General features: G+C 65.2%; 356 protein-coding genes, 4 tRNA genes and 2 pseudogenes (2 of these 362 running past the window's edge). 177 read left to right on the top strand and 185 right to left on the bottom strand.

The window, feature by feature from the left end; all coding sequences use genetic code 11:
• Positions 1 to 702: the 5' portion of a diguanylate cyclase gene (locus ACEN9F_RS03175; protein ID WP_413417747.1), read on the bottom strand. Its footprint begins 300 nt before the window's first position; the window shows 702 of its 1,002 coding nt (coding positions 1-702); it begins with the start codon at positions 700 to 702; its stop codon lies beyond the left edge, outside the window.
• Positions 703 to 720: 18 nt separating this feature from the next.
• Positions 721 to 1,542: a sensor histidine kinase gene (locus ACEN9F_RS03170; protein ID WP_413417745.1), complete on the bottom strand. Its 822-nt coding sequence runs from the start codon at positions 1,540 to 1,542 to the stop codon at positions 721 to 723.
• A gap of 144 nt (positions 1,543 to 1,686) precedes the next feature.
• Here ACEN9F_RS03170 and queE point away from each other — a divergent pair, with 144 nt between their 5' ends.
• The 5 genes from queE to ldcA are packed head-to-tail and all read left to right on the top strand — an operon-like array spanning position 1,687 to position 5,207.
• Complete coding sequence (gene queE, locus ACEN9F_RS03165; protein ID WP_413417743.1) at positions 1,687 to 2,322, top strand: 7-carboxy-7-deazaguanine synthase; 636 nt, start codon at positions 1,687 to 1,689, stop codon at positions 2,320 to 2,322.
• 12 nt (positions 2,323 to 2,334) lie between these two features.
• Complete coding sequence (gene queD, locus ACEN9F_RS03160; protein ID WP_413417741.1) at positions 2,335 to 2,784, top strand: 6-carboxytetrahydropterin synthase QueD; 450 nt, start codon at positions 2,335 to 2,337, stop codon at positions 2,782 to 2,784.
• Positions 2,774 to 3,271 (top strand): tRNA adenosine(34) deaminase TadA, encoded by a 498-nt coding sequence (tadA, locus tag ACEN9F_RS03155; protein WP_413417739.1) that lies wholly within the window; start codon positions 2,774 to 2,776, stop codon positions 3,269 to 3,271. The genes queD and tadA overlap by 11 nt, the downstream gene beginning before the upstream one ends.
• Positions 3,272 to 3,323: 52 nt before the next feature.
• Positions 3,324 to 4,268: an alpha/beta fold hydrolase gene (locus ACEN9F_RS03150; protein WP_413417737.1), complete on the top strand. Its 945-nt coding sequence runs from the start codon at positions 3,324 to 3,326 to the stop codon at positions 4,266 to 4,268.
• Positions 4,269 to 4,286: 18 nt separating this feature from the next.
• Complete coding sequence (gene ldcA / locus ACEN9F_RS03145) at positions 4,287 to 5,207, top strand: muramoyltetrapeptide carboxypeptidase (protein ID WP_413417735.1); 921 nt, start codon at positions 4,287 to 4,289, stop codon at positions 5,205 to 5,207.
• Positions 5,208 to 5,215: 8 nt separating this feature from the next.
• Here ldcA and ACEN9F_RS03140 read toward each other — a convergent pair whose 3' ends face one another.
• Positions 5,216 to 5,581 carry a hypothetical protein gene (locus ACEN9F_RS03140; protein ID WP_413417733.1) on the bottom strand — a complete coding sequence of 122 codons (366 nt, stop codon included), beginning with the start codon at positions 5,579 to 5,581 and terminating at the stop codon, positions 5,216 to 5,218.
• A gap of 171 nt (positions 5,582 to 5,752) precedes the next feature.
• Between ACEN9F_RS03140 and ACEN9F_RS03135 the strand changes: the two genes are divergently transcribed.
• From ACEN9F_RS03135 to nadC, 3 genes are all read left to right on the top strand, one after another.
• Positions 5,753 to 7,354 (top strand): ABC-F family ATPase, encoded by a 1,602-nt coding sequence (locus ACEN9F_RS03135; RefSeq protein WP_413417731.1) that lies wholly within the window; start codon positions 5,753 to 5,755, stop codon positions 7,352 to 7,354.
• Between the two features lie 82 nt (positions 7,355 to 7,436).
• Positions 7,437 to 8,591: a quinolinate synthase NadA gene (nadA, locus tag ACEN9F_RS03130; protein WP_413417730.1), complete on the top strand. Its 1,155-nt coding sequence runs from the start codon at positions 7,437 to 7,439 to the stop codon at positions 8,589 to 8,591.
• The gene (gene nadC, locus ACEN9F_RS03125) at positions 8,588 to 9,454 is read left to right on the top strand and encodes a carboxylating nicotinate-nucleotide diphosphorylase (RefSeq protein ID WP_413417728.1); all 867 of its coding nucleotides are present in this window, start codon (positions 8,588 to 8,590) and stop codon (positions 9,452 to 9,454) included. Before nadA ends, nadC begins: the two co-directional genes overlap by 4 nt.
• 41 nt (positions 9,455 to 9,495) lie before the next feature.
• Here nadC and ACEN9F_RS03120 read toward each other — a convergent pair whose 3' ends face one another.
• On the bottom strand, positions 9,496 to 9,624 hold the full coding sequence (locus ACEN9F_RS03120; RefSeq protein ID WP_413417726.1) for a hypothetical protein: 129 nt from the start codon (positions 9,622 to 9,624) through the stop codon (positions 9,496 to 9,498).
• On the opposite strand from ACEN9F_RS03120, the gene ACEN9F_RS03115 reads away from it, so the two are divergent.
• Both ACEN9F_RS03115 and ACEN9F_RS03110 read left to right on the top strand, forming a co-directional pair.
• On the top strand, positions 9,610 to 10,284 hold the full coding sequence (locus tag ACEN9F_RS03115; RefSeq protein WP_413417724.1) for a substrate-binding periplasmic protein: 675 nt from the start codon (positions 9,610 to 9,612) through the stop codon (positions 10,282 to 10,284). The genes ACEN9F_RS03120 and ACEN9F_RS03115 overlap by 15 nt on opposite strands.
• Before the next feature lie 121 nt (positions 10,285 to 10,405).
• Positions 10,406 to 11,185, top strand: coding sequence for a PEP-CTERM sorting domain-containing protein (locus tag ACEN9F_RS03110; protein WP_413417722.1), 780 nt, complete (start codon positions 10,406 to 10,408; stop codon positions 11,183 to 11,185).
• On the opposite strand, the gene ACEN9F_RS03105 is transcribed toward ACEN9F_RS03110, so the two are convergent.
• Entirely contained in the window at positions 11,182 to 11,712 is a 531-nt protein-coding gene (locus tag ACEN9F_RS03105) for a GNAT family N-acetyltransferase (protein ID WP_413417720.1), read from the bottom strand. The genes ACEN9F_RS03110 and ACEN9F_RS03105 overlap by 4 nt on opposite strands.
• A gap of 1 nt (position 11,713) precedes the next feature.
• Positions 11,714 to 13,327, bottom strand: coding sequence for an L-aspartate oxidase (gene nadB, locus ACEN9F_RS03100; protein ID WP_413417718.1), 1,614 nt, complete (start codon positions 13,325 to 13,327; stop codon positions 11,714 to 11,716).
• Positions 13,328 to 13,532: 205 nt separating this feature from the next.
• On the opposite strand from nadB, the gene ACEN9F_RS03095 reads away from it, so the two are divergent.
• The 3 genes from ACEN9F_RS03095 to prsR are packed head-to-tail and all read left to right on the top strand — an operon-like array spanning position 13,533 to position 18,233.
• On the top strand, positions 13,533 to 14,873 hold the full coding sequence (locus tag ACEN9F_RS03095) for a TIGR03013 family XrtA/PEP-CTERM system glycosyltransferase (RefSeq protein WP_413417716.1): 1,341 nt from the start codon (positions 13,533 to 13,535) through the stop codon (positions 14,871 to 14,873).
• Positions 14,873 to 16,900 (top strand): XrtA/PEP-CTERM system histidine kinase PrsK, encoded by a 2,028-nt coding sequence (prsK, locus tag ACEN9F_RS03090; protein WP_413417714.1) that lies wholly within the window; start codon positions 14,873 to 14,875, stop codon positions 16,898 to 16,900. Before ACEN9F_RS03095 ends, prsK begins: the two co-directional genes overlap by 1 nt.
• Positions 16,887 to 18,233, top strand: a complete 1,347-nt coding sequence (gene prsR / locus ACEN9F_RS03085) for a PEP-CTERM-box response regulator transcription factor (protein ID WP_413426950.1) — start codon at positions 16,887 to 16,889, stop codon at positions 18,231 to 18,233. Before prsK ends, prsR begins: the two co-directional genes overlap by 14 nt.
• Here prsR and ACEN9F_RS03080 read toward each other — a convergent pair whose 3' ends face one another.
• From ACEN9F_RS03080 to ACEN9F_RS03055, 6 genes are read right to left on the bottom strand one after another with little or no spacing between them, the layout of a single operon-like run.
• The gene (locus tag ACEN9F_RS03080) at positions 18,234 to 18,863 is read right to left on the bottom strand and encodes a tetratricopeptide repeat protein (RefSeq protein WP_413417712.1); all 630 of its coding nucleotides are present in this window, start codon (positions 18,861 to 18,863) and stop codon (positions 18,234 to 18,236) included. It abuts the gene before it with no gap.
• Complete coding sequence (locus tag ACEN9F_RS03075) at positions 18,860 to 20,110, bottom strand: glycosyltransferase (protein ID WP_413417710.1); 1,251 nt, start codon at positions 20,108 to 20,110, stop codon at positions 18,860 to 18,862. Before ACEN9F_RS03075 ends, ACEN9F_RS03080 begins: the two co-directional genes overlap by 4 nt.
• Positions 20,104 to 20,934, bottom strand: coding sequence for a hydrolase 1, exosortase A system-associated (locus ACEN9F_RS03070; protein ID WP_413417708.1), 831 nt, complete (start codon positions 20,932 to 20,934; stop codon positions 20,104 to 20,106). The genes ACEN9F_RS03075 and ACEN9F_RS03070 overlap by 7 nt, the downstream gene beginning before the upstream one ends.
• Entirely contained in the window at positions 20,931 to 21,794 is an 864-nt protein-coding gene (locus ACEN9F_RS03065) for a hydrolase 2, exosortase A system-associated (RefSeq protein WP_413417706.1), read from the bottom strand. The genes ACEN9F_RS03070 and ACEN9F_RS03065 overlap by 4 nt, the downstream gene beginning before the upstream one ends.
• Before the next feature lie 2 nt (positions 21,795 to 21,796).
• The gene (locus ACEN9F_RS03060; protein ID WP_413417704.1) at positions 21,797 to 22,039 is read right to left on the bottom strand and encodes an acyl carrier protein; all 243 of its coding nucleotides are present in this window, start codon (positions 22,037 to 22,039) and stop codon (positions 21,797 to 21,799) included.
• Positions 22,006 to 22,749, bottom strand: a complete 744-nt coding sequence (locus ACEN9F_RS03055; protein ID WP_413417702.1) for an N-acetyltransferase family protein — start codon at positions 22,747 to 22,749, stop codon at positions 22,006 to 22,008. Before ACEN9F_RS03055 ends, ACEN9F_RS03060 begins: the two co-directional genes overlap by 34 nt.
• A gap of 158 nt (positions 22,750 to 22,907) precedes the next feature.
• On the opposite strand from ACEN9F_RS03055, the gene ACEN9F_RS03050 reads away from it, so the two are divergent.
• Genes ACEN9F_RS03050 through ACEN9F_RS03040 form a run of 3 tightly spaced genes read left to right on the top strand, consistent with a single transcriptional unit; the run spans position 22,908 to position 27,651 of the window.
• Positions 22,908 to 24,518 carry an acyl-CoA ligase (AMP-forming), exosortase A system-associated gene (locus ACEN9F_RS03050; protein ID WP_413417700.1) on the top strand — a complete coding sequence of 537 codons (1,611 nt, stop codon included), beginning with the start codon at positions 22,908 to 22,910 and terminating at the stop codon, positions 24,516 to 24,518.
• A complete protein-coding gene (locus ACEN9F_RS03045; RefSeq protein ID WP_413417698.1) occupies positions 24,515 to 25,756 on the top strand; it encodes a pyridoxal-dependent decarboxylase, exosortase A system-associated in 1,242 nt (413 codons plus the stop codon). The genes ACEN9F_RS03050 and ACEN9F_RS03045 overlap by 4 nt, the downstream gene beginning before the upstream one ends.
• On the top strand, positions 25,753 to 27,651 hold the full coding sequence (locus tag ACEN9F_RS03040; RefSeq protein ID WP_413417696.1) for an asparagine synthetase B family protein: 1,899 nt from the start codon (positions 25,753 to 25,755) through the stop codon (positions 27,649 to 27,651). Before ACEN9F_RS03045 ends, ACEN9F_RS03040 begins: the two co-directional genes overlap by 4 nt.
• On the opposite strand, the gene ACEN9F_RS03035 is transcribed toward ACEN9F_RS03040, so the two are convergent.
• Together ACEN9F_RS03035 and ACEN9F_RS03030 are read right to left on the bottom strand one after the other, a co-directional pair.
• Complete coding sequence (locus tag ACEN9F_RS03035; RefSeq protein ID WP_413417694.1) at positions 27,581 to 28,435, bottom strand: polysaccharide deacetylase family protein; 855 nt, start codon at positions 28,433 to 28,435, stop codon at positions 27,581 to 27,583. The genes ACEN9F_RS03040 and ACEN9F_RS03035 overlap by 71 nt on opposite strands.
• On the bottom strand, positions 28,432 to 29,739 hold the full coding sequence (locus ACEN9F_RS03030; protein ID WP_413417692.1) for a putative O-glycosylation ligase, exosortase A system-associated: 1,308 nt from the start codon (positions 29,737 to 29,739) through the stop codon (positions 28,432 to 28,434). The genes ACEN9F_RS03035 and ACEN9F_RS03030 overlap by 4 nt, the downstream gene beginning before the upstream one ends.
• A 106-nt stretch (positions 29,740 to 29,845) precedes the next feature.
• Between ACEN9F_RS03030 and ACEN9F_RS03025 the strand changes: the two genes are divergently transcribed.
• From ACEN9F_RS03025 to ACEN9F_RS03005, 5 genes are read left to right on the top strand one after another with little or no spacing between them, the layout of a single operon-like run.
• The gene (locus ACEN9F_RS03025; RefSeq protein WP_413417690.1) at positions 29,846 to 31,918 is read left to right on the top strand and encodes a glycosyltransferase; all 2,073 of its coding nucleotides are present in this window, start codon (positions 29,846 to 29,848) and stop codon (positions 31,916 to 31,918) included.
• Between the two features lie 8 nt (positions 31,919 to 31,926).
• Positions 31,927 to 33,372, top strand: a complete 1,446-nt coding sequence (locus ACEN9F_RS03020; protein WP_413417688.1) for a lipopolysaccharide biosynthesis protein — start codon at positions 31,927 to 31,929, stop codon at positions 33,370 to 33,372.
• A gap of 16 nt (positions 33,373 to 33,388) precedes the next feature.
• A complete protein-coding gene (locus ACEN9F_RS03015) occupies positions 33,389 to 34,453 on the top strand; it encodes a glycosyltransferase (RefSeq protein WP_413417686.1) in 1,065 nt (354 codons plus the stop codon).
• Entirely contained in the window at positions 34,443 to 35,903 is a 1,461-nt protein-coding gene (locus tag ACEN9F_RS03010) for an MBOAT family O-acyltransferase (RefSeq protein WP_413417684.1), read from the top strand. Before ACEN9F_RS03015 ends, ACEN9F_RS03010 begins: the two co-directional genes overlap by 11 nt.
• A gap of 2 nt (positions 35,904 to 35,905) precedes the next feature.
• Positions 35,906 to 37,114 carry a hypothetical protein gene (locus ACEN9F_RS03005; RefSeq protein ID WP_413417682.1) on the top strand — a complete coding sequence of 403 codons (1,209 nt, stop codon included), beginning with the start codon at positions 35,906 to 35,908 and terminating at the stop codon, positions 37,112 to 37,114.
• Here the strand turns inward: ACEN9F_RS03005 and ACEN9F_RS03000 are convergent.
• From ACEN9F_RS03000 to ACEN9F_RS02940, 13 genes are read right to left on the bottom strand one after another with little or no spacing between them, the layout of a single operon-like run.
• Complete coding sequence (locus tag ACEN9F_RS03000; RefSeq protein WP_413417680.1) at positions 37,021 to 37,800, bottom strand: class I SAM-dependent methyltransferase; 780 nt, start codon at positions 37,798 to 37,800, stop codon at positions 37,021 to 37,023. The two genes, ACEN9F_RS03005 and ACEN9F_RS03000, sit on opposite strands and share 94 nt — an antisense overlap.
• A gap of 9 nt (positions 37,801 to 37,809) precedes the next feature.
• Positions 37,810 to 40,242 carry a glycosyltransferase gene (locus tag ACEN9F_RS02995; protein ID WP_413417678.1) on the bottom strand — a complete coding sequence of 811 codons (2,433 nt, stop codon included), beginning with the start codon at positions 40,240 to 40,242 and terminating at the stop codon, positions 37,810 to 37,812.
• Entirely contained in the window at positions 40,239 to 41,459 is a 1,221-nt protein-coding gene (locus tag ACEN9F_RS02990; protein WP_413426948.1) for a TIGR04063 family PEP-CTERM/XrtA system glycosyltransferase, read from the bottom strand. The genes ACEN9F_RS02995 and ACEN9F_RS02990 overlap by 4 nt, the downstream gene beginning before the upstream one ends.
• The gene (locus ACEN9F_RS02985) at positions 41,459 to 43,384 is read right to left on the bottom strand and encodes an XrtA/PEP-CTERM system amidotransferase (RefSeq protein ID WP_413417676.1); all 1,926 of its coding nucleotides are present in this window, start codon (positions 43,382 to 43,384) and stop codon (positions 41,459 to 41,461) included. Before ACEN9F_RS02985 ends, ACEN9F_RS02990 begins: the two co-directional genes overlap by 1 nt.
• A gap of 2 nt (positions 43,385 to 43,386) precedes the next feature.
• The gene (locus tag ACEN9F_RS02980) at positions 43,387 to 44,553 is read right to left on the bottom strand and encodes a TIGR03088 family PEP-CTERM/XrtA system glycosyltransferase (RefSeq protein ID WP_413417674.1); all 1,167 of its coding nucleotides are present in this window, start codon (positions 44,551 to 44,553) and stop codon (positions 43,387 to 43,389) included.
• A complete protein-coding gene (gene xrtA / locus ACEN9F_RS02975) occupies positions 44,537 to 46,111 on the bottom strand; it encodes an exosortase A (RefSeq protein WP_413417672.1) in 1,575 nt (524 codons plus the stop codon). Before xrtA ends, ACEN9F_RS02980 begins: the two co-directional genes overlap by 17 nt.
• Positions 46,108 to 47,331, bottom strand: coding sequence for a TIGR03087 family PEP-CTERM/XrtA system glycosyltransferase (locus ACEN9F_RS02970; RefSeq protein ID WP_413417670.1), 1,224 nt, complete (start codon positions 47,329 to 47,331; stop codon positions 46,108 to 46,110). Before ACEN9F_RS02970 ends, xrtA begins: the two co-directional genes overlap by 4 nt.
• Before the next feature lie 5 nt (positions 47,332 to 47,336).
• Positions 47,337 to 48,371 carry a FemAB family XrtA/PEP-CTERM system-associated protein gene (locus tag ACEN9F_RS02965; protein WP_413417668.1) on the bottom strand — a complete coding sequence of 345 codons (1,035 nt, stop codon included), beginning with the start codon at positions 48,369 to 48,371 and terminating at the stop codon, positions 47,337 to 47,339.
• Positions 48,368 to 49,222, bottom strand: a complete 855-nt coding sequence (locus ACEN9F_RS02960; protein WP_413417666.1) for an XrtA system polysaccharide deacetylase — start codon at positions 49,220 to 49,222, stop codon at positions 48,368 to 48,370. The genes ACEN9F_RS02965 and ACEN9F_RS02960 overlap by 4 nt, the downstream gene beginning before the upstream one ends.
• The gene (gene wecB, locus ACEN9F_RS02955) at positions 49,219 to 50,364 is read right to left on the bottom strand and encodes a non-hydrolyzing UDP-N-acetylglucosamine 2-epimerase (protein ID WP_413417664.1); all 1,146 of its coding nucleotides are present in this window, start codon (positions 50,362 to 50,364) and stop codon (positions 49,219 to 49,221) included. The genes ACEN9F_RS02960 and wecB overlap by 4 nt, the downstream gene beginning before the upstream one ends.
• 12 nt (positions 50,365 to 50,376) lie before the next feature.
• Positions 50,377 to 51,903 carry a TIGR03016 family PEP-CTERM system-associated outer membrane protein gene (locus ACEN9F_RS02950; RefSeq protein WP_413417662.1) on the bottom strand — a complete coding sequence of 509 codons (1,527 nt, stop codon included), beginning with the start codon at positions 51,901 to 51,903 and terminating at the stop codon, positions 50,377 to 50,379.
• Positions 51,887 to 52,645, bottom strand: coding sequence for an XrtA-associated tyrosine autokinase (locus ACEN9F_RS02945; protein WP_413417660.1), 759 nt, complete (start codon positions 52,643 to 52,645; stop codon positions 51,887 to 51,889). Before ACEN9F_RS02945 ends, ACEN9F_RS02950 begins: the two co-directional genes overlap by 17 nt.
• 9 nt (positions 52,646 to 52,654) lie before the next feature.
• The gene (locus ACEN9F_RS02940; protein WP_413417658.1) at positions 52,655 to 54,181 is read right to left on the bottom strand and encodes an XrtA system polysaccharide chain length determinant; all 1,527 of its coding nucleotides are present in this window, start codon (positions 54,179 to 54,181) and stop codon (positions 52,655 to 52,657) included.
• Between the two features lie 156 nt (positions 54,182 to 54,337).
• Between ACEN9F_RS02940 and ACEN9F_RS02935 the strand changes: the two genes are divergently transcribed.
• Entirely contained in the window at positions 54,338 to 54,943 is a 606-nt protein-coding gene (locus ACEN9F_RS02935; RefSeq protein WP_413417656.1) for an XrtA/PEP-CTERM system exopolysaccharide export protein, read from the top strand.
• 238 nt (positions 54,944 to 55,181) lie between these two features.
• The gene (locus ACEN9F_RS02930) at positions 55,182 to 55,799 is read left to right on the top strand and encodes an N-acyl amino acid synthase FeeM domain-containing protein (RefSeq protein WP_413417654.1); all 618 of its coding nucleotides are present in this window, start codon (positions 55,182 to 55,184) and stop codon (positions 55,797 to 55,799) included.
• A 3-nt stretch (positions 55,800 to 55,802) separates the two neighbouring features.
• On the opposite strand, the gene ACEN9F_RS02925 is transcribed toward ACEN9F_RS02930, so the two are convergent.
• The 3 genes from ACEN9F_RS02925 to prsT are packed head-to-tail and all read right to left on the bottom strand — an operon-like array spanning position 55,803 to position 61,291.
• Entirely contained in the window at positions 55,803 to 56,546 is a 744-nt protein-coding gene (locus ACEN9F_RS02925) for a S1 family peptidase (RefSeq protein ID WP_413417652.1), read from the bottom strand.
• On the bottom strand, positions 56,543 to 58,552 hold the full coding sequence (locus tag ACEN9F_RS02920) for a hypothetical protein (protein ID WP_413417651.1): 2,010 nt from the start codon (positions 58,550 to 58,552) through the stop codon (positions 56,543 to 56,545). The genes ACEN9F_RS02925 and ACEN9F_RS02920 overlap by 4 nt, the downstream gene beginning before the upstream one ends.
• A 6-nt stretch (positions 58,553 to 58,558) precedes the next feature.
• The gene (gene prsT / locus ACEN9F_RS02915; RefSeq protein WP_413417649.1) at positions 58,559 to 61,291 is read right to left on the bottom strand and encodes an XrtA/PEP-CTERM system TPR-repeat protein PrsT; all 2,733 of its coding nucleotides are present in this window, start codon (positions 61,289 to 61,291) and stop codon (positions 58,559 to 58,561) included.
• Between the two features lie 186 nt (positions 61,292 to 61,477).
• Here prsT and ACEN9F_RS02910 point away from each other — a divergent pair, with 186 nt between their 5' ends.
• Together ACEN9F_RS02910 and ACEN9F_RS02905 are read left to right on the top strand one after the other, a co-directional pair.
• Positions 61,478 to 62,758, top strand: coding sequence for a nucleotide sugar dehydrogenase (locus ACEN9F_RS02910; protein ID WP_413417647.1), 1,281 nt, complete (start codon positions 61,478 to 61,480; stop codon positions 62,756 to 62,758).
• Positions 62,758 to 63,867 carry an SDR family oxidoreductase gene (locus tag ACEN9F_RS02905; protein ID WP_413417645.1) on the top strand — a complete coding sequence of 370 codons (1,110 nt, stop codon included), beginning with the start codon at positions 62,758 to 62,760 and terminating at the stop codon, positions 63,865 to 63,867. Before ACEN9F_RS02910 ends, ACEN9F_RS02905 begins: the two co-directional genes overlap by 1 nt.
• On the opposite strand, the gene ACEN9F_RS02900 is transcribed toward ACEN9F_RS02905, so the two are convergent.
• From ACEN9F_RS02900 to ACEN9F_RS02825, 16 genes are all read right to left on the bottom strand, one after another.
• Positions 63,776 to 65,164 carry a SpoVR family protein gene (locus tag ACEN9F_RS02900; protein ID WP_413417643.1) on the bottom strand — a complete coding sequence of 463 codons (1,389 nt, stop codon included), beginning with the start codon at positions 65,162 to 65,164 and terminating at the stop codon, positions 63,776 to 63,778. The genes ACEN9F_RS02905 and ACEN9F_RS02900 overlap by 92 nt on opposite strands.
• The gene (locus tag ACEN9F_RS02895; RefSeq protein WP_413417641.1) at positions 65,161 to 66,294 is read right to left on the bottom strand and encodes a DUF444 family protein; all 1,134 of its coding nucleotides are present in this window, start codon (positions 66,292 to 66,294) and stop codon (positions 65,161 to 65,163) included. The genes ACEN9F_RS02900 and ACEN9F_RS02895 overlap by 4 nt, the downstream gene beginning before the upstream one ends.
• Position 66,295: 1 nt before the next feature.
• A complete protein-coding gene (locus ACEN9F_RS02890) occupies positions 66,296 to 68,257 on the bottom strand; it encodes a serine protein kinase (protein WP_413417639.1) in 1,962 nt (653 codons plus the stop codon).
• Between the two features lie 84 nt (positions 68,258 to 68,341).
• Complete coding sequence (locus ACEN9F_RS02885; RefSeq protein WP_413417637.1) at positions 68,342 to 69,253, bottom strand: LysR family transcriptional regulator; 912 nt, start codon at positions 69,251 to 69,253, stop codon at positions 68,342 to 68,344.
• Between the two features lie 76 nt (positions 69,254 to 69,329).
• A complete protein-coding gene (locus ACEN9F_RS02880; RefSeq protein WP_413417635.1) occupies positions 69,330 to 69,752 on the bottom strand; it encodes a hypothetical protein in 423 nt (140 codons plus the stop codon).
• 359 nt (positions 69,753 to 70,111) lie between these two features.
• The gene (locus ACEN9F_RS02875; protein WP_413417633.1) at positions 70,112 to 70,522 is read right to left on the bottom strand and encodes an Hpt domain-containing protein; all 411 of its coding nucleotides are present in this window, start codon (positions 70,520 to 70,522) and stop codon (positions 70,112 to 70,114) included.
• Positions 70,523 to 70,602: 80 nt separating this feature from the next.
• The gene (locus ACEN9F_RS02870; protein WP_413417631.1) at positions 70,603 to 71,478 is read right to left on the bottom strand and encodes a peptidase; all 876 of its coding nucleotides are present in this window, start codon (positions 71,476 to 71,478) and stop codon (positions 70,603 to 70,605) included.
• A 54-nt stretch (positions 71,479 to 71,532) separates the two neighbouring features.
• The gene (locus ACEN9F_RS02865) at positions 71,533 to 72,336 is read right to left on the bottom strand and encodes a transglutaminase family protein (protein WP_413417629.1); all 804 of its coding nucleotides are present in this window, start codon (positions 72,334 to 72,336) and stop codon (positions 71,533 to 71,535) included.
• A gap of 15 nt (positions 72,337 to 72,351) precedes the next feature.
• A complete protein-coding gene (locus ACEN9F_RS02860) occupies positions 72,352 to 73,305 on the bottom strand; it encodes an alpha-E domain-containing protein (protein WP_413417627.1) in 954 nt (317 codons plus the stop codon).
• A gap of 9 nt (positions 73,306 to 73,314) precedes the next feature.
• Positions 73,315 to 74,745, bottom strand: coding sequence for a circularly permuted type 2 ATP-grasp protein (locus tag ACEN9F_RS02855; RefSeq protein WP_413417625.1), 1,431 nt, complete (start codon positions 74,743 to 74,745; stop codon positions 73,315 to 73,317).
• A gap of 75 nt (positions 74,746 to 74,820) precedes the next feature.
• Positions 74,821 to 75,570, bottom strand: coding sequence for a hypothetical protein (locus ACEN9F_RS02850; RefSeq protein ID WP_413417623.1), 750 nt, complete (start codon positions 75,568 to 75,570; stop codon positions 74,821 to 74,823).
• Positions 75,571 to 75,612: 42 nt separating this feature from the next.
• Complete coding sequence (locus ACEN9F_RS02845) at positions 75,613 to 76,674, bottom strand: ABC transporter substrate-binding protein (protein ID WP_413417621.1); 1,062 nt, start codon at positions 76,672 to 76,674, stop codon at positions 75,613 to 75,615.
• A 106-nt stretch (positions 76,675 to 76,780) separates the two neighbouring features.
• A complete protein-coding gene (locus ACEN9F_RS02840) occupies positions 76,781 to 77,293 on the bottom strand; it encodes a PRC-barrel domain-containing protein (RefSeq protein ID WP_413417619.1) in 513 nt (170 codons plus the stop codon).
• Positions 77,294 to 77,427: 134 nt separating this feature from the next.
• Entirely contained in the window at positions 77,428 to 79,617 is a 2,190-nt protein-coding gene (locus ACEN9F_RS02835) for a DUF4214 domain-containing protein (protein WP_413417618.1), read from the bottom strand.
• 57 nt (positions 79,618 to 79,674) lie between these two features.
• A complete protein-coding gene (locus ACEN9F_RS02830) occupies positions 79,675 to 80,913 on the bottom strand; it encodes a D-amino acid dehydrogenase (protein WP_413417616.1) in 1,239 nt (412 codons plus the stop codon).
• A 1-nt stretch (position 80,914) separates the two neighbouring features.
• Complete coding sequence (locus ACEN9F_RS02825; protein WP_413417614.1) at positions 80,915 to 82,174, bottom strand: serine hydrolase domain-containing protein; 1,260 nt, start codon at positions 82,172 to 82,174, stop codon at positions 80,915 to 80,917.
• Between the two features lie 195 nt (positions 82,175 to 82,369).
• On the opposite strand from ACEN9F_RS02825, the gene ACEN9F_RS02820 reads away from it, so the two are divergent.
• The 25 genes from ACEN9F_RS02820 (at position 82,370) to ACEN9F_RS02700 (ending at position 130,175) form a co-directional block, all read left to right on the top strand.
• Positions 82,370 to 83,254 carry an N-acetylmuramic acid 6-phosphate etherase gene (locus ACEN9F_RS02820; RefSeq protein WP_413417612.1) on the top strand — a complete coding sequence of 295 codons (885 nt, stop codon included), beginning with the start codon at positions 82,370 to 82,372 and terminating at the stop codon, positions 83,252 to 83,254.
• A gap of 34 nt (positions 83,255 to 83,288) precedes the next feature.
• A complete protein-coding gene (locus tag ACEN9F_RS02815; protein WP_413417610.1) occupies positions 83,289 to 84,179 on the top strand; it encodes a LysR family transcriptional regulator in 891 nt (296 codons plus the stop codon).
• Positions 84,180 to 84,416: 237 nt separating this feature from the next.
• Positions 84,417 to 87,179: a TonB-dependent receptor gene (locus ACEN9F_RS02810; protein WP_413417608.1), complete on the top strand. Its 2,763-nt coding sequence runs from the start codon at positions 84,417 to 84,419 to the stop codon at positions 87,177 to 87,179.
• Complete coding sequence (locus tag ACEN9F_RS02805; RefSeq protein ID WP_413417606.1) at positions 87,179 to 88,222, top strand: S66 peptidase family protein; 1,044 nt, start codon at positions 87,179 to 87,181, stop codon at positions 88,220 to 88,222. The genes ACEN9F_RS02810 and ACEN9F_RS02805 overlap by 1 nt, the downstream gene beginning before the upstream one ends.
• 38 nt (positions 88,223 to 88,260) lie before the next feature.
• A complete protein-coding gene (locus tag ACEN9F_RS02800) occupies positions 88,261 to 89,052 on the top strand; it encodes a ferritin-like domain-containing protein (RefSeq protein ID WP_413417604.1) in 792 nt (263 codons plus the stop codon).
• Between the two features lie 145 nt (positions 89,053 to 89,197).
• Positions 89,198 to 95,458, top strand: a complete 6,261-nt coding sequence (locus ACEN9F_RS02795) for an Ig-like domain-containing protein (protein ID WP_413417602.1) — start codon at positions 89,198 to 89,200, stop codon at positions 95,456 to 95,458.
• A gap of 3 nt (positions 95,459 to 95,461) precedes the next feature.
• Positions 95,462 to 95,959: a hypothetical protein gene (locus tag ACEN9F_RS02790; protein ID WP_413417600.1), complete on the top strand. Its 498-nt coding sequence runs from the start codon at positions 95,462 to 95,464 to the stop codon at positions 95,957 to 95,959.
• Positions 95,956 to 96,570, top strand: a complete 615-nt coding sequence (locus tag ACEN9F_RS02785) for a hypothetical protein (protein WP_413417598.1) — start codon at positions 95,956 to 95,958, stop codon at positions 96,568 to 96,570. The genes ACEN9F_RS02790 and ACEN9F_RS02785 overlap by 4 nt, the downstream gene beginning before the upstream one ends.
• Positions 96,571 to 96,630: 60 nt before the next feature.
• Positions 96,631 to 97,203 carry a hypothetical protein gene (locus tag ACEN9F_RS02780; protein ID WP_413417596.1) on the top strand — a complete coding sequence of 191 codons (573 nt, stop codon included), beginning with the start codon at positions 96,631 to 96,633 and terminating at the stop codon, positions 97,201 to 97,203.
• A gap of 39 nt (positions 97,204 to 97,242) precedes the next feature.
• On the top strand, positions 97,243 to 108,519 hold the full coding sequence (locus ACEN9F_RS02775) for a carboxypeptidase regulatory-like domain-containing protein (RefSeq protein ID WP_413417594.1): 11,277 nt from the start codon (positions 97,243 to 97,245) through the stop codon (positions 108,517 to 108,519).
• The gene (locus tag ACEN9F_RS02770; RefSeq protein ID WP_413417592.1) at positions 108,516 to 109,046 is read left to right on the top strand and encodes a TlpA family protein disulfide reductase; all 531 of its coding nucleotides are present in this window, start codon (positions 108,516 to 108,518) and stop codon (positions 109,044 to 109,046) included. Before ACEN9F_RS02775 ends, ACEN9F_RS02770 begins: the two co-directional genes overlap by 4 nt.
• Positions 109,047 to 109,062: 16 nt before the next feature.
• Positions 109,063 to 109,647: a DsbA family protein gene (locus ACEN9F_RS02765; RefSeq protein WP_413417590.1), complete on the top strand. Its 585-nt coding sequence runs from the start codon at positions 109,063 to 109,065 to the stop codon at positions 109,645 to 109,647.
• Positions 109,644 to 110,249 (top strand): ankyrin repeat domain-containing protein, encoded by a 606-nt coding sequence (locus ACEN9F_RS02760; RefSeq protein WP_413417588.1) that lies wholly within the window; start codon positions 109,644 to 109,646, stop codon positions 110,247 to 110,249. The genes ACEN9F_RS02765 and ACEN9F_RS02760 overlap by 4 nt, the downstream gene beginning before the upstream one ends.
• Positions 110,246 to 111,532 carry a vanadium-dependent haloperoxidase gene (locus ACEN9F_RS02755; protein WP_413417586.1) on the top strand — a complete coding sequence of 429 codons (1,287 nt, stop codon included), beginning with the start codon at positions 110,246 to 110,248 and terminating at the stop codon, positions 111,530 to 111,532. Before ACEN9F_RS02760 ends, ACEN9F_RS02755 begins: the two co-directional genes overlap by 4 nt.
• A 238-nt stretch (positions 111,533 to 111,770) precedes the next feature.
• On the top strand, positions 111,771 to 117,317 hold the full coding sequence (locus ACEN9F_RS02750; protein ID WP_413417584.1) for a hypothetical protein: 5,547 nt from the start codon (positions 111,771 to 111,773) through the stop codon (positions 117,315 to 117,317).
• Positions 117,317 to 119,164, top strand: a complete 1,848-nt coding sequence (locus ACEN9F_RS02745) for a hypothetical protein (protein WP_413417582.1) — start codon at positions 117,317 to 117,319, stop codon at positions 119,162 to 119,164. Before ACEN9F_RS02750 ends, ACEN9F_RS02745 begins: the two co-directional genes overlap by 1 nt.
• On the top strand, positions 119,154 to 121,019 hold the full coding sequence (locus tag ACEN9F_RS02740) for a hypothetical protein (RefSeq protein ID WP_413417580.1): 1,866 nt from the start codon (positions 119,154 to 119,156) through the stop codon (positions 121,017 to 121,019). Before ACEN9F_RS02745 ends, ACEN9F_RS02740 begins: the two co-directional genes overlap by 11 nt.
• 11 nt (positions 121,020 to 121,030) lie before the next feature.
• A complete protein-coding gene (locus tag ACEN9F_RS02735) occupies positions 121,031 to 122,497 on the top strand; it encodes a hypothetical protein (RefSeq protein WP_413417578.1) in 1,467 nt (488 codons plus the stop codon).
• Positions 122,484 to 123,329: a hypothetical protein gene (locus tag ACEN9F_RS02730; RefSeq protein WP_413417576.1), complete on the top strand. Its 846-nt coding sequence runs from the start codon at positions 122,484 to 122,486 to the stop codon at positions 123,327 to 123,329. The genes ACEN9F_RS02735 and ACEN9F_RS02730 overlap by 14 nt, the downstream gene beginning before the upstream one ends.
• A complete protein-coding gene (locus ACEN9F_RS02725) occupies positions 123,326 to 125,008 on the top strand; it encodes a hypothetical protein (protein ID WP_413417574.1) in 1,683 nt (560 codons plus the stop codon). Before ACEN9F_RS02730 ends, ACEN9F_RS02725 begins: the two co-directional genes overlap by 4 nt.
• Before the next feature lie 13 nt (positions 125,009 to 125,021).
• Complete coding sequence (locus tag ACEN9F_RS02720) at positions 125,022 to 125,609, top strand: SCO family protein (RefSeq protein ID WP_413417572.1); 588 nt, start codon at positions 125,022 to 125,024, stop codon at positions 125,607 to 125,609.
• Positions 125,593 to 126,141 carry an SCO family protein gene (locus ACEN9F_RS02715; protein WP_413417570.1) on the top strand — a complete coding sequence of 183 codons (549 nt, stop codon included), beginning with the start codon at positions 125,593 to 125,595 and terminating at the stop codon, positions 126,139 to 126,141. Before ACEN9F_RS02720 ends, ACEN9F_RS02715 begins: the two co-directional genes overlap by 17 nt.
• Positions 126,138 to 127,133 carry a c-type cytochrome gene (locus ACEN9F_RS02710; protein ID WP_413417569.1) on the top strand — a complete coding sequence of 332 codons (996 nt, stop codon included), beginning with the start codon at positions 126,138 to 126,140 and terminating at the stop codon, positions 127,131 to 127,133. Before ACEN9F_RS02715 ends, ACEN9F_RS02710 begins: the two co-directional genes overlap by 4 nt.
• An 18-nt stretch (positions 127,134 to 127,151) precedes the next feature.
• The gene (locus ACEN9F_RS02705; RefSeq protein WP_413417567.1) at positions 127,152 to 128,519 is read left to right on the top strand and encodes a hypothetical protein; all 1,368 of its coding nucleotides are present in this window, start codon (positions 127,152 to 127,154) and stop codon (positions 128,517 to 128,519) included.
• Between the two features lie 30 nt (positions 128,520 to 128,549).
• Positions 128,550 to 130,175 (top strand): Dyp-type peroxidase, encoded by a 1,626-nt coding sequence (locus ACEN9F_RS02700; protein ID WP_413417565.1) that lies wholly within the window; start codon positions 128,550 to 128,552, stop codon positions 130,173 to 130,175.
• A gap of 41 nt (positions 130,176 to 130,216) precedes the next feature.
• On the opposite strand, the gene ACEN9F_RS02695 is transcribed toward ACEN9F_RS02700, so the two are convergent.
• From ACEN9F_RS02695 to ACEN9F_RS02680, 4 genes and pseudogenes are all read right to left on the bottom strand, one after another.
• Complete coding sequence (locus ACEN9F_RS02695) at positions 130,217 to 133,342, bottom strand: efflux RND transporter permease subunit (protein WP_413417563.1); 3,126 nt, start codon at positions 133,340 to 133,342, stop codon at positions 130,217 to 130,219.
• 8 nt (positions 133,343 to 133,350) lie between these two features.
• Positions 133,351 to 134,574 (bottom strand): annotated as a pseudogene (locus ACEN9F_RS02690) (efflux RND transporter periplasmic adaptor subunit); the annotation flags it as partial.
• Positions 134,571 to 135,899, bottom strand: a complete 1,329-nt coding sequence (locus ACEN9F_RS02685; RefSeq protein WP_413417561.1) for a TolC family protein — start codon at positions 135,897 to 135,899, stop codon at positions 134,571 to 134,573. The gene ACEN9F_RS02685 and the pseudogene ACEN9F_RS02690, both read right to left, overlap by 4 nt.
• A gap of 78 nt (positions 135,900 to 135,977) precedes the next feature.
• Positions 135,978 to 136,385, bottom strand: a complete 408-nt coding sequence (locus tag ACEN9F_RS02680; RefSeq protein ID WP_413417559.1) for a hypothetical protein — start codon at positions 136,383 to 136,385, stop codon at positions 135,978 to 135,980.
• 172 nt (positions 136,386 to 136,557) lie between these two features.
• Here ACEN9F_RS02680 and ACEN9F_RS02675 point away from each other — a divergent pair, with 172 nt between their 5' ends.
• Genes ACEN9F_RS02675 through ACEN9F_RS02665 form a run of 3 tightly spaced genes read left to right on the top strand, consistent with a single transcriptional unit; the run spans position 136,558 to position 141,339 of the window.
• Entirely contained in the window at positions 136,558 to 137,751 is a 1,194-nt protein-coding gene (locus tag ACEN9F_RS02675) for an ATP-binding protein (protein WP_413417557.1), read from the top strand.
• A 23-nt stretch (positions 137,752 to 137,774) separates the two neighbouring features.
• Positions 137,775 to 138,791, top strand: coding sequence for an ABC transporter substrate-binding protein (locus ACEN9F_RS02670; protein ID WP_413417555.1), 1,017 nt, complete (start codon positions 137,775 to 137,777; stop codon positions 138,789 to 138,791).
• Positions 138,792 to 138,801: 10 nt separating this feature from the next.
• Entirely contained in the window at positions 138,802 to 141,339 is a 2,538-nt protein-coding gene (locus tag ACEN9F_RS02665; protein WP_413417553.1) for an ATP-binding protein, read from the top strand.
• Here ACEN9F_RS02665 and ACEN9F_RS02660 read toward each other — a convergent pair.
• Complete coding sequence (locus ACEN9F_RS02660; RefSeq protein ID WP_413417551.1) at positions 141,246 to 142,892, bottom strand: methyl-accepting chemotaxis protein; 1,647 nt, start codon at positions 142,890 to 142,892, stop codon at positions 141,246 to 141,248. The two genes, ACEN9F_RS02665 and ACEN9F_RS02660, sit on opposite strands and share 94 nt — an antisense overlap.
• 402 nt (positions 142,893 to 143,294) lie before the next feature.
• On the opposite strand from ACEN9F_RS02660, the gene ACEN9F_RS02655 reads away from it, so the two are divergent.
• The 7 genes from ACEN9F_RS02655 to ACEN9F_RS02625 all read left to right on the top strand — a co-directional run bounded on the left by ACEN9F_RS02655 (position 143,295) and on the right by ACEN9F_RS02625 (position 156,498).
• On the top strand, positions 143,295 to 143,927 hold the full coding sequence (locus ACEN9F_RS02655; protein WP_413417549.1) for a response regulator transcription factor: 633 nt from the start codon (positions 143,295 to 143,297) through the stop codon (positions 143,925 to 143,927).
• A gap of 138 nt (positions 143,928 to 144,065) precedes the next feature.
• Positions 144,066 to 145,226 (top strand): response regulator, encoded by a 1,161-nt coding sequence (locus ACEN9F_RS02650; RefSeq protein ID WP_413417548.1) that lies wholly within the window; start codon positions 144,066 to 144,068, stop codon positions 145,224 to 145,226.
• A 28-nt stretch (positions 145,227 to 145,254) separates the two neighbouring features.
• Positions 145,255 to 150,471: a two-component regulator propeller domain-containing protein gene (locus ACEN9F_RS02645; protein WP_413417546.1), complete on the top strand. Its 5,217-nt coding sequence runs from the start codon at positions 145,255 to 145,257 to the stop codon at positions 150,469 to 150,471.
• Positions 150,472 to 150,590: 119 nt separating this feature from the next.
• Positions 150,591 to 153,569: a diguanylate cyclase gene (locus tag ACEN9F_RS02640; protein ID WP_413417544.1), complete on the top strand. Its 2,979-nt coding sequence runs from the start codon at positions 150,591 to 150,593 to the stop codon at positions 153,567 to 153,569.
• Entirely contained in the window at positions 153,541 to 155,835 is a 2,295-nt protein-coding gene (locus ACEN9F_RS02635) for an EAL domain-containing protein (protein WP_413417542.1), read from the top strand. The genes ACEN9F_RS02640 and ACEN9F_RS02635 overlap by 29 nt, the downstream gene beginning before the upstream one ends.
• Complete coding sequence (locus ACEN9F_RS02630; RefSeq protein WP_413417540.1) at positions 155,832 to 156,086, top strand: hypothetical protein; 255 nt, start codon at positions 155,832 to 155,834, stop codon at positions 156,084 to 156,086. Before ACEN9F_RS02635 ends, ACEN9F_RS02630 begins: the two co-directional genes overlap by 4 nt.
• A gap of 43 nt (positions 156,087 to 156,129) precedes the next feature.
• On the top strand, positions 156,130 to 156,498 hold the full coding sequence (locus ACEN9F_RS02625; RefSeq protein WP_413417538.1) for a hypothetical protein: 369 nt from the start codon (positions 156,130 to 156,132) through the stop codon (positions 156,496 to 156,498).
• Between the two features lie 59 nt (positions 156,499 to 156,557).
• On the opposite strand, the gene ACEN9F_RS02620 is transcribed toward ACEN9F_RS02625, so the two are convergent.
• From ACEN9F_RS02620 to ACEN9F_RS02610, 3 genes are all read right to left on the bottom strand, one after another.
• Positions 156,558 to 157,019: a DUF4440 domain-containing protein gene (locus ACEN9F_RS02620; RefSeq protein ID WP_413417536.1), complete on the bottom strand. Its 462-nt coding sequence runs from the start codon at positions 157,017 to 157,019 to the stop codon at positions 156,558 to 156,560.
• Between the two features lie 103 nt (positions 157,020 to 157,122).
• Positions 157,123 to 157,446: a CzcE family metal-binding protein gene (locus ACEN9F_RS02615; protein WP_413417534.1), complete on the bottom strand. Its 324-nt coding sequence runs from the start codon at positions 157,444 to 157,446 to the stop codon at positions 157,123 to 157,125.
• A gap of 138 nt (positions 157,447 to 157,584) precedes the next feature.
• Positions 157,585 to 158,040: an SgcJ/EcaC family oxidoreductase gene (locus tag ACEN9F_RS02610; protein ID WP_413426946.1), complete on the bottom strand. Its 456-nt coding sequence runs from the start codon at positions 158,038 to 158,040 to the stop codon at positions 157,585 to 157,587.
• Positions 158,041 to 158,194: 154 nt separating this feature from the next.
• Between ACEN9F_RS02610 and ACEN9F_RS02605 the strand changes: the two genes are divergently transcribed.
• Genes ACEN9F_RS02605 through ACEN9F_RS02595 form a run of 3 tightly spaced genes read left to right on the top strand, consistent with a single transcriptional unit; the run spans position 158,195 to position 161,339 of the window.
• Positions 158,195 to 158,971 (top strand): LuxR C-terminal-related transcriptional regulator, encoded by a 777-nt coding sequence (locus ACEN9F_RS02605; protein WP_413417532.1) that lies wholly within the window; start codon positions 158,195 to 158,197, stop codon positions 158,969 to 158,971.
• Complete coding sequence (locus ACEN9F_RS02600) at positions 158,968 to 160,872, top strand: ATP-binding protein (RefSeq protein WP_413417530.1); 1,905 nt, start codon at positions 158,968 to 158,970, stop codon at positions 160,870 to 160,872. The genes ACEN9F_RS02605 and ACEN9F_RS02600 overlap by 4 nt, the downstream gene beginning before the upstream one ends.
• Complete coding sequence (locus ACEN9F_RS02595) at positions 160,869 to 161,339, top strand: response regulator (RefSeq protein WP_413417528.1); 471 nt, start codon at positions 160,869 to 160,871, stop codon at positions 161,337 to 161,339. The genes ACEN9F_RS02600 and ACEN9F_RS02595 overlap by 4 nt, the downstream gene beginning before the upstream one ends.
• Here ACEN9F_RS02595 and ACEN9F_RS02590 read toward each other — a convergent pair.
• Positions 161,336 to 164,218: a diguanylate cyclase gene (locus tag ACEN9F_RS02590; protein ID WP_413417526.1), complete on the bottom strand. Its 2,883-nt coding sequence runs from the start codon at positions 164,216 to 164,218 to the stop codon at positions 161,336 to 161,338. The genes ACEN9F_RS02595 and ACEN9F_RS02590 overlap by 4 nt on opposite strands.
• A 140-nt stretch (positions 164,219 to 164,358) precedes the next feature.
• On the opposite strand from ACEN9F_RS02590, the gene ACEN9F_RS02585 reads away from it, so the two are divergent.
• Entirely contained in the window at positions 164,359 to 164,826 is a 468-nt protein-coding gene (locus ACEN9F_RS02585; protein ID WP_413417524.1) for a MarR family winged helix-turn-helix transcriptional regulator, read from the top strand.
• Positions 164,827 to 164,838: 12 nt separating this feature from the next.
• Here ACEN9F_RS02585 and ACEN9F_RS02580 read toward each other — a convergent pair whose 3' ends face one another.
• From ACEN9F_RS02580 to ACEN9F_RS02555, 6 genes are all read right to left on the bottom strand, one after another.
• Complete coding sequence (locus ACEN9F_RS02580; RefSeq protein ID WP_413417522.1) at positions 164,839 to 168,984, bottom strand: carboxylesterase family protein; 4,146 nt, start codon at positions 168,982 to 168,984, stop codon at positions 164,839 to 164,841.
• 12 nt (positions 168,985 to 168,996) lie between these two features.
• Positions 168,997 to 170,037, bottom strand: coding sequence for a WD40/YVTN/BNR-like repeat-containing protein (locus tag ACEN9F_RS02575; RefSeq protein ID WP_413417520.1), 1,041 nt, complete (start codon positions 170,035 to 170,037; stop codon positions 168,997 to 168,999).
• An 82-nt stretch (positions 170,038 to 170,119) separates the two neighbouring features.
• A complete protein-coding gene (locus tag ACEN9F_RS02570; RefSeq protein ID WP_413417518.1) occupies positions 170,120 to 171,478 on the bottom strand; it encodes a DUF1329 domain-containing protein in 1,359 nt (452 codons plus the stop codon).
• A gap of 13 nt (positions 171,479 to 171,491) precedes the next feature.
• Positions 171,492 to 173,192 (bottom strand): DUF1302 domain-containing protein, encoded by a 1,701-nt coding sequence (locus ACEN9F_RS02565; RefSeq protein WP_413417516.1) that lies wholly within the window; start codon positions 173,190 to 173,192, stop codon positions 171,492 to 171,494.
• Between the two features lie 47 nt (positions 173,193 to 173,239).
• Complete coding sequence (locus ACEN9F_RS02560; protein ID WP_413417514.1) at positions 173,240 to 174,007, bottom strand: coniferyl-alcohol dehydrogenase; 768 nt, start codon at positions 174,005 to 174,007, stop codon at positions 173,240 to 173,242.
• Between the two features lie 41 nt (positions 174,008 to 174,048).
• Complete coding sequence (locus ACEN9F_RS02555; protein WP_413417512.1) at positions 174,049 to 175,524, bottom strand: benzaldehyde dehydrogenase; 1,476 nt, start codon at positions 175,522 to 175,524, stop codon at positions 174,049 to 174,051.
• Between the two features lie 259 nt (positions 175,525 to 175,783).
• On the opposite strand from ACEN9F_RS02555, the gene ACEN9F_RS02550 reads away from it, so the two are divergent.
• Positions 175,784 to 177,634 (top strand): sigma 54-interacting transcriptional regulator, encoded by a 1,851-nt coding sequence (locus tag ACEN9F_RS02550; RefSeq protein WP_413417510.1) that lies wholly within the window; start codon positions 175,784 to 175,786, stop codon positions 177,632 to 177,634.
• On the opposite strand, the gene ACEN9F_RS02545 is transcribed toward ACEN9F_RS02550, so the two are convergent.
• Positions 177,622 to 178,125 carry a hypothetical protein gene (locus ACEN9F_RS02545; protein ID WP_413417508.1) on the bottom strand — a complete coding sequence of 168 codons (504 nt, stop codon included), beginning with the start codon at positions 178,123 to 178,125 and terminating at the stop codon, positions 177,622 to 177,624. The genes ACEN9F_RS02550 and ACEN9F_RS02545 overlap by 13 nt on opposite strands.
• Positions 178,126 to 178,352: 227 nt before the next feature.
• Here ACEN9F_RS02545 and ACEN9F_RS02540 point away from each other — a divergent pair, with 227 nt between their 5' ends.
• Entirely contained in the window at positions 178,353 to 178,949 is a 597-nt protein-coding gene (locus ACEN9F_RS02540) for a PEP-CTERM sorting domain-containing protein (protein ID WP_413417506.1), read from the top strand.
• Between the two features lie 80 nt (positions 178,950 to 179,029).
• Positions 179,030 to 179,872, top strand: coding sequence for a glutathione-dependent disulfide-bond oxidoreductase (gene yghU, locus ACEN9F_RS02535; RefSeq protein ID WP_413417504.1), 843 nt, complete (start codon positions 179,030 to 179,032; stop codon positions 179,870 to 179,872).
• A gap of 22 nt (positions 179,873 to 179,894) precedes the next feature.
• On the opposite strand, the gene ACEN9F_RS02530 is transcribed toward yghU, so the two are convergent.
• The gene (locus ACEN9F_RS02530; RefSeq protein WP_413417502.1) at positions 179,895 to 180,575 is read right to left on the bottom strand and encodes a DUF6901 family protein; all 681 of its coding nucleotides are present in this window, start codon (positions 180,573 to 180,575) and stop codon (positions 179,895 to 179,897) included.
• A gap of 88 nt (positions 180,576 to 180,663) precedes the next feature.
• On the bottom strand, positions 180,664 to 181,440 hold the full coding sequence (locus ACEN9F_RS02525) for an SDR family NAD(P)-dependent oxidoreductase (protein WP_413417501.1): 777 nt from the start codon (positions 181,438 to 181,440) through the stop codon (positions 180,664 to 180,666).
• A 102-nt stretch (positions 181,441 to 181,542) separates the two neighbouring features.
• On the opposite strand from ACEN9F_RS02525, the gene gcvA reads away from it, so the two are divergent.
• The 8 genes from gcvA to ACEN9F_RS02485 all read left to right on the top strand — a co-directional run bounded on the left by gcvA (position 181,543) and on the right by ACEN9F_RS02485 (position 198,345).
• Complete coding sequence (gene gcvA, locus ACEN9F_RS02520; RefSeq protein ID WP_413417499.1) at positions 181,543 to 182,457, top strand: transcriptional regulator GcvA; 915 nt, start codon at positions 181,543 to 181,545, stop codon at positions 182,455 to 182,457.
• Between the two features lie 78 nt (positions 182,458 to 182,535).
• Positions 182,536 to 183,939: a hypothetical protein gene (locus ACEN9F_RS02515; protein ID WP_413417497.1), complete on the top strand. Its 1,404-nt coding sequence runs from the start codon at positions 182,536 to 182,538 to the stop codon at positions 183,937 to 183,939.
• Between the two features lie 2 nt (positions 183,940 to 183,941).
• Positions 183,942 to 185,051 carry a hypothetical protein gene (locus ACEN9F_RS02510; RefSeq protein ID WP_413417495.1) on the top strand — a complete coding sequence of 370 codons (1,110 nt, stop codon included), beginning with the start codon at positions 183,942 to 183,944 and terminating at the stop codon, positions 185,049 to 185,051.
• A 117-nt stretch (positions 185,052 to 185,168) separates the two neighbouring features.
• Positions 185,169 to 187,232, top strand: coding sequence for a tetratricopeptide repeat protein (locus tag ACEN9F_RS02505; RefSeq protein ID WP_413417493.1), 2,064 nt, complete (start codon positions 185,169 to 185,171; stop codon positions 187,230 to 187,232).
• 20 nt (positions 187,233 to 187,252) lie between these two features.
• A complete protein-coding gene (locus tag ACEN9F_RS02500; protein WP_413417491.1) occupies positions 187,253 to 189,154 on the top strand; it encodes a hypothetical protein in 1,902 nt (633 codons plus the stop codon).
• 13 nt (positions 189,155 to 189,167) lie between these two features.
• Entirely contained in the window at positions 189,168 to 189,797 is a 630-nt protein-coding gene (locus ACEN9F_RS02495) for a hypothetical protein (RefSeq protein ID WP_413417489.1), read from the top strand.
• Between the two features lie 198 nt (positions 189,798 to 189,995).
• Positions 189,996 to 197,165 (top strand): filamentous hemagglutinin N-terminal domain-containing protein, encoded by a 7,170-nt coding sequence (locus ACEN9F_RS02490; protein ID WP_413417487.1) that lies wholly within the window; start codon positions 189,996 to 189,998, stop codon positions 197,163 to 197,165.
• 7 nt (positions 197,166 to 197,172) lie between these two features.
• A complete protein-coding gene (locus tag ACEN9F_RS02485; protein WP_413417485.1) occupies positions 197,173 to 198,345 on the top strand; it encodes a hypothetical protein in 1,173 nt (390 codons plus the stop codon).
• A gap of 152 nt (positions 198,346 to 198,497) precedes the next feature.
• Here ACEN9F_RS02485 and ACEN9F_RS02480 read toward each other — a convergent pair whose 3' ends face one another.
• The 3 genes from ACEN9F_RS02480 to ACEN9F_RS02470 all read right to left on the bottom strand — a co-directional run bounded on the left by ACEN9F_RS02480 (position 198,498) and on the right by ACEN9F_RS02470 (position 201,523).
• Positions 198,498 to 199,457: a protein kinase domain-containing protein gene (locus ACEN9F_RS02480; RefSeq protein ID WP_413417483.1), complete on the bottom strand. Its 960-nt coding sequence runs from the start codon at positions 199,455 to 199,457 to the stop codon at positions 198,498 to 198,500.
• 190 nt (positions 199,458 to 199,647) lie between these two features.
• Positions 199,648 to 200,958, bottom strand: coding sequence for an amidohydrolase family protein (locus ACEN9F_RS02475; protein WP_413417481.1), 1,311 nt, complete (start codon positions 200,956 to 200,958; stop codon positions 199,648 to 199,650).
• A complete protein-coding gene (locus tag ACEN9F_RS02470) occupies positions 200,942 to 201,523 on the bottom strand; it encodes a TetR/AcrR family transcriptional regulator (protein WP_413417479.1) in 582 nt (193 codons plus the stop codon). The genes ACEN9F_RS02475 and ACEN9F_RS02470 overlap by 17 nt, the downstream gene beginning before the upstream one ends.
• Positions 201,524 to 201,678: 155 nt before the next feature.
• Here ACEN9F_RS02470 and ACEN9F_RS02465 point away from each other — a divergent pair, with 155 nt between their 5' ends.
• The 4 genes from ACEN9F_RS02465 to ACEN9F_RS02450 all read left to right on the top strand — a co-directional run bounded on the left by ACEN9F_RS02465 (position 201,679) and on the right by ACEN9F_RS02450 (position 206,750).
• Positions 201,679 to 203,874 (top strand): glycoside hydrolase family 3 C-terminal domain-containing protein, encoded by a 2,196-nt coding sequence (locus tag ACEN9F_RS02465; RefSeq protein ID WP_413417477.1) that lies wholly within the window; start codon positions 201,679 to 201,681, stop codon positions 203,872 to 203,874.
• A gap of 112 nt (positions 203,875 to 203,986) precedes the next feature.
• On the top strand, positions 203,987 to 204,679 hold the full coding sequence (locus ACEN9F_RS02460; RefSeq protein ID WP_413417475.1) for a methyltransferase: 693 nt from the start codon (positions 203,987 to 203,989) through the stop codon (positions 204,677 to 204,679).
• A gap of 5 nt (positions 204,680 to 204,684) precedes the next feature.
• Positions 204,685 to 205,932 carry a hypothetical protein gene (locus ACEN9F_RS02455; protein WP_413417473.1) on the top strand — a complete coding sequence of 416 codons (1,248 nt, stop codon included), beginning with the start codon at positions 204,685 to 204,687 and terminating at the stop codon, positions 205,930 to 205,932.
• Complete coding sequence (locus tag ACEN9F_RS02450) at positions 205,929 to 206,750, top strand: arginase family protein (RefSeq protein ID WP_413417471.1); 822 nt, start codon at positions 205,929 to 205,931, stop codon at positions 206,748 to 206,750. The genes ACEN9F_RS02455 and ACEN9F_RS02450 overlap by 4 nt, the downstream gene beginning before the upstream one ends.
• Before the next feature lie 22 nt (positions 206,751 to 206,772).
• Here the strand turns inward: ACEN9F_RS02450 and ACEN9F_RS02445 are convergent, their stop codons facing one another.
• The 3 genes from ACEN9F_RS02445 to ACEN9F_RS02435 form a co-directional block, all read right to left on the bottom strand.
• A complete protein-coding gene (locus ACEN9F_RS02445) occupies positions 206,773 to 207,186 on the bottom strand; it encodes an SRPBCC family protein (protein WP_413417469.1) in 414 nt (137 codons plus the stop codon).
• The gene (locus ACEN9F_RS02440; RefSeq protein ID WP_413417467.1) at positions 207,183 to 207,506 is read right to left on the bottom strand and encodes an ArsR/SmtB family transcription factor; all 324 of its coding nucleotides are present in this window, start codon (positions 207,504 to 207,506) and stop codon (positions 207,183 to 207,185) included. Before ACEN9F_RS02440 ends, ACEN9F_RS02445 begins: the two co-directional genes overlap by 4 nt.
• 73 nt (positions 207,507 to 207,579) lie before the next feature.
• Complete coding sequence (locus tag ACEN9F_RS02435) at positions 207,580 to 208,566, bottom strand: DUF4238 domain-containing protein (RefSeq protein WP_413417465.1); 987 nt, start codon at positions 208,564 to 208,566, stop codon at positions 207,580 to 207,582.
• A gap of 374 nt (positions 208,567 to 208,940) precedes the next feature.
• Between ACEN9F_RS02435 and ACEN9F_RS02430 the strand changes: the two genes are divergently transcribed.
• Positions 208,941 to 212,147, top strand: a complete 3,207-nt coding sequence (locus ACEN9F_RS02430; protein ID WP_413417463.1) for a di-heme oxidoredictase family protein — start codon at positions 208,941 to 208,943, stop codon at positions 212,145 to 212,147.
• Between the two features lie 52 nt (positions 212,148 to 212,199).
• On the opposite strand, the gene ACEN9F_RS02425 is transcribed toward ACEN9F_RS02430, so the two are convergent.
• On the bottom strand, positions 212,200 to 213,153 hold the full coding sequence (locus ACEN9F_RS02425; protein ID WP_413417461.1) for a hypothetical protein: 954 nt from the start codon (positions 213,151 to 213,153) through the stop codon (positions 212,200 to 212,202).
• A 73-nt stretch (positions 213,154 to 213,226) separates the two neighbouring features.
• Here ACEN9F_RS02425 and ACEN9F_RS02420 point away from each other — a divergent pair, with 73 nt between their 5' ends.
• Both ACEN9F_RS02420 and ACEN9F_RS02415 read left to right on the top strand, forming a co-directional pair.
• Complete coding sequence (locus ACEN9F_RS02420; RefSeq protein WP_413417459.1) at positions 213,227 to 213,958, top strand: glycine-rich domain-containing protein; 732 nt, start codon at positions 213,227 to 213,229, stop codon at positions 213,956 to 213,958.
• An 86-nt stretch (positions 213,959 to 214,044) separates the two neighbouring features.
• Complete coding sequence (locus ACEN9F_RS02415; RefSeq protein ID WP_413417457.1) at positions 214,045 to 216,411, top strand: acyl-CoA dehydrogenase; 2,367 nt, start codon at positions 214,045 to 214,047, stop codon at positions 216,409 to 216,411.
• Positions 216,412 to 216,432: 21 nt separating this feature from the next.
• Here the strand turns inward: ACEN9F_RS02415 and ACEN9F_RS02410 are convergent, their stop codons facing one another.
• The 3 genes from ACEN9F_RS02410 to ACEN9F_RS02400 are packed head-to-tail and all read right to left on the bottom strand — an operon-like array spanning position 216,433 to position 220,938.
• Positions 216,433 to 217,824 carry a glycoside hydrolase family 5 protein gene (locus ACEN9F_RS02410; RefSeq protein ID WP_413417455.1) on the bottom strand — a complete coding sequence of 464 codons (1,392 nt, stop codon included), beginning with the start codon at positions 217,822 to 217,824 and terminating at the stop codon, positions 216,433 to 216,435.
• A gap of 11 nt (positions 217,825 to 217,835) precedes the next feature.
• The gene (locus ACEN9F_RS02405) at positions 217,836 to 218,438 is read right to left on the bottom strand and encodes a PEP-CTERM sorting domain-containing protein (protein ID WP_413417453.1); all 603 of its coding nucleotides are present in this window, start codon (positions 218,436 to 218,438) and stop codon (positions 217,836 to 217,838) included.
• Between the two features lie 13 nt (positions 218,439 to 218,451).
• Positions 218,452 to 220,938 carry a cellulose binding domain-containing protein gene (locus tag ACEN9F_RS02400; protein ID WP_413417451.1) on the bottom strand — a complete coding sequence of 829 codons (2,487 nt, stop codon included), beginning with the start codon at positions 220,936 to 220,938 and terminating at the stop codon, positions 218,452 to 218,454.
• A 204-nt stretch (positions 220,939 to 221,142) separates the two neighbouring features.
• On the opposite strand from ACEN9F_RS02400, the gene ACEN9F_RS02395 reads away from it, so the two are divergent.
• On the top strand, positions 221,143 to 223,500 hold the full coding sequence (locus ACEN9F_RS02395; RefSeq protein ID WP_413417449.1) for a glycoside hydrolase family 2 TIM barrel-domain containing protein: 2,358 nt from the start codon (positions 221,143 to 221,145) through the stop codon (positions 223,498 to 223,500).
• Positions 223,497 to 225,719, top strand: a complete 2,223-nt coding sequence (locus tag ACEN9F_RS02390) for a GDSL-type esterase/lipase family protein (protein WP_413417447.1) — start codon at positions 223,497 to 223,499, stop codon at positions 225,717 to 225,719. Before ACEN9F_RS02395 ends, ACEN9F_RS02390 begins: the two co-directional genes overlap by 4 nt.
• Here the strand turns inward: ACEN9F_RS02390 and ACEN9F_RS02385 are convergent.
• Both ACEN9F_RS02385 and ACEN9F_RS02380 read right to left on the bottom strand, forming a co-directional pair.
• Complete coding sequence (locus ACEN9F_RS02385; RefSeq protein WP_413417445.1) at positions 225,688 to 227,046, bottom strand: glycoside hydrolase family 88/105 protein; 1,359 nt, start codon at positions 227,044 to 227,046, stop codon at positions 225,688 to 225,690. The two genes, ACEN9F_RS02390 and ACEN9F_RS02385, sit on opposite strands and share 32 nt — an antisense overlap.
• A 12-nt stretch (positions 227,047 to 227,058) precedes the next feature.
• The gene (locus ACEN9F_RS02380) at positions 227,059 to 228,672 is read right to left on the bottom strand and encodes a rhamnogalacturonan acetylesterase (RefSeq protein WP_413417443.1); all 1,614 of its coding nucleotides are present in this window, start codon (positions 228,670 to 228,672) and stop codon (positions 227,059 to 227,061) included.
• A 124-nt stretch (positions 228,673 to 228,796) separates the two neighbouring features.
• Between ACEN9F_RS02380 and ACEN9F_RS02375 the strand changes: the two genes are divergently transcribed.
• On the top strand, positions 228,797 to 230,128 hold the full coding sequence (locus tag ACEN9F_RS02375; RefSeq protein ID WP_413417441.1) for a hypothetical protein: 1,332 nt from the start codon (positions 228,797 to 228,799) through the stop codon (positions 230,126 to 230,128).
• Positions 230,129 to 230,130: 2 nt separating this feature from the next.
• Here the strand turns inward: ACEN9F_RS02375 and ACEN9F_RS02370 are convergent, their stop codons facing one another.
• Positions 230,131 to 230,706 (bottom strand): DUF1080 domain-containing protein, encoded by a 576-nt coding sequence (locus ACEN9F_RS02370; protein WP_413417439.1) that lies wholly within the window; start codon positions 230,704 to 230,706, stop codon positions 230,131 to 230,133.
• A 77-nt stretch (positions 230,707 to 230,783) separates the two neighbouring features.
• On the opposite strand from ACEN9F_RS02370, the gene ACEN9F_RS02365 reads away from it, so the two are divergent.
• Entirely contained in the window at positions 230,784 to 231,713 is a 930-nt protein-coding gene (locus ACEN9F_RS02365) for an alpha/beta hydrolase (protein WP_413417437.1), read from the top strand.
• On the opposite strand, the gene ACEN9F_RS02360 is transcribed toward ACEN9F_RS02365, so the two are convergent.
• Genes ACEN9F_RS02360 through ACEN9F_RS02335 form a run of 6 tightly spaced genes read right to left on the bottom strand, consistent with a single transcriptional unit; the run spans position 231,701 to position 241,047 of the window.
• Positions 231,701 to 232,015 (bottom strand): L-rhamnose mutarotase, encoded by a 315-nt coding sequence (locus tag ACEN9F_RS02360; protein ID WP_413417435.1) that lies wholly within the window; start codon positions 232,013 to 232,015, stop codon positions 231,701 to 231,703. The genes ACEN9F_RS02365 and ACEN9F_RS02360 overlap by 13 nt on opposite strands.
• Complete coding sequence (locus tag ACEN9F_RS02355) at positions 232,012 to 233,205, bottom strand: glycoside hydrolase family 88/105 protein (RefSeq protein ID WP_413417433.1); 1,194 nt, start codon at positions 233,203 to 233,205, stop codon at positions 232,012 to 232,014. The genes ACEN9F_RS02360 and ACEN9F_RS02355 overlap by 4 nt, the downstream gene beginning before the upstream one ends.
• Positions 233,205 to 234,641, bottom strand: coding sequence for a glycoside hydrolase family 28 protein (locus ACEN9F_RS02350; RefSeq protein ID WP_413417431.1), 1,437 nt, complete (start codon positions 234,639 to 234,641; stop codon positions 233,205 to 233,207). The genes ACEN9F_RS02355 and ACEN9F_RS02350 overlap by 1 nt, the downstream gene beginning before the upstream one ends.
• Positions 234,638 to 237,577, bottom strand: coding sequence for a tRNA(Met) cytidine acetyltransferase TmcA domain-containing protein (locus ACEN9F_RS02345; protein WP_413417429.1), 2,940 nt, complete (start codon positions 237,575 to 237,577; stop codon positions 234,638 to 234,640). The genes ACEN9F_RS02350 and ACEN9F_RS02345 overlap by 4 nt, the downstream gene beginning before the upstream one ends.
• A gap of 30 nt (positions 237,578 to 237,607) precedes the next feature.
• On the bottom strand, positions 237,608 to 238,903 hold the full coding sequence (gene rhaI, locus ACEN9F_RS02340) for an L-rhamnose catabolism isomerase (RefSeq protein WP_413417427.1): 1,296 nt from the start codon (positions 238,901 to 238,903) through the stop codon (positions 237,608 to 237,610).
• A 44-nt stretch (positions 238,904 to 238,947) separates the two neighbouring features.
• Positions 238,948 to 241,047 (bottom strand): bifunctional rhamnulose-1-phosphate aldolase/short-chain dehydrogenase, encoded by a 2,100-nt coding sequence (locus ACEN9F_RS02335; protein ID WP_413417425.1) that lies wholly within the window; start codon positions 241,045 to 241,047, stop codon positions 238,948 to 238,950.
• A gap of 310 nt (positions 241,048 to 241,357) precedes the next feature.
• Between ACEN9F_RS02335 and ACEN9F_RS02330 the strand changes: the two genes are divergently transcribed.
• Genes ACEN9F_RS02330 through ACEN9F_RS02305 form a run of 6 tightly spaced genes read left to right on the top strand, consistent with a single transcriptional unit; the run spans position 241,358 to position 248,160 of the window.
• Entirely contained in the window at positions 241,358 to 242,224 is an 867-nt protein-coding gene (locus ACEN9F_RS02330) for a DeoR/GlpR family DNA-binding transcription regulator (RefSeq protein WP_413417423.1), read from the top strand.
• The gene (gene rhaS / locus ACEN9F_RS02325; protein ID WP_413417421.1) at positions 242,221 to 243,228 is read left to right on the top strand and encodes a rhamnose ABC transporter substrate-binding protein; all 1,008 of its coding nucleotides are present in this window, start codon (positions 242,221 to 242,223) and stop codon (positions 243,226 to 243,228) included. Before ACEN9F_RS02330 ends, rhaS begins: the two co-directional genes overlap by 4 nt.
• 18 nt (positions 243,229 to 243,246) lie before the next feature.
• Complete coding sequence (locus tag ACEN9F_RS02320; RefSeq protein WP_413417420.1) at positions 243,247 to 244,764, top strand: sugar ABC transporter ATP-binding protein; 1,518 nt, start codon at positions 243,247 to 243,249, stop codon at positions 244,762 to 244,764.
• Positions 244,761 to 245,756 (top strand): ABC transporter permease, encoded by a 996-nt coding sequence (locus ACEN9F_RS02315; RefSeq protein WP_413417418.1) that lies wholly within the window; start codon positions 244,761 to 244,763, stop codon positions 245,754 to 245,756. Before ACEN9F_RS02320 ends, ACEN9F_RS02315 begins: the two co-directional genes overlap by 4 nt.
• 14 nt (positions 245,757 to 245,770) lie before the next feature.
• Positions 245,771 to 246,787, top strand: coding sequence for an ABC transporter permease (locus tag ACEN9F_RS02310; protein WP_413426944.1), 1,017 nt, complete (start codon positions 245,771 to 245,773; stop codon positions 246,785 to 246,787).
• On the top strand, positions 246,784 to 248,160 hold the full coding sequence (locus tag ACEN9F_RS02305) for an FGGY-family carbohydrate kinase (protein ID WP_413417416.1): 1,377 nt from the start codon (positions 246,784 to 246,786) through the stop codon (positions 248,158 to 248,160). Before ACEN9F_RS02310 ends, ACEN9F_RS02305 begins: the two co-directional genes overlap by 4 nt.
• Here the strand turns inward: ACEN9F_RS02305 and ACEN9F_RS02300 are convergent.
• Positions 248,157 to 249,173, bottom strand: a complete 1,017-nt coding sequence (locus ACEN9F_RS02300) for a family 43 glycosylhydrolase (RefSeq protein ID WP_413417414.1) — start codon at positions 249,171 to 249,173, stop codon at positions 248,157 to 248,159. The genes ACEN9F_RS02305 and ACEN9F_RS02300 overlap by 4 nt on opposite strands.
• A gap of 8 nt (positions 249,174 to 249,181) precedes the next feature.
• Entirely contained in the window at positions 249,182 to 252,319 is a 3,138-nt protein-coding gene (locus ACEN9F_RS02295; RefSeq protein ID WP_413417412.1) for a TonB-dependent receptor, read from the bottom strand.
• Positions 252,320 to 252,511: 192 nt separating this feature from the next.
• On the opposite strand from ACEN9F_RS02295, the gene ACEN9F_RS02290 reads away from it, so the two are divergent.
• Together ACEN9F_RS02290 and ACEN9F_RS02285 are read left to right on the top strand one after the other, a co-directional pair.
• Positions 252,512 to 254,182, top strand: coding sequence for an FAD-dependent oxidoreductase (locus tag ACEN9F_RS02290; protein ID WP_413417410.1), 1,671 nt, complete (start codon positions 252,512 to 252,514; stop codon positions 254,180 to 254,182).
• A gap of 37 nt (positions 254,183 to 254,219) precedes the next feature.
• On the top strand, positions 254,220 to 256,403 hold the full coding sequence (locus ACEN9F_RS02285; protein WP_413417408.1) for a patatin-like phospholipase family protein: 2,184 nt from the start codon (positions 254,220 to 254,222) through the stop codon (positions 256,401 to 256,403).
• Positions 256,404 to 256,411: 8 nt separating this feature from the next.
• Here the strand turns inward: ACEN9F_RS02285 and fabI are convergent, their stop codons facing one another.
• The 3 genes from fabI to ACEN9F_RS02270 are packed head-to-tail and all read right to left on the bottom strand — an operon-like array spanning position 256,412 to position 259,324.
• Positions 256,412 to 257,188, bottom strand: a complete 777-nt coding sequence (fabI, locus tag ACEN9F_RS02280) for an enoyl-ACP reductase FabI (RefSeq protein WP_413417406.1) — start codon at positions 257,186 to 257,188, stop codon at positions 256,412 to 256,414.
• Entirely contained in the window at positions 257,185 to 258,378 is a 1,194-nt protein-coding gene (locus ACEN9F_RS02275; RefSeq protein ID WP_413417404.1) for an acetate/propionate family kinase, read from the bottom strand. The genes fabI and ACEN9F_RS02275 overlap by 4 nt, the downstream gene beginning before the upstream one ends.
• Positions 258,379 to 258,382: 4 nt before the next feature.
• Complete coding sequence (locus tag ACEN9F_RS02270; RefSeq protein WP_413417402.1) at positions 258,383 to 259,324, bottom strand: phosphate acetyltransferase; 942 nt, start codon at positions 259,322 to 259,324, stop codon at positions 258,383 to 258,385.
• Positions 259,325 to 259,398: 74 nt separating this feature from the next.
• Here ACEN9F_RS02270 and ACEN9F_RS02265 point away from each other — a divergent pair, with 74 nt between their 5' ends.
• The 3 genes from ACEN9F_RS02265 (at position 259,399) to ACEN9F_RS02255 (ending at position 261,893) form a co-directional block, all read left to right on the top strand.
• Positions 259,399 to 260,007, top strand: a complete 609-nt coding sequence (locus tag ACEN9F_RS02265) for a TetR/AcrR family transcriptional regulator (RefSeq protein ID WP_413417400.1) — start codon at positions 259,399 to 259,401, stop codon at positions 260,005 to 260,007.
• Between the two features lie 72 nt (positions 260,008 to 260,079).
• Complete coding sequence (locus ACEN9F_RS02260) at positions 260,080 to 260,889, top strand: oxidoreductase (RefSeq protein ID WP_413417398.1); 810 nt, start codon at positions 260,080 to 260,082, stop codon at positions 260,887 to 260,889.
• Entirely contained in the window at positions 260,889 to 261,893 is a 1,005-nt protein-coding gene (locus ACEN9F_RS02255; protein ID WP_413426942.1) for an NADP-dependent oxidoreductase, read from the top strand. Before ACEN9F_RS02260 ends, ACEN9F_RS02255 begins: the two co-directional genes overlap by 1 nt.
• Here ACEN9F_RS02255 and ACEN9F_RS02250 read toward each other — a convergent pair whose 3' ends face one another.
• Both ACEN9F_RS02250 and ACEN9F_RS02245 read right to left on the bottom strand, forming a co-directional pair.
• Positions 261,894 to 262,070, bottom strand: coding sequence for a hypothetical protein (locus tag ACEN9F_RS02250; protein ID WP_413417396.1), 177 nt, complete (start codon positions 262,068 to 262,070; stop codon positions 261,894 to 261,896). It abuts the gene before it with no gap.
• Positions 262,067 to 263,239 (bottom strand): PepSY-associated TM helix domain-containing protein, encoded by a 1,173-nt coding sequence (locus tag ACEN9F_RS02245; protein WP_413417394.1) that lies wholly within the window; start codon positions 263,237 to 263,239, stop codon positions 262,067 to 262,069. The genes ACEN9F_RS02250 and ACEN9F_RS02245 overlap by 4 nt, the downstream gene beginning before the upstream one ends.
• Before the next feature lie 125 nt (positions 263,240 to 263,364).
• Here ACEN9F_RS02245 and ACEN9F_RS02240 point away from each other — a divergent pair, with 125 nt between their 5' ends.
• Entirely contained in the window at positions 263,365 to 265,551 is a 2,187-nt protein-coding gene (locus tag ACEN9F_RS02240; protein ID WP_413417392.1) for a TonB-dependent receptor, read from the top strand.
• Here the strand turns inward: ACEN9F_RS02240 and ACEN9F_RS02235 are convergent.
• From ACEN9F_RS02235 to ACEN9F_RS02215, 5 genes are all read right to left on the bottom strand, one after another.
• Positions 265,548 to 266,939 carry a DUF2799 domain-containing protein gene (locus tag ACEN9F_RS02235; RefSeq protein ID WP_413417390.1) on the bottom strand — a complete coding sequence of 464 codons (1,392 nt, stop codon included), beginning with the start codon at positions 266,937 to 266,939 and terminating at the stop codon, positions 265,548 to 265,550. The two genes, ACEN9F_RS02240 and ACEN9F_RS02235, sit on opposite strands and share 4 nt — an antisense overlap.
• A gap of 46 nt (positions 266,940 to 266,985) precedes the next feature.
• Complete coding sequence (locus ACEN9F_RS02230) at positions 266,986 to 268,761, bottom strand: EAL domain-containing protein (protein ID WP_413417388.1); 1,776 nt, start codon at positions 268,759 to 268,761, stop codon at positions 266,986 to 266,988.
• Between the two features lie 17 nt (positions 268,762 to 268,778).
• Entirely contained in the window at positions 268,779 to 270,434 is a 1,656-nt protein-coding gene (locus tag ACEN9F_RS02225) for a methyl-accepting chemotaxis protein (protein WP_413417386.1), read from the bottom strand.
• Between the two features lie 177 nt (positions 270,435 to 270,611).
• Positions 270,612 to 271,982, bottom strand: coding sequence for an ATP-binding protein (locus tag ACEN9F_RS02220; RefSeq protein ID WP_413417384.1), 1,371 nt, complete (start codon positions 271,980 to 271,982; stop codon positions 270,612 to 270,614).
• The gene (locus ACEN9F_RS02215; RefSeq protein WP_413417382.1) at positions 271,979 to 272,635 is read right to left on the bottom strand and encodes a response regulator transcription factor; all 657 of its coding nucleotides are present in this window, start codon (positions 272,633 to 272,635) and stop codon (positions 271,979 to 271,981) included. Before ACEN9F_RS02215 ends, ACEN9F_RS02220 begins: the two co-directional genes overlap by 4 nt.
• 169 nt (positions 272,636 to 272,804) lie before the next feature.
• On the opposite strand from ACEN9F_RS02215, the gene ACEN9F_RS02210 reads away from it, so the two are divergent.
• The 3 genes from ACEN9F_RS02210 to ACEN9F_RS02200 are packed head-to-tail and all read left to right on the top strand — an operon-like array spanning position 272,805 to position 277,741.
• Positions 272,805 to 275,540 carry a TonB-dependent receptor gene (locus ACEN9F_RS02210; protein WP_413417380.1) on the top strand — a complete coding sequence of 912 codons (2,736 nt, stop codon included), beginning with the start codon at positions 272,805 to 272,807 and terminating at the stop codon, positions 275,538 to 275,540.
• Positions 275,527 to 276,675 carry a DUF5009 domain-containing protein gene (locus ACEN9F_RS02205; RefSeq protein ID WP_413417378.1) on the top strand — a complete coding sequence of 383 codons (1,149 nt, stop codon included), beginning with the start codon at positions 275,527 to 275,529 and terminating at the stop codon, positions 276,673 to 276,675. The genes ACEN9F_RS02210 and ACEN9F_RS02205 overlap by 14 nt, the downstream gene beginning before the upstream one ends.
• A gap of 4 nt (positions 276,676 to 276,679) precedes the next feature.
• A complete protein-coding gene (locus tag ACEN9F_RS02200; RefSeq protein WP_413417376.1) occupies positions 276,680 to 277,741 on the top strand; it encodes an acyltransferase family protein in 1,062 nt (353 codons plus the stop codon).
• Here the strand turns inward: ACEN9F_RS02200 and ACEN9F_RS02195 are convergent.
• Entirely contained in the window at positions 277,738 to 278,964 is a 1,227-nt protein-coding gene (locus ACEN9F_RS02195; protein ID WP_413417374.1) for a hypothetical protein, read from the bottom strand. The two genes, ACEN9F_RS02200 and ACEN9F_RS02195, sit on opposite strands and share 4 nt — an antisense overlap.
• Before the next feature lie 72 nt (positions 278,965 to 279,036).
• Between ACEN9F_RS02195 and ACEN9F_RS02190 the strand changes: the two genes are divergently transcribed.
• Entirely contained in the window at positions 279,037 to 279,528 is a 492-nt protein-coding gene (locus ACEN9F_RS02190; RefSeq protein WP_413417372.1) for a hypothetical protein, read from the top strand.
• Positions 279,529 to 279,609: 81 nt separating this feature from the next.
• Here the strand turns inward: ACEN9F_RS02190 and fusA are convergent, their stop codons facing one another.
• Positions 279,610 to 281,715 (bottom strand): elongation factor G, encoded by a 2,106-nt coding sequence (gene fusA, locus ACEN9F_RS02185; RefSeq protein ID WP_413417370.1) that lies wholly within the window; start codon positions 281,713 to 281,715, stop codon positions 279,610 to 279,612.
• A 199-nt stretch (positions 281,716 to 281,914) separates the two neighbouring features.
• Between fusA and ACEN9F_RS02180 the strand changes: the two genes are divergently transcribed.
• Positions 281,915 to 283,015 (top strand): phospholipase A, encoded by a 1,101-nt coding sequence (locus ACEN9F_RS02180; RefSeq protein ID WP_413417368.1) that lies wholly within the window; start codon positions 281,915 to 281,917, stop codon positions 283,013 to 283,015.
• Here ACEN9F_RS02180 and ACEN9F_RS02175 read toward each other — a convergent pair.
• The 3 genes from ACEN9F_RS02175 to ACEN9F_RS02165 all read right to left on the bottom strand — a co-directional run bounded on the left by ACEN9F_RS02175 (position 283,012) and on the right by ACEN9F_RS02165 (position 284,573).
• The gene (locus ACEN9F_RS02175) at positions 283,012 to 283,209 is read right to left on the bottom strand and encodes a hypothetical protein (protein WP_413417366.1); all 198 of its coding nucleotides are present in this window, start codon (positions 283,207 to 283,209) and stop codon (positions 283,012 to 283,014) included. The genes ACEN9F_RS02180 and ACEN9F_RS02175 overlap by 4 nt on opposite strands.
• 132 nt (positions 283,210 to 283,341) lie before the next feature.
• On the bottom strand, positions 283,342 to 283,590 hold the full coding sequence (locus tag ACEN9F_RS02170; RefSeq protein ID WP_413417364.1) for a hypothetical protein: 249 nt from the start codon (positions 283,588 to 283,590) through the stop codon (positions 283,342 to 283,344).
• Between the two features lie 59 nt (positions 283,591 to 283,649).
• Positions 283,650 to 284,573, bottom strand: a complete 924-nt coding sequence (locus ACEN9F_RS02165; RefSeq protein WP_413417362.1) for a methyltransferase domain-containing protein — start codon at positions 284,571 to 284,573, stop codon at positions 283,650 to 283,652.
• Positions 284,574 to 284,761: 188 nt separating this feature from the next.
• Between ACEN9F_RS02165 and ACEN9F_RS02160 the strand changes: the two genes are divergently transcribed.
• Positions 284,762 to 285,574: an alpha/beta fold hydrolase gene (locus ACEN9F_RS02160; protein ID WP_413417360.1), complete on the top strand. Its 813-nt coding sequence runs from the start codon at positions 284,762 to 284,764 to the stop codon at positions 285,572 to 285,574.
• A gap of 48 nt (positions 285,575 to 285,622) precedes the next feature.
• Here the strand turns inward: ACEN9F_RS02160 and ACEN9F_RS02155 are convergent, their stop codons facing one another.
• Positions 285,623 to 287,023, bottom strand: a complete 1,401-nt coding sequence (locus tag ACEN9F_RS02155; RefSeq protein WP_413417358.1) for a PLP-dependent aminotransferase family protein — start codon at positions 287,021 to 287,023, stop codon at positions 285,623 to 285,625.
• Between the two features lie 177 nt (positions 287,024 to 287,200).
• Between ACEN9F_RS02155 and ACEN9F_RS02150 the strand changes: the two genes are divergently transcribed.
• The gene (locus ACEN9F_RS02150) at positions 287,201 to 287,440 is read left to right on the top strand and encodes a hypothetical protein (RefSeq protein WP_413417356.1); all 240 of its coding nucleotides are present in this window, start codon (positions 287,201 to 287,203) and stop codon (positions 287,438 to 287,440) included.
• A 30-nt stretch (positions 287,441 to 287,470) separates the two neighbouring features.
• On the opposite strand, the gene ACEN9F_RS02145 is transcribed toward ACEN9F_RS02150, so the two are convergent.
• Complete coding sequence (locus ACEN9F_RS02145; RefSeq protein ID WP_413417354.1) at positions 287,471 to 288,139, bottom strand: ankyrin repeat domain-containing protein; 669 nt, start codon at positions 288,137 to 288,139, stop codon at positions 287,471 to 287,473.
• Between the two features lie 7 nt (positions 288,140 to 288,146).
• A complete protein-coding gene (locus ACEN9F_RS02140) occupies positions 288,147 to 288,926 on the bottom strand; it encodes a TatD family hydrolase (RefSeq protein ID WP_413417352.1) in 780 nt (259 codons plus the stop codon).
• Between ACEN9F_RS02140 and ACEN9F_RS02135 the strand changes: the two genes are divergently transcribed.
• A complete protein-coding gene (locus tag ACEN9F_RS02135; protein ID WP_413417350.1) occupies positions 288,903 to 289,130 on the top strand; it encodes a hypothetical protein in 228 nt (75 codons plus the stop codon). The genes ACEN9F_RS02140 and ACEN9F_RS02135 overlap by 24 nt on opposite strands.
• 23 nt (positions 289,131 to 289,153) lie before the next feature.
• Positions 289,154 to 289,720 (top strand): DNA-binding protein, encoded by a 567-nt coding sequence (locus ACEN9F_RS02130; protein ID WP_413417348.1) that lies wholly within the window; start codon positions 289,154 to 289,156, stop codon positions 289,718 to 289,720.
• On the opposite strand, the gene ACEN9F_RS02125 is transcribed toward ACEN9F_RS02130, so the two are convergent.
• Genes ACEN9F_RS02125 through mltG form a run of 5 tightly spaced genes read right to left on the bottom strand, consistent with a single transcriptional unit; the run spans position 289,695 to position 293,322 of the window.
• Positions 289,695 to 290,210 carry an N-acetyltransferase family protein gene (locus ACEN9F_RS02125; protein ID WP_413417346.1) on the bottom strand — a complete coding sequence of 172 codons (516 nt, stop codon included), beginning with the start codon at positions 290,208 to 290,210 and terminating at the stop codon, positions 289,695 to 289,697. The genes ACEN9F_RS02130 and ACEN9F_RS02125 overlap by 26 nt on opposite strands.
• Positions 290,211 to 290,243: 33 nt before the next feature.
• On the bottom strand, positions 290,244 to 290,624 hold the full coding sequence (locus ACEN9F_RS02120; protein ID WP_413417344.1) for a PilZ domain-containing protein: 381 nt from the start codon (positions 290,622 to 290,624) through the stop codon (positions 290,244 to 290,246).
• Positions 290,625 to 290,634: 10 nt separating this feature from the next.
• A complete protein-coding gene (locus ACEN9F_RS02115) occupies positions 290,635 to 291,666 on the bottom strand; it encodes a DNA polymerase III subunit delta' (RefSeq protein ID WP_413417342.1) in 1,032 nt (343 codons plus the stop codon).
• Positions 291,667 to 291,695: 29 nt separating this feature from the next.
• Positions 291,696 to 292,325 (bottom strand): dTMP kinase, encoded by a 630-nt coding sequence (gene tmk, locus ACEN9F_RS02110; protein ID WP_413417340.1) that lies wholly within the window; start codon positions 292,323 to 292,325, stop codon positions 291,696 to 291,698.
• Positions 292,326 to 292,332: 7 nt separating this feature from the next.
• On the bottom strand, positions 292,333 to 293,322 hold the full coding sequence (mltG, locus tag ACEN9F_RS02105) for an endolytic transglycosylase MltG (RefSeq protein WP_413417338.1): 990 nt from the start codon (positions 293,320 to 293,322) through the stop codon (positions 292,333 to 292,335).
• A gap of 156 nt (positions 293,323 to 293,478) precedes the next feature.
• Between mltG and ACEN9F_RS02100 the strand changes: the two genes are divergently transcribed.
• Genes ACEN9F_RS02100 through ACEN9F_RS02090 form a run of 3 tightly spaced genes read left to right on the top strand, consistent with a single transcriptional unit; the run spans position 293,479 to position 295,518 of the window.
• On the top strand, positions 293,479 to 294,495 hold the full coding sequence (locus ACEN9F_RS02100; RefSeq protein ID WP_413417336.1) for a YgfZ/GcvT domain-containing protein: 1,017 nt from the start codon (positions 293,479 to 293,481) through the stop codon (positions 294,493 to 294,495).
• Between the two features lies 1 nt (position 294,496).
• Entirely contained in the window at positions 294,497 to 294,784 is a 288-nt protein-coding gene (locus ACEN9F_RS02095; protein ID WP_413417334.1) for a DUF4936 family protein, read from the top strand.
• Complete coding sequence (locus ACEN9F_RS02090) at positions 294,775 to 295,518, top strand: NRDE family protein (protein ID WP_413417332.1); 744 nt, start codon at positions 294,775 to 294,777, stop codon at positions 295,516 to 295,518. The genes ACEN9F_RS02095 and ACEN9F_RS02090 overlap by 10 nt, the downstream gene beginning before the upstream one ends.
• 5 nt (positions 295,519 to 295,523) lie before the next feature.
• Here ACEN9F_RS02090 and ACEN9F_RS02085 read toward each other — a convergent pair whose 3' ends face one another.
• Both ACEN9F_RS02085 and ACEN9F_RS02080 read right to left on the bottom strand, forming a co-directional pair.
• On the bottom strand, positions 295,524 to 296,264 hold the full coding sequence (locus ACEN9F_RS02085) for a hypothetical protein (RefSeq protein ID WP_413417330.1): 741 nt from the start codon (positions 296,262 to 296,264) through the stop codon (positions 295,524 to 295,526).
• A 123-nt stretch (positions 296,265 to 296,387) separates the two neighbouring features.
• The gene (locus ACEN9F_RS02080; RefSeq protein ID WP_413417328.1) at positions 296,388 to 297,104 is read right to left on the bottom strand and encodes a DUF2628 domain-containing protein; all 717 of its coding nucleotides are present in this window, start codon (positions 297,102 to 297,104) and stop codon (positions 296,388 to 296,390) included.
• A gap of 223 nt (positions 297,105 to 297,327) precedes the next feature.
• Here ACEN9F_RS02080 and ACEN9F_RS02075 point away from each other — a divergent pair, with 223 nt between their 5' ends.
• Together ACEN9F_RS02075 and ACEN9F_RS02070 are read left to right on the top strand one after the other, a co-directional pair.
• Complete coding sequence (locus ACEN9F_RS02075; RefSeq protein ID WP_413417326.1) at positions 297,328 to 298,569, top strand: MFS transporter; 1,242 nt, start codon at positions 297,328 to 297,330, stop codon at positions 298,567 to 298,569.
• The gene (locus ACEN9F_RS02070) at positions 298,566 to 300,212 is read left to right on the top strand and encodes a glycoside hydrolase family 43 protein (RefSeq protein ID WP_413417324.1); all 1,647 of its coding nucleotides are present in this window, start codon (positions 298,566 to 298,568) and stop codon (positions 300,210 to 300,212) included. The genes ACEN9F_RS02075 and ACEN9F_RS02070 overlap by 4 nt, the downstream gene beginning before the upstream one ends.
• Before the next feature lie 205 nt (positions 300,213 to 300,417).
• On the opposite strand, the gene arr is transcribed toward ACEN9F_RS02070, so the two are convergent.
• From arr to ACEN9F_RS02055, 3 genes are read right to left on the bottom strand one after another with little or no spacing between them, the layout of a single operon-like run.
• Positions 300,418 to 300,852 (bottom strand): NAD(+)--rifampin ADP-ribosyltransferase, encoded by a 435-nt coding sequence (gene arr, locus ACEN9F_RS02065; protein ID WP_413417322.1) that lies wholly within the window; start codon positions 300,850 to 300,852, stop codon positions 300,418 to 300,420.
• Between the two features lie 27 nt (positions 300,853 to 300,879).
• On the bottom strand, positions 300,880 to 301,434 hold the full coding sequence (locus ACEN9F_RS02060) for a DUF3806 domain-containing protein (protein WP_413417320.1): 555 nt from the start codon (positions 301,432 to 301,434) through the stop codon (positions 300,880 to 300,882).
• A 1-nt stretch (position 301,435) separates the two neighbouring features.
• Positions 301,436 to 302,320, bottom strand: coding sequence for a hypothetical protein (locus tag ACEN9F_RS02055; RefSeq protein ID WP_413417318.1), 885 nt, complete (start codon positions 302,318 to 302,320; stop codon positions 301,436 to 301,438).
• Between the two features lie 93 nt (positions 302,321 to 302,413).
• Between ACEN9F_RS02055 and ACEN9F_RS02050 the strand changes: the two genes are divergently transcribed.
• Positions 302,414 to 302,812 (top strand): GFA family protein, encoded by a 399-nt coding sequence (locus ACEN9F_RS02050; protein WP_413417316.1) that lies wholly within the window; start codon positions 302,414 to 302,416, stop codon positions 302,810 to 302,812.
• Positions 302,813 to 302,928: 116 nt separating this feature from the next.
• Positions 302,929 to 303,870, top strand: a complete 942-nt coding sequence (locus tag ACEN9F_RS02045) for a hypothetical protein (protein WP_413417314.1) — start codon at positions 302,929 to 302,931, stop codon at positions 303,868 to 303,870.
• Here ACEN9F_RS02045 and ACEN9F_RS02040 read toward each other — a convergent pair.
• On the bottom strand, positions 303,853 to 305,082 hold the full coding sequence (locus tag ACEN9F_RS02040) for an ATP-grasp domain-containing protein (protein ID WP_413417312.1): 1,230 nt from the start codon (positions 305,080 to 305,082) through the stop codon (positions 303,853 to 303,855). The two genes, ACEN9F_RS02045 and ACEN9F_RS02040, sit on opposite strands and share 18 nt — an antisense overlap.
• The gene (locus tag ACEN9F_RS02035; protein ID WP_413417310.1) at positions 305,079 to 306,551 is read right to left on the bottom strand and encodes a pyridoxal phosphate-dependent decarboxylase family protein; all 1,473 of its coding nucleotides are present in this window, start codon (positions 306,549 to 306,551) and stop codon (positions 305,079 to 305,081) included. The genes ACEN9F_RS02040 and ACEN9F_RS02035 overlap by 4 nt, the downstream gene beginning before the upstream one ends.
• Positions 306,552 to 306,634: 83 nt before the next feature.
• On the opposite strand from ACEN9F_RS02035, the gene ACEN9F_RS02030 reads away from it, so the two are divergent.
• A complete protein-coding gene (locus ACEN9F_RS02030) occupies positions 306,635 to 307,012 on the top strand; it encodes a flagellar protein FlaG (protein ID WP_413417308.1) in 378 nt (125 codons plus the stop codon).
• Positions 307,013 to 307,022: 10 nt separating this feature from the next.
• The gene (locus ACEN9F_RS02025; protein WP_413417306.1) at positions 307,023 to 308,345 is read left to right on the top strand and encodes a hypothetical protein; all 1,323 of its coding nucleotides are present in this window, start codon (positions 307,023 to 307,025) and stop codon (positions 308,343 to 308,345) included.
• Between the two features lie 35 nt (positions 308,346 to 308,380).
• Here the strand turns inward: ACEN9F_RS02025 and ACEN9F_RS02020 are convergent, their stop codons facing one another.
• Positions 308,381 to 308,818: a GNAT family N-acetyltransferase gene (locus tag ACEN9F_RS02020; RefSeq protein ID WP_413417304.1), complete on the bottom strand. Its 438-nt coding sequence runs from the start codon at positions 308,816 to 308,818 to the stop codon at positions 308,381 to 308,383.
• Positions 308,819 to 308,828: 10 nt separating this feature from the next.
• Positions 308,829 to 309,749: a LysR substrate-binding domain-containing protein gene (locus tag ACEN9F_RS02015; RefSeq protein ID WP_413417302.1), complete on the bottom strand. Its 921-nt coding sequence runs from the start codon at positions 309,747 to 309,749 to the stop codon at positions 308,829 to 308,831.
• 81 nt (positions 309,750 to 309,830) lie between these two features.
• On the opposite strand from ACEN9F_RS02015, the gene ACEN9F_RS02010 reads away from it, so the two are divergent.
• Positions 309,831 to 310,895: a tartrate dehydrogenase gene (locus ACEN9F_RS02010; RefSeq protein WP_413417300.1), complete on the top strand. Its 1,065-nt coding sequence runs from the start codon at positions 309,831 to 309,833 to the stop codon at positions 310,893 to 310,895.
• Between the two features lie 87 nt (positions 310,896 to 310,982).
• Complete coding sequence (locus ACEN9F_RS02005; protein WP_413417298.1) at positions 310,983 to 311,564, top strand: LysE family translocator; 582 nt, start codon at positions 310,983 to 310,985, stop codon at positions 311,562 to 311,564.
• Here ACEN9F_RS02005 and ACEN9F_RS02000 read toward each other — a convergent pair.
• Genes ACEN9F_RS02000 through ACEN9F_RS01970 form a run of 7 tightly spaced genes read right to left on the bottom strand, consistent with a single transcriptional unit; the run spans position 311,552 to position 318,435 of the window.
• Positions 311,552 to 312,364: an AraC family transcriptional regulator gene (locus ACEN9F_RS02000; protein WP_413417296.1), complete on the bottom strand. Its 813-nt coding sequence runs from the start codon at positions 312,362 to 312,364 to the stop codon at positions 311,552 to 311,554. The genes ACEN9F_RS02005 and ACEN9F_RS02000 overlap by 13 nt on opposite strands.
• 7 nt (positions 312,365 to 312,371) lie before the next feature.
• Entirely contained in the window at positions 312,372 to 313,277 is a 906-nt protein-coding gene (locus ACEN9F_RS01995) for an SDR family oxidoreductase (protein ID WP_413417294.1), read from the bottom strand.
• Entirely contained in the window at positions 313,277 to 314,275 is a 999-nt protein-coding gene (locus ACEN9F_RS01990; protein ID WP_413426940.1) for an NADP-dependent oxidoreductase, read from the bottom strand. The genes ACEN9F_RS01995 and ACEN9F_RS01990 overlap by 1 nt, the downstream gene beginning before the upstream one ends.
• 11 nt (positions 314,276 to 314,286) lie before the next feature.
• A complete protein-coding gene (locus ACEN9F_RS01985) occupies positions 314,287 to 315,069 on the bottom strand; it encodes an SDR family oxidoreductase (protein ID WP_413417292.1) in 783 nt (260 codons plus the stop codon).
• 16 nt (positions 315,070 to 315,085) lie between these two features.
• Positions 315,086 to 315,388: a Dabb family protein gene (locus ACEN9F_RS01980; RefSeq protein ID WP_413417290.1), complete on the bottom strand. Its 303-nt coding sequence runs from the start codon at positions 315,386 to 315,388 to the stop codon at positions 315,086 to 315,088.
• A 12-nt stretch (positions 315,389 to 315,400) separates the two neighbouring features.
• Entirely contained in the window at positions 315,401 to 317,251 is a 1,851-nt protein-coding gene (locus ACEN9F_RS01975; RefSeq protein WP_413417289.1) for an acyl-CoA dehydrogenase, read from the bottom strand.
• A 5-nt stretch (positions 317,252 to 317,256) separates the two neighbouring features.
• Positions 317,257 to 318,435, bottom strand: coding sequence for an acetyl-CoA C-acyltransferase (locus ACEN9F_RS01970; protein WP_413417287.1), 1,179 nt, complete (start codon positions 318,433 to 318,435; stop codon positions 317,257 to 317,259).
• A gap of 222 nt (positions 318,436 to 318,657) precedes the next feature.
• Between ACEN9F_RS01970 and ACEN9F_RS01965 the strand changes: the two genes are divergently transcribed.
• Both ACEN9F_RS01965 and ACEN9F_RS01960 read left to right on the top strand, forming a co-directional pair.
• Positions 318,658 to 320,355: an MFS transporter gene (locus tag ACEN9F_RS01965; RefSeq protein WP_413417286.1), complete on the top strand. Its 1,698-nt coding sequence runs from the start codon at positions 318,658 to 318,660 to the stop codon at positions 320,353 to 320,355.
• A gap of 157 nt (positions 320,356 to 320,512) precedes the next feature.
• Entirely contained in the window at positions 320,513 to 321,529 is a 1,017-nt protein-coding gene (locus ACEN9F_RS01960; RefSeq protein WP_413417284.1) for a hypothetical protein, read from the top strand.
• A 100-nt stretch (positions 321,530 to 321,629) separates the two neighbouring features.
• Here the strand turns inward: ACEN9F_RS01960 and ACEN9F_RS01955 are convergent, their stop codons facing one another.
• Together ACEN9F_RS01955 and ACEN9F_RS01950 are read right to left on the bottom strand one after the other, a co-directional pair.
• Positions 321,630 to 322,280, bottom strand: a complete 651-nt coding sequence (locus ACEN9F_RS01955; protein WP_413417283.1) for an FxDxF family PEP-CTERM protein — start codon at positions 322,278 to 322,280, stop codon at positions 321,630 to 321,632.
• Between the two features lie 197 nt (positions 322,281 to 322,477).
• Positions 322,478 to 324,565, bottom strand: coding sequence for a 3-hydroxyacyl-CoA dehydrogenase NAD-binding domain-containing protein (locus ACEN9F_RS01950; protein WP_413417282.1), 2,088 nt, complete (start codon positions 324,563 to 324,565; stop codon positions 322,478 to 322,480).
• 309 nt (positions 324,566 to 324,874) lie between these two features.
• Here ACEN9F_RS01950 and ACEN9F_RS01945 point away from each other — a divergent pair, with 309 nt between their 5' ends.
• The 7 genes from ACEN9F_RS01945 (at position 324,875) to ACEN9F_RS01915 (ending at position 332,563) form a co-directional block, all read left to right on the top strand.
• Entirely contained in the window at positions 324,875 to 326,938 is a 2,064-nt protein-coding gene (locus ACEN9F_RS01945) for a methyl-accepting chemotaxis protein (RefSeq protein WP_413417281.1), read from the top strand.
• 2 nt (positions 326,939 to 326,940) lie between these two features.
• On the top strand, positions 326,941 to 327,774 hold the full coding sequence (locus tag ACEN9F_RS01940) for a CheR family methyltransferase (RefSeq protein ID WP_413417279.1): 834 nt from the start codon (positions 326,941 to 326,943) through the stop codon (positions 327,772 to 327,774).
• A 2-nt stretch (positions 327,775 to 327,776) separates the two neighbouring features.
• Entirely contained in the window at positions 327,777 to 328,328 is a 552-nt protein-coding gene (locus ACEN9F_RS01935; RefSeq protein ID WP_413417277.1) for a chemotaxis protein CheD, read from the top strand.
• On the top strand, positions 328,315 to 329,850 hold the full coding sequence (locus ACEN9F_RS01930) for a chemotaxis protein CheW (protein ID WP_413417275.1): 1,536 nt from the start codon (positions 328,315 to 328,317) through the stop codon (positions 329,848 to 329,850). The genes ACEN9F_RS01935 and ACEN9F_RS01930 overlap by 14 nt, the downstream gene beginning before the upstream one ends.
• Before the next feature lie 66 nt (positions 329,851 to 329,916).
• Positions 329,917 to 330,606, top strand: coding sequence for a DUF4197 domain-containing protein (locus ACEN9F_RS01925; protein ID WP_413417273.1), 690 nt, complete (start codon positions 329,917 to 329,919; stop codon positions 330,604 to 330,606).
• An 89-nt stretch (positions 330,607 to 330,695) separates the two neighbouring features.
• The gene (locus tag ACEN9F_RS01920) at positions 330,696 to 331,139 is read left to right on the top strand and encodes a MarR family winged helix-turn-helix transcriptional regulator (RefSeq protein WP_413417271.1); all 444 of its coding nucleotides are present in this window, start codon (positions 330,696 to 330,698) and stop codon (positions 331,137 to 331,139) included.
• Positions 331,136 to 332,563 (top strand): MDR family MFS transporter, encoded by a 1,428-nt coding sequence (locus tag ACEN9F_RS01915; protein WP_413417269.1) that lies wholly within the window; start codon positions 331,136 to 331,138, stop codon positions 332,561 to 332,563. Before ACEN9F_RS01920 ends, ACEN9F_RS01915 begins: the two co-directional genes overlap by 4 nt.
• A 30-nt stretch (positions 332,564 to 332,593) precedes the next feature.
• On the opposite strand, the gene ACEN9F_RS01910 is transcribed toward ACEN9F_RS01915, so the two are convergent.
• Positions 332,594 to 334,204 carry a methyl-accepting chemotaxis protein gene (locus ACEN9F_RS01910; protein WP_413417267.1) on the bottom strand — a complete coding sequence of 537 codons (1,611 nt, stop codon included), beginning with the start codon at positions 334,202 to 334,204 and terminating at the stop codon, positions 332,594 to 332,596.
• A gap of 266 nt (positions 334,205 to 334,470) precedes the next feature.
• On the bottom strand, positions 334,471 to 336,126 hold the full coding sequence (locus tag ACEN9F_RS01905) for a 3-(methylthio)propionyl-CoA ligase (RefSeq protein ID WP_413417265.1): 1,656 nt from the start codon (positions 336,124 to 336,126) through the stop codon (positions 334,471 to 334,473).
• Between the two features lie 211 nt (positions 336,127 to 336,337).
• On the opposite strand from ACEN9F_RS01905, the gene ACEN9F_RS01900 reads away from it, so the two are divergent.
• The 6 genes from ACEN9F_RS01900 (at position 336,338) to ACEN9F_RS01875 (ending at position 340,852) form a co-directional block, all read left to right on the top strand.
• On the top strand, positions 336,338 to 337,735 hold the full coding sequence (locus tag ACEN9F_RS01900; RefSeq protein ID WP_413417263.1) for a protein adenylyltransferase SelO: 1,398 nt from the start codon (positions 336,338 to 336,340) through the stop codon (positions 337,733 to 337,735).
• A 14-nt stretch (positions 337,736 to 337,749) separates the two neighbouring features.
• Complete coding sequence (gene msrB / locus ACEN9F_RS01895) at positions 337,750 to 338,148, top strand: peptide-methionine (R)-S-oxide reductase MsrB (protein ID WP_413417261.1); 399 nt, start codon at positions 337,750 to 337,752, stop codon at positions 338,146 to 338,148.
• Between the two features lie 10 nt (positions 338,149 to 338,158).
• Positions 338,159 to 338,788, top strand: a complete 630-nt coding sequence (locus ACEN9F_RS01890; RefSeq protein WP_413417259.1) for a septation protein A — start codon at positions 338,159 to 338,161, stop codon at positions 338,786 to 338,788.
• On the top strand, positions 338,785 to 339,066 hold the full coding sequence (locus tag ACEN9F_RS01885) for a BolA family protein (protein WP_413417257.1): 282 nt from the start codon (positions 338,785 to 338,787) through the stop codon (positions 339,064 to 339,066). The genes ACEN9F_RS01890 and ACEN9F_RS01885 overlap by 4 nt, the downstream gene beginning before the upstream one ends.
• 124 nt (positions 339,067 to 339,190) lie before the next feature.
• Positions 339,191 to 339,970 carry a peptidyl-prolyl cis-trans isomerase gene (locus ACEN9F_RS01880; protein WP_413417255.1) on the top strand — a complete coding sequence of 260 codons (780 nt, stop codon included), beginning with the start codon at positions 339,191 to 339,193 and terminating at the stop codon, positions 339,968 to 339,970.
• Between the two features lie 99 nt (positions 339,971 to 340,069).
• Positions 340,070 to 340,852 (top strand): peptidylprolyl isomerase, encoded by a 783-nt coding sequence (locus ACEN9F_RS01875; protein ID WP_413417253.1) that lies wholly within the window; start codon positions 340,070 to 340,072, stop codon positions 340,850 to 340,852.
• Between the two features lie 45 nt (positions 340,853 to 340,897).
• On the opposite strand, the gene ACEN9F_RS01870 is transcribed toward ACEN9F_RS01875, so the two are convergent.
• Together ACEN9F_RS01870 and ACEN9F_RS01865 are read right to left on the bottom strand one after the other, a co-directional pair.
• Positions 340,898 to 341,383 (bottom strand): SRPBCC family protein, encoded by a 486-nt coding sequence (locus tag ACEN9F_RS01870; protein WP_413417251.1) that lies wholly within the window; start codon positions 341,381 to 341,383, stop codon positions 340,898 to 340,900.
• A complete protein-coding gene (locus ACEN9F_RS01865; RefSeq protein WP_413417249.1) occupies positions 341,383 to 341,697 on the bottom strand; it encodes an ArsR/SmtB family transcription factor in 315 nt (104 codons plus the stop codon). Before ACEN9F_RS01865 ends, ACEN9F_RS01870 begins: the two co-directional genes overlap by 1 nt.
• A 143-nt stretch (positions 341,698 to 341,840) precedes the next feature.
• On the opposite strand from ACEN9F_RS01865, the gene ACEN9F_RS01860 reads away from it, so the two are divergent.
• Positions 341,841 to 342,503, top strand: a complete 663-nt coding sequence (locus tag ACEN9F_RS01860) for a DNA alkylation repair protein (protein WP_413417247.1) — start codon at positions 341,841 to 341,843, stop codon at positions 342,501 to 342,503.
• 43 nt (positions 342,504 to 342,546) lie between these two features.
• On the opposite strand, the gene purL is transcribed toward ACEN9F_RS01860, so the two are convergent.
• Complete coding sequence (gene purL / locus ACEN9F_RS01855) at positions 342,547 to 346,596, bottom strand: phosphoribosylformylglycinamidine synthase (protein WP_413417245.1); 4,050 nt, start codon at positions 346,594 to 346,596, stop codon at positions 342,547 to 342,549.
• 246 nt (positions 346,597 to 346,842) lie between these two features.
• Here purL and ACEN9F_RS01850 point away from each other — a divergent pair, with 246 nt between their 5' ends.
• On the top strand, positions 346,843 to 348,483 hold the full coding sequence (locus ACEN9F_RS01850; RefSeq protein ID WP_413417243.1) for a response regulator: 1,641 nt from the start codon (positions 346,843 to 346,845) through the stop codon (positions 348,481 to 348,483).
• 13 nt (positions 348,484 to 348,496) lie between these two features.
• Here the strand turns inward: ACEN9F_RS01850 and ACEN9F_RS01845 are convergent, their stop codons facing one another.
• The 4 genes from ACEN9F_RS01845 to ACEN9F_RS01830 form a co-directional block, all read right to left on the bottom strand.
• Positions 348,497 to 349,495 carry a TraB/GumN family protein gene (locus ACEN9F_RS01845; protein WP_413417241.1) on the bottom strand — a complete coding sequence of 333 codons (999 nt, stop codon included), beginning with the start codon at positions 349,493 to 349,495 and terminating at the stop codon, positions 348,497 to 348,499.
• 259 nt (positions 349,496 to 349,754) lie between these two features.
• A complete protein-coding gene (locus ACEN9F_RS01840; protein ID WP_413417239.1) occupies positions 349,755 to 350,273 on the bottom strand; it encodes a Clp protease N-terminal domain-containing protein in 519 nt (172 codons plus the stop codon).
• Positions 350,274 to 350,276: 3 nt separating this feature from the next.
• Positions 350,277 to 350,498, bottom strand: a complete 222-nt coding sequence (locus ACEN9F_RS01835) for a helix-turn-helix domain-containing protein (protein WP_413417237.1) — start codon at positions 350,496 to 350,498, stop codon at positions 350,277 to 350,279.
• 51 nt (positions 350,499 to 350,549) lie between these two features.
• Positions 350,550 to 354,161, bottom strand: coding sequence for a hydantoinase B/oxoprolinase family protein (locus tag ACEN9F_RS01830; protein ID WP_413417235.1), 3,612 nt, complete (start codon positions 354,159 to 354,161; stop codon positions 350,550 to 350,552).
• A 94-nt stretch (positions 354,162 to 354,255) separates the two neighbouring features.
• Here ACEN9F_RS01830 and ACEN9F_RS01825 point away from each other — a divergent pair, with 94 nt between their 5' ends.
• Positions 354,256 to 355,761, top strand: a complete 1,506-nt coding sequence (locus ACEN9F_RS01825; protein WP_413417233.1) for an NAD(P)H-hydrate dehydratase — start codon at positions 354,256 to 354,258, stop codon at positions 355,759 to 355,761.
• A gap of 25 nt (positions 355,762 to 355,786) precedes the next feature.
• On the opposite strand, the gene ACEN9F_RS01820 is transcribed toward ACEN9F_RS01825, so the two are convergent.
• A complete protein-coding gene (locus tag ACEN9F_RS01820) occupies positions 355,787 to 356,506 on the bottom strand; it encodes an ABC transporter ATP-binding protein (RefSeq protein WP_413426938.1) in 720 nt (239 codons plus the stop codon).
• Positions 356,507 to 356,537: 31 nt separating this feature from the next.
• Between ACEN9F_RS01820 and ACEN9F_RS01815 the strand changes: the two genes are divergently transcribed.
• The 3 genes from ACEN9F_RS01815 (at position 356,538) to ACEN9F_RS01805 (ending at position 360,974) form a co-directional block, all read left to right on the top strand.
• Entirely contained in the window at positions 356,538 to 357,188 is a 651-nt protein-coding gene (locus tag ACEN9F_RS01815; RefSeq protein WP_413417231.1) for an arylesterase, read from the top strand.
• On the top strand, positions 357,185 to 358,243 hold the full coding sequence (gene mnmH / locus ACEN9F_RS01810) for a tRNA 2-selenouridine(34) synthase MnmH (protein WP_413417229.1): 1,059 nt from the start codon (positions 357,185 to 357,187) through the stop codon (positions 358,241 to 358,243). Before ACEN9F_RS01815 ends, mnmH begins: the two co-directional genes overlap by 4 nt.
• A 262-nt stretch (positions 358,244 to 358,505) precedes the next feature.
• On the top strand, positions 358,506 to 360,974 hold the full coding sequence (locus ACEN9F_RS01805) for a TonB-dependent receptor plug domain-containing protein (protein WP_413417227.1): 2,469 nt from the start codon (positions 358,506 to 358,508) through the stop codon (positions 360,972 to 360,974).
• 129 nt (positions 360,975 to 361,103) lie between these two features.
• Here ACEN9F_RS01805 and ACEN9F_RS01800 read toward each other — a convergent pair whose 3' ends face one another.
• The 14 genes from ACEN9F_RS01800 to ACEN9F_RS01735 all read right to left on the bottom strand — a co-directional run bounded on the left by ACEN9F_RS01800 (position 361,104) and on the right by ACEN9F_RS01735 (position 375,998).
• Complete coding sequence (locus tag ACEN9F_RS01800) at positions 361,104 to 363,014, bottom strand: SurA N-terminal domain-containing protein (RefSeq protein WP_413417225.1); 1,911 nt, start codon at positions 363,012 to 363,014, stop codon at positions 361,104 to 361,106.
• 192 nt (positions 363,015 to 363,206) lie between these two features.
• A complete protein-coding gene (locus ACEN9F_RS01795) occupies positions 363,207 to 363,809 on the bottom strand; it encodes a PEP-CTERM sorting domain-containing protein (RefSeq protein ID WP_413417223.1) in 603 nt (200 codons plus the stop codon).
• A gap of 228 nt (positions 363,810 to 364,037) precedes the next feature.
• Positions 364,038 to 364,114, bottom strand: a tRNA-Asp gene (locus ACEN9F_RS01790).
• A gap of 27 nt (positions 364,115 to 364,141) precedes the next feature.
• Positions 364,142 to 364,218, bottom strand: a tRNA-Asp gene (locus ACEN9F_RS01785).
• Between the two features lie 38 nt (positions 364,219 to 364,256).
• Positions 364,257 to 364,332: transfer RNA gene (locus ACEN9F_RS01780), tRNA-Val, on the bottom strand.
• A gap of 50 nt (positions 364,333 to 364,382) precedes the next feature.
• Positions 364,383 to 364,655 carry an HU family DNA-binding protein gene (locus ACEN9F_RS01775; protein WP_070266615.1) on the bottom strand — a complete coding sequence of 91 codons (273 nt, stop codon included), beginning with the start codon at positions 364,653 to 364,655 and terminating at the stop codon, positions 364,383 to 364,385.
• A gap of 215 nt (positions 364,656 to 364,870) precedes the next feature.
• Positions 364,871 to 367,282, bottom strand: coding sequence for an endopeptidase La (gene lon / locus ACEN9F_RS01770; protein ID WP_413417221.1), 2,412 nt, complete (start codon positions 367,280 to 367,282; stop codon positions 364,871 to 364,873).
• A 276-nt stretch (positions 367,283 to 367,558) separates the two neighbouring features.
• Complete coding sequence (gene clpX / locus ACEN9F_RS01765; protein ID WP_413417219.1) at positions 367,559 to 368,827, bottom strand: ATP-dependent Clp protease ATP-binding subunit ClpX; 1,269 nt, start codon at positions 368,825 to 368,827, stop codon at positions 367,559 to 367,561.
• Positions 368,828 to 368,999: 172 nt separating this feature from the next.
• Positions 369,000 to 369,617 (bottom strand): ATP-dependent Clp endopeptidase proteolytic subunit ClpP, encoded by a 618-nt coding sequence (clpP, locus tag ACEN9F_RS01760; RefSeq protein WP_413426936.1) that lies wholly within the window; start codon positions 369,615 to 369,617, stop codon positions 369,000 to 369,002.
• A 97-nt stretch (positions 369,618 to 369,714) separates the two neighbouring features.
• The gene (tig, locus tag ACEN9F_RS01755) at positions 369,715 to 371,055 is read right to left on the bottom strand and encodes a trigger factor (RefSeq protein WP_413417217.1); all 1,341 of its coding nucleotides are present in this window, start codon (positions 371,053 to 371,055) and stop codon (positions 369,715 to 369,717) included.
• A 31-nt stretch (positions 371,056 to 371,086) separates the two neighbouring features.
• A tRNA-Leu gene (locus ACEN9F_RS01750) sits at positions 371,087 to 371,173 on the bottom strand.
• Between the two features lie 174 nt (positions 371,174 to 371,347).
• Positions 371,348 to 371,800 (bottom strand): DUF4124 domain-containing protein, encoded by a 453-nt coding sequence (locus ACEN9F_RS01745; protein WP_413417215.1) that lies wholly within the window; start codon positions 371,798 to 371,800, stop codon positions 371,348 to 371,350.
• A complete protein-coding gene (locus tag ACEN9F_RS01740) occupies positions 371,797 to 374,886 on the bottom strand; it encodes an efflux RND transporter permease subunit (protein ID WP_413417213.1) in 3,090 nt (1,029 codons plus the stop codon). The genes ACEN9F_RS01745 and ACEN9F_RS01740 overlap by 4 nt, the downstream gene beginning before the upstream one ends.
• Complete coding sequence (locus ACEN9F_RS01735) at positions 374,883 to 375,998, bottom strand: efflux RND transporter periplasmic adaptor subunit (RefSeq protein WP_413417211.1); 1,116 nt, start codon at positions 375,996 to 375,998, stop codon at positions 374,883 to 374,885. The genes ACEN9F_RS01740 and ACEN9F_RS01735 overlap by 4 nt, the downstream gene beginning before the upstream one ends.
• Positions 375,999 to 376,153: 155 nt before the next feature.
• Between ACEN9F_RS01735 and hpnC the strand changes: the two genes are divergently transcribed.
• Entirely contained in the window at positions 376,154 to 376,996 is an 843-nt protein-coding gene (gene hpnC / locus ACEN9F_RS01730) for a squalene synthase HpnC (protein ID WP_413417209.1), read from the top strand.
• Between the two features lie 282 nt (positions 376,997 to 377,278).
• Here hpnC and ACEN9F_RS01725 read toward each other — a convergent pair whose 3' ends face one another.
• Both ACEN9F_RS01725 and ACEN9F_RS01720 read right to left on the bottom strand, forming a co-directional pair.
• Entirely contained in the window at positions 377,279 to 377,677 is a 399-nt protein-coding gene (locus ACEN9F_RS01725; protein ID WP_413417207.1) for a hypothetical protein, read from the bottom strand.
• 48 nt (positions 377,678 to 377,725) lie between these two features.
• Positions 377,726 to 378,136, bottom strand: coding sequence for a VOC family protein (locus ACEN9F_RS01720; protein WP_413417205.1), 411 nt, complete (start codon positions 378,134 to 378,136; stop codon positions 377,726 to 377,728).
• Positions 378,137 to 378,223: 87 nt separating this feature from the next.
• Between ACEN9F_RS01720 and hpnD the strand changes: the two genes are divergently transcribed.
• The 4 genes from hpnD to ACEN9F_RS01700 all read left to right on the top strand — a co-directional run bounded on the left by hpnD (position 378,224) and on the right by ACEN9F_RS01700 (position 382,294).
• Positions 378,224 to 379,057, top strand: a complete 834-nt coding sequence (gene hpnD / locus ACEN9F_RS01715; RefSeq protein WP_413417203.1) for a presqualene diphosphate synthase HpnD — start codon at positions 378,224 to 378,226, stop codon at positions 379,055 to 379,057.
• Positions 379,050 to 380,474, top strand: a complete 1,425-nt coding sequence (gene hpnE / locus ACEN9F_RS01710; RefSeq protein ID WP_413417201.1) for a hydroxysqualene dehydroxylase HpnE — start codon at positions 379,050 to 379,052, stop codon at positions 380,472 to 380,474. Before hpnD ends, hpnE begins: the two co-directional genes overlap by 8 nt.
• A gap of 202 nt (positions 380,475 to 380,676) precedes the next feature.
• Positions 380,677 to 381,477, top strand: coding sequence for a DUF1700 domain-containing protein (locus tag ACEN9F_RS01705; protein ID WP_413417199.1), 801 nt, complete (start codon positions 380,677 to 380,679; stop codon positions 381,475 to 381,477).
• A gap of 10 nt (positions 381,478 to 381,487) precedes the next feature.
• On the top strand, positions 381,488 to 382,294 hold the full coding sequence (locus tag ACEN9F_RS01700; protein WP_413417197.1) for a head GIN domain-containing protein: 807 nt from the start codon (positions 381,488 to 381,490) through the stop codon (positions 382,292 to 382,294).
• Here ACEN9F_RS01700 and ACEN9F_RS01695 read toward each other — a convergent pair whose 3' ends face one another.
• Positions 382,295 to 383,530, bottom strand: coding sequence for a TIGR03862 family flavoprotein (locus tag ACEN9F_RS01695; RefSeq protein WP_413417195.1), 1,236 nt, complete (start codon positions 383,528 to 383,530; stop codon positions 382,295 to 382,297). It lies immediately after the preceding gene.
• A gap of 34 nt (positions 383,531 to 383,564) precedes the next feature.
• Here ACEN9F_RS01695 and ACEN9F_RS01690 point away from each other — a divergent pair, with 34 nt between their 5' ends.
• Positions 383,565 to 383,807, top strand: a complete 243-nt coding sequence (locus ACEN9F_RS01690) for a hypothetical protein (protein WP_413417193.1) — start codon at positions 383,565 to 383,567, stop codon at positions 383,805 to 383,807.
• Here ACEN9F_RS01690 and moaD read toward each other — a convergent pair.
• The 3 genes from moaD to thrC are packed head-to-tail and all read right to left on the bottom strand — an operon-like array spanning position 383,804 to position 386,755.
• A complete protein-coding gene (gene moaD / locus ACEN9F_RS01685) occupies positions 383,804 to 384,058 on the bottom strand; it encodes a molybdopterin converting factor subunit 1 (protein WP_413417191.1) in 255 nt (84 codons plus the stop codon). The two genes, ACEN9F_RS01690 and moaD, sit on opposite strands and share 4 nt — an antisense overlap.
• Positions 384,058 to 385,278, bottom strand: coding sequence for a gephyrin-like molybdotransferase Glp (gene glp, locus ACEN9F_RS01680; RefSeq protein ID WP_413417189.1), 1,221 nt, complete (start codon positions 385,276 to 385,278; stop codon positions 384,058 to 384,060). The genes moaD and glp overlap by 1 nt, the downstream gene beginning before the upstream one ends.
• A gap of 1 nt (position 385,279) precedes the next feature.
• Positions 385,280 to 386,755 (bottom strand): threonine synthase, encoded by a 1,476-nt coding sequence (thrC, locus tag ACEN9F_RS01675; RefSeq protein WP_413417187.1) that lies wholly within the window; start codon positions 386,753 to 386,755, stop codon positions 385,280 to 385,282.
• Positions 386,756 to 386,956: 201 nt separating this feature from the next.
• Here thrC and ACEN9F_RS01670 point away from each other — a divergent pair, with 201 nt between their 5' ends.
• Entirely contained in the window at positions 386,957 to 389,710 is a 2,754-nt protein-coding gene (locus ACEN9F_RS01670) for a putative bifunctional diguanylate cyclase/phosphodiesterase (RefSeq protein ID WP_413417185.1), read from the top strand.
• Here the strand turns inward: ACEN9F_RS01670 and ACEN9F_RS01665 are convergent.
• From ACEN9F_RS01665 to kbl, 3 genes are all read right to left on the bottom strand, one after another.
• On the bottom strand, positions 389,691 to 391,085 hold the full coding sequence (locus tag ACEN9F_RS01665; RefSeq protein ID WP_413417183.1) for an L-serine ammonia-lyase: 1,395 nt from the start codon (positions 391,083 to 391,085) through the stop codon (positions 389,691 to 389,693). The two genes, ACEN9F_RS01670 and ACEN9F_RS01665, sit on opposite strands and share 20 nt — an antisense overlap.
• Positions 391,086 to 391,150: 65 nt before the next feature.
• On the bottom strand, positions 391,151 to 392,134 hold the full coding sequence (locus ACEN9F_RS01660; RefSeq protein WP_413417181.1) for an NAD-dependent epimerase/dehydratase family protein: 984 nt from the start codon (positions 392,132 to 392,134) through the stop codon (positions 391,151 to 391,153).
• A gap of 25 nt (positions 392,135 to 392,159) precedes the next feature.
• Complete coding sequence (gene kbl / locus ACEN9F_RS01655) at positions 392,160 to 393,365, bottom strand: glycine C-acetyltransferase (protein ID WP_413417179.1); 1,206 nt, start codon at positions 393,363 to 393,365, stop codon at positions 392,160 to 392,162.
• A gap of 159 nt (positions 393,366 to 393,524) precedes the next feature.
• On the opposite strand from kbl, the gene ACEN9F_RS01650 reads away from it, so the two are divergent.
• Positions 393,525 to 394,100 carry a helix-turn-helix domain-containing protein gene (locus ACEN9F_RS01650; protein ID WP_413417177.1) on the top strand — a complete coding sequence of 192 codons (576 nt, stop codon included), beginning with the start codon at positions 393,525 to 393,527 and terminating at the stop codon, positions 394,098 to 394,100.
• Positions 394,101 to 394,104: 4 nt separating this feature from the next.
• On the opposite strand, the gene ACEN9F_RS01645 is transcribed toward ACEN9F_RS01650, so the two are convergent.
• The 5 genes from ACEN9F_RS01645 to ACEN9F_RS01625 all read right to left on the bottom strand — a co-directional run bounded on the left by ACEN9F_RS01645 (position 394,105) and on the right by ACEN9F_RS01625 (position 402,109).
• Positions 394,105 to 395,307 carry an ammonium transporter gene (locus ACEN9F_RS01645; protein WP_413417175.1) on the bottom strand — a complete coding sequence of 401 codons (1,203 nt, stop codon included), beginning with the start codon at positions 395,305 to 395,307 and terminating at the stop codon, positions 394,105 to 394,107.
• A gap of 155 nt (positions 395,308 to 395,462) precedes the next feature.
• Entirely contained in the window at positions 395,463 to 396,194 is a 732-nt protein-coding gene (locus ACEN9F_RS01640; RefSeq protein ID WP_413417173.1) for an FxDxF family PEP-CTERM protein, read from the bottom strand.
• Positions 396,195 to 396,265: 71 nt separating this feature from the next.
• Positions 396,266 to 398,764 (bottom strand): zinc-dependent metalloprotease, encoded by a 2,499-nt coding sequence (locus ACEN9F_RS01635; RefSeq protein WP_413417171.1) that lies wholly within the window; start codon positions 398,762 to 398,764, stop codon positions 396,266 to 396,268.
• Entirely contained in the window at positions 398,761 to 400,929 is a 2,169-nt protein-coding gene (locus ACEN9F_RS01630; RefSeq protein WP_413417169.1) for a prolyl oligopeptidase family serine peptidase, read from the bottom strand. The genes ACEN9F_RS01635 and ACEN9F_RS01630 overlap by 4 nt, the downstream gene beginning before the upstream one ends.
• A gap of 103 nt (positions 400,930 to 401,032) precedes the next feature.
• A complete protein-coding gene (locus ACEN9F_RS01625) occupies positions 401,033 to 402,109 on the bottom strand; it encodes a DUF5694 domain-containing protein (RefSeq protein WP_413417167.1) in 1,077 nt (358 codons plus the stop codon).
• Between the two features lie 264 nt (positions 402,110 to 402,373).
• Here ACEN9F_RS01625 and ACEN9F_RS01620 point away from each other — a divergent pair, with 264 nt between their 5' ends.
• Complete coding sequence (locus ACEN9F_RS01620; RefSeq protein WP_413417165.1) at positions 402,374 to 402,799, top strand: DUF4019 domain-containing protein; 426 nt, start codon at positions 402,374 to 402,376, stop codon at positions 402,797 to 402,799.
• Between the two features lie 6 nt (positions 402,800 to 402,805).
• Here the strand turns inward: ACEN9F_RS01620 and ACEN9F_RS01615 are convergent, their stop codons facing one another.
• The gene (locus ACEN9F_RS01615; RefSeq protein ID WP_413417163.1) at positions 402,806 to 405,214 is read right to left on the bottom strand and encodes an EAL domain-containing protein; all 2,409 of its coding nucleotides are present in this window, start codon (positions 405,212 to 405,214) and stop codon (positions 402,806 to 402,808) included.
• A 15-nt stretch (positions 405,215 to 405,229) separates the two neighbouring features.
• Positions 405,230 to 405,868, bottom strand: a complete 639-nt coding sequence (locus tag ACEN9F_RS01610) for a methylamine utilization protein (RefSeq protein WP_413417161.1) — start codon at positions 405,866 to 405,868, stop codon at positions 405,230 to 405,232.
• Between the two features lie 224 nt (positions 405,869 to 406,092).
• Here ACEN9F_RS01610 and ACEN9F_RS01605 point away from each other — a divergent pair, with 224 nt between their 5' ends.
• Entirely contained in the window at positions 406,093 to 407,847 is a 1,755-nt protein-coding gene (locus ACEN9F_RS01605) for a GGDEF domain-containing protein (RefSeq protein ID WP_413426934.1), read from the top strand.
• Between the two features lies 1 nt (position 407,848).
• Here ACEN9F_RS01605 and ACEN9F_RS01600 read toward each other — a convergent pair whose 3' ends face one another.
• The 3 genes from ACEN9F_RS01600 to ACEN9F_RS01590 all read right to left on the bottom strand — a co-directional run bounded on the left by ACEN9F_RS01600 (position 407,849) and on the right by ACEN9F_RS01590 (position 411,045).
• Positions 407,849 to 409,060 (bottom strand): tetratricopeptide repeat protein, encoded by a 1,212-nt coding sequence (locus ACEN9F_RS01600; protein WP_413417159.1) that lies wholly within the window; start codon positions 409,058 to 409,060, stop codon positions 407,849 to 407,851.
• A gap of 105 nt (positions 409,061 to 409,165) precedes the next feature.
• Positions 409,166 to 409,786, bottom strand: coding sequence for a PolC-type DNA polymerase III (locus ACEN9F_RS01595; RefSeq protein WP_413417157.1), 621 nt, complete (start codon positions 409,784 to 409,786; stop codon positions 409,166 to 409,168).
• Between the two features lie 8 nt (positions 409,787 to 409,794).
• Complete coding sequence (locus ACEN9F_RS01590) at positions 409,795 to 411,045, bottom strand: Hsp70 family protein (protein ID WP_413417155.1); 1,251 nt, start codon at positions 411,043 to 411,045, stop codon at positions 409,795 to 409,797.
• A gap of 171 nt (positions 411,046 to 411,216) precedes the next feature.
• On the opposite strand from ACEN9F_RS01590, the gene ACEN9F_RS01585 reads away from it, so the two are divergent.
• The 8 genes from ACEN9F_RS01585 to ACEN9F_RS01550 all read left to right on the top strand — a co-directional run bounded on the left by ACEN9F_RS01585 (position 411,217) and on the right by ACEN9F_RS01550 (position 421,784).
• Positions 411,217 to 412,350: a LacI family DNA-binding transcriptional regulator gene (locus ACEN9F_RS01585; RefSeq protein WP_413417153.1), complete on the top strand. Its 1,134-nt coding sequence runs from the start codon at positions 411,217 to 411,219 to the stop codon at positions 412,348 to 412,350.
• A 29-nt stretch (positions 412,351 to 412,379) separates the two neighbouring features.
• Complete coding sequence (locus tag ACEN9F_RS01580; RefSeq protein ID WP_413417151.1) at positions 412,380 to 414,575, top strand: UvrD-helicase domain-containing protein; 2,196 nt, start codon at positions 412,380 to 412,382, stop codon at positions 414,573 to 414,575.
• 125 nt (positions 414,576 to 414,700) lie between these two features.
• Complete coding sequence (pal, locus tag ACEN9F_RS01575) at positions 414,701 to 415,234, top strand: peptidoglycan-associated lipoprotein Pal (protein ID WP_413417149.1); 534 nt, start codon at positions 414,701 to 414,703, stop codon at positions 415,232 to 415,234.
• Positions 415,235 to 415,298: 64 nt separating this feature from the next.
• The gene (locus ACEN9F_RS01570; RefSeq protein WP_413417147.1) at positions 415,299 to 416,624 is read left to right on the top strand and encodes a chloride channel protein; all 1,326 of its coding nucleotides are present in this window, start codon (positions 415,299 to 415,301) and stop codon (positions 416,622 to 416,624) included.
• Between the two features lie 76 nt (positions 416,625 to 416,700).
• On the top strand, positions 416,701 to 418,140 hold the full coding sequence (locus ACEN9F_RS01565; protein WP_413417145.1) for a catalase: 1,440 nt from the start codon (positions 416,701 to 416,703) through the stop codon (positions 418,138 to 418,140).
• Between the two features lie 54 nt (positions 418,141 to 418,194).
• Positions 418,195 to 418,917, top strand: coding sequence for a hypothetical protein (locus tag ACEN9F_RS01560; protein ID WP_413417143.1), 723 nt, complete (start codon positions 418,195 to 418,197; stop codon positions 418,915 to 418,917).
• Complete coding sequence (locus tag ACEN9F_RS01555) at positions 418,914 to 421,268, top strand: hypothetical protein (RefSeq protein WP_413417141.1); 2,355 nt, start codon at positions 418,914 to 418,916, stop codon at positions 421,266 to 421,268. The genes ACEN9F_RS01560 and ACEN9F_RS01555 overlap by 4 nt, the downstream gene beginning before the upstream one ends.
• Positions 421,269 to 421,325: 57 nt before the next feature.
• On the top strand, positions 421,326 to 421,784 hold the full coding sequence (locus tag ACEN9F_RS01550) for a DUF29 domain-containing protein (RefSeq protein WP_413417139.1): 459 nt from the start codon (positions 421,326 to 421,328) through the stop codon (positions 421,782 to 421,784).
• Here ACEN9F_RS01550 and ACEN9F_RS01545 read toward each other — a convergent pair.
• Positions 421,774 to 423,222 (bottom strand): SulP family inorganic anion transporter, encoded by a 1,449-nt coding sequence (locus tag ACEN9F_RS01545; RefSeq protein ID WP_413417137.1) that lies wholly within the window; start codon positions 423,220 to 423,222, stop codon positions 421,774 to 421,776. The two genes, ACEN9F_RS01550 and ACEN9F_RS01545, sit on opposite strands and share 11 nt — an antisense overlap.
• A gap of 166 nt (positions 423,223 to 423,388) precedes the next feature.
• Between ACEN9F_RS01545 and ACEN9F_RS01540 the strand changes: the two genes are divergently transcribed.
• Positions 423,389 to 423,619: a hypothetical protein gene (locus ACEN9F_RS01540; protein ID WP_413417135.1), complete on the top strand. Its 231-nt coding sequence runs from the start codon at positions 423,389 to 423,391 to the stop codon at positions 423,617 to 423,619.
• A 3-nt stretch (positions 423,620 to 423,622) separates the two neighbouring features.
• On the opposite strand, the gene ACEN9F_RS01535 is transcribed toward ACEN9F_RS01540, so the two are convergent.
• Positions 423,623 to 424,372 (bottom strand): Crp/Fnr family transcriptional regulator, encoded by a 750-nt coding sequence (locus tag ACEN9F_RS01535; RefSeq protein ID WP_413417133.1) that lies wholly within the window; start codon positions 424,370 to 424,372, stop codon positions 423,623 to 423,625.
• 281 nt (positions 424,373 to 424,653) lie between these two features.
• Here ACEN9F_RS01535 and ACEN9F_RS01530 point away from each other — a divergent pair, with 281 nt between their 5' ends.
• Positions 424,654 to 425,502 carry a transposase gene (locus tag ACEN9F_RS01530; RefSeq protein ID WP_413417131.1) on the top strand — a complete coding sequence of 283 codons (849 nt, stop codon included), beginning with the start codon at positions 424,654 to 424,656 and terminating at the stop codon, positions 425,500 to 425,502.
• 35 nt (positions 425,503 to 425,537) lie between these two features.
• Here ACEN9F_RS01530 and ACEN9F_RS01525 read toward each other — a convergent pair whose 3' ends face one another.
• The gene (locus ACEN9F_RS01525) at positions 425,538 to 427,607 is read right to left on the bottom strand and encodes a TonB-dependent receptor family protein (protein WP_413417129.1); all 2,070 of its coding nucleotides are present in this window, start codon (positions 427,605 to 427,607) and stop codon (positions 425,538 to 425,540) included.
• Positions 427,608 to 427,725: 118 nt separating this feature from the next.
• Here ACEN9F_RS01525 and ACEN9F_RS01520 point away from each other — a divergent pair, with 118 nt between their 5' ends.
• From ACEN9F_RS01520 to ACEN9F_RS01495, 6 genes are all read left to right on the top strand, one after another.
• Positions 427,726 to 428,100, top strand: a complete 375-nt coding sequence (locus ACEN9F_RS01520) for a DUF2946 domain-containing protein (RefSeq protein WP_413417127.1) — start codon at positions 427,726 to 427,728, stop codon at positions 428,098 to 428,100.
• Positions 428,101 to 428,166: 66 nt separating this feature from the next.
• Positions 428,167 to 430,440, top strand: coding sequence for a TonB-dependent receptor (locus ACEN9F_RS01515; RefSeq protein WP_413417125.1), 2,274 nt, complete (start codon positions 428,167 to 428,169; stop codon positions 430,438 to 430,440).
• 100 nt (positions 430,441 to 430,540) lie between these two features.
• Entirely contained in the window at positions 430,541 to 431,722 is a 1,182-nt protein-coding gene (gene hmpA / locus ACEN9F_RS01510) for an NO-inducible flavohemoprotein (protein WP_413417123.1), read from the top strand.
• A 95-nt stretch (positions 431,723 to 431,817) separates the two neighbouring features.
• The gene (locus tag ACEN9F_RS01505; protein WP_413417121.1) at positions 431,818 to 432,813 is read left to right on the top strand and encodes an aliphatic sulfonate ABC transporter substrate-binding protein; all 996 of its coding nucleotides are present in this window, start codon (positions 431,818 to 431,820) and stop codon (positions 432,811 to 432,813) included.
• A gap of 9 nt (positions 432,814 to 432,822) precedes the next feature.
• On the top strand, positions 432,823 to 433,797 hold the full coding sequence (locus ACEN9F_RS01500) for an ABC transporter permease (RefSeq protein WP_413417119.1): 975 nt from the start codon (positions 432,823 to 432,825) through the stop codon (positions 433,795 to 433,797).
• Positions 433,794 to 434,504 carry an ABC transporter ATP-binding protein gene (locus tag ACEN9F_RS01495; protein WP_413417117.1) on the top strand — a complete coding sequence of 237 codons (711 nt, stop codon included), beginning with the start codon at positions 433,794 to 433,796 and terminating at the stop codon, positions 434,502 to 434,504. The genes ACEN9F_RS01500 and ACEN9F_RS01495 overlap by 4 nt, the downstream gene beginning before the upstream one ends.
• A 2-nt stretch (positions 434,505 to 434,506) precedes the next feature.
• Here ACEN9F_RS01495 and ACEN9F_RS01490 read toward each other — a convergent pair whose 3' ends face one another.
• Positions 434,507 to 436,492: a TonB-dependent receptor gene (locus ACEN9F_RS01490; protein WP_413417115.1), complete on the bottom strand. Its 1,986-nt coding sequence runs from the start codon at positions 436,490 to 436,492 to the stop codon at positions 434,507 to 434,509.
• A 96-nt stretch (positions 436,493 to 436,588) separates the two neighbouring features.
• A complete protein-coding gene (locus tag ACEN9F_RS01485) occupies positions 436,589 to 436,903 on the bottom strand; it encodes a hypothetical protein (protein ID WP_413417113.1) in 315 nt (104 codons plus the stop codon).
• 142 nt (positions 436,904 to 437,045) lie between these two features.
• Between ACEN9F_RS01485 and ACEN9F_RS01480 the strand changes: the two genes are divergently transcribed.
• The 3 genes from ACEN9F_RS01480 to ACEN9F_RS01470 all read left to right on the top strand — a co-directional run bounded on the left by ACEN9F_RS01480 (position 437,046) and on the right by ACEN9F_RS01470 (position 439,871).
• A complete protein-coding gene (locus ACEN9F_RS01480) occupies positions 437,046 to 437,474 on the top strand; it encodes a Fur family transcriptional regulator (protein ID WP_413417111.1) in 429 nt (142 codons plus the stop codon).
• Positions 437,475 to 437,558: 84 nt separating this feature from the next.
• A complete protein-coding gene (locus ACEN9F_RS01475) occupies positions 437,559 to 438,710 on the top strand; it encodes a GTP-binding protein (protein ID WP_413417109.1) in 1,152 nt (383 codons plus the stop codon).
• A gap of 15 nt (positions 438,711 to 438,725) precedes the next feature.
• On the top strand, positions 438,726 to 439,871 hold the full coding sequence (locus ACEN9F_RS01470; protein ID WP_413417107.1) for an esterase-like activity of phytase family protein: 1,146 nt from the start codon (positions 438,726 to 438,728) through the stop codon (positions 439,869 to 439,871).
• On the opposite strand, the gene ACEN9F_RS01465 is transcribed toward ACEN9F_RS01470, so the two are convergent.
• Positions 439,861 to 440,073: a 2-hydroxymuconate tautomerase family protein gene (locus tag ACEN9F_RS01465; RefSeq protein ID WP_413417105.1), complete on the bottom strand. Its 213-nt coding sequence runs from the start codon at positions 440,071 to 440,073 to the stop codon at positions 439,861 to 439,863. The genes ACEN9F_RS01470 and ACEN9F_RS01465 overlap by 11 nt on opposite strands.
• 10 nt (positions 440,074 to 440,083) lie before the next feature.
• Entirely contained in the window at positions 440,084 to 440,815 is a 732-nt protein-coding gene (locus tag ACEN9F_RS01460; protein ID WP_413417103.1) for an SDR family NAD(P)-dependent oxidoreductase, read from the bottom strand.
• Positions 440,816 to 440,928: 113 nt separating this feature from the next.
• Here ACEN9F_RS01460 and ACEN9F_RS01455 point away from each other — a divergent pair, with 113 nt between their 5' ends.
• The gene (locus tag ACEN9F_RS01455) at positions 440,929 to 441,843 is read left to right on the top strand and encodes a LysR substrate-binding domain-containing protein (RefSeq protein ID WP_413417101.1); all 915 of its coding nucleotides are present in this window, start codon (positions 440,929 to 440,931) and stop codon (positions 441,841 to 441,843) included.
• Here ACEN9F_RS01455 and ACEN9F_RS01450 read toward each other — a convergent pair.
• Positions 441,840 to 442,706, bottom strand: coding sequence for a LysR family transcriptional regulator (locus ACEN9F_RS01450; protein WP_413417099.1), 867 nt, complete (start codon positions 442,704 to 442,706; stop codon positions 441,840 to 441,842). The genes ACEN9F_RS01455 and ACEN9F_RS01450 overlap by 4 nt on opposite strands.
• Positions 442,707 to 442,784: 78 nt before the next feature.
• Between ACEN9F_RS01450 and ACEN9F_RS01445 the strand changes: the two genes are divergently transcribed.
• A complete protein-coding gene (locus ACEN9F_RS01445) occupies positions 442,785 to 444,206 on the top strand; it encodes an MFS transporter (RefSeq protein WP_413417097.1) in 1,422 nt (473 codons plus the stop codon).
• 70 nt (positions 444,207 to 444,276) lie between these two features.
• On the opposite strand, the pseudogene ACEN9F_RS01440 reads toward ACEN9F_RS01445, so the two are convergent.
• Positions 444,277 to 445,611 (bottom strand): annotated as a pseudogene (locus ACEN9F_RS01440) (RecQ family ATP-dependent DNA helicase); the annotation flags it as partial.
• 165 nt (positions 445,612 to 445,776) lie between these two features.
• On the opposite strand from ACEN9F_RS01440, the gene ACEN9F_RS01435 reads away from it, so the two are divergent.
• From ACEN9F_RS01435 to ACEN9F_RS01420, 4 genes are all read left to right on the top strand, one after another.
• Positions 445,777 to 446,109: a PilZ domain-containing protein gene (locus ACEN9F_RS01435; protein WP_413417095.1), complete on the top strand. Its 333-nt coding sequence runs from the start codon at positions 445,777 to 445,779 to the stop codon at positions 446,107 to 446,109.
• Positions 446,110 to 446,243: 134 nt separating this feature from the next.
• Positions 446,244 to 449,450 carry an efflux RND transporter permease subunit gene (locus tag ACEN9F_RS01430; protein WP_413417092.1) on the top strand — a complete coding sequence of 1,069 codons (3,207 nt, stop codon included), beginning with the start codon at positions 446,244 to 446,246 and terminating at the stop codon, positions 449,448 to 449,450.
• A 1-nt stretch (position 449,451) separates the two neighbouring features.
• Positions 449,452 to 450,684, top strand: coding sequence for an efflux RND transporter periplasmic adaptor subunit (locus tag ACEN9F_RS01425; RefSeq protein ID WP_413417090.1), 1,233 nt, complete (start codon positions 449,452 to 449,454; stop codon positions 450,682 to 450,684).
• A complete protein-coding gene (locus ACEN9F_RS01420) occupies positions 450,681 to 452,111 on the top strand; it encodes an efflux transporter outer membrane subunit (RefSeq protein ID WP_413417088.1) in 1,431 nt (476 codons plus the stop codon). Before ACEN9F_RS01425 ends, ACEN9F_RS01420 begins: the two co-directional genes overlap by 4 nt.
• A 6-nt stretch (positions 452,112 to 452,117) precedes the next feature.
• Here the strand turns inward: ACEN9F_RS01420 and ACEN9F_RS01415 are convergent, their stop codons facing one another.
• The 4 genes from ACEN9F_RS01415 to ACEN9F_RS01400 all read right to left on the bottom strand — a co-directional run bounded on the left by ACEN9F_RS01415 (position 452,118) and on the right by ACEN9F_RS01400 (position 456,109).
• Positions 452,118 to 453,530 (bottom strand): PA domain-containing protein, encoded by a 1,413-nt coding sequence (locus tag ACEN9F_RS01415; RefSeq protein WP_413417086.1) that lies wholly within the window; start codon positions 453,528 to 453,530, stop codon positions 452,118 to 452,120.
• The gene (locus ACEN9F_RS01410) at positions 453,527 to 454,591 is read right to left on the bottom strand and encodes a choice-of-anchor J domain-containing protein (RefSeq protein ID WP_413417084.1); all 1,065 of its coding nucleotides are present in this window, start codon (positions 454,589 to 454,591) and stop codon (positions 453,527 to 453,529) included. Before ACEN9F_RS01410 ends, ACEN9F_RS01415 begins: the two co-directional genes overlap by 4 nt.
• A 262-nt stretch (positions 454,592 to 454,853) precedes the next feature.
• On the bottom strand, positions 454,854 to 455,243 hold the full coding sequence (locus ACEN9F_RS01405) for an OsmC family protein (protein WP_413417082.1): 390 nt from the start codon (positions 455,241 to 455,243) through the stop codon (positions 454,854 to 454,856).
• 26 nt (positions 455,244 to 455,269) lie between these two features.
• Positions 455,270 to 456,109 (bottom strand): GlxA family transcriptional regulator, encoded by an 840-nt coding sequence (locus ACEN9F_RS01400; RefSeq protein ID WP_413417080.1) that lies wholly within the window; start codon positions 456,107 to 456,109, stop codon positions 455,270 to 455,272.
• A gap of 35 nt (positions 456,110 to 456,144) precedes the next feature.
• Here ACEN9F_RS01400 and ACEN9F_RS01395 point away from each other — a divergent pair, with 35 nt between their 5' ends.
• The 3 genes from ACEN9F_RS01395 (at position 456,145) to ACEN9F_RS01385 (ending at position 459,265) form a co-directional block, all read left to right on the top strand.
• Positions 456,145 to 456,348: a hypothetical protein gene (locus ACEN9F_RS01395; protein ID WP_413417078.1), complete on the top strand. Its 204-nt coding sequence runs from the start codon at positions 456,145 to 456,147 to the stop codon at positions 456,346 to 456,348.
• A gap of 49 nt (positions 456,349 to 456,397) precedes the next feature.
• Positions 456,398 to 456,913 carry an Ohr family peroxiredoxin gene (locus ACEN9F_RS01390; protein WP_413417076.1) on the top strand — a complete coding sequence of 172 codons (516 nt, stop codon included), beginning with the start codon at positions 456,398 to 456,400 and terminating at the stop codon, positions 456,911 to 456,913.
• Positions 456,914 to 457,012: 99 nt separating this feature from the next.
• The gene (locus ACEN9F_RS01385; RefSeq protein WP_413417074.1) at positions 457,013 to 459,265 is read left to right on the top strand and encodes a TonB-dependent receptor domain-containing protein; all 2,253 of its coding nucleotides are present in this window, start codon (positions 457,013 to 457,015) and stop codon (positions 459,263 to 459,265) included.
• Positions 459,266 to 459,283: 18 nt separating this feature from the next.
• Here the strand turns inward: ACEN9F_RS01385 and ACEN9F_RS01380 are convergent, their stop codons facing one another.
• The 3 genes in view from ACEN9F_RS01380 to ACEN9F_RS01370 are tightly spaced (at most 36 nt apart) and all read right to left on the bottom strand, a layout consistent with a single transcriptional unit that may run on beyond the window.
• Positions 459,284 to 460,582, bottom strand: a complete 1,299-nt coding sequence (locus ACEN9F_RS01380; protein WP_413417072.1) for an ATP-binding protein — start codon at positions 460,580 to 460,582, stop codon at positions 459,284 to 459,286.
• A complete protein-coding gene (locus ACEN9F_RS01375; protein ID WP_413426932.1) occupies positions 460,579 to 461,241 on the bottom strand; it encodes a response regulator in 663 nt (220 codons plus the stop codon). Before ACEN9F_RS01375 ends, ACEN9F_RS01380 begins: the two co-directional genes overlap by 4 nt.
• A gap of 36 nt (positions 461,242 to 461,277) precedes the next feature.
• Positions 461,278 to 461,373, bottom strand: partial view of a glycosyltransferase gene (locus ACEN9F_RS01370; protein ID WP_413417070.1) — the 3' end only. It continues 873 nt past the right edge of the window; 96 of the gene's 969 nt are visible here — the last part of the coding sequence; its start codon lies off the right edge, out of view; the stop codon is at positions 461,278 to 461,280.

Below are 461,373 nucleotides of genomic sequence, written 5' to 3'. Positions count from 1 at the left end.
GGCGCGCATCTCGCTCGACACCGCGCAGGCGATGCGCTGCAGGCACTCGTCGCCGCCCAGGTGGCCGTAGGCGTCGTTGTACTGTTTGAAGTTGTCGACATCGACCATCAGCAACGACAAAGGCTGCTGCTGGCGCAGCGCGCGCTGCCACTCGGCCTGCAGGGTGTCGTCGAAGCAGCGGCGGTTGGCCAGGCCGGTCAGGCCGTCGCGCGTGGCCAGCTGTTCCAGCGCCACCTGGGCGCGTTTTTCATCGGTGACGTCGCGCAGGGTTTCCACCACGGCCACCAGCTTGCCGTCGCCGTCGAAGATCGGGCTGGCGTCGGCGGCCAGGTAGCGGCGCCGGCCCAGGCGCGGCATGTCGCACCAGTTCTCGGCGCACAGGTTGTTGTCGGTGTCGTTGCGGCGCGCGTGCTGGTGGTACAACTGGTGCAGCTCGGCGCTGCGGCCCTGTATCACCAGGTCGGCCAGCGTCGGGCGCTGCTCCTGGTAAAAGCTCTTCCAGTGATCCGAGGTGCCCAGCACCTCCCAGTCCTGCACGCCGGTCAGGCGTTCGCAGGCGCGGTTCCAGATGATGACCTTGCCATTGATATCGACCACGAACGTGGGAATCACCAGCAGTTCCATCAGCTTGAGCGCAAAGCCGTGCTGCTGGTCCGCCTGGTTGGCCTCCATCAGGTGCTGGATCTTGTTGCTTCCGTTCATGGCCGCGCCTTTTGGTTTTTATTGGATCGGGAAGGACATCGTGAGCGCCGTGCCGAAGCCGGGCGTGCTGGCGATGTCGAAGCGGCCGCCGGCTTCGGTCACGCGCTGGGCGATGCCGCGTAAGCCGCTGCCGCGCGCGGCCGGCGGATGCGGCAGGCCGACGCCGTTGTCGCGCACCGTCAGGCTCAGGCTGTTTTCCTGGCGGAAGATGCCGACGCAGACTTCCGACGCCTGGGCATGGCGCACGATATTGCTCAGCGATTCCTGCAGCACGCGGTAGACCATGTTTTCCACGCTGCCGTCCGGCCGGGCGCTGAAGACTTCCGGCTCGGCGTCCAGACGGCAGGGAATGCCGCTCAGGCGCGAGAATTGCTCGACCTGTTGCTGGACCGCCCCCTGCAGCCCGGATTCCAGCGCTTCGGGCTGCAGATCGCGTACTATCGAACGCAGGGAGCGCGTGGTTTGCCGGATGCGGTCTTCGAATTGCATCAGCGGCCGGCTTAGCGCGGGATGCTGCTCGGCCAGGACGCGCGCGTCCATGCTCAGCGCCAGCAGATGCTGGCCCAGATCGTCGTGCAGATCGCGCGCGATGCGGCGGCGCTCGGCGTCGCGCAGCGACTGCTGCGCTGCGCTGAGATGACAGACTTGCTTGCGGGTATCGGCCAACGCCAGCTCGGCCTGGTCGTGCTGGTCACGTTCCTGGCGCAGCATGCGGCGCAGCGTCGCCAGCTCGGAGCGTTGCCGATACTGCCTCCAGAGCAGGAGCAGGGCGGTCAATGCCAGCACGCAGGCGCCGGCGGCGATGATGTCGATTTCAAAGGCGGGTGATGCATATCTCATGGTGTATCGTCTCCGGGATGGATTGCACCGAACGAAAATACCGTGTTTGCGGCGTTGCAGCATTGTGAAAAGTCAACTTTCGTCAGGATGCCCGGGAAAGTGTCATGTCGGATATAATTGAGGGTTGTCCAATCAGGAAATATCGTGACTTACAGCATCAAAGAGATTTTCTACACGCTGCAGGGCGAGGGCGCCCATGCGGGCCGTCCCGCCGTGTTTTGCCGTTTTTCCGGCTGTAATTTGTGGACCGGCCGCGAGAGCGACCGCGCCAGCGCCGTGTGCCAGTTCTGCGATACCGACTTTGTCGGCACCGACGGCGAAGGCGGCGGCAAGTTCAAGACGCCGGAGGAATTGGCCGCGACCATCAACGCGCTGTGGCCGGCATCCTACCCGGCCAGCAAATATGTGGTCTTCACCGGCGGCGAGCCGCTGCTGCAGCTGGACAAACCGCTGATCGACGCGATGCACGCGGTCGGCTTCACCATCGCGATTGAAACCAACGGCACGCTGCCGGTGCCGGAAGGTGTCGACTGGATTTGCGTCAGCCCGAAAATGGGCTCGACGCTGGTGGTGACCAAGGGCAGCGAAATCAAGGTCGTGATCCCGCAGACGGGGCAGGACCTGGCCGCTTACGAGCATCTGGATTTCGAGAATTTCTTCGTGCAAGCGATGGACGGCCCGCTGGCCGAGTTCAATACCAAACTGGCGATCGAGACCTGCAAGCGCAATCCGAAATGGAAGCTGAGCCTGCAAACCCATAAACTTTTACAAATACCTTAGAAGAAACAAGTCATGCTGACCATTACCCGTAAGCTGGAATTCGACGCCGGCCACCGCATTCCCGACCACAAGAGCCAGTGCCGCAACCTGCACGGCCACCGCTACACGCTGGAAATCACGCTGACCGGCAAAATCATCACGGCCGAAGGCAATTCCGACAACGGCATGATCATGGACTTTTCCGACATCAAGGCGCTGGCCAAGGAGCACCTGGTCGACGTCTGGGACCACGCCTTCATCGTCTACGAAAAAGACGCCGCGGTGCGCGATTTCCTGGCCACGCTGCCGAACCACAAGACGGTGGTGATCGACCGCATCCCGACCGTGGAAAACCTGGCGCACGTGGCCTTCGGCATCCTCAAGGAAGCCTACAAGGACCGCTACGGCACAGGCCTGCACCTGCACAAGCTGGTGTTGCACGAAACCCCGAACTGCTGGGCAGAGATCACCGATGCCGGATAAGGAGCATCCAGCGCTGCATTTCATGCGGCTGGCGCTCGAACAGGCCCGGCATGCGCGGGACCTGGGCGAAGTGCCGGTCGGCGCGGTGGTGGTCAAGGACGGCGCGGTGATCGCGGTCGGCTACAACCAGCCGATCGGCAAGCACGACCCGACCGCGCACGCGGAAATCGTCGCCTTGCGCGCGGCCGCCGAAGCGCTGGGCAACTACCGCCTGCCGGGCTGCGAGTTGTATGTGACGCTGGAGCCGTGCGTGATGTGCTCCGGCGCCATGATGCATGCGCGCCTGGCCAAGGTGGTGTACGGCGCCGCCGACCCCAAGACCGGCGCGGGCGGTTCGGTGGTCAACCTGTTCGAGCAGGAGCAATTGAATCATCACACTGAGATCGCCGGCGGCGTCATGGCCGAGGAGTGCGGCGCCATGCTCAAGAGTTTCTTCGCTGCCCGCCGCGCGGCAGCCGCTGCCGCCAAGCGGGGCGCGCAAGATTAGTAAAAATGGTATGCTGAAGTCCAAGTAACCGGCACTATTCTGGGAGACGGCTTTGGCTACCGCGCACGCAAACGGCATCACGATCGCCTACGAAACCAGCGGCAATCCGCTCGACACGCCGGTGCTGCTCATCATGGGGCTGGGCATGCAACTGATCGCCTGGCCGCAGGACCTGGTCGACGGCCTGGTGGAGCAGGGCTATTACGTGATCCGCTACGACAACCGCGATATCGGCCTGTCCAGCAAACTCCACCGCTACAAGAAGCCCAACCTGGTGCTGGCCTACCTCAAGTCGCTGGTCGGCTGGAAGCAGGCCAGCGGCTACACGCTCCACGACATGGCCGACGACGCGCTGGGCCTGCTCGACGCGCTGGGCATCGGCAAGGCGCACGTGGTGGGCGTGTCGATGGGCGGCATGATCGCGCAGATCTTCGCCGCGCGCTTTGCCGGCCGCACGCTCAGCCTGACCTCCATCATGTCCAGCAGCGGACGGCGCGGCCTGCCCGGCCCGACGCCGGCCGCCCGCAATGCGCTGATGCGCGCGCCCGCCGATCCGGGCGACCGCAAGGCGGTGGTGGACCGCGGCGTGGCCGTGATGCGGCTGATCGGCAGCCCGTCGTTCCCGACGCCGGAACGCACGCTGCGCGCCAGTATCGAGCGGGCGCTGGATCGCAGCATCAGCCCGGACGGGCTGGCGCGGCAGATGGTGGCCATCGTCGCCTCCGGCGACCGCACGCCGTTGCTGCGCAAGATACGCTGTCCGGCGCTGGTGATACACGGCGCGGCCGATCCGCTGGTGCCGCTGGCCTGCGGCGTCGATACGGCGGAGGCCATTCCCGGCGCCCGCCTGCAGGTGATCGAAGGCATGGGCCACGATCTGCCGCCGCAGCTGATCGAGCGCCTGCTGGCCTTGCTCGACCACCACCTGCGCGGTAATATGGTGCCGGAACCTCCTCCGCTGGCCCCGCATCGCGCCGGCAGCGGCACCCACCATTGAATCACTGACAGAGACACTTTGAGCACATCGAAAATCGGCATCGCGATTGCCGCACCGGGCGGCGCCGCGCCCGACAACGCGGCCCTGCAACTGGGCGTGCAACGGCTGGAGCAGCAAGGCTTCCTGGTCCACAACTATTACGACGACGACAAGAAATTCCAGCGCTTCGGCGGCACCGACGCCGGCCGGCTGGCGCAGCTGAACGCGGCCGCTGCCGATCCCGACGTGCGGATCGTCGTGGCCTTGCGCGGCTCCTACGGCATGAGCCGCTTGCTGCCGCGGATCGATTTCCGCAAGATGGCCGACAGCGGCAAGCTGTTCGTCGGCTACAGCGATTTCACCGCCTTCCAGATGCCGCTGATGAAGCAAACCGGACGCATCAGCTTTGGCGGCCCGATGATGTGCGACGATTTCATCCGTGCCGAGCCGGTGGACTACACGCTGAACCAGTTCTGGGATTGCCTGCGCGGTCCGGTGCACACGGTGCGCGGCGCGGTGGCCGAGGGCGGGGCGGACAATCCGGTGATCGATGTCAGCGGCAAGCTGTGGGGCGGCAACCTGGCGATGATGGTCAGCCTGCTCGGCACGCCGTATTTTGCGGCGATCGACAACGGCATCGTCTTCATCGAGGATATCAGCGAGCACCCGTACCGGGTCGAGCGCATGGTGCTGCAGCTGTTTTACGCCGGTGCGCTGGATGGCCAGCGGGCGCTGGTGCTGGGGGATTTTTCGGGCTACAAGCTGAGCCCGATGGACAACGGCTACGACTTCGAGGCGATGTTGGCGTATCTGCGCCAGTGCCTGCCGATCCCGGTGCTGACCGGGCTGCCGTTCGGCCATATCAAGGAGCGCGCCACGCTGCCGTATGGCGGCATGGCGCACCTGGTGTCGGACCGGCGCGGCTTCGCGCTGACGATCGGCGACTACCCTACGTTGTAGTTGCCGTACTACCGCATCGGCGCGGGAGGCGGATAGATGATGATGGGCGCCGGCGGAGGTGCCGGCTGCGGCGAGGGCGAAGGGGCTTGCTGAATCTTCCGGATTTCGGTCTGCAATTGGCCGAGCGCGGAATTCAGCATATAGCCTGTTACCGAAGTGGAAACAGTGACGCCGGCCAGCACAATGCCGGCGACCCATTTGTACAAATCCGTCAATGTGCGGTTCCAGCGCGCTTCCATTTCGGCCCGATAGGCTTGGTCCATGGCGGATTGCTCGGCCCGGTGGGCATCGTACAGCGCGGATTGCTCCCTGAGCGCCGTCATCAGGGCCGCATCCCGGGCATCGATATAGTCTTTGTCGGTCGTCGCACGCATCGGGCTATCGTGATTCCCGGCTCCGGCATTGTCAATCTCGGCAAGATGGTGACTTGAGGTGCCTCAATTCTCTGTAAGTGCTTGTTTTATATAGGGGTATCCCACGGACATCCTTGATTGCTGTATAATCCCGCCTTTCCGCGTCACCTCTATTCAAAGTCCAAGTCCAATATGCTCTCTACAGCAAACATCACGATGCAATTCGGCGCCAAGCCGCTGTTCGAAAACATCTCCGTCAAGTTCGGCGATGGCAACCGCTATGGCCTGATCGGCGCCAACGGTTGCGGCAAGTCCACCTTCATGAAAATCCTCGGCGGCGACCTGGAACCGTCGGGCGGCAACGTGATGCTGGATACGAACGAGCGCCTCGGCAAGCTGCGCCAGGATCAGTTCGCCTTTGAAGAGATGCGCGTGCTGGACGTGGTTATGATGGGCCACACCGAGATGTGGGCGGCGATGCAGGAACGCGATGCGATCTACGCCAACCCGGAAGCCACCGACGACGACTACATGAAGGCCGCCGACCTGGAAGGCAAAGTCTCCGAGTACGACGGCTACACCGCCGAATCGCGCGCCGGCGAACTGCTGCTGGGCGCCGGCGTGGCCATCGACCTGCACCAGGGCCCGATGAGCAATGTGTCGCCGGGCTGGAAGCTGCGCGTGCTGCTGGCGCAGGCGCTGTTCTCGAACCCGGACATCCTGCTGCTCGACGAACCGACCAATAACCTGGACATCAACACGATTCGCTGGCTGGAAGATGTGCTCAACGAGCGCAACTCCACCATGATCATCATTTCCCACGATCGCCACTTCCTGAACCAGGTCTGCACCCACGTCGCCGACATGGACTACGGCACGCTGAAGATCTATCCGGGTAACTACGACGAGTATATGTTCGCCTCGACCCAGGCGCGCAACCAGCAACTGGCCAACAATGCGAAAGCGAAAGAGAAGGTCGCCGAGCTGCAAGACTTCGTGCGCCGCTTCGCCGCCAACAAATCCAAGGCCCGCCAGGCGACTTCGCGCGCCAAGCAGATCGAGAAGATCAAGGTCGACGACATCAAGCCGTCGTCGCGCGCCTATCCGTTCGTGCGTTTCGACGGCGAGAAGAAGCTGCACCGCCTGGCGGTGGAAGTCGATTCGATCGCCAAGAAATACGACCGCCAGCTGTTCAACAACTTCAGCATCATGGTTGAAGCGGGCGAGCGCATCGCCATCATCGGCGCCAACGGCGCCGGCAAGACCACCATGTTGCGCTGCATCGGCGGCGACGACATCGCCGGCCTGCACGCCGACCACGGCATGGTCAAGTGGGCGGAAAACGCCAACGTCGGCTACATGCCGCAGGATCCTACCGAAGAGTTCGCCGACGGCGACACGCTGACCGACTGGATGGGCAAGTGGACCAAGGAAGGCGACGACGACCAGGCCGTGCGTTCGATCCTGGGCCGCCTGCTGTTCGGCGGCGACGAGGTGAAGAAGTCGGTCAAGGTGTTGTCCGGCGGCGAGAAGGGCCGCATGATGTACGGCAAGCTGATGCTGGGCCGCCACAACGTGCTGCTGCTCGATGAACCGACCAACCACATGGACATGGAATCGATCGAGTCGCTGAACATCGCGCTGGAAAAATACGCCGGCACGCTGATCTTCGTGTCGCACGACCGCGAGTTCGTATCGTCGCTGGCCAACCGCGTCATCGAGATCAAGGAAAACGAAGTGGTCGATTTCCGCGGCAACTACGAAGACTACCTGACCAGCCAGGGCATCGATTAAGCTTCCCCAAAGAATCCCGCTCCAAGCGGGATTCTTCGCAATATGCCATAGTTTAGCCACGTTTCACGTCTAACCGAACATCATGCAAACCATCGAGATCAAACCCGTCGAGTACGAACATCCACAAGACGGAGCCAGCTGTACCGCCCACGCCTGGGCGCGCACGCCAGCGACTCCTTCCCCCGATCAACGCATCGTCCTCAAGGAACGCATCAAGCGCCTGCTGAAAGAAAAGCAGGCGGTGCTCGTCTCCCATTACTACGTCGACGCCGACCTGCAGGACCTGGCCGAGGAAACCGGCGGCTGCGTCTCCGATTCGCTGGAAATGGCGCGTTTCGGCCGCGACCATCCGGCCAAGACGCTGGTGGTGGCGGGCGTGCGCTTCATGGGCGAAACCGCCAAGATCCTCAGTCCTGAAAAGCGCATCCTGATGCCGGACCTGGACGCGACCTGCTCGCTGGACCTGGGTTGCCCGGCCGACGAATTCGCCGCCTTCTGCGATCAACATCCGGACCGTACCGTCGTCGTGTACGCCAACACCAGCGCCGCCGTCAAGGCGCGCGCCGACTGGATGGTGACCTCGTCGATCGGCCTGGACATCGTCAAGCACCTGCACGAGCAGGGCAAGAAAATCCTGTGGGCACCGGACAAGCACCTGGGCGGCTACATCCAGAAGCAGACCGGCGCCGACATGCTGCTGTGGCAGGGCTCCTGCCTGGTGCACGACGAATTCAAGGGCGTCGAACTGGAGCTGCTGAAGGCCCAGTATCCGCAAGCCAAGATCCTGGTGCACCCGGAATCGCCGGCCAATGTGGTGGCGCTGGCCGACGTGGTCGGCTCGACCACGCAGATCATCAACGCCGCCGTCGAGTCGGACGCCGATACCTTCATCGTCGCCACCGACAACGGCATCCTGCACAAGATGCGCGCCGCCGCACCGGGCAAGCGCTTCATCGAAGCGCCGACCGCCGGCAACAGCGCCACCTGCAAGAGCTGCGCGCATTGCCCGTGGATGGCGATGAACGGCCTGCAGAACCTGGCCGACCTGCTGGAAAACATGGACAATCCGGCCGCCAGCGCGGCCAACGAGATCCACGTCGATCCTGAAATCGGCAAGCAGGCGGTCACCTCCATCAATCGCATGCTCGATTTCGCCGCGGCGAAAAAAGCCAAGGTACAGCCTGGCGCCGACCTGGCGAAAGAAGCGCAACTGTTTTCGGGAATCGGTCCGGCATGAGTACCCTGGTCAATACCTTCGCGCCGTTCGACGAGGCGCTCAAATCGGCTTTTGAAGCCAACCTGCTGGCCGCGCTGCTGGAAGACGTCGGCAGCGGCGACCTCACCGGCCTGCTGGTGCCGGACGGCGGCCGCGCCACCGCGCGCGTCATCGTGCGCGAGGACGCCGTGCTGTGCGGCGCGCCGTGGTTCGAAGGCGTCATGAACTGCATGCAGGCCGGCATCGAGATCGACTGGCAATACGCCGAGGGCGACCTGATGACGGCCGACAGCCTGGTCTGCACCATCCAGGGCCCGGCGCGCGCGCTGCTGACGGCGGAACGCGCCGCGCTCAACTTCCTGCAACTGCTGTCCGGCGTGGCGACGGCGACGCGCAAGTATGTCGACCTCATCGCCGGCACCCGCGCCGCCATCCTCGATACGCGCAAGACGCTGCCCGGCCTGCGGCTGGCACAGAAGTACGCGGTGCGCGTGGGCGGCGGCCAGAACCAGCGCCTGGCGCTGTACGACGGCATCCTGATCAAGGAAAACCACATCGCGGCGGCCGGCGGCATCACCAAGGCGGTGCTGGCGGCGCAGCGCCTGGACAAGGGCGTGTCGATCCAGGTGGAAGTGGAGTCGCTGGATGAGCTGCATGAAGCGCTGGCGGCCGGCGCCGTCTCCGTTCTGTTGGATAACTTCAGCAACGACATGATGCGCGAAGCTGTTAAGATCAACGCGGGACGGGCGCTGCTGGAAGCTTCCGGCGGCATCAACTTCGATACCGTCAGGGCGATCGCCGAAACCGGCGTCGACCGCATCTCCATCGGCAGCCTGACCAAGGATATCCGCGCGACGGACTATTCGTTGCGCATCGTGGGGTAAAACACACAGGGAGGCCGCGCTTGCCGATTGCTCTCACACGTTTAAGTGTTGATGGTGATGGCCGGCGGCGGGCCCTGCGCTGCGTCGGCGGCCTTTTCCTGTCTTTCCTGCCGCTTGCGGCGCAGGCCCAGCCTGCGGCAATCCGCGAATTGCGCGTGGTCGGCACCCATTTTGAACGTATCTACGAACGCCGCTCCAACGGCGAGTTTGCCGGCATGGGGGTGGAACTGGTGCGCCTGGCGGCCAGCCAGTTCGGCTATCAAGTCCGGTTCGAACTTTTTCCTTGGCGGCGCGCCCAGCTTCTGGTGACGCAGGGCGCGGCCGACGTGCTGGTCGGCCCCTACAAAGCGCCCGAGCGCCTGAAGACCATGCAGTTCAGCAAACAGGCTTTTTTCCAGGACCAGGTGGCGTTCTATGTGCGGGCCAGGGAGATCCCTCTGTGGGAAGGCGACTATGCGACCTTGAAGGGCAAGCGTATCGCCACGCTGAACGGCTGGAGCTATGGCCCGGCGTTCACGGCGGCGCTGCCGGCTTTGAACACCAGCGTGACCAATACGGTGGAAAACGGCTTGCGGATGCTGTTGCACAACCACGTCGATCTGTTTGCCAGCAACCGGCGCGATACCGATCCGGTGATCGTGGCGCTGGGCATGACGGACCAGTTGCTGGCGCTGGCGCCGCTGATCGACGTCCAGGATGCCTACTTCGCTTTTTCGCTACGGCCACGTCATGCCGGGCTGCCGGCGCAATTCGATCGCCTGTTGGCCGAGTTGAAGGCGCGGGGCGAGCTGAGCAGGCTGGCCAGGCGTTACCAGGTCGACATTCCCTAGCATATCCTACGGCCGCGCACGATTGAAAGTTGGCAAAATATAATTATCTATAAAATAATTAAAGATAATATAATTAACACTCTGTTGTGTTATTTATACTTTTAATTATGGGGCTAGATAGATGAAAAAGAAATATTTTGCGGGTGTGGCAATGCTGGCGGCGATCGCCGGTTCGGCGCAGGCGAGTGGTTTCACCAACGGCGGTTTTGAAACGGGACAGACCACCGGCTGGACCACCGGCGGCGGCTATCGCGGCAATGTGGACAACACTGCGCTGTTGCCGACGGACTTCCTGCCATCCGGCGCCTACTACGGCGATAGCGGCGCGCGCGGCGAAGTCATTTCCAGCGGCTATGTCGATCCCAACCTCGGCGCGCTGCTGGGCTCCACGGTCTACACCGGCCAGCATGCTTACCGGGCGGAAGACACTTACTCCGGCGGCTACGGCACGGTGATCAGCCAGAAAGTCAGCAACTACACCGACTCGAACATTTACTTCGCCTGGAAGGCCGTGCTGGAAAACGGCGGCCACGAAGGCTACGAATCGGCGGTGATGGTGCTGACGCTGACCGACGACACCACCGGCCAGCTGCTGGTCAGCCGCACCTACAACGCCGGCTACACGGGCAGCGGCGTGGATGCGCGCTTCAGTTCGGAAAACGGCCTGTTCTACACGCCGCAATGGCAGATCGAGCAACTGAGCATCGACCAGGCCAACCTTGGCCACAGCTTCACGCTGTCCCTGCTGGCGGCCGATTGCGAGCCGACCGGCCACACCGGCTATGCCTACCTCGATGGTTTCGGCGGTATCGCGCCGGCGGTGCCTGAGCCGGGCACCTACGCGATGCTGCTGGCGGGCCTGGGCATGCTGGGCTGGGTCAAGCGCCGCAAGAAAGCTTAAATTCCTTTGCGCATGCGCGCCAGCGGTACCTGGATGGGGCCGGGCAGGGTGATCTCGAACGGCTCCACCACTTCAAAACCGCAGGCCAGGTAGAGCGGCACGCCCGGCATGGTCGCTGCCAGTTCCAGGGTACGGAAGCCGCCCGCCGCCGCCGCGTCGGTACAGTGCCGCAGCAGCATCCGGCCCAAGCCCCGGCGCGCCGCCGAGGGATCGACAAAGAAGGCGCGGATGCGGGCCGGCTCGGTGGCCGGATCCAGCAGCGGATCGGCGCCTTGCTTGGTGCGGTCGGCGCCGAACAGCGTGCTGCGCTTGCTCCAGCCGCCGCAGGCCAGCAGCTTGCCGTCCTGCTCGATCAGGAAGTAGGTCTGGTCGGCCACCAGCTGGGTGTCGACGCCGAACACATGGCGGGTCACCGCTTCCGCCTGTTCCTTGGAGTAAAACCCCTCGCTCAATGCGATGCCGGAGCGCGCGATCAGCGCTTCCATCGCTGGAATGTCGTCCGGCCGGGCCGCGCGCACCTGTGTCATCTTATTTGCGGCGCGATGGCGTCAGGATGCTCGGCAGCGCCTTCGGCAACGTCTCCGGATAGTCGCGGCTGAAGTGCAGGCCACGGCTTTCGTGCCGTTGCAGCGCACTGTTGACGATCAGCGTGGCGACGTCGACCAGGTTGCGCAGCTCCAGCAGGTCGTGCGTGATGCGGAAGTTCTGGTAGTACTCGTCGATTTCTTCCTTCAGCAGCGCGATGCGGTGCTGCGCGCGTTCCAGGCGCTTGGTGGTGCGCACGATGCCGACATAGTTCCACATGAAGCGGCGCAGCTCGTCCCAGTTGTGGGAGATGACCACTTCCTCGTCGGCGTCGGTGACCCGGCTTTCATCCCAATCCGGCAGGTAGGGCACTTCGCCTTTTTCCTTGGACGCGATGTCGGTGGCGCAGGCGCGGCCGATCACCACGCATTCCAGCAGCGAGTTGCTGGCCAGGCGGTTGGCGCCGTGCAGGCCGGTGCAGGCGGTCTCGCCGACCGCGTACAGGCCCGGCAAGTCGGTGCGGCCGTGCAGGTCGGTGACCACGCCGCCGCAGGTGTAGTGCGCGGCCGGCACGATGGGGATCGGCTGCTTGGTGATGTCGATGCCCAGCTCCAGGCAGCGCGCGTAGATGGTCGGGAAGTGCTCGATCAGGAACTCGGCCGGCTTGTGGCTGATGTCCAGGTGGACGTAGTCCAGGCCGCGCTTCTTGATCTCGAAGTCGATGGCGCGGGCGACCACGTCGCGCGGCGCCAGTTCGGCGCGCTCGTCGTGCGCCAGCATGAAGCGGAAGCCGGCCGCGGCGCCGGCCTCGGGCGGCAGTTTCAGCAAGCCGCCTTCGCCGCGTATCGCTTCCGTGATCAGGAAGGACTTGGCGTACGGGTGGTACAAGCAGGTCGGATGGAACTGGATGAATTCCATGTTGGACACGCGGCAGCCGGCACGCCAGGCCATGGCGATGCCGTCGCCGCTGGCGGTGTCCGGATTGGTGGTGTACAGGTAGACCTTGCCGGCGCCGCCGGTGGCCATCACCGTGTGCTCGGCCGAGAAGGTCAGCACCTGGCCGGTCTTCTCGTCTTGTACATACAGGCCGTAGCACTTCGGCTGGGCGTTGCCTTTTTTAACCGGATGCAGCTTGTCCGAGGTGATCAGGTCGATCGCGCAATGGTGCTCGAACAGCGTGATGTTCGGGTGGGCGCGGACCTTTTCTTCCAGCGTGGTCTGCACCGCGTTGCCGGTGGCGTCGGCGGCGTGGATGATGCGGCGCTGGCTGTGGCCGCCTTCGCGCGTCAGGTGGAAGCCCAGTTCGGCCGATTCGTCGCGGGTGAACGGTACGCCTTGTTCGATCAGCCATTCGATCGCTTCGCGGCCGTGTTCGACGATGAAGCGCGTGGCGCTTTCGTCGCACAGGCCGCCGCCGGCGATCAGAGTGTCGTCGATGTGCTGGGTATAGCTGTCGCCGGAATCGAGCACCGCGGCAATGCCGCCTTGGGCCCAGTTGCTGGCGCCATCTTTCAGCGCGCGTTTGGAAATGATCGCGACCGTGCGCGTTTCGGCCAGATGCAGGGCGACCGACAGGCCGGCCAATCCGCTGCCGACAATTGCAACATCAAATTTCATGATTACGTGTTGGATGCACTAAGGAACCATGACTATAGACTATTTGTCATAGCCGCGTCACAAATGCCCTATTTTGAGCGCGGTTGTGGGCGGTCAAGACGGCTGCGTTAACTGTTCCGCATCATATTAGCTCCGCCGCCGTACGCGCGGCAGGGAGTGGATTGTGATCAGGATATTTCACCATTATGTGTCGAAGATAGCCTTCATGTTGTTGCTGCTGGAGGTCTTGATATTACTGACGGCGGCGCTGGCCAGCGCGCCGTTGTGGCTCAAGGGCAGGCCCGGCGGTTCGGAGCAGCTGTACTTGCCGGCGCTGGCGTTCGCACTGGTGATGGTGTTCAGCATGGGCACGCTGGGCATGTACCAGCACAATCAATCGCGTGAAGATATCAAAAGCACACTGCTGCGCATCCTGCCGTCGTTCATGCTGGGCTTTGGCCTGATGACGCTGCTGGCCAATATGATCCCCGGCGCGCAGTTCGGCCGGCTGGGCACCCTGGTGTTCGTGCTGGGCGGCGGCGCGGTGCTGCTGGCGCGGCTGGTGGTGTTCATGTCGGCGCAATCGAGCATGATGGAGCGGCGCCTGATCATCATCGGCGACGGCGCCATCGCGCAGGAATGCCTGGAGCTGGCGGCCAAGTGCGTAGGCTTCCATCAGTTCCGGGTGGTGGGCTTTGTGCCGGTCGCCGGCGAGGCGCCCAGCGTGCCGCCGGCCATGCTGCTGCCGCCCGATCTGCCCTTGCTGGCGCTGGCGCGGCGCTATGCGGCCGATGAAATCGTGGTCTCGGTGGGCGACCGCCGCAACGGCGCGTTCCCGGTGCGGCAGCTGCTGGAGTGCGCGCTGGGTGGCGTGCCGGTGACCGATGCGGCCAGCTTCTTCGAGCGCGAGGCGTGCCAGATCCGCGTCGATTCGCTGCAACCGAGCTACCTGATCTTCGGCGGCGGCTTCGATCAAAGCCCGCTGCGGGCGGCCGTCAAGCGCGCCTTCGACCTGCTGGCCAGCGGCGCGATCGGCCTGGCCGCCATGCCGGTGATGCTGCTGACCGCGTTGGCGATCAAGATCGAGGACGGCGGCCCGGTGTTTTACCAGCAGGAGCGGGTGGGGCGCGACAACCGCGTGTTCAAGGTGTTGAAATTCCGCAGCATGCGGCAGGATGCGGAGCAGGACGGCACGCCGCGCTGGGCGGCGCCGGACGATCCGCGCGTGACCTTCATCGGCCGCTGGATACGCAAGCTGCGCATCGACGAGCTGCCGCAGATGATCAATGTATTCAAGGGCGAGATGAGCTTTGTCGGACCGCGTCCGGAGCGCGCCTACTTCGTCGAGCAGCTGTGCGAGCAGATCGCCTACTACAACGTGCGGCACGGGATCAAGCCGGGCATCACGGGGCTGGCGCAGGTGCGCTACGGCTACGGCGCCTCGGTCGACGACGCCGTGCGCAAGCTGCAATACGATTTGTACTATGTGAAGAACAACAGCCTGTTCCTGGACCTGCTGATATTGTTCGACACGGTGCAGGTGGTCTTGTTCGGCAAGGGGCGCTGATGCGCTGGAACGGCGCGCCGGCGGTAGCGGCCTTCAGCCATGGCGTCGCGGCGTTGGCGTTCCTGCTGCTGGCGTTCCTGCTGCTGTGGGGCGCCTGGCGCGGCCGGCGCCACGCCGTATGGTTCGGCCTCGCCTGCCTGGCCACCGCCGCCTGGGCGATATGCGCGGCGGCCGTCGCGGCCACGCCGCCGTCATTGCTGCTGGAGGCCTCGGAGACGCTGCGCACCGCTTGCTGGCTGGCCTTGCTGCTGATGCTGGCCAGCAGCGGCGCCAGCCTGCGGGCCTGGCTGGCGGGTGTCGGCCTGGTGCTGGTGGTCGGGCTGGCGGCCGGCTGGGATGACGCGGCCAGCACCGTCGGCATCGTCATCCGCCTGGCGCTGGCGGTGCTGGGCATGCTGCTGGTGGAGCATGTCTATCGCAGTGCGCAACTGGGCGCCCGCTGGGGCATCAAGTTCGCCTGCCTGGGCGTGGGGGCCTTGTTCGCCTACGACTTCTACCTGTACAGCGACGCTTTGCTGTTCCACCGCGTGAACCAGGAGATCCGGGCCGCGCGCGGCATCGTCAACGCCCTCAGCGTGCCGCTGCTGGCGATGGCGGCGGCGCGCAATCCGGTGTGGACGCCAGGCCTGCTGCTGTCGCGCCAGATCATGTTCCGCTCGGCGGCCTTGCTGGGTTCCGCGCTGTACCTGCTGGCGATGGCGGCCAGCGCCTGGTATCTGCGCTACGTCGGCGGCGCGTGGGGCACGCTGATGCAGCTGGCCTGCCTGTGCGGCGCGGCGCTGCTGCTGGCCGCCGTGTTGTTCTCCGGGACCATGCGGGCCCGCCTCAAGATCTTCATCAGCAAGCACTTTTACCAGGGCCGCTACGACTACCGCCAGGAATGGCAGCATTTCACGCGCGCGCTGGCCGAGGATGCGGGCGGGCTGTCGGAGCGGGCGATCCAGGCGGTGGCGGGGCTGGTGGAAAGCCCGGCCGGCATGCTGTGGCTGCGCCACGACGGCGACAGCTACCGGCCGGCCGTCGGCTGGAACATGGCGGCGCCGTCGCAGGAGGAGGCGGCGGACAGCGCCCTGTGCCGCTTCCTGATCGCGCGCAACTGGGTCATCGAGTTGCCGGAGTGGCGCAGCCATCCCGCCCGCTACGGCGACCTGGCGCTGCCGGCGTGGCTGACCACCAGGCCGGACCTGTGGCTGCTGGTGCCGCTGACGCTGGAGCGCAGCCTGTTCGGCTTCATTTGCCTGGCGCCGCCGCGCACGGCGCTGCAGCTCAACTGGGAGGTGCGCGACGTGCTGAAGATCGCCGGCAGCCAGGCGGCCAGCTACCTGGCGCACCGGGCGTCGGCCGACAGCCTGGCTGTGGCGCGGCAGTTCGAGTCGTTCAACCGCATGTCGACGTTCATCGTGCATGACTTGAAGAACCTGGTGTCGCAGCTGTCGCTGCTGCTGGTGAACGCCGAGCGGCACAAGGCCAATCCCGCCTTCCAGGACGATATGCTGGAGACGCTGTCGCATTCGCTGGGCAAGATGAAGCATCTGCTGCTCAAGCTGCGCCGCGACGATACGCCCGACGTGGCGGCGCCGCTGCTGCTGGACCAGCTGCTGTTGCGCGCCGTGCAGGCGCGCGCCGGATGCGAGCCGCGGCCGTCGCTGGAGCTGCGCGCCGCCGGGCTGACGGTGCGGGCCAACGGCCAGCGGCTGGAACGGGTGATCGGCCACCTGATCCAGAACGCCGTCGAGGCCACGCCGCGCAGCGGCAGCGTCATGGTGCGGCTGCATCGCAGCGGCGCGGCGGCGGTCGTCGAACTGAGCGACACCGGCCACGGCATGAGCGAGCAATTCATGCGCGAGCGCCTGTTCAAGCCATTCGAATCAACCAAGACGGCGGGCATGGGGATCGGCGTGTTCGAGAGCCGCGAATACCTGCGCGAAGTCGGGGGCCAGCTGGAGGTGGCCAGCGCGCCGTCGCAGGGGACGACGTTTCGCCTGACGCTGCCGTTACATGAGGAGTCCTATGATGGGCAAGAATAAGCTGCTGGTGGTCGAGGACGATACCGGACTGCAGAAACAGCTGCGCTGGAGCCTGGACGCTTACGAAGTCGTGGTGGCGACCGACCGCGAGACGGCGATGGCGCAGCTGCGCCGCCATCAGCCGGCGGTGGCGACCATGGACCTGGGGCTGCCGCCGGATCCGGACGGCGCCAGCGAGGGACTGGCGCTGCTGCAGCAAATACTGGCCGCCGCGCCGGATACCAAGGTGATCATCCTGTCCGGCAACCAGGAACGGGCCTTTGCGCTGAAGGCGATCGCGATGGGGGCCTACGATTTCCACCAGAAGCCGCTCGACGCCGACGCGCTGGGGCTGGTGATCGCGCGCGCCTTCTACCTGCACGCGATGCAGCAGGAAAACCGGCGCATGCTGCAGATACAGTCGGATTCTCCGCTGGCCGGCATCATCAGCCGCGACCCCGGCATGCTGAAGCTGTGCCGCAGCGTGGAGAAAGTGGCGCCGTCGTCGGCCACCGTGATGCTGTTGGGCGATTCCGGCAGCGGCAAGGAGCTGATCGCGCGCGGCCTGCACAGCCTGAGCGCGCGCGCCGACAAGCGCTTCGTCGCGATCAACTGCGCGGCGATACCCGAGCAGCTGCTGGAGAGCGAATTGTTCGGCTACGAGAAGGGCGCGTTCACCGGCGCGCAGCGGCAGACGCTGGGCAAGCTGGAACTGGCGCAGGGCGGCACCTTCTTCCTCGACGAGATCGGCGACATGCCGATCGCGCTGCAGGCCAAGCTGCTGCGCTTCCTGCAGCAGCGCGTGATCGAGCGCGTGGGCGGGCGCAGCGAAATCAGCATCGACGTGCGCATCGTCTGCGCCACGCACCAGAACCTGAAGGCGCTGGCGGAAGCGGGCCGCTTCCGCGAAGACCTGTACTACCGCCTGAGCGAGATCGTGCTGACGATACCGCCGCTGCGCGAACGCAGCGGCGACAGCGCGCTGCTGGCGCATCACTTCCGCAACAAGTTCTGCGCCAGCGAATCGCGCTCCATGCTTAGCCTGGGCGCCGAGGCGCTGGCCGCGATCGAGGCCTACGCCTGGCCGGGCAATGTGCGGGAGATGGAGAACTGCATCAAGCGCGCGGTGATCATGGCCGACGGTCCGCAGATCACGCCGCTCGATCTGGGCCTGCCCCAGAGCGGAGCCGGGGAGGAAGACCTGAACCTGCGGCTGGCGCGCGACGCCGCCGAGTACCGGGTGATGGTGAAGGCGCTGGCGCGGGCGGACGGCAATATCGTCAAGGCGGCGGAGCTGCTGGGCGTGAGCCGGCCGACGCTGTACGACTTGATGAACCACCACGGCCTGAAGTAGTCACTTGGTCTCGCGCCATTGGCCGGCGGCGATCAGCTTGTTTTTCAGGCCATCCAGCGGGAAGCCCATGCCGTAGGCCTTTTCGGCGCTGGCACGGGCCTTGCCGTAGTCCTTCTTCTTCAGGTAGAGCAGGCCGAGATTATAGTGCGCGGTGGGGTTGTCCGGCTCCAGCTCCGCCGCCTGCTCCAGCTGCTCCAGCGCGTCGTCGGCGCGGCCGGTCGCCAGCAGGTAGCTGCCGTACAGCGAGCGCACGCGCGCGTCCTTGGGCGTGTAGCGCAACGCGCGGTCGAAGAAGCAGTCGACCGTGTAGCGGGCGCCTTGCGGCTTGCGGTTCTTGTCGCGCAGCGCCAGTCTGGTCATCGCGGCCAACGCGCGGTGATGGTTGGGGAAGTGCTCCAGCGTGTAGCTGATGTCCCCTCCAAGCGGGCCGCTGGCGCCGCGTATCAGGCGTTCGACGCTGGGGGTGAAGTGGAACTGTTCGACCACCGGCAGGCCGACGCGGTCGTCGGCGTTGGTGTAGTCGCCGCCGGGATCGTGCTTGACGTAGGGTGCGCAGCTCTCGCCGGCTATGGTGGCGGCGAAGGCCGGCGCGGCGCATAGCGCCAGGATGGGAAGGATACGGGTTTTCATGACTGCTCCTTATCGTGTATGCGGTCCAATAGCGCCGCCAGCTCGCGCGTGCGGGCGGCGCGGGAATGGCGCGCGATGATGGCGGGCGTTGCCAGCGGCGCCTTGTTTTGCCGGCACAGGCGCAGGAAGTACACCAGCATGCCGGCGATGTCGCTGACGGAATCCAGCCGTCCGATGGTGTCGATGCCGGCGTGGCGCAGGGCGCCGGCGGTGTCGCCGCCGGGATGGGTGAGCGCGAGCACGGGCCGGCGCGCGCGCAGGTATTCGTACATCTTGGCGGGTATCTGCCCGTTGCAATTCTCCGCCTGCAGCAGCAGCAGGCCGTCGGCGCCGATCATTTCGGCCAGCGCCTCGCGGTACGGCAGCGGCGGTGCCAGCTCGATCAGCTGTTCGATGCCGGGATGCTCCCGCATCAGGCCCCGCAGGTAGTCGTCGTGGCCGGAGGCGCGCAGCACCAGCCGGAAGCCGGCGGGCGTGAGGTCGCCGTCGGCCTGCAGGCGGGCCAGCGCCGCGAACAGCGGCGCGGGATCGCGTTCGGACGGATAAATGACGCCGCTGTGCAGCAGCCGGAACTGGCCGTCCGGCCCGCGCGGGTGCGGCGCGGCGATTTCGGCGGCGATGAAGCTGGTCTCGTCGTAGCCGTTTTCTATCAGCTCGATGCGATGTTCATCGGCCTGCGGGTAGCGGATGGCGAGATCGCGCACCGCGCCCGGCGTGGTGCAGACCACGGCCGCGCCGCGCTGCATCGCCTGCTCTTCGATCCAGCCGTGGATGCGGCGGCGGCGCGGGTCGGGCGGATAGCCGGTGTCGATCAGCGGATCGCGCTGGTCGGCGACCCAGGGAATGCCGGTCAGGCGATGCAGCGTCAGCGCGATCAGGTGCGCGGTGGCGATCGGGTAGCTGGACCAGATCACGTCCGGCTGGTAGTGGCGTATCAGCTTGAGGCCGGCCGGGACGGCGCTCAGCCACCAGGATATCCAGCGGTCCGGCTGCGCCAGCAGCGACGGGTAGCGGCCGCGGAACGCCAGGTGGCGCGAGGCGTCCAGCGCGAAGCTGCGGTGCACCTCGACGCGGGGCGTGGCGTCGGCGGTATCGGCGGAGAGGTAGGCGCCGGGGCTGACCGACAGCACCAGCGGTTGCCAGCCAGATTGCGGCAGGTGCTGCGTGAACGCCAGCGTGCGCTGGATGCCGCTGCCGCCGCGCATCGGCGGATAGTGATAGGCGATCATCAGCACGCGCTTTACCATGCCGTCACCCACCTGGTGCAGATGGCGGCGACATCGTCGCGCCAGGACTTGCGGGCGAAGGTATGGTTGGCCTGCGCGATGGTGGCCTGGCTGACGCGCGGTTGCGCCATCAAGGCGCGCCAGTGCGTATGGTGCGTTGACAGCGCCTGGAATTCCCGCGCGCCGAGGTCGGCGCCGCTAAGGATGATCAGTATGTGGCCGGGAAAGTGGTGCAGCGCGTGGTACAGGCGCTGCGGCAGCGTCTCGACCTTCGCGGCCGGCTCGCGCGCGGCGGTCATCAGCTGCATGGCGCCGGCCAGCGCGCGCCGCAGGCCGAAACCGCCGCCGGCCAGCTTGCGCCAGAAATCCCAGTCCTTGAGCCGTTGCGCATAGTAATGGCGCAGCGTGGCGCGCGCCAGGCTTTGTTCGGTGCGCACCCAGGGATTGAGCAGCACCACCCCGGCGACGCGGCGGTCGTACTGCGCGTAGAAGGCCGCCGCCGTGGCGCCGTCGCACAGCCCCCACAGCACGATTTCCTTCAAGCCCGGCAGGGCGGCGAAGAACTGGCGCACGGCGGCGGCCAGGTCCTCCTGGATCGCTTCGAAATTGCGCATCTCGCCCTCGCTGTCGCCCATGCCGCGGTAGTCGAAGCGGAGCACCGGGATGCCGCTGGCAGCCAGGTGCCGCGCCAGCAGCACGAACTGGCGGTGGCTGCCGACGCGGTACTGCGGGCCGCCGGTGACGATCAGCACGCCGCGCGCCAGCGGCTGCTCGGGCAGGTCCAGCACGCCGACCAGCCAGCAGTCGCGGCAGGCGAAGTGCAGGACGCGCTGCTGCGCCATCATCCGCGCTCCGGCGGCGCCACGGCCAGCGTGGCGGTCAGCAGCTCGGGCGACTCGCTGATGTCGGCGCTGGACCAGAACGGCGCGCCGTGCAGCGGCCAGGCCTCGACCATGGTGCCGGCCTCCCGCCAACGCTCGATCAGCAGCGCCGATGCCGGCTGCAATGCGGCCTGCGGCGCCTGGCCGTTGGCCGCCGCCGCATACGAGTCGGCCAGGCTGCCGGCTTGCGGCCAGGCGGCGTTCAGCTCCAGCCACTGCACCGGGCAGGTGGGCGCCAGCGTGGCGGCGTCGGCCTGGCTGATGGCCGCCGACAGTTCGGGCGCCACCATGTAGCCCGCGATCTCCGTGCCTTGCTCCGGCGTCGACGCCGCCGGCACCGCGCCGAACAGGCGCGCCGCGCTCTGCGCGCGCGCGAACTGGTGCAGGTGCGCGCGGCCGCTGATGGCGGGCTGCCACAGGATCAGCGCCTCCGGCTTGGCGCGGGCGGCGAAGTCCAGCGCGAGCAGCGCGCCCAGGCGCAGTCCCCACAGGTAGAACGGCCCGGCGCCGCGCTGCGTCAGCCATTGCCAGCCCAGCGCCAGGTCGGACAGCCAGATGTCCCAGCGGGCGTCGGCGAAATCGCCGCTGCTGTCGCCGCAGCCATACAGGTCGATCTGCAGCACGCCGAAGCCGGCCCGCGCGTAGGCCCGCGACTGCAGGGCCGCCATGCGCCGGCTCTTGTTCATTTCCTCGGCAAACGGGTGGACGTAGAGGATGGCGCCGCGCGGCGCGGCTGCGGGATCCGGCTGGTGGTACAGGCAAAAGCGCTCGCCCGCGTCGGCGGTCAGGAAGAATGGCAGGGCGCTGGCTTGGTGCGGATACACGGTCAGGCCATCTTGGTGGCGACGAAACTGGACAGCGAGCCGATCGTGGCGAAGTGGCGCGCGCTGATCTCGTCGTCCAGCACCTCGAAGCCGAAGTGCTGCTCCAGCGCCAGGATCAGGCTGGCCACCGCCATCGAATCGAGTTCCGGCAAGCTGCCGAGCAGCAGCGTGTCTTCGGTCAGCGGCATCTGCCCCAGGCCGAGCGTGGACCTCAGGATCTGGCAGACTTGGTTGATATGGGGCATGGCGGCTCCTGTGGTGCGATGTCGGCCAGCGCGCTGGTGTCGAACATCAGTTGGGGAAAGGACGCGGGATCGCGGGAGAAGTGAAAGTAGGGCGCCAGGCTGGCGATCATCCATTGCCAGCCGCCGCAGCGCAGGAACAGCGCGCCGCCCAGGCGCACCGTGCCGATCTGCGCGTGCGCCCGCAGCGAGGCCGGATTGAAGGCGGAGATGCGGCTGCAGCTCCAGCGCACGCCGTGCTGGCGCAGGTGGCGCCGCGCGGCCTCCCACAGCCGCAGGAAGACCCAGCCGAGCCGCTCGTCCGGCCGCACCCAGACATCGAAATCCCAGCAGGAACGCGACGACGCCAGCCGGTAGCGGACCCGCACCTCGTCTTCCTGGTAACCGTCCAGGATCAGCCACAGGAAGCCGGCCAGGTGGCCGTTGCGCCATGCCATCAGCGACAGCGCGCCTTGCGCGTAGCGCCCGCGCAGCACGGCCTGGGGGCGCGGATAGCCGTCGAGGGGGGCGTCGGCGACGCTGGACATGCGGATCTCGATATCGCGGCCGCGCGCGGGCGACAGCGGCGTGTCGCCGATGTATTGGGCGACGAAGTGGTAGCGGTACAGCGCCCAGCGCCCAGCGCTCAGCTTGTCGAGCAGGCGTGCCAAGGCGTACAGGGCGGCGTTGGGCCAGCCCAGTTGTGCAATGGTTTGACGCAGGCCTGTAGTCATGAAGGTGTGCCGTAGGGGGAGCCGGCCTTGATTAGACTATGGCCGTCCGGCGCACGGTTTGCGCCAGCACAAGCGGGCCACATACTTGACGAACATCAAGAACCGCGGCGCGGATTGTCCCGATCATGGAGGACTCATCATCGATCAGGCCGACCGCCATGACGCAGTTAATCCACCACTTGATCTTTCAGTCGGCGCTGACGGTGCCGGACCGGCAGGCGCTGTGCTACCAGGGCGTCGGCCTGAACTACGGCGCGCTGGCGCAGATGGTGCGGGTGGCGGCGGACGCCTGGCTGCACCACGGCCTGGGGCGCGGCGAACGGCTGGCGGTGTACCTGGAAAAGCGCGAGGAAACCGTGGTGGCGCTGTTCGGCGCGGCGGCGGCCGGCGCGGTGTTCGTGCCGGTCAACCCGGTGCTGAAGCCGGACCAGGTGGCCTACATCCTGGCCGACTGCAATGTGCGCATCCTGGTGACGTCGCGCGAGCGCCTGAACGGATTGGCGGAGGCGCTGCCCAAATGTCCCGACTTGCGCACCGTGATCGTCATCGGCTCGATGGAGGGCTTGCCGCGCCTGGACGGCGTGGCCTTGCACTCCTGGCGCGAATCCATGCTGGCCGCGCCGCCGCGCCCGGCCCACGCCTGCATCGACGGCGACGTCGCCGCCATCCTGTACACCTCCGGCAGCACCGGCAGGCCCAAGGGCGTGGTGCTGTCGCACCGCAACCTGGTGGCGGGCGCGCTCAGCGTCTCCGGCTACCTGAATAATACGCAGGAAGACCGCATCCTGTGCGTGCTGCCGCTCAGCTTCGATTACGGCCTGAGCCAGCTGACGACGGCGTTCGCGGTGGGCGCGTGCGCCGTGCTGATGAACCACCTGCTGCTGCGCGACATCATCGAAGCGGTCGATCGCGAGCGCATCACCGGCCTGGGCGCGGTGCCGCCGCTGTGGATACAGCTGGCGGACCTGGGCTGGAGCCACGCGGGACGCCTGCGCTACATCACCAACTCCGGCGGCGTGATGCAGAAGCACACGCTGCGCGCGCTGCGCAAGGCCTTGCCGCACACGCGGATCTACCTGATGTACGGCCTGACCGAAGCCTTCCGCTCCACCTACCTGGCGCCGGAGCAGCTCGACCTGCGGCCCGATTCGATCGGCAAGGCGATCCCGAACGCGGAAATCCTGGTGCTGCGCAGCGACGGTTCGCCGTGCGGCCCCAACGAGCCGGGCGAGCTGGTGCATCGCGGCGCGCTGGTGGCGCTGGGCTACTGGAACGATGCCGCCCGCACCGCCGAGCGGTTCCGGCCCCTGCCGGACCGGCTGGGCGGCCTGCCGATCCCGGAGCTGGCCGTGTGGTCGGGCGACACGGTACGCGCCGATGACGAAGGTTTTTTGTACTTCATCGGGCGCAGCGACGAGATGATCAAGACCTCCGGCTACCGCGTCAGCCCGGCGGAGGTGGAGGAAGTGGTCTACGCCACGGGGCTGGTGGCGGAAGCGGCGGCGCTCGGCGTCCCCCACCCACAGCTCGGGCAATCGATCGCGCTGGTCGCCACCGTGGCGCCGGGCGGCCCGGCCGACAGCGCGGTCCTGCTGGCCGCCTGCAAGCGCGCCTTGCCGGCCTACATGGTGCCGGCGCAGATCGAGATCCGCCGCTCGCCGCTGCCGCGCAATCCGAACGGAAAGATCGACCGCAAGCTGCTGGGCGATGAGTTGGCCGGTCAGTCGGCCGATCAGTCGACCGGCACTGAACCGGCGGCACAGCCATGACGCCCGCCGCGGAAGCGCCGCGCCATGCCCCTTGCCGGCAATTCCCGGTGCTGGACGACTGTCTGCAGCTGGGTGGCGTACAGCTGACGCGGCTGGCCGAGCGGGTCGGCCGCACCCCGTTCTACGCCTACGAGCGCGACCACATCCGGTCGCGCATCGATCTGCTGCGCCACACCTTGCCGCCGGGCGTGCACCTGCACTACGCGATCAAGGCCAACCCCATGCCGGCGCTGGCGGGCATGATGGCGCCGCTGGTCGACGGCTTCGACGTCGCTTCCGCCGGCGAGATGAAGACCGCGCTGGATGCCGGCATGGCATCGGCGTGCATCAGCTTTGCCGGGCCGGGCAAGAGCAACGCCGAGCTGCGCAGCGCGGTGGCGGCCGGCGTGCTGCTGCACCTGGAGTCGGAGGCCGAAATGGAACGCGCCGCGCGCGTCGGCGAGCTGCTGGGGCTGACGCCGCGCGTGGCGGTGCGCGTCAACCCGGATTTCGAGCTCAAGCATGCAGGCATGAAGATGGCCGGTGGTGCACACCAGTTCGGCGTCGATGCCGACCGCGTACCCGCCATGCTGGACGCGCTGGGGCGGTTGGGGCTGGACTTCCATGGCTTCCATCTGTTTTGCGGCGCGCAAAACCTGTCAGCGCAGGCGATCCGCGAAGCGCAGCGGCTGTGCGTGGAACTGGCGCTGCGCCTGGCCGAACACGCGCCGTCGCCGATGCGCATGCTGAACATCGGCGGCGGCTTCGGCGTGCCGTATTTCCCCGGCGAGCGCGCGCTGGACTTGCCGGCGGTGGCCGAGGGGCTGGAGTCCGCCTTGTGCAGGCTGAAGGTCGACGCTCCCGGCACCCAGCTGGTGCTGGAACTGGGCCGCTACCTGGTGGCCGAGGCCGGCATCTACGTCTGTCGCGTGCTGGAGCGCAAGCTGTCGCACGGGCGCGTGTTTCTGATCACGGACGGCGGCATGCATCATCATCTGGCGGCGTCGGGCAACTTCGGCCAGGTGATCCGCAAGAATTATCCGGTCGCCATCGGCAACCACATGCAGGACGGCCCGCGCGAGACGGCGACCGTGGTCGGCCCGCTGTGCACGCCGCTGGACATGCTGGCCGACAGCATGGAACTGGCGCGGGCGGAGGTGGGCGATCTTGTCGTCGTGTTCCAGTCCGGTGCTTACGGCTTGACCGCCAGTCCCACCGCGTTTCTTGGCCACCCCGGGCCGCTGGAGGTATTGGTATGAGTGGCTTGTGCGGTTACCTGAACACGGTGCGCGACGCCCGCAGCGATGGCCTCGGCGAGCAAGCGCTGGCCGGCATGGCGGCGTGCATGGCGCGTTTCGATTCGAGTCCGGTGCGGACGCTGGCCGACGGGCCTTGCGGCGTGGCGGTGGCGGCAAGCGCGGACAGCTGCAGCATGCACAGCCGCAGCGGGCTGCTGGCGGCGGTGTGGGGGCGGGCGACGCTGGACGGTAGCGCGGACCGGGTCGCGGCCCGCCTTGCCGAGTTGTGGACGCTGCGCGGCGCCCAGGCCTGCGCCGAACTGTGCGGGCCGTTTGCCGCCTGCATCGTGGACGGCGCCACCGGCGAGGTGTTGCTGGCCGTGGACCGCGGCGGGGTTCACACCATGCATTACCAGAGCCTGCCGCAAGGGCTGCTGTTCGGTTCCTCTGCGGCGGCGGTGCAGGCGCATCCCTATGCAAGCGGCGAGCTGGACCCGCAAGCGCTCTACAACTATCTGTATTTCCACATGATACCGGCGCCGCGCACGGTCTATCGCGACCAGCAACGGCTGCTGCCGGGCGAGTTCCTGCTGTACCGGCGCGGCCGGCTGGAGCGCGGCGCCTATTGGAAAATGCGCTACACCGAAGACCGCGAGCTGCCGTTCGGCGTGCTGAAACAGCAGTTCCTCGGCATACTGGAGCATTCGGTGCGCCAGGCGCTACAGGGCGAGGGCAAGGTCGGCGCCTTTCTCAGCGGCGGCACCGACAGCTCCACGCTGGCGGGCATGCTGGGCAAGGTGAGCGGTGCGCCGGCCAGCACCTATTCGATCGGCTTCGACGTCGACGGCTACGATGAGATGGCGTACGCGCGCATCGCCGCCCGCCATTTCAAGACCGACCATCATGAACTGTACGTGACGGCGGACGATGTGACGGCGGCGATCCCGCGCATCGCCGCCGTGTGCGACCAGCCGTTCGGCAATTCGTCGGCGGTGCCGGCCTATTATTGCGCCGCCATGGCGCGCGCCGACGGCGTCACCCGGCTGCTGGGTGGCGACGGCGGCGACGAGCTGTTCGGCGGCAACGAGCGCTACGCGCGCCAAGCCGTGTTCTCGCGTTACGAACAACTGCCGTCCGGCCTGCGCCAGACGCTGGTCGAACCCCTGCTGTTCGGCGTGGCCGGCAAGCTGGACCTGGCCTTGCTGCGCAAGGCGCGCAGCTATATCGAGCAGGCGCTGGTGCCGATGCCGGCCCGGCTGGAAACCTACAACCTGCTGCGGCACTACGGCCCGGCGCGGATGCTGCATGCGGATTTCCTGTCCAGCATCGATTCCGGCGCGCCGCTCGGCCAGCTCAACGCCCGCTACTGGGAGGGGCAGAGCCTCAGCCAGATCAACCGCATGCAGTCCATCGACCTGCTCTACACGCTGGCGGACAACGATTTGCGCAAGGTGCGCCAGGCGTGCGAGCTGGCCGGCGTGGAAGCGGCGTTTCCGTTCCTGAGCGACGACATGCTGGCGTTCTCGTCGCGCCTGCCGCCGCAGGCCAAGCTGAACGGCACCAGACTGCGTTATTTCTTCAAGCAGGCGCTGCGCGACCATCTGCCGGGCGCCATCCTGCGCAAGAAGAAGCACGGCTTCGGCTTGCCGTTCGGGCACTGGCTGCAAACCAATGCCGGCCTGCGGGCCCTGGCCTTCGACAGCCTCAGCGACCTGAAGGCGCGCCGCATCGTGCGCGCCGACTTCATCGATACGCTGACGAGGAACCTGGTGCACGAGCATCCGGCGTATCACGGCACCATGGTCTGGGTGCTGATGATGCTGGAGCAATGGCTGCGCCAGCACGCTACACGCCGTGCAGCCGGTTTTCCATCAGACGCAGCAGGAATCGCGGCCGATCTCGCTCCCAGGGCGTGAAGCGCGGCAGTTGCAGGACGTCGCTGCCGCCGTAGGCGGCGCCGGCCGTGGTGCTGACCGCCGCCTCGAAACCCAGCGCGCTGGCCATGTCCACGTGGCGCCGCGTGTAGTCGACGCCGGGCTTGCCGTTCGGGTAGGCGAACAGCGTGACCGGCGTCTGCGTGATCGCCTCCAGCGCCGCCTTGCCCTCGGCGATGTCGGCCTGCGCCTCGGCGTCCGGCATCGCCGCCAGTATCGGATGACGATGGGTGTGGGCGCCGATTTCCATGCCGGCGGCGAGCAGCGAGCGGACCTGGTGCGAGCGCATCATCAGTTCGCGGCCGCGCGGCGGCGCCAGCCGGGCCACCTCGGCCAGGCGGTCCTCGAACGGCAGGTACTTGAAGCGCTGCAGCAGGCGGTCGATGGCCTGCCGCTGCTGCTCCAGCGTGCCCTCGGCCTGCCGGCGCACATGCTCGATCACGTCGTCATTCCACATCTGGCCGCCGTCGAGATAGCCGCTGGCGATGAAAAAGGTGGCGCCCAGGCCGTGGCGGCGCAGCACCGGCAGCGCCAGTTCGGCGTTGTCCGCATAGCCGTCGTCGAAGGTGATGCAGGCCGCGCGGGCGGGCAGCGTGCCCTCCTGCAGCCGGCGCGCCGCCACGCTGAGCGGCAGCACACAGAAGCAGCGCTTGAGCAGCGCCATCTGGCGGTCGAAGCAACGCACGTCGGGCAGGCTGGGCAGCAAAGGATCCGGCCGCGCCAGCACCCGGTGATAGATCAGTATCGACAGGCGCGGCGCGATCATGGCGGCTCCGGCGCGACGCGCGCGCCTATCGGCAGGCCGGCGCCACGATTGGCGCCGGCGGCGGCCGGCGCCGCCTGGCGCTGGGCCACCAGCATCCGCAAGGCGACCACGGCAGCCATCAGGTAGTAGGGCACGTCGAAGTACAACAGGCTCAGGAAGGCGCCGCCGACCGCGAAACCGATCAGGCTGGCCTGTATCATTTTTGCCAGGTCGTTCGCCCATTTCAGCTCGGGATCGTCGCGGCTGTGGCGGACGGTCCACGCGGCGGAGCGCCAGGTCAGCACGCCCAGCAGCAGATACAGTCCCAGGCCGACAAAGCCGTGCTCGCCCAGGGCCTGGAAATAAATGCTGTGCGCGGCGTGCACGGCGTTGGGATTGGGGGCGTACAGATAGAACACCGCCGGGTCGGCGATTTCGAATCCGCCGCCAAAGAAGCGGTCCTTGGCCAGGTTGTAGGCCATGTACCAGGCGTTGATGCGGCCCATCGCCGAATCGTCGGCCTGGTAGCGGGTGATGCTGTCCATGCGCTCGGCCCAGCGCTCCGGCATCAGCAGCAGGGCCAGCGGCGCCATCAGCATGAGCAGTATGCCGCCCATCAGTTTCTTGCTGCTCTTGAACCACATCAGCATCAGCATGGCGGCGATCGCCAGCAACGCGCCGCGCGAGTACGAACCGAGCGCGGCCAGCGCCGACAGCAGCATCGTCACCGTCATGCCGTGCCGCACCCAGCGGTTCTGGCTGCTGAGTTGGAGGTAGCGCATCAGCGGAATCGCGATGATCAGCGCCAGGGCGATCTCGTTGTTGCCGCCGATGAAGGTCCCCTCCGGTCCCCACACCAGGTAGTTGCCGCCGTTGTTCACGGTGAAGATGCCGCCCTTGATGCCGTAGAAGCCCAGCGACACCACCAGCACCCAGATCATCCGGTGCACGTCCTGGCGGCTGCGGATCAGCATCAGGACCACCAGGCTCATCAACATGATCTTCATGACCTTGGTCCACTGCACATAGGACGGCGCCGGAAAGATGGAAAACAGCGTGGTGACGTTCATCCACAGCACCAGTGCCAGCAACGTCACGGTGATACCGCTGAGCGGCAGCGTCTTCGGCATGCGCGAGGTGGCGATGCTGAAGATGGTGACGATGGCGATGATGAAGGCGAACGGGAAGGTGGTGGCGAAGCCCCAGCCTTGCGTGTGCGGGTTCATGACGCTGATCCAGATCCACATCAACGCGCCGTTGACGGGGTTTTTCAGGATCAGCGGCAGGCTGGCGAAAACGATGAAGGTAACGAGTATGTCGCGCATGGCTGTCGTTGATGCGGCTCAACGATGTGTTCGAGCCTGTCAGTACACTGGATTATTAGTTTTGCAATCATAGAATATGGGAGATGATCTCTTGTTGACGGTGCTCATGGCCACTCGCGATGGCGTATCGACTTTGCCGCAGGTGCTGGACGCCTATTGCCGGCTGGCCATGCCGGACGGCGGCTGGCGCCTGTTCATCGTCGATAACGGCAGCCGCGACAGCACCCCGGCGCTGCTGGCCGGCTACACGGAACGCTTGCCGCTGCGTTGCCTGCATGAGCCGCAGGCCGGCAAGAACCTGGCGTTGAACCGCGCGCTGGCGGCGGCGCTGGAGCTGCCCGGCGCCGACGACGACCTGTTCATCTTCACCGACGACGATGCGACGCCCGCGTTCGACTGGCTGCAGCAGTGGCAGGCCTGCGCGGCGGCGCGGCCCGAGTGCGGCGTGTTCGGCGGCGCCATCATGCCGGACTGGGCGGAGGTGCCGCCGGACTGGCTGCTGAAGCTGGCGCCGCTGGGCCTGACTTTCGGCCTGACCGCGCCGTCGCTGGCGGACGGTCCCGTGTTTCCCGGCCTGGTGTGGGGCGCCAACATGGCGGTGCGGCGGGCGGCGTTCGCGGCCGGCCACCGCTTCGACACGTCGGTCGGCCCCAACGGCGGCGCCTATGCGATGGGCAGCGAAACCGAGCTGACGCGCCGCCTGGCGTTGGCCGGATACCTGGTATGGTTTTGCGGCGCGGCGCGCGTCGCGCACCGCATCCGCGCGTCGCAGCTCAGGCCGGAGTATGTGCTGCAGAAAGCCTGGCGTTTCGGACGCGGCAAGTATCTGCAGGACAGCCGCGGCAGGTTCCCGGAATGGCTGGGCGTGCCGCGCTGGATGCTGAAGCGCTATCTGCTGGAGCTGGCCGGACTGGCGCGGGCGACGCTGAAGCGGGATGCCGAGGCGCTGTTCTCGCGGCGCTGGGAGCTGGCCTACCTGCGCGGCTACTTTCACCAGGCCTGGCGCGGCCCGCGCCGGCCGGGAAAATCGGTGCTGGTGACCAGCTATTCGGGCGAATTGGGCGGCATGGAACTGCGCATGGCGCAGGAAGTACGCTATCTTCACGCGGCGGGCTATGGCAGCGGCCTGGCCTTGCGGCGGTTCGATGGTCTCGACGCCTGGGCGCAGCGGCTGGCGGCGGAGCAGATTACGGTCGCCGAGTTCAGCGCACCGCCGTTCTTCGAGTGCGAATGGCGCTGGCGCCGCCTCCACCTGGCGCGGGCGCGCTGGCTGGCGCCGGGCCGCTTGCGGGCCTTTCGCGCCGACCTGGTGCATGTCGCCCTGTGCTGGACCAACTACGGCGCATCGATGCTGTGGCTGGCGCAGCATTGCCGCCTGCCTTCGGTGATCAGCGTGCACAATGCCTTCCCGCCGGCTGATTTCGCCGGCTGGCACGAACCCTTGCTGCACCAGGCGTTCAGCGCGGTGCGCGGGATTTACGCGGTGTCCGACTCGGCGCTGGCGCACTTCATGGCGATATACCGGCCCTATATATTAGCGTCGACGCGGCTGGCGGTGATCCCCAACAGCGTGAACGTGCAGCGCTTCCTGCCGTCGGCGGCGGCGCGCGCGGCGGCGCGGCAGCGACTGCAACTGCCCGATGAAGCGCTGGTGGTCGGCGCGGTGGGGCGCCTGTCGGAGCAAAAGCGGCCGGGCAAGCTGATCACCTTGTTCGCCATGTTGCGCGAACGATTCCCCAATCTGCACCTGGTGCTGGCCGGCAGCGGACCGCTGGAAGCGGCGGCGCGCGCGCAAGTGGAGCGCATGGGACTGGCGCACTGGGTGCGCTTCACCGGCTTCACCGACGCCGTCGAGACGGTGATGCCGGCGCTGGACCTGCACCTGCTGATGAGCCGCAACGAAGGCTTCGGCATCGCCACCATCGAGGCCATGGCCTGCGGCATTCCCGCGATCGCGACGGCGGTGCCTGGCAGCGTCGACATCCTGCGCGACAGCGAGGGCGGCATGCTGATACCGGTCGACGACCTGGCGGTGGCCACCTACCGCGTCGGCGCCCTGCTGGACGACCCGGCGCGGCGCGCCATCATGGGGCGCAAGGCCAGGGACGAAGTGGTGGAGCGCTACAGCGACAGCGTGGTCGCCACGCAGGTGCGGGCCTTCTACGACGGCCTGGTCTGAGGCTGCGCATGCCTCGATCCGGTCCGGCGCGCTTGTCCTTCCTGTTCTCGTTCGCCGAGAAATACACCCTGCTGCTGCTGAACACGATCGGCACGATGGTGCTGGCGCGCCTGCTGACGCCGGCCGATGTGGGCGTCTACTCGGTCGGCGCGGTGCTGGTCGGGCTGGCGCAGGTGCTGCGCGATTTTGGCGTCGGCACCTACGTGACAAAGGAAAGGACGCTGAACGCGGAGAAGCTGCGCGCGGCGTTCAGCGCCAGCATCGTCGTCGCCTGGCTGCTGGCGGCGCTGGTGCTGGCGGCCAGCGGGCCGGCGGCGCGCTTCTACCACGATCCGCGCCTGCGCACGGTGCTGCAGCTGTTGTCGATCAACTTCCTGCTGGTCCCGTTCAGCGCGGTGGTCTTGCCGTATCTGCGCCGCCAGTTGCGATACAAGGCGATTTTCGCCATCAACGCCAGCCAGTGCGCGGCGCAGGTGCTGTGCTCGATCGTGATGGCGGCGCTGGGCTTCGGCTACCTGAGCCTGGCCTGGGGCGCGGTGGCCGGCGCCGCCGCGACGCTGCTGGCGAGCATCTGCTGCCGGCCGCAAGGGCTGCCCTGGCTGCCGGGACTGCGGGGCATGCGCAAGATTTTACGTTTCGGCGCTATCTCGACGGCAGGCTCGGTCGTCGAGGAAGCCGGCGTCGCGGCGCCCGACCTCATCATCGGCAGGATGATCGGCCTGGCCGAGGTGGCGATCTTCAGCAAGGCGATGGGCGTGCTGAATGTGTTCGGCCAACTGGTGACGGCGGCGATATCGCCGGTGATCTTTCCCTTGTTTTCCGCCCAGGCGCACGCTGGTTCGGACTTGCGGCGGGCCTATCTCAGGACCGCCAGCTACATGACGGCGCTGGCCTGGCCGTTCTTCGGCTTTGTCGCGCTGGCGGCGCCGGCGTTGGTGCGCCTGCTGTATGGCGAGCAGTGGGATGCCGCCGTGCCCTTGATACGCATCATCTGCATCGGATTGGCCTTGTATAGCATGTTCAGCATGGCGCGCTACCTGCTGGTGGCGATGGGCGAGGTGGGCGCGCAAGCGCGGCTGGATGTGCTGGCGGTGCCGGTGCGCATTGTCGCGCTCATGCTGGCGGCGCCCCTGGGCTTGCAATGGGTGGCATGGGCGGTGGTGCTGGGCATGCTGTTCCGCAGCGGCCTGACGTATTTCTACCTGGCCCAATTTACCGGGTTGACGCTGGCGGACCTGCTGGGAGCGGTGCGCCGCAGCGCGCTGGTGACGGCGGCCTGCCTGGCCGGTCCCGTGGCACTGCTGGCCTGGCAGCCGCAGGGAGCGGCGCAATTGGCGGCCGCGTCGGTCGCGGGCTTGGCGCTGTGGCTGGCCGCGATCCTGTTGTTCCGGCATGAACTTGCGCCCGAGTGCACCTTGGCCGGCCGCAAGGCATGGTCGCTGCTGACCAAATAACCGCAAAGGATGGCTTATGCGAGTGGGAATCCTGTCATATCCGATGCTGTTCCAGCGCGAGGGCGGCCTGCAGATACAGGTGCGCTCGACCATCGCGGCCTTGCGGGCACTGGATATTCCAGCCTTGCAGGTGGAATTGGTCGACCCCAACCGGCAGCGCATCGACAGCTACGATGTGATCCATGTGTTTTCCGCGATTAACGGCAATTACAGGCTGGTCGAACTTGCGAACGAGCTGGGCGTGCCGGTGGTGCTGTCGGCCTTGCTGTCGCCGGGATGGAGCCGCATTGCGGGTTTTCGCGCCCGTCTCGCCGACCGCCTGGTCGGGCGCCTGACGGACTGGAACGTGCAGACCAGCTATGCGCAGACCAAGCGCGCGCTGCAATTGGCGCAGATCGTGGTGGCGCTCGGACAGGCGGAGCGGACGGCGCTGGTCGACGGCTTCCGGGTCGAGCCGTCCAAGATCCGCTTGCTGCCCAACGGCATCAGCCCGCGCTTTTTCAACGCGGATCCCGGGCTTTTCCTTCGCCAGACCGGACTGGACGAACCGTTTGTGTTGATGGTGGGTGCGATCTCGCCCTATAAAAACCAGCTGGGATTGGTGCAGGCGCTGGCGAACTCGGATTTGCCGATCGTGCTGATCGGACGCGCGCAACGCCAGCACCAGGCGTATCTGCAGCAACTGCTGGCATCGCCCAAGGTGCGCTGGATGGGGCAACTGGAGCATGAAGATCCCTTGCTGGCCAGCGCCTATGCCGCGGCATCGGTCCTGGCGCTGCCCAGCCAGGGCGAAGTGTTTCCGCTGTCGGTGCTGGAGGCGCTGGCTGCCGGCACGCCGGTCGTGATGACGGACGAAAGCGCACTGAGCTTGCCTGCCAGCGACTTCGCATTGAAACAGCTGCGCTGGAACGACACCAGCGCGCTCGGCGAGGCGATCCACGGCTTTGTCGCCAGTCCGCCGGAGCGCAACGCCGTGCGGGCGCTGGTGTCGGCGTTCACCTGGCAGCGCGTCGCCTTGCAGATCGCCGGCTGCTATCAGCATTTATATGAGCGCAGCCAGCGGGTGTCTCATGCTGTTTAATTCCTTCGTGTTTCTGCTGATGTACCTGCCGGTGGTGGTGGCCGGCTATCTGGTGCTGTCGCGCTGGTTGCCGCGATGGACGACGGCCTGGCTGGCGCTGGCGTCGCTGTTTTTCTACGGCTACTGGGATTTGCGCTATCTGCCGCTGCTGATGTCGTCCATCGCGTTCAATTTCTGGGCGGCGCGGCGCATGACGGCGAGCGTGGCGCATCGCAAGCGCTGGCTGGTGTTTGCGCTGACGGCCAATCTGGCGCTGCTCGGCTACTACAAGTACGCCAACTTTTTGCTGTGGCAGGATTGGGCCATCGTGCTGCCGGTCGGGATCTCTTTCTTCACCTTCACGCAGATCGCCTTCCTGGTTGATTGCTACCGGGCGCAGGCGGGCGAATACCGTTTCGTCCACTACACCTTGTTCGTCAGCTACTTCCCGCATCTGATCGCCGGGCCGGTGCTGCACCACAAGGAAATGATGCCGCAGTTCGACCGGCGGCCGCTGCCCAGCGCGTCCGACTTCGCCGTGGGATTGTCGATCTTTGTGGTCGGCCTGGGCAAGAAGGTGTTCCTGGCCGATCCGGTCTCGGTGCTGGTGGGGCCGGTATTTGCGGCCGGCGCCCATCCGCAACTGATCGAGGCCTGGATCGGCGCGCTGGCCTACACCTTCCAGCTGTACTTCGATTTTTCCGGCTATTCGGACATGGCGATCGGCTTGTCGCGCATGTTCGGGGTCAAGCTGCCGTTAAACTTCAATTCACCGTATCGCGCCGCGAACATCAGCGAATTCTGGCGGCGCTGGCACATGACCTTGTCCCGCTTCCTGCGCGACTACCTGTACGTGCCGCTGGGCGGCAACCGCGGCGGTGCGCTGCGGCGCTACCGCAACCTGATGCTGACCATGCTGCTGGGCGGCCTGTGGCATGGCGCCGGCTGGACCTTCGTGGTATGGGGCGGCCTGCATGGGGTCTTTCTGGTGGTGCATCACGGCTGGCAGGCGTTCACCGGGCAGTCGGCGCCACGGCTGTGGGGCAGGGCGCTGACCTTGCTGGCCGTGATCGCAGGCTGGGTGGTGTTCCGCGCGCCGGACATGGCGACCGCCGCCGACATCCTGCACGCGATGGTGGGCGGCAACGGCGTGTCGCTGCCGCGCGGGTTGGCGCCTTACGCATCGCACTTCCAGGTGCTGGGCTGGCAACCCGGCTTTTCCGGCATACGCTGGATAGACTTCGGCGGCATGGCGGTACCGGTGTTGCTGTTGGCGATGGCGCTGGCGTTCTTCGCGCCGAACACGCAAGAAATATTCTGTCGCTACGAACCCTGCATTGAAAAAGTCGTTCAACGCGGTCGCTGGACCTGGTCGCCCAGCAGCGTCTGGAGCGTGACGATGGCGCTGCTGTTCCTCTGCTGCCTGCTCAACATGAACAAGGTCAGCGAATTTCTTTACTTCCAATTTTAATCATGCGCAGCTATCTGACGATTTTTGGCGGCATCACCGCGATCACGCTGGGTGCGGCCGCCACGCTCAACTATGTGGTTGATCCTTACCTGATCCACCAGTGGGATACGCCGCAAGTGTGGCGCCTGCGGCCGGTCAGCGAGAAGCTCAGCTCCTGGGGCAAGACCTATGCGGTGGCCAGGTTCCAGCCCGGCGTGGTCTATGTGGGCAGTTCGCGCACCGAAGCGGGCTTGCCGGTCCGGACGCCCCTGTTTGTCGGCAAGGATGTCTTCAATGGCGGCTTGTCGGGCGCCACGGTGGGCGATGCCATGTCGATGGTGCGGCATGCGTCGGCGGTCGGCCGGCTCGATACCGTGGTGTGGGGCATCGATGCGTCGATGTTTTCGCTGGAGGGCGGAAATTCGAATTTCGACCCTGAACTGGTGGCCTCCGACCGCTACTACCTGTGGCGCCGAAGCCTGATCGATATCAAGCGCGCCTTGACCATCGATATGACGCTGGACTCGATCAGCCTGCTGCGCGGCACCTTCGGCCACAGTTGCCTGTCCAGCCTGGCGACTTATGGCCAGCGCGATGAAGGCTGCATCCGCTACAGCCTGGACCACCGGGGCGGCACAACGGCCGCCATCCGGCCGCGCCTGCGCGAGTACATACGCGGCGCCGGCCCCACCGTCGAGGCGATGCACGGATTTGGCCAGGCCATCGCGGGACTCTGCCGCGCCGGCACGCGCGTGCGCGTGTACATCAACCCCACGCACGCGATGACCAGCGACGGGCTGTACTGGTCCGGCAAGTGGCCGGCGATGGAGCGCTGGCAGGCGGGGCTGGCGGAGCTGGGCCGGCAGCAACGCCTGCAAGGTTGCGATGTCCGCCTGTATGATTTTTCGGGATTCAACAGCATTACCACCGAGGCCATCCCGCAGGTCAGCAGCAAGCCGGACATGCAGTACTACTGGGAGACGTCGCACTACCGCGTGAATGTCGGGAGAATGATACTGGCGCGCATGTTTGACCGGGACGAGGGCGTCCCCGGGGATTTCGGCGTCGAGCTGACGCCGTCAACCCTGGCACAACACCAGTCGGCGCAACGCGCGCAGCGCGACCGCTATCACCAGCTTCATGCGGCGGAAACCAGTATGGTGCTGGAGGTGGTGGCCGAACTGGGGTATATCAGTACCGAGCAGCCTTTCTCGCACGTCCGCGCCGATTGATCCAGCGCCGGGAATTCACGCTGCCAGCGCTGCAGGATGGCCAGCTCGTCGGGGCGCGCGGCATCGTCCAGGAACACGTGCCCGCCGGCCGCCAGGCGGGGGAACAGCAGCGGCCCGGCCGGATAGCGGGCTAGCGGGCGCGTGGCTTGCGGCGGCCCGTCGATGACCAGCAGATCGATGTCCTGGTCGGCGGGCAGGTCCGCAAGGTCATACCATGGCCAGGACTCACCGGTGAGCTCGTGCGGCTGCAGCGGCGCGTCCACCACGCGCGCCCAGTCTTCCAGCCCGAGCCGGCGCAGATGCTCGCGGGTCTGGCGGGCGAAATACGGATCGTGCTCCAGGCTGTAGACCTTGCCGGCGCCGTTGAGCTGCAGGCAGCGCGCCAGCACCAGCGTCGACGCGCCGCTGCTGCATTCGACCACGATGCGCGGCCGCGCCGAGCGCGCATGGCGCGCCAGCTCCAGCAGGAAATCCGGCGACGCCGCCCAGCCACGCGTGGTGGGCAGGCTCTGCTTCAAATCCAGTTCCACGTACAGGCCATGCAGCGCCTCCATCTGACGGAACAGGCTGGCGTTGTCCCGGCTGGTGCGGTCGCGCACGTCATGCAACAAAAGGTGCACCAGCCGCAGCTTGTGCAGGATGTACAGCAACACAGACAACACCAAGGCGGCGATGATATACGGCATGACTTCTCCTCAAGTACGAACGACCTTGCTGACCACGTAGCGATGCTTGCCGGACGCTTCCGGCGGAATCGCCGCCACTTCCTCGATCACGATCTCGACCGACGCGCCCAGGCGGGCGCGGAATTGTGTAACGATGCTCAGGTGCAGCGCCGGCGGCAGGCCGTCGACGCTCACCAGCAGTACCCGCGTGCAATCCAGGCTTTCCTGGATGATCTTGAATGCGCGCACCTGCGGCAGGTCGCGCAGGACGTAGATCAGCGCCAGGCCATGCATCATCGTGCCGTCGCGGGCGACGACGAAATCGGTGACGCGGCCTTCGATGCGCTGGAGCAGCGGCAGGCCGCGCCCGCAGGGGCAGGGCAGCGGATCGAGCGCGCCGATGTCGCCGGTGGCGTAGCGGATGAAGGGAAATTGGCGGCTGGCCAGGTGGGTAATGACGATGGCGCCGGGTTCGCCGGGCGCCACCGGCAGGCCCTGCTGGTCGAGGATTTCGACGATCACGTCCTCGGCCGTGATGTGCATGCCGCCTTCCGGACACTCGTGCGCCAGGAAGCCGGAATCGCGGCCACCGTAGCCGTTGGCCACCGGTGCGGCGAAGGCCTTGACGAGCAGGGCACGCTGCTCGTCGTAGAGCCGTTCGGCCGTGACGAACACCGCCCGCACGCCGAGCCGGTCGAGGGCGACACGCCGCGCCTGCGCGTGCTGCGCCAGCAGGCACAGCGCCGACGGATAGCCGAACAGCATGGCGGGGCGCTGCTTTTGCAGGCGGGCCAGGTAGTCGTCCAGCCGGGCCGGCGACAAGTCGAAAGCGGGCAGCAGTTCGCTGCGGATCAGCCGGTCGCGCCGAGCGCGCCAGTGATCCTGCGCGCCCAGCTCGATCGGCGAGCCCCACATGACCGCCTCGCGGTCGCCGATGTCGACGCCCCACCAGCGCGTGGCGCGCCATTTGGCCGCCACGTCATGGCTGACGCGCTCCTTGCCCAGGTAGAAGATCAGCGGCTCGCCGCTGGAGCCGCCGGTGGTGAAGCGCTGCATGCGCCCGGCGTCATCGGCAAGGAAGTCGTCGCGATAGTCGTTGATGTCGGCCTTGCGCATCACCGGCAGGCAGCGCAGGTCGCGCACGTCCTGCACGCGGTTGGCGTCGAAACCGATGCGCGCGCATAGCTGGCGGTAGTAGGCCACGTGCTCGGAAGCGTGCAGCAGCAACGCGCGCAGGCGGCGCAGCTGCAGCGCTTCGATGCGCTCGCGCGGCCACCATTGGGTTTGCTCCATCCGCCGGCGCAGCGCGGTGCTGCGGTGCCGCTTGATCCACTCGTGCACGGGAAACAGCAGCGTGGAAACCAGCGCCGTGTAGCCTCCCTGGGGCGGCCGCTTGAGCACACGCCGGTACTGCGCCATCAGCAGCGGCGCCACCTGAGTCCAGCCGTAGCGGCGGGCGCTGGCCAGGCCGGCGTCGGCAAGCCGGCGCGCGCTATCGGCATCCGTCAGCAAGGACAGCATGGCGTGCGCCATGGCGCCGGCGTCGCCCGGCGCCACCAGCAGGCCATCCACCTCATGACGGATCAGGTCGGGCACGCCGCCGACATTGGTGCTGACCACCGGCACGCCGCTGGCCCAGGCTTCCAGCACGGAAATCGGCATGTTGTCGGCCAGGCTGGGATTGAGGACCAGATCGGCTTGCCGGTACAGTTCGGCCATCACGGCGTTCTCGGTCTTGCCGGCGAAATGCACCGCCGAGTCCAGCGTCAACGCCTCGGCCTGTGCCTGCAGGCGGGCCAGTTCCGGGCCTTCGCCGCAAATGGTCAGCCGCGCGTGCGGCAGGACGCGGCGCACCAGCGCGAAGGCTTTCAGGGCGGTGGCGTTGTCGTACAGCGGCTCCAGGTGGCGCGCCACGAGGATGGCGGCGCGCCCCGCCGGCCGGCTTGCGGCTGGATAAAAACGCTCGACGCTGACGATGTTGGGGACGATTTGCACCGTCACGCCATGGGCATGGAACACGCGCGCCAGATAGCCGGAAGGCACGATCACCGCATGCGCGCGCCGCATGCTGAAGCAGACCAGGCGCGCGCTGCGGGCCAGGAAGGCGGGCGCTTCGCCGCCGCGATAATTCACCACCACGCCCTTGCCGCGCAGGCGGCCGATCCAGATCGCCGGCGCGGCGTACAGATGCCACGACCAGCCGGAGTTGGCCATCACGTGCAGCAACTGGGCGCGGCCGGCCGCGCGCCACAAGTGCCATACATAGGGCGGCAGGCGCAAGGCCGCGCGCAGCCCACGGATCCGCGCCGCCCATTGCGGGCGCCACGGCGGATTGACTTGCACCAGCTCGACCTCGGCGCCGGCGGCGCGCAACAAGCCGGCCAGTTGCACGGTCTGGTTGGCCATGCCGCCGGCCGGCGGCGGCAACGGGCCGACCAGGGCGATGTGCAACGTTGCCGTCATGACGCGGGCGCCAGCAGGCGCTGGTAGATGTCGCGATAACGGGCCACGCTGACACCCCAGTTGCGCTCACGCGCGACGTAAGCCTTGGCTTGCCTGCGCAGCAGGGGCCAGGTCTGGACCTGGCGTATCAGCTGCAGCACCTGGTCGGCCAGCGCGTCGGCGTTGCCGGCCTTGAACAGCATGCCGGTTTTGCCGTGCTCTATCATTTCACGGTGGCCGCCGACGTCGGAGGCGACGATCAGCCTGCCGTGCGCCATGCCTTCGAGCGGCTTGAGCGGCGTGACCAGTTCGGTCAGCCGCATCGGCAGGCGCGGATAGACCAGGATGTCGATCAGCCCATAGTAGGTGGCGATCTGCTGGTGCGGCACGCGGCCGGCGAACTTGACCTTGCGTTCCAGCCCCAGTTCCGCCACCAGCGCCCGCAACTGATCCTCCTGCTGACCGCCGCCGACCAGCAGCAGTTGCAGCGACGGCACCGTGGCCAGCATGCGCGGCAGGGCGCGGATCAGCAAGGCCAGGCCTTCGTACGCATAGAACGAGCCGATGAAGCCCAACACCAGGTGGCCGGTCAGCCCCAGGCTGTGGGCCAGCATGCCGTCCGGCGGCACGGCGGCGCCGAACTGGCTGCTGTCGACCGCGTTCGGTATCACAGTGACCTTGGCGCCCGGTATGCCGCGCGCGACGATGTCGGTGCGCAAGCCTTCGCAGATGGTGGTGATGGCATCGGCGCGGCGCAGCACGTAGTTCTCGATGGCGCGGCTCAGCTTGTAGCGCAGGCCGCCGGGGCGGCTGGTGCCGTGGTCGGCGGCGGCGTCTTCCCAGAAGGCGCGGATTTCGTACACCACCGGGATGCCCAGCGCCTGGCCGACGCGCAGCGCGGCGATCGCGTTCAGCGACGGCGAATGCGCGTGCAGGATGTGCGGTCGCGACGCCTGCGCGATCTGGTGCAAACGGCGCACCAGCCCGGCGATCACGCCGACCTGGCGCAGCACCGGCAACCGCCCCCACCAGCGGTTCAGCGGCTGGGTGCGGAAGAAGTGCCAGCCGTCGACTTCCTGCTCCGCGCCGTGCGCGTCTTCGCCGGTGTCCTGTTTTGCACTGGTCAGGTGGATCGTGTCCCAGCCCAGCTTGCGCTGCTGGCGCAGGATCGCCAGCGTGCGGAAGGTGTAGCCGCTGTGCAGCGGCAGCGAGTGGTCGAGTATGTGCAGGATGCGCATCATGCCGCCTGCCGTACCAGGTCCTGGCCCGGCGTCCGCTGCAGCTGGCGCAGGAAGGATTCAAACATCATCAGCGACCACAGCGGCGCGCTGTGGTCGCGCCGGCCGGACTGATGCTGGTTCATCAGTTCCTGCACGTAGTCCAGGTTGAACATCTCGCAGCCGGCCAGCACCGGGCTGGCCAGGCTGCGCTGCAGGCGCGACCGCAGCGGGCCGCGGAACCAGTCCGCCAGCGGCACGGAGAAGCCCATCTTGTCGCGGTACAGCAGGTCGGCCGGCAGGTAGGGTTCCAGGCCTTTCTTGAACAGATACTTGCCGATGCCGCGCTGCAGCTTGAGCGACGGCGGCAAGCCCGACATCCATTCCACCAGCTGGTGGTCCAGCAGCGGCACGCGCACTTCCAGCCCATGCGCCATGCTGGCGCGGTCGACCTTGGTGAGGATGTCGCCTGGCAGATACACCTTCATGTCCAGGTATTGCACCTGCGACAGCGCGTCATCGGCCGGGCAAGCCGCCGCGTGCCGGCGCAGCACGTCGGCCGCGTGGTAGCCGCCGAGGTCGCGCCGCAGCGCCGGACTGAACAGGCGCGCGCGCATGGCGTCGCTCATGATCGAGATGCCGTGGAAATAGGCCGCCACCGAATCGCGGGCCAGCGCCTCGAACGTGGTCTTGGCGCGCAGCGGGCGCGGCGCCCAGTCGGCCTTGGGATACAGCCGTCCCAGCGCGCCGAACACCGGCTTGCGCACGCCCAGCGGCAGCATGGCGCGCAGGCGCTCTTCGTGCAGATGCCAGCGGTAGCGGCGATAGCCGGCCAGGTTCTCGTCGCCGCCATCGCCGGACAGCGCCACCGTCACGCGCTGCCGCGCCAGCTCGCAGACGCGGTAGGTGGGCAGGGCGGAACTGTCGGCAAATGGTTCGTCGTACAGGCCGGCCAGCAGGTCGATCAGATCGGCGTCATGTTGCTCGACGCGCTGGGTGTGGTGCCTGGTCTGGTAGCGCTCCGCCACCCGCTGGGCGTACGGCGACTCGTCGTATTGCGCGTCGCTGAAGGCGATCGAGCAGGTGTTGACCGGCGCCGCCGATTCCTTCGCCATCAGCGCGACCACGGCGCTGGAGTCGACGCCGCCGGACAGGAAGGCGCCCAGCGGTACTTCGGCCACCAGCCGGATGCGCACCGCCTCGCGCAGGCGGGCGATCAGTTCGTCGGCGGCTTGCACCTCGCTGATCGGCTTGTGCGGCGTAAACGGCACATCCCAGTAGCGCTTGGGCTGTTCCGGCGCGGCGCCCTTGCGGGCCAGCAGCGTGTGGCCGGGCTCCAGCTTGCGGATCTGGCGAAACACGGTGCGCGGCTCGGGAATGTAGCCGTAGGCGAAATAGTCTTCCACCGCCAGCGGATCGAGTTCGCGCCGCAGTTCGCCGTGCGCCAGCAGCGCCTTGATTTCCGACGCGAAGATCAGTTGACCGTTGTTCAGCAGGGCGTAATGCAGCGGCTTGATGCCGAGCCGGTCGCGCGCCAGGAACAGGCAGTGCTGCCTGCGGTCCCACAGCGCAAAGGCGAACATGCCGCGGAAATGCTCGACGCAGCGCTCGCCCCATTGCTCCCACGCGTGGACGATCACCTCGGTATCGCAATGGGTGCGGAAGACGTGGCCGAACTGCCGCAGTTCGCGCATCAGCGCCGGAAAATTGTAGATCTCGCCGTTATACACCACGACCACGCTGTGATCTTCGTTGAACAGCGGCTGCTGGCCGCCGCCGATGTCGATGATGGACAGGCGCCGATGGCCCAGCCCCACGCCCGGCTCGCGGTGCGTGCCGTCGCCGTCGGGCCCGCGATGGGCCTGGAGCTCGGTCATGCGCTGCAACAGCCCGGCGTCGATGTCGGCCGGGTGGTAGAGATCAAATATGCCTGCGATCGCACACATGGCTATCCTTTCGTCGAGGGCGGTTGGGCCAGCCGGTCGTACACGGCCAGATAGGCGTCGGCCATGGCCGTCAGGCTGAATTCGGCCATCACGCGGCGGCGCGCGCGGCCGCCGTGATGCTCGGCCAGGCCGGGAATGCGGTAATAGTCGCCGATGGCCTCGGCCAGCAGCGCCGGGTCGCGCGCCGGCACCAGCGAGCCGGTCCAGCCGCTCTGCACCAGGTCCGGATTGCCGCCGACCGCCGTCGCCACCACCGGCAGGCCGCTGGCCATCGCTTCCAGTATCGTGTTGGAGGCGCCCTCGGCCAGCGATGGCAGCACGAACACGTCCATGGCGCGCATCAGCTGCGGGATGTCGTCGCGCGCGCCGGGCAGCCACGCCAGCTGGGCCACGCCGGCGTCGCGCAGCAGGTCGAGGCAGGGCTGGCGGCAGGGGCCGTCGCCGACGATCATCAGGCGCAGCTGGTCCGGCGCCAGCTCGTCCTGGGTCAACAGCAGCAGGAAGGCCTGCACCAGCGACAAATGATCCTTGACCTCGGCCATACGGCCGACGCAGCCGATGACAAACGTGCCTTCGGACAGGAAGCCCGGCGGGCCGACCGCGGCGACGGGCCCCAGCCGGGGGTGGAATTGCAGGCTGTCGACGCCGTTGCAGATGTGCGTGACGCGCTGCGGACGCGCGCCGATGGTGCCGACCAGCCAGGCTTCCAGGTCTTTGCTGACGGCGATGAAGTGGCCGATCAAGGGCAGCAGCAGCCGGCGCAGCAGCCGGTAGCGGCGTTTGCGGCCGTGCAGGTCGTTGATGTCGCGTCCATGTTCGCCGTGCACGCGCAGCCGGACCCCGGCCGCCGCAGCCAGCAGCTGGCCCTCGATGCCGGCCAGGTTGCGGGTATGGATCAGCAGCGGCCGCAAGCGCTTGAGGGTGTGGAACAGCCGCAGGTAATGGCCCCAGTCCTTGCCTTCACGCTTGTTGAGGCTGATGATTTCCACGCCGGGCCGCTTGATGCGCCGGTAGAAATCGCTGTAATCCTTGAGGCAGACGATGGCGTGCCGGTAGCGTTCCGGCGGCAGGTTGTTGATCAGGTTGACCAGGCCGTTCTCCAGTCCGCCGACATCGAGCCGGTGGATCAGATGGACGATCAGCGGTATGGCGTCAGCGGGCTGCGGCATGGAGCAATCCCTGGTCGATGGTGGGGAGCATGGCGGCCAGCAAGTCCCGCATCGCGGCCTCTGCCGGTGCAGCCTGCTCGTCATAGGCCGAGGCGACGACGATTTCCGCGCCGCTGTCGTCGCCGCCGGTCAGCTTGGCCCTGGCCAGCATGAGCTTGATGAAGTGCGGGCTGGCGGTGTCGCGCCCGGACAGCCGGTACCAGCGCCACACCAGCAGCTTGGCGCCGGCCGATTGCTCGGTGGACTGGCGCAGCGTGATGCGCCGATCGCCCAATTGGATATCGCGTTGCGCGACGCCGCTCTCGCTCCACTGGATCTGGCCGGGCGCCAGCCGGCGTACCGGCGCCAGCAGTTCCGCGTCCTTGGCCTGATGCCGGTACCACGTCAGCTGCAGCGATACCTTGCGGCGGCCGTCGTGGTAGTTGGCCGCGATGCGCTGGGGCTGGCCCATGTGCAGCGAATGCCAGTCGGTGGCCAGCATCGGGCTGGCGCGCCAGGGCGGGGGCGGCGACGCCAGCGCCAGTTGCGGCGCCGGCAGCGTGTCGGGAGGGGCGGGGCGCAGCATGATCATGGCCAGCAGCGGCCAGATGGCGGCGACCGCGACCACGGCCACCGTCATGCGGATAAAGGCGGCCGGCGCCGCATCCCGTCGCGGCGTGCTGCCGCCGCGCTTGGCAGCGGCCGGCCCGTCGTATTCGCGCCAGCGGCCGCCCCACCAGAACAGCAGCGTGGTCACCAGCCCAAAGAAGATCCAGCCGTAGATCAGGTGGTCGATGCCGATGGCCAGCGTCATGCCGCTCCAGTGGCCGATCAAGACGATCAGGCAGGCGCGCAAGCCGTTGGCGATGACCGGCAACACCAGCGTGACGGCGATGAAGACCAGCCGCCGGGCCAGGCTGCGGTAGGTCAGGTAGGCGTACAGCGTGCCCAGCGCCACCGAGGCGATCAGGTAGCGCAGGCCGCTGCAGGCGTCAACCACCGACCAGTCGCCGCTCGGCAGGGTAATGTAGTTGTTTTCATGGAACACAGGTATCCCGGTCAGCTGCAGCATCGCGACCGTGAAGCCGGCGGTGAAATCGATCAGCGGCGGCACGAAGACTTCGCCGAACGGCACGGCCAGCAGCAGATACGCCAGCGGGAAGGCGATGGCGGCGGTAAAGGCGCGTCCCATCACGGCGGCGACGGTGGCCGTGCACATGAGGACCAGGCTATATTGCTGCAGCACCTGGACATTGGCCACCGTGGACAGCAGCCACAGCACGCCGAGCGCGGCCAGCGCCAGCAGGGCCGATGGCCATGGCCGGCCGGGCACGCCGGACAGGCGCTCGCGCTGGCGCCAGACCAGCCAGATGGCGATCGGTGGGATCATGAAGCCGTGGGCGAAGGTGGCCGAGCGCAGCCAGACGCCGACGATGCCGGCCGCCGTGGCGAAATGCACGGTTAGCAGCAGGCACAGCGCGGCGAGCGTGCAGCCGTAAGGCCAGGCGGCCGACGGCGCGACCGGCTGCGGCGCAGCCGGCCGCGGCGGCAACAACAGGGCGACCGGTTCGGCGCTCATCGCGCCGGCTCCGCGTCGGCGGTTTGCGCGGCGCGGCTTTCCGTGCCCAGCGCCCGGCCCAGCCGCTGCAGGTTGCGCCCCCAATCGTAGTCGCGCAGGATGCGGTTGCGCGCCGCCTGGCCGATGTCCTCGAACGAGGTCAGATGATGGCCGATGTGGTGGATGAATTGCTCCGCGCCGTCGGCACAGACGACCTCGTCGCCCGGCGTGGCGGAGATGCCTTCCAGCGCCTGCGGCGTGGCGATCACGATTTTCTCCATCGCCATCGCCTCCAGCACCTTGTTCTGTATGCCGCGCGCGACCTGCAGCGGCGCCACCGCCAGCGTCGCATGCCGCAGGTAGGGGCGGATATCCGGCACCGTGCCGGTCACATGCACGCCAGGCACGCGACGCAGGTCCAGCACCGCATCCACCGGGCGCGAGCCGACGATGTGGAATTGCAGGTCAGCGAACTGTTGCCGCAGCGCCGGCATGACGTGCTCCGCGAACCAGCCGACGGCCTCGATGTTCGGCAGGTAATCCATGGCGCCGGTGAACACCAGCACCGGCGCCTGGCCGTAGGGATTGGGGTAGTGCGCCAGCGGCGAGAAATATCCGCTGTCGACGCCGTTGGTGTAGTAGTCGACCTTGTGGCTCGACTGCGGGGCGCGGCGCTTGAACAGCGCCGCTTCCGCCGGCGAGACCAGCAAGACCCGGTCGAAATCGGCGGCGACGCGGCGTTCGTGCTCCAGCAGCAAGCGGCCCTCGCGTCGATACAGCCAGGACATCGGCCAACGCGCGCCGCCGGCGTAGTCCTGCCATTTTTCCGAATCGACATCGACCAGGTCCATCACGCGCAGCAACTGGCGGCGCGTCAGGTACTGCGACATCGGGCCCGAGTAAGCCAGGCAGTGCGCGATGTTGTGCCGGTCCAGTGTCATGTCGACCCAGCGCTGCAGCGCAGCGTGCCGGAAGTACGGCAGGCTGAGCGCCTCGCCGCGCAGCAGCGCGGTCAAGCTGCCCAGCCGCGCCCAGTGCGCCGGCATGCGGATGAAGCAGCTGCTGGCGCACTCGGCGGCCAGGTGCTCGGCAAAGGGCTGGTCGTCGTCGCGGTCGATGAAGGTGCCGAGGTGGACGCGGAAATGCCGCCGCAGGTATTGCAGCGCGTGGTAGGCGCGGATCTTCTCGCCCTTGTTGGGCGGATACGGCAGGCGATGGGTCAGAAACAGCAAGTCCTGCATGGCCGCTATCCCAGTTGGCGCACGATATGCGGCCCGATCGCGTTGGCCACCGGCAGCGGCAGCAGGCGCCAGGCCTTGATGAACAGCTGGAAACGCGGATTGAGCGGCTGTACATCCTTGAGCTGCTTGCCGCGATGCAGCTGATAGTCGTAGTGCAGCGGTTGCGGCTCGAAGCCCCAGTTCTTCTTGAACGCGAACGAGCCGGTGCCGTATTTGCTGCGGCCGAAATCGAACAGCGTGCAACCCTGCGCGCAGGCCCGGCGCATGACTTCCCAGTACATGAAGTCGTTGCCGGCCAGCGTGCGCGCCTGCACGCCGCCACCGCCGTAGTACGGCAGGATCTCGTCGCGGAAGCGGAAACTCAGCACCGCGCACACCGGCCGACCGGCTTGCTGCACGCACAGCACTTCGCAGTCGTCGCCGAAGACTCGCTGCAGCAGCGCGAAATAGCGGCGGCTGAAGACCGGCGTGCCCAGGCGGTGGACGCTGTCGGCGTAGCAGTCGAAGAAGCGGCTGGTGTCGGCGTCCTGCGTGCTGGACAGGCCACCGGCGATGCCCTTGCGCACCATGGCGCGCTGCTTGCGCGGAATCGCCAGCATATTGCGCTCGGGGTCGGCGTGCAGCGGCTTGCGAAAGGTGACATACAGGTTCTTGTGCAGCCAGTCGGCCTGCGTCGGCCGCATGTGGCGGTATTCCAGATGGTCGACCTGCAGCCGGGCCGCCAGTTGCTGGGCGGCCTGGTCCACCGCCGCCGCCGCGTCGGCATGCATGGCGGCGATGCCGCCGTAGACGCAAAACGGCAGCGAGGACAGGGTGTTGCCGAACAAACGGCTCCGGACCTGCGCCAGCGGCAGGATGGCGTCGATGCGGCCGTCGGTCTCGGCGTACATGAACCAGGTCGGGTGGCCGAAGCCTTCCTCGATGACCTGGCGCCAGCCGGCGCGGTGGAAGAAGGTCGCGTCCGGGCAGCGCTCCACGAACTCGTCCCAGCGCGCGCGGTCTTGCGATCCCATCGTCCCGACGGTGTAGTGCGGCATCATGCGCTTCCCAGAAAGATATCGTCGATACGGCCCCAGCGGAAATCGCCCAGCAGCCGGTTGATGCGCGCCTCCATCCGGTGCAGGTTGAGGTAGTGGCGCAGCCGCGTTTTCATCCCGATGCCGCGCTGCCTGGGCTGGCCGGGGTCCAGCTCCCAAGGATGAAAATAGAATATGCCAGCTTGCCCGTCCCGCGAGTTGATGCGCCGCAAAGCCCAGCGCGAGGCGGCATAGGGCAGCAGGCGGAAGTAGCCGCCGCCGCCGGCCGGCAGGTTGCGGCCCAGCAGGCGCACGGTGCTGACCGGCAGCTCCAGCAGGCCGTGCTCGCCGTTGGGGCGCCACGCGAAGCGCGGCGCATCCGGCATGCCGTAGTGGTCGTGCCGGATCGGGTAGATGCTGGAGCTGTAGCGGTAACCGGCTTGCTGCAGGCTGTCGAGCGCCCACAGGTTGCCGGCGGCGATAGAGAAGCTGGGCGCGCGGTAGCCGCGCACGGCCTGGCCGCCGAGTTGTTCCAGCAGGTTCTTGCTGAGCGTGATGTCGCGGCTGAATTCGTCGGGCGTCTGCTCGCTGGCGCGCAGGTGGCCGTAGCCATGGCTGGCCAGCTCGTGGCCGCCGTCGACGATGCGCCTTACCAGCGCCGGATAGCGCTCGGCGATCCAGCCCAGCGTGAAGAAGGTGGCGCGCGCGTCATGCCGGGCCAGCAGGCCGAGGATCAGGTCGACATTGCGTTCCACCCGGCATGGCAGCGAGTCCCAGTCGCTGCGCCGGATGTGGGCGGCAAAGGCGGAGACCTGGAAATAGTCTTCGACGTCGATGGTCAGCGCGTTGGGCCGGCCGCCGGCGGCGCCGCTCATGGCCGCGGCTCCCGGCGGCCCTGCAGCCAGGCGGCGGTGACGGCGGCGATGCGCTCGGCGGCCTGGCCGTCCCAGTATTGCGGTATCCGTCCGGCCTTGCCGCCGAAGCGCAGGATGTCGCGGCACAGCGCCAGGATGACGGCGGGATCGCGGCCGGCGATGGCGTTGCTGCCCTCGGTCACGGTGACGGGCCGCTCGGTGTTTTCACGCAAGGTCAGGCAGGGAATCCCGAGCGCCGTGGTTTCCTCCTGCACGCCGCCGGAATCGGTCAGCACGACGCGGGCGTTCTGCATCAGGCCCAGCATGTCGAGGTAGGCCAGCGGCGGCATGCAGGCCACGCGCGGGGTGTCCAGCAGGCCGCCCAGCTCGAAGCGCTTGAGCATGGCGCGGGTGCGCGGATGCAGCGGGAACAGCACCGGCAGGTCCTCGCTGATCCTGGTCACGGTCTCGATCAGCGCGCGCAGGCGGCGCGGGTCGTCGACGTTGGAGGGGCGGTGTAGCGTCAGCAGCGCGTAGGATGCGCCGTTGCCGAGGAAGCCGGCCAGGTTGGCCTGGCGCAGGACCGCCTCGACCGGCGTCGCCCGCGGCAGCTGCAGCATCAGCGTATCGATCATGACGTTGCCGACAAAATGGATGCGGCTGGCCGGCACGCCTTCGCGCAGCAGATTGTCCATGCCGCTGGATTCGCTGGTGAACAATAGTTCCGAGACCTGGTCGGTCAGCACCCGGTTGATTTCCTCCGGCATGGCCCGGTCGTAGCTGCGCAGTCCCGCCTCGACATGCAGCACGGGAATATTCTTCTTGGCCGCCGTCAGCGCGCAAGCCAGCGTGGAGTTGACGTCGCCCACCACCAGCACGGCGGCCGGCGCGGTCTGGTCGAGCACCGGCTCGAAGCGCCGCATCACTTCGGCGGTCTGCACCGCGTGGCTGGCGGAACCGACATCGAGGCGAAAGTCCGGCGCCGCCAGGTCCAGCGCACTGAAGAACTGGCCATCCATGTCGGCGTCGTAGTGCTGGCCGGTGTGGACCAGGATGGGCTCGATCCGGGTCTTGGGCTGCTTGAGCGCGCGCAGCACGGGCGCCATCTTCATCAGGTTGGGTCGTGCGGCGACGACGCAGACGATGCGGTAGGACGGGGACATGGCGGACTCCGCTTAGAACGCCACCAACAGGGCGGCACTGATGCCGTTTTCGCGGTAGTTGCCGCCGGCGTTGCTGGTATGGCGTGTATGACGCAGGGTGACGCTGGCGGTGACCTTGGACTCCAGCTGGCGCGTCATGCCCACGGTCAGCACGTTGTTGCGGGCGCTGCGGCCGGAGCTCAGCGAGCGCGCGCGGTTGTGGACGGCGCCCACGGTCAGGTCGTCGCGCCCCGACATGCGATAGCTCCAGCCCGCCTGGACCGCGCTTTGCCTGGTGTTGTCGTTCAACAGCAGCTCATCCGGCCCCAGCAGCAAGCTGTCGATGGCGCTGTTGGTTTGCGCGGTGCGGCGGATGTTGGAATAATTCACGCCCAGCGCGCTGCGCGGCGTGCTGTAGACGGTGGCGGCCCGGAATTGTTTTTGCAGGAAGTAGCGATGGCTGAAGAAATTGACGTTGCCGTCCGGGCCCAGCATCTGCGAAATCGCCATGAACACCTTGATGGTCTGCAAGCGCTTCTGTGGATCGGGAATGCGGGTGGCCCACAGGTCGAACAGGAAATCGCTGAGGCCGGTCGGCGGCACGCTGAAGTATTCGCCGTGGGTGGTGGTGATGTCTTCGCTGTAGTTGAGCGTCCAGAACATGCTGCGCATGCGGTAGGCCGCGTTCAGCGAGTAGGTCTTGCCGAAGAAGCGGCGGCCCACGCTGGCCGCGATGCTGGTGCGCGGCGACGGCACCCAGGCGCCGCCGACCGACCAGTAGCGGCCTTTCGGCTGCGCGCCGTTGGCGTGGTAATCGTTCTTTTCATAGCCGCCGGTGCCGAACGCCGACAGGTTGCCGTTGATCGGATAGCTGAGCGTCAGCGCGGCGTTGCTCATGGTGACCGGCGGCAGCGCGGCGTCGTCGATTTCCGTGCGGTCCAGGTTCAAGTCCCAGTTCCAGCCGCGGCCGCCGTTGTCTCCCACCATGTTGAGATGGGTACCTTCGCTGCGGACCTTGAGCAAGCCGCCGCCCACGTGTTGGTAGTCGTAGCGCAGGGTGGCCGTCGCCAGGCCGCGAAAGTAGTGCCGCAAATAGGGACTGACACTGGTGCTGTGCACGGTGGTGCTGTTGCCCGTGACCTGGGCCGGATCGAGCTGCAGCGGGCCGAAGGCGGAGATGTTTTGCTGGCTGATGCCGGCGCGGGCGTCCACGAACAGCCAGTCCGGCAATACCTCGGCATGGCCGCCGGCGGTCAGCGCCTGGTTGTTGCGGTCTTTCTGACGGGTATAGGACACCATTTGCAGCGCATACGACAGCGCCAGCCGCAGCCGCGGGCTGTCGGTGTACAGCTGGACGCCGGGCGTGACCTCGGTGGTGAACTGGCTGCGGGCCTGGTCCGGCGGCGCCAGGTTCATATTGTCGGTATAGCTTTCGCGCAGGCCCAGCGTGGGCGTGATGTGCCATTCGGCCGGGATCGCGGCGCCGGGCAGCGTCAGCAGCACCAGCATGGTCAGGCGGTAGGGCGTATCGCGCGGGGACAGCTTAATCATAATAACCATAGTATTCGCCGCCGGGGAACGCCTTGCTCTTGTTGTAGATGAGGCTGACATTCGGGCATTGCTCGATGTGGCGCAAGGCTTCCTTGACCGCATGCTGGGTGGTGGTCTCGGACTCGACCACCAGCAGGATCTGCCCCATCTGCGCGGCCAGCACGCCGGCCTCGGTGGTCATCAGCAGCGGCGGCGAATCGAAGATGACGATGCGGTCGGCGTAGCGCTCGGCGATCTCCGTCAGCAGGCGGCTCATGTTGCGGCTGGCCAGCAGCTCGGTGGCGTGGCGGTGGGAGCGGCCGGCCGGCAGGATGCTCAGCGTCGCCACATTGGTCTTGAGGATGACGTCGGCCAGCTCGGTCTTGTCGCCCAGCAGGATGTCCATCAGCCCCGGCTCCGGCGGCAGGCCCAGCACCTTGAGCAGCGAGGGGCGGGCGACGTCGGCGTCCACCAGCAGCACGGTGATGTCCATTTCCATGGCGATGCTCATGGCCAGGTTGACCGCGCAATAGGTCTTGCCTTCGCCCGCCATCGCGCTGGTGACGACGATCAGGTTGCCGTGCCGGATGGGCGGCGCGTCGTTGTCGCCGCGCGCATTGCGCAGCAGCGGGCGCTTGATGATGCGGAAGTCCTCGGCCACGGCGGTGCGGCCGCCGTCCTGGGTCACCATGCCGCGCTGATGCAGGCGCTCCAGGTTGATTTCCACATGGCGGGGCGAGGCGGACGTTACCACCGGTTCGGTTTTTTCCATCTATTGCTCCTAGTAACGCAGCAGGGTCGTGGCCAGCACGCCGCCATAGGCTACAAACAGGCTGGACAGGGCGGCGCCGAACACATACTTGCCGCGCTGGCGCTTGACTTTTTGCGCCTCGGTCCAGTTCATCGACACCGTGCCCAGCACCACCCGGCCGGTGCGTTCGCGCAGCTCGCCGGGACTGAGGAAGGTCGGGCGGATCTGGCTGATCAGCAATGCCGCGGCCACGCCGCTGAGCAGGGCGCCGCCCAGCACCAGCGAGTACAGCAGCAGGCGGTTCGGGCCGACCGGCGTCAGCGGCACGGTCGGCGGATCGATGATCTTGAAGGTCATCATGTCGGTGGTCGAGCTCAGGTCGCCGGACAGCTTGGCGGCCTCGCGCCGGCCGATCAGTTTTTCGTAGTTGTCCTTGTTGATCATGTAGTCGCGGTTGAGCTGGGCCAGCGCGGACTCGACTTCCGGCACCGCGTTGGACAGCGCCAGCAGGCGCTGGTGGCGGAAGGTGTATTCCTGCACCCGCGCCGTGATCGAGGCGACACGGGCCTCGGCCTCGGTCTGCGCCACTTTCAACTGCTGCAGCATGGGGCTGTAGTTCTTGCCCGGATCGCCGTTCGACCTGAGCTTGCTTTCCTCGACCTTGCGCGCCTCCAGCTGCGCCACCAGGCGCTTGGCGGCGACGATGTCGGGATGCAGCTCGGTATATTGCAGGCGCATGCTGTCGAGGCTTTTGTTGAGCACGGAGATGCGGCCGTCGATCTCGGGATTGTCGATGGCGGCCGGATTCATGTCGGCGCCGAGGATGGGCTCGTCCCCGCTGATCTGGCTGGCGATGGCGTTGCGGGCCTGCTCGGCTTCGGTCAGTTCCAGCCGGGCGGTATTCAGCAGGTCGGACGACTGCGCCAGCTGGGTGCTGTAGTCGACGCCCTGGCGCGGCAGCAGGCCATTGTTTTTCTGCTTGAATTCCTTGACGTTGTTTTCCGCCTCGATCAGTTTATCTTCATACGATTTGATTTGATCGTCGATGAATTGCACGGCCTTGCGGGTTTCTCCGTTTTTACCCTTGAAGCTGCCTTCGACGAATATCGTCAACAGCGATTGCACGACGTCGCGCACCAGCCGCGGATTGCGGTTGCTGTATGAGATCGTATAAATGTCGTAGTTGCCGGTGCCGCCGATGCGGATCTTGTTCATCAATTCGTCGAGCTGCTGCTGTTGATCGCGCGGGGTCTTGGCGTTGATGTCGAGGTCGACCATGCGCATGACGCGCTCGACGTTCGGACGGCTCAGCAGCGTGCGGCTCATGATCGAGACCTGCTGTTCCACGTTGGGCACGCTGGTCATGCTCGACAGCAGCGGCTTGAGGATGCTCTGGGTGTCGACGAACACCCGCGCCGTGGTCTGGTAGTCGTCGGGCAGCGTGGCCACCTTGATCCAGCCCGTGATCGCCACCAGCCACATGATGGAAACCGCATGCCAGCGATATTTCCATATCCCTTTCAGGCTCGCTATCAGCTGACTGATCAACTCCTCCATATTCGAATATCTCCAGTGGCTGGTCGGCGGGGAGTTCAAATTATATGGCTGTCACAATTCGAATTTTTCTTAACTGGGCAGTGATTGAGCCAGATCAAGCAGAGCAAGCCGGGTTTTCTAAATCATGGAGTCCTGCCTATTCAAGCGAGATTTGTCATGCATCCATTTAAGCGTTTTTCCATGGCGGCGCTGGCGCTGCTGCTGGCGGCGTGCGCGCACCGCATATCGCTGGACCCTCCCGAGCCGGAGGTGCTGCAGCCCGATTACCAGATCGGCGCCGGCGACATGGTCAGCATCAACGTCTGGCGCAATCCGGAAGTGTCGATCAGCGTGCCGGTGCGGCCGGACGGCAAGATCACGACGCCGCTGGTGGAAGACCTGCAGGCGGCCGGCCGCACCTCCACCCAGCTGGCGCGCGACATCGAAAAGGCGTTGGAAAAATACATCCAGCAACCGATGGTGACCGTGATCGTGACCAGTTTTATCGGTCCATACTCGCAGCAGATCCGCGTCATCGGCGAGGCGGCGCGGCCGCAGGCGCTGCCTTACCGCCAGGGAATGTCGGTGATGGACGTGATGATCGCCGTCGGCGGCATCACGGACTTTGCCTCGGGCAACAAGGCGACCATCATCCGCACCGTCAACGGCCAGCGGCTGATGGTGCCGCTGCGTCTGCAAGATTTGTTGCGCAAAGGCGATATTTCAGCCAACGTCTCGGTACTTCCCGGCGACGTGCTGGTGATACCGGAAGGGTGGTTTTAAAAATATTTTTAAAATTTAGGGAACTTTCGAACTGAACCGCAGGTCTGAAAAGCATGAGCCCCAGTTCGCCCCTCGCCGGCGGCTGGCCGACAGACCTGAATGGATGCCAACCGTGCAATATGACGATGCAATAGTTTCCTTTGAAGCCAGTACAGGCCTGCGCGACCTCGTGGTCGGCGAAGGCAAAAAAGAATCTGCACTGGACCACCCCATAGACCAGCAGATTTTCCATATCCGTATGGCAAATTCGCAGGGCAAGCGAGAGGCGGCCAGCCTGCTGCTGAAAAAAATGTATGGGTGGCGCGGCTACTCGGTCGATCCGAACGCCATGCACTCGCCAAATAAAATCACCCTGTTCGCCGAGACCGGCGGTGACACCGTGGGCACGATGTCGCTGTGCCTGGACAATGACGAAGTCGGCCTGCCCGCCGATGAAAACTTCCGCGATAAACTGGACGAACTGCGCAGCGCCGGCCGCCGGCTGTGCGAACCGTCGCGGCTGGCGATCGACAAGGGGGTATCCAAACGCGTGTTCGCCGCGATGATCCATATTTCCTACATTTACGCCCATAATATCCACCGCTACACCGATTACGTGATCGAGGTCAACCCGCGCCATGTGATGTTCTACAAGCGCATGCTGGGCTTCCGCGACTTCGGCGGCGAGCGCCAGTGCACGCGGGTGGAGGCGCCGGCCGTGCTGCTGCGGCTGGAGCTGGACTACATGGCCGAGCAGATCCGCAAATTCGGCGGCTTGATGGAGCAGCAGACCAACGAGCGTTCCTTCTATCCGTATTTCTTCCCCACCTGGGACGAGCCCGGTATCACCGGCCGCCTGATCGCGGGCAAGACCTAGCGTTCAGCGCACGGCGTCGATGAAGTTGGCCGGTATGGCGTAAGTGATGCCGCTCGGCGCGGTGATCGCCGCTTCCTTGACGCCCTTGACGAACACCATGTTGACGACGCCGATCACCTCGCCGGTGAGCGGATCGAACAAGGGGCTGCCGCTGCTGCCCGGATAGGCCGTGCCATCCAGCTGGAACACCATGTAGGCCGGCTTTTGCAGCTGGTTCAGCAGCTTGCCGTCCAGCTTGCGGGCGCTGGTGGTCGGCGTCGCCAGCGGCGTGATGGCCGAGACGATGCAGCGGTGCGTCACATGATGCAGTCCCAGCACCATGCCCAGAGGAAATCCCATGAAGGCCAGCCCCTTGCCTTCCCGGACCTTGCTGGAATCCCCCAGACGCAGCGCCGGCAAGGGCGTGCCCGCGATCCGCAGGCGCGCCAGGTCATGCTCGCGGTCCAGCGCGACCACCGTCGCGGCGCGGAATTGCGCGTTGCCAGCCGTGCGCACCAGCACGCCCAGCGACGGGCCTTGGTCGTTGGCCAGCAGGTCGCTGACGACATGGGCCGCCGTCACGACGGTCAGGCCATCGCCGATCACAAAGCCGGTGGCGACAAACGACAATGCCGGCGTGCGGGTCTTTTGAAAACTGCCGATGCCGACCACCGATGGCTTGACGTCGTCGATGGCGTGTATCAGTTCGTCCGCCGCCGCAGGATTTAGCAAGCTCAGCAGCAATAGCAGGCAGGACAGGGTCTTCATGATGGCGCTCTCTTGGACAGGCGGACGGGACTCAGCGCGGCGGCGCAGAGCAACAGCGTGGACAGCAAGGTGATGCGCGGCACGTCGAGTAGGCTGTCGAACAGGCCGACCGCCTGGAACGCCACCAGCGCAGCGAGCCAGGCGGCCGCATCGCCGGTGCCGCGTTCGTCGAGCGCACGCCGCAGCAAGCTGGCGCAGGCGCTGAGCAGCATGGTCGCGTAGGCCAGCAGGCCGGCCCAGCCCATCTCGAAATACAGGTTCAAGCCCAGGTTCTTGACATGCCAGGGCAGGTGATAGCGGTCGCTGCTGAAGAACCAGTAATCATTGGCGTCCGAAAAACTGCCGTTGCGCAGCAACTCGTGGTTGTCGGGCAAGCTGCGCAGGCTGATATTGTCGATATCGAGAACGGCCTTGCGGCCTTCCACCGCCAGCTCCAGCCGCAGCGGCAAGGCGCCCAGCCCGCCCGAGTCCAGTGCGAACTGATAGCGCTGCCAGTACAGTGCGTGCGGAATCATCCGCAGCGGCGTGCGCAGGCAGTTTTGCGGATACAGCAGCACACGCTCGCAGACATTCGCGTGCAGAAAGCCCGGCGGTCCGCTATTCCAGATATCCACCCCCAGCAAGTATTGCTGGCGCGGTTGAAGCGTGACGACCTGCAGCATACGCAGCAATTCTCCAAAGCCGGCCGGATATTCGCCGGCGCTGAGCCGCAGATAGCGGTTGCCGCCCTGGTCGAGATAGCTGTAGCTGGGCGGCACCTCGCGCTGCTGGTTGCGCCAGTAATAGGTGAACGGAAACTTACCCAATCCCATGCCGAGCAGCGCCGTCGTGGCCCCGTCATCCATCATGGACAGCGCCTGCCGCCAGTGCCGCAAGCGGTTGGCCAGGTCGCCACTGCTGGTGCTGAAGCGCTGGTTGACGAAGTAACCGTTGTAGATCGGCACGATGGAGGCCAGCACCATCAAGGCCGCCATGGCGCCCGCGAGATGGCGGCGCGGCAGTACCGCCAGCAGTGCCAGCCCCAGCAGCATCAAGGCAAGCGCGTAGCCGCGATAGCCGCCGCTGACGAACACCAGGTTGAGCGCGACCAGCAGCACCGCCGCGCCGGACACCGTGGCCGCGACGGATTTCCAGGGACGCTTGATGGCCAGCAGCGGCAACAGCAGCACGGCGACGGCGGCCGCATAGGCCAGATACAAGCCGCGCGAGAACGTGGCCAGGCCGGCATACAGCGCCAGTGCCAGCAGCGCCAGCGCGCCGGCGGTTCTCAGCGGGGAGCGCCGGTCGAACAGCCAGGTCGCCAGCAAGGGGGCGCTGAGCGCCAGATAGCCGTCCAGCGCCGCGCCGCCGGTATGCATGGCGGAGAAGGGCGCGGTGATCCGGTAGTCGCTGGAGAAATTGGCCAGGCCGGGAAATTGCCAGCGTTCATGGATGGCCGCGCACACCACTAGCAGCAAGCCCGCCAGCATGCCTGGAATCAGATACCGTCGCAGGCCTTGCAGTTGCGGCCCGGCGGCGCGGCGCAGCGGCGGCAGCAATAGCAGTGTCCAGAACCAGGCCTTGCCCACGCGCAGCGCATTGTACGGGCTGAGGTAGTTGTTCAAGGCGTTCGCGTCCAGCGCCGGTATCGGCTGGATGCCGCGCCACAGGCCGCCCGCGCAGGCGATCGCCAGCAGCATCAAGCCGCCGTAGAACAGCGGCGGCCAGCGCGGCAAGTCGGGAGTGGCCGGCTCCAGTCGCCAATAGGCAAAGCCTGCGGTGATCAGCAGCAGCAGGTCGATTTCTTCCAGAAAGAACCAGCCGGTGCGCGGCGCCAGGTCGAGTATCGGCAGCAGCGCCGGCAACGCGAACAACCACAGCGCCGGCCGCCACCACAGCAGGGCGGCGTAGGCCGACAGGATCGCCACCAGCCAGCTGCCCTGCATGGGATAGACGGCGATCGCCAGCGCGGCGCCGGCAAACAACACCACCGAGAGCAATCTGGCATAGGCTGTGGTCAAGGTCATGACGGGCTATTGCGCCAGCAAGGCCTTGACGGCGTCGTGCCGGTCGAAGTCCTTGGCCGCCAGCAGCGGCTCCAGTTGCCGGCGCGCGGAGCGCTTGTCGCCGGACTTGGCGAGCGCGACACCGTAGTGATAATGGATTTCGCGGTTGGCGGGCGCCAGGGCGGCGGCCTGCTTCAGCAGCGGCAGCGCGCGCTCCAGCTTGCCTTGTTCCACCAGCAGCCACCCCAGCGTGTCGATCACTGCCGAACTGCCCGGCGCCAGCCGGTAGGCGCGCTCGGCGAAGTCCAGTGCGCGCGGATCTTTTTGCTGCTGGCACAGCCAGGCCAGATTGTTCAGCGCCACCACCTGGTCCGGCGACTGCTTCACCACCTGTTCAAACTGCGCCAGGCTGGCCGGATAATCCTCCTCGGCCAGTAGGCTGCTGGCAAAATACAGCCGCGTCACATGATCGTCCGGGTGGCCGTCCAGCCATTTCTGCACGCGCGACCGGGCCTCGGGCGACCTGCCGGCCTGCACCAGCGCGCTGTGCAGCGGAATCAGCAGCGCGCCGGAGGGCTGCATGTCGTACGCCTTCTGATACAGGACCAGCGCGTCCGGAATCTGTTTCTGCGCCATCAATACGTCGCCCTCCAGCTTGTAGCCCAGCGGCGCGTCGCCGCGGGCCTTCTGGAATCCGCGCGCGGCCTGCAGGGCCTTCGGATAGGCGCGCTGCTCCAGCAGCATCCGCACCAGCGCGACCTGCGCTTGCGCATAATCCGGCTGCAACGCCAGCGCCTTGTTCAAGGCCTTCAAGCCGCCTTCGTTGTCATGCGCGGCGAAGCGGGCCTCGCCCAGGCGCAGCTGGACTTCCGCGGAATCCGGCTGCAGCGTAGCCAGCTTGTTCCAGCTATCCAGCGCGGCGTCGCTGTTTCCGCTGCGCGATTGCAGCGTGGCCACCAGCGCCACCACTTCCGGGTTGGATGGATTGGTGGCGAGCATTTTCTGGGCCAGCACCAGCGCCTTGGGCAGCTCGTTGTTGCGCACATAAAATTGTGCCAGTCGCATCGACGGCTCCAGCTCCTCCGGCTTTTCCTGCGCCGCCCGTTCCAGCCAGCCGCGCACCACCGCCGGCTGGCCACGACTCATCGCCAGGTTGGCCAGCGCCGCCATGAGGTCGGTATTCTTCTTATCCTTCGCCAGCGCCGCCTCCAGCCGCAGCCTGGCGTTCTCCGGTTTCTTGTCCTTGATGTCCAGCTGGGTCAGGTTATCCAGCGCCGGCAAGTACAGCGGATCGAGCGCCAGCGCGCGCTCGAAGCTGGCGCGGGCGCCGGCGGCGTCGCGGTTCATCAACAGCACGCCGCCTTTCAGGTTCTGCACCAGCGGGTTGTCGCCTTGCTGCGTCTCCATCCGCTTGACCGCCTCCAGCGCCTTGTCGTATTGCTTGCTGCGTAAATGGCTCAGCACCAGCAACATGCCGGCGCGGGACGACTTGCCATCCAGGCTGGTCGCGCGTTCCAGTTCGGCGATGGCGCGGTCGTTGTCGCCCATGCCGATATGGCTCATCGCCAGCGCCGCATGCAGCATGGTCGACTGCGGCGACAGCTTGCTGGCCCGCTCAAAATACGCGGCGGCCTGGGAATACTGACGCAGGCGCAGGTAGATTTCGCCGGCCAGCGACATCATCTCCAGATCCTGCTGGTGGCTGTCGAACAAGGGCTCGACGATGGCCAGCGCCTGGTCCGGCGCACCGGTATTCACTAGCACCGAAGCCAGCAGCTTGCTGGCGTAGGGATGGCGCGGATTGGCTTCCAGGAACTTGCGCAGATATTGTTCGGCCTGTGCAAATGACCCTTTGCCGCGCAGTATCGCCCCCATCAGCAGATTGCTGGGCAAGTGTTCCGGCGCGGCCCGCAGCACCAGTTGCAACTGATCCTGTGCCGCGTCCAGCTTGCCTTCGCGGAAATCCAGCAAGGCTTGCGTGTAAGTGAGCAGCAGGTTGCTCGGCGAGACCTGGCGCGCGGTGGACAATTCCTTCCTGGCGTCGTCCAGCTTGCCGGATTGGATGTGCAGGCTGGCGATGTCCACATGCGTCTGCACCTGGGCCGGGTACAACTTCAGCAATTGCTGATAGACCTTCAGGGCATCGGCATTCTTGCTTTGCATGCGTAGCAGATCGCCTTTCATGCGCAAGGCGTCGGCGTCGTCCGGCTGCCGCGCCAGCGCCCGCTGGATCAGCGCATACGCCTCGTCCTGCTTGCTGTCGCGCAGTGCGATGCGGGCCAGGCCCAGCAGCGCGGCCGGATGTTCCGCATGCCGTACCAGGATCTGCTCGAACATCGCGCGGCCTTCATCGATGCGGCCCAATCCCAGCAACGCATGCCCGCGCAACGCCTGCAAACGTGGTTGTTGCTGGTCGGCCGGCACGTCGTCCAGCAGCTTCTGGAATTGTGCCTGCAGCAGCATCCCCTTGGCCAACACCGGCAGGACATCGCCGGCATTGACGCCCAGCTCCAGCGCGCGGCGCAATTCCTTGTCGGCCGACAGCACGTCGCCCGAGTCCAGGTACAACTGGCCCAGCATCAGGCGCGCCTGGCCGTTGGCCGGGGTCTGCTGCAGCACATTTTTCAGCTGGATGACGGCGGCCTTGGTTTCGCCTTTCGACGCATGTTGCCTGGCCTGGACCATCAACTCATCGTTGCCGGACATCCGGCTGCAACCGGCCAGCAGCACCAGCATCCACAAAACACGCGATGGCGACATGGCGATCTCCAGGAAAAGGGTATCCAGTAGAGTAGGAACGATCCCCCGGTCACTTGTTGATCGACCGCAAACGGCGTAGGCATCGTGCGCAACACGCGCGCATTTGTCCCACCTCAACAGGGTTCGAAACGCCAACCGTAGAATCGGCGGAGACCTGTTTTCAACGCTGATAGAAGAGGTGTTCAGATGGAAGTCGTCGCTGTCGTCGGACTTGGGTATGTGGGCTTGTCGTTGGCGGTTTCGTTCGGCGCACGCCGCCGCACCATCGGCCTCGACCTGTCGGCGCGCAAGGTGGCCAGCTACCGGCGCGGCATCGATCCCAGCGGCGAAGTGTCGGAAGCCCAGTTCAGCGCCGCGCGCTGGCTGGAGATGGGTTGCGACCCGGCCGCCTTGTCCGAGGCCGACTACATCGTGGTCGCCGTGCCGACGCCGGTCGACAGCGCGCACAACCCGGACTTCTCGGCCCTGGTCGGCGCCAGCCAGGCGGTGGGGCGGCACATGAAGGCCGGCGCGGTGGTGGTCTATGAATCCACCGTCTATCCCGGCGCCACCGAGGAAATCTGCATTCCGATACTGGAGCAGTGCTCGGGCCTGACGTGGCGGCGCGATTTTCATGTCGGCTTCTCGCCGGAGCGCATCAATCCAGGCGACAAGGAACATACGCTGACAACGATCCGCAAAGTGGTTTCGGGCGATGATGAAGCAACCTTACAGCGGGTGGCGGCGCTATACGAGGAGGTGGTCGAGGCCGGCGTGCATCGCGCCTCCAGCATCAAGGTGGCGGAGGCGGCCAAGGTCATCGAAAACACCCAGCGCGACCTCAACATCGCGCTGATGAACGAGCTGGCGATCATCTTCGACCGGCTGGAGATCGATACGCTGGAAGTACTGCAGGCGGCCGGCACCAAGTGGAATTTCCTGCCGTTCCGGCCGGGACTGGTGGGCGGCCACTGCATCGGCGTCGACCCCTACTACCTGACGCACAAGGCGGAGATGCTGGGCTACCACCCGCACGTGATCCTGGCCGGACGGCGCATCAACGATGGCATGGCCAAGTTCGTGGCCGAGAAAACCGTCAAGGAAATGGTGCGCGCCGGCTTCAAGCTCAAGGGCTGCCGCGTCAACGTGCTGGGCCTGACCTTCAAGGAAAATTGCCCGGACCTGCGCAACTCCAAGGTCGCCGACCTGATCCACGAACTGGAATCCTACGGCCTGCAGGTGCATGTGCACGATCCGGTCGCCGACGCCGAGGAAGCCATGCACGAATACGGCGTGCGGCTGGAATCCTGGGACGAGCTGCCATGCGCGGAAGCGCTGATCAGCGCCGTCGCCCACCGCGAGCTGGCCGCGCGGCCGCTGCTGGAAATGCGCCGGAAAGTGGTCGACGCCGGCTGCTTCATCGACCTGAAATCGCAGTTTGACGAGGCCGCGTTGCGCTGCAGCGGCCTGAACGTCTGGAGACTGTGATGAGCGATTATGAAAACGGCACGCCGGGCACCAGCGCCTATCAAACCGTGCGCGAGCACCTGGAGCAGCGGCAATACCGCTGGGTGCTCACCGGCACGGCCGGCTTCATCGGCTCCAACCTGCTGCAAGCCCTGCTGGAACTGGGGCAGCGCGTGGTCGGCGTAGACAATTTCCTGACCGGCTACAGACACAACCTCGACCAGGTGCGCGAGCAGGTCGACCCCAGCGCCTGGCGCTGTTTCGAATTGATCGAGGGCGATGTCCGCGACCCGTCGGTGTGCCGCGCCGCCTGCGAGCGTGCCGACTATGTGCTGCACCAGGCTGCGCTGGGCTCGGTCGCGCGCTCGATCGACGATCCCTTGCTGAGCAACGACATCAACATCACCGGCCATCTGAACGTGATGGAGGCGGCGCGCGCGGCCGGCGTGCGGCGCGTAGTGTATGCCGCCTCCAGCGCGAGCTATGGCGACCACCCAGCCTTGCCCAAGCAGGAGACGCATGTCGGCAAGCCGCTGTCGCCGTATGCGCTGACCAAATATGTCAACGAGCTGTATGCCGGCGTCTACGCGCGCTGCTACGGCACGGAAAGCATCGGCCTGCGTTACTTCAATGTGTTCGGTCCGCGCCAGGATCCGGCCGGCGCCTACGCCGCCGTGATTCCGCTATGGATCGCGGCGATGATCGGGCAGCGCCCGCTGACCATCAACGGCGACGGCGAAAGCAGCCGCGACTTTTGCTTCGTCGCCAACGCGGTCCAGGCCAATCTGCTGGCGGCGCTGGCGGACAAGCCAGGCGCCGTCAACCAGGTCTACAACGTCGCGCTGAACGCCCGCACCAGCTTGAACGAACTGTATCTGATGCTGCACGGCCTGCTGGTGGAGCGCTACCCGCATCTGCGCGACTTCCAGCCGCAGTACGGCGACTTCCGCGCCGGCGACGTGCGCCATTCGCAGGCCGACATTTCCAAGGCCGCCGATCTGCTGGGCTATGCGCCCACCCACGATTTGCGGCGCGGCCTCAGGCAGGCTTTGCGCTGGTACGAGGAGCATCTGACGCCGCCGCCGACACCGTCCGCGCCACGCCCCGCGCATCCACCGTCTTCAGCGTGACCGGCCGGCGCCAGACGCGGGCCACATACTGCATCACTTGCTCGGCCAGTTCCAGGTCCAGCCCGCGGCCATCGCGCGTGTGGTCGTGCTGCAGCACCAGGCTGAAATCGTCCTGCATGCGCTCGACCGCGATGCACGGCGCGCCGTAGTTGTACTTGGGGCCGAGTATCGCCTCGCGTACCGCCTGGATGTCGCGGCTGAGCACGCGGGTCTCGCCATCCTTGCGCATCTGGTAGCTGAACAGGTCGAGCTCCTCGGCCAGTTCCGCGTCCAGGTAGTTGCGGACGAAACCGAAGTCGTCCTCCTCGGCGCAGATGCGGCGCGCCGCCTCCAGCCCGTCGCGCGCGATAATCCGTTCCCACATCACGTAGCCCAGGTGGTAGGGATTGATCGCCAGCGCCAGTTCCTGCGCGCCGGCATACGGCCGCACCACGTCCGAGTGCGCTTTCAGCGCATGCAGGTAGAGCTCGTGCGGCAGGAAGTCGGCCTCGCGCAGCAAGCGCGCATGCCAGTACGACGCCCAGCCCTCGTTCATGATCTGGCAGGCGTGCACCGGGTAGAAATAGAACGATTCCTCACGCACCGCCAGGAAGATGTCGCGTTCCCAGTCCTGCATCTCGGGCGCGTAGCGGGCGATAAACCACAGCAGGTCGTATTCCGGATGCGGCGGCGTGCCGCGGCGCGCGGGCTTGGCCGGCGGCGGCGGCGCCTCTCCCGGCAGCGACTGGTAGCGCAGCTGGAATGCGCCAACCGGCTCGTCCATCCTGTCGGGCACCGGCGCGGGGTAGGGCGGGCGATACAAGTGCTGGTTGATGTCGATATGCGGCTCCAGCGCCAGCGCGGCGTCCAGCACCGCCTCCACCCGCTTCTGGCCGTGGAGGGCCAGCGCCTCTTCCAGGCGGTGCGCGCGGGCCGCGCTTTGCTCCAGGATGTGCCCGCCCGCCATCGCCATGCAGCGCGCGAACAGGGCGTTGCGCTTGACGAAATCCGCATGGCCGATCACGTGCGCGCTGACCAGCGTGTTTTCGGCCAGCGAGTTGCTGTCCATCAGGTAGGCGCGGCAGGGATCGCCGGGAAACATCACCTCGAAGATGCGCGAGTGTCCCATGTTCTGGTGCAGCAGCTGCTGGATGTAGCGCAGGCCGAACGACCAGTGGTGCATGCGCACCGGCACGCCATAGACGGCGATCTCCAGCATGAAGTTTTGCGGCACCAGCTCGAAATCCACCGGGCAGTAGTCCAGGCCCAAGCGGTTGGCCAATTGCTCGATCTTGGCCGCGTAGTCGTCGAGGCTCATGTCGCCGCCTGCCGCGTCAGAAACTGGCGTATCGCCAGGAACACGTCGTCGCCCGAGGCCAGCAGCGCGCTGGAGACCGGCAAGCCCTGGCGTTCGCGCTCCTGCCACAGGCGGCGCATCTCGGTCTCCAGCATGCGCGGCGTACCGGGCAGGGTTTCGACATAGCCCATGTAGTTGACGCGCTTGGCCAGTTGCCCCAGGGCGGCGCTGGCCGCCGCGCGGTCCTCGGCGAAGTTGTCGCCGTCCGAGGCGTAGAACAGATAGCTGTTGTAGCTGGCCTCGTCATAGCGCTCCTGCAGCAGCTGCAATGCCAGGCGGAACGCCGTGGACGCGACCGTGCCGCCCATGCCGTTGACCTGGAAGAAGTCGCCTTCGTTGAATTCCCAGGCGCGCGCCGCGTGTGCGAGAAAGCGCAGTTCGACGCGGCGGTACTTGCGCCGCAAGCCCTGCAGCGCGAGAAAGAAGAACGTCTTGGCGAGACGGCGCTCGGGCTGGGTCATGCTGCTCGAGACGTCCAGCACGAAGAACACCACCGCGTTGCTGCTGGGGCGGGGGTGCTGCACCAACTGGCGGAAACGCAGGTCGTCGTTGGTGAACGGCGCTGGCGCGACCTGCACGGCGCGCCGCTTGATGGCTTGCTTGACGGTGCGGCGCCGGTCCAGCCGCGAGCGCGCGCCGTGCTTGTCCCAGCCTTCGCGCACCATGTCCGGCTGGTCCAGCGTGGACTTGCCGCGCGGCTGCAACTCCGGCAACTGGAATTCTTCCCACAGCCAGTCCAGGATCTCGTCGATGGAAAACTCCATCAGCAGCGTGACGGCGCCTTCCTCGTTGCCGGCCTGGTTGTCGTCGTCCAGGTCGTAGTCGGGGCCGCGCAGCAGGTCGCCCGGTTGCGCCGGTCCCTGGCCGGCGCCGGTCGTGCTGTGGCCGCTGGACAGCCGGAAGCGCGCATGCTCCAGCAGGCGCAACGGCACTTGCACGCCACGCTGCGCCGGTCCCGTCATCAGGTCCGGCCCGGCGATCGCATCCGGCAGATGCTCGCGCACCGCCTCGCGCACCTTGTCGTTGTGCCGCAGCCAGTCGCGCGCGCCGCGTGAAAACAAGTCGTACCAGGCGCTGCGTTGGGTGGGCATATCATTCCTGCGCCAGCAGCGTGGTGACGTAGTTCAGGGCTTCGCGCGCGCAATGGCTGTCGTAGCCGTACTCGTCCACCAGCCGCTGCTCGACCGCGGAGATCTTGGCGCGCACCTCGTCGTCGGGCCGCTTGGCGGAACTGACCAGGCGCAGCACGTCGCGCCGCTGCTCGAACAAGTACTGCTGCAGCGCGTCGCGCAGCTGGGCATGGCTGCCCAGGCCGAAGCGTTCGCCGCGCTTGTAGGCGCTCATGGCCTTGCGCACCACCTCTTGCCGGAACGATTGCTTGCCCGAGTCGGAGATGTGGATTTTCTCTTCCACCGCGCGCAGGAAGCGCTCGTCGGGGCGCCGCTCCTCGCTGGTGATCGGGTCCTTGACTTGGCGGTTGTCCAGCATGGCCTCGACCTCGTCCAGATACTTGCCGAGCAATTCTTCCACCTCCTGTTCGAACGACACGAACAATGCCTTGTGCACGTCCTCCTTGACCCAGCGGTTGTAGAACTCCTTGCGCGTCAGCACCAGGTAGTCGACCCAGCGCCGCTTGCGCGCCGACTCGATGCGGGCGTCGTTTTCAATGCCATCCTTGAGCGCCAGCAGCAGATCCATCGTGCTGAGGCTGCTGCGCGGAGACTGGATGATGGCGTTCGACAGGGCGTTGATGACGAAGCGGGGCGACACGCCCGACAAGCCTTCGTCCGGGGCTTTTTCCTTGTTGCGCACGCGCAGCGCCTCCGAGTGATGCACGCCCTCGACATCCTCGCCGGCGTGCAGGCGCACGCGCTTGGCCAGCTCGGCGTCGCGGTCCTCGCCCTCGTGCAAACGGCTCAGCACGGCGAACACGGCCGCCGCGTGCAGCACATGGGGATCCAGGTGGACGCTGCGGAAGGCCGGCGCCGCCGCCAGGATCAGCTTGTTGTAGATGCGCGCCTCCTCGCGGTAGCTGAGGGTGTAGGGCACCTGTACGATCACCATGCGGTCCAGCAAGCCCTCGTTTTCGCTCTCTTGCAGGAACTTGCGGAATTCCGCCAGGTTGGTGTGGGCCAGGATGGTTTCATCGAGGTAGATCAGCGGAAAGCGCGCCACCTTGACGTTTTTTTCCTGCGTCAGCGTCAGCAGCAGGTAGAGGAATTCGCGCTTGACCTTGAGGATCTCGATCATCTCCAGCATGCCGCGGCTGGCCGCGTACACGGCGCCGGACCACGACCAAGCGCGCGGATCGCCCTCGTCGCCGTACTCGGCCACCTTGGACAGGTCGACCGAGCCGACCAGGTCGGCGATATCGGCGGTGCTCGGGTCATGCGGCGCGTAGGTGCCGATGGCGCTGCGGCCGGCCTCGGAGATAAAGATGCGCTCGACGGGCATCTGCAGGAAGTCGCCGCCCAGTTCATGCTCCAGCCGCGCCCGGCAATGCGGACACAGCTCGCCCGACGCCTCGACGCCGTAGCTGTCGCGGAAACCGGCGCGCATGGTGTGCGGCACCAGGTGCAGCGGCGATTCATGCACCGGACAGCCGGCGATGCCGTACAGCGCGCCGGCGTCGGTGTAGCTGTATTCCTCCAGCCCGCGCTTGAGGCGTATCACCAGCGTGGACTTGCCGCCCGATGGCGGTCCGAGCAACAGCAGCAGGCGCCGGCCGACTTCCGAACCGGCAGCGGCCGCCTTGAAATAATCGGCCACGCGGGCCAGGGCGTCGTCGATGCCGAACAGTTCGTCGGCGAACAGGCTGCAGCGCAGCTTGCCTTGTTCGTCTTCCTTGCCGCTCCAGCGCAGCATGTCCCAGATGTATTGGTGCGAGCTGCGCGCGAGTTGGACCGGCGCCTCCGGCAGCACCTGTTCCATGAACTGCGCGAAACTGCCGGTCCAGTGGCCGGCGCGATGCTGGCGCGTGAAGGCCAACAATTCCTCGCGAAACTGCGCGCGAAACTGCTCCTGAGATTGTGCCTGCTCAGCCCATTTATCCATCGTCGCCCCCTCCAGCTCCTTAGAGTATCTGCGCTGGAGGCGGCCATCGTCTGATCTGCCTCAAATGGGAAAACGGATTTAAAGTCAGTCTTCGCGGTCCCACGGTGGCACGCCGGAAAATTCCTCGACCAGGAAATCGATCATCACCCGCACCTTGGCGCTCAGGTGGCGGCGGCTCGGATACACCGCCTGGATGTCGATGTCGGTCATGTGGTAGTCGGGCAGCACGCGCTGCAGGCGGCCGGCGCGCAGGTCGGCGCCGACCAGGAAGCTCGGCTGCCAGATCACGCCCATCCCGCCCAGCGCGGCGGCGCGCGCGGTATCGCCGTTATTCGAGTGCATCACGCACTGGACCTTGACCGCGTGCGGCTGGCCGCCGGCGTCCAGCATCTGCCACTCGTCGGCGGTGGCCGAGTAGCTGTAGCCGACGCAGGCGTGCTGCAGCAGGTCGGCCGGATGCAGCGGCATGCCGTGCTGCTGGATGTAGTCGGGCGAGGCGCACAGGATGTTGTGCGAGGTGGCCAGCTTGCGCGCCACGTGCGCGGTCGAGCCGGTGCGCGAGATGCGGATCGCCATGTCGTAGCCTTCCTCGACGATGTCGACCACGCGGTCGATCAGCGCCACGTCCAGCCGGACCTCCGGGTACTTCCGCATGAACTTGGCCCACAGCGGCGCCAGGTGCAGCACGCCGAAGCTGAGCGGGGCGTTGATGCGCAACACGCCGTGCGGCTGCAGGGTGGCCGAGGAGACAATCGCTTCCGCCTCGGCGACGTCGTCGAGGATGGACTTGGCGCGCTCGAACAGCGCCTCGCCGCTGGAGGTCAGCGACATCTTGCGCGAGCTGCGGTTCAGCAGCCGGGTCTGCAGATGCGCCTCCAGGTCGCTGATATAGCGGGTGACGTTGGCCGGCGAGGTGTCCAGCGCATCCGCCGCGCGGGCGAAGCCATCCCGCTTCACCACTTCCACAAACACTTCCAGCGCGCGCAAACGATCCATTCCAGACTCCGATCAAGATGAAAAAAGCCGCGACACCGGTACGGCGTGGCGGCTCTGGCGATGCAGGCGGTACAGCTTAGCGTGCGATATAGTTGGCGGTCGCCGCTTCCTTGATGACGCGGCCGGCACTGAGCGCGGCGCCCGAAGCGCCGCTCATGCCGACACCGCCATCATGGGCCATGCCAACCAGCCCGACCGCGGCCTGGGCATCGCCGGCGTTGGCGGCGCGTTCAAACAATTGCATCGCTTCGCGACGCTTGTCCGGATTCGACAGGTAACGCAGCGCCAGTTCGCGCTGGGCGACCGGCGAACCCTGGTCGGCCCATTCCTGCAGGCGGCGTTCGGCGGCAGGCTGTCCCTGCGGGCCAAGTTGCATGGCGGCGGCTTCAATCACGGTCGGCGAGGGAACTGCGTCTTCTTGTGCCTGGCAGGCGATCAACGCGCCAACCAGCACCAATACCGACGATACCAATACGCCAGACTTGTTGAATAATTCCATATGTTAAATATCCTTGATTAAATCCCAGCAGTTTCGCCGCGATGCATTGCACCATTATACTTGCACGTGAGCAAATTGTCGAATACGCAAGAACGCGGCACGAGAAACTTTCAAGCGACAATTCTACAAAGTTGTCGCAAATCATGGCGCACGCTCGGTAACTCAACGCTCTCACCGCGTTCAAACTGCAAGTGCTGGCGATATTAGCATGAAGATTTTGCCGTTCCCGTATGCAGTTGGCGAATACGGGTAACAATTGTAACCATTCGTTAATACATAGAACCGGGCTCGAAAGTACATGGCGCTGTGCATTGCAGCATGACAGGCAATTCACAAATAGTGAATGGTTTTTTGGGATTTCAAGCTTGGGGGGCGCTGCCGTCCCGCGGCGCCGAACGGGTCAGCCATGCATCGGCCTCGCGCAGCACCAGTTGATATTCGGATTCGAGCGCGGCAAACAGGGAAGGGATGTGCTCGGTTTGCCGTTCGGCGATGGCCTGCTCCAGCTTCAACGAGGCGCTCACCAGGCGCTTGGCGCCCAGCGTACCGATCGAGCCGCGCAAGGTGTGGAAGATCTTGCCGGCATCGCTCAGGCGCTGTTCGCGCAAGGCCGTGCCGGCCAGTTCGAAGGGTGCCATGCCGGGCGCGCAGGCGTCGCGCACGATTTTCGAGACGATGCCCAGCGCCTTAGCGTCATTTCCCATGTACTTCAACAAAACGTCGACCGAGAAGATGCCTTCTCCGGGACCCAGGGGATTGGCTTCAGACATGCAGCGCTCCATGACAGGTTGATATTATCTACACGCTAATCATACCCGTTCCAGCCACCGCATTCCGTGTGGCGCGTCAGTTATTGCTGCCCATCATGAAATTGTTGCGCCAGGGTCTGCAAGCGCGCGGTCGAGAGGACGGGCGCGGCGACGCCGGCCGGCGGCGCGATCCTGACCGGTTTGCCGCCGGTGTTGGTTGAGTGCAACACGTTGCTGGTCGCTTCGGGGGCGGCGTCCCAGACCGGATGGGCAAGGCCTTCGAACACGCGTTTGAGCTGGTCGCCCCAGGTGTTGCGTATCATCTGGAAGTATTGGTTGCGTTCGTCGATGGTGACGAAGTGGGTCACGGCCAGCTTGTCGTTCTCGTACACCAGCATGTCCAGCGGCAGGCCCACGGACACGTTGGAGCGCAGCGTCGAGTCCATCGAGATCAGCGCGCACTTGGCGGCGTCGTCCAGGCTGGTGGCGGGCGTCACCACGCGGTCGATGATGGGCTTGCCGTACTTGGCCTCGCCGATCTGGAAATAGGTGTTCTCGTCGTGCGATTCGATGAAATTGCCGGCCGAGTAGATCTGGAACAGGCGGCAGCGCTCGCCCTTGACCTGGCCGCCGAAGATGATGCTGACGTTGAATTCGATGCCGAACTCGGCCAGCGACTTGGCGTCGCGCTCATGCACCTGGCGCACCGCGTCGCCGAGGATGCGGGCCGCTTCGTACATATTCGGCGCGTTCCAGATGCTGCGGCCGTCTTCGCTCTGGTGCTCGGCCACCAGCTGGCGTATCGATTGCGAGATCGACAGGTTGCCGGCGGTCATCAGCACCATCATGCGGTCGCCGGGAATCTCGAATACGCTCATCTTGCGGAAAGTGCCGACCTGGTCCACCCCTGCGTTGGTACGCGAATCGGATAAAAACACCAGCCCGGCGTTCAGGCGCATGCCCACACAATAAGTCATCGTAGGAAACTATTGATTCTAGTATTGATTGAAAGTATCGTTATTTTACACCTGTCATTGCGGCACGATCTGTACGTCGACGCTCAGGGATTCGGTGCCGCCGCCGCGCCGCACGCCACGCACCGGCGCCGCGGCGTCGTAGTCGCGGCCGATGGCGAGCCGGCAATAGGCGTCCGTCATCAGCCGCGCGTGGGTGACGTCGATGCTGACCCAGCCGCTGTAGCCCTTGTCCTCGACCCAGGCGTCGACCCAGGCGTGGCTGGCGGCGTGGTCGCTGTTCTCCGGATCGATGTAGCCGGACACGTAGCGCGCCGGGATGCCGTGCGCATGGCAGCAGGCCAGGAACAGGTGCGCATGGTCCTGGCACACGCCTTGGCCGAGGGCGAGGGCGTCGCTGGCGGTGGTGGTCACCACGGTCGCACCGCTTTGATACCGGACCGCACCAAAGATGTGCTCGGCCAGGCACATCAGGTCGCGCGTCATGGCCTTGCCGTCCGGCAGGCACGAGGCGGCCAGCTCCAGGATGCCCGGCGTGGCCGCCGTCATGCGGGTGGGCACGGTGAAGATCAGCGGCGACAGCATCTCGCCGTTCGGCACCCGGCCGTTTTCCGGCGTCGTGGTCTCGATCGCGCCGTAGGCGACGATGGACAGCGCCTGGTGCGGCGTATTCATCGTCATCATGTGCGACAGGTTGCCGTAGGCGTCGGTGTAGGCATGCACATGGCCGGGCATGGCGATGTTCCAGGACAGCACGTGCTGTTGCGGCTCGACGCGCGGCGTCAGGTGCAGCTGCTGGATGGTGTAGGCCAGCGGCGCGGTGTAGGTGTAGCGCGTTTCGTGCCGTATCGTCAGTTGCATTGAATAGCCTTTCGGTCAAGCCGCCAGCGGCACCAGGAAATCGCGGCTGACGCGATTGCCCAGTTGATAGATGTCCGACAGGAATCGGGTCAGCGTGTCGTGCAGGCCGGCGGCCAGGATATCGTCGATCTTGCCGAACTGCAGTTCGGCGTGCAGCCGGCCGGCCAGGCGTTCGGTATCGGCCGAGACATCGTTGCGCACCTCGCGCAGGTTCTGGACCACCTCGTCCATGCAGGCCAGCAGCGACCGCGGCATGTCGCCGCGCAGCATCAGCAGCTCGGCGATGCGGGCCGGCGTGATCAGGTCGCGGTAGACCTTGCGGTAGATCTCGAAGCCGGACACGGAGCGCAGCAGCGCGCCCCAGTAGTAGAAATCGCGCTGGCTCATGCCTTCGCCGCTGGTGCTCTCGGTGGCGCCGCCGTGGAACTTGACGTCCAGGATGCGCGCCGTGTTGTCGGCCCGCTCCAGGAAAGTGCCCAGGCGGATGAAGTGCACGGCCTCGTCGCGCAGCATGGTGCCGACCGTGACCCCGCGCGACAGGTGCGAGCGGAACTTGACCCATTCGAAGAACTTGCTGGGATCGTCTTCCAGCAAATCGCTGTCCAGGCGTTTTTGCATGTCCAGCCAGGTCTGGTTCTGGATTTCCCAGACTTCGGTGGTCAGCGTGCCGCGCACGGCGCGGGCATTTTCGCGCGCCTCGGTCAGGCAGGCCACGATGGACGAGGGATTGTCCGGGTCGCGCACCATGAAATCGATGACTTCGCGCGCCTGCAGCGACTGGTATTTGCGGTCGAAGGCGGACTGCAGCTCGGAAATGCCGAGCATGGCGCGCCAGCCCTGGGCGTTTTCCTCGTCGGACTGCGGCAGCATCGACGTCTGCACGTTGACGTCCAGCATGCGGGCGGTGTTCTCGGCGCGCTCGGTGTAGCGCGCCATCCAGAACAGGTGATCGGCGGTACGGCTTAACATGGGTTCTCCTTAGCGTTCCAGTATCCAGGTATCCTTGGTGCCGCCGCCCTGCGACGAGTTCACCACCAGCGAGCCTTCCTGCAAGGCCACGCGGGTCAGGCCGCCCGGCACCATCGAGATCGTCTTACCCGACAGCACAAACGGCCGCAGGTCGATGTGGCGCGGCGCGATGCCGCTGTCGACATAGGTCGGGCAGGCGGACAGGGCCAGCGTCGGCTGGGCGATGTAGCCGTCCGGCTTGGCCAGCAGGCGCTGGCGGAAGTCTTCGATCTGCTGCCGGGTCGAGGCCGGGCCGACCAGCATGCCGTAGCCGCCGGCGCCGTGCACTTCCTTGACCACCAGGTCGCCCAGGTTGGCCAGCGTGTACGCCAGGTCTTCTTTCTTCCTGCACTGGTAGGTCGGCACATTGTTCAATATCGGCGCCTCGGACAGGTAGAACTTGATCATGTCGGGAACGAAGGGATAGATGGACTTGTCGTCGGCCACGCCGGTGCCGATGGCGTTGGCCAGCGTCACGCGGCCGGCGCGGTAGACCGACAGCAGGCCCGGCACGCCCAGCGAGGAATCGGGCCGGAACGCCAGCGGATCGAGGAAGTCGTCGTCCAGGCGGCGGTAGATCACGTCGACCCGTTTCGGACCGCGCGTGGTGCGCATGAACACGGTGTTCTCGTTGACGAACAAGTCCTTGCCCTCGACCAGCTCGACGCCCATCTGCTGCGCCAGGAAGGCGTGCTCGAAATAGGCCGAGTTGTACATGCCCGGCGTCATCACCACCACGGTCGGATCGTTGATACCCATCGGCGCGACCGAGCGCAGGTTGTCCAGCAGCAGGTCGGGATAATGGTCGACCGGCGCGATCTTGTTGCGGGCGAACAGTTCGGGGAACAGCCGCATCATCATCTTGCGGTCTTCCAGCATGTAGGACACGCCGGACGGCACCCGCAGGTTATCCTCCAGCACGTAGAACTCGCCCTGGCCGGCGCGCACGATGTCGACCCCGGCGATGTGGGCGTAGATGTCGGACACCACCTTGATGCCCTGCATCTCGGGCCGGTACTGGGCGTTCTTGTAGATTTGCTCGGCGGGGATGATGCCGGCCTTGATGATGTTCTGGTCGTGATAGATATCATGGATGAACATATTCAGCGCCTTGACGCGCTGGACCAGGCCGGTCTGCAACTGCTTCCACTCGGCCGCCGGGATGATGCGCGGGATGGTATCGAACGGTATCAGCCGCTCGGTGCCGGCGTCGTCGCCGTAGACGGCGAAGGTGATGCCGACGCGGCGGAAGGTCAGGTCCGCCTCGGCCCGCTTTCGCTCTATGGTTTCGGCGGACTGGCGCTGCAGCCAGCCGCAGAACTCGCGGTAGTGTTCACGTACCTCGGCGCTGGCATTGTGCGCCAGGCCATCAGCGGTCATTTCATTGAAGAATTTTGCCATATCGAACATTCCCTGTTGAGCACATTTATCTTCTATCAAGAAGCGTGCCAGAGGAAATGCCCGCATTTGGTGCGTTTACTCCTTCAACGCCTGGAGCCGGAAACGCTCGGTCTGGCCGCTTTCGCGCATCTTTTTCAATATCGCCGCCAGCCGTGGCGCCAGGTGCGCATGCTTTTTGTTGAGGTAGGCGTACAACGGGCCGCGCTGCAACACCGAGGCCTGGCGGATGCCGGCATCGCGGAATTCCGGGGTCGCCAGCAGCGGCTCGATGGCCTCGGCGGTATCGATGTACAGGTCGGTTCGGCCCAGCACCAGCTTGCGCAGGCCGGTCTCGGAAGTCTGGACGGCGGTCAGGTGTGCCGCCGGCAGCACCGCCATCAGCTTGCGTTCGGTGATCGAATAGCCGAAACGGTACTCGGTACGGTAGGTGGTGCCGCGCAAGCCCTCCCAGCCCGGCGCCAGCCGGATGTCGCGGCGCCTGGCATAGGCGGCGGTGGCGACAAACAAGGTCGGTTCCGTCAGGCGCAACATCGTGCTTTGCGTCGCTTCATATTCGACACTGCGGGCCAGCTCGCCATCGACCTTGCCCGCAATCGCCTCGGCGCCGGCGCGCGCCGCCGGCAGGTAGCGGATTTCCAGCGCCACGCCCAGCTGCCGGAACGCTTCCGTATAGATCAGCTCCAGCCACTTGGACGCAAAGCTGTCGACCTGCCCGAAGGTGGCCATGACCAGGTGCTCAGGCGCGCCTTGGGCATGGGCCCGGCCGCAACCTGCGGCTGCCAGCAACATGCCGGTGATGCCGGTGACAAATCGCCTCCGCTGCATGGCGGTCCCAAGCTGAAATCAAAGAAGGGACCAGTATAGCAACTATTGCGGCAATTCAATCTGCCAGAATCCGTTCGCGGCGTCGGTCTTGCGGGCCGCCAGCGCCGGCGGCAGCGTCACATGCAGCGCCGCCATGCGGGCCGGGTCGACCATCACGGTCGGCGTCTTCTGGCGCAGGATAGGCAGCACATCGGGCTTGATGCGCCGCCGGAGTATCTTGGCGGCCTGCGTGCCGGCCAACTGGCCGACCTGGGTGAAATCGGCGCCCACGTAGAGCGCGGCGCCGGGCACGCGCACCATGGCCAGCGTCACCACCGGCACATTGTTTTCGATGCCGAAGTCGCCCAGGTCGATCGCCGCCTCGTAGCGGTGCAGGCCGTAGTAAGTGTCCAGCGGCACCGCGAACATCTGCACGCCGCTGCCATACAGCTCCTTCAGCGATGGCGCGATATGGTCGGTCTTGGCGACCAGGCGCGCGCTGACGGCCATGCCCAGCGGCCTGCCTTGCGCGGTCGCGGCGGCGACGTTGGCGATGCCGTTCTCATCGTCGGTATGCACCATGCCGATCCGCTGCACGCTGGGGAAGACATCCTTGACCAGCTTGAGCGAGTCGGCCATGTCGGTGTACAGCGTGGAACCGGTCGCGCCTTCGCCGCCGTCGACCAGCGACACGCAGCCCGCGTCCTCGGGATGGGCGACCGCCGTGAACACCAGCGGGATGCGCGCCTCCGCCAGCGCGCCGCGCGCGTACTTGGTGGCCGGCGTGCCGATGGTCAGCACCAGGTCCGGCTTGGCCTCGACGATGCGCGCGGCTTCCTGGCGGATCCGCAGCAGCACGCCGAGTTTGCTCCAGAAGCCGCCTTTCTCGACATCGAAGTCGATGGTGGCGCGGTGCACGCTGAGGTTCTTGCCTTCGACCAGGCCGCTGGCCTGCAGCGAGGCCATGAAGCCCTGCAGCGATTGGCGGTAGGGCTCGATATCGGTCACCTGCAGCACCTCGACCTTGAAGACGCGCGCGTCCTCCATCGTTTCCGGCGGCAGGGGTTCGAATGCGAAGGCGGGGAGGGCCGTAGCGAAGAAGAGAAGAGTGAGTATTTTAGGCATGGCTGGTCTGATCGCTGTCGTTACAACGATTAGACCAGAGAAGCCCGCCAGGCATGCCGCTTATCGCATGCCTTGACGAGCCAATGTCTGCGCTTGCGGGGCCAGCTTAGATATTGCCGCCGCCCGTGCCGCCGCGGCTGCCGGTGTAGCCGGGATCGCTCTGCAAGCTGCCGGTGCCGCTGCCCATCACGCTGCCGGTCGCGGTGCGGCCGCCGGGGACGCTTTGCTGGGTGCCGTAGAAGCTGTGCAGCTGCGTGGTGAACTCGGTGCTGGCCATGTCCGGCCAGTCATCCTTGTCGAAGCCGGGGGCGTTTTTCAGGTGTTCCTTGGAGACGTCCAGCAGGAAGCGCTTGTTGACGGTATCCAGTTGCAGCGCCTGCCAAGGCACGGCGAACAGCTTGTCGCCCATGCCCAGCCAGCCGCCGAACGACAGCACGGCATAGGCCACCTGGCCGCCGCGCATGTCGAGCATGATTTCCTTGATGTCGCCGAGGTCTTCGTCCTGGCGGTTGTAAACATCCTCACCGATCAGCGTGTCGGCGCCCATCAGGCGCGGGCCCGGGCCCTCGGTGTCGTCGCTGCGATAAATGCCATAGGTGTCGCGATCGAGATAGCTCATGGTGGTCTCCAAATGATTAGTCAAGTCCTTAGTCTGGTGACGAAGTGACAGGACTAATCATGCGGGCGGGGCGACGGTTGAGGTATAGGTGCGCGAGCGGTGTCGGTGTAGGACAGGGATGAGTTCCTTGGGAACTATCCGGTATGCGTGGTGTAAGTGTAAGTAAAGCCGTTTTGCAAGACGCCGACCAGCTGGGCGACGTTTTCGGGGCTCTCGCTGAAGTACATCAGCACGTCCTCCTGTGCGTAACCGTGCTGCATCTTATCGAGCCAAAACGCCTGCCCCTCGGCGTCCGGCTTGCGGTGCAGCACATTGCTGTAGAGCTGGGTGATGTAGTCGGTGTCGCTCAGGTCGGCGCCATACAGCCGTACGAACTCGGGACTGCTCTTGAACAGGCGCGCCACCGCCTGCAGCGACAGGCCGTGGTCCATCTGGTCGATCCAGAAGCCGAGGCCGTCGCTGTCGGGGGCGCGGTTGAACGCCGCCTGGTACATGCGGTAGGCCACGCCGCCGATCTCGCCGGCGCCGACGTCCAGCGCGACCGGCTTGTTGTCAAAATAGATGCGCTCGATACCGCTCAGTTGCAGCGTGCCGCCGTTGCCGGTATTGTCCTGCACGCTGTAGCCGGTGGCGGTCGCCTTGATCGTGCGGCCGGCGGCGGTGCCGTCGAGGTAGAGGGTATCGGTACCGGCGATGCCCGTGACCGTATTGTGGCCCGGCTTGCCGTTGCCGGCCAAATAGCGGTGGCCATCTTCGGAGACAAGGGTATCCGTGTTGTGGTAGCCCAGTTCCTTCAGGATCGCCAGGTCCAGCGCGGAGTAGGGCGATGCCGGATTGGCCGGCGTAAAATAGTCCAGGAAGCGTTGGTACTCGGGAGCCATCAGGTCGCCAAATGCCGCGACATGGGCCGCGTCGGGGGACAGCAGGACCGCCCCCCCGTTGAGCGCCAACGCATTGAAGCCAAAATAATATGCATCGGTGCCGACCATCTTGGTCTGCGCATGGAAGTCGGAGGAGGGATCCGAAGTGATGCCCAGCACATGCAGCATCTCGTGCGCAAACACTTCGATGGCGTAGCCGGTGAGGAATGTCCCGTCATTGATCGCTTTCGCGACAGCAGGCGAAAGATTCAATGCCGCCCCGCTCACCGTCGGCATGGCGTCTTCGCTGGCCGCATGATGGAATGTGGCGCGGGCGGCGATGGGGCCGCTGCCCTCCAGGTCCTGTATCGAGACTGTCAGCGAAATATTTTGCGTGCCGTCGAGCACGCTGCTGGTCAAGGCCGAGACGGCATCGAGCAAGGCTTGCAGCTTGCTGACGTCGAACGCCTGGCCGGTTTCATTGTTGACGCTGCCGACGGTATAGCTGATGCCAGCCGTCGGCGTCGCCACGCGCACGTCGAGCGGCGCGCTCAGCGGCGACACGCGGCCGAACTGGTCCTGGACTTGCGCCGTGAGCTGGTGGGCGCCTGTGGCCAGCGTGCCCGGCGATAATCCCCACCAGCCTTCCTCGTCCGCGTGGACGGTCGCAATCGCCTTGCCGCCGTCATAGATGGTGACGGCGGAATTAAAGGTGGTTGTGCCCCAGATCAGGGGCTTGGCCGCGTTGACCGTGCCGTCCGTGCCATGTGCGAGCTGGACGGCGGTCGCCGCCGGCGCCTGCTGGACGTCGAAATCCAGCGCGGTGCTCAAGGCGGAGACGTGGCCGCCGCTGCTGACCGACGCGACCATCCCGCTATAGTGGCCGTCCCCCCACTCCTGCGGCGCGAGGCGCCAATGGCCGCTGGCGTCCGCCGTGGCGCTCCCCACCAACAACGGATATCCGTCCGCCAAAAAATACGTGATATCCACCACCTGGCCGGCGCCGGCCGTGCCGTACAGCACCACGTTTTGCCCATCGACCAGGCCGTAGGCACCGACGTCCACGCTGAGGGTGGGCGCGGCAGGCGAGAGGTGGTCAATAATCGTAAAGCTCGACTGAAGGCCCATCGCCTGCAGGTCGGCCGCGCTGTAGAGCGCCCGCTGGCCGCTATCGTCCCAGATGTAGAGCAAGCGTATCGCGTATTCTCCGACAGGATAGCCACCCGAAAATTCATAGGTGCTGCTAGCGTAGTTGGGCGTGCTGTCGGTAAAGGTATCGAGGGACTCTCCATTGCCGCCGATGTCGAAGCCGGCATAGAGGTAATCAACCATAAAGGCCACATGGGCGCCTGGCCCGAGCGCGCCTTGCGCAAGCGTGACGGAGAACGTCTGCAGGCTGCTGCCGCTGGTGACATCGATAACCTTGGGGAAACTCAACTGGGTGATAAGCGGTGCAGCTGCCAAAATGCGCTCCATAATAATTAGTCAACGCATTATGACATGTAATTAACTAAAGGCAACTTATGATGCCAGGGTCAACCCCTCCAGCGCGAACGGCGCCGCCTCGCCGCGCATCAAGCCGGCCAGGATGCTGGCGGTGCCGCAGGCGAAGGTGAATCCCAGCGGGCCGTGGCCGACGTTCAGCCACAGGTTGCCGTAGCGGGTGGCGCCGATGATGGGGGCGCTGTTCGGCGTCGCCGGGCGCAGGCCGGCCCAGGCTTGGGCGCGGTCGTAGTCGGCGGCGCCGGGCATGGCTTCCTTGGCCAGCCGCACCAGGCCCTGCACGCGGCGCGGATCGATGCTGCGGTCGGCGCCGACCATGTCCACCATCGCCGCCACGCGCAGGTCGCCGTTGATGCGCGCATACAGCACCTTGCGCTCGAAATCGGTCACGCTGACCGCCGGCGCCCGGTCTTGCGCGCGGATCGGCGCCGTCAGGCTGTAGCCCTTGAGCGGATACAGCGGCAGGTAGATGCCGGCGCCGGCCGCCAGGTCGCGGCTCTGGATGCCGGCAGCCAGCACGTACTGGTCGGCGCTCAGCACGCCGATCGATGTGCTCAGCCCGGTCACCTGGCCGCCGGCGGTTTGCAGGGCCAGGGCGTTGCCACGCACCACGCCGTGAAAACGCGGATGCTCCTCCAGGCGCTGCGCCAGCGCGACGCAGAAAGCGTGGCAGTCGGCCACCGCTTCGCCGCGATTGAAGATGCCGCCGGCCAGGTCGCCCTGCAGCGCGGCCAGCGCCGGCTCGCGCAACACCGTACCGGCCGGCGTCAGCACGTCGGCATCGGCGCCGGCCCGGGCGGCGGTGCGCTCGAACAGGCGGCGGCTGCGATACACCACCAGCTTGCCGGCGTCGCGCCAGCCGAATTCGGACAGCGGCAAGTCCAGCGCCAGCTGGTTCATCGCGTTGCGGCTCAGTTCGCCCAGTTGCAGCAGCGTCGCGGTGGTGCGGCGGTTGCTGGCGGCGTTGCAGTTGCGCAGGAATTGCGCCAGCCAGCGCCATTGGCGCAGGTCGGCTTCGGGCCTGAAGCGCAGCGGGCCGTCCGGCTGGAACAGCCAATGCAGCGCCTTCAGCGGCACGCCGGCGTCGGCCAGCGGCGCCACGTAGCGGTAGCTGAGCTGGCCGCCGTTGCGGTAGCTGGCCATGCTGCCGACCTCCGCCTCGCGTTCCAGCAAGGTAACGTGATGGCCGGCTTCCAGCAGCCACCAGGCCGAAGTCAGGCCGACCACGCCGCCGCCGATAACAATAATCTGACTCATCTCACTGGCCCAGGATGGCGCGGCGGTACAGCGCGCTCAGGATGCGCTCTTCGCTGCCGGTCATGGCGGAGTAGCGGCCGGGGTTGCCGTCCGGGTCGGCGCCGGTGCCGCCGATCAGCGACACCATGCCGTTGCCGCTTTTCAGGTCGACCACGAAGGTGGAGATCAGGCCGTAGGCCTCGCCCAGATGGCCGGCCGCGCTGAAGCCGCCGCCTTCGACCAGCCGGTTGCCGCCGGCGGCCGTGTCCTCGAAGCGCTGGCTGCCCAGCCCCCAGCTGTGATACAGGCCGCGGTAGGTGTCGCCGTTGTGGCCGTCGTAGGACCATTGGCGGCTGAACATCAGCTTGATGGTGTCGGGCTGCAGGATCTGGCGATCCTGGTGGCGGCCGCCGTGGATCAGCATCAACATCACCTTGCCCAGGTCGCTGGCGGAGATGCGCAGGCCGCCGGTCGGGCTGAACAACGTGCCGTTGCTGCCGATGACATAGCTGGCGACGCCGGCCGGCGCGGCGGGCGGACGCGCGCTGTAGTCATCCACCTGCGCGACCCACGGCCCGGCGGGCGCCCAGGCCTCGCTGTCGACGGGGCGCTTGCGGTACAACGTCGCCACGTCGGTCAGCTCGGCGGCGGAGAATTCGGCCGGGTTGTAGCCGCCGCGCAGGCCCATCGGCGCCAGCAGCAACCGGCGCATCAGGCGGTCGAAGCGCTCGCCGCTGGCCTTTTCCATGACGGTGCCGATCACGCCCCAGTTCAGGTTGCTGTAGGTGAAATAGGCGCCCGGCGCCGCATCGGCCGCCCACATGCCGTCCGGATTGCCGGCCAACTGGTCCTGGATGGCGACGCCGGCCGGCCAGAAATAGCCGGCGCCGTCGCGCAGCGACGAGGTATGCGTCAGCAGCATGCGCAGCGTGATGGCCTGGTTCGGGAACGCCGGATTGCGCAGCGGATAGCCGAGGTAGCGGCTCACATCCGCGTCCAGCTCCAGCTGTTTATCCTCGACCAGCTTCATCAGGCCGAAGGTGGTCATCATCTTGGAAACCGAGGCGATGCGGTACATCGTGTCCGCGTTCGCCGGCAGCGGCGCGGCGCCCATGCGGCGCTGGCCGGTTTGATACTGGTAAGCGACTTTGCCGCTGCGCACCGCCAGCACCGACAGGCTGGCCAGCGGCATCGCCGGGTCGGCCGCCACGGCAGCCAGCTCCTGGTCCAGCGTGGCCGCATGCGCGCCGCCGCCGAGTCCGGCCATCAATATCATCCCCATCAGAGCCTGCATTTCCGGTTTCATAGTGGCCCTTGTTTAATCATTAAGGCAAAGAATACTGTGCGGCGCCACGCCTCGCCAATGAAAACCGGCTCTTGCCATATAACTTTTCGGAATGCCCGCCCGGTAAGCTTTCATGAGCTTTCGGCAAGCTGGACAGTTACACTGGCTTCATCGAATTCCTACAGGCATGCGATGCTCAATACCGAACTCCCCAGCCAGGAACACGCTGGCTTGGACCAATATCCGGTGGCCGACCTGGTCGATACGCTGATCGCGGACCAGTTCAATGCGGTACGGGCGGTACACAATGCCGCCGCCACCATCACTGCCGCGGTCGACGCGGCGGCGCCGCGCATCGCGGCCGGCGGGCGCCTGATCTACGTGGGCGCCGGCACCTCCGGCCGACTGGGCGTGCTGGACGGCGTCGAACTGCATCCGACCTTTTCCTGGCCACACGAGCGCGCATTATCGTTGCTGGCCGGCGGCAAGGGCGCCATGTTCAAGGCGGTGGAGGGCGCGGAAGACGACAGGACGCAGGGCGGCATCGATCTGCTGGCGCTGCGGCCGCAGCCCAATGATGTGATCCTGTTGCTGGCGGCCTCGGGCACCACGCCCTATGTATTAGGCGCGCTGGCGGCGGCGAACGGCAGCGGCGCGCTGACCATCGGCATCGCCAACAATCCCGGCGCGCCGGTGGTGGCGGGTGCGCGGATCGGCATCACGCTGGACACCGGCCACGAGGTCATCTCCGGCAGCACCCGCCTGAAGGCCGGCACGGCGCAGAAAATCGCCCTCAACACCATCTCCAGCGCCATCATGGTGCGCTTGCACAAGGTCTATGGCAACCTGATGGTCGACATGCAGCCGACCAACGCCAAGCTGGTGCAGCGCGCGGTCGCCCTGACCATGCACGCGACCGGGGCCGACGAGGCCACCGCGCGCGGCGTGCTGGAGCAATGCGGCTTCCACGTCAAGGTCGCGGTGGTAGCCTTGCTGCGGCGCCAGCCGGTCTCGCGGGCCAAGGCGCTGCTGATACAAACCGATGGCAGCGTTCGTGCCGCACTCCTGCTAGAGTAGCGCCCAATACCATTGCGCTACTGAAAGAAGGAAGATGCGGTTACGTCATATCGAAGTTTTCCACGCCATCATGCAGGTCGGCACCATCAGCGGCGCGGCCCAGGTGCTGCATATTTCCCAGCCGGCCGTCACCAAGGTGCTGCAGCATTGCGAGCTGCAACTGGGCATGCCGCTGTTCGAGCGCGTGCGCGGCAAGCTGTATCCCAAGCCGGAAGCGCATCTGCTGTTCGCCGAAACCGAGAAACTGAACCGCGACCTGCAAGGCATCCGCCGCCTGGCGGCCAGCCTCAAGGGCCGCGCCGTCGAAACCATCCGCCTGGTGTCGACGCCGACCATCGCCGTCAGCGTGTTGCCGCAAGCCATGAGCGCCTGGCGCCGCAGTTTCGCCGATACCCGCTGCGAACTGGCCACCCACCACACCAGCGAAATCGTCAACACCTTGCGCCTGGGCGAGGCCGATCTCGGCCTGTCGCTGCAGGATCCGCGCCATCCCGGCATCCTGGCCGAGCCGATCGCGCAGGGCGTGATGACGGTCATCGCGCCGCCCGGACGCTGGGCCGCGACGCAAACCGCCACGCCGCTGACGGCCGCCGGCCTCGAGGGCGAGCTGATAGGCTACGCCGACAACGACCCGCTGGGCGAACTGGTGGTGGCCGCCTGCGAAGCGCAAGGCATGCAGCCGCACTTCCACACCGTGGTGCAGACCTACCAGATCGCCCGCTCGCTGGTGGAGGCGGGCGGCGGCATGGCGGTGGTCGATCCGTTCACCGCCGCGTCCGGCCGTGGGCGGCTGCAAAGCCGTCCCTGGGCGCCGGCGATACCGATCCAGCTCTACCTGCTGACCCCGGCGCACGCGCCGCTGTCCCATGGCGCCCGCCAACTGGCCAACAGCATCGCTAGCGCCGCCCGCGCGCTGCTTGAATAGACTTTATTTATTGCGGCGTGGCAAAAATGATACATATACCATTTCGAAATTAGGACGATACTGGCATCCTCCTGCGTCGCCGCTCGCTTCATTCCTAAAAGTTATAGCCGCAAAAGCTATTTTCATTATCTGGTAGAAGGAGCAAGCGCTAATCTGGGTTCGCCGGGATAACGTAATGCTATGACATTGCCCCCGCCAGACTCGTTAGATCGCAGGTATCAATCCAAGGGAGAGGCCGTGAAGGTTAAGAAACTGGCGCACATGATTGCGCTGATAGGTGTAGTGGCTCCGGCGGCAAGTCCGGTCTTTGCGCAGGACGGCGAGCCGGCGATGCAGCGCGTGGAAATCACCGGCAGCAGCATCAAGCGGGTGGCGAAGGAGGGCGCGCTGCCGGTCCAGGTCATCAGCTACGACACCATCGAGAAATCCGGCATCACCAGCACCGAGCAGCTGGTGCGCAGCCTGTCGGCCAACGGCACCGGCGCCGACAACATGACGTCCGGCAACAACGTGTTTGGCGCCGATGCCGACCGCGTCAGCGGCGGCGCGTCGTACGCCTCGCTGCGCGGTCTCGGACCGAACAGCACGCTGGTGCTGTTGAACGGCCGCCGCATCGCCACCTTCGGCGCCAGCGCCAAGGCGGTCGACCTGAACGCGATCCCGCTGGGCGCGATCCAGCGCGTGGAAATCCTCAAGGACGGCGCCTCGGCGATCTACGGCACCGACGCCATCGGCGGCGTCATCAACTTCATCCTACGCACCGACTACCGCGGCCTGGAAGCCTCGATCAACGACAACTTCACCGAGCACGGCGGCGGCGCCAACCGCCGGCTGTCGCTGCTGGGCGGCATCGGCTCGCTGCAGAAGGAAGGCTACAACGTCATGGGCAGCGTCACCTATGACAACAACGAAAAGCTCAGCTCGCGCGACCGCAGCTTCGCCAACGGCTTCCAGCCGGCGCGCGGCCTGTCGCCGGACACCACCGGCACGCCCTACGCCAACCAGCTGACCGGCGCCGGCACCGCGCTCGGCACCGGTTTCAAGATGCCGGGCGACAGCACCACCTATCTGCAAGCCAATCCGCTCAGCTTCCAGGGCAAGTGCGACACCGTTCCCGGCATGTCGCAATACCAGACCGCGCTGTGGAAGGACGTCACCGCCGCCACCCGCAGCACCTATTCCTGCGCCTACGACTACGGCGCCGACTACGTCATCAGCTTCCCGGTCGAGCGCCTGAACGCGGTCTCGCGCGGCACGCTGCAGATCAACGCCGACCACAAGGTGTTCGCCGAGGTGCTGTACGGCCACAGCAAGGCCACGGCCGAACTGACGCCGATGCAGATTTCCACCTCGCTGGCCAACGGCAGCGCCTATCCGGTCGGCGGCGCCTATTACCAGGACCTGTCGGCCTTCATTCCGACCTTCGACAAGACCAAGCCGATCATCTACAAGTGGCGCGCCAATCCATGGGGCAACCGCACCCAGGAAAACGTCACCGACAACGCGCGCCTGCTGATCGGCGCCGAAGGCGTACTGGGAAAATGGGACTACCGCGCCGGCGTGTCGCATGCGGAAAGCAAGACCAAGACCGCGCTGACCGACGGCTACGGCTACACCAGCCAGATCTACTCCGCGCTGGGCACCGGCCTGATCAACCCATGGCTGACCGCCGGCCAATCGCAGACGCCGGAAGCCTTGAAGTTGATCGAATCGACCAAGTTCACCGGCGCGTTCCAGCACGGCTCGACCAAGCTGACCCAGATCGACGGCAATCTGTCGGGCGAAATCTGGCAACTGCCGGCCGGCGCCATGTCGATGGCGGTCGGCTTCGACCTGCGCCGCGAAGGCTACGGGTTCGCCCAGGATGTCGACGCCACGCAGATCCTGCTGGCGCCGGGCAATGCCGCCCTCAGCAACGCAACGCGCGACATCAAGGCGGTCTACACCGAATTGCTGGTGCCGGTCACCAAGCAGCTGGAACTGCAACTGGCGGTGCGCCGCGACCACTACAGCGTGTTCGGCGACACCACCAATCCGAAGATCTCGTTCCGCTACGAGCCGGCCAGCTGGCTGCTGTTCCGCGGTTCGGCCAACAAGGGCTTCCTGGCGCCGAGCTTCACGCAGCTGTATTCCGCGCAGCTGTCGCAGGAACTGCCTAACGGCATCATCGATCCTATCGGCTGTCCGCAACACCCAGGCGATCCGGCCTACTGCGCGATTCCGCGCCTGAGCTACTTCACCGGCGGTAATCCGACGCTGAAGCCGGAAACCTCGAAGCAGGGCAGCCTGGGCTTTGTGATCGAACCGGTCAAGGGCTACTCGGCCTCGCTGGACTACTGGGCGATCAACTCGCTGAACCGCATCCTGAACCGCACGCCGCAAGTGGTGCTGGCCAACGCGGCGCTGCTGCAGAACGAGATCCACCGCAAGCCGGACGGCACCATCGATTACGTGACCGCCGGCTGGATCAACGCGGCGGGCGCCAAGACGCGCGGCGCCGACCTCAGCCTGCGCGGCGAGGGCAAGGTTGGCGGCTACGGCTGGAACTTCAACCTCGACGGCACCTACACCAACAGCTTCAAGTTCGCCGAGATCGAAGGCCAGCCGTACAAGGAATATGTCGGCAACTTCTACACCCGCGACCTGTACCTGCGCTGGAAGCACAACGCCAGCCTGAGCCTGTCGCGCGGCGACTGGAGCGCGATGCTGATCCAGAACTACAGCTCGGGCTACAAGGACCAGGTGCCGAACGGCGGCAAGGACACGCCGCCGCCGGGCTTCAATCCCGACGTCAAGGCCTACACCAAGTACGATCTGTCGGCCAGCTACACCGGCTTCAAGAACACGACGATCACGCTGGGCATCCAGAACCTGCTGGACACGGATCCGCCGTTCACCGCGCACAACGTGGATGAAGTGGTCGGCGCCGGTTGGGATCCACGTGTGGCCGACCCGCGCGGCCGCTCGCTCAACATCCTGCTCAAGTACAAGTTCCTGTAATGTCCGGCCCGTTCAGCCGGCGGCAGTTCGGCAATCTGCTGGCCGCCGCCGCGCTGGGGTCGGCGGCGCTGCCGGCCGCGGCCGGGGTTGCAGGTACGGCGCCATCACGAAGGAAATCCATGCGACTGTTGAAACCGGCCCGCCTGCAGCCGGGCGACCAGGTGGGCATCATCGCGCCCGGCGGCCACACCAACGACGACGCGCTGGCCAAGGCGGTGGCCAATATCGAATCGCTGGGATTGCGGGCGCGGCTGGGCGACAACGTCCACTACGTCTATGGCAATTACGCCGGCACGGTGGAACAGCGCCTGGCCGACCTGCACGCCATGTTCCTCGATCCCGAGATCAAGGCGGTGTGGGCGATACGGGGCGGTTCTGGCTGCATCTCGCTGCTGGAGCACATCGACTACAAGCTGATACGCGCGCATCCCAAGGTGCTGATCGGCTACTCGGACATCACCTGCCTGCACCTGGCGCTGCTCAGGCACGCCGGGCTGGTGACCTTCCATGGGCCGGTGGCCTCGTCGACGTTCTCCGACTATTCCGTGGCACACATGCAAAACGTGCTGATGACGCCGCACGACAACTACACCATCGGAATGTTCGACGAGCACATGCCGCGCGCCGTGCATGGCGGCATGGCCACCGGCCGGCTAATCGGCGGCAACCTGTCGCTGGTCGCCGCGCTGGCCGGCACGCCATACGCGGCCGATTTCAGGGATGCCATCCTGTACCTGGAAGAAGTCAACGAAGAACCGTACCGCATCGACCGCATGTTGACGCAATTGCAACTCAGCCAGGGATTCCGGAACGCCGCCGCCGTCATGATCGGCACCAACGAAAACTGCGAAGCGCCCGAAGGCGAAAGCGCGCTGACGCTGGACGACACCCTCGACCAGCACCTGCAGCCGCTGACCCGGCCGGCGGTGGCCGGCTACTCCTTCGGCCACATCCGCAACCAGTTCACCATCCCGGTCGGCATCCGCGCCAGGCTGGATGCCGACCATCACACGCTGACCCTGCTGGAGCCCGCGGTCGGCTAGCTGGTACACTGTCGCCCTCATGAATTGAAGGACACAGTATGGAACTCCGCGCGCGCGCATTGCACTGCCTGACCGAAGCCGATCCCGCGGCGAAAACGGCGGCGGTCGCGGCAATGGCGGTGGCCTCGGAAGAGGGCGCCTGCACGCTCGATACGCAAGCGCGGATGGCTTCGTCCGCCGCCATCCCCGGCCGCCCGGCCAAGCCCGACCTGGTGCCGCCGCGCCTGGTCGGCCGGCGCGCGATGAACACGCTGGAAGGGCGCGCCATGCTGATCCACGCGCTGGCGCACATCGAATTCAACGCCATCAACCTCGCGCTCGACGCGCTGTGGCGCTTCCCCGGCATGCCGGCCGCGTACTACACCGACTGGCTGCTGGTGGCCAAGGAAGAGGCGCTGCATTTCTCGCTGCTGGCCGCGCACCTGCAGACGCTCGGCTACCGGTACGGCGACTTCGCTGCCCACGACAGCCTGTGGGAGATGGTCGAGAAGACCTGCGACGACGTGCTGGCGCGCATGGCGCTGGTGCCGCGCACGCTGGAGGCGCGCGGCCTCGACGCCAATCCGCCGCTGCGCGCCAAGCTGGCCCAGGCCGGCGACCTGGAGGCCGCCCACATCCTCGACATCATCCTGCGCGACGAGATCGGCCACGTGGAGATCGGCAACCGCTGGTACGGCCACCTGTGCCGCCAGCGCGGCCTCGACCTGCGCGCAGCCTACGCCGACCTGGCCGCCCAGTACAAGGCGCCGGCGCTGCGCGGCCCGTTCAATATCGAAGCACGGCTGCAGGCCGGATTCACCGAAGAAGAGGTCCGGGCGTTGGCCTCTTAACACATTTCGCACGGTAAATTCTATCCAATAATTTCCAAACTGCAATTAATTATATTTTAAGCAGTTGAATTCTTTGCTATCCTTATGCGCGTTACCCTTGAGAAACATTGCTCTTGGGTGTTTCTAAAGCCGGGGGAGAGTGGGAATGTTTTTTGTGACGCAGCTGCGCGCTCTGGGCGCTTCTTTGCTGGCAGCGGTGTGTGCCTGTACCATGCTGCTGACGGCCGCCGGCGTCCAGGCCGCCGACTTGCCGCAATTCCTCGTGGTCGACTACCATCCCCTGTCCAAGACGCTGGCGCCCGGCGGCACGCCGGCCCATCCGCTATACGACTATGTGTACCGCGTCGATGTGCGCAACGCCGGCGCGGCCGCCGCCAATGTCAGCGGCGCCGTCCGCAGCCGCCTGCCCAGCATCACCGTGCCCGACGCCGGCGCCGATTTCGGCACGGTGGGCGCCCACCAGACCAAGGCCAGCACCGACACCATCACGCTGCGCGCCAACCAATTCTTCGACCGCCGCCTGGACCGCAAGGTGAGCGTCAACGGCAAAAGCCAGTACCAGGTCGACGGCATCGATGAGGACGACAGCCAGATACCGGGCTTGCCGCTGTTGCCCGGCCTGTCCGACGAGTTGCTGGGCTGGTTTTACGACATCAAGTTCCAGTTCCTGTTCCAGTGGACCTTCACGGTGCGCGACAATTCCGCGCCGGCCATCACCAAACTGCTGCCGCAACAGGGGCAGACCGACGGCAAACCCAGCATCAGCGCCAGCTACCAGGACGAGGCCGGCGGCAGCGGCGTGAACACCGCCAGCGTCAAGCTCAGCGTCGACGGCGCCGACGTCAGCGCCCAAGCCAAGATCAGCAGCACCGGCATCAGCTACAAGCCGGCCAAGGCGCTGGCCGAGGGCAGCCACACGGTGGCGCTGACGGTGGCCGACAAGTCGGGCAACAAAGGCAGCGCCAGCTGGAGCTTCGTGGTCGACACGCTGGCGCCCAAGGTCACGGCCGAAGCGCCGAAAGACTTGCGCAACGCCAGCCCGTCCGCCGTCATCAGCGCCAGCTACGGCGACCAGGGCGGCAGCGGCATCGATACCGCCAAGGTCACGCTCAGCGTCGACCGCGTCGACGTCACGGCCGCCGCCGTGGTCGGCCCGGCCGGCATCCGCTACACCCCGCCGCGCAAGCTGAGCGACGGCACCCACCGCGTGGCGCTGAAAGTGGTCGACGCGGTCGGCAACAGCAGCACCGACGAATGGAGCTTCGGCGTCGACAGCCGCGGCGTGACCATCACGCAACAGGCGCCGGCCGACGGCGCCGTGCTGGCGGCCGACGGCGTGCCGCGCATCGGCGCCACGCTGGTCAGCGTCGGTACCGTCATCGTGCCGGCCAAGACCGTGCTGACGCTGGACGGCAAGAACGTCACCGCCCAGGCCACGATCAGCACCGGCTGCATCGCCTATACGCCGCCGGCGGCGCTGGCCGAAGGCTTGCACACGGTGACGCTGTCGGTCACCGACAAGCTGGGCTATGTCGCCGAATCCAGCTGGCATTTCATCACCCGCAGCGCGCCCGAGATCACCGCCGTGGCGCCGCAGGATGTGGTGTTGAACGCCCAGGCCAGCGTGGCCATCAGCGCCCGCTACCGCGACACCGGCGCCGGCATCGACACCGCCGCCGTGGTGCTGCGGCTGGACGGCATCGACGTCACCACCCAGGCCCAGGTCGGCGCCACCGGATTGACACTGACCCCGGCCACGGCATTGGAGCAGGGCGTGCACGTGCTGACGCTGACCGTCGGCGACAAGGCCGGCAACAGCAGCACCACCACCTGGCGCTTCACGCTCGACAGCGGATTGCCGGTGATCAGCCAGCAACTACCGAAAGACGCGCTGGTCGCCAGCGCCACGCCGCGCATCAGCGCGGCCTATCAGGATACGGGCGAGCGCGGCACCGGCATCGATACCGCCAAGGTGCGGCTGGCCATCGATGGCGTCGATGTGACGGCTCACGCCCAGGTCGGTGCGACAGGCATCAGCTATACCCCTTCGCAGGCCTTGGCCGGCGGTCTGCGCACGGTCACATTGTCGCTGGCCGACCAGGCGGGCAACGCGGTCGGCAGCGTGTGGAGTTTCACTATCGATGCGGACGGCCCCGTGATCGCCGGTAGCGTCGCGCCCGAGCAAGGTGCGCTGCTGGCGGCGGACGTGCTGCCCGTGATCAGCGCCCAGTACCAGGATGCGGGCGGCGGCGTCGACGCCGGCCGCGTGGTGCTGGAAATCGACGGCCAGGCGGTGACGGCCCAGGCCGCGGTGTCGGACACCGGCATCCGTTATCAGCCGACTCAGCCGTTGGCCGAAGGCGATCACACGGTGGTACTGACCGTGCAGGACCGCGCCGGCAACAGCAGCCAGCGCAATTGGTCCTTCAAGACCGCCACGGCGCCGCAGATACTGACTTTCGGCCCCAGCGCCGTCATACTGCCGGGCCAGGCCCAGCCGAATATCTTTGCCAGCTACAGCGATGTCGGTTCCGGCGTCGATCCCGCCTCGGTCCGCCTGTTGTTCGACGGCGCCGACGTCACGGCGCAGGCCCAGGCCGGCGCGGACAAAATCGAATACGCGGCACCCCGGCCCCTGGTCGATGGCGACCATGCGGTGCTGTTGACGCTGGCCGACCGCAGCGGCAACATCGCCCAGCAACAATGGGCTTTCGCGGTCAAGACGGTGAATACCGCACCGCCGCTGATCAGCCAGCAGAGTCCCAGCGAGGTTTACCTGCCGAGCGGTGCCACGCCGGTCATCGGCGCCAGCTATGCCGCAACCGGTCCGGCGATCGATACCGCCCGCGTGCGGCTGCTGCTCGACGGCGTCGACGTCAGCGCCAAGGCCGTCGTCAGCGCAACCGCCATTCGTTACACGGTGCCGGCGCCACTGGCCGACGGCAACCACACCGTCAGCCTGACCGTGCCTGATGTCGCCGGCAACGCGGCCATGTCCAGTTGGCGCTTCGGCACCGCATCGACGCCGGAAATTATCGCGGTGACGCCCAAGGACGTCGCGCTGCCGTCCGGCAGCAAGCCCGTGCTCTCGGCCAAGTTCCTCAGCGCGAGCGCCAGCATCGACGCCGCCAGCGTGTTGATGGTGGTGGACGGCGTCGATGTGACGGCGAAGGCGACCGTCAGCGCGGGCGGCGTCAGCTTCACGCCGGCGCAAGCGCTGGCCGAAGGCAACCACAATGTCTATGTGACCGTGAGCACGCGCAGCGGTGCGGCGGCCGAGGCGTTCTGGGGCTTCGACATCGCGCCGCTCACCACCTACGACGTCGCCATCGTCAGTCCGGCAAGCGGCGCCGTCAGCGGCCTCGGCCGGCTGCAGGTGACGGCGACGGCCACGTCGAGCGCCAGCTATGCGCAGGCGCTCAGCGCCAACGGCGTCGAGATGGCGCCGGTTGCCGGTGGTGGCTTCGGCGCCACCGTGGAGCTGGCCGATGGCAGCAATACGGTGACGGTGACCGCCACCTATGCCGACGGCACGATGCGCAGCGCCAGCACGGTCGTGACCTACGATGCGCCGCCGGTGGTGACGATACGCGGCCCGACCGACAAGGCTACGCTCGGACCGGTCAATCCGAACAGCCCGCGCGATCTGAGCGGCAACGTCGAACGGCCGGTGACCATCACCGGCACGGTCAGCAAGCCGGTTGCCGGCGTGACCGTCAACCAGCAGGCGGCGCAGCTCGACGCCGGCGGAACCAGCTTCAGTTTCCCCAACTTCTTCCTGCATGAGGGCATCAACTTGCTCAACGCGGTTGCCACCGACGCCGGTGGACGCACCGCCACCGCCAGTGTCACCGTGACGGTGGACCAGACGGCGCCGCTGCTGAGCGTGGAAGCGCCGTTGAAGGACGCGATCACCTCCAATGCCCGGATCGACGTGCGCGGCGTGGTCAACGACGCGGTCGAGGGCTGGGCCGACGTGCCTTATCCGCAGGTCACCGTCAGCAATGCCGCCAACCAGCAGGTACGCAGCGCCAAGGTGTCCGACCGCTTCTACATCGCCGAAGACATACCGTTGGAGGTCGGCGCTAATGTGCTGCGCATCGCCGCAATCGACCACGTTGGCAACGCGCGCCAGCAGGACATCACGGTGACCCGCATCGCCGCCGGCTCGGACCGCCTGACCATGCTGGGCGGCAACCGCCAGCGCGGCGCCCTCAACAGCCCCCTGGCCAAGCCGCTGGCGGTGGTCGCATTGGCCCGAGACGGCAATCCGCTGGCCAACACGGCACTCACCTTCGATGTGCTGCGCGGCACCGGCAGCATCGCCGCGACCGCAGGCGGTGCGGGCCAGGCCGGCGCCCCCGTGCGCAACCTGGTGGTCAGGACCGATCAGGCCGGCCGAGCGCAGGTCTGGCTGACGCTGGGCAAGCAATCCGGCGAGGCCGGCAACATGGTGCGGGCCTCGCACCCCGCGATCGGCGAGGACGTGGTGTTTACCGCCACCGGCGACAAGGGCGCACCGGCATTCATCCGCGCCGACAGCGGCGCGACCCAGTTCGGCGAGACCGGCGCCAGCGCGCTGGAACCGCTGTCGGCCGTGGTGACCGACAGCGAGGAAAACCGCGTGCCCGACATCGCCGTGGTATTCAGCGTGGAGCAGGGCAGCGCCGGCTTTGTCGACGCCAATGGCACGCTGTCGGCCAGCTATACCGCGCGCACCGACAACAACGGCATGGCCACCGCCCGTCCGCTGTACGGCGCCGAGCCGGGACTGGTGCGCATCAATGCGCGCGCGCTCGATCCGGCGCGCCAGACCGAGATCCAGGGCGCGAGCTATCAGTTGCAGGTGTTGCGCCAGCAGGACGGGCCGACCCGCTTCAGCGGCAAGGTGTTGAGCCACAGCGGCCAGCCGCTGCCCGGCGTGCGGGTATCGATCGGCCGCACCAGCCTGTCGGCGACGGCCGACGATAGCGGCTACTTCACCTTCCCCGGCCAGGTGCCGCCCGGCAAGCTCGACCTGTTCATCGACGGCCGTACCGCCAACGTGCAGACCAGCCAGTATCCGGCGCTGCATTTCGAGGCGCTGGCTGTGCGCGGACAGGACAATGTGCTGCCGCATGCGATCTACCTGCCGCCGTTGCTGATGAGCGAGGCGAAAATCGTCGGCGGCAACCAGGACGTGACGCTGAAGATCCCTGGCTTCGAAGGTTTCGAGATGGTGGTCAAGGCCAACAGCGTGACCTTCCCGGACGGCTCGCGCAGCGGCCCGCTGGTGGTCAGCCCGGTCCAGCAGGACAAGTTGCCAATGGTGCCGCCGGGCGGCTACAACGGCTTCATGTCGCCGGCCTGGACCATCCAGCCGAGCGGTACGCGCTTCGATCCGCCGCTGCAGGTCAAGGTGCCCAACAGCCTGGGTTTGAAGCCGGGCGAGACGCGCGCCATTTACCAGTGGGATCATGACCTGGCGACGTTTGTGCCGATGGGACGGGCCACGGTATCGGAGGACGGCGCGCAGCTGGTCAGCGATGCCAACAGCGGCGTCACCAAGGCCGGCTGGGGCGGACCGCCGAATCCGCCGCCGGATCCGCCCAAGTGCGGCGTTTCCAAATGCTCGGCGTGCCAGAAGCGCAATCCGGCAGGGCAGGCGCCATGCTGCATGGCCGATCCCGCCAAGGATGGTTATGTGCGCAGTTCCGCTAACACCAAGCTGGAGTTGCAGAGCGTGGTGCCGATCGGCAAGCTGGGGCGCGCGGTAGGCGTCGAATTCTCGCTCAGCACCAAGGGCGAAGTGTCGGCGGCCGGCGACGACAGCTGTTGCGCGAAAAAAGGCGAACAGGGCGCGATGAAATATTCGCTCAGCGGCAACCTGGTGGCGGAGTTCGAAGCGGCGGTGCCACTGCTGCCTATCCTGAGACTGATACCGGTGGGCGACTTCATCCCGGGCGGCAATGCGGTCATTCCGCAAGCCAAATTCAAGCTCAGCCTGTCGGCGGGCGGCAGCGGCGAGTACGACGGTTGCTCGGAAGCTGGCCAGGCCAGCGGCAAGCTGACCGGCGGTCTGGAAGTCGACCTGTTGTCGCTGAGTGACGAATGGGAATTGAAATACAAGCGCAAGGGCCCCTATGGCGGCCAGATGGTGACCGATACCCAGAAGATCACGTTGCTGGAAATCGGCGCCACGGGGCAAGCCAGCGGCAGTCTGCAGGAATGGCCCAAGAACGGCCTGGTTGGGGAATACGGCTATTCGATCGCGGTGTTTGTCCGCTTGCCGCAAATCTCGGTCGGCTCGTTCAATATCACGCTGGGCGAGTTTTCGGTGCCATTGCTGCAAAAGGTGCCGCCGGGCAAATTCAATTGTCCTATGGTGAACGGCAAGCTCACCGGCGATTGCAAGACGCAGGACTAGACCATGAAACAGCACTCCGTCCGCCGCGCATGGATCTGGGCCGCCGTCCTGGCGCTGGTTCACGCGTTCGGCTGGGCCGTCTTTTATTACTCGCTGGAGCTGGACAACTACAACAAGCTGGCGCCGCGCCAGGTCGTGCTGGTGGACGTCAAGTTCACCGACAAGGACCCGCTGCGGCCGGCGCGGCCGTTCTGGCGGCTGTATCTGAAGGTGCGGCCGGCCGATGCGCCGCAAGGGCGGGTGCAGGACCTGGAGCCCGGACACGGCCAGTCGACCGCCGAACTGCAAGCCTATTCCGAGCAGCACCGGCCGGGCGATGTGGTGACCGCATGGGTCTATCGCCGCAGCGGCGACGTGTACGACGTCTTCCCGCCTGAAGCGCCGGATTTTCCGCGTATTTATGCAATAGCGTTGGTCTCCATCGGGCTGTTGACCGCCATGGTGACGCTGGCGATTTTTGCCGTGCGCATGTCAAAACAATCTAAAGGAAGCCCATCATGACTCTACTGAAATCCACCGCCGCCGGCGTCATGCTGCTGCTCGGCGCGCTGGCCGTCTCGCCTGGCGCGCTGGCGCAGGCTACGCCGGCGGAAGTGCCGACCGGCCCGCCGGTCTTCAAGCAGACCATCGAAGAGGTGCTGCACAACTACGTGGTGACGCCGTACCAGCCCGAACTTGGCGTCGACAGTGCGGCGATTCCGGCCGGCAGCGTGGAAAAAGTGGTGTCGGCATGGATCAAGGCCATGCAGGCGGGCCAGTACGACGCGGCGCTGGGGTATTGGGATGCGCCATCCAAAGCCCAGATCGCCGACCGCAACCGCGCGCTCGGCAAGTCGCCCGCCGACTGGGCCGGCGAGTGGGGCCGCCTGTACGGCGCCAATAAAGCCGTGCTGACGCACAAGATCAAGTACGGCAAGTTCTGGCTCGTCGCCTACAGCGTGAAAAATCCGGCCGGCCAGTTGGTATTGCGCGAGACGGTTGCGCTCGACAACGCCGGCGGCAAATGGCAGCTGACGCTGGCCCTGGCCGAGAACGTTGTGCTGTCCAACTGGGAGTCGGACAAGCAGCGCATCCAGCGCCTGGCCGCGCCCTTGTACAAAACGGTGAAATGACGGCGCGAGATGATTAATTACCGCAAAGGCCTCGGTGCCGCCTGCATGGTGCTTGGGGCCATGCACCCAACTATCACGCTGGCGCAAAAGCTCGGCCCGGCGTCCGCACGCCAACTGGTCGTCGAAACCAGTTATCAGTACAGCCGCTTCCCCTATGCGGAAGCACCCGGCTTCACGGCCGGCAAGGATTTGCCGGCCGTCGACCAGGCTGGTCCGGAGATGGCGCTGGCGCGCTACCTGACTGTCCTGGCCAAGGGACAGGTACGCGAATCGCTCGCCGCCTGGAATGCCGACTCGCAGAAGCTGATACGGAAAAAGAATAGCGGCATCTCCGACAGCGAACTGCGCCAAAGCATGGTGACCAGTAACAACGGCGTGCACTTCGACCTGCTGGCCCGCGTGGTGTACGGCGACTACGTGATCATTGAAATCGCTCCGCGCGCGCAACCTGGGCAGGCGAAACCCGACACCGACTCGTATGCGCTCAAGAAGACGGGCGCGGCCTGGCTGCTGACCCAGGAATTGGCGGATGACCCGGTGATGTGCTGCCGCGATAGCGGACAGCAGCGCATCCGCCGCGTTGGCGTCCCGGGCGGCGACTTCCGTCGAACGCTCGAAGTGCTGAACCGATAGCGCGCACTTACAGAAGAATTTAAACAGGAGTCCCCGTCCATGCAGCCCATACAGCGCTTTATCGCCCGTGCCCGTACATACGCAAAAGAACATGCGCATGCGCTGCTGCTCGGCATGGCGATCGCCATGACTGCGCCGGCGATGGGGCAGAGTGTCCAGCCTGCCGTGGGGGCCTCCTGCACCATCAGCGCGCTCAACCGCAACGCCCCGGTGGCGCCGGACAACAGTTTTGAAATCTATAACATCCCCGGCGACAGCGGCCCGTTCCGTGCCCGCGCCACCTGCTCGGACGGCACGGTCGGCCAGACGCCGGTCACCTTTCCGGAAATCGGCAGCACCGTGGTCTACACCGGCGACGTGGTCTGGGGCAAGCTCGACCCGACCCCGCTGGCGCTCGGCCTGCGCGCCGCCAACCAGCGCCTGAACAGCGCCCAGACCGCGCAACTGGTCGCCACCGCCGTGCTGGACAACGCCGCCGTGCGCGACGTCACGCCGCGCGCCGAGGGCACCCGCTATACGGTCAGCAACGCCTTGCTGGCCTCGGTCACCCAGGATGGCCTGGTCACCGTGCTGCCGCTGTTCGCCAGCGGTTCCAGCGCGCGCGTGGTGACCACCGCCACCAACGAGGGCGGCATCGCCGCCAGCTATATGTTCGTGCTGGGCCCGCGCGGCACGCTGTCCGGCCAGGTCACGCGCGCCGACGGCATCACGCCGGTGGCCGGCGCCCAGGTCACCGTGATGCGCCACCAGCCAATGGAACAGGCCGGCACCGCGCTGACCGACGCCGGCGGCCGCTACGCGCTGGCCGATGTCAACGCCGGCAGCTTCACGCTGTCGGTCATCGATCCGGCCAGCGGCGACCGCGGCCAGGCCGCCGCCAGCATCGCCGGCGAGGGCGAGAACGGCACCGCGAATATCAAGCTCAACGGACAGGGCCAGGTACAGGTCACCGTGGTCGATGCCGCCAACCAGACCGTGGCCGGCGCCGGCGTGACGCTGACCGCGCTGGGCGCGGTGCGCGATACCCGCACGCTGTCCACCGACGTCGGCGGGCGCGTGACGTTCGCCGCCGTGGCCGCCGGCGACTTCACGGTATCGACCCGCGACCCGGTGTCGCGCCTGGTCGGCACCGCGGTCGGCGTGCTGCCGGTCGGCGCCGTGCTGCCCGTGACCTTGCAACTGCAGCCGGTCGGCACCGTCGCCGGCACGGTCTTGGGCGCCGACGGCGCCGTGGCGCAGGAGGGCGTGCAGGTGCGCATCCTGTCGCGCGAGCGCGGCATCGTGTCGCAATCGGTCACCGGCGCCGACGGCCGCTTCAGCTTCAATCCGCTGCCGCTGTCGGACGGCCCGTTCACGCTGGACGCCTTCGTCGACGGCCGCTTGCGCGCCCGCGTGCCGGACCTGGTGCTGTCGACGCCGAACCAGGTGCTGAGCCAGGACGTGCGCTTCAGCTCGGTCGGCACGGTGCGCGGCATCGTCAGCGACGCCAACGGCAAGGCCTTCGAGCGCGCGACGCTGGCGTTGCAAATGCTTGACGGCCTGCGCCAGAACTTCAGCATCGGCGCCGGCGCCGACGGCGTGTTCCTGCTGCAAGGCATCCCGGTCGGCAACTATCGCCTGACCGCCAGCACCCCCGACGGCCGCAGCGGCAGCGTGCAGGGCAATATGCCGGCCGACGGCGCCGAGGTGCTCAGCGACGTGCAACTGGCCGCCAGCGGCCTGGTCGGCACGGTCTACCTGCGCGACGGCGTCACGCCGGCCGGCGCCGGCGTCGCCGTGTATCTGCAGCGCCGTCCGACCGAACAACAGCTGACGCTGACCCTGGCCAGCGGCGCGCCCGCCGTCGTCGGCAGCGCGCTGACCAATGCGCAAGGCCAGTACAGCTTCGCCATCAGCAACCCCGACCTGTACGTGGTGCAGGCGCAGCAGGGCGACAACCGCGGCCGCACGCAGATCGCGATCACCGCGCTGGTGGCCGGCAAGCCGGACACGGCCAACGTGGCCTTCCTCGGCAAGGGCAGCGTCGGCGGCGTGGTGCGCGACGGCAGCGGCCAGCCGCAAGCCGGCCTGGCGGTGACGGTCAAGAGCGTCGGCGCCTTCACCAACAGCTGGACCACCAGCACCGACGCCAGCGGCCGCTATGCGCTGGCGGGCGTGTATGTGGGCGACATCGTGGTGTCGGCCGAGAACAGCGTCAGCAAGCTGGGCGGCGTCAGCAACGGCCGCATGATCGCCGAGGGCGACAGCCTGGCGCTGGACGTCACGCTGAGCGCGACCGGCACCGTGCGCGGCCGCGTGCTGCGCGCCGACAACAGCACGGCCGCCGCGGCGCCGCTGCTGGTGCAGCTGTACCGCGACGGCAGCGGCTCGATGGTGGCCAGCCAGACCGTGGCCAACGGCAACCAGTATGAATTCGGCCTGGTGCCGCTGGGCCGGGTGCGCATCGTCGCCACCGAGACCGCCAGCGGCGACCAGGGCTTGACCAACACCATCCTGTCCAGCGCCAACGAAGTGCGCAGCGCCGACGTGCGCCTGATCGGCCAGGGCGCGGTGCGGGTACGCGTGGTCGATGCGGCCGGCGCGCCGGTCAGCGGCGCCACGGTCGGCGTCACCAGCCTGTCGGCCTTCGGCGGCACCAGCACCCAGGTCACCGACGCCGCCGGCGTGCTGCTGTTCCAGCCGGTGTTCAACGGCGACTTCAGCGTCGCGGCGCGCAAGCCGGCGCAGATCGGCCAGCTGGCCGGCGATGCCCAGGGCACGCTGGTCAACGGCCAGACGATCGAGCTCGGCATCACGCTGAGCGGCCGGCCGACCGGCAAGATCGGCGGCATCGTGTTCGGCCCGGACGGCGTCACGCCGCGCGACAAGGTGGCGCTGGAACTGAGCCCGGCGCCGGCCGGCAACAACAAGAACTACAAGACCGTCACCGGCGCGGACGGCCGCTACCTGTTGGAGAATATCGAAGGCGGCACCGGCTACACGCTGAGCGCGCGCATGGCGGACCCGAGCGTCGACCAGCGCCTGCGGGCCCGCGCCGCGCCGCTGCTGATCGCCACGCAAGATCAGCAGCTGTCCAAAAACCTGCAGCTGTTCGGCGCCGGCATCGTGACCGGCCGCGTCGCGCTGGCCGACGGCACGCCGGCCAAGGGCATCACCGTGGTGTTCAACAACCCCGACCCGACCTTCGGCCGCAATCCGAACACCGACGGCAGCTACAGCACCGTCACCGACAGCGACGGCAACTACACGCTGGCCGACATGCCGTCCGGCGACTTCACGCTGCGCGCCCAGAACGCCAGCCAGACCTTGCGCGCCGAAGCGAACGGCCGCATCCGCTTCGACCAGGACCACGTGGTGCTGGACCTGACGCTGGTGGACAACTCCGTCGGCATGCCGTACACGCTGCGCGACGCCAGCGCCATGCCGTTCGACATCGCCGGCGACGGCTCGGTGATCAACGGCAAGAACGGCATCTTCACCGGCCTCGGCCCGGACGCGCGCGGCATGCGGCTGGACATCGTCACCGGCGGCGTGCCGCTGCCGTTCCGCAACGGCGACGGCAGCATCGGCCGCCTGAGCCAGCAACAGCAGCAGATCGAGCTCGACGAGGACAACGCCTCCGGCCTGCGCGTCTCGCGCAACATCTACGTGCCCAAGGACGGCTACTTCGCGCGCTACGTGGAAATGCTGGAGAACCGCGGCACGGCGCCGGTCACGGTCGACGTCCGCCTGACCACCCACCACAGCCAGAGCGACAGCAATCCGCGCGTGGTCGACAGTTCCGACGGCGACGACGTGCTGTCGGTGCAGGATGCGGTCAACCGCGACCGCTGGCTGGTGGTGGATGACCAGCGCGACGCCGATCCGTTCCAGAGCGGCTCGGTGCCGGCCACCGGCCATCTGTTCGACGGCCAGGGCGGCGCCCGCCAGGTGGCCGCCGCCGGCTACGAGCTGGTCGGCCAGACCGGCAAGCTGGTGCTGCAATGGGCTGCGATCACGCTGCAGCCGGGCCAACGCACCGCGCTGATGCACTTCGATTTCAACCAGGTCGACCGCTACCGTGCCCGCGAAGCGGCATTGCGCCTCGCGCAACTGCCGCCGGAAGCGCTGGCGGGCTTGAGCGAGGATGAACGCGCGGCGATCTCCAACTTCCAGCTGCCGGCCGACGGCGTCGGCACGGTGCCGGCGTTGCCGCCGGTGGGCGCGGGCCGCATCGCCGGCAGCGTGCTGTCGGGCGACGGCGTGACGCCGGTCGCCGGCGCCGCCGTGCGCCTGCGCAGCAAGCTGCCGATGTTCGGCCGTGTCTACACGGTCGTCAGCGACGCCGCCGGGCGCTATGCGCTGGCCGGCAAGCTGGACGGCAGCGCCGACGCCATGGCGCTGCCGCTGTACGGCTTCGACCTGGATGCGGTCCATCCGCAGACCCGGGCCGCCAGCTCCGCCACGGTGGGCGACTTCCCGGCCGACGGCGGCGCCGTCGCCCAGGACCTGACCTTCAACGGCACCGCCACGCTGCGCGGCGTCGTGCGCCGCAACGGCGGCACCCTGATGGCCGACAGCGATGTCTGGGTCATGCTGGACGCCGGCCAGCGCTACCAGGTGCGCAGCGGCGCCGACGGCAGCTACGCGCTGACCGGCCTGCCGCCGCGCGACTACCCGGTGCAGGCCAGCAAGGATCATCCGCAAATGAACGTCGGTTCCTGCTGCGGCATCGAAGGCAAGACACAGGTGGCCGCGGTGGCCGGCGCCACCACGGTGGCCGACATCACGCTGGAACAAGTGGGCGCGGTCAGCGGCATCGTCCGCGCCGCCAATGGCGATCCGGTGGTCGGCGCCCAGCTGCGCCTGAGCGACAGCCTGCAGCGCGCGGCGCGCCTGACGGTCAGCGACACCGCCGGCCGCTACCGCTTCAGCGACGTCAGGCTGGGCCTGACCCGGATCGACGCCTACGACGACGTCAGCAAGGCCGGCGCCAGCGCCACCGTCGATGTCTCGGCCGACAACGAAGCGCTGCTGAACCTGGCGCTGAAGGGCTTCGGCACCGTCGACGTGCAAGTGAACTTCGCGCGCGGCGCGCCGGCGCCGGGCGCGCCGGTGCTGCTCGGCTCCGAGCAGCTGAGCACGGATACCGCGGGCCGCGCCAGCCGCAGCGTGCAGGTCGGCGCCTACCACGTGCGTGCCAAGCATCCGGACAATACGTTCGAGAGCGCGCTGTGGGGTGAGGGCGACGTCACGCTGGACGACAACGGCGGCCACGCCGGCATCACGCTGACGCTGAAGGCGGCCGGCGCGGTCAAGGGCAGTGTGGTGCGGCCGGACGGCAGCACGCTGGCCGGCGGCTTCCCGTACACGGTGCGCCTGCTGAACGGCGCCAGCAACGCTGCGCGCGGCGGCAATACCGACGCCGTGGGCAATTTCCGCATCGGCGGACTGCCGCTGGGCCTGTATCTGGTCAGCGCCTACGACAAGGTGCTGAACCGCTACGCCGACGCCGAAGTGACGGTGGCGGCCGACGGCGACGAAGCCGCCGTGGCGCTGCGCCTGGAAGACAACCGCATCGCCTTGCCGGCCACGCAGCGCGACGCCAACCGCTTCGACTACGATGTGCAGTCGGACGGCGGCATGGCCAGCGGCTACCTCAGCTATGCCGGCGCGGCGCGGCTGGAGATCGACGGCCAGCCTTACAGCGGCGACAACAGCGCGGTGCTGGAACTGGGCAAGCGCCAGTTCGCTATCGCCCAGGAAACCGCGCTGAGCGGCCTCAAGGTGAGCCGCAAGGTCTACGTGCCGAAGGGCGGCTATTTCGCCCGCTATCTGGAAGTGCTCGACAATCCGGGCTCGGCGCCGGTGGCGGTGCGGGTAAGCCTGCGCAGCCAGTATCCGAGCGGAAAACTGGTCGCCACCAGCAGCGGCGCGGCCACGGCCAGCACCGCCGATCGCTGGCTGCTGCTGGACGACGCCGACGGCGGCGATATCCTGTTGGGCGGCGACCAGCCGTCGGCGGCCGAGGTGTTCGGCCAGGCCGGCGCCGCGCGCAACAACGACCAGTTGCAACTGGACGACGCCGGCGCAGGCACCAGCCTGATGCAGGGCTGGCAACTGACCGTGCCGGCCGGCGGCAAGGTTGCGCTGCTGCACTTCATGGTGCAGCAGGTCAACCGCAACGGCGCCCTGGCCGCCGCCCAGCGCCTGGTGCAACTGCCGCCGGAAGCGCTCGACGGCCTGACGGCCGAGGAAGCCGCGGCCATCGTCAACTTTACCGTGCCGGCCGACGGCGTCGGCACGGTGGCTTCGCTGCCGCCGCTGACGGCCGGCGTCAGCGGCCGGGTGGTCGAGGGCGACGGCGTCACCGCCGTCAACAACGCCCGCGTCACGCTGCAGAGCAGCCATCCGCTGTTCAACCGCGTATGGGGCCTGCAGCGCGACCAGTCGCCGTATTGCGAAATGAGCGGCACGCCGCTGGCGGCGCTGGTCACGCGCAACACCACCAACCAGGATCCTAACCTGGTGGTCACCGGCGCCTACAGCCTGCAAGGCCAGCTGACCGACAACGACAGCATCGCGCTGCCGGTGGGCGTCGACCTGCGCCTGGTGGTGCAGGAATCGCAAGGCTGCTTCGTCGATTACAGCGGCCACCCGGTCACCCGCCTGCAACAGCAGCCGGTGGTGCTGGCCGCCGCGCCCGGCATGGTGCAGGACCTGCGCTTCGGCTCGGGCATCCTGACCGGCACCGTCAGCGGCGCGGCCGGCCTCGGCATCACTTCCGGCCGCGTATGGCGCAGCATCGACGATCCGGACGATCCGAAATACCTGTGGGTACCGATCGGCGTCGACGGCACCTATGTGTTCCCGGGCCTGGAGCCCGGCAACTACGACATGCTGGCCAGCGTGCCGCATCCGCAGGGCAGCGCGCTGCGCGGCGAACGGCTGCAGGCGACCGTAACACTGGGCAAGACCACCGTCACCGACCTGTCGCTGCAAGCCACCGGCGCGATCAGCGGCACCGTCGTGACCAGCAACGGCGAGGCCAGCGTCAACGCCAGGGTCGAGCTGATCGGCGACGCCGCCGGCCAGCAATACGATGCCTGCGCGCCGTGCACCACGCGCTACGAGGCCAACATCGGCCGCCGCGCCGTCAGCCGCGCGGTGGTGACCGACACGCTGGGCCGCTATGCGTTCAGCGCGGTGCCGGCCGGCAGCTTCCTGGCCTTGGCGACCGATCCGATTTCCGGCGGCAAGCAGCTGGTGGCGATCGACGTCGCCCAAGGCCAGACCGCGGTGCAGAACGTCACGCTGCTGGCGCTGGGCTCGGCGCGCCTGACGCTGGTCAAGGCCGGCGGCGCGCCTGCGCCCGACGCCAACGTCTACCTGTTGGCCCAGGCCGACGGCGCGGAACGCCTGGCGGGCCGCACCAACGCGGCCGGCCAACTGACGGTCGCCAATATTCCGCAGGGCGACTACCGGTTGCGGATCACCGATCCGCGCTATCCGTTCAATACCAGGCTGGAGCGCGTGGTGACCGGCAACATCGCCAACAACGGCGACGTCCAGCAACTGTCGGCCACCTTGCTGTCGGTCGGCAGCCTGCGCCTGACGGTGCTTGACGGCGACAACGGCAACGCGCCGCTGACCGGCGTCGGCGTCACCGTCGACCGCATCTCGTTCGGCCAGATCGGCGCCGAGGGCAGCATGTTGCTGCCGGCGCTGAGCGAAGGCGAGGTCGAGATCGCCGTGCAGAAGACGCTGGAGGCTTCGCTGGCCACACTGAGCACGCGCACCACCATCGGCGTCATCGACGACAACGCGGTGCGCGAGCTGCCGCTGGCGCTCAAGCGCAGCGTGGGCAGCCTGAACATCACGGTGCTGAACAAGGACCAGGCCAACGCGCCGGTGCCTGGCGCCCAGGTGTCGCTGAGTTCCGGCGCCGGCTCGCCGCTGGTGCTGGGTAACACCGACGCCAACGGCCAGCTGTTCCGTCCGGGCGTGCCGATGGGCAGCTACCGCATCACCGCGCGCGCCAGCTTCAACGGCGTGCCGCAGGAGGCCGCCGTGGCCGGCGAGATCACGCCGCAGAACATCGGCCAGACGCAGTCGGCGACCGCCACCTTCGAGCGCTCGGTGCTGCAGCAGGGCCTGCTGTCCTTCGACGGCGAGCGCCAATTGTTCTCGGTGCCGATGAACGTCGCCGATGTGCTGGCCATCAGCCTGAAGGGCGTGCCGCGCGATCCCGTGCCGGCCGCTTACCTGGTCAGCACCGCCGTATACGACCGCAGCACGCAGGTGGTCGCGGCCGGCTACGCCTTCGGTCCTGCCGGCAACTATGCGCAGACCAGTACCCAGGGCAACCTGAAGAGCGTCAAGGCCAACGCCACCGCCAACTACACCATCTCGGTGGCGCCTTACAACAGCGAGGCGCGCAATCTGGGCGGCTATGAACTGGCCGCCACGGTCAACGGCACGCCGGTGTTCCTGCTGCCGTACCAGGATGGCGGCGCCGTCAGCGGCACGCTGTTCCGGGCCGACCGCCGCACGCCGGTGGCCGGTGCCGCCGTGCGCCTGCGCACGCTGGACAGCCTGCAGATGCAGGTCCAGACCAGCACCGATGCCGACGGCAAGTTCCTGTTCCCGAACGTGCCGCTGGCCAATTACGAGTTGCGCGCGCTGAACGGCACCACCGTGATCGGCAGCGCCACCGGCGTGCTGAGCACCGCCGGCGCCACCGTGGTGACCGACATCGTGCAACCGTCGGTGACGCTGGTGAACGTCCAGGTGCGCAATACCGACGGCACGCCGTTCCAGGGCGCGCAGGTCAGTTACACCAACAACAGCGGCGCCTCCGGCAATGTGACGCTGGACGCCGACGCGCGCGGCCAGCTGGTGTACACCGGCGATGTTCCGGTCACGCTCACGGCGATCAAGTCGTCCAACTCGCTGGTCTCGACCAGCAAGGTGGTGGCGGCGGCCGACGGCCAGACCGTCGACCTGGTGCTGACCTTGGCGTCGGCGCAGATCGGCGGCCGGGTGGTCACCGCCGCCGGGGCCGGCGTGGCCTATGCCGACGTCCAGGTCAACCGCGCGGCCGACGCCGCCCAGTACTGGCGCTACCTGACGCGCCGCCAGGCCGACAGCCAGGGCTATTTCAGCTTCCCCGAGCTGAGCGCCAATGACGAGCTGATCTTCTCGGCCCGAAATCCGTACGCGCCGGGCAATCCGCCCGGCTCGGTGCGGGTCACGGCGGCGCCGGGCCAGGTCATCACCGACCTGGTGCTGCCGATGCCGACCAGCATCACGATACGCGGCAAGGTCATGCTCTCGACCGGCCAGCCGTATGCGTCCGCCTTCGTCAGCATTCAATGGCAGAACCTGTTCGACATCGGCGCCGGCAACCAGTCCGCCTACACCGACCAGGACGGCAAGTTCCAGCTGAGCGGTGTGCCGGGCGGAACCCCGATCACGCTCGGCGCCAGCTACGAGAACCAATACGCGGACGGCGCCTCGGCGCGGATCGACGCCGCGCTGACGACCACGGTGCCGGCCGGCGTGCCGGTGGCCGACCTGCCGCCGCTGGTGCTGCAGATGGGGGCGATGGTCAGGGCCGGCCTGCGCACCGCCGACGGCTCGCAATTGCCGTGGGGCGATTGCGACTTCACCATCAAGGCCGGCAGCATCGACGGCACCCGCCGCAGCAACTGCGACGGCGAGCTGGTGTATGCGGGCCTGCCGGCCGGACCGGTGCAGATCAGCATCGCGCCGAGCGGCCGCGCGCCATACGGCACGGTCACGGTGAATGCCGTGACCGACCAGGAAGTCGCGGCGCAGGTCACGCTGTCCAAGATCGCCGGCGTGGTGCGCTACGCCAACGGTGGGCCCGCCGCCTATCCGACCGTATATCTGCTGGACGCGGCCGGCGAGCTGCTGATGGCCGACGGCGGCGACAGCGACGGCAACTACGCGATCTACGGCGCCCGCGCCGGCGCCTTCAGCATCAGCGCCCAGGACAGCAACGGCCTGGCCAGCACCGTCAACGGCACGCTGGCCGATACCTCGCAGGTAATGACGCTGGACCTGACGCTGCCGCCATACGGCACGGTGAGCGGGGTGGTGCGCAACGCCCAGGACGCGCCGGTGGCCAACGCCCAGGTCTACCTGCGCGCCGGCGCCGCCGAGTACGAGCGCAACGCCGTCACCGACGACAGCGGCCGCTACACGATAGAGATGGTGCCGGTCGGCGGCTTCGTAGTGTCGGCCAGCGACAACACGGGCAGCAGGGCCAGCGTCAGCGGCCAGCTGGCCGCCGGCGGCGCCAGCGTCACGGCCGACCTCCGCCTGCCGGCCACCGGCACGGTCAGCGGCAAGGTACTGGGCGCCACGGGCAGCACCGGCATCGCCAACGCCGATGTGCAGCTGAGGTTCATCGAGGCCGACGGCGCCTTCGGCAACTTCTCCGCCGGCACCCAGTCCGACGCCAGCGGCGCCTACCAGTTCGGCAATGTGGCGCCGGGGCTGGTCAGCGTGCAGGCCTTCAACAGCCAGCAGACGCTGGGCGGCGTCGCCACCGCCACCGTGGTGTCCGCCGGTGGCGTCAATGCCGACGTCCGCCTCGGCACGGCAAGTCAGTTGCCGCTGCTGATGGCAGGGGCCGACAACCAGGACTATGGCATCGACGAAGCCGGCATGCTGTCGTCGATGACGCACCAGCAGTGCTGCCGCTACACCACGTATTACGGCCTGGTGGTCAATGGCGTTCCGTTCACGCCGGGCGGCGTGGCCAGCGCCATCGAGGCCGGCCGTGAATATACGCTGGGTCCGCGCGTGCATGGCGGCCTGCGGGTGACGCGCCGTATCTATGTGCCGGCCGCCGGCGGCTATGTGCGCATGATCGAGACCCTGAGCAACACGACCGCGGCGCCGATCGACGCCGTGGTGAAAATCAGGGGCTTGCCGCAGGCGGAAGAGGGCGGGCTGATGATGAAGAAGCTGGACGCCGGCAGCGGCTACGTGATCTACACCGCGCCCGGCTATAGCGGCCAGTTGTATGGCGCGGTGGCCACGGTGTACCAGGGCACGGGCGGCATCGCGCCGTCCAGCCTGAACTTCTTCGGCGCCGACGCCAGCTTCGACTACGGCTGGAAGCTGCCGCTGGCGGCCGGGCAGACCATCAGCCTGATGCACTTCAGCAGCTCGCTGCCGGACAGTAGCGCGCCGAGCGCCAAGAGCCGGGCCCAGGCCCTCGGCAACGGCAGCGACGCCAACATGCTGCACGGTCTGACACCCGCCGACAAGGCGGCCATCCAAAACTTCAAGCTGAATCCATGAACGCCATGAACCTGATCCTGATCTCGCGGGTGCGGCGCTGGGCGGCGCCGCTGTTGCTGATGCTGGCGGCGGCAGCGCCGCACGCGGCCGAATCCCATCGTCCGCTGCCCGATGCCGTCGTCGTCGACCGCGCCGGCATGGTCACGCAGACGGCCGCGCTGCAGCCGGGCGGTCCGTGGGCGCTGCTGATGCTGGACGCCGGCATGGCCTCCAGCCAGGCCTGGCTGGACATGCTGGCCCAGCGCCCGCAAGACTACGGCGACAAGCTGGTGGTGGTGGCCACCGGCAAGCCCAAGGCGGTGCAGGACTTCATCGAGCGCAACCAGAAGCTGCAGGGCGTGCGCTGGTTCAGCGATGGCGCGCCCGGGCTGGCGAGCGCGCTGCGGCTGAGCGCGACACCCTCGCTATACGCCATCAACGGCGCCGGCGAGATCGCCTGGCAAGTGGTCGGCACGCCGCAGCGCACGCGCATCGAAACACTCATACGTCAGTGGCTGCGCGTAGCGCCGGTCGCGGTCCAACCTTGATTCGGAAACGGTATTCATGAAATTCAGGCATTTTCTGGCATGCATGGGCATGCTGATCGCCGCGCTGGGCGCTTCGGCCCGGGCGGCATCTCAGGGGCCGGCGGACGCCCCGATCTCGATCGTGGTGTTCTCGGCCTACACCTGCCCTTACTGCGCCGACGGCCGGCAAACGCTGGCGCAACTGCTGGCCAGGTATCCGGGCCAGATCCACATCACCTACAAGCACTTCCCTCTGGGGAAGGATGCGGCGGCGTGGTTGCCGCACCAGGCGGCGCAGGCGGCGGCCGAGCAGGGCCGGTTTCTTGCCATGCATGAGGCCCTGTTCGCCCGCCAGGGGACGCCGCTGGACCGGCCCGCGCTGCTGGCCCTGGCCGCCAGCCTGAAGCTGGATGTCAAGCGCTTCAGCAGCGCGCTGGACCGGCCGTCGCTGCGCGAGGCGATCGACGCCGACATCGCCGAAGCGCAGGCATACAAGGTCAGCGCCACGCCGACCTTCTATATCGAAGGCTACAAGTTCGAAGGCTTGCACCAGGCTGCCGTGTTCGAGCAGATCATCGACCACAAGCTCGGCACGGCCGCTCGCAGCGGGGGCGCCCAATGACCGCCCCGCGCTGGATGGCCGCCAGCATCGTCGCCGGCTGCTGGCTGGCGCTGTCGCCGGCGCTGGCCCAGGATGCGGCGACGGCGCGCCAGCGCCTGAGCGTCATGGGTGTCGAGGCCAGCGCGGAGCGGCTGGTGCAGTTCGCCGCCCAGGGCGACGCCAGCGTCGTCAAGCTGCTGCTGCAGGCCGGCGTCAGCGCCCGCGCGGCCGAGCCGCTGCGCAAGGTGACGCCCCTGCACAACGCCGCCGCGCAAGGCCACCTGGCCGTCATGCAAACCTTGCTGGAGCAGGGCGCCGACGTCAACGCGGCCGACTGGCGCGGCGTCACGCCGCTGATCGACGCCGCGTATTTCGGCCAGCTGGATGCCGTCAAGCTGCTGCTGCAGCGCGGCGCCGACATCCATGCGATCAGCAAGCTGGGCGACGTGCAGACGGCCGCCGTCTACAGCGGTCAGCAGGCGGTGCTGGCCTACCTGCTGGGCCAGGGCGCGCGGCCCAGCCCGGCCGCCTTGTCCACCGCCCGCCGCGCCGGCCGCGTTGCCATGGAAGCACTGCTGCAACGACAGACCGACTCATCTTCCCACAACGGTACTCCTCAATGACACGACTCAAGCATTTCCCCGTGGCCGGCCGCCGCGCCGCCATCCTCGTGACCGCCGCCTGCATGCTGGCCGCGATGCACACGCATGCCGCCCCCATCCTGCCGCCCGTGTCGTCCGCGCCGCTGGCGCCGTATGATCCTGCCGTGTTCGGGCCGTCCGCGCTGGCCGACAAGCAGGCCAACCGCATCATCACGGCCTGGCAGACCGAGGCGGTAAGCATGCCATGGACCACGACGGCGCTGGAAATGATCGTCAAGCACAAGACCGCGCCGACCCGTGGCGCACGCGGCAGCGCACTGGTGCATGTGGCCATGTACGACGCCTGGCAAGCCGCGCCCGATGCCGACCGCGTCACGCTGCAGATCGCCGTCTCGAGCGCCGCCACGCAGGTGCTGGGCTACTGGTTCACCGCCGAAGAGCATGGCTTCGACCGCATCCTGGCGGCGGTGCTGGCCAAGCTGCAAGCGACCCCGCAACAAGTGGCGCAGGGCATGGAGATCGGGCGCCGCGCCGCGCAGGCGGCCATCGCGCGCGGCCAGAGCGACGGCGCCGAGCGCGGCTGGAACGGCGTGCGCCTGCAATGGTATGGCGAAGGGCGCTACTACGGCCCCGGCGCCTGGGCGCCGACCGCGCCGTATTTCTACTATCCGCCGGACGAGCCGTTTGCGCCGAACTGGCGCACCTGGGTGCTGGAAAATCCGGGACAGCTGCGGCCGACGCCGCCGGCCTTCGGCTCGGAACGCTTCACCAAGGATTTGGAGGAAGTGGTCGACGTGCAAAAGAACCTGACGCCGGAACAGCTGCGCATCGCCAAATTCTGGGTCGACGGCAGCGGCAGCGTCACGCCGCCCGGTCACTGGAACCAGATTGCGCAGGACCTGGTGCGCAAGCACAAGATGGATGATCGCCAGACCTTGCTGTTGTTCGTCCGCCTCAACATCGCGCTGGCCGACACCTTCATCGCCGTGTGGGACACCAAGTATCACTACTGGACCGGCCGCCCGATCACGCTGGCCAAGACGGTGCTGGGCGTCGAGCTGCGTACCGCGATCCTGACGCCGCCGTTCCCATCCTATGTGTCCGGCCATGCCGCCTTCAGCGGCGCGGCCGCGCGCATCATCGGCGCCGCCTTCCCGGACGAGGCCGGCAGCGTCGACGCGATGGCCCAGGAAGCGGCCATGTCGCGCCTGTACGGCGGCATCCACTACCGTCACGACAACGAAGACGGCTTGGCGCTGGGCCGCGCGGTGGCCAACGTGGTGCTGAGAAAAGTGGCCCGCTAAACATAGCCGGGCTTGCTGGCCGGTTGCCGTTACGCCAGCGCGTGTAACGGTAACGATACTTCCTATCGAATGCATCACGGATTATGGTGACGCAGCCATTCGATTTCCCCAAAAAATACGCTGTGACAAAAGGTGAGGATTGGCAATTTTTTATGCACTAGTATGAATATAAATTTTTCCTGATCGCATAGTTCACTTGCGGGGAGTAAGTAAGATGGTGCTACCGTTTTCAACTTCCATGCGCGCGCTTGCCGCACTGAGCCTACTGGCCGCGTTCAACGCCAACGCCGCCGATGCGCCTCCCGCTTGCGAGACGATAGTCAAGGCGGACGTGGTGGCGCTGGACCAGGCCTTCCAGGTCAACCGCCTCGGCACCACCCGCACCGACGGCGAAATCTTCGCGCTGCGGGCCGACGTGGTCTCCAGCGACCCGGCCACCGGCAAGCTGCTGCCGGGCAGGGTGATGCTGCGGCCCGATAAGCGGCCCCGGCCGATGGTGCTGCGGGTGAACGCCGGCAGCTGTCTTGAAATCACCTTCACCAATCTGCTCGATCCGCAGCAAAAGGATCCGATGCAGCCGGTCACGCGCAACGCCTCGATCCATGTCACCGGCCTGCAACTGGTCGATACGATCGCCAGCGACGGCAACTGGGTGGGCCAGAATCCGCGCGGCGGCCCGGGACAATTCAGCGGCATCGTCGCGCCGGGCAACACCATCGTCTACCGCCTGTACGCGCAGGAAGAGGGCGCCAGTCTGCTGTACAGCTCGGCTGCACAGTACAACAACTTCAACGAGATGCAATTGTCGACCGGCCTGTTCGGCGTGGTCAACGTCGAACCGCGCGGCGCCGAATGGTACCGCAGCCAGGTGGCGCAGGCGGACCTGCAACTGGCCACGCGCGGCAAGCTGCCCGACGGCCATCCCAAGCTCGACTACGATGCGCTGTATCCGCCCGGCCATCCGCGCGCCGGCACGCCGATCCTGCGCATGATCGACGCGAAAAACAACATCATCCACACCGACCTGACCGCGACCATCACCGGACCGAACCGTGGCTTGCTGCCTGGCGGCCCCGGCAGTAATCCGATGCTGCCCGCGCGCAATCTGCCGTTCCGCGAAGTGTCGGTGGTCTATCACGAATCGCAGGACGTGGTGCAAGCCTTCCCGTACTTCATGAGCGCGAAGAACAGCCAGGCGCCGCGCATCGACGCCGGCGCCGACAGTTTTGCCATCAACTACGGCATCGGCGGCATCGCGCCGGAGGTGCTGGCCAACCGCATCGGCGTCGGCCCCGCCGCCGACTGCCCCGAGTGCAAGTTCGAGGAATTCTTCCTCAGCTCGTGGGCCATCGGCGACCCGGCGCTGATCGTCGACGTGCCCGCCAACGCGGGCTGCAGCGTCGAGGAACTGCAGAGCTACACGCTGGCGCTGGAGGCGAATCCGCTGACCTACAATCCGGCCCATCCCTGCAATCCCAAGTCGGCGCGCAAGGCCACCAAGGCTTACTATCCGGACGACCCGTCCAACGTCTACCACGCCTACCTGGGCGACCATGTGCGCTTCCGCGTGCTGCATGCGGGTGCGGCGGTGCATCACTTGCATCATCATCACGCGCACCAGTGGCTGCGCACGCCCGATAGCGAGCAGAGCAATTATCTCGATTCGCAGGCGGTCGGTCCCGGCGGCTCGTTCACGGCCGAGCTGGTCTTCGGCGGCAGCGGCAACCGCAACCTGACCACCGGCGATTCGATTTTCCACTGCCATTTCTATCCGCACTTCGCGGCCGGCATGTGGGCGCTGTACCGCGTGCACGACGTGTTCGAGGGCGGCACGGCCCTGGACGCCACCGGCCGGCCGCAGGCGGGCGCGCGCGCGCTGCCGGATGGCGAGATCGAGGCCGGCACGCCGATCCCCGCCGTGGTGCCGATGCCGCTGTACGCGATGGCGCCGCTGCCCGCCGATGTGCGGATCGTCAAAGGCCAGGCGCAGGTCACGGGTGAAGGCCATCCGGGCTTCCCGTTCTTCGTGCCCGGCGTGGCCGGACACCGCGCGCCGCATCCACCGCTCGACTTCGCCGTCGACCCCGGCACCAAGGAAGTGCTGGACGGCGGCCTGCCGCGCCACCTGATCGTCGACGCCACCATCGCCAACGAGCAGCACACGGCGCTGGACTGGTCGAAGGACCTGCAGACCATCAAGGCCTTCCAGCTGCCCGAGCAGGGCACCGCTCTGGAGCGCCGGGCGATGGACTATTTCAGCCAGCCGCGCCACGCCAGCTACACGCCGGAAGGCGCCGCCGCGCCGTTCAAGGTCAACGGCCTGCCGCGCGGGCCGCAGCCTGGCGCGCCATTCTCGGATCCCGCCGTGGTCGACGGCCAGGCGGTCGGCAATCCGCTGCGCCGCTACAAGGGCGTGAACCTGCAGCTGGATGCCGTCATCAACAAGGCCGGCTGGCACTACCCGCAGCAGCGCATCATGTCGCTGTGGGGCGACGTCAAGGACTACGTCGAGGGCCGCAAGCCGCCCGAGCCGTTGTTCTTCCGCGCCGCCAACAACGACGTGGTCGAATACTGGCACACCAACCTGGTGCCCGCCTATTATGAGCTGGACGACTTCCAGGTGCGCACGCCGACCGACATCCTGGGTCAGCACATCCACCTGGTCAAGTTCGATGTGATGGCGTCGGACGGCGCCGGCAACGGCTTCAACTACGAAGACGGCACCTTCAGCCCCGAGGAAGTGCGCGACCGCATCGAAGGCATCAACCGCACCGGCGGCCTGTGGGATGAGCAGCGCAAGCGGCAGACGCGCCTGCATCCGAAATCCATTGCCGAGCTCGGCGACGGCCCGGCGCCCGGCAGCCAGGCCTGGGTGGGCGCGCAGGCGACCGTGCAGCGCTGGTGGCTGGACCCGTTGATGGCGCAACCGTCCAAGGTCAGCGACAAGGACCGCACCTACATGACGGTGTTCACGCACGACCACTTCGGGCCGTCCACGCACCAGATGGTCGGGCTGTACGGCGGCCTGCTGATCGAGCCGGCCGACACCCGCTGGACCTCGCTCGACGGCAAGACCGAATTCGGCGTCCGCAGCGACGGCGGGCCGACCAGCTACGCGGCCAACATCATGTTCAAGTCGCCCGAGCGCAAGGGCGACAACTACCGCGAGTTCGCGATGGCCTGGGGCGACACCCAGCACGCCTACGACCAGCGCAGCCGCAGCAAGCCGGACTGCTATCGCTACACCGGCCCGGACGGCAAGGTCGTGGCGCAGGGCAAGCCGTATTTCGATTGTGTCGAGCCGGCCGCCGGCAAGACGTATCTTGGCTGGGCCGATCCGAAAAGCGTGCTCAACTGCCTGAACTGCCCGCCGCAACCGGTGGCGCAGACGCCGGTGACGCTGGTGCCCAACCTGTACGGCAGCGCGCCGATGCCGCCGCAGCCGCTGCTGGTGTCCGATTTCGGCGCCGGCATCATGTCGATGAACTACCGTGGCGAACCGCTGCCGATGCGCGTCGCCGCACCGGCCGGACCGTCGAATCCGAAAGCCGGCGCCGATGCCGCCGACCTGGCCTATGCCTTCCGCTCGATCGAGCGGCGCGACCCCGCCTATTCGCGGCAGCCGCCCGGCGGCTCGCAGATCGATCCGCAGTGCAAGGACAGCGCCTGCTTCAAGTTCCCGCAACAGGCCATCGCGCAGGGCATGGCGCCCACCGATCCCTACACGCCGCTGCTGCATGGCGTGGAAGGCGACAAGGTGCAGGTGCGCCTGCTGGTCGGCGCGCACACCTCGATGCATGACTTCACCATGCACGGCGTGAACTGGCTGGCCGAACCTTTCTGGGCCGACTCAGGCTACCGCTCGACCCAGTTCATGGTGCTGTCCGAGCACTACGAAATGCTGTTTACGCTGCCGCGCCTGAGAGACCGCACATCGACCGACTACCTGTACAACACCAGCGCCTCGTATGAGGGCCTGACCAACGGCGCCTGGGGCCTGCTGCGTTCCTGGAATCCGGCGCAGCGGCCGGACAACGTCGCCGACATCACGCCGCCGATTAAGAGCGCGCCGCCGGCCTACCGGCCGCCGGCAGGCATGGGCACCGACTGCGCGAAAAAATCGCCGTGCATCCGCGAGTACGAAGTGCATGCGATGACGGTGCAGCAGGCCACCGGCGGCGCGCTCACCTACAACAAGCGCGGCGCCAACCTGACGGACGGCAAGAGCGACAGCGCCCATCCGCTGGAAGACCCGCTGGCACTGGTGTATGTCGCCGTACCCAAGGGGCAGCGCTACCAGCCACGACCCAACATCGAGCCGCTGGTGCTGCGCGCCAACGCGGGCGACTGGATCCACGTCACGCTGGTCAACCATTTCACCGGCAACGAACCGGTCTTCAAGCACTACGAGGCCGCCTCGCGCTTCGGCCTGACCTACGCCACGCCTTACGACTACATCAAGATCGCCTCGTCGCGCAATGTCGGTCTGCACGCGCAACTGCTGGCCTACGACACCAGCCACAGCGACGGCGCCAACATCGGCCGCAATCCGGTGCAGACCGCGCCGCCGAAGGGCAAGGTCGATTACTGGTGGTATGCAGGCAAGATCGATCCGCTCAGCGGCGCGGCGACGCCGGTGGAATTCGGCGCCGTCAACCTGCTGCCGGCCGATCCGCTGATGCAGGTGTATCGCGGCCTGTTCGGCGCGCTGGTGGTCGAACCGGCCGGCGCGCGCTGGGCGCCCGATCCGCTGTCACCGACCTCGGCGACGGTCTGGCACGGCGACCAGGTGTTCCGCGAGTTCGTCGTCATGTACCAGAACGACGCCAATATGCTGACCAACCAGAATTCGTGGTGGGCCACCGGCAATCCGCTGGCCGGCTTCAACTACAAGTCGGAACCGGCCTGGCTGCGCTTCGGCAAGCTGCTGGATGGCCCGATGGGCAGCCAGCGCCCGAAAGACTGGACCAGGCTGACCCAGGACGACCTGCAGAACATCGCATTGCTGTCGATGACCAACGTCGATGAAACGCCGACCACCGCCAACCAGTTGGTGGGCGCCGATCCGCAGACGCCGATATTCCGGGCGCCGGCCCACATGCCCGCCCGGTTCCGCCTGCTGATGCCGGGCGGCGACGGCGACAACCAGATCACCTGGGAGCTGACCGGCCACGTGTGGCAGGAATCGCCGTACCGCGACCGCTCGACCCGCATCGGCCACAACCCGCAATCGGAGAGCGTCGGCACGCTGACCGGCTTCGGCCCGACCAGCGCCTACGACATCGTGCTGGCCGATACCCCGGGCTCGGCGCCGGCCGGCGGCCGCTTCGGCGTACCGGGCGACTATCTGTACCGCGCCTGGACCGCCAACATCTTCCAGGGCGGCGCCTGGGGTGTGTTCCGCGTAGCGCCGTGGAACCGGCCGGCCGACGGCATGCGCTACCCGGATACGGTCGGCGTCGCCGCGGTCGCGCCGTCGGCGGGCGGCGGCGCCATCGTCAGCGGTTTCGCCACGCCATGCCCGAACGCCATGAACGATCGCGGCGGCAAGCCGGTCTGCGCAGCCGGCGAGACGGTGCGCAGCGTGGCCGTCAACGGCCGCGACGTACCGGTGCGCAACGGATTGTGGCAACTGACGCTGGCGGCCGCGCCGCCCACCATCACCGTGCAGTCGCCGGCCGGCGGCAGCGCCAGCTGGGCCTCGCCGGCGCGGATCGGCCGCACGGCCAAGCTGCTCAACGCGGCCGACCAGCCGCGCCGCCGCGCCAGCAAGCCGGTGCGGTGATGAGCAACCGTTACGCTCGCATCGCCTGCGTGCTGGTGGCGCTATGCGGCTCGCGCGGCGCGGTCGCGCAAGAGGCCGCGCCGCAGCAGGCGATCGACCAGGGCATCCGGGTCCGGTTCGGCGCGATCCAGCCGGCGCAGCCGGGGGCTCCGGTGGGCTTCCGCTTTCAATTGTCGGACACCACCAGTGGCACGCCGCTGCGCGGACTGCGTCCGGCCGCCTGGCTGAGCCAGCGCGCGCCGGGCGCGGCGGCGCCGAACTGCAAGACGCAGGCGGCGAACTTCCTCGGCGGCGACCTGTTCAAGCGTGCCGACATCGACCTCAACAGCTTCTTCGTGCTGACGCTGAACGACGACGCCACCGTTAGCGTGGTCGATCCGATGTTCAGCTTTGGCGGTTCCAAGCTGCTCAACCTGCTCCAGCTGGAAAGCCGTGGCGCCGACTGGTCGCTGGCCGAAGCGCAAGCCAAGCTATTCGTTTCCATGCCCGACGCCGGCGCCGTGGCGCTGATCGACACCCGCCAATGGCGCGTCGCCGACACCATCCGCACCGGGCCGCATCCGCGCCGCATGGCGGCCGCAGGCAACCGCATCTGGGTTGCCGACGACGGCGGCGTCAGTGGCATCGACATCGCCACCCGCGCCGTCACGGCTGTGCCGCTGCCTGCGGGCGCGGCCGACCTGGTGGCCAGCAGCGACGGCGAGTGGCTGTTCGCGGCCAGCGGCAGCGGCGTCGCCGTGATCGACGCCTATGCCGGCCGCGTGGCGCGGCTGGTGCCGCTGGACGGCGCGCCGACGCTGCTGGCGTACTCGCGCGCTGCCCAGGCGGTATATGCCGCCGATACCCGGCAAGGCAAGCTGTACGCCATCGACGCCGGCTCCCGTTCGACCCGTCCGGCCGTGGCGCTGGACATCCGGCCCGGCGCGGCGCAACTGCGCTTCACGCCGGACGGCCGCTACGCGCTGTTGCCGGTGCCCGGCGAGAACCTGTTGCAAGTACTGGACGCCGCCACCAACCGCCTGGTGCACGGCGTGACGATCGCCGACGGCCCGAACCAGGTCGGCTTCAGCGACCGCATCGCCTACGTGCGCCGGCGCGACAGCGAGATCGTGCTGATGATCCAGCTGGAACAGCTGGGCAATCAGAGCCGCGCGCTGGGCATCGCCGATTTCCCCGGCGGCCAGAAAGTCTTCGGCGTCACCGATGGCATATTGGCCGACAGCCTGGCCGGCGCGCCGGAAGGCGGCGCGGTGCTGGTGGCCAATCCGGACGACCGCATGGTCTACCTGTACAAGGAAGGCATGGCCGCGCCGGCCGGCGGCTTCCGCACCTACGCGCAGACGCCGCGCGCCGTGATGGTGGTCGACCACGGCCTGCGCGAAGTCGGGCAAGGCGCCTACGCCACGACGATGCCGGTCAAGCAGGCCGGCCTGTACGACGTGGTGCTGTTCAACGATGCGCCGCGCGTGTTGACCTGCTTCGCGGCCAACATCGGCGGCGACGCCGCGCCGGCCAAACGCATGGTCAAGGTCGACGCCGTCGAACCGCCGCGACAGCTGACGGCCGGCCGCAACGCCAGGCTGCGCTTCGCGCTGAGCGACGCCGACGGCCATCCGCTGGCCGCCGCCAGCGACGTGCGCGCGCTGGCGCTGGCGCCACCCGGCATCTGGCAACGCCGCCTCGCCACCACCGCGCTGCCGGACAGCAGCTACGAAATCGAGTTCACGCCGCCGCAAGCCGGGGTCTATTACGTCTGGATCGAATCCGAATCGCTCGGTCTGCCCCGCAACAATCCGCAATTCAAGATGTTCCAGGTCTTTTCCCAGGAGAGCAATCATGAGCAATAACCCAGGCCAGCCCATCAAGCCCCTCTATGAAACGCTGTCGAACGGCAGCCTTCAGCTGCAGCGCTTTACGCTGCCAGGCTGTAACAACGACTTCGCGGACGATCCCGTGAAGTATGAAAAACTGGCCAACGCCTGGAGCCAGAACGTCGACGGCTTCACCAACCAGGCGATCTTCGGCAATCCGTGGACGTCGACCTTCACGGCGGCCCAGACCGGTTATTACAATCCGCTGGCGACGCCGATCCCGGCCAAGTCCGGCGCGGTGGACGTGGCGTGGATCGCGTTTCCCAACCGGCTGGTGCAATACCTGGGCCAGGAGCAGACCCCGCCCAATCCCTACAACCTGCCGCAGTCGACATTGAACCAGCTGGCCGATAGCGGCCAGCTGAACGCATACCAGATCCCGTCGGTGCGCTGCCCGCAGGCCGACTGGAGCAGCAAGCTGCAGGAATACGGCCCCTACGGCCCGCGCGGCTGGCTGGATGAATACTGCGAATTCAGCGTGGCGCGCAATGCCGCCGGCAAGATCGTCCGCATCGATTTCACCTGCGAGAATCCGGAGTACTACCAGACCCTGTGGCGCATCGACCAGCAAAAAGTGGCCGATGTGTTTTCCGCCGCGTTGAACGCCGGCGCACCGGCCAGCCAGCAAGTCAGCGTCACCATCGCCGATTTGCAGCTGACCGATCCGGCCACCGGCAAGCCGGTCATCGATCCGCAGACCGGCCTGTCGGCCTACAACCCGCTCAACAAGTGGAACAGCGGCACGGTGGCGGTGCGCTCCGGCGACAGCTCGGCTTTCAGCGGCGGCGCCATGCACCTGACCGCGACGCCGAACACGCTGCAGACCGAACTGGGCCTGGGCGCCGGCGCCACCGTCCAGCGCAAGTCGGGCAACACCGATCCGCAGGCGTTGATCTGCTGCGCCCAGTACGGCCAGAACTACCGCAACAGCGATCCGCACATCGGCCAGACCATCAACCTGGCCGTGGGCGCCGGGCTGAACATTTCGCTGGCCGATCCGCCGGGCCTGTACATCCAGATGCCGAGCTTTGCGCAATACGCGCTGCCGGCCGATCCCAAGCTGCCGGCCGGCGCCACCGCCGCCGACTGCTGGCAGGTGGTGCGCGGCTATGAACAGCTGACCGATCCGGTCACGGGGCAACCATTCCCCGGTTCCTTCATCCTGCACGCGGCCTTCCAGCTGCCGCAGGCGTGGATCGACGCCGGCGTCTCGTTCACGGTGGAGGACATCACCATCGCCGGCCTGCCCATCACCACCGGTTCGCAAGTGCAGGCGACGCTGGAAATCGCGCTGTTCGGCCGTCCGATCACCCCGGTGAACCAGACGCCCAAAGAGGCTTGCGCGGGGACGCCCGCCACGCCGCTGGCGCAGCCGCTGCAGATCATGTTCACGCCGCTGTGGGATGCGTACTACAACACGCCGGTGCCGACACCGGTCGGCGTGACCATGAGCCTGGCCAGCAATTCCAGCATCATTCCGCCGACGCTGCTGCCGGGCCAGTCCCAGCAATCGCTGGCCCTGACCTGTGCCTTGCCCAGCATTCCCCAGGCGCCGGGGCAATGGCCGAGCGTGGTCTTCACGCTGCCCGACGGCAGCGCCGACACCAGCGTCACCGTCACGGTGAGCGGCTTCAACGCCAGCGTCAACTACGCCGTGCCGGGCAATACCTATCCGGGCCCGGTGCAACTGCTGTACCTGAACGTCAGCGTGGCGGTCGGCGCCGTCGCCGGCGTGCGCGGCGTGGTCATCGTGCCCTCGGGCCAGTCGTTCTCCTCGGCCATCCCGGTCGCGCCGGCCTTCCTGGTCGTCGCCGCGCCGTCAACCAACTAAAGGACAGCACCATGAAGCGTACCCTGATCGCCTCCGCCACGCTGTTGCTGGCCTCGGCCGCGCAAGCACAGACGCCGCCCGCCACCGGCAGCACCAGCAACTGCCTGACGCCGCCAAAACTGAGCTATGTGGTGCCAACCGATATCGCGCTGACCAGGCAGGCCGACGCCAATTGCTTCGCGTGGCAGGAATTCATCGCGCTCAACTGGGCCGCCTCGCGCAGCGAACGCGGCCAGCCCAACACCACCACGCCGGCCTCGCACTTCGGCCGCCCCGGCGACCCGCAAGCCACCGTGTGGGAAACCTACAAGGAAGCCAACGAGATCTTCCTGGCCAATGCGCGCGATCCCGGCAAGTGGAACGCCAAGCCTTCCAGCAACGTCAAGCTGCTGGGCGGCCTGACGGGCAGGATCAGCCCGGAACCGCAACTGGACCTGAGCGCGATCGGCCAGGCGTCGCAAGGCTCGCCGTGGTTGACGTCGCAGAGCAAGCTGCTGACGTTCTACGAGCGCTCGGTCAACGAGGATGAGTACAACTACATCCGCCACAACAAGCTGTACGACGCCACGGTGCAGCAGACCTTCGCGGTCTCGCCGGGCATCAGCCTGCCGGACGGCACGGCCGCCAGCGCCGCCTACGGCAAGACCGGCTCGATCGAAATCAAGGCCGCCTGGCTGGAGCTGCCGAACAAGGCCGACTGGCCGCGCTTCAAGATCTCCAGGGCGGTGGTGACTTATCCGGGGCAGAAGCCCAAGACCGTGGTGGTCGGCCTGACCGGCCTGCACATCATCCACAAGACCGCGCTGGGCCAGCAATTCATCTGGGCCACGTTCGAGCACAAGCAGAACGCGCCGGACGCCACCCAGGTCGCCGGCAAGCAGTTCTCGCCGCCGTACACCTACTTCAATCCGGATTGCGATCCAGCCACCGACTACTACAAGTGCGTGGCCAATGCCGATCCGGCCAGCGTCAACGGCGGCAAGAATCCGTACGACGCGCCGATCCAGGTGGTGCGCACCACACCGATCGCTTCGCGGCCGAACAACGACGTGGTCGGCCTGAACCAGTACGTGTGGAGCCAGGTGATCGCGCCCCAAAGCCCGGACTCGTCCTTCCTCAACTACCAGTTGGTGAACACGCTGTGGTCCAACCAGAACACGACCATCCCTGCCGGATCGCGCGTGCCGCTGCCGGCGCCGCAGCTGTCGCCGGGCGCCAGCCAGGAACCGGTGGCCAATACGACCATGGAAACCTATGTGCAGAACCTGACCTGCCTGGCCTGCCACGCGTCGGCGCCGATCGCCAAGCCCGGCATCCACAAGACGCTGAGCCTGACCAAGGTGTTCGATCCGGCCACCGCCGGCACGGCGGCGACGGCGCAGAACGCGCTGGCCGCGGACTATTCCTTCCTGCTCAAGACGGCGCAATCGCCGAAGAAGAAAGCCACTCCCGCCAAGGACCAACATGGAAAACAATGACAACAGCCCCTTGCCCGCATGGCTGACCGCGTCGTGGCAGCGCCTGTGGGTGATCAACGGCGACAAGGGGCCGCCGAAAAACACGGTCAACGTGCGCAATATCCAGACGCCCAGCCTGTTCGGCGATTGCCGCATCCCCAAGGACCGGCCGCGCTTTCCAGAGGCCAAGTCGCTGGCCGATCTGAGCGATGAGCAACTGACCAAGCTGTACGCGCAGGAAGGCTTCAGCGGCTACACCACGGTGGACGGCTACATCGTCACCTGGCATCACGAGATCGGCTACCAGCCGCCGGACGGCTCGGTCGATATCGGCCGCTTCGAGCTGCTGGGCGGGCGCAACGCGCTGGAGCACGGCGTCCAGGCCAGCTACCTGGAGCACTGGTGGCGGCTGGAGGAGGCCGGCGGCGACTTCTTCGGCGTCAAGGTCATGCGGCAGGTGGGCGGACGGCAGCGGGTGCATGAAATCCTGTCGGTCGCGGGTGATCATTTCATCTACGCCCGCAACCGCGCCTTCGACCTGCCGATGGCGGATTCCATGGCCGAGCTCATCCGCAAGGAGCATTACAACCGCGAGCAGATCCTGGCGGCGCTCGATTGCGAGGTTTCACATGGCTTCGTGCAGGGCGGGCGCTGCCCATGGGAGGTGCAGTTCTCCACCTTGCCGTTCCGCGAACAGAAACCGCTGCCGTTCGCCAGCCAGATCGTGGTCCATCCCGCCAGCGGCGGTTGCCGTCCACGTGAATCGGAGCACGGGCTGGTCTGGAGTTTCCCCGTGAACACCCTCGATATCGAAGACCTGATGGTCTTGTTCCCCCAAGGAGAACACATATGAAAAAGCTGCTGCTGTGGCTGTCGCTGATGCTGGCCGGGCCGATGGCGCTGGCCGCCAACTGCCAGATCCAGAACAACAATACCGGCGAGGCGCTGAAACCGGACGCCAACGGCGACGCCTTGTTCAAGCTGTTGTCCGCGCAGCCATCGTGCCCGCAGAACGCGCTGATTTTCCGCCAGTTGCTGATCGCGAACAAGATCACGCCGCGTCCGGCGATGGTGGCCAATCGCGGCTACAGCAATCCGCTGCCGCAGGGTAGTTTCAGTTTCTTTGAAACCGTCACCGGCCAGTACGGCACGCAGAAGCTGGCGCCGGGCGACTGGTTCTTCGGCCACTTCACGGCGGCGTCGATCGACAACACCGCGGCAAGCAGCATCCTGGTGCCGCAGCAATCGGCGACCCCGGACAACCTGCTGCTGGAAACCTTGGTCTGGGATCCGTCCAAGTCCATGTTCAACTTCTACGAGATCCGCGGCACGGGGCAGGGCGGGCAGTGGTTTTATCGCGGCGATTCGGCCGACATCCAGGCCGACATCAAGAACCTGAGCCGCAACCGCGATCCGTCGCAGCCGATCTTCATGGGCGCGCAGGGAGGCTCGCCGCGCCTGCGCTGCTCCGGTTGCCACATGAACGGCGGGCCGATCATGAAGGAGCTGGCGGCGCCGCACGACTCGTGGTGGACCAAGGCGCGTCCGCTGCAGCTGGGCGCGATGCGCATCGCGCCGGAATTCACCAGCCTGATCACCGAGGTGGTCAGCGCCGACGAGTTCTCGCAATGGATCAAGGCCGGCAACGACAAGCTGCTGGCCGCCGAGCCTTACTGGAAAGCGCGCCAGGGCCTGTCGCTGCAGGAGCAGCTGCGGCCGTTGTTCTGCGCCCAGGAGGTCAACCTGGAATCCGATCAATTGCCTTTCTCGGCCAGCGCGCCCAATATCTCGGCGCCGGCTGCGGCCTTCGTCGATCCGCGCCTGGCGCCGGCCGGCACGCAGGGCGTGACCATCGGCAAGGCGCTGTACACCAGTGCGCTGACCCTGTTCCAGTCGCAGTTCCTGGACTACCAGACCAACAGCATCGCCAACGGCGTGCAGCCGATCGGCCAGATCGATGCCGACCATGCGTTTGAAATTCCAGTCAAGTCCCACAGCGACATCCGGCTGGCCCAGCGCATGGTGGAGAGCGGGCTGGTGGACGACAAATTCGTCTACGACGTGATCAGCGTCGACATGACGCGGCCGCTGCTGTCGGCACAGCGCTGCGGCCTGCTGCGGCTGGTGCCCGACGGCACGGCGAAAGCGGGATGGCAGGGCCAGTTCAAGCAGAACCTGTCGGGTTCGCCGCTGCCGGCAGCCAAGGCCTTGCTGGCGAACCTGAACGACGCCGCCCGCACGCCGGCCTTCCATCGGGCCGAGGCGAAGAAACTGCTCGACAAGATCCAGTCGAAGGCGAGCGACCAGCAAGCCGTCAATGGCTACGTGCGCTTGCTGGCGCAGCAGCGGATCGCCGTGTACCAGGCCGAGGTGTCGCAGCACCCGCAGGGGCAAATCTTCGAGCCGGGCTTCCGCCTGATCTTCCCGACCATGACGCTGTTCCAGAAAAACCAGCAGCAGATCGCCTACGGCGGCGTGCCCGGCCAGTACTGGCTGAATCCGGCCACCGGCGCGGTCGAGCTGGACAACTAGGACGGCGATGCGGATGAAAGCGACGAATCTCCTCCACGTCTGCGCGCTGGCCGCCGCACTGGCGGCCGCCGTGCCGGCCATGGCGGACAGCATGCCGGCGGCCAACGCCAAGGGCGCCGAGAAATACCTCGGCGGCCTGTCGCTGCTGGACCAGGACGGCAAGCCGGTCGACCTGTACCGCGACCTGATCGCCGGCCGCTCGGTGGTGATCCACACCTTCTTCGCCGGCTGCGGCGACAGCTGCCCGGCGGCGATGGCGACGCTGAAAGCGGTGCAGGAACGCTTGGGGAAACGCCTCGGACCGGAGGTGCGGCTGGTGTCGATCACCGTCGATCCCTTCCACGACACGCCGGCCGCGCTGAAGGAATATTCCGCGCGGGTCGGCGCGCAGCCGGGCTGGACCTTCCTGACCGGCTCGGAGCAGCAGGTGGGCGAGGCCTTGCGGCGCGTCGGGCTGTTCGTCAACGAGCCGGGCGCGCACCAAGACATCATGGTGGTGGGGAATATGCGGACTGGCTTATGGAAAAAGGTCCACGGCACGGCGGCCAGCGCCACCGTCGTCAAACTGATCATGGGGGTGGCGGATGACACCGGCCGGTAAGCTGCGCCGCCAGGTGCTGGCCTTGCTCGCGCTGGCGCCGCTGCTTCCCGCGGACGCGGCCGGCATCGCCGATGTCGCGGTGCGCGACCAGGACGGGCGCGCACTGCGTTTCAACCGCGACCTGGTGCAGGGCCGCGTGGTGGCGATCAACTTCGTCTTCACCGGCTGCAGTGCGGTGTGTCCGCTGATGGGCGCCAACTTCGCCTGCGTGCAGCAACTGCTGGGCGACCGCGCGCCGCTGGCATCGCTGATCTCGGTCAGCATCGATCCGCTGAACGACACCCCGGCCCAGCTGCGCGAATGGCGCGACAAGTTCAGCACCAAACCCGGCTGGACCCTGGTAACCGGCCGCAAGAACGATATGGAGCGCCTGCTGCAATCGCTCGGCGCCGCCGCACCGGATCCCGGCGCGCATGCGCCATTCATCCTGATCGTCGACGGCCTGCACGGCAGCCCGTGGCTGCGCATGGACGGCCTGGCCGATCCGGCGACGGTGGCGGCCGCGTTGCGGCAACGGACCCAGCTCAAATGAAGATCCTGTTGTTCGCCGCGCTGGCCTCGCTGGCGCAGGCACAAGACCTGACGCCGCAACAGCAACGCGGCCGCGCCGTCTACATGGAAGGCAAGGGCAGCGCCACCGCCGGCGGCAATGTCTTGCCGGCCAGGTTGTTTCCGTGCGCCAGCTGCCATGGCGACAATGGTCGCGGCCAGCGCGAAGGCGGCACCGGCGTGGCCGACATCACGCCGCAGGCGCTGGCGCGCGCGGCCACGGTCGGCGAGCGCAGCCGTCCCGCCTACACAGCGGTCATGCTGCGGCACGCCATCGCCGGCGGCGTGGACAGCGGCGGCATGCCGCTCGACCGGGTAATGCCGCGCTACCAATTGCAGCCGCGCGACGCCGGCGACCTGCTGGCCTACCTGGCGATACTGGATACGGTGGCGCCCCCCGGCGTCAGCGCGGATGCGGTGCGCATCAAGGTGATCGGCGCGCCCGGGCTGGCGGCGCCCGCGCAAAGCATCTACGGCCGGCGCATCGTCCTGCTTCACGGCCGCGCGGAAGACACGCTGTTGACCATCGATTCCAGCGCGGCGCCCGGCGCGGCCAAGGACCGGCAGATCGCCGCATTACGCGATTACGCCGCCAAACGCGGCGACGTGGCCTTGTTGCTGGCCGACGATTGCCGGGCGCTACAGGCGGAAACAGCCGCGCCACTGGTGCTGATGACCGCCGACGCGGCCTCGCGCTGCAACCTGGACGGTGTCGCCGCAGCGCCCGACCGCACGATCATCGTGGCCGCGCCCGAGCCTCCGGGCAGCGATGCCGCCGCCCAGGCCCAGCTGGAACTGGTGGCCGCGACGCTGGCGCGGATCGGCCGCGACTTCACGCGCAAGCGCTTCGCCGAGGCGCTTGAACAGGGTAACCGGGCGCATGCCGGCCAGGCGCGGGTGTGGCTCATGACGCTGGATGTACACAAACAAGCGCTACTGGCCGAACCCGGCTGGTGGCGCGTGCCCCGACAGTAATCTTATTTGGCGAAGGAGATGATGATGGCCCTGCTGCAGAAATTCGATCCACCTGCTTTCTTGCCCGACTTTAACGGCATTCCCGGCCAGCTCGACGCATGGAGCAACGCCGTCAGTTCCTGGTTCGACGCCGTGGTCAAGATCGAACGGGACAAGATCGCCCAAGGCACCAACACGCCGCTGGCGGAAACCCGCACACAGTACTACAACCCGGCCCGCTTCGACCCGGGAAGCCTGGTCGAGCAATCGATTCCGTGGAATGCCTTTCCCAAGGAACTGCTGCGGCGCTTCGGCCGCGCCAAGGCCATGGAGCAGGCCGACACCCTGTGGACGCTGAACCAGTACTCCGCCGACTTCGACACGCCGACGGCGGGCCGCCTGCACTACCGTCCGTTGAACGAGTACTGCGAATGGCATGTGCGGCGCGATCCCGATACGCAAGACATCCTGCACATCGCCTTCACCTCCGAGCCGCCGGAATACTGGCAGGCGCTGGCCGGCACGCCGATCGCCGGCCCGGACAACGCGCTGTCGTACTTCCCCGGCGACCGCGCGCTGCTGTTGCAACGCTACCGCGAATTCGTCAGTCCGCAAGTCCAGCTGGAAGACCTGTTCGCCAAGGAAGACGCCTTCCTCGCCGACGGCAGCAAACTGATGAGCAAGGGCGACTACAATCCCTACAACAAGTGGAACACCACGCACGGCATCGTCCACCTGTGCGCGCCGCCGAACGCGCTGACGGCGGAAATCCAGCTGGCCGGCGACGCCACCGTGCTATTCCAGAACGCCGCGCAGGAGCAGGTGGTCGAAGCGGACGCCCTCATTTGCTGCGCGCGCTACGGCGGTCCGGACCGCAACAGCGACCCGACCATCGGCGCCACCGTCAACGCGCTGGCGCGCCTGGGCGCATTCGTCACGCTGCGCAATCCGGTCGGCCTGTACATGGACCATATCGACCTGGCCGGCTGGGCGGCGCCGGACGGCAAACCGGTGGATGAGTGCATCCGCGTGGTGCGCGGCGCCAACAACCTGATCGAGCGGCTCGAAGTCAGCGTGCCGGCCGAACGCGGTTTCACGGTCAGCGACATCAGCATTGGCGGCGAGCCGATCCGGCACGGCGGCCAGGTGGCCGAATGCATCACCGTGCACCTGGTCGGCGTGGCCGGCGTCACGGGCGGCTTCAAGAACCCGTCGGTGGCGTGCACCGGCCGCTGCTGCATCGATCCCAACGACGCCACCATGCTCAACCGTCCGGTGCCGTGGGGCACGCCCACGCCGGCCGGCAAGATTGACGCGCTGCAGGGGGAGGGCGCGTTGCCGCCACCGGCTCCGGCCGGAGGTGCCGCACCGGCCGTGCACGCATCGCCGCGCAGCCGCCGCATCTGAGCAGTTCCACGACAACCCGCAGGAGTGATCATGACACCCAACAGCAAAGCACCTGTCGAGCCCGTACTGGAGCTGGACGATATCCAGGGCATCGCCGTGCCCGGCTTCCTCAAGCCGCACCAGACCCTGATCGGATTGCAGCTTCCCGCCGGCGCCGGACTGGCGGCCGCCAAGGCCTTCCTGGCCAAGCTGGCCGACAGCATCAGCACCGGCGCCGAAACCCTGGGGGACCGCCGCGCGCGCCGCCAGGAAGCCAAATTGCAAGGCGTGCGCCATGTGCAGCGCGAAGGCAAGGTGCTGGTCGGCCTGGGCTGCTCTGCGCCGGGACTGGCCGCGCTGACGCCGGGCGCATCGGTTATCGACAGTCCGGCCTTCCGCATCGGCCTGGCGGGCCGCTCGGCCTTGCTGGGCGATCCAACCGACAAGAATGACGAAGGCCATCCAGACAACTGGGTGGTCGGCGGTCCGGACAAGGTGCCCGACCTGTTCCTGGTATTGGCGGGCGACCACCGCGGCATGATCGACCAGCGCGCCGCCGCCTTGCTGGACGAGGCCGGCAAGGCGGGTTTGAGCGTGCTGTACCAGGAAAACGGCGACGTCCGCAACGATGAGTGGAACGGCATGAATATGCGCGGCCACGAGCACTTCGGCTTCGACGACGGCATCTCGCAGCCCGGCATACGCGGCCGCGCGTCCAGCCGTGCCGACGACTTCATCACCGAGCGCCACATCGCGCCGGTCGCCACGCCGGACACCTGGCTCAACGGCCTGCCTGGCCAGGCGCTGGTGTGGCCGGGAGAAATGGTGATCGGCTATCCGGCCGCGAGTCCCGACCCCTTGCTGCCGGGACAGGACCTGGAACCGGCGCCGGACTGGGCCAGGAACGGCTCCTTCCTGGTATTCCGCCGGCTGCGCCAGGATGTCGGCCTGTTCTGGCGCACCATGCGCGACAAGGCCGTCGAGCTGGCCGCCTTGCCCGGCTTCGAAGGCATGCAGGATGAAAAACTGGCCTCGCGCATGCTGGGCCGCTGGATGAGCGGCGCACCGGTGGCGCGCGTGCCGGACGCCGACGACGTCAAGCTGGGCAGCAACCGCCTGGCGAACAATGATTTCCGCTACGGCGCCGACACGCCCAAGCTGCCGGTGGAGGGCTACGACGACACCTTCCCGATGGCCAAGGCCGATCCGGCCGGCCTGACCTGCCCATGGTCGGCGCACATCCGCAAGGTCAATGTGCGCGACGCCGGCAGCGACATGGGCGGCGGCGACGCCACCTACAAGCGGCGCCTGCTGCGCATCGGCGTACCGTTCGGCGCGCCGCTGGCCGACCGCTATGCGACCAACGACCAGGATCCGCTGAACGGCAACCGCGGCCTGTTGTTCCTGTCGGTGCAGGTGTCGATCGAAGACCAATTCGAGTTCCTGCAAACGCGCTGGATGAACGATCCGACGCGGCCCAAGATGCCGAGCGGCCACGACATGCTGGTGGGCCAGAATCCGGCGGCCGGCGAAGACCGTGTGCGCAGCTGCGCGATCTTCGGCAGCGGCTTGCAGCAGGTTGGCGTCAGCACCGCCGCGCAATGGATCATCCCGACCGGCGGCGGCTATTTCTTCCTGCCGTCATTAAGCGCGATCAAGAACGTGCTTGCCAGATGATGGTCCGTCAACCCGTCGCTTAGTCGGCCGCATGGTCCCGCTCACCGCGTGGGCCTGCGCCGCATCAGCAGATATACCGCCGGCACGGCGAACATCGACAGCAATGGCGCGGTGATCATGCCACCCACCATCGGCGCCGCGATGCGCTGCATGACCTCCGAGCCGGTTCCCGATCCAACCATGACCGGTACCAGGCCGGCGATAATCACGGCGACGGTCATCGCCTTCGGCCTGACACGCAGCACCGCCCCCTCGCGTATCGCATCCAGCAGATCGGCCTCGCCCGGCATGCCTTGCGCGAGCCGGGCTTCCCATGCGTGCTTCAGGTACAACAGCATGATCACGCCGAATTCGGCCGACACGCCCGCCAGCGCGATGAAGCCGACGCCGCTCGCGACCGACAGGTTGTGTCCCAGCGCCCACAGCAGCCAGATGCCTCCCGCCAGCGCGAACGGCAGCGTCGCCATGATCAGCGCCGCCTCGTCGACGCGCTTGAAGGTCAGATACAACAGCACGAAGATGATGAGCAAGGTCATGGGAACGACGACCTTGAGCCTGGCGCTCGCGCGCTCCAGGTATTCGAATTGCCCGGACCAGGACACCGAGTAGCCGGCCGGAAGCGCGACCTCCCTGGCGACGACCTGCTGCATCTCATGCACGGCGGAACTCAGATCCCGGCCCCGGATATCGACGTATACCCAACCCGACAGGCGCGCGTTCTCGCTCTTGAGCATGGGCGGGCCATCGTTGATGCGGATCGTCGCCACGTCGCCGAGCCGTATCTGCGCGCCGCGCCCGGTCAGCACCGGTAGCTCGCGCAATTTCCCGACCGAGTCGCGCACCTCGCGCGGATAACGCACATTGATCGGAAAGCGCTGCAAACCCTCGACCGTTTCGCCGATGGTATCGCCGCCGATGGCGCTCGACACGATGCTGTGCACGTCGGCGATATTCAGGCCATAGCGTGCCGCCGCGTCGCGGTCAATCTGGATATCGACGTAGCGCCCGCCGTTGAGCCGTTCGGCCAGCGCCGACGACACGCCCGGCACGCCCTTGACGACCCGTTCAATCTCGCCGGTGATGCGGTCGATCTCCTTCAGGTTCGCGCCGGCCACTTTGACGCCGACCGGACTCTTGATGCCGGTGGCCAGCATGTCGATGCGGTTGCGGACCGGCGGCACCCAGATATTGGACAATCCCGGCACTTTGACAATGCGGTCGAGTTCCTCGACCAGCTTGTCGGTGGTCATGCCGGGCCGCCACTGGTCGCGCGGCTTGAACTGGATCGTCGTCTCGAACATCTCCAGCGGCGCCGGATCGGTGGCGGACTCGGCGCGGCCGGCCTTGCCGAACACGGTTTGCACTTCCGGCAAGGTCTTGATCAGCCGGTCGGTCTGTTGCAGCAGTTGTGTCACCTTGCCGGCACTGATGCCCGGCAAAGCCGATGGCATATACAGCAGGTCGCCCTCATCCAGCGGCGGCATGAACTCACCGCCCAGGCGCGCCATCGGCCAGGCCGTCGCCAGCGCGACCAGGCCCGCCGCCGCCAGCGTGGCCTTCGGATGGCGCAACACGATTTCCAGCAGCGGCCGATAGAGCGCGATCAGCCACCGGTTCAGCGGATTTTTTTGCTCGTCCGGAATGCGTCCCCGGATCAGGTAACCCATCAACACGGGGATCAGCGTCACCGCCAGTCCGGCCGCCGCCGCCATCGCGTAGGTTTTGGTAAACGCGAGCGGCGCGAACAGGCGTCCCTCCTGCGCTTCCAGCGTGAACACCGGGATGAAGGACAGCACGATGATCAGCAGCGAGAAAAACAGCGCCGGGCCGACCTCGGCCGCGGCGTCGCCGATCACCGTCCATTGCGCGTCGCCGGCCAGTTTCCGGCCGGGGTTGGCGTGGTTCCATGCCTCGATATGCTTGTGGGCGTTCTCGATCATCACCACCGCCGCGTCGACCATGGCGCCGATGGCGATCGCGATGCCGCCCAACGACATGATGTTGGCGTTCACGCCTTGGTAGGACATGACGATATAGGCGATCAATATACCTAGAGGCAGCGATACGACCGCCACCAGCGCCGACCGCACATGGAACAGGAACAGCGCGCAGACCACCGCCACGACGATGAATTCCTCGATCAACTTGTGTTCGAGATTGTCGACCGCGCGCTTGATCAGGCTGGAGCGGTCATAGACGGGAACGATTTCCACGCCGGCCGGCAAGCTCGATTTCAGTTTGGCGAGTTTGGCCTTGACGGCCTCGATGGTGTCGAGCGCGTTTTTCCCGGAACGCATGACAATCACGCCGCCCGCGACCTCGCCTTCACCGTCGAGGTCGGCGATACCGCGCCGCATCTCCGGTCCCAGCTCCACGCGCGCCACATCGCCCAAGCGCACCGACACCCCGGCATCCGTGGTCATCAACGGTATTTTCCGGAAGTCGTCGAGCGACTGCAAATAGCCGGACGCGCGCACCATGTACTCCGCCTCGCCCAACTCCATCACCGAGCCGCCGGTCTCCTGATTGGCGCGCTGCACGGCGTCGATCACCTTGCCGTGGGGGATGGCATAGGCGCGCAACTTGTCGGGGTCGAGCACGATCTGGTATTGGCGCACCATGCCGCCCACGCTGGCCACTTCGGAAACGTTGGGCACCGCCTTCAGCTCGAACTTCAGGAACCAGTCCTGGAGCGCGCGCAACTGCGACAGGTCGAGCTTGCCGCTGCGGTCGACCAGCGCGTATTCATAGATCCAGCCGACGCCGGTCGCGTCCGGGCCGAGCGCCGTCTTCGCCTGCGCCGGCAGGCGCGATTGCACCTGGTTCAGGTATTCGAGCACACGCGACCTGGCCCAATAGGGATCGGTGCCATCCTCGAACAGCACGTAGACGAAGGAGTCGCCGAAGAAGGAATAGCCGCGCACCGTTTTCGCTCCCGGCACCGACAGCATGGTGGTGGTCAACGGATAGGTCACCTGGTTCTCGACGATCTGCGGCGCCTGGCCCGGATACGTCGTGCGGATAATCACCTGCACATCGGACAGGTCCGGTATCGCGTCGAGCGGCGTGCGCGTCAGCGACCATACTCCCCAGGCGGCGATGAAAACGGTGGCCAGCAAGACCAGGAAACGGTTGGCGATCGACCAGCGTATCAGTTTCGCGATCATTTCGCCGCTCCCTTCAGGCTGGCTTCGGAATCGAGCAGGAACTGGCCGGACAAGACAATTTTCTGTCCGGCGACCAGGCCCTTGCGGATCTCGGTCTGGCCGCTGCTTTCGCTACCCGGTTCCACGTCGACCGGCTGGAACCTCCCGCCATCCAGGGCCAGCATCACGACGCTGCGCGTGCCGGTCTGGATCACGGCCTCCGACGGCACCAGCAGGACGTCGGCGCTACGGCTGGACGAGAAGGTGAGCGTGGCGAACATGCCGGGAACCAGCTGCCCGCCAGTGTTCGCCAGTTCAATCCGCGCTTTGAGCGTGCGCGTGGCGGCGCTCACCTCCGGCAGGACGGCGCCGACCTTGCCCTTGAAGACGCTTCCCGGCAGCGCCGGCGCGCGCGCCTCGACGCTGTCGCCCGGCCGCACCCTGGCCGCCACGTTCTCGGGCAAGTCCGCATTCACCCAGACGGTGGAAAGGCCGTTGATGCGGAACAGCTGCGTGCCGGATGCCACGGTCATGCCTTCGCGCACGCCGAGCTCGGCGACCACGCCGCCGACGGGCGCGGCAATCGTGATGCGCGGATGAACCTTGCCGCTCGATTCGACCAGGCGGATCTGGCCGTCGCTCATGCCCGCCAGCCGCATGCGCTGGCGGGCGCCGTCGACCAGTGATGCGGTGTCGCCGCCCTGCATGCGGCGGGCCGCCAGGTATTCCTCCTGCGCCGCGATCCAGTCCGGCACGTACAGCTCGGCCAGCGGCTGTCCCTGCTTGACAGGGTCGAGCGGAGCGCGCACGTATAAGCGCTCGACATACCCGTTGCCGCGGGCCTGGACCAGGGCCACGTCGCGCTCGTTGTAGGCGACGCTGCCGACCGCGACGACACTGGAAGACAGCTTCCCCATAGCGACGATCGCCGTCCGCACCCCAAGATTCTGCTGCACCCGTGGGCTGATGGCGACAGTGCCTTCGTCGCCGTCGGCGCCGCCATAGACCGGCACCAGTTGCATGTCCATGAAAGGCGATTTGCCCGGTTTGTCGAATTTCTGGCCGGGGACCATCGGATCATGCCAGTACAGCGGCTTCTTGCCGGCCCCGCCAGCGGCAGCCGTTGGCGCGACTGTATCGGCCGGCATGGCGTTCATACCCTGTTGCACGCCGAATCGGTATGCGGCATAGGCGCCGGTGGCGACGGCGGCTGCGATCAACATCAGCAAGGCCGGTATTTTCTTGTTCTTCATTTGGATTCCTGTTGATAGTTCATGGCGGTGTGCTGGACGGCTCCGCCCTCCGGGAAGAGAAAGTTCAGTTGCGCCCACAGCCGCGCGGTGTCGAGTTCAAGCTGCAGTGCTTGCATGCGCACCTCGGTCTCGTTGCGCCTTGCGGCCAGCACCTCGGCCAGCGCCGCCTTTCCACCCCGGTAGGCCGCCAGCGCCGCCTGGCTGCGTTCGCTGGCCAGCGGCAGCACTTCGCGCGCATACCGCAACACCCGCTCTTTGCCGCTCGTCCACTCGACGATCAAGGCGCGGGTCCCGGCGACGTGGTCGCGCAGCATCTCGTCGCGCTCGGCCTTGGCCTGCTCGACCAGGGCCAGCTTGGCGGCCAGTTCGCGGTCCTGCCGGTTCTTCCTGTCCCACTGCAACGGCACCGAAATGCCGACCGACACCATGTTCGAATAGGCCGGGCCGCGCTGCTGGAACGCGACCTCGACACTCCAGTCGGTGCGCCGGTTCGCCTGGGCCAGGTTGGCGTCCGCCTGCGCGATATCCTCCTGCTTGTTCAGCACCGCGATCTGCGGATGATGGGCGAGGTCGCTGTCGAGCGAGGCCGGATCCAGGCGGATGCTGTCGATGTCGGGTTGCCCGACCACGGCAACCTCGCCGCCGGTCCATCGGGCCAGCATGGTCTGGGCAACGCGAAGGCGGCGCCCGATTTCGCTGCCTCGGTCATTCAGCGCGAGCAAGGCCAGGCGGGCGGCCAGTATATCGGCCTGGTTGCCGCGCCCGCCACGGTAGCCGGCCTCGGCAGCCTCGATCTCCTGGCGCGACAGGACGGCTTGCCTGGCAACGACGTCAGCCATCTGTTCAGTGTAGAACACCTCCAGCCAGGAGAGCGCGGTGTCGCGCTGGATCGCCGCCGTGGCGACGTCCTTTTCAGCCTGTGCCTTGTCCGCCTCACGCTCAAGGCGCGCGGAGCGCCAGTGCAGTTTGTCGGCGCGCGTCAATTCCTGCGACACGCCCACGCGGCGCATGGTCATGAAGTCGTTGCCCAGACTGAGTCGATCGGGGCCGCTGACGGGTAAATTGTCGATGCCAACCTTGAGGACGGGGTCGGGGAGCTGGCCGGCCGCGACCGCCATCTCGTGTGCGGCGGCCACCGCTTGATCTTGCGCGCTCAGCTGGCGCGAGCGGTCGATCGCCTGTTGTTGGGCCTGGCCCAGTGTGAGGGGGAGGGGCGCCGCCGCAACATGGGCGGCGGCGAGGAATGCTAGCGCGGACCCGATCGTCGACAATACGCGAAGACGGCCAGCGCGAGCATGAAAATGCACGAATAAGGGGGATGACATGGTAACTCCAGAAAGCGACGGACAACACCGCGCTCGCCGGTCCCGGCGATGCGATGACGAATCAGGCAGTCTGGAGGATTAAATACGGAAACAGCAGTTGCGGATGGCGACGGGGGGAGCGGTCGTCCGCGCCAAGGCGATCGGCGGGTAGGGCTGCGGGGCGGAAACCAGGACAATATCGGAGAACCGCAAATCCAGCACCAGCGCGGCAGGCACAAACGGCGGCACATCGGGCACCGGCGTCTTATCGAGCGATTGTTTGGACGGCTCGCCATGGATGTAAAAATGGCAAAGCTCCGGCTGCACGGTATCCATGCCCTGGCAGTCTGGCATGTCGGTCATTGCCGCATGCGCCGCTGCCACGGCATCGTTGCCTCCCGCCGGCGTTCCCGGACACACGTACGCCGCCACGGCAACCTGCATGTACAGCATGCCGAGAATCGCGACGATGGCGGTCAGATAGCGCGTGGAACGAGAGGTCTTCATTGTGAAATACCGGTGATGGTCCTGCTAGCGTATGTTGGATCAAATGGGCTGTCAAGTTCCGTTGCCGAGCTCGGACCGCAGGACAGGGACCGCAAATGGATAGAATTGGAGAGTTTCTTGTGGAATAAACTAGGCATAATCACCATACTGTGTGCTGGCACCTGGGGGTTATATGTCCGAGTTTGACTCGCGTTCCCGTATCGTCGTCGTCGACGACCAGGCCACACATCTCCGGGCGCTTTGCGACATCCTGGGACAACGCAATTTCGACGCGGTCGGCTTCGCCACAGGGGAGGCCGCGCTCGCGCACCTTCGGAGCGACGCTTGCGATGTGCTGCTGACCGACCTGGTCATGCCCGGCATCGACGGCCTGGCGCTGGTCGAAGTGGCGCGCGCGCTGGATCCCAACATCGCCTGCATCATCATGACCGGCGAGGGCACCGTCGATACCGCCGTCAAGGCGATGAAGATCGGCGCGCTCGACTATATCGTCAAACCATTCAAGGCCACCACCCTGCTGCCGATCCTGGCGCGCGCCATCGAGTCGCGCCGGCTGCGCATGCAAAACGTCATGCTGGAGGCGGCGCTGCGCGACCGTATCGAGGAATTGGGCAAGCTCAACGCCGACCTGGACGCGGCGCGCAAGGAAGCCGACCGCGCCAACCAGGAGAAGTCGGCCTTCCTGTCCAGCATGAGCCACGAGCTGCGCACGCCGCTGAACAGCATACTCGGCTTCGCCCAGATACTGGCCAGCGATAAATTCCCCAAGGCGGCGGGCGACTCGCAGCGCTTCGCCCAGAACATCGTGAACTCGGGAAAACACCTGTTGTTGTTGGTCAACGAGATACTGGACCTGGCCAAGATCGAGGCCGGCAAGGTGTCGCTGGTGATCGACACCGTCGGCGTCGACGAAGTGCTGATGGAAGCCTGCGCCATCGTCACGCCGCTGGCGCAGAACCGCCAGATCGAGCTGGTGCCGCCTTCCGAATGCAAGCTGGAACTGAGCGCGGACCGCACGCGGCTCAAGCAAATCCTGGTGAACCTGTTGTCCAACGCGATCAAGTACAACCGCGCGCACGGCAGCGTGAGCGTCAGCTGCGGCGTGCAGCAGGAAGGCTACGGACGCATCGCCATCATCGATAGCGGGATAGGGCTGAGTCCGGCGCAATTGAAAACCGTCTTCCTGCCGTTCAGCCGCGCGGGGCGCGAGGAGGTCGGCGAGGAGGGGACCGGGCTGGGCCTGACCATCACCCGGCGCCTGGTCGAAGCCATGCAGGGCAGCATCGCCGTGGAAAGCGAGCTCGGCGTTGGTAGCACCTTCCGCATCGACCTGCCGTTGCAGCGCGGCGCTCCTGCGCTAATCTGAAACTAGCCACGCCGAGGACCGCCATGAAGCGTTTGAGCCGCAAAGCCGTGTTGCTGTCAGCCATAGCCGTGCTCGCCGTCGGCGCCGGCCTGTGGCTGGCGTTGCGGCCGGCCAGTGCGCCGCTGCCGCCGGCGGAAACCATCGTCATCGCCGCCAACACCGAGTATGTCGGCGTCTGCCCGGTGATGGCCGCGCAAAAGCAGGGCTATTTCGCCAGCCGCCGGATCACGGTGCAGCTGCTGCCGTATTCCAGCGGCAGGCAAGCCATGCAGGCCGTGGTGTCGAACAAGGCGGATATGGCGACCGTCGCCGATATCCCGGTGATGTTCGCCGCGATGGACAACATCCCGGTGCAGGTCATCACCACCATTTTCCGCACCGGACAGGATCATGGACTGGTGGCGCGGCGCGATCGCGGCATCGCCATGCCCGGCGACCTCAAAGGCAAGCGCATCGGCGTCACGCTGGGCACCTCGGGCCACTTCGCGCTGGAGGTTTTTCTCAATCGCCAGCGCCTGGATACGCACGACGTGCAGCTGCTGAACTACCCGCCCGAAGGCCTACAGAAGGCGCTCGCCGACGGCGCGGTCGACGCCGTGAGCGGCTGGGATCCGTTTCTGGGCCTGACCGAAGAGCAGCTGGGACAGAACGCGGTCAGGTTCTCGGGTCAGGACGTGTACGAAAGCATCTACAACATGGTGGCGCCGTCGCGCTACGTGCGGCAGCATCCGCAGACCGTGATCCGGCTGCTGCAGGCACTGGAGCAGGGGGAGCGTTTTTGCCGCGAGAACCCGGCGGCGGCGGCCGCCTTCCTGCCCCGGCTCACCGACCAGGGCAGGAAGGCGCTGATCGCCTCCTGGCCGTCGCATCATTTCGGACTGGAGCTGGACCAGAGCCTGCTGCTGGTGCTGGAGGACCAGTCCCGCTGGGCGATCAAGGGCGGCCTGACGGCGGCGCGCGAGGTGCCGAACTTCCTCGACTATATCTACGTGGATGGGATGAAGACGGTCAGTCCCACCGACGTGACGATCATCTACTAGAGGGCGCCGCGTGAAGATAGCCACCCGCCTCAAGTTTGCGCAGATCATCTGCATCGTACTGCTGGCGATCATGGCGGCCATCTTCGCCAGGACCACGCTGCAGATGCGGCACGAGGTCGCCAAGGCCGAGATGACCAGCGAGGTGCTGCGCGCCGCGTCGTCGCTGCGCTATCTGTCGCTGGAGTACGTGCAGCATCACCAGAACCGCACCCGCCAGCAATGGCTGCAGCGCCAGCAATCGCTGCAGCGCCTGCTGGCCGACGATGGCAGTTTCGACGCCGACGCCGAACTGGCGCTGCTGCGCGGCCTGCGCGAGCGCCAGTTGTCGCTGGCCAGCCTGTTCGATGAGCTGCAAGGCCTGCAAGCCGAATTGAAGCGCACGCCGGAACGGCACGAGATCCTGCAGGAACTGGAAGCCAGGCTTACCGGCCTGATCATGAACCGGGCGCAGTCCATGATGTCGGACGCCGAGGACCTGGCCCGGCTCAGCCGCGAGAATATCCTGGCGGCGCAAAACGATTCGGTGGCGGCGGGCGCGCTGCTTGGCGGCCTGATCCTGCTGGTGGTGCTGGGGGCGATGGGCTTGACCATCCGCAGCGTGACCGGCCCGCTGTCGCGCCTGCACAAGGCCACCGAGGTGGTGGGCGCCGGCCATCTGGACCTGGCGCTCGATGTGCGCTCCGACGACGAGATCGGCAGCCTGGCGCGCTCCTTCGACAGCATGGTCGACCGGCTGCGGCTGACTACCGTCTCGCGCAACGAGCTGATGCAGGCCAATGTCGCGCTGCAGGCCGAGGTGTCGGAGCGGCAGGCGGCCGAGCGCAAGGTACTGGCGCAGCTTGAGCGCATGAGCTTGCTCCACCAGATCACCCGCTCGATCGGCGAACGCCAGGATTTGCGCAGCATTTTCCAGGTCGTGGTGCGCAGCCTGGAAGACCAGCTGCCGATCGATTTCGGCGCCATCTGCCTGTACGCGGAAGGCGAGCTGGTGGTCAGCTGCGTCGGCGTGCAGAGCTACCAGCTGTCGATGTCGCTGGCGATGGGCGAGGCGGCGCATATCGCGATCGACCAGAATGGACTGTCGCGCTGCGTAGCCGGGAAACTGGTGTATGAGCCCGACATCACCGGCTCCGGCTTTCCTTTCCCGCAGCGCCTGGCCAAAGGCGGCCTGGCCTCGATGGTGCTGGCGCCGCTGCTGGCCGAGAGCACGGTGTTCGGCGTGCTGATCGTCGCCCGCCGCAGCAAGGACGCCTTCTCCAGCACCGATTGCGAATTCCTGCGCCAGCTCAGCGAGCATGTGGCGCTGGCCGCGAACCAGGCCAAGCTGTATGGGGCGCTGCAGCAGGCCTACGACGACTTGCACCAGAGCCAGGTGCAGGTGACCAAGCAGGAGCGGCTGCGCGCCCTCGGCCAGATGGCCAGCGGCATCGCGCACGACATCAACAACGCCATCTCGCCGATCGGCCTGTACGCCGAGTCGCTGCTGGAGACCGAGCCCGGCCTGAGCGAGAACGGCCGCGCCTGCTTGCAGATCATCGAGCGCGCCATCGACGACGTGGCGGCGACGGTGGCGCGCATGCGCGAATTCTACCGCCAGCGCGAGCCGCAGCTGATGCTGAGCACGGTGAACGTCAACCTGATGCTGCAGCACGCCGTCGACCTGACGCGGGCGCGCTGGTCGGACATGCCGCAGCAGCGCGGCATCGTCATCGAGATACGGCAGGACCTGGGCCGGGATATCCCGGCCATCCTCGGTGTCGAGGGCGAGATCCGCGAGGCGCTGACCAACCTGATCTTCAACGCGGTCGACGCCATGCCCGACGGCGGCACGGCGACGCTGCGCACCTGCTATATCGCGCGGATGGAGGACGACTCGGGGCCGCATGTGCTGGTCGAAGTCGCGGACACCGGCACCGGCATGGACGAGGCCACGCAGCGCAGCTGCCTGGAGCCGTTCTTCACGACCAAGGGCGAGCGCGGCACCGGGCTGGGCCTGGCCACCGTGTACGGCATGATCGAGCGGCATTCCGCCCGCATCGTGATCTCGTCGCAGCTGCACGTCGGAACGGCGGTCAGGATGTACTTCCCGGTGGCGGCGACGGCGCAGGCGGCGACCACGCCGGAGCCGACGCTCAAGCCGGCGTCGCGCCTGAAGATACTGATCGTCGACGACGATCCGACGGTGCTGGCGTCACTGGGCAATATACTGCGGCTGGACGGCCACGACGTCACCCAGGCCGACGGCGGCCAGGCCGGCATCGACCGTTTCTGCGAAGCGGAGGCGGCGGGGCAGGGCTACGCCATCGTGATCACCGACCTGGGCATGCCTTACGTCGACGGCCGCAAGGTGGCCGAGACCGTCAAGCGCGTTGCGCCCACGGTCCCCGTGATCTTGCTGACCGGCTGGGGCCAGCGCCTGATCCCCGAAAGCGACGACGAGCCGGTCAACGTCGATCATGTCCTGAGCAAGCCGCCCAAGGTCCGCGAGCTGCGCGCCGCCTTGGCCAAGTGCGGCGAGCGGCTGGCGTCCGAGAGCTCCGCCCCGTAGCCGGACGGCGCGGCCGTGGTCTTGAAGGCCGCCACCATCCGCGTCAGGCCGTCGGCCTGCTCCTGCAGGCTGGCCGCCGCCGCTGCCGCCTCCTCGACCAGCGCGGCGTTCTGCTGCGTGACATGATCCATTTCGCTGACGGCCTGGTTGATCTGCTCGATGCCGGCGCTTTGCTCGGCGCTGGCCAGGGTGAGCTCGGCGATGATGCCGCTGACATCGTTGATGCTCTTGACCACCTGGTCCATCGTCGCGCCGGCCTGGGCAACCAGCTGGGTCCCTTTGTCGACCTCGGCCACCGAATGGCCGATCAAGGTCTTGATTTCCCTGGCGGCGTTGGCAGAGCGCTGCGCCAGGCCGCGCACTTCGCCCGCCACCACCGCGAAGCCGCGCCCCTGGTCGCCGGCGCGCGCCGCCTCCACCGCCGCGTTCAAGGCCAGGATGTTGGTCTGGAAAGCGATGTTGTCGATGACGCCGATGATCTCGACGATCTTGTGCGACGAAGCGTTGATCGCGCCCATGGTATCGACCACGTGGGCGACCGCCGCGCCGCCCTTGGCCGCGGTCTCGGTGGCGGCCAGCGCCATCAGGTGGGCCCGGCGCGCCTGCTCCGCGCTTTGCTGCACGGTGCTGGTCAGTTCCTCCATCGACGACGCCGTTTCCTCCAGCGCGCTGGCCTGTTGCTCGGTGCGGCTGGACAGGTCCAGATTGCCGTCGGCGATTTCCCGCGAGGCGATGGCGATGGTGTCGGCGCCGCCGCGCACCCGGCTGACGATGCCGTCCAGGCTGTTGTTCATGTCGCCCAACGCCAGCAGCAACTGCCCGGTCTCGTCTCCGGCCCCGACCGGGATCTCGCTGCGCAAGTCGCCGGAGGCCACCGTCCGGGCCAGCTTGACCGCCTGCGCGAGCGGGGTGGTGATCGAACGGGTGATCAGCCAGGCGACGGCGGCGCCCAGCGCCAGGGCGGAAACGGCCAGGACCAGCATCAGCCGCAGCGCATGCCGGAAAGCGTCCTCGGCCTCCAGTTCGTCTTGCCGGCTCTTGGCTTCCTGCAGTTCGATGAGTTGATCGATGGCGTTTTGCCAGGCAGCATTGGCCGGCCCGGCCTGTCTCAACAGGAAGCCGACCGCCTCCTCGCGATTACCGTGGCTCATGGAAAGGAATTGCTCGTTCAACGGCCGGGTGACGGCCTGCCGGCTTTTGATTTCGGCGATCAGGCGCTGGCCGTCCGCATCCAGCGGCATGCGCTCCAGCGCCGCGCCGGCGGCCTCATAGGCATTGCGCGCGGCGTCGATCTTCTTGTACTCGACGGCGGCCGCCTTGGGGTCCTGCAGTAGCGCGATGCTGCGGATCACGCGCGCCACGATATGGGTCTGCGTGGCCATGCGTTCCAGCAGCAGTACTTTCTGGCTGTTGACATCGGCGATGTGATGCAAGGCGCCGTTGGCGCGCGTCAACCCCTGCACGCCGCACAGCGCGACAGCGGCCAGCAGCGACAGCAGCAGCGCATGGCTTACCCCGAGCCGCACACCGATTTTCAAATTAGCGATCTTCATGACAAAACTCCGATATATGGCGCGCTAGATTAGTCCAACCGCCGGCGATACGGGAAGCGGAAATTGCGGCCATTTGCAAGCCGTTGTATTTCATCGAATCGGCTGCATGGCGCGGCATTTTTTTTCAGGCCCGCCGGCGCCGCCTGGGAAGGGCGCCGTTTCATAGTGCGGCGCCGATGGCGAGGTAGGGATTTCCTGACGTCGCATTGCGACTGCCCTACAGCACATTCAAGAATGCCCGATAGCAAACATCCGACCGTCAAGGCATGCTGCTGCCACCGGCGGTCGCGCCCCTGGCTGGTTGTTGTCACGATGGAACAGTGAATCGATCAGGGCGCGCGTTGTCTGGTAGCATGATCACTACTGTCCACATGGATTTTTTCTGGAAAGCAGTGCCATTTCATGATTCGAATTTTGATCGCCGATGATCACGCCATCGTCCGTGGCGGCCTGTTGCAGTTGTTTGGGCTGGCAGGCGACGTGACGGTGGTGGCCCAGGCCACCAATGGCGGGCAGGTGATGGAGAGCCTGCGCACCGTGCAGTGCGACCTGGTGTTGCTTGACCTGTCCATGCCCGGCATCAGCGGCATCGAGCTGATCGGACGCATCCGCGCCCACGCGCCCGAGCTGCCCATCCTGGTGCTGAGCATGCACAACGAGGCGTTGGTGGTGCGGCGCGCGCTGAAGGCCGGCGCCAACGGCTATATGACCAAGGATGGCGACCCTGAAACCCTGTTGATAGCGCTACGCAAGGTCGCCGCCGGCGGCCGTTACATCGATCCCGGCCTGGCCGAGCAGATGGTGTTCGACAGCGAAGCCGGACAGGGCGAACACCCGCACGAGCAATTGTCGAACCGAGAGCTGAGCATCTTCAGGCTGTTTGTCTGCGGCAAGACCGTGAACCAGATCGCCGACGAGTTGGCGATCAGCAACAAAACCGTCAGCACCCACAAGGCCAGGCTGATGCAGAAGATGGGCTTCCGCAGCAACGCCGAGATGCTGCGCTATGGCATAGACCACGCGCTGGGCAGTTGAACTGTAGGGATTTCCCTACCGCCGGCCTGGACGCGGACTACGGGCATATCAAGAATATCCGATAGGAAACCTTTTGGCGCTACTGCATACTGATCCGTTTCAGCATGCCCGCATTGGGCTTGCACGCTGGAGTACATCATGACCATGCCGCTAGACTTGCGCGACCGCACCATCCTGATCGTCGATGACACGCCGGTCAACCTGACGCTGACGGTGGCGATGCTCAAGCAGCAGGGGCTGCGCCTGTCGGTGGCGCAGAGCGGCGACGAAGCGCTGCAGCGGGTGGCGTTCGCGCCGCCCGACCTGATACTGCTGGACGTGATGTTGCCCGGCATCGACGGCTTCGAAGTCTGCCGGCGCCTGAAGGCCGGCGGCGGGCCGGGCGCCGCCGTGCCGGTGATCTTCATGACCTTGCTCAAGGACATGGCCGACAAGCTGGCCGGCTTCAAGGCCGGCGCGGTCGACTATGTCACCAAGCCGCTGCAGGCCGAGGAAGTGCTGGCGCGGGTGACCACCCATCTGCGGCTGGCCGCGATGCAGGCCCAGCTCGCCGCCCAGAACGCCTTGCTGGCGACTGAAAACCAGGAACGGCGCGAAGCCGAGCGGGTGCTGCAGCAATACCGGGACAGCCTGGAGCTGCAGGTCGCGGCGCGCACGGCCGAAGTGCGCGAGCTGGCGGCACATCGCGAGAGCGCCCGCGAGGACGAGCGCAAGCACATCGCCCGCGAACTGCACGACGAGCTGGGGCAATCGCTGACCGCCTTGCGCATGCAGGCGGCGCTGCTGCGGGTGCGCTTCGGCGCCGACGTGCCCGGCTTGAACGAGCAGGTGCGCGGCATGACGGAACTGGTCGACCGCACCATCGGCGTGGTGCGCAATGTCGCCACCTCGCTGCGGCCCAGCGTGCTGGACCTGGGCATCGGCTCGGCGCTGGAGTGGCTGGTCGACGAGTTCCGCAGGCACAGCGGCGTCGACTGCAGCCTGACGCTGGCGCTGGACGAGGGACGGCTGAGCGAGCAGCAGGCGATCGCCGTGTTTCGCATCGCGCAGGAATCGCTGACCAACGTGGCGCGCCATGCCGGCGCCGGCGAGGCCTCGGTCACGCTCGGCTGCACCGAACGCCACTGCGAATTGCAGGTGGAGGATGACGGCTGCGGTTTCGACATGGCGGCGGTGCGGCCGCACACGTTCGGCCTGCTCGGCATCCGCGAGCGGGTGCTGAACCTGCATGGCCAGGTCACGATCAGCAGCCGGCCGGGCGGGCGCACCCGCATCGCCGTCGTCCTGCCGTTGGCGTAAGCGGCCGGTCCGGGCGCCCCACATGCAAATGAACCGTTTCCTATCCAGTGCCGTCCTGATCCTGGGCGTGCTGGCCGGTTGCGCCGCGGCGGCCGGGACGCAGGATGAACGCTGGTCGCAACTGGCACAGCCGATGTTCCGCACCCTGGGCGTGCAAAGCGGCCTGCCCAACAGCATCGTCACCGCCATCAACCAGGATAGGGAGGGTTTTCTCTGGATAGGCAGCCAGGGCGGCATGTCGCGCTGGGACGGCTATCGCTTCCGCAACTACAGTTTTTCGCCGACCGATGGCCGCTCGCTGCCGGACAACTATGTCACCACCGTCCATGCGGATCGCCAGGGGCGGGTGTGGGTCGGGACCGCGAGCGGGGGGCTGGCGCTCTATGCGCCGGACGACGACGGCTTTGTCACCTACAACCACAAGAACGCCGGACTGGCGGCCGGCGCCATTTCGTCGATCGCCGGCGACGACGCCGGCGGCGTGTGGATCGGCACCGACACCGGCCTCGATCATATGGCCGGCGCGACCGATCCCGCCCACACCCGGATCACCCACTACCGCCATGACGACGCGGATGGCGGCAGTGTGCCCGCGGACCTCATCAAGTCCCTGTGCCATGACGCGCGCGGCACGCTCTGGGTGGGAACGCTGCACGGCCTGGCGCGCCGGGACGCCCACGCATCGGCGTTCGTCAAGGTGCCCTTGCCGGTGCGCGAAGCCGACGGCCCTGGCGTCACCGCCTTGCTCATGGACAGCGATGGCCAGTTGTGGATAGGGACCACGGGCGACGGCGTCTTCGTGCTGAACCCGCGAACCGGGCAGGTCGGGCGCTACGCCGACACCGGCGAGGCCGCCGCGCTGATGAGAAAGCAAAATGTCGGCAGCATCGCCGAGCCGGTCCGGGGCGAGATCTGGATCAGTTCCTACACCGACGGCGGCCTGGTCGCCATCGACCGCGCCAGCGGCCGGCTGCGGCGCCTCAGCTACGACGCGCCGGCGCCGGGCGAGTCGGCCAGCGGCACGGTGGGCGCGCTGTTCGCCGACCGCGCCGGTTCCCTGTGGCTGGCGACGAACGGCGGCCTGGGCCAGTATCAACCGGCCGAGGCCGTCAGGTCGCTGGGGCGCCTGCGCGACAGCCTGCCCGGCCTGTCCAATGAAGAGGCCATGTCCGTTGTCGAGACGCCCGGGCGCCATCTGTGGATCAGCTTTGCGCGTCCGGGCATCGACCGGATCGATCCCGAGCGGAAGGCTGTCGGCAAATGGCGGCCCGGCGGCGCCGGCGCCGACGGGCTGTTCCAGCGTATCAACATCACCACGCAACTCGCCGACGAGACGGGCGTGGTCTGGCTGGCGACGCCGGCCGGCCTGTATCGCGCGGACGAGCACGGCAAGACCGTCACACCGGTCACGGCGCCGTGGCTGGACAACCGGCTGTACGTTCGCGCGCTGGCCGGGAACGACGACCTGTTGTGGATAGCGACTTCCACCGGCGGCTTGTACCAGGCGCGCTTCGACGCCCGCACCGGGCTGGAAAAAATCAGGCATGTGGAAGGCCTCACCGGCCAGGATGTCACGACCATGCTGGCCGGACCGCCCGGCTTCATGTGGGTCGGCACCACCAGCGGCTTGAACCGGGTGGACATCGCCAGCGGCGCCGTGGTCGAGCGCATCACCGACGATCCCAAGGATGTCGCCGCGCTGTCGAACGCCTACGTCAGCACCCTGCTCACCGACCGCCGGGGGCGGCTGTGGGTCGGCAGCGGCGGCGGCATCGATGTGATGCTGGCCGGCGCCGCCGGCCGGCGGCGTTTCCATCGTCTCGGCATCGCCCAGGGCCTGCCCAACACCAATATCGACAAGCTGCTGGAGGATGGCCAGGGGCGCGTCTGGAGCAGCACCGACGGCGGCATCGCCGTCATCGATCCGGAAACCTTCGCCATCGGGGTGCTGGGCCGGGCGGAGGGGGTGGTGTACTCGTCCTACTGGGCCGACTCCGGCGTCGCCACCGCCAGCGGCGAGCTGGTGTTCGGCGGCGGCGGCGGCATCACCATCGTGCGGCCGGACCTCTACCGGCCCTGGAGCCTGAGGCCGCCGGTGGTGGTGACCGAAGTGCGGCTCGGCGGCAAGCCGGTGCCGCCGGGCCGCTACAACGGCGCGGCGGCCGCCGGGCTGCTGGTCCAGGCGGAGGCCAACAGTTTCGCGGTCGAATTTGCAGCGCTCGATTTCACGGCGCCCGACCTGAACCGCTATGCCTATCGGCTGGAAGGCTACGACCACGACTGGACCACCGTCGACGCGGCGCACCGGGTGGCGTCCTATACCAACTTGCCGCCCGGTCAGTACCGGCTGATGATACGCGGCTCCAACCGGCGCGGGGTGTGGAGCGAGCACGCGCTGCAGATGCCGGTCAAGGTCTTGCCGTGGTGGTATCAGACCTGGTGGTTCCGCGCCGCCGTGACGCTACTGGCCGCCGCCGCCCTGTACGCTGCCTACCGGTTGCGCATCTGGCAGCTGGCGGCGCAGCGCACGGCGCTGGAACGCGAGGTGGCGGCGCGCACCATCGAAGTGGTGCAGCAGAAGGCCCTGGCCGAGCATCAGCACCGCGAGGCCAGCGAACGCAACGCCGAGCTGGCGGCGGTCAACGCGGTGGCGCAGATGCTGGCTGGCAAGCTCGACCTCGATACGCTGATCGCCCTGGTCGGTGATCAGGTGCGCCGCATGTTCGGCGCCGACATCACCTATATCGCCTTGCTGGACCGTGATGGCGGCATGCTGCATTTCCCCTATACCGCCGGCGCCGACATGGCCCCGTTGCGGTATGGCGGCAGCCTGGGCGAAGGGCTGAGCAGCCGCGTCATCGATACCGGCTTGAGCGAGTTGTCGATGCATGACGCGATGTCCTGTCTCAGCGTTCCCATCATCGCCAACGGCGTGGCCCGGGGCGCGCTGGTGGTGCAGCGGGTGGACGCGGGCGGCGCCTACAAGGCCAGCGACCAGCGGGTGCTGGAGACCATCGCCGCCCACATCGGCGCGGCGCTGCAAAACGCGTTGCTGTTCCGGCAGGCCGAATCGGCCCGCGCCAGGGCGGAGGAGGCGACGCAGGCCAAGTCCATCTTCCTGGCCAACATGAGCCACGAGATCCGCACGCCGATGAATGCGGTGATCGGCCTGTCGTACCTGGCGCTGAACAGCGAGTCGCCGCCGAGACAGCGCGACTACCTGCAGAAAATCCATAACGCCGGCAATTCGCTGTTGCGCATCATCAGCGACATCCTGGATTTTTCCAAGATAGAGGCGGGCAAGCTCGATATCCAGGCCGCCGACTTCGACCTCGACGATATGCTGGCCCACCTGGCGGCGGTCAGCGGCGGCGGCGTCACGGGCAAGGCACCGGAATGCAATTTCGACGTGCCGGCCAGCGTGCCGCGCCACCTGCGCGGCGACACGCTGCGCCTGGGCCAGGTCCTGGTGAATCTGCTCAATAACGCGATCAAGTTCACGGAACGCGGCGAGGTCGGGCTGACGGTGCGCGTGCTCGAGCAGCAGGCCGGGCGGGTACGGCTGCGGTTCAGCGTGCACGATACCGGCATCGGCATGGCGGAGGACCAGATCGGCCGGCTGTTCCAGGCGTTCACCCAGGCCGACGGTTCCACCACCCGCAAGTTCGGCGGCACCGGCCTGGGACTGAGCATCTGCAAGAACCTGATCGACCTGATGGGCGGCACCATCCGCGTCGAAAGCCAGGCCGGCGCCGGCAGCCGCTTCATCGTCGAGCTCTGGCTGGAGCGCGCTTCCGGCGCGCCAGCGGCGGCATCGGCGTCGCCGTTGCCGGCGACGCTGCGCGGCCTGCGGGTGCTGGTCGTGGACGACAACGCCACCGCGCGCGCTGCGCTGCTGGGCATCCTGGACAGCCTGCGGATCGAGGCGGTCGCCGTCGACAGCGCTGCCGACGCCGTGTCCCGCCTGCATGCCGGACCGCGCTTCGACCTGTTGCTGGCCGACGCCGGACTTGCCGACCTGGGCGGCACGCAACTGATGCGGCAAGCTGCGGCACCGATCAGGACCGCGCTTCTGACGAGCGCGGGCGAAGACGAATCGTCCTGCGCGGCGCAGGCGGCCGGCAACAACGGTTTCCTGGTCAAGCCGGTCACCCGGGCCAGCATGTCCGATGCGCTGCTGCAGATGTTTGCGCCCGAGCGCCGGACCGCAGCCGGCCAGCGGCCGGCGGTGCCGCAATTCAGCGGCGCGCGGATATTGCTGGCCGAGGACAACGAAATCAATCAGGAAATCGCTGTCGGCCTGCTGGTCGCCTGCGGCATCGAGGTCGACATCGCCAACAACGGCAACGCCGCCATCGATCGCCTGCGGACGGTGGACGCGGCGCACTACCAGCTGGTCTTCATGGACTTGCACATGCCCGAGCTCGACGGCCATGTCGCGACCAGGCGGCTGCGCCAGGACGAGCGCTTCGACAGGCTGCCCATCATCGCCATGACCGCCAACGCCATGGCCCAGGAAGGCGAGCGCTGCAAGGAGGAGGGCTTCGACGACCGCATCAGCAAGCCGCTGATACCCGCCGACCTGCACCGCATGCTGGAACAATACCTTCCCACCCGCATGCATGCCGGATGGCGCGAACGAGACGGAGCGCCGTCGGCGCAACCCTGCGACGTTGCCGGCCTGGACCTGGCGCGCGCGCGCCATAGCGTCAACGGCGACGAGGCGTTGCTGTTCAAGGTGCTGCGTTTGTTCCGGCTGGACGGGCGCGATGGCGCCGCCAACATACGGGCGGCGATCGCCCGCCAGGACTACAGCGCCGCGGTACGCCATGCGCATTCGCTGCGCGCGGTGGCTGAAAGCATAGGCGCCGCAAGGGTGGCCCGGCTGGCCGACGAGCTGGAGCGGCTGGTGCCGGCTGGCGCCGGCGAGGCGCTCGACGCGCTGGATGTGGCGCTGGCGGAACTATGTGCCGAGCTCGACCTGAGCTTGCCGGCGGTGGCCGCCGCCGCCGGCGCCCCGCGTCAGCCCGGGACCTGGCACGACGAGCTGCGGCGGTTGGCCGAACTGATGCGTGTCAAGAACGCCGGGGCGATCGAGCTGTTCGCCTCCTGCACGGCGGAGTTTGAAGCGAGCTTCGGGATATGGGATACCGAAGCGATACAGCGCAGCCTGGACGAAGCGGATTTCGACGGCGCATATGCCGCCCTGCGGTGGGTGGCGCACAAGCACGGACTGGCTGTGTGAGCGCGTAAGGATTGCCCTACATCACAATCAAGATCGCCCGATGGCAGATGTCAGGCTGCTAAGGCAAGCTGGTGCAAACGGTCCAAAGCCGCAACGCATCACTTGGTATAGAACGCATCGTGCATCAACATCGTCACTTGGATCCGTCGGGAAAAGGCAGCGCGCCATGGCGTTGCCGGGCCATATTGCTGGCCGCTTGCCTGCTGATGCTGGCCGCCGCCGCACGCGCACAGCAACTGTCCTTGCGCAACTTCGGCCAGCTCGACGGGCTGAACAACCTGACCGTCCTGGCGCTGGCCCAGGACCGCGCCGGTTATCTGTGGGCCGGCACCGAGAATGGCCTCTACCGCTTTGACGGCAACCGCTTCCGCCGCCACGGCCAGAAGCAGGCGTTCAGCGATATCTACATCACGACGCTGCATGTGGATCCCGCCGGACGGCTGTGGGTCGGCTCGGACCGCGGCTTGTTTGTGCTCGACGGCCAGCGGCTGCTGCCGGTGCCGCGCGTCGACGGCAAGCCTTTCGCGGTCAAGGTGGGCCAGCATTTCGCTTCGGTCGACGCCAATCATTTGTTAGTGCAAAGTAACGGACGGCTGCAACGGGTGGAGGCGGACGGCAAGGGCGGCTGGCAGGGCGTGCCCGTGTTCAGCCCGGCGCAAACCGCCAAGCGGCCCGAATTGGCCGATCTGGGCGGCATCCTGCGCGATCCCGACGGCACCATCTGGATGGGCTGCCGAAGCAAGCTGTGCCGTTTGCGCGACGGCGCGCTGGCGGTGCTCGGCGGTGCCCAGGGCTTGTCGCCGCAGCGCTGGCATGCGCTGTTGCGCGATACCACCGGCGCACTGTGGGTGGCCAGCTCCACCCGGCTGATGACGCTGCCGGCCGGCGGACAGCAATTCAGCGACCGCGGTCCGGCCGATTTCGGCCCGCTGGAACTCGGGCTGCCGGTGTCGCTGGCGCAGGATGGCAGTGGACGCCTGATCGGCATCACCGACAACGGTTTGTTCCGCAGCGGCGCCGGCGGCTGGGAACGCTACGGCAGGGAGCAAGGCTTGCATATCGCCAACGGCGTGCATGCGCTGCTGCTCGACCGCGACGGCGACCTGTGGGTCAGCCTGTCCGGGCGCGGCCTGGTGCAGTGGCAAGGCTATCGCCACTGGGAAAACTGGGCCAGGGCGCAAGGCTTGCCGGACGAGGATGTCTGGTCGCTGTTGCGCACGCGGGACGGCGTGCTGCACGTCGGCACAGGACACGGGCTGGCGCGTTGGGGCGGCGAACGCTTCATCGCCGCCGGGGCCGGCATCGCCCGCACCCTGCAATGGGGCGCGCTGGCCGAGGATGGGCGTGGCGACCTGTGGGCCGGCAGCTTTTCCGGCACGCTGACCCGCCGCGACCGCGACAGCGGCCGCAGCATGGTGGTGGCGGAGTTCCCGGGACTGATCATCTACCGGCTGCTGTTCGACGCCACCGGCCAGCTCTGGATAGGCACCGATCGCGGCCTGTACCTGATCGCCGATCCGGAGCGCGCGCCGGTGCCGCGGCGGGTCGAGCCAGCCGTAGCGCTGCTGGGCGTAGACGCCGCTTTCCTCGGTGCCTGCCAGGATGCCGGCGGCCGCCTGTGGTTTGTCGGTCCCCAGGGATTGCTGCGGCTGGAACAGGGGCGCTGGTCGCGCCCGCCGCTGCCGGGCAAGGACCATGTCTTCGACCACGCGGTTTGCGACGGCGATACCTTGTGGTTGGGCGAGAGCCACGGCGCACGCCTGTGGCAGGCCGACACATCGGCGCCGCAGCTGCGGCTGCGCCCGTTCAGGCACGAGCTGCTGGAAGGGCGCTTGATCCAGTCGGTGCTGGTGGACCGGCGCCACTGGCTGTGGCTGGGCACCGATACCGGGCTGATGGTCTGGAACGGCGAGCGCTGGCGCCTGTTCAACCAGCAGAGCGGCATGATCTGGAACGACAGCAACCAGAACGCCATCTATGAAGACCACGACGGCTCGATCTGGGTCGGCACCAGCAACGGCGCCACCCACCTGCTGCGGCCGGAAGCCTTGTTCGAACCGCGCACCATTCCGCTGCAGCTGGCGTCGGTGCGCTATGGCGGCGCGCCGCTGCACGGCGACAGCGCGCCATGGAGCGGTGCGGCGCTGGATGTGCAGCTGGCGGCGCCGCTCTACCAGAATCACGAGACGCTGAGTTTCCGCTACCGGCTGCTCGGCCAGGAGGAAACGTGGTCCACCAGCGGCAACGGCGAGTTGCGCTACGCGGCGCTGGCCCCCGGCCAATACCGGTTGCAGATGATGGCCGAGCATGGCTCGCTACAGGCCAGCTCGGCCATGCTGGAGCTGCCCTTGACCATCACGCCGCCCTGGTGGCAGACACGCTGGAGCTATGCCGCCGGCACTTTCCTGCTGCTCGGGCTGATCGGCCTGATGCACCGCTACCGTGTGGCGCGGGTGCTGCGGCAACAGGCCCTGCTGGAGCAGCGCGTGGCCGAACGCACGGCCGAGCTGGAGGCGTCTCGCGAGGAGCACCGGCTGCGCTCGCTCAAGGACGGCTTGACCGAAGCCTGGAACCGGGTCGCGCTGATGGAACGGCTGGCGCTGATGACCGCGCCCGGCGCGCCGGCCTTCCTGCTGGTGATGCTGGACCTGGACCACTTCAAGCGCATCAACGATACGCATGGCCACCTGGCCGGCGACGAAGTGCTGCGCGAGGTGGTGCGGCGGATACAGGCGCAACTGCGCATCAGCGACACCGTGGGCCGCTACGGCGGCGAGGAGTTCATGTTGCTGATGCCGGGGCGGGACGTGGTCGGCGGCGGCCCGCGCCTGGATCAGCTGCACAGCGCCATCGGCGCCGAGCCGGTGCGCATCGATGGCGGGTTGCTCAACATCAGCTGCAGCTGTGGCGTTGTCGCGGGCCTGCCCGAGCTGCGGCTGACGCCGGAACAATGGATAGGACTGGCGGACCAGGCACTGTACCGGGCCAAGGCGCTGGGCCGCAACCGTATCGAATATGCGACCGAGGCCGAGACGCTGGCGCTCATGGCCACCAACGAAGGAGAACAATGTGACAAGCAGCGATGCCATGATTCCTGAGGCGCAGGCTGCTACGGGACAACTATGCCACACCATCCTGATCGTCGACGAGCGGCCGGGCGACCTCGGCTTGACGGCCGATCACCTGGAGGCGCTCGGCTATCGCGTGGTCGTCGTCCAGGGCACCGCCGAGGCGTTGCGCCATATCGACTTTTCCCGCCCCGACTTGATCCTGCTGGACGCCATGTTGCCGGACATGGAGGGCGTCGAAGTGTGCCAGCAGGCGCGCGCCTGCCTTGACGACATTCCGGTGATCCTCATGACCGCGCGCAAGCAGACCAGAAGCAGGATGCCGGCCTATGCTCCCGGCGCCGCCGACTATGTCGCCAAGCCGCTGCGGCTGGGTGAGCTGGCGGCGCGGGTGGCCATCCATCTGCAGTTGCGCGCCATGCGGCAGCAACTCCAGCGCCAGACGCGCCAGCTGCAGCAGATGCGCCAGAACCTGCTGGGCGAGGCGGAAGCGCGGAGCGCCGAGCTGAAGCAGGACAGCCGCCGCCTGCAGCAGGAGCTGGCCGAGCGCTACGCGGCGGAGCTGACGCTCTACGCCGGCGACCTGGGCTACCAGGACATCTTCGACCACGTGCCCGACGCGCTCTGCCTGGTCGAGGCCGGCGACGACGGCCGCTACCGCTACGTACAGGTCAACCAGGCCTTTGCCCGCCTGCTCGGCTTGCCGCACAGCGCCATCATCGGAGAGCCGGCGGCCGAGTTGTTCGGCGCGCTCGCCGGCGAGCGCCTGCAAGCGGCCTGCCAGCGTTGCCGCGCGCACGGCGACACCGTCGACGAGGAGCTGGTGCTGGAACTGGCGGCCGGCCGCAGCATCCTGCAATTGACGATGGTGCGGCCGAGCCGCAGCGGCAAACGCCTGCTGGGCATCGGCCGCGACGTCACGCTGCTGCATGGCTACCAGGCGCAGCTGAACTTCCTGGCCAGGCGCGATCCGCTGACCGGCCTGCCGAACCGGCACAGTTTCCGTGACAGCCTGACGCAGGCGCTGGCGCGCGCCGAGGCCGGCGGTGCCGGCGGCAGCGTCGGCGTGCTGCTGCTCGGCCTCGACCATTTCCGCGACGTCAACGACGGCCTCGGCCGCGCCTGCGGCGACCGCCTGCTGGTCGGCTGCGCCGCGCTGCTGGAGCAGGCGGTGGGCGGAGTCGACCTGGTGGCCCGCACCGGCGGCGACGAGTTCGCCATCCTGGTCGAATCCTCGGGCGACAGCGCCGGCCTCAGCCTGCTGGCGCGGCGCCTGCTGCGCCTGCTTTCCAGGCCGATCGACATCGACGACTATGAACTGGCGGTCGGCTGCAGCATCGGCGTCAGCCAGGGGCCGCAGGATGGCCGGGACGCCGAGACGCTGTTGCGCAATGTCGATACCGCGATGTACCGCGCCAAGGCCGAGGGGCGCAACCGCTACCAATACTTCACGGCCGAGATGAGCCTCAGCATCCGCCGCCGGGTCGAGATCGGCAACGCCTTGCGCTACGCCATCCGCCATGCGGAGCTGTCACTGCACTACCAGCCCCGCACCTGCCTGAGCGACGGCACGGTGGTCGGCATGGAGGCGCTGCTGCGCTGGGATGGCCGCCTGCTGGGGCGGATCGCGCCGTCGGAATTCATTCCGCTGGCCGAGCAGAACGGCCTGATCCTGCAAATCGGCGAATGGGTGTTGCACCACGCTTGCCGCCAGGCGCAGGAATGGCGCAAGCGGCGCAGCGATCCGCTGCCGATCGCCGTCAACCTGTCGGCGCGGCAGTTCCGCGACGCCGACCTGGTGCGCATGGTCGAGGCCGCGCTGGAGGCCAGCGGCCTGCCGCCGCACCTGCTGGAACTGGAGCTGACCGAGAGCATGCTGATGCATGACGCCAAGCGCACCATGCGCACCCTGGCCGCGCTCAAGGCGATCGGCGTGCGGCTGGCGGTCGACGATTTCGGCACCGGCTATTCCTCGCTCAGCTATCTGAAGAGCTTCCCGCTCGACTATCTGAAGATAGACCGCTCCTTCGTCAGCGGGCTGCCGGAAGAGCGCAACGACGGCGCCATCGTGCGCGCCATCATCGCCATGGCGCACACGCTGGGATTGAAAGTGATCGCGGAAGGGGTGGAGACGGTCGGGCAGCTGGAGTTCCTGCGGGCCCAGCATTGCGACGAAGTGCAGGGTTATTTCTTCAGCCGCCCGCTGGCGGTGCCCGAGATGGACGCCTATCTGTCCCGGCCCGCCGTCGATCACGCCTGGCTGGTGCCGCTGGTCACGCTGCCGGTCATGACATGAACAACAGGGAAGGTATGGTGATGAGAATCGGTCAGGTATGGCGTGCGCTGGGTACGCCGGACGGCGGTTTTGTACGGATTTGCGGCATCGATGACAAGGCGGGCAAGGAGGTCGTGCACGCGCAGGTACCAACGCGGCGCGGCATGGTGACGGTAACGGCGTGCACCATCAACGGCGACCCGATCGGAAGCAAATTTGTGTGCGTCCATCCCTCCTGTTTCGGCGGCATATTGTATGCCCCGCTGGGATAAACAAATACAACGTGAATGAAGGATGGGAATGAGGACAGTGTCATTGTATGAGCAATACGTCAGGGAATATCGCACGGTTTTACATCTGCTGGAGCAGACCCTGACGAATCTCGTGGACGATCCCGCATGCGACACGCTGGAGCGCCTGCGCCTGCTGCGCGAGGATGTGGTCGCGTCCTTTATCCACCTGACGGAACGCATGCAAGCGCAGGTACGCCAGGGGCAAGTGGAAGTGGATATCGTGCTGGCCGCACTGGTGCGCGAATGCTGCGACGGAATGGCGGCGCTGGAAATCCATTGCACCGTCGACGACGAACGCCACGACGATCCGGAGCTGCGAAGGCAGGCTATCGTCCGGCCCGCCGAAAAGCTGTTTCAGCAAGCCTGCCAACGCATGTTGAAAGGCGTTTGATTCACGGCCGCTGCGTCTTGCGGGCCAAGTACAGGCTGGCGATGACACTGCCCGTCATGTTAGCGCACGCCACGCATCGGCAGGGCGGACGAGCGATGATTGATGATCAGCCAGCGATTTCCAAAGCGCTGGTAGGTGAAGCTATAGCCGGCCGTGACTTGCGCACCGTCGCCGAACCTGAACGTGTAGATACCCGCGTCGATCGCGCTGTTGCAATCGGTCTCGATGCGGCGGCTGTCGATGTGCGCGACCGGCCTGCGTCCAAGAAATTGTTTGAAGTATGCCATCTTATCCTGCGGCGACAGGTGCGGCGCATCCGATCCCGCCGCCAGCAGTACGGATCTGGAGGCGTAGTTGTCGACCACCTGATCCGGCCGGCCGCTTTGCAGCGTCGCGTTCCAGTGGTCGAATAGCGAGGCGATTTCGTTGGCGGATATGGCGGGGCAGATACCCGCCGCACCGGCGTGTGCCTGGGATATCAGTATGGTGTAGAGCAGGGGAATGAGGTGCGGGCGTCGCATGCTGTTTCCTGGACCGTAAACGACAATCCCGGTCCGAAGTATTTCGGACCGGGCTTTCTTACCGGGTGGTGTTCACCTGGTGGTCAGTTCCTTTCGGATGTCCTTAACCACCGTGATAGAGCGGGTTGGGGGCGACGTGCACGCGTACGCGATGCGTGTCGATATCCGCCGGGGCGATCTTCGAGAGCAGGAAACTGTCGCTGGCGCGCAGGGTATCGAAGTGCCATGCGAACGACTTCTCTCCCACGACAAACTTCACCGTGTCGCCCTGCGTGACGTTGACGTACTTCGTCTTCGGCAGGATGTTGATGACGCGGGTGCTTGCGTTGGCCGTCGCGGCAGTACCGTTGACGTTCGTCTTGTTAGCCGCCATGCTGGTGAGCGGGAAGCCGACGACGACTGCTGCGATGATCAGGATTTTTTTCATTAAATTACAATCTCCAAAAATAAAACGAAGGTCTCGCGACTGACATCATGGTCGCGATTCAAGCTATCCACCATCAGGAAAGCTTGTTGATGGTGTAGGGAAATCCTTATGAGCGGCAGGAAAACGACCGGGCCGTGCTCAGGACTTTTCAGGCATGGCGGACGAGTGATGGCTGGTGATCAGCCACTGCGTTCCGGCCCATTTGTAGGTGAAGGTGTAGCGCGCCTTCACTTGCTTGCCGTCCGCGAATTTAAAGGTGTACAGGCCGGCGTCGACCGCGCTGTTGCAATCGATCTCGATACTGCGGCTGTCGATCGTGCCGGACGGTTTCCCTTCGAGAAAGTGCACGAAATACTCTTTCTTTTCGTCCGGCGTCAGGCGCGGCTTGTTCGACAAGGTCGGCAGCAGGACGGACTTATGGGCGTAGTTGGCCACGACCTTGTCCGGATCGCCGGCCCGCAGCGAGGCGTTCCAGCGATCGAACAGGCCGGCGACTTCTTTTTCCGACGTCGCATGACATGCTTCGGTAGCGGCGGCTTGGGTATTCGCCGCCAGCACGAGGCAGGCGAGCGTGAGGATGTTCAGGTAGCGCATGGTTTTCATTACAATCTCCAAAGAAGAAACGAGACCGCCAACAAAGGAGTGGCGATGAACAAAGTATCGGCGTTATAGCCGCGCCGGGAATCGGCTGATCGGCGGATTTTTCCTATGCTGATTGGCATATAATTGGGAACACTGAAAGAGCACGATGACTATCTCCCTGACGCCAACCGATACCGCCGGCAATGCCCGGACCACCCGCAGCCGTTACCGCCACACCGAGGGCAGCGCCGCCCGGCTGCGTTTGCTGACCGATGCCGGCGCCGCCTTCGCCAATGATGGCAATACCGCCGCCGTGATGAAGACCATCCTTGCCCGCGCGCTGGCCTTCCTGTCGATGGAGGAGGGCTTGCTGCTGTACCGGCATGACGATGGCCTGCATGTGCATGCGTCCCAGGGACCGGTCGCGCCGGTCGGGGCTTGCCTGCCCGTCACCGGCGCCTTGCATGCGGCCTTGCAGGAAAACGCGCTGCCGCAGATCCAGCAGGATATCCAGAGCCGGCTGCGGATCGGCCGCGACAAGGCGATCGGCATGGAGGTGCTGGTGCCCTTGCGCTTTCACGGCAAGAGCGCAGGCATACTGGCGCTGATGAGCGCGCGCCAGGTTTCGCCGCCCAACGCCGACGACCTGAGCGTGCTGCAGATATTGGGCACCATGTTGGCGGCGGCCTACCTGGCGGACAGCAAACCGGCGGCGCGCATCGCCACCAGCGAATCGACCGCCAGGCTGAAACAGCTGACGTCGCGCGAGCTTCAGGTGTTCGCATTGATGCCGCGCGGACTGACCAATGCGGCGATGGCGCAGGAGCTCGGCATCGCGGCGGGCACCGTCAAGGTGCACGTCGAGCGCATCCTGCACAAGCTGGATCTGCGCGACCGCACGCAAGCGGCGGTGTACGCGGTGGACTACGGATTCGGCGGATGACCGCGCCCGGCCTGCGCTGGAAGAACTGGTCGCTGACGGTCAAGGGCAGCGCGATCATCGTGGCCTCGCTGGCCATGCTGATCGGTTCCGTGGCGACCAGCTACAAGCTGGAGCGGCAAACCGCCGACGCCACCGGCGAAATGCTGCGCACATTGAAGGTGCAGCGCGATATCCAGCTGCTGCATACCCTGATCGCCGAGGCCGCGACCGGCGTCAGGGGCTATCTGCTGACAGGGGTGGACGATTTCCTGAACCCCTACCGGGCCGCCGAAGTGCAGTTGCCGGCCGCGATGGCGAGCCTGCAGCAAAACGTGCGCGATCCGGAGCAGCTTGAGCGCCTGCGCGTGCTGTTGCCGCTGGTGCGGCAAAAGCTGGCGGGCCTCGATAGCCTGCGCCACAAGTACAACGCGGAACCGGGCGATCTGCGCGCCAGCCTGCTGGCCGGACGGCAAATCCTCAACCAGTTGCGCGACGGCATAGGCGCCATGAATGCGCGCGAGTCGCTGCTGGTCGAGAGCCGCACCGCCGCCGTCCAGGATGCGTTGCGCCGCAATGTACTGATGAACGTGGCCACCATCATGGTCGGGCTGGCCGGCGCGTTCGCCATGCTGCTGTTCACCATCCGCGTCGTGCGGCGGGTCAGGCTGGCGGCGGAGAATGCGGAGCGCCTGGTGAACGACCTGCCGCTGAAGGCGACCGGCGACGCCAGCGACGAATTGGGCCAGCTGGCCGAACGCCTGCACCGGACCGGCCTGCTGCTGGCCAACCGCGCCACCGCAGCGCAGGCGGCCAGCCTGGCCAAGACGGAGTTCCTGTCGCGCACCAGCCATGAATTGCGGACGCCGCTGAATGCCATCCTGGGCTTCGCGCAGTTGCTGGAGACGGACCAGGCCGGCAGCCAGGACCAGCAACATGTGGCGCACATCATCGGCGCGGGAAAACATTTGCTGTCGCTGATCGACGATGTGCTGGATGTCGCCAGCATCGAAGCCGGCAGGCTGTCGATCGCATCGCTGCCGGTCTTGGTGGCGCCGGTGTTGGAGGAAGCGATGGCCTTGCTGAAGCCCTTGGCGAACCAATGCCAGGTGCGCCTGCAACCGCCCGGCGATTGCGGCGGGCTGACGGTACTGGCCGATCGCCAGCGCTTCACGCAAATCGTGCTGAACCTGTTGTCCAACGCCATCAAGTACAACGGCTTGCGTGGTCAGGTGCGCATCACGACGGCAGCGCAGGGCGACATGGTCGCCATCGCCATCGAGGATGACGGCGCCGGCATCGCCGCCGACATGCAGGACAGGCTGTTCACGCCATTCGACCGGCTGGGCGCCGAACGCGGCAGCACCGAGGGCGTCGGCCTGGGCCTGGCGGTCTCGCGATCGCTGGCCGAGGCGATGGGAGGGAGCATTGTCGCCGCCAGCGTGGCGGGCAAGGGCAGTGTGTTCACGATCCGCCTGCCGCGCTCCATGCAGCCGGGGCAAGCGGTGGTGCCGTTGCCGGCCGGCGCGCCCATCGGCCAGGCGGGCCAGGCGATCCGCACGCCCACCGTGCTGTGCATCGACGACGATGCCTCCAGCCTGGCGCTGATTGAAACGCTGATGATGCGGCGACCCAGCTGGCGCCTGCTCACCGCGCGCACCGCCGCCGAGGGATGGGCGCTGGCCCGGCGGCAGGCGCCGGATGTCCTGTTGCTGGATCTGCAGGTGGCAGTTTCTCCCGACGACGACGTGCTGGAGCGCTGGCGCAACGATGCCGCGCTGGCGCAGGTGCCGGTGGTCATCCTGGGAGCCGACGCAGCGCCCGGCACGGCGGCGCGCCTGCTGGAGAACGGCGCGGCCGGCTATCTGAAAAAGCCGCTGGACCTGCCGCAATTTTTTGGACTATTGGACAAGGTAATTCGATGAACGAAGATGATTTGCTTTCCTCGCGCGTGCTGATCATCGATGACCAGCCCGCCAACCTGCGGCTGCTGGAAGACTTGCTGACACGCGAAGGGCTGACCCACGTGGTGGGCACCACCGACGCGCAAAAGGCGCTGGACCTGTATGCCGCGTTCGATCCCGACCTGATCGTGCTGGACCTGATGATGCCGGAACTGGATGGCTATGCCGTGCTGGAGCACCTGAAGCGGCGCGGCGATCCGTATGACTATCGCCCGGTGCTGGTGGTCACCGCCGACGCCACCAGCGAGGCCAAGCGCCGCGCGCTTTCGCTGGGCGCCAAGGATTTCCTGACCAAGCCCTTCGATACGATAGAAGCCATGCTGCGCGTATGGAACCTGCTGGAGACGCGGGCGCTCTACAAGCGGCTGCAGGCGCTGTCGCCGAGCGAACCGCCGATCGCCATGCCATACGGCAAGGTGCCGGGCTAGTCGGCGGCCAGGGCATATTCGATACGGTCGCGGCCATTTTCCTTGGAGCGGTATAGTGCCTGGTCGGCACGCTCGATCAACTCGGCCACAGGTAGCGGGCGGCGCGGGTCGAAAGCGATCGCGCCAAAGCTGCCGGTGACGGTGATGGATTGCTGTTCGCCGATGCGTATCGGTTCGCGGCGGATCGCGTGCCTTAGTTCCTCGACGCGCCCGTGTCCGCCGGCCTCGTCCAGGCCCGGCAGCAGCACCAGGAATTCCTCGCCGCCGTAGCGGCCCACCGCATCGCTTTGCCGCACGGCCGCGCTCAGGCGCGCCACCGCCTCGCGCAGTACCGCGTCGCCGGCGGCATGGCCGTAGTTGTCGTTGACCCGCTTGAAGTGGTCCAGGTCGAGCAGCACCAGCAACAGCGGCTGCTGCTGGGCGATGGCCTGTTCCAGCGCATGCTCGATGATTTCCATGATGGCGCCACGGTTCCAGGCGCCGGTCAGGCTGTCCTTGAGCGCGCGCTGGCGCAATTGCTCGCGCGACAGCTCCAGCTCCCGCGTGCGCTCGCGCACCAGTTGCTCGGTGAGCAGCTGGCGGCGCAGCAGATGGCGCACCCGCAAGCGGTACAGCAGCGTCAACAGCGCCAGCGTCAACAGCCCGCACAGCAGGTAGAACGGCGTGGTGCGCCACCACGGCGGCAGCACCGTAACGGCATGCCGCTGCAGCGGCGAAGCGCTATGGCTGTAGGCGTTGCTGGCGTAGTATTCAAACTGATAGTCGCCGGGGGGCAGGGCGGCGTAACGCAAATGCGGCGTGGCGGATTCGGCCCAGTCGTTCTCCAGTCCCGCAAGCCGGTAATGGAAACGCAGCGCGCCGCGATTCTGCACGTGCAGGCTGGCCAGGTCCAGCTCCAGCGGCGCGCTTGACCATGGCAGCTTCCACGGCTGGTCCAGCGCCAGCGGCTCGGCGCCGCGGTTGGCGGTTTCGATACGCGCGCTCATGTGTTGCGGCGCGAACAGCAGCTCCGGGCGCAGCACATGGGAGGCGCCGTTGCTGGTCGCAATCCACATCGAGCCGTCCACGTCCTCGTAAAAGGCGTTGCCGTTGGTGTCGTTCCAGACCAAGCCGTCGTTCTGGTTGAAGAAGCGCCAATGCTCGCGATTCCAGACCGCCACGCCGGCGTCCGTAGCGACCCACAGCCAGCCGCGCCGATCTTCACGCAAGGCGAGGATGTTGGCGCCAGCCAGCAGACGATGGTCGACCGGCTTTAACTGCATGCCTTGCCCGCCGATGGAGAGGCGCCACAATCTGCTGCGCGTATCGCTCAACCATAGCGTGCCGTCTGCGGAGCAGCTCATGGTGGTCAAATCGCTATCGCCGCCGGGAGGGCGCACGGCGTGACGGCTCCAGTTGGCGCCGTCCAGATGCAGCAGCTGATTCAATCCCAGAAACCATAGTGTGCCGTCCGCTGCCTGGCATTGGGCGTTTGAGGCCATCGTGTCCACCCCGGTTGGCTGAACCAATCCCTCGGGCTGATGCACCGGCTGCGCGCGGGCCGTGGTATCGGTCAGCGAGATGCCGTCGTTGGTGGCCAGCCAGAGGCGCTGCCGGCGGTCGACCAGCAAACCGGTCACCCCCGGCAAGCCGCGTGTATGAACGCTGGCGCCGCCACCGGTCAGCCGCGCCAGCAAACCGGAAAAAGTGGCGCCCCATACCTGGCCGTTGCCATCCAGCGCCAGGCTGGACCACTGAACCGGCTCCAGGCCGGATGCCGCCGGCGCGAAACGCGACGCGCCTGGCAACAAACGGGCCGGACTGGAACGGGTGCCGACAAACAGCGTGCCGGCCCCATCCCGGACAAAGGACAGCACGACGTCGTGCGGCAAACCCTGCGCGGTGGTCCAGTTTTCCCAGTTGCCGTAGCCCAGCCAGTTAATCAGGCCAAGGCCGCGCGAGCCCAGCCACAGGCCGCCGCCCTGGTCGAACTGGAGCGCACTGATGCCGCCGGCCAGGCGCAGCCCATTGGCCGGGCCAAAATGCTCCCATCGATCCCGGTCCCACCGGACCAGGCCGTCATCGGCATTGCTCAGGACACGGCCCTGGCTGTCCTCCACCAGAACCGGCCGCAGGATTTCCTTGCGCATGGTGTCGCCCGGCGGCGCGCGGTCGACAAAACGTTGCGCGCCGGGAGGCAGGGCGATAATGCGGTGGTCGCCGCGCGCCCACAACTGGCCGCCACGGTCGCGCAGGATAGCACGCCAATTCTCCTCCGGCACGCCTTGCGCGGTGCCCCACACGGTGACGCCTTCGGGGCCCCGGTGGCATAGCGCCGGGCCGCACCCCAGCCACAGTGTCGCGTCGGCTTCGGCGAGGACGCCACTGATGCGTGCGAGCCTGGCGTTCTGCGCGATCTGCTCCTCCGAGAAGACCGGCGTCACCCGTGTCTGGTCGCCACGCAGCAGCGTCAGCGTATAGACGCGCTGGCCGGTAACGATATAGCGGGTACCGTCGGGAGCGATGGACATGCTCTGGGATGGCCAGGTATTGATCTTCCGTCCATCGTCGCGCAGTATGGGCCGCAGGCGTTCGCCGACTTTGAGGAAAAGATTGTTGTAATTCGACACCCACAGGTTGTCTTCGTGGTCCACCGTCAGCCCGGTAACCAGCGTCTCGTCCAGGCCGGCGCTTTGCGCGTAGCGCTGAAAACTGGTGCCGTTGTAGCGGTAAAAGCCGTTCTCGGTACCTACCCATATGTAACCGTCGCGGGAGCGCACCATCGCGGTGACGGCCAGGTTCGCCAGGCCGTCCTCCTGCCCGTAATACCGCAGGGGCATTTGTTGTGCCGCCGCGACTGCCGGCAGCAACAGCGCCCATGCAGCCAGGGTACGCAGCATGCGATTTGATGTGATTCGTCCCAGCAAAACTCGGTCCCCGCATTCGTGATTGCGCTATTGGCGCAAGACAAGCTTAGGGTGGAGCACGGATTTTGCCAAGAAGAATTTTTTCATGGCGGGCCGCGTGTTACCATTCCTCCATGCCGGAAAAGAAATCGCTACAACAAGTCAACGCCACCCAGGATGCGCCCCTGGACCAGAGCCTGCTACTCGGCCTGGTCGGCTACAACTGCAAGCGGGCCTACCTGCACATCAAGCCCATGTTCGACAAGCGCATGGCGAAGTACGACTTGCGTCCCGTCGATTTCACCGTCCTCAGCCTGCTCAAGGCCAATCCCAATCTCAGCCAGAAACGCCTGTCCGCCGCCATCCATGTGTCGCCGCCCAACCTGGCGATCCTGCTGGACCGGCTGGCGTCGCGCGGCCTGCTGGCGCGCCAGCGCAATCCGCAAGACAAGCGCTCGCAGATGCTGGTGCTGACCACCGAAGGGAAGCGCTTGTGCGGCAAGGCTGAAAAGACTGTCGGGGAACTGGAGGCGAGCGCCTCCAGCGCATTGACCGCCGCCGAACGGGCGGAGCTGATCCGCCTGCTGCAAAAGATAGGCTGACGGTCCGGAAACTCAGGGCCAGTGCGCGGGCTTGAATTCCTCCGCGCTGCATGCCAGTTGCTGCGCCGCCGCGAAACGCGCGAACTCTCCCGCGCCGACACGATTGGCGAAGATCGACCAGCTGAACATGCGTGCATAGAGCCGCATCCGCTCGCGCGGCTCTTGATGGAACGAGGCATCGGCGGCCAATGCCTGCTTGAGAGCGTCGGCATCCAGGCGCAAGGTGCCTGTGCGCACGCCACCGCCGGCCGCGCCGTCGAACAGCATCAGCTTGTCGGCGCCGGGCTCCTCGTTCCAGCGCGGCCACTCGGGCCGCTGCAGGCGTTCGCCGCGGCCGGGTACGCCGTCGCGGGCAAAGCCGGCCCAGTAGCCGGCCATGGCGTCCGATACCAGTTGGCGGCTGGCGCGGTTGCCCTTGGTGGCGCAGCGCAGCGGATCGAACTCGCCATCGAGGTCGCGCAGCGCGAACGCGATCTCGATCACATGGGCCGCCCCCAGCAGCAGGTTCAGGCGCAGCAGCGGCACCTTCGGATGTTCGTCCCAATCGAAGCGGTAGACCCACACCTGGCTGTGGCCGGACGCCAGCATGCTGCTGGCCGGCGCATCGACGCAGTTGGCCTTCCACAAGTCCGACATATAGCGCGCGTGGCGCTCGTAGTGGCCGGCGTTGCGGATCAGCGGTACCTGGCCCGCCAGCAGGCGGACGAATTCCGGGTTGTTCGCCATGAACAATTTGTACTCGTCGCGATTGCAGCCGATGATGACCGGCACCGCGTTGTAGCGGGCGGTATCGGTGAACCATTGCGCCAGCGGCGCCTGCGGCAGCACCACGCCGTCGCGCAACACGACCGGAGCGTCGTAGAAGCCCAGGCCGGCCGGCGTGATGGCCGCCATCAACTCGGCAGCGGAGCGGGCGCGCAGGTCGGCAGCCAGTTGCCGCCCGCCGGCGCCGGGCGCCAGCGACCAGCGCAGCAGCAGTTCGCTTGAGCTGAGCGCGTGTCCCGGTTCGGCGTCGCCGGCGGCGTTGCGGGCCTCGGCCAGGCTGTGGCTGAGCGTGATCGGCGATTGCAGTATCGCCTTGTGGAACAGGCCCTTGGCCAGCGGGCTGGCCAGCATGGTGTAGATATTCAGGCCGCCGGCCGATTCGCCGAACAGCGTGACGTTGCCGGGATCGCCGCCGAAGGCCGCGATATGCTCGCGCACCCATTCCAGCGCGGCGATGATGTCCAGCGTGCCAAAGTTGCCGGAGCGGTCCAGCGGCGTGTATTCGTCGCCGCCGCCGGCGGGCTCGTCCTCCAATCCGGCCAGACTGAACCAGCCGAAGATGCCGTGACGGTAGTTCAGCGACACCACCAGCACCTGGTCATGGCCGGCCAGGTTGCGCAGCGCGGTGTAGGCCGACGCGCTGCCGGCGGTGTTGGCGCCGCCGTGTATCCACACCATCACCGGCAGTCGCGGCGCGTCCTGCGCCAGTTGCTCGGGCGTCATCTTCGGCGCGAACACGTTGAGCGTCAGGCAGTCTTCGGAGCCGGTCACGCGGCCCCATTGCTTGCGCGGCGCGCCGATGGTCTCGCCGGCGAATTGCATGGCAGCCGCGCCGTACTGCAGCGCCTGGCGTACGCTGGTCCAGGCTTGCGGCGGCCGCGGCGCCTTCCAGCGCAGCTCGCCCACCGGCGGCCGGGCGTAGGGAATGCCGAGCCAGGCGTGGGTGGCATGACGCTCGCCGTAGCCGATCACCGGACCGAGGCCGGTCATGCGCAGCGAGTCCGGATCTGGCTGGCGCGATGGCTGGCCCGGCAACAGGAAGTGGGCCAGGGCCGGCAGCAGCACCAGCGCACCCACCATATTCCACAGGAACATGAAGGCCAGCAGGATGCCCATGTCGGCCTGGAATTTGATCGGCGACCAGATCCAGGTCGCCACCGCGATGGCCAGCGTGACGCCGGTCAGCATCACCACCTTGCCGGTGAACTGCAGCGCATGGTGGAAGGCTTCCGACAGCGTGGCGCCGGCGCGCTGGCGGGCCAACACCACGCTCAGCACGTACAGCGCGTAGTCGACGCCGATGCCGACGCCAAGCGCGATCACCGGCAGCGTGGCGACCTTGACGCCCATGCCCAGCCACACCATCAGCACCTCGCACAGGATCGAGGTCAGCACCAGCGGCAGCACGGCGACCGCCACCGCGCGCCACGAACGGAAGGTCAGGTAGCACAGCACGATGACCGCGCCGTAGACCCAGTAAAGCATGTCGTGCATGGCTTTCTTGACGACGATGTTGGTGGCGGCCTCGATGCCGGCGCTGCCGGCCGCCAGCAGGAACTGTTCCTGCGGCGTGTCGTTGGCGGCGGCGAAGCGCTCGACCGTGCCGACCACGCCGTTCAGCGTGGCAGCCTTGTGGTCCTTCAGGTAGACGTACAGCGACAGCAGCGAGCAGTTCTGGTTGAACAGTTCGCGCGGCGCGCGGGTCTGCACCGCGCCCAGCGCGCTCTGGTTGGGCGTCAGGTTGTACCACTTGAAGTTGCCTTCGTTGTAGCCGCTGGCGGCCAGCTTGCTGAGCGAGGCCATCGAGTTGGTCGAGTCCACGCCAGGCAGTTGCTCCAGCTGCCAGGCCAGCGCATCGACCTTGGCCAGCGTCTGGTACTGGGTGCACTGGTCGGCGGCGGTCTTGACCATCACCACCAGCACGTCGGCGCTGGCGGCGTAGTTGCGCACCATGAAGGCGTTGTCGCGGTTGTAGCGCGAATCCGCGCGCAGCTCCGGCGCGCCTGGATCCAGGTCGCCCACCTGTAGTTGCAGGCTGACCATGAAGCCCAGCGCGGCCAGCACGGCGCTGGCCGCGACCGTCACCGTGGCCCAGCGCCGCTGCGTGAAGCGGTCCAGCAACGTCCACAACCACGGCTTGCTGCCGTGCTGCGCCTGGTCAGCCTGCAGGCTGCGTGCCGCCGCCTTGGCGCTGACGCCGGTGTACGACAACAGGATGGGCAACAGCACCAGGTTGGTGAAGATCAGCACCGCGACGCCGATGCTGGCGATGACGGCCAGGTCCTGGATCACCTTGATCTCGATCATCGTCAGCACCAGGAAGCCGACCGCGTCGCACAGCAGCGCCGACATGCCGGCGGCGAACAGGCGGCGGAAGGTGTAGCGCGCGGCCACCACCTTGTGCGTTCCGCGCCCCACATCCTGCATGATGCCGTTCATTTTTTGCGCGCCGTGGCTCATGCCGATCGCGAACACCAGGAAGGGCACCAGCACCGAGTATGGATCGAGCTCGTAATGCAGCAGCGACAGCAGGCCGAACTGCCACAGCACCGCCACCAGGGAACACAGCATCACCAGCATGGTGCTGCGCCAGCAGCGCGTGTACCAGTACAGCACGGCGCTGGCGATGGCGATGGCCACCACGAAGAACAGCAGCACCTGTTGCAGTCCTTCGATCAGGTCGCCGACGATCTTGGTGAAACCGGTGATGTGGATGTCCACGCCCTCGGCCTGGTACTTGGCGCGCACCGCTTCCAGCTGCTGTGAGAACTGGCGGTAGTCCAGCGCCTGGCCGGTCTGCGGATTGATGTCCAGCAGCGGCACGAACAGCATGGTCGACCGGAAGTTGGCGGCGACGATCTGGCCGATCTCGCCAGAGCGTTCGACGTTGGCGCGCAATACCTCCATGCTGTGCGGCGAACCGTCGTAGTCGTCCGGGATCACGGTGCCGCCGTCCAGGCCATCCTCGGTGACGGCGGTCCAGCGGGTGTTGGCGGTCCACAGCGATTTCATGAACGGCCGGTCGACCCCGGGCAGCAGGTAGATTTCATCGTTCATCTTCTGCAGCGTGGCCAGGTAGCGGGCGTCGAAGATGCCGCCTTCGCGCGCGGCGACGGCGATGCGCAGCGAGTTGCCCAATCCGCTCAGCTCGGCCTTGTGCTCCAGGTAGTTGCGCACGTAGGGGTGCGCGGTGGGGATCATCTTGTCGAAGCTGGCGTTGAGCCGCAGGTGCGTGGCTTGCCAGCCCAGCAGCGCGGTCAATATCAGGCACAGCGCGATGATCAGCGGACGGAAGTTGAATAGCGCGCGCTCCGCCAGGTTGCCGGAGCCGGTGTCGAAATCCTGCAGCCGCCGGATGACGGGCTGCTGGTCCAGGTCTTGTTCGTTATGCATAAGGATTCCTGCCTATTTTGTTGAAGATGCCAGGCGCTTGACGCCGCGCAGGCCGGCCACCACCAGCGCGCCGTCCGCGGCCTGCACCAGCGCGGCGGCGGGCAGCGGCTGCGATGCGGACTGGCGCGCGAAGCTGCGGCCCTGGTCGCGGCTGAGCAGCACGTCGCCGCCCTGGCTGAGCAGCGCCAGGCTGCCGTCGGCCAGCGCGATGCCGGCCGTCAGCGCCTGCTGCAGGCCGGTGTCGACCTGCGTCCAGCTACGGCCCTGGTCGGCCGACCAGTAGGCGCTGCCGCGCAGGCCGTAGGCCACCAGTTCGCCGCCGGGCGCCGTCATCAGCCCGAAGTAGCTGCCCTTGTAGGGCGAGGCCAGCGCCTCGAAGCTGGCGCCCTGGTCCAGCGAGCGGAACAGCGTGCCCTGTTCTCCGGCCAGGTAGAGCGCGCCGCCGCCGGCGCGCATGCCGTACAGGTGCAGGTTTTTCGGATTGGGCACGTGCTCCTGCCATGGCTGCCAGCTGCGGCCGCCGTCGGCGGTGCGGAACAGCAGGTTATAGGCGCCCACGATGTAGCCGTTGCTGGCGTCGGCGAAGTACAGGTCGAGGAAGGGCTTGTCCGGGCCGTCCGCCTGCAACTGGGCGGCGGCGCGCACGGCGGCGGGGGTGGTGGCCGCGCGCGCCATGCTGTCGGCGGCCTGCAGGCCGTCGAACTGCTTATGCCAGGATAGGCCGCCATCGGCCGTGTGCAGCACGACGCCCAGGTGGCCGACAGCCCAGCCCAGTTCCGGCGTGACGAACTGCACCGCCGCCAGGCTGACTTGCACCGGTGTGCGGGCCTGGCGCCAGGTCGCGCCGTTGTCGTCGGACAGCAGCACGATGCCGCGTTCGCCGACCGCCACCAGCCGCTTGCCGGCCGCCGCCAGCGCCAGCATGACGGCGCCGCCGGCCTTGGCCGACTGGATGGCGGGGGAGGTCAGTGCCGCCGGTTGCGCGGCCCAGGCCGGAGACAGCAACAGCGCGCTGGCCGCCAGTGCCGGGAGATAGTTTTTGAGAGTCGCCATGATGTTTAACCGTTATCGTGAATGCCGTCGCGCGAACAACCATCGCGTCGCTCCCGTTTTCGCGAGGACGACGCGGTGGCGGCTAGCGCGAACCCTGGTTGGCCAGTTCTTCCGGACCGAAGTAGCTGGTCGGCAGGCGCGGGATGGCCTTGTACTGGACCGGCAACTCGTTCGACGAAGCGTTCAGCAGGTAGGCGCCGGTCTGCACGTTGTAAGTGCCCCACATGACGTTGCCGATGACTGCGGGAAGGTCGGGCGCGAGCAGCGTCAGCGTGTAGTTGCTGCGCCAGATCTGGCCCTGGGCGTCATAGCCGTCGGTCAGGATGGCCTGCCAGGTGTCTTCGTCGAGGTAGTAGCGGCGCTTGGCCACCACGTGGCGCTTGCCGGGCGCCAGCGTCGCCTCCACTTCCCACACGCGGTGCAGTTCCCAGCGCACCAGGTCGGGATTGAGGAATTGCGGCCCCACCAGGTCGTCGATCTTGGCGGCGGCGGCGCGGTTGTTGTTATACGGGATGTACAGCTCCTTCTTGCCGATCAGCTTCAGCTCGTGATGGTCGATCGGGCCGAACATCATGAACGCCTCGTCGAAGAAGCCAATGCCGGAGGTGACCGAATCCGGCGTGTCGTAGGCCACCGACGGCGCGCGGCGCACGCGGCGCTGGCCCACCAGGTATTGCCACAGCGCGCGCGGCGACTTCTCGTTCAGGCCGTCCTGCGCCAGGATGCCTTCGCCCGCCTTGGAGGCCGGCGCGCGCGTGATCAGGCGGCCGTACTGGTACATGCCGTCCATCTTCTCGGGGCTGCCTTCCTTGAAGTAGTAAGGCCGCATGATGGTCTGCTCGGCCTCGTTGGCCAGCGAGCGCTTGCCGTCCGGCGTAACGATCCAGGTGCGGGTGGCGTAGATCGCGGTCTCGCCGGTCCAGGCCAGGCGGTGGTTCCACACCGCTTCATAGCCGGTTTTCGGAATCGGGAACGGCGTGCCGCCGAAGGCGCCTTCGACGCCGAAGCCGCCGTCGACCGCCTTGGCGCGGGTGGCGTTCTTGTAGGTGTTGTCGTAGACCCAGTTCGGCGCGCCGCCGGTGCGGTGGGTCGGATAGACGTCGACCCGGTAGGCCGGATACTTCTTCAGCATGGCGACGGTGCCGGCCGACAGCCTGGCCGCATACTGGTCGACGTTCTTGCCGGTGATGCTCAGCACCGGTTTCTCGGCGGCGAACGGATCGGCGCGGGCGTCGCCCGGCTTGTAGCCGGCCGGCACCTTGGCGTAGACGCCGTCCCAGGCGGGAATGCTGCCGTCCTTGTTGCCGGCCTTTTCGGCGCCCAGCGGCGTCAGCGTGGTTTTCAGCGCGGCCGCTTCGTCGGCGGTGACGGCTGCCGTGGCAAGGCCGTTGCCGAGCATCAGGGCGATGGCGCCGGCCAGGAGATGTGCGTTTGGTTTCATGTTCGGATCCGTTTCAGAAGGCGCGTTTGATATTGAGCGAGATGTAGTCGCGGTCCTTGAGCGACTGCGCGTAGCTCAGGATCGGCGTGTTGGTCGCCGGATTATTCTTGAGGAAGGTGCCGGCGGCGCCCAGGAAGCGCACGTAGCTGATGCCGAACTTCCAGTCCTGCTGGTAGGTGCCGCTGATGCCGATATTGAAATCGCCGCCATGCGCGCTGCCGCCGTTGAAGTTGAAGATGGTCGAGGAGCGGCCGTCGATGTTGTAGCCCAGGCCGATCGGCACCGTCAGGTCCAGCCCCGTCAGCACCTGGTAATAGGCCGGCTCGAAGATCATGCGCACCGCGCTGGCGTCGCGCGTGGTGTTGGGATCGAGCGAACCGAGAAAGCTGACGCTGGTGCGGCGGTTCCATGCCAGTTCGCCCAGCAGCGAGCCGCCCTGGAACAGGCTGTTGGTCGGCAGCACGTAGATGGCCGACAGGTTGACGTGGGCGCTGTTGCCGACCGCGTAGGCCGGGTTGCCGCTGTTGTCGGCGAGCGCGCCGCCGCCCAGTCGCGACAGGAAGTTCGGCGTCGGGTCGCTGACCAGCGGCGTATTGCGGCGCACCGAGACCTCGGCCGCGACATTGACCCCGCCCAGCACCGTACTGGCGCTGGCGCCGTAGGTCTTGATGCCTTCCGCGTACACCGCCTGCACCGTGGCCGGCGCGCCGGGCGGGAAGGCCGGCGCGAAGCCGAGGTAGAAGTACGGCGTCTTGTCGTGATAGCGCGCCGCATACAGGCCGAATTCGATGTCGGTGCCGGCCGGTGTGAACTTGACCTGGGCGCCGCCCTGGCCGGCGTTCTTGGCCTTCATGTCGGGCTGGGTGTAGAACGCCGGCGCGCCGGAATTGGTCGGCGCGACCAGGTAGGCGCTGGCGCCGGCGCCGGCCGCATCGTAGCTGCTCAGGTAACTGCCGACACCGGGAATCAGCGTCGGCCGCCATTCGAGCTGGTAGTAGGCGCCGATCGAGACATTGGGCAGCACCTGCAACTGGCCCGACAGCTGGTTCACCGGACGCAGGATTTCCTTGAACTGCGCGCCCGGCACCGACAGCAGCTTGACCAGGTCGACCGGGCCCTGGGCGTTGGCGATGCCGTTGGCGCCGAAGAACAGGCTCTCGCCGTATTGCAGCGTGTGGCGGCCCAGGCGCACGGTCCCAGGCAGGTCGCCGATGCTGCCCTTGCCGAACACGAAGGCGTCCAGCAGTTCGGCGTTGCGGCCGTGCAGGATGCGGGTGCCCTTGGTGAATTCCTGGTTGCCGTTGCCGGTCAGGACGCCGGCGTTGCTGCCGGCCGAGGCGTTGTCGTTGCTGCTGTTGTAGACCGAGTCGTACCAGGCGGCGGCGCTGATGCGCAGGCCAGCGTTGCGGGTGCCGACGTCGAGTTCCGTCAGCCAGTCGACGCGGTTCGACACCACGCCCTTGTTGCGGAAGTTCTGGTTGCCGTCGTCGAGGTTGTAGCCGGTGAAGTCGGCGGCGCCGTAGCCGGGATAGCCGCCCGCCAGCAGGCGCGGGTCGGCATCCTTCAGGCGATAGGCGGCGCTGTACTTGATGGTGTTGTTCCAGCTGACCTTGACGTCGGAGCCGGTATCGAATTCGAAGGCCAGCGCCGGGTGGCAGGGCAGGGCGGCGGCAACGGCCAGCGCCAGCATGCGGAATGCAGGTTGTTGTTTCATGTCTCCCCCAGGGGTAGTTTTAGGTATGGGTGCTGCTTGGTGTAGCGTCAGATGAAGGTCGAGGCCAGCCCTCCATCGACCGGGATGTTGACGCCGCTGATCCAGCGCGCAGCATCGGAGCAGAGGAAGGCCACCACCGGCGCCACCTCGTCCGGGTAAGCCGGACGCTTCATGCGCGCCGAGTCGCGCTGCACGCGCTCCTCGCCCAGCATGGAGACGAAGTCGCCGAGGATGGGCGTGAACACGGGGCCGGGCGCGACGCAGTTCATGCGCACCGACTTCTCGAGGAACCAGGGCTGCGACTGCACGTGGGACCAGACCAGCAGCGCCTCCTTGAAGTATTGGTAGCAGGTATCCTGCGGCACCGGGTGGTCGCGCAGCCAGTCGGCGCCGGCGTCGAAACCCCGCACTTCCGCCAGCTCCTTGTGCAGCAGTACCCGCAGCGGCCATTCGACGCCGAGGATGGAGGCGATGTTGACGATGGAACCGCCGGCGGGCATGCGCTCCAGCACCTGCTCGGTCAGGTGGCGCAGGCCCAGGTAGTTGACCCGCGCCACCAGCTTGCCGGGCGCCGTGCCGGGCACGCCGGCCACGTTGCACAGCGCGTCGACGCGCGCCGGCAACTGCGCCACGGCGGCGTCGATGCCTTCTATGGTGCCGAGGTCGGCCTGGATGAAAGCGTCCAGCGTCAGGCCGGGCGCGTTGCGGTCGATGCCAATCACGGTGGCGCCGCTGGCGCGCGCCAGACGGGCGGTTTCGGCGCCGATGCCGGAGCAGGCGCCGGTGATGACGATGGTTTTATTGAGTAATTCCATGGTGTCTCTCGTTGGTTGTTGTCGTTGGTGGTTGTCGTTGATCAAAATGGATAGTGCGGCGCTTCGCTCTTGATGGTCAGCCATTGCCATTGCGAGAATTCGTCCCAGTCGGCCGGTCCGCCGTGGCGGCCGCCGTTGCCGGAACTGCCGCTGCCGCCGAACGGCGCGTGCACCTCGGCCAGCACGGTCTGGTCGTTGACGTGCGCATGGCCGCACGGCACGCTGTTGACGATGCGCATGGCGCGCGCCAGCGACGGCGAGATCACGCCCAGCGCCAGGCAGCCCTCGGTCTGCGAGGCCAGCGCGATGGCGTCGTCGTCGCTGTCGAACACCGTGATCGAGGCCACGGGGCCGAACAATTCTTCCTCGAAGCAGCGCATGCCGGGCTTGACGTCCGCCAGCACGGTGGGGCGGTAGAAGCGGCCATCGTGGCCGCCGCCGGCCAGCAGCGTGGCGCCGGCCGCGACCGAGTCCTGCACGATGCCGTGCAGGCGCTCGACCTGGCGGCCGTTGATCAAGGGGCCCAGCGCCACCGCGCCGCTCATCGGATCGCCGACCGGCAGGTTGGCCGCCTTGTCCAGCAGGCGATCGGTGACGGCGGCGGCGATGCCGCGCTGGAGCAGGATGCGGCCTGCCGCCATGCAGATCTGGCCCTGGTGCAGGTACGCGCCCCAGGCCACGTTGGCGGCGGCGATGTCGGGATCGGCGTCGTCGAGGATCACCAGCGAATTCTTGCCGCCCAGTTCCAGCGATACCTTCTTCAGCGAGCGTCCGGCCAGTTCGGCCACGCGGCGGCCGACGGCGGTGGAACCGGTGAAGGACAGCATGGCGATATCGGGATGGCTGCACAGCGCCTCGCCGGCATCGGCGCCGCCGGGCAGCACATGCAGCACACCGGGCGGCAGGCCGGCCTCCTCGAAGATGCGGGCGATGATGACGCCGCCCGACACCGGCGTTTGCAGGTCCGGCTTGTGGACCACGGCGTTGCCCACCGCCAGCGCCGGCGCGATCGAGCGCAGCGACAGGATCAGCGGGAAGTTGAATGGCGAGATCACGCCCACCACGCCGTGCGGCACGCGCCGCGCGATGCTGAACTGGCCGTGCTGCGCGGCCAGCAACTGGCCCTGGGGCTGGGTCAGCATGGCGGCCGCCTCGTGCAGGTGGGCCACGGCCTCGCGCAACTCCAGCTGGGCCTTGGGCATGATGCCGCCGGTTTCGCGCGCGATCCATACGGCCAATTCGTCGTGATGCAATTCCAGCAGCGCGGCGGCGCGGCGGAAGATGCCGGCGCGTTGCTTGTAGTCGCTGGCGGCCCAGGCTCGCTGGGCGGCGCGGGCGCCGATGGCGGAGCGCGCCACGTCGGCGCCGCTGGCCCTGCCGGTGTGGCCCAGCGTGGCGCCGGTGGCCGGTTCGATGATGGGCTGGCTGCCTCCTTGCGCGGCGGTCCAGCCGCCGTCAAAGATCTTGCCCTGCCAGGTGGTGTCGTGTAAAAACGCGATCGCGTCGGGTGCGCCCATGTTGGTCTCCTGTGGCGTGGGTTGTTGTGGCTTTTTATGCTGTATTAGCCAGTTCCGTGCCAGTGTCTCGAGGCCAGCGCATGCCGCACTGCGATACCATGCTAAATGCTTATATTTAATAACTAATTTCAAAAGCGACGGGTCAACTGCTGCGACGCAGCAGGGTTGGTGCCGCGATAAATATTTAACCAAATGATCAAAAGCCTGCGGCGCCGTTGTACCATTTGATGAAACCGCTCAGCTCCCTCCAAGGAACACGATGAAGAAAGTGCAGCAGGTGTCGCTGGCCGACATGGCCAAGGCCGAAAGCCGGATCCTCAACCGCGGCGACCTGGCCCACATGAACGCGGGCGCGCCGCCGACGCTGGACGACCTGCTGCAAAGCCTGCAGTTTTCGCCCGGCGACGGCCGCATCTGGCTGAATGGGCAGCGCATGCAGCTGATGCACACCAGCTCATTGGGCGACCTGCGGCGCGAGCTGATGGACAGCCTGGGCATGGAGAAGACGCGCGGCATGCTGACGCGGGTCGGCTACTCGGCCGGCATGCGCGATGCGCAGCTGCTGCGCGAGCGCTGGCCGGACGCCGAGCCCGCGGCGTTGTTCGCCGCCGGCCCGCGCATGCATGCGCTGGAAGGCGCGGTGAAAGTCGAGCCGCTGCATTTTGAATTCGATGTCGAACGCGGCACCTATCACGGCGAATTCCTGTGGCACCACTCCAGCGAGGACGAGGGCCACATCGCGCATTTCGGCATCGGCACCGAGCCGGCCTGCTGGATGCAGACCGGCTACGCGATCGGCTACACCAGCGCGCTGGTGGGGCGATTGATCGTCTACCGCGAGGTGGAATGCCAGTCCATGGGCCACCGCCAGTGCCGCCTGCTGGGCAAGCCGGCCGACGAGTGGGACGATATCGAGGATGACCTCAGCTACCTGAACGCGGAAGCCTTCGTCAGCACCGCCGCCTACGGCCAGCGTACCGGCGCCACGTCGAAGAACACCGCCGTGCTGTTCCCGGCCGACGCGGCGGCCGGCCAGGACAAGCAGATGGTGGGCGTGTCGTCGGCTTTCAACGCGGCCTGCCACATGCTGCGGCGGGTGGCGCCGACCGAGGCCACGGTGCTGTTCACCGGCGAATCGGGCGTCGGCAAGGAGATGTTCGCGTCGATGCTGCACCAGATCAGCGCCCGTAAGCAGCAGCCCTTCATCGCCGTCAACTGCGCCGCGATCCCGGAGACGCTGATCGAATCGGAACTGTTCGGCGTCGAGCGCGGCGCCTTCACCGGCGCCTCGGAATCGCGCCCCGGACGCTTCGAGCGGGCCAACGGCGGCACGTTGTTCCTCGATGAGATCGCGACACTGAGCATGGTCGCCCAGGGCAAGCTGCTGCGCGCACTGCAGGAAGGCGAGATCGAACGCGTCGGCGGCGCGCGCAGCATCCGCCTCAGCGTGCGGGTGGTGGCCGCCACCAACGTCAACCTGCGCGAGGAAATCCGCCAGGGCCGCTTCCGCGAAGACCTGTTCTTCCGCCTGAACGTGTTCCCCATCCATCTGCCGCCGCTGCGCGACCGGCGCGACGACATCCCGCTGTTGATGAGCTACTTCCTGCGCCACTACGGCCAGAAGCACCAGCGCCGCGTGACCGGCTTTACCGCGCGGGCGGTGGACGCGCTGCTCAACTACGCCTTCCCGGGCAATATCCGCGAACTGCAAAACCTGGTCGAGCGCGGCACCATCTACGCCAATGAAGACGGCCCGATCGACCTGCCGCACCTGTTCACCAGCGGCGAGGATGCGGCGCAGTCGTACTTCTCGCTCAGCGTGACCGGGCAGCTGCGCCAGCGCGATGCGGCGCAGGGCGAGACTGGAGGCCAAGGCAAGCAATTGCTGGACATGGTGCCCGGCATGCTCAATCCCGGCGGCGGCGCCTGGTCGCTGGACCAGCTGGAGCAGGCGCTGATCGGCGCCGCCGTCGAGCAGGCGCAGGGCAACCTGTCGGCGGCGGCGCGGCTGCTGGGGCTGAGCCGGCCCAAGCTGGCGTACCGCATGCGCAAGCGGGAAGAGGAGGCGGCCGCCGGCCAGGCGCCGGCCGGCGCCACTTACTCGAACTGAATCCTGGTGATGTAATAGGCGCTGTAGGCATTGGCCTGCGCTTGCCAGCTGATGCCGTCGATGCGCTTGCCGTCGACGCCCAGTTCCTTGAGCGGGACCTCGACCTGGGTCCAGGTCTTGGCCTTGGGCTGGATCAGGAACGACGATTCAACCGCCTTGCCGTCCACCATGGCTTTGATCGCCAGGTCCTGGCCACCCTTGGCGCCGCCGTTGATGCTGAACGTCAGCTTGCTGTAGCCTTCGGTCGGAAAAGCGTCGTGATGCAACAACAGCCCGCTCCATGGATCGCCTTCGACCTTGATCGGCTTGGCGCCGCCGGCCGGCACGGCCAATTCCACCTTGGCCCAGCTCCAGTTCTGCCAGCCGTTCTTCAGTTCATCGTCATAAGCGACAAAGGGTTTTCCCTGCGCCTGGGCGAATAAGGGCTTGGCCAGAAGCGATGCGGCCAACCCCGCCAGGGAGGTTAAGAAAGCGCGACGTGTTGTCTGCATAAATTGTCTCCTGTGACTGTCATTTTTGTCGTCGAAAATGTACAGGCGAGCCGCCATTTTTTCAACCCGACCCGGCGTTTTTCACCATGTTTAGTCGATGGCGCGCAACGGCATCAGGAAATCCCTACACGGAGATCAGCATGGGCCGATGTTGCATCGGCATGTTCCTTGTTAGTATCAAACTGGAACATAAGTTTCCATATGGTAAAAATAAAAAAGGGATGTCCATGTCTACTCGCAAGCTCTTCGCCGCCGCCCTGCTGGCCGCCAGCGTCTCCTCGCACGCCGCCGTCACCGTGTTCTCGGATAATTTCGACGCCGATGCGACGCGCAACAACGCGACCGGGTTCGTCCACGGCTGGACCGTCACCAACGGCACGGTCGACGTTGACGGCCAGGGCTTCGTGCACAACGAATTGCCAGGCAACGGCCACTACATCGACCTGGATGGCAGCAGCCTGAAGGCGGGCGTGTTCAGCAACAGCATCAGCGTGAACGCCGGCCAGACCTACACCATGAATTTCGATATCGCCGGCAACCAACGCAACTGGGGCTCGGATACCGTCGATGTCAGCTTCGGCACCACATCCCAGACCTATGTGATCGGCCAATCGGATCGCCTGTCGACCAAGACGCTGACCTTTACGCCGAGCACTTCCGGTCTCTACAGCTTCAGCTTTCACAACCGTGGCGGCGACAACCGCGGCGCCTTCCTGGAGCAGGTGACCATCACCACGGTGCCGGAACCGGAGACGTATGCCATGTTGCTGGCCGGCTTGGCCGGACTCGGTTTTGTGGCCCGCCGTCGTTTGCAGGGCTCGTAAGCCGATATTCGTTGGTTCAGATAAAATGATTGATTCGCGTGCAACCACAGGTCGCACGGTCACCTAGTCAGGAGTAATGAATGACGGATCAATCAAACTACGTACCGCCGAAAGTTTGGGCTTCCCCGGCGTCTTCGGGCGGCACGTTTGCCAGCATTAACCGCCCGGTCGCCGGCGCCACCCATGAGCAGGCGCTGCCGGTCGGGAAACATCCGCTGCAGCTGTATTCGCTGGGCACTCCGAACGGGGTAAAGGTCACGATCATGCTGGAAGAGCTGCTGGCGCTCGGCCATGCCGGCGCCGAGTATGACGCCTGGCTGATCCGGATCAACGAAGGCGCCCAGTTCTCAAGCGGGTTCGTCGACATCAATCCGAATTCGAAGATCCCGGCCCTGGTCGATCACAGCGAAGCGCAGCCGCTGCGCGTGTTCGAATCCGGTTCGATCCTGGTGTATCTGGCGGACAAGTTCGACGCCTTCCTGCCGAAGGATAGGGCGCCGCGTACCGAGGCCTTGAACTGGCTGTTCTGGCAGATGGGCTCGGCGCCGTTTGTCGGCGGCGGCTTCGGGCATTTCTATGCCTACGCCCCGGAGAAGCTGCAATACCCGATCGACCGCTACGCGATGGAGACCAAGCGCCAGCTCGACGTGCTTGACCGCCAGCTCGCAGTACATCGCTATGTGGCAGGCGACGAGTACACGATTGCCGACATGGCGATCTGGCCCTGGTACGGCAATATGGTGTTGGGACATCTGTACGAAGCGGGCGAATTCCTGTCCGTGCACGAATATGTGCATGTCCGGCGTTGGGCCGACGAGATCGCCGCGCGTCCCGCCGTCGTCCGGGGACGCAAGGTCAACCGGGTGTTCGGCAAGCCGGAAGACCAGGTGCCGGAACGCCACGACGCATCCGATCTCGGTTGATGCAAGACCTTGTTCCCCGGCGCTAGGCCGGCGGAACACCCGCTGCCAGGAAGACTGCCTTGATGTCGTCCAGTTTATCGTCGATGGAGTAGGGCAGCGCCTTGGCCAGCAGGTCGAGGATGATGAGCGCGTTGAGGGCGCCGTCCTCGTCCACCGCCTGCCGCAGGCGCCTGGCCATCGCGGCGTTGACGCTTTGCAGCGCCAGATACCGCGCCTTCAGGCCATCCAGTTCCCAGTCCGGCACGCCACCTTGCCTGGCGAGAAAATACTGTCCCAGCAAGTAGGTGGAGGCCGCGCGGTAGATGGTTTCCTCCTCGGAGGCGAACGGCAAATGAAAATGCGCCATGGGACGCAGAAAGTCCGCGTGCGGGCATGCGCTGCTGGCGGCCAGCAATCCCATCAATGCCCCGACGCCGCGCTGCACGCTAGTGTCCTTGCTGACGCTGCGCTCCGCCGTCTCCACCCGCACCTCGACCTGCTCATACGAACGCAGCTTGCCCATGATGGCGACCAGCGGCACCAGACGCACCGCCATCGGGCAATGGGGTGCGCTGTCGGGCCGCAGCGGGCAATTCGGACATTGCTGGAACCCAAGCGCGGTCCAGGCCGGCAGGTCGGCTGGCGCCGTCCCGGTATCGGGCGTGACCGCGCAGCTCGCGCTATGACCGTCGGCGAAGCGAAAGTGATAGACCACGTTCTGCATGGACACTCCTTAAGTCGCGATCATGGCGCGGCCGAACGGTTCAATTGTTGAACATCATAGGCTACTTTATTTAGTGACGAGTGGAAATCTAAGCCAGGCGTCCGGCCATCACGCCGCCATCGACCGGTAACACGGTGCCGGTGATCCACGATGCGTTCGGCGAGGCCAGGAACAGGATCGCCTCGGCGATATCGGCCGGCTGGCCGTTGCGGCCCAGCGGATGGAAGGCGTTGAACCCGGGCAGGGCATCCCTGACCTGCTCGTCCGTCATGAAGGTGTTGTAGACCGGGGTCTCCACTACAGCCGGCGCGACGGTGTTGATGCGGATGTTCGCGGCCGCCAGTTCGATGGCCAGGTTGCGCGTCAGCGCATGCACGCCGGCGTTGGCGGCCGAGTAAGCGGACGACGGCGTCGCGCCGATGGCCTGCAGTGCCCACAGCGATCCGGTCTGCACGATGGCGCCGCCGCCGCGCAGCCGCATCGCTTTCGCGGCCGCCTGGGCCATGAAGAATTTACCCTTGAGGATGGTATCCAGGAACCAGTCGTACTCAGACTCGTTCACTTCGAGGAAGGCCTTTGGCCGGAACACGCCGGCGTTATTGACGAGGATGTCGACGCCGCCGAAAGCCGTGGTGGCCACCTCGACCAGCTTGGCGGCGGTAGCCGGCAGGGCGATATCGCCGGCGTACATGCGGACTTTGGTGCCGCCTGGATCGATTTCCGACGCCGCCAGCTTCAGCTTTGCTTCATCGCGGCCACCGATGACGACACTGGCGCCAGCCTTGACGAGACGAACAGCCACTTCCTTGCCGATACCGGAACCGCCCCCGGTGACGATGGCAACCTTGGAAGAAAAAGTATTCATGATAGTTCCTTATGTTTAGTTGAATATCCGTATTTTTCCCTCAATCAGCTTCCAGGACAAACCAGTTAAACTATGCAATCCTGAAAGAAAATCTTTATCATCATGAAAACTCCCATCTACCTGAATGCGCTGCGCGCGTTTGAAGCCAGCGCCCGGCATCAAAGCTTTTCCAGCGCGGCGGACGAACTGAATGTCACGCCCGCCGCGGTCGGCCAGCTGGTGCGCAGCCTGGAGGAATGGTTGGGTACGTCGCTGTTTCTCCGGATCGCCACCGGCAGGGCAAGGCTGGTAGCGACCGATGTTGCGCAGCGCGCGCTGCCGGATATCCGGGCCGGATTCGACCGGCTCAGCCTGGGCCTGGAACGCCTCAAGGAGGGCTCGACCAGCGGCCTGCTGACCGTGACCGTCAGCCCCGCGTTTGCGGCCAAATGGTTGCTGCCGCGCATCGAAGGCTTTCACGCAGCGTGGCCGGACACCGACGTGCGCCTGGACACCAACCTGAAGCCGGTCGATTTCACCGCGCAAGGCATCGATATCGGCGTGCGCTATGGCGCGGGCGCCTGGCCGGGACTGGTGGCGGAAAAGCTGATGGAGGAGGAGATCTATCCGGTCTGCTCGCCCGTACTGCTGCGCCGGCAGGGGCAGCCAGGCAAGCCCGGCGACCTGGCCCACGAAACTTTGATCCATGACTTGTCGATGGACAGTTACGCCGGTTTTCCGTCATGGAATGCGTGGCTCGACAGCGCCGGCGTCGCGGACGTCGCGACCACGCGCGGCATGCGGATTAACAATTCCGCTGCCGTGCTGCAAGCCGCAATTGACGGTAGCGGGATCGCGCTCGCCCGCAGCGTCATGGCGCGCGACGATCTTGCGGCCGGCCGGCTGGTGCGGCTGTTTCCGGAAATCGAATTCAGTTCGGCGCTGGCCTACTACGTGGTGTACCGGCCGGAGTGCGCCGCATTGCCAAGGCTGATCGCTTTCCGGAACTGGCTTCGCGATGAAGCGGCCGCCACGTAGTGTAACGGTAACGATACTTACCGTCCCCGGAGCGAGATGCTATAGCTAGAGTCGCGCATTCCATTTCGGGTGAATTGCATGAAAGTTCCAGCTCAAGCCAACACAGAACAAAGCCGGCAAGGCGATGCGGCGCAGCCGAGGCGACAGGGAGGCCAGACAGCACCGGCGGCGGCCCAGCTTCGCCTGCAAAAAATCGCCAACGACTCCCTGCATGTCAGACAGCTGCAAGCGTATCTGCAGATGGCGCGAACCAGCGCGCGGACAATGCAGTTGAACACCAATAGGCGGTCTGAAGCGGCAGCGTCTCAGGAATCGACGATACAGCGCAAGGTAGGGTTTGAATTCGAGACCCATTGGGATATAGAAAAGCCGATCGGCGTTGCCTGGAATACCGATTCCAAGCTGGCGCAGGGCAACGGTTGGCAGTTGTCGCCCGATGAACTGAAAGGGCGGAAAGCAAAAATTGAATTCAAGACCAAGCCTTTCGAGACCGACGGCGAGGATGCCGAGGCTTTGGCCAAGGACATCACCGACGGCTTCGCCGACCTGAAGAATTACGGCGACAAATTGGTGGCGCTCGATGCGAAGAAACCGCTGCCCGATGCGCAGGCAGGTTTTGCCGGTATCGAAGTGACGCCGGGTGGCGACAGTCTGGCGGCCAAGCCGCAAGTGACCGGCGGCGTCAGAACTGATTTGCTGTTCGATTTTCTGAACGATACAACGCTGGAAAAAAAGGACACAAAAAAAGCGGAATTGATGCCCGACGAAGGGCGAAAAAAGCCGATGCGCGACACGCTCGACTATGCCAAAACCAAGCTCGATGCCGATAGCAAGGCAAGCAAGGAGTATTGGAGCACCGTTTCCCTGCTAGCATTCTATATTCGCAGGGCATATCAAAAGCACGAGGCGGTGATGGAGGAAGTCAACGCCTTTGCAAAGGACTACCGCGAACGCATGAAGGTGGCGGAGCCCGATGAGCGGGAGAGAATGAGTGTCGCCTACGTCCAGGCCAAACTGGACAAAATGAAGGAACTGGCCCCCAGCTATGCCAAGGCGCTGGCATCGGTGCTGCCGCGCGTGCGGTTCGCGAAGTTACCCGGCATTTCGAGCGATACGCTGCTGACGGATGTCATGGCTGCCACCGGCATGGATGAATGGAAGAAGGGAGCGCAAGCCTGGCCAACCGGACTAAAAGTACAGGGAGCGGCTTGGCGCACAACCAATGAAACCATTGAACAATGGATCAAGGGCATACAGGATGAAGACGCTACCGAAGCTCTCGATGATACGCATGAGTTCTGGGGCGAGCGGGAAATAGAAGCGGGCGACGTAGGTCATGGCGATGAGAAGGGCGCCGGGATGCTGGTGGAATTGCGCGGCATCGAGGGCGGCCTCACCTACAACAATTACTTCAGTTTCGCCAAACCTTACATCGACTATTTCAGGGCATTGAATAATCGGGCGAAAGCGACCAAGGCATAAACTTGAGTAAGACAGCAGCCCCCATACAAGCCCATGCCCATGCTGCCACCGAGCAACAGGCAAGGCAGCCAGCCCAACTGGCAGGCAAGGAAGGCGAGGCGTTCGAGGATAGCCGTTCGGCCGCGATCACGCAGCGGCGCATGCGCGCGCTGGCCGGCAGCAGCCCCCAAGCCGTTCAGTTGCAGGCGATGCAGCGCATGGTCAACAAGCGTGTGGCCGCCCCCGGCGGCGGCGAATCCGCTCTGGCGCCGGTCGCGCAGCGAGACGTCGCCTGGAAGGAAGAAAACAACCATCCTGACGATGTCCTCGATGACTTCGCCGATGCGCTCAATACGGCGGTGCAGTCAGGCGCAACCGCCGCCCTGACTCCCGAAAACCTGACCGGCGTGGATGGCTATACGACTCTGTGGAAGACGACGGCCCCGCTGGTCATGGCGCATCGCGACAACGCGGTTGATCCGGATGACGTTGGCGCAGCTCAGATCGCAAGGCAATTCGCGCCGGCGCGCTACGGATACGCGGTCGAAGCCTACGCCAACGCGCAGACCGGCGCCTTGCAAGGCGGACTTCCAGCCGGCTACACTTTCACCATTCAGGCTGGACGGGGCATGACGCGGCCGGATTTCGTCATCCATGACAATCACGCGCAGGAAGTGGCCTGGTTTGATATCACCAGCGACGGCAGCTTGGGCCATATCGATAAAAAAGCCGGCGGATGGAAGAGCAAGACCTACGTGGCCGAGGTCACTTATCCGGCGTTGGATGTGGACGAACTGGCCACGAGCGCGAGCTCGATCGGTCAGCGGGTTGCCGCCCGCAATTCCGCCGCCCGCATCAGGGCGGAATGGGCCGCGCATATCCAGACATACCTGGGATTGTTCCAGATTTCCTATGGCCACTACAAAACCTTAAGCGGCCAAACGGATACCAAAGGACATAGAAAAGGCTGGGCAAAAGATGCATTGCAAGTTCGATTCTATAACCATTTAGTAAAGGATAAGCTTGCGAAAAGCCTGTTGCGGGCGCTGGGCGAGAATCCTCTGGATTACGGCCTCGACTCCGGCGGCAGCAAGGCCGAGGGCGACACTGTGCTGCGGGAGTATCTCGAATGACGGGACGGCAGCCTCACTGCGCAATACGTTCGATTCAAGCCCGTGTAACGGTAACGATACTTTTCAGGGATGGGGTAACAGGCTAAGGTAACGTCACCCATATTGACGGACCAGCACATGAAAGCCAGGCAATGGAAGACTGCGGAGCGGCGCCCGTCCGACCTCTATCGGCTGAAGGCCTGGCTCCTTGCACACCGCGCGCTCATCGCCGGTTTGCTGGTCATCGCGCTGTTGCTGCTCTATTTTTCGCGGGAGATACTGCGCCCCACCATCATCATTGAAGTGACGGCGGTGCCGAAGGTGATGAAAGACGCGGGCCTGGATGCCGATGTGCTCACCAAGCACCTGCTGAGCCGCATCGAAGATATCGAGAACGAAAACTACGAGTTGGGCACGACAGCCAATCCCAAGTCGTTTCGGGATGTGCAGGAACTGGAATTGCCGGCCTACGATATTCCTGGCCTGCATGTGTCGACGCGCGACTTGATCAAGTTGCTGCGGCACGCGCTCGGCAAGGAGCCGACCACCGTCGACATCAGCGTCAGCCAGACCAGCGAGCAAACCTTCCGCTTGCGGGGACGCATCCGTACTCCCGATGGACAATCCCATATCGTGATGCCGGACACCATAGTCGCCAAATATGAGGAGGTGACGGAAATCGCCGCATTCAGCGTACTGGGCCAGTTCGATCCGGTGCAGTTGGCGAATATGTTGTACCTCAAGGGGGACCGCCACCATGTCGATGTGCTGCAGTCCTGCATCGACCGGCTGGACCGGGAGAAGAAAGTCCTGTGCCTGGTCGCCTGGGGCGATATCGAGATCGACGGCCTGCACGATGCCAGGGCCCGTGCCCGCTACCAGCAGGCGCTGGCCTGGAAACCGGAAACGGTCGACGCGCTGGTGGGCCTGGGGTATATCGAACAGTTGCGCGGCAATGTGGACAGCGCCCGGGATTGGCTGGAGCGCGCCCGCAAAGCCGGGCTGGCCAGCGAAATGGTGCACTACTATCAGGCGCAGTCGCGCCTGTACGCCGGCGAGATCGGGGGCGCCGTGTGGGAGCTGCAGCAGGTGGTGCAAAGCGGCCCGCCCAATGCCGGATTGCTGATGGCGCTCGCCTACGCGCAACGCCAGAGTAAAAAGGAATCGGCATCGACCGATACCATGATCCAGGCGATGGACGCCGACCTGTCGCGCGCCGCCACGATGAGCGGCTGGGGTCGGATGCTGGTCGAATCCGGCCAGGTGGACGAGGGCATGCAAAAGATAGCCGCCGCGAAGGGATTGATGGGCGCGCCACAGTCCGGGGTCTACGTCGACATCAGCGACGCGCTGGCGATGACCCAGGATATGGATGGCGCCATCAAGGCGATGCGCACCGCGCTGAACGTCAATCCCACGTCATCCTACCTGCGCCTGGCGCTGGCTGCCCGCCTCGCCGCGGCTGCGGCGGAGAACTTGCCGGAAGCCGAACAGCATTTGCGGGACGCGATAGAGAACGATGCCGAGGATTGGCGCGCATACGGCGGGCTTGGCTATGTGCTGGCGCTACGCGGGGAATCGCGGGAGGCGGAGGCGAGCTGGCGGCGCGCGGTCAAGCTCAATCCAACCGGGTATGAGACCTACCAATACTGGGGCGATGCCTTGTTTTACGAGCATAAGTACGATGAGGCAACACAGAAATACCGGCAGGCGCTAGGGCTGGCGCCCAGCGTGAGCCAGCTGCACGAGAGCCTCGCAAGTGCGCTCAGCAAGCAAGGCGGCAGCCACCGGGCGGAAGCTGAAGAGGCAATGGCGAAGAGCGTCAAACTGGGCGCAAGAACGCCGGGCCAACTGATTGTATGGGCCGGCATATTGGAACGGCACGACAAATTCGCTTTGGCCGAAGAGAAGTTGCGCGAAGCGATCACCATGGCTCCCCGGCTGGCGGCGCCATCCTTGGCGCTGGGCGAATTCCTGCTCGCCCGTGAACGCAACGCCGAGGCCGTGCAGCACTACCGACAGGCGCTGGCGGCGATGCCCGACAACCCAGACCTGCGATTCGGGTGGATCAACGCGCTGCTCCTCGTCGGCGATTTCGCCCAGGCCGAGGCCGCGCTGGAGGAAGCCGGACACGCAGGGAACGAGCCGGCGCGCATGCGGTTGGTACGGGCCCAGCTCTTGAAACACCAGGCGGCGCTGTAAGGCGGCACCTCGGTCCAAAAATGCGTACCTACACCAACAAAGCGGAATCGCCGGAGCCAGCAGGAAAGACGACCACTTTCCAGCTGGCGGATGACCGTCGCCAGGCGAAGGACATCGCTGCGCTGCAGGCGATGGCCGACGGCAGCCGTCAAGTCAGGCAAACCAAATCGATGGGCAAGGCCATTTTGCAGCGGCATAAAAAACTGGGCGCGGACGAATACACGCTAGGCGCGGAAAGCGATTCTGAGCACTTCTTTACCACCCAGTCGCCGGAGCTATTCCTCAACCGGAAAAGCAACAAGTACAACATGTCGCACCGTATCGACCGCACGGACGAGCAACAGGACCTGCTGGTTTCCGACGACGGCAGCATGGCCATCAACAGCACGGCCGCACACGCCAAGGAATTCTATGCCGAGGACGCCGTCCTCAACGCCGCCAAGGAAAAGCTTGCGCAAGTGAAGAGCAGGGTGACGTTGAACAAGAGCGGCGAATTGAGCCTGACGGCGCAGGACAAGACGCTGTCGAAGATCGTTCCCGCGCCAGCGGATGCGGAGGAGGGCGCCGGCGATGCCGAGTTTGCGAGCCTGGTTTCCGACATCTGCATCGAGATGGCCACGGGCGTCATGGGCAGCAGCGACACCTACAAACACGAAGCGGTACTGAAACCGGCCGGCGATGCGCCGGAGACGGTGGTGAATATCAAGTCGGGGGAAAGGGCGGGGGACGACAGCATCGGACGGCTGGCGTCGGCGCTGGTCGATTCGCCCGCGGAGGTCGATCCCAAAGCCATCAGAAGCGGCATGCTGAGTGGAGAGGACGTCGATGTGCCCGGGAAACAATACGGCACCCAGGCCGGGGAAGGGCAGCTCGCCGACAAAGCCCGGCAACTCGGCATCAACCAGTATGCCAGCCCGGATGTCGGCGAGGCGTATGCCACATTCAGCCTGAAAGGCGACAACGGGAAGCAGGTCGACTATCTGCAGACCGGCAAGCGGCGGGAGATCCTGAACAGCGTCTGGGGCTATCACTTCGCCACCGTGGTGGCGAGAAGCCTGGATGGCAAGGATAGCGTGACGCTGGAAAACTATAATCGCAGCGGCGATATCGTGCTCCAGCTGCAGAATATCATCGCCAGGCTGGTGGGTGGAAATGAAGCCAAATTCAGGGATATCGCCGCGCAGATCAAGCCGGAGAAGAACGAGCCGATACAAACGGCCCAGCAAAAGCTGGTGAAGACGCTGGCCGTGGCGAGGAATGTATCCGCCGAAAAGGCCCAGGCGGAATACGACGGCATCATGAAGTCATATAACACCGCCCAAGCCTGGTTTTTCTCGATGCAAGGCTCGGGCAAGGGACAGAGCTTTCATGAGCAGCAGTCGAACAGCGACGCCGTTGTGAATCCCATGACATTGAGGGTGCGGCCGCAGGACGAGGCCAGGGAGGACCTACGGGCCAGCCTGCGGCGTCCCTTCGTTGACTTTCCGCGCCCGGCTGGGCTCATGCAATCGCAGCCCGCGTTCGGCGCGTTCTGGGATGAGAAATCCGCCATCATCACCGCCATGGACAAGGCCGAACGCGAGGACGATATCAGGGCGGCCGTGCAGACAGTGAACGACGGGCTGGCCGATTACGCGATCAATCAAACCATTGCGGCTATTTCGGCCTGCGCCACCCGCAGCGGCGTCAAGGACTTCGCCACGAAGGCCGGCGTCGTCACCCAGCAGAAAGCCGGGGCGGCGAAGTTCAACGCCGCCATCGGGCTGGGCGGACAGGCGTATTCGGACATCGAGGATGAGACCCAGAAGTTGTGGGTATCCGATGTCGAAAAGCGCATGGCCTACGCGATGAACCAGGCCATCGTCTACAGCGGGATAGAATATCTGCGCGTCGCGCTGACCTTCCACCGAAACTTATCTTAATGAGGAAACTACCATGGCTACCAAATTCAACGTCACCTGCAACGTGGAACCGAACGACTTGCAAGGCAAGGCGGTGCTGGTGTTTTTGAAACCGCAGAACCCGCAGCGCAACTACCAGATTCACGCCTGGCAGGTCCTGGACGGCGCGGCCGGCGCCACCGAATCGTTCGACTACGAGGCGCGGATCTCGACCGACGTGACCAGCGTCGACGCCAACGACAGCAAGGTCATCTCGGAGCGCCAGGTTATCCTGCCGGGCCAGCTACTGGCGGCCTCGAGCGCGGGCAGACTGGCGCCGCTGCTGCTGCCAGCCCCCGCCTCGCTGGCGCAGGCCAAGTTGACGCCGCAGCAGAGCGGCGTGATCAACAAGACCAACCCGTTCATCCAGTTCGACAGCAACTGGTACGTCAGCGGCAAGCCGGTCGTGACCATGCCTCGTGTCGATCTGAACATGACGGTGAGCTTCGAGTACCTGCCCAGCTTCTACTTCATGGTGGCATCGCCGCCGTTGGCCGGCCAGACCTACATCGTGCAGAACTTCTCGGACATGGAGCAATACGCAATGCCGATCACGGCCACCGAAGTGGACGTCACGCTGAGCCGCAATCACGGATTGTGGCACTTCGACTTTGCCGCCAAGTAATACACGCTATCGCACGACGCGCTATTCAATCTGTGCGATCCACATTTAAATTCCAAAAGGTAACATAAACAGCGTTACACTCTCTGTAGCAGACTCGTCTGCACGGCGGAGGCGCTTGTTCACAGCAAACGCACCGAGCACTTATCAAAAACATACGACGTGGCGCATGGACGCCGCGCAATGTGATCGGGGAAATACATGATGAACAGTCTCTCTTCCGGCCCCGCGGCCGGCGCGCTGCGACGCAAATGGCTGCCCTTGCTGGTAGCCGCCTGTTTCGGCACCGCCCAGGCCGCGCCGACCGCGCCGCAAGTGGTCGCCGGCCAGGCAACATTTGGCCAACAGGGCAATGTGTTCTCCATCACCAATACGCCCAATACCATCATCAACTGGCAGAGTTTTTCGGTCGGCGCCGGCGAGGTGACCCGCTTCATTCAGCAGAGCAGCTCAAGCGCCGTGCTAAACCGCATACTGGGACAGGATCCCAGCCAGATTTTCGGCGCGCTGCAGTCGAACGGCAAGGTGTTCCTGATTAATCCGAACGGCGTGATGTTCGGCGCCGGTTCGCGCGTCGATGTCGCCGGCCTGGTCGCCTCCAGCCTGAGCCTGTCGAACAGCGACTTCCTGGCCGGCAGGAATAACTTCACCGCTGGCGCCGGCGCGGGTGCGGTGAGCAACGCCGGTAGCATCACCACGCCGGCAGGCGGACAGGTTTTCCTGGTGGCGCCGAACGTGAGCAACAGCGGCATCATCACCTCGCCCCAGGGCGAGGTGATCCTGGCGGCCGGGCATGCCGTGCAACTCGTCGAGGCGGGCAACCCGTCCGTGCAGGTGGTGATCAGCGCGCCGGACAACGCGGCGTTGAACCTGGGCCAGGTGATCGCGCAGGGTGGCCGCATCGGCATCTACGGCGCCCTGATCAACCAGCGCGGACGCCTGAACGCGGACAGCGCGGTGGTCGGAGAGAACGGCAAGATCGTCCTCAAGGCCAGCCGCGACACGCTGTTGGAAGCGGGCAGCGTGACCAGCGCCACCGGCGCCGGGCAGGGCGGGGAAGTGTCCGTGCTGGGGCAGCGCATGGCGTTGACCGGCGATGCGCGCATCGACGCCAGCGGCCAGACCGGCGGCGGTACCGTGCTGGTCGGCGGCGATTACCAGGGCAAGAACGCGGCGGTGCCGAATGCCGAGCAGACCGTGGTCGGCGCCGACGCCAGCATCCATGCCGACGCGATCGCGCGCGGCGACGGCGGCAAGATCGTGGTCTGGGCCGACGGCGCGACCTCGATGGCGGGACGCCTGTCGGCGCGCGGCGGCGCTGAGGGCGGCGACGGCGGCATGGCCGAATCGTCCGGCAAGCAATACCTCGATTTTCGCGGCACGGTCGACCTGCGCGCGGCCCATGGCAAGGCGGGAACCCTGCTGCTGGACCCGAATAATATTTCCATCGCCAACGGCAGCGACACCTATATCACGCAGACCGGCGGTTCGCCTTTCGTGTACGAGGCCAACAATACGCCGGCCGTGCTGACGCCGGCGACGCTGGCAATCCAGCTCGGCCTGTCGGATGTCAACGTCTACACCGGCACCGGCTCCATCACGGTGCTGAACCCGGTCAGCTGGTCCAACGCCAGCGAGCTGACCTTGTCGGCCACCACCGGCATCGCGGTCAATGCGCAGGTGACCAATAGCGGGAGCGGCAAACTGTCGCTGTACACGACGGGCGGCAATGTCACCCAGACCGCGCGGATCCTGGTGCCGACGGTAGCGGCGATCGCCGATACCGGCAGCGTGACCCTGACCCATAACGGTAATACCGTCGGCACCCTGGCCGGCAGCGGCGCCAACGGCTTCTCCTTTAACAACGCCGAGGCGTTGACGATCGGCACGGTATCAGGCGGCGCGATCCCGACGCAGACCGGCGTCGCCTCCAGCGGCGGCGACGTCAATATCGTGTCCGGCGCCGCCACCATCACCGGTGGCCTGGCCATCGACGCGCCCCTGTCGGCGCCGAACGGCGTCCTCAATGTGCGTAATTACAAGGACAATATCACCCAGACCGCGCCGATCAACGCGTCGTCGGCGCTGATCATCTCCGACGAGGGCTCGATCACGCTCAATAACACGGCCAACAGCGTGAGCACCCTGGCCGGCTACAGCAATGGCTATGATGGCTTTAGTTATGTCAATGCCGGCGGCTTGACGGTCGGCACGGTCGGCGGCTCGCATGGCGTACTCAGTTTTGGCGCCGTGCCGTATGCCGGCGCCTCGGCCTTGAGCCTGACGGCGCTGACGGGCGACCTGACGGTGGCGAACACCACCTACGGCGCCGTCGCCGGCAACTCGGGCAGCGCCGCGCTGACGCTGACGGCAAGCAATGGCCAGGTGCTGGGCAGCGGCATCGTCAAGGGCGCCGCCGTCACCATCAATTCGGCCACCGGCATCAACCTGGCGGGAACGCAAAATGGAATCAGCTCGCTGACCGCCAACGTCACCGGCAGCGGCAATGTCACCGTGGTCAACGACCAGGCCTTGTCGGTCGCCTCCGTCATCACCGGCGCGGCCAACGCCGCGATCGACATTTCGACCACCGCGGGCTCCGCCTACGGCATCGAGGTGGCTGGCACGATCGGCACCGGCGCTTCCGGCACGGTCTCGCTGAACGCCGGCGGCAACGGCGCGATCACACGCACCGGCGCCTCCAGCGTCATCAGCGCGAACAGCATCATGCTGCAAAGCACCAGCACCGGCGCGATCGGCACCGCGCCCATGCCTTTGCTGACCAGCTCGGTCAGCAGCGGCACCGCCGATTTCCAGATCGGCGCCTCCGGCGCCGGCCCGCAGGGCTTATACCTGTGGCATACCGGCGTCATGAACCTGAACTCGGCCTCGCACTACGGCAGCAATGCCCCCATCAGCATCGGTTCGACCAACAACCTGACCATCTCCGGCAACCTCAACGCCGGCACGGCGGACTTGACGCTGGACACCTCCGGCACCCTCAGCAGCGACAACAACTCCGTCATCACTGGCGGCACCATCAACCTGCTGGCGACACAGAATATCTCGGTGGGCAGCGTGGTTTCCTCCGGCAGCATCACCATGCTGGCCCAGCAGGCGCTGACCGCGCGCGCCATCAGCACGGCCGCGCTCAACGCCGGCAACGTCACGCTGACCGCCAACGGCGGCGACATCATACTGGGCGCCGACGGCGCGCTCGACGCCCGTTCGAGCTCGGCCGGCGGCAACGGCGCCGTGTCGCTCACCAGCGCCGGCACGATCCAGATGCTGACCGGTAACGTCATCAAGGCAGGCGCGCTGGACATGAAGGCCGCCACCGGCATCTACGGCAGCAGCAACGCCAGCTCGCTCGCCATCATGAGCGACAGCGTGCAGGCGCAAAACACGTCGACCGGGACGATACGGTTGTCCAATAGCGGCACCAACCTGTCGGTGGGCGGCGCCAGCAGCTACGGCATCCAGCAGCAGGGCGCCGGCAACGTGTTCCTGGAGAACGCCAGCGGCTACACGACCAGCATCAACAAGTCCGTCACCACCGCCGGCGGCAGTATCGCGGTCTACGGCGCGGGCGGAATCGCGCTGGTGGCCTCGCAGCCGGTCGCCAGCAACGGCGGCGGCATCCAGCTGTTCTCGTTCGACGCCAACGCCCAGCTGACCATGCCGGCCGGCTCCAGCGTCGTCAGCGGCGGCGGCTTGATCAACCTGAAGGCCGACGCCATGTCCTTCACCGGCAGTTCCCTGCAAGCGGGCTCCGGCGGCGTCGCCATCGGACCGGGCAGCGGCGACACCCTGATCCATGCGGGCGCGGGCGCGGCCGATGTCAGCGGCGCGCCCGGCACGCGGGTGCTCGGCCTGACCGAGGCCGAACTGCGCACCATCGATACCACCGGCTACATTTACCTCGGCAATGGCTCCCAGACCGCCGACGTGACCATCTCGGGCGCGCTGGACCTGTACAACGGCGGCGCCCTGAACGGGATGCTCTCGCTCAACGGCGGCGGCGGCAACGTCATCATCAACGACGTGCTGACGACAGGGCAGGTGACGATCGCCAACGCCAATGCGTCGAAAACCATCACGATCGGCAATGGCGGACAGCTGCAGACCCACGGCACCACCGTATTTAACTCCCTGGGCGGCGTGGTCATGAACGGCAACGGCAGCATCGCCACCAATGGCAGCGTGCTGTATATGCAGGGCACGACCGGCGTGGCCCTGAATGGCACGTCGAGCATCTCGACGGCGGGCGGCGGGCTGACGATCGACGCCGGCAGCACGGATGGCTTGTTCAGCACCCAGGCCGGCACCTCGATTTCCAGCGGCGGCGCGACGCCGCTGATCACCGCCGACAACATGAACCTGGCGGGCAGCATCACCAGCACCAGCGGCGTCGCCCTGGCGCCGCACACCGCCGGAGTATTGGTCAAGGTCGGCGCGCTGGCGGCCGACAGCAGCGGCGTCCTGAGCCTGACCAGCGGTGAACTCAACGGCGTGCACGCACCGATCCTGCGCATCGGCTCTGCCACGGCCGGCGCGGTTACGATCGAATCGGCGCTGGGCAACGGCAGCGGCGGGGCGTTCGAGCATGTCGGCTCCACCCTGAGCCTGACGTCCGGCGGCGCCATCACCCAGAGCGCCGGCGCCACCATTGGCGGCGTCAGCAAGGTCGCGCTCACCGGCGCCAGCGTCACGCTGGACCAGGCCAACGACACCGGCCGCATCGCCGGTTCCACCAGCAACTCATTCGCCTACCGTTCTGCCAACCAGATTTCGGTCGAAACGGTCGACGGCACCAGCGGCATCACCGCCGGGGCTGGCCAGGCCATCAAGCTCAAGTCCGATGGCGCCGGCATCAGCCAGAACGGCGGCGCGCCAATATTCGTGTCCGCCGGTACGCTGGTGCTGGAGGCGGCGGGACCGGCCGAGCTGGACCTGGTCACCAACAATTTCAGCATGTTGGGCGCCGCGCTGAACCAGGGCGGCGCCGGCACCAAGGGGCCGTCGGAGATCTACACCGGCAGCAACCTGAGCGTCGGCAGCGTGACGGCGATGGATGGCGTGACCACCATCAATGGCCTGTCGACCAACAACCAGGACCTCGAACTGTCGACCGGCTTCAGCACCCATACGCTTGCCGTCAACCAGCCGATCAACGTCGGCACCGCCAGCCTGACGCTGGAGACGGACAACCTGGCGCTCAACGACACGGTCACCGGCAACACCGTGGTGCTGCAGCCGCACACCACCGGCCGGCCGATCACGGTGGGCTCTGCCACTTGCCAGGTCGGCGGCGTCGGCGGCTGCCTGGCGATCACCCGGCTCGACCGCGTGGTCGCGCCGAATATCGGCATCGGCCGCCGCTACGCCGATCCCGACGCTCCGGGAGAACTCTACGTGGCCGGCATCACCAGCGCCGGCACGGCCGTCGCCACCGACATCAACCCGATCACCACGCTGATCGGCCTCGGCAGCGGCGGCACCATCACCCAGGGCGGGCCGATCGTGGTCGATACCCTGGGCCTGTCGGCGGGCGGGATCGTCACGCTGGGCCATGCGGGCAACCTGGTGTCGACGCTGGCGGCCGAGACCGATGGCACGGCCATCTCGTTCAGCAATAGCGCCGGCTTCACGGTCGGCGTGCTGCCGGCCAATACCCTGATCGAAGCAGGCGGCGGCACGTTGGGCGGTGTGCGCACGCTGGGCGGCAATGTAGCGCTGGCGGCAGGCGGCGGCGCCACCAGCGAGCTGGCCATCTCCGAGCTGATCAACGCCGGCAGCGGCGACGTCGTGCTGACCTCAAGCGGCGCCGTGTATGGCGGCACCGGCATGAACGACATCACCGCCGGCACCCTCAGCGTCACGGCCGACGGCACCTCGACGCGCGGCGCCGGCATCGGCGCCATCGACGGCAGCGGTGGCTTGCATACCACCGTGCCGCGCATCGCTACGCTGACCGCGCCAGCGGCCGGCATCCGCGTCAGCAGCCTGTCGAACCTGGTCGTCGGCCAAGCCTCCGCGACGGCGGGCGACGTCGTGACCACCGCCGGCACGCTGGCGCTGAGCACGGCCAGTGGCCATCCGCTGACCATCAATGGCGACCTTGCCGCGACCGGCAATATCGACCTGACGGCCGGTTCGGCCGGTTCCAGCAATCCCGTGGACCAGATTAATTTCGCGCAGAACGTCACCTCCAGCGGTGGGAATATCACCATCAACGCGCACGGCGTCACCGGCGCGCATGTGCCGACCGGCGGCAACGTCACCTCGCACCTGTTCGTCGCCACGGCGCCGGGTTCGACACCGAGCCTGGCCGACTGCGTCGCCAATCCGGCGCTGAGCGGCTGCGCCGGCGTCCTGCCTAGCCTGGCTGTCTGCACGAGCGCGCCGACCACCGCCGGATGTTCGGTCGTCTTGCCTAGCCTGGCCCTCTGTACGGCAAATCCAGCCACCGCCGGTTGCAGTGCGGTCTTGCCGAGCGTGGCCGTGTGCGTCGCCGCGCCGACCACCGCCGGTTGCCAGGCCGTGTTGCCGACTTTAGCGGCATGTACCGCCACGCCAAGCTTGCCGGGCTGTTCGGCAGTGCTGCCTACTGTGGCGGCCTGCGCAGCGACACCGACCTTGCCGGGATGCTCGGCCGTGCTGCCGACCTTGGCCACCTGCACCGCGACGCCGACTCTGCCAGGTTGCCAGGCCGTACTGCCTTCGGTGGCGGCATGCGCGGCCACGCCGACGTTGGCGGGTTGTTCGGCCGTGTTGCCTAGCCTTGCCGTCTGCGTCTCGACGCCGACACTGGCAGGTTGCTCCGCCGTGCTGCCGCCGCTGAGCGCCTGCGTGACGGCGCCAAGCACGGCGGGTTGCTCGGCGGTCCTGCCTAGCCTGGCCGTCTGTGTCGCCACGCCAAGCGCCGCCGGTTGCGCCGCCGTGTTACCCTCGCTGGCATTGTGCAGCAGCGTGCCGACCACGGCGGGCTGCAGCGCCATCCTGCCGACGCTGGCGCAGTGCACCAGCACGCCTACGCTGGCCGGTTGCAGCGCCGTACTGCCGTCCGTGAATGTGTGCCTGAGCAACCCGACCGCAGCAGGCTGCGCGGTGGTCTTGCCGCCAGCCCAGTCGCAGCAGGGTGGGGTGGTCGCGCAAGCGCTCAATACCACCATCAATGTGATTAACGCGGCGACGACGACCGTCGGTGGCGGCACCAGGTCGTCGAACGGCGCTGGCGGCGGCCCAGCTGCTGCGTCCAGCACACCGGACGACAGCGACAGCAAGAAAAAGGACGACAAGGCAGAGGGCGTCGTCGCGCAAAAGACTGGAACCGAGAAAGATCTGCCGAAAAAAACCTATTGCAACTAACCCGACCATGACCATGACCTTTCGCTTCGCTCTGCCTTTGCTGTTGTCCTCGATGTCGCTCGCGCAAGCCGCCGACGCGCCGCCGTTGAATGCCTCGCTCGCGCTGAGTCATGTCGCGCCTGGCCTTTGGCAGGCGAAATACCATTTCGCGGAAACGGTCAACGCGGTCAAGCTGGAAGAGGCGGGCGATTTTCGACAAACCGCGTGGAAGATCGTCACGCCAGGCTTTCAGCTGGTGCAAACGAAGGAGGGCGAGCAAATCGTCCGCAAGGACGGTAAGGCTTTCGATAAACTGGATGTCGAAGTACGCAACTACGATGACTTCCTGCCCAAATCTTATGCCCCGATGAACCATTTCTCGGATGGCGGCACTGCGATCTTCCTCGGCTTCTTCATCGGCGATGCAGTCAAGGGCAGCGCAACGCGCGAGCTGGCCGTCGACATGCAGGTGACGGGCATGAAGGGGGAATCCGTGCTGGTCCCGCCGCACGGCACCGACAACAAGACCAGCCGCACCTATGCGTACGTGGGCCCGCTCACGCCTCTCGCCGCAGGAAACACCGTGCTGGTACTCGATCCCAAGCTGCCGGAATGGGTCGCGAATACGCTATCCGAGACCGGGGCGCGCGTGTCCGCGTACTATACGCAGGCGTATGGCCGCAACCTCAGCCAACCGTTGCCCATCCTGATCTCGGTGGATCACCTGGATCGTGAAGGGATGTCGTTCAAGGGCGGCGTCACCAGTGGCCTGATCACGTATCGGCTGACAGGCAAAGCCTTCCTGACTGAAACGCCGAAGCGGCGGGCATATATCGCCAAGCTGGTCGCACACGAAATGGCACATATCTGGCAAGGCGCGGTCAGCCAGGGTGGCCTCGGTGAAGACGATCCCTGGATCCACGAAGGCGGTGCGGAAGCGATGTCGGTCGACGCACTCGTCGCCACCGGCATCTGGGACAAGGCCCAGCAGCAGGAATTCACCGACAAGGCATTGGCGGACTGCGCTGCGCAGCAGGATCCATTCGGCACCTACAACGGCATCTATGCCTGTGGTTTCAAGCGCTTCCACGATTATCCGCTTGGCGTCATCCCGTTATGGACAGCAATGATGAAGCGGACCGAAGCGACCGGCATGGTCTATTCGGAGAACATGATCAAGTCGATCCTCGCCTCGAAGTGAACAAGATCTGAAGTTGATGGAAGACATGCATGAATGAATTTGATCGAAAAAAGAAACTTCGCTCACGCTGCTTCGCAGAACAAATAACTAGTGCCCGAATACATCGCTTGCCTCAGTGGAAAGACCTGTAGCAGGCAGGGAAGGTGGAGATTTCACAGCACCTTGACATTCTCCCCGAGCGAGGTCAGCGCCATCAACAGCATAGGCCAGGTATTGTTTGCGACTGAGCCATCAAACTCGTTCAGTGAGCTGGCAAAGCTCTTGATCGCGTTCAGGTTCTTGTCGTCAACCGGCGGGGCTTTGTCCTTGCCATTGTCGTCCCAGTCAGGTTTGATCGACGGCAGCAGGCCAAAGAACAAATTGCCCAGCATTCTGATGTCAGCCGCGTAGCTGGCGTCGGCGCCTTTCTGGGCTCCCTCAGGCACTTGTTCGGCCTTGCCGAAGTCGATCAGGCGGACGACATTGTCTCCCGCCAAGATCAGATTTTTGAGTTTTATATCGCCATGGGCGATGCGAACCCCGCGCAGCGCCGCGACCTGTGCGGCAACCTGTTTGACCACATCCACGGCAGCGGCGGCGGTCAAACTGCCCTTGTCGGACGTCGCCACAACTTTGTCCATACTGCGGCCGGCGATGTATTCCATGACAACCAGGTCGTCCGCCACATGGTAGACCGCTGGAGCGCTGCCTTTCGGGGCCAGCCTCAACATCCGGTATTCACTCAGTGCTTCTGCCTTGCCTGATTGTAATTCGCCGTTGAATCCCTTGACCGCCACGTCTTGCCCGGCCATCGACCCGCGCCACACGCCCCCGAATCCACCGCTGCCGAGCTTGTCGTCGCTGACTGTGACCTGCAGCGGAGACAGTAGCTCTTTTTTGTTAGGGGGGATGACGCCTTCCGTACCGTAGTTGACCAACTGCAGTACTGGAGCAGGCCGCATCATCTGAGTCAGCTCGTTCAGGCGTCGTGCACCGGCGCCGGTACCGGCAAGCTTGCCTTGAGCGCGCAACTGTGTCGCCGCCTGTCGATGGTCATGGCCTGTGCCCGGCACCGGACCGCGGAGCTGCGATGGCGCGGTGGTGGAAGCGCTGGTGTAGGCAAGCACGGACATGCGTCTAGCTCCGGTCGGAATGGGTATAGCCCAGTGTATCGGCTTCAACCCGCGCAAGCAAACCACACATGGCGATACCGTGTATCCAGACTAAACGGAGTGCCAATATCCTCATGCTCGACGTAGGATACGACGGCAATAACGCATTTTACATAATATAAATTATGCGAAATTACTAGCGTGAAGCCTATCAAAATCCCTCTCGCTGAAAAATCAGGCTACCAGAGGCAAAACTACACTTCACGTCACCGAACCGTTTCACATCGGTCGCTGGATCACCATTCAGTACGACAAGGTTGGCGGCCATCCCCGGTTCGAGTCGCCCGCGCACCGCTTCCTTGTGCCAACGTGCTGCCGGCGCGGTGGTCAGCGACGCAAGGATCTGCATCGGCGTCATGCCGGTTCGCGCCATCAGGACGTATTCATCGGTCGGGTTAAAGTCCGTCATGTAGCCGACGTCCGTGCCGAACAGAACCTGGCCACCCGCATCGACGAAAGCCTTGAGCTGCCGCTCGGCCAAGCCGACGATGCTTTCCCGCACTTCGGCCGGAACATGTGCTTTGTCCAACTCGTAGCGCCACAACTGCAGCGTCGGAACAACGGACACCTTGCGCGCGACCATGTCGGCGATAAGCTGCGCGTCCCACGCAGAATTGGGCGGATCGATTGTCGTGTGCACGATAATGTCGGCGCCGGCCGTGACGGCCGCGCGAACACCGTCCGGATCGGTTGGATGCACCATCACAAGCCCGCCTCGTTTGTGCGTCTCTTCAGCCGCCGCGCTGGCGATCTGCGGACTCATACGCCGTATCACGTCATTCCCCATTGGCGACGCGATGAACAATTTCGTTCCATTGGCGCCGTTGGCCAGATTTTGACGCACGATGGCAAGGGCTTCCTCGATCGTCGCGGGCTGTGGCAACTGGCGCAGCATCTCCGGCGGAAGCTGGTTGAGGTAGAACGGAATGCCGTTGTGGGGATAAAGCGGCGCGCCGGCAGTCAGGATTTCCGGTCCGCGAACACTGCCATTGGAAATACGGTCCCTCAGCGCCTTTGTGTTGGCAAGCGCCGAGGCGGTATCGACCACCGTGGTGTAGCCAAAACGCGTTAGCATGCGCGTCAGCGATTGTTCGAGCTCCCCGGGCGCCCGCGTGGCGGCATCGGTAAAGGACTCATCGGTAAAGTGGACATGGCTGTTCTGAAAACCAGCAGCGATGACACCGCCGTTGCACGCCCCTTCGCTGCGGATGCCCGCCGGCGGCGTGTCGGTGCCTACGGCCTCGATCTTGTCGTTGTTCACGAGCAACCACGCGTTGGCGAGAGGAGGCCGGTCGGGCGCCACGTAAAGCAGCGTGCTTGTGAGCAGCCATCGCTTTTCGTCTGGCGCGCCGGCTTGCTGCATCGACGTGCACCCTGCCCCACTCACGAGCGCCACCAACGTCAGCACCCTCGCGATTGCGGTCTTGCCCAGCACCATAAAGCGTTTATCGTTTGATTCCATCAAAGAGCACTCCAAAGGATTGAAGGTAGAAGGCGCGGAACTGCGCCTCGTCGTAGCTGAAGCGGCCAGCATGGTAGAGGGTGATTAAGCCGTGCCCTTGAGCCCATAGCGTCATGGCGATATCCCAGGGATCGCCTTCGCGCAATAGTCCCTGGCGCATGCCTTCAGCGAGCATGTCTGCGATCACGTTCAAGGTCGGCGAGCGCCGCGCGCGGAAGTCCTCCGGGAAGCGCCGTGCATCTTCGCGTGGAACGGAAAAGCTGTAGTCAAACAAATGCGGCTGCCGCAGCGCGTAGTCGAGATAATTCTCCATCGAATGCAGCAAACCATGCATCAGATCGGGATGCTGGGCGCGGTTCTGCCACTGCTGCGCCACCTCGGTAAAGGCATCGTCGGAAATACGCTTCAACAGCGCCTCACGATTGGAAAAATGGCGGTAAATGGCCATCGGCGTCAGACCCACGGCCTCAGCCACGCGGCGCATGCTCACGGCACTGGCGCCCTCGCGCTCAAACAAGCTGCGCGCGGCGGCGAGAATCTTCTGTTGGGTGGTTTGACCTGTCATGTATACAGCGTATACATGACAACTTCAATTGTCAACAATTGGTAAAAAACATAATGCGCTCTGGCCGTTTTCTGTCTTGCCAGCCTTGCCGAGTCGTTGCACCATCTTCGCGCACCGGGTATCCGCCTGGAGATGGACAGACGAGGATGAGCACCATGCATCAACTGAATGCGGTCACAAAATTGCTGCGCCTTACTTCGATGGTGTGCCTGCTCGCCAGCGCCTACGCCCAAGCCTATGATCATCCGTTCCAGGACCCCGCGCTGCCCACTACACAGCGGATCGACAATATCCTGTCGCTGATGACGGTGGAAGAAAAAATCGCCGCCCTGTCGACCGATTCCAGCGTCAAGCGGCTCGGCATTCCCAGCTTCGGCAGTTCCGAAGGCATCCACGGCCTCGTCAAGCGCGGCAACGAGCAGAAAGGCCTGGCGGCGATTTCCACCACACAGTTCCCGCAACCGCCGGGCATGGGCGAGACATGGAATCCGTCGCTGGTGCGCGCGGCCGGCGAAATCCAGGGAACCGAGGGCCGCTACGTCACGCAGAATCCCAAGTACAGCCAGCCGTCGATGATGCAGTGGGGACCGCAGGCCGACCTGGCTCGCGATCCGCGCTGGGGCCGCACCGAGGAAGTCTATAGCGAGGATCCCTTCCTGGCCGGCACGATGGCCACGGCGTTCGTCAAAGGCTTGCAAGGCGACGATCCCAAATACTGGCGCTCGGCCGCCCTGCTCAAGCATTTCCTCGCCAACAGCAATGAGAATGGCCGCGGCAATTCCTCGTCCGACTTCGATGAGCGGCTGTTCTGGGAATACTATGCAATGCCGTTTCGCATGGGTTTCGAGGATGGCGGCGCGCGTGCGCTGATGGCGTCTTACAACGCCTGGAACGGCATGCCGATGGCCGTGCACCCTATTCTCAATAGCCTGCTGTACGACAAGTGGAACGCCGAGGTGGTGTCCGGCGACGGCGGCGCCGTCGGCAATCTGGTCAAACTATACAAGCGCTATCCCGACCACAAGGCGGCGGTGGTGGCGGCATTCAAGGCCGGCATCAACCAGTATCTCGACAAGTTCAAGGACGAGATGCAGCAGGCGGTGACGGAAGGCTTGGTCACCGAGGCTGAGCTCGACGTCGCGCTGCGGCGCAAATTCCAGGTCACCGTGCGACTGGGCCTGATCGATCCACCTGACGGCAATCCGTACGCGACCATCAAGGATGGTCCAGAGCCGTGGCTCAGCGATAAGCACCAGGCGCAATCGCTGCAAATCGCGCTGGAATCGGTGGTGCTGCTGAAGAACGCCAACAACGCGCTGCCGCTGGCCAGGGGCAAGCTGAAATCGATCGCCGTCGTCGGGCCATTGGCCGACAGCGTGCATTGGGACTGGTACGGCGGCCATCCGCCGCATGCGGTCTCGCCGCTGGACGGCATCAAGGCCGCAGCAGGTCCCGGTGTGACGATCAACTATGCTGCAGACAACACGGACGGCGCGGCGGTCAAGGCTGCGCGCGCATCGGATGTGGTGGTGGTCGTGGTCGGCAACGATCCGACCTGCGGACCGAACATGGCGCACGACTGGACCGACGCCGGTACCAAACCCTGCGCCGATCCCGGCGACGGCCGCGAGGGACGCGACCGCGAGACGCTGGCGCTCAAACAGGAGGAACTGGTCAAGCTGGTGCATGCTGCCAATCCCAAGACTGTGATGGTGCTGGTATCGAGCTTCCCGTACACGATCAACTGGTCGCAGAAGAACGTGCCGGCCATCGTGCATCTGGCGCATTCGTCGCAGGATGAGGGCACGGCCGTGGCGCGCGTGCTGTTTGGCGATTACAATCCGGGCGGTCACCTGATCAGCACCTGGCCGGCCTCCATGCAGCAGTTGCCGCCGATGATGGACTACGACATACGCCATGGGCACACGTATATGTACTTCAAAGGCAAGCCGCTCTATCCCTTCGGACATGGCCTGAGCTATACGAGCTTCAAGTACGCCAACCTGCGCACCAGCAATCCTTACCTGGACACCAAAGGCGCCCTCACCGTCGATGTCGACGTGACCAACACCGGTAAGCGCGCCGGCGACACGGTGATACAGCTGTACGTCAGTCATCCGAAGTCGAAAGTGGCGCGGCCGCAGCGCGCGCTGGCCGGCTTCGAGCGCGTCAGCCTGCAACCGGGCGCCAGCAAAACCGTGCACATTCCGCTCAAGGCCAGCCAGCTGGCCTACTGGGACGCCGGACTCGGCGCCAGCAAGATCGAGGCCGAACCGCTCAAGCTGATGATCGGCGAGTCGTCTTCAAGCATCAAGTTGAGCAAGGAGCTACAGGTCCGATCAAGCGACTGACAAGCTAGCATCCGGCAAGCTGTGGCGTTCCAGCACAGCCCGGTCGAACACCCTTGCCTGACCGCATCGCCTCCGCTAGCATGAATCCTCGTCGGACTATCGGAGTACAGACATGGAAACGACATCGCTTGCCAGCGCAGTCAAGGTCGACCGGTGGCAGCGCAGCCGCCAAAAGGCGTTCAAGTCCGTGCCCGATGAAGGCCGCACGATCACTTATCTGGGCAAGAAGTTCCACGTCTATCCCAACACCTTCTGGCCCTTCCTCGACAGCCAGCCGCTGGTCCGCAACTTCAGCATCAAACCCGGCGAGAGCGTGCTCGATGTGGGCACCGGCTCGGGCGTGATCGCGATCTTTGCGTGCTATGCGGAGGCCAGCCGCGTGCTGGCGTTGGACGTCAATCCGGCCGCCATCCGCAGCGCCCGGCGCAATGCGCGCGACCACGGCTTCGACCGCATCATGGAAGTGCGCCGCTCCGATTTGTTCACGCAAGTGGATGATGAACAGTTCGATGTCATCACGGCCAATCTGCCTTTCCGCAACAAGCCAGCGCCCGACGTGGTGGCCCGTTCGCAATGGGACACGGACTTCAAGACCAACACGCGCTTCTTCGCCGAGGTCGGCAAGTACTTGAAGCCGGGTGGCCGCCTGTATTTCGCGCACTCCAACTTTGGCGACGTCGATGAAGTGAAGCGGCTGGCCAAGGAAGCCGGCTTCCGCGTCCGGCTGCTGGCCAGCAGCGTGCCCGGCGAGGCGGAGGAGCGCCAGTTTCATGCCTTCCTGATGAAGCGCGCCAAGTCGGCGTAGCCGGAGTGGACGCCCTGCTCTCGACGATCAATGCATTGCGCGCCGTGCCCCCCGCGCCATGGCGTGACAAAGTGCGGCGCGTGGCCGTGATACTGACCAGCTCCCGTTCCGGTTCGAGCCTGTTCAAGGAAACGCTGACCCGCCATCCCGACATCGCTGCGCTGGACGGCGAGATGGTGCCGTTCCTGACGCTGAGCGGCAACGGCTTCGGGCAGGATCCCGCCTGCACCAGCGACGCGATCACCCACCTGCGACATGCCGACGCGCTGGCGAACCATGTCTTCGACGGACTCACCGTCGCGGCGCGGCAACTAGCGCCGCAGGCCGAACTGCATGCGCGCTGGTGTCGGCGTTTGCTGCTGCAATTTCCTGCCCTGTTCGCTGCGCCGGACGAATACGCCAGGCTGCAGCACAGCCTGGGCGAAGCGCTGGCGTATGTCTGTGGACGCGGCGACCAGTTGACGCAACGCGAGGCAGTACAAGTTGTGCTGGGCGGCGTGTTCTGGCGGGAGCGCTGGCGCATCGACTACTACGACGGCCGCTTGGGCCCGGGCGAAGCGCGTCCGTTCGCGGAAGCGACCAAGATCGAGGAGCCGCCGTTCGTGCAGCCGGTCTTGCGGCGGCGGCGCTGTACCGAGGCCGATGTATCCGGCAAGGTCTTGCTGTTCAAGACACCGTCGGACGCATACCGGCCCGGCTTGTACCAGCAGCTGTTTCCACAGGCCGAGATTCGCTACATCCACCTGACGCGCGGATACGCCCAGAGCGTCAATGGCCTGATCGACGGCTGGCTGTCGCAGACCGGCTTCTTTGCCCACGACATGGCGCACGCCGGCATCCGGCTGCAGATCAGCGGCTATTCGGAACGATTCGCGTTCGGCCAGCGCTGGTGGAAGTTCGACCTGCCGCCCAACTGGCGCGAATTTACCCCGGCCAGCCTGGAAGACGTCTGCCTGAATCAATGGCTGTCCTGCCATCGGCACATCATGGACAGCGGCTTGCCGATGCGCCGCATCGCGTTCGAAGACTTCCTCGCCGATCCGGCCGCCACGCTGGCGCAGGTGTGCAAATGGCTGGAGCTGGGCCCGGCGCCGGCCATCGGCGATCTGCCGGTGACCATGGCGACCGAAGCGCCGGCGGCGGCCCGCTGGCACAAACGCCACGACCTGCTGTTGCCCATGGTGCGGCGGACGGACGTGGCGCAGACCATGCGCGAACTGGGCTACCGCCTGGAACCGGAGAGTTGGCAATGATCAAGCCCTTGCTGGTTCCTTACCTGATGGGACAACGGCGCGATGGTCTGCGGCGCGTGGAGCCGCTACGCGGCCAGCCGTGGCATGCCGTCACCTCGCCGGAATCGACGGCGGACCGCATCACGGACAAGGGCGAGCAGATGCGCAGCATGGGACGGGTGTATGCGGGGCTGGCCGCCGAAGTGAAGTCGGCGGTCCTGGCCGGCGACATCCCGTGCAGCATTTCGGGCGACTGCGTTTCCTCCATGGGCGTGCTGGCCGGTTTGCAGCAGGCCGGCCGCGAGCCGCAGCGCATCTTGTGGCTTGACGCGCATGGCGACTTCCACACCTGGGCCACAACCCAGACGCAGTACCTGGGCGGAATGCCGCTGGCCATGCTGGTCGGCCGGCGGGACCGGCGCCAGGCCCAGCGCGACAGCATTGCCGGCTTGCGCGCGGCGGTGGGCGCGGAACCCTATGCCGAGGCGCGCGTCCTGCTGTCCGACGCCCGCGACCTGGATCCGGGCGAGGACGAAGCCTTGCGCCAGTCCGCCATCGTGCAATGCCCGCTGGACCAGGTGCTGTCGCACCTGTCGCCGCAGGAAAGCCTGTACGTGCATTTCGATACCGATGTGCTGGACGAGCCGCAGCGCATGCCGGCGCTGAAATACCACGTGGCCGGCGGGCCGCGCCTGGAACAAATGGCCGCCCTCTTCCGTAGCCTGCACACCTATCCGCTGGTGGCGGTGTCGGTATCGGCCTGGCATGCGGAGCAGGACGAAGACGGCCTGGCCGCCCGCGCCTGCCTGGACTTGCTGGAGCTCCTGCTGCCCGACTAGCGCGGCCGGCACCGATCGACGATCAGGTGGTCTCCTTCGCCACCAGCTGTTCGAGCTGGTTGAAGAAGTTCTGCCATCCCATCTTGGCGCCTTGGTAGGCCTGCTCCTGGTCGGTCCGGAATCCGGACTGCTCCATCCGCAGATGCGTTCCCCTGGTGGTCGGATCCAGCGTCCAGGTCACCAGGCTTTCCAGCCCATAGGCAGACCAGGTGTAGGACAGCGTCCGATTCGGTTCGACTTCCGTCACTTCGCAATCGACCGCGCCCCAGTCCGCGCGAAGATTGAAGCGATGGCCCGCAACGGGCAGGAAGTCGTTCTTCATCAGCCAGGCTTCGATTAGATGAGGCTGGGTCAGCGCGCGCCAGAGCTTTTCGGGCGGATACGGAAATTCCCGTTCGACGACGACGGTACGGGTTTGGGTCGCGGTTTCGTTCATTGGTCCATCCTTTTCAGTAAGGTTTCAAGATCGTCGAACCGGCCTTCCCAGTAGCGAGTCATCTGGTTGGTCCAGTCCAGCAGCGGAGCCAGCGCGTTGAGTTGTGCGCTGTAGTGGGTTTGGCGGCCCTCATGCCGGTCCAGCACAAGTCCGGCTTGCTTCAACACGGCAAGATGCTTGGACACGGCCGGTTGCGACACTTCGGCTTGGGTAGTCAGTCCCCCTACCGTCTGTTCGCCGCCGCTGCATAGCCGTTCGAAGATCGCGCGCCGAGTGGGATCGGCAAGCGCCCGAAAGACTGCGTCATGAGTATTTGTCATTGGAATCCATAGCCACCGAGTTATGAGTTAACTATAACCCTGCGGTTATGGGTTGGTCAAGCGGTTTCTGTCTTCAGGGCTGGGTTTTCGGTGCGCCGGCGCTCAGCCTCAGTTGTTTGAGCGCCTCTTCTGAAGTCGAGTACATATCGCAATCACCGCTGTTGCGGATGAACATGCTGTTCAGACGGCCGACAGTCGCGGGATCCGCAGTAAGCACGTTTATTTTTCTGGACGTTGAGTCGTCCTTTCTGATCATCATGAAATGCGATGGGCTAAGCGGCATAAAGCCGCCGAGCTTGAGAAATTTTTTCTGTGCATCGGCCTCCGCGTGGACCTGGTGCGCCGGCGCGCTGGACGTCAAAAATTTGATTTCAGAATCGTTCACATGGATGTCGATCTGTACGCTGTCACGCTCGAGCTGCATCGCCAATTCTAAGGACTCGATATATGTGACAAGCTTTAAGAAGGTTTCCTTTTGCGCCTCGGACAGGACGACCACTGCTTTATCCGTATGTAACGTCAACGCGTTGATGCTCTCCATCACTCGCGTTCTCATTTTTGCCGTCCTGAATAATTGAGTGGCATACAAGGCCAACAGGCAGGAATAGAAATTGGCGGCGGATTCGGGCGTGTCTTTCAGCAAGGGCCAATCCATGTCTTTCAGCGGCGCTAATAACCTTGAACACGCGTTCTCAATCGCCGCGTACTTCTCCTCTAGATAGTTCGTCTCGAGTACTTTTAATTTCTCATGTGACGGCAGTTCTTTCGATCGATACTCGGAGACCATCGACAACACAGATAGCTCGGCGAACATTGGTTCGAGGTAATCGAGCTTACGATCCGCATACTTATACCGCAGCAAATCCAGGACGTCGCCATCCACTTCTACTCTATAAAATCTGTTGATCTGAGATATGGCGTTCAGGTCGCTCGCAAAGAATAGCTTGCCGTCTTCCGAGCGCCTGGCCCAGACTCCGGCTGTTTTGCCCCGTGTCGTCAGCCAGTATTTCAAGTAGTAGCGGCTGACGTAGTGTTGGTTCTTGGTCTCTTTAGTGTCCATTGTCAATATTCCTGTTTATTGCCATCCAACAATACTCGAAACTCACGCAAGCCGCTTGACATCCTCCGCAACACAAGATACTTTACGTAACGTTTCCATTCGGCAATTATAATCAAAGCAGTTTGATCTTTCGTGCGCCAGGAAAATCTTAAGTATAGGAAAATCTTGGCGCGGTCTGTGGAAACGTTTCCGCACTATGCACCACTCTACAAAAGCCGCCACTTAGAGCGGCTTTTATTGGTGGCCAAACATGATGAGTGTCATGTTTGCATCACCTGTTGTCGGGAAGCTAATGGCTGGGAAGAGGTTCGACCGCTCCACAAGAGAGGCCGTTTTTTGATGATGTCCCAGTAACAATAACAAGGGGAATAAATATGAACAAAATGCCATACCGGCATGGATTGAAACTCGGACTGCCGCTCAGCCTGTCGCTGATCCTGGCAGCCTGCGGCGGAGGAGGCAGCGATGCCGACAGCGCCAACGCCAAGGTGGCGATGGGCGGACGTTCGCTGGCGGCGGTCTCGCTGGCGGCGGCGACGCCCGAAGTGGCGCTGACCCCGGTAGCCGTCACCGCGACGTCGGCCGAACGCGGCGACCTGTCCGCCACCGCAGCCATCGATGGCAACGAGCAAACCCGCTGGGGCAGCGGATTCGCCGACGACCAGTCGCTGACGCTGGACTACGGCACGTCCAAGCTCATCACCCGCGTGCGTATCCAGTGGGAAAACGCCCACGCCACGCAATACCTGCTGCAGGTGTCCGAAGACAACTCGAACTGGACCACGATCAAGACCGTGGACGACAGCGCGGGCGGTACCGAGGACTGGACCGGGCTCAACGGCCAAGGCCGCTACCTGCGCGTCAAGGGCATCAAGCGCTCGACCGGCTATGGCTATTCGATCTTCGAGATCAAGGCTTTCTCCGGCACGCCGGCCGAAACCGTTCCCCCTGTGACCGATCCGGTGCCGCCGGTGGTGGTCGATCCGACCAAGCCCGGCATCGTCCTCAAGCCGGTCGCCGCGACCTCGTCGGCGGTGGAAGGCAATATGTCCGCCTCGCTGGCCATCGACGGCAAGACCAATACCCGCTGGGGCAGCCAGTCCGAGGACGGCGCCTGGATCCAGTTCGACTTCGGCGTCAAGACCCAGGTCGGCTACATGAAGCTGCTGTGGGAAAACGCCTACGGCAAGGAATACGCGCTGAACGTGTCGGACGACGGCAAGACCTGGTCGCAGGTACGCTACGTCAGCGGCGGCCAGGGCGGCACCGAGGAGTTCTACAACCTCGGCGTCAACGCCCGCTACATCCGCCTGCAAGGCGTGGCGCGCGCAACCCAGTACGGCTACTCGCTGTTCGAGGTGGAGTTCAAGGCCCCCGGCAGCGACAACACGCTGGGCGGCTCGACCACCTCGGCATTGAAATTCCCGGCCAGCGGCGCCGGTTGGGCGCCTTTGCCGACCACCGCCGAACCGCTGGAATCGCTGCAGTTCACGCTGGCCGATGGTACGCTGGTCACCCGCTTCGGCGCGCGCGGCCTGGCCCGCCACGGCCGCGAGCGCGGCGAGGAATGGAATGAAATCGGCTACGGCCCGAACGAAACGGTCGATCCGGTCACCGGCCTGCCGGTCGATAAAGGCCCGGGCAATTACCTGACCTTCGTGCCGCAGTACTTCAAGAACCGCACCTGGGGCGTCGAGGTCATCGACAACAGCCGCGTGGCCGGCGTCACCAAGCCCAAGCTGATCGTCAACCAGTACACCACCGTCGACTTCCTCAAGGGCGGCGTGGCGTTCTTCCGCGCCATTGACCGGCCGGGCGTGACCGGCTACGGCTGGATGGCGCCTGGTCAGCTGGTCGACGACAACATCGCGATCTGCAAACCGATGGCCTACCCCGCCAACAACCGCCTGACCAATGCCAACGGCATCAACGGCGGCTGCACCATCCAGGTCAGCAACTACCCCGGCATGACCGCGCTCGACGCCAACGGCTTCCCGAACGGCAAGGATATCCCTGCCCGTTCGCTGGTGGTCGGCGACGTGATCGAGGTGTCGCCATCGATGTTCTCGACCACCGATTCGATGCTGGCCAAGGGCGACAACGGCGGCATCCGCTACTACTCGCAAGAGTGGATCTACGTGGTCGGTTCCGGCTTGAAGCCTTGGTACGGCGTGCAACCGCGCCTGAACTCGGTGCCGCTGCCGGCCGAGACCTTGTCGGGTGGCGCGGGCTCCGTGTCCTACAACTACTCGGACAACGCCTTGTTCATGTTCCAGCAGCCGCACAACAACATCGGCATGCAGAACATGCAGCGCTTCGTTGAAGGCCGCCGCCTGGTGCACACCAACTTCACCACCGGCAACCACAACGAGCCGGGCAACGACCGCTACGACGCCGCAGTCGGCCTGCAGGGACAGCGCTTCAACCAGTCCGCCTGTATCGCCTGCCACGTCAACAACGGCCGCAGCCCTGCCCCCTTGGCGACCAACCAGCGCCTGGACACCATGTCGGTGCGCGTGGCGACCACGTCGGCTACCGGCCAGCAACTGCCGCATCCGCAATACGGCAGCACGGTTCAGATGAACGCGGTGTCGTCCACCGGAACGCCGCAGAACTGGGGCACCGATGTGCGCGTCGGCAGCTTCGAATCGCGCACCGTCAAGCTGGCCGACGGCACCTCGGTCGAACTGCGCAAGCCTAAGCTGACCTTCGAAGGCGCGACACCGGACGTGGTCTCGCTGCGCGCGGCCCAGCCGATGATCGGCGCCGGCCTGCTCGAAGCGATACCGGAAGCGGACATCCTGGCGCGCGCCACCTCGACGCCGGACGTCGACGGCGTCAAGGGCGTGGCCAACTACGTGTTCGAGCCGGAAAGCGGCGCGGTGCGACTCGGCCGCTTCGGCTGGAAGGCATCCAAGGCGACCCTGCGTCACCAGGCCGCCGCCGCGCTGCTGATGGACATGGCGGTCACCTCGCCGGTCTACCCTAACCGCAGCTGCAACACCGACCCTGCGGGCTGCGCATCGGCCGCGGCGCAGAAAGGCATCACCGAAGCCGACCTGCAATCGATCTCGCGCTACCTGGCGCTGGTGGCCGTGCCTGCCCAGCGCAGCATCGCCAGCGGCTTCCCGAAAGGCGTCGCGCCGATCGATGAGCTGAACGTCAATCCGGCGCAAGTCAGCGCCGGCGCCAAGGTGTTCCAGGGCATGCGCTGCGCGGCTTGCCATACGGCGGAGATGAAGACCGGCAATGGCCACCTGTTTGCCGAACTGCGCAACCAGACTATCCGTCCGTACAGCGACCTGCTGCTGCACGACATGGGCACCGGACTGGCCGACAAGCTGGTCGAAGGTCAGGCCAAGGGCAATATGTGGCGTACCGCGCCGCTGTGGGGCCTGGGCTATACCGAGAAGGTCATGGGCGCCAACGCCAAAGTCGGCTACCTGCACGACGGCCGCGCGCGTAACCTGACCGAAGCCATCATGTGGCACGATGGCGAAGGTACGGCATCCCGCCAGCGCTTCGAGAAGTTGACCAAGACCGACCGCGACGCCTTGCTGGCGTTCCTGAAGTCCTTGTAATCAGTTGTCGCGGCCGCCGGATGGAAACTATCCGGCGGCCGCTGTCAGCTGATCATCGCAGTCGTCTTGCGATATGCACCAGTGGGACCGCAGCCGTCACCACTGTCACCAGCAGGAACACCAAATCCAGCTGATAGAGTCGCCAGTCGACGATATTTCCAAGCAAAAATTGCCGTATCGTGGCCACGCCCAGGATAACCGCGATCAGGTCAACGCCGGGGTTGTCGTCCGGACGGTAGATCAGATAGATGGCTGGTACAAACAATATCACCACCAACAACACCACCGTGGAGACATACCATGGCGAGCGCTTGATAGTGATCGCACATTCGTCTATGCCGTATGGCTTTTCCGCCTCGCCCTCTTCCAGCTTGACGTCCGTCACATACTCGCCCCAGCGGTTCGCTTTTGACACGACCATGGAGTCGGACAGGTGAATATTGACGATGGTGGTGTCCAATTTATACGGCTGCCAAGCCGCATCGGCCGGCCCTGAAACGTACACCTCAGGGCGTATGCCAATCTGATAAATATCATATGGGAATTTGCCAGGTAATCCCGACGGATAAATAGGGGTCTCCTTAAGTCTCAATATCGCCGTGTCATCCCACCTGCGAATTTCGCTGCCGCTCTCCAATTCAAGGGATTGCGAAATAGCACCCAGGCCAGCTGTAGGTGACCTCAGCCCGTGCAACATCACCGACATCTTGATGCTGTCTTTGGATAGCTGGTCGTACTTGGCTGCATTAAGTATCAGTTCCCCGGAAATCAGAAACTGGCCATTCTCGCGATCCTTGATACGCAGGGACAAATAGTTCTTCTCGTATCGTGCTTGTCCGCCGGATATCTGATCGAAGTCGCCGCATCCGACCCAGTGGCCCCTCCAGGCATCGCCTTGTTTTGGCGCGCGGAAGTAGTCGTAACCAATAAATATCGTCAGCCCCGCGATCAGAACGGCCAATCCTACCGGAAGATATTTATATAAAAGATGTATCGCTTTTCGCATAACCCGCATTCCTACCTACCCCTTGTATTTGAAGCTGCTTGTCCGGCAGTCAGCTTTATGTGATTATCTGGTTATGAATATACCAACTTCGATCGCCTGTGTGTGCTTCGCCAGCCTGTCTTTCATACTTTGGCAACGACAGCGGCGCGCACGGCGCGAGGCTTATATACGCAACTTTGTGCTGCCCAAGGGCTTGTTCGAAAAGTTACGGGTGCGTCATCCGGATCTCAGCCTCAAGGATTGCCAGCTGGTGGCCCAGGGGCTGCGCCAGTTCTTCCTGGCCCATTTGAAGAGCGGCAAGAAGTACGTCTCCATGCCGTCCCAGGTCGCGGACGATCTGTGGCATGAGTTCATCCTCTACACCAAGAACTACCAGCATTTTTGCCAGCATGCGTTCGGCAGCTTCCTGCATCACACGCCTGCGGTGGTGCTGAGCAAGGGCCAGCAAGGCAATGCCGGCATCCGCCGCACCTGGCTTCATGCGTGTCACGAAGAAAACATCAATCCCCACAAGCCGACACGGCTGCCGTTGCTGTTCGCGCTGGACAGCAAACTCAATATCCCGAATGGCTTTGTGTACGTGCCCGATTGCAGCGGCGTCAAGCGGCAAGACGACGGCACGGGCGACGGCACGGGTATCGTCGTGGCCTACTGCGGCGCGGATCTGGGCGGCTCGGCCTCCGGCTGCGGCGGCGACTCAAGCTCCAGTGACGGCGGCAGCGACGGCGGTGGTGACGGTGGTGGTGACGGCGGAGGCGGAGGCGATGGTTGCGGCGGTGGCGGCTGCGGAGGCGGTGGCGACTGAAACGCTTGCTTTTCGCGCTATGCGCGTGACCGCACGGAAAGGGTTGGGTCGCAGCAGTATCTTCGGATCAGAAAAAGGAGGTCGACATGATCCTGTGGATACTTATCATCCTGCTGGTCGGCGTTGTCGCCGTGCTGGCCATTCCGGCGCTGCGACGCAGCCTGGTCACCCCGCATATCTTCGCGCTGTTCAAGCGCATCCTGCCCGCTATGTCCGACACCGAGCGCGATGCGCTGGAAGCCGGCACCACCTGGTGGGATGCCGACCTGTTCAGCGGCCGCCCCGACTGGGACAAATTCCTCAAGCTGCCACGCCCGACGCTGACCGCCGAGGAACAGTCCTTCCTCGATAACGAGGTCAAACACCTGTGCGAGCTGGTCGACGACTGGGAAGCCACGCAAGTCTGGCAAGGCCTGCCGGCGCCCGCGTGGCAGTACGCCCGCGACAAGGGCTTCCTCGGCATGATCATTCCCAAGCTGTACGGCGGCAAGGCCTTCTCGGCCTATATGCATTCGCAGGTGGTGATGCAGCTGTCGACACGCTGCTCGGCGCTGGCGGTGCAGGTGATGGTGCCGAACTCCCTCGGCCCGGCCGAACTGCTGCTGCACTACGGCACCGACCAGCAAAAAGACTACTACCTGCCGCGCCTGGCCTCCGGCGCCGAAATCCCCTGCTTCGCGCTGACCAGCCCCTATGCCGGCTCCGACGCCGCCGCGATTCCCGACACCGGCGTGGTCTGCATGGGCCAGTTCGAAGGCCGCGAGACGCTGGGCCTGCGCATCAGCTGGGACAAGCGCTACATCACCCTGGGCCCGATCGCCACCTTGCTGGGCCTGGCCTTCCGCGTGGTCGATCCGGACCGGCTGCTGCCGCCGGACGCCACGCCGGGCATCACCTGCGCGCTGATCCCGACCACGCACCCTGGCGTCGTCATCGGCCGCCGCCACTGGCCGCTGAATGCCGTGTTCCAGAACGGCCCGACCAGCGGCAAGGACGTCTTCATCCCGATGGAATGGATCATCGGCGGCCCGACGCAGATCGGCAAAGGATGGCGCATGCTGATGGAATGCCTGGCCGCGGGCCGTGCGATCTCACTGCCGTCGGCCAGCGTCGGCACCGCCAAGCTGGCCGTGCGCGGCACCAGCGCGTATTGCGCGATCCGCCGCCAGTTCAAGACCGCCATCGGCAAGTTCGAAGGCGTGCAGGAAGCGCTGGCCCGCATGGGCGCCAACCTGTACATGATGGATGCGACCCGCAAGCTGTCAGCGCTGGCGGTCTATCTGGGCGAGAAGCCCGCCGTGATCTCGGCCATCGCCAAATATCACGTAACGGAGCGCGGCCGCGCGGTGGTCAACGATGGCATGGATATTCTGGGCGGCAAAGGCATCTGCATGGGGCCAGGTAACTTCCTGGCCCGCGCCTATCAGCAGATCCCGATCGCCATCACGGTCGAAGGTGCAAATATCCTGACTCGTTGCCTGATCATCTTCGGCCAAGGCGCGATCCGTTCGCATCCCTACGTGCTGCGGGAAATGCGCGCCACCGCCGAGGCGGACCGGCGCAAGGGCGAGCATGACTTCGACGCCGCCTTCTTCGGCCATGTGCGCTTCGTCTGCGCCAATGCGGTACGCGCGCTGTGGTACAGCCTCACCGGCGGCCTCTCCGCGCCGGTGCCGGAACGCGCCGCCGACGATATGGCGGCTTACTATCGCGCCGTGGGCCGCCTGTCGACCGCGTTCGCGCTGATGACCGATATGTCGATGTTCGTGCTGGGCGGCGAATTGAAACGGCGCGAGCGCATCTCGGCCCGGCTGGGCGATGCACTGTCGCTGATGTACCTGGTAAGCGCGACGCTGAAGCGCTACGAAGATGAAGGCCGCCAGGAGGCGGACGCGGTCTATGTCCACTGGTCGGTGCAGGATGCGCTCAACAAAGCCGCGCTGGCGCTGGACGGCGTGCTGGAAAACTTCCCCAATCGACCTGCGGCCGTGCTGGCGCGCTTGCTGACGTTCCCGTTCGGCCTGCCGTGGGCGCCACCGTCCGACGACTTGGGCGCCGCCGTCGCCAACGCCATGCAAACGCCGGGCGCCAGTCGCGAACGTCTGCTGGCCGACAGCTACCTGGCCGACGACCTGCGCGATCCTGTCGCTTGCGGCGAACTGGCCTTCGCGCTGCTGCCGATGGTGGAATCGATCGAGCATCGCCTTAAGCCCGTCTTCAGGTCGGGTGAGCTGGAATCCGTTCCGCAAAGCCTGCCCGAGATGGAACGCTGGATCACGCAGGTCGCCGCGCTGGGCCTGTTGACGCCGGAAGAGCGGCGCGCCATGTCGGACTTTGCCCGCTTCACCGATCTGTCGGTGCACGTGGACGATTTCCCGGCAGACCTGAACGCCACCGCCGATGCGGAGAAGCGCCGCCGCATGGCGACGCAACCCCGCACCGTCGAAGCTTGATGGCTACCGCTGCCCCGGGAACTACTTGGCCGCGTTGACGATGGCGCTGATGATGGCCGGATAGGCCTGCGCGCCGGTCGAACGGTTGAACAGTCCCGACGAGTGATTGGTGGTCGGGCCATTGTCCCAGTACACCGGCACCGCGCCGTGCTGGTACGCCGACTTGGTCAGGTACTGGTCCCAGTACTGGCGGTATTTGTTGGCCGCGTCGTACTCGGTGCGCTGCATGGCCGAGTATTCGCCGAGGATCACCGCCACGCCCTTGTCGACGAAGCGCGTCTTCATCTTCTGGAACTGGGCGTCGATGTAGGCCTCGTTGGCCCAGGTTTCCGTATTCGCCGGGCTGGTGGCGATCGAACCCCACTGCCAGATGCTGCTATTCTCGTTCAAGGTGAAGTTGTAAGGGTCGTAGTTGTGCACCTCCATCATCAGGCGGTTGGCGACGCTGTCGGTCGGCACGGTGTTGGTGGCGTAGGTGTAATCGATATTCGTGTTGTAGCCCTGTACGATCAAATGGCGCGTGGCGTTGTTGCCGCCGGTGGCGCGCACGGTGTTGACGAACACCTGGTTGAAGCCATTCTGCACCGCGATATTCTCCGCCGTCGGCGCGCTGTAGACGCCTTCGACCATCACCTCGTTGGTGCCGGCGAACAGCAGGTAGTCGTCATAGTATTTGAAGGTGTTGCCGATCTGGGTCCAGAACTTGGTCAGGCGCGCGTTGGCGGCCGACTGCGCGGCGTAGGTCGGCTGCTGCCAGCCGCCGTCCCAATGGACGTTGATCATGACGTACAGGCCCGCGCTGCGGGCCGCATCCACCACTTCCTTCACGCGCGCCATCCAGCTGGCGCTGATGTTATAGCTGGCGTCCGCATACTGGCTCCACGATACTGGAATACGCACAGTCTTGAAACCGGCCGCCTTGACGGCGTTGAACAGCGCCTGGTTGGCGGGCGGATTGCCCCATGCCGTCTCGCCGCCGATGGCTTCCAGCGAGTTGCCGAGGTTCCAGCCTGGCGACATCAACGCCGACAGCTGCACGCTGGTCAGGTTGCGCACCAGGCCCGCGCGCACAGCGGTGGCCGAGCCGGAGCTGGAACCGCCGGTGCTGGTGGTGAACTTGACCCAGTACCAGTATGGCGTGCCGGTCGCTGGCGTGGTGTCGGTATAGGTGATCGCGCTGGCGCTGAGGATGGCCACGCGGCCGCGCCCGGCGGCGTCGCTGTCGGTGTCGCGGTAGACCTGCAGGCCGGTGACCGCGCCACTGACGGTCCATGTGAGCTTGATGTTGTCGGCCGATCCGGTCGCGGTCAGGCAGACCGTGGCGCCGCCACCGCTGCCGCAACTCTGCGCCTGTGCCGGGGATCCCGCGCATAGCGCGAGGACGAAGACTGCCATCGATTTCAGGAATTTCATGTCATGACCTTTCATGGTTGACGCGATGAACGGCGGGCTTGCAGCTTTGCCCAGCCTAATACCAGCAGCCCGGCGGCCAGCAGCAGTGCGCTGCCCGGCTCCGGTACCGCGCTGACGCCTTGCGCTGTGGTGAAGTCGTCCATCACATACCAGCCGTCATCGCGCGCGATACTCAGGCGGGAGACGTTGGCGAAGCTGGCGGCGATCCAGCTGTATGTGCTGCCGATGCCGACATTGCCGGTCGTGCCGATGACTTGATCGGCCGCATCGTAGGCGGTGATGTTGACCCATGCCGCTGTCGCGCCATTCGTGGCCGGCGCCGCAAACCAGGCGCCGGAGAAGTTGAAGGCGGTGGCGCCGGCGATGGTCAGGTTGTCGGCGCCATAGCCGTTGGTGACGTAGACAGCGCCGGAGTGGGCGCCATTGCCATAGCCCTCCACCGTGGTATCGCCGTAGTACCAATCCCCGCTCCAACTAAAACCGGCATAGGAACTGCTCAACTGCGTCAGATCGCCGTCCGCATTCAGCTCATCGAAGTTGACTTGCACCGCCTGCGCCCGCATTGCCATCAGCAGGCCCGCGCCGACGAATAATCCGATCAAAAACTTTTTCATGGTCTCCCCTCTTTTAGTTACATGCATCGCCGGTGACTGCCGGAATGGCCGAGCCGCTGACGGTCATGCCGAATTCCACGGTACCGCCGGGGTAGATGTCGTGGTTCCAGCTCTGGTTGGGCGTTGCCGTGTAGGTCGGGCTGGCGCCCGCGACCGCGGCGTTCCAGAAGCCCTGCACTACCGATCCATCCGTATAGGTCCAGCCGACAGACCAGCCGCTGATGACGGTGCTTCGGTTGTTGGTGATGCGCACGGCCGCGTTGTAGCCGCCTTCCCAGGAGGCCGTGACCACGTAGCTGCATTGGTTGGCCGGTTCGCTGGAGACCGGCGGGCTCGCCGTCACCGGCGTCACCGTCACTTCGCCCGCCAATGCCGGCTTGCCGTAGGCGATGCCGCGTCCGGCGGTGCTCATGTACACTTGGCCGAAGATATTCATGTCGCCGTTGACCATGTGCGCATTGCCTGTTCCGCCGTAGCGGTGGGCATCATCGTTCACGCGCACCCAGGTGGCGCCGGCGTCGGTCGAGCGCAGCAGGCCGCTCACCGTCCCCACCACGCCTTGCATGAACAGCGTTGGATAAGCCGCATCCGGCGCCGCCATGCCAAAGCCGATCGCGCCGCACTGGTTGACGCTGGCGATCTTGCTGAAGGTGGTGCCGGAGTCGGTCGAGCGGGTCAGGCCGCCGCCGTTCAGGCACACCCAGACATCACCTTCGCGTCCCGGCGCCACGCGGATGATATTCGAGCCGCCGCTACCCGGACTGCCCTTGACGGCGAACGATGCACCGCCGTCCGTGCTGGCCAGCAGGCTGACGCCATCGTAGGCATAGAACTTGGCCGGGTTGACCGGGTCCGCCACCGGCCGCGCATTGTTGGCGGTCAGTCCGGCAATCACGCTCCAACTGGTGCCGTAGTCGGTGGAGCGGTAGCTGGCGGTGGAATTGGCGGGGCTATGCAGCAGCGCGTAGCCATCGGCGGAGAACGCCAGCTGGCCCTGGCCGCCATTGATCACCGCCGCCTTGGTCCAGCTGGCGCCGCCGTTGGTCGAGTAGTAGAGACTGGACCCGGCCCGCGCCATGATGCGGCTGTCCTGCGCGGCGATCGCCAGGCCGGAGGTGGTGCCCATCTGCGGCGCGTGCTGGACGCCGTATTGGGCCGCATCGGCGTTGACAAAGCCGTCGAAGTCGCCGATGGTCGAGACCAGCGGCCCATTGGTCACGCTCTCGAAGTTGAAGGGTACCGTTTCCTCCAGCCCCGCCACGTCGAAGTCCCAGGTCGTGGTGGCAGCGTCGATGTTGGCTGTCTTGAACAGGCCATTGCCCGAGCCTACCCAGACTTTCTGCGTGTCGAAGGGATCGAATTCCAGCGAGCCGGCCCAGTGAATGGAACCGCTGTTGATCCAGTTGGCCCCCTTGGCGTCCAGCGCAAAGCCGCGCGCCACCACGTCGGTCCAGCTACGCCCCGCATCGAGCGACGTCAGGATACGGTCGCCATAGCTGTTGGCGCCTTGCTGCATCCAGGTGTTGATGGTGGAGACCACCAGGTGCTTGGGATTGGACGGGTCCACGCTGATGCCGCCGAATGGACGGGCCAGGCCCGCAGGCGTGATGTTGGCCCAGTTGCCGCCGACGGCGTTGTACTCCCACACCTGGCCGTTGTCCATTGGCTCGCCGTCGGCCGGATGCGGCCCGGCGCCGTTGGCGTACGTGATATACAGCTTGCCCTTGGATGAGATCACGGCGCGCTGCGGCATCACGCCGCCGGGCGGGCCGCCCTTGACCGCCGTGAACGTCGCCCCCGCGTCGGCGCTGAAGTACAGGTTGGGACCGACCGAGCCGAAACGGGAGACACCGACAAACAGGCGCCGCGCCACGCCGCCGCTCACGCTGGAGGGGTCGAGCAGCACGAAACTGATGCCGTTGTCGTTGGGCGTGGTGGTCACGCCGAAGGATGCCATCCGGTTCCAGGTTGCACCGGCGTCGGTGCTCTTAAACAGGCCATTGCGGCGCGTACCCACGTACAGCACATTGCTGGAGCCGGGATCGACCTGCAGCTTCTCGCCATTCTGGCGTCCCATGCCATTGCCGTGGGCCTTGAACTGGGCCGTGACGTCGGTGACGGCGAAGGTCTTGCCGTAATCGCTGGAACGCAGGATTGCAGTCTTGCCGTTGCTGAAGTAGCTGGTGCCGGCCAACAGGTAGACGTTGGCCGCGTTGCGAGGGTCCACCGCCAGCGATTCGATGCCCATCAGGCCCACGTCGGCGTCGCTCACCCAGTCGGTCAGCGCGGTCCAGCGCGACGTTGCGGCATCCCAGCGATAGGCGCCGCCGACGTCGGTGCGGGCGTAGACCACGCCGCGTTCGGATTTGCTTGGCACCAGGCCCGATACGAAACCACCGCCGCCGATGGCGACCGAGTCCCAGTGATAGTTTTCCGCCGTACAGGCGTAGGGGATCAACAGCGCTGCCGTGAGCAGCGCCAAGCCGTGCTTAGCTCTCATGTTCTCGTCTCTCAGATTTATAGTTATCGCGCTCAGGCGGCGCGTCGGACCATTCTGCGACTGGAAAAAATCCGATGCAATTATGAAAACAGCCAATCAACTGAATGATATTTAACAGTCAGAAAAATGATTACATCGCGTAGCCCGTTGACACCCCGTACGGGAATATCGATACTCGATCCAACTGAAAAACAACGGACTTCTATGTTCAAACCGCGCACTCCTTCCCTGCCGGTGGTACGCCGCGTCTCCTCGGCGCTGCTGCTGGCAGGGTTTTCTATTTCCGCACTGGCCGACGGCCGTGTGACTACCAGTTTTGACGCCGGCTGGCGCTTCTTCCAGGGCGACGCCAAGGGTGCGCAGGCGGCGGCCTTCAACGACGGAAAATGGCGCACGCTGTCGGTGCCGCACGACTGGAGCATCGAAGGACCTTACGACCAGGCCAATCCGACTTCGCGCGGCGGTGGCTATCTGCCGGCGGGCATAGGCTGGTACCGCAAGCAGTTCACGCTGCCGGCCGACGACGCCAAGCGCCGCGTGCGCATCGAGTTCGATGGCGTGATGGCCAACAGCGAGGTGTGGATCAACGGTAAACTGCTGGGCAAGCGGCCTTACGGCTACAGCAGCTTCAGCTACGATCTGACGCCGCATCTCAAGTTCGGCAAGGGCCAGGCCAATGTACTGGCGGTGCGCGCGGATAACGACGTGCAGCCGGCCTCGCGCTACTACACCGGCGCCGGTATCTACCGCCATGTGCGGATGGTCAGTACGGAGCCGGTGCAATTTGGCGCCGGCGGCGTGTTTGTCACCACCTCGGCCATCGATGCGGACGGCGCGAGCCTGCGCCTGCAGTCGGATGTCAGCAATACCTCTTCGGCCGATGGCGAATATGTTTTGCAGGTCGAGATCCGAGATCCCGCCGGCAAAGTGGTGCAGACCAGCGAATCGCGCCAGACCGTTGCGGCAGGCCGCTCGGCGGAAGTCGTGCAGACCGTAAAGGTGCCGTCGCCGCAGCGCTGGTCGCTGGACAAGCCGCAACTGTACCGCGCCGTGGCGACGCTGCGCAAAGGCGCCACGGTGCTGGACCAGCAGACGTCCACCTTCGGCATCCGCGAGTTCAAGTTCGATGCGGACACCGGTTTCTGGCTCAACGGCGTCAATCTGAAAATCAAGGGCGTCTGCCTGCACCACGATGCCGGCGCATTGGGCGCGGCCGTGCCGCTGGATGCGTGGCGGCGCCGCTTCGAGCTGCTGCGCGAAGCGGGCGTGAATGCGATCCGCACCGCGCACAATCCGGTGGCGCCGGAGTTCCTCGACCTGGCCGATGAAATGGGCTTCCTGGTCATGGACGAGACCTTCGATACCTGGACAGCGGCCAAGGACAACGGCGAGCAGGGCTACAACCGCTTCTGGACCCAATGGTGGGAGGCCGATACGCGGGCGATGGTGATACGCGATCGGAATCACCCTAGCATCGTCATGTACAGCGTCGGCAACGAGATCCACGATAACCTGGACAGCCCGGAAGGCTTCCAGAAATACAAACAGCAGCAGGACCTGATGCACCAGCTGGACCCGACGCGGCCCGTGACGATGGCGCTGTTCCGCCCCGCCCTGTCCAAGGTCTATGTGAACGGCTTTGCGGAGACGATGGATATCGTCGGCCAGAATTATCGCGAGAACGAGCTGGTCGCCGCGCACAAGGCCAACCCCAAGCGCAAGGTGATCGGCACCGAGAATGGCCATCAGCTTTCGGCATGGCTGGCCTTGCGCGACAACGCCTTCATGGCCGGGCAGTTCCTGTGGGTGGGCTTCGACTACCTGGGCGAGAACAGCTGGCCGGCGACGACCTACGACCAGGGCCTGTTCGACCGTGCCGGCAACTGGAAGCCGCGCGGCCTGCAGCGCCGCAGCTGGTGGTCGACCAAGCCGGTGGTGCACATTGTGCGCCGCGCGGACAATGCCGGTACCGGCGACTGGATTGCCAACTGGACGCCAGCCGACCTCAATACCTACGACGACGCCAAGGTGCAGGTCTATAGCAATGCCGAGCAGGTGGAGCTGTTCCTCAACGGAGAATCGCTGGGCAGCAAGGCCAAGCCCAAGGACGACAGCCCGCGCGGCTGGGATGTCACCTTCGCGCCAGGCACGCTGCGGGCGGTGGCCAGCAACGGCGGCAAGGAAGTCGCGGTCGAGGAGTTGAAGACTGCCGGGCCGGCGGCGCGTATCGAACTGGCGTCCAGCCGCAGCACCCTGGGCGCCGGCTGGAATGACGCCGCCTTCGTCACCGCGCGCATCGTCGATGCCAACGGCGTGCAGGTCCCCAATGGCAGCGTGCCACTGACCTTCAGCGTCGGCGGGCCCGGCGCGCTGGCCGGCGTGGACAATGGCAATGTCACTAGCCACGATACCTACCAGAGCAATCTTTGCAAGACAGACCGCGGACAGTGCGTGGCTGTCGTCAAGGCCAGCGCCGCCGGCGGGACGATTACGTTCAGGGCCGAGGCGAAGGGCCTGGCCGGCGCCAGCCTGGCGATTCCAACGGCTGCGGGAGCGCAATGATGCGGCGCGCCTCCGCCCTCGCCGTCCTGCTGGCTGTTGTCGGACTGGCGGGCGGCGGCGCCGCTGCTGCCGCCGACAGCTGGCGTTTCGAGTTCGGCGCCGCCAAGCCATCGGCGGGCTATATCAACGTGCAGCCTGACATGGAGTACAGCGCCGCACGCGGTTTCGGCTTTGAATCAGGTGCAGCCGCGCGGACCGTCGAAGACGCATCCGGCGACCGCCTGCACGCCGGCTATATCACCGGCGACAAGCCATTTTTCTTCTCGGTCGATCTCCCCGAAGGCAACTACAACGTCACCATCACGCTGGGCGCTGGCAAGGCCGCTTCCAGCACCACCGTCAAGGCCGAGCTGCGCCGCCTGATGCTGGAGAATGTCGCCACCACGCCTGGCGCCTCGGTCACGCGCACTTTCACCGTCAACGTCCGCACGCCGAGGATTCCCGGCGGCGGCGCGGTCAAGCTCAAGTCCCCGCGCGAAACAGTGCAGGAAGCCTGGGCCTGGGACCAGCGCCTGACGCTGGAGATCAACGGCCAGCGCCCCGCCATCCGCGCCATCGAGATCACGCCGGCGCAAACGCCGACGCTGTTCCTGCTGGGCGACTCCACCGTCTGCGACCAGCCAGGCGAGCCTTACAACAGCTGGGGCCAGATGCTGCCGCGCTTCCTCAAGCCCGGCATCGCCGTCGCCAATCACGGCGAATCCGGCGAAACCTATCGCGATTCGCTGCAGCGCCGGCGGCTGGACAAGATCCTCAGCGCCATGCGCCCCGGCGACACGGTGCTGATGCAGTTCGGGCACAACGACCAGAAACAGATCAAGGACGGCAAAGGCGGCCCGTTCACAACTTACAAGGACGAGATCCGCGCCCACGTCGAAGCGATACGCGCACGCGGCGGCGTCGCCGTCATCGTCTCGTCGATGGAGCGCCGCAACTTCGACGCCAACGGCAAGGTCGTGCCGTCGTTGATCGACTATGCCACCGCCGCGCGTCAGTCGGCGCAGGAACTGGGCGCACCGTTCATCGACCTGAATGCGATGAGCAAACCGTTCTACGAAGCGCTCGGCCCGGAGTTGTCGAAGAAAGCCTTCGCCGAGCCGGAGCCCGGCCGCATCGACAACACACACCACAACGCCTACGGCAGCTATGAGCTGGCGCAAGCGGTGCTGACCGGCTTGCGCCAGAGCGGCGTTGCGGCGGCGGCCTACATCGCCGACGGCTACGGTCACTTCGATCCTTCGCATCCCGATCCGGTGGAAAAATTCTCCGTGCCGCCCAGCCCGAACTACAGCAACCAGCGGCCCTTGGGCGACGACGCCACCGCCTACCTGTTCACCTACTTCATCGGCAACGGCGAGGACGGCCTGCACCTGGCGGCCAGCAAGGACGGCTACAACTGGGAGAAACTGGGGGGCGGCCGCAGCTATCTGGCACCGCAAGTCGGCAAGTCCAAACTGATGCGTGACCCGAGCATCGTACGTGGCCCGGACGGGACCTATCACATGGTCTGGACCTCGGGCTGGAACGAAAACAACATCGGCTATGCGTCCTCAAAAGACCTGATCCACTGGTCCGCGCAACAGCAGGTTCCGGTCATGGCGCACGAACCCGGCGTGTTGAACGCCTGGGCGCCGGAAATCGTCTACGACGACAAGCGCGGCGAATTCCTGATCTTCTGGGCCTCCACGATACCGGGCCGTTTTGCGGCCACCGATGGCTCGTCGGAGGAAAAGTACAATCACCGCATGTATTACACGACCACGCGGGATTTCGTCACCTATGCGCCGACGAAGCTGTACTACGATCCCGGCTTCAGCGTGATCGACGCCACCATACTGCGGACCAAGGACGCCAACTACCTGCTGGTCAAGGATGAAACGCGCAATCCGCCGAAGAAGTACCTGCAATTGGCGGCGGCGCCGGACCTGCAAGGCCCGTTCGGAAAACTAAGTCAGCCGATCACCGCGCCTGGCCTGTGGGTCGAAGGTCCAACCGCCGTGCAGGTCGGCGAAGACGTCATTCTGTACTACGACGCCTACATCACCAAGCATTACGGCGCCGTGCGCTCGCGCGACCTGGTGCACTGGGAAGACGTGACGGACAAGATGCACTTCCCCGACGAAGGCACACCGCAGCGCCTGCGTCACGGCACGGTGATCGCCGTGCCGCAAGCGCTGGTCGACTGCCTTACTTCACCAACTGCAGCGAACTGTCGTTGATTTCAAACTGGTGATTCTTGATCATCGTGATCACCTCGGCGCCGGCCAGCAGCACAGGGCCGTAGCCGTGGGCCGCGTACACATTCACCGGACGGTAGGCATAGAAAGCGGTATCGAAGCCCATGCCGGTACCAACGCAGGTGCCTTCGACTTGTCCCTTGGCGTTGACCTTGGTGGCCACGGCGTTCCAGGCCAGGATGACGGCCGGCGCGTAGGCGCGCTTGTCGATGTAGCCGCGATTGATCGCGCGTGCCATTGAATAGGCGTAGATGGCGGTGGCCGAGGTTTCCAGGTAGGTGTCGTTACGGTCGATCAGTTGGTGCCACAAACCAGTGCCGTCCTGGTAAGCCGCCAGCCCCTTGACATGCGCGCGCAGCTGCTGCAGCACCATGTTATAGCCTGGATGTTCAGGCGGCAGCACGTCCAGCAGTTCGACCAGCGTCATCACCGCCCAGCCGTTGGCGCGGGCCCAGTGGAATTCGGGATGCACGTCCATGCCCTGCACCCAGCCATGCATGTAGAGGCCTTTCTGGGCATTGAACATGCGGTCCGAGAACAGCTTCACCTGCTTGACCGCGTCATCGTAGTACCTGGCCTCGCCGGTCAACTTGCCCAGTTGCGCCAATGCCGGAATCGCCATGAACATATCGTCCAGCCACAGCGTATTCGGTTGCGGACGGTTGCGCGCCAGCGTGCCGTCGGTGAAGCGAAACTCCTTGGTGCCGACAAATTCGATGCAGCTGTTGAGCAGCGGCGTCAGGTCCGCCTGCAGGCCGCCGCGCTTGGCCTTGATCATCGCCGCGCACACGGCGCCGATATCGTCCAGCGCATGCGGTTCGAGCATGCTGCGCACCGGCGACTTGGCCTGCGGATTCGCCTTCATGCGCGCCAGCGTCGGCGGCGACAGCCTGGCCAGCAGCGTCAAACGCTTGGTGACGTAGTCGTTGTACTTCTGATCGCCCGTCGCGCCGGCGGCCAGCAGCATGCCGGCATAGGTCACGCCCCACTCATAGCTGGTCAGGCGGAAGTCGCCGGGGGCCAGGATGGTGTCGTCATCGATCTGGTCGAAGTTGGTGATCTCTTTCCTGGTCTTGGCGTTGATGGCCTGCGCTGGCGATGCCGCGTCCAGGTAGGTGAAGACGCGGTTCAGCACCTTGCTCACGGCTTCGACGGACGGCTTGCCGTATGGCGTAGGATAATCCGGTTGCAGCAGATGCAGCGGCGCGGTGACATCGTTGACCGGCTTGGTCTGAGCCCAAGCCTGGCAGGCCAGCGGCAGCAGCATGGCGGCGATGGCGGTTTTCTTCAGCAGCAGCTTCGTCTTCATGTAGTCGTCTCTTTATTTTAAATATGGTGCCAGCGGCTTGCCTGGCAAGGTGTTGAAAGCGTCGATCACGCGCGCGGCGTTGAACTGCGCGCCGGCTTCGTTGGTGTGGGTGCGGGCATCGGAGAAGTAGCTATTGACCACTTGCGCTCCGGCCTTGCGGTAGGCGTCGCTGACGACCATCGTCAGGTCGGCATACAGCGCGCCGTATTTGCGGGCGACCTCCTCATCCCATTGCGCGTAGCTGGCGAAGTCGCGGCCCTGCTCCCATACATCGCGGTGCGGCACCGGCGACAGCAGGATCACCGTGGCGCCCTTGGCGAGCGCGTCGGCGACGTAGCGCGCCATGTACCAACCGAAGCTGTGCACTTGTTCCTTGCTGCCGTCCGGTTTGGTGTCCTCGACGGTCTCCGGCCCCGTGCCTGGTACCGAGCCGCGGTTCTTCGCGCCGGGATCACCAATGCGGCCGACATCGTTATGCCCGAACTGGATCGCCACCACATCGCCGGCCTTCAACTGGGCCAGCACCTTTTCCCAGCGGCCTTCGGTGAAGAAGGTGCGGCTGCTGCGGCCGCCGATGGCGTGATTGACGACGTTGATCTTGTCCGTATTGAAGTATGGCGCGATGCGCTCGCCCCAGCCGATGGCACCGTTGACGCCACCGCTCTTCACGGTCGAGTCGCCGACCAGGAAAAGGCTGGGCAGCGCCGCATTGCGCGGCTTGTCTCCGGCGATCTTGCCGGCGTCGACCACCGGACGGTCGTCTTCCTTGTAGACCGCCAGCGGCGGCACGCGCAACTCTTTCAGGCCCGCCACCACGGTGCGCGCGTTCAGCTCCGCACCAGCCATATTGGTGTGCGTGTGCTCGTCCGGCGTCACCAGCGGGAACAGCTGCATGACGGCGTCGCGCCCCATCGCGTCATACTGGCTGGCCACCGCCTCGTTCAAATCGATGAAGCCGACCTGCTGCTGGCGAGCGACCTGCGCGGCCCAGCCGGCATACGCATCGGCGCTGCGCTGGATCTTGCCGTCCGCGCCCCAGCTCTTGCGCGGGATCGGCGAGCAGATGATGGCTGTGGCGCCGCGCGCCTTGATATCGGCCACGTAGCGGCGCAGATACCAGCCGTAGCTGTGCACGATCTCGTGTTCTTTCGTGATCAGGTTGTCGATTTCCTCGGTCTCTTCGCCGACTCCCTTGATCGTGCCGCGCGCACGGCTGGTGTCGTTGACCGGACCACTGTCGTTATGGCCGAACTGGATCAGCACCACGTCGCCCGGCTTGACGAAGGCCAGCGTCCGTTGCCAATGGCCGGCGCTCAAGTAGGTACGGCTGCTCAAGCCGCCGATGGCGCGGTTGACGACATTGATCTTGGCCGGATCGAAGAAACCGGCCAGAGGATTGCCCCAACCCCACTGCCCTGCGGCGCCCTTGCCCTGGCCATCGTCGCGGCCATTGCGGACGGTGGAGTCGCCGATCAGTATCAGCGACGGCAGGCTGGCGTTGGCGGGTTCCGGCAGCACGACCTGCGCGGTGCGCGGATCGGTGTTGACCGCCGCTGGCGGCGTTTGGGCATGGACCGCTGCTGTGCAGCACAGCAGCATCAGGATGGCGGCGAGGTATTTATTCATGCCGCTCATTCTATGCGATGAATTTCCGGCCTTGCGCACCGGATTTAAAGAATCAGCAAAATGAGCAATCCGGGCAGGCATATGGGCAGACAATCGTGGCCTCACTACTTTTATTGAGCGAATAATGATCTGCAGATTCCTTCTATGCGCGGCCCTGATCCTGTCCACCAGCGCGCAGGCGCAAATCGGCAAGCGTTACCCGTCCGAACGCAAGGTGGTCAAGGACCCGGTCACCGGCACGATGCTGACCTTCCTCACCAGTAAGCCGCACGGCGATTCCAAGATCTATCCCACCCATCCGCAATGGACCTCGGATGGCAAATGGGTGGTGTTCCGATCGGCGCTGGCGCGCGGCGAGGCGATGGCGGTCAACGAGCAAAGCGGCGACATCGTCCAGATCACGGAAGGCGGTTATACCGGCATGCTGAACCTGGCGCGCAAGTCGATGAAACTGTACTTCATGCGCAAGGATGCGGACGCGAAGCGCCTGCAGATCGTCGAAGTCAACCTGGCCACGCTGCTGGCCGACAGTGCGGCCGGTACGCTCAAAGCCGCAGGCGCCTACCAGCGCATCTGCGGCACCACGGCGGCGGAGCTGGAGGCCGGCGGCGACATGGCGCTGGATGCGGACGAGGACTGGGTCTACTTTCGCGTCGGCGCCGCAGCGGCGGCCCGGCACCTGGCACCCGGCGTGAAAACCGAAGCGGCGTTCGGGCCGCGCAACATGGGCGCAGGTCCGAATGGTATCGCGCGCATGAATATCCATACCGGTGAAGTCAGGCACGTGGTGTCGGTACCGTTCCAGATCGGCCATATCCAGGCCAACCTGTGGAATCCGGGCGAGATCGTGTTCTGCTGGGAGACCGGCGGCAAGTCGCCGCAGCGCACCTGGACCGTGCTGGCCGACGGCAGCGGCCTGCGTCCTCTGTATCCGGAGGCGCCATACGAATGGGTCACGCACGAGGCGGTGATCTCAAAGGATGAAGTGGCGATTGCGATCATGGGCCACCGTCCTATCGCCGGCGGTGCCGGCGGCGTCGATGCGCCGGCGACCGGCGTAGGCGGCGCCAATCCCGGACAGGATACCGGCTGGGGCGTGACCGGTACGCGCGAGAAGCCAAGCGGCCTGGCCATCGTCAACCTCCGCACGCGCGAGATGACCATCGCCGGGCAAACGCCATCCGGCAGCGGCTTGTGGCATGTGCACGGATCGTCGGACGGCCGTTGGGCGGTCGGCGATGACTTCAGCCGCAGCGTTTACCTGATCGACCGCCGCACGCGCGAGATGATGATGCTGACCACCGGGCACAAGACCACGGCGGCCGACCACACCCACCCGACTTTCAGCGCCGACGGCACGCGCATCGAGATCCAGTCGGCGATGCTGTCCGAAGACGGGCGCACGCTCAATATCTGCATCGTGCCCGTCCCGGAAGCATGGTTGCAGCGCCGCTGAGATCAGTCCATCAGCGGCGTCAGTTCCACGCGGCGCAGTTCATAGGGCGCGCCTTCCAGCTGGAAGCCGACGCGCCCGGAAGCCGGCTGCGCGTGCGTGACGCGGTTTTGCGGCACGCCGTTGATGGTCACATCGACGGTGCCGTTGCGGCTGACCACATCGCAAACGTTCCACTCGCCGGCCGGCTTTTCGCTGTCCGGTGCCGAATGGGCCTTGATGCGCGGCTCGGCGCCCTTGGCGCTGGTCAGCGGTTCGTCGAAGCTGGCGCCGGCCATCGGCAGCAGGTCGCCGGCGTTGCCGTTCTTGGTCTGGACCTGCAGGCTCAAAGGCCAGACACGGTCCATCGGGCCGTCGCTGATGTGCAGCAGCACGCCGCCGTTGCCAGGCTTGCCGCTCCAGCGCCATTCCACATGCAGGCGGTAGTTGCGGTAGTTTTCCAGCGTCGCCAGGAAGCCGGACGGCTTGCCTTCGGAGGCGATCACGCCGTCCGGCAGCATGCGGAAGGCGCTGTCGATGGACGCGGGGGGCGTCGTCTTCAACTCCCAGCCGCTGAAATCGCGGCCGTTAAACAAATCCACCGCGCTTGCTGTTTGCGCGAGTAACGCCAATGTAACAGTGCACCACATCCGTTTATTCATCTGCTAATCTCTCCGACATGAAAAAAATACTGCTCACTCTCATACTTGGCGCCAGTGCCGGCTTGGCCTTCAGCGCTCCGACAGTCATCCAGCTCTGGCCAGAAGGCGTGCCCGGCGCCCGCGACATCGGTCCCGAAAAAATCGGCAACGGCTATAACTCCAACGTCAGCGAACCATCGCTGACCATGGTAGGCCCAGCGGTCGACCATCCCAACGGCACCGCCGTCATCATTTGCCCTGGCGGCGGCTATGTGCGCATGGCCACGGCCCGCGAGGGCGACCAATACGCAAACTGGCTCGGCACCTTGGGCGTCACCGCCTTTGTGCTCAAGTATCGCATGCAGGAGTATGGACATCCAGCGCCGTTACAAGACGTGCTGCGCGCGGTGCGGACCCTGCGCTCGCGGGCGGCGGAATTCGGCATCAATCCGGCCCGCATCGGCGTGATGGGCAGCTCGGCCGGTGGCCACCTGGCGGCCAGCGCTGGCACGCTGTTCGACAGTCCGCTGGGCCGCACCGGCGCGGCGCTCGACGCGACCAGCGCGCGGCCGGACTTTTTGATGCTGATGTACCCGGTGATCACGATGCAGGACCCGGCCGCGCACGCGGGCTCGCGCAAGGCGCTGCTGGGAACCGCACCGTCGGCCGAGGCGCTGCAGCTGATGTCGCTGGAAAAACAGGTCACGCCGGCCACGCCGCCTACGCTGTTGATCCACACGCAGGCCGACCAGGCGGTCCCGGTCGAGAACAGCATCCTGTTCTACCAGGCCCTGACCAAGGCGCACGTGCCGGCCGAGATGTATCTGTTCGAGCACGGTGGCCACGGCATGGGCATGCGCGATGGCCTGGGCACTTCATCCGGCTGGCCGCGCCGTGCCGAGGAATGGCTCCGTGACCGGGGACTGCTCGCGCCGGCCAGCGCGCCAGGCGTGGCTCAGGCGAAGTAGAACATCTTCTCAAGCGGCCATTCGCGGGGCCGGTTGCCTGGCTCCACTTCCATCAGGTCCGCCATGTAATCCCACCAGCGCTGCATCACCGGCTTGGCCGGCAGCGCTTCAAGCTTGTGGTCGGGCCAGAGCTTGAGCACCGCGAACAGATGCAGCGTTTCCTCGTCGAGGAAGATCGAGTAGTCATAGATGCCGGCCTCCCTGAGCGCGCGGCCCAGGTCCGGCCACAGCTCGTCGTGGCGGCGCTTGTACTCGGCCACCGTGCCAGGCTTGAGCTTCATGCGGAACGCGCGGGTGGTCACGGCTTGCCTCCATTGGCCATCTTTTTCAGTTCCGCTGCGGCCAGCAGGTAGCCGCCGACGCCGTAGTTGAAGCTCGATGCCGGCAGGTAGAATGCCGGCTCGGCGCCGGTTTGCTGGATGCCACCCAGGCGACCATCTGCATAGACGTGCTTCAGGATACCCGTCCATGCGCGCTCGATCACCGGGCGGTAGACCTTAGCGTCCAGATAGCCCTGGTTGACGCCATAGGCCATGCCGAAGACGAACAGCGCGGAACCCGAGATCTCAGGCAGCGGATAGCTGGCCGGATCCAGCAGGCCGGCGTGCCACAGGCCGTCCACACCTTGCAGTTGGGCGATGCGGGCCGACATCTCGCGCAATTGCTGGATGTAGAACGGGCGTTGCGGATCGTCCTTGGGGATGTAGTCCAGCGTGCGCGCCAATCCGCCCAACACCCAGCCTTCGCCACGCGACCAGAAGATCTTCTTGCCGTTCGGTTCGCGCTTGGTGGTGTAACTGGCATCGCGCGCGTACAGGTGCTCCTCCTTGTCATACAGCAGATCGTAGGTCTTGCGCCATTGATCGTGCACATAGTCGAGGTATCGGCGCTCGCCGGTGGCCTTGTACATTTTTACCCAGACCGGCGGCGCCATGAACAGCGCATCGCACCACCACCATGGCAGGCGGTCGTCGCCCGGCTTCAGCGTTTTCAGGTCGATCAGGGTTTCCAGTTCCGCGCGCGTCGGCGCGATGCGCTCCGGCGAAGGCTCCCGCAGGTACAGCTCCAGGTAGGTTTGCGCGACGCTGATATCGTCCGCATTCGGATAGGGTGTGCGCAACTTCCACTCGAACTGCTTGCTCATGGCGAGCATGGCGTCGCGGTATTTCGGATCGCCGCTGGCTTCCGACGCGGCCATGAAGCCGGAGAACAGCACGCTGGAGGTCCATATCCGGTCCAGGTGCGGCACGGTGCGCGCCAGCTGCCAATCGGCGACCTTGCGCATGGCCTTATCGATGGCTGCGGGTTCCAGCGCTGGCGAGAGGTCCGTTGCCATCGGGCCGCCATCGGCGGGCGCGTCGCCGAAGTGGCGGCTGGTGTCCTTGTCGACGATGGCCTGCATGGCAGGTGTCGGCAGCGGATATTGCTGTTGTGCGTGCAGCGCGCCGGTGGCCAGGCCCAACGCGGCGAGCAAGAGATGCGAAGTTTTCATCAAGTTTTGTCCTGTTCTTCAAAGCTTTTCTTGGATGGATCTGCTTTCGGTTTCGCCGGCTTGACGACGCTGCTGGCTGGCGGCAGGCCGAGTACCGATATGGCGTCTTCCAGCGCAACCGGCTCGGTCAAGGTCAGTTTCGTGTTGGCGAACTGCCAGCCCTTGGCGTCGTAGATATGACCGCCGTGCCTGGCCTCGATATCGATATTTTCAAGGCTGAAGCGGTCCAACGGGACTTCCTTGTAGCCGTCCACTTCAAACGCGGTAGTGGCGCCAGTGGCCTTGATGTTCCAGATGCGAACGTCGTGGAAGTGGGCGATGCCTTTCTCCCGAGGTACCGGCGTGGCCAGCACTTTCCAATACGGCGGATAGTCCTTGATCTCTTTCGGGATCTCGGCGTAGCTGTAGCTCGGATTCCAGTTCATGGTGATGCGCAGGACCACGGGCGTACCCTTCATTGTGAAATCGTGAAGGCGCAGGTTCTCGCCGAAGCCGCCGCGCGTGTGGGCGGACTTGAACAGGATGCCGACCGGGACCTGGTCCAACACCGTGATATTGTAGGCCTCGATGTTACGGAAGCCTCCCGCCGTCTCGCTGCCGAAGGTGACGCCTGCGGCGCCGTCGCGCACGATGGAGTCGCGGATGACGACATCCTCCGTGCTGCGGTTGACCCGCTGGCCGTCGGAGTCGCGGCCCGCTTTCAGGCACAAGGCGTCGTCGTTGACGGCGATGTCGGCGTGCTGCACCAGGATGCGTTTGGACGAGTCGATGTCGATACCGTCGGTGGACGGGCCGCGACCGCCTTCGTTGTTGCGGATGATGACGCCGTCCACGGTGATGTCGGTCGAGTAGCAGATGTGCAGTGTCCAGAAGCCGGAGCGGCGCAGCAGCAGCCCGCCGCCGATCTTGACCTGCGACGAATTGAACACCTGGATCAGGCGGGGACGCTGGGCATCGTAGTCGGAGGCCCAGCGCAGGCCGCGCGGTTCGTAGGTTTTGCGCAGGCTCCAGTAGCTGTCCCAGAAGATCTTGCCGTCGCCGTCGATGGTGCCTTCGCCTGTAACGGCGGCGTTCTTTTGTTCATAGACGTTGATCAGCGCGGCAGGCCAGCGCATTTCGATACCGGCTATCCGCGTCGGCATGACCGGGTAGTCTTCCAGCTTCTGCGAGCCGAGGATGGTCACGCCCTTATCCACTTGCAGCGTGACGCCGGTTTTGACGAACAGCGATCCGCTCAGGTAGATGCCGGGCTTGAGCACCACCGTGCCGCCGTCCTTGGCCGCCGCATCGATGGCGGCCTGGATGGCTTTGGTGTTGAGCGTGGTGCTGTCGCCTTTGGCGCCGTAGTCGGCGGCGTTGTAGGTTTTGGCGCCCGCAGTGGCGGCGCATATCGCCAACAGCGCGGCGATGGCAAGCCGTATCCAATGCTTGATCATTGTTTGCTTTCCGGTTGGGTCAGCAGGCGCACTGGACCGAGCATGCCTGACGGTTGCGGCACGATCAGGTGCGTGTCCTGCGGGACGAAGCGCTGGCCGTAGCGGGCGGACAACAGCCGGTAGTCCGGCCGCTCCTGCCCTGCCAGCGCGTTGAGCGACAGGTTGGCGACCTTGACTTCGATCCGGTTGGCGCCTGCGCGCAGGTGGCTGGTGATGTCCAGTTCATACGGCGGATGCCAGACGGCGCCGGCGCGCTGACCGTTGACGTAGACTTCGGCCGCTTCGCGGATCGGGCTGTCCAGCATGGCGCGCATGCCGCTTGGGACTTTCGGCGTGGTCGCCAACGGCGTCCCCTGGCCGAAGTCCAGGCGGATCGCGCTGCCCTTTAGCTGGGCGGCGCTCAACTCGACGTCTTTGCTGTAGGTGACCACGCCGGAGAAGAAGCGTTTGGCAGGATCGTCGGTCCATGAACGTAACGCCGGCATGGCCTGCGTCTCGCCGGAACCTGGGAAGCGCAATTGCCAGTCGCGGCTCAGGTCTGCCAGGACACGGCCCGACGACGGCGCCTGATCAAGCGACGCCACTGCGGACGCATTGGCGAACGTACTGGCGGACGGGCCGCTACGCGACAGCGCTCCGGCGGCACCGGCCGGTGGCGCGCTTTGTGCGCTGTCGGTCAGCACGAGCACGCGCGACTCGTACGGCGCGAGCGCAAGGTCCAACGTTGGACGGACGCTTGCGGCGCTGGCCTTGCCGGTGTACGGATTCCACCAGGCCGCCGATTTGCGCGGCGCGCGCAGCGTCGCGCTGGTGCGCACTTCGCGATTGCTGGTGTTGGCGATGAAGTAAATGTCGCCGTCCGCCAGCTTGCGGTGGATGAAACCGACATCGGCTGCCTGCGCGGCGACCTTGAAGTCCGGCGCCAGCGCCTTGGCCAGCGCGGCGCCGACGGCCGCGTCGGCCGCAACGAGACGCACGCCTGGCTTGCCGAGCAAGGCTTTCGATGCCGAGGCCACCTGCGTCGAGACGCGCTGCGCATCCGCAAAGCCAGGCGCCAGCGACGGCATGGCGCCGATGGCGATGATCTTGCCGCCGCCGCGCACATAGTCGGACAGCCGGGCCAGCACCGCCGGCGACAACCGTGTCACGTGCGGCATGACCAACACTGGATGCGTTACGCCGACAGAGAGGATCGACTCGGCATCGACATAGTCCAGGTTATGACCGGCGTCGAGGATTTGCTCGGTCAGTTCAGGCGTGACGTATTTATGCATCTCCGCCGACAGCGAGACCTTGCCCGGCACTGCGGCGGCATAGACGTCGTCGTTCGGCAGCAAGACCGCGACATCGTTGGCGGGCCGGCCCTGCCGCATCAGGTAGCTGGTGCGGCTCAGGTAGGCGTTCACGTCGGGCATGACGTTCCACCACGGTTGGTGGTCGTTGAAGACGGCGGCGGCGTAGAAGGCATAGCCCGGTTCCTGGGAGCCCGGCGGCGTGTACGGCCAGCCGTGGCCGATGAACTGGTTCACGCCTTGCAGCAGCATGCGGTCCGCTTCGGCCTTCATGTCCAGCGGCGTGGCGCTGAAGGCCGGCGAATGCAGCCAGGTCCAGGTTTCGGCGGAGATCACAGGCCGATCATAGATGTGGCCCGCCGATGTCGCCAGGCGGGTGAACGAGAAGGTGCGGAATTGCGGACCTTCGCCTTCCGGCAGCGCGACCAGCCGGTTGCTGGACATCGAGACCGCCGGTTCGCCGTAGGTTTGCGAGCGGAACTGCGTCTTGTGCGCGCGCGCCCAGTCGTTGACCGGCGTGAGATAGCGCTCGTTGACCAGTTCCGTTTGCGTTTGCACCCAGTCGTGGCGCAGTGCGGCGGCTTTGTCGCCTTGGCCGCTGTAGATCAGCGGCAGGTGCGGCTTGAGGTCGTAGCCGCGCCGGCGCTGGAACTCGGACAGGAAGTCGTCGGTCCAGTCGGTGCCGTACACTTCCAGGCTGTCCGAGAAGACGGCGTATGGCGGCTGGTCGCCAAAGGCTTTCAGCAGCGGTTCGGCAACGGTGTTGAGGTGGTGGTCGATGGCTTTGCGGCTCAGGTGATCGAGCACGAAGCCCTCGGCGCCCAAGGCCGCGCGCTTGACTTGCTGACCGGTGCGGCTGGCGATGTAGAAGGCCATGACACGCGGCGTGGACGCAGGCGCGACGACCGCGCGGCCAGGACCTGCGGCGGCGGGCAGTTCGGTCATCTTGAGCGCTGTGGCGTCGTATTGTTGCGGATTGCCTTCGCCGACGAAGGCGGCCAGCAGCGACTCGCCACTCATGATGGCGGGCAGCGCGACCGAGGTGGCGCCCGGCGCCAGTTCGGCTACCGCGAGACGCAGACGGCCTGCGGATTCGGTAACGGGAACGTTCGGGCCGCCGTAAGGCCAGCCGCTGGCCAGCGTCATGTCGACGCGCATGCCTTCCGCCCTCGCCTTGCGATTGACGAAGCTGACGGAGTCGAGGAATTCGCCCGACATATAGGGGACGTTCCTGATGCCGCGTGCGGGATCGTCCAGCTCCATCGGATAGACCGGCTGGATCTCGACGCCGCCGAAGCCGCCAGCCTTCATGGCCAGCAGCTCGCGTTCCAGCTGCGCGTTCACCACGGCCGGGCCGAACCACCACCAGCGCACCATCGGGCGCGCGTCGTCCGGCGGCGCGGCCAGATGGGCGGCGACGTCGGCGATGCGGTTCGAGACCAACGGGGCCGGAGCGGAGAACGGTGCACCAGCCGATGCGCCATTACCCGCTGCGGCTTGCGCCGCCAGCGCGCCAGCGGCTGGGACCACGCCAGGCGCGGCCGCTGGCGCACCGGTCTGCGCGACAGAGATACCGGCCGAGCCGCTCAGCAGCGCGGCGGCCAGCGTGACGCCCACGACAGGCGCCATTGAGCCGCGCGTCACGCGCCGGCTCCTCGTGACTGCGGCCACGGCTTAGACGATGCCGCTGCTGCTGGCGCCGGCCTTGGCCGGACGCGCTTCCGCCGCCTTGGCGCGGTAACCGCTGGCGCGATAGCACGCCACCGGATCGATGGCGCCGCCGGAGCGGAAACGCGCCATCGCCAGGATCGCGCCGACATCGGTGCGGTAAGCGTGCTTGAGCGCCTGCGCCGATTCCAGCGCATCGTTGGCTTCCTGATGCTGGCGCAGGGCCGCACGGTCCACCAGGTTGGCCTGGACGAAGGCGCGCTGTACTTCCACCGCGCTGTTCATCAGGCTTTCAATCGGATCGGTCACGTTGTGCGACTGGTCCAGCATGTAGGCCGGTTTGAAGGCAGCGCCTTCGCGCGACGCCGCGTCGGCCAGCTCGTTAAACACCAGGAACAGCTGGAACGGATTGATGCTGCCCGAATCCAGGTCGTCGTCGCCGTACTTGCTGTCGTTGAAGTGGAAGCCGCCCAGCTTGCCGAACTGCGCCAGCCGCGCGACGATCATCTCGATATTGGTGTTCGGCGCATGGTGGCCCAGGTCGACCAGGCACTTGGCCTTGTCGCCCAAGGTCTGCGCGCACGCAAAGCTGGTGCCCCAGTCGGCGATGGTGGTGGCATAGAACGCCGGCTCGAACAGCTTGTGCTCGATGAACATCAGCCAGTCAGCAGGCAGCGCGGCGTAGATGCCACGCGCACTGTCCAGATAGCGCTCCAGCGCACCGCGCAGGTTGTGCTGGCCCGGGAAATTGGCGCCGTCGCCAACCCACACCGTCAGCGCCTTCGAGCCCAGCGCCTGGCCCAACTCGATGCATTCGATGTTGTGCGCAACGGCCTGCGCGCGCGTCGCCGCGTCCTGCGAGGTCAGGCTGCCGTACTTGTAGCTGTGCTGCTGCCCCAACTGGTCCTGGAAGGTGTTGGAGTTGACGGCGTCGAAGTACAGGCCATGGCCTTCGGCCTGCTGGCGCAAGGCCGCCGGATCCGTGGTCTTATCCCACGGGAAGTGCAGCGATACGCCAGGCGTGGCGCGGGTCAGTTGATGGATGACCGCGCAGTCATCCAGCTTTTCAAACACATTGCGCGGCTCTCCGCGGCCCGGAAAGCGGGCGAAGCGCGTGCCGCCGGTGCCGACGCCCCAGCTGGGCAAGGCCACCGCGAAGGTCTGCGCCTGCGCGGTCAGCCTCTCGATGTCCACGCCGCGCCGTTGCAGGATGCCGCCCAGCGCCGCGTAGTCCGCTTCCAGGTTTGCCGCCAGCTTGGCGTTGTGCTCGGCCACGCGGCCGCTGTCGATAATGGTGCTCATAGTGTGTCTCCGTCTTTATTATTTTATATGTAGCCAACTCGCGCTCAGCGCGTGAATGCGCCGGCATTGCCTGCATCGACGTTGAGGATATTACCAGTGCTCTTGGCCGCCTTGTCGCTCGCAAGGAAGTAGACCGCCTCGGCGATATCCTCCGGCAGGACGCTCAACTTCAACATGCTGCGCTCGCGGTAGAAAGCCTCGACGTCGTCAGCCTCGATTTTATTCGACTGCGCGCGTTCCTGCTTCCACTTGCCGTCCCAGATGCGCGAGCCACGGATGACCGCGTCCGGATTGACGACGTTGACGCGGATGCCGTGCGGCGCGCCTTCCAGCGCGATGCAGCGCGCCAGGTGGATCTCGGCCGCCTTGGCGGTGCAGTAGGCCGAAGCGCCGGCCGATGCGACCAGGCCGTTCTTGCTGGCGACGAAGACCATGCTGCCGCCCAGCTTCTGCTGCTTCATGATGCGGAAGGCGGCCCGGCTGACCAGGAAGTAGCCGGTGACCAGGATGTTCTGGTTGCGTTCCCAGATTTCCAGCGTGGTGTCTTCCAGCGGCGCCGACGAGGCGATGCCGGCGTTGGAAACCAGCAGGTCGACGCCGCCGAAGCGCAGCGCTGCCGCAGCCAGCACGGCTTCCACCGCCGCTTCGCTGGTGATGTTGGCGACCACGCTGCCGACGCTGTCCTTGCCGGCGCCCTTGACCAGTTCCTTGTGCGCCTGCTCCAGCGCTTCCGGATCGATATCGGTCAGCATGACGCACGCGCCCTCCTGCAGCAGCTGTTTCGCCACCGCCTGGCCGATGCCGCCGGCACCACCGGTGACCAGCGCAATGCGGCCGGCCAGGCTTTTCGGCTTCGGCATGCGTTGCAGCTTCGCTTCTTCCAGCAGCCAGTATTCGATGTCGAAGGCTTCTTGTTCCGGCAGGCCGACATAGGTGTCGACGCCGTTCGCGCCGCGCATCACGTTGATGGCGTTGACGTAGAACTCGCCGGCGATGCGCGCCGTGGCCTTGTCCTTGGCGAAGGACAGCATGCCCACGCCGGGGATCAGGTAGATGATCGGATTGGCGTCGCGCACGGCCGGGCTGTTGTCATGCTTGCAGCGCTCGTAGTAGGCGACGTAGCCCGCGCGGTAATCTTCCAGCGCCTGATCGAGGCTGGCGACCAGCTTGTCGAAGTCCGGCTTTAACGGATCGAAATCGACCACGAACGGACGGATCTTGGTACGCAGGAAGTGATCCGGGCAGGAGGTACCCAGCGCGGCCAGCGGCTGCAGGTCGCGGCTGCAGACGAATTCCAGCACGGCGGCGCTGTCGTCGAAGTGACCCAGCTTGTATTCATCGCGGCTGATCTTGCCGCGCAGCAGAGGCATCAGCTTCGCGGCCAGCGCGCTGCGCTCTTCCGGCGGCAGCGGCTCGATAGCCTGGCCGCCGAACGACGGCTGTTTCGAGTTCGCGGCCAGCCATTCCTCGGCGCGCTTGATGATGGCCAGCGTGGTCTCGTAGCAGGACTTGGCGGTGTCGCCCCAGGTGAACAGGCCGTGGCCTTCGAGGATGATGCCTTTCAGCTCGGGTTGGGCTTTCGATACCGCTTCCAGCTTCAGGCCCAGGTCATAGCCGGGACGCTGCCACGGCAGCCAACCCAGTTCGCCTTCGAAGATTTTCTGCGTCAACGCCTTGCTGCTGGCGCAGGCGGCGATCGCGATCACCGCGTCCGGGTGCATGTGATCGACGTGCTTGCGGTCGATGTAGGCGTGCAGCGGCGTGTCGATGCTGGCCGCGCGTGGGTTCAGGTTGAAGGTGCAGTGCGGCAGGTAGGCGACCATCTCGTCCTCGTTCGCCAGTCCGCGATAGCGGCCCTTGAGTGCATTCAGCTTGTCCATGTACAGGGTCGAGAAGCCGTCAAGCTTGATGCTGCCAAGGTCGCCGCCGGAACCCTTCACCCACAGCACCTCGACCTGCTGGCCGTTCAGCGGGTCGGCCATCATGACCTTGGCCGAGGTGTTGCCGCCGCCGAAATTGGTGATGCGCAGGTCCGATCCGAGCAAGTTGGACCGATACAGTAGCAGTTCAGGCTCGCTCATGGCCGCTGCAGCGTTGTCGTCCCACAAAGAACTGATCGGTGCTTGCTGCTGGGTTACTTTCATTGCTGATCTCCGTTGTTAGATGTTCTTTTTGCCATATGCGGCAAGAGCATTCAGTAGAAATCAGGCGGCGATGGGTGTCAATGCAGAAGCAATCAACATGATGACCAAGAACCAAATAATCATTCCGTTGATTGAAATGTGATTGGTATGCCAAACGAGTATCGAAACAATCAAATAATTGATCGCACAATGATTGACTCGCGATTTTGAAGTGTTTAGTCTTTACCGTTAATAAAGTGACACACCGGATCGGTCCCAAGGCACAAACCAAGGCAGCGACGGTAGTAGTTGCAAATAAAAGGAGACAGAAATGGTAAATCACAAGCGCCGTAAACGTTTGCTGAAGTTGCTTGCCGAACATAATACGGCCAGCGTGCCGCAACTGGTCGACTGGCTCAGCGCCTCGCCGGCCACCGTGCGGCGGGACATCAGCTGGCTGGCAGCCCGCAGCCTGCTCACCCGCACCCGTGGCGGAGCCGCCAACCTTGAGCAGAAAAAGCGCGGCTTCACGCTCAGCAGCGAGACCTTCCAGAACAACATCCAGTGCTACGCCGAGCGCAAACGCGCCATCGCCCGCTACGCGGCCGGCATGTGCACCGAAGGCGAAACGATCATCATCAACGGCGGCACCACCACCTTCATGATGGCCGAATTCCTGGTCGACCAGCACCTCAAGATCCTGACCAATTCCTTCCTCATGGCCGAGCGCCTGCTGGTGTCGAGTGAAAACGAAATCATCGTCCCGGGCGGCAAAGTCTATCGCGAGCAGAACGTGATACTCAGCCCCTTCGACAACGACATCACCCAGCACCACTACGCCGCCAAGATGTTCATGAGCGTCTACGGCCTGTCGCTGCTTGGCTTGATGGAAGCCGACCCGCTGCTGATCCAGGCCGAGAAGCGCCTGATCTCGCAGGCCGAGGAACTGATCGTGCTGGCCGACAGCTCCAAGTTCGCCAAGAAGGCGGGCCTGATCCTGTGCGGATTGAACCGCGTGGCGACCGTGATCACCGATACCTACGCGTCCGATTCGGCGGTGCAGCTGCTGGAGCAATCCGGCGTGCGCGTGGTGACGGTGGAACCCGAGGCGCTGCCGCAGCAGCTCACGCCGTCGGCATTTGCGACGCCGTTCGATTACCAGTCCGCAGCGATGTACCAGTCGGAGGCAGCCCATTGAAGCTCAGGAAGATCGTATTGGCGGCCGTTGCCGCCGGCCTGCTCACGGCCATCGCCGGCTGCAAGGAGAAGGAGCCTGAAAAAATCCGCATCGCGATGGTGGTGAAAAACCTCGGCAACGGCTTCTTCGACGCCGCGCATACCGGCGCGCTGGATGCGGCCAAGGAGTTGAAGAGCGTCGAGATCATCTACACCGGCCCGACCACGCCCAGCGCGGAAGGCCAGATCGAGATCATCAACTCGCTGATCAGCCAGAAGGTCAACGCCATCGTCATCTCGGCCAACGATCCGAATGCGCTGGTGCCGATCACCAAGAAGGCGATGGCGCGCGGGATCAAGGTGATCTCGTTCGACAGCGGCCTGGCCAAGGAAGGCCGCCTGATGCAGCTGAATCCCTCCAATGCAGACCTGATCGGCTTGAAGCAGATCCAGATGGCGTCCGACGCCATCAACGGCGAAGGCGAGATCGCGATCCTGTCGGCGTCGGCGCAGGCGACCAACCAGAACATCTGGATCGGCGTCATGAAGAACGTGCTGACCAAGCCGGAGTTCAGCAAGATGAAGCTGGTGGCCACTGTCTACGGCGACGACCAGTCGGACAAGAGCTACCGCGAAGCGATCGGCCTGTTGCGCAGCAATCCGAACCTGAAGGCGATCATCGCCCCGACCACCGTGGGTATCAACGCCGCCAGCAAGGCGGTGGTGGACGAGCACCTGGTCGGCAAGGTGTACGTCACCGGCCTGGGGCTGCCGTCCGAGATGGCGGGCCACGTCAAGAGCGGCGCGGTGCGCGAGTTCGCGATCTGGAACCCGATCGACCTCGGATATGCGGCGACCTATGCGGCGTATGACTTCGTCAAGGCCCAGCCGACCGCGAAACCGGGCGGTAGCGTCTCCGCGGGCCGCATGGGCAGCATCGCGCTCGACGCCAACGGTGAAGGCGCGATGGCGCCACCGTTCACCTACGACAAAGGGAACGTCGACAAGTTCTCCAAGATTTTCTGAGCCGGAGTCCCAGTCCCTATGAATACGAATACAAGCCCGGTCCTGCAACTGACCGGGATTAGCAAGCGCTTTGCCGGCATCGTCGCGTTGAACAACGTGGCGCTGTCGGTGCGCGCGGGTGAAGTGATGGCGCTGATCGGCGAGAACGGCGCGGGCAAATCCACGCTGGTCAAGACGCTGACCGGCATATACCAGCCGGACCAGGGCTCCATCGAGCTGGCCGGCAGGCCGGTCGCTTTCGAGAACGCACAGGATGCGATGCGTGCCGGGATCACCGCCGTGCACCAGGAGACGGTGATGTTCGACGAACTGACGGTGGCGGAGAATATCTACGTCGGCCGTCATCCAGCCAAGGGCGCGCGCATCGATTGGGCACGCATCGAGGCGGAGGCTGAGCAGTTGTTTGCGCGGCTGGAAGTGACGCTGCCGGTGCGCGCACGGGTCAAGGACCTGAGCGTGGCGCAGCGGCACTTCGTCGAAATCGCGCGGGCGTTGTCGCAGGATGCGCGCGTGGTGATCCTTGACGAGCCGACGGCATCGCTGTCGCAACGCGAGATCCATGAGCTGTACCGCATCATCGGCCAGCTGCGCGATGCCGGCACGGCGGTCATTTTCATTTCGCATAAATTCGACGAGATCTTCGCGGTCGCGGACCGCTATACGGTGCTGCGCGACGGCCAGTTCATCGCCGAAGGCCGGCTGGCCGACATCACCGAGCCGGAACTGGTGGCGCTGATGGTCGGCCGCGCCGTCAAGCAGGCCTACCCGAAGGCGGATGTCAAGCCTGGCGAGGTGCTGCTGGAGGTGTCGGGCTTTTGCCATCCGAAGGAGTTCAACGACGTCAGCTTCGCGCTGCGCCAAGGGGAGATACTCGGTTTCTACGGGCTGGTAGGCGCCGGACGCTCGGAAGTCATGCAGGCGCTGTTCGGCCTCAGTTCCGGCGTGAGCGGCACCGTCAGGCTGAGTGGCGAGGAGATCAGCATCTCCTCGCCACGCGACGCAGTCAGGCACGGCATCGCCTATGTGCCGGAAGACCGCCAGCACCAGGGCGCGCACCTGACCATGCCGATCCTGCACAACATTACGCTGCCGGTGCTGTCACGCGTGGGATTCTTCCTGTGCGGACGGCGCGCGCAAGAGAAGGCGATCGCGCGCCACTACGCCGAGCAGCTGGAACTGAAGGCCACGCATCTGATGCAGAACGTGTCCGAACTTTCGGGCGGCAACCAGCAGAAGGTCGTGCTGGGCAAATGGCTGGCGACCAATCCCAAGGTGATTATTCTCGATGAGCCAACCAAGGGCATCGATATCGGCTCCAAGGCCGCCGTGCACCGTTTCATCGGCGAGCTGGTGACCAAGGGCTTGTCGGTGATACTGGTATCGTCCGAGCTGCCGGAGGTGATGGGCCTGGCCGACCGCATCGTGGTCATGCACCAGGGCCGCATCGAAACCGTGTATGAGCGCGCCGATGCGACACCGGAGAACATCGTCGCCGCCGCATCGGGCTGCGTGGTACAGCTGGAGGAATGCGCATGAAGGCGTTATTGAAACTGCGCGAGACGCAGCTGGCCTTGTGCACCGTCGTGCTGATCTTGCTGGTCGGCGTCCGTGCGCCGGTCTTCGTCAGCGGCGCCAGCCTGGCCAACCTGCTGACCGACAGCACGCTGCTGATCATGCTGGCGCTGGTGCAGATGCTGGTCATCGTCACGCGCGGCGTGGACCTGTCGATGGCGTCCAGCCTGGCGCTGGCGGGCATGATGTCGGCGCTGCTGGCGTCGCGCTTCCCTTCCCTGCCGCTGATCGTCGTGATGCTGGCCGCCTTGTCCATCGGGCTGGTGCTCGGGCTGATCAACGGCTACCTGATCGGCTACCTGGAGCTGCCGCCCATCGTCGTCACGCTGGGCACCATGAGCGTGTATCGTGGCCTGGTGTTCGTGCTGTCCGGCGGCGCCTGGGTATCGTCGCACCAGATGCCGCCGGAGTTTATCGCCTTCCCGCTGGCACGCCTGCTGGGCGTCACGCACCTGGTCTGGATCGCTACGGCGACCGTGCTGGCCGCATGGTACCTGGCGCGGCACACGCGCTTCGGACGCGACCTGTACGCCATCGGCAACGCGCCGGCGTCGGCGCGCTACGTCGGCATCCCGATCGCCAGGCGCCTGCTGTGGACCTACGGCCTGGCCGGCGCGGTTTCGGGCCTGTGCGGCTACCTGTGGGTGGCGCGCTACGCCGTGGCCTACACCGAAATCGCCTACGGCTTTGAATTTACCGTGATTGCGGCCTGCGTCATCGGCGGCATCAGCATCGCCGGCGGCAGCGGCAGCGTGGCCGGCGCCGTGCTGGGCGGCTTGTTCCTGGCCGTGATCGGCAACGCGCTGCCGGTGGTGAAAGTCTCGCCGTTCTGGCAAAGCGCGCTGACCGGGATCGTGATCCTGGCGGCGGTATTGATCAATGCCCGCAACGGCAAGCAAGGCGGCCGGCAGATCCTGCCGCTGCATCTGAATAAACCATCCGGGAGCGCAGCGTGAATACCAGTACCACCATGTCCGCGGAATCTGCGCCATCTGCGGCGTCCTCCTCGCGCTACATCATCGCCGACAAGCCGGGCTTCCGCGCCGGCGCGTTGCTGGGCCGCTGGGAAAGCCTGCTGGCGTTGCTGCTGCTGGCGGCCTTCGCGGCCAACAGCATCCTGCTGCCGAACTTCCTCGACCTGGACAGCCTGGCCGACGGCACCTTCAACTTCAGCGAGAAAGCGCTGATCGCGCTGCCGATGGCACTGCTGATCATCTGCCGCGAGATCGACATTTCCGTGTCCGGCATCCTGGCACTGTCGTCGGTGGCGATCGGCCTGGCCAACGCCAACGGCATGCCACCGGAGGCGCTGTTGCCGATCGCGCTGGCCACCGGCACGCTGTGCGGCTGCCTCAATGGCATCATGGTGACGCAATTCGGCCTGCCGTCCATCGTGGTCACCATCGGCACCGTTTCGTTGTTCCGTGGGCTCGCCAGCGTGGTGCTGGGCGACCAGGCGTTCACCGGCTATCCGCAGCTGATGGCCGATTGGGGCCAGGGCTACTTCTTCGGCTTTATCCCGCGCGAATTCGTGGTGCTGCTGGCCTTTGCCGCGTTGTTTGCGGTGGTGCTGCATGCGACCAGCACCGGCCGGCGCATCTACGCCATCGGCAACAACCCGGTGGCTGCGCGCTTCTCCGGCATCCACGTGGACCGCTACCGCATGATGCTGTTCATGCTGACCGGCGCGATGGCCGGCCTGGCCGGCTACCTGCTGACGGGCCGCATCGGCAGCACGCGGCCTAACATCGCGATGGGATGGGAGCTGGAAGTGATCACGATGGTAATCCTCGGCGGCGTCAGCATCGCGGGCGGCGCCGGCACCATCGGCGGCGTGATGCTGGCGGTGCTGACGCTGGGCACCGTGACCTACGGCCTGTCGCTGGCGAATATCCCCGGCATCTACATGACCATCGTGGTCGGCATCCTGCTGCTGGCGACCATCGCCTTGCCTCGCCTGCTGCGGGGCCGGAAGACCGCGAAATGACGCTGCAACAAAACGCCACCATCGTCCTCGATATCGGCAAGACCAATGTCAAGCTGGTGCTGGTGGCCGCCGACGGCATGGTGTTGGCGGAGCAGCGCAGCCCGAATGCGATCGTGCAGGACGGACTGTATCCGCACCACGACACCGAACGGATCTGGGCGTGGATGCTGGCCGCGATGAAGGTGTTTTCCAGCCAGGCGCAAGTCGGCGCCATCGTCCCTGTCACGCACGGCGCCACCGCCGCGCTGGTCGATGACGAAGGCCTGGTGCTGCCGGTGCTCGATTACGAGTACGAGCTGCCGGCATCGCAGCAGGCGCACTATGCGGTGCAGCGTCCGCCCTATTCCGCTACTTATTCGCCGCAACTGCCTGCGGGCTTGAACCTGGGCCGCCAGCTGGCCTGGCAGGCGCAGGCCTTCCCCAAGCAGTTCCGGCGCGCGCGGCATATCCTGATGTATCCGCAGTACTGGGCCTGGCGCTTGTCCGGCATGGCGGCCAGCGAGGTGACTTCGCTGGGATGCCATACCGATTTGTGGCAGCCGTCGCGCCAGCAGTATTCGTCGCTGGTGGAGCGCATGGGTTGGAGCCGCCTGTTCCCGCCACTGCGGCCAGCGTGGGCGCCGCTCAACCGGATCAAGCCGGAGCTGGCCGGGTTGACCGGGCTGCCGGAGGATTGCCGCGTACTGTGCGGCATCCACGACAGCAACGCCTCGCTGCTGCGGCACCTCAGCGCAAACGCTGGCGCGGCGCCGGCCGTGCTGTCCACCGGCACCTGGGTGATTGCCGCAGCCCCGGGCATGCCGCTCGACGGCTTGCGCGAGCAGGCGGACATGCTGGCCAACAGCAATGCGCTAGGCCAGGCCGTGGCCTGCATGCGCTTCATGGGCGGCCGCGAGTTCGGCGAGCTGGCGGGTAGCGATGCGGAGCCCTGCAGCATCGAGGATTTACAGTCGCTGGTCGAGCAGCGGACCATGGCCTTACCCTGCTTCTCCAGCACCGGCGGGCCGTTTTCCGGACGAGCCGGTGCAGTGACAGGTCCCGCGCCGGAGAACGCCCGCCAACGCTACGCGCTGGCCACGCTCTACTGCGTGCTGATGAGCGACTACTGCCTGACCGCGCTGGGCATTTCAGCTTCCGGTGCGGCCGTGGTGGTGGAAGGCAGCTTTACCGGCAATCCGTGGTTCGCGCCGCTGCTGGCGGCCTTGCGGCCGGAGCAGAAGATCGGCAGCACCGACGATGCCAGCGGCACCACTTGCGGCGCCTGGATGCTGCACCACTGGGGCAGCACGCCGGCGGCGCGCAGCAAGACCGCCAGGCCCCTGCTGCTTGCGGGCCTGGCGGAGTACCGCGAGCGCTGGCTAGCCGCGCTTTAATCCGCCACTGGCACGCCGAAGTCCGGCGTGCCGTCGGCGCGCCAGTGCAGCACCTGCGCGCGGGTGTGGCGGTTCTGGTCCTTGAGCGGATCGCCGGCAATGTCGCGGTAATTGCGCGCATGGTAGACCAGGATGTCCGTCTTGCCATCCGGCGTGGTCGTGAAGGAATTATGGCCAGGCCCGTACTGGCCGTTCGCCGCGCTGCTGCTGAAAACCGGCACCGGCGACTTGCTCCAGGATGCCGCGTCCAGCAGCTTGCCGCCCACCGGCGCTGTCAACAAACCCAGGCAGTAGTTGGCGTCGGTCGCGCTGGCGGAATAGGTCAGGAATACGCGGCCGTTCTTCACCAGCACCGCGGGCGCCTCGTTCACTTCGTACTTGACCTTCTCCCATGCGTAATCGGGCTTTGACAGCAGCACCGCCGGTCCCTTGATCGACAGCGGCGTATCCATCTGCGCCATGTAGATATTGGTCGCGTGCGAAGCCGCGTCCGGCGCGCGCTGGGTCCAGACCAGGTAGCGTTTGCCGTCCAGCGCAAACGTCGTCGCATCCAGCGAGAACGACTCCCAGCCCGTCTTCAGCTGTCCGCGTTCGATCCACTCACCTTCCAGCGGATTGGGCGAACTGTTTTCCAGCACGTAGAGACGAATCTCCCAGATCGCATCGGCGCGGCCGGCGGTGAAGTAGATATACCATTTGCCGTCGATGTAGTGCATCTCCGGCGCCCAGATATGCGCGCCCATCTCGCCGCTGGCGTGCTTGCGCCACGCCACCTGCGGCGCGGCCGTGCCCAGCGCATTGAGCGAGCGGGCGCGCCGCAGCTCGATGCGGTCGTACTCGGGCGCCGTCGCCGTGTAGTAGTAATAGCCGTCGCTGTGCAACGCCACCTGCGGGTCTGCCCGCTGCCGCACCAGCGGGTTATTGAATTGCGGCTCCGCCGCCTGCGCAAACGACAAAACGGCGGCCATCAAGGCCGCCGCTTGCAGTCCACGCGCAAAGAATGCTTGCGCCATGTATGCCCTTAGTTTTTAACCGATACGCTGAAGAAGTAGCGGCGGCCCGACCAAGCCAGCTCGTTGACCCGGAACAGATCGCCGGCGTCGGTGGTCTGCGCCTGGTCCGTTAGGTTCTTGCCTTCGATCGAGAACGTCACGTGGTCATTGTAACGATACTGGAACTTGGCGTCGAGGAAGCCCGTCTTCTCCTGGAAGTTGGGATTACCCGAAACGTCGTTGGTGCCGGTATAGAAGCGGTCGCGGTAGTTGTAGGCCAGGCGCGCATTGATCTTGCCCAGGTCATACCACAGCGCGGCGTTGTAGCTGTTTTTCGACAGGCCAGGATATGGCAGCACGGTGCCGTCCAGTACATTGAGACGTTCCGTGCCCGGCGCGTACTTGTACGTCATGCGGGTGTAGTTGACGTCGCCGCCGAAACCGCTCATCCAGCCGGGCAGGAAGGTGAAGGCGGTACGCGCCGTCAGTTCAACACCCTTGGTGGTGGCGCCCTGGCCGTTGATCGCCTGCGTGACGTCGAACAGCTGGCCGTTCTTGAACAGGTCCACGCCCTTGACCAGCTGCTTTTCAAGGATGTAGCTGTTGATCTCTTTCTTGAACAGGCCCATGCTCAACTGGCTGTCCGCGCTTGGGTAGTACTCGAAGCTCAGGTCCGTATTGGTCGCGCGGAACGGCTTCAGGTTCGGATTACCGGCCGTGCAGTCATCCTGTCCATCGCCGCCGAATTGCGCCAGGCCGCTGCCGACCGTGCAGGTGGCGCCGGGAACCAGCAGGTCGACACGCGGCCGCGACATCACCTTGGACAGGCCGAAGCGCACCATGAACTGGTCCGGGATCGCCCAGGCCATCGCGTTGAAGCTCGGCAGGTAGTCGTGGTAGGTGTTCTCGACGCTCGCCACCGAACTACCGACCACGTAGTCGGTGTAGCCGCCGCTGGCCGACGAGGCCTGGCGCACCTGCAGCTTGAGCAGGCCGGTGGCCTTGTCGCGGGTGCCGGTGTAGCGCGTGCCGATGTTACCCCAGATCTGGTGCCCATACACTTCGGTATCCCAGTCCAGTCGCAGATACGCGGACTTGATACGCTCGTCGACCATGAAGGTCGGGATCTGCGGATAGGTCTTGCCGTCGCTGCCAGGCGTGTTGTAGACGTTGCCGAAGTTGAAGTGCGAGACGTCGAAGTATTTCGTCGCGTTCTCGTACACGGGCGTCATCCAGCCGCTCGGGATATCGCTGATCTTGTCGTAGCCGGTGAAGAAGGTGCCCGGCGAACGGCCACGCACGGCGTTGATCAGTTCCTGCATTTTCGCGGCGCTGATGTAGCTGGTGGCCCAGTTGACGGATTGGCCGGTGAGCACATCGGGCGGACGCTGGGCGCTGCCGGTGTAGAGCGGGTCGTAGATCAGGGTCTGGTTGACGTTGGCGGTGACGGCGTTGATGTCGTCGGCCGTCGAAGCCAGGTTGCTGCCGTTGCTGACCAGGTAACCGCCGCCGTCATAGCGCTGCGACGTCGATTTGCGGCCCTGCACGCCGAACCAGACCTTGGACAGGAACGGGGTGCTGAGACGGTATTTGAAATCGAGCTTGAGCTGGTCCTCGCCGTTCTTGGCTTCATACGGCCGGTATTGCAGCTGCGCCTGGACATAGGAGCTGGCGTCGTCCGGCGAATAGCCGGCAGGGAAGGCGAAGTGAGGCAAGCCTTGCGCATCCAGCGTGACCTTCAGACCGGGCGCGTTCTGCGTCAGCACGATGTTGTTGGTCTCGTTGTGATAGGTCGAGCGCGAGGTCCCGCCGAGGAATTCGGCTTCCAGCGCGCCGCTCTTGTAGGTGAAGCCCGTCGTCGCGTAATTGGAGTCGATCTTCAGCTTGTAGTCGCGGGCGGCGGTGGAGAAGGCGCCCTGCCCACCCAGGCCGGCGGCGTTCAGGCAGTTGCCGACAGTGTACTGGGTGACATAGTGGTTGGTGACCACCACGCCGGCCGGCGTGCTGGTGGCGGGAACCGTGGCGCAGGTGCCGCCGCTCGGCACGCCGGTAGCGCTGTAGGTCGGCGCGGTTCCGGAGTTGGCCAGACGCGTGACGGCGCCAAGATCGGTGCCGAAATTGCGGTCGTTGAGGCGCTGGTCCTGGTAGTTGCCCTGGTAGCTGACGTAGCCCTTGAGCTCATTGCTGAATTTGTACTGCGCGGTCAGTTCGGCCGACGAGCGCTTGTGGTCGCGGGTCCAGATGCCATAGCGCGAGATGCCGGGCGAGTAGTCCGACCATTGCGAGGCGCAGGCGGTCTTCTGCGCCGCCGTCAGCGCGGCGGTCGAGCAGCCGGCGGCGGTGGAAACGGCGGCCACCGCTGGATCGGTGCTGACGACCGTCTTATCCGGCGAAAAATCCCAGTCGCGCAGGAAGCGCCACGAGGTGTTGCGCGAGTAGTCGTTGCGGGTGCGTACATCGTCGTACACCACGTTGGCCATCAGGCCCAGCCGGCCGTCGAGGAACTGGTCGGCGATCAGCAGGCTGGCGCGCGGCTGGACGCCGCCACGGCTGCTGGCCTGCTCGCCGGCCAGCGTGGTGGCGATGGTCAGCTTCTTGAAGTCCAGCGGCTTGCGGGTGGTGATCACCACCGTTCCGCCAACGCCGCCCTCGGTCAGGTCGGCGGTGCTGCCCTTGAAGACGTCGATCGACGAAATCAGTTCGGAGGCCAGTTCGCGCAGCTCGGCGCCACGACCCGCACCGCCGTTGGTGCCCAGCACCGACATGCCGTTGACCTCGACCCTGTTCAGGTCGGGCTCGACGCCGCGGATCGAGATCTGCGAGCCTTCGCCGAAGTCGCGCGTCAGCTGCACGCCGGTGATGCGCGACAGCGCCTCGCCCACGTTCTTGTCCGGGAACTGATTGATGTCTTCAGCCACCAGGGAATCGGAAACGGTGGAGTTGCGGATCTTGCGGTCGATGGCCGAGGCCACCGATTTGCGCGTGCCGACCACGGTCACGATGGTTTCCGGCTTGACCTCGTCCGGCGCGCGCTGCGCGGCGGCTTCGGTTTGCTGGGCCATCGCGGTGTTGGCGGCCAGGATGGATGCGACCGCGGAGGCGACTGCCGCCGCCATGGCACGCTTGGTGTACCGGCTGTGCGCCGTTTGGTTCAAATGCTTGATCACTTATGGTCTCCCGTATCTCGGCCTATGGTTGGCCGGTGTTTTATAATCAGCTTGTGATCGCATTCTATGTTCGGCCTGCGCGAAAAAATCGTCGCACGATCAAAGAATCACAATGATGATCGGGACCGTCGCATATCCGCCTCTCACTTTTGAATCTGGCAGTGCAGCATAAAAGCGCGCTAGACTGGGACTATGGCCACCATCTACGACACCTTCAAAACACGCGCCGACCAGGCGCTCCCGAAACTGACGCCGGCGGAGATCAAGCGCATGCAGCGCTTCGGCGCGCTGGCCTGCTTCCGCGACGGCGACATGCTGTTCGAGGCTGGCCGCACCAGCTTCGGCCTGTACGTTGTGCTGAAAGGCGTGGTGCGCATCAGCCGCTACGATGGACTGGGTAACAGCTCGGTCATCACCGAACATCTGCCGGGAGAATTCGCCGGCGAAATCAGCCAGTTCTCCGGCGCACCATCGCTGGTCAACGGCCACGCGGTCGGCGAGGTCGAGGTGCTGGCGCTGACCACCGAAGCCTTGCGCGCGCTGCTGACAGCGGAGGCGGAACTGGGCGAGCGCATCGTGCGCGCCTTCATCCTGCGGCGCGTGGAACTGATCGACAGCAAAGCCTGCGGCCTGGTGCTGGTCGCGACGCCCGGCCATCCGCGCATGCATGCGCTGCAAGGCTGGCTTTCCAGCAACGGCCATCCGCACAAGGTGCTCGATCCGCGTGGAGACGAACAGGCGCGCGCGCTGTGCGAGCGCTACCAGCCGCAGGCCGAAGACTGGCCGCTGGTGGTATGCCCGGACGGCGGCGTCAAGAAAAATCCCAGCGTGGTCGACCTGGGGCGCTGCCTCGGCACGCTGCCGGACCTGGGCGGCGACCAGGTGTGGGACGTGATCGTGGTCGGCGCCGGTCCTGCGGGGCTGGCGACGGCGGTGTATGCGGCGTCGGAAGGCTTGTCGGTGCTGGCGCTGGAGACGCGCGCCTACGGCGGCCAGGCCGCCGCCAGCGCCCGCATCGAAAACTACCTTGGCTTCCCGACCGGCATTTCGGGCGGCGCGCTGGCCGGCCGCGCTTATGTGCAGTCGCAAAAATTCGGCGTCAAGATGGCGATACCGGCACCGGCCGGACGCCTGCTGTGCGACCAGAATCCGTTGCAGGTCGAGATGTGCGGCAGCCTGACGCGCCTGCGCGCGCGCAGCGTGGTGCTGTCCTGTGGCGCGCGCTACCGCCGCCCCTCCCTGGCCAACCTGAAGCAGTTCGAGGGCAAGGGCGTGTACTACTGGGCCTCGCCGCTGGAGGCCGGACTATGTGCCGGCGAGGACGTGGTGCTGGTCGGCGGCGGCAACTCGGCCGGACAGGCGGCGGTCTTCCTCGCCGCCCACGCGGCCAAGGTGCATATGCTGATCCGCAAGGACAGCCTGGCCTCGACCATGTCCAGCTACCTGATCGAACGCATCGCGGCGACACCGAATATCTTCCTGCACACGCAGTCGGAAATCGCCGCGCTGGAAGGCTGCGACGAGGAAGGCCTGCAGCAGGTACGCATCCGCGACCACCGCAGCGGCGTCGAGACAGGCCATGCTATCCGCCGCGTGTTCCTGTTCATCGGCGCCGATCCCAACACCGGATGGCTCGGCGACTGCGGCGTGGAGGTCGACGACAAGGGTTTCATCCTGACCGGCTTTGACGTGGCGGGCGGTGCGCCGTCCACCCGCGCCGGACTGGAGACCAGCGTGCCGGGCGTTTTCGCCATCGGCGATGTGCGCGCGCGGTCCACCAAGCGCGTGGCGGCGGCGGTCGGCGAAGGCGCCGCCGTGGTCTCGCAGATCCATGCCTACATGGCGCGCCTGCCCGCGCAATGACTTTACAAAATTGAAAGACAAGCCTACCATCGGGGGCATGCAAAAACTCCCCGTCCTATTGCTGTTTTGCCTGTTTCCCCATCTGGTACTCGCCGAGGAGCGGCCCAAGGTGGGCTTGGTGCTCTCGGGCGGCGGAGCGCGCGGTGGAGCCCATATCGGCGTGCTCAAGGTGCTGGAGGAATTGCGGGTGCCGGTCGATATCATCGTCGGCACCAGCGCCGGCGCGATCGTCGGCGCGGCCTATGCCAGCGGCACTCCCGCCGCCGACATCGAGCGCGAAATGCAGAAGCTCAGTACCGCCAACCTGTTTCACGACGTGGCCCGAAACGACCTGTCGGTGGCCCGCAAGTCCGACGACGCCGATAGCTACGTCGGCCCGGAGATCGGCATCGGCCCGGCCGGCATTTCGCTGCCCAAGGGCGCGGTGGCGGGCGTGGCGCTGGAAGCGGTGCTGCGGCGCCTGACCGCGCGCCAGGCGTCCAACAACTTCGACCGCTTCCCGATTCCCTTCCGCGCCATCGCCACCGATGTCAGCACCGGCGAGATGGTGGTGCTGGGCGACGGCAACCTGGCGCAGGCGGTGCGCGCCAGCATGGCCATACCGGCCGCGATCAATCCGGTGGAAATCGACGGCCGGCTGCTGGTGGACGGTGGCGTGGCGCGCAACCTGCCGGTCGACGTGGCGCGGGCGATGGGCGCCGACGTGGTCATCGCGGTCAACATCGGCACCCCGCTGTTGCGGCGCGACGAGATCAAGTCGGTACTGTCGATGTCGGACCAGATGACGCGCATGCTGACCGCCTCCAATGTCCGCGTGTCCTTGCAGGAGCTGAGTTCGCGCGACGTGCTGATCACGCCGGACCTGTCCGGCGTCGATGCCGGCAGCTTCGACCTGCTGAAGGAGGCCGAGGCCTACGGCGAGCTGGCCGGACACCAGGCCGAGGACCAGCTGCGGCGCTATTCCATTTCGGAGCAGGACTATGCCGAACTGGCGGCGGCGCGCCACGGCGAGCCAGCCCACCGCGGCGTGCTGCTGCGCGATGTGCGCATCGCCGGCGCCCAGCGCGTGCCGGAAGCATCGCTGCGCGGCACGATGGAAACCCAGCCGGGCGACCTGTTCGATCCCGAAAAGGCCGAGCGCGACATGCGCCGCCTGTTCGGGCGCGGCGACTTCGAGCACGTCAGCTACGCCATCAGCCCCCTGCCCGACGGCAGCCATGTGATGACCACTACGGTCAATGAAAAATCGTGGGGTCCGCAATACCTCCGGCTGGGACTGGGCGTATCGACCGACTTCGAGGGCGATTCCTTCTTCTCGCTGAGGGCCTCGCATCGCTGGACCTGGCTTAACTCGCTGGGTGCGGAATGGCGCAACGATATCGAGATCGGCCATTCCGACCGCATCGCCACCGAGTGGCTGCAGCCGCTGACGCCGGCCCAGCGGTTGTTCGCCAGCGCGCATCTCGCGGCCGAGCGCACGCCGCTCGACATCTACGACAATGGCGACCGCTTGGCGCGCTACCGGCGCGAGTCTGTGAGTGCCGGCATCGATCTGGGCGCACCGGTGGCTGAATGGGGCGAGGTGCGCATCGGCGTCTCGCGCGGCCACGCCAAGCTGTTGAAAGATACCAGTTTCATTCCAGCCTCCGAACTGCTGCCAAGCGCCCGCGCGGCCGGCCTGCAGCTGCGCCTGCGCGCGGACACGCTCGACAACCTGGCCTTCCCCACCTCCGGCGTCAAGGCCGACCTGCAACTGTATTCGTCGCGCACCGCGCTGGGTGCGGACACCAATTACAACAAGCTGTCGTTCTCCGCGCTGACGGCGATGGCGGGCGGTCCGCATTCGCTGCAGGCGGCGATGGAGGTGCAGCACAAGCTGGGCGACAGCGAACTGCCGGATACGGAGTTGATCCCGTTCGGCGGCTTCCTGCGCCTGTCTGGCTACCGGACCGGCGAGCTGCTGGGGAAAAGCCTGCACTTCGGTAAGCTGGTGTACAACTACCGCATCTCCAGCGCCGGCCTGCTGGACGGCGCCTTCGTCGGCGTGTCGGCGGAGCTGGGCCGCATGGGCAACACCATCAACTCGCAGGACGGCGAGCAGACGGTGCACAGCAACGCAGTCTTCATCGCGGTCGATACGCCGCTCGGGCCGATGTACTTGGGCGCCGGCCGCGCCGCGCGCAACAGGAACGCGCTGTATCTGCTGATCGGAAAACCTTAGCCGCTCAACTAAGCGACGATATTCAGGCCGCCATCCACGTAGACCGTGCTGCCGGTCAGGTGGCGCGCGTACTGCGATGCCAGGTAGGCGCAGGTGTTCCCGACATCGAGTATGTCCACCAGTTCGCCGAGCGGCGCGCGCGCCACGGCGTCGGTTAGTAGCCGGTCGAAATCCTTCAGGCCGGAGGCGGCGCGGGTTTGCAGCGGCCCCGGCGAAATGGCGTGCACGCGGATGTGGCGAGGCCCCAGCTCATAAGCCAGATAGCGGCAGGCGGCTTCCAATGCGGCCTTCACCGGCCCCATGACGTTGTAGTTCGGGACGACTTTCTCCGCGCCGTGGTAGCTCATGGCGAACATGCTGCCGCCTTCCGTCATCAGCGGCACGGCCAGTTTGGCCATGCGCACGAAGGAGTGGCAGGATACGTCCATCGCCTGCAGGAAGCCCTCCAGCGAGCAATCGAGCAGGCCGCCCTGCAGGTCCGCCTTGGGCGCGAAGGCGATCGAGTGCACCAGGATATCGAGCCGGCCCTGTTGCGCCAGCGTCGCGAACAGCGCCTCCAGCTGGCCCGGCTGCGTGACGTCCAGCGGTAGCAGCCTGGCGTCGATCTGCGCCGCCAACGGCGCCACGTGCGGCAACGCCTTCTCGTTCAGGTAGGTGAGCACGACCTCGGCGCCCAGCTTGCGGAAGGCCAGCGCGCAGCCCCAGGCGATCGAGTGCTCATTGGCCACGCCCACCACCAGTGCGCGCTTGCCGGCCAAAATGGGATAAACGGTTTCCGTATTCATGTCCGCTCCAACAAGGTTTGCGTATGCCGCGCGATCATCAGTTCCTCGTTGGCCGGCACCACCCACACGGCGACCCTGCTGCCGGCGCTGCTGATGCGCGCCACACCGCGCGGATTGGCGGCGTTGGCCGCTTCATCGAGTTCAACGCCCAGCCAGGCGGCGTCGCGGCAGACGGCGGCTCGCAGGGCAACGCTGTTTTCGCCTATGCCGCCGGAGAACACCAGCGCATCCAGCCCGCCCAGCGCCGCCGCCAGCGAGCCCAGTTCGCGGCCGATGCGGTAGACCATCAGCGCGATGGCGGCCCTGGCGCGCGGATCGTCGCTTTGCTCCAGCGTGCGCATATCCGATGAGATGCCGGAGACGCCCAGCAGGCCGGATTCCTGGTACAGCAGCTTCTGCACCGCCGCCACATCCATGTCCAGTTCATCGATCAGGTACAGCACCACGCCGGGATCGAGAGCGCCGCAGCGCGTGCCCATTGGCAGGCCATCGACGGCGGTGAAGCCCATCGAGCTGGCGACGCTGCGGCCGGCGTTCATCGCGCACATGCTGGCGCCGTTGCCCAGGTGGGCCGCCACCACCTTGGCGCTGGCCAACGCGGGATCGGCCTGCGGCAGGCGGCTGGCGATGTATTCGTAGGACAGCCCGTGAAAACCGTAGCGCCGCACCCCTTGTTCCGTGATGTGCGCCGGCAGCGCGAAGGCCTGCGCCACCGCCGGCTGGCCGGTGTGGAAGGCGGTGTCGAAGCAGCCCATCTGCGGCACGTCCGGCGCCATCGCCATCACCGCGCGTACCGGCGCCAGGTTGTGCGGCAGGTGCAGCGGCGCCAGCGGAATCAGCTTCTCCAATGCGGCCAGCACGCCCTCGTCCAGCCGCCGCGGGCCGCTATACGCTACGCCACCATGGACGATGCGGTGGCCAACGGCGACCACGCGATAACCATCCAGGTGCGCCTGCGCGAAATCGACCAGGAAGCGCATGGCGGCTTCGTGGTTCAGCGGCGCGTCGGACCAGTGCTTTTCGCCGATGACGCCGCCCCCGGCATCCTGCGCGATGAAGCGCGTCACGCCGCTGTAGAGATTCTCGATCTTGCCGCGCAGGGCCGGTTCCAGCGTGGCGCCGCTAAACATCGAGAACTTGATGCTCGATGAGCCGGCGTTGATGACGATGATGCAGTCATTGGCCTCCATCGGCTCAGCCTCCGGGAATACGGGCGCCGGCCAGCCGACCCTGCGCGAGCAGCACCGCCACCGCGCACGACGCCAGCCGCGCTTGCACCGTGTCCGCGCGGCTGGTGAGGATGATCGGCACGCGCGCGCCGAGCACGATGCCGGCCGCGCCCGCGCCGGCCATGAAGGTCAGGCTCTTGGCCAGCATATTGCCCGCTTCCAGGTCGGGGGCGATCAGGATGTTGGCCTGCCCGGCCACCGGCGATACCAGATGCTTGATCGCCGCCGCTTCCGGATCGATGGCGTTGTCCATCGCCAGCGGGCCGTCCAGCACGGCGCCGGTGATCTGGCCGCGGTCCGCCATCTTGCACAAAGCCGCCGCATCGATGGTGGACGGCATTTTCGGATTGACCGTTTCGACGGCGGCGAGGATGGCCACCTTGACCGGATCGAATTTAAGGACATGCGCGAGGTCGATCGCGTTCTGCACGATGTCGACCTTGTCGGACAGGGATGGCGTGATGTTGATGGCGGCATCGGTGATGATCAGCGGCTCCGCGCGGCCCGGCACGTCCATCACGAAGCAGTGGCTGAGGCGGCGCGCGGTACGCAGTCCGGTGTCGGCGGCCACCACGGCGCCCATCAGTTCATCGGTATGCAGGCTGCCCTTCATCAGCGCTGCGGCTTTCCCCTCACGCACCAGCTCCACCGCGCGCGCGGCGGAAGCATGGCTGTGCGGCGTGTCGATCAGCGGCAACGCCGAAATGTCCAGTCCCGCCGCCTCCGCCGCAGCCTGTATACGGGCGCGCGGCCCGACCAGTATCGGTTCGATCAATCCCAGGCGCGCCGCGTCCAGCGCTGCCTCCAGCGCGTTGCGGTCGCAAGGATGCGCCACGGCGACCGTCGCCGGCCCCGCATCGCGCGCGGCGGCGATCAGCCTGTCATAGTGCGGTTGCGACTTTTCCATAGTCTCTCCAAGGTGGATGGCATGGCAATGATAACAACAAGAGTCAACGTGTGCGCACAATACAAAATTAGTATATGATGACCGTCATGTCGAAGAAAACCACCAAACCCGCAGCCGTCAGCCGCAAGGAAGCCACGCATGAGCGCATCGTGGAGGTAGCGGCGCGCGCCATCCGCCGCAGCGGCTATGGCGGCACCGGTGTGGCGGACATCATGAAGGAAGCCGGCCTGACGCACGGCGGCTTCTATGCCCACTTCGAGTCGCGCGACGCCTTGCTGGCCGAGGCCGGAGACCGCGCCGGCGCCGAATCGGTCGCGCTGGCGGCGCGGGTGGCCGCCGCCGCTCCGCCGGGCCAGGCGATACCGGCCATGATGCAGGCCTACTTGTCGCCGGAGCATATAGCCGCGATCGAGACCGGTTGCCCGGTGTCGGCGCTGGGGTCGGAGATGCCGCGCCAGGCGCCGGAAGTGCGGCGCGCGGCGACCATACATATCAAGGAAATGATCGATCTGTTCGCCCGCCAGCTGCCCGACTGGGGCCAGCCGCAGGCGCACGAAAAGGCGATGGCGATGGTCTGCGGCCTGATAGGCACGACCATGATGGCGCGCGCCGTCGATGACCCCAAGCTGTCCGCAGCGCTATGCGCCGCCGCACTTAAGCAGTTCACCCCGGCTGTCGATTGAGACTGTTCTTAGCCGGGCTTTTTTTTGCACCGCAATATGATGATCGTCATATTTTTTACGAAAAGGAATACCATGAAGAAGGTTGCACTGGTTACCGGCGCCTCGTCCGGCATAGGGGAAGCCACGGCCCAGCGCTTGACGCAAGCCGGCTTCAAGGTTTACGGCACCAGCCGGCGTGGTGCCCAGGCCGGCCAACGTGCATACGAAATGCTGCCGCTGGACGTCACCAGCGACGCCTCGGTCCAAACGGTCGTAGCGACCGTGATTCAACTGGAAGGACGCATCGACCTGCTGGTGAACAATGCAGGGTTTGGGGTCTCGCCTGCCGGCGCGGAGGAAAGTTCGATCGGACAGGCCCAGTCCATTTTCGACACCAACTTCTTCGGCGTGGTGCGCATGACGCGCGCGGCGCTGCCGCACATGCGCAGCCAGGGCGGCGGCCGCATCGTCAATATCGGCTCGGTGCTTGGCTTTGTGCCGATGCCGTATGGCGCGCTGTACGCCGCGACCAAGCACGCCATTGAAGGGTATTCGGAATCCTTGGACCACGAGTTGCGCAACTGGGGTATCCGCTCGGTAGTCATCGAGCCCGCCTACACCAAGACGCCGTTCGACGCCAATCTGTTGGAGCCCGACGCCAAACTTGAGGCCTACCGCGAAGTCCGAACCGCCGTTACCCGCCGCATCCTGGAAGTGATGGCCACCGCCGAAGGGCCGGAGGTGGTAGCCGAGACGGTGCTGAAAGCGGCGCAGGCACACAAACCGAAGCTGCGCTATACCTCCGGCGGACTGGCTGCGCGACTACGCCTGCTGCGCACCTTCGCGCCGGCCGGCGTGATGGATGCAGGCCTGCGCAGCGATCTGCGACTGGAAGGTAAATGATGAAAGCACTGATGCTGAAACGCTACGGCGGCGCCGACCCGCTTGCATTCGCAGATATTCCCCGCCCTGCGATCAAACCTGACGAAATCCTGGTCGAGGTTCACGCCGCCGGCCTCAATCCGATTGACTACATGATTCCCAAGGGGGCTTTCAAGCCGCTGCTCAAGTTGCGGCTGCCGGCCACGATGGGGAGTGACGTGGCAGGCGTGGTGGTGGAAACCGGCAGCCGCGTGACCCGCTTCAAAGTGGGCGATGCAGTCTATGCCAGCCTGTTCGATCTGGGCATCGGCAGCTTCGCCGAATTTGCGGCCGTCCCCGAACATGCGGCCGCGCTTAAACCGGCCGCACTGGACTTTGTGCAAGCCGCGTCGATACCGATGGTCGGCCTGACGTCATGGCAGGCGTTCAATGAGCGCATGCGGCTCAAGCCTGGACAGAAGGTGTTCATCCCCGCCGGCTCCGGCGGCATAGGCACGTTCGCGATCCAGCTGGCGAAACACCTCGGTGCAATAGTGGGAACGACGACCAGCACAGGCAACGTGGAGCTGGTGCGCAGCCTTGGCGCCGATGAGGTGATCGACTACAAGAAGCGGGATTTTGAAGATTCGCTACGGGGCTATGATGCGGTGCTGGGTACCGTCAGGGGCGACGCGCTCGAGAAATCGCTACGGATCGTGAGGCCGGCAAGCACGGTCGTCTCGCTTATCGGCCCGCCGGACGCCGCCTTCGCGCGCGCTCGCGGAATGAATGCCTTCATGGGGTTCGTGTTCGGACTGTTGAGCCGGAAGATCATTCGGCTCGCGAAAAAACAGGATGCCAGCTATTCCTTCCTGTTCGTGCGTGCGGACGGCCAACAACTGGCAAAGATCGCCGAGCTTCTCGACGCATCGAAGATCCGCCCGGTCATCGACAAGGTTTTCCCGTTCGAGCGTGCCAAGGAAGGACTGGCATATCTGGAACAGGGCCGGGCCAAGGGCAAGGTGGTTATCCGGATGCGCGACTGATCAGCGCCGGCGGCGCAAGCCGTACCACGCGCAGCACAGCACCAGCACGCCCAGCGCGACGGCCGACAGCGCATCCCACACGCCGTCGCCCAGCAGCGCGGACAGCAGGCCGATGACGGTCAGTATCGCCAGCACAATGGGCGCGCCCCACAGGCGCACGAACGGCGTATGCGTCATCGCGCCTCCCCTTCCGCGGCGTAGGCCGGCACGGCGCTGTCGGCCGGTTCGAGTCCGGCGCCCTTCTTCTCCGGCGCCCTGGTCTGGACGCCGCGCTTGAGCCACAGATACAGGCCGCTGCCCAGCACGAAGATGGTGGCGATATCCAGCATCGCCCACAGGAACTGCATCCAGCCGCCGCCGTAATCACCGAAGTGCAGCGGCTGCGAAATCAGCAGCGCCTTCAGGTACCACGGCAACTCGCGGCTCTCCGTGATCTCGCTGGTCTGCGCGTCGATCAGCACCGGCTTGTACATGCGCGAGGTGAGCGCCTGGTCGCCGTTCATGAACACCCCGTAGTGATGCGGACTGGTGAAAGGCGTGCCAGGGAAGGCGACGAAGGCGATCTTCATGTGCGGTTCGGCCGCGCGCGCGTTGTCGAGCGCCTTCTGCATCGATCCCAGTGTGGTCGGCAGCGGCTGGTTCTTGTACGGCGCGACCATCTCGGCCATCTCGGTGTACTGCCAGTATTTGAGCAGCAGGTCGGCCCAGGTGTTGATCATGCCGGTGGCGCCGACCACCAGCGCCCAGGTTAGCGTGACGATGCCCAGCATATTGTGCAGGTCCAGCCACTTGACGCGCGGGCCGCGCTCGCGCCGCACCTCGCCGAAGTCCAGCTTGCGCATGAACGGCGCGTACAGCACCACCCCGGAGATGATCGCGATCACCAGCAACAAGCCCATCAAGCCGAGGAACAGCTTGCCCCACAGGCCGGCGTACAAGTCGACGTGCAGGTGGAACATCACGCCCAGGAAGGTGCCTTCGAATTTGGGCTGGGCCAGCACCTTGGCGGTGCGCGCGTCGACGGCGATCGACTTGAAGCCTTCGTCGGTCGGGTTGTCGCCCAGGGTCAGGTTCCAGATGTTCGGCTCGTCCGCCTCCTGCGAGATGTACATCAGCATCTTGCCCGGGTACAGGGCCTTGCCCGTCGCCAGGATGGCGTCCAGGTTGGCCTTGGGCGTGCCGGGCGCCATCTGCGGCGCTTCCGGCTCGTTGCCCAGCAGGTGGTTGATCTCGTGGTGGTAGATCAGCGGCAGCCCCGTCAGGCAGAGCAGCAGCATGAAAACGGTGCAGATAAGGCTGGTCCACTTGTGGACCCAGGCCCAGCGGCGAACGGTGATGGGGGTCATGATGAAAGTTGGTGACGGTGCCGGAAGTCATAATGATAATGCAAATCACTCTCATTTAATAGCAAAAACCGCGCAATCCGGATACAATTGAGAATCAATCTCATTTAGTTACCAAAAATAACATCATGCACAACCCGAACCTGAAACTGTCTCCATTCGCCCTCGCCGCCATGCTGTTGGCCAGCGCGGCCGCGCAAGCCCAGAATACGCCCGCCGCGGACAGCGCCGATGGCAAGATCCAGACCGTGGTGGTCAGCGCCTCGGCCGACGCTTCCGCCGACGGCCTGACCAAGGCCTACGCCGGCGGCCAGGTCGCGCGCGGCGGCCGCCTCGGTCTGCTGGGCAATGTCGACATGATGGAGACCCCTTTCAATACACTGAACTTCACGCAGCAGATCATCCAGGACCAGCAGGCGCGCAGCGTGGCCGACGTGCTGCAGAACGATCCGTCGGTGCGCATCTCGCGCGGCTTCGGCAACTACCAGGAGTTGTATGTGATCCGCGGCTTCAACGTCAATTCCGACGACCTGGCCTACAACGGCCTGTACGGCCTGCTGCCGCGCCAGTTCGTCGCGTCGGAACTGCTGGAGCGCGTTGAAGTCCTGCGCGGCGCCAATTCCTTCCTGAACGGCGCGGCGCCGGGCGGCGGCGGCATCGGCGGCTCGATCAACCTGCTGCCCAAGCGCGCGTCCAACAACGACCTGACGGAGGTCACCGTCGGCGTCGAAACCGGCGGCCAGGGTTACGCCGCCGCGGACATCGGCCGCCGCTTCGGCACCGATGGCAACACCGGCATCCGCGTCAACGCGGTGCGCCGCGACGGCGACACGGCGATCGACGGCGAACACCGCGAACTGACGGTGGCGTCGGTCGGCGTCGACTTCCAGGCACGCGACTTCCGCCTGTCGGCCGACATCGGCCACCAGGACCACAAGCTGACCGGCGCGCGCCCGAGCGTGACGGTCGCCGCCGGCGTCGCCCTGCCCGCCGCGCCGGATGCGAGCAGCAACTGGGCGCAGAAATGGACCCACTCGAACGAGTGCGACACCTTCGGCACGCTGCGCGGCGAGTACGACCTGGGCAAGGACAGCGTGGCATGGGCCGCGCTGGGCGCGCGCTCCGGCGACGAGTCCAACGTCCTGGCCGCGCCGACAGTCAGCGACAGCAACGGCGCCGCCAGCATGTACCGCTTCGACAACGAGCGCCACGACACCGTGCGCACCGGAGAGATCGGCGTGCGCACCAAACTGCGCACCGGCGGCATCGGCCATCGCCTGAGCGCCACCGCCTCGACCTACTGGCAGGAATCGCGCAACGCCTACGCCTTCAGCAGCTTCGCCGGTTTCGCCACCAGCATCTACAACCCGGTCGACGTGGCGGCGCCGTCCACCGACTTCTTCACCGGCGGCGTGCTGAGCGATCCCAAGCTGACCAGCAAGACCATCCTGTCCAGCGTCGCCGTGGCCGATACGCTGTCCATGCTGGACGACAGGCTGCTGGTGACGGCCGGCCTGCGCCGCCAGACCATCAAGTCCGACAGCTACGACTACAACACCACCGCCAACCTGTCGCACTACGACCGCAGCGAAGTGACGCCGGTGGCGGGCATCGTCTACCGTCCGGTCAAGTCGGTCTCGGTCTATGTCAACTACATCGAAGGCCTGCAGCAAGGCCCTACCGCAACGGGCACCGGGATCACCAACAGCGGCGTCATATTCGCGCCGTATGTCTCGAAGCAGAAGGAAGTCGGCGTCAAGTACGATCACGGCAATGTCGGCGCCAGCGCCGCGCTGTTCCGCGTGAACCAGCCATCGGCCTACGTGCGGGGCACCCTGTTCGGCGTGTACGGCGAACAGCGCAACCAGGGCCTGGAGCTGACCGTGTTCGGCACGCCGGCGCGCGGCGTGCGCGTGCTGGGCGGCCTGACGCTGCTGGATGCGACGCAGCGCGTCACCGAAGGTGGCCTCAATCAAGGCAAGGACGTGATCGGAACGCCGAATACGCAGGCCAACATGGGTGTGGAATGGGATCTGCCGGGCGTGCGCGGCCTGAGCCTGAATGCGCGCTCGGTGTACACCGCGTCGCAATACGCGGATGGCGCCAATACGCAGGAACTGCCGTCATGGCACCGCCTGGATATCGGCGCGAACTATGCGACCCGCATCCTGGACCGCAACGTGACCTTCCGCGCGCGTATCGATAACGTCGCCGACAAGAACTACTGGGCTTCGGCCGGCGGCTATCCGGGCTCCGGCTACCTGGTGCTGGGCGCGCCGCGCACCGTCACCGTTGCGGCGACGATCGGCTTCTAGTAAATCTCGCGGCGCAGGCGCTGCATCTGCTGGTCATGACGATCCGCCCAACGGCGGGCGTCATCCAGCTGGCGCTCCAGCCGCTGGATATATTCGATCAGCTCGCGCCGGTCCTGCTCGCGGCGCCGGTCCTGCTTCTTGGTCTCGTCATTCACAACGCGGTCCTTGGCATCGAGGTTCGCGCGGATCTCGCGGTCCAGGCGGCCCAGCCGGTTGCGTGCGTCGCGCACACGGTCCGCCAGTTCGTTGACGTCGTTCACCGCCTGCCGGTACTTGGCCGCCGCGATCTCGTAATCCTGTCCGCTGACATAAGCGTGTTTCAGCTGGTTGCGCAGTTCGGCGCGGCATACATCGACGGCGATGCCGCTGTTGGCGCGCCCCATTTCAAACGCATTCTCCGGTACGCAATACCGGGCGTTCTGCTCAGTCCACGCGGCCGTGTACAGGTCGCGCGTGGCGGCGATCGTGAATACGCCGTTGCGGCCGGCGTTGGCGATACGGTCTTCCAGCTGGAAGGGCTTGCCGTAGCCGTCATCGGCGCCGGCCTGGCGCCAGTAGTCGGTCAGGCGCGCTTCCCAGGCCTGGCGGTATTCCTGTTCGAAGACCTTCAGGCCTTTCTGGCGCGCTTCCTTGCTGCGCATGGCGAAGTCCTTGCCGCTGACCGCATCCCTGGTGCCGAGATTGCGCCAGTAGTTGACGATCTCCGCGTTCCAGGCGGCGCGGTACGATTCTTCCTGCACCGCCACGCCGGCGCTGCGCGCGGCCGCCGAGCGGCTACGGAACTCGCTATCCGGCGTGCCGTTGCGGGCGTCGGTAAAGCCGGCGTCCGACCAGAAGGTGCGATTGCCGGCCAGCCAGCCGTCGGCATACGCCGCTTCGTCGAAGCGCAACTGGATGGCGGCGGCCTTGCCGCGGCTGGCCTCCTTCTGCGTCAGCGGCAGGCCGCTGGTGCCTTCGCGCTTGCCGATGTCCCGCCAGTATTCCGAATTGCCGACGGTCCAGCCGGCATCGTAGGCCGGACGGTTGAGCGGCGTCTTGTGCTTCCGTATGTCCTCGCTGCCCGCCCGCACATCGTACTGCGACGGCTGCAGGCCGGCCTTGCCGTCATCGCCGCCCAGCGCATACCACAAGTCCCAGTTGCCCTGCGCCCAGCCGGCCGTGTAGCGGGCTGCGGCATCGGCCACGCCCGGCGTCTTGGCGTCGGCATGGTCGTCGCAGAAGTCCTTGCGGTCGCCGTAGTTGTGCGGCTCGCCCATCATGCCATCCTTGTGGCCGATGACGTTCCAGTCGCCGGCCTTGCAGTCGGCGATGCGCTGCGCAGTGGACTGGCAGCCCGCAATCAAGGCGGAGGCCAGTATCAGGGGAAGAAGGCGGAAGGCAGGATTCATGGCAGCTATCTGTGAGTTTCAGCGGCCAGATTATAATGCCAAATTGCTACGCTGCGGCCGCCATGTGCGCGTCGCGATAGCGAATCGCGTGATCCAGGAAGTCCGGTGCCGTCAGCGGCTTGGCGAAGTGGTAGCCCTGGGCGATATGGCAGCCCCAGTCGCGGATCAGGTGCAGCGACTGTTCGGTTTCCACCCCCTCCGCCACCACCTGGTAGTCCAGCTCTTTCGCCAGGCCGATCAGCGAGCGCACGATGCGCTGGTCGCGCGGGTTGTTGTGCACATTGCGTATCAGCGACTGGTCGACCTTGACCACGGTGGCCGGCACCTTCTGCAGATAGGCGAAGTTGCTGTAGCCGGTGCCGAAATCGTCCAGCGCGAGACTCATGCCCAGCGCGCGGATGTCGTGCAGCGTTTGCAGGATGCCCGCGCCTTCCATCCAGATGCCTTCTGTGCATTCGATTTCCACGTAGCGCGGATCGACGCCGAATTCCGTGCACAGCGCGGACAGGCGCGAGACGATGTCCGGTTCCTCGAAATTGTAGGCCGACAGGTTGATCGCCACCTTGATCTGATTGCCGGCCGCATGCCATTCGGCGATCTGCCTGATCGCGGTGCGCATCACCCAATGGCTAAGGGGACCGATCAGCGCTGTCTTCTCGACCAGCGGAATGAATTCCGCCGGTGATATCGGGCCCAGTTCCGCATGGTGCCAGCGCAGCAGCGCCTCGGCCGACAGGCAGGCGCCGTTGACCAGGTCGTGCTTGGGCTGGTACAGCAGCTGGAAGTGGCCGCCCGCGATGCCGTCCTGCACATCGTTCAGCAAACGGAAGGCGCGCTTCTGGCGCTCGTCCTCGACATTGTTGTAGACGCTCCAGCGCTGCTGGCTGATCAGCGCCTGGTTGACGGCCGCTGCGGCCTTGCGCGGCGCGTCCTTGGCCGAGTTGGAGCACAGGTCGAACACCACGATGCCGCCGAAGCTCGGCAGCACCAGCGGCACATTCAGGTTGTGCAGCGGCGCTTGCAGTTCCGCCTCCAGGCCGTAGAGATAGGTGATGAAGCCTTGCGTGTCATCGTCGTTGGACAAGACGGCGAAGCGCGCATCGGTCAGGTGATAGACATGCGCCCTGCCCTCCAACAGCCGCTTGAGCCGGTTGGCCACCTCGCGCACCAGCTGGTCGTAGACCGACACGCCGAGCACGCGGATGATCTCGAAGGCCTTGACCGAATCCGGCATGTCGATGTCGACCAGCACGCGGTCCTGGCCCGGGTGGCGCTTGGCCAAGGCGGTCAGGTCTTCGATCAGCTGGTATTTGTTCGGCATGCCGCTGACGGCGTCGATGTGGCCGACGGCGCGGCCCAGCATGATATGCGCCATTACCAGCGTGGCCAGGTTGGAGAGCTTGGCCTGTTCGGTGGCGGTCAGCGTGCGCGGCCTGGTATCGACGAGGCACAGCGCGCCGATGGCATAGCCTTCCGGCGTCACCAGCGGCGCGCCCGCGTAGAAGCGGATACCGGTCGGGCCGGTCACCATGGGATTGGTGGCGAAGCGCTGGTCCAGCAGCGTATCCTCGACCATCATCACGCTGGCCTGCTGGATGGTGTAGTTGCAGAAGGTCTGGTCGCGCTGGTTGCCCGGCGGGCAAAAACCGACGGTGGACTTGAGCCACTGGCGGTCGCTGTCGATCAACGAGATGTAGGAGCCGGACACGCCGAACATATCGGCGGCCAGGCGCGTGACGGAATCAAAGTACTCGCTGGTGTTGGCGTTCAGGATGCCCAGCTGGTGGAGCGCGGCGACGCGCTCCGATTCGTCGTTCTTCAATAAGATCTCCGGCATGCTCAAACACCCGCCGGAGCTGCCAGCAGCTGATAGCCGGCCTTGGCCGACTGCGCGCGCGCAGGCTTGGCATGCCACGCATCGCGCTCGGTCTTGAACACGCTGACCGAGTGGTTCAGATGCGCCGCCTGGTCCTGCAACGTGCCCACCGCGCCGGCAGCCTGCTCGACCAGAGCCGCGTTCTGCTGCGTGACCTGGTCCATCTGCGAGATCGCGCGGTTGACTTCCTCGATGCCCTGGCGCTGCTCGTCGCTGGCGGTGGTAATCGCACCGACCATGCCGCTGACCTGCTTGACGCTGTGGACGATGTCCTGCATGGTCGCGCCGGCGTGCTCCACCAACTGCGTGCCGGCGTGGATCTTGGCCACCGATTCATCGATCAGCGCCTTGACTTCGCGCGCCGCCGTCGAGCTGCGCTGCGCCAGGTTGCGCACTTCGGTCGCGACCACGGCGAAGCCCCGGCCCTGCTCACCGGCGCGTGCCGCTTCCACCGCCGCGTTCAGCGCCAGGATGTTGGTCTGGAAGGCGATGCCGTCGATGACGCTGATGATCTCCACGATCTTGCGCGAGGAATCGTCGATCGCATTCATGGTCTGCACCACTTCGCCGACGATCTCGCCGCCCTTGCTGGCGATGTCGGAGGCGTTCTGCGCCAGCGTGTTGGCGTCGCGTGCGCTGTCGGCGTTTTGTTTGACGGTGGCGGTCAGCTGCTCCATCGCCGATGCGGTTTCCTCCAGCGAGCTGGCCTGGTCTTCGGTGCGGCTGGACAGGTCTTGGTTGCGCTCGGAGATCTGGTCGCTGATGGTGGTGACAGAGACGGCGGCGTCGTGCACCTCGGTGACCGTGGTGCGCAGGTTGCTGCTCATCTTCACCAGCACGGCCATGATGCTGTCCTTGTCGTTGTGGCGCAGCTCGACCTCGTGATACAGCTCGCCGCGATCGACCGCGCTGGCCAGTGCCTTGACTTCGGCCGGTTCCGCACCCAGGGCGCGCAGCAGGTACTGCGTCACGCGCCATGCCACCACGGCACCGACCGCGATGGCGATCGCCACCAGCAGCAGCGTCAGCGACTGGAAGTTGTGCGCGCCTTTGCGGGCCAGTGAGGATTCGGCCTCGGTCATGTCTTCCTGCTGGTCGATGAAGCCGTTGATGGCGGCCAGCCACTCGATGAAGGCCGGCTTGGCTTCGGCCAGCATCATCCGGCGGGCGCCTTCGATGTCGCCGGCGCGGCGGGCGTCGATGATCTTCTTGACCAGCGGCGTGGCGCGGGTTTCGCTCTGCTTGATCTTGGTCAGCCAGTCGCGTTCCTGCGGCGTGATCTTGGCGCCGGCGGCGTTGAACAGGCCGTCCAGCGGCTGCGCGGAGCGCTGGTAGTCGGCGTCCAGTTTGTCGATCAGGGTGGTGACGCCGGCGATGTCGCCGTCCGCCACCAGCGTGACGTCGCGCAGCGCGATGGCGCGGTCGTGCACACTGCCACGGAAGTTGATCGCATAGCGCTGCTTGACGTTATTGACCTCGCTGATGTGCAGCAGGCTGTTGTCGATGGCATTGACTTTGAAGATGCTGAAGACCGACAGTACCAGCATCATCGCCAGGATGATGCCGAAGCCGATGGTCAAACGGGAGGCGACACTGATTTCGTTCTTGGTGGTTTCCATGCTGTGTTCCTTAGATCGCATACGAGATAATCGCTATCTTATTTCGTTAATGTAATTTAGTGAAATCAATAAATTAAATTAAGTTAATAGATATTTCCTATTTGTAATTACATCCTGCCAAATGGGGTGCAACTTTAATACTTCAAGTAAGGAAAAACACCTCCCGAACGGGAGAGCTCAGAGCGTGTCAAAAAGAACATCGACCCGCAGGCCGCTGCCGTCGGCGCGGTTGGCAAGCCGGATGGCGCCGTGGTTGCGCGCGCCGGCGCGTTCGGCGATGGCCAATCCCAGGCCGCTGCCCGGCTGGTCCTGGTCGGGCAGGCGGAAGAAGCGCTCGAAGACCTTGCGCTGCATCTCGGGCGCGATGCCCGGTCCCTGGTCGGCGACGGTAAGCGTGATGCGCCCTTCGTCGGCAGCGATGCGCACCGTGATGCGGCCGCCCTGCGGAGAATACTTGACCGCGTTGCTGACCAGGTTATCGATCAGCGACGCCATGCTTTCCAGGTGCAGCGGCATGCCGCAGCGGTCCGGCGCCTGCAATTCGATCTCGATGCCGCGCGTGGCGGCGATCTGGCCCGCCAGCGCCAGCCGGTCGGCGACCAGCTCCACCAAGTCGCGCGGCGCCAGGCTGGCGTGATCGCGGTCGCCGCCGGAGCGGGCCAGCGCCAGCAGCTGGTGCACGGTGTGGGTGGCGCGCTGCACGCCGGCGCGCAGGCCCCGCCCCGCCTCCTCCAGCCGCTGCGGCGTGCGCGAATCGGTCAGCGAATCGGCGTTGATCTGGATGATGGACAGTGGGGTTTTCAGTTCGTGCGCGGCGTCGACCAGGAATTCCTGTTCGCGCTCCAGCCGCTCGGTCAGGCGCTCCATCAGTTTGTTGACCGAGCCGACCAGCGGCGACAGCTCCTGGTATGGCGACGGCGCCAGCGGCGACAAATCGGTGGCCGAGCGCTCCTCGATCTCGCCGACGATGGACTTCAGCGGCCGCAGGCCGACGCGGATGATGAACCACGCCGGCAGCAACAGGAACGGTACGCTGAACAGCAGCGGCGCGAAATAGTAGCCGACGCTGGAGGTTTGCAGCATCCATTCGCCGATCACCTCGGTGGCCATGCGCACCGTGACGCCGGTCTCCGGATCGGTTTCCACCGAAGCGACCCAGCCGTCATGCACCGCCTGATGGTATGGTCCGGCCGCCGCATCGATGGCCGGCAGGCCCGCTTCCGGCGAGACGTACAGCAGCTGGCCGCGCCGCCAGACCTGGGTTTGCAGGTGCGGCGTGTACCAGCCCAGCTCCTTGTACAGCGCGTAGTGCAGCTGCTCCATCTTGTGGACGGCGGGCTGGATCTCATCGGGCCGGCGCTCGCCGATGGTCTGCATCACCACCAGGATGCGCAAGGCGCTGGCGCGCAGTTCGCGCTGCATGTCGCGGCGTTTGGTGGTGCGGGTCTCGTAGACGTCCAGCGCCAGGTTGGCCAGCCACACCAGCATCATCACCGAGATGAAGCCGAACAGCAGGCGGCGGAACAGGGAGCGGTTTTGCAGCTTCATTTGTCGACCACGTAGCCGACGCCGCGCACGGTGCGGATGTAGCCTTCGCCGATCTTCTGCCGCAGGTGGGACATGTGTACGTCCAGCGCCGCGCCTTCGCTGTGCGGCAGCGCGCGCGATTCCAGCTCACGCCGCGTCAGCACGCGGTCCGGGTAGCGCATCAGCGCGTGCAGCAAGGCGAACTCGGTTTTCGACAGCACCACGGCGGCGCCGCTGCGGGTCAGCAGCATGCGCTTGTCGTCCAGGATCAGGTCCTTGACCTTCCATACCTGTTCGCCGGATTCGCTCCAGCCGGTGGCGCGCCGCAGCACCGCGCGCAGGCGGGCCAGCAGCTCGGTCACGGCGAACGGCTTGACCAGGTAGTCGTCGGCGCCGCGATCGAGGCCGTTGAGACGGTCCTCCAGGCTGTCGCGCGCGGTGATCACGAGGATCGGCAAGGTGTGGCCGGCGGCGCGCAGGTCGCGCAGCACTTCAATGCCGCTGCCGTCGGGCAGGCCGAGGTCCAGCAACACCGCGTCGAACGGCTCGGCCTCCACCCACCGGCGGGCGTCGCCGGCCCGGCGCACCCATACCACTTCCTGTCCCGCATCCTGCAAGGCCGACTGCAAAGCCTTGCCCAGCTCTAGGTCGTCTTCGACCAGGCATATCTTCATGTGCTAATACCTCTTCCGCTAATCCCGATATCAACGCATCTTCTTGCGATTATGTCAATCGCGCGGACGCCACAGCCTTAGGCAAACGTTAAGATTCCTTTTGGATTTCGTTAAGGAAAACTGGCGAGAATCTGGTCATAAATTCACCACACCAAACCAGGGAGAGCAGATGGATCGCACAGCAGGGATGAAAACGGCGCCGACGCCTATCGCATCGGCAGTAGCTTTGATGTTGGCTTGCGGCTCGGTGCCGGCATGGTCGCAACAGGCCGATACCAACGACAAGCCGCTCGAACAGGTGGTGGTGACCGGTATCCGCGCTTCCCTGCAGCAGGCGCTGACCCGCAAGCGCAACAGCGATACGCTGTCCGAGGTGGTCTCCGCCGAGGACATCGGCAAAATGCCGGACAAGAACGTGGCCGATGCCATCCAGCGCGTGCCGGGCGTGAACATCTCCTCATCCGCCGGCGGCGAAGGCGGCTTTTCGGAGAATGACCGCGTCAGCATCCGCGGCACAAGTTCCAGCCTGACGCAGACGCTGGTCAACGGCCACATGATCGGCACCGGCGACTGGTTCGTACTGGACCAGGCAGGCGCAGTCGGGCGCAGCGTCAGCTACGCGCTGCTGCCGTCGGAGATCGTCAGCGCGGTCACGGTGCAGAAAAGCCAGCAGGCCGACATGGTCGAAGGCGGCGTGGCCGGCTCGGTCAACATCGAGACCCGCAAGCCACTGGACTTCAAGAAGCAGCTGACGCTGGAGGCCTCGGTGCAGGCCATCCACTCGGACCTGCCGCGCAAGACCGATCCGCAACTCAATGCGCTGATCGGCTGGAAAAACGACGCCAAGACCTTCGGCGTGCTGGTGCAGGTGTTCTCGGAAAAGCGCCATGAGCGGCGCGACGGCCAGGAGTTCTACGGCTACAGCCCTATCGACGCGGAGTCCAACGCGGCCAAGGCGCACCCTGAGCTGGCGGGCGTGCTGGCGCCGGCCGGCATCAGCGCCTCGCTGTTCGAGCAGACCCGCAAGCGCACCGGCGGCGCGATCGACCTGCAGTTCAAGCCGAGCAAGGACCTGACTTTCGATATCAACGGCTTCACCTCCAAGCTGGATGCGGCCAATTACAACCGCAGCTTCTATAACAACATCACCGGCAACCTGAACGCCACCGATCCGGACACCGGCGCTTCGGTCGGCGTGATCCCGTCCGCATATACGGTCAAGAGCGGCACGCTGGTCTCGGCGACCATACCGGCTTCGCAGTATCCGGCCATCAGCGCCACAACGCCGTATAACCCGTCGCTGTACGCGGCGTTCGGCGACCAGATTTATCGTCCGGGCTCGTCGTCCTCGTCGGCCTATATCGACCTGGATGGCAGCTACAAGGTGAACAACGACCTGCGCGTGACCGGCAGCGCGGGCTATACGCGCGGCACCGGCAAGACGCCGGCCGATATCGGCTACGAGGCGGGCCTGACCGGCGCCGGCTCCAGCTACACGCTGAACGGCATGTCGCCCGCGACCATGTCCTTCCCCGGCGCGGACACCTCCAAGTTCGCCAACTACGTGACGGCCGCCGCCTGGGGCTCGCATGTGATCACGCTGGACACCGAGAAGTATGCGCAGCTGGACGGCGAACTGCGGCTCGATCGCGGCGTGATGGAGTCGGCCAAGTTCGGCGTGCGCTATGCGGAGCATCACCGCAACGTCAGCCAGCCGGAGAACCGCAGCTGCGCCGCTTGCGACGGCACCACGTCGGCGCCGCTGCCGCAGTGGGATGGCGGTACATATCCGGGCAATTTCGGCAAAGGCATCACCGGCGCCGCCGGTTTCCTGCGCAATGTCTGGCAGATCAGCCCCGGCGCCATCGCCGCCTGGGCCGAGAAGTACGACCTGACCGGCGGCCCGACCACGCAGAACTGGGCCGGCGAGCTGGATGTGAAGGAAAAATCCAGCGCCGTCTACGGCATGGTCAACCTGGCCGGCGACGGCTGGCGCGGCAATGTGGGCGTGCGCTATGTGCATACCAACCAGGCGACCATCACCAATATCCCGGGCGGCGACAATCCGATCGGCCAGGATAACGTCAACGGCGTCTACACGCCGACGCTGAATGAGCGCGGTTACAACGACGTGCTGCCGAGCGCGAACTTCAAGATCGACCTCTCGCCGACGCTGGTGGGCCGCCTGGCCGTGGCCAAGACCATGGCGCGCGCCGACTACAGCGCGATGGTGGGCGCCGTCACGCTGAACGACACCAACCTGACCGGCAGCAGCGGCAACCCGAACCTCAAGCCTATCCGCTCGGTCAACTACGATGCGGCGCTGGAGTGGTACTTCTCGCCGAAGTCGCTGCTGTCGGCCGGCGTGTTCTACATGGATATGTCTTCCTACGTCACCTATGGCACGGCCAACATCACCTACTACAACACCTCGTTCAAGCGCTTCGACAACTACACGATCTCGTCGCCGACCAATATCGGCGCCAAGAACAAGGGCGTCGAGCTGGCCTACCAGCAGAACCTGTGGGGCGGCTTCGGCGTGGTGGCCAACTACACCTACACCGACGGCAAGGCGGACGACGGCCTGGCAGTGGTGGGCAATTCCAAAAACACCTACAATGCCGAGACTTATTACGAGGATGACAAGTTGAGCGCGCGCCTGGCCTACACTTATCGCTCCAGCTTCTCCGGCGGCCTGTATAACAGCTTCCCGCAGGTGATGGCCGGAACCGGCAACCTGGCGGCGTCGATCAACTACAAGATCAACGAGAACCTGTCGATCAGCTTCGATGCGCTGAACCTGAACAACGCCGTGCTGCGCTACTACGGCATGAACAAGGACCAGCCTATCGCTTCCTACTCGAACGGCCGTCAATATTATCTGGGACTGCGTGGCAAACTCTAAACCTGTGCGGGTACTTGCGATCGATGCCTTCCGCGGCATCACCATCCTGGTCATGATCTTCGTGAACACACTGGCCGGCGTGCGCGGCATGCCGGCCTGGATGGAGCATGCGCCGGCCGATGTCGACGCCATGACCTTCCCGGACGTGGTGTTCCCGGCCTTCCTGTTCATCGTCGGCATGTCGATCCCGTTCGCGATGGCGCAGCGCCAAGCCGCCGGCGACAGCGGCTGGCGGCTGGCGCGGCATGTGCTGGCGCGCGCCGCCGGGCTGCTGGTGCTGGGCGTTTTCATGGTCAACGCCGAGGAAGGCTACAACGAGGCGGCGATGGGCATGTCGATCCATCTGTGGTCGCTACTGTTCTATGTATGCGCGATCCTGGTATGGGCCGTCTACCGCTTCGAGAACAAGGCGCTGGCCGTCGCATTGCGTGCGGTTGGACTGGCGGGACTGATCGCGCTGGCGCTGGCGTTTCGTGGCGGGCCTGATGGCGGCTCGCGGCTGGCGCCGCAATGGTGGGGCATCCTGGGCTTGATCGGTTGGGCGTATTTGTACGCGGCCACCGCATGGACGCTGGCGCGCGGACGGCTGCTGCCGCTCGCAGCGCTGATGCTGGCCTGTATCGCGTGGTACGGCCTCGCCGGTCCGGGAGCGGCGCAGACCGAGAACGCGGTGCACGCATCGATCGCCATCTGCGGCACGCTGACGGCGCTGATCTTCTTTGGCGACCGCCGCCAAGCCGCGCCGTTTGCCCGCGCCCTGGCGCTGGCCATCATGCTGGCCGCGCTGGCCTGGCTGCTGCGGCCTTACTTCAAGATCTCCAAGATCTACGCCACGCCCAGCTGGGCGCTGTACAGTGCCGCCATCTGCGTGCTGCTGTTCGCGGCGATGTACTGGCTGGTGGACCTGAATCAGCAACGCGGCTGGACCGCGTTCTTCCGCCCCGCCGCCGCCAATCCGCTGCTGGTCTACATCATTCCCTACATCGTCTACGCGCTGATGCAGTATTTGCATTTGTCGTTCCCATCGGCGCTGGGCGCGGGCTGGCCGGGATTCCTCTGGGCCGTCGGCTATGCCGTCATCGTCATGGGACTGGCGGCTGGCCTCAACCGCATGCATATCAAACTACAGCTATAAAACTATGCGCATCAATTCTATCGACGCCGTTCGCGGCCTGACCGTGGCCGCCATGCTGCTGGTGAACGACGCCGGCGACTGGTCGCACGTCTACCCCTGGCTGGAACACGCGGAATGGCACGGCTGCACGCCGGCCGACTTCATCTTCCCTATCTTTATGCTGATTGTCGGCGTCTCGATCACGCTGGCGATGGGCCGGCAGCTGGACGCCGGCGCGGAGCCGGCGCCGTTGGCGCGCGCGGTGCTGTTGCGCGGCGCCCGCATCGTCCTGCTCGGCGTCGCGCTCAATGTGGTCAGCGCCCTGCTGCTGGATGGACGCGGATTCCGACTGCTCGGCGTGCTGCAGCGGACCGGCATCTGTTTTGCCGCGGCCGGGCTGATGGCGATCTACGTGCGCGGCGCCCGCGCGCAATGGGCCGCGCTGGTGGCGATCCTGCTCGGCTATTGGGCGCTGCTGGCGGCGGGCGGCTCGCTGGAGCCGGCGCTGAACCTGGCGGACCGCATCGATACCGCGCTGCTGGGCAAGCTCTCGTACCAGTATGACGCGGCGACCGGCCTCGCGCATGAACCGGAAGGCATCTTGAGCACGCTGCCGTCGCTGGCCACCGTCATCCTCGGGCTGCGCGCGGGCGACTGGCTGCGCAAGGGACAAATCAGGACGCTGGCCATTGGCGGCGCGGCGGCCATGCTGGCGGGCGGCTTGTGGTCGCTGGCGCTGCCATTGAACAAGCAGCTATGGACCTCGTCGTTTGTGCTGTGGACCGGTGGCTTCGGCATGCTGGCCATCGCGCTGGCATATCAGCTGGTCGACGTGCGCGGCTGGCCGGCGTTCGGCCGCGCGATGGGCATCAACGCCATCGCCGCCTATGCCGGTTCGTGGATCGCCACCTGCCTGTTGTCCGGCGGCGGCGTCATGGGGCCGTTGTACGAGCATGGATTCCGCACGCCGCTGACACCGCTGATCGGGCCGGAAGGCGCATCGGTGGCGTTCGCCGCCGCATTCACCGCCGTGTTCTGGCTGGCCGCGGCCTACGCGGGAAAGCGCGGCTGGCGGATCACCATCTAGAACCGCCAGCGCAGCGAGGCCGTGATGCTGCGTTCCGTTTGCCTCGGCCGCTCGCCGATCTGCACGCGCGCGGCGCGCTCGCTGCGCACCAGCAGCGCTTCCGTCATCAGCGCCAGGTTCTCGGCCAAGGGCCAGTCGTAGGCCAGCGCGACGCCGTGGCCGCTTTCGCTATTGGGATCGGCGGGCAGATTATCGTGCTCGCTGGTCCGGAAGCGGTCGTAGCGCACAGCCAGCGTGCCGGTGCCGAGCGGATGGCTGGCCAGGACGTACCAGGATTGGAAATCCAGCGCCACGGCGTTCCAGCCCATCAGCGTATCGCCGCGCATGGCTTGCATCAGCAGCTCCCACTCCCCTTGAGGACGCACGACCGCGCTGACATGGTCGAAGCGCGTGCGCCAGCCGTACTGGCCATCCTTGACGACCAGCGGATCGGCGCGGTTATCGTAGTGCAGCGCGGCCAGCTCCAGCCGCGTACCCAGATTCATATTGGCGCCGGCGTAGTAGCCCAGATGCCCATCCAGTTCCCTGAACGGGTGGATGGTGCGCGACTGGCGCGGAATGGCGCCGTCGGCGCGATAGACCGGCAGGTCGGCCAGCTGCAGCGCTTCGTTGCGGCCGGCGATGCGGTCGCTGATCGACCAGCCGCGCCAGGCCAGCATGGTGCCGGTCGGGTCGTTTCCGTTGAAAACAGCGGCGACCAGGCCGACGTCGTATGGATCGCCGGTATGGCGGCCGAGCCGGCGCGCGCTCCATTCGATGCCGTTGGTGCGCAGTTCCTCGCCGATCCAGCTGTTGATGGCGGAGCTGGAGATGGTGCGCTTGGGTGTCCAGCCTATGCCGTCGTAGTCGATTTCCACGCTGGACGGCGGGAAGAACTGGCCGGCCTTGACGCGGGTTTTCCAAGCGCCGGCCGGCAGCGGGCTCCAGCCCAGCCATGCTTCACGAACGTCGATGACACCACGGTGCTTATCGTCGGCGCTCAGTTCCAGCGTGGCCGTGATGGTATCGAGCAGGTCGGCGTCGGCGTGCAGCACGGCCTGGCCCAATTGGAAGCCGCTGTCGGAGCGGGTCTTGCCAAGACCGCCGTCGAGGAAGCTGCGGGGAGCGTCGGCGTCGACCGCGCGCACATCCAGCAGGCCGCGCCATTCAACCGCGTGCGCCCTGCCGGCGACGACGGCCAGCGCCAGCAAGCCGGCCAGAGATTTAGAACGTGTAAATTGCATCGTGCGATCATACACCGGCGTGCGGTGGAGGCTATAATCCACCGTCTTCAACCACGACGAAGAAAGCTTCGGATGATGAAAAGTTTGCGTATTGCGGGCCTGGCGCTGCTGGCCTGCATGTCTGGCACGGCCATGGCCGACGGTTTCGAAACCATCGAATCGGCGCCGTTGAAGGAAGTCTGGCTTAACGGCGGTTTCTATTCCTACCACTTCCAGCGCGACAAGGGCCTGAACGACAGCAATCCCGGGCTGGGTGCGGAGTATCGTTTCTCGACGGTGGCGTCGGCGACGGCGGGCCGTTTTTACAATAGCGACCGCGCTTATTCCAATTATATCGGCGTGTACTACCAGCCGTTCAAGGTCGGCCCGGTGCGGCTCGGCGCGGTGGTGGGCGGCTTTGACGGCTACCCGAAAATGCGCGACGGCGGCTGGTTCCCGGCCGTGATCCCGACCGCCAGCTTTGAATACCAGCGCGTCGGCGTCAACGTCGCCATCGTACCGAGCTACAAGGACCGCTTGTATGGTGCGATTTCGGTGCAGTTGAAATTAAAGGTATTTGAGTAGCACGCTCAGCATGGACTCCCGCTTGCGCGGGAGCGACGGTGGTGCGTCGTCCCCGCGAAGGCGGGGATCCATGCTGATTGCCTAGTGCTTCGACTTGACGGCGATCTGGTCGAGGATGTGCTTCGGCACGGCGGCGTAATGCTTGAACTCCATCGTGTACGTCGCACGTCCCTGCGTCAGTGAACGCAGCGTGGTCGAGTAGCCGAACATCTCGGCCAGCGGCACCAGCGCGCGGATGATCTTGCCGCCGCCGCCCGGAATCTCGTCCATGCCCTGCACCATGCCGCGCCGCGCCGTCAGGTCACCCATGGCGTTGCCCATGAATTCCTCAGGCGTTTCCACCTCCACCTGCATCATCGGCTCCAGCAGCACCGGATCGGCGCGCCGCATGCCGTCCTTGAAGGCCATCGAACCGGCCATGCGGAAGGCGTTCTCGTTCGAGTCGACGTCGTGATACGAGCCGAAGGTCAGCGTCACTTTGACGTCTACCACCGGATAACCCGCCAGCACGCCACTGCGCAAGGTCTCCTGCACGCCCTTGTCAACCGCCGGAATGAACTCGCGCGGCACCACGCCGCCCTTGATGGCGTCGACGAACTGATAGCCCTTGCCCGGCTCCATCGGCTCCAGCGTCAACACCACGTGGCCGTACTGCCCGCGTCCGCCCGACTGCTTGACGAACTTGCCCTCGACATCGCTGGCCGCGCGCTGGATGGTTTCGCGGTAAGCCACCTGCGGCTTGCCCACGGTCGCCTCGACGCTGAACTCGCGCCGCATGCGGTCCACCAGGATTTCCAGGTGCAGCTCGCCCATGCCGGACATGATGGTCTGGCCCGATTCCTCGTCCGTATGCACACGGAATGACGGATCCTCCTGCGCCAGGCGGTTCAGGGCGATGCCCATCTTTTCCTGGTCGGCCTTGGTCTTCGGCTCTACCGCCTGCGAGATCACCGGCTCGGGGAAGATCATCTTCTCCAGCACGATCACGTGGTCGGGTGAACTCAAGGTATCGCCCGTGGTCACGCCCTTCAGGCCGACCGCCGCCGCGATGTCGCCGGCGTAGACTTCCTTGATCTCCTTGCGCTCGTTGGCGTGCATCTGCAGGATGCGGCCCAGGCGTTCCTTCTGGCTCTTGGTCGGGTTATAGACCGTGTCGCCGGAATTGACCACGCCCGAATACACGCGGAAGAACGTCAGCTGGCCGACGAACGGATCGGTCATGATCTTGAAGGCGAGCGCCGAGAACGGATCCGTGTCGTTCGGATGCCGCTCGATCGGATTATCGTCCTCGTCGTGGCCGGCGATCGCAGGCACGTCCACCGGCGACGGCAGGTACTCGACCACCGCATCCAGCATCGCCTGCACGCCGCGGTTCTTGAATGCGCTGCCGGCCAGCATCGGTACGATCTCGTTGCGGATGGTGCGCAAGCGCAGGCCGGTCTTGATCTCGTCCTCGGTCAGCACGCCGCCATCCAGGTATTTCTCCAGCAGCTCGGGCGTGCCTTCGGCGGCCGCTTCGACCATCTTGTCGTGCCACTCCTGCGCCAGCTCTTTCAAGTTGGCGGGGATGTCCTCGTAGGTGAACTTGACACCCAGGCTCTCGTCGTCCCAGTTAATCGCGCGCATCTTGACCAGGTCCACCACGCCGTGGAAGTTATCCTCGGCGCCCAGCGGAATCTGGATCGGAATGGCGACGCCCTTCAGGCGGCTGGCGATCTGCTCGCGCACGCGGAAGAAATCGGCGCCCACGCGGTCCATCTTGTTGATGAAGGCGATGCGCGGCACCTTGTATTTATTCGCCTGGCGCCAGACGGTTTCCGATTGCGGCTGCACGCCGCCGACCGCGTCGTAGACCATGACGGCGCCGTCCAGCACGCGCATGGAACGCTCGACCTCGATCGTGAAGTCGACGTGGCCCGGCGTGTCGATGATGTTGATGCGGTGCTCGGCGAAATTGCCGGCCATGCCTTTCCAGAAGGCGGTGGTGGCGGCCGAGGTGATGGTGATCCCGCGTTCCTGCTCCTGCTCCATCCAGTCCATCGTCGCGGCGCCGTTGTGCACCTCGCCGATTTTATGGTTGACGCCGGTATAAAACAGGATGCGCTCCGTGGTCGTGGTCTTACCAGCGTCGATGTGGGCGCTGATGCCAATGTTGCGGTAACGCTCGATGGGGGTCTTGCGGGTCATCACACTCTCCTTAAACACTCTATTTGCTATGTGGGAAGTCTCAAGTGCGGCGCTTCGCGTCGAATTCAAGAGCTCGCGTAGCGTGCGACATGACTGGCGGCAATTACTATAGTCTGTAGAATAAACTGCAAGCTTACCCCTGACTTGGACCTACTGCATGACTGTGTCGCGAAAAACCACTCTACTCCTAACCTTTGGCATGGCGCCAACCCTCGCTTTCGCGCAGGCGTCCGACCTCGAAATGCGCCTGGAACGCTGCGCGGTGCTCGGCGACGCCAGCGCCCGCCTCGCTTGCTATGACGGCCTGTCGAAAACCGCGCCGGCCGTCGTCGCCGCCGGCGGCAATGCGGTCGGCGCGCCCGATCCCGGCAAGGCCAACAAGCTGGTGACGGCGATTACCCAGCCCTCCTCGGCGGCCGCCAGCGAATCGACGCAACCCGCCGCGCCGCCGGAGGAACCGAAGCTGCCGCCCAAGCTGGCCGCGATCACCACGATACCGCCTGAAGACACGGTCTCGCGCCTGGTCCAATGGTGGGAGCTGGACCGCTCCGCCAAGCGCGGCGTGTTCAATTTCCGCCCGCACCGCGACACCTATCTGCTGGTGGCCAATTACAGCACCAGCTCCAATGATGCGCCTTTTGAGGATTTTACGCCTGCCGGCGTTGAAACCAAGCATGTGGAACTGACCTACCAGCTCAGTTTCAAGATGAAGCTGATCGAGCAGATGTTCGACACGCCGGTCGACCTGTGGTTCGGCTACACGCAGAACAGTTTCTGGCAAGCGTACAACCGCGCGGCATCGAGCCCGTTCCGCGAGACCAACTACCAGCCGGAGCTGATGGTGACCACGCCGCTGAACCTGGACCTGGGCAAGGCGCTGGACATCCGCTACCTGACGCTGGGCATGGTGCACCAGTCGAACGGGCAAACCTCGACGCTGTCGCGCAGCTGGAACCGGGTCTATGCGGAGGTGGGCGCGGAGCACGGCAAGTTCGCCGCGCAGTTGCGCATCTGGAAGCGGCTGGACAACGCCCGCTCGGACAACGACAACATCGATATCACGGATTACCTGGGTCACGGCGACCTGAACCTGAGCTACCGCAACAACGGCCACGAGTATTCGCTGATGGCGCGCCGCAATTTTTCGACGCGGCGTGGCGCCTTGCAGGCGGGATGGGCGTTCCCGCTGTCGGCGAACCTGAAGGGGTATTTGCAGGCTTTCAGCGGCTACGGCCAAAGCCTGATCGACTACAACTATTCGCAGAAATCCGTGGGGGCGGGATTCCTGGTTGATTTCTAACGGGGTGGACCGCCGAGGATGCGCGCCGGCAGCATGACGATGGCGCGCAGCAGTTCAAACAAGCCTTCGACGCCGATGCCGATCAGGCGGAACGGCAAGGTGATCAGCCAGAACAGCGGGTACAGCACCAGCGCCAGCAAGGCCAGCGGCCAGCACAGGAACAGCAGGAATAGCCACAGTACGAAACCCAGCATGAAATGCTCCGATCCAGTTGATGCGTTATCAATGCGATCACTGTAGCGCCGCCGGCGAGCCCGGACAATTCCCTTGCGACCAATTGCAGATAACGGCGACCAGTCGCGGGAATTCGGGGATGAGCGGCGAAATTACTGGCCGACGCAGATGATCTTGGTGACGTACTCGTGCGCGTTCGGCTTCTTCTTGCCGGCCCATGCGATGGCCTCGTTGGCCTGTTCGATGGTCAGCACCGACGCTTTTTCCTTGGACTTGATGAAGGACACGCCTTCGAAAGCCCCCTCCTTGCTGCGCATGACTTTGGCGAACACGGGGGGCTTGGACTCGCCGTCGGCGATTTTGTTTTGCTGGATGAGGTAGCGCTGGTCGTTCTGTTCCATACATTTCTTTCTTTTAAAAGACGAAATATACGCTCCAGAACGACCGTTGTGGGGACTTTTTAGGCGAAGGCCGGCATCGCCTGCGACGGCTGCAGTGACGCTTCGTACAGGATTTCGGCGCGCAGCGAGGCTTGCAGCGACGGGATCGAGCCGCCGGCGCGGTACTGGAAGCTGACCTGCAGCACATCGCCCTCGCGGGCCTTGACCGGGTTGGCCAGCGGCAGCGTCATGTAATGGTTGAGCCAGTCGATGGTGGTCGAACGCTCCGCCACCACCGCCAGGATATTCTTGGTGACGAAGCGCATCGAGTTGATCTCGCCGCTGCGCTCGACCACGAACTTGCCCTGCCACGAGTACGACAGCTCGTTCGGCTGGTTGAAGTCGATGATGCTGTACACCGCCGGCTGCGCCATTTCCACCGTGCCCGGGTAGATCACCGTGGTTTCCTGGAACTGCACGATAGGCGCGTAGAAACCTTCAAAATCGTATTCCTGCTGCAAAGGCTGGACCGCCATGATGACCGCTTCCGGCAGGAACACCGGCAACGGGCCGCCGAAACGCTCCAGGTAGCGGCGCTTGAACGACTCGATCACTTCCACCTGCTTTTCGCGCAGCATGGCGACGTGGATCATCTCGCAGATGACGACATCGACCGGCTCCGGCGGCAGGTATTCAAAGGCGTCGGCATGGACCACTTCGACCTTCTCGCCGTTCGGATTCATCGCCAGCATCTTGCGGGCTTCCTTGACCATGTCCGGATTGAACTCGACGCAATACACCTTGGACGCCTTGGACGCCGCGAACCACGACAGCACGCCCGTGCCGCCACCCAGCTCCAGCACCGTGGCGCCGGGCTTGACGGCGTAGTCGATCGCCGACTTGAACCCGTGCATGCGGTTTTGATCCATCAGCATGTTGTGATGGTAGTGGACTGGAATAAATTGCCCCAGATAGCAGCTTTCGATCTCGCGTTCGTTCAGCATGGTTGTCCTTGGTTGATGCGCATTGTGCCTGGAGGCAATGCACTGGGAACATTATCGTTAACATTGTCGACCACCCAAGCCGCGAGCTAGCCCGTAAAAGCCCATCAATTCCGATGTTTTCATAAAGACAGTTGGCTATATTGCATCATTTATAGTTATACTGAAGACAACAATTCGGAAAGGTCTTCATGTCGATTCAACACCGCAACAACGTGCATTGCGACGGCGATGGCCAAGCCACCGTCATGCTGGTTCATGGCTACGGCTGCGACCAGCAGATGTGGCGCTTTATTTATCCGGTCCTGAGCGCGCGCTTCAAGGTGATCCTGCTGGACCTGGTGGGCAGCGGCGGCTCCGACCTGGCCGCCTACGATCGCGACAAGTACGGCACGCTGCACGGGCACGCGGAGGACATGCTGGATGTGATCGACCTGTACGCCAAGGGGCCGGTGTTTTTCGTCGGCCACTCGGTCAGCGCGATGATCGGCTTGCTGGCGGCGATACAAGCGCCGGAGAAGTTCGCCGCGCAGATCATGATCGGGCCGTCGCCGTGCTATATCAATGACGATGAGTATGTCGGCGGCTTCAACGCCGAGGACATCGATGGCTTGCTGGAGTTGATGGATGCCGACTACCCGACCTGGGCCAGGCGCATGGCGCCAACCATCATGGGCTCGCCATCGCAACCGCAGTTTTCGAATGAACTGCGGGATAGGTTCGAGCGCAACGATCCGGAGATCGCCAAGCACTTCGGCCGGGTGACTTTTACCGCCGACCACCGCGCGGACTTGCCCAAGTCCACCGTGCCGGCGCTGATCCTGCAATGCAGCGACGACCTGATCGCCCCGCGCGAGGTGGGAGATTATCTGCTCCGGAACCTGGCCGGCAGCAAACTGGCCGTGATCGACAACATCGGCCACTGCCCGCACCTGAGCACACCGACCGCCAGCTACGACATCATCAGCCAATACATGGACGAGATCCTGGCTGGCCGGACGTGAGTTGTCAAATAAACACCGAGGCAGCAAACCACGGTGTTTGCTGGACAGTTAAACCACAGCGGCGCTGAACGACTCGGGCCGCAGCGCAAGCAGGTGAGACAGCCGTTGAAGACCCGCTTGTAAGCGCCCACGGTCCTTGATGCCACCCAAAGAGATCCGAATTGCATTCACGGATACGCTGCCGGTGGCGAATGCCTCCGCGGGCGTGACTGCGATGCCCTCGCTGTCGGCTGCACGCGCAAGCTGTGAGGAGTTCCAATACGCCGGCAACTCGAGCCATACATGCAGGCCGTCTCCGGCGCCGCTGTACCGCCCCGCCAGAATATCCCGAGCCATCCGGTGGCGCAGGCGCGCCTCCTTGCGCACGCCCTCCATCAATCGGTCAGCCGAACCGTCGAGGATCCACTGGGTGGCCAGTGCGGCCGTCAGGGGAGCGGCCATCAGCGCAAATGATCTGAGCGCGACCAGGAAACGTTCGCGTTCGTGCGGGTCGCGTATGAGCACGAAGGCGACACGCAAGCCGGGCGTCAGGCATTTCGACAGGGTTGAGATGTAGTACACCTGTTCCGGGGCAAACGTGGCAATTGGCGGCGGCGGGGCATCGGCAAGGAGCCAGTAGGGATCGTCCTCGACGATGCGTACATTGCAGCGCTTCGCGATGCCGGCGAGCTCCTTGCGCCGGCGTTCCGGAATGGTGATGGCGGTCGGGTTCTGTAATGTCGGATTGAGGAAGACCAGCCCAGGCTTGTGCTGGCGGCACGCCTCCTCAAGCAGCCCAGGCACCATCCCGTACTTGTCCGCTTCCACCGCAATGATGTGCCGGCCGAATTGGGTCGCTGCGGCGCGCAAGCCGGGATAACTCGTTGGCTCTGCCAGGATAACATCGCCAGGCTCCGTCAGCGCAAGGATCAATGCGGCGATCGCCGCTTGCGCACCCGGACAGACAACAACCTGTCGAGAATCCAGATGTCCAAACATCGGTTCGAGCCATCTGGCTCCAGCCTTACGGTCGGAGTCGCTTCCCCCGGCCAAGTGGTAAGTCATCAGCAATTCATTATCTGCCCTCATCAGTACTTGGGACAAACCTTGTCTCAACATGTCGTCGAAGTCCACGCCATCCGGCGGCGGCGGGGTATTCATGCTCAGGTCGAGGATCGAGGTGAGTTCGACTTTCGGCGCCGCGACATAAGTGCCTCGAGCGCCGCGCCCCTCCAACAAGTTGCGGCGTCTGGCTTCGTCGTATGCGCGCGTGATCGTCGTCAGGTCGACGTCCAGCTGTGCTGCCAACTGGCGCTGCGGAGGTAGACGGTCGCCCGGTTTCAGCGATCCGTCTACCACCGCCGCCTGCAACGCATCCGCAATTTGCAAAAAACGTGGCCCGCCGTGCGCGGCCAATCGCGGCAACCAGATTGGCAAATCCTCATCTTGTATGGTTTTCAACTGGGACATTTTGTCTCAATGTATGGAAATTGCTTTTAAGTAGTATGCCTCAGAACGTGCAGCAACATCATCCTTGCATGGCAGTGGCTGACGTTTTCTCCTCTCTCATCTGCATTCGGCAAATCACTCCGCTGGATGTGCCCCTCACGATATATAGCGTCAAGTAATAGCCTGGAAATACTCAAAATGATGGATTGGATCCCTATAGTCTTCGTTGTGTTCAAGGTTCTCGTGCTCGGCACGGGCATGTTCTTCGCCATCAAGTGGCATTACGATCAAGGGAAGAAGGAGAAGGCGAAGGAGACGCGCGCGGTGTTACGCGCGGGCGGCAAGGTGGCCGCAGTCTTCGTGCTATCGCTCCTGGGCCTGGGGCTCGTCACCTTCGTCCTTATCAGGATGCTAGGTTTGGACTTGACCGTCCCATGATGGCAAAGAATCGTCGGCCGATATCCAGTTTCAGTGGCTTTTCCTGGCGGCCAGGAAGGCGTTGATGGTCTTGGCGATCCAGGGTTTGTCGGCCTTGATGGCGAATTCGGCGGCGGTGAGGTGGAAGCCGCCGTCTTTCAGCGTGGCGTCGGCGCCCTGCTCCAGCAGCAGTTCGACGACTTTTTCCTGGCCTTCGCGGGCAGCGATCATCAGCGGCGTCATGCCGGACGGCGATTCGGCGTCGATGTAGGCATGGTGATCCAGCAGGATCGTGGTGATCTCGGTGCTGCCGGCGGCGGCCGAATAGTGCAAGGCGGCCCAGCCTTTTTGATTGACCTGGGCGCCGCGCTTGATCATGTCCAGCACCATCGGCTTGTTCTGGCGGAAAGCCGCCATCATCAGCGCGGTATTGCCGTTGGGCGCCTTGGCTTCCATATCGATGCCAGGCTGGTCCATCAATAGCGTGGCGACCTTGTTCGCTTCGTAGCGCATGGCGACGATCAGGCCGGTCTCGCCGCCCGGCTCGCGCGCATTCGGATTCACGCCGCGCACCAGCATCTTCTTGACCGCCGCCACGTTGTCCAGCTGGGCCGCGCGGAAGAAGTCGACCTCGTCGTCGCTCTGCTCGGCGGCCATAGCCGGCACGGCGAGCGCGGCGGCCAGCGTGAGCATGACCAGTCTGCGGGTGAGATTCAACATCAGAAGATCACGCTACCACATTGAATAATTTGAAGAAATTCGCCGTCGTCTGCTCGGCAACCTGTTCCACCGGAATGCCTTTGAGCTTGGCGATGTATTCGCCGACATGGGCCACGAAGCCCGGCTCGTTCATCTTGCCACGGTGCGGCATCGGCGCCAGATAGGGCGAATCGGTCTCGATCAGGATGCGCTCCAGCGGCACTTCCAGCGCGACAGCCTGCAAGTCCTTGGCGCTCTTGAAGGTGACGATGCCGGAGAACGAAATGTAGAAACCCATTTCGATGGCCGCGCGCGCCACTTCCAGCGATTCGGTGAAGCAGTGCATGACGCCGGCCACGCCGCCCGCCTCCGTGCCCGCGCCCTCTTCGCGCATGATGCGGATGGTGTCTTCGCTGGCGTTGCGGGTGTGGATGATCAGCGGCTTGCGGGTGATGCGCGACGCCTTGATGTGGGTGCGGAAGCGCTCGCGCTGCCACTCCAGGTCGCCCTGCAGGCGGAAGTAGTCCAGCCCGGTCTCGCCGATGGCGATGATCTTCGGATCGTTGGACAACTCGACCAGCTGCTCGACGGTCGGCTCAGGCGTGTCTTCATAATCCGGATGCACGCCGACCGAGGCGTAGATGTGCGGATACTCGTGCGCCAGCGCCAGCACCTGCGGGAAATCCGGCAAGTCGACCGACACGCACAACGCATGGGTGACCTTGTTGTCGGCCATCCTGGCCAGGATTTCAGGCATGCGAGCAGCCAGCTCGGGAAAATTGATATGGCAGTGGGAATCGATATACATGCCGCGATTGTAACCGATACCTCAATGTGGAAACGCTGCCACAGCGCCTGGCAAATCACTTTGCTTTTTGCCAACGGCTGGGTACTACAAATCCATTCGATCCTGATTGGTTGGCTGTTACAATCCAAGGGCGTGATCGAAATCATCTTTGCCAACTTGAACCAGGCACAGAACCGCGGACTGGTGGGGCAAGCCAGTTCATGAACTGAACTACAGAGTAAAGACTTATGGCGCGTACAGGACTCAGCAAATCCGAAGTCAGGGCCAGCCGCGATCAGTTGCTGGCGGAAGGACGCTACCCGTCCGTCGACGCCGTCCGCGCCGCGCTGGGCACCGGCTCCAAATCGACTATCCACAAGTATCTGAAAGAGCTGGGTAGCGAGGATGCCGGCGCCGGCATGAAGCGGGAAGATACCGCGCGCACCTTGCTCGGCGTGGTCGAGCAGTTGGCGGACCAGCTGCACGGCGATGCCGAGCGCCGCCTGGAGTCGATGCGCGCCGAATATGAGCGGGAGCTGGCCCAACTGCGCGACACGGTGGCCAGGCTGTCCGCCCGCGTGGAGGAACTGGAACAAGGCAAGCTAGCCCCGGGCGGGCTCGCCAACCAGCTGGAAGAGCCGGTTTCCAACGGCTTCGGCCACTTCTGCAATTTCCAGTCGAGTTCACGCAGCGGACGCCTCGAAGACTCGCCGTTCAGCGTCATTCTATCCGGAGGCCGCTCCGCGATATTCGATCTGGACACCCTGCAGGTCGCAGGCCAGATCCAGCTCAGGCCACGCGTTTACCCAGGATAATCAGGTCGCGTTCGACGCCGTCCAGGTTGGCCACTTTCGGCAGGTTGGCCCAGGTTTCAAAACCGAACTTGGCGAACAGGCCCAGGCTCGGTTTATTGTGGCCGAAGATGAAGCCCAGCAAGGTGTGCACCTTGATCTGCGGCGCATAGGCGATGGCCTGCTCGATGCAGTAGCCGCCGATGCCCTTGCCGCGCCATGCCTCGGCGATATAGATCGAAATCTCCGACGTGCCCGAGTACGCCGGACGTCCATAGAAATTCGAGTACGACATCCAACCCAGCGTTTCCGGCTTGTCCGAGGTATCGTCGGCCTTCTCGATGATCCACAGCGGACGCTTTTCCGGCGTGTGATCGTGGAACCACGGCAAACGCGACTCCACCGAGACCGGCTCGGTATCGGCGGTCACTTCGCGCGAAGCGATCGTGGTGTTGTAGATGGCAACAATGGTAGGCAGGTCGTCGAGCGTGGCGAGGCGATGGCGGAAGGTCATGTCGGACAGCGTAGTTGAAAGAATTGAGGGAATTTATAGAGTATGCGTGGCGCGCGACGAACGCAGCGCGGCACCGAGGATTTCCTCGATGCGCAGGCGGGCGCGCTGGCCGCTCTCGTCGTCCGGAAAATGCACGCCGATGCCCTGCGCCTTGTTGTTGTGCGCGCCCGGTGGCGTGATCCAGGCGACCTTGCCGGCGATCGGGTACTTGTTGGTGTCGTCCATCAGCGCCAGGATCAGGTAGATCTCGTCGCCCAGCTTGTACGGCTTCTGGGTCGGCACGAACATGCCGCCGTTTTTCAGGAACGGCATGTAGGCGGCGTACAAAGCCGCTTTTTCCTTGATCGCCAGCGACAGCACCGTCGGCCGCGCGATAGGCACGGTGTTCGGGTCGAGAGGGCTGGCAGCGGACATGGATTACCTTTCAGGCACAGCAGGCGGTGTAGTCAAGCAGCATATCCTCCAGGAACAGCTTGGGCGAGAGCGGATGGTCGGCCGTCGCGCGGCGTTCGTTGGCGCCCTTGATCGCGGCCAACAGGCGGCTGACATGGATCTTGTCCGCCACCGCGGCCAGCTCTTTCTGGTAGCGAGGATAATACCGGATGTTACCCGCCAGTTTGTAGGAAAACACATCATAAAGCCAGCGCTGCAACCATGATACCTGTGCACTGAGCGGCACTTTTTGCAGCTTATCAGCAACTTTCAGCGCGCCTTCGACGCTGGGACGGGCCAGCAACTGCAGCAGCACCTCCAGATCGTCGCGGTTGCCGGTTTCGGCCTGGGCCATGGCGGCCAGCGGCGCGCCGCCCTGCTCGCGCAGCCAGCTGTCGGCGTCCGGCACGCCCTGGGCCTTGAGCCAGGCCAGCGCTTCGGCATGATTGGGCATCGGCAAGACGAACTTGCGGCAGCGCGACAGGATGGTCGGCAGCAGGCGGTCCAGGCTGTTGGACGCCAGCAGGAACACGGTGCCCGGCGGCGGTTCTTCCAGCGTCTTCAGCAAGGCGTTGGAGGCCGGCATGTTCAGCGCTTCGGCCGGGTACAGCACCACCACGCGCAGACCCTGGCGGTGGGTGGAGATATTCATGAAATCCGACAGGTTGCGGATTTGCTCGATCTTGATTTCCTTGGACGGCGCCTTGGTCGACTTGGCTTTCTTGGCCTCGCCCTCGCCCTCTTCGCCCTCGGCGGCCGGCTCGTCCTCCAGCGCCTCGGGACGCACGCGGCGGTAGTCGGGATGGTTTTGCTGCGAGAACCAGCCGCAGGATGCGCACGCGCCGCAGGCGTGGCCGTCCGGCAGCACGGCCTCGCACAGCAGGCCTTGCGCGAAGCGCTCGATGAAGTCGGACTTGCCTATCCCGGCGGCGCCATGGAACAGGATGGCGTGGGGCATGCGCTGGCGCAGCAGTTGCAGCTGCTGCCAGGACGATTCCTGCCACGGGTAGATGGAGTTGCTCATTATTTGGTATTTTGTTTTAAAACAAACGCTTAAGCAATGCTTTTAAAGCATTCATCCAGGATGGCGGCGATCTGCACCTGGATCTCGGCGATGGTCCGGGTCGAGTCGATCACGCGGAAGCGCTCCGGGAACTGGCTCGCGCGGCGCAGGTATTCGTTGCGGGTGGCGGCGAAGAAGTCGGCCTTTTCCTGCTCGAACTTGTCCAGCGAACGGGTGGCGTCCAGCCGCGCGCGCGCCACGTCCAGCGGCACGTCGAACAGCAGCGTCAGGTCCGGCTGCAGGTGTGGATGCACCCATTGCTCCAGCGCTTCCAGCTTCGGCAGGTCCATGCCGCGCCCGCCGCCCTGGTAGGCGAAGCTGGCGTCGGTGAAGCGGTCGGAAATCACCCAGGCGCCGCGCGCCAGGGCCGGCGCGATCACCTGCGCGATGTGCTCGCGGCGGCTGGCGAACATCAGCAAGGCTTCGGTTTCCAGGTGCATCTTTTCATGCAGCACGAGGTCGCGCAGTTTCTCGCCCAGCGGCGTGCCGCCGGGTTCGCGCGAGCTGACCAGGTCGATGCCGCGCGCTTTGATGTATTCGCCGACAAAGGCGATGTGGGTCGATTTGCCGGCGCCGTCTATGCCTTCGAAGGTGATGAATTTACCGCTGTGTTGAGTCATTGAATTTTTATCTTTGGTACTGATTCACTGCCCGATTGTGATCGTTCAGATTGTCGGAGAACTGGCTGGTGCCGTTGCCTTTGGAGACGAAATACAAGGCTTGCGTCTTGGCCGGCGCCAGCGCCGCGGACAGCGATTGCACGCCCGGCAAGGCGATCGGCGTCGGCGGCAGGCCGGCGCGGGTGTAGGTATTGTAAGGGGTGTCGGTCTCCAGATCCTTTTTGCGGATCTTGCCGTCGTACTTCAGGCCCATGCCGTAGATCACGGTCGGATCGGTCTGCAGCAGCATGCCGATCCGCAGGCGGTTGACGAACACGCCGGCGATCATGCCGCGCTCGGACTTCTGGCCGGTTTCCTTCTCGACGATGGACGCCATGGTCAGCGCGTCATACGGCGTCTTGTACGGCAGCGCCGGATCGCGCCTGGCCCAGGCGTCGTTCAGGCGGGTCAGCAGCATCGCATGGGCCTGCTTGTAGATCTGCAGGTCGCTGGCGCCCTTGGCGAACAGATAGGTATCGGGGAAGAACATCCCTTCGGCCTGCTTGTACTCGGAACCGATGGCCTTCATCACTTCCGGGTCGCTCAGCGCGACGGTATCGTGCTTGAGGCCCTTGTGGGCGGCGATCGCGGCCCGCATCTGGCGGAAGGTCCAACCTTCGATGATGGTCAGCTGCTCTTGCGCGAACTCGCCGCGCACCAGCTGGTCGATCAGGCGCAGCGGCGTGGTGCCGGGCTTGAGCTCGTAGGAACCAGCCTTGATCTTGCCGCTTTTATTGGTCACGCGCGCCAGCAGGTTGAACAGCAGCGGCTTGATCGGCACGCCCGCTTCGGCGATCTGCTGGCCGGCGGCATGGGCGCCGCTGCCGGGAACGACATTGAATTCAATGGCCTCGGCGTCGTCGCCGATGATCGGGTCTTGCGACCAGTACATGAAATAGCCGCCGCCGACGATGGCCAGCACTATGCACAAACTAATTATTTTTTTGATAAAAGCCATTGATAAAGCCGTATTGTTGGATCAAGTCGCACAGCTTGCCAGTTCTTGGCCCAGTCCGCCAGTGCCACGTTTTGCGCGGCTTCTGACGCGATCCTCGCGACATCACTATAATGAGCCCGTAATGATAATGCTTTAATCGTCAAATTATTGGAAATTATGTCTTCTTGGAATGAACTTTTAGCACAACCGGCCCAGCCGCTGACCACGACGCAGCTGGCCGTGGGCTTTGTCGCGCCGATCACCGACCTGGGCCTGATCGCGCTGGACGGCGAAGAATCGGCCAGTTTCCTGCACAACCAGCTGACCAACGATGTCGAGCACCTGGGCCTGGGCGAAGCGCGCCTGGCCGGTTACTGCTCGCCGAAAGGCCGCCTGCTGGCCTCGTTCCTGATGTGGCGCACCGAGTCGACTATCTTCCTGCAACTGCCGCGCGACATCCAGGCGCCGGTGCAGAAGCGCCTGTCGATGTTCGTGCTGCGCGCCAAGACCAAGCTGAGCGACGCCACCGAACTGCCGGCAAACCAGCTTGTGCTCGGTCTGGGCGGCGGCCTGGCCGAAGCCGTGCTGCAAACCTGGTTCGACACCCTGCCCGCCAAACCGTTCACCAAGCTCGACCATCCGCTGGGCACGCTGATCCGCGTGGCCGACGTCTTCGGCGCGGCGCGCTACCAATGGCTGCTGTCGGCCGAGACCGCGCAGACCGTCGCGCCGGTGCTGGCCGACAGGCTCAGCGTCGGTGGCAAGGATGCCTGGCATTTGTCGGAAATCCACGCCGGCGTGCCGCAGATCGCCAAGTCCACGCAGGAACAGTTCGTGCCGCAGATGGTGAACTATGAACTGCTGGGCGGCGTCAACTTCAAGAAAGGCTGCTACCCGGGGCAGGAAATCGTCGCCCGCAGCCAGTATCTCGGCAAGCTCAAGCGCCGCACCACCCTGGTCAGCATCGCCGATCCTGCGGCGGCGGCCGGCGCCGAGGTGTTCGCCACGGCGGATCCCGAGCAGCCATGCGGCATGATCGTCAACGCCGCGCCGAACGGCAACGGCGGCGTCGACGCGCTGGTGGAAATGAAGCTGGCCGCCATCGAAGCGGGCTCGGTACGCCTCGGCTCCGCCGCCGGCACGCCGCTGACCTTCCTCGACATGCCCTACGTGCTGGACCCGCTCGATCTCTAGCATGGATCTCTATATTTACTACCAGGTCAAGGACGCCGATGCGGCGCCCTTGCAGGCGGCGGTCGTCTCGATGCAGGCATCGCTGGCGCAGCGCCATGGCGTTGCGTGCCAACTCAAGCGCCGTCCGGAAACCAGGGACGGCAAGCAGACGTGGATGGAAGTGTATGCCGCCACACCTGCCGATTTTGCGGCCGAGCTCGATAGCGCGGTCGAACAAGCCGGCCTGTCCGCATGGACCGCCGGCCCGCGTCACACCGAAGTTTTTACGGATTTAGTCTCATGTGTTTGATTGTTTTCGCCTGGCGGGTCATCCCGGCGGTACCGCTGGTGGCCGCAGCCAACCGTGATGAATACTACCAGCGCGCCACCGCGCCGGCCGCCACATGGCCGGAGCATCCGCAGATCTATGCCGGCCGCGACCTGCAGGCCGGCGGCAGCTGGATGGGCATCACGCAGCCGGCGGTCGCAGGCGGCCCGTCGCGCTTCGCCGCCATCACCAACATCCGCGCGCCGTCCGAGCATCGCCATGATGCGCCGTCGCGCGGGCATCTGGTATCGGACTATCTGGCGGGCAGCATGACGCCGCAGGCATATATCGCCTCGATACGCGAAGGCGCGGCGGCCTACAACGGCTTCAACCTGGTGCTGGGTGATCGCGATACATTGATCTGGTTCTCCAACAAAGGCGGCGACGATCCGCGCAACGGCCTGCCGCTGGAACCTGGCGTCTACGGCCTATCGAACGCGCTGCTGGATGCGCCGTGGCCGAAAGTACTCAAGACGAAAGCCCAGTTCGCCAGCCTGCTATGCCTCGGCGCGCCGGACGAAGCTTTCTTCGAGATGCTGTCCGACACCACCCCCGCCCCCGACCTGCGCCTGCCGGAAACCGGCGTGCCGCTGGACCTGGAGCGGATGCTGTCGGCGGTACGCATCGAAAGCCCGAGCTACGGCACCCGCACCTCCACCGTCGTCAAGCTGTACGCCGACGCGCCTGCGACCTTGCATGAGATGCTGATCCACTAGCTGCACTACGGCGGCGGCGGATTGTTCAAATTGCTGTAGTCGGGATAAAACGTTGCATTGCCGGGATGCGCCATATCGACCGAATCCTGCATCCGATGTGCCGCCCCGACGAAACTGAGCATGACGCAGGCACGCACCTTGTCTTCCGTCCAACCATCCGGGAAGAAAGTAGATATCTTTAAATTGGCATTGTCGACTTGTCCGCGGGCCTTTGTCCACTGCTTGTAGACTGCGGTTCTGCCGGCACTCAAGGGGGATTTCACTCCTACGCATTCAGAGGTGGCCGCATCTCCTGCCGCAGTGCTGTGATAGCCAGTGGGCGGCGCCCCCGCCCCACCCAACATGACGTGATCGCGAACATTATCCCAGCGCGCCTGGTTGGCTTGCACCGCAGTGAAGATTTGCTGCTTTGTCGCGTTGGTTTTCGACTTCCATCCCTGGCTATACAGTTTGACCACCCGAGCAGTATCTTGGTCACAGGCGGCCTCCGCAGCTGCCACCTCCGCATCCGATACCCGTTGAATCGGATGCATCGCCCGGGGACTGACGGCCATCATCTCCATGCGCGCTTTTTGCTGCAGCGCTTGCGGACTATTACTCATCATCTGCATGAGTTTGCGCTGCGCTGCCACCTGCGGACGGCTATCGACAAAATCCCTGGCCCCTATCGTTCGCTGATCGGCGGCAGGTTGAACGGCTGCTGACCGCTGGCTCTCATCAGCTTGGGTCGATGCGTTGGTTTTCATAAAGTATAGGCCTGAATGAAAGTGTTATTAAATCCAGTAGGGAATGGCCGCAGCCAGCGCTATCGCTAAAATTTCCCCAATGTCCGAATGTCGGTACTGACCCTATTCGAGGCAAGCTAAAGGCTAGTGGCTGGTTGCAACAAATCGGACGACGAAAATTGCGATACATAGTACAACTACAGAAGCAAAGCTTCCCGAGCCTGAGCTAGCAATCATCGCCAGCTTTCTTTGATTATCAAGATTGTAGGCGCGAACCTTCTCTATCTCACGCTTCGCTCTACGCAGGAGCGCAATATTTGCCCAATAACCGATGATAAGGCGAGGCATCGATAAGCCGATTACCAGGACCATTAATTCCAGAGGGAGGCCTAATCGAGGAAAGTCAGGGGACTTCTGAAAATTCGCGGCGCTCTCAAATGCAACTAACGCGAAAAACACCTCAAAAACCGCAGCAATAAGCGCTTTGCCATACATTTTATTGAAAATAAACCATTGCAGCCCAAATAAAAAAGCCCAAGTGTTGAAGCCGCAATGCCGCTGTTTACCTTCAACATAACGCAGCCACTGTTGAGGGTGCGTGCTCTTGGCACCTGCAAACGCCTGCCACTCGGTCGTCCGGTCAAGTTCAACTTCTGGTGATTTTTCCGTCCCCTCAAGCGGCTCCGTTGTGGTCGCACGTGCGATATATTGAGTAATCAAATCTGGCTCGGAAGACATGAAAGCGACGGGCTCGATCATGTCCGGCGTGTCCGTCTTCTCCGCGACCACCCGAGTCGGGCGCCCCAGTGCGCCCTCCGGCAATTCAAAATATACATTCCCAACTTTAATGCGGTTACTCATATCTTCTTATCATCAGTTTAGTCGAACCGGACCGGCTGCGCACAGGATACCATCTTGCCACACGAAAAATTCACGCACTCCCACCAAGAGGCAAGCCCAAGTCAGGCACACAGCCAAAAGATTGCGCAATCATTTTATCGGGATAATGTGATATTGTTCGATTCCTTCTCAACATGATTGCGCAAACATGTTCGCTTCCAAGATCAAAGGACTACGCTGGTGGATGATCAGTTTGATCATGCTGGGGGCCGTCATCAACTATCTGACGCGCAGCACGCTGGCCGTTTCGGCGCCCACGCTGCTTGCCGACCTGAACATCACCACCCAGGAATACTCGTACATCACAGCCGCGTTCCAGGGGACCATCATGCTGCAGCCGCTGTGCGGCTATGTGCTCGATGTGATCGGTCTGAAATATGGCTTCGCCATCTTCGCGGCGGCCTGGTCGTTCATCTGCATGGCGCACGGAATGGCCACCAATTGGCAGTCCCTGGCTTTCCTGCGCGGCCTGCTCGGGCTGGCCGAAGGATCGGCCAATCCCGCCGGCATGAAGGCGGTCTCCGAATGGTTCCCGGCCAAGGAGCGCGGACTGGCGGGCGGCATCTTCAATATCGGCGCTTCCTTCGGCTCCATGCTGGCGCCACCGCTGGTGGTGTGGGCCATCCTGCACTACAACTGGCAATCCGCATTCGTGATCACCGGTGCGCTGGGCCTGGTCTGGGTGACGGCCTGGCTGCTGCTCTATGACGCGCCCGCCCGCCACCGCCGCCTGTCGGAGGCCGAAGCGCAGCACATCGCCGCCGGCCAGGAACAGCACCTGCAGGGCGATGGCACGCGCCCTTCCATTCTCAGCATCCTCAAGATGCGCAATTTCTGGGGCATCGCCCTGCCCCGCTTCCTGGCCGACCCGGCCTGGGGCACGCTGGCGTTCTGGGTGCCGCTCTATCTGACCCAGGTGCGCCATTTCGACCTGATGCAGATCGCCATGTTCGCCTGGTTGCCGTTCCTGGCCGCCGACCTGGGTTGCCTGTTCGGGCCGCTGGTGGTGCTGGCGCTGCAAAAGCGCGGCGTGCGCCTGATCAATGCCCGCCGTGGCGCGTTCACGCTCGGCGCCTGCATGATGATGGGTGTCGCCTTTGTCGGCTTCGTGGACAGCCCCTACGCCGCGATCGCCTTGCTCAGCCTGGCCGGCTTCGCGCACCAGACCTTGTCGGTCACCGTCATCACCATGTCGTCCGACCTGTTCCGGCGCAATGAGGTGGCCACCGTGGCCGGCATGTGCGGCACCTTCGGCAACCTGGGCCTGCTCATTTTTTCCCTGCTGATCGGCGGGCTGATGGCCAAAGTCGGCTACACGCCTTTCTTTGTTACCCTGGCGGTGCTCGACCTGCTGGCTGCCTTGCTGCTGTGGAGCCTGGTGCGCGAACCAGGCAAGTCTCAACCTGATATCACGACCAAAGCATGATTCAAAATCCCATCCTCCCCGGCTTCAATCCCGATCCCTCCATCGTGCGGGTCGGCGACGACTATTACATCGCCACATCCACCTTTGAATGGTATCCGGGCGTGCAGATCCACCATTCGCGCGACCTGGTCAACTGGCGCCTGCTTAGCCGTCCGCTCGCGCGCGCCAGCCAGCTCAACATGCTGGGCGCGCCCGATTCCTGCGGCGTGTGGGCGCCTTGCCTGAGCTATGCGGACGGCTTGTTCTGGTTGATCTACACCGACGTCAAGCGCTACGGCCGCACCTCCACCGGCGCGGCCAGCGGCGGCGCGTCCTTGCGCGACTTCCACAATTACCTGGTCACCAGTCCCGCCATCGACGGCCCGTGGTCCGATCCGGTTTATCTCAACAGCAGCGGTTTCGACCCGTCGCTGTTCCATGACGACGACGGTCGCAAGTACCTGCTGAACCAGTTGTGGGACCACCGTCCGGGCAGCAACCGCTTTGCCGGCATCGTGGCGCAGGAGTACTCGGTGCAGGAAGGCCGGCTGGTCGGCAAACGGGAGAACATCTTCAAGGGCACGGCGCACGGCCTGACCGAAGCGCCGCACCTGTACAAGCGCAATGGCTATTACTATCTGCTCACCGCCGAGGGCGGCACCGGCTGGAACCATGGTGTGACCATGGCCCGCGCGCGCGATCTGCACGGCCCATATGAGCTGCATCCCGACCAGACCATCCTCAGCTCACGCCATCGTCCCGATGCGGAGCTGCAGCGGGCCGGCCATGCCGACCTGGTGGAGACGCAGGACGGCCAGACCTATATGGTGTATCTGTGCGGACGGCCGCTGCGCAACCGCGGCACATGCACGCTGGGACGCGAGACCGCGATCCAGCCCATGGTATGGGGTGAGGACGGATGGCTGCGTACCATCGACAGCCAGGGAACGGCGCAGCTGCAGGCCGCCGCGCCCGGCCTGCCGGAGCATCGTTTTGCCGCCGGGCCTGTGCGTGAAGAGTTCGATGCGGCGCAACTGCCGTTGGCGTTCCAGTGGCTGCGCACGCCGTGGCCGGAAGAGTTGTTCAGCCTGACCGAGCGACCCGGCCACCTGCGCCTGTACGGCCGAGAAAGCCTCGGCAGCCAGTTCCGCCAGACGCTGGTGGCGCGCCGCCAGCAGGCGCACTGCTACAGCGCGTCCACCGTGGTCGAATTCGAGCCGGAGCATTATCAGCAGCAGGCCGGGCTGATCTGCTACTACGGCGCGGCCAAGTTCCACTACCTGTACATCACGCACGACGAGACGGCGGGCAAGCATTTACGCGTCATGAGCAGCCTGCCCAACCACGTGCAGACCGACACCTTCACGGCGCCGATCGCGTTGCCGCCGGGCGTGCCGGTGCAGCTGCGCGTGGAAGTGGATGAAGAGCGGCTGTATTTCGGCTATCGGCTGGACGGCGGCGACTGGCAATGGCTGGCGCAGCAGTTCGATGCCAGCATCCTGTCGGACGAGGCCAACGCGCCAGGCCAGCCCAACTTCACCGGCACTTTTGTCGGCATGGCATGCCAGGACATGGCGGGCAGCGCCTTGCATGCCGACTTCGATTATTTTGAGTATCGCGAGCGGCCGTATTGCATCAACCCGATGCTCCTGCCTTGCGATTAAGTTGAAGGCAGCTGCTCACAGGCAAAGGGCGGAATCGCCCTTTCCTTCATCAGAAATCTGCGAACCTCGCCCACGTCATTCCAAGCAGGCCCAGTATTGCCCTTGAAAGGCAAAACTCAGAGCCGCGAAAATGCCGCTCGCCAATTTCATCACGCCAGCGAGGACCAGCGCTTCGACATAATATTTTCGGACCTGGGTTCGCATGTCAATCGTCGACCGCCTCAACGCCAAGTTGCCTGAGCCGCTCGACGTGGTCCTTCATCGTCTGGAGCGCTTCAGGGGAATGCCCCTTCCAATCCGTGATCTCGCCCACGACCCTCAGCGGCTCGCGGGAGCGATATGACTTGGTCGGGTTGCCGGGAAATTTTTTATCGGTCAGATTCGGGTCATCCATAATCGGGCCGGTCGGTTCGATGATGTATATCCTGCCGGGCCCTTCGCCGACTGCCAACTCGGCACCCCAAGTCGCCGCTTCCAGCGTGGCGCTCAGATAGACGTGGTTGGCTTTTCTCCTCGTACCGTAATTGGAGGCGTAGCCAGGCGCGATCAGGTCTCCCGGCTTCAGGTCGGCCCGTGTGCCATGGTAAAGCTCCTGCGAACTCAGATCCCCGGTGTCCGCAACCAGCTCATTGCTCGTCATATTGGCCTCCTTTTTCGGTACTGCCTGCTAGCGAGGCATGACTTCGTTACTATCTTGCAGTTCTTTGATCGCATGGAAGACGCTATAGACGAATTCATACTCGTTGCTCTCTATCCGTTTTGCTACAACGGAATATGGAAACGAGATGACTTCAGCCTTCTTGGCCCGGACTGCAAAATCGGTGCCATATTCATCGGTGACCTCCACCCACTCCATGTTCAGTTCTCTTACGCACGCCGTCCCCAGCAGGCTTCCGATCATTTCGATCACCTCTTTATCTGTATATTTTCGAGGCTTTGAAATTTGCCATGCCCGGAAAGCACGGTCGTAGTCCTTCAAGGTCGGATTATGCGCATTCGGCAGATAGACACGGACAAAGATCTCGCTTTGCTTGCGTAGCTCCTCGATGCGCCCCAACTCCTTCACGCTCAACGATCTGAATTTTTGGGACTGCGGCTTTACTTCTGTTGAGGTCGTCGCTACGGTGCTTCCGTCAGGCAGCTTCAATGTTTTGGTCTCGCTGGACGCGGCATGCGCAGACACGACCTGACAGAACAAGACAAGCAACAGTATAGATTTCATCTCAGCGCGCAACTGCCGGTTCGCTGCGGCTGACCACCGCGACGATTTGCGGCACCAGCGATAACAGCGCTTCGCGCATCTGGTTTGCGGCAACCGGGCCGGCCTCCATCAGCGAGTCGAAACGCGTGTACTCATCCTGCCATGCGGTTGCGCTGAACGCAAAGGTTTGCTGGCCGAGGAACTGCCTGGTGCGGCCGTTGTACAGCGCGACGCCGATGCCCACCGTGCGGCGGTAGTTATTCAACTGCCCCGGCGCGCTCCAGACGGCGATCGGACTAATCTGCATCAGGATATCGGCGTCGACCGTCGCCAGGTGGTTGTTCGCGTCGGCTTGATAAACCTGGCCGTCGGTATCGCGCGCCGGCCAGCGCAATTTCGGCGCCCCACGGTCGCTGCTGGGGACCACGGAGGTCCGGATGCCTTGGGCTTCAAACGCGGCGCGCAGCGATTTCATCAAATCGTTTTTCAAGCTCAGGCCTGGAACGCGCTTCAGCAGTTCCTGGTGATAGTTCTCGGACTTCTTGAACGTCTCGTCGGCAGCACCCTGGATCAATCCGGCCATCGCGCCGGCGGCCGCGCCACCGAGCGCCGCGTTGCCGATGCTTTGCGGTGGCCCCGCCAGGGACTGCTGGAGATGATTGGCCTGGATCTCGTCGCCGATCGTGAGCGGCTTCGCCGGGCTCTTCGCATCGGCCGCATCAAGCACAAAGAATGGATCCAGCCCAGGTCCGAAATGCCGGCCGCCCGCGGCGAATATGCCTACCATCGCGATGCTTTTCATTTCCGCTGTGTCGACGATGGCGACCGTCTTGGGCGCCGTGAAATCCTGGGTGTGGATTTTTGGCGGCGTGCCGCAACCGGCCAGCGCCAACAACATCGAAAACAACGTTATATTCCTGCTCGTGGTGACATGCATTATGTAGGCTCAAATTATTTACGAAAATCAATTGTAGCAAAAAATACAACCGGGGAGATTCCCATGACCACTGCATCCTGTTGCTGCGGCCAATTGAAGATCGAAGTCCATGGCGAGCCGCGCGGCGTCGGTGTTTGCCATTGCCTGGCGTGCCAGCGCCGGACCGGCAGCGTGTTCGCGGCGTTGGCCGGCTTTTCCGCGCCTTACACCGTCAGCGGCACGGCGACCGAATACGTGCGTACCGGTGACCAGGGTGCGCAGTTCGTGTTCAGGTTCTGCCCCGTTTGCGGCACGTCTCTGTTTCACACCGAAGCCGGCCAGGAAGATTCGGTGAGCGTGGCCGTGGGCGCGTTTGCGGACCCGGACTTCCCTGCTCCGACCGTGTCGGTCTACGATTGCCGCCGGCATCCCTGGGTGCGACTGCCGCCGGGAACGAAGGCGTTCGATAAAGACCCGGACTAGAAGAGATTTGTAATGGCCGCCAAAATTTACACGGCTTAACACGGCTTAACACATGGATTTTTCATTCCTTAATAAGATGGTTGTCGTTGCCACAGGCAGCACAACCAAAGGAATCCATGATTATTGCCAGTGCGGACAGCACCTGGACCGACGTATTCAATATGCCGATCAGCGAACGCTGCGGGCCGGCGCCGGCTGATGTCATTCGCCATATCGCGCAGGTCAACGCGCACCGCGCCGAAACGCACACGAAGACGGCGAACGCAGACAAGCACCTGCTGGAACTGGTGAAGCAAGCCATGGCGGACATGCCGTCCAGCGTCACACAGCGGCTGAGGGATACTTTTCTTGGCGTCTATTTTGCGACCGGCATCGGATCGTCGGCCGCGACCGATATCGTGATCTCGCCCAACAGCGAGTTCCTCGGCCTGATCACCGTGCTCGACATCGATGCCGTGTCGCACACCAGCGCCAACGCCTGGGCCAGTTGGCGCGAGCGATCGCCGTTCGACAGTTCCACCGCGCTGGCGCTGGAAGTCCAGATCGCCGAACATGACGACGATCATATCCGCCACGCGATCCAGTTCCTGCTGCTGCACGAACTGGGCCACGCGCTGAGCGCCGGCCGCTCGTTCTTGCCGGACTGGTGGTCCCAGGTACCGGACCATCTGAGCACCTACGATTTTTCCTACCTGCCGATCTCCTGGCAGATCGCGACGGACCGCAGCATCGTGCCGCTGGAGGCCAACGATTTCCCTTTGCGCAGGCATATCGCCCACTACGACAGCGGCCCGCAGCTGCCGGCCGCGTACATGGTCGACATCTACAGCGCGCTGAAGCAAACCAGCTTCCCCACGCTGTACTCCGCGTCCAGCGTGCATGAAGACTTCGCCGATTCCTTCGCCTGCTACGTGCACACGGTCTTGCTGAACAAGCCGCTGGCGGTCAGCATCCGCCAGCACGGCGAGCTGGTGCTGCACTGGCGCATGGATTGGCGCAGCGACCGCTACGCCGAGAAGTACGCCTTCTTCTCCCGCCTGTTAGGCAGCGCCGCGTGAGCTGCGCTCCAGCAGCGCGCGGAAGGCGCTGAATACCTTGCGCATCGCCGGCGCCTTGTAGGGGAACATATCCTCCGGGTCCATCGCATGGACGATCATGGCGTTGTCGACCTCGAAAATCAGCAGCTCGCCCGATGGCATTTCCGCGCAGTCCACGCCCAGGTACGGCAGCCCCAGGCGCTGCTGTATCGCTTGCAGCGCCGCCAGATGGCGCAGGCCGAATTCCTGGTCGAAGCTGGCCATGCAGGCGGCTTCCTCGGCGCGTTTTTCGGCGCTCTCGGTCATGCCGGCGTTCAGGTAATGGATCATCCAGCGCTGCGAGATCGCGTAGTGGCAGATGTACGGCTGGCCGTCGATCAGCGCGATGCGGTATTTGCGGAACATGCCGTCCGCGCCGCGATAGTCGACAAAGCGCGAGATATAGAACTGCATGCCGTCGACCGCCGCGAGGTATTTCGCCAGCGCGGCGGGCGTGGCGATCTTTTCCAGATCGGTGCCGGCGTGCGAACCCAGCGGCCGCACGATGATGGGGAAGCCGCCGTCCGTCAGCAGCGTCTCGACCGGCAGCTCGCCGGCGGCCACCGCGTTCAATGCGCCGCGCCCGGTGCGCACCGAAACCGGCAGTTCGACGCCCGGCAGGCCGCGCAGCGCGCCGCATACGCCGTCGCGCGACAGCACGCGGATGCGCTCGGGCCGATTGATCACGGGACGTGGCCATTCGCTGATGTAGTCGATCAAGCGTTCCAGCAGCACCTGGTTGGATTCCGACTCGGCCACCGCCACCAGCATCACGTCGTGCTCCGGCACTTCATCCGGGAAGTCCTCGTCGGCCCGCAGGTACAGCAGTTCCAGCGTGACGTCGCTGTTCTCGACCAGGAATTCCACCGGCGTGTTGGCCATCAGGTCGCCCGGTCCCATCAGCACCAGCAGCGTCAGCCCGGGTTCCGCATGCTTGGCGGCGATGGTGTAATGCGGCTGCAGCATGATGGCTTCCGCCTGCACCGCCAGCGCGTCGGCGCGGTTGCCGGTCAGTTGCAGCACGGTGGAAAAATCCAGGTAGGCATGCGCGTCGTTGGGATAAGCCTGCGCGCGCTGCAGCAGGCTTTCGCCCAGGGGCATCAGGTCTTCTCCGGCGAAGGCCTTGCGCATCAAGGGGGCGACACCGATCAGTGGCGCGCCGTGCTGGCCGATGGTGCTGGCGTCAATAGTCATGCTTGCTCCGTAATGTGTTTGCGCAGCCGTGCTGCGCCCATGTTCAATAAGGCGGTCAACAAGCGGTCGATGTCCTGCCGTCCGCTGCGATGGTTGACGATGGCGACGCGGATCGCCAGTTGGCCGCGTATGGTTGTAGCCGAGGGAGCGGCAATGCCGGATTCCTGCAGGTCCGCCACCAGCGCCGCGTTGAAGGCGTCGGCGTCCTGTCCGCCGAGGTAGCGCAGGCAGACGACGTTGAGCGCGACCGGCGCCAGCAGTTCCAGCTCCGGCCGCGCTTCGACGCGCTCGGCCAGGTAGCGCGCCAGCACGCAGGTCTCGTTGATGACCTGGCCCAGCCTGTCGGCACCATAGACCTGCAGCGTGAACCAGGTCTTCAGCGCGCGGAAGCCGCGCGACAGGTCGGGGCCGAAATCGCACGGCCACGGCGAGCCGGCCGCCATGCCGCGCGCGTCGCGCCGCAGATAGGATTCCGGCGAGGCGAAGGTATCCAGGTGCATGGCGCTGTCGCGCACCAGCACGAAGCCGGCGTCGTAGGGGACCTGGCCCCATTTGTGGAAATCGCAGGCGATCGAATCGGCGCGCTCGATGCCGGCCAGCAGCGGCCGCAGTGCCGGCGCCAGCATGCCCAGCGCCCCGTAGGCGCCGTCGACGTGGAACCACAGGCTGTCGCGCGCGGCGATGGCAGCGATCATCCTCAGGTCGTCGACCGCGCCGACGTCGACCGTGCCGGCCGTGGCGGCGACGAAGAATGGCCGCAAGCCGGCCTGGCGGTCGGCGGTGACGGCCACTTCCAGCGCCGTGGTGTCCATTTGAAAGCGGCTGTTCATCGGAATTTTGCGCAGGAAGGTGCTGCCCAGCCCGGCCAGGTCCATCGCCTGTGCGATGCAGCCATGCGCGCCGGCCGAGGTGTAGGCCACCAGCTGCGGTCCCTGCTGGATGCCGTGGCTGCGCACCTCCGGCCCCAGCGCCTTGTAGCGCGCCACCAGCAGCGCGATCATGTTGGCCATCGAGCTGCCGGTGACGAACAGGCCGGACGCCTGCGCCGGGAAGCCGAACAGGTCCGCCATCCAGCGCACCACCTGGCGCTCAACCTCGACCGGGATATGGTCGCGTCCGCCAAGGTTGGCGTTGATGCCCGCCGCCAGCATGTCGGCCAGCATGCCGACCGGCGTACCGCCGCCATGCACCCAGCCGAAGAAGCCCGGATGCGCATTGCCCACCGTGTAGGGCAGGATCTGCCGCATGAAGGTCTGGTGCACCTCGGCCAGGTCGCTGCCCCGCGCCGGCATGCCGGCGCGAAACACGGCGCGGACCTCGTCCGGAATCGGCTGCCAGACCGGCCGCGCGCGGAGGTCTTGCAGGTAGTCGCACATATCGTCGAGCATCTTGTGCCCCTGCGCGCGGAATTGTTCCCAATCGTCGGGGTCGAGCGTCCCGCCGCCGGTGTCCTGAATATTCTTGCCCATTCAACCTCAACTTTTCTTCAGATCTGCCGTTATGACCTGTAGAGGCTCATTGCACCCTCTTTTTTACGAAGGAAACGACCATCATGGATACCGGCACCAACATCACCCGCCTGGACTTGCTTCCCGCAGCCGCCGCATCGCCGGCCGCGACGTCGTTCCCTGCGCTCGCCAAAAGCGCCGGTGTGGATGCCGCAAAGCCTATTGTCGCCTCGAAAGAGGATTCCGCGACCAGGGTTCCGAGTAAAACTGAGTTAAGAAATTCCGTAGACGCGATAAATCGTTTCCTGGAAGATAATAGTGAGGTACATTTCAGTATCGACGAGGACAGCGGCATGTCCGTCGTGAAGGTGATCGACACGGAAACCAAGAAAGTCTTGCGTCAGTTCCCCTCCGAGCAATCGCTGGAGATCGGCAAGAACCTGAGCAGCCTCAAGGGCTTACTGATCGACAGCACGGCTTGACCACACCGACTTGATAAACGACGACGCCGACCTCCTTCAGCTGCCCTCCACGACAGCACTCTTAATCTCCGGCGGCGACGAGCGTCTCGCACTGGACGGCGGCAGCGGCCGCACCCGCTACGGTTGCCGGCCGACGCCGGATACAGAACTGGTTGCCCTCGGCTCCGTCACGGCATCCAACATCTCCCTCACCTCCTTTCAAGCCGCAGCGGCCGTGCGCCAGCAATGCGAGCGGCAACTGCGCACCGAATCCCAGCAAACGGTCTACCGCCGTGCGGCGGCGCGCGTGCGGGAGCGGCTGCTGCACTACTGTGGCTATGCGGAGGGAGATGATCCGATGGCGATCCTGGCGCCTTCGGGCACCGACTTGTTCATGCTGGCGGCGAACCTGCGCCGGCCGCAGTGCATCGTCTTGATCGAGCCGGGCGAAACCGGCGGCGGCGTGCCGTCCGCACTGCTCGGGCCACGGCAAGGCGCGCCGCATCTGGTGGCCTCGCGCCTTGCCGACGGCAGCCTGCGCGATGCGGACGAGGTCGACGCCGAGTATGCCGCCATCGTCGATGCGGCGGCGGCCATCGGCCAGCGCGTGCTGCTGGTGCTCACCGATGTCAGCAAGACCGGGCTGATCGCGCCCGGCATCGCGGCGGTGCTGGCGCTGAGGTCCCGCTGGCCGGATCACCTGGATGTGCTGGTCGATGCCTGCCAGTTCCGCATCGATCCGGCGACCGTGCGCGCCTACCTGGCCCACGGCTTCATGCTGGCGCTGACCGGCTCCAAGTTCATGACCGGCCCGACCTTCAGCGGCGCCCTGCTGCTGCCGCGCGGCATGGCGTCGAATGTGATCGAACTGTCGTCGGCGCGCTGCAACTTCGGTTTGCTGCTGCGCTGGGAGGCCGCGCTGGCCGAGATGGCGCGCTTCGCGGCCGTGCCGCAGCCGGCGCGGCAACGCTGGACGAGACAATTTGCGGATGCGGTCCTGGCCGGGCTGGCCGCGCGCGAAGCGTTCACGCCGTTGCCGGTGGCGCCGCTGGACCGGGCAGCGTTGGGCGTTCCGCCCGGCTGGGACCAGATGCAGACGGTCTTCCCTTTCCAGCTCAAGGGCGCGCAAGGCCATGTATTGAGCGTCGACGAGACGCGCGCCATCTACCGGCAGCTACAGCTTCCCGGCATCGGCGTGCGGCGTTTTCATCTGGGCCAGCCGGCCGCCGGCGCGCTGCGCCTGTGCATCAGCGCGCGCATGATCGCCGATCTGCACGAGGGCGTGCGGCAGGACGTGACGACCGACGTGACGGCCGCGCTGGACAGGATCCAGCAACTGCTCAGGCAGTACTAGGCCTGCTGCGTCATATGCGTCCTGGCGGTGCGCCTTCAGGCAAAGGTGTACTGCATGTTGATGTGCGAAATGCCGGCTTCAAAGAATTCGTCGCCATCGATGGCGAAGCCGTGGCGTTCGTAGAACGGCGCGGCGTGGGTCTGCGAGCTCAGGACCACTTGCTTGTCGCCGCGCGCGCGGGCTTGCGCCATCAGGCCTTGCAGCAAGGCGCTGCCGACGCCGGTGCCGCGCCCCGCCTTGCGCACCGCCATGCGGCCGATATGTCCATCCGGCAGCAAACGGCCGGTGCCGATCGGCGTGCCGGCAGCGTCGTAGGCGACGGCATGCAGGCAGACGGCGTCCATCTGGTCCATCTCCAGTTCGGCCGGGACTTTTTGCTCTTCGACGAAGACTTCAAAACGGATGGTTTTGGCGTCCGCGCTGAGGGCGGTCCAGTCTCCGAAACGGATGTCGTATTGGGCGTTGGCGGTCATAGGCGAGTGATTATGAATTGGCTAAACCGCGATTGTCGCACGCAAGATGCCGCTCAAGGAAGTCCACGCACACGCGCACCTTGGCCGAGCTGGCCAGGCGCTGCGGATACACCGCCCAGACGTTGGCGTCCTGCCGGTATTCGGGCAGGACGTGCATCAGTTCGCCGCTCTCCAGATGCGGCTGCGCGTCCCACAGCGAGCGCAGCACGATGCCGGCACCGGCCACTGCCCATTGCAGCGCGATCTCACCGTGGTTGGTCGACAGCGCGCCGGTGACCTTGACCGCTTCCTCCGGCCCCGCCCCGCCGCGCAGCCGCCATACGCCGAACGGCATGTCGCGCTCCTTGATCGCCAGGCAATCGTGGCCGGCCAGTTCCTGCAGGTTGCGCGGCGTGCCGCGTCGCGCCAGGTAGCCGGGCGCGGCGCACAGGATGCGGTGGTTGGCCATCAGCTTGCGCGCGATCAGCTGCGGCGCGATCTCGTCGCCGACGCGGATGTCGAGATCGAAACCCTCGCTGACGATGTCCACCAGCCGGTCGAACACTTCGAAACGGATGTGCAACTCCGGGTGCGCCGCGACCAGCCTGGCCGCCGCCGGCGCGACCAGGTTGCGGCCGAAGCCGAAGCTGCTACTGATGCGCAACTGGCCACGCGGCACGCCTTGCCGCTCGGCGACATCGTCGAACAGGCTGTCCAGGCTGGCGAGGATGGCCTGGGCACGGGCAAACACCTGCTCGCCGTCCTCGCTCACCACCACCCGCCGCGTGGTGCGGTGGAACAGCCGGATACCCAGCGTCGCCTCCAGGATGCCAATGCGCTTGCTGACATAGGCCGGCGACATGCCCAGCTCGGCCGCCGCCGCGGCAAAGCTGGATTTGCGGGCGACGGCAACGAACACGCGCAGGTCGTCGTTTTCGATTTTATTATTCACAATACGTGTTTTATGATATCACATTACCGCCAATTATAAACGCACGAGAACGCGCTATCCTGAGTCTTTCAGGAGGCTTGAATGAAGACACATAAAATCGCCATCATCGCCGGCGACGGCATCGGCAAGGAAGTCATGCCGGAAGGCATACGGGCGGTGGACGCGGCGGCGCGGCGCTTCGGCATCAAGATCGAGTGGACCACCTTCGACTGGGCCAACTGCGACTACTACCAAACCCATGGCAAGATGATGCCGGACGACTGGTTCGAGCAGCTCCAGGGAGTCGAGGCAATCTTCTTCGGCGCGGTCGGCTGGCCGGATATCGTGCCCGATCATATTTCGCTGTGGGGTTCGCTGCTGCAATTCCGCCGGCGCTTCGACCAGTACGTGAACCTGCGCCCGGTGCGGCTGATGCCCGGCGTGCCCTGCCCGCTGGCCAACAAGAAGCCGGGCGATATCGACTTCTACATCGTGCGCGAAAATACCGAGGGCGAGTATTCGTCCGTGGGCGGCAAGATGTTCGAAGGCACGGAGCGCGAGTTCGTGCTGCAGGAAGCGGTCTTCACCCGCACCGGCGTCGACCGCGTACTGAAATTCGCCTTCGAGCTGGCGCAGAGCCGTCCGAAAAAACACCTGACCTCGGCCACCAAGTCCAACGGCATCTCGATCAGCATGCCGTACTGGGACGAGCGCGTGGCGCTGATGGGCAAGGATTACGCGGACGTGAAGTGGGACCAGTACCACATCGATATCCTGTCGGCGCGCTTCGTGCTGTCGCCGGAGCGGTTCGATGTGGTAGTGGCGTCCAACCTGTTCGGCGACATCCTGTCGGACCTGGGGCCTGCCTGCACCGGCACCATCGGCATCGCGCCATCGGCCAACCTCAACCCGGACCGCAAGCTGCCATCGCTGTTCGAGCCGGTGCACGGCTCGGCACCTGACATCTACGGCAAGAACATCGCCAATCCGGTCGCGATGATCTGGTCCGGCGCCATGATGCTGGACTTCCTTGGCTATCGCGACGCGCATGATGCGGTCCTGGCGGCCATCGAAGCCTACCTGCTGGACGGCCCGCACACGCCGGACCTGGGCGGCACGGCCAGCACCACGGACGCCGGCAAGGCCATCGCGGCCAAGCTGGCGTAAGCGCCCGGTTCAGGTCAATTTCCTTCAATACGGCGACGCCGGCCATCCCTATCATCTGCCACATCGCGCATATGAAAGGGGTAGTCCATGAGTATATTGTTATCGATGGCGGCCTTTGCCTTGGTCTCCTCAATTACACCGGGCCCGGTCAACGTCGTCGCGCTGGGAAGCGGCGTCCGTTACGGCGTCGCCGCCAGCATGCCGCACGTCACGGGCGCCACGGTGGGCTTCACGCTGCTATTGCTGCTGATTGGGCTGGGCCTGCATGAGCTGCTGATTCAACTGCCATGGCTGACGGATGCCATCCGCTGGGCCGGCGTCGCCTTCCTGTTGTACATGGCGTGGCGGCTGGCCACGGACGCCGGCGAACTGGACGCAGGGGCGGCGTTGGGGAAACCGTCGCTATCGCAGGGCGCCGCCATGCAATGGCTCAACCCCAAGGCGTGGCTGGCCTCGGTGGCGGGGATGGGAACCTATGCATCGGAGGGGGATGCCGGCGCTGTCTGGCTGTTCACCGGCATCTATTTCGTGATCTGCTATCTATCCATCGCCAGCTGGGTGCTGGCCGGCAGCTTCCTGCAGCGGTATCTGCGCGCGCCGCACCAGGTGCGGTTCTTCAATCGCACCATGGCCGCCATGCTCGTGGCGAGCGTGATCTATCTGCTCTGATACTGCCCCGGCGTTACCGCCGACAGCCGCTTGAACACACGTTGAAAATGCGCCTGGTCCGCGAAACCCGCCTCCAGCGCGACCTGGGCGAGCGGCATGTGCTCCCGTAGCCGGGCCTTGGCAAACTGGATGCGGCGGTTGGTCTGGTATTCATGCGGCGCGACGCCGTAGCGCTTCTTGAAAGCGCGGATCAGATACGATGCGGACAGGTTCGCTTCGGCGCAGAGCTCGTCGAGCCGGAGCGCCTGCGCAAAATGGGCATCGATATACTGCGCCACGCGCTCGGTCTTCAATCCGCCGTCGGTCGCGGACGCCGCGCCGGGCGCCAGTTCGCCGTCGAGCAAAGCGACAAAGTCGACGATGCCGACCTCCCGCTGGAGCCGGTCGCCGGCGGCGTCGGTCAAGGCCGCGAACAGTTGCGCCCCGGCCTCGCAGAGCTGCGGAGCGAACAGCGCCGCCTTGTCGTACCGACGGAATGCGCAGCCCTCCTCGCCTCGCAGCCCGGCCTGGATACGGCCGGTCCATTCGGCGTCGAGGTAAAACATCAGATAGGACCAGCCGCCACCGTCGATGGCATTGCAGACATGGGCGTCGCCAGGATTCATGACGACTACCGTTCCCTGCTCGACCACCTCGCGGTGCGCGCCATTCTCGTAGCTGCTGCGGCCACCGGTAATGACGCCGACGGAAAAAGTCTCATGCAAATGGCGCGCATGATTGACTTCCCGACCGTCGTGGACCACCCGCACCTCGACAAAGGGCAGGTCCGGATCGCGCCAGAATGCCTGGTGCCGGCTCATGTCGCGGTCAGCCCAGCTTCATCTTGGCACGCAGCGCCTCGCGCACATGCGGCGTGGCCGCATACGGGTCGCCGGGATTGGTGCCGGCGACGATATGCTCCATGCGCTCTTGCACGCCGGCCAGCGCGCCCGGATGCGAGTAGATGTAGAACTGGCCGTCGGCGATGGCCTTGAAGGTGAGCTCGGCCACGTCCTGCGCCGAGACCTTGCCGGACGAAACCGCCTTGTCCGTCATCGCCTGCGCCGCCAGCTGGCTGGCGGTCGGGCGCGCCGTCATGCCGACGTCATCGGGACGGTTGCGGTGCGACTGGCTGATGCCGGTCGGCACGAAGTACGGGCACAGCACCGAGGTGCCGATCGGCGCGCCGACCAGCTGCAAGTCCTGGTACAGCGTTTCCGACAGCGACACCACCGCATGCTTGGAGACGTTGTACACGCCCATCGCCGGCGCGTTCAGCAAGCCGGCCATCGAGGCGGTGTTGACGATATGGCCTTCAAAGGAGGCATCCTTGGCCGCCGTCTCCAACATCAGCTTGGTGAAGATGCGCACGCCATGGATCACGCCCCAGACGTTGACGCCGATCACCCATTCCCAATCGGCCTCGGTGTTTTCCCAGATCAGCCCGCCGGAGCCCACGCCGGCGTTGTTGAAGACCAGGTGCACGGCGCCGAATTCGGCCATCGCGGCATCGGCCAGCGCCTGCACCTGCTCGCTCTTGCGCACATCGCACACGGCGGCGATGACGCTGGCGCCCTGCGCCTTCAGCTCCTCGACCGCGCGGTCCAGCGCATCGCGCTGCACGTCGGCCAGCACCAGCTTCATGCCTTCGCGCGCCGCCACGTTGGCGAATTCGCGGCCCAGGCCACTTGCGCCGCCGGTGATGACGGCGACTTTGTCTTTGAATGTTTTCATCAGATGAGCTTTACCAGTTGTTTGCCGAAGTTACGCCCCTGCAGCAGGCCCATGAACGCTTCGGGCGCCGCGGCCAGGCCGTCCGCTACCGATTCGCGATACTTGATTTGATGATTGGCGACCAGCACGGCCAACTCCTGTAAACCCTGCTGCCAGAATTCCATGTGCTCGGTGATGATAAAGCCGCGCAGGTTCAGGCGGTTGATCAGCAGCAGGCGCGCGTTCTTGATCGGCATTTCCTGGCCGTTGTAGCCGGCGATCATGCCGCACAGCGCGATGCGCGCGAAGGCGTTGGTGCGTGCCAGGGCCGCATCCAGGCAGGCGCCGCCAACGTTTTCAAAGATGGCGTCGACACCGTCCGGCGTGGCGGCGGCCATGTCGGCCTCCAGCTTGCCGGCCTTGTAGTCGATGCAGGCGTCGAAGCCGAGATCGTTGACGACGTGGGCGCATTTCTCCGGCCCGCCGGCGACGCCGACCACGCGGCAGCCGCGCAGCCTGGCCAGTTGGCCGACCACGCTGCCGACCGCGCCGCTGGCGGCGGAGACGACGACGGTTTCACCGGCCGCCGCTTCCATGATCCGGTTGAAGCCGTACCACGCCGCCATGCCCGGCATGCCGACCACGCCGAGGAAGGCGGACAGCGGGATGCGCGTGGTGTCGAGCTTGCGCAGCAGCAGGCCGTCGGACACGCCCATCTCGGACCAGCCCAGCATGCCGCCGACGAATTCGCCCGGCTGGTAATGCGCGTTGCGCGAGGCGACCACCTGGCCGACGGTACCGCCGATCATGGTCTCGTCCAGCGCCTGCGAGGCGGCGTAACTCTTGGCCGCGCTCATGCGGCCGCGCATGTACGGGTCCAGCGACAGGTAGTGGTTGCGGATCAGCACCTGGCCGTCGGCCAGGTCCGGCACCGGCACGGTCTCCAGCCGGAAGTTTTCCGGCGCGACCGGTCCGCGCGGACGCGCGGCCAGCACCATGCGCTGGTAGTTCTCGGGGATCACGATCATGCTCAGACCGCCGATACGCCGCCGTCGACCGCCAGGATCTGTCCGGTGATGTGCTTGCCCGCGTCGGAGGCGAACAGGACCGCCGCGCCTTTCAGGTCTTCGTCGTCGCCGAGGCGGTTCAACGGCGCGTCCTTGGCCAGTTCGTCCGGGCCGAGTTTTTCCAGCAAGCCCTTGGTCATCTTCGATGGGAAGAAGCCCGGCGCCAGCGCATTGACGGTGATGCCATGGCGGCCCCATTCGCCCGCCAGCGTGCGCGTGAAGTTGACCAGCGCGCCCTTGGAGGTGTTGTAGGCGATGGTTTGCATGGTGCCGGGCGGATTGCCGGCCAGGCCGGCGATGGAGGCGATGTTGATGATGCGGCCGGACTTGCGCGGGATCATCGAGCGCTTGCCGACCAACTGCGACACCACGAAGATGCTGCGGATGTTCAGGTCCATGACCTTGTCCCAGGCTTCAAGCGGGTGGTCTTCGGCGGGCGCGCCCCAGCTGGCGCCGGCGTTGTTGATCAGGATGTCGATGTGGCCGAGGTGGGCCAGTGCGGCGGTGACCAATGCTTCGGCGTGCGCGTCCTGCGACAGGTCGGCGGCCACGGCGTGGGCGCTGATGCCGCGCCCGGACAGGAAGGCGACGGCTTCATCGAGGTCGGCCTGCTTGCGGGCCGAAATGACCACCTTGGCGCCCTGCTCGCCCAAGGCTAGCGCCATTTGCAGGCCCAGTCCGCGCGAGCCGCCGGTCACCAGCGCGGTCTTGCCGGCCAGCGAAAAGAGTTCTTGTGTAGTACGCATAGTCTCCTTCTTTCTTTTAGATTTCGTAGTCCATGCACTGGCGTTCGTCGCGCACGGCGCCGAAGAATGGCTTGATGGCCACATGGTCCGGATGATTCTGGTAAGCGTCCAGCGCGGCCTTGTCGGTGAACTCGGAATACAGGATCACGTCGTAGGTCGCTTCCAGTCCGGGCTGCGCCAGCGCCGCCTCAAACTTCAAGATGCCCGGCACCAGGCCGGCGCAATCGTCCAGCATGACCTTCATCTTGGCGGCGTTGGTCTTGCGGTCGCCGCCTTCGGCGTGTTCCTTCAGTTTCCACATCACTATATGTTTGAGCATTTTTTATCCTGGTTAAAACCACGCATCCCGCATGTCGAGCGTGGTGGTATCTATGCTGGCCAGCAGCTCCAGCTGCGGCGCCACTTTCGGCAGTTCCCAACGGAAGAAGTAACGGCAGGCTTGCAGTTTGCCGCGATAGAAATCGTGGTCGCCGCCATCGAGCGCGCTCGCGGCCAGCAAGGCTTGCTGCAGCCAGATCCAGGCCACCACCACGTGGCCGACCGCTTCCAGATAGAGACTGGCGTTGGCCAGCGTCTTGTTCATGTCGCCGACAGCATACAGCTTCTGCGTCACTTGTTCCACGGCTTGCCACGCGGAATCAAGGGCATCGGCATGCGCCAGCAGTTCGGCGCCCGCCGCTTCGAGCTCGGCGCCGGCGCCGGCCATCGAACCGGGCTTCGCCACGCTGCCGCGCACCTTGCGCACCGTCTTGCGCAGCTCGGCGCCGAAAGCCTTGAACAACGCGCCGTCCTGCATGGAAACCTTGCGGCCCAGCAGATCCAGGCCGTGGATGCCGTGCGTGCCTTCGTGGATCGCGTTCAGGCGGTTGTCGCGGTAGAACTGCTCGACGTTGTATTCGCGCGTGTAGCCGTAGCCGCCGTGCACCTGGATCGCCAGGCTGTTGGCCTCGACGCACCATTGCGATGGCCAGGATTTGGTGATCGGCGTCAGGAAATCCAGCACGCGGCCCGCATGTTCGCGGGCTTCCGGCGTTTCCGCGCTTTGTTGTTCGTCGACCAGGCGGGCGCTGTACAGCACCAGGCCGAGGCCGCCTTCAACATAGGCTTTCTGCGCCAGCAGCATGCGCCGCACGTCGGTGTGCTCGATGATGGGCAGTTGCGGCTGGGCCGGATCCTTTTGCGCCGGATGGCGGCCTTGCGGACGGCTGCGGGCGTAATCCAGGGCGTGCAGAAAGCCGGTGTAGCCCTGCACCGCCGCGTTCAGGCCGACCGCGATGCGCGCCTCGTTCATCATGTGGAACATATTGGCCAGGCCCTGGTGCGGCTGGCCGACCAGGTAGCCGATGGCGCCGCCCTTTTCGCCGAAATTCAGCAGGCAGTTGGTGGTGCCGCGATTGCCCATCTTGTGATTCAGGCCGGCCAGCACGACATCGTTGCGCCCGCCGAGGCTGCCGTCGTCGTTGACCAGGAACTTGGGGACGATGAACAGCGAGATGCCCTTGACGCCGGGGATCAGCTTGCCGTCCGGGCCGGGAATCTTGGCCAGCACCAGGTGGACGATGTTGTCGGCCAGCTCGTGTTCGCCGGCCGAGATCCACATCTTGTTGCCGGTCAGGCGGTACTGGTGTTCGCCGTCCGGCACGGCGCGGGTGGCGATGTCCGACAGGCTGGAACCGGCCTGCGGCTCGGACAGGCACATGGTGCCGAAGAAGCGCCCGGCCAGCATCGGCTCGACAAAGCGCCGCACCTGGTCCGGCGTGCCGCATTTGAGCAAGGTGTTGGCGTTGCTCATGGTCAGGAAGGTGTAGGCCGAGGTGCCGACGTTGGCCGCGGTGAAGTACGCCGCCAGCGCCTTGTCGACCACGACCGGCAGCTGCATGCCGCCGCGCTCGTAGTCCTGGCCGGCCGCCATCAGGCCGGCGGCGGAGAAGGCGTCCAGCGCAACCTTCACCTCCGGGATGATCCGCACCTTGCCGTCCACCACGTGCGGCTCGTGGCTGTCGCTCTTTTTATTGTGCGGCGCGAACAGCTCGGTGGCGAGCTGTTCGGCGGTGTCCAGCGCCGCATCGAAGGTTTCGCGGTTGTGATCCTGGAAGCGGGGACGCTTGTTCAGCGCCTCCGCATCCAGCCATTCGTACAGCATGAAGGCGAGGTCGCGGCGCGACAGGATGGTCGACTGCATCTGGCTTACACCACTTCGAACAAGCCTGCCGCACCTTGGCCGCCACCGATGCACATCGTGACGACCACATATTTGACGTCGCGGCGCTTGCCTTCGATCAGCGCATGGCCGACCAGGCGCGCGCCGGACACGCCGTAGGGATGGCCGACGGCGATGGCGCCGCCGTTGACGTTCAGGCGGTCCATCGGGATGCCCAGCTTGTCGGCGCAGTACAGCACTTGCACGGCGAAGGCTTCGTTCAGCTCCCACAAGCCGATGTCCTCGACCTTCAGGCCGGCTTTCTTCAGCAGCTTGGGAATCGCGAACACCGGGCCGATGCCCATTTCGTCAGGCTCGCAACCGGCGACCGCGAAGCCGCGGAACACGCCCAGCGGCGCCAGGCCCTTGGCGGCGGCGGTCTGCGCGTTCATCACGATGGCCATCGAGCCGCCGTCCGAGAACTGGCTGGCGTTGCCGGCGCTGATGACGCCGCCCGGCACCGCGCTGCGGATCTTGGACACCGCTTCATACGTGGTGTCGGCGCGGATGCCTTCATCGGCGGAAATGGTCACTTCGCGCGACAGCAGCTGGCCGGAAGCCTTGTCGGCCACTCCCATCACGGTGGTCATCGGCACGATTTCCGCATCGAACAGGCCGGCGGCTTGCGCGGCGGCGGCGCGCTGCTGGCTTTGCACGCCGTATTCATCCTGGCGCTCGCGGCTGATGTTGTAGCGCTTGGCCACGGTTTCGGCGGTCTGCAGCATCGGCCAGTAGATTTCCGGCTTGTGCTGCGACAGCCAGACTTCCTTGTACATATGCATGTTCATTTCCTGCTGCACGCAGGAGATCGACTCGACGCCGCCGGCGGCGTAGATGTCGCCCTCGCCCGCGATGATGCGCTGGGCGGCGGTGGCGATGGTCTGCAGGCCGGACGAGCAGAAACGGTTGATGGTCATGCCGGCGGTGGTGACCGGGCAGCCGCCGCGTATCGCGATCTGGCGGGCGATGTTGCCGCCGGTGGCGCCTTCCGGATTGGCGCAGCCGACCAGCACGTCCTCGACCTCGCCCGACTCGATGCCGGCGCGCGCGATGGCCGCTTGCAGCGCGTGGCCGCCGAGCGTGGCGCCGTGCGTCATGTTGAACGCGCCTTTCCACGATTTGGCCAGGGCGGTGCGGGCGGTCGAAACAATGACGGCATCTATCATGAAAGTCTCCTATGGGAAGGTGGTTTTAGTTGGATCCAGAATAGCATATTTTAGTACGGTCGTTCGTAAATTTTCAAAGAAGTTTTCCCCACCCAATTTGTAAGCTTGGCGTAAGTTTGGAGCAAGCATGACGTAAGGTTAAGCGTCCACACTGCGTTTCAAGCTGACGAAGAAGTAACTATCTCGGCTGGGGAAAATCCAAAAATTACAGGAGACAAAATCATGGCATCAACAACAGGCACCGCCGACCCGCGCAACCTGCCCAAGGATACCGGCATTACGGCGGAAGAACGCAAGGTGATCTTTGCGTCCTCGCTGGGCACGGTCTTCGAATGGTACGACTTTTATCTGTACGGCTCGCTCGCCCCCATCATCGCCAAGCAATTCTTCATCGGCGAACCGACCACCACCTTTATTTTCGCACTGCTGGCGTTCGCCGCCGGCTTCATCGTGCGTCCATTCGGCGCGCTGGTGTTCGGCCGCCTGGGCGACATGATCGGCCGTAAGTACACCTTCCTGATCACCATCCTGATCATGGGCGCCTCCACCTTCATTGTCGGCTTGCTCCCCGGGTATGCGGCGATAGGCATCGCGGCGCCGATCATCCTCGTCTCGCTGCGGATCCTGCAGGGCCTGGCGCTGGGCGGCGAATACGGCGGCGCGGCCACCTACGTGGCCGAGCACGCACCGCACGGCAAGCGCGGTTCGTTCACCGCCTGGATCCAGACCACGGCGACGCTGGGCCTGTTCCTGTCGCTGCTGGTGATCCTGGGCACCCGTACCGCCGTCGGCGAAGAGGCGTTCAACGCCTGGGGCTGGCGCGTGCCGTTCCTGGTGTCGGTCCTGCTGCTGGGTATCTCCGTGTGGATCCGCCTGTCGATGAATGAATCGCCGGCCTTCGCCAAGATGAAAGCCGAAGGCAAGACTTCGAAAGCGCCGCTGAGCGAAGCGTTCGGCCAATGGAAAAACCTGAAAGTCGTGATCCTGGCGCTGGTCGGCCTGACCATGGGCCAGGCGGTGGTGTGGTACACCGGCCAGTTCTACGCGCTGTTCTTCATGACGCAAGTGCTGAAGATCGACGGCGCCAACGCCAACATCATGACCGCGATCTCGCTGGCGCTGGCCACCCCGTTCTTCATCTTCTTCGGCGTGCTGTCGGACAAGATCGGCCGCAAATGGATCATCCTGGGCGGTTGCGTGATCGCTGCGGCGACCTACTTCCCGCTGTTCGGCGCCCTGACCCACTACGGTAATCCAGCGCTGGAAACCGCACTGAAAAACTCGCCGGTGGTGGTGGTCGCCGATCCTTCGTCGTGCCACTTCCAGTTCAATCCTACCGGCCAGAAGAAATTCACCTCGTCGTGCGATATCGCCACCAGCATGCTGTCCAACGCTTCGGTGAACTACACCACCCAGGACGCGCCGGCCGGCAGCGTCGCCAAGATCAAGATCGGCGACAAGGAAATCTCCTCGTTCAACGCCGTGCTGACCGCCGATGGCCTGAACTTCGACAAGACGTCGAAAGACACCGAAGCCGCGCTGAAGAAAGAAGTCGGCGGCGCGATCAAGGCCGCAGGCTACCCGGCCAAGGCTGACGAGTCGCAGATGAACAAGCCGATGATGGTCCTGATCCTGTTCATCCTGGTGCTGTATGTGACCATGGTGTACGGCCCGATCGCCGCGATGCTGGTGGAAATGTTCCCGACCCGCATCCGCTACACCTCGATGTCCCTGCCATACCACATCGGTAACGGCTGGTTCGGCGGCCTGCTGCCAACCATTTCGTTCGCGCTGGTGGCGTTCAAGGGCGACATCTACTACGGCCTGTGGTATCCGATCATCATCGCCCTGATCACCGCGGTGATCGGCGCGCTGTTCGTCGGCGAAACCAAAAACAACGACATCTACGCAGCCGACTGATTAGTCCCGCTGCAATGACCAAGGCCGCTAGCGATAGCGGCCTTTTTTTTGGCCGCTCGTTTCTATTTGTCAATTTGTCATACAATTAGCTAATAGACATTCCCCTTTTAGATTTAGAAAACCATATTGACATCTGATTTTCTACCATGAGGCGACGATGAATGCACGGTCCGGGAACAGCGGCGATGGGGTGGTGAATGCTTCGCTTGAAATATCCAGGCTGATCGACGGTTGGTTCCGGAAAGGCAGCTACCCGCTGGTTGCCATCGGTATTGGGACGTTGATCACCTTTGCTTACGTATTCGCGTTGAACATCGCGCCCCTGCGCCAACCGCTTTCCCGCGACTGGCAGGCGGTGTTTGGACTCGGAGCCGCGCTCATCACGGGAGGCTTCCTGACAGCATTGATCGCCGGCACACGCGTTCGCAGGGAGATTCAGCGCAGCGTGAAGGAATATGAAAAAACCATCGAAACGGCACAAGAATTCTCGCGCGAATCGGTCAAGGCCATTCGACATCTTAACGAACTCCTTTTCACCCACGTCGATACCGTGGCACAGGTGATTGACGCCGCCAGCCCGATCCTGGGCATGTTTGGCGGCGCATCGCTTGCCAATTCACGGTATCTGGAAAGTGACCTGGTGGCGTTCAGCAACAAGGCCCAGGAGGTGATTGTCAACGTCGAGAAGGCAATCACGCTGGCAGACTTCAAGGCGTTGCAGCAATACCGCAACGAAATCGGACTGCTGGCGTCGAATACCAAAACCATCGTTGAACGGGTCAAGAGCGGCGAGTGGGCGGCCGACCAGGTTGCCGACTTCACGAAGTCGATTTCCAGCGCACGACAGGCGGCGCTGGCCTACAGCAATAGCGCCACCCGAATCCATGAGCGCATCAACGCCACGGCGGAGCCCATCATCATCCTGTGCCAAACCGCGCTGAAAGCCCCGCTGGTAGGAACCTGGCTCCAGGGACAGGGCATGAGCGGGCACATAGGAGCTTTGCAGCGCCTGCAAGCTTTGATACAAAAGGCTCAAAACGCGAACCTGGCCGTCGGTGCCGCGATCGCAACGCCAGGGCGAGAGAAGCTTGAAGCCGCGTTGCAGCACATGCAGTCCCTGCGCGCCTCGATGGAAGACGAGACCAACGCACCAGACCGGGATCCGCACATCTGACGCGCGGCGGCCAAGCGCGCGACCGCACGATTCCTCAAAACAAAAAAAAGCCGCCTGGAGAAGGCGGCCGAAGGCTGAATCAAGGAGTTGGTCGCGGGACTTACGCGGCCTTGCGGCGGCGCGCCACGACGCCCAGCAAGGCGACGCCGGCCAGCATCATGGCGTAGGTTTCCGGTTCCGGTACGGCCGCCGCCACCTGGGACGAGGCGAACTCGACGCGCAGGCCGGTCGGGTTGCCGCCGTTCTGCGCCCAGTTGCTGACCACGAAGTTCAGCGTGTTGACGCCGGAGACGAATCCGCTGCTGGCGGCAAAGCTGGTCCAGTCGGTGAAGCCGCTGGCAGTCGAGATGACCTGGTCGTTGAGTTTGACGACCACCGAGTTGTCGGCGGCCAGGCGGCCGGTGAAGGCGGCGCTGGCGGCGTTGTAGCCGCTCAGGTCGAACGACAGCGAATAGGTGTAGGTGCCGGCGCTCGAGGCGTCGAAGGTCTGCGACTGGCTGGCCGTCGGCGTGATCCACTTGGAAATGCCGTCGTTCGCCAGCCATGGGCTGATCGGCCACTGGTTGTCGTAGGTGATGGTCGGGACGACGGCGGCGATCGTGGTGTCGCTGCTGGCGGCGGTCAGCGTGTAGTGGCTGTCCAGGGTGCCGCCGGCGCCGGTGCCGGTGTTGGCCAGGCCGGTGATGGCTGCCGCTTGCGCGGACGAGATTGCTGCGATTGCCAGTGCGGCGGCGATGATGGTGCGTTTCATGAGAGCCTCTAAAAAATGAATGGGTTGGGTGGTAACGTGCGGCATCGATGGGGATGCCGGTTGTTCACGCTGCGACTCGAACCGTTTTTTAGGGCGTCGAAGGAAGTAGTGCTGCTAGGCGGGATTGTACCGGGATTTTTGGAAGAATGCTCACATGCCATTAAAATTTCTTTAAGGCATGTGAGCATTCCGCTACATCAGCCGTTGAAGACTTTGCCTTCTTCGGCCAGCCTGAGCAGCAGCGCGGCCGGCTTCCAGGCCTCGCCGTGATGGCCCTGGGCGTACTTGTTGATGGCGGCCAGCACGTTCGGCAAGCCCACCGTATCGGCGTAGAACATCGGCCCCCCGCGATGCAGCGGGAAGCCGTAGCCGGTCAGGTAGACCATGTCGATGTCCGAGGCGCGCAGGGCGATGCCCTCTTCCAGGATGTTGGCCGCTTCGTTGACCAGCGAGTACACCAGGCGCTCGACGATTTCCTGGTCGCTGATCTTGCGGCGCGCCACGCCGAGGTCGGCCGAGTGCTGGACGATCATGGCGTTGACCTGCTCGTTAGCGTAGGCCTTGCGGTCGCCCGCCTTGTAGTCGTACCAGCCGGCGCCGGTCTTCTGGCCGTAGCGGCCCATTTCGCACAGCAGGTCGGCGGTTTTCGAGTAGCTGATTTCCGGCTTCTCGACGTAGCGGCGCTTGCGGATGGCCCAGCCGATGTCGTTGCCGGCCAGGTCGCCCATGCGGAACGGCCCCATGGCGAAGCCGAATTTTTCGGCGGCCTTGTCGACCTGTTCCGGCAAGGCGCCCTCTTCCAGCAGGAAACCGGCCTGGCGGCTGTACTGCTCGATCATGCGGTTGCCGATGAAGCCGTCGCACACGCCCGAGACCACGCCGGTCTTCTTCAGCTTTTTGGACAAGGCCAGCGCGGTGGCCAGCACGTCCTTGCCGGTCTTGGCGCCGCGCACGATTTCCAGCAGTTTCATGACGTTGGCGGGCGAGAAGAAGTGGGTGCCGATGACGTCCCCGGGACGCTGGGTGAAGGCGGCGATCTGGTCGACGTCCAGGGTCGAGGTGTTGGTGGCCAGGATGGCGCCCTGCTTCATCACCTCGTCCAGCTTGCGGAATACGGTTTCCTTGACGCCCATTTCCTCGAACACCGCTTCGACCACGATGTCGGCCTGGCCGATGTCCTCATAGGACAAGGTGCCGCTGACCAGGGCCATGCGCTGGTCGAACTTCTCCTGCGTCAGCTTGCCCTTTTTCATGGTGTTTTCGTAGTTCTTGCGGATCGTCGCCAAGCCCTTGTCCAGCGCTTCCTGTTTGGTTTCCAACAACCTGACCGGGATGCCGGCGTTGAGGAAGTTCATGGCGATGCCGCCGCCCATGGTGCCGGCGCCGATCACGGCGGCCGATTGAATGGCGCGCACCGGCGTGTCGGCCGGCACGTCCGGCACCTTGCTGGCGACGCGTTCGGCGAAGAAGGCATGGCGCAGCGCCTTCGATTCGGTGGTCTGGATCAGGTGCAGGAAGCGCTCGCGCTCGAATTTCATGCCGTCGTCGAATTTCATCGTGACCGAGGCCGCCACGGTCTCCACGCATTCCAGCGGCGCCGGGAACGGGCCGGACATGGCCTTGACCGTGTTGCGCGAGAATTGCAGGAAGGCTTCGTGGTTCGGGTAGTCCACCTTGCGGTCGCGCACTTTCGGCAGCGGACGGGCGTCGGCGATCTTTTCGGCGAAGGCGACGGCGGACTGCACCAGGTCGGCATCGGCGGCGAACACCGCGTCGAACAGCGCGGTGCCGGCCAGCTTGTCGGACAGCACCGGGGTGCCGGAGACGATCATGTTCAGCGCCATCTCCAGGCCCAGCACGCGCGGCAGGCGCTGCGTGCCGCCGGCGCCCGGCAGCAGGCCCAGCTTGACCTCAGGCAGCGCGATCTGCGCGCCCGGCATCGCCACGCGGTAGTGGCAACCCAGCGACAGTTCCAGCCCGCCGCCCATGCAGACGGTGTGGATGGCGGCGACCACCGGCTTGGTGGCGTTTTCGGCGGTGGCGATCAGCGTGTGCAGGCTGGGCTCGGCCAGCGCTTTCGGCGAGTTGAATTCCTTGATGTCGGCGCCGCCGGAGAAGGCCTTGCCGGCGCCGGTGATGACGATGGCCTTGACGGCGGCGTCGGCCAGCGCTTGCTGGATGCCCTTGACGGCGGCGGTGCGCGTCACCAGGCCCAGGCCGTTGACCGGCGGATTGTTCAGCGTGATGACGGCCACGGCACCGTGGACCTGATATTCAGCAGTCATGTCTCTTCCTTATGTTTTTTGGTGGGAACTGGTAGCCCGCCTACTATACCGTATAAAAGAACGATCGTATTATTTTTTTGATGTCATGCAAACCCTGGTCATCTTGTCGGTTTTGCGCCACGTCCGTCGAAAAATTGTCGCATGGAAAATACAGCTTTAGGAAAATTCCGACAGCCTTCTTGTGCTTCGGGTTTTAAACGTAAATAATAAAACCCACCGCATATATTCCTGCCGTTGAATATCATTTTGAATCTCACCAAATGTCACGCCGTCGACATTTGTTCTTTGTTGATAATATCAGGAACCCTCATGAACGCTCCCAACCAAGCTATTAACTCGCAAGCTCTGGAATTCCAGGCAATTAACACCGCGCTGAATCGCGTGCAAGCCGTGATCGAGTTTGGCCTGGATGGCACGATCCTGCATGCCAACGACAATTTCCTCAAGGCGGTCGGCTACACGCTGGGCGAAGTCCAGGGCCAGCATCACTCGATGTTCTGCGAACCGGGCTATGCGCGCAGCGCCCCCTACAAGCAATTCTGGGCCAAGCTGGCGGCCGGCGAGTTCGACCACGGAGAGTACAAGCGCATCGGCAAGGGCGGCCGGGAGATCTGGATCAACGCCTCCTACAATCCTATCATCGACGCCGACGGCAAACCGTACAAAGTCGTCAAGTTCGCCACCGACATCACCGAAAGCAAGCTCAAGAACGCTGAGTTCGAAGGCAAGATCAATGCCGTCAGCAAGGCGCAGGCGGTCATCGAGTTCAGCCTCGACGGCATCATCCTGAACGCCAACGACAATTTCCTGAAGGCGGTCGGCTATACGCTGGAGGAAGTCCAGGGCAAGCATCACCGCATGTTCTGCGATGCCGACTACGCCAAGACCGAAGCCTATGCGCATTTCTGGCACAAGCTGGGCGCCGGCGAATTCGAGGCCGGCGAGTACAAGCGGGTGGCCAAGGGCGGCCGCGAATTGTGGCTGCACGCCTCCTACAACCCGATCTTCAACGCCGACGGCGTGCCGTTCAAGGTGGTCAAGTTCGCCACCGATGTGACGGCCGACAAGATGCGCAACGCCGAATATGAAGGCAAGGTCAGCGCCATCTCCAAGGCCCAGGCCGTGATCGAGTTCGACATGCAAGGCCATGTTCTTTGCGCCAACGATAATTTCCTTGATGTCATGGGTTATACCCTGGACGATATTAAAGGCGAGCACCACCGCCTGTTCTGCGAAACCGAATACGCCAATAGTCCGGAATATAAACGTTTCTGGCAAAAATTGAATCGTGGCGAGTTTGACAGCGGCCGTTATAAGCGTCTCGGCAATGACGGAAAAGTAATCTGGATTCAGGCTACTTATAATCCTATTATGGATTTGAATGGCAAACCCTATAAAATAGTCAAATATGCAATCGATATTACCGAGCAAGTGCATCTGGAAGCCTCGGTGGCCGCCAAGTCGGAGGCCGACGGCGCCAAGATCCGGCGCCTGCTGGAATCGGTGGAACTGGCCGCCGGGGGCGACCTGACCAGCAAGATCGTGGTCGAAGGCAGCGAGCCGCTGGACCACCTGGCCGGCGGCATCAGCAAGATGATCGCCGACCTGCGCAAGGTCATCGGCGAGGTGGTGGCGTCGGCCAACGGCTTCGCCGAGGCCTCGACCACGATCGCCGAGCGCTCCAACGGCGTGGCGGTCGGCACCCAGGCGCTGGGCGCCACCGTCGAGCAGATGAACGCGTCGATCGACGGCCTGACCAATTCCATCAACGCCATCGCCGGCAACACCTCGAACGCCGACACGCTGGCCAAGTCCACCCAGCAGGAAGCCGAGGCCGGCGCCAAGGCCGTGGCCAAGTCGATCGAGGCGATGGACCTGATCAACCGCTCCTCGGAAGACATCGGCGAGATCGTCAAGGTCATCAGCGAGATCGCCAGCCAGACCAATATGCTGGCCTTCAACGCCGCGATCGAGGCGGCGCGCGCCGGTGAACACGGGCTGGGCTTCTCGGTGGTGGCCGACGAGGTGCGCAAGCTGGCCGAGCGCTCGTCGCAGGCAACCAAGGAGATCTCCAAGCTGATCAACGAATCGGTCAAGCGGGTCTCGGCCGGCAGCGAGATTTCGCGCCAGGCCAGCGACGCCTTCGACAAGATCGTCGCCGGCGTGGCCAAGACCACGGTGGCGATCTCCGACATTTCCAGCGCCACCAACGAGCAATTGCTGACGGCGCGCGAAGTGAGCACGGCGGTGCAGTACATCGCCGAGGAAGCCGAGAAGTCGGCCGCCGCCTGCGACAGTATCGCCCGCTCGACCGAGGGCCTGAACCAGCGCGCCGGCGACCTGAACAAGACCGTGGCCGGCTTCACGGTGTGATCGTGGCGACCAGCGCCGGACTGAATCCCGCCACGCTCACCGCGCTGATCGCGCTGGTGCGCAAGCACACCGGCATCGCGATGAGCGAGCGCAAGAGCGTGCTGCTGGAGCGGCGCCTGCGGCCGCGCATGCAATTGCTGGCGATCGGCAGCTACCAGGATTACCTGGACAAGGTGGAGCAGGACCGGGCCGAGGTTCCTCATTTTATCGACCTGGTCACCACCAACGACACGCTGTTCTTCCGTACGCCGCAGGTCTGGGACTATGTCGAGAAGGAATTCCTGCCGCAGTGGTGGGCCGCGCATCCGGGCCGGCGCCTGGCCATCTGGTCGGCCGCCGCCGCCAGCGGCGAGGAGCTGTACTCGATGGCCATGCTGTGCGAGGAATTCGCCGGCGCGACGCCGGGCTTCAGCTACCGGATTCATGCGACCGATATTTCGCAGCAGATCCTGGCGGCGGCGCGCGCCGGCCGCTATGCGGGGCGTTCGGTCGAGCGCATCCAGGCCAGCCATCCGGACTGGGTCAAAAAATATTTCCTTCCCAGCGGCGACGGCCTGCAGGTGGTCGACAGCCTGAAGCAGCACGTGGAACTGGCCCAGCACAACCTGCTGACACCGCTGAAGCCGCACAAGCAATTCGATCTGGTGTTGCTGCGCAACGTCTTGATTTATTTCGATCAGGAACACGTGCAGACCGTGCTGCGCCAGGCGCGCCTGAGCATGGCGCAGCATGCCAGGCTGATCCTGGGCGAATCCGAATCCATCGGCGGCCTCGACACCGCCTACCGTTACGAGCGGCCGATGGTGTACATGATAGACAACGACAAGGCAGCCTGATCATGCAGACCACCCTCAGCCCCGGCGCACCGTCCAGCTTCAGCTGGGCCGGCCCGGACGCCCCGGCGGCGGGCTGCCAGCAGGTTGGCATGGGCCGCATCAGCATCGGCGCCGGCAGCTGCCAGTTGCAGGCCCTGCTCGGCTCCTGCATCGGCATCGCCTTCCTGTGGAAGAAGCGCGGCTGCTGCGCGCTGGCCCATTGCCTGCTGCCGGAAGCGCCGGTCCTGCCGGACGAGCTCGGCGCGCGCTACGTCAGCCAGGCCGTGCCGTCGATGTTGCGCCTGCTGGGCGCGACCGAGGCCGACTATCCCGATATCGAGGTGGTGGTGGCCGGCGGCGCGACCATGCTCAACGCCCGCTCCAGCCGCCTGCAGATCGGCCAGCAAAACGCCGACGCGGCGCAGAAATACCTGCGCCAGCACGGGCTGAACGTGCAGTACTGCCGGGTCGGCGGCAAGTGCGGCCGCACGCTGGTGGTCGACTGCGCCACCGGCAGCTTCCGCGTCAGCGAGATCGTCAAAACCAGCCTGGATGCTACGCATGCAAAACCCTGAAGCCGCCAAGGCCGCCCCCGTCACCGAATTGTTCGGCTCCTTCGTGCTGGACGCCGACGAATTCGCCCTGCCCGCCCACTGCATCCGCGAAGTGGTCAACCTGCCCGACAGGATCACCGCGCTGCCGCTGTCGCCGCCGTTCCTGGCCGGCGTGTTCACCTTGCGCGGCACGGTGATCCCGGTGGTCAACCTGGGCCGGGTGTTCAATCCGGCGGCGCGCGCGCCCGACCCGGCCGACAAGATCGCCATCCTCGACTACCAGGGCGTGCTGATCGGCCTGCTGTTCCACGCCACCGGCGAGATCCTGCGCGTGCGGCCCGAGCAGCGCAGCACACTGAGCTACGCGTCGGGCGCAGTGCCCGGCGTGGTGGCCGGCACCATCCTGCTCGACTGCGGCGCCCGCCTGCTGCAGGTGCTCGATCCGGCCGCGCTGGTGCGCATCGAAAACGTGCCGCAAGTGCTGGCGTTGCAAGGCGCCGCCCGGCGCGACGCCGGCCGCGGCCAGGGCGAGCGGCGCCAGTGCGTCAGCTTCCGCGTCGGCAGCTCGTCGTTCGCGTTCGAGATGGCGGCGATCCAGGAAATCATCCGCGTGCCGGAATTGCAGCCGTCCATCTTGCACAGCGCGCTGTGCCTGGGCCGCATCAATTTCCGCGGCAGCCAGGTGGCGGTGGTCGACTTCACCGCCCTGCTGCAGACCGTGGCGCCGCCCGAGGGCGATCCGGCCGCGCGCGTGTTCGGGCCGGAACAGCGCATCGTGATCGCCCGCATCGACGACGCGACCATCGGCTTCCTGGTCGATTCGGTCGACAGCATCGTCAATTTCTACAGCGAGGACGTGATGGCGATCCCGCTGCTGAGCAAGGCGCGCGCCGGCATGTTCGGCGGCTGCATCTCCAAGCCGGAACTGGGCGAGATCATCTTCCTGAACCACCGCGAGATCTTCTCCAGCAGCGAAATCACGGAAATGCGTGCCGGCCACGCCAACCTGTACCCCAAGGACGAAGCCGCAGGCAAGGCGCAGCAGCAGGACGCGCGCCGCGGCCAGCGCCAGGTCTACATCACCTTCGCGCTGGAAAACACCTTCGCGGTGGAGATCAAGCAGGTGCGCGAGATCATCGATTTTTCCGACGCCATCACGCGGCCGCCCGGCATGCCGGACTTCATGCGCGGCATCCTCAACCTGCGCCAGCAGATGATCAGCGTGATCGACCTGCGCAGCCTGTACCGCATGCCGGCGCTGGACGATCCGTCCCAGGCCAAGATCCTGGTGATCGAGCGCGGCGACGAGCGCTACGGCCTGATGGTCGATGCGGTGGAAAACATCATGACCGTCAACGACAACCGCCGCTTCGCCGCGCCCAAGATGATGCGCGCGGCCGGCGCCGGCAACGACCCGCGCAGCGAAATGGATGAAGTGATCGACATCGACGGCGACGGCGGCAGCCACCAGACGCTCAGCGTGTTCGAATGCGGCCGCCTGCTGGCCAAGCTGGCGCACGAGATGCCGGCACTGGCGGCCTGAGTCCCGGTGCGGTAAAGTGAGGCCATGCCGGCAGCCGCCGGCGCCCTACTTGTCCTGAGGTTGATTATGCTACTGACCCGCCGCGCCGTCGTTTTGATTCCCCTGAGCCTGCTGGCCGCCAGCGCCTATGCGCTGTCGCTGGCCGATTTGAGCAACCAGGATGCCTCCGGCGGCCTGAAGGCCGCGCTGGAAAAAGGTTCGACCCTGGCCGTGGCCAAGCTGGGGGCGGAGAACGGTTTCCTGAACAATGAAAAAGTGCGCATCCCGCTGCCGAAGATCCTGGAGCAGGCGCGCCCGCTGCTGAAGATGACCGGCAAGGGCCAGCAGCTGGACGAGCTGGTGGTGCAGATGAACCACGCGGCCGAAGCCGCCGTGCCGATGGCCAAGCCGCTGCTGCTGGACGCCGTCAAGTCGATGAGCATCACCGACGCCAAGAATATCCTGACCGGCGGCGACACCTCGGTCACCGACTTCTTCCGCGAGAAGACCTCGCCCAAGCTGGCGGTACAGTTCCTGCCGATCGTGAAGAAAGTCACTGACCGCTCGGACCTGGCCAGCAAATACAATTCGACGATGGCGCTGGCGCCGAAGATGGGGATGAATGTGAAGGAGCAGGCCACGGTGGAAGGCTATGTGACCCAGCGTGCGCTGGACGGCCTGTACACCATGATCGCCGAGGAGGAAAAAGCCATCCGCGCCGATCCGATCGGCACCGGCAGCAAGCTGATCGGCAAAGTCTTCGGCGCCCTCAAGTAAGCCGCTTCGCTCCCTCCGCCCGGTTCGCCGGGCTTTTTTTCGTCGTGGATTGGTGCTAACATAGATAGGTAGCCTACCTATCTATAACCATGACCACTGACATCCCCCAAGCGGCGATCGCACTGGCGGACGAGCTGCGGCTCGCGCTGCACCACGTCTTCCGCCGCATCCGGCAGGAGAGCGACGGCGATCCGTCCGGCCTGAGCCTGCAGCAAAAGATGCTGCTGTCGACCATCAGCCTGCAGCCCGGCATCGGCGTGGCCGAGCTGGCGCGCATGGAAAAGCTGCGCGGCCCGACCATGAGCGGCCATATCAAGGCGCTGGAAACGGCCGGCCTGGTGCGGCGCGACGCCCCCGATCCGGCCGACCGCCGCCGCAGCGGCCTGCTGTTGACCGGGCACGGCACGGCGGTGCTGGAAGACATCCGCGCCCGCCGCCGCGACTGGCTGGCCCGCAGGCTCGCGCAACTGCCGCCGGAAGGCGCCGACGCGCTGCGCGACGCCATTATTTACCTGAACGAGATCGGCGAATGACGACTTCCACCACTCCCACCGCGACGGCCAAGGAAATCGGCGCGATCTATCTCGGGCTGGTCATCATGATCGGCCTGGCGGCGCTGGACCAGAGCATCGTCGCCACCGCGCTGCCGCGCATCGTCTCCGACCTGGGCGGCATGGCCCATCTGTCCTGGGTGGTGACGGCCTATGTACTGGCCTCGACCGCCACCATGCCGCTGTACGGCAAGCTCAGCGACCAGTACGGCCGCAAGCCGCTGCTGTATGTCGCCATCGCCATCTTCCTGGCGGGCTCGGTGCTGTGCGGGCTGGCGCAGAACATGGCCGAGCTGATCGCCTTCCGCGCGGTCCAGGGCCTGGGCGCGGGCGGCTTCCTGCCGCTGGCGCAGATCATCATCGGCGACCTGGTGCCGCCGGCCGAACGCGGCAAGCGCCAGGGCAGCATCGCCGCCGTCTACGCGCTCACCAGCGTGGTCGGCCCGGTGCTGGGCGGCCTGCTGACCGACTGGCTGTCGTGGCATTGGATCTTTTTCGTCAACCTGCCGGTCGGCGCGCTGGCGCTGTACGTGATCGCCAGGTCCATGCGCGGCGACCGTCCGCACCGGGCGCACAAGATCGATTACCTCGGCTCGGCGCTGATGACCGGCGCGGTGACGGCGGCGCTGCTGGTGCTGGCGCTGGGCGGCACCGAGTGGCCGTGGGACGCGGCCGAGGTGAAGTACCTGAGCGGGCTGGCGCTGCTGCTGGCGGCGCTGCTGCTGTGGCACGTGCGCCGCGTGCCGGAGCCGGTGCTGCCGCCGGACCTGTTCCGGAACCGCGTGTTCAATGTCGCCAGCGTGGTGCTGGCGCTGACCTTTGTCGGCATGATGGGCTCCAGCGTGTTCTTCCCGCTGCTGTTCCAGATGGTGATGGGCGTGAGCCCGGCCAACTCCGGCCTGCTGACCATGCCGATGATGGTGGGGCTGGTGATTTCCTCCATGCTGAACGGCCGCGTGCTGGCCAGGTCCGGCGGGCGCTACAAGCCGGCGCAGATACTGGGGCTGAGCCTGGCGACCTTGTCTTTCGGCGCGCTGGCCTGGAGCATCGCGAACGCGGCCGGCTATTGGGTGATGGAGCCGGCGATCTTCGTGCTGGGCGCCGGCCTGGGCCTGGTGATGCCGAACATGACGATGGCGGTGCAGAACGCCCTGCCCGCCGCGCGGCGCGGCGTCGGCACGGCGATGCTGGCCTTCTTCCGTTCGCTGGGCGGCCTGGTCGGCGTGACCGGCTCGGGCGCGATCCTGGCGCAGCAGCTGCATGGACAGACGGCGACGGCGGCCATCTACCGCCACGCGATCGCCCAGATCTTCACGGCCGGCACGCTGCTGGTGGGACTGGGATTGCTGATGCTGCTGTTGCTGCCGGAACTGCCGCTGGCCACGCATACGGCCGGCGCCAAATAAGAAAAACGGGCGCTGCGGCGCCCGTTGTGCTTAGCGGCCCAGGGCCAGCGCCGGCCGGCGCAAGGCCGGGCGGCCGGCGCGCGACGGCTCGCCGGTATGGCTGTCGAGCTTGAAGGTGCTGACCATTTCCTCCAACTGCGCGGCTTGCTCCTGCAGCGAGTTGGCGGCGGCCGCCGCCTCTTCGACCAGCGCGGCGTTCTGCTGCGTGACTTCATCCATCTGCACGATGGCCTGGTTGATCTGGTTGATGCCTTCGCTCTGCTCTTCGCCGGCGATCATGATCTCGGTCATGATGCTGGTGACGCGCTGCACGCTGTTGACGATTTCACCCATCGTGGCGCCGGCCTTGTCGACCAGCTGCGTGCCGGCGTCGACCTGCTCCACCGAGGCGGTGATCAGTTCCTTGATTTCCTTGGCGGCGGCGGCCGAGCGCTGCGCCAGGTTGCGCACCTCGGTGGCGACCACGGCGAAACCGCGGCCCTGTTCGCCGGCGCGTGCCGCTTCCACGGCGGCGTTCAGCGCCAGGATGTTGGTCTGGAAGGCGATGCCGTCGATCACGCCGATGATGTCGGCGATCTTGCGCGACGAACCGTTGATGGCGCTCATGGTGTCCACCACTTGCGAGACGATCTGGCCGCCCTGGCCCGCCACGTCCGACGCGGTCAGCGCCAGCTGGTTGGCCTGGCGCGCGTTGTCGGCGTTCTGGCGCACGGTCGAGGTCAATTCTTCCAGCGACGAGGCGGTTTCCTCCAGCGCGGCGGCCTGGTTCTCGGTGCGGCGCGACAGGTCCAGGTTGCCGTCGGAGATCTCGGCGCTGGCGGTGGCGATCGAGCTGCTGCCGGTGCGGATGCCGCGCACGGTGCCCGACATCTGTTCCTGCATCTTGACCAGGCCCTTCATCAGGCTGCCCATTTCATCGTCGCGCTCGACGACGATGCGGTTGGCCAGGTTGCCAGCGGCGATTTCGTCGAAGTGGCCCAGCGCCTGCGACAGCGGCTGCAGGATGGCGCGCAGCAGGCGCAGCGCGGAGTAGACGATCAGCGCGGCGGCGGCCAGCAAGACGATCACGAAGGCTTTCTGGAAGCCGGCGAAGAACGACTGGCTATCCTTGTAGTGCTCTTCCGCCGATTTCATCTGGTACTCCTCCAGCTTGTTGGAGGCGGCATCGAAGATATTGAATTGCGCCGACAGTTTTTTCATCGACAGCTCTTCGATCTTTTCGGCGTTCTGCTCGCGCAGCGCGGCCATCAGGCCGCGCAGTTCGCCGACATACATCTTGCGCTCGGCATCCAGCTTGGCGGCCAGTTCCTTCTCGCCATCGCCCAGCGGCAAGGCCAGGTACGAAGCCCAGGCCTTGTCCGAATCGTTGATGAAACCATCGGCGCGGCCCAGGGTTTTTTCCAGGTCGGCCGCCTCGGGGTGGAACACGCCGCGGTCGATGACGAAGCGCGAGCGGTTCAGGAAGTTCTTGGCGTTGCCCAGGATGACGGCGGACGCCATCTGGTTCGAGTACACGTCCTTGAGCGCGACGTTGACGGTGTTCATGCCGAACAGGCTGACACCGCCGATGGAGACAATCAGGATACCCAGGAAGCACATGGTGGCGATCAGCCGCATGCGAATAGTAATGCGATTAAACATGGCGTTTTCTTTTTATTCAGGGTGCAGGCCGGTGCCTGCGATTGACCGGGAGCGTGTCGGATATGGGTACTGTATCGCCGCGGACCATTCGGTCCGGGAATGCGCGCCTGGGTTAGCCGGGGTGGCTAAAAAATGCTCTGAGGCAATAATGTAAGCGGAAAGTGCTTTGTAGTCAAAACATTTATTCCTGAATTAACCGTTTTTCCGATAGCTAAAATCAAACGCCCCGGCGCAGGCCGGGGCATTTTCGGGGCTGGTTGCGGCTTTCAGGCGGTCGGCAGCTGGTAGTCCTTGTACTGCTCGCGCAGCTTGTTCTTTTGAATCTTGCCGGTGCCGCCGACCGGCAAGGCGTCGGTGAACACCACATCGTCCGGCAGCCACCACTTGGCAACCTTGCCATTGAAATATTCCAGCAGCGCCTCGCGGCACACCTCGTGGCCGGCCCGGCGCACCACCACCAGCAAGGGGCGCTCGTCCCATTTCGGATGGAACACGCCGATGCAGGCGGCCTGCATGACCGCCGGGTGCGACATGGCGATGTTCTCCAGGTCGATGGTGCCTATCCATTCGCCGCCGGACTTGATGACGTCCTTGCTGCGGTCGGTGATCTGCATGAAGCCGTCCGGGTCGATGGTGGCGACGTCGCCGGTGGGGAACCAGCCGTTCTCCAGCACATCGCCGCCCTCGTCCTTGAAGTAGCGCGACACGATCCACGGCCCCTTGACCAGCAGGTTGCCGTAACTGGCGCCGTCCCACGGCAATTCCACGCCGTCGTCGCCGACGATCTTCATGTCGACGCCGAAGATCGCATGGCCCTGTTTTTGCAGGATCTTGCGCTGATCCGCTCTGGGCAGTTCCAGGTGCTTGCTCAGCAGGCCGCCGGTGGTGCCGAGCGGCGACATTTCCGTCATGCCCCAACCGTGGATGACTTCGACGCCGAAGTCGTCGATCAGCGTGTTCATCATCGCCGGCGGGCAGGCCGAGCCGCCGATCACGGTGCGGCGGAAGGTCGAGAACTTGAGCTTGTTCTGCAGCGCATAGTTGATCAAGCCCAGCCAGACCGTCGGCACGCCGGCCGAGAACGTGACCTTTTCCTTTTCCATCAACTCGTAGACCGACTTGCCGTCCAGCGCGGCGCCCGGGAAGACCATCTTGGCGCCCGACAGCGGCACCGAGTACGGCAAGCCCCAGGCGTTGACATGGAACATCGGCACGACCGGCATCACCGAGTCGCGCGAGGAGACGTTGAGCACATTCGGCAAGGCCGAGGCGTAGGCGTGCAGCACCGTCGAGCGGTGCGAATACAGCGCGCCTTTGGGATTGCCGGTGGTGCCGGAGGTGTAGCACAGCGTGGCGGCGGAGTTTTCGTCGAACTGCGGCCAGGCGTAGTCGTCCGAATGCGCGCTGAGCAGGTCTTCGTAGCACAGCAGGTTGGGGATCTTGCTGTCGGCGGGCATGCGGTCGGCGGCGCCCAGCAGGATGTAGCCCTTGATGGTCTCGCAGTGCGGCGCGATCGCCTCCACCAGCGGCAGGAAGCAGAAGTCGAACAGCAGGTACTGGTCTTCGGCGTGGTTGCAGATGTAGGCCAGTTGCTCCGGATGCAGGCGCGGATTGATCGTGTGCAGCACCGCGCCGGAGCCGGACACGCCGTAATACGCTTCCAGGTGGCGGTAGCCGTTCCAGGCCAGCGTGGCGACGCGCTCCCCCATGCTCACGCCCAAGGCCTGCAGGGCGTTGGCCAGCCGCCTCGCGCGCTGCTGGCAATCGCGGAAGGTGTAGCGGTGCACGTCCCCTTCCACCCGCTGCGAGACGATCTCGCTGTTGGCGTAGTGCCGGGCGGCGAATTCAATGATGCTTGAGATGAGCAGCGGCTGGTTCATCATCTGGCCCATGACCGGGCTTGGAGGATTTGGGGAATGCATGCGCGTCTCCGGAAAGATTGATTTTATTGAATCAGTTTCGGATGACCACGCTATCAAGGTCAACGCTTTTCGATGCTGCATTGCCGCATCCGTTGGCTGCGGTAAAATCATCGGCTTACGCCTACTCGTTACGGGAACTATCATCACTGCCGCCAAACTGCCGCTGGACAATTCCTTCGCGTCCCTGCCGCCCGCTTTTTATACCCGGCTGATGCCGACGCCGCTGCCCGTCCCCTACCTGGTCGCGGTCAGCGCGCCGGCCGCCGGGCTGATCGGCTTGACGCCGGAGGAAGTCGCCGACAGCCTCGACGTCCTGATCGGCAACGCCGCGCCGGAGCGCGCGCTGCCGCTGGCGGCCGTGTATTCGGGCCACCAGTTCGGCGTCTGGGCCGGCCAGCTGGGCGACGGCCGCGCCATGCTGTTCGGCGATGTCGCCACCGCGCAAGGACCGATGGAGCTGCAATGGAAAGGCGCCGGCCTGACGCCCTACTCGCGCATGGGCGATGGCCGCGCCGTGCTGCGCTCGTCGATCCGTGAATTCCTGTGCTCGGAAGCGATGGATGCGCTGGGCATTCCGACTTCGCGCGCCTTGTCGGTGGCCGGTTCGGACCAGGGCGTGATGCGCGAGACGGTGGAAACGTCCGCCGTGGTGGTGCGCATGGCGCCGAGCTTTGTGCGTTTCGGCTCGTTCGAGCACTGGTTCTACCGCAACAAGAACGACGAGCTGAAGACCCTCGCCGACTACGTCATCGACCGCTTCTATCCCGAGCTGCGCGGCGCCGACCATCCCTACCAGGCGCTGCTGGCCGAAGTGACCCGCCGCACCGCCCACATGATCGCGCACTGGCAGGCGGTCGGCTTCATGCACGGTGTGATGAACACCGACAATATGTCTATCCTCGGCCTGACCCTGGATTACGGCCCGTTCGGCTTCCTGGAAGCCTTCGACGCCAACCACATCTGCAACCATACCGACCAGCAGGGCCGCTATTCCTACGCCAACCAGCCGCAGGTGGGCCATTGGAACTGCTACGCGCTGGGCCAGGCGCTGCTGCCGCTGATCGGCGAGGTCGAGGCGACCGAGGCGGCGCTGGCGGTCTACCAGCCGGCATTTGCCGCCAAGATGGATGAACTGCTGCACGCCAAACTGGGCCTGAGCGTGCTGGACCAGCATGCCGATGCCGATCGTGCGCTATTTGACGCCATGTTCGCAGTTATGCAGGCCAACAGCGTCGATTTCACGCTGTTCTTCCGCCGTCTGAGCGGCGTGCGCGCGGCCGACGCCGGCGGCGACGAAGCGCTGCGCGACCTGTTCATCGACCGTCCGGCCTTCGACGCCTGGGCGACGCAGTACCGCGCGCGCCTGCAAGCGGAAAACAGCGACGATGCGGTGCGCAAGCTTGCGATGAACCAAGTCAACCCCAAATACGTGCTGCGCAATTATCTGGCCCAAGTGGCGATTGAAAAGGCGCAAAATAAGGACTTTACCGAGGTGGCGCGCCTGCTGGCGGTTTTGCGGCATCCATACGACGAACAGCCCGAGCATGAACAATACGCGGCCTTGCCGCCCGACTGGGCAAGCCATCTCGAAGTAAGCTGCTCTTCTTAAGTGAGTACTAAGCCATGACTAATAAAGTAACGAAATCCGACGCCGAATGGCGCGCCATGCTGGACCCAATGGAATATCAAGTCACGCGCCATGCGGCGACCGAACGTGCTTTCACCGGCAAGTTCTGGGATCACCACGAACACGGCATCTACACCTGCGTGTGCTGCGACACGCCGCTGTTCCGTTCCGACGCCAAATTCGATTCCGGCTGCGGCTGGCCGAGCTATTTCGAAGCGCTCGATCCGGCCAATGTGATTGAAAAAACCGACCGTACCCATGGTATGCTGCGCACCGAAATCATTTGCGCCGTGTGCGACGCGCACCTGGGGCATGTATTCCCGGACGGCCCGCCGCCGACCGGACTGCGTTATTGCATCAACTCGGCGTCCCTGCGATTCGATCCACAAGACTAATAAAGACATCATGAAATTTCTGTTCGACCTGATCCCGCTGCTGCTGTTTTTTGCCGCTTACAAGCTGTCGGGCTGGAACGCCGAGGCGGCCCAGCACTTCATCAATACTTACCTGAGCGGCATGATCTCGGGCGGCTCGGTGACGCCGGATCAATCGCCGATCGTCATCGCGACGCTGGTCGGCATCTTGGCCACGATGGCGCAGATCGGCTATATCAAGCTGCGCGGGCGCAAGGTCGACGGCATGCTGTGGTTTTCGCTGGTGATGTTCGTGGTGTTCGGCGGCCTGACCATTTACCTGCACGATGAAGATTTCATCAAATGGAAACTCAGCATTGTGTATTGGCTGTTTGCATCCGGGCTGCTGATCAGCGCCGTGGTGTTTAAAAAGAACCTGATGCAGAAATCGATGGGCGAGATCGTCCAGCTGCCCGATCTGATCTGGGCGCGCTTGAATATGGCCTGGATCTGTTTCTTTGTCGCCATGGGCTTCCTGAATTGGTATATCGCCTTCATCTTGTTTAAAGGCGATACCGGCGCATGGGTCAGCTTTAAAGCATTCGGCACCACCTCGCTGATGCTGGTGTTTATCGTCGGACAAACCATTTATCTGTCGCGCCACATGAAGGACCAGGCATGAGCCAGATTCAAGATACCCGCATGGAACGCATGCGCAGCCGCTTCGAGGCGGCGCTGAAGCCGGTCGAGCTGGTGCTGGAAGACGACTCGGCGCTGCATGCTGGTCATGCCGGGGCCGCTTCCGGCGGCGGTCATTACAACGTTAGAATTGTTTCGTTACAATTCGAGGGGCTCAAACTCGTCACAAGACATCGACTCGTGTATGATTCCGTGCACGATATGATGCATAAAGAAATTCATGCATTGGCCATTACCGCATTGGCTCCGTCCGAAGTATGATGTAGCGCTTGGCGAGGGAATGACCGCTGTCGGGTCCAGAATAATTGAACACAAAGACAGATAGCAGATCAAACCCTCATCGCCAGGCAATTTCGCTAAAACTTTCCCCTTACAGGAATTAATAATGACTTTCAAGCCAGCTAAGTTGCTGATTGCACTTCTCGCCGTTGCCGCTGTACCAGCTTTCGCTCAAAACGTTGCCGTAGTTAATGGCAAGGCTATTCCGACCTCGCGCGTAGAAGCCGTCGTCAAGCAAGTCGTTGCCCAAGGCCAGCAACCGGATTCCCCTCAACTGCGCGACCTGATCAAGAAAGACCTGATCGGCCGTGAAGTGATGATGCAGGAAGCGGAAAAGCAAGGTTTCGGTAAGGATGCCGCAGTCAAGGCACAGATCGAAAACGCTCGCCAAGCCATCATCATCAACGCCCTGGTCGGCGAATACGTCAAGAAAAACCCGGTCACCGACGCCGACATCAAGGCTGAATACGACCGCTTCACGGCCCAGGCCGGCGACAAGGAATACCATGTCCGCCACATCCTGCTGGCGACCGAAGCTGAAGCCAACGACGTGATCGCCAAGATCAAGGGCGGCGCCAAGTTCGAAGAACTGGCAAAAGCATCGAAAGACACCGGTTCGGCTGCCAATGGCGGCGATCTGGACTGGGCCTCGCCTTCGTCCTTCCCGCCAGTGTTTTCGGCAGCCTTCGTGGCCCTGCAAAAAGGCCAGGTCACCGAGAAGCCAGTGCAGACCCCGAACGGCTTCCACGTAATCAAAGTGGACGACATCCGTCAAGCCAAGCTGCCGACGCTGGAAGAAGTGAAGCCGCAAGTTGCTGAAGCGCTGACCCAGAAAAAACTGCAAGCTTACCAGGAAGAACTGGTCAAGAAAGCAAAAGTGCAGTAATGTAATGCAAGGCGGCGCCCAACGGGGCGCCGTTTTTGGTTTAGCGTTGGTACCATGCACCGCCGAGTGCGATTTCTTGTTTTTTTATAGGATTTAATAATGATGTTGAAGCCAGCCCGCCTGTTGTTAGCACTGATCGCTGTCGTTGCAGCACCTGTTTTCGCGCAAAACGTCGCGACCGTCAATGGCAAGGCTATCCCTGCCGCCCGCGTCGACCAAATGGTCAAGCAAGTTGTCGCCCAAGGCCAGCAGCCTGACAGCCCACAACTGCGTGAAATGGTCAAAAAAGAGCTGATCGGCCGCGAAGTGCTGCTGCAGGAAGCGGACAAGCAAGGTTTCGGCACCAAGGCTGACGTCAAGGCCGCCATCGACAACGCCCGTCAAAGCATCATCATCAATGCGATGCTGGCGGACTATGTGAAGAAAAACCCGGTCAAGGATGCCGATATCAAGGCTGAATACGACCGCGCCGTCGCCTCCGCAGGCGCCGAGAAGGAATACCACTCCCGCCACATCCTGGTGGCGACCGAGCAGGAAGCCAAGGACATCATCACCAAGCTGAAAGCCGGCGGCAAGTTTGAAGAGCTGGCCAAGGTCTCGAAAGACGGTTCGGCCAACAACGGCGGCGATCTGGGATGGATGAGCCCGAGCAAGCTGGTGAAGCCGTTCTCGGACGCGATGGTGGCCCTGAAGCCAGGCGCGATCACTGAAACCCCGGTCAAGACCGAGTTCGGTTTCCACGTGATCAAGCTGGAAGAAGCACCACGCGACGTCAAGCTGCCAGCGCTGGCGGAAGTCAAAGACCGTATCGCCGAAGGCCTGCAACAGCGTAAGATCGCTGCTTTCCGCGACGAACTGACCAAGAAAGCCAAGATCCAGTAATCTGGCTCTCCGGTCTGGAAAAGCGCCCTGCGGGGCGCTTTTTTTTTATTTCAGCCAGTCGGCCAGCTGGTCGAAGGTGCCGCCGTAGCCTTGCTCCATCGACGGCTTCAGGTCGATAAAGTAATTACGCTCGGCATCCACCTCGCCGAATGGCACGGCTCTCAACGTCACGGTGGTAATACCGCCCTCCTCGCTGAATATCACGGTATTTTGTATCTCCAACGGACAAACATCGCTGAATGGCGCGCGCGTGATGCCGCAGCGCTCATTTGAAAACGAATTAAGCCAGACGATGCTTTCCTGAGGTTTAATTTCGCGATAGTTAAAACGACCCCACATGGATGGTGCGCCGTCGAAATTCATGGCGTAGTGAAAGAATCCACCAGGCTGGAATTCAAAACGATGCACATCCAGCTTGCATCCCTTAGGCCCCCACCAGCGCCCGATTTGCTCGGATAAACTCCAGGCTTGCCATACCTTTTCCAGCGGCTGTTTAAACTGGCGGACAATCATAAATTCGGCTTCCATCATTACTCCTTTAAAAATGCATCGAGACGGTCGAAACTATCTTCCCAAAGATTGCGATAAGCCGTAATCCATAGCGCGACCTCTTTCAGTTGATTCGGCTCCAGCCGGCAGGGACGGGTTTGGGCGGCCTTGCCGCGCGAAATCAATCCGGCGCCCTCCAGCACCTTCAGGTGCTTGGAAATCGCCGGCTGGGTCATGGAGAAAGGCTCGGCCAGTTCCATCACCGTAGCCTCGCCTGAGGCTAGCCGGGCGATGATCGCGCGGCGGGTCGGGTCGGCCAAGGCGGCAAATGCCCGGTTGAGTTGATCGGTCTGCATGGCGTTGAACCTCGTATATAACCAATTGGTAATGTATACGGCGTTCGCCTCTGAGTCAAGCGCCGCTCGATAGAATGCGGGCCGCCGATGGGTTCAGACTCAAAGCTGGTTTATACATGCTAATAACTGGCATAATTTGCCTCATGAATCCACAATTCCGCCATCAACTCGACGCCGCCCTCACCCCTGCCATCGATCCCGACCGCGCACCCGCCATGCGCGCCTACATGCGCGACCAGTTCGACTATCTTGGCATCGGCACGCCGCAGCGCCGCCTTGCAGCCAAGCCGCTACTGAAGGCTTTGGCGGGCAGCGGCGCCGACAACCTGCTGGCGCACGCATGGGCGCTGTGGGATTTGCCGCAACGGGAATATCAGTATGTGGCGCTGGATCTGCTGGCGCTGCACTGGAAGGAATTCAATGCCGGACATATTCCCCAACTACTGGAATTCGCCCGAAGTAAATCCTGGTGGGATACGGTGGATGCGCTGGCGTCGATTATCGGCGACGTATTAAGGCATAACCACGACCAAATGGACGCCGCCTTACAACACGAGAATATGTGGATGCGCCGGGTGGCCGTATTACATCAATTAGGCTGGCGCGATAAAGTCGATACCGGACGCTTATTTAAATATTCTTTAACCTTGGCGCACGAAAAAGAGTTCTTCATACAAAAAGCAATCGGCTGGGCATTAAGGGATTATGCACGGCATGATCCGCAGGCAATACGAAATTTCACATCAGAACAAAAAGACCATCTGTCCGCGCTCAGCTACCGGGAAGCGAATAAACACCTCATATGAAAAAGGCCGGATCGCTCCGGCCTTTCATTCACTTATCGCTTCATTACCCGACAAACTTACGGGCATTGCGGAACATGCGCATCCATGGCGAATCCTCGCCCCACGATTCCGGATGCCACGACTGCTGCACCGTGCGGAACACGCGCTCGGCATGCGGCATCATCACGGTGAAGCGGCCGTCGGCCGTGGTCACCGAGGTCAGGCCTTGCGGCGAGCCGTTCGGGTTGTATGGATACGCTTCGGTAGCGGCGCCACGGTTGTCGACAAAGCGCATCGCCGCCACGGCTTCTGCAATGTTGCCAGTCTGGCTAAAGTCCGCGTAACCTTCGCCGTGGGCGATGGCGATCGGCGTCTGCGTACCGGCCATGCCGTTGAAGAAGATCGACGGCGAGTCCAGCACTTCCACCATCGCGAAGCGGGCTTCGAACTTCTCCGACTTGTTGGTGGTGAACTTGGGCCAGGCGTGCGCGCCCGGGATGATCGCCTTCAGGTTGCTCATCATCTGGCAACCGTTGCAGACGCCCAGGCCGAAGCTGTCGGTGCGCGCGAAGAAGCGGGCGAACTGGTCGGACAGCGCGGCGTTGAACAGGATGGTCTTGGCCCAGCCCTCGCCGGCGCCCAGCACGTCGCCGTACGAGAAGCCGCCGACGGCGATGATGCCCTGGAAATCATCCAGCTTGGCGCGGCCGGCGATCAGGTCGCTCATGTGGACGTCGATGGCGGTGAAGCCGGCCTGGTGCATGACATAGGCGGTCTCGATGTGCGAGTTGACGCCCTGCTCGCGCAGGATGGCGACGCGCGGACGCACGCCGGTGGCCAGGAACGGCGCGGCGACGTTTTCGGTCAGGTCGAAGCTGACCTTCGGCGTCATGCCGGGATCGGTTTCGTCCAGGATGCGGTCGTATTCGGCGTCGGCACAGGCCGGGTTGTCGCGCAGGCGGGCGATGCGCCAGCTGGTCTCGCTCCACAGGCGGTGCAGTTCGGCGCGCGGCTTGGCATAGATGATCTTGGCGTCGCGGGTGAATTCGATCACGCCACGGTCGTTCGGCTTGCCGATGATGTGGCTGCAGGCGCCCAGGTTGAAGGTGCGCAGCACGTCCATGACCAGCGATTTCTCGTCGGCGCGGACCTGGATGACAGCACCCAGCTCTTCCGAGAACAGCGCGCGCAGCGTTTGCTCGTTGCGGCGTTCGGCGATCTGGCTGGCCCAGTTCTTGGCGTCGCCCTGGTCGGCGCCGTGGCCCTCTTCCAGGGTCAGGATGTCGAGGTTGATCGACAGGCCCGCGCGGCCGGCAAAGGCCATCTCGGCCAGCGTGCCGTACAGGCCGCCGTCCGAACGGTCGTGGTAGGCCAGCAGCTTGCCATCGTTGTTCAGTTGCTGGATCGCGGCGAAGAAGCCCTTCAGGTCTTCCGCGCTGTCGACGTCCGGCGTTTCGTTGCCCAGCTGGCCCATGACCAGCGACAGCGCCGAGGCGCCCAGGCGGTTCTTGCCGCGGCCCAGGTCGATCAGGATGATGGAGGTGTCGCCGGCGTCGGTCTTGATCTGCGGCGTCAGCGATTTGCGCACGTCGTGCACCGGCGCGAAGGCCGAGACGATCAGCGACACCGGCGAAGTGACGGCTTTCGACTCGCCATCATCCTTCCAGGTGGTGCGCATCGACAGCGAATCCTTGCCGACCGGGATAGAGATCCCCAGCGCCGGGCACAGTTCCATGCCGACCGCCTTGACGGTGTCGAACAGCGCCGCATCCTGGCCTGGCTGGCCACAGGCGGCCATCCAGTTGGCCGACAGCTTGATGTCGGAGATATCCTTGATCGGCGCGGCGGCGATGTTGGTGATCGCCTCGCCGACGGCCATGCGGCCCGAGGCGGCGGCGTCGATGACGGCCAGCGGCGTACGCTCGCCCATCGCCATCGCCTCGCCCAGGTAGCCTTCAAAGCTCATCGCGGTGACGGCGCAATCGGCCACCGGCACCTGCCATGGACCGACCATCTGGTCGCGCACGGACATGCCGCCCACGGTGCGGTCGCCGATGGTGATCAGGAAGGACTTGTCGCCGACGGTCGGCAGCAGCAGCACGCGCTTGGCGGCTTCTTCCAGGTCCATGCCGGTCAGGTCGATGGCCGGGAAATCGTTTTGCACGTGGTGCACGTCGCGCTGCATCTTGGGCGGTTTGCCCAGCAGGACGTCCATCGGCATGTCGACCGGCTCGTTGCCCAGCTCAGGGTCGATCAGCTTCAGCTGGCGCTCTTCGGTGGCGGTGCCGACCACGGCGAACAGGCAGCGCTCGCGCTCGCACAGCGCCTTGAACATGGCCAGGCTTTCCGGCGCTATCGCCAGCACATAGCGTTCCTGCGATTCGTTGGACCAGATTTCTTTCGGCGCCATGCCGCTTTCTTCCAGCGGGATCTTGCGCAGGTCGAAGATCGCGCCGCGCTTGGCGTCGTTGGTAATTTCCGGGAAGGCGTTGGACAAACCGCCGGCGCCGACGTCGTGGATCGAGATGATCGGATTGTTAGGACCCAGCTGCCAGCAACCGTTGATCACTTCCTGGGCGCGGCGTTCCATTTCCGGGTTGCCGCGCTGGACCGAGTCGAAGTCCAGGTCGGCGGTGTTGGTGCCGGTGGCCATCGACGAGGCGGCCGAGCCGCCCATGCCGATGCGCATGCCTGGACCGCCCAGCTGCACCAGCAGGCTGCCGACCGGGATGTCGTTCTTGTGCGTGTGCTGGCCGGAGATATTGCCGATGCCGCCGGCGATCATGATCGGCTTGTGGTAGCCGAACACGGTGTCGTGCGCGCCGGCGAACTGCTTGCCGATGTTCTGTTCGTAGGTACGGAAGTAACCGCCCAGCACCGGACGGCCGAATTCATTGCTGAACGCGGCGCCGCCCAGCGGGCCTTCGATCATGATCTGCAGCGCCGAGGCGATGCGGTCCGGCTTGCCGTAGGCTTTTTCGCTGTTGCGGTAGTCGGCCACCGGCGCGGTGACGTCGGCATCGTTTTCCCAGGCCTGCACGGCGCCCGGCAGCATCAGGTTCGAGACCGTGAAGCCGGTCAGGCCGGCCTTCGGCTTGGCGCCGCGGCCGGTCGCGCCCTCGTCGCGGATCTCGCCGCCGGCGCCGGTGGAGGCGCCAGGGAACGGCGAAATCGCGGTCGGGTGGTTGTGGGTCTCGACCTTCATCAGCGTGTGGGTCAGCTCGGTGATCGGCGCGTACTGCTGGCCTTCGCCCTGCGGGAAGAAGCGCATCACTTCGGCGCCTTCCATGATCGACGAGTTGTCGCTGTAGGCGACGATGGTGCCTTTCGGCTGCAACTGGTGGGTGTTCTTGATCATGCCGAACAGCGACTTGGTCTGCGCCTCGCCGTCGATGGTCCAGTCGGCGTTGAAGATCTTGTGGCGGCAGTGCTCCGAGTTCGCCTGCGCGAACATCATCAGCTCGACGTCGGTCGGGTTTCGGCCGGCCTTGGTGAAGGCGGCGTCCAGGTAATCGATCTCGTCGTCCGACATCGCCAGGCCCAGGTCCGTGTTGGCCTTTTCCAGCGCGGTCTTGCCCATGCCGATCACATCCACCGATTCCAGCGGCTTGGCTTCCAGTTCGCGGAACAGGCCGGCGGCGTCGTCAGCCGAGCGCAGCACCGATTCCGTCATGCGGTCGTGCAGCAGCGCGGCGACAGCCTGCACTTCCTCGTCCGACAGCTTCTTGGCGGCGCCGATGCTGCTGCCCAGGATGCCGGTCTTCAGGTTGATGCGGAACGCGACGCCGCGCTCGACGCGCTTGATGTCGGCCATGCCGCAGTTGTGGACGATGTCGGTGGCCTTGGAGGCCCACGGCGAGATCGTGCCGAAGCGCGGAATGACGAAGAATTCCTCGGCCACGCCGTCGGTGTTGTCGGCCTGGGCCGGGTCACCATAGGTCAGCATGGCGCCGAGACGGGCGGTGTCGTCGGCCGACAGCGGCGCGGCGGCGTCGATGAAGTGGACATAGCGCGCCTGGACGGCGGCAACGGCAGGCAGCACGGCTTGCAGTTGCGTTAACAGGCGTTGGCTACGGAATGCGGACAGGGCGTTGGAGCCCGGCAGAATCAACATATTTGGAGGATGGTTGATGCAGCGTGGCTGCGGATTAAAGGTAGATGGAGCACGAGATACTTGTCTAGCAGAATTCCTTTGCGCGCATTATACCCTTTACCAGACGCTCTATACAGCGGCAATTGCGGCCGAAAACTGCCACGCAAGCAACATTTTGCATGAGTTTTACCCTATAACCCCTTGAATCGATAACATTTTGACTTGCCTTGGAGTATGCTGTATTCAATATGAGCAGGGATGTGCAACATGGCAGAATATAGCGACTTGTCGGTACTGATCGTCGACCCGAATCCGGGCATGCGCGGCAGCCTGCACAATATGCTGAACCAGGCATCGATCACCAAGATCGACTACGCCGTCAGTTCCGGCACGGCGATCCGCCAACTGGCCAAGAAGCCGTTCGACATCATCCTGTGCGAGTACGACCTGGGCAACGGCAGCGGCGAGAACAACGGCCAGGACGGCCAACAACTGCTGGAAGACCTGCGCCACCACAAGCTGATCGTGCCCTGGACCATCTTCATCATGCTGACCTCCGAAGGCGTGTACAGCAAGGTGATCGGCGCGGCCGAGCTGACCCCGACCGATTATGTGCTCAAGCCCTTCACCGTCGATTCGCTGCTGCAGCGCCTGCGCAAGGCGGTCGAGCGGCGCGACGTGTTCCTGCCGATCTACCAGCTGATCGAGGCCGGCAGCATCCGCCGGGCGATCGCCGACTGCCAGACCGGCGAGGAAAAGAACCCGCGCTACGCCATCGAGTTCGCCCGCCTGCGCGCCGAGCTGCTGGTGCAGCTGGACGAACTGGCCGAGGGCGAGCTGGTCTACCAGGTGATCCTGATGGCCCGCCCTATCGCCTGGGCCCACCTGGGCATGGCGCGCTGCCAGTTCGGACAGCAGAAATACATCGAGGCGCAGGAGACGCTGCAGGAACTGCTGATCCATAATCCCAAGTACATGGCGGCCTACGACCTGCTGGCGCGCACGCACGAGGCGCTGGGCCAGCAGGAGGCGGCCAAGAAGATCCTGGAAGACGCGGTGGCGATTTCGCCGCACATGGTGCGCCGCCTGCGGCATCTGGGCGAGGTGGCGTATGAGACCGGCGACGTCGGCGTCGCCGAGAAGGCCTTCAAGCAGGTGGTGGCCAAGGCCAAGTATTCGGAATTCCGCGACCCCGAGGACCACGTCAAGCTGGTCAAGACCCTGGTCAAGAAAGGCGACGCCAGCCAGGCCAGCGGCGTGATCCGCGACATGGAGCGCTCGCTGCGCGCCAGCGCCAACGTCGACGCCTGCCGCGCCATTGCCGCCGGGCTGCTGCTGGAAATGACCGGCAACATCACCGGCGCGGCGGCCGAGCTGACCACCGCCGTCACCGCCATCGGCGCCAGCCGCGGCTTGTCGACCGGCCTGAAGGTCGGGCTGGTGCACAGCTGCCTGAACGTCAAGCTGGACCAGCAGGCCTCGGAGCTGATGCTCAACCTGATGAACGATACCGAAAGCGGCGTCTCGATGGACGACGCGGTCGACGTGTTTGAAAAGGCCGGCCGTCACGACCTGGCCGAGGGCATGGGCGAGCAGATCAAGCACCATGTGGAGGAATTGATCGCCCACGCGTCCGAGCAGCGCGGCCAGGGCGATTTGCGGGCGGCGGTCGATACGCTGAGCGCGGCCCTGCGCAAGGCGCCGGCCAATATGGCGCTGCTGCCGGCGGCGACGTCGGCCATCCTCAAGCAGCTCGACGACCTCGGCTGGGAAGTGCCGCTGGGCGAGCAATGCGCCTTCCTGCTGGAGCGCATGCGCAAGATCGATCCGACGCACCCGTCGCTGGAAGCGCTGCAGGCGCAATACAGCCACACGCAGCGCAAATACGGTATCGCGACGATCGCTTGAATCCAGCCCGGATTTAGTCCGGACTGTCGACCTGATAGCCCTTGGCCTTCAGCGCATCCAGGTAAGCGTCGGGGCCGAGGATCTCGGACAACCGCAGCGTCGCGAAGGTGGTGGTATTGGCGGCCAGCGCTTTCTCGGCGGACGTCACCCAGGCGTCGTGCACGCGCGCCTTGATGTTCTGGAAACCGGGCTGGTTCTTGACAAAGCCGGCGTTCAGCATGGCGTCGCCGCATTCGGTTTCCTGGTCGGGATAGCTCAGCTTGCGGATGCCTTCCAGGTCGCCCTTGGCCCAGGCATTGGCGCGCACCCGCATGGCATCGATATCGCTTTCCAGCCGCGCCAGCGTCTTGGAGAAACAGGCGGTATCGGCCAGCTGCGACTTCTTGAACTCCTTCAGCAAACCGGACGGGTCGTCCATCTCCAGCTTGATGCCAGTCTCGGTGACCTTGATCTTGCGCTGCTTGACGATGCCGTCGATCTTGCGGTTAACCTCATAACCGTTGGACAGGCCGGCATGCTGCAGGCCGGCGCGGAACAGCGTCTCGGCGGCAAAGATGGGCCGCTCGCGCTCGATGTCGTCGTTGTCGGCCAGGTACTTGGCCTTCAGCGGCTGCCAGCGCGCATAGACGTCCGCCGGCAGCACGTCGTGCAAGGTGGCGCCGTCGGGATTCTTCTTCACGCCTATCAGTCCCGGCAACATCGTCAACCCGCGAAAGAAGCCGACCTTGGCGTGCGCGCCTGGCGGGGCCAGGTACTCCTGCGACTGGGCGAGGATGGCTTCGACCTGCTGCGAGCGCCACTCCATTTTCTCCGGCAGCGGCGAGTAGGTGGCGAACACCCACAGCACGTGATCGTCCTTGCTCACCTTCCACAAGCCCGGGCCGGGCCGCTGCCCCACCAACAGGATTTGTTCGGTCACAATTTCCGGCTCGGCGGGCGGCGTATCGGCTTGCGCCGAGACGGATGAGGCATACAGGGCCAGGCACAGTGCGGGCAGCAGGCGGACAAGCATCGGCGCATCCTTCATCTTAAAAAGTGATCGAGCCGGGGTTGAGGCAGTGGCTGATGATGTACCACGAGGCGAAATACAAGCCGCATAGCACGAAGGCTGAAAGGATCGCGACGCGCGGCGAGCTACCGGATCGCAAGATCCTGAATAATGTTCGCACTTTGCCCTCCCCTTGACCTGTTAAAAACCCAACTTTACGTCGGCGCCCGGGCGTGGACAAGGACGGAATCCGTGGTATCGGATTTTGCTGCGCAAGGTATCGTCATACGGGCGCTATCAAGGACCGCAGTTCCTCTTCGGCGGCCCGGCTCAGCGCTTGCGGTTCGATGTGGATGGTTTTCAGGGCGCGGCCGGCGGCGCTGTGGGTCATCGCGGCGGCGGCCAGCAGCACGTGGGCGCCGCACAGCGGTGCGGGCAGGCGGCGCTGCAACTCGGGCAGGCTTTGCATCAGCGCCTGGCCGGAGGGCTGGGCGTCGAACAGCGTGCTGGCGTTCGCCGGCGATGACGGCTCCGCTTGCTGGAGCGATTCGGCATCGATACCCAGCGTGGACAGCGCGGCCGCGTGGCGCTCCGCCAGCGCGGCGCGGTAGGCTTCCGGGTCGGCGCCGATGCGCTCGAACACGCGGCGCGCGGAGCCGTCCTCAAGATCCAGCGCGGCCAGCGTGTAATGCTCGGCGCCGGGATGCTGCTGGCCGGCCTGCAGGGCGCGGCGTTCGGCGTCCAGCGACAAGGCCATGATGGTGCGGGTGTCCTTCCAGCGCTGCTTCAGTTTAGCGAACATCGTCTATTCTCCTTGGCCGCGCGCCAGATTCGCCGCGTGCTTTTTGTGGGCGGCCTGCCTGGTGACGCCGAGCGCCTCCGCGATCTGGGCCCAGGTCCAGCCGTCCGCTATCGCCTGCCTGACTGCCTTGCGCTCGATCCGGTCGGCGAGCTCGCGCAGCGCCAGCGCCGCCGCCAGCGCGTCGCCCGGCTCGTCAGGAATCTTGAGGTGATGGAGATCGGTCATGCGTCAACTTTAATTGACGAATGCGGGGTTGTCAATCAAAGTTGACAACTCCTAGGTGCCGCCAACCGGACCGTAGCCGCCGCCGCCCGGCGTTTCGATGATGAAGACATCGCCGGGCCGCATGTCGGTCTTGCCGATATGGCCCAGCTGCTCGACCGAGCCGTCGGCGCGCAGCACCGTGTTGCGGCCCAACGCGCCCGATTCGCCGCCGGCCATGCCGAACGGCGCATGGATGCGGTTATTGGACAGGATCGCCGCCGTCATCGGTTCCAGGAAGTGCACCTTGCGTGTGCCGCCGTTCCCGCCATGCCATTGCCCCGCCCCGCCGCTGCCTTCGCGGATCTCGTAGCTCTCCAGCCGCACCGGGAAACGGAACTCCAGTATCTCCGGATCGGTCAGGCGCGAGTTGGTCATATTGGTCTGCACGACGCTGGTGCCGTCAAAGCCCGGCCCCGCGCCGGAGCCGCCGCTGATGGTCTCGTAGTACTGGTACTTCGCATTGCCGAACGTGAAGTTGTTCATCGTGCCCTGCGCCGCCGCCATCACGCCCAGCGCGCCGTACAGCGCATTGGTGATGCAGGTCGACGTCTCCACGTTGCCCGACACAACCGACGCCGGATAGTGCGGATTCAGCATCGAGCCCGGCGGGATCAGCACCTTGAGCGGCTTCAGGCAACCCGCGTTCAAAGGAATCTCGTCGTTGACCAGCGTGCGGAACACATACAGCACCGCCGCCATGCACACCGCCGACGGCGCATTGAAGTTATTCTCTAGCTGCGGCGACGTGCCGGTGAAATCGATCTCCGCGCTGCGCCCGGCCTGATCGACCCGCACCGCCACCTGGATCTGCGCGCCGTTATCCAGCTGCAGCGTATAGCTGCCGTCCTTCAAGGCGCTGATCACGCGCCGCACCGCCTCCTCCGCGTTGTCCTGCACGTGCCCCATGTAAGCCTGCACGACATCCAGGCCAAAGTGCGCCACCATCTTGCGCAGTTCGTCCACGCCCTTCTGGTTGGCGGCGACTTGCGCGCGCAGGTCCGCCATGTTCTGGTCCGGATTGCGTGCCGGGTAGCGCGCGCCGGCCAGCAGGGCCCGCGTCTCCGCCTCGCGCAACTGGCCGCCGGCCGCGCCGTCCACCAGCTTGAAATTATTAATCAGCACGCCCTCTTCCTCGATCACGCGCGAATCCGGCGGCATCGAACCCGGCGTGGTGCCGCCGATATCCGCATGGTGGCCGCGCGAGCCGACATAGAACAGGATGTCCCGGCCCGCCTCGTCGAACACCGGCGAGATCACCGTCACGTCCGGCAAGTGCGTGCCGCCGTTGTACGGATCGTTGAGCATGAAGACATCGCCCGCGCGCATGCGGCCGGCGTTCTCGCGCATCACGGTCTTGATGCTCTCGCCCATCGAGCCCAGGTGCACCGGCATGTGCGGCGCGTTGGCGATCAGGTTGCCGTCGGCATCGAAGATCGCACAGCTGAAGTCCAGCCGCTCCTTGATGTTGACCGAGTACGCGGTGTTCTGCAGCCGCAGCCCCATTTGCTCGGCGATCGACATGAACAGGTTGTTGAAGATCTCCAGCATCACCGGATCGGCCGTGGTGCCGATCGCGCGCCGCTCGGGCAGCGCGGCGATCCGCTTCAGCACCAGGTGGTCGTGCAGCGAGACTTCCGCCTGCCAGCCCGCTTCGACGATGGTGGTCGCATTGGCCTCGGCGATGATGGCCGGGCCCTTGACGATATCGCCGATGCGCGTGGCCGAGCGCTGGTACAGGTTGGTCTGGCGCCATTTGCCGCCGGTGTACATCGGCAGCACCGCATGCGGCATCAGGCCGGACACGCGGCGCGGCGCCGGCTCCACCGTCTCGGCCGGGGCGTCGGACTTGCCGACCGCCTCCACCGACACCGCCTCGACGATCAGCGCCTTGGCCGGCATCAGGAAGGAATAGCGCTTGCGGTAGGCCGCTTCGAACTGCGCCTTCATGCTGTCGTTGGTATCGAACAAAACGATCAGCGCCGAATCGGTGCCCTCGTAGCGCAGGTGCACGCGGCCGATCAGCGCGATGCGCTCATCCTCCACGCCCTGGTGATGCAGGTCGGCGCGCGCCTGACGGCCCAGCGCATGCAGGCGCGCCTCCAGGTCCGGCTGCGAATCCGGGCCGAGGCGCGATTCCACCGCCGCCTCGCGCATCGCGGTCTGGTCGGCCAGGCCCATGCCGTAGGCCGACATCACGCCCGCCAGCGAATGCACGAACACCGTCTTCATGCCCAGCGCGTCCGCCACCAGGCAGGCGTGCTGCCCGCCCGCGCCGCCAAAGCTGGTCAGCGTGTATTCGGTCACGTCGTGCCCGCGCTGCACGGAAATCTGCTTGATCGCATTCGCCATATTGCCGACCGCGATCTCGATGAAGCCCTCGGCCACCTGCTCGGCCCTGGTTTCCTTGCCGGTGGCGGCGGCGATCTGCGCGGCCAGTTCGGCGAACTGCTTGCGCACCGCCGGCGCGTCGAGCGCCTGCTGCCCGGCCTCGCCGAACAGTTGCGGGAAGTGGTTGGGCTGGATCTTGCCCAGCATGACGTTGCAGTCGGTGACCGCCAGCGGACCGCCGCGGCGGTAGCTGGCCGGGCCGGGATTGGCGCCCGCGCTGTCCGGGCCGACGCGATAGCGGCTGCCGTCGAAATGCAGGATCGAGCCGCCGCCGGCCGCCACGGTGTGGATGCTCATCATCGGCGCGCGCATGCGCACGCCGGCCACCTGGGTCTCGAACACGCGTTCGAACTCGCCCGAGTAGTGCGACACGTCGGTCGAGGTGCCGCCCATGTCGAAGCCGATCACCTTGTCGAAGCCGGCCAGCTTGCTGGCGCGGACCATGCCGACGATGCCGCCGGCCGGGCCGCTGAGGATCGAGTCCTTGCCCTGGAAGGCGCGGGCGTCGGTCAGGCCGCCGCTCGACTGCATGAACTGCAGGTTCACGCCCGGCATCTCCTTGGCCACCTGGTCGACGTAGCGCCGCAGGATCGGCGACAGATAGGCGTCGACCACCGTGGTGTCGCCGCGCGCCACCAGCTTCATCATCGGGCTCACCTCGTGCGACACGGAGACCTGCGTAAAGCCCATCTCGCGCGCCATCTCGGCCACCTTGACCTCGTGCGCCTGATAGCGGTAGCCGTGCATGAAGACGATGGCCAGCGAGCGCAGGCCCATGTCGTAGGCGGCGGCCAGTCCCGCGCGCGCGGTCGTCAAGTCGACCGCCAGCACCGTCTCGCCATGCGCATCCATGCGCTCGTCGATCTCGGTCACGTGGCTGTACAGCAGCTCCGGCAGCAGGATGTGGCGGTCGAACAGGCGCGGACGATTCTGATAGGCGATGCGCAGCGCATCGCGGAAGCCGCGCGTGATGGCCAGCGCGGTCGGCTCCCCCTTGCGCTCCAGCAGCGCGTTGGTGGCCACCGTGGTGCCCATCTTGACGGCGCCGATCTGCGCCACCGGTATCGGCTTGCCCTTGGCCAGGCCCATCAGCTGGCGGATGCCGGCGATGGCCGCGTCGGGATATTGTTCGGGATTCTCGGACAACAGCTTGAGCGTGCGCAGCCGGCCATCGGGCGCGCGCGCCACGATGTCGGTGAACGTACCGCCACGGTCTATCCAGAATTGCCAATCCATGCAAGCCTCACTAATGACTGAAGCGACTATTGTAGTGTCAGAAAGGCATACCGCACAGCGGCCTTTACAGAAATTTAGATGCTAAAATTGCACCATGAACCCACTTTACTCAGTCGCTGAAATCCGCGCCATCGAACAAGCCGCCGCCGCCGCGCTGCCCGCCGGCGCGTTGATGCAGCGCGCCGGCCAGGCCGGCGCTAACGCCGCGCTCGACCTGCTGCCCTTCTCCACCGCGCACGCCAGGGTACTGGTGCTGGCCGGCCCCGGCGACAACGGCGGCGACGCGCTCGAAGCGGCCGCCCACCTGTCGTTCACCGGCGCGCAGGTCACCGTCATCCATTATGCGCCGCCCGGCGCGTCCTCGCTTGAGCGCGCCGCCGCGCTGGCGCGCGCGCGCGGCAGCGACGCCCGCTTCCGCGACGCCGCCGACGCGGAGATCGCCGGCACCGAATGGAGCCTGGTGGTCGACGGCCTGTTCGGCATCGGCCTCAGGCGCCCGCTGACCGGCGCGCTGCGCGAACTGGCGCTGGCGGTCAATGCATTGAGCTGCCAGGTGCTGGCGCTGGACGTGCCCAGCGGCCTTGACGCCGACACCGGCGCCATCGTCGGCCCGGACGGCGTCGCCATCCACGCCACGCACACGATCAGCTTCATCGGCGACAAGCCCGGCCTGCACACCTGCGACGGCCGCGACTACGCCGGCCTGGTGGACGTCTCGCGGCTGGAGATCGACGCCAGCCATTTCACGCCGGCCCGGCTGCACCTGAACAACGTCAAATTCTTCTCGCGCCACCTGCGCGCGCGGCGCCACAATTCGCACAAAGGCAGCTACGGCAATGTCGCCGTGATCGGCGGCGCGCGCGGCATGAGCGGCGCGCCGTTGCTGGCGGCGCGGGCCGCGCTGCACAGCGGCGCCGGCCGCGTCTACGCGCTGTTCGCCGAGGACGCGCTGGCGTGCGACCCGGTCCAGCCGGAACTGATGTGCCGCCTCGCCGGCGACTTCGACATGAGCCTGGCCACGCTGGTGATCGGCCCCGGCCTGGGCGCCTCGCGCCACGCGGCGGAACTGCTGGCGCGCGCGGTCGGCTGCGGCAGCGCGCTGCTGGCCGACGCCGACGCGCTCAACCTACTGGCCGCCGACCCGGCGCTGCAAAGCGCGCTGGCCAAGCGTCCGGCCGCCGTGGTGTTGACGCCGCACCCGCTGGAAGCGGCGCGCCTGCTCGGCGTCGGCATCGCCGACGTGCAGGCCGACCGCGTCGCGGCCGCGCGCACGCTGGCCGCGCGGCTGCACGCCTGCGTGATCTTAAAAGGATCGGGAACGGTGATCGCCTCACCGGGCGGCAACGCCGTCATCAACACCACCGGCAATCCGGCGCTGGCCACGGCCGGCACCGGCGACGTGCTGGCCGGATTGTGCGGCAGCCTGCTGGCGCAAGGCTGGCCGCAATGGGAAGCGGCGCTGGCCGCCGTCTGGCTGCACGGCATGGCGGCCGACGTACTGGTGACCGAAGGCACGGGCCCGATCGGCCTCGCCGCCGGCGAGCTGATCCCGGCGATCCGCGTCGCGCTCAACCGCATGGTCCAGCACCACGGCCATTAAACTTCGGTGTCAAACTTCGGTGGGCTTAAACCAGGCGGCCGGCGGCGATGGTGATGGTGCGGCCGCAGCGGGCGGCCATGGCCTGGTCGTGCGTCACCAGCACCAGCGTCGAGCCGTGCTGGCGATTCAATTCGAACATCAGCTTGATGACGGATTCGCCGGTGGCCGCGTCCAGGCTGCCGGTCGGCTCGTCGGCAAACAGCAGCGGCGGCTCGGTGACGAAGGCGCGCGCCAACGCCACGCGCTGCTGCTCGCCGCCGGACAGGTACTTCGGATAGTGCTTCAGGCGGCTGGCCAGGCCGACCCGCTCCAGCATCGCCTCGGCCCGCTCGCGCGCATGCGTGGCGCCGCTCAGCTCCAGCGGCAGCATGACGTTTTCCACCGCGGTCAAATGCGCCAGCAGCTGGAAGGACTGGAACACAAAACCCAGCCTGGCCTTGCGCAGCGCGGCGCGGCCGTCTTCATCCAGGGCATAAATGTCCACGCCGTCGAGCATGACCTTGCCGGCGCTGGGCGTGTCCAGCCCGGCCAGCAAGCCCAGCAAAGTCGACTTGCCGGAACCGGAAGCGCCTACAATGGCGAGCGTCTCGGCTTTTTGCACGGTAAAATCCACCTCGTGCAGGATCGTCAGCTCGCCGCTGGCGTCGGCGACGCGCTTGGCCAGGCCGCTGACGGCAATCGCGGGCTGCGCCAACGCCGGCGACGGCGAGACCGCCGCTGCAACTGAACCCGGACCATCCGGCATGAAATTGGAAGACGCTTTAGGGAAGTCGGGCATGCTGAAATTGTTAAATGATTTGTCAAAAAAACTGAGTGTACACGCACTGGCCGCCCTGCTCCTGTTATCGGCAGCGGCGAGCGCCTATTCTGCACCAAAAACCGTGCTTGTGCTCGGCGACAGCCTGTCGGCCGAATACGGCCTGGCGCGCGGCGCCGGCTGGGTCGCGCTGGCCGAGCAAAAGCTCAAGCAGCAAAACATCGAGGCCACCGTGGTCAACGCCAGCGTCAGCGGCGAGACCACCAGCGGCGGCCGCTCGCGCCTGCCGGCCCTGCTGGAAAAATACAAGCCGGCGCTGGTGGTCATCGAACTGGGCGCCAACGACGGCCTGCGCGGCCTGCCGGTCGCCGCCGCGCAAGCCAACCTGCGCGCGATGGTCGACGCCGCCGCCAAGGCCGACGCCAAGGTCATGCTGATCGGCATGCGCATGCCGCCCAACTACGGCCGCGACTACGCCGACAAATTCTTCGCCATGTACGGCACGCTCAGCCAGGAGATCAAGGCGCCGCTGGTGCCCTTCATGCTCGAAGGCGTGGCCGAGAAGCCGCAGCTGTTCCAGCCGGACCGCCTGCACCCGCTGGCCGAAGCCCACCCCATCATCCTGGCCAATATCTGGCCTACCCTGCAAAAAACCATCAAGGCAAAATGAAGTATCCGGAAATTCTCAGCTTCGAAGACGTGCTCCTGCAACTGGACAGCTTCGACGCCATCATCGACGCCCGCAGCCCGTCCGAATACGCGATCGACCACCTGCCCGGCGCCATCAACGCGCCGGTGCTGGACGACGAGCAGCGCATCCGCGTCGGCACCATGTACAAGCAGATCGGCTCGTTCGAAGCCAAGAAGGTCGGCGCGGCGCTGGTGGCCAGGAACATCGCCAACCACATCGAGCAGCTGTGGCTGGACAAGCCGCGCGAATGGCGGCCGCTGGTCTATTGCTGGCGCGGCGGCAACCGCAGCGGCTCGATGGCGCACATCCTGGCCAAGGTCGGCTGGCCGGTGGTGCAGCTGGACGGCGGCTACAAGGCCTTCCGCGCCCACGTCAACGCCGAGCTGGAGCAAGCGCCGACGCTCAACTTCAGGGTCATCTGCGGCACCACCGGCAGCGGCAAGAGCCGCCTGCTGGAAATGCTGCACGCGCAAGGCGCGCAGGTGCTGGACCTGGAGCAGTTGGCGGCGCACCGCGGCTCGGTGCTGGGCGACCTGCCGAGCCAGCCGCAGCCCAGCCAGAAAGCCTTTGAAAGCAGCATCTGGAACAGGCTGCGCCGCTTCGACCCGGCGCGCCCCGTGTTCGTCGAATCGGAAAGCAAGAAAGTGGGCAACCTGCGCGTGCCGGCCGCGCTGATGGACACCATGCGCGCCTCGGACTGCATCTCGCTGACGCTGTCCCGCGCCAACCGCGTGCGGCTGCTGATGGAAGACTACGAGCACTTCCTGGCCAGCCCGGCCTCGCTCAACGAGCAGCTGCAGCACCTGACGACGCTGCACGGCCGCGAAAAGATCGCCCGCTGGCACGCGATGTCGAACGCCGGCCAGATGGCGCCGCTGGTCGAGGAACTGCTGGCCGATCACTACGACCCCGCCTACCTGCGCTCGATCGACCGCAACTTCATCAAATTCGACCAGGCCACGCCGCTGGAACTGGACGACATCGACAGCGCGGCCTTCAGCGCCGCCGCCCTGCAATTGACCGCCGCTACGTAGTAACCACAACTCCCACAGTAGTGCATCGCCCAAAGTAGTGCAGACCACCTGCGCGCGCCGAACACACTTTGTTACACGGCCGCGCCGGTGATGCTACTTACGGGATTTGCTTATACGCACTAAATGATCCCCCTCGGTCGGCCGGCGTCGCTCCCGCAAAGTATTTACATGGCTTTCATTTTGAAATCCGTGGCATGCATTTTGCGGTTAGGTAAGAAATGTTATGACAGTTTCATTTCTCAACCCTGAAGGAGCGGTACCGATGAAGCAACCGATGCGCATGAAAAAACGTTTATTGACGCAAGCTGTATTACTGGCCCTGCAAGCGGGCGCCTGCACCGCAGCCCTGGCCGCCGAAGACAGCGCCGCCGCACCGGCAGCCCCCGCCGCGGTTGGCGACAATATCGAGGCGGTCATCGTCACCGGCACGCGCCGCAGCGGCCTCAAGGCGGTCGACAGCGCCTCGCCGATCCAGGTGCTCGACTCGGGCTCGCTGGAACGCACCGGCCAGCCGGACCTGATCCAGGCGCTGGCGCAAAACCTGCCCTCCTTCACCGCCCAGGCCTTCGGCGGCGACACCGCCAACCTGACGCTGTCGGCCCGCCTGCGCGGCCTGAGCCCGAACGACACGCTGGTGCTGGTCAACGGCAAGCGCCGCCACACCACCGCCAACCTGGCCGTGCTGGCCGGCCCGTTCCAGGGCGGCGCCGCCACCGACCTGAATTTCATCCCGGTGGCCGCCATCGACCACATCGAAGTGCTGCAGGACGGCGCGGCCGCCCAGTACGGCACCGACGCCATCGCCGGCGTCATCAACATCATCCTCAAGAAGGACAGCTCGGGCGGCTCGCTGACCACCACCGGCGGCGCCTACATCGACCAGGGCGGCCAGACCGGCGACGCCTCGTTCAACATGGGCTTCGAGCCCAACGACAAGAGCTACATCAACGTCACCGGCGAGCACAAGTACCACGCCCACAGCGACCGCTCCGACATCGACCCGCGCGTGGTCAACGCCGCCAACCTGGCCGCCATGCCCAACCTGACCAAGGCCGACGGCTACCCCTACGCCAACAAGATCGCCGGCGACGCCGCCTACCACATCTCGCTGCTGTCGCTCAACGCCGGATACGACCTCGGCGGCACCGAGCTGTACACCACCGCCACCTACGGCAAGAAGACCGCCGACGCCTTCGAGAACTACCGCGTGCCGAGCCGCCTGCCCAAGGTCTACCCGAACGGCTTCAATCCGCGCGAGGCGCTGGACGAAACCGACTTCGGCTTCACCGCCGGCGCCAAGGGCCTGCTGGCCGGCTGGAACTGGGACCTGAGCAGCACCTACGGCAAGGACGAGGCCGACATCGGCGTGGTCAACTCCGGCAACATCTCGCTGTTCAACGACACCGGCGCGACGCCGACCGAATTCCACGCCGGCACCTTCACCGCCAGCCAATGGACCACCTCGCTGGAACTGGCCAACGAATTCGCGGTCGGCTGGTCCAGCCCGCTGAGCGTGGCCGGCGGCCTCGAATACCGCCGCGACACCTACGCGATCGGCGCCGGCGACGCCGCCTCGCGCTACAAGGAAGGCTCGCAATCGTATCCGGGCTTCTCGCTGACCGACGCGGGCAGCCACAGCCGCAACAACAAATCGGTGTACATCGACGTCGCCGGCTCGCCGATCGCCAACCTGAAACTGGACGTGGCCGCCCGCTACGAAAAATACAGCGACTTCGGCAGCGCGCGGGTCGGCAAGTTCACCGGCCGCTACGACTTCACGCCGGCCGTCGCGCTGCGCGGCACCATCAGCAACGGCTTCCGCGCGCCGACCATGGCCGAGCAATACTACTCGGCCACCAACGTCTCGCCGACCCAGGCCTCGGTGCAGCTGGCGCCGAATTCGCCGGCCGCGTCGCTGATCGGCATCAACGGTTTGAAATCGGAAAAATCCACCAACTACAGCGTCGGCCTGGTGCTGCACCCGATCGCCAAATCGACGCTGACGATCGACGCCTACAGCATCGAGATCCGCGACCGCATCGTCGGCAGCGGCACCTTGTTCGGCTCCGGCAACACGGTGAACTCGCCGGCGGTGGTGGCGGCGATCAAAGCCAACGGCAACATCCTCGACCCGACCGTGACCCGTACCGGCATCAGCGTGTTCTCGAACGCGGCCGACACCAAGAACACGGGGCTGGAAGCGGTGTTCTCGTACAGCAGCAACTTTGCGGGAATGGGACGGGTGGACTGGTCGGCGGCCTACAACTACAACAAGGTCGAAGTCACCAAGATCAACCAGGCGCCGTCGCAATTGCTGCCGCAGAAGTTGCTGGACCAGGCGGCGATCGCCTCGCTGGAGAGTTCGTCGCCGAAGACCCGCTTGAATCTGGGTGCGCTGTGGAAGCTGGGCGACTGGACGGTGAACCTGCGCGAGTCGCTGTATGGTCCGTCGTCTTCATACAGTTCGCTGAACAACGTCGATTACTACCAGACCAAGATCGACACCTTGTTCACCACCGACCTCGAAGTCTCGTACCGCGCCACCAAGGCGATCACGGTGTCGGCCGGCGCCAACAACCTGTTCAACAAGTATCCGGACAAGGTGAACCAGGCCTACATCACGGCCGCGCGCGCGGCGCAGAACACGGCGGCGGTCACGCAATACCCGTCGTTTTCGCCGATCGGCATCAACGGCGGCTACTACTACGCCCGCCTCAACTACACCTTCTAAAGCAACTCCGGGGTCAGGTCCAAAACCTGGACACGACCTGAAGTGTAGCAATCTGTATGGCCGAGGTCGTGTCCAGGTTTTGGACCTGACCCCGGATGTAAAAAGGGCTGCGTAGTCGCAGCCCTTTTTTTACTTCACTTCGGTGACCGTCGTCTTGACGATCGGCTTGAGGATTTTTACCTTGGCTTTTTGCTTCAGCAGTTCGACGTATTCATACATCTCTTGCTGCGCCAGGATGGTGCCGATCTGCTCGGCTTCGGCCTTGCGCTGCTCGACGTTCTGCTCGGCTGGCTGCTGCACCTTGCCGATGCGGTACACGCCGTAGCCCATGCCCGGCACGTCCACGCCGACGTAGGCCGGCAGCTTGCTGGTGTCGGCTTTCATGATCGCTTGCATGGCCAGGCCGTTGATGTTCTCAGGCTTGGAGCGCGAGACCAGCTTGGCGGCGGCAAAGCCGGTGGCGTCGCCCGATTTCTTGAAGGCGGCCAGTTTCTCTTCGCCAGCCTTGGCGGCCAGCTTGGCGGCTTCTTCCATCGTCACGCGCTGACGGATCTGTGCATCGACTTCGGCCAGCGGACGCTTGGACGCAGGCTTGAAGTCGACGATGCGGCCAGCCACCAAGGTGCTCGGCGCGGTCTCGACCGCTTCGGTGTTGCGCTTGCTGCTGATCGAGTCGTTGGAGAACAGCGCGGCCAGGAACTTGGCGTTGTTGTACGGCGCAGGACCAGCCATCGGCGATGGCGTGCGCGAAATGCCGGCGGCGGTTTCGATCTTCAGGCCCAGCTTGTCGGCAACCGGCTTCAGGCTGTCGGACTGCTCGTACACGGTGTTGGTGAAGGCTTCAGCCATTTCCGAATACTTCTTGGCGGCTTTCTGCTTTTTCAGCGCTTCGGCCACTTCGACCTTGGCGGCGTCCAGCGGCTTGACCACGGCAGGCTTGAGTTCGGTCACGGTCAGCACGTGGTAGCCGAATTCCGATTCCACCGGGTCGCTGATCTCGCCCTGCTTCAGCTTGCCGATCGCGGTTTCCACCGGCGCGACCAGCGTGCCTTTTTCGATCACGCCCAGGTCGCCGCCCTGCTCGGCCGAACCCGGATCTTCCGACTTGGCCTTGGCGATGGCGGCGAATTGCGCTGGATTCTTGCGCACTTCGGCGGCAATGGCGTCGGCCTTGGCCTTGGCGGCTGCCTTGTCGGCGGCGCTGGCGCCTTTCTTGACGGTCACCAGGATGTGGCTGGCGCGGCGGCTCTCAGGCGTGGTGAAACCGGCCTGGTTGGCGTTGTAGTAGGCCGCCACTTCGGCGTCGGTGACGGCGATCTGGCTCAGCACCGCGTCGTTGTTGAACACCACGTACTCGATCTTGGCCTGTTCCGGCAGTTCGAAGAACTTGCTGTTCTTGTCGTAGAAGGCCTTGACCATCTCGTCGGTCACCTTGACCTGCGGGACGAAGTCGGTGACCGGCAACAGCAGTTCCTGCACTTCGCGTTCCTGCGCGCCGATGTCGGACAGCGTCTTGGAAATGGTGCGCGGCGCGAAGCCGGTGCCCTGGATCGCGTTGCCCAGCTGTTGCAGCGCCATGTCGCGGCGCATGCGGGCATCGTTCTGCTCCGGACGCAGGCCTTGCGCGGCCAGGATGGCGATGTAGCGCTCCTTGTCGAAGGCGCCGGGGCCGCCGAACATCTCGACGATGGCCTTCTGCAGCTGCGCATCGGACACGCTCAGGTTGGAATGGATCACTTCAGCCGCGATCGCGCGCTCGGCGATCAGCTGGTCAAGGATGTTTTGCTTGAATTCCGGCGTGTCGAACATCTTCTGGTCGAACTGGGCGCCGAGGCGCTGGCGATAAGAGTCCAGCTGGTTGCGCAAGGCGTTGTCGAACTCAAGCTGGCTCAAAGGTTTGCCGTCGATCTTGGCGATCGTGGTGGCGTCGTCGCCGAAGCTTTGGTAACTGCCGATACCGACGAATGCAAACGACGGGACGATGATGATCGCCAGGAGTATTTGCATCAAGCGTTGATGGGTACGAATAAATTCAAACATGGTCTGCCAATTCGGATTGAGTGGAACTTGCACATACAAAAAAAGCGAACTCGCGTTCGCCAATTCCGGTTCGCGGATTTTACAGTGCACACCCCTCCATAGCAAGGGTAAATCCTTGGCAAAACAGACACGTTGCCCGTGCGGGCAACAAAAAGCCCGCCGCAGCGGGCTTGAAACCGCTCCAGGCCGGATTTAGCCCCGGCGCCGGCGGCGCGCCACGGCGCCCAGCAGGCCCAGGCCGCCAAGCAGCATGCCGTAGCTTGCCGGTTCCGGCACCGGCGCGGCGGCGCTGGCGACGGCCACACGGTCCAGCAGCGCGCCCTGGTTGTCGTTGCCGCTGTCGATGAAACTGAAGCCGGCCTTGCCGGTGGAGGTCGCGGTGTAGCTCAGTGTGTAGGTGGTGAAGGCGTCGCCGGCGTTGCGGGTGTAGACCTGGCTGACGCTGCCGAAATTGACTTCGACCGTGTCGGGGCCGGCGCCGCGCTGGTTGCCGGCCAGGTCAAAGCTCAGCGTGTAGGTCTGGCCGCTGACCACCGACACCGCGTTGGCGAAGATGCCGGCGTTGTTGCTGGAGCCATCCAGGTCGATGTAGCGGCCGTTGCCGGGCGCCAGGTCGAAGATGCCGCCGGCGCCGATCACGTCGACCGTGCCGCCGCTGACCGACCAGCCGCCGTTGAAGCTGAGCGCGTTCAGCGCCAGCGTGTCGGTGTCGAAATTATCGGCGTACACCGTGGCCGCCTGGGCCGCCGATGCGCTGAGCAAGGCTGCCCCGATAAGGATTTTTTTAAAGAACATAATATTTCCCCTCCGCTTTAAATTACATTTTAAGCAATCAAGTTAATACAATGTCACGGCATATCCGCCAGGACGCCGCATTTTACAAGCCTCCAGTCCGCCACTCGCGCACGGTACCGGCAGATAATAAAAGTTTCTAAGGGAGATATTAATGAGGATAATCGAATAATACGGAGCGGAAAAAGAAAAACCCCGCAGCTTAATATAAGCTGCGGGGCATCTTGTTCTTGGCGGAGCGGACGGGACTCGAACCCGCGACCCCCGGCGTGACAGGCCGGTATTCTAACCAACTGAACTACCGCTCCTTGGTCAAACTCAATGTTGTATTTTGTTGGCGGAGCGGACGGGACTCGAACCCGCGACCCCCGGCGTGACAGGCCGGTATTCTAACCAACTGAACTACCGCTCCAACAAAACACTGGGTACTACTTTTTACTGCAGCAAAACTGGTGGGCGGTGAGAGGCTCGAACTCCCGACCTAAGCCTTGTAAGGGCTCCGCTCTACCAACTGAGCTAACCGCCCAATCTTGCCTTTAATGAGCAGCTTGTTGCTGTGCTGCTCACTGAAGTCCGTTAGTTTACAGCATCTTTCAAAGCTTTACCAGCTTTAAATTTAGGAACTTTCGCTGCCTCGATGGTGATCTCTTCCTTGGTGCGCGGATTGCGGCCGGTACGGGCAGCGCGTTCGCTCACGGAGAAGGTACCAAAGCCGACCAGGGTCACGCTGTCGTTCTTTTGCAGGGTGGTGGTTACACCGTCGATCACCGCGTCCAGCGCGCGTGCAGCAGCCGCTTTCGAGATATCAGCGGTGGTAGCAATATGGTCGATCAATTCAGTCTTATTCAAAGCAATTCCCCGTCACAAAGGTTATATCGGTCGCCCCACAAAAAATACGGCATTTAAAAACCGAGTGCGGGGCCGAGAAAAATCTCAGGCCGTATTAAACAAGCCAGCCCGCCCCTGTGTCAAGCGCTGCACTGTAGAAAAACAGGCTTAAATAACAAACAGGCGCTATAAAAGCGCCTGTTTGTGCACAACAAGTTACTAATGCGGCGGAAAAGTTAGTGTTTTACCACTTCCGTTTGGCCGTCGGCTTTGGCGGCGGCCGCAGCCACCGCTTCCACCGGTGCGGTTTCCGTCAGCGCTTCCGGCATGCGTTCCAGCGCGATTTCCAGCACTTTGTCGATCCAACGCACCGGCACGATCTCCAGCTTGTTTTTGACGTTGTCCGGAATGTCGGCCAGGTCCTTGACGTTCTGCTCGGGGATCAGCACGGTCTTGATGCCGCCGCGCTGCGCCGCCAGCAGCTTTTCTTTCAAGCCGCCGATCGGCAGCACTTCGCCGCGCAGGGTGATCTCACCCGTCATGGCCACGTCCGCGCGGACCGGAATCCCGGTGAACACCGACACCATCGCCACCGTCATCGCCGCGCCGGCCGAAGGACCGTCTTTCGGCGTTGCGCCTTCCGGCACGTGGATGTGGATGTCGCTCTTCTCAAACACCTCGTTCTTGATGCCGAGGCGATTGGCGCGGCTGCGCACCACGGTGCGGGCTGCCTCGATCGACTCCTTCATCACGTCGCCCAGGGTGCCGGTGCGTATCACGCCGCCCTTGCCCGGCATCTGCACGGCCTCGATGGTCAGCAGATCGCCGCCCACCTCGGTCCATGCCAGACCCACGACCTGGCCGATCTGGTTTTCCTTTTCCGCGACGCCGAAATCGTAGCGGCGCACGCCCAGGAACTTGTCCAGGTTTTTATTGGTGACCGCGACCTTCTTATCCGATTTTTTCAGCAGCAGCATCTTGACGACTTTGCGGCAGATTTTCGACACTTCGCGTTCCAGCGAACGGACGCCGGCTTCGCGGGTGTAGTAGCGGATGATGTCGCGCAGCGCCGACTCGGCCACCGAGATTTCATCTTCCTTCAGACCGTTGTTCTTGATCTGCTTCGGCAGCAGGTAGCGCTGGGCGATGCTGGTCTTCTCGTCTTCCGTGTAACCGGACAGGCGGATCACTTCCATGCGGTCCAGCAGCGCCGGCGGGATGTTGTACGAGTTCGACGTCGCCACGAACATCACATCGGACAGGTCGAAATCGACTTCGATGTAGTGGTCGGAGAACGTGTGGTTTTGCTCGGGGTCCAGCACCTCCAGCAGGGCCGACGACGGATCGCCGCGGAAGTCCGCGCCCATCTTGTCGATCTCGTCCAGCAGGAACAGCGGATTGCGCACGCCGACTTTCGCCAGCGACTGCAGCACCTTGCCCGGCATCGAGCCGATGTAGGTGCGGCGGTGGCCGCGGATCTCGGCTTCGTCGCGCACGCCGCCCAGGGCCATGCGCACGAACTTGCGGTTGGTGGCGCGGGCGATGGACTGGCCCAGCGAGGTCTTGCCGACGCCCGGAGGACCGACGAAGCACAGGATCGGCGCTTTCAGCTTGTCGACGCGCTGTTGTACCGCGAGGTATTCCAGGATGCGTTCCTTGACCTTATCCAGGCCGTAGTGATCGCCTTCCAGCACTTTCTCGGCGTTCGACAGGTCGTTGTTGACCTTGGATTTTTTCTTCCATGGCAGGCTCACCAGCGTGTCGATGTAGTTGCGCACGACGGTGGCTTCGGCCGACATCGGCGACATCAGCTTGAGTTTTTTCAGTTCGGCGGTGGCCTTGTCCAGCGCCTCTTTCGGCATCTTGGCCAGCGCGACTTTCTTCTCCAGCTCGTCCAGGTCGGCGCCGTCCTCGCCCTCGCCCAGTTCCTTCTGGATGGCTTTGACCTGTTCGTTCAGGTAGTACTCGCGCTGCGACTTTTCCATCTGGCGCTTGACGCGGCCGCGGATGCGCTTCTCGACCTGCAGGATGTCGAGTTCGCCTTCCAGCTGGCCCAGCAAGTGTTCCAGGCGCTTGGCCACGCTGAAGATTTCCAGGATCACCTGTTTCTGCTCAAGCTTCAGCGGCAGGTGCGCGGCGACGGTGTCGGCCAAGCGGCCGGCGTCGTCGATGCCCGACAGCGAAGCGAGGATTTCAGGCGGGATCTTTTTGTTCAGCTTGACGTACTGGTCGAACTGCTGAACGATGGCGCGGCGCATCGCTTCGATTTCCGAGTCGTCGCCCAGCTCGGAATCGAGCGGCGTCAGGTCGGCCACGAAGTGCGTCGGCGCGTCGGTGATGCGATTGATGCGCGCGCGCTGAGCGCCCTCGACCAGCACCTTCACGGTGCCGTCAGGCAGTTTCAGCATTTGCAGAATATTGGCCACGCAGCCGATCTCGTAGATATCGGAAGCAGAAGGTTCGTCCTTGGCAGCGGCTTTTTGCGCGGCAAGCATGATGCTCTTGCCCTGCTCCATAGCGGCTTCCAGCGCCTTGATCGATTTTGGGCGCCCTACGAACAGCGGTATCACCATATGCGGGAAAACTACAACATCCCGCAGCGGCAATAACGGCAGTTGAGTTTGCTCAGTTAATTTGGAAGTTGTCATGGCGTACCTTATGTGAAAGCGTGATTATGATGTGGGCGCTGATTTGCCAAATCACAAGACCGAACTGCAACAAATAATTCTCCTAAAGAAGAGTATTCAAGGATGCGAGTCGACCTCTAAAAGAATACATCAAATAAAAAAGCCACGCGCGACAGGGCAGTCACGAGTGGCTTTCCGAATGAAGCCTGTATTCTTTTATTGATTTAAATTGTACCGCCTTGCCTCACGGATGCGAAATGAATTTTGCATCGGCAAGGACAAGTGTGCACAAGTTATTTAATTCTCACCAGACGCCTTGGCCTGGTCTTGATATATCAATAAAGGTTTGGCGCCACTGGTGATGGTATTCTCATCAATAACCACTTTGGTGACATTGGTTTCATTTGGCAGTTCATACATCGTATCCAGCAATGCGTGTTCCAGGATCGAACGCAGGCCGCGCGCGCCAGTCTTGCGCGCCAGCGCCTTTTTGGCGATGGCATGCAGGGCGGCCGGACGGATTTCCAGTTCGGCGCCTTCCATGTCCAGCAGCTTGGAATACTGCTTGACCAGCGCGTTCTTCGGCTCGACCAGGATCTGGATCAGCGCTTCCTCGGTCAGTTCCGACAGCGTGGCGACCACCGGCAGGCGGCCCACCAGTTCGGGGATCAGGCCGAACTTGATCAAGTCTTCCGGTTCCGCTTCCAACAGCATTTCGCTGGCGTTGCGCTCCGACTTGCTCTTCACGGTGGCCGAGAAGCCGATGCCGGATTTCTCCGAACGGTTGGCGATGACCTTGGCCAGGCCGTCAAATGCGCCGCCGCAGATGAACATGATGTTGGTGGTGTCGATCTGCACGAAGTCCTGGTTAGGATGCTTGCGCCCGCCTTGTGGCGGCACCGAGGCCATGGTGCCCTCGATCAGTTTCAGCAGCGCCTGCTGCACGCCCTCGCCCGACACGTCGCGGGTGATCGACGGATTGTCCGACTTGCGCGAGATCTTGTCGATCTCGTCGATGTAGACGATGCCGCGCTGGGCCTTGTCGACGTCGTAGTTGCAGCTTTGCAACAGTTTCTGGATGATATTCTCGACGTCCTCGCCCACATAGCCCGCTTCGGTCAGCGTGGTGGCGTCGGCGATGACGAACGGCACGTTCAGCATGCGCGCCAGGGTCTGGGCCAGCAGGGTCTTGCCGGAGCCGGTAGGGCCGACCAGCAGGATGTTGCTCTTGGCCAGTTCGATATCGTCTTTCTTGCCCAGGTGCTTCAAGCGCTTGTAGTGGTTGTACACCGCCACCGACAGGATGCGCTTGGCCGTTTGCTGGCCGATGACGTACTGGTCCAGCAAGTCCTTGATTTCGTGCGGGGTCGGCAGGTCCGACTTGGCGCCCGTGACCGACTCGATGGCCGAGGTTTCATCGCGGATGATGTCGTTGCACAGATCGATGCATTCGTCGCAGATGAAGACCGACGGGCCGGCGATGAGTTTCTTTACCTCATGCTGGCTTTTGCCGCAAAACGAGCAGTACAGTAATTTTTCGCCGCTGGAGGATTTTTTGTCTGACATGGGGCAGTTTTCTTTGGGTTACTGAAAGGCTTAGCTGTTGCCAGGAAGCAGTGATCGCTACGAATGCAGTCCGGAAAAGTCCGCCTACAACCACATGCTACCCGAAATAAAAACGAAACGCCCGAACGATTAATCGCCCGGGCGTCTTTTCAGCCATGCTGCGATGGAAGCATCAAGCCCGGGTGGCCAACATTTTGTCGATCAAACCGTACTCTACAGCCTCTTCCGCCGACATGAAACGATCGCGATCGGTGTCTTTGGCGATCTGCTCGACGGATTGGCCGGTACGCTCGGCCATGATCGAGTTCAGACGGTGACGCAGGTACAGGATTTCCTTGGCCTGGATTTCGATGTCCGAAGCCATGCCTTGCGAGCCGCCCGACGGCTGGTGAATCATGATGCGCGAGTTCGGCAGCGAGAAACGCTTGCCCTTGGCGCCGGCGGCCAGCAGGAAGGCGCCCATCGAGGCGGCCATGCCGGTGCACAGCGTCGAGACGTCCGGCTTGATGAACTGCATCGTATCGAAGATCGCCAGGCCGGCCGACACGGAGCCGCCCGGAGAGTTGATGTACAGCGAGATGTCCTTGTCTGGATTTTCGCTTTCCAGGAACAGCAACTGGGCCACCACCAGGTTGGCCATCTGGTCGTTGACCGGGCCGACCATGAAGATAATGCGTTCCTTGAGCAGGCGCGAGTAGATGTCGTAAGAGCGCTCGCCGCGGCCGCTTTGTTCCACCACCATCGGCACCAGGCCGAGCATTTCAGTGTCCAGCGCCGGATTTCGGTTCATACCAGTCATTCCATTTCCTTGTGAAGCAGCTATAGGCCGGAGTGTGAATTTTACATCAATTCCTTGCATCAAACTCGCACGTCCGGCCGATGCTGAATTACGCTTGAGCGTTGCTTCCCATCAGTTCGTCGAAGGCAACAACCTTGGACGAAGTTTTCGACAGGCCCAGGACGTAGTTGACGACGTTTTCTTCCAATACAAGGGCTTCGACTTCGGCCAGGCGGCGGCGATCGCTGTAGTAGTACTTCAGCACTTCGCGCGGGTCTTCGTAGCTCTGTGCGAAGTCTTCGACTTGCGCCTTGACCTGTTCAGGCTGGGCTTGCAGCTTGTTCTCGCCGACCAGTTGCGACAGGATCAGGCCCAGGCGTACGCGACGCTCGGCTTTGTCCGCGAACAGTTCCGGCGGGAATGGCACGTCCTTGACGTTCATGCCGCGCTGCGCCATGTCCTGGCGGGTCATTTCGGCCAGGCGCTCGGTGTCTTGGGCGATCAGGGCCTTCGGCACGTCCAGGGTCGCGGTTTTCACCAGCGCGTCCATGACGGCTTCCTTGTTGCGCGCTTTCACGCGGCCCGCGACTTCGCGTTCCAGGTTGACTTTGATGTCTTCGCGCATTTTAGCGACGTCGCCGTCGGCCACGCCCAGCGACTTGGCGAATTCCGCACCGACTTCCGGCAGGTGCGCCCATTCCAGCTTTTTCAGGGTGATGGTGAACGATGCGGTTTTACCGGCGACGTCCTTGCCATGGTAGTCCTCTGGGAAAGCCAGTGGGAAGGTCTTGGCTTCGCCGACTTTCAGGCCGACGGTGGCGGCTTCGAATTCCGGCAGCATGCGGCCTTCGCCCAGCACGAACGTGTAGTCGTCAGCTTTGCCGCCTGGGAACTCGACGTCGTCGATCGAACCGACGAAGTCCACGGTCACGCGGTCGCCGTTGGCTGCGACTGGCGCGCCGCCGTCGCCGTGTTCGCCGGCTTCACCCTTGGTGTGGAAGTGCACGCGCTGCTTGCGCAGGATTTCGATGGTCTTGTCGATTTCCGCGTCCGAGACGTCGGCCTTGACGGTTTCGATTTCCACGGCCGACAGGTCGCCAACGACCACGTCCGGGTAGATTTCGAAGGTCGCGTCGAAGGTCAGGACGCCGGCTGGCGATTCCTGCTTAGGCTCGATGTTCGGGTAGCCTGCTACGCGCAGTTGGTTTTCGTTTGCTGCGTCGTTGAAAGCGCGGCCAACTTTATCGTTCAGCACTTCGGTCTCGATCTGATAACCGTATTGTGCCGCGACCATTTTCAGAGGAACTTTACCCGGACGGAAGCCTGGTGCCTTAGCCGTTTTGGCTTGCACTTTCAGGCGCTTCTCAACTTCGGTGCGGACTTCGGTCAGCGGGAAGGAGATCGTGATACGACGTTCGAGTTTGCCTAAGGTTTCGACTGCAGTTGCCATGTAAAAATCGTCCAAAAAATAAGAATACAGTTGGTGCGAGGAGGGGGACTCGAACCCCCACACCATTGCTGGCGTCAGGACCTAAACCTGGTGCGTCTACCAATTTCGCCATCCTCGCGGCATGTTTGCACAAAAGCAAAGGGCGACCCGTAAGTGAAAACGGTCGCCCTGTTCCTGCTAAATTTCGCAGGAGCTTTCAACTTCAACGCGGTATTTTAACGGGTTTTTCAGCGAAATGTGGCGATTTTTAATCTCTCGCCAACATTCCGGTGATTTTTGCCCATTTTCACTGTTATTGGCATGCTTTTGCCTCGCGCAACTGCTTGCGCAGCTCGGTTTGCAGCCATTGATTATCCCGATTTCGAATACTGCTGATATCTGTTTCGATTTTCCGGATGTCGTGTTCCGACGGGCAGGCCTTTTTAGGCCGAGGCGCGCCCTGTTCTTCGCGCACGGTTTCGCGCACCAGCCGGCGCAGTTCGCCGTCAGGGTATGGCGGCTTGCCCTCGTCCGCAGCCGACATGGCCGGCATGGCCATCGGCGCGGGCGGCGGGTCGTGGCGGGCGGTGGCCGGGCCGTCGACCTTGCGCTGCTCGCCGCTGGCGCACGGCGTATCCTGATAGGACAATGCGCCATTGGCTTGCCTGCAGCGGTAGATCTCCGCCTGCGCGGCGCCCGTGGCAAGCACGAGCGCCGCGCAGGCGAGCGGCCATTTCATCATAGACATGACGCTGCCTGCGATCATGCTTGCGGCTTCTCGACGCGGAACCAGGCCGCATACAGCGCCGGCAGGAACAGCAGCGTCAGCGCCGTGGCCAGGATCAGCCCGCCCATGATCGCCACCGCCATCGGCCCCCAGAACACCGAGCGCGACAACGGGATCATCGCCAGCGCCGCGGCGGCGGCCGTCAGGATGATAGGACGGCAACGGCGCACCGCCGATTCGACGATCGCGGTCCACGGGTCGTGGCCGGCCTTGATATCCTGCTCGATCTGGTCCACCAGGATCACCGAGTTACGGATAATCATGCCGAACAGCGCGATGATGCCCAGGTTGGCCACAAAGCCCAGCGGACGCCCCAGCAACAGCAAGGCCATCGCCGCCCCCGCCACGCCCAGCGGCCCGGTCAGGAACACCAGCAGCGCCCGCGAGAAGCTGTGCAGTTGCAACATCAGCAGCGTGAAGATCAGGAAGATCGCCAGCGGCAGGTTGGCCGCGATCGACGCCTCCGCCGTGCCGCTGTCGGCCGCCGCGCCCTTGACGGTGATGGCGTAGCCGGCCGGCAGCGCGTCGCGCAGCGCCTTCAGCTGCGGGTCGATCTGGCCGGAGACGGTCGGCCCCTGGATGTTGTCGGCCACGTCGGACTGCACGGTGATCGCCCAGTCGCGCCCTTCCCGCCACACCACGCCCGGCTCCCACACGAAATGCGCGCGCGCCAGCTGGCTGATGGTCACCGACTTGCCGCTGCCGGTAGGGATATTGGTGTCGTTCAGGATCGAGATGGTCTTGCGCTCCTCGATCGGCTGGCGGATCTGGATGTCGATCAGCTTGATGCCCTCGCGGAACTGGCCGATGGTGGTGCCGGACAGGATCGTGTTGGCCGCGCGCATCACCGTTTGCGAGGTCACGCCCAGCGCGCGCATCTTGTCCTGGTCCAGGTCCAGGCGCAACACCTTGATCGACTCGTTCCAGTTATCGTTGACGCCCAGCGTGTTCGGATTGGCGCGCATGATGTCCTTCACCTGGTCGGCGATGGCGCGCACCTTGTCCACCTCGCCGCCGGTCACGCGGAACTGCACCGGATACGGCACCGGCGGCCCGTTCGGCAGCAGCTTGACGCGGCCGCGCACTTCCGGGAAGTCGCGCTTGAAGATGTCGACGATCTTGTCGCGCAGCGCCGAGCGCGCGTGCAAATCCTTCGGCAGCACGACGATCTGCGACACATTGGTCTGCGGGAAGATCTGGTCCAGCGGCAGGTAGAAGCGCGGCGAGCCGGTGCCGACGTAGCTGGTCACGCTGACCACGCCGTCCTGCTTGCGGATGAAGGCCTCGAACTTCTTCACCTGCGCCTCGTTGGCGGCGAAGGTCGTGCCCTCCGGCGTCCACAGCTCGACCATCAGTTCGGGGCGGCTGGAATCCGGGAAGAACTGCTTCTCGATGAACTTGAAGCCGTACACGCCCAGCGCGAACACCACCAGCGTCGCCGCGATCGTGGTCTTGCGGTATTCGACGCACCAGTTGACCACCGCGCGGAACTTGCGGAAGCCCGGCGTATCGAACAGGTCGTGCTCGCTGCTGCCGTCCGCGTGCGGCTTGACCTTCAGCAGCACGTAGCCGAGGTAGGGCGTGAACGTCACCGCCACCACCCACGAAATCACCAGCGCCAGCGCGTTGACCGAGAACAGCGAGAAGGTGTACTCGCCCGCCGCCGACTTGGCCAGCCCGATCGGCAGGAAGCCCGCCACGGTGATCAGGGTGCCGGTCAGCATCGGGATCGCGGTGGATTTATAGGCGAAGGTGGCGGCGTCGAAGCGCGACATGCCCTCCTCCATCTTGCGCACCATCATTTCCACGGCGATGATGGCGTCGTCCACCAGCAGGCCCAGCGCGATGATCAGCGCGCCCAGCGATATCTTGTGCAGGTCGATGTCCAGCACCCGCATGAACAGGAAGGTCACCGACAGCACCAGCGGTATCGTCAGCGCCACCACCAGGCCGGGACGCACGTCCAGCCGCAGCCTGGGCTTGGAATGCAGGCCCAGCGCGACGAAGCTGACGGCCAGCACGATCAGCACCGCCTCGATCAGCGTGTGCACGAACTCGCCGACCGAAGCCTTGACGGCTTCCGGCTGGTCCGACACGCGCTCCAGTTCGATACCGACCGGCAGCTTGGCCTTCATCTCGGCCACGGTCTTCTCCATGTGCTTGCCGAGCTGGATGATGTTGCCGCCCTTCTCCATCGACACGCCCAGGCCGATCACTTCCTTGCCGTTGAAACGCATCTTGTTGCCCGGCGGGTCCTGGTATTCGCGCTTGATGACGGCGAAGTCGCCCAGGCGGAAGGTGGTGCCGTTGGCGCGCAGCTCCAGCTCTTCCAGGTCCTTGACGGTCTTCAGCGCGCCGGTCACCCGCACCTGCAGGTTATCGGTCGGCGTCACCAGCACGCCGGTGGCCTCGACGCTGTTCTGCGTGGCGATCTGGTTGACGATGGCCTCGAACGGAATGCCCAGCTGCGCGAATTTCTTGTGCGAGAACTCGATGTTGATCTTCTCGTCCTGCACGCCGAACAGCTCGACCTTGGACACCAGCGGCACGCCCAGCAGCTGCTGGCGCACGAAGTCGGCGTAGTCCTTCATCTCGGCATAGGTAAAGCCGTCGCCGGACAGCGCGAAGATGGAACCGTAGGTATCGCCGAACTCGTCGTTGAAGAACGGTCCCTGCACGCCCGAAGGCAAGGTGCCGCGGATGTCGCCGATCTTCTTGCGCACCTGGTACCAGGATTGCGCCACTTCCTTGGGCGGCGCCGATTCGCGCAGCTTGAGGATGATGGTGGTCTCGCCCGGCTTGGAATAGCTCGATATTTCGTCGATATCGGGCGTTTCCTGCAGTTTTTTCTCCAGCTTGTCGGTGACCTGCTCGGCCATCTGCAGCGAGGTCGCGCCCGGCCAGTTGGCCCGCACCACCATCGCGCGGAAGGTAAACGGCGGATCCTCGTCCTGGCCCAGGTTGGAATAGCTGAGCGCGCCGCCGATCAGCAGCACCGCGATCAGGTAGCGCGTCAGCGGGATATGTTCTAGCGCCCAGCGTGAGAGATTGAAGCCGTCCTTCATTTGGCGGCCCCTGCGACGGCCGGTGCGGGCGCAGTGGGAACGTCGTCGCCGAGGATCTTGACTTTCTGGCCCGGCTTGAGCAGGTTGACGCCCGCCGTGACCACGGTCTGGCCGGCCTTGACGCCACTCGAGAGCACCAGATCGTTGCCGGCCGCGCCGGCGATGGTGACCGGCACCAGCTTGACGACGCCGCCCTCCACCACCCACACCGAGGTCGCGGATTTTTCATAGAACAGCGCGGTCAGCGGCACCTTGATCTGCGGCGTCGGGGTCTTGGAGGCGAACTGCACCACGGCCGTCATGCCCAGCTTGGCCTCGGCCAGGCTGTCCGGGATCGAGACCTTGACCGTGTAGGTGCGGGTCGAAGGATCGGCCACCGGCGAGATTTCGCGGATCTTGCCCGCCACCACATTCTTCGGATCGGCCCACAGGCGCACCTGCACGTCCTGGATGCGGCGCAGCGTGTCGACCTTGTCTTCCGGCAGGCCGATGACGATTTCCTTCTCGCCCGACTTGGCCACCCGCACCACCGGCGTGCCGGCCGCCATGACCTGGCCGACTTCGGCGTCGACCGCCGTCACCACGCCGTCCACATCCGACACCAGCTGCGCATAGCCGGCCTGGTTGGACTGGCCGCGATACGCCGCCCGGGAGGCATCGACATTCGCCTGCGCGGATTTATAGGTGGAATCCTTGGCGTCCAGCACCGCCTGGCTGACGAAGCTCTTGCTGCGCAGTTCCTGGTAGCGCTGCAGCTCGGCCTTGGCCAGGTCGCGATTGGTTTCGGCGGCGCGCAGGCCGGCCAGCGCCTGCGCCTGCGACAGCTGCAAGTCCTGCGGATCGAGCTGCATCAGCAGCTGGCCGTGCTTGACCAGCGTGCCGACGTCGACCTTGCGGCTGACGATCTTGCCGCCGACGCGGAAACCCAGCCGCGATTCCACGCGCGGCCGCACCTCGCCGGAAAACTCGGCGTTGACGTCGATATCGCTGCTGGCCAGCTTGATGGCGCGCACCGGGCGGATGTCTTCGACCTTCTCGGCCGGCTTGGAACAGGCGGCCAACGTGGCGGCCAACAGGGTGATAAATAGAAGGGAAATTTTAGGGGCAACCACGGCATCTTCCTTTAACTTGCTCTGGACTGTAGATAGCACTACTATTACGGGTTGGAAATTAATGACTTTCCGTTAATTAATTATAAGCCGAGCAAATTCGTTTGCAAATGACTTTTGCGTCATTAATTTTATTTTTTGCTTTTGGGCCCCGTTTTATGCCGGTTGATCACTACGAAAATTTCCCTGTCGCGTCGATTCTGTTGCCAAGCCGGCTACGTCCGGCGGTTGAAGCCATCTACGCCTTCGCCCGCAGCGCCGACGACCTGGCCGACGAAGGCGACGCCACGCCCGAGCAGCGGCTGGCCGCGCTGAACGCCTACGAGGCGGCGCTGGCCCGCATCGGGCAAGGGGCAAGCGACCACGAACCGATGTTCGAGCGGCTGGCGCAAGTGGTGCGGGAGTACCAGCTGCCGATGCGGCCGCTGTACGATCTGCTGTCGGCCTTCAAGCAGGACGTGGTGGTGAGCCGCTACCAGACCTACGACGCGCTGCTGGACTATTGCGCGCGCTCGGCCAATCCGGTCGGCTTCATGATGTTGCACCTGTACGGCGCGGCCGACGAGGAAAACATCCGCGATTCGGACGCGATCTGCACTGCGCTGCAGTTGATCAACTTCCTGCAGGACGTGGCGATCGACCTGCACAAGGAGCGCATCTACATACCGCTGGAGGATTTGAACCGCTACGCGATCTCGCCGGCGGCGCTGGACCATACCAGCGCGCGGCCGCGCTGGCGTTCGCTGATGAAGTTCGAGGTGGACCGCGCGCGCGCGCTGATGCTCAGCGGCGCGCCGCTGGCCCTGCGCCTGAAAGGCCGCATCGGCTTCGAGCTGCGCATGGTGGTCCAGGGCGGCCTGCGCATCCTCGACGCGATCGAAGCGGCCGAATACGACGTCTTCCTGCACCGCCCCAAGCTGACCAGGCGCGACTATATTGGCATCGTCTGGGCCTCGCTGCGCATGAAAAAGCAGATGAAGGCGGTCTTCAGCGCCGCTTGAGCATACGCGGTTTCCAGCCGCGCACGATTAAATCGTTGCCTCTGCACAATTGCACGATGCCATGTTATCGTTCAAGAAATTTTGAAAGGTAAGTTCATGCAAGCCGAAGCGCGGTCGTCTCGACCGGACAGCGAGACATCCAGGATAGTGGAAACAGGCATCAGCCTGCTGCACAGCAAGGGCCGCGCGTTTGCGTCCGAGTTTTTGGTGCGGCGGGATATCCCGTTCAGCGTGATCGTGCGGGTACTGTCGGACCCGCCGTGGCGCCGGCGGGCGGGAAGTTTAAGGCGCTAAGGCCTGGTTGGAACTGATCTTCTGCTCGCCGCGCTCGGGCACCACTGGCACCGCCGACGATGGCGACGACGGCTTGGCCGGCAAGGCGGCCGGCTTGGACTGCTTCAGCACGAACTCGCGTACCGAGGCCGCTTCCGACACCGACATCGCGGTCTGGCAATTGACGCCCTCGTTGGAAATCTGCCACTCCTGATAATCACCCACGCTCAGATCGCGCTGCTTCTGCTGGTCCAGCACCTTGCAGCGGCTGGCGACCTGGTTGGCTTCCTGCAGATTCTGCGTGTAATACGTCGCCGTCTTCATCGGCGCGGTATCTTCCGCCGACGAGCCATCGCATCCGCAGAGCACTGGGATGAGGATCATGGCTGCGACTATCTGCGGATTCATCGGGATACATCTCCTTGGAAAGGTAACGTATTGTATCCCCAAATGACTTTATTGCGAATGTGGTGGTCCTTTTAACTCCACCACGTTGCCTTCCGGGTCGGTCACATAGATGGACGGGCCCTCGCCCTCGGCGCCGAAACGCGGCTCCACCCGCCCCGCCGCCACGCCGTGCGCCGCCAGGTGGGCGTTGATGGCGCCGGCGTCGAACGGCTCCACCCGCAGGCAGAAATGGTCGACGTTGCGGCCCTCCACGCCCGGCGCCGCCCCGCCCATGCGCCCCAGCTTGCCGTCGACCGGCACCAGGTCGATCATCGAACTGCCGGCCCGCAGCTGCACCAGGCCGATTTCATCCTGCCGCCGCTCGACCGGGCAGCCCAGCACGTCGCCGTAAAACCGCAGCATGCGGTCCAGCTCAACGACGCGCAGCACGATATGGTCGATTTCCCGGATACAAATCATGGTCATTCCTTACCAAATAATGAAGCGTGACTTTAACTCAATCCTATAGAATAGCGGCTTCGATAGCCCATCCTTGCTTTTTTATTCATGTCCCCAGACGACTACTGCCAGCAAAAGACCGCACAAAGCGGCTCCAGTTTTTACTATAGTTTTCTGTTCCTGCCGCCGGAGCGTCGCCGCGCCATCACCGCGCTATACGCCTTTTGCCGCGAGGTGGACGACACCGTCGATGAATGCACCGATGAATCGATCGCCCGCATCAAGCTGTCCTGGTGGCGCAAGGAAATCGCCAATATGTACGAGGGCACGCAAACCCACCCCGTCACGCAGGCGCTGCAGCCGCACCTGAGCGTCTACGACCTCAAGCAGGAACACCTGCAAGCCATCATCGACGGCATGGAAATGGACCTGAACCAGACCCGCTATCTCGATTACAAGGCCTTGACCAGCTATTGCTGGCATGTGGCCAGCGTGGTCGGCATCCTGTCGGCCAGCATCTTCGGCGTGACCAGGCCGGAAACGCTGCAGTTCGCCGAAAAGCTGGGCCACGCCTTCCAGCTGACCAACATCATCCGCGACGTCGGCGAGGATGCCCGCAAGGGCCGCATCTACCTGCCGGTCAACGAGCTGCAGCAGTTCAACGTCACCGCCGCCGACCTGCTCAACGCGCGCCACAGCGACAACTTCGAGAAGCTGATGGCGTTCCAGGTGGCGCGCGCGCAAACCGCCTACGACGAGGCCTTCGCGCTGCTGCCGAAGGAAGACCGCCGCGCCCAGCGCCCGGGCCTGATGATGGCCGCCATCTACCGCACGCTGCTGACCGAAGTGGAGGCCGATGGCTACCACGTGCTCAAGCAGCGCATCTCGCTGACGCCGATCCGCAAGCTCTGGCTGGCGTGGAAGACCTACATTCGTGGCTGACGAAAGTCCAGTGGCCGACAAGCGCCTGGCCGCCAAGGCCGAGCCGGAGCTGACGTCGCGCTCGATCGCCGTGGTCGGCAGCGGCTGGGCCGGCTGCGCCGCCGCCGTCGAACTAGCGCGCGCCGGCTACAAGGTCACGCTGCTGGAATCGGCGCGCACACTGGGCGGCCGCGCGCGCCGCGTCGACACCGACCGCGCCCACCTGGACAACGGCCAGCACATCCTGCTCGGCGCCTACAGCGAAACGCTGCGCCTGATGAAGCTGACCGGCGTCGACCGCAACCAGGCGCTGCTGACCTTGCCGCTGCAAATGCGCTATCCGGAAGGCAGCGGCGGCATGGACTTCGCCGCCCCCGCACTGCCGTTGCCGGCGCCGCTGCACCTGGCGGCCGCGCTGCTGCGCGCCAAGGGCCTGGACCGCGCCGACAAACTGAGCCTGGCGCGCTTTTCCAGCACCGCGCGCTGGATGGGCTGGCAGCTGAATCAGGATTGCAGCGTCAGCGAACTGCTGGAGCGCTTCGACCAGACCCCGCGCCTGATCCAGCTGATGTGGCGCCCGCTGTGCCTGGCCGCGCTGAACACGCCGCCGGAGCGCGCCTCGGCGCAGATTTTCCTCAATGTGCTGCGCGACAGCCTGGGCGCCCGGCGCCGCGCATCGGACATGCTGCTGCCGCGCGCCGACCTCAGCGCGCTGTTCCCCGAAGCCGCCGCCGCCTACATCCAGGCCCGCGGCGGTTCGACCCGCACCGGCGCCAAGGTGCAGGCGCTGCGGTCGATCGAAGGCCGCCTGTGGCAGCTGGACATCAGCGGCGCCGCCGTCGGCGGCACCTGGAGCACCTATTTCAGCGGCGTGGTGCTGGCCACCGGCGCCAGCCAGGCCGCCACCCTGCTGCACGACATCGCCGATGCCGACACCACCGCGCTGTGCGGCCAGCTGACCGCCTTCGCGCCGGAAGCCATCACCACCTGCTACCTGCAATACGACGCCGCCACCAGGCTGGACCTGCCCTTCTACGCGCTGCTGGACGACCCCGGCAACCATCACTACGGCCAGTTCGTGTTCGACCGCGGCCAGCTGGACGCGGCCCAGGCCGGCCTGCTGGCCGTGGTCATCAGCGCTTCCGGCGCCGCCGCCGGGCAGCCGCAGGAGCTGCTGGCCGAGGCGCTGGCGGTCCAGCTGGCGGTGGTATTCCAGCGTCCGGAGCTGGGCCGGCCGGCCTGGTTCAAGGTCATCACCGAGAAGCGCGCCACCTACGCCTGCGCGCCGGGACTGGTTCGGCCCGGCAACGCCAGCGGCTTGCCGGGGCTGGCCATCGCCGGCGACTACACCGCCGGCGACTACCCGGCCACGCTCGAGGCGGCGGTCCGCAGCGGTGTCGCCGCCGCCGCCCTGCTCCAGAGGAGCGCCGCCCAGTAGCCCTTTTTTGTCGCCTGTTCCGCCATTTATGCAGCCTGTCACATGCCCGTGGCATCTGGACGAGCGCTTGCGTACAGTTGCACCATCGGCAAAAACATATAGTGGAATGAAATGAATCTCGAACTCAGCCTCAAAACGCTCGCCCTGCTCGCCTTTGTGACGGCCAGCACCGCTGTGATCGTGAACTTAGGAATTTGATATCATGACCAAGCAGCAATACCTCGACGCGCTCAAGCAGGCCATGCAGGGTTTGCCGCCGGAAACGGTGGCCAAGACCCTGGCCTACTACGAGCAGCGCTTCATCGACGGCCTGGTGGCCGGACGGAGCGAGGCCGAGGTCTACCAGGAACTCGACGAGCCGCGCAAGATCGCCATGACCTTGCGCGCCAACGCCCATTTAAATGCTTTTGAGCAAAAGAAAACCCCGTTCAACCTGGTCCGCGTGCTGGTGTCCTTCGTCGGCCTGGCCATCTTCAACCTGTTCATGGTGATCCCGGCGATGGTGTACGCCTGCCTGCTGGGCGCGGTCTACGTATCGGCGTTCGCCTTCTACATCGGCGGCGTGGCGCTGACCGCCAGCGGCCTGTCCGGCCAGAACGAACTGGCGCTGGAAGGCCCGCTGCGCCATGTGATGGAATTCACCCACGCGCACTTCGACTCCCAGCGCGAGGAGGAAGATGCGCAGGGCTGGCGCGTGGCGATCGACAGCATGGGGGTGCAGGTCACCAAGGACCAGGCGGACGACGACAACAACAGCGCCGGCGACGAAAAACTGAGCAGCAGCGGCCGCCTGCTGAACCGCGCCGAGGCCGTGGCCGCCGGCGACGTCCACATCACCACCGATTTCGACAGCGGCGCCCGCACCACCCAGACCCTGATCGGCTTCGGCATGATCCTGGGCGGGATCGGCCTGTGCCTGGTCAGCATCGTGCTGACGCGCTACACCGTGATCGGCCTGAAGCGCTATGCGGCGATGAACGTGTCGCTGCTGCGCGGACGTTGAGGAGCAAGAGATGCGAGCATTACTGAAAATCGGCGCCGGCCTGCTGGTCCTGTCGTTCGTGCTGATCGGCGTGACCTACAGCATGCTGAAGGCCTACGGCAGCACCAGCCCGACCAGCGTGGCCGGCCGTTCGCTGGGCGGCGAAACCCGCAAGATCGACGCCATGGCCACGGCCGTGGAACTGAACGGCCCGATCGACCTGACCCTGATCCAGGGCCCGGTGGCGTCGCTGAAGGTGCGCGGCGAACAGCGTTCGCTGGCGAATATCGAAACCGTCCAGGACGGCCGCGACCTGCACATCGGCACCAAGGGCATGCTGCTCAATCCGCGCCATCGCCTGCAGGTGGAGCTGGTGCTGCCGTCGCTGGAGGAGTTGGTGGTGCGCAGCAGCGGCGACACCAAGGTCAGCGGATTCAACGGTGAAAAGCTGGATCTGCAGTTGCACGGCTCGGGCAATGTCAGCTTCACCGGCCGCTACCGCGACCTGAGCGCCGGCGCCCATGGCAGCGGCAACCTGAACCTGAACACCGGCAGCAGCGAGAACGTCGAGCTGGAGATGGTCGGCTCGGGCCAGCTCACCTCGTCCGGCAGCTGCAAGGTGCTGACCGCCGAGCTGACCGGCTCCGGCGACCTCGATGCGCGCCACCTGGCTTCGGACAAGGTCACCGTGAACCTCAAGGGTTCCGGCACCAGCCACGTGTTCGCCAAGCAGTCGGCCGAGCTGACGCTGCGCGGCAGCGGCGATATCCGCGTGCTGGGCAACCCCGACCAGCGCAACGTCAGCCGCACCGGTTCCGGCGAAGTCACCTGGGAATGATCAGCGGGCGCTGAGCCAGGCCAGGGCGTCGCGCCCCGCCGCGAGGCCGCCGGCCAGGCAGGCCGTCAGCAGGTAGCCGCCGGTCGGCGCTTCCCAATCGACCATCTCGCCGGCCACGAACACGCCCGGCGCCGCCTTCAGCATGGTGCCCTGCAGCGCATCCCAGCGCACGCCGCCGGCGCTGCTGATCGCCTCGTCGATCGGGCGCGGGCGCAGCAGGCGCACCGGCAGCATCTTGATCGCCTGCGCCAGCCGCTCCACGTCGCCGAACTCCTCCTTACTCAAGCACTCGCGCAGCAGGCCAGCCTTGACGCCCTTGATGCCCAGACGGCTTTGCAGATGGCTGGCCATCGAGCGCGCGCCGCGCGGACGCGCCACCTCATCGGCCACCCGCTGCGGGGTCAGATCCGGCAACAGGTCAAGATGGATAATTGTGTGGCCATCGGCAACGATCTGGTCGCGCAAGGCGGCCGACAGCGCGTAAATCAGGCTGCCCTCGACGCCGCCTTGGGTGACCACGAACTGGCCCTGCTTGCGCAAGGCCTGGCCGTCCGCCCCGCGCGCGATGATGGCCACGGTGGTCAGCGGCTCGCCCGCATGGCGGCTGCTGAAATGCGCGCTCCATGCGACGTCGAAACCGCAATTGGCCGCAACCAGCGGCGCCACCTCGACGCCGCGCGCCGCCAGCAAGGGCAGCCATGCGCCGTCGGAACCGAGCCGGGCCCAGCTGCCGCCGCCCAGTGCCAGCACCACCGCGTCGGCGCGCGCCGTCAGCTCGCCATCGGGGGTGCCGAAGACCAGCGCATCCTCGCGCCAGCCCAGCCAGCGGTGGCGCTGATGGAACTGCACGCCGTTCTCGCGCAGGCGGTGCAGCCAGGCGCGCAGCAGCGGCGCCGCCTTCATGTCGGTCGGGAACACGCGGCCCGAAGTGCCGACGAAGGTATCCACACCGAGCCCATGCACCCAGTCGCGCACGTCCCGCGGACCGAAGGCGTCCAGCATGGGCCGCAGCGGCGCGCCGCCCTTGCCGTAGCGCGTGACGAAGTCGGCATACGGCTCGGCATGCGTGATGTTCATGCCGCCGCGGCCGGCCAGCAGGAACTTGCGGCCGACCGAAGGCATCGCGTCATACACGTCGACCCGCGCCCCGCCCTGCGCCAGGGTCTGGGCCGCCATCAGGCCGGCGGGACCGCCACCGATGACGGCGACGCGAAAAGGTGTCAAACTAGACTGCATGCATTCGGTCCAATACTAATTACAGGGAGATACTATGGGTGCGCTATTCTGGATTAAACGCTTTCTGCTGGCCGTCGTGCCGCTGTTCGCGATACTGGCGGCGGTGGAATGGTTCAAAGGCTCGGCCACGCGCGATGACTATCTGAGCGCCGCAGCGTGGGCGCTGGCCGCGGCGGCCATCTTTACCTACACGGCCTGGCGCCGCTTCCGCAACGCCCAGGCCTGCGGCATGTGCAACGACCTGCCGGCAGCCGGCAAGGGCAAGAAGGCGCCTTAGCCGCCTGTCACCGGCGGGAAGAACGCCACCTCGGCGCCGTCGCCCACGACGGTGTCCGCGCCGCACATCTGCTGGTTGCAGGCCATGCGCAAGGCCGGACTGCCCAGCGCCTGCCGCCACCGATCGCCGCGCGCCGCCAGATGGCTGCGCAATGCGCCGACCGTGCCCACGCCGGCCGGCAACGCCAGCGTCTCCGACGAAACGCCAACCGCTTCGCGCACGCTGGCAAAAAATTTTACGGTGACGGCCATCAGTGCATTAACTCGCTAAACGGTATAAATCGAACCAGGTCGCCGGAGGTGATGGTGCGGCCCGGCGGATTGTCGATCACGCCATCGCCCCACACGGTCGATGTCAGCACGCCGGAGCTCTGGTTGCCGAACAGCTCGAGGCCGCCGTTGGCGTTGATGCGCGCGCGCAGGAACTCGTTGCGCTTGTCGGCCTTGGGCCAGTTAAAATCGGCGCGCATGGCGAACGCGCGCGGCGCGGTCTCGCCTTCCACGCCCTGCAGGCGCAGAATGAACGGCCGCACGAACATCAGGAAAGTGATGAAGCTCGACACCGGATTGCCGGGCAGGCCGACAAAGAAGGCGTCCCGCACTTCGCCGAAGGCCAGCGGCTTGCCCGGCTTGACGGCGATCTGCCACATGTTCAGCTTGCCCTCGGCCTCCACGGCAGGCTTGATATGGTCTTCCTCGCCGACCGATACGCCGCCCGAGGTGATGATCAAATCGTGACCTTGCGCGCACTCGCGCAGCACGGAACGGGTGGCGTCCAGCGTATCCGGCACGATGCCGAAATCGCTGATCTCGCAGCCCAGGTTCTCCAGCAGCGCGCGCAGCGTGAAACGGTTGGAATTGTAGATCGCGCCCGGCGCCAGGGGCTCGCCCGGCATCGTCAGCTCGTCGCCGGTGAAGAACACGGCCACGCGCAGCTTGCGCCTGACCGGCAGTTCCGCCAGGCCGACCGATGCGGCCAGGCCCAGTTCCTGGCTGCGCAAGCGCGCGCCGGCCGGCAGGATCACGCTGCCGTTGGTGATGTCTTCGCCCGCGCGGCGTATCCACTCCCCTGACTTGGGCGCATGCTTGATGGTGACGATATTGCCCACCAATTCGCACTGCTCCTGCATGACCACCGCATCGGCGCCTTCAGGAATCAGCGCGCCGGTGAAGATGCGCGCAGCGGTCCCCGGCAGCAAAGGCTGGCCGACGTGGCCCGCCGGGATGCGTTGCGACACCGTCAGCGCCGCATTGCCGCCGGCGCAATCGGCCGCGCGCACCGCGTAGCCGTCCATCTGCGTATTGTCCATGCCCGGCACGTTCATGCCGGATACCTGGGCCTTCGCCAGCACGCGGCCGTTGGCGGACAAGGTCGGAATCACTTCCGACTGCGCCACCGGGCGCGCGGCGGCCAGCATCAAGGCCAGCGCCTCGGCGACGGCCAGCATCGGCTTGGGCTTGTAATCGCTCATTTTACAGACCGGTGTTGGCCGCGATATACGCCTTCATGGCCTCGACATCAGGCTTCATGACGACGAATTTCTGCGGCAGGTCCTCGATGTTCTCGAAGCCTTCCGGACGCTCCGCATCCTCGCCCAGCGCATCGAGAATGGTCTCGTTGAACTTGGCCGCCAATGCGGTTTCCAGCACGATCATCGTCACGCCGGGTTCCAGGTTCTCGCGCGCGACCTTGATGCCGTCGGCGGTGTGGGTATCGATCACGATGCCGTAGTCGTCGGCCACGTCGCGGATGGTGTTCAGACGGTCGTCATGGGTGGACTTGCCGGACTTGAAGCCGTACTTGGCCACCAGCTTGAATTCGTCGCCGTCGCTGCCAGGCTTGCCTGACAGGTCGAAGCCGCCCTGCGTCTCCACCTTGTGGAACAGCGCGCGGGTACGGTCGCCGTCGCGGCCCACCAGGTCGTAGATGAAGCGCTCGAAGTTGGACGCCTTGGAGATGTCCATCGACGGGCTGCTGGTGTGATAGGTCTCGGCCGACTTGCGCACGCGGTACACGCCGGTGCGGAAGAATTCGTCCAGCACGTCGTTCTCGTTGGTGGCGGCGACCAGCTTGTCGATCGGCAGGCCCATCATCCGCGCGATATGGCCGGCGCAGATGTTACCGAAGTTCCCCGACGGGACGGTGAACGACACCTTCTGGTCGTTCGACGTGGTGGCCGACAGATAGCCGCGGAAGTAGTACACGACCTGCGCCACGACACGCGCCCAGTTGATCGAATTGACGGTGCCGATCTTCTGTTTCGCCTTGTATTCCAGGTCGTTGGACACGGCCTTGACCATGTCCTGCGCATCATCGAACACGCCTTCGATGGCGATGTTGAAGATGTTCGGATCCTGGAGGCTGAACATCTGCGCGGTCTGGAACGCGCTCATTTTCTTGTGCGGCGACAGCATGAAGACGCGGATGCCCTGCTTGCCGCGCATCGCGTATTCGGCGGCGCTGCCGGTATCGCCGGAGGTCGCGCCGAAGATATTCAGCTGCGCGTCCTGCTTGGCCAATGCGTATTCGAACAGGTTGCCCAGCAATTGCATCGCCATGTCCTTGAAGGCCAGCGTCGGGCCGTTGGACAGCGCCTGCAGCACCAGCTTCTTGCCGCCCTCTTCTTCCAGCACGCGCAGCGGCGTGATCTGGGAGGCTTTTTCGCCCTGGCGGGCGTTCTTGTAGACTTCCTTGGTATAGGTCTTGGCGGTCAGCGCGCGCAGGTCGGCTTCCGGAATATCGGTCGCGAACTTCTTCAGGATTTCGAACGCCAGGTCGGCATAGGACAGCTGGCGCCATGCATCGAGCTCGGCGCCGGTCACTTGCGGGTAGGCGGTCGGCAGGAACAAGCCGCCGTCGGCGGCAAGGCCGCCCAGCAGAATGTCCGAAAATTGTTGGGAAGACGAGGCGGCGGCCGATGCGGCGGCGCGGGTAGACACGTATTGCATAAATTAGAAAAGTCCGGTTGAGCTGACGGCTAAGGGGCAGAACGGTACAAAGCGAGCGGATATTATAGTGCGCCCGGCGGCTTCCCGTGAAATTCGCGTTGTTTTATGGTTATGAGAAGGCCCACTTGTACGACAACTAGGCCTATACTTGCGGCTCGCGCAACAGTGCGCGCCAGCCGCAACCGCCAGAAAACCGCCATCATGACCCCGCCCGCCCCCGCCACGCCCCGCCATTTCGCCCGCTATCTGTGGGTCTGCCTTGGGGCGCTCTGCGTGGTGACGGCGGCTTTTGTGCTGTACGTGTGGTCCGAAAAGCGCATCGACCGCGCCAACCAGCAGCGCTATAACGCGCGCAAACTGATCAGCGAGCTGCGCCACTCGTCCGAGGACCTGACGCGCATGGCGCGCAGCTATGTCGTCACCGGCGAGCCGCGCTATCGCCAGCATTATCAGGAAATCATCGATATCCGCGACGGCCGCCGCCCGCACCCGCAGGGCTATGACAATGTGTACTGGGATCTGGTGCTCGACGGCGGCCAGCATCCACGCCCGGCCGACGCCGCCGTATCGCTGCTGGACCTGATGGCGCACACAGGCTTTGCGCCGCAGGAACTGGCGCAACTGGCTACCGCCAAGTCGGAGTCGGACCACCTGGCCCTCACCGAGATCGCGGCGATGACGCTGCGCGACCAGGCCGGCGGCGACCCGCGCGCCATCGCCACCGCCACGGCCATGTTGTACGACCCGGCCTACCACCAGGCCAAGGCGGCGATCATGCAGCCCATCGCCAACGTCAACGACAGCGTCGACCGCCGCACCGGCAAGGCGGTCGAGTCGACCGTGGTCGAAGCCGCGCTGGCGCGGGCGCTGTTCATCGCCTTCGCGCTGATACTGGTGGGCGTGATCTGGCGCGCCAAGCGCAGGCTCGACACGGCGCTGGGCTGCTCGGTCGACCAGCTGCAGTCCGCGATGGAGCAGCTGGGCCGGGGCGATTTCGCCACCCCGCTGGCGGTGCCCGCGCAGGCCCGCAACAGCGTGTGGGGCTGGCTGTCGGCGATGCAGAAAAGCCTGGCGCGGCTGGACACCGAGCGCAATGCGGCGCTGGCCCGCACCCGGCGCGTCGGCCGCCTCTACTCGGCGCTCAGCCAATGCAACCAGGCCATCGTCCGCAGCCGCACCGAGGCCGAGCTGTTTGCCCACATCGTCGACGGCGTGGTCCATCACGGCGGCATGACGATGGCGTGGATTGGCCTGATCGATCCGCTGCGGCGCGAGGTCATGGCGGCGGCCAGCGCCGGCAGCGGCGTCAAGTACCTGGACAAGCTGGCGATCTCGCTGGATCCCGGCCAGCCCGAGGGACGCGGCCCGATAGGCCTGGCCTACCACAGCGGCGAGCCGCACTGGTGCCAGGACTTCCAGGCCGCGCCGGAGACCGAAGCCTGGCACGGACCCGGCGCGCGTTACGGCTGGCAGGCTTCTGCCGCGATCCCATTGCGCCGCCAGGGCGAGATCATCGGCTTCTTCGCGCTCTACTCCGACACCGCCCACACCTTCGACGAAGAGGTGCGCGCGCTGCTGATGGAAATGACGCTCGACGTCGAATTCGCGCTGAAGAACTTCGACCGCGAAGCGGAACGCGAACAGGCCAATGAACGGATCCAGTACCTGGCCCACCACGACGCGCTGACCGGCCTGCCGAACCGCGCGCAGCTGCGGGAGCACACGCAGCACGCGCTGGCGCTGGCGAGGCGCAATCGCAGCTCGACGGCGGTGATGATGCTGGACCTCGACCATTTCAAGGACATCAACGACTCGCTCGGCCACAGCGTCGGCGACGAGCTGCTGTGCGAGCTGGCCAAGCGCCTGCGTCTGGGCCTGCGCGAGGACGACATGGTGGCGCGCCTGGGCGGCGACGAATTCATCCTGGTGCTGGAGCAGGTCGAGGCGTCCGACGCGGCGGCGGTGGCCCGCAAGCTGCTCGACTTGATCGAGCAGCCCTACCGCATCGGCGTGCACGACCTGAAGGTGTCGGCCTCGATCGGCGTCGCGCTGTATCCGGCCGACGGCCATGACATGGAAACCCTGCTGCAAAGCGCGGATGCCGCCATGTACCAGGTCAAGCGCTCCGGCCGCCACGACTTCCGCTTCTTCACCGCCGCCATGCAGCACCGCGCGGCGCGCCACCTGCAAATGGTGACGGCGCTGCGCTACGCGCTCGAACGCGAGCAGCTGCGGGTGGTGTACCAGCCGCAGGTCTCGCTGGCGACCGGCCGCATCGTCGGCGCCGAGGCCCTGCTGCGCTGGAATACGCCGGAGCTGGGCGGCGCCGTGTCGCCGGCCGAATTCATTCCGGCGGCGGAGGAAAGCGGCTTGATACTGCCGATCGGTGCGTGGGTGCTGCGCCAGGCCGTGCGCCAGGCGCGCGCGTGGCTGGACGCGGGCTTGCCGCCGGTGGTGATGGCGGTGAATCTGTCGGCCATGCAGTTCCGGAACACCGACCTGCCGGTGCTGACCGCGCAGATACTGGCGGAAGAAGGCCTGCCGCCGGAATACCTGGAACTGGAGCTGACGGAAGGCGTGGCCGCTCACGACCCGCAAGGCGCCATCACCATCATGAACAACCTGCACGAGCGCGGCGTGCGCATGTCGATCGACGACTTCGGCACCGGCTTCTCGTCGCTCAGCCACCTGAAGAAGTTCAAGGTCTACAAGCTGAAGATCGACCAGTCCTTCGTGCGCGACATCAGCACCGACGCCGAGGACAAGGCCATCGTCAGTGCCATCATCAACATGGCGCGCAGCCTGGGATTAAAGACCATCGCCGAAGGCGTGGAGACGGCCGAACAGCTGGAATTCCTGCGCGAGCAACACTGCGACGAGATGCAGGGCTACTACTTCAGCAAGCCGGTGCCGGAAGCGGAGTTCCGGCAACTGCTCAGCAAGCCGCGTGATTGACGGTGATGACGTGGATGGCCAGGCCGCCCAAGGAGGTTTCCTTGTACTTGGCCTGCATGTCGGCGCCGGTCTGGCGCATGGTTTCGATCACTTCATCGAGGCTGACGAAGTGGGTGCCGTCGCCCTTTAAGGCCAGCGAGGCGGCGGTGATGGCCTTGACCGCGCCCATACCGTTGCGCTCGATGCACGGGATCTGAACCAGCCCGCCGATCGGATCGCAGGTCATGCCCAGATGATGCTCGATGCCGATTTCGGCGGCGTTTTCGATCTGGCCGTTGGTGCCGCCCAGTGCCGCCACCAAGCCGGCGGCCGCCATCGCGCACGCCACGCCGACTTCGCCCTGGCAGCCGATTTCGGCGCCGGAGATCGAGGCGTTACGCTTGCACAGCATGCCGATGGCGGCAGCCGTCAGCATGAAGTTGCGCACGCCGGTGACCGGGTCGCTCGGCTTGCAGTCTTCCGCGTAGTAGCGCAGCACCGCCGGGATGATGCCGGCCGCGCCGTTGGTCGGCGCCGTGACGACGCGGCCGCCGGCGGCGTTTTCCTCGTTGACGGCCATCGCGTACAGGCTGACCTGGTGCAGCGCGTCGTGCGGCAGTTCGTTGGCACGGCTGCCGTTGACATTGGCCTGTTTCCAGAGATCGGCGGCGCGGCGCTTGACGTTCAAGCCGCCCGGCAGCTTGCCGGCGGTCTCCAGCCCGTGCGCGATGCAGTCGTGCATGACGCGCCAGATCCTGTCGATGCCGGCGTTCAGTTCATCCTCGGACAGCTTGACGCGCTCGTTCGCGCGCAGCATTTGCGGGATGGTCAGACCGCTCTTTTCGCCGTGGGCCAGCAGCTGTTCCATGGTGTCGAACGGGAACGGGATGGCGGCGGCGGGCGCGCTGCCGATGACCGGCGCGGGCTGCTGCGCTTCGCCGGCCTCCTTGATAAAACCGCCGCCGACCGAGTAGTACACCTTGCTGAAGGTGCCGCCATCCTTGCGGGTCAGCGTGAAGCGCATGCCGTTCGGGTGTTCGGCCAGCGATTCGGCCATGTGGAATACCAGGTGCGTGCCGCGCTTGAACGGCACGCTGTGCGAGCCAAGCAGCTTCAGCTCACCGGCCGCTTCGGCCGCGGCCAGTTGCGTGTCGACCTGCGTCGGCACCACATCCTGCGGCGTTTCACCCATCAGGCCGAGGATCACGGCCTTGTCGGTCGCGTGGCCGATGCCGGTCAAGGCCAGCGAGCCATACAGCTCGGCCTTGACTTCGGTGACATCCTCCAGCGGAGCGCTATCGAGCAGGAACCGGCGCGCAGCCACCATCGGACCCACGGTGTGGGAACTCGACGGCCCTATGCCGATCTTAAACAGGTCGAATACGCTCATCTCCATCGGGTGTCTCTCTATCGTTGTTATATATGTACCGTCACTCCCGCTTTCGCGGGAATGGCGACGGGCTAGGCGGCTTTGCCCAGATGGACATCGACGTTGGCCAGCATGTCGGCGACCATCTCGTCGATGCCGATGCGGGCTTTCCAGCCCCAGTCGGCGGTCGCGGTGGCGTCGTCCAGGCTTTGCGGCCAGGTATCGGCGATGGCCTGGCGGCTGTCCGGCTTGTAGCCGATCTTGAAGTCCGGCACGGCGCGCGCGATGGCGGCGGCCAGCTGCTCCGGGTTGAACGACACGCCCGCCACGTTGTAGGCCGAACGCACCTTGACCTGTTCGGCCGGCGCTTCCATCAGTTCGATGGTGGCGCGGATCGCATCGGGCATGTAGATCATCGGCAGCGTGGTCTGCGGGCCGAGGAAGCATTCATAGCGCTCGCCGCGCAGCGCCGAGTGGAAGATCGCGATGGCGTAGTCGGTGGTGCCGCCGCCCGGTGGCGACTTGAAGCTGATGATGCCAGGGTAGCGGATCGAACGCACATCCACGCCATACTTGATGAAGTAGTACTCGCACAAGCGCTCGCCGGCCAGCTTGCTGATGCCGTAGATGGTGGTCGGGTCCATCACCGTGGTCTGCGGCGTATCGACGGCCGGCGTGTTCGGGCCGAAGGCGGCGATCGACGATGGCCAGAACACTTTCAGAGGCTTGCCGATGGCGCCGCGCTCGCGTGCCACTTCCAGGATGTTGAGCAGGCCGTCCATGTTCAGCGTCCAGGCTTTCAGCGGCGCCGCTTCGCCGGTGGCCGACAGCATCGCCGCCAGCTGGTAGACCTGGGTGATGCCCTCTTCCGTGACCAGCGCCGACAGCGCTTCCTTATCCAGCACGTTCAGCGACGTGTAGCGCTCGGCGTTATACAGGTTGGTCGGGCTGATGTCGCCGGCGATGACGTTCTGCGCGCCGTGCTGGGCGGCCAGGGCCTCCACCAGTTCACTGCCGATCTGGCCATTGGCGCCGATAACGAGGATGCGTTGCGGGTTGTTCACGAGCTTATTCATATTATTGTTCCTGACGATTTTCATGTTATTTCTTCAGCAGGCCAAGCTCATTGCCGGCCTGTTCGAATGCTTTGAGCACGATGTCCAGCTGTTCGCGGGTGTGTGCCGCGGACAGTTGAACACGGACGCGCGCCTGGCCCATCGGGACCACCGGGTAGAAGAAGCCGCTGAGCAGAACGCCCAGCTCATACATTCGTGCCGCGAATTTCTGCGCGACGGGCGCGTCGAACAACATGACAGGAACAACAGGGTGCGTACCCGGCTTGATGGTGAAGCCGATACGCTCGATCTCCTTGCGGAAGTATGCGGTGTTTTCGTGCAGGCGGTCGCGCAGTTCGGTCGACTGCGACAGGCGCTCCAGCACCGTCAGCGATGCGCCGGCGATCGACGGCGCCAGCGTGTTCGAGAACAGATACGGACGCGACTTCTGGCGCAGCATGTCGATCACTTCCTTGCGCGCCGAGGTGAAGCCGCCCATCGCGCCGCCCAGGGCCTTGCCCAGCGTGCCGGTGATGATGTCGATGCGGCCCATGACGTTGTGGTGCTCGTGCGTGCCGCGGCCGGTCTTGCCCATGAAGCCGGAGGCGTGGCATTCGTCGATCATCACCAGCGCGCCGTACTTGTCGGCCAGGTCGCAGATCTTGTCCAGCTGGGCGATGGTGCCGTCCATCGAGAACACGCCGTCGGTGACGATGACCTTGTGGCGCTTGCCGGCGGCCGCCTGCAGCTGCGCTTCCAGGTCGGCCATGTCGTTGTGGGCGTAGCGGAAGCGCGCGGCCTTGCACAGGCGGATGCCGTCGATGATCGATGCGTGGTTCAGCGCGTCGGAGATGATGGCGTCGTTCTCGTCGAACAGCGGCTCGAACACGCCGCCGTTGGCGTCGAAGGCCGCCGCGTACAGGATCGTGTCTTCGGTGCCGAGGAAAGTCGAAATCGCCTGCTCCAGCTGCTTGTGCACGGTCTGGGTGCCGCAGATGAAGCGCACCGACGACAGGCCATAGCCGTACTTTTCCGTCGCCGCGATGGACGCCTGCGCCACCCATTCCTGGCCCGACAGGCCGAGGTAATTGTTGGCGCACATATTAATCAGCATTCGGCCATCCTCGCTCATCACTTCCGAGCCCTGGCGCGAGGCCAGGACGCGCTCAGGCTTGTACAGGCCCTGTTCGCGCAATTGGTCCAGGTTTTGCTGCAGGCCGCTGAAGAAAGTGTTTTTTGCCGGGATGCTCATGATGATCCTTGTCTATGGTACGATTTCACCGCGTTATGAGAAATTCGTTATGTCGAACTAAAATTCAATATATCGAATATTACAGAGAACCAGTGAACTTCGCAAGCCGCGAGAGCGCAGCGATTCATTTGAAATTTAGTCCATCTGCCGAATAAAACAATGAAAACACCCGTTTCGACGAATGCTCCTCCGGAGGTCGGCGCCGCCCTGCAGCGGCTGCGCCTGGCCCGCGGCCTGACGCTGGAGGATCTGTCGCGTATCGCCGGCGTCTCCAAATCGATGCTGTCGCAGATCGAGCGCGAGAAGGCCAATCCGACCATCGCCATCACCTGGCGGCTGGCCAATGCGCTGGGGGTGCAGATCGGCGAACTGCTGGCCACGGGCGAACGCGAGACCGAGACGGTGCGCGTGATCGAGGCACACGAGATTCCCACGCTGCCCGGCCATCACGCCGGCTACGTGCTGCGCATCCTCGGGCCGCTTGAACTGGCCAGCAAATATGAATGGTATGAACTGACGCTGGCGCCGGGCGGCGAGCTGGCCTCGCAAGGCCACGATCCCGGCGCGCAGGAACACCTGACCCTGCTACACGGCTCGGTGGAAGTGGAGGTTGGCGCGGACAAGAAGAAGGTCAAACTGGGCAGCACGGCGCGCTACCCGGGAGACCAGCAGCACATCATCCGCAACGTCGGCAAGACCGAGGCGAAGGCGCTGCTGGTGGTGATACACCGTTAATTGATCACCAATTCGCCTCGCGCTCCGGCGTCGAACTGATGCGGTGGATCGACAGGTCGGCGCCCTGGAATTCCTCTTCAGGATCGAGGCGCAGGCCCAGCGTGGCCTTCAGCAGGCCGTAGATGGCGTAGCCGCCGGCCAATGCGACCGCGATGCCCATCGCGGTGCCGACCAGCTGCGACAGCAGCGACACCCCGCCGATGCCGCCCAGTTCCTTGTGACCGAAGATCCCGGCGGCGATGCCGCCCCAGGCGCCGCACAGGCCGTGCAATGGCCACACGCCCAGCACGTCGTCGATCTTCCATTTGTTCTGCGCCAGCGTGAACATCCAGACGAAGATGGCGCCGGCGATACCGCCTGTGACCAGCGCGCCCAGCGGATGCATCAGGTCCGAGCCCGCGCACACCGCCACCAGCCCGGCCAGCGGGCCGTTGTAGGCGAAGCCCGGATCGTTTTTACCCATCAGCAGCGCGACCAGCGTACCGCCCACCATCGCCATCAGCGAGTTGACGGCGACCAGGCCATTCATCTTGTCCAGCGCCTGCGCGCTCATGACGTTGAAGCCGAACCAGCCCACCGTCAGGATCCACGCGCCCAGCGCCAGGAAGGGAATCGACGACGGCGGATGGGCGGCGATGGCGCCGTTCTTCATGTAGCGGCCGCGGCGCGCGCCCAGCAGCAGCACGGCCGGCAAGGCGATCCAGCCGCCAACCGCGTGCACCACCACCGAACCGGCGAAATCGTGGAAGCCGGCGCCAAACGCCTGCGCCAGCCATTCCTGCACGCCGAAACGGTTGTTCCAGACGATGCCCTCAAAGAAAGGATAGACCAGGCCGACCAGCAAGGCGGTGGCGATCAGTTGCGGATGGAAGCGCGCCCGTTCGGCGATGCCGCCCGAGATAATCGCCGGGATGGCGGCCGCAAACGTCAGCAGGAAGAAGAATTTGACCAGCTCGTAGCCGTTCTTGGCGGCCAGCACGTCGGCCGAGGAGAAGAAATTGACGCCGTAGGCAATGCTGTAGCCGACGAAGAAGTAAGCGATGGTCGACACCGCAAAATCCACCAGGATCTTGACCAGTGCGTTGACCTGGTTCTTTTTTCGTACCGTACCCAGCTCCAGGAATGCGAAGCCGGCATGCATCGCCAAAATCATGATGGCGCCGAGCAAAATGAACAATGCATCGGCGCCGTCTTTGTATCCACCCATCAATATCACTCCCCAAAATAATGCAAAAATTAAAAACGATTCCTGATAGAAGCAATAATCGTTCCAATTTGGTGCAAATTTTAAGTGACTGATTTCAATAGATTTTCAAATTGTGCAAAAGTGCGCACCGACCCGGTGCGCACTGAAATAAGGCGTTATTTTGGTGCAGGCTTGCGGCGGCGCGCCACCACGCCCAACAACCCCAGACCGCCCAGCAACATGCCGTAGGTGGCCGGTTCGGGCACCGCCGCCACCGGCGTCGCGTTGAACTGGTAGGCATAGGACTCCAGCGCGACCGAGGTGGTGCCGGCGGTGTTCTGAACCAGGCCCGCGCTCAGGGTGATGCCGGCCTGCAAGGCCTGGTAGCCCGCCGCAGCCAGCGTCGGCAACGTGTCGTTCTGCAGGATCGTGCCCGACGTGCCGCTGCTGAGCTGAATGCCGCCGCCGTAGGCGCTGCTCACGCCGCCGGTGCTGAATGCGCCGTTGGCATAGCTGCCGCCGGAGAGCAAGCCGCCGCCGCTGACGGCAATGCTGCCGTCGCCGGGGGCGACGCTGTACGTGCCGCCGTACGTGGTGCTCACGCCGAAATTAAGCTGGTAGCCGGACTTGGCCACCACGGTCAAGGCTTGCCCATTCTGTTCGGTGTGCAGCGCGGAAGCGGGCTGGCCGCCCGGCGCCACCGTCGTGGACAAGTTGTATGCCGAACCCACGGCAAAAGAAATGGTATCGCCGCTCACCACGGCGGTACCCAGGCCCCAGAAGTCTGTGTCATACACAAACTTCACGTGAGCGCCATCCACCTCCACCACATCCGCATGGGCCGACGAGATTACGCCAGCCACTGCCAGTGCCCCCACCAGCAGACGATAAGATAGTTTCACGCTCATGTACACTCCGTTAATAAAAAATGGAGATGCCAGTATGCCAAGTTCTTTAAATTATCGAATTAGTTTAGATGTCAAATGGGCGCACCTGGCGGAACCAGCGGCAAGCCCCGCAGCTTCACGCTGCGCGGGTCATTCAGGTAGGCTGAAATGTGCTCGGAAACCTGTTTTCTGCTGTCAAAAATAATGTCTTTTCCCGGATTTTTTTGGATCCAATGTAACAATTCACGCAGAGACCGCCGCACTTCCGCATCCACCTGCGGATGCAGCTTGCCGCCGTCGAGCAGGCTCAACAGGCCGTCGGAGACGACCCAGTTGGCCGCCAGCTGCACCGCCTCGCCGCCGATGACGGAGGCCGGCACGGGTTCGCGGCGCCAGGTTTTCTGCAGCAGCAGCGACAGCACTTCCCGCACGCCGGGCTGCAGCGGGTCGCGCGCATGCTGCCACGCCAGGCGGTTGATGCGGCCGGCGTCCAGCAGGAAGCCGGTGGTCTGGGCGGCGCCCGCCTCGGCGATCGAGAAGGCGTCGAACACCGACTCCATGCGGGTGGCGAAGTATTCGCGGCTGCGCTCATGGCCCATCGCCGGCGGCGTCAGGATATCCAGCACGTTGGCCGGCAGCGCCAGGTATTCCGCGCGCAGGCTGTCGGCCAGGCGGTTCAGCGCCTGGCGCTGGACGGCGGCCGGCGTGGCCCTGATGCCGGCCTTGACGACGCCTGCCTTGACGTCGCCGCTGCTGGCGTAGTCGAAGTCGCCGCCGCCGATCAGGCGCGCCAATGCCTCGCCCTGGTAGCGCTGCAGCAGGTAGACCGGCACCAGCCGCGCCTCCAGTTCGCCGATCTGGCGCGCGTCCGGCAGCACGTCCGGCGAGAAGGTTTGCAGCGCGCGCTGGCGCACGGCGCCCAGCTGGTCCCAGGTCTTGATCGAATCCGGGCCGAAGTCCCACAGCAGGCCGTCGGGATGGCTGGCGCCCGGCGAGCGGTCGTCCTGGTCGCTGGAGTACAGCATGCCGGCGGCGCGCGCATCGCCGCGCAGCCTGGCCAGCGCGGCCTGCTCCTGCGCGCCGCCGCCGAAATCGCCGTAGATGTACTTGACGATGTAGTCGTCCCACGCGCCGACACCGACGCCATAGGCATTGGCCAGGTCGACCTCGCTCTTGGCGTTCAGCTTGAGGATGGGGTGCGGATAGTCCATCACCGAGCCATTGCCCATGCGGCTGGCGGCGAAGTTGTGCGCGAAGCCCAGCGTGTGGCCGACTTCGTGCGCGGCCAGTTGCCGCAGGCGCGCCAACGCCATTTCCTCCGCCAGCTTTTGCTTGTCGGCCGGCGCGTCCTTGCCATAGGGCGCCAGCAGGCTTTCGGCGATCAGGATGTCCTGCCGCACGCGCTGCGATCCCAGCGTGACGGCGCCGCGCAGGATCTGGCCGGTGCGCGGATCGGTCAGCGCGTTCCCGTAGGACCAGCCACGCGTGGCGCGGTGTACCCAGTGGATCACGTTGTAGCGGATATCCATCGCGTCGACGCCCTCGGGCAGCAGCTCGACGCGGTAGGCGTCCTTGAAGCCGGCCTTCTCGAAGGCGCTGGCCCACCAGGACGCGCCGGCGATCAGCGCCGAGCGCACCGGCTCCGGCGCGCCGCGGTCGACGTAGTAGACGATCGGCTTCTTGACGGTGCTGACGGCCGCCGCCGGGTCGGTCTTTTCCAGGCGATGCCGCACCTGCCAGTGCACGTCGATGCTGCTGGCCAGCGGCGTGGCGAAATCGAAGTAGCTGACGTCGAAGCCGCCGGAATACGGATGATAAGTACGCGGACGCCAGCCGCCCTGCTCCGCGATCTGCGGCAGGCGCACCATGCTGATACGCTGTCGCATCGACAGGCTGGCCGCTTCCGGCGCGACCTGGCGCACGTAGTCCGCCTGCCCCGGTCCCGCGAAGGTCAGCATCGCCTCCAGCTCGACGTTGTCGGGGAAGGCCTTGGCCTGGTCGGCCAGCACCGCGCTGCGCGCCGGATCGACCGCATACGCGCCCTGCTTGGCGGCTGCCAGGCGCGCGGCCACGCCGTGACGGTCGGCCAGCAGGAAACTGGAGAAGTCGACCAGATGGCGGTCCTTGTCGCTGGCGAGAATCTCACCCGACCACAGCACCGAACCGGCAAACGATTCCTTGACGGCGGCGCGCTCGTCGCTGTCGGCCGAGGCGGCGATATAGGCCGTGTTGTCCTGCACCAGGAACAGCCTGGCGCCGTGCTTTTCAAAATGAACCATGCGCATCTCGCCGGGCTGGCCGCGATCGAGGCCGACATCATTCGAGCCCAGCGCGTATGGCAGGGAACTCACTAACAGGAACGGTTGCTCCAGCGCGGCGACCGACAGCAGCACCCTGCCCTTGCCGGTGTCGCGCCAGACGTCGATGAAGCCCGGCTGCGGCTGCAGGCCGCGCGTGACATCGGCGATCTGCTTGACTGCGGGTGCGCCAGACGCGGACGGCGCCGCACTGTCGGCCGCCGGCGCCAACGGCGCCGCACCGGACATCAACAGGGCAAGCAGCAGCGGCCCGGCGGCTGGCGCGGCCCTCATTGCTGGCCCGCCGCCTTGGCGGCAGCGCCATCCATCTTCAGCGCCCGCGACAGGAAGCCCCAGCGATCCGCCACTTCCTCGATCTGCTTGGTGGTCGGCTTGCCGGCGCCGTGGCCCGCCTTGCTGTCGATGCGGATCAGGATGGGTGCGCCGCCCGGCGCCTGGTCGGCCTGCGCGGTCGCGGCGAACTTGAAGCTGTGCGCCGGCACCACGCGGTCGTCGTGATCGGCGGTGGTGATCATGGTGGCCGGGTAGCAGGTGCCCTTCTTCAGGTTATGCAGCGGCGAGTACTTGACCAGCGCCTTGAATTCCTCGGCATTGTCGGACGAACCATAGTCCGAGGTCCATGCCCAGCCGATGGTGAATTTATGGAAGCGCAGCATGTCCATCACGCCCACCTGCGGGATCGCCGCCGCGAACAACTCCGGACGCTGCGTCATCGCCGCGCCGACCAGCAGGCCGCCGTTGCTGCCGCCGCCGATGGACAGCTTGGCCGGCGACGTCACCTTGTGCTCGATCAGCCATTCGGCCGCGCCGATGAAATCGTCGAACACGTTCTGCTTTTGCAGCTTGGTGCCCGACTCGTGCCACGCTTCGCCGTACTCGCCGCCGCCGCGCAGGTTGGCCATCACGTAGACGCCGCCCATTTCCAGCCACGCCAGGTTGGCCACCGAGAACGACGGCGTCAGCGAGACATTGAAGCCGCCGTAGCCGTACAAATACGTCGGATTGGCGCCATCCAGCTTCAGGCCTTTTTTGGCGACGATGAACATCGGTACCTTGGTGCCGTCGCGCGAGGTGAAGAACTGCTGGCGGGTTTCAAACGCATTGGGATCGAACTCCACCTTCGGCTGGCGATACACGCTGCTCTTGTTGGCCTTCAGGTCGTAGCGGTAGATCGTGGTCGGCGAGGTGAAGCTGGTGTACGAGTAGAAGGTCTCGCTGTCCGAACGCTTGCCGCTGAAGCCACCGGCCGTGCCCAGGCCTGGCAGTTCGATGTCGTGCAGCGGCTTGCCTTTCAGGTCGAACACCTTGACCAGGCTGTGTGCATCGCTCAGGTAATCCACGATCAGCTGGCTGTTGACGACGGACGCCGACACCATGGTATCGCCGCTCTCCGGCACGATCTGCTTCCAGTTTAGCACCGCCGGCTTGCGCGTGTCGATGCTGATGATGCGGCCGCGCGGCGCGTTGCGCTCGGTGCGGAACCAGAACACCGGACCGTCGTTGCCGATGAAGTTATAGGCCGAGTCGAAATCCTCCAGCAGGCCGACCACCTTGCCGTCCTTGCGGCTCAGGTCCTTGTAGAAGATGCGGTCCTTGTTTTCCGTGCCCTGCGATGCGGTGATGACCAGGTAGTGGCCGTCCTCGGTCACCTCGGCGCTGAAGCCCCAGTCCTTGTGGTCCGGACGGTCGTAGACCAGCGCGTCGGCGCTTTGCGGCGTGCCGAGCTTATGGAAGTACAGTTTCTGGAAGTAGTTGACGTCGGCCAGCTTGGTCGCTTCCTTCGGCTCGTCGTAGCGGCTGTAGAAGAAGCCGGAGCCGTCGTGCAGCCACGCCGTGCTGGAGAACTTGACCCACTTGATATGGTCGGTGGTGTCCTTGCCGCTCTCGATGTCGCGCACCTTGATCTCGTTCCAGTCGGAGCCGGAAGCGGCGGTGCTGTAGGCCAGGTGCTTGCCGTTCGGGCTGACGGCTAGGCCGGCCAGCGCCACGGTGCCGTCGGCGGCCAGCGTGTTCGGATCGAGCAGCAGGCGCGGCACGTCGGCCAGCGTCTTCATGGTGTACAGCACCGCCTGGTTTTGCAGGCCGTCGTTGCGGCTGTAGAAATAGCGGCCGCCTTCCTTGAACGGCACGCTGAAGCGCTCGTAGTTCCACAGCTTGGTCAGGCGCGACTTGATCGCCTCGCGGCCGGGAATCTGCGACAGATAGCTTTGCGTCAGCTTGTTCTGCGCCTGCACCCAGTCGCCGGTCTCGGCGCTGTTGGCGTCCTCCAGCCAGCGATACGGGTCGGCCACCTTGACGCCGTGATAATCGTCGCTCTGGTCGACGGTGCGGGTGACGGGATAGGTCAGTCCGGGGCCGGCGACGTTGCAGGTTTGCGCCATGGCGCCGTGTGCCAGCAGGACAGCGGCAGCCAGGGCCGCGCGTTTCAGTTGCTTCATGCGAGTATCCGTGTAATCGAGGAGTAGTCGGAGCCCGTACCACGACGGGCGATGCTATAAATGATAACTTGCTTTTTAACAAATATGAAATGTTAGAAGACGTCTAACGCAATATGTTGTTCGTGCTGATGACGCGCAGGTCGTGCATTTGGTTCAAATAGGCTTCCAGATAGCCTTTATGGGAGGCGCCGACAATCACCAGCACGCGGATGCCCGGGCGCGTGGTCATCACGTCGCGTATATTCGACGCCATCCGCAGATTGCGCGTCTCCCAATAGCCGACGTAGCCGCGGCCGAAATGCTGGGGCGACGGCTCCTCAAGCGCCGCGCCAAAGTCGCTGCGGAAGGCTTGTTCGGCGGCGCCGGCGGCGTTATGGGCACGATACATGGCAATCACATTCGCCGGGGTATCCAGGCGACTGGCCAGATCGTCGCTCATTCGCTTGCGCTCCGCCGTGTATGGGTTGTCCCACGCCTTCATGATCGCATCGCCATAGGCCTTTTCATCGGAGACGGGTGCGTCCGACGTGTGGTCGTCCATAGGATAGACCCGTTCGTGCCCGCTTCTGACGGCCAGCGCCACCGCGATCAGATAATCCTCATTGCGCTTCCGCGGCAGCGCAGTCAGGATTTCCACCAGGCGCGCGTTCAGGCCGTCGCCGGCCTTGCGCTCCTCGGCCGGCAGGCGCAGCCATTGCACCGTCGCGGAAGCGGGTTCGCCGGCGGCCAGGAACAACGACGCCAGCTTGCGCCGCTGGGCGGGCGACGGCGCTGCCGGCCAGGCGGACAACAGGCGCTCAGCCTGCGCGGTCGCGGCAGGCACGTCCAGGCCGGTTGCAGTTTTGGCCGGCGCGGGATCCCAGCAATAGGACTTGATCGTATCGTCGTAGCGCTCCGGATAGCTGCGCAGGGACGCACACTGCAACCCGGACAGCGCCTCGATCGTGATCGCCTGCGGCTGCCAGTCCGCCAGGCGGTCCAGCAGCATGCTCAGATTGGCCGGATCGAATGACTTCGGCAGTTGCGACAGGTGCGGCGTACCGAGCACCAGCACCTGGTTCGACTGCCCCCGCTGCAGCTTGAACGCGCCTGGCGTAAATTCCGGGGTACTGGATTCAGCGGCGAACACTGGGCCGCAAAAGACGGCCGCGACAAAAATGCCGGCGAACAAGCGATGCATGTGGCCTCCTGATATCAATGGAATCCCGGCAGCTTAAACCGGCAACGATATTGTTCGAAATATCATGCGACGCACCGCAGATTTGGCTAGACGAAATGCAAATTGTCCGGATAGGCCGGAACCGCAAAACCGGTGTCAGTGCCGACATTCGGACATCCGGGGAACTTTTTCATACCCAAAAGTTCACTACATGTCCGAATGTCGGCACTGACACCCTTGTTTTAGATAACATAGGCCCAAGTTCAATTTCCCCGGAGAGCCCATATGAAATTCCTGTCCTCTATCATCCTGGCCGCATCCTTGCTGACCAGTTTCACGGCATTGGCCCAAGGCGACCAAGATGTCGCCGATGCGCGCGCAGCTACCGATCGGTGGATGAAGTTAATGGACACTGAAGAGTATGCCGCCGCTTGGAACAGCAGCTCGGAGGGCATACGCAAAGACATGTCCAAGTTTGCCTGGACTACGGTCGCCGGCGGGACTCATCTGATACTGGGTGAGGTCAAATCGCGCGCGTTCAAGGCTGCCCAGGTCAAGCCAGGTTTCGCCGGCAAGTTCGGGCCGGTCTCGTTCGAGTATGTATCCAGCTATACGAAAAGCGCTAGTGTGCGTGAAACCGTCACTGTGGTGCATGAGGCGGACGGTGTGTGGCGCGTGTCGGGCTACACATTCAACAACGACAAGCCATAAACATCATCAGGCGACGGCGCTGTCGGCGCTCGCGGCGATGGCGACCGGCGCTTGCCATTTTTCCAGCCAGGGAATCAGCTGGTCGCCGGGAATCGGACGGCTCATGAAGTAGCCCTGGCCCTGGTCGCAGCCCATCTTGGCCAGCAGGCGCCACACGGCTTCGCTCTCGATGCCCTCGGCCACCACGCGCAGGCCCATGTTGTGGCCAAGGTCGATGGTGGAGCGCACGATCTTGGTGTCGCCGTCATCGTTCTCCATATTCAGCACGAAGGACTTGTCGATCTTCAGTTCATTCACCGGCAGCCGCTTCAGGTAGGCCAGCGACGAGTAGCCGGTGCCGAAGTCGTCGATCGACAGGTCGACACCCATCGCGCTCAGGCGCTCCAGCGTGTGCTGCGCGCGCACCGGATCGTCCATGATCGCGCTCTCGGTGATCTCCAGGCAGAACGAGCCGGGGCTGAGCTTGTGGCGCACCAGCAGGTCGGCGAACTTGGCCGGCAGGTCCTGGTCCAGCAAGTCGCGCGTCGACAGGTTGACCGACACCTTCAAGTGATAACCCTTGCCCGCCAGCTCCTGACACAGCTCGGCCGACTTTTCCATCACCCAGCGCGTCAGCACGCGGATAAAGCCGGTCTGCTCGGCGAATGGAATGAACTCGTCGGGGAACACGTTGCCGCGCTCCGGATGCACCCAGCGCACCAGCGATTCCATGCCCACCACCTTGCCGGTATCGAGCATGATCTTGGGTTGCACGTGCAGACGGAACTCGTTGCGCTCGATGGCGTTGCGCAGCTCCGTCAACAGCGACAGGCTCTTCTCGCTGGATTTGTCCATCGCCGTGTCGTACACCACGGCGCCGTCGTTGCGCTGCTTGGCGGCGTACATCGCCACCTCGGCCATGCTGAGCAAGGTCTCGCCATCGGCGCCGTGCTCCGGATAGCCGGCGATGCCGAGGCCCGCGCCGATGTCGACCATCTGGTCTTCCAGCGACAGCGGCGTCTCCAGCGCCTGCAGGATCTCGTCGGCCATGCGCCGCGCGGCATCGAGGTCGGAAGCCGGCAGCAGCACGGCGAATTCGTCGCCGCCCAGGCGCGCCACCTGCGCCGACGATTGGCGGCGGTTGGCCAGCAGCAGCTGCAAGCGGCCGGCCACCTGGCGCAGCAGCGCGTCGCCGAAGCTCAGGCCCATGACGTCGTTGACGTGCTTGAATCGGTCCAGGTCCATCATCAGCACGAACACGGATTCCTCGCGCTTGCGGGCGTCGAGCAGCGCGTCGTCCAGCAGCAGCACGAACTGCGCGCGGTTCGGCAGGTTGGTCAGCGTGTCCCAGTACGCCAGGCGGCGGATTTCCTGTTCGCGCTTGGCGATGCCTTCGCGCATGGCGTCGAAAGCATGCGCCAGCGCGCCGATCTCGTCCTCGCGGCTGGTGTCGATCTGGCCCTTGTAGTCGCCCTGCTCCAGGCGCTTGGCGGTGTCGGCCAACTCGCTGATCGGCTGCGCGATGCGCTTGGCGGTGAACACGATGGCCAGCGCGGAAACGAAGATGCCGGCCAGCGTCAGGCCGATCAGCCAGCGCTCCAGCCGCGTGTATTCGGCGGTGGCTTCGTCGATCGAGCGCGCCAGCAGCACGCTGGCGGTCTGGCCGTTGTCCGCGCCGATCGACATCAGGCGCGCGCTGTACTTGGCGGTTTCCACCGTCATGTCGAAGGGGCCGGCGGGCAAGGACGGCAAGGCTTGCAGCTGCTCGACCACGGTTTGCGCGGACGGGCCGACAAAAGTCGAGCCCACCGCCAGCCACCTGCCTTGCTGGTCGCGCGTCAACACGGAGGTCTGCAGCGAGCTGATTTCGCGCATGTCGTTGGCCAACTGGCGGTCGATCGGGAAGGCCATGACGATCCAGCCGATGGTGATCGGCGCCTTGATCGGCATGACCACGATCTGGTAAGGACGATGGTCGACGATGGCGATGCCGTTGGCGCCGTCGTCGGCCTCGGCCTGGTCCAGCATGCTGGTGACCATTTTTTCCAGCCCGGCCGACTGGCCGTTGTTGGTCGAGACGCTGATCTTGCGCTCGGAATTGATCAGCATCGTCAGCGAGGCCTTGATGCGGCGGCCGCTGTTGACCAGCGCCGATTCGATGGTGGCGCGGTCGCCCTCTTCGTTGTTGCCGATGGCCGCCAGGAAGGCGGTGTCGCGCGCCAGCAGGCGCGCGCCGAAGCGCAGGCTCTGGGCGTTCTGGTCCAGCAGGCGGCGGAATACCTTGGAGCCGTTATTCAATTCGCTGCTGATGGCCAGCCGCGCATTGTTGTCGATGCCGCGCTGGATCACCAGCAGGCCGACCACCTGCACGGCGACGATCAGCACCAGGAACAGCGTGACGATCCGGCTTTCGAGGCTGCGAAAACGCATGCGCATGCTGAAGCTACCCTTTTAAAGAGTGGAGGAGGCGTCGCCGGCCGCCGCTGCCTTCATCGGCAGCTTGAACACGGCCGTCGCCAACGGCTCGCCCGCCTTCACCGTCAACACCTGTTCCGGCGTGGCGCCGCCGACGGTGTTGTAGTGCCAGGCCCTGACCACATACTTGCCGCCGGCCGGCAGTTCGATGCGGGCCGCGCCGGCGCCGTCGGTCTTGGCGAAATAAGGGGTGTCGACCACTTTGACGTATGCCAGCATTTTGTCATGGATATTACAACCGAGTACAACCGTGCCCGCTTTATCGAACACCTGCGGCGCGGCCGACTGGCCGGAATACAACTTCTGGTCGAACTTGTGCGCCGGCGAGAACGAATAGATGTGGTGGCGCACCTTGTCGTTGTTCGGGAAGTTGATCTTGGCGCCGGTCTGCACCACGGTCACCAGCGGCATGAACTTCAAGCCCCTCTGCTCGATCTCGGCGGCGGCCGGCCCCTTGCCCGCGGCGACGCCGCCTTCCGGCTCCACATAGATGACGGTATCGGGCAAGACCTTGCCGGTGGCGTCCTGCACCTGCACGGCGATACCGGTCGCACCGGCGCCGGCGGCGCCCAGCGAGAACAGACAGAAGACGAGACGGCTGGCATGACGGCGCATAGGAACTCTTTTATATGGAAAGACCAGGAATACTGACGGCATATTGTAGCGCTTGTCTATGACAAAAAGTTTCCCAAATTCATCATGCTGTCATAAAACAATACTAGGATCGTACAGTTAAACCGATATTTGGCAAAGCGCACACCGTGAATACCGCACTCCTCGCCGCCCCCGGCGCCAACGTCACCTACCTCAAGCCGCGCGAAGAGGACGAGGATGCCGTGCTGCGCGCGCATTTGCACGAGATTATCGCCCGGCGACAGCTGAGTGCGCTATTCCAGCCCATCATCCACATGCAGACCGGCGACATCATCGCCTACGAGGGCCTGATACGCGGCCCGTCCGACAGCCCGCTGCACGCGCCGATGAATCTGTTCAAGGTGGCGCGCGCCAACGGCTTGACGGTGCAGGTCGAGCACTTGTGCCGCAAGGTGGTGCTGGAGCGCTTCGCCGAGCTGGAGCTGCCGGGCAAGCTGTTCCTCAACGTCAGCCCGGAATGCCTGCTGCAGCGCGACGCCCGCCACGGCGAGACGCTGGAATACATCCACCAGATCGGCATCAATCCGGAGCGCGTCATCATCGAGCTGACCGAAAACCAGCCGACCTACGACTATGACCTGATGCGCGAAGCGGTGCTGCACTACCGCACCATGGGTTTCCAGATCGCCATCGACGACCTGGGCGAAGGCTTTTCCAGCCTGCGGCTGTGGTCGGAGCTGCGGCCGGAATACGTCAAGATCGACATGCACTTCATCCAGGGCATCAATCATGACCCGGTGAAACTGCAATTCGTGCGCTCGATCCAGGAGATCGCCGAAAAATCCAACACGCTGGTGATCGCCGAAGGCATCGAGACGCAGGCCGAGCTGCTGGTGCTGCGCGACGTCGGCGTCGCCTGCGGCCAGGGCTACCATCTCGGCCGCCCGCATCCGGTGCCGGCCCGTGCCGCGCCGGCCGAAGTGGTCAAGGCGCTGGCCCGCAACGGCGTGGCCGTCTATCCCCAGCGCGGTGCGGAGAACCATGTGGCCAGCATCTTCAAGCTGCTGAACGAGGTGACGGCGGTGCCGTCCAGCATGAACAACAACGAGGTCTACGAGATCTTCCTGCGTGAGCCCAAGCTGCTGATCATCCCGGTGGTCGACGATGATGTGCCGCTGGGCCTGATCAGCCGCTTCGACATGATCGACCACTTCGCGCGCCCCTACCAGCGCGAGCTGTACGGCAAGAAGTCGTGCAAGCAGTTCATGGACCGCAATCCGCTGATCGCCGACAAGGACACCAGCCTGCAGGACCTGAGCTTCCGCATGGTGCAGGCCGACGCCCACCACCTGTTCAACGGCTTCATCATCACCGACCAGGGCCGCTACCTGGGCATGGGCACCGGCCACGACCTGATGCGCGAGATCACGCAGATGCAGATCAACGCCGCCCGCTACGCCAATCCGCTGACCCAGCTGCCGGGCAACGTGCCGATCAACGAGCATATCGACCGCCTGCTGGCGTCCGGCACGCGCTTCTGGGTCGGCTATTTCGATCTCGACCACTTCAAGCCGTTCAACGATGTCTACGGCTACCGGCGCGGCGACGACGTGATCCAGCTGACCGGCAAGATCCTCACCAGCCACTGCGACGCCAACCGCGATTTCGTCGGCCATATCGGCGGCGACGATTTCATGGTCCTGTTCCAGAGCGAGGATTGGGAGCAGCGTTGCGAGGCGGTGCTGGCCGAGTTCGAGCAGAATGTGCAGGATTTCTACAGCATCGACGACCGCGAGCGCGGCGGCTACATCAGCGAGGACCGGCAAGGGAAAAAAGTGTTTTACTCGTTGATGAGCCTGTCGATCGGCGCGATCCGGGTCGAGCCGCACCAGTACTACACCCACCACCAGATCGCCACGGCGGCCGCCGAATCCAAGAAGCAAGCCAAGAAAATCCACGGCAACAGCCTGTTCATCGACCGCCGCCAGCAGGGCGCCTGATTCAGGCGGCGGTGCGGCCGCTGCGCACCATGCCGTCCAGGTTGCACTGGGCCAGCGCATGGCCCTGGGCGGCGGCCTTGCGGTACCAGTCCGCCGCCTGCGCATCGTCCCGCCCCACGCCGACGCCGTTGGCGTACATCACCCCGAGGTTGTTTTGCGCGCTGGCGTCGCCCTGCTCGGCGGCGCAGCGGTACCAGGCCACGGCCCGCGCCTCGTCCCTGGGCACGCCGTGGCCGTTGGCGTACATCACGCCGACATTGAACTGCGCGTTCGGCGCGCCCTGCTCGGCCGCCATCCGGTACCACTCCAGCGCGCGGCGCTCGTCGCGCGCCACGCCGCGTCCGCGCGCATACATGCCGCCCAGGTTGTACTGCGCCAGCATGTGGCCGGACTCGGCCGCGCGCCGGTACCAGGTGAAGGCCAGCTCGTCGTCGCGGTCCACGCCCTTGCCGTTGGCCAGCATGATGCCGAGGTTGAACTGCGCGTCGGCGTCCTCCTGCTCGGCCGCGCGCGACAGCCAGGCGTAGGCACGCAGCTGGTCGGCCGCCACCCCCAGGCCCTCCGCATAGGCGACGCCGACCAGCCGCTGCGCCACCGGGTCGCCCTGCGCCGCCGCCTGCCGGAACCAGGCCAGCGCCTGGCCGTCGCTGCGCGGCACGCCGTTGCCGTGCTTGTACATCAGTCCTAGATTGAGTTGGGCGCTGGCGTCGTTTTGCAGCGCGGCCTTGCGGAACCAGGCCAACGCCAGCGGAAAGTTGCGGCGCACGCCCATGCCGTGCACATAGGCTTCACCCAGCAGGGTCTGGGCGCTGGCCAGTCCCTGCTCGGCGGCGCGGTAGAACCAGGACAAGGCGATCTCGTCGCTGCGCTTGACGCCGCGCCCCTTGCGGTACATCTGCCCGAGATTCTGCTGCGCCGAGGCGTCGCCCTGCTGGGCGGCGCTGCGAAACCAGCGCACGGCTTCCTTGTCGTTGTTGGCCACGCCGCGGCCGTTGTAGTACATCGCGCCCAGGTGGTTCTGGGCAAAGGCCAACCCCTGCTGGGCTGCCTTGTTCATCCAGTAGCAAGCCTGGGTTTCGTCGCGCGCCACGCCCTGGCCTTTTTTATAGACCAGGCCCAGGTTGAATTGGGCATAGGCGTTGCCGCGCTCGGCGGCTTCCCGGTACCACAGATAACTGTCATAGCCATCCCTGGCTGAGCTCTGATTCTTCACGGTACACCCCTGGCCAACGTTGTCACATTGTTGGTTAAAGTGTAAAACGCGGCCCGTTATGCCGTTTGACCGGGCTCAAATGAGTGATGATGAAATGTTATCGTTTTACAGTTGCGACTGCTTTTGCAGGAACTGGTGGACCTTGGCGGCCGCAAGTTTGTTGACCGACACCAGCAAGGCCGGGTCGACGGCGGCGATATTGTAGGTCGAACGGATGTGCCGGCCGATATGGATCAGCACCTCGGCCGCCACCTCCGCATCGGACTCGGCCCGGTGGGCCGCGCTGCGGAATTTGATGCCCAGCTCGCCCGACAGGTTGCCCAGCTTGTAGCTCGACAACTGCGGGAACACGCGGCGCGACAGCTTGAGCGAGCACACCAGCGCGCTGTGGCCGGGCGTCAGGTTCAGCCGCGCGGCCTCGGCGCGCAGGAATTTCTCGTCGAAGCTGGCGTTGTGCGCCGACAGCGCGTCGCCGCCTATGAAGTCCAGCAACTCCGGCACCACCCGCGAGACCGGCGGCGCGCCGTCCACCATCGCCTGCGTGATGCCGGTCAGGCCGGTGATGAAGGATGGAATCCGCACATTGCAATTAATCAGCGACACATAGCGCTCGACCACCTTGCCGCCGGCGATGCGCAGCGCCGCCACCTCGGTGATGCGGTCGCCCATGTCGGGCGACAGTCCGGTGGTCTCGAAGTCCAGCATGACGATCGATTTATCGAGCATATTTCCTTTTAGCCAAATTTACGGACGGCATCCAGCGCCAGGCCGGCGCCGATACTGCCGAACAGGTCGCCCTCGACCTTGCGCGCGGCCGGCAGCAAGGCGCCGATGCGCTCGCGCAGCATGCGCACGCCGCTGGAGCCGCCGGTGAAGAATACCGTGTCGACGTCGGCCGCGGCGACGCCGGCGTCGCGCAGCAGGTTCAGCACGGTGGTTTCGATCGAGCCGACCAGGTGGACTATGGCGCCGTCGAACTGCGCGCGGTCCAGCTCCAGCGTCACCGCCGGCGACAGCCGGTCCAGCTCCAGCCGCACCTTGGGGGCGTCCGACAGCGCGATCTTGCCCTCTTCCACCTTCATCGCCAGCCAGTGGCCGGCGCGCTGGTCGATCAGCTTTTGCAGGCGGCCCAGCTTTTCCTGCTCGGCCGAATCGCGCAGCAGGTCGGACAGCTGGGTCCACATCTTCTTGGTATAGGCCTGGTTGATGGTGTGCCAGGTCGCCAGGTTGAAGAAGTAACTGGACGGCACCTCGCTGTTGTTGCGCAGCCGGCTGCCGTAGCCCAGCAGCGGCATCACCGAGGACAGGCTCAGGTATTTATCGAAGTCGGTGCCGCCGATGTGGACGCCGCCGTTGGCCAGGATGTCGTCGCGGCGCTCGGCCTTTTTCGCCCGTTCCGGCGACAGCCGCACCAGCGAGAAGTCCGAGGTGCCGCCGCCGATGTCGGCGATCAGCACCAGCTCTTCGCGGTCGATCTGTGACTCATAATCGAACGCCGCGGCGATCGGCTCGAACTGGAAAGCGATCTCCTTGAAGCCGACCGCACGGGCCACTTCGGCCAGCGTGTCCTCGGCCTGCCGGTCGTTTTCCTTGTTGTCGTCGATGAAATAGACGGGACGGCCGAACACCGCCGAGGTGAATTCGCGCCCGGCCGATTGCTCGGCGCGGCGCTTGACCTCGCCGATGAACTGCGACAGCAGCTGGCGAAACGGCAGCGCGCGGCCGCCCACCTCGGTCTGACCGTCGATCAGACTGGTCCCGAGCAAACTCTTCATGGAGCGCATCAAGCGCCCCTCATAACCGGCCAGATATTCGGCCAGCGCCGCACGTCCGAAGGTGACTTCCTCGTCGTCCGCATTGAAGAAGACGACCGACGGCAAGGTGGTCTTGCCGTCCTCCAGTCCCAGCATCACCGGCTGGCCGGGACGCACCCAGCCGACGGTGGAATTAGACGTGCCAAAATCGACGCCGCAAGCAATGGCCATGTCGACCCTTCACGTAATAAAGGGGCGTTATGCTATCAGAAAAAGCGCCTCGACAGTGAAAATTGCAGCATAGCCACAAGGCAGGCGATATTTCTTACCAGAAAGACGATATTTATTGCCATTGAGTAAGTTTTTATTTATGCTGAGTCAACAATCAGTACACCCGAGACAATGACCAATCACAAGCCGACAGTCGAACGCTGCGCCGCCGAACACAAAGCCTTGATCGCCCACGAAAACCGCCGGGTCACCTCGTATGACGTGGCGCTGGTGGCCGGCGTGTCGCAATCGGCCGTGTCGCGCTGCTTCAAGCCCGGCGCCAGCGTCTCCCCGGCCACCTACGCGCGGGTGATGAAAGCGGCGGTCCTGCTCGACTACATCCCGAACGCCGCCGCGCGCAGCCTGATCACGCGCCGCTCGAACATGATCGCGCTGATCGTCACCAACCAGGCCAACCTGTACTACCCGGAACTGCTGGCCGAGCTGAGCCATCAGATCACGGCGCGCGGCAAGCGCGTGCTGCTGTTCACGCTGGCGCGCGAAGCCGACGCCGACCGCGTGCTGACCGACGTCTGGCAATTCCAGGTCGACGGCGTGATCGCCGCCGCCCGCCTGTCCGACGAGCACATCGCCGAATTCAAGCGCCGCAGCATGCCGCTGGTGCTGTTCAACCGCACGCTGCGCGACCAGTCGGTCAACACCGTCACCTGCGACCATCACGAAACCGGCCGCATGCTGGCCTCGCGCCTGGCCGCCGCCGGCCACCGCCAGTTCGGCATCATCGCCGGCACCGAGGATTCCAGCGTCGCCAGCGAACGCCGCCGCGGCGCCTGCGAGCGCATCGCCGAACTGGGCCTGCCGCCGCCCATCGTGGTGCCGGGCGAATACGACTACCGCAGCGGCGCGGCCGGCCTCAAGGCCATCATCGAACAACTGGGCGGCGTGCCCGACGCCATCATCTGCGGCAGCGACGTCATGGCGATCGGCTGCCTCGACTACGCGCGCCACGAGCTGGGCATCGACGTCCCGGGCCAGCTGTCGGTGGCCGGCTTCGACGCGGTCGAGCCGTCCAACTGGCTCAGCTACAACCTGACCACGCTGCGCCAGCCGATGCCGAAGATGGCCGCCTCGGCCGCCGACCTGCTGTGCGCCGTCATCGACAGCCAGAGCGGCAACAGCAACGAGGCCGAGCGGCGCGTGTTCAGCGCCCAGTTCATCGAAGGCGCGACCGCGCGCCTGACGCCGGCCGCTAGCAGCGCGCCGGCCGCCGCCGCCGGCCTGCGCGTGCCGGTCGCCGTCATGTAGCGGATAGCATGTAACGGATATAATGCGGCATGACCGCCGCCCAAGCTCCCAATCTCCCGCGCTTCACTCCGCAAGGCCTGATCCCGACCGCTGAACAGACCGCCATTCAACTGGCGCAGAACAAGGTCGTGCTGATCGACGCCAACGCCGGCGCCGCCAAGACCACCACGCTGGCGATCCGTATCGGCGAGGCGCTGGCGCGCAAGCTGCCGCCGGAAGCCATCCTGGCGCTGACCTTCACGCCGGAAGCGCGCGACGTGCTGCGCCAGCGCCTGATCGACATCGGCGTGCCGGCCGCGCTGGTGGCGCGCATCGCCGTGCTGACCTTCGAGGACTTCGCGCGCGAGCAGCTCGATCCCGGCGACGGCGACAACGTGCGCGTCTGCGACGAAGCGCGCCAGCTCAAGGAGTACGCGCTGGCAGCGGTCGACCGCGCCGGCGAACGCCATGCCGGCCGGCTGGACGGCATGGAACTGAACACCCACAGCATCGCGCTGGCGCAATTCCTCGATGCGCAGCTGGGGCTGAAGGCGACGATGGCGCTGGCCGCCGACGTCGAGTACATGGGCCTGGAGGAAATCAGCGAACTGCTGGGCGTGCCGCTGAACGACTACATCACCACGGTGGAATACGAAACCCTGCGCCTGGACGGCGGCGCCGGCGCCGTGTTCCGCGGCCCGTTCGACGCCACCTACGACCTGGCCTGCAACCTGGACGCCGGCGCCCGCCTGGCCGAACAGTTCCTCGACTACCGGCTGGTGCTGTGCGACGAGCTGCACGACTTGAACGAAGCCGCTTTCCGCATCCTCGACGCGCTGGTCAGCCGTCCGCAATGCTTCTTCGTCGGCGCCGGCGACAAGGACCAGGTGATCCACGCCAAGCTGGGCGCCAGCGAGGAATACCTGAACCGCCGCTTCGCCGAACGCTATCCCAAGCTGGCGCGCTACCCGCTGACCTACAGCTACCGCCACGGCCCGCACCTGGCTTACGCGATGGCCGAGTTCAAGCAAAAGCCGGTCGAATCGAGCCTGCCGCTGCGCACCGAAATCCTGCACGCCCACTACGACAGCGCCGCCCAGTGCGCGCAACAGGCGGTGGCGGCGGTGAGGCAATGGAAGGCCGACGGCTATCCGCTGGACGGCTGCGCCATCCTGATCCGCGACCGCCACCAATCGATGGCCATCGAAAACGCCCTGATCGACGCCGACATCGACTACCGCACGCCGGTCATGGCCGGCTATCTGCAGCGCGACGAGATCCTGTTCCTGCGCGGCCTGCTGGCCATCGGCCTGAAGGATTTTGCCGCCGTCAAATCCGAGCAGGTGCGCGGCGCCGTCGTCGACGCCATGATCGCCTTCAGCGAAATGAAGTTCGCGCCGCGCCGGCTGGACAACTTCAAGACGCAGATCGTCAAGGATCCGGCGCTGCTGGGCGAACTGTTCCTGCTGGAGGATGAAGAGCGGCGCGACGGCGAGCGGCCCGGCTATCGCGAGGTCGCCAGCCAGGCCACCAAGCGCGCCGTGATCGACGCCATCGGCTGGCTGTCCGCGCTCGATCCCGCCACGCCGGCGGCCGAAGTGCTGGCCGCGCTGTGCGAGCGCGTCAAGCTGGTGGCGACCGCCCGCCGCATCTTCGTGCGCCCCTACGAGGCGGGCGTGGTCAACAAATCGGTGGAAGGCCTGCTGGAAGCGGCTGCCGCCTCCGGCCAGAGCCTGCGCGACTTCTGGACCGCGATGAACGCCCGCGAAGCCTTCACGCGCCGCAAGCGCGACCGCAAGGCGGTGCTGATCGAATGCGTGGCCAACGCCAAGGGCAAGGAATTCGACCATGTGATCCTGCCGTTTTTGCAAACCGGCGAATTCCCCCATCCGCAGCAGCCCAAGCGCGACGAGGAAAACCTGTTCTATGTGGCCGCCACCCGCACCCGCGCGCGCCTGACCTTGCTGTCGCCGTCCGACGCCGCCCTGCGCAGCGGCTTCATCACCCAGATGCGGCTGTCGAAATCGGCCGCCGCCGCCGACGCCGCCATCGGCCGCAACCAGCAGCAGGCCATGGCCGCCAGGGCCGCGCCGGCCGCCGCCTCGGCGCGCCGATACCTGGACGCGGGCTTCCACGAAAAGGAACAGGTCAAGGCGCTGGGGGCGCAATTCGACATCGCGCGCCGCGCCTGGTACGTGGAAGCAGGCAAGGATCTGGCCCCTTTTGCAGCTTGGCTAAAAAAATAATGCGAAAATGATGCATCGCGCCAATATTTACAAGGGAAACCCTTATATAATATCGCTCGCGGCTGGCTGACAGCCAACACCCTTGTGTGTCCCCATAACAAAATACCAATTCGGGAGTATTTTCGATGAAAGCAAAAACCCATTTCCTGCTGGCAGCCTGCACCGTAGCCCTGCTGAGCGCCTGCTCGACCCCGGCTCCAGTCGTTGCGCCGGCACCGGCCCCAGCTCCTGCGCCAGCACCGGCACCGGCGCCAGTCGCCGCGCCGGTCGCCGCGCCGGTCGCCGCGGCCCTGCCAGCGTACCTGGACCCAAACAGCTCGATCTACAAAAACCGTAGCGTCTACTTCGACTTCGACAAGTACACCGTCCGTTCGGACGCTGACCTGGTGATCGCCGACCACGCCAAGTTCCTGTCCGCCAACCCGAACGTCGCCATCAAAGTCGAAGGCAACACCGATGACCGCGGCAGCGCCGAGTACAACCTGGCCCTGGGCCAGAAGCGCGCCCAGGCGGTTGTCGCCGCACTGAAAGTGCAAGGCGTCAAGGAATCCCAGCTGGAAGCCATCAGCTACGGCAAGGAAAAGCCAAAAGCCAACGGTACCGACGACGCATCGCGCGCCCAGAACCGTCGCGCCGACCTGGCCTACCCAAGCAAGTAATTGAAGTCATCGACGCCCGGCCGCAAGCCGGGCGTTTTTGTTTGTGCGGCCGGATTCAGCATCGATGAATAGCAAACACAATATCCGCAGTGCCTTCCGCAACGAGTTCAGCGATTGGCGCGTGTGGATCACGCGCGGGCTGGTGGTGGCCTTCGCCATCCTGGCCGGCCTGAGCGTGGTGGGCTTTACCGCCGTCTCCGAATGGACCTTCGAGCTGTTCAGCGACATGTATCGCCACTATTGGTGGTCGCCGCTGCTGTGGACGCCGCTCTGCACCGCCGCCATTGTCTGGATGACGCGCCGCTACGCCGCCGGCGCCAGCGGCTCCGGCATACCGCAAGTCATGGCCGCGCTCGAGCCCGCCGTCGGCCCCGCCCAGCAAAGCCTGTTCGTCTCCCTGCGCCTGAGCGCCTACAAAGTCGCGCTGACCACCTGGGGCCTGCTGGCAGGCCTGTCGCTGGGACGCGAAGGCCCGTCGGTGCAGGTTGCCGCCGGCGTCATGCTGACCGCGCGCCGCTGGCTGCCCGAGCGCTCCGCCGTCTCCACCCACGGCCTGTTGGTGGCGGGCGGCGCGGCCGGCATCGCGGCCGCCTTCAACACGCCGCTGGCCGGCGTCATGTTCGCCATCGAGGAGCTGTCGCGCACTCCCGAGCAGCGCAGCAGCGGCCTGCTGATGGCCGCCATCGTGCTGGCCGGCCTGATCGCCGTGTCCATCAACGGCAACGCCACTTATTTCGGCCTGATCCACGCGCAGGGCGTCGACCTGTCGCTGGTGCTGCCGGGGCTGATGGTGGCGCTGGCCTGCGGACTGGCCGGCGGCCTGTTCTCGCGCCTGCTGATCGCCTCGCTGAGCGGCCCGCCACGCGACTGGTTCAGCCGCGTGCGCCTGCGCCGTCCGGTGCTGTTCGCCGCCGCCTGCGGCCTGGGCGTCGCGGTGCTGGGCCTGCTGTCCGGCGGCGCTATCTTTGGCAGCAGCTACAGCCACACGCGCGACATGCTGGCCGGCGCCGACCACTCGCCGGCCATCTTCTTCCTGTTCAAGCTGATCGCCACCTGGCTGACCTCATGGTCCGGCGTGCCGGCCGGCATCTTCGCGCCATCGCTGTCGATCGGCGCCGCGCTGGGCAACGATATCGGCCAGGTACTTGGCTATCCCAATGCCAGCGCGCTGATCGCGCTGGGCATGGTCGGTTTCCTGGCAGCAGTTACCCAAGCGCCGTTGACTTCGTTTATTATCGTTATGGAAATGGTCGACGGCCACGCCATGGTGCTCAGCCTGATGGCCTGTGCGCTGGTGGCGCGTACCGTTTCGCATGTCCTGAGTCCACCGTTGTACGCGACCCTGGCTCAGGCACAATTATCCCGCCTGCCGCCGGCGAGCTCCCCCTAAAGAGAGCGGCGAAATCGCGTTGTAGTCGTTATGCTGGAAGTTTCCATTCATCCCCAAATCAGCTGAAGGAAGTTCTATGAAAAACCTCACTACCGCCGCCGGCGCACCGGTCGTCGACAACCAAAACACCCAAACCGCAGGCCCGCACGGCCCGGTACTGCTGCAGGATGTCTGGCACCTGGAAAAGCTGGCCCACTTCGCGCGCGAAGTGATCCCGGAACGCCGCATGCACGCCAAGGGCTCAGGCGCCTTCGGCACCTTCACCGTCACCCACGACATCAGCAAGTACACGCGCGCGGCGCTGTTCTCGGAAGTGGGCAAGCAGACCGACATCTTCATGCGTTTCTCCACCGTCGCCGGCGAACGCGGCGCGGCCGACGCGGAACGCGACATCCGCGGCTTCGCCGTCAAGTTCTACACCGAGCAAGGCAACTGGGACGTGGTGGGCAACAACACGCCGGTGTTCTTCTTCCGCGACCCGCTCAAGTTCCCGGACCTGAACCACGTCGTCAAGCGCGATCCGAAGACCAACCTGCGCAGCGCCGAGAACAACTGGGACTTCTGGACCCTGCTGCCGGAGGCGCTGCACCAGATCACCATCGTCATGAGCGATCGCGGCATCCCGAAGGGCTACCGCCACATGCACGGCTTCGGCAGCCACACCTTCAGCTTCATCAGCCCGGGCAACGAGCGCTTCTGGGTCAAGTTCCACTTCGTCTGCCAGCAGGGCATCGAGAACTTCAGCGACGCCGAAGCCACCGAAGTGGTGGGCCGCGACCGCGAAAGCTCGCAGCGCGACCTGTTCGACGCCATCGAAGCGAAGAACTTCCCGCGCTGGAAACTGGCGGTGCAGATCATGCCGGAGAACGAAGCGTCCAAGGTGCCGTACAACCCGTTCGACCTGACCAAGATCTGGCCGCACAAGGACTATCCGCTGATCGACGTCGGCGTGCTGGAATTGAACCGCAATCCTGAAAACTACTTCGCGGAAGTCGAGCAGTCGGCCTTCTCGCCGGCCAACGTGGTGCCGGGCGTGAGCTTCTCGCCGGACAAGATGCTGCAATCGCGTTTGTTCTCGTATGGCGACGCGGCGCGCTACCGCCTGGGCGTCAACCATCACTCGATTCCGGTCAACGCGCCGAAATGCCCGTTCCACAGCTACCACCGCGACGGCGCCATGCGGGTCGACGGCAATCACGGCGGCGGTACCTCGTATGAACCGAACAGCCGCGGCGAATGGCAGCAGCAGCCGCAGTTCGCCGAACCACCGCTGTCGCTGGAAGGCGCGGCCGGCCACTGGGATCATCGCGTCGACACCGACTACTACTCGCAGCCGGGCAATCTGTTCCGGCTGCTGACGGCGGAGAAGAAGCAGCTGCTGTTCGAGAACACGGCGCGCGCGATCAACGGCGTCTCGAAACCGGTGCAGCAGCGTCACATAGCCAACTGTACGCAGGCCGATCCGGCCTACGGCGCCGGCGTGGCCGCGGCGATCGCCGCACTCGAAGCCAAGTAAGCTTTAGATAACAAACATCGGTACAATGAGGCACCTCGCCGCCTCATTTTGCCGATGCCTTTATTGCTTCTCTTTTTCTTTCTGGCGTTCTGCCACACCACCGCCAGCGCGCAGCAAGTCGCCTGGCTGTGGGATGAAGCGCTGCTGCCCGCATGGTCGGCGCGGGAAGCCGCCGTCCTCCAGCGCCACATCCTGCTGACCGGCGATACCGCCCTCACCCGGCCGCGCATGCGCCGGCCCGTCATGCCGGCGGCGACGCAAGTAACGCCCGTGCTGCATGTCGAAGTCAGCACCGTCAATCCGCCCAGGGATATGGAAGCCAGCCGCGCCATGATCGTCGGCGCGCTGCTCGACGCGGCCGCCGCCAGCACCTCGGGCTGGGTGCAGCTCGACATGGAAGCCAAGCCTTCGCAGCGCGCGTTCTACCGATCCCTGGTGCGGCAGCTGCGCGGCGCCCTGCCGCCCCGCATCAAGTTGAGCGTGACCGCCCTGGCATGGTGGTGCCGCTCGCCCGCGTGGCTGGACGGCCTGGCCGCCGATGAAGTCGTGCCGATGTTCTTCCGCATGGGCCGCGACAGTGGCGCCATGCGCAAGCTGCTGGAACAATCGCCCGACACGCTGCACGCCAGCTGCCGCGCCGGGGTTGCGGGCTTCTCGCCGCAGGAGCCGTTTGCGGCAAACGTCAATCAACGCTATCGCAGAATCTACTGGTTCGACATGTACGCCTGGAAGCGCGCAGCGTCGGCCACCTCCCCTATTTCAAGGAGCACGCCATGAACACAATCTCCAAGCTGCGCCTGCTGGCCGCCGCCGGCGCCCTGCTGGCTTGCGGCCATGCCGCCGCCAGCGCGGACGGCCCAATGGATGTCTACGTCACGCGCGGCGGACCGGACATTCCGCTGAACCGCTATCAGGCCGGTGAACTGGGCGTGGTGCTGCCCAGCTATGAGCGCGTGTATTTGTATACCGCATGGCGCGGCGTGGCGCTCGGCATCGACGGCCTGAAGACCGCGCCGAATCCGAAAGATGGATTGCTGGACGCCGTCGGCCACTATCGCGCCGGCTGGTCCAGCGACGGCGACAGCCGGACCGTCTATGCGGCCTGGCTGGCCGCGGTCACCGCCGCGTTGAAAAAACCGCCTGCCGCGCCTCACCCGAACAGCAACGTCGCCAATGGCTCGCTCACCTGTCCATCGGTCAGCTACACCTTCGCCGCCGCCACACTCGGCGACCTGGCCAGGCGCGGCGATGCGACGCCGGCCCGCCTGGCGGCCTGGGTCGCGTCGCAGCGGCAGGTGTTCAAGTTCTGCGGCGACGATCCGGACGCGCCGCGGCGCGGCTGGGACGAAAAAAAGCCGGCGATCCCGGCGCCCGCCGAACTGCCGGCCGGCGAAGCGCTGTACTGGCGCCAGATGCAGCAATACCAGCTGGCGTCGGCCGCGTTCTATGACGAAAACTATGCGCTCAGCGGCAGCCTGTTTGCGCGCATCGGCGCCACCGACAAGCACCCGCTGCGCCGCTGGGGCGAATATCTGAACCTGCGTTCGCAGGCGCGCGCCGCCTATGCGCAGTCGCAGCAGGCCGCCCAGGCGGCGGCCCAGCAAGGCCCCGCCGCCGTCGCCACCCAACTGGCGATACAGCAGCAAAAAATGGCCGCCATCCAGGCCAGCGTCGATCACATCGTCGCCAATCCGGATCTGGCGGCCCTGCATGAAGCCAGCCGCGCGATCGGCCGCAGTTCGCAGGCGCGGCTGACGCCGACGCAGCGCTTCGTCGAATTAAGCAAGCTGCTGGACGATCCGCGCGCGGATCCCTACGTGGACGACCACCTCGGCGACTGGCGCGTGGTGGCCAACGAGGTGCTGCAACAGCCCTACGGCGAGCAGCCCGACAAGCGCACCGCGCTGCGTGTTGCGGGCGGCTTGACCGACTGGATCCAGACCGTCGGCCAATGCCGTGAATACCAGGCCAAGCGCAGCTGCGCCGTCGAGCAGGAACACGCGCTCGAGCAATGGAAGCGCTACACGGCGGCCGGCGACAAGGCGCAATCGCGCGTCTGGCTAATGGCGGCCGCCATGCTGTCCGGCGCCATGACGCCGGAGCTGGAAAAAGCCAGCCTGCGCGTCGCGGCCAATGCGCCGGAATACCTGACGCTGCGCTATGCGCTGGCCCGCCACTATCGCCTCGGCAAGCAGGCCGACAAGGCGCGCGCCGCCAGCGACGCGGTGCTGGCCGGTGCGGTGCTGGCCGCGCAGAGCTCCATCAGTGCGCGCAACCTGTTCCTGCAAGAGCGCTTTGCCGTGGCCAGTTCGCCGTCCGATGCGGCGCCGTACCTGCTGCGCAGCACCAGCCGCACGCTGGATCCCGACACCGGTGAAGTGGCGGCCGGCGAAAACAGCTTCCGCGGCGCGGACCATCCTGACGCGGCGTCCGACGGCGTGCGCTGGCTCGACAGCGGCCTGGCGGCCGAAGACCTGCAAGCGCTGGCCGCCAACACCAAGCTGCCTTCCGCCGTGCGCGCGCGCATCGGCGTCGCCGCGTTGATGCGTTTTGAATTGCTGGCCCAGGACGAAGCCGCGCTGAAGGCGTCAGAACAAGTCGAGCAATTGCTGCCCGCGCTGGCGCCGGTCATGCAAAAGTATCGCAAGCTGGCCGGCACGCCGGAGCGCCGCTACTGGATGCAGATCAACGCGCTCAAGTACGGCCTGTCACCCATGTTCGGCAACAACTACAACGGCGAATTCCCTTTGCGCGCGGCGGACGATACGCTGGCGACGATGTGGTGCAAGATGCCGGCCAAGGCGGGTTCGGATGGGGATCTCAATACCGGGACCGAGCTGGCGCCGCCGATGGCGGAATTGGGCAACGTCGCCGCGCGCGACAGGGAACTGGCGCAACTGGCCACGCTGAAGACCGCCACCGGCCACATCGGCGATATGGTCATGCAGCGCGCCGTCACGGTGCCCAACGATCCGGAGCTGCCATGGCTGTTGTACGTGACGGTGCAATCGACACGCGGCGGCTGCCTCGACGACGACGCCAGGAAGCTCTCCAAGAGCGCGTTCACGCTGCTGCACAAGCGCTACAAAAACAGCGACTGGGCCGGCAAGACGCCTTATTTCTATTGAGGCGGATCAAAGGCGGGGAATGGAAGAAGACTAGCGTGGCCTTTTGGGAGGTACGCCATGCAAACGCTAGTGAAACCCGATCCCCGCCACCGAGCGGCCTACGACGACGACCTGGTGCTATGGATAGACGGACAAATCCAATTGCTGGTCGAAGCAAGATACTCCGAGCTGGACGTGGAGCATCTCGTCGGGGAGCTCGAGAGCATGAGAGACAAAGAGCTGCGCACGCTGAGAAATCGGCTGAGGGTGCTGATCATGCACCTCTTGAAATGCGAATTCCAGAAATCCCGTCCACAAAACAAGTGGCACTCAACCTTGATCGAGCAACGGGAGCGCATCAAATACTTGCTGGATGACAGTCCCAGCTTGCGCCGTGTCGTCCCGGAATATGTACAGTCCAACTATCCCGCTGCCCGCAAAATGGCCGCGCTGGAAACCGGACTTCCCATCGGTGTATTCCCGAAGGAAATTCCTTACACGGTCGAGCAGATACTTGATCAGGAATTCACGCCGTGACTTCGACGCCGGCGCGCTGCAGCAGCAGCTCGCAGCGCTTCGACAGGTGCTGGACTTGCAGGTGCTTGCCGGCGCGGGTGTAGCGTTCGCTCAGGGTGGACACCGCCACCACCGCCGAATGATCGGCCAGGCGCAGGTAGCGGCAATCGAGCACCACCTGCCGCGGATCGCCCTGCGGATCGAACAGATCGCTGAAGCGCGCGATCGACGCGAAGAACAAGGTGCCGTGCGGCGTATAGGTCTTTGCGCCGTCCGCGCCGACGGCCGCATCGGTGCGGATCTCGCGCGCATGGCGCCAGGCGAAGCTCAGCGCCGCGATCACGATCCCGCACAGCACCGCCACCGCCAGGTCGGTCGCCACGGTAATGCAGGTCACCACCACGATCAGCAGCGCATCATGGCGCGGCACCTTGCCCAGCACGCGCAGCGAACCCCAGGCGAAGGTCTGCTGCGCCACCACGAACATCACGCCCACCAGCGCCGCCAGCGGAATGCGCTCGATCCAGGGCGACAAAAACAGTATAAACAATAAGATCATGATCCCGCTGACCGCGCCCGACACCCGCGTGCGTCCGCCGGAACTCAGGTTGATCATGGTCTGGCCGATCATCGCGCAGCCGCCCATGCCGCCGAACAGGCCCGACGCCACATTGGCCGCGCCCAGCGCCACGCACTCGCGATTCGGCAAGCCGCGCGTCTCGGTGATTTCATCGGTCAGGTTAAAGGTCAGCAGCGTCTCCAGCAGGCCGACCACCGCCATCAGCACCGCGTACGGCAGCACGATATGCAGCGTCTCCATCGTCAAGGGCACGGCGGGCATCTCGAACACCGGCAAGCCGCCGGCGATATGCGCCATGTCGCCCAAGGTGCGCGCCGGCAGCCGCAAGCCCTCGGACAGCAGGCCCACGCCAAGTATCGCCACCAGCGCCGGCGGCACCGCCCTGGTCAGGCGCGGCAGCAGGTACACCACCAGCATGGTCAGAATCACCAGCCCGCACATCCACGCCAGCGACGTGCCCTGCAGCCAGCGGCCGTCGGCCTTGAAGTGCTGCAGCTGCGACCAGGCGATCACGATCGCCAGGCCGTTGACGAAACCCAGCATCACCGGATGCGGCACCATGCTGACCAGCTTGCCCATCCTCAGCACGCCGAACAGCAGCATGACCAGGCCGCTCAACACCACCGTCGCCAGGAAATACTGCACGCCGTGCTGCACCACCAGCGCCACGATCACCACCGCCATCGAACCGGCGGCGCCGGAAATCATGCCGGGGCGACCACCAAAAATAGCGGTCAAGGTGCAAATAAAGAAGGCCCCGTACAGCCCGGTCAGCGGGTTAAGGTGGGCGACCAGCGCGAAAGCGATGCATTCGGGAACCAGCGCGAAGGACGTGGTCAAGCCAGCGAGCGCGTTTTTGGAGAAATGGGATGACCACATAGGAAGAGAAACCGGCAAGGAACGATGCAAAAATGCAACAGCGCGCATATTTTACACGGCGGCGGTGATTTCTCGTCGTCTTGGGTGAACTGGCGCACATTAAATCGGGGGCGAGCGGGGCAAAATAGCAAGGCATGCCAATTCAACCCTGAGTCCGACCTACGCCATGACTACTCTGATATCCGCCACCTACGCCCTGCAAAGACAGAAAATCGCCGTGGAGAGGACGCTGTATGCGCGTTCGGCGGAGGAATCCCAGCTGGCGGCCCGTTGGGCCAGCGCCTGGCACAAGCTGGTGCAGCGCAAACTGGATCAGGACCTGGCCGCCCGTCCCGCCGCGGCCAGGGCGGAGTTCAGCGGATTTTTGGTCAATCCGCCTTCCCGCGTACTACATTAATTCTCAAGCCGCGTAGCGCTGGGCCGGGACCGCATTGCCGACGCGGGCCTGGTAGCAGCTGCCTGCGCGGCGTTCCATGCCATCGCGGTCCAGCACGGTCACGCAACCGCGGCGGTAAGCGATCAAGCCCTCCTCCGCCAGCTTGCCGGCCGCGCCGGTAATGCTCTCGCGGCGCACGCCCAGCATATTGGCGATCATTTCCTGCGTCACCTTCAACTCGTTGCCCATGGAGCGGTCCAGGCGCTCCAGCAGCCAGCGGCACAGCTTCTGCTCGATGCTGGTATGGCGGCTGCCGGCGACGCTCTGCGCCAGCTGGGCGAACATGGCGCTGGTATAGCGCATCAATTGCTGGGCCAGCGGGCCGCCGGTATAGAACACCTTGCGCAGCACGGCGGTGCGCAGGCGGTAGCCATAGCCGGCGGTCTGCACCACGGCCGAATAGCTGGCGCGTTCGGTCGGATACAGGGCCACGCCGACCACGCCTTCGCGGCCGACGACGGCGATCTCGGTGGTCGCGCCATCCTCCATCACATACTGCAGCGAAACGATGGCGTTGGTAGGGAAATAGGTGAACTCGACGTTATCGCCGAAGTCGAACAGATGCTTACCGGCCGGCAACGTGACCAATTCCAGATCGCCGAACAGGGCCAGCAGATCGTCGCGGTGCAGCGCGCGCAGCAAATCGTTCTGTTGTGCGCCGATCAGGCTGATGGTCTGTGGCGCGGCAGCGGACGTGGTGTCGATAGCGTTCATGGTGTACCTCGAGTGTCTTGTTGATCCTTCGAATGATGTCGTGTGGATCGCAGCCGGCGTATTCGCCTGACCGTTGATGACACTATATCTACCGGCCTAAGCTACCGGTATAGGAGCACCTTGTAGTCCTATGTAGGCTATGAACATTGCAAAATGTCATCTTTGTCCTACGCCCCAACTCCGGGGTCAGGTCCAGAACGCGGACACGAACCCAGCCGACAAGCTGATCGCGGCATGAGCTGGCTCAACGCCTGTAGCGTACAGCAGACTAATGTCATCGAATGACACGTCCTCTCCGACTCGAATTTTCCGGCGCGCTCTATCACGTCACTTCTCGGGGCGACCGTAGAGCCCTGATCTATCTGGACGACACCGATCGTGCGTTCTGGATGCAGGCATTGGCCGAAGTCTGCCAGCGTTTTCATTTTATCGTGCACAGCTTCTGTCAGATGGGCAACCACTATCATCTGTTGCTGGAAACAGAAGACGCGAATCTATCCCAAGGTATGCGCCAGCTGAACGGCATGTACTCTCAGTACTTCAACCGTCGGCACGATATGGTCGGGCATGTTTTTCAGGGGCGCTACACAGCGATCCTGGTGCAAAAGGAAAGTTACCTGCTTGAGCTTGCACGCTACATCGTCCTCAACCCGGTGCGGGCGAACGTGGTCGCCCTGCCCGAGGATTGGCCATGGAGCAGTTATCGTCTGATGACTGGAACGGTGCCCCCACCTTCCTGGCTAAATATTCAAGGACTACTTGCGCAGCTGGGCACATGCCAGGCAGACGCGATTGCGGCCTACCGAGCATTCGTGCAGGCTGGCATAGGCAAAACCAGTCCATTGGCTAACGCTCACGGGCAACTGCTTCTAGGCGATGACGCATTCATCGCTCGATGCCAGGAGCAGCCCGCAATCGTCCGAGTCAATGGCATCACACCCACACATCGCCACGCACTCGCCCCGCGATTGCAGGCTTACCTGGAAAAATACGCTGACCGCGATGAGGCAATTGCCAGAGCCTATGCCGCGTCCACATACAGCATCCCCGCAATCGCGCGGCACTTCCAGGTCTCAGAAAAAACTGTAGCCCGCGCCATCAAGCGATGGCGCGGGCTACAGGAAAGCTGAGCTCGTGTCCGGGTTCTGGACCTGACCCCGGAGTTTTAGTAGGCGACGCGCAGCTGGACGTAGGCCAGGCGCGGGGCGCCGGCCATGCGGCCGGCGTTGCCGTCGACGTTGCGCGTGTAGTAGCGCTTGTCGGCGATGTTGTTGACGCCGGCCATCACTTCATAGCCCGGCTTGCCCTTGACCTTCCAGCCCAGCTGCGCGTTCCACAGGCGGAAACCCGGGATCTGGCCGACGTTGCCGGCCGCCGCTTCGGCCACCGTGTTGGCCGTGTCCGAGTATTGCTTGGTCTGGTGCGTGCTCGACAGGTTGGCGCTCCAGGCGCCCACACGGTAGCGCGCGCCGACCGTGTCCGTGTCGCGCGAGTAGAACGGTACGTCCAGCCCCGCCGTCGCGCCCGAATCCTGGATCGCCTTGGTGTAGGTGTAGTTGGCGAACACGTTCAGGCCCGCCAGCGCGCCGCTCTCGTCGAAGGTGTAGTCCAGCGCCGTTTCAATGCCCTCATGCTTGGTGGCGCCGATGTTCTGGAAGGTGGCCGGCGTGATGCCCGGCACCTGCAGGATCTGGTTGTCGAACTTGAGCTTGAAGGCGGTCACTTCCGCGCTCACGGCGCCGGTCTTCCAGCGCGCGCCCAGCTCGGCGGTCTTGGCCAGTTCCGGTTTCAGCGGATTGGTCGGGGTCTGCGAATTCAGTTGCGTGTTCTGCACCGGACCGAACGAGGTGGTGTAGTTGGCGAATACCGTCAGCGCGCGGTTGACCAGGTAAGCGACGTTCAGCGATGGCAGCGCTTTGTTGTTGTCGGTGGTGAAGGTGGTCTTGCCGACCAGGTCGTTGCGCTCCGACGAGATGCGCTCGTAGCGCACGCCCGGCGTGATGCGCCAGGCGCCCACCGCGATGCGGTCGTCGATGTAGGCCGCGTGCGCGTCGGTGCTGTTGAGGAAGGTCGAGGTGGCGCCGTTGACGCCGCTCGACACCGTCTGCACGTAGTTGTTGTCGTCGCCGCGTTCGCTCAGGTAGCGATAACCGACCGTGACGTCATGCGTCATGCCGGCGGCCGCGAAGCGCTGCGTGTAGCGCGGTTCGATGCCCACCACTTCGTAGTTGCGCGGCTGCCACGTCACCTGCGTCTTGGCCGCGTTGATCAGCGCGCTCTGGCGGAAGCTCTTGCTGTAGTACGCCTTGAGCTCGAATTCCTGCGTGGCCGACAGCGTGTTCAGGTAGCCGACGTCGGCGCCCTTGCGCTCGCCGCTCCAGAAATCGGTCGGACGCGTGTTCTGGAACGGATCGGCGTTGTACTGCGCGACCGTCAGGCCGCCCGGCGTGCGCGAGTTGACGTCGTAGTAGGACAGCTTGCCGTACACCTCGCTGCCGGCGTCGAGCTTGTAGCGGAACTTGGCGGCGAAGTCGTTGACCTTTTCATCGCTGCCGGCGCGCCATTCGCTGCCGTCGATGCCCGAATACATCAGCGCCAGGCCCAGGCCGTTGTCCAGCGTGGTGCCGACGAAGGCGCTGTATTGCGTGTTGTTGCCGCCTTCGCCGAAGTGGTTGTAGCGCACCGAGGCGTCGCCGCTCAGGCCCGGGCCGTCCGGTATCGCGCGGCTGCGGAAGTTGATGATGCCGCCGACGTTCTGCGGACCGTAGCGCACCGCGCCGCCGCCGCGCACCACGTCGACCGATTCGATATTGTTCAGGCTGACCGGCGCGAACGACAGCTGCGGCTGGCCGTAGGGCGCCACCGCCAGCGGGATGCCGTCCAGCAGCACGGTCGAGCGCGGCGAGTAGCGCCCCGTCAGCCCGCGCACGCCGATGTTGAGCGAGATCGCGCTGCCGGCCGTGCCGGAGTTGTCGGTCGATTGCACGCCGGGAATGCGGCGCAGCACGTCGCCGATGTTGGCGGCGCCGGTGTCGTCGATGTCTTCCTTGTTGACCACGGTGCGCGCGCCGGCGAAGTTCTTGACGCTGTTCTGCAGGCCCGAGCCCAGCCAGCTGCCCGATACCTGGATCGATTCGATCGGCGCGTCGGCCTCCTGGGCGTGCAATGCGACAGGCGCCATCAGCAGGGCGATCGCCGCAGCCAGCGCGGTCGGTTTAAATGGGGCGGCGTGCATGGAAAAATTGGACATGGGACAGGAAAATGAATGTGGCTGAAACGTTAATGATAACACTTCTCATTCGCAATGAATAGCCGACGCTGCCATGTACGCCACGAACGGATATAATTAGCAGATGCTCAACTCCGCAAAACGCCGAACGCTGCAGATCTGGATCGCCATGCTGGCCATCCTGTTCAGCGCCCTCGCGCCTGCGGTGTCGCATGCGCTGGCCGCGTCCACGCCGTCGGTGCTGCTGGAAATGTGTACGGTCGACGGCGTCAAGGCCGTCGACGGCTCCAGGCAGGCGCCGGCCAAGAGCATGCAGGGCATGGAGCATTGCGCCTACTGCCTGACGCATGCCAGCTCGCCCGCCCTGCCGCCGCCGCCCATGGCCGGCTTTGCCGTCATCGGCGGCCATGACCATTATCCGGCGCTGTACTACACCGCGCCGCAACCGCTCCACTCCTGGAGCGCCGCCAAGCCGCGCGGACCGCCTTCCCGTTCCTGACCGTTAAAACGCATTGCCTGCCGCCGCGTGCCGGGGGCAGCTGTCTCCATACACATCAGGAACACCATGAAACCGACCATGTCTCCACTGGCACTGGCGCTGCTTGCCGCCTTCGCCGCCAACGCGCAAACCGCCGCCGAGGCGCCACTGCACCAACTGGGCACCGTGACCATCTCCGGCAACCGCCCCACCTCGCTGCCGACCCAGATCCCGACCACCATCGAAGGCATCACCAGGGAAGAAATCGAGCGCACCGTCAACGCCACCGATGCCGAGGATGCGCTGAAGTACCTGCCTAGCCTGTTGGTGCGCAAGCGCTACATCGGCGACTACAACCACGCCGTGCTGTCGACGCGCGCGTCCGGCACCGGCAACAGCGCGCGCTCGATGGTCTATGCGGACGGCATCCTGCTGTCGAACTATCTCGGCAACGGCGCCACCTTCGCCCCGCGCTGGGGCATGGTCAGCCCGGAGCAGATCGAGCGCGTCGATGTGCTGTACGGCCCTTTCTCCGCAGCCTACGGCGGCAACTCGGTCGGCGCGGTGGTCGACTACGTCACGCGCATGCCGGGCAAATTTGAAGCCCACGCCAAGTTCACGCTGACGCACCAGCCCTTCAAACTGTATGGCACGGACACCAGCTACCAGGGCCGGCAAGGCAGCTTCGCGCTGGGCGACCGCAACGGCGCCTGGTCCTGGTACATCGACCTGAATCGCACCGACAGCGAAGGCCAGCCGTTGACCTTCCCCACCAAGGCGCTGAGCGCCGGTGTGGCCGGTAATGCCGGCACGCCGGTCACCGGCGCGGTCGCAGGCCTGGACCGTAGCAACAAGGACTGGTATCTGCTCGGCGCCGGCACCCAATACCACACGGTGCAGGACCAGATCAAAGCCAGGCTGGCCTACGACTTCTCGCCGACGATGCGGGCGACCTATACCTTCGGCCTGTGGCGCAACGATTCCGAGGGCCGGCCGGAATCCTACCTGCGCGACGCCGCAGGAAAGCCGGTCTACAGCGGCACCGTCAATATCGGCGGGCGTAGCTTCACGCTGGGCGCGACGGACTTCAGCCTGTCGAACGAAAACCTGCAACACATCATGCACGGCCTGTCCATCAAGACCAACACCAAGGGCGTGTTCGACTGGGAACTGGCGGCCAGCCTGTACGACTACGACAAGGACACCTTGCGCGCCGCCACCATCGCGCCGCCTGCGGCGGCCGCGGGCGGCGCAGGCCGTATCGTCAACCAGGGCGGCACCGGCTGGAACACGTTTGCAGCCAAGGGCGTGTGGCGGCCCGACACTGCGCATGTAGCGGAATTCGGCTATCAGCGCGAAGCCTACAAATTGGCCAGCATCGAGAACGCCGCCAGCGACTGGATAAACGGCGATCCCGGCGCGCGCAACTCGGCCTTCACCGGCAGAACCGAGACCAACAGCCTGTATGCGCAGGACAGCTGGAAGTTCGCACCGGGCTGGAAGACGGTGCTGGGCGCGCGCTACGAGCGCTGGAGCGCACACGACGGCGCCACCTCCAACGCCAGCAAGACAGCGCTGCATCCAGAGCGCAACGAGAACTACGTGTCGCCGAAAGCCGCACTGGCCTACCAGGCCGGCGATGACTGGGTGCTGAAAGCCTCGCTGGGCCGCGCGGTGCGCATGCCGACCGTGTCCGAGCTGTATCAGGGCGGCGTCAACGCATCCGGCCAGCTGACCGCGAACGATCCCAACCTGAAACCGGAAAGATCCTGGACCACCGAGCTGACCGCGGAACGCAAGCTGGCCACCGGCCTGCTGCGCCTGACCGCCTTCGGCGAGCGCACCGCGGACGCGCTGTACTCGCAGACCAATGTGCTGGTCACACCGAACGTCACCAACATCCAGAACGTCGACCGCGTCCGCACCAAGGGACTGGAAGCGTCCTACGCGGCGGATGACGTATGGCTGCACGGGCTGGACCTGAGCGCCAGCGCCACCTGGACGGATTCCAGGATCGCCCGCAACGACAAGTACCCGGCCAGCGTCGGCAAATGGCAGCCGCGCATTCCGGAATGGCGCGCCACCGGCGTGGCCACCTACGCCGTCACCGACAAGCTGTCGGCAACGCTGGCCGCGCGCTACAGCGGCAGGCAGTTCTCGACGCTGGACAATTCGGACATCAACGGCTTCGCCTACCAGGGCACCAGCAAGTACTTCACCGCCGATGCACGCGTGCGCTACCGCATCAACCGGCAATGGAGCGCGGCGCTGGGCGTCGATAACCTCAACAACTACCAGTACTGGAACTTCCACCCGTATCCGCAACGGACCTACGTGGCTGAAATGAAGTTCGATCTCTAAGCATCCCGGGCCGCCATCAGAATATTCGATGGCGTCCTGTGCGCTTTAAACATTCATATGATATACTTCTTTACGTCAAAACTTCATAGAGATCGAGATCATGCTTAGCACCGAACAAAAAGCCATCATCAGCGCCACCGTCCCTATCCTGGAACAAGGCGGCGAAGCCCTGACCCGTCATTTCTACCTGACGCTGTTCCGTGACTTCCCGCACGTGAAGCCGTTCTTCAACCAGGCCAACCAGCAGGACGGCAACCAGCAGCGCGCGCTGGCCAACGCGGTGCTGATGTATGCAAAGAATATCGACAAGCTGGAAAATCTCGGTCCGCTGGTGTCGACCATCATCAACAAGCACGTCTCGCTGCAGATCCAGCGCGAGCACTATCCGCTGGTCGGCGCCTCGCTGCTGAAGGCGATCCGCGAAGTGCTGGGCGAGGAAACCGCGACCGATGCCGTGATCGAAGCCTGGGGCGCAGCCTACGGCCAGTTGGCCGATATCCTGGCCGGCGCCGAAGAGAACATCTACACGGAAAACGCCCAGGCTGAAGGCGGCTGGCGCGGTGCCCGCACCTTCAAGGTCGCCGCCAAGACGGAGGAAAGCGACGAGATCACCTCCTTCGTGCTGCAACCGGCGGACGGCGGCAAGGTCGTGGCGCACCAACCGGGCCAGTACATCGGCCTGGTGGCGAAGGTCAACGGCGAAGAGGCACGCCGCCAATACTCGCTGTCGGCGGCGAGCAACGGTGCCAGCTACCGCATCAGCGTCAAGCGCGAGCCGGGCGGCCTGGTGTCGAACTTCCTGCACGACCGGGTGCAGGTGGGCGACAGCATCGACCTGTTCCCCCCATCGGGCGACTTCGTGCTGGCCGATAGCGACAAGCCGCTGGTGCTGATCAGCGGCGGTGTGGGCATCACCCCGACCTTGGCGATGCTGACTGCCGCGCTGACCACCAACCGTCCGGTGCACTTCATCCATGCGGCGCGCCACGCCGGCGTGCACGCCTTCCGCGATCATATCGACGCGCTGGCCGCCAAGCACCCGCAGCTGCAGCGTTTCTACTGCTACGAGGCGGCCAACGACGAAGGCCCGCAGCCGCACGCCACCGGCTACCTGAATCAGCAGCAGCTGTCGGCATGGATGCCGGTGACGCGCGACCTGGAAGCCTACTTCCTCGGACCGACGCCGTTCATGAAGGCCATCAAGTCGCACCTGCTGGAACTGGGCGTGCCGCAGGCGCAGACCTACTACGAGTTCTTCGGCCCGGCGGAGGCGCTGGCCTGATGCATTTTTCAACTAAGTAAAGCTGGTTTTCTTCGTGTACGAGGGCCGGCGTCGGTGCAATACTTTAAGCATCAACGCCCTCTCCCAAGGAAAACATGAAGCGCCGTACCCTGTTGAAACTGGCGGCCGGTGGCGCCGCCACCGCCGCTACCATCGGCTGGTCGCCGGTCTCGCTGGCTGCCGCCGCGCGGCTCAAGGAACTGCGGCTGGACTACGCCTACTACTCGCCGGCCAGCCTGGTGCTGCGCCGCTTCGGCTGGCTGGAAGAGGAATTCAAGGCCGACGGCACGTCGGTACGCTGGGTGCTGAGCGCCGGCAGCAACCGCGCGCTTGAATACCTGAACGCCAACAGCATCGACATCGGCTCCAGTGCGGGCCTGGCTGCGCTGCTGGCCAAGGCCAACGGCAATCCGATCAAGACTCCCTATATTTTTTCGCGCCCCGAGTGGACCGCGCTGGTGGTGCGCAAGGATTCCAATATCCGCACGCTGGCGGATTTGAAGGGCAAGAAGGTCGCCGCCACCAAAGGTACCGACCCGTATCTGTTCCTGTTGCGCTCCCTGCAGACGGTGGGCCTGAAGCGCAGCGATATCGAACACGTCGGACTGCAGCATGCCGACGGCCGCGTCGCGCTGGAGCAAGGCAAGGTCGACGCGTGGGCGGGACTGGATCCGCACATGGCGGCCAGCGAGCTGGAAAGCGGCTCGCGGCTGATCTACCGGAATGTGGCCTTCAATACCTACGGCTTCCTGAACGTGCGCGAGGAATTCCTGGCGACGCGGCCGGCTGAAGTGGGCCGCGTGATCAAGGCCTATGAAAAAGCGCGCGCATGGATACGCGCGAATCCAACCGAGGCGGCCAAGATCTTGTCCGAAGAGGCCAAGGTCTCATTGTCGGTGGCGCTGTTGCAGATCAAGCTGCGCAGCGACTTTAGCAATCCGCAGCCGGGCACGGAGCACGTCAAGGCCTTGCAGTTCGCGGCGCCCATCCTGCGCGATGAGGCGCTGGTCAAGGCCGATACGGACCTGAACCGCGCCATCGCCGAGCTGGTGGATACGCGCTTTGCCCAGCCCTTCATTGCGCGCACCTAGGATCGCATCATGAGCAGCCAGCTCGCCGCGCACGTCGCCGCAACCGCCAATGCGGCTGACACGCAACCGCTGCGCGTCGCCCGTGTTACGCCGTCGACGGTCGCCGGTGCGCAAGTGCCGTCCGCCGGCGCCCCGGACGGCGCGACCACGACTGCCGCCGCCGTAACGACAGGGACAGCGGCAGCGCGCGGGCCGCACAGCGGCGCGGGCTCCCCGCACTGGCGGCGCATCCTGCCAGGCCTGCTGCTGCCGGTGACGGTACTGGCCGCCGTCGAAATCGCCGTGCGCTCAGGCGCGATCCCCTCGCACCTGCTGCCCGCGCCCACTCAAATACTGGACACGCTGATCGACCTCGGCGCGCAAGGACTGCTGGGCCACATCGGCGCCAGCACCTTGCGCGTCGCCGCAGGCTTCGGCATTGGCGCCGTGCTGGCGGTGCTGCTGGGCGCCGCCGTCGGCCTGAGCCAACGCGCCGAAGCGCTGCTCGATCCCACCTTCCAGGCCTTGCGTGCCATACCGTCGCTGGCCTGGGTGCCGTTGCTGCTGCTCTGGCTCGGCATCGACGAAGCGCCAAAAATCGTATTGATCGCCATCGGCGCCTTCTTCCCCGTCTACATGGGCGTGGCCTCCGGCATACGCGGCGTGGACCGCAAGCTGATCGAGGTCGGACGCCTCTACCAGCTATCCAATGTCGCGCTAACGCGGCGCGTGCTGCTGCCGGCAGCCCTGCCCTCCATCCTGACCGGCCTGCGCAACGGCCTCAGTCTGGCGTGGATGTTCATGGTTGCCGCGGAATTGATCGCCGCCAGCCGCGGCCTGGGCTACCTGCTCTCCGACGGCCGCGAAACCAGCCGCGCCGACATCGTGCTGGCCGCGATTGCGCTGCTGGCCATACTCGGCAAGGTCAGCGACGGCCTGATGGCCGCCATCGAGCACCGCTGCCTGGCCTGGCGCGACAGCTATGAAGGAGCGCAGAACCCATGAGCATCGCCCTCGACATCCACATCACGGAAAAGCGCTACGGCCAGCGCACGGTACTGCGCGACGTCAGCCTGCAGCTGCAACAAGGAGAGGTGGTGAGCCTGATCGGCGCCAGCGGCTGCGGCAAAAGCAGCCTGCTGGCGATCGCATCGGGATTGGACCGCGATTTTCGCGGCCGGATAAAACTGAATGGCACGCCGCTGCATGGCGTCAGCCGGGAGATCGGCTTCATTTTCCAGGAGCCGCGCCTGTTCCCGTGGCTGACGGTGGCCCAGAATGTCGCCTTCGAAAACGACAGGGATCCGCGCCTGGTCAAGCGCCTGCTGTCGGAAGTGGGACTGGACGACCACGCCGCCGCGCTGCCCAAGCAGCTGTCCGGCGGCCAGGCGCAGCGCGCAGCCATTGCGCGCGGCCTGTTCACGCAGCCGCGCGTGCTGCTGCTCGACGAACCGTTTTCCGCCGTCGATGCCTTCACCCGCATGAAGCTGCAGGACTTGCTGCTGCGCATAGCGCACGAGCACCGGCTGACGGTCCTGCTGGTCACGCACGACATCGACGAAGCGCTTTACCTGAGCGACCGCGTGGTCCTGCTGGACGGCACGGCGGCTCCGGCGCTAACGGAATTCCATCCCGCGCCATCGCCACGCAAACGCGGCGACGTCAGCTCCGCCGCGTTGAAGGCCGCCATTCTCGACAGCCTTCACGTCTAGGCTCAGAACTTGGCGCGCACGCCGAACACCACGTTACGGCCCGGCAGCGGCGAAATATCCTTCAGCACCGAAGTCGATACGCGGATTTCGTCGTTGGTCAGGTTCTTGGCCAGCATGAACCAGGTCAGGTCGTAGCCGTCCACCTTCTGCGTGTACGACAGGTTGGCGTTGAGCTGGTTGTAGCTCGGCGTATCCGACGTCTCGAACGACGCCAGACGGTCCTGCGACTGCGCGTGCACCAGCGACAGGCCGGCGCGCCACGCGCCCATCTTGTACGCGGTGCTCACGCCGACGCGGTTGGCGGGCTGCAGCGGCAGGCTGCCGCCCACATCCAGCTTGCCGCGCGAGGTGTCGGCAAACACGCGGCCCGACCAGCCGGCGCCGGTCGGGTTGTACTCCAACTCCGCTTCCGCGCCCTGGATGGTGGCGTCGGCCTGCTCGAAGATGCGCTCGCGCAGTTCCTCGCCGGGATTGCCGTCTTCGTCCAGCAGGTTGCCGGTGATGTGGCCGTAGATGAAGTCACTGACCTTGTTGCGGAACACGTTGGCCTTCCAGCGCACCAGGCCCGTGGTCTTTTGCACGGTCAGCTCGATATTGCGCGAGGTCTCCTTCCTGAAATCGGCATTGCCGATGTCGAAGGTCACGGTGGCGTCGTGCGGGCCGGCCGAATACAGTTCCTCGGTCGACGGCGCGCGCTGCGCGTAGGACAGCGTGGCGCCCAGCGCATAGCCGGGAATGAACGGCCACATGCCGCCCACCGATCCCGATTGCAGGTTGAACGAACGGTCGATGCCGGTGACCGGCTCGCGCTTGACGCGCTCCACGCGGCCGCCCGCATTGAAACGCACCGGGCCGATATCGGTCTCTTCGACCAGGAAGGCCGCGTTCGACGTCGAACGGGTGACGGGCACCGTGTCCGGGCCGCCTTCCGCGCTCAGCGCCGAGAAGCGCGTGTTCTCGGTCTGCACGCCGAAGGTGCCGTGCCAGCCGGCCACCGGCTTGTGGGTCAGTTCGAAGCGGGTTTCCAGCGAGTGGTTCTGGAAGATCACTTCCGGCGCGTTCTCGTCATTCAGTTCGGCGTGCTGGTAGTCGGTGTAGCCGGCCTTGAACTTGAAGGTTTCAAAGCCCGGCAGCGGCGCCTTGACCAGGCTGTCGATATCGTAGCGGGTCTGCTTCTGGTCGATCTTCGAACCTTCGTCGCTCGGAATGCCGTACACATTGGTCAGGTGCGAGACCGAGGCGCCGACGAAGCCCCAGCTGTCGATGAACGAGCCACCCAGGCCGGCGTTGCGCTCTTTCGTGTCCGAGTGCGGCAGGCGGCCGGAGGCCGAATCGGGATCGCCCATCACGCGGTTGCCGGGGATCTTGTAGTCGTCGGCGTTGCGGGCGTTGCCGTCCACGTGCCAGGCGAATTTGCCGACCGAGCCATCGAGGGTGCCGGACGCATTGCGGCCCTTGTCGACCGAGCTGGCGCGCACTTCCGCCTGGCCCGTCAGCTTGGGTTCCAGCGCGGTCGGGATGCGCTCGTTGACGACGTTGACCAGGCCGCCGATGGCGCCAGAGCCGTACAGCAGCGCGGCCGGACCGCGCAGGATTTCGATCTGCTGCGCCACCGCGCCTTCGGCCGCCACCGCGTGGTCGTTCGACAGGCCGGAGACGTCGGAGACGGCCATGCCGTTCTCCAGCATCTTGACGCGGGCGCCTTCCAGGCCGCGGATGATGGGACGCGATGCGCCGGCGCCGAACGCCGAGGCCGACACACCCAGTTCCTGCGACAGCGTCTCGCCCAGCGAGCTGCCGGTCTTGTCGCGCAGCTCGTCGCCGGCCAGCACTTTGGCCGGCGCCAGGATCTGGTCGCTGGCGGCGTTGCCGAACGGCGTGGCCGTCACCACCACTTGCGGCACCACCGGATCGGCGATCTGGGCCAATGCCAGCGGGGAAAAGGCGGACAGGATCGCGCTGGCCAGCAGCGTGCGTTGCTTATTCATTTGATACCTCTAGTAAAAATGGATGACAGCGCGCACCGCGTATCGGCAAGCGATCGCGGTGACGCAAAACTCAAAAATCAGGACGGATTTCGGCTGTCAGGCCAGAGGCGGGGCGCGGGATTGGAAGAAGCAGGTGGTCCGCTCGCAGGCGGACAGCGTGGCCGGTATGGCGATCACGCCGGCGCTGAGCGTGGTGAGCACCAGCGTCAGCGGCGAACTGGTGATCGCGGCCGCCATATGGGCCACCGAGACGCACTCCGAGCAGACCTTGTGGGCGGCGATGCGCTTGCGGTGCTCGGCGTGCTCTTCGTCGCTCAGCTGGTTGGCCTGCTGGTCGATGTCGGCCCAGTGCGTATAGATGTGCGTGACCGCGATCTGCTGCGTAAACAGCAGCAGAAGCGCGAGGAACACATGAACTATCGAGCGGCGTTGCATCAGATTTGGCCGGGCCAGTAAGAAACGAAGTGGCTATTCTAACCTTAAGTTACGAAATAGCGCCAGCGGCCGGCGTGTTACCATAGCGCTGCTTTCCGTAGAATTCGACCAAAACCAGATGCAAACCACCACCGCAGACCAGGCAGAATCATTGATCCGGGCCACCGGCGCACGTGTCACCCGACAGCGTGTGACCGTGCTCGACTTTTTGCTCGGCCAGGACAAATCGCTGACCCACCATGAGATCCAGGACCGCCTGTCGGACGAGGCGCTGGACCCGGTCACCCTGTACCGCGTGCTGGAATGGCTGACCGACAATGAACTGGTCCACCGCATCGCCGGCGCCGACCAGGTATGGCGTTTCAGCGCCGGCGCCGGCCAGCATTCGCACGAACACGCGCACTTCCAGTGCACCAAGTGCGAGCAGGTCACCTGCTTCACCGACGTCGCGCTGCCGCGCAAGATCAAGCTGCCGGAAGGCTTCCAGAGCCAGGAAATCGACTTCCTCATCAAGGGCACCTGCCCGCGCTGCGCCCGCAAAAAATAATCAACGCCTAATGCAGTTAACTTGCATTAGAAATCGAATCCGCCTATGATGCAACTCGATTGCATTAACCACAGCGAGATTCCAATGACCCGATCCGATACCCGCCTGCCCGTCACCGTCCTTTCCGGCTTCCTCGGCGCCGGCAAGACCACCCTGCTCAACCACGTGCTGGCCAACCGCGAAGGCTTGCGCGTGGCCGTCATCGTCAACGACATGAGCGAGGTGAATATCGACGCCTCGCTGCTGCGCCAGGGCGCGGAAAACGCCGGCGCCGCGCTGTCCCGCACCGAAGAGAAAATGGTCGAGATGAGCAACGGCTGCATCTGCTGCACGCTGCGCGAGGACCTGCTGCTGGAAGTGCGCAAGCTGGCCGCCGACGGCCGCTTCGACTACCTGCTGATCGAGTCGACCGGCGTCGGCGAACCGATGCCGGTGGCCGCCACCTTCGACTTTGAAGACGAACACGGCGATTCGCTCAACCACCTGGCCCGCATCGACACCATGGTCACCGTGGTCGACGCGGTCAACCTGTTCAACGACTACAACAGCACCGATTTCCTGGCGCAGCGCGGCGAGACCGCCGGCGAAGGCGACGACCGCACGCTGGCCGCGCTGCTGTCGGAGCAGATCGAATTCGCCGACGTCATCGTGGTCAGCAAGACCGACCTGGTCTCGCCGCAGCAACTGGCGGACGTGCATGCCGTGATCAAGGCGCTCAACCCCGGCGCCAGCGTGATCGAGGCCGAAAAAGGCCGCGTGCCGCTGCACCGCATCCTCGGCACCGGCAAGTTCGACCTGGAGAAAGCCAGCGAGATGTCCGGCTGGGCGCGCGAGCTGGCCGGCATCCACACGCCCGAGACCGAGGAATACGGCATCGCCAGTTTCGTGCTGCGCGAACGCCGCCCGCTGCATCCGCAGCGCTTCGACCGCTTCCTCGACCTGGGCTTCCCCGGCCTGATACGCGCCAAGGGCTACGTGTGGCTGGCCACGCGGCCGGAATGGGCGGTGGCGTATTCGCGCGCCGGCAAGATCGCCTCGGTCGAACCGGTCGGCCAATGGATGGAGCCTTATGACGACCGCGTCAACGAGCTGGTATTCATCGGCCGCGGCATGGACCGGGCGGCCATCGAAGCGGCGTTCGACGACTGCGTCCTGAGCGATGCCGAAAACGCCGCCGGCGTGGCGGCATGGCGACGCTATGCCGATCCTTTCCCTGACTGGATGGCCGAGAGGTGATAACATCCGCAGCTTATGAAAAAAAGCCTCCTTTCCCTCGCCGGCGCCCTCACCATCGCGCTGGCCGGCTGCGCGCCGCTCCCTCCCGCCAAACCGGCGATGCCGGACACCGTTTCCAGCCTGCGCTTCATCGGTGAGCAGCGCCTGCCGTGGCGCCAGCAATACAAGGACACGCTGGTCGGCGGCCTGTCGGGCATCGACTACGACGCCGCCAGCGGCGAATGGGTGATGATCAGCGACGACCGGTCGGCGCACAACCCGGCCCGCTACTACAGCGCGCGCCTGCAGTACGACGGCCAGGCGTTCAAGCCGGTGGAGCTGACCGGCACGACGGTGCTGCTGCAGAAGGACGGCACCATCTATCCGACCAAGGAAGACTACAAGCGCGGCGGCGGGGAGGTGGCCGACCTCGAAACCATCCGCGTCGATCCTCAGGACGGCAGCATCTGGTACGGCAGCGAAGGCGACGTGGGCCTGGGCCTCGATCCCTTCGTGCGCCACGCCACGCGCGATGGCCGCTACATCTCCACCCTGCCGCTGCCGCCGATGTTCAGCGTATCGGCCGACCGCAAGACCGGGCCGCGCAACAACCAGAGTTTCGAGGGCATGAGCTTCTCGCGCGACGGCCGCACGCTGTGGGTATCGCTGGAAGGTCCGATGTACCAGGACGGCCCGGCGCCGGACCCGGTCAACGGCGCGGTCAACCGCATCACGCATTTCGCCCGCGACGGCAAGGTGCTCGGCCAGTACGCCTATCCGCTGGGCGCGATTCCGGCGGCACCCGGCAAAGGCAAGTACGCCGACAACGGCATCTCCGAGATCGTCGCCATCAGCGCCACGCGCCTGCTGGTGATGGAACGCTCCGGCGTGCAGGCCGACGACGGCAAGTACACCGACTATGTGCGCATCTATGAGATCGACACCGCCGGCGCCACCGACATCCAGAAGGAGCCGACGCTGCAAGGCGCTTCCTACCAACTGGTGAAGAAGCGCCTTGTATTGGATATCGGCCAGTTGAACCTGCCCATCGTCGACAACCTGGAAGGCATGTCCTTTGGACCGGTGCTGGCCAACGGCCACGGGAGCCTGGTCTTGATCTCCGACGACAACTTCGGCAAGAACCAGGTCACGCAGCTGCTGCTGTTCGAGATTATCCCTTAGCCGCCGCCCGCTTGCGGCGGGTGGTGATGTTCTCGCGGTTCAGGCCCCAGTTGTCGGTCTCCACTTCGTCGATGATGACGAAGGTGGTCGACGGGTCCTTGTTCAGCACATCGCTCAGCAGATCGGTAACGCCTTCGATCAGCTTCAGTTTCTGCTCGGAGGTCACGCCTTCGTTGGTCACGCGGATATTCACATATGGCATGATCGTCTCCTTACCAGGTGCCGGCGGTGGAGCCGCCATCGACCGGCAGCACGACGCCGCTGGTGAACGAGGATTCGGTCAGGTACAGCACCGCGTCCGCCACATCCTTCGTGCTGCCCATTTCGCCGCTTGGCGACAGCTGCTTCAGGAAATTCTGCGTGCCTTCGTCGGTGCCGTGCATCGGCGTGCTGATGATCCCCGGTGCGACCGCGTTGACCTTGACGTTGGAAGGCGCCAGTTCCAGCGCCAGGCCGCGCGTGGCGTGGTTCAAACCACCCTTGATCAGGATCGGCAGCAGCGCCGGCACCTTGGCGGTCGGCTGCATCGCCAGGCTGGCGGTGATGGTCACGATATGGCCGGAACGGTTGGCGCTCATGTGCCTGGCCGCTTCCTGCGATGGGTAGAAGAAGCCCATCAGGTTGGTGCTGACGATGGCGTTGACGTCGTCCTCGGTATAGTCGGCGATCGGCTTGGCCAGGAAGATGCCGGCGTTGTTGATCAGGACATCGACCTTGCCGAAGGCCGCGACGGCGCGTTCGAACAGCGCCTTGGCGGTGGCCGGATCGGCGATATCGCCGGCGACCGGCAGGAAGTTGGCCGGGTTGCCCCATTGTGCGGCGGCGGTTTGCAGACGGTCCAGCGTGCGGGCGTTGCCGACCACGTTGTAGCCGCGCTTCAGATAAGCCTCGGCGATGGCAAAGCCGATACCGCTCGATGCGCCGGTGACGATGACTGTTTTCATGGTAGTGCTCCTTCAGGTAAGTTGGTGTAGAGACACTGTACTGATAACTCAGACGTTGATAAACACACGCCAATGCAAGATAATTCATACATCATGTAATCAATGGAGTGACCATGAAGCGCAATTTCGACGACGTGCTGCTGGGGAGCATCGAGCTGTTCTGCTTTGCGGCGGAGCTGGGCAGCTTTACGGCCGCCGCCGCCGCGGCGAGCGTGACGCCGGCCGCGGTCAGCCGTTCGATCGCCCGGCTGGAGGAACGCCTGGGCGTGCGCCTGTTCGTCCGCACCACGCGCCAGATCCGCCTGACCGACGGCGGCCAGCGCTATTTCGAGCAATGCCGGCAGGCGCTGTCGCAGCTGACCGAGGCGGAACGCGAAGTCACCGGCGGCCAGGCCAGGCCGGCCGGCGCGCTGCGCATCAGCGCGCCGACGCCGTTTGCCCATTACCGGCTGCTGCCGCTGCTGGGCGAGTTCCGCGCGCTGTACCCGGAGGTCACGCTGGATATCCACGTCAGCAACCGCAATATCGACTTCGCCGACGAAGGCTACGACCTGGCGATACGCGGCCGCGCGCCGGCCGATTCCAACCTGATCGCGCGCAAGCTGGAAGACGCGGAACTGGTGCTGGTGGCCTCGCCCGCCTACCTCAAGCGCGCCGGCAAACCGAAAAGCCTGGACGACCTGCGCAAGCACGAATGCATCCAGTTTGAATTGCCCAGCACCGGCAAGCAGATCCCGTGGACGTTCAAGGTCGATGGTACACAGGTGGACCTGCAAACCGGCGGCGGCTTGTGCTGCGCCGAGGACGTGCTGGGCATCGTCACGCTGGCGCGCGCCGGCGCGGGCCTGGTGCAGACCTACCGCTATATCGTCGGGCAGGACCTGGCGCGCGGCGACCTGGTGGAACTGCTGCCGCAGCATGGCGGCACCTCGCGTCCCTTCATCCTGCTGTATCCGCATGCGCGCCACCTGTCGCTGCGGGTGCGCACCTTTGTCGATTTCCTGATGGCGAAGCTGCCGCGCCCTTAGCCGCCCACGCCGAGACTATCGGCGAACGCCGACCGCGCCCGATGGTGCAGCACATCCTTGCGCCACACCAGCATGGTCTCGACATGGGCGATATGCGGCGGCAGCGCGTGCTGGCGCACGGTCCTGGCCAGCTTGCGCTGCTCCAGCAATTCCTTCGGCATCAGCGCCACGCCCATGCCGGCCGCCACGCAGCCGATGATGGCCTCGAAGGTGCCGAACTCCGACACCCGCGCCGGCGCCACATCGCCCTCCGCAAACCACGACTCCAGGCGCCGCCTGTAGGTACAACCGCTGCGGAACACCAGCAGGGTGCGGCGCTGCAGCTCGCGCGGCGACGCCAGCGCCGCATGCGCATGATTGGTGATCAGCACCAGCTCCTCCTCGAATACCGGCCGCTGTTCCAGCTCGGGATGCGCCACCGGCCCCGCCACCAGCGCCACGTCCAGCCGATGCTTCAGCACGCCGTCCAGCAGATGATCGGTCGGCGCGGTGTCGAGGATCAGGTCGACCTCGGGATGCTTGCGGTTGAAGGCGGCCAGCACTTGCGGCAGGCGCGCCGCCGCCGTGGTCTCCATCGAGCCGATGCGCAGCTGGCCGGACGGCTTCTGGTCCGGCTGCACCGCCGCCTGCGCCTCGTCGGCCAGCTGCAGCAGGCGGTCGGCATAGGCCAGCAGGCGCGCGCCCTCGGTGGTGATCTGCAGCTTGCGGCCGGAGCGATGGAACAGCGCCACACCCAGCGAGTCTTCCAGCTGGGTCAGCCGCGCGGACACATTCGACTGCACCCGATTCAGGCGGGAGGCGGCCAGCGTCACGCTGCCCTCCTCGGCCACCGCTTTAAAGATGCGCAGGGCGGAGAGTTCCATATTCGATTCTTAAAATAAGATAGATATCTTCATTATTATTCATTTTTCCAAATAGTCAAACCGTCCTATAGTGCAGTCATGAAAACTGACCACACTCCCTCCCTGGCCATCCTGCTCGCATGCAGCTTCGCCTTCATCATCGTCCAGCTGGACGTCACCATCGTCAATGTCGCCCTGCCGCAGATCGGGCATGAGCTGGGCGCCGGCGTCACCGACCTGCAGTGGGTGGTGGACGCCTACACGCTGGGCTTCGCCGTGTTCCTGCTGTCGGCCGGCGCGCTGGGCGATAAATTCGGCTCGCGCCGCACCTTCATGACCGGCTTCGCGCTGTTCACGGCCGCCTCGCTGGCCTGCGCCATGGCGCCGACCGCGATGGTGCTGAATATCGCGCGCGCCGTGCAAGGCATAGGCGCCGCGCTGCTGGTGCCCAGTTCCCTGGCCATCCTCAACGCCACCTACGCGGACGACAAGGCGATGCTGGCCAAGGCCATCGCCTGGTGGACCGCCGCCGGCGGCATGTCGATCGCGGCCGGGCCGGTGCTGGGCGGCCTGCTGATGTCGCTGCCCGGCCTGGGCTGGCGCAGCATTTTCTGGGTCAACATCCCGATCTGCGTCGCCGGCTTCTGGCTCACCAGCCGCGTGGTACCGGCGGCGGCAGGCCGCGATCCGCACCGCAGCCTGGACATCGCCGGCCAGCTGCTGGCGGTGGTGACCCTGACCGGCTTCATCGGCGCCGTCATCGAATACGAGGCCCTGGGCTGGCGGCACTGGCTGGTGAGCGGCGGCTTGATGGTGTCGGCCGTTGCCGCCGGATTGTTCGTCTGGGTCGAAGCGAACAACAAGTCGCCCATGCTGCCGCTGGGCCTGTTCCGCAGCGCGCCGTTTTCCGGCGCCGTGCTGTTCGGCGTGCTGATGAATTTTTCTTACTACGGCGTGATCTTCGTCCTCAGCTTCTACCTGCAAAAAGTGCGCGGCTTCAGCGTGCTGCATGCGGGACTGGTGTTCCTGCCGTTGACCGGCACCTTCATCTTTTCGAATATCGTCAGCGGCTGGATGCAGGCCCGTGTCGGTTCGCGCACGCCGATGATACTGGGCGGCTTGATCGGCGCGGCCGGCTATGCGCTGCTGGGCTGGTGGGGCATCTCCGACGACGCCACCTTTCTGCAAATGCTGCCGGGACTGGCGCTGATCCCGGCCGGCATGGGCCTGGCTGTGCCGGCGATGACCACTTCGATACTGTCCGGCGTGGAACGGCGCCAGGCCGGCACCGCCTCCGCGGTGCTGAACACCGCGCGCCAGGTCGGCGGCGCGGTCGGCGTGGCGGTGTTCGGCGCGCTGGTGGCGGCCGGCGCCAACGCCGGCATCCTTAGCGGAATCCAGCTGGCGATGGGCGTATCGGGCGGGCTGCTGTTGCTGGCGGCACTGCTGGCGTTCGCGTGTATCCGTCGGCCGGCGCAGGCTCCGGCGCCGGTTCGAGCCGCTGTGGACTGTGCTGGATAGACGGCGGCGACAGGCAGTTGTCGCACTGGCAGCAGCGCTCGAAGTCCCGCGGGCGGTCGCCGAAGTAATCCAGCAGCAGCTTCCAGCGGCAATAGCCGCTCTGCGCGTAAGCCACCATCTGCTCCAGCCCTTCGCGGTCGCGTTCATGCTTGTCGACGTAGACCTGCGCCATCTGCTCGAACCGCGCCGCCTTGGGTGTCGGACAAGATGTCAACACGTAGTCGAGCTTGCGGTTGCGCTTCAACAGCTTGCCGTCCTTGAGCATCTTGAGGCAGATTTTCAGCTGGCTGGCGGGCATCTGCTCCACCAGCGACCTCAGCTCCGCCTCGGTGAACGAGGCTTGGCCCAGCGCCAGCGCCGCCTCGTATACAGCCTTCAGCTCCTCGGAGGACGGATAGCGTTTGATCAGGAAGTACTGCTGCAAGCGCTTGTCCGCATGGTAGTACAGCAGCGTGCACTCGGCATCGAGGCCGTCGCGCCCCGCCCGGCCCGACTCCTGGTAGTAGGCTTCCAGGTTGGCCGGCACCTGCAGGTGAATCACAAACCGCGTATCGCTCTTGTCGATGCCCATGCCGAAAGCGTTGGTCGCCACCATCACGCGGCGCTCGCCGCTCATGAACAGGTTCTGGTTCCCGCTGCGTTCGGCCGCTTTCAGCTTGCCGTGGTAGAGCGTGACGCTCTCGCCGGCTTCCTGCAGCAGCTTGTGCATTTCCTCGGCCGCCTTGACGGTGGCCGAATAGACGATGCCGACGCCGGCGCTGTCGCGCACCAGTTGCAGCGCCACCGCGTATTTTTCATCCGGATTGGTCACCTGCTTCACCCGGTAGTGCAGGTTCGGGCGATAGATGCCGGTGTTGACCACATCCATGCGCGGACGCCCAAGCTGGGCGCGGATATCGGCGATCACGTCGTCGGTGGCGGTGGCCGTCAACGCCAGCAGAGGCGGCTTGCCCAGCGCGTCGAGCGCGGCGCCGATCTCCAGGTAGGCAGGGCGGAAATCGTGGCCCCATTGCGAGATGCAATGCGCCTCGTCGATCACCACCAGCGCGATCTTGCCCTGCTTGAGCAGCGCCAGGAATTCCGGCGTCGCCAGCCGCTCCGGCGTGCAAAAGATCACGTCCTTGTCGGCGCGCTCGATCGCCTCCAGCGCGGCCAGTTCATCGCTGCGGGACAGGCTGCTGTTCATCTGGGCGGCGCTGGCGATGCCGCCCTCCTCCAGCTTCTCGGCCTGGTCCTTCATCAGCGAAATCAACGGCGACACCACCACCGTCGCCCCTTCGAGCAGGCAGGCCGGCAACTGGTAGCACAGCGACTTTCCGCTCCCGGTGGGCATCACCGCCAGCGTATCCCGGCCGGCCAGCACGCTCTCGATCACCAGCCGCTGGCCGTCGCGCAACGCCTCCATACCGAAGACTTGGCGCAGGATCCGGCTAATCCGCTTGTTTTGAGGGTTTTCCATGCCGCCAGCGTAGACAAGCTTGCGCATTTGGTATGTACGGCAACGCACCGCGCTGGCTGTCCGGGCATGGAATCTGTCATACTATGGCTTTTACAGGCAGCCCAAGAATAGATGGACCCGAGACGAGAGCATGTACGACGTTTGCTGCAGGTGGACGCCTACATCAGCGACATTCACGGACAGAACACGTCCGCCACGCAGATCATCGATATTTCGCGCATGGGCGTGGCGTTTGTCAGCGACCATCCGATGCGGACCGATGAGCCGTATCTGCTGAATTTCTGCTTCCCCGGCAGCACCATCCGCAACGAGCTGACCTTGTCCGTGATCCACAGCGCGGAGGTCGGCACGCATGGCCGCTTCCGCAACGGCGCCCGCTTCATGGCCATTTCCGAAGCCTGCGCCGACCGCATCGTCGACTACGTCACCACCGCCCCCGCCTAGCGCGCCAGCCGCACAACAACGGTGCAAGCGTGTAACGCACTGTATTGGTAAGTATCAGTTATTTCCGGGCCGCTCCGGCGGGTGTCCGGCGTGCTATGATTTTCCGCTCTGTGACTAGAGGCGGAAACTTCGGTATGTGGATCGTTCAAATCGCCCTCCGGCGGCCCTACACCTTCATCGTGATGGCGCTGCTGATCCTGCTGTCGACGCCGCTCGCCCTGACCAAGATGGCGACCGATATCTTCCCGGAAATCGATATCCCGGTGATCAGCGTCATCTGGCAGTACAGCGGCCTGCCGGCGCAGGAGATGGGGCAGCGCATCGCCGCCACCACCGAGCGCAGCATGACCACCACCGTCAACGATATCGAGCATATCGAGTCGCAGTCGCTGGCCGGCTCCACCGTCATCAAGATTTTCTTCCAGCCGAACGCCAATATCCAGGCCGCGCTGGCGCAGGTCGTGGCCGCCGCGCAGTCGCAGGTCAAGCAGCTGCCGCCGGGGATCACGCCGCCGCTGATCATCAAGTATTCCGCCTCCAGCATTCCGGTGATCCAGCTCGGCCTGTCGAGCGCCACGCTGACCGAGCAATCGATGTTCGACACCGCCGTCAACTTCCTGCGGCCGCAACTGGTCACCATCCCCGGCGCGGCCGTGCCCTACCCCTACGGCGGCAAGTCGCGGCTGGTGTCGGTCGACCTCGACCTGAAGGCGCTGCAGTCCAAGGGCATGACGCCGACCGACGTCGTCACCGCCATCGGCGCGCAAAACCTGATCCTGCCATCCGGTACCGCCAAGATCGGCATCACCGAATACAACGTCGCCATGAACGGCTCGCCGGACACCATCGCGGGGCTGAACCAGATCCCGGTGCTGAGCAAGAGCGGCACCACCACCTATCTGTCCGAAGTGGCGCGGGTGCGCGACGGCTTTTCGCCGCAGACCAACATCGTGCGCCAGAACGGCGAGCGCGGCGTGCTGCTGTCGGTGCTGAAGAACGGCGGCTCGTCGACGCTGGACATCGTCAACACGCTCAAGGCCCTACTGCCGCAGGCCATGCAGTCGCTGCCGAAGGAACTGACGATCACCCCGCTGTTCGACCAGTCGCTGTTCGTCAAGGCCGCCATCAGCGGCGTGATTCATGAAGCCGTGATCGCCGCCGCGCTGACCGCCGCCATGATCCTGCTGTTCCTCGGGAACTGGCGCAGCACCTGCATCATCGCGGTGTCGATCCCGCTATCCATCCTGTCGTCGATCCTGATGCTCTACATGCTGGGCGAGACCATCAACATCATGACGCTGGGCGGCCTGGCGCTGGCGGTCGGCATCCTGGTCGACGACGCCACCGTCACCATCGAGAACATCGAGCGCCACCTGCACCAGCGCTCCGACCTGCACCAGGCCATCATGGAGGGCGCGGGCGAGATCGCCATCCCGGCGCTGGTGTCGACGCTGTGCATCTGCATCGTGTTCGTGCCGATGTTCTTCCTGACCGGCGTGGCGCGCTACCTGTTCGTGCCGCTGGCCGAGGCGGTGGTGTTCGCGATGATCGCCTCCTACATCCTGTCGCGCACCCTGGTGCCGACCATGGTCATGATGATGATGGACCATGCGCCGCAAGCGGCCGGCGCGAAACCGAGCATGCTGCAGCGCGTGTACCAGCGCTTCGACGCCGGCTTCGAGCGCTTCCGCGGCGGCTACATCATCATCCTGTCCTCGCTGCTGACGCACCGCAAGCGCTTCGGCGGCGCCTTCCTGCTGTTCTGCGTGCTGTCGCTGGGCCTGGTCTTCACGCTGGGCCGCGACTTCTTCCCGTCCGTCGATTCCGGCCAGATCCGCCTGCACATGCGCATGCCGACCGGCACCCGCATCGAGGAGACCGCGCGCGTCACCGACGAAGTGGAAAAGGTCATCCGCCAGGTGATCCCCAAGCGCGACCTGCAAACCATCCTCGACAACCTCGGCACGCCGTACAGCAGCATCAACCTCTCGTACAGCAACGCCGGCACCATCGGCACGCTGGATGCGGAAATCCTGCTGTCGCTGCACGCGGGGCATGAGCCGTCGCAAACCTATATCGACCGGCTGCGGCGCGAGCTGCCGCAGCGCTTCCCCGGCGTGGAGTTCTTCTTCCAGCCGGCCGACATCGTCACGCAGATCCTCAACTTCGGCCAGCCGGCGGCGGTGGATATCCAGATCGCCGGCAAGGACCTGGCCAGCAATTACCAGATCGCCTCGGCGCTGATGAAGCAGGTCAAGCAGGTGCCGGGCGCGGTCGACGTGCATATCCACCAGCGCATGGACTTGCCGACCCTGGGCCTGAAGATGGACCGCGCCCAGATCAAGCAACTGGGCCTGAATCCGGCCGACCTGACGCAGAACCTGCTGGTCTCGCTGTCGGGCAGCTCGCAGACGCAGCCGGCGTTCTGGCTCAATCCAAGCAACGGCGTGGTGTACAACGTCGCGGTGCAGACGCCGCAATACCGCATCGACGATCTCGACGCGCTGCTGCGCATTCCGGTGCGCGCTGGCGGCACGCCGGGCGCGGCCGGCGACGGCACCGGCGCCACCCAGCAGCTCAGCAGCCTGGTGACGGTGGAGCCGACGGTGCAGCCGGCCATCGTCTCGCACTACAACCTGACGCCGGTGATCGACATCTTCGTCAGCGTCGAGGGCCGCGACCTCGGCTCGACCTCGGCCCAGATCCAGAAGCTGGTCGACGACATGGGCCAGAAGCTGCCGCGCGGCAGCAAGATCAATGTGCGCGGCCAGGTCGAGACCATGCACTCGTCCTTCAAGGGCCTGGGCATCGGCCTGCTGATGGCGATCGTGCTGGTCTACCTGCTGATCGTGGTGAACTTCCAGTCGTGGGTGGACGCCTTCATCATCGTCACCGCGCTGCCGGCCGCCCTGGCGGGCATCGCCTGGATGCTGTTCCTGACCGGGACCACGCTCAGCGTGCCGGCGCTGACCGGCGCCATCATGACCATGGGCGTGGCCACCGCGAACTCGATCCTGATGGTGTCGTTCGCGCGCCAGCGTCTCAACGACGGCCTGCCGCCGCTGTCGGCCGCGCTGGAAGCGGGCGCCACCCGCATCCGGCCGGTGCTGATGACGGCGCTGGCCATGATCATCGGCATGGTGCCGATGGCGATCGGCTTCGGCGAGGGCGCCGAGCAGAACGCGCCTTTGGGCCGCGCCGTGATCGGCGGTCTGCTGTTCGCCACCGTCTCCACCTTGCTGTTTGTGCCGATCGTGTTTGCCGGCGTCCACCGCTACCTTGAACACCGTGCCGCGCGCCGCGCGCCATCCATGCCTGCTGTCGCAGAGGGGAATATCTGATATGTCCGAAAATCGTCACGCCGTGCTCGGCATCCATAGCGCTCCCGAAGATGGCTCGCCGGAGCACCATCACCATCATCCGCGCCGCGGCCCCATCCTCAAGCGCGCCAGGCTGGCCGGCGCGGTCGCCGTCGCCCTGCTGCTGCTGGGCGGCGCCGCCGTGCTGCTGCAGCGCGTGGTGCGGGCCAATGCGCTGACCGCGTCGACCGCGGAGCTCAACCAGCAGTTCGTGGTGACCACCAACGCCACGCCGGCCAAGGGCGGCCAGCCGCTGTCGCTGCCCGGCACGCTGCAGGGGATCATCGAATCGCCGATCTACGCGCGCAGCAGCGGCTACGTGCTGCGCTGGACCAAGGACATCGGCAGCCGCGTCAACAAGGGCGACGTGCTGGCGGAAATCGACACGCCGGAAGTCGACCAGCAGCTGTCGCAGGCGGTCGCCGCGCGCCAGCAGGCCGCCTCCAGCCTGGAGCTGGCGAAAAGCTCGGCCGAGCGCTGGGAAGCGTTGCGCAAGAAGGACGCCGTGACGCAGCAGGAACTCAATGAGCGCAGCAGCGCCTATACGCAGGCGCAGGCCAACCTGGCGGCGGCCGAGGCCAATGTGCGGCGCCTGCAAAAGACCGAGGAATTCAAGCGCGTGCTGGCGCCGTTCTCCGGCGTCGTCACCAGCCGCTCGGTGGATGTCGGCGACTTGATCAACGGCGGCAACGGCGGCGCCGGCAACGCGCTGTTCCGCCTGGCGCAGGTGGACACGCTGCGGGTGTACGTGTATGTGCCGCAGGCTTATGCGCAACGCATCAAGGCCGGCGACAAGGTCGACGTGACGCAGGCCGAACTGCCGGGCCAGAAGTTCAGCGGTTCCGTGGTGCGCACCGCCGGCGCCATCGACGCCGCCACCCGCACCATGCAGATCGAGGTCAACCTGCCGAACCAGGACAATACGCTGCTGGCCGGCGCCTATGTGCAGGTGTCGCTGCCGGTCAGCGGCAGCGCCAACGCGCTGCTGGTGCCGTCCAATGTGCTGCTGTTCCGGCCCGAAGGTCCGCGCGTGGCGGTGGTCGGCGCCGGCGGCAAGGTCACGCTGCGGACCGTGGCGCTGGGCCATGACCTGGGCAACAAGATCGAGATCCTCGACGGCGTGACGGCGGCGCAATCGCTGGTGGTCAATCCGGCCGACTCGCTGGCCGACGGCGACGTGGTGCAGGTCAAGCAGCAGAAGGTGGCCGCCCAATGACCACCCTGTTCCGCCTGGCCGCGCTGGGCGCGGCACTGCTGCTGGCCGCTTGCGCCGGCGCGCCGGCCTATGAAAAACCCGCCATCGACATGCCGGCCATGTGGCAGTCCGCCGGCGCCTTCAAAACCGCCGCTCCCGGCGACGCCGGGCTCAAGGGCGACTGGTGGGAAGTGTTCCGCGACCAGCAGTTGAACCAGCTGGCGCGGCAGGTATTGACGCGCAACCAGAGCCTGGCCGGCGCCGCCGCGCGGCTGGAACAGGCGCGCGCGCAGGTGACCGTCAGCTCGTCCGGGCTGTTCCCGCAGGCGGGCCTGCAGGCCGGCGCCGCGCGCCAGAAGACCTCGGCCAACCGCCCGCTGTCCTCGTATAACACCACCAACCAGTCGGTGGTGCAGAACAATTACCAGCTGGGCTTTGCGGTCAACTACGAGGCCGACCTGTTCGGCCGCGTGCGCAGCGGCGTGCAAGGCGCGCAGGCGGTGGCCGAACAGGCGGCGGCGGATGTCGAGAACGTGCGCCTGGTGCTGGTGTCCGAGCTGGCCGCCGACTACTTCAACCTGCGCGAGCTGGACGCGGAAATCGACGTGCTCAGCCAGGGCATCGTGCTGCAGCAGAAGGCCTACGACTTCATCGACGCCCGCCATGAACTGGGCGCGGCCACCGGCCTCGACCTGGCGCAGCAGCAATCGCTGCTGGACGCCAGCAAGACCCAGCTGGAACTGCTGCGCAGCCAGCGCGCCCAGTTCGAGCACGCGATCGCCACGCTGACCGGCACGCCGGCGCCCTCCTTCAAGCTGGCGCCGGCGGTGCTGGCGCTGACGCCGCCCGCGCTGCCGGTCGGCCTGCCGTCGGACGTGCTGCAGCGGCGGCCCGACATCGCCGCCGCCGAGCGCGCGGTGGCGGCGGCCAACGCCAATATCGGCGTCGCCCGCGCCGCCTGGTTCCCGAGCCTGACGCTGCAGACCAGCGGCGGCTGGGACAGCAACCAGATGGGCAGGCTGCTCGACGCGCCCAGCCTGCTGTGGTCGCTGGGCGCCGCGCTGACGCAAACCCTGTTCGACGCCGGCAAGAGCGACGCCACCGTCGCCATCGCCAAGGCCGGCTACACCGGCGCCGTGGCCAACTACCGCCAGAGCGTGCTGACGGCGATGCAGGAGGTCGAGGACGGCGCCGAAAGCCTGGCCACGCTGCAGCGCGCCCACGCGCTGTCCGAAGCCAGCGTGCGCAGCGCGCAGCGCGTGCTGGAACTGGCCACCGACCGCTACACCGGCGGCGTCGAAACCTACTTCGACGTCATCACGGCGCAGCAGACGCTGCTCAACAACCAGCGCCTCGCCGTGCAGCTGCGCGGCAAGCAGATGGTCGGCTCGGTCTACCTGGTCAAGGCGCTGGGCGGCGGCTGGCACGCCGCCCAGCCCATCGAGTAAGCGGCGCTACCAGCCGATATCCTTCAACAGCGGGAAGGTCAGGTCGAACGGCGGCTTGACCTCGTGCGTCAGGTCGCCGTTGATGGCCGGCTCCATCAGCTGGTTGGGCGTGGCGCTGGTGTCGTAGTGCGACACCGACGATCCCGGCTGGTTGGGGTTGGGCGCATACATCAGCACCCTGCCCATGGCGTCGGCGCCGGCCCGCACGGCCAGGTTCACGCCCAGGGTGGCGTACATGCCCGAGTGCGTGCGGGTGCGCCTGGCGATCGCCGCCTTCAGCGCGATGCCGTCCGCCAGCGTGATGCGCACGGCCGGTATGACGATGCGCGGCTCGGCGCCGCCCAGACCCGGCGGCGGCGCGCTGGCCACATTGTCGACCACGACAGCGCCGATGGCGCCGGCGTCCTGCAGGTTGAGCACCTTGACCGTGAACCCGCAAACGCCGCGGTCGACCAGCGCGATCTTGCCCTGCACCGCCCTGGCGTTGATCGGGGACAGCGGCGCGCAGGCCAGGCCCAGCTCCGGCGGCGTGTCGACCACCGGCATCACCTCGCCGGTGATGCCGGGACTGCTCAACGGCGGCCCGAAGCTGGCCGTGCCGACCTGGAGCACGCCCGCCACGCCGGGCGGCGACAGCATGGTCAAGATGGGCGTGCCCGCTTGCAGCACGGCCTGCGCGGCGCCGTTGACCTCGGCGCCGTTCCACACCAGCCGGCCCGACTTGACGGCCGACGCGGCGCGCTCGGCGTCGGTCATGTCCTTCCACAACTTGCCGGTGCCGGTATCCAGCAGGAAGTAGTCCCAGATGCTGGGCACGTCCGCCAGCATTGCGCCGGTCTGGTCGTCGGTATAGGTCTGGAAGCCCAGGCCGTGGGCGAATTCGTGCAGCAGCACCGTGACCAGGTCGGTGTTGGCGCCGTGCAAGTTGTCCAGCCCGAGATAGAACGGCGAACCGGTGAAGCAGCCCGGCTGCCCCAGGTTGACGTTGAAGCGGGCGAGGATGTCGGGCACGCCGGGGTCGGCGTCGAAGCCGAGCAGCTTGTTGGTCTGCGCCTTGCCGAACAGGGTGTTGGCGTGCGGCGCGCCGGGAAAGTTGTAGAACACTTCCAGCGCGCCGGCGCTGCCCAGCACGGCGGCCGTGTCGTTGCATGGCAGCGCCGCCCAGATCGCCAGCACCCGGATGGGCACGCTACTGTCCAGCGTTGCGCCCCACTTGCTGGCCGCCGCCTGGAACACATTGAGCCGCTGCGCGCCCAGCGTGGTACCGGTGTTGCCGCCGACCGGCGCCACCGGCGTGGAATCGTTGAAGCCGACACCGGCCGGGTCGCCGTTGACGATGGTGATGGTGGCGGCCGCCCAGCCGGCGGAAGAGGACAGCATGGTCACCGCCGCGAGGATGGCAGTCAGGTGATTTTTCATTTTTGCTCTCCCTCGACGGCGTCCCGGCGCGGCTCGCAGGTTTCGCTGACCGTGCCGTCGGCCGCCTTGCGCGCGATCGCGTAGCGGGCATGGCTCTCGTCCAGCATGATCCCGAAGCCGCCGTGCGGCGGACGGGTGATCTGCGGCCTGGCGGCCCTCGGCCTGGCGATGGCCGCGGACGGGGCGGTCAGCGCCGCCGCCTGCTCGGCGGTCGGCTTGCTCAAGCGGCCGGTGACGGGATCCTTGTACCCCATGAAGCCGCCCGGCGGCATCGATGGCCGGAGCGGTGTCGGCGCTTCCTGCGCCACCACCTTCACATGGGGGAAGGTCATGACACCATCGGGCGCCGCCTGCGCCGCGGCGCCGCACAGGGACAAGCCGGCGCAAGCCAGCCAGCGCGCGGCCAGCAGGCGCCGGCGGCGCGCGCGCAGCAAGGCCACGCCCCCGATCAGCACCAGCGCCATGGTGCCGGGCTCCGGTATCGCGGCAGCGTCGACGCTGACCGAGTCGATGCCGACATAGTTGCCGTTGACGCTGGTGTCATCGACGACATAGCGGAAGGCGAAGCGTCCGCTGGACGGCGCCGCCAGGCCGTTGATGGTCGCCGAGCGGCTCATCCAGCCGGTGTCGACATCCGAGCTGAAGCACGACAGCAAGGAAAAGTCGCCGATATCGGCGCTGGCGCCGTTGTTGCTGAAATAGACTTCGACGCGGTCGACCGCGCCCTCGCCCAGCAGGCGCAGCGAAAAATTCAGCGACTCGCCATTGACCAAGGCCAGCTCCGGCGTGATCAGCCAGTTGCTGACGGCGCCGCCGAAGCCGGCGTTGTTGAAGTTGGCCGCGAGGTAGGAATCAGCGGCACCCGCCGCCGCCGGGAAAAAACCTGGAACGCCCTGGAACCAGCCGGTGCTGCCCGGCGGTGTGCTGTGGTTGGTCAACACCCAGCCGCTGCCAGGCAGCGTGCCGATGTCGTTGAAGCCTTCCGTCAACAAAGGCGCGCCGCATGCGGCGCTGCTGGCGACGGCCGCAAGCAGCCCCGCCAGATGTTTAGTCAGGTTCATTTTTAACCTCATGATGAAAACGTCAATCGGAATAACCAGCGGTACGGCTCAACTTGCTTTGATTAGACCAATTGCTGAGCAGCCCGGTTCCATGAGGATGGGAGTAAGAGTTACTCAGGTTTGACGGGGATCACGGGCGGCTTATTCTTTTCCTTCAGCAGGACGACCATCAGCGCGGTGACCAGCGGATCGGGCGGCGCCGCCGTCGCCAATTGCGCGGCCAGCAGGCCGGCCGCCGCCGGTCTGGCACCAATCGACGGCCTCAGTCCAGCGTGGTGTCGATGCGCAGACCGGCCTTCAGCGTCAGGGTCACCGGCGTCTTTTCGGCGATCTCCGCCATGCGGGCCTTTTGCCCGGCATCGACGCCGCCGGCGATGGTCAGCGTGCGCTTGACCAGCAAGGCGCCGTCGTCGCCGTGCGTCAGGTGCAGCGCCACGGCCACCGAGTCCACCGGCCACTGCTTGCGGTCGGCGTACATGCGCAGCGTGATCGCGGTGCAGGCGCCCAACCCGGCCAGCAGGAAGTCGTAGGGCGCCGGGCCGGTGTCGGCGCCGCCGTTGCGTTCCGGCTCGTCGCCGGCCAGCACGTGGCCGCTGACCTCGATCCGGGTGTGGTAAGTGTCTCTGCCGATATGCGCAACGCCGCGTGCCATGTGCCGCTCCAGTCTGTGTAGGGCGCTTATTTTATCCCGGCCGGCGTCGGGGAAGAGAAGCGATTGCGGTATTCCGAAGGAGAGACCCCGAGGTTGCGCTGGAAGGTTGTGCGCATGCGGTCTTCGTCGCCGAAGCCGCACAGACCGGCGATCTGGTCGATATTGCGCTCCGAATCCTCCAGCAGCCGGCGCGCCGCTTCCAGCCGAAAGATCTCGACCGCCTTGGCCGGCGTGCGGCCGGTCTTTTCCTTGTAGACGCGGGCGAAATTGCGCGGGCTCATGCTGGCGCGCACGGCCAGCGCCTCGACCGTCAGCGCATCGCTGCCGAGGTTGTCCGTGATCCACAGGTGCAGCTCATCGAACACCTCGCCATCCTTGAGCTGCGCCTGCAGCAGCGTGCTGAACTGCGCCTGCCCGCCCGGCCGCTTGACGAACACCACCAGGTCGCGCGCCACCTCCAGCGCCACCTGCCGCCCGCAATCGGCTTCCACCAGGGCCAGCGACAGGTCGATGCCGGCCGTCACGCCGGCCGAAGTCCAGACATTGCCTTGGCGCACGAAGATGGCATCGCGGTCGATTTCCACCGTCGGATGCAGCTGCACCAGCCGCTCCGACATGGCCCAGTGCGTGGCCGCGCGCCGGCCGTCCAGCAGCCCCGCCTGCGCCAGCATGAAGGCGCCGCTGCACACCGAGGCGGTGCGGCGCGCCTTGGCCGACGCCGCCTGCAGCCAGGCGATCAAGCGCTGCGAGTGTTCGATCGCCTGCTCGATATGCGGCGAACCGGGGACGATGATGGTGTCGATATCGGCATCGGCGAAATCGGCCAGCGGCAAGGTGTGCATGGGCACGCCCTCCAGCGTCGGCACCGCCCCGCCATCCAGGCTGACGGTATGGCGCTCGTATGCGCGCCGCCAGCGAGCGGCTGGCGCTCCAGAACACGGTTTGCGGGCCGGCCATGTCCAGCATGCACATGCCGGGAAAGGCCACGAACAGCATCAGCTTCCTGCTGTGCAGCGTGCTTGGCGGATTTTGCGGGGTGCTGGTGCCGGTCAGCGGCAAGGAGCGGCTCGGCGCGGTCCGCATCACCAGCTGGCTGAACCGCTGATCGAGGCATCGCGGGAACGCCGGCGCCCCCCCCCTCCCCTCCGCCCACCATGAAACCCATCGCGCCGCCGCCCGTCTCCCTGCTCGACAAGTACTGGGGAACCGAGGTCGAACCGCTCTACTCCACCACCGTGCGGGTCACCGGCGGCGAAGCCGGCCATGCGCGCGCCTCCGGCCTGGCCCGCTCGGACGACGGCAACCTGGACCCGCAACTGCGGCTGCCGAAGGAACTGGGCGGCGAAGGCGGCGGCACCAATCCCGAGCAATTGTTCGCCGCCGGCTACGCGGCCTGCTTCCATGGCGCCATGAGCCTGCTGGCCGCCAAGGCCGGGCTCGACATCCTCGACGCGGCGGTCGACGTGACCGTGGTGTTCGCCCGCGATCCGATGGACGGCCTGTTCCTGCTGACGGCCGACATCCACATCCGGCTGCCCCGGCTGGCGCAGGCGTCGGCCGAGGAACTGGTGCGCAATACCGAGCGCTTTTGTCCTTATACCAAGATGGCGCGCAGCGGCATCGGCAGCCGCACCACCGTCATCGGCCTTACACACGTTTCAGCCAGGTAAAGTATTGTAAATGGCAACTATTCCACCCGGGGCATGCCTGTAAAATAGCGGCACCTCAACGACGAATAAGACGGCGCTGCCCCGGCGGCCCGCCAAGCCATGCAAAAGATACTCCTGACCTGCCTCACCGGCGGCTCGCTGCTCGCCGCACCGCTCGCCCAAGCCCAAGTTCAAGCCACCCCGGAAAAAGCCGATGCAAAACCGACAACTTCGGCCAAGCCCAGGGAGGCGGCCGTGGTGCCGTCGGTGACGGTGGCCGGCGAACGTCCGACCAACCGCATCGACCGCCAGGTCTACGACGTCAAGTCCGATGTCTCCAGCACCAACGGCACGGCGGCCGACGCGCTGAACAACGTGCCGTCGGTGGCGGTCGATCCGGACGGCACGGTCTCGCTGCGCGGCAGCACCAATGTGCAGATCCTGGTGGACGGCAAGCCGTCGGCCATGCTGCAGGGTGATAACCGCGGCGCGGCGCTGCAGGCCATGGCGGCCGACGATATCGAATCGGTCGAGGTCATCAATAATCCCGGCGCGCAGTTCGGCAACGAGGCCGGCGGCGGCCCGATCCTGAACCTGGTGATGCGCCGCAACCGCAAGCCGGGCGGCTTCGCCACCGTCAACGGCAACGGCGGCACGGCCGGCCGCTACAACAGCGCCGTCAACGGCACCTACAACGAAGGCGCCTGGGGCTTCCAGGGCAGCGCCAACGTGCGCCACGACGGCCGCAACTCGACCGCCGAAGTCACGCGCGACCGCCTCGATCCGGTCACCGGCGAATTCGTGCACAGCAGCCAGTCGTCGGTCGGCGCCGGCCTGAACGACATGGCCGGCGTGAACGGCACCGTCAGCTACAACCTCAATCCGAGCGACACGCTGACCGGCAGCGCCAACTACAACGGCCGCACCAACGACCAGCGCGCCAGCGACCACTACATCAACGGCGCCACCGCCTTCATTCCGGCCAACGACTACGTGCGCAGCACCACCCGCAGCGGCGACAGCAAGAACTTCAGCTGGGGCGGCCGCTACGACCACAAGGGCGAACTGCCGGGCGAAACGCTGAAGATCGACCTGCGCGTCTCGGCCTCCGAGAACGACAGCACCAGCGCCTACGCCAACGACTACGCCAACGAAGGCATGGCCGACACCCGCGCCGCCCAGTACAACAACAACAGCACCCGCATCGTCGACTTCACCGGCGACTACGAACGTCCGCTGGCGGGCGGCTCGCTCAAGGCCGGCTACAAGGCGGCCACCAACACCACCACCTTCGACACGCTGTACACCGACATCGACCCGGTGACCGGCATGGCCACCGTCAACGCCGGCCGCAGCAACCAGTACGAGCTGGAAGAAACCACGCTGGCGCTGTACGGTTCCTACCAGATGCGCCTGAGCGACCGCTGGGGCGCGCTGGCCGGCCTGCGCGCCGAGTACACCGACATGGACATCCAGCAGATCACCGGCAATGTCGAGGCCAAGAACAACTACATCAACTACATCCCGAGCTTCTTCGCCACCTACAAGGCGACCGAGACGGCCAACATCCGCTTCGCCTACGCGCGCCGGATCCGCCGCCCGAACGCCAACGACCTGAATCCGTACGTGACCTACCGCGACGAATTCAACGTCTCGTCCGGCAATCCGAACCTGAAGCCGACCAAGACCGATTCCTTCGAGGTCGGCTACGAGACCAAGATGTACGGCCTCGAAACCAACCTGCGCGGCTACTACCGCCGCGACACCGACGCCATCGTCGACTTCCGCACCTTCATCGCCAACAACGTGCTGCTGACCACCAAGCAGAACGGCGAAGGCAGCCATTCGAGCGGGCTGGAATTCACGGTCAGCGGCAAGCTGACGCCGTCGCTGACCTTGAACACCAGCGGCAACCTGGCGCGCAGCCAGCAGACCACGCAGGACGACACCGGCGCGCTGATCACGCGCACCGCCAACTCGCTGAGCGGCCGCGCACGCCTGAACTACCAGTACGACGCGGCCAACCAGATCCAGATGGCGCTGCAGATGATGGGCAAGACGCTGTCGGGCCAGGGCTACCGCTCGCCCAACCACACGTTCAACATGAGCTGGCGCCACAACGTGACGCCGCAACTGAGCCTGGTGGCCAACGTCACCGACCTGTTCAACACCAACAAGATGGAAACGGTCATCAACAGCGCCACGCTGCGCGAGACCAGCACCCGCCACTTCGACGGCCGCGTGTTCTACGTCGGCCTGTCCTACCGCTTCGGCGGCGCGTCGTCGTCGCAGGAATCGAACGAACCGAGGTTCGGTCCGGGCCGCGGCCCAGGCGGTCCCGGCGGCCCAGGCGGCCCGCCACCGGGCGCCTAAAAAAGTCCCCGCTGTTTGTTACTGGGGGAACAGCACCGTCACGCTGAGGCCGCGCCCCGGTTCGGTGTCTTCGAGCCGGATGTCGGCGTGGTGATGGTCGGCGATATTGCGCACGATGGACAGGCCCAGGCCGCAGCCCCAGGCGTCGTTGCCGTCGGGCCGGAAGAAGCGGTCGAACAGGCGCGCGCGATGCTGCTCCGCCACGCCGGGACCGTTGTCGCGCACCCTTAGCAGCGGCCTGCCGTCCTCGTACGCGCACTGCAGATCCACCCGGCCGCCCTGCTGCGTGTAGCGCAGCGCGTTGTCGATCAGGTTATTCAACAGCACCCGCAGGCCGTCAGGGTCGGCCGCCATCGTCACCTGGGCCGGCGTCTCGACGCCAAGGTCGATGTCGCGGCTGTCGGCCAGCGCGGAATGGTCGGCCACCGCCGATTCCAGCAGCAGCCCCAGGTCGACCGGGCGCAGCTGCGCGGTCGCCAGCGGACTCTCGTGACGTGCAAGGCTCAACAATTGACGCACCAGGTGGGTGCCCCGATCCAGCCGCTCGTGCAGCTTGGCCAGCGCGGCGCGCCGCGCCTCGTCGCTGCCGGCCCGCTCGACCAGCTGCAACTGCAGCTTGAGCGCCGTCAGCGGCGAGCGCAGCTCGTGCGCGGCATCCGCGACAAAGGTGCGCTGCGCCGTCAGCGCCTCGTCGAATTTTTGCATCAGTCCATTCAGCGCCTGCACCACCGGCCCCAGCTCGGGCGGCATGTCGTCCGCGACCAGCGGGGTCAGCGCGTCCGGCGAACGGCCTGCCACCGCCTGCGCCAGCCGGTTCAGCGGCTGCAGCGCGCGTCCCACCACCACCAGGATCAGCAGCCCCAGGAGCAGCGCGAACACCAGCAGCGGCGCGCCGGCGCGCAAGGCCATGCCTGCCGCCATCTGGTCGCGCACCGCCATCCGCTGCGCCACCTGCACGTAGCGGCCGCGCCGCGTTTCACCGTACAGCCGCCAGCGCGTGCCCTGTACGGAGGCGGCCGAAAAGCCCTGCACCGCGTAGCGCGGCAACTCGGGCTTGCCATGCGAAACCGGCAGCGCCGCGCCGCCTTCGTCCCAGGCCTGCAGCACAAACTCTTCCTCGGGATCCCCCGCCGCCGGCAAGGCGCTGTCCGGCGCAAATTCGTTCGGCAAGGCCGCCGCCAGCTGGCGCAGCTGCAGGTCGGCCAGTTCGTTGGTTTCCTCCAGCAGCGAGCGGTACAGCGTGGCGCCCGCGCCCAGCACGCAGAACAGCGTGGCGCCCATCAGGCCAAGCAGCAGTTGTTGGCGGATGGTCTTCATGGCGCCGCCGGGATCTTGTAGCCGACGCCGCGCACGTTCTTGATGAAATCGGCGCCGAATTTCTTGCGCAGGTGATGGACGTAGACATCGACCGTATTGCTTTCGACCTCGTTGTTCCAGCCGTACAGCTTTTCTTCCAGCTGGCTCTTGGAGACCACGCTGCCGGGATTGTCGAGCAGCACGCGCAGCACGGAAAACTCGCGCGCCGACAGCTTGACCTGCTCGCCGGCGAAGGTCGCCTCATGGCTGGCCAGGTCCAGCCTCAACGCGCCGTGCTCGATGACGGAACGGGTGCGGCTGACGCGCCGGCGCAGCAGCGCGCGGATGCGCGCCAGCAGCTCATCCAGGTCGAAGGGCTTGACCAGGTAATCGTCGGCGCCGGCGTCGAGGCCCTCGACGCGGGCTGGCGTGCCGTCGCGCGCGGTGATGATCAGCACCGGCAGGTCGGCGCCGCGCCGGCGCGTGGCGCGCAGCACGTCCATGCCCTGCTTGCCCGGCAGGCCCAGGTCGAGCAGCATCAGGTCGTAGTCGACGCCGGCCAGCGCCAGTTCCGCATCGCGGCCGTCGCGCACCCAATCGACAGCATAGTTCTCGCCGCGCAGGCCGTCCTCGATACTCTCGCCGATCATCGGATCGTCTTCCACCAACAGCAACCGCACCTGAATACCCGTCATTTCGTTGAATATCCTCCTATATTACCCTGTGGTAAGCGGACTGGCTTCTTTCTGCAAAATGGCCTGGACCACGTAGCGCGGACGGGCGCGCACTTGCTGGAAGATGCGGCCGATGTA

The sequence above is a fragment of the Duganella sp. CT11-25 genome (genome assembly GCF_047302815.1).
Taxonomy (GTDB): Bacteria; Pseudomonadota; Gammaproteobacteria; order Burkholderiales; family Burkholderiaceae_D; genus Rugamonas.
Note: the sequence above shows the minus strand (reverse complement) of the source record. Positions and strands in the feature narration are given on the sequence as shown.

Excerpts from the sequence above, each read along its gene's own strand:
- ACEN9F_RS03170 (WP_413417745.1), bottom strand. The coding sequence starts at position 1,542 with ATGAGATATGCATCACCCGCCTTTGAAATCGACATCATCGCCGCCGGC.
- queD (WP_413417741.1), top strand. The coding sequence starts at position 2,335 with ATGCTGACCATTACCCGTAAGCTGGAATTCGACGCCGGCCACCGCATT.
- tadA (WP_413417739.1), top strand. The coding sequence starts at position 2,774 with ATGCCGGATAAGGAGCATCCAGCGCTGCATTTCATGCGGCTGGCGCTC.
- ACEN9F_RS03140 (WP_413417733.1), bottom strand. The coding sequence starts at position 5,581 with ATGCGTGCGACGACCGACAAAGACTATATCGATGCCCGGGATGCGGCC.
- ACEN9F_RS03135 (WP_413417731.1), top strand. The coding sequence starts at position 5,753 with ATGCTCTCTACAGCAAACATCACGATGCAATTCGGCGCCAAGCCGCTG.
- nadA (WP_413417730.1), top strand. The coding sequence starts at position 7,437 with ATGCAAACCATCGAGATCAAACCCGTCGAGTACGAACATCCACAAGAC.
- nadC (WP_413417728.1), top strand. The coding sequence starts at position 8,588 with ATGAGTACCCTGGTCAATACCTTCGCGCCGTTCGACGAGGCGCTCAAA.
- ACEN9F_RS03120 (WP_413417726.1), bottom strand. The coding sequence starts at position 9,624 with ATGGGTGCCGACCACGCGCAATTCGCGGATTGCCGCAGGCTGGGCCTG.
- ACEN9F_RS03110 (WP_413417722.1), top strand. The coding sequence starts at position 10,406 with ATGAAAAAGAAATATTTTGCGGGTGTGGCAATGCTGGCGGCGATCGCC.
- ACEN9F_RS03105 (WP_413417720.1), bottom strand. The coding sequence starts at position 11,712 with ATGACACAGGTGCGCGCGGCCCGGCCGGACGACATTCCAGCGATGGAA.
- nadB (WP_413417718.1), bottom strand. The coding sequence starts at position 13,327 with ATGAAATTTGATGTTGCAATTGTCGGCAGCGGATTGGCCGGCCTGTCG.
- ACEN9F_RS03095 (WP_413417716.1), top strand. The coding sequence starts at position 13,533 with ATGTTGTTGCTGCTGGAGGTCTTGATATTACTGACGGCGGCGCTGGCC.
- prsK (WP_413417714.1), top strand. The coding sequence starts at position 14,873 with ATGCGCTGGAACGGCGCGCCGGCGGTAGCGGCCTTCAGCCATGGCGTC.
- prsR (WP_413426950.1), top strand. The coding sequence starts at position 16,887 with ATGGGCAAGAATAAGCTGCTGGTGGTCGAGGACGATACCGGACTGCAG.
- ACEN9F_RS03080 (WP_413417712.1), bottom strand. The coding sequence starts at position 18,863 with ATGAAAACCCGTATCCTTCCCATCCTGGCGCTATGCGCCGCGCCGGCC.
- ACEN9F_RS03075 (WP_413417710.1), bottom strand. The coding sequence starts at position 20,110 with ATGGTAAAGCGCGTGCTGATGATCGCCTATCACTATCCGCCGATGCGC.
- ACEN9F_RS03070 (WP_413417708.1), bottom strand. The coding sequence starts at position 20,934 with ATGATGGCGCAGCAGCGCGTCCTGCACTTCGCCTGCCGCGACTGCTGG.
- ACEN9F_RS03060 (WP_413417704.1), bottom strand. The coding sequence starts at position 22,039 with ATGCCCCATATCAACCAAGTCTGCCAGATCCTGAGGTCCACGCTCGGC.
- ACEN9F_RS03055 (WP_413417702.1), bottom strand. The coding sequence starts at position 22,749 with ATGACTACAGGCCTGCGTCAAACCATTGCACAACTGGGCTGGCCCAAC.
- ACEN9F_RS03050 (WP_413417700.1), top strand. The coding sequence starts at position 22,908 with ATGACGCAGTTAATCCACCACTTGATCTTTCAGTCGGCGCTGACGGTG.
- ACEN9F_RS03045 (WP_413417698.1), top strand. The coding sequence starts at position 24,515 with ATGACGCCCGCCGCGGAAGCGCCGCGCCATGCCCCTTGCCGGCAATTC.
- ACEN9F_RS03040 (WP_413417696.1), top strand. The coding sequence starts at position 25,753 with ATGAGTGGCTTGTGCGGTTACCTGAACACGGTGCGCGACGCCCGCAGC.
- ACEN9F_RS03035 (WP_413417694.1), bottom strand. The coding sequence starts at position 28,435 with ATGATCGCGCCGCGCCTGTCGATACTGATCTATCACCGGGTGCTGGCG.
- ACEN9F_RS03030 (WP_413417692.1), bottom strand. The coding sequence starts at position 29,739 with ATGCGCGACATACTCGTTACCTTCATCGTTTTCGCCAGCCTGCCGCTG.
- ACEN9F_RS03025 (WP_413417690.1), top strand. The coding sequence starts at position 29,846 with ATGGCCACTCGCGATGGCGTATCGACTTTGCCGCAGGTGCTGGACGCC.
- ACEN9F_RS03020 (WP_413417688.1), top strand. The coding sequence starts at position 31,927 with ATGCCTCGATCCGGTCCGGCGCGCTTGTCCTTCCTGTTCTCGTTCGCC.
- ACEN9F_RS03015 (WP_413417686.1), top strand. The coding sequence starts at position 33,389 with ATGCGAGTGGGAATCCTGTCATATCCGATGCTGTTCCAGCGCGAGGGC.
- ACEN9F_RS03010 (WP_413417684.1), top strand. The coding sequence starts at position 34,443 with ATGCTGTTTAATTCCTTCGTGTTTCTGCTGATGTACCTGCCGGTGGTG.
- ACEN9F_RS03005 (WP_413417682.1), top strand. The coding sequence starts at position 35,906 with ATGCGCAGCTATCTGACGATTTTTGGCGGCATCACCGCGATCACGCTG.
- ACEN9F_RS03000 (WP_413417680.1), bottom strand. The coding sequence starts at position 37,800 with ATGCCGTATATCATCGCCGCCTTGGTGTTGTCTGTGTTGCTGTACATC.
- ACEN9F_RS02995 (WP_413417678.1), bottom strand. The coding sequence starts at position 40,242 with ATGACGGCAACGTTGCACATCGCCCTGGTCGGCCCGTTGCCGCCGCCG.
- ACEN9F_RS02990 (WP_413426948.1), bottom strand. The coding sequence starts at position 41,459 with ATGCGCATCCTGCACATACTCGACCACTCGCTGCCGCTGCACAGCGGC.
- ACEN9F_RS02985 (WP_413417676.1), bottom strand. The coding sequence starts at position 43,384 with ATGTGTGCGATCGCAGGCATATTTGATCTCTACCACCCGGCCGACATC.
- ACEN9F_RS02980 (WP_413417674.1), bottom strand. The coding sequence starts at position 44,553 with ATGCCGCAGCCCGCTGACGCCATACCGCTGATCGTCCATCTGATCCAC.
- xrtA (WP_413417672.1), bottom strand. The coding sequence starts at position 46,111 with ATGAGCGCCGAACCGGTCGCCCTGTTGTTGCCGCCGCGGCCGGCTGCG.
- ACEN9F_RS02970 (WP_413417670.1), bottom strand. The coding sequence starts at position 47,331 with ATGCAGGACTTGCTGTTTCTGACCCATCGCCTGCCGTATCCGCCCAAC.
- ACEN9F_RS02965 (WP_413417668.1), bottom strand. The coding sequence starts at position 48,371 with ATGATGCCGCACTACACCGTCGGGACGATGGGATCGCAAGACCGCGCG.
- ACEN9F_RS02960 (WP_413417666.1), bottom strand. The coding sequence starts at position 49,222 with ATGAGCGGCGCCGCCGGCGGCCGGCCCAACGCGCTGACCATCGACGTC.
- wecB (WP_413417664.1), bottom strand. The coding sequence starts at position 50,364 with ATGTCCCCGTCCTACCGCATCGTCTGCGTCGTCGCCGCACGACCCAAC.
- ACEN9F_RS02950 (WP_413417662.1), bottom strand. The coding sequence starts at position 51,903 with ATGGTTATTATGATTAAGCTGTCCCCGCGCGATACGCCCTACCGCCTG.
- ACEN9F_RS02945 (WP_413417660.1), bottom strand. The coding sequence starts at position 52,645 with ATGGAAAAAACCGAACCGGTGGTAACGTCCGCCTCGCCCCGCCATGTG.
- ACEN9F_RS02940 (WP_413417658.1), bottom strand. The coding sequence starts at position 54,181 with ATGGAGGAGTTGATCAGTCAGCTGATAGCGAGCCTGAAAGGGATATGG.
- ACEN9F_RS02935 (WP_413417656.1), top strand. The coding sequence starts at position 54,338 with ATGCATCCATTTAAGCGTTTTTCCATGGCGGCGCTGGCGCTGCTGCTG.
- ACEN9F_RS02930 (WP_413417654.1), top strand. The coding sequence starts at position 55,182 with ATGGCAAATTCGCAGGGCAAGCGAGAGGCGGCCAGCCTGCTGCTGAAA.
- ACEN9F_RS02925 (WP_413417652.1), bottom strand. The coding sequence starts at position 56,546 with ATGAAGACCCTGTCCTGCCTGCTATTGCTGCTGAGCTTGCTAAATCCT.
- ACEN9F_RS02920 (WP_413417651.1), bottom strand. The coding sequence starts at position 58,552 with ATGACCTTGACCACAGCCTATGCCAGATTGCTCTCGGTGGTGTTGTTT.
- prsT (WP_413417649.1), bottom strand. The coding sequence starts at position 61,291 with ATGTCGCCATCGCGTGTTTTGTGGATGCTGGTGCTGCTGGCCGGTTGC.
- ACEN9F_RS02910 (WP_413417647.1), top strand. The coding sequence starts at position 61,478 with ATGGAAGTCGTCGCTGTCGTCGGACTTGGGTATGTGGGCTTGTCGTTG.
- ACEN9F_RS02905 (WP_413417645.1), top strand. The coding sequence starts at position 62,758 with ATGAGCGATTATGAAAACGGCACGCCGGGCACCAGCGCCTATCAAACC.
- ACEN9F_RS02900 (WP_413417643.1), bottom strand. The coding sequence starts at position 65,164 with ATGAGCCTCGACGACTACGCGGCCAAGATCGAGCAATTGGCCAACCGC.
- ACEN9F_RS02895 (WP_413417641.1), bottom strand. The coding sequence starts at position 66,294 with ATGCCCACCCAACGCAGCGCCTGGTACGACTTGTTTTCACGCGGCGCG.
- ACEN9F_RS02890 (WP_413417639.1), bottom strand. The coding sequence starts at position 68,257 with ATGGATAAATGGGCTGAGCAGGCACAATCTCAGGAGCAGTTTCGCGCG.
- ACEN9F_RS02885 (WP_413417637.1), bottom strand. The coding sequence starts at position 69,253 with ATGGATCGTTTGCGCGCGCTGGAAGTGTTTGTGGAAGTGGTGAAGCGG.
- ACEN9F_RS02880 (WP_413417635.1), bottom strand. The coding sequence starts at position 69,752 with ATGGAATTATTCAACAAGTCTGGCGTATTGGTATCGTCGGTATTGGTG.
- ACEN9F_RS02875 (WP_413417633.1), bottom strand. The coding sequence starts at position 70,522 with ATGTCTGAAGCCAATCCCCTGGGTCCCGGAGAAGGCATCTTCTCGGTC.
- ACEN9F_RS02870 (WP_413417631.1), bottom strand. The coding sequence starts at position 71,478 with ATGACTTATTGTGTGGGCATGCGCCTGAACGCCGGGCTGGTGTTTTTA.
- ACEN9F_RS02865 (WP_413417629.1), bottom strand. The coding sequence starts at position 72,336 with ATGCAACTGACGATACGGCACGAAACGCGCTACACCTACACCGCGCCG.
- ACEN9F_RS02860 (WP_413417627.1), bottom strand. The coding sequence starts at position 73,305 with ATGTTAAGCCGTACCGCCGATCACCTGTTCTGGATGGCGCGCTACACC.
- ACEN9F_RS02855 (WP_413417625.1), bottom strand. The coding sequence starts at position 74,745 with ATGGCAAAATTCTTCAATGAAATGACCGCTGATGGCCTGGCGCACAAT.
- ACEN9F_RS02850 (WP_413417623.1), bottom strand. The coding sequence starts at position 75,570 with ATGCAGCGGAGGCGATTTGTCACCGGCATCACCGGCATGTTGCTGGCA.
- ACEN9F_RS02845 (WP_413417621.1), bottom strand. The coding sequence starts at position 76,674 with ATGCCTAAAATACTCACTCTTCTCTTCTTCGCTACGGCCCTCCCCGCC.
- ACEN9F_RS02840 (WP_413417619.1), bottom strand. The coding sequence starts at position 77,293 with ATGAGCTATCTCGATCGCGACACCTATGGCATTTATCGCAGCGACGAC.
- ACEN9F_RS02830 (WP_413417616.1), bottom strand. The coding sequence starts at position 80,913 with ATGAGTCAGATTATTGTTATCGGCGGCGGCGTGGTCGGCCTGACTTCG.
- ACEN9F_RS02825 (WP_413417614.1), bottom strand. The coding sequence starts at position 82,174 with ATGGGGATGATATTGATGGCCGGACTCGGCGGCGGCGCGCATGCGGCC.
- ACEN9F_RS02820 (WP_413417612.1), top strand. The coding sequence starts at position 82,370 with ATGCTCAATACCGAACTCCCCAGCCAGGAACACGCTGGCTTGGACCAA.
- ACEN9F_RS02815 (WP_413417610.1), top strand. The coding sequence starts at position 83,289 with ATGCGGTTACGTCATATCGAAGTTTTCCACGCCATCATGCAGGTCGGC.
- ACEN9F_RS02805 (WP_413417606.1), top strand. The coding sequence starts at position 87,179 with ATGTCCGGCCCGTTCAGCCGGCGGCAGTTCGGCAATCTGCTGGCCGCC.
- ACEN9F_RS02800 (WP_413417604.1), top strand. The coding sequence starts at position 88,261 with ATGGAACTCCGCGCGCGCGCATTGCACTGCCTGACCGAAGCCGATCCC.
- ACEN9F_RS02795 (WP_413417602.1), top strand. The coding sequence starts at position 89,198 with ATGTTTTTTGTGACGCAGCTGCGCGCTCTGGGCGCTTCTTTGCTGGCA.
- ACEN9F_RS02790 (WP_413417600.1), top strand. The coding sequence starts at position 95,462 with ATGAAACAGCACTCCGTCCGCCGCGCATGGATCTGGGCCGCCGTCCTG.
- ACEN9F_RS02785 (WP_413417598.1), top strand. The coding sequence starts at position 95,956 with ATGACTCTACTGAAATCCACCGCCGCCGGCGTCATGCTGCTGCTCGGC.
- ACEN9F_RS02780 (WP_413417596.1), top strand. The coding sequence starts at position 96,631 with ATGCACCCAACTATCACGCTGGCGCAAAAGCTCGGCCCGGCGTCCGCA.
- ACEN9F_RS02775 (WP_413417594.1), top strand. The coding sequence starts at position 97,243 with ATGCAGCCCATACAGCGCTTTATCGCCCGTGCCCGTACATACGCAAAA.
- ACEN9F_RS02770 (WP_413417592.1), top strand. The coding sequence starts at position 108,516 with ATGAACGCCATGAACCTGATCCTGATCTCGCGGGTGCGGCGCTGGGCG.
- ACEN9F_RS02765 (WP_413417590.1), top strand. The coding sequence starts at position 109,063 with ATGAAATTCAGGCATTTTCTGGCATGCATGGGCATGCTGATCGCCGCG.
- ACEN9F_RS02760 (WP_413417588.1), top strand. The coding sequence starts at position 109,644 with ATGACCGCCCCGCGCTGGATGGCCGCCAGCATCGTCGCCGGCTGCTGG.
- ACEN9F_RS02755 (WP_413417586.1), top strand. The coding sequence starts at position 110,246 with ATGACACGACTCAAGCATTTCCCCGTGGCCGGCCGCCGCGCCGCCATC.
- ACEN9F_RS02750 (WP_413417584.1), top strand. The coding sequence starts at position 111,771 with ATGCGCGCGCTTGCCGCACTGAGCCTACTGGCCGCGTTCAACGCCAAC.
- ACEN9F_RS02745 (WP_413417582.1), top strand. The coding sequence starts at position 117,317 with ATGAGCAACCGTTACGCTCGCATCGCCTGCGTGCTGGTGGCGCTATGC.
- ACEN9F_RS02740 (WP_413417580.1), top strand. The coding sequence starts at position 119,154 with ATGAGCAATAACCCAGGCCAGCCCATCAAGCCCCTCTATGAAACGCTG.
- ACEN9F_RS02735 (WP_413417578.1), top strand. The coding sequence starts at position 121,031 with ATGAAGCGTACCCTGATCGCCTCCGCCACGCTGTTGCTGGCCTCGGCC.
- ACEN9F_RS02730 (WP_413417576.1), top strand. The coding sequence starts at position 122,484 with ATGGAAAACAATGACAACAGCCCCTTGCCCGCATGGCTGACCGCGTCG.
- ACEN9F_RS02725 (WP_413417574.1), top strand. The coding sequence starts at position 123,326 with ATGAAAAAGCTGCTGCTGTGGCTGTCGCTGATGCTGGCCGGGCCGATG.
- ACEN9F_RS02720 (WP_413417572.1), top strand. The coding sequence starts at position 125,022 with ATGAAAGCGACGAATCTCCTCCACGTCTGCGCGCTGGCCGCCGCACTG.
- ACEN9F_RS02715 (WP_413417570.1), top strand. The coding sequence starts at position 125,593 with ATGACACCGGCCGGTAAGCTGCGCCGCCAGGTGCTGGCCTTGCTCGCG.
- ACEN9F_RS02710 (WP_413417569.1), top strand. The coding sequence starts at position 126,138 with ATGAAGATCCTGTTGTTCGCCGCGCTGGCCTCGCTGGCGCAGGCACAA.
- ACEN9F_RS02705 (WP_413417567.1), top strand. The coding sequence starts at position 127,152 with ATGATGATGGCCCTGCTGCAGAAATTCGATCCACCTGCTTTCTTGCCC.
- ACEN9F_RS02700 (WP_413417565.1), top strand. The coding sequence starts at position 128,550 with ATGACACCCAACAGCAAAGCACCTGTCGAGCCCGTACTGGAGCTGGAC.
- ACEN9F_RS02695 (WP_413417563.1), bottom strand. The coding sequence starts at position 133,342 with ATGATCGCGAAACTGATACGCTGGTCGATCGCCAACCGTTTCCTGGTC.
- ACEN9F_RS02685 (WP_413417561.1), bottom strand. The coding sequence starts at position 135,899 with ATGTCATCCCCCTTATTCGTGCATTTTCATGCTCGCGCTGGCCGTCTT.
- ACEN9F_RS02680 (WP_413417559.1), bottom strand. The coding sequence starts at position 136,385 with ATGAAGACCTCTCGTTCCACGCGCTATCTGACCGCCATCGTCGCGATT.
- ACEN9F_RS02675 (WP_413417557.1), top strand. The coding sequence starts at position 136,558 with ATGTCCGAGTTTGACTCGCGTTCCCGTATCGTCGTCGTCGACGACCAG.
- ACEN9F_RS02670 (WP_413417555.1), top strand. The coding sequence starts at position 137,775 with ATGAAGCGTTTGAGCCGCAAAGCCGTGTTGCTGTCAGCCATAGCCGTG.
- ACEN9F_RS02660 (WP_413417551.1), bottom strand. The coding sequence starts at position 142,892 with ATGAAGATCGCTAATTTGAAAATCGGTGTGCGGCTCGGGGTAAGCCAT.
- ACEN9F_RS02655 (WP_413417549.1), top strand. The coding sequence starts at position 143,295 with ATGATTCGAATTTTGATCGCCGATGATCACGCCATCGTCCGTGGCGGC.
- ACEN9F_RS02650 (WP_413417548.1), top strand. The coding sequence starts at position 144,066 with ATGACCATGCCGCTAGACTTGCGCGACCGCACCATCCTGATCGTCGAT.
- ACEN9F_RS02645 (WP_413417546.1), top strand. The coding sequence starts at position 145,255 with ATGAACCGTTTCCTATCCAGTGCCGTCCTGATCCTGGGCGTGCTGGCC.
- ACEN9F_RS02630 (WP_413417540.1), top strand. The coding sequence starts at position 155,832 with ATGAACAACAGGGAAGGTATGGTGATGAGAATCGGTCAGGTATGGCGT.
- ACEN9F_RS02620 (WP_413417536.1), bottom strand. The coding sequence starts at position 157,019 with ATGCGACGCCCGCACCTCATTCCCCTGCTCTACACCATACTGATATCC.
- ACEN9F_RS02615 (WP_413417534.1), bottom strand. The coding sequence starts at position 157,446 with ATGAAAAAAATCCTGATCATCGCAGCAGTCGTCGTCGGCTTCCCGCTC.
- ACEN9F_RS02610 (WP_413426946.1), bottom strand. The coding sequence starts at position 158,040 with ATGCGCTACCTGAACATCCTCACGCTCGCCTGCCTCGTGCTGGCGGCG.
- ACEN9F_RS02605 (WP_413417532.1), top strand. The coding sequence starts at position 158,195 with ATGACTATCTCCCTGACGCCAACCGATACCGCCGGCAATGCCCGGACC.
- ACEN9F_RS02600 (WP_413417530.1), top strand. The coding sequence starts at position 158,968 with ATGACCGCGCCCGGCCTGCGCTGGAAGAACTGGTCGCTGACGGTCAAG.
- ACEN9F_RS02595 (WP_413417528.1), top strand. The coding sequence starts at position 160,869 with ATGAACGAAGATGATTTGCTTTCCTCGCGCGTGCTGATCATCGATGAC.
- ACEN9F_RS02590 (WP_413417526.1), bottom strand. The coding sequence starts at position 164,218 with ATGCTGCGTACCCTGGCTGCATGGGCGCTGTTGCTGCCGGCAGTCGCG.
- ACEN9F_RS02585 (WP_413417524.1), top strand. The coding sequence starts at position 164,359 with ATGCCGGAAAAGAAATCGCTACAACAAGTCAACGCCACCCAGGATGCG.
- ACEN9F_RS02580 (WP_413417522.1), bottom strand. The coding sequence starts at position 168,984 with ATGCATAACGAACAAGACCTGGACCAGCAGCCCGTCATCCGGCGGCTG.
- ACEN9F_RS02575 (WP_413417520.1), bottom strand. The coding sequence starts at position 170,037 with ATGGCGACTCTCAAAAACTATCTCCCGGCACTGGCGGCCAGCGCGCTG.
- ACEN9F_RS02570 (WP_413417518.1), bottom strand. The coding sequence starts at position 171,478 with ATGAAACCAAACGCACATCTCCTGGCCGGCGCCATCGCCCTGATGCTC.
- ACEN9F_RS02565 (WP_413417516.1), bottom strand. The coding sequence starts at position 173,192 with ATGAAACAACAACCTGCATTCCGCATGCTGGCGCTGGCCGTTGCCGCC.
- ACEN9F_RS02560 (WP_413417514.1), bottom strand. The coding sequence starts at position 174,007 with ATGGAATTACTCAATAAAACCATCGTCATCACCGGCGCCTGCTCCGGC.
- ACEN9F_RS02555 (WP_413417512.1), bottom strand. The coding sequence starts at position 175,524 with ATGGGCGCACCCGACGCGATCGCGTTTTTACACGACACCACCTGGCAG.
- ACEN9F_RS02550 (WP_413417510.1), top strand. The coding sequence starts at position 175,784 with ATGAAGAAAGTGCAGCAGGTGTCGCTGGCCGACATGGCCAAGGCCGAA.
- ACEN9F_RS02545 (WP_413417508.1), bottom strand. The coding sequence starts at position 178,125 with ATGCAGACAACACGTCGCGCTTTCTTAACCTCCCTGGCGGGGTTGGCC.
- ACEN9F_RS02540 (WP_413417506.1), top strand. The coding sequence starts at position 178,353 with ATGTCTACTCGCAAGCTCTTCGCCGCCGCCCTGCTGGCCGCCAGCGTC.
- yghU (WP_413417504.1), top strand. The coding sequence starts at position 179,030 with ATGACGGATCAATCAAACTACGTACCGCCGAAAGTTTGGGCTTCCCCG.
- ACEN9F_RS02530 (WP_413417502.1), bottom strand. The coding sequence starts at position 180,575 with ATGCAGAACGTGGTCTATCACTTTCGCTTCGCCGACGGTCATAGCGCG.
- ACEN9F_RS02525 (WP_413417501.1), bottom strand. The coding sequence starts at position 181,440 with ATGAATACTTTTTCTTCCAAGGTTGCCATCGTCACCGGGGGCGGTTCC.
- gcvA (WP_413417499.1), top strand. The coding sequence starts at position 181,543 with ATGAAAACTCCCATCTACCTGAATGCGCTGCGCGCGTTTGAAGCCAGC.
- ACEN9F_RS02515 (WP_413417497.1), top strand. The coding sequence starts at position 182,536 with ATGAAAGTTCCAGCTCAAGCCAACACAGAACAAAGCCGGCAAGGCGAT.
- ACEN9F_RS02505 (WP_413417493.1), top strand. The coding sequence starts at position 185,169 with ATGAAAGCCAGGCAATGGAAGACTGCGGAGCGGCGCCCGTCCGACCTC.
- ACEN9F_RS02500 (WP_413417491.1), top strand. The coding sequence starts at position 187,253 with ATGCGTACCTACACCAACAAAGCGGAATCGCCGGAGCCAGCAGGAAAG.
- ACEN9F_RS02495 (WP_413417489.1), top strand. The coding sequence starts at position 189,168 with ATGGCTACCAAATTCAACGTCACCTGCAACGTGGAACCGAACGACTTG.
- ACEN9F_RS02490 (WP_413417487.1), top strand. The coding sequence starts at position 189,996 with ATGATGAACAGTCTCTCTTCCGGCCCCGCGGCCGGCGCGCTGCGACGC.
- ACEN9F_RS02485 (WP_413417485.1), top strand. The coding sequence starts at position 197,173 with ATGACCATGACCTTTCGCTTCGCTCTGCCTTTGCTGTTGTCCTCGATG.
- ACEN9F_RS02480 (WP_413417483.1), bottom strand. The coding sequence starts at position 199,457 with ATGTCCGTGCTTGCCTACACCAGCGCTTCCACCACCGCGCCATCGCAG.
- ACEN9F_RS02475 (WP_413417481.1), bottom strand. The coding sequence starts at position 200,958 with ATGGAATCAAACGATAAACGCTTTATGGTGCTGGGCAAGACCGCAATC.
- ACEN9F_RS02470 (WP_413417479.1), bottom strand. The coding sequence starts at position 201,523 with ATGACAGGTCAAACCACCCAACAGAAGATTCTCGCCGCCGCGCGCAGC.
- ACEN9F_RS02465 (WP_413417477.1), top strand. The coding sequence starts at position 201,679 with ATGCATCAACTGAATGCGGTCACAAAATTGCTGCGCCTTACTTCGATG.
- ACEN9F_RS02460 (WP_413417475.1), top strand. The coding sequence starts at position 203,987 with ATGGAAACGACATCGCTTGCCAGCGCAGTCAAGGTCGACCGGTGGCAG.
- ACEN9F_RS02450 (WP_413417471.1), top strand. The coding sequence starts at position 205,929 with ATGATCAAGCCCTTGCTGGTTCCTTACCTGATGGGACAACGGCGCGAT.
- ACEN9F_RS02445 (WP_413417469.1), bottom strand. The coding sequence starts at position 207,186 with ATGAACGAAACCGCGACCCAAACCCGTACCGTCGTCGTCGAACGGGAA.
- ACEN9F_RS02440 (WP_413417467.1), bottom strand. The coding sequence starts at position 207,506 with ATGACAAATACTCATGACGCAGTCTTTCGGGCGCTTGCCGATCCCACT.
- ACEN9F_RS02435 (WP_413417465.1), bottom strand. The coding sequence starts at position 208,566 with ATGGACACTAAAGAGACCAAGAACCAACACTACGTCAGCCGCTACTAC.
- ACEN9F_RS02430 (WP_413417463.1), top strand. The coding sequence starts at position 208,941 with ATGAACAAAATGCCATACCGGCATGGATTGAAACTCGGACTGCCGCTC.
- ACEN9F_RS02425 (WP_413417461.1), bottom strand. The coding sequence starts at position 213,153 with ATGCGAAAAGCGATACATCTTTTATATAAATATCTTCCGGTAGGATTG.
- ACEN9F_RS02420 (WP_413417459.1), top strand. The coding sequence starts at position 213,227 with ATGAATATACCAACTTCGATCGCCTGTGTGTGCTTCGCCAGCCTGTCT.
- ACEN9F_RS02415 (WP_413417457.1), top strand. The coding sequence starts at position 214,045 with ATGATCCTGTGGATACTTATCATCCTGCTGGTCGGCGTTGTCGCCGTG.
- ACEN9F_RS02410 (WP_413417455.1), bottom strand. The coding sequence starts at position 217,824 with ATGAAATTCCTGAAATCGATGGCAGTCTTCGTCCTCGCGCTATGCGCG.
- ACEN9F_RS02405 (WP_413417453.1), bottom strand. The coding sequence starts at position 218,438 with ATGAAAAAGTTTTTGATCGGATTATTCGTCGGCGCGGGCCTGCTGATG.
- ACEN9F_RS02400 (WP_413417451.1), bottom strand. The coding sequence starts at position 220,938 with ATGAGAGCTAAGCACGGCTTGGCGCTGCTCACGGCAGCGCTGTTGATC.
- ACEN9F_RS02395 (WP_413417449.1), top strand. The coding sequence starts at position 221,143 with ATGTTCAAACCGCGCACTCCTTCCCTGCCGGTGGTACGCCGCGTCTCC.
- ACEN9F_RS02390 (WP_413417447.1), top strand. The coding sequence starts at position 223,497 with ATGATGCGGCGCGCCTCCGCCCTCGCCGTCCTGCTGGCTGTTGTCGGA.
- ACEN9F_RS02385 (WP_413417445.1), bottom strand. The coding sequence starts at position 227,046 with ATGAAGACGAAGCTGCTGCTGAAGAAAACCGCCATCGCCGCCATGCTG.
- ACEN9F_RS02380 (WP_413417443.1), bottom strand. The coding sequence starts at position 228,672 with ATGAATAAATACCTCGCCGCCATCCTGATGCTGCTGTGCTGCACAGCA.
- ACEN9F_RS02375 (WP_413417441.1), top strand. The coding sequence starts at position 228,797 with ATGATCTGCAGATTCCTTCTATGCGCGGCCCTGATCCTGTCCACCAGC.
- ACEN9F_RS02365 (WP_413417437.1), top strand. The coding sequence starts at position 230,784 with ATGAAAAAAATACTGCTCACTCTCATACTTGGCGCCAGTGCCGGCTTG.
- ACEN9F_RS02355 (WP_413417433.1), bottom strand. The coding sequence starts at position 233,205 with ATGAAAACTTCGCATCTCTTGCTCGCCGCGTTGGGCCTGGCCACCGGC.
- ACEN9F_RS02350 (WP_413417431.1), bottom strand. The coding sequence starts at position 234,641 with ATGATCAAGCATTGGATACGGCTTGCCATCGCCGCGCTGTTGGCGATA.
- rhaI (WP_413417427.1), bottom strand. The coding sequence starts at position 238,903 with ATGAGCACCATTATCGACAGCGGCCGCGTGGCCGAGCACAACGCCAAG.
- ACEN9F_RS02335 (WP_413417425.1), bottom strand. The coding sequence starts at position 241,047 with ATGAAAGTAACCCAGCAGCAAGCACCGATCAGTTCTTTGTGGGACGAC.
- ACEN9F_RS02330 (WP_413417423.1), top strand. The coding sequence starts at position 241,358 with ATGGTAAATCACAAGCGCCGTAAACGTTTGCTGAAGTTGCTTGCCGAA.
- ACEN9F_RS02320 (WP_413417420.1), top strand. The coding sequence starts at position 243,247 with ATGAATACGAATACAAGCCCGGTCCTGCAACTGACCGGGATTAGCAAG.
- ACEN9F_RS02315 (WP_413417418.1), top strand. The coding sequence starts at position 244,761 with ATGAAGGCGTTATTGAAACTGCGCGAGACGCAGCTGGCCTTGTGCACC.
- ACEN9F_RS02310 (WP_413426944.1), top strand. The coding sequence starts at position 245,771 with ATGTCCGCGGAATCTGCGCCATCTGCGGCGTCCTCCTCGCGCTACATC.
- ACEN9F_RS02305 (WP_413417416.1), top strand. The coding sequence starts at position 246,784 with ATGACGCTGCAACAAAACGCCACCATCGTCCTCGATATCGGCAAGACC.
- ACEN9F_RS02300 (WP_413417414.1), bottom strand. The coding sequence starts at position 249,173 with ATGGCGCAAGCATTCTTTGCGCGTGGACTGCAAGCGGCGGCCTTGATG.
- ACEN9F_RS02290 (WP_413417410.1), top strand. The coding sequence starts at position 252,512 with ATGGCCACCATCTACGACACCTTCAAAACACGCGCCGACCAGGCGCTC.
- ACEN9F_RS02285 (WP_413417408.1), top strand. The coding sequence starts at position 254,220 with ATGCAAAAACTCCCCGTCCTATTGCTGTTTTGCCTGTTTCCCCATCTG.
- fabI (WP_413417406.1), bottom strand. The coding sequence starts at position 257,188 with ATGAATACGGAAACCGTTTATCCCATTTTGGCCGGCAAGCGCGCACTG.
- ACEN9F_RS02275 (WP_413417404.1), bottom strand. The coding sequence starts at position 258,378 with ATGGAGGCCAATGACTGCATCATCGTCATCAACGCCGGCTCATCGAGC.
- ACEN9F_RS02270 (WP_413417402.1), bottom strand. The coding sequence starts at position 259,324 with ATGGAAAAGTCGCAACCGCACTATGACAGGCTGATCGCCGCCGCGCGC.
- ACEN9F_RS02265 (WP_413417400.1), top strand. The coding sequence starts at position 259,399 with ATGATGACCGTCATGTCGAAGAAAACCACCAAACCCGCAGCCGTCAGC.
- ACEN9F_RS02260 (WP_413417398.1), top strand. The coding sequence starts at position 260,080 with ATGAAGAAGGTTGCACTGGTTACCGGCGCCTCGTCCGGCATAGGGGAA.
- ACEN9F_RS02255 (WP_413426942.1), top strand. The coding sequence starts at position 260,889 with ATGAAAGCACTGATGCTGAAACGCTACGGCGGCGCCGACCCGCTTGCA.
- ACEN9F_RS02250 (WP_413417396.1), bottom strand. The coding sequence starts at position 262,070 with ATGACGCATACGCCGTTCGTGCGCCTGTGGGGCGCGCCCATTGTGCTG.
- ACEN9F_RS02245 (WP_413417394.1), bottom strand. The coding sequence starts at position 263,239 with ATGACCCCCATCACCGTTCGCCGCTGGGCCTGGGTCCACAAGTGGACC.
- ACEN9F_RS02240 (WP_413417392.1), top strand. The coding sequence starts at position 263,365 with ATGCACAACCCGAACCTGAAACTGTCTCCATTCGCCCTCGCCGCCATG.
- ACEN9F_RS02235 (WP_413417390.1), bottom strand. The coding sequence starts at position 266,939 with ATGAATCCTGCCTTCCGCCTTCTTCCCCTGATACTGGCCTCCGCCTTG.
- ACEN9F_RS02225 (WP_413417386.1), bottom strand. The coding sequence starts at position 270,434 with ATGGAAACCACCAAGAACGAAATCAGTGTCGCCTCCCGTTTGACCATC.
- ACEN9F_RS02220 (WP_413417384.1), bottom strand. The coding sequence starts at position 271,982 with ATGAAGCTGCAAAACCGCTCCCTGTTCCGCCGCCTGCTGTTCGGCTTC.
- ACEN9F_RS02215 (WP_413417382.1), bottom strand. The coding sequence starts at position 272,635 with ATGAAGATATGCCTGGTCGAAGACGACCTAGAGCTGGGCAAGGCTTTG.
- ACEN9F_RS02210 (WP_413417380.1), top strand. The coding sequence starts at position 272,805 with ATGGATCGCACAGCAGGGATGAAAACGGCGCCGACGCCTATCGCATCG.
- ACEN9F_RS02200 (WP_413417376.1), top strand. The coding sequence starts at position 276,680 with ATGCGCATCAATTCTATCGACGCCGTTCGCGGCCTGACCGTGGCCGCC.
- ACEN9F_RS02195 (WP_413417374.1), bottom strand. The coding sequence starts at position 278,964 with ATGCAATTTACACGTTCTAAATCTCTGGCCGGCTTGCTGGCGCTGGCC.
- ACEN9F_RS02190 (WP_413417372.1), top strand. The coding sequence starts at position 279,037 with ATGATGAAAAGTTTGCGTATTGCGGGCCTGGCGCTGCTGGCCTGCATG.
- fusA (WP_413417370.1), bottom strand. The coding sequence starts at position 281,715 with ATGACCCGCAAGACCCCCATCGAGCGTTACCGCAACATTGGCATCAGC.
- ACEN9F_RS02180 (WP_413417368.1), top strand. The coding sequence starts at position 281,915 with ATGGCGCCAACCCTCGCTTTCGCGCAGGCGTCCGACCTCGAAATGCGC.
- ACEN9F_RS02175 (WP_413417366.1), bottom strand. The coding sequence starts at position 283,209 with ATGCTGGGTTTCGTACTGTGGCTATTCCTGCTGTTCCTGTGCTGGCCG.
- ACEN9F_RS02170 (WP_413417364.1), bottom strand. The coding sequence starts at position 283,590 with ATGGAACAGAACGACCAGCGCTACCTCATCCAGCAAAACAAAATCGCC.
- ACEN9F_RS02165 (WP_413417362.1), bottom strand. The coding sequence starts at position 284,573 with ATGCTGAACGAACGCGAGATCGAAAGCTGCTATCTGGGGCAATTTATT.
- ACEN9F_RS02160 (WP_413417360.1), top strand. The coding sequence starts at position 284,762 with ATGTCGATTCAACACCGCAACAACGTGCATTGCGACGGCGATGGCCAA.
- ACEN9F_RS02155 (WP_413417358.1), bottom strand. The coding sequence starts at position 287,023 with ATGTCCCAGTTGAAAACCATACAAGATGAGGATTTGCCAATCTGGTTG.
- ACEN9F_RS02150 (WP_413417356.1), top strand. The coding sequence starts at position 287,201 with ATGATGGATTGGATCCCTATAGTCTTCGTTGTGTTCAAGGTTCTCGTG.
- ACEN9F_RS02145 (WP_413417354.1), bottom strand. The coding sequence starts at position 288,139 with ATGTTGAATCTCACCCGCAGACTGGTCATGCTCACGCTGGCCGCCGCG.
- ACEN9F_RS02135 (WP_413417350.1), top strand. The coding sequence starts at position 288,903 with ATGGCAGTGGGAATCGATATACATGCCGCGATTGTAACCGATACCTCA.
- ACEN9F_RS02140 (WP_413417352.1), bottom strand. The coding sequence starts at position 288,926 with ATGTATATCGATTCCCACTGCCATATCAATTTTCCCGAGCTGGCTGCT.
- ACEN9F_RS02130 (WP_413417348.1), top strand. The coding sequence starts at position 289,154 with ATGGCGCGTACAGGACTCAGCAAATCCGAAGTCAGGGCCAGCCGCGAT.
- ACEN9F_RS02125 (WP_413417346.1), bottom strand. The coding sequence starts at position 290,210 with ATGACCTTCCGCCATCGCCTCGCCACGCTCGACGACCTGCCTACCATT.
- ACEN9F_RS02120 (WP_413417344.1), bottom strand. The coding sequence starts at position 290,624 with ATGTCCGCTGCCAGCCCTCTCGACCCGAACACCGTGCCTATCGCGCGG.
- ACEN9F_RS02115 (WP_413417342.1), bottom strand. The coding sequence starts at position 291,666 with ATGAGCAACTCCATCTACCCGTGGCAGGAATCGTCCTGGCAGCAGCTG.
- tmk (WP_413417340.1), bottom strand. The coding sequence starts at position 292,325 with ATGACTCAACACAGCGGTAAATTCATCACCTTCGAAGGCATAGACGGC.
- mltG (WP_413417338.1), bottom strand. The coding sequence starts at position 293,322 with ATGGCTTTTATCAAAAAAATAATTAGTTTGTGCATAGTGCTGGCCATC.
- ACEN9F_RS02100 (WP_413417336.1), top strand. The coding sequence starts at position 293,479 with ATGTCTTCTTGGAATGAACTTTTAGCACAACCGGCCCAGCCGCTGACC.
- ACEN9F_RS02095 (WP_413417334.1), top strand. The coding sequence starts at position 294,497 with ATGGATCTCTATATTTACTACCAGGTCAAGGACGCCGATGCGGCGCCC.
- ACEN9F_RS02090 (WP_413417332.1), top strand. The coding sequence starts at position 294,775 with ATGTGTTTGATTGTTTTCGCCTGGCGGGTCATCCCGGCGGTACCGCTG.
- ACEN9F_RS02085 (WP_413417330.1), bottom strand. The coding sequence starts at position 296,264 with ATGAAAACCAACGCATCGACCCAAGCTGATGAGAGCCAGCGGTCAGCA.
- ACEN9F_RS02080 (WP_413417328.1), bottom strand. The coding sequence starts at position 297,104 with ATGAGTAACCGCATTAAAGTTGGGAATGTATATTTTGAATTGCCGGAG.
- ACEN9F_RS02075 (WP_413417326.1), top strand. The coding sequence starts at position 297,328 with ATGATCAGTTTGATCATGCTGGGGGCCGTCATCAACTATCTGACGCGC.
- ACEN9F_RS02070 (WP_413417324.1), top strand. The coding sequence starts at position 298,566 with ATGATTCAAAATCCCATCCTCCCCGGCTTCAATCCCGATCCCTCCATC.
- arr (WP_413417322.1), bottom strand. The coding sequence starts at position 300,852 with ATGACGAGCAATGAGCTGGTTGCGGACACCGGGGATCTGAGTTCGCAG.
- ACEN9F_RS02060 (WP_413417320.1), bottom strand. The coding sequence starts at position 301,434 with ATGAAATCTATACTGTTGCTTGTCTTGTTCTGTCAGGTCGTGTCTGCG.
- ACEN9F_RS02050 (WP_413417316.1), top strand. The coding sequence starts at position 302,414 with ATGACCACTGCATCCTGTTGCTGCGGCCAATTGAAGATCGAAGTCCAT.
- ACEN9F_RS02045 (WP_413417314.1), top strand. The coding sequence starts at position 302,929 with ATGATTATTGCCAGTGCGGACAGCACCTGGACCGACGTATTCAATATG.
- ACEN9F_RS02040 (WP_413417312.1), bottom strand. The coding sequence starts at position 305,082 with ATGACTATTGACGCCAGCACCATCGGCCAGCACGGCGCGCCACTGATC.
- ACEN9F_RS02035 (WP_413417310.1), bottom strand. The coding sequence starts at position 306,551 with ATGGGCAAGAATATTCAGGACACCGGCGGCGGGACGCTCGACCCCGAC.
- ACEN9F_RS02030 (WP_413417308.1), top strand. The coding sequence starts at position 306,635 with ATGGATACCGGCACCAACATCACCCGCCTGGACTTGCTTCCCGCAGCC.
- ACEN9F_RS02020 (WP_413417304.1), bottom strand. The coding sequence starts at position 308,818 with ATGACCGCCAACGCCCAATACGACATCCGTTTCGGAGACTGGACCGCC.
- ACEN9F_RS02010 (WP_413417300.1), top strand. The coding sequence starts at position 309,831 with ATGAAGACACATAAAATCGCCATCATCGCCGGCGACGGCATCGGCAAG.
- ACEN9F_RS02005 (WP_413417298.1), top strand. The coding sequence starts at position 310,983 with ATGAGTATATTGTTATCGATGGCGGCCTTTGCCTTGGTCTCCTCAATT.
- ACEN9F_RS02000 (WP_413417296.1), bottom strand. The coding sequence starts at position 312,364 with ATGAGCCGGCACCAGGCATTCTGGCGCGATCCGGACCTGCCCTTTGTC.
- ACEN9F_RS01995 (WP_413417294.1), bottom strand. The coding sequence starts at position 313,277 with ATGAAAACATTCAAAGACAAAGTCGCCGTCATCACCGGCGGCGCAAGT.
- ACEN9F_RS01985 (WP_413417292.1), bottom strand. The coding sequence starts at position 315,069 with ATGCGTACTACACAAGAACTCTTTTCGCTGGCCGGCAAGACCGCGCTG.
- ACEN9F_RS01980 (WP_413417290.1), bottom strand. The coding sequence starts at position 315,388 with ATGCTCAAACATATAGTGATGTGGAAACTGAAGGAACACGCCGAAGGC.
- ACEN9F_RS01975 (WP_413417289.1), bottom strand. The coding sequence starts at position 317,251 with ATGCAGTCGACCATCCTGTCGCGCCGCGACCTCGCCTTCATGCTGTAC.
- ACEN9F_RS01970 (WP_413417287.1), bottom strand. The coding sequence starts at position 318,435 with ATGATAGATGCCGTCATTGTTTCGACCGCCCGCACCGCCCTGGCCAAA.
- ACEN9F_RS01965 (WP_413417286.1), top strand. The coding sequence starts at position 318,658 with ATGGCATCAACAACAGGCACCGCCGACCCGCGCAACCTGCCCAAGGAT.
- ACEN9F_RS01960 (WP_413417284.1), top strand. The coding sequence starts at position 320,513 with ATGAATGCACGGTCCGGGAACAGCGGCGATGGGGTGGTGAATGCTTCG.
- ACEN9F_RS01955 (WP_413417283.1), bottom strand. The coding sequence starts at position 322,280 with ATGAAACGCACCATCATCGCCGCCGCACTGGCAATCGCAGCAATCTCG.
- ACEN9F_RS01950 (WP_413417282.1), bottom strand. The coding sequence starts at position 324,565 with ATGACTGCTGAATATCAGGTCCACGGTGCCGTGGCCGTCATCACGCTG.
- ACEN9F_RS01945 (WP_413417281.1), top strand. The coding sequence starts at position 324,875 with ATGAACGCTCCCAACCAAGCTATTAACTCGCAAGCTCTGGAATTCCAG.
- ACEN9F_RS01935 (WP_413417277.1), top strand. The coding sequence starts at position 327,777 with ATGCAGACCACCCTCAGCCCCGGCGCACCGTCCAGCTTCAGCTGGGCC.
- ACEN9F_RS01930 (WP_413417275.1), top strand. The coding sequence starts at position 328,315 with ATGCAAAACCCTGAAGCCGCCAAGGCCGCCCCCGTCACCGAATTGTTC.
- ACEN9F_RS01925 (WP_413417273.1), top strand. The coding sequence starts at position 329,917 with ATGCTACTGACCCGCCGCGCCGTCGTTTTGATTCCCCTGAGCCTGCTG.
- ACEN9F_RS01920 (WP_413417271.1), top strand. The coding sequence starts at position 330,696 with ATGACCACTGACATCCCCCAAGCGGCGATCGCACTGGCGGACGAGCTG.
- ACEN9F_RS01915 (WP_413417269.1), top strand. The coding sequence starts at position 331,136 with ATGACGACTTCCACCACTCCCACCGCGACGGCCAAGGAAATCGGCGCG.
- ACEN9F_RS01910 (WP_413417267.1), bottom strand. The coding sequence starts at position 334,204 with ATGTTTAATCGCATTACTATTCGCATGCGGCTGATCGCCACCATGTGC.
- ACEN9F_RS01905 (WP_413417265.1), bottom strand. The coding sequence starts at position 336,126 with ATGCATTCCCCAAATCCTCCAAGCCCGGTCATGGGCCAGATGATGAAC.
- ACEN9F_RS01900 (WP_413417263.1), top strand. The coding sequence starts at position 336,338 with ATGCCGACGCCGCTGCCCGTCCCCTACCTGGTCGCGGTCAGCGCGCCG.
- msrB (WP_413417261.1), top strand. The coding sequence starts at position 337,750 with ATGACTAATAAAGTAACGAAATCCGACGCCGAATGGCGCGCCATGCTG.
- ACEN9F_RS01890 (WP_413417259.1), top strand. The coding sequence starts at position 338,159 with ATGAAATTTCTGTTCGACCTGATCCCGCTGCTGCTGTTTTTTGCCGCT.
- ACEN9F_RS01885 (WP_413417257.1), top strand. The coding sequence starts at position 338,785 with ATGAGCCAGATTCAAGATACCCGCATGGAACGCATGCGCAGCCGCTTC.
- ACEN9F_RS01880 (WP_413417255.1), top strand. The coding sequence starts at position 339,191 with ATGACTTTCAAGCCAGCTAAGTTGCTGATTGCACTTCTCGCCGTTGCC.
- ACEN9F_RS01875 (WP_413417253.1), top strand. The coding sequence starts at position 340,070 with ATGATGTTGAAGCCAGCCCGCCTGTTGTTAGCACTGATCGCTGTCGTT.
- ACEN9F_RS01870 (WP_413417251.1), bottom strand. The coding sequence starts at position 341,383 with ATGATGGAAGCCGAATTTATGATTGTCCGCCAGTTTAAACAGCCGCTG.
- ACEN9F_RS01865 (WP_413417249.1), bottom strand. The coding sequence starts at position 341,697 with ATGCAGACCGATCAACTCAACCGGGCATTTGCCGCCTTGGCCGACCCG.
- ACEN9F_RS01860 (WP_413417247.1), top strand. The coding sequence starts at position 341,841 with ATGAATCCACAATTCCGCCATCAACTCGACGCCGCCCTCACCCCTGCC.
- purL (WP_413417245.1), bottom strand. The coding sequence starts at position 346,596 with ATGTTGATTCTGCCGGGCTCCAACGCCCTGTCCGCATTCCGTAGCCAA.
- ACEN9F_RS01850 (WP_413417243.1), top strand. The coding sequence starts at position 346,843 with ATGGCAGAATATAGCGACTTGTCGGTACTGATCGTCGACCCGAATCCG.
- ACEN9F_RS01845 (WP_413417241.1), bottom strand. The coding sequence starts at position 349,495 with ATGCTTGTCCGCCTGCTGCCCGCACTGTGCCTGGCCCTGTATGCCTCA.
- ACEN9F_RS01840 (WP_413417239.1), bottom strand. The coding sequence starts at position 350,273 with ATGTTCGCTAAACTGAAGCAGCGCTGGAAGGACACCCGCACCATCATG.
- ACEN9F_RS01835 (WP_413417237.1), bottom strand. The coding sequence starts at position 350,498 with ATGACCGATCTCCATCACCTCAAGATTCCTGACGAGCCGGGCGACGCG.
- ACEN9F_RS01830 (WP_413417235.1), bottom strand. The coding sequence starts at position 354,161 with ATGGATTGGCAATTCTGGATAGACCGTGGCGGTACGTTCACCGACATC.
- ACEN9F_RS01825 (WP_413417233.1), top strand. The coding sequence starts at position 354,256 with ATGAACCCACTTTACTCAGTCGCTGAAATCCGCGCCATCGAACAAGCC.
- ACEN9F_RS01820 (WP_413426938.1), bottom strand. The coding sequence starts at position 356,506 with ATGCCGGATGGTCCGGGTTCAGTTGCAGCGGCGGTCTCGCCGTCGCCG.
- ACEN9F_RS01815 (WP_413417231.1), top strand. The coding sequence starts at position 356,538 with ATGCTGAAATTGTTAAATGATTTGTCAAAAAAACTGAGTGTACACGCA.
- mnmH (WP_413417229.1), top strand. The coding sequence starts at position 357,185 with ATGAAGTATCCGGAAATTCTCAGCTTCGAAGACGTGCTCCTGCAACTG.
- ACEN9F_RS01805 (WP_413417227.1), top strand. The coding sequence starts at position 358,506 with ATGAAGCAACCGATGCGCATGAAAAAACGTTTATTGACGCAAGCTGTA.
- ACEN9F_RS01800 (WP_413417225.1), bottom strand. The coding sequence starts at position 363,014 with ATGTTTGAATTTATTCGTACCCATCAACGCTTGATGCAAATACTCCTG.
- ACEN9F_RS01795 (WP_413417223.1), bottom strand. The coding sequence starts at position 363,809 with ATGTTCTTTAAAAAAATCCTTATCGGGGCAGCCTTGCTCAGCGCATCG.
- lon (WP_413417221.1), bottom strand. The coding sequence starts at position 367,282 with ATGACAACTTCCAAATTAACTGAGCAAACTCAACTGCCGTTATTGCCG.
- clpX (WP_413417219.1), bottom strand. The coding sequence starts at position 368,827 with ATGTCAGACAAAAAATCCTCCAGCGGCGAAAAATTACTGTACTGCTCG.
- clpP (WP_413426936.1), bottom strand. The coding sequence starts at position 369,617 with ATGAACCGAAATCCGGCGCTGGACACTGAAATGCTCGGCCTGGTGCCG.
- tig (WP_413417217.1), bottom strand. The coding sequence starts at position 371,055 with ATGGCAACTGCAGTCGAAACCTTAGGCAAACTCGAACGTCGTATCACG.
- ACEN9F_RS01745 (WP_413417215.1), bottom strand. The coding sequence starts at position 371,800 with ATGATCGCAGGCAGCGTCATGTCTATGATGAAATGGCCGCTCGCCTGC.
- ACEN9F_RS01740 (WP_413417213.1), bottom strand. The coding sequence starts at position 374,886 with ATGAAGGACGGCTTCAATCTCTCACGCTGGGCGCTAGAACATATCCCG.
- hpnC (WP_413417209.1), top strand. The coding sequence starts at position 376,154 with ATGCCGGTTGATCACTACGAAAATTTCCCTGTCGCGTCGATTCTGTTG.
- ACEN9F_RS01725 (WP_413417207.1), bottom strand. The coding sequence starts at position 377,677 with ATGAATCCGCAGATAGTCGCAGCCATGATCCTCATCCCAGTGCTCTGC.
- ACEN9F_RS01720 (WP_413417205.1), bottom strand. The coding sequence starts at position 378,136 with ATGATTTGTATCCGGGAAATCGACCATATCGTGCTGCGCGTCGTTGAG.
- hpnD (WP_413417203.1), top strand. The coding sequence starts at position 378,224 with ATGTCCCCAGACGACTACTGCCAGCAAAAGACCGCACAAAGCGGCTCC.
- ACEN9F_RS01705 (WP_413417199.1), top strand. The coding sequence starts at position 380,677 with ATGACCAAGCAGCAATACCTCGACGCGCTCAAGCAGGCCATGCAGGGT.
- ACEN9F_RS01700 (WP_413417197.1), top strand. The coding sequence starts at position 381,488 with ATGCGAGCATTACTGAAAATCGGCGCCGGCCTGCTGGTCCTGTCGTTC.
- ACEN9F_RS01695 (WP_413417195.1), bottom strand. The coding sequence starts at position 383,530 with ATGCAGTCTAGTTTGACACCTTTTCGCGTCGCCGTCATCGGTGGCGGT.
- ACEN9F_RS01690 (WP_413417193.1), top strand. The coding sequence starts at position 383,565 with ATGGGTGCGCTATTCTGGATTAAACGCTTTCTGCTGGCCGTCGTGCCG.
- moaD (WP_413417191.1), bottom strand. The coding sequence starts at position 384,058 with ATGGCCGTCACCGTAAAATTTTTTGCCAGCGTGCGCGAAGCGGTTGGC.
- glp (WP_413417189.1), bottom strand. The coding sequence starts at position 385,278 with ATGAGCGATTACAAGCCCAAGCCGATGCTGGCCGTCGCCGAGGCGCTG.
- thrC (WP_413417187.1), bottom strand. The coding sequence starts at position 386,755 with ATGCAATACGTGTCTACCCGCGCCGCCGCATCGGCCGCCGCCTCGTCT.
- ACEN9F_RS01670 (WP_413417185.1), top strand. The coding sequence starts at position 386,957 with ATGACCCCGCCCGCCCCCGCCACGCCCCGCCATTTCGCCCGCTATCTG.
- ACEN9F_RS01665 (WP_413417183.1), bottom strand. The coding sequence starts at position 391,085 with ATGGAGATGAGCGTATTCGACCTGTTTAAGATCGGCATAGGGCCGTCG.
- ACEN9F_RS01660 (WP_413417181.1), bottom strand. The coding sequence starts at position 392,134 with ATGAATAAGCTCGTGAACAACCCGCAACGCATCCTCGTTATCGGCGCC.
- kbl (WP_413417179.1), bottom strand. The coding sequence starts at position 393,365 with ATGAGCATCCCGGCAAAAAACACTTTCTTCAGCGGCCTGCAGCAAAAC.
- ACEN9F_RS01650 (WP_413417177.1), top strand. The coding sequence starts at position 393,525 with ATGAAAACACCCGTTTCGACGAATGCTCCTCCGGAGGTCGGCGCCGCC.
- ACEN9F_RS01645 (WP_413417175.1), bottom strand. The coding sequence starts at position 395,307 with ATGGGTGGATACAAAGACGGCGCCGATGCATTGTTCATTTTGCTCGGC.
- ACEN9F_RS01640 (WP_413417173.1), bottom strand. The coding sequence starts at position 396,194 with ATGAGCGTGAAACTATCTTATCGTCTGCTGGTGGGGGCACTGGCAGTG.
- ACEN9F_RS01635 (WP_413417171.1), bottom strand. The coding sequence starts at position 398,764 with ATGAGGGCCGCGCCAGCCGCCGGGCCGCTGCTGCTTGCCCTGTTGATG.
- ACEN9F_RS01630 (WP_413417169.1), bottom strand. The coding sequence starts at position 400,929 with ATGAAGCAACTGAAACGCGCGGCCCTGGCTGCCGCTGTCCTGCTGGCA.
- ACEN9F_RS01625 (WP_413417167.1), bottom strand. The coding sequence starts at position 402,109 with ATGCATCGCTTGTTCGCCGGCATTTTTGTCGCGGCCGTCTTTTGCGGC.
- ACEN9F_RS01620 (WP_413417165.1), top strand. The coding sequence starts at position 402,374 with ATGAAATTCCTGTCCTCTATCATCCTGGCCGCATCCTTGCTGACCAGT.
- ACEN9F_RS01615 (WP_413417163.1), bottom strand. The coding sequence starts at position 405,214 with ATGCGCATGCGTTTTCGCAGCCTCGAAAGCCGGATCGTCACGCTGTTC.
- ACEN9F_RS01610 (WP_413417161.1), bottom strand. The coding sequence starts at position 405,868 with ATGCGCCGTCATGCCAGCCGTCTCGTCTTCTGTCTGTTCTCGCTGGGC.
- ACEN9F_RS01595 (WP_413417157.1), bottom strand. The coding sequence starts at position 409,786 with ATGCTCGATAAATCGATCGTCATGCTGGACTTCGAGACCACCGGACTG.
- ACEN9F_RS01590 (WP_413417155.1), bottom strand. The coding sequence starts at position 411,045 with ATGGCCATTGCTTGCGGCGTCGATTTTGGCACGTCTAATTCCACCGTC.
- ACEN9F_RS01585 (WP_413417153.1), top strand. The coding sequence starts at position 411,217 with ATGACCAATCACAAGCCGACAGTCGAACGCTGCGCCGCCGAACACAAA.
- ACEN9F_RS01580 (WP_413417151.1), top strand. The coding sequence starts at position 412,380 with ATGACCGCCGCCCAAGCTCCCAATCTCCCGCGCTTCACTCCGCAAGGC.
- pal (WP_413417149.1), top strand. The coding sequence starts at position 414,701 with ATGAAAGCAAAAACCCATTTCCTGCTGGCAGCCTGCACCGTAGCCCTG.
- ACEN9F_RS01570 (WP_413417147.1), top strand. The coding sequence starts at position 415,299 with ATGAATAGCAAACACAATATCCGCAGTGCCTTCCGCAACGAGTTCAGC.
- ACEN9F_RS01565 (WP_413417145.1), top strand. The coding sequence starts at position 416,701 with ATGAAAAACCTCACTACCGCCGCCGGCGCACCGGTCGTCGACAACCAA.
- ACEN9F_RS01560 (WP_413417143.1), top strand. The coding sequence starts at position 418,195 with ATGCCTTTATTGCTTCTCTTTTTCTTTCTGGCGTTCTGCCACACCACC.
- ACEN9F_RS01555 (WP_413417141.1), top strand. The coding sequence starts at position 418,914 with ATGAACACAATCTCCAAGCTGCGCCTGCTGGCCGCCGCCGGCGCCCTG.
- ACEN9F_RS01550 (WP_413417139.1), top strand. The coding sequence starts at position 421,326 with ATGCAAACGCTAGTGAAACCCGATCCCCGCCACCGAGCGGCCTACGAC.
- ACEN9F_RS01545 (WP_413417137.1), bottom strand. The coding sequence starts at position 423,222 with ATGTGGTCATCCCATTTCTCCAAAAACGCGCTCGCTGGCTTGACCACG.
- ACEN9F_RS01540 (WP_413417135.1), top strand. The coding sequence starts at position 423,389 with ATGACTACTCTGATATCCGCCACCTACGCCCTGCAAAGACAGAAAATC.
- ACEN9F_RS01535 (WP_413417133.1), bottom strand. The coding sequence starts at position 424,372 with ATGAACGCTATCGACACCACGTCCGCTGCCGCGCCACAGACCATCAGC.
- ACEN9F_RS01530 (WP_413417131.1), top strand. The coding sequence starts at position 424,654 with ATGACACGTCCTCTCCGACTCGAATTTTCCGGCGCGCTCTATCACGTC.
- ACEN9F_RS01525 (WP_413417129.1), bottom strand. The coding sequence starts at position 427,607 with ATGCACGCCGCCCCATTTAAACCGACCGCGCTGGCTGCGGCGATCGCC.
- ACEN9F_RS01520 (WP_413417127.1), top strand. The coding sequence starts at position 427,726 with ATGCTCAACTCCGCAAAACGCCGAACGCTGCAGATCTGGATCGCCATG.
- ACEN9F_RS01515 (WP_413417125.1), top strand. The coding sequence starts at position 428,167 with ATGAAACCGACCATGTCTCCACTGGCACTGGCGCTGCTTGCCGCCTTC.
- hmpA (WP_413417123.1), top strand. The coding sequence starts at position 430,541 with ATGCTTAGCACCGAACAAAAAGCCATCATCAGCGCCACCGTCCCTATC.
- ACEN9F_RS01505 (WP_413417121.1), top strand. The coding sequence starts at position 431,818 with ATGAAGCGCCGTACCCTGTTGAAACTGGCGGCCGGTGGCGCCGCCACC.
- ACEN9F_RS01500 (WP_413417119.1), top strand. The coding sequence starts at position 432,823 with ATGAGCAGCCAGCTCGCCGCGCACGTCGCCGCAACCGCCAATGCGGCT.
- ACEN9F_RS01495 (WP_413417117.1), top strand. The coding sequence starts at position 433,794 with ATGAGCATCGCCCTCGACATCCACATCACGGAAAAGCGCTACGGCCAG.
- ACEN9F_RS01490 (WP_413417115.1), bottom strand. The coding sequence starts at position 436,492 with ATGAATAAGCAACGCACGCTGCTGGCCAGCGCGATCCTGTCCGCCTTT.
- ACEN9F_RS01480 (WP_413417111.1), top strand. The coding sequence starts at position 437,046 with ATGCAAACCACCACCGCAGACCAGGCAGAATCATTGATCCGGGCCACC.
- ACEN9F_RS01475 (WP_413417109.1), top strand. The coding sequence starts at position 437,559 with ATGACCCGATCCGATACCCGCCTGCCCGTCACCGTCCTTTCCGGCTTC.
- ACEN9F_RS01470 (WP_413417107.1), top strand. The coding sequence starts at position 438,726 with ATGAAAAAAAGCCTCCTTTCCCTCGCCGGCGCCCTCACCATCGCGCTG.
- ACEN9F_RS01465 (WP_413417105.1), bottom strand. The coding sequence starts at position 440,073 with ATGCCATATGTGAATATCCGCGTGACCAACGAAGGCGTGACCTCCGAG.
- ACEN9F_RS01460 (WP_413417103.1), bottom strand. The coding sequence starts at position 440,815 with ATGAAAACAGTCATCGTCACCGGCGCATCGAGCGGTATCGGCTTTGCC.
- ACEN9F_RS01455 (WP_413417101.1), top strand. The coding sequence starts at position 440,929 with ATGAAGCGCAATTTCGACGACGTGCTGCTGGGGAGCATCGAGCTGTTC.
- ACEN9F_RS01450 (WP_413417099.1), bottom strand. The coding sequence starts at position 442,706 with ATGGAACTCTCCGCCCTGCGCATCTTTAAAGCGGTGGCCGAGGAGGGC.
- ACEN9F_RS01445 (WP_413417097.1), top strand. The coding sequence starts at position 442,785 with ATGAAAACTGACCACACTCCCTCCCTGGCCATCCTGCTCGCATGCAGC.
- ACEN9F_RS01435 (WP_413417095.1), top strand. The coding sequence starts at position 445,777 with ATGGACCCGAGACGAGAGCATGTACGACGTTTGCTGCAGGTGGACGCC.
- ACEN9F_RS01430 (WP_413417092.1), top strand. The coding sequence starts at position 446,244 with ATGTGGATCGTTCAAATCGCCCTCCGGCGGCCCTACACCTTCATCGTG.
- ACEN9F_RS01425 (WP_413417090.1), top strand. The coding sequence starts at position 449,452 with ATGTCCGAAAATCGTCACGCCGTGCTCGGCATCCATAGCGCTCCCGAA.
- ACEN9F_RS01420 (WP_413417088.1), top strand. The coding sequence starts at position 450,681 with ATGACCACCCTGTTCCGCCTGGCCGCGCTGGGCGCGGCACTGCTGCTG.
- ACEN9F_RS01415 (WP_413417086.1), bottom strand. The coding sequence starts at position 453,530 with ATGAAAAATCACCTGACTGCCATCCTCGCGGCGGTGACCATGCTGTCC.
- ACEN9F_RS01410 (WP_413417084.1), bottom strand. The coding sequence starts at position 454,591 with ATGAACCTGACTAAACATCTGGCGGGGCTGCTTGCGGCCGTCGCCAGC.
- ACEN9F_RS01405 (WP_413417082.1), bottom strand. The coding sequence starts at position 455,243 with ATGGCACGCGGCGTTGCGCATATCGGCAGAGACACTTACCACACCCGG.
- ACEN9F_RS01395 (WP_413417078.1), top strand. The coding sequence starts at position 456,145 with ATGCGCGCCGCCAGCGAGCGGCTGGCGCTCCAGAACACGGTTTGCGGG.
- ACEN9F_RS01390 (WP_413417076.1), top strand. The coding sequence starts at position 456,398 with ATGAAACCCATCGCGCCGCCGCCCGTCTCCCTGCTCGACAAGTACTGG.
- ACEN9F_RS01385 (WP_413417074.1), top strand. The coding sequence starts at position 457,013 with ATGCAAAAGATACTCCTGACCTGCCTCACCGGCGGCTCGCTGCTCGCC.
- ACEN9F_RS01380 (WP_413417072.1), bottom strand. The coding sequence starts at position 460,582 with ATGAAGACCATCCGCCAACAACTGCTGCTTGGCCTGATGGGCGCCACG.